General features: G+C 45.9%; 444 protein-coding genes, 4 tRNA genes, 4 pseudogenes and 1 riboswitch (2 of these 453 running past the window's edge). Of the genes and pseudogenes, 354 read left to right on the top strand and 98 right to left on the bottom strand.

Annotation, left to right across the window (positions count from 1 at the left end; genetic code table 11):
* A pseudogene (locus RS891_RS31780) lies at positions 1-54 on the bottom strand (IS4 family transposase) (its annotated part extends 407 nt beyond the left edge of the window); the annotation flags it as partial.
* A 268-nt stretch (positions 55-322) separates the two neighbouring features.
* Between RS891_RS31780 and RS891_RS07845 the strand changes: the two are divergent.
* The 4 genes from RS891_RS07845 to RS891_RS07860 all read left to right on the top strand — a co-directional run bounded on the left by RS891_RS07845 (position 323) and on the right by RS891_RS07860 (position 5,749).
* A complete protein-coding gene (locus RS891_RS07845; RefSeq protein WP_315794981.1) occupies positions 323-1,966 on the top strand; it encodes a hypothetical protein in 1,644 nt (547 codons plus the stop codon).
* A 152-nt stretch (positions 1,967-2,118) separates the two neighbouring features.
* Positions 2,119-2,877 (top strand): hypothetical protein, encoded by a 759-nt coding sequence (locus RS891_RS07850; protein ID WP_315794982.1) that lies wholly within the window; start codon positions 2,119-2,121, stop codon positions 2,875-2,877.
* Positions 2,878-5,215: 2,338 nt separating this feature from the next.
* Positions 5,216-5,401: an aspartyl-phosphate phosphatase Spo0E family protein gene (locus RS891_RS07855; RefSeq protein ID WP_315794983.1), complete on the top strand. Its 186-nt coding sequence runs from the start codon at positions 5,216-5,218 to the stop codon at positions 5,399-5,401.
* Positions 5,402-5,437: 36 nt separating this feature from the next.
* Positions 5,438-5,749, top strand: coding sequence for a hypothetical protein (locus tag RS891_RS07860; protein ID WP_315794984.1), 312 nt, complete (start codon positions 5,438-5,440; stop codon positions 5,747-5,749).
* A 206-nt stretch (positions 5,750-5,955) separates the two neighbouring features.
* Here the strand turns inward: RS891_RS07860 and RS891_RS07865 are convergent, their stop codons facing one another.
* From RS891_RS07865 to RS891_RS07875, 3 genes are all read right to left on the bottom strand, one after another.
* Positions 5,956-7,638, bottom strand: coding sequence for a type 2 periplasmic-binding domain-containing protein (locus RS891_RS07865; RefSeq protein ID WP_315794985.1), 1,683 nt, complete (start codon positions 7,636-7,638; stop codon positions 5,956-5,958).
* Positions 7,639-7,776: 138 nt separating this feature from the next.
* Positions 7,777-9,384, bottom strand: a complete 1,608-nt coding sequence (locus RS891_RS07870; RefSeq protein ID WP_315794986.1) for a response regulator transcription factor — start codon at positions 9,382-9,384, stop codon at positions 7,777-7,779.
* Between the two features lie 425 nt (positions 9,385-9,809).
* Entirely contained in the window at positions 9,810-11,618 is a 1,809-nt protein-coding gene (locus RS891_RS07875; protein WP_315794987.1) for a sensor histidine kinase, read from the bottom strand.
* Between the two features lie 275 nt (positions 11,619-11,893).
* On the opposite strand from RS891_RS07875, the gene RS891_RS07880 reads away from it, so the two are divergent.
* Positions 11,894-12,751: an ABC transporter permease gene (locus tag RS891_RS07880; protein ID WP_371129260.1), complete on the top strand. Its 858-nt coding sequence runs from the start codon at positions 11,894-11,896 to the stop codon at positions 12,749-12,751.
* Positions 12,752-12,767: 16 nt separating this feature from the next.
* On the top strand, positions 12,768-13,640 hold the full coding sequence (locus RS891_RS07885; RefSeq protein WP_310852340.1) for a carbohydrate ABC transporter permease: 873 nt from the start codon (positions 12,768-12,770) through the stop codon (positions 13,638-13,640).
* A gap of 337 nt (positions 13,641-13,977) precedes the next feature.
* Here RS891_RS07885 and RS891_RS07890 read toward each other — a convergent pair whose 3' ends face one another.
* Positions 13,978-14,583 carry an NAD(P)H oxidoreductase gene (locus RS891_RS07890; RefSeq protein WP_113051472.1) on the bottom strand — a complete coding sequence of 202 codons (606 nt, stop codon included), beginning with the start codon at positions 14,581-14,583 and terminating at the stop codon, positions 13,978-13,980.
* A gap of 316 nt (positions 14,584-14,899) precedes the next feature.
* Between RS891_RS07890 and RS891_RS07895 the strand changes: the two genes are divergently transcribed.
* From RS891_RS07895 to RS891_RS07920, 6 genes and pseudogenes are all read left to right on the top strand, one after another.
* Positions 14,900-15,217 (top strand): winged helix-turn-helix transcriptional regulator, encoded by a 318-nt coding sequence (locus RS891_RS07895; RefSeq protein WP_315796231.1) that lies wholly within the window; start codon positions 14,900-14,902, stop codon positions 15,215-15,217.
* 767 nt (positions 15,218-15,984) lie between these two features.
* Positions 15,985-16,500: a hypothetical protein gene (locus RS891_RS07900; protein ID WP_113051475.1), complete on the top strand. Its 516-nt coding sequence runs from the start codon at positions 15,985-15,987 to the stop codon at positions 16,498-16,500.
* Between the two features lie 28 nt (positions 16,501-16,528).
* Complete coding sequence (locus RS891_RS07905) at positions 16,529-17,392, top strand: DUF4085 family protein (RefSeq protein ID WP_315794988.1); 864 nt, start codon at positions 16,529-16,531, stop codon at positions 17,390-17,392.
* A gap of 36 nt (positions 17,393-17,428) precedes the next feature.
* Positions 17,429-17,866 (top strand): oxidoreductase, encoded by a 438-nt coding sequence (locus tag RS891_RS07910; RefSeq protein ID WP_113051477.1) that lies wholly within the window; start codon positions 17,429-17,431, stop codon positions 17,864-17,866.
* Between the two features lie 24 nt (positions 17,867-17,890).
* Positions 17,891-18,363 (top strand): annotated as a pseudogene (locus RS891_RS07915) (NUDIX domain-containing protein).
* A 414-nt stretch (positions 18,364-18,777) separates the two neighbouring features.
* On the top strand, positions 18,778-19,065 hold the full coding sequence (locus RS891_RS07920; RefSeq protein WP_113051479.1) for an SHOCT domain-containing protein: 288 nt from the start codon (positions 18,778-18,780) through the stop codon (positions 19,063-19,065).
* 108 nt (positions 19,066-19,173) lie between these two features.
* On the opposite strand, the gene RS891_RS07925 is transcribed toward RS891_RS07920, so the two are convergent.
* On the bottom strand, positions 19,174-19,605 hold the full coding sequence (locus RS891_RS07925) for a hypothetical protein (protein ID WP_315794989.1): 432 nt from the start codon (positions 19,603-19,605) through the stop codon (positions 19,174-19,176).
* Between the two features lie 143 nt (positions 19,606-19,748).
* Here RS891_RS07925 and RS891_RS07930 point away from each other — a divergent pair, with 143 nt between their 5' ends.
* Positions 19,749-19,961 carry a hypothetical protein gene (locus tag RS891_RS07930; protein ID WP_063564054.1) on the top strand — a complete coding sequence of 71 codons (213 nt, stop codon included), beginning with the start codon at positions 19,749-19,751 and terminating at the stop codon, positions 19,959-19,961.
* A gap of 1 nt (position 19,962) precedes the next feature.
* Positions 19,963-20,430, top strand: coding sequence for a hypothetical protein (locus RS891_RS07935; RefSeq protein ID WP_315794990.1), 468 nt, complete (start codon positions 19,963-19,965; stop codon positions 20,428-20,430).
* 304 nt (positions 20,431-20,734) lie between these two features.
* On the opposite strand, the gene RS891_RS07940 is transcribed toward RS891_RS07935, so the two are convergent.
* Positions 20,735-21,703: a cation diffusion facilitator family transporter gene (locus RS891_RS07940; protein ID WP_315794991.1), complete on the bottom strand. Its 969-nt coding sequence runs from the start codon at positions 21,701-21,703 to the stop codon at positions 20,735-20,737.
* A 303-nt stretch (positions 21,704-22,006) separates the two neighbouring features.
* Between RS891_RS07940 and RS891_RS07945 the strand changes: the two genes are divergently transcribed.
* The 13 genes from RS891_RS07945 to RS891_RS08000 all read left to right on the top strand — a co-directional run bounded on the left by RS891_RS07945 (position 22,007) and on the right by RS891_RS08000 (position 32,388).
* Entirely contained in the window at positions 22,007-22,684 is a 678-nt protein-coding gene (locus RS891_RS07945) for a response regulator transcription factor (protein ID WP_113051483.1), read from the top strand.
* Positions 22,681-24,057, top strand: coding sequence for a sensor histidine kinase (locus tag RS891_RS07950; RefSeq protein WP_113051484.1), 1,377 nt, complete (start codon positions 22,681-22,683; stop codon positions 24,055-24,057). Before RS891_RS07945 ends, RS891_RS07950 begins: the two co-directional genes overlap by 4 nt.
* 66 nt (positions 24,058-24,123) lie before the next feature.
* Entirely contained in the window at positions 24,124-25,248 is a 1,125-nt protein-coding gene (locus tag RS891_RS07955; RefSeq protein ID WP_315794992.1) for an ABC transporter permease, read from the top strand.
* Positions 25,245-25,922, top strand: a complete 678-nt coding sequence (locus RS891_RS07960; RefSeq protein WP_315794993.1) for an ABC transporter ATP-binding protein — start codon at positions 25,245-25,247, stop codon at positions 25,920-25,922. The genes RS891_RS07955 and RS891_RS07960 overlap by 4 nt, the downstream gene beginning before the upstream one ends.
* Before the next feature lie 168 nt (positions 25,923-26,090).
* The gene (locus tag RS891_RS07965) at positions 26,091-26,633 is read left to right on the top strand and encodes an NUDIX hydrolase (protein ID WP_315794994.1); all 543 of its coding nucleotides are present in this window, start codon (positions 26,091-26,093) and stop codon (positions 26,631-26,633) included.
* 59 nt (positions 26,634-26,692) lie between these two features.
* Positions 26,693-27,199, top strand: coding sequence for a DUF4275 family protein (locus tag RS891_RS07970; RefSeq protein ID WP_315794995.1), 507 nt, complete (start codon positions 26,693-26,695; stop codon positions 27,197-27,199).
* A 78-nt stretch (positions 27,200-27,277) separates the two neighbouring features.
* Positions 27,278-28,312 carry an alpha/beta fold hydrolase gene (locus RS891_RS07975; RefSeq protein WP_315794996.1) on the top strand — a complete coding sequence of 345 codons (1,035 nt, stop codon included), beginning with the start codon at positions 27,278-27,280 and terminating at the stop codon, positions 28,310-28,312.
* Between the two features lie 17 nt (positions 28,313-28,329).
* A complete protein-coding gene (locus RS891_RS07980; protein WP_315794997.1) occupies positions 28,330-28,833 on the top strand; it encodes a GNAT family N-acetyltransferase in 504 nt (167 codons plus the stop codon).
* Between the two features lie 54 nt (positions 28,834-28,887).
* Positions 28,888-29,871: a GNAT family N-acetyltransferase gene (locus RS891_RS07985; protein WP_315794998.1), complete on the top strand. Its 984-nt coding sequence runs from the start codon at positions 28,888-28,890 to the stop codon at positions 29,869-29,871.
* Between the two features lie 3 nt (positions 29,872-29,874).
* Positions 29,875-30,882: an aminoglycoside phosphotransferase family protein gene (locus RS891_RS07990; RefSeq protein WP_315794999.1), complete on the top strand. Its 1,008-nt coding sequence runs from the start codon at positions 29,875-29,877 to the stop codon at positions 30,880-30,882.
* Positions 30,883-30,924: 42 nt separating this feature from the next.
* Positions 30,925-31,218, top strand: a complete 294-nt coding sequence (locus tag RS891_RS07995) for an RNA polymerase alpha subunit C-terminal domain-containing protein (protein WP_113051490.1) — start codon at positions 30,925-30,927, stop codon at positions 31,216-31,218.
* An 87-nt stretch (positions 31,219-31,305) separates the two neighbouring features.
* Positions 31,306-31,695, top strand: a complete 390-nt coding sequence (locus RS891_RS31660; protein ID WP_397386904.1) for a DUF2569 domain-containing protein — start codon at positions 31,306-31,308, stop codon at positions 31,693-31,695.
* A gap of 78 nt (positions 31,696-31,773) precedes the next feature.
* Positions 31,774-32,388, top strand: coding sequence for a histidine phosphatase family protein (locus RS891_RS08000; protein ID WP_315795000.1), 615 nt, complete (start codon positions 31,774-31,776; stop codon positions 32,386-32,388).
* 100 nt (positions 32,389-32,488) lie between these two features.
* Here RS891_RS08000 and RS891_RS08005 read toward each other — a convergent pair whose 3' ends face one another.
* Complete coding sequence (locus RS891_RS08005; protein ID WP_315795001.1) at positions 32,489-32,935, bottom strand: GNAT family N-acetyltransferase; 447 nt, start codon at positions 32,933-32,935, stop codon at positions 32,489-32,491.
* A 279-nt stretch (positions 32,936-33,214) separates the two neighbouring features.
* Here RS891_RS08005 and RS891_RS08010 point away from each other — a divergent pair, with 279 nt between their 5' ends.
* The 6 genes from RS891_RS08010 (at position 33,215) to RS891_RS08035 (ending at position 38,121) form a co-directional block, all read left to right on the top strand.
* Entirely contained in the window at positions 33,215-33,871 is a 657-nt protein-coding gene (locus RS891_RS08010) for a pyridoxine/pyridoxamine 5'-phosphate oxidase (protein WP_315795002.1), read from the top strand.
* A 21-nt stretch (positions 33,872-33,892) separates the two neighbouring features.
* Complete coding sequence (locus tag RS891_RS08015) at positions 33,893-34,201, top strand: hypothetical protein (protein WP_315795003.1); 309 nt, start codon at positions 33,893-33,895, stop codon at positions 34,199-34,201.
* 68 nt (positions 34,202-34,269) lie between these two features.
* Positions 34,270-34,839, top strand: a complete 570-nt coding sequence (locus tag RS891_RS08020) for a GNAT family N-acetyltransferase (protein WP_315795004.1) — start codon at positions 34,270-34,272, stop codon at positions 34,837-34,839.
* Positions 34,840-34,944: 105 nt separating this feature from the next.
* A complete protein-coding gene (locus tag RS891_RS08025; protein ID WP_315795005.1) occupies positions 34,945-35,913 on the top strand; it encodes a radical SAM protein in 969 nt (322 codons plus the stop codon).
* 205 nt (positions 35,914-36,118) lie between these two features.
* Positions 36,119-37,105 (top strand): phosphodiester glycosidase family protein, encoded by a 987-nt coding sequence (locus RS891_RS08030; protein WP_315795006.1) that lies wholly within the window; start codon positions 36,119-36,121, stop codon positions 37,103-37,105.
* A 2-nt stretch (positions 37,106-37,107) separates the two neighbouring features.
* A complete protein-coding gene (locus RS891_RS08035) occupies positions 37,108-38,121 on the top strand; it encodes a bifunctional glycosyltransferase family 2/GtrA family protein (protein ID WP_113051496.1) in 1,014 nt (337 codons plus the stop codon).
* Between the two features lie 142 nt (positions 38,122-38,263).
* On the opposite strand, the gene RS891_RS08040 is transcribed toward RS891_RS08035, so the two are convergent.
* The 3 genes from RS891_RS08040 to RS891_RS08050 are packed head-to-tail and all read right to left on the bottom strand — an operon-like array spanning position 38,264 to position 41,139.
* Positions 38,264-39,721, bottom strand: a complete 1,458-nt coding sequence (locus RS891_RS08040) for a PTS transporter subunit EIIC (RefSeq protein WP_064639726.1) — start codon at positions 39,719-39,721, stop codon at positions 38,264-38,266.
* A gap of 30 nt (positions 39,722-39,751) precedes the next feature.
* Positions 39,752-40,258: a PTS sugar transporter subunit IIA gene (locus RS891_RS08045; RefSeq protein WP_315795007.1), complete on the bottom strand. Its 507-nt coding sequence runs from the start codon at positions 40,256-40,258 to the stop codon at positions 39,752-39,754.
* On the bottom strand, positions 40,255-41,139 hold the full coding sequence (locus RS891_RS08050) for a BglG family transcription antiterminator (protein ID WP_231952627.1): 885 nt from the start codon (positions 41,137-41,139) through the stop codon (positions 40,255-40,257). The genes RS891_RS08045 and RS891_RS08050 overlap by 4 nt, the downstream gene beginning before the upstream one ends.
* Positions 41,140-41,417: 278 nt before the next feature.
* Here RS891_RS08050 and RS891_RS08055 point away from each other — a divergent pair.
* The 45 genes and pseudogenes from RS891_RS08055 to RS891_RS08275 all read left to right on the top strand — a co-directional run.
* Positions 41,418-41,573 (top strand): annotated as a pseudogene (locus RS891_RS08055) (IS1380 family transposase); the annotation flags it as partial.
* 116 nt (positions 41,574-41,689) lie between these two features.
* Entirely contained in the window at positions 41,690-42,118 is a 429-nt protein-coding gene (locus RS891_RS08060) for a VOC family protein (RefSeq protein ID WP_315795008.1), read from the top strand.
* Between the two features lie 20 nt (positions 42,119-42,138).
* Positions 42,139-42,465, top strand: coding sequence for a DUF962 domain-containing protein (locus RS891_RS08065; RefSeq protein WP_063564077.1), 327 nt, complete (start codon positions 42,139-42,141; stop codon positions 42,463-42,465).
* Between the two features lie 40 nt (positions 42,466-42,505).
* Positions 42,506-43,219, top strand: coding sequence for an AAA family ATPase (locus RS891_RS08070; protein WP_315795009.1), 714 nt, complete (start codon positions 42,506-42,508; stop codon positions 43,217-43,219).
* Positions 43,220-43,253: 34 nt separating this feature from the next.
* Positions 43,254-43,739: a DinB family protein gene (locus RS891_RS08075; RefSeq protein WP_315795010.1), complete on the top strand. Its 486-nt coding sequence runs from the start codon at positions 43,254-43,256 to the stop codon at positions 43,737-43,739.
* Positions 43,736-44,224 carry a cysteine hydrolase family protein gene (locus RS891_RS08080; RefSeq protein ID WP_315795011.1) on the top strand — a complete coding sequence of 163 codons (489 nt, stop codon included), beginning with the start codon at positions 43,736-43,738 and terminating at the stop codon, positions 44,222-44,224. Before RS891_RS08075 ends, RS891_RS08080 begins: the two co-directional genes overlap by 4 nt.
* A gap of 471 nt (positions 44,225-44,695) precedes the next feature.
* Positions 44,696-45,217, top strand: a complete 522-nt coding sequence (locus RS891_RS08085) for a GNAT family N-acetyltransferase (protein WP_315795012.1) — start codon at positions 44,696-44,698, stop codon at positions 45,215-45,217.
* 85 nt (positions 45,218-45,302) lie between these two features.
* Entirely contained in the window at positions 45,303-45,764 is a 462-nt protein-coding gene (locus RS891_RS08090; RefSeq protein WP_315795013.1) for an NUDIX domain-containing protein, read from the top strand.
* A 104-nt stretch (positions 45,765-45,868) separates the two neighbouring features.
* Positions 45,869-46,489 (top strand): hypothetical protein, encoded by a 621-nt coding sequence (locus RS891_RS08095; protein WP_315795014.1) that lies wholly within the window; start codon positions 45,869-45,871, stop codon positions 46,487-46,489.
* The gene (locus RS891_RS08100) at positions 46,490-46,972 is read left to right on the top strand and encodes a GNAT family N-acetyltransferase (RefSeq protein ID WP_315795015.1); all 483 of its coding nucleotides are present in this window, start codon (positions 46,490-46,492) and stop codon (positions 46,970-46,972) included.
* A 52-nt stretch (positions 46,973-47,024) separates the two neighbouring features.
* Positions 47,025-47,528: a DUF4188 domain-containing protein gene (locus RS891_RS08105; RefSeq protein ID WP_315795016.1), complete on the top strand. Its 504-nt coding sequence runs from the start codon at positions 47,025-47,027 to the stop codon at positions 47,526-47,528.
* A 59-nt stretch (positions 47,529-47,587) separates the two neighbouring features.
* Positions 47,588-48,097 (top strand): hypothetical protein, encoded by a 510-nt coding sequence (locus tag RS891_RS08110; protein ID WP_315795017.1) that lies wholly within the window; start codon positions 47,588-47,590, stop codon positions 48,095-48,097.
* A 186-nt stretch (positions 48,098-48,283) separates the two neighbouring features.
* Entirely contained in the window at positions 48,284-48,730 is a 447-nt protein-coding gene (locus RS891_RS08115) for a LytTR family DNA-binding domain-containing protein (RefSeq protein ID WP_315795018.1), read from the top strand.
* A complete protein-coding gene (locus RS891_RS08120) occupies positions 48,727-49,137 on the top strand; it encodes a hypothetical protein (RefSeq protein ID WP_315795019.1) in 411 nt (136 codons plus the stop codon). The genes RS891_RS08115 and RS891_RS08120 overlap by 4 nt, the downstream gene beginning before the upstream one ends.
* A 15-nt stretch (positions 49,138-49,152) precedes the next feature.
* A complete protein-coding gene (locus RS891_RS08125) occupies positions 49,153-49,554 on the top strand; it encodes a hypothetical protein (protein ID WP_315795020.1) in 402 nt (133 codons plus the stop codon).
* A 32-nt stretch (positions 49,555-49,586) separates the two neighbouring features.
* Positions 49,587-49,943 (top strand): immunity protein Imm33 domain-containing protein, encoded by a 357-nt coding sequence (locus tag RS891_RS08130; protein WP_397386905.1) that lies wholly within the window; start codon positions 49,587-49,589, stop codon positions 49,941-49,943.
* A 55-nt stretch (positions 49,944-49,998) separates the two neighbouring features.
* The gene (locus RS891_RS08135) at positions 49,999-50,358 is read left to right on the top strand and encodes a hypothetical protein (RefSeq protein WP_315795021.1); all 360 of its coding nucleotides are present in this window, start codon (positions 49,999-50,001) and stop codon (positions 50,356-50,358) included.
* A 229-nt stretch (positions 50,359-50,587) separates the two neighbouring features.
* Entirely contained in the window at positions 50,588-51,265 is a 678-nt protein-coding gene (locus RS891_RS08140) for an HAD family hydrolase (RefSeq protein WP_315795022.1), read from the top strand.
* Positions 51,262-51,771 (top strand): hypothetical protein, encoded by a 510-nt coding sequence (locus RS891_RS08145; protein ID WP_315795023.1) that lies wholly within the window; start codon positions 51,262-51,264, stop codon positions 51,769-51,771. Before RS891_RS08140 ends, RS891_RS08145 begins: the two co-directional genes overlap by 4 nt.
* Positions 51,772-51,809: 38 nt before the next feature.
* Positions 51,810-52,652, top strand: a complete 843-nt coding sequence (locus RS891_RS08150; protein WP_315795024.1) for an adenylyl-sulfate kinase — start codon at positions 51,810-51,812, stop codon at positions 52,650-52,652.
* 3 nt (positions 52,653-52,655) lie between these two features.
* On the top strand, positions 52,656-53,156 hold the full coding sequence (locus tag RS891_RS08155) for an NUDIX hydrolase (protein ID WP_315795025.1): 501 nt from the start codon (positions 52,656-52,658) through the stop codon (positions 53,154-53,156).
* A 9-nt stretch (positions 53,157-53,165) separates the two neighbouring features.
* The gene (locus RS891_RS08160; protein ID WP_315795026.1) at positions 53,166-53,732 is read left to right on the top strand and encodes a histidine phosphatase family protein; all 567 of its coding nucleotides are present in this window, start codon (positions 53,166-53,168) and stop codon (positions 53,730-53,732) included.
* A gap of 37 nt (positions 53,733-53,769) precedes the next feature.
* On the top strand, positions 53,770-54,282 hold the full coding sequence (locus RS891_RS08165) for a nucleoside deaminase (RefSeq protein ID WP_315795027.1): 513 nt from the start codon (positions 53,770-53,772) through the stop codon (positions 54,280-54,282).
* 112 nt (positions 54,283-54,394) lie between these two features.
* The gene (locus RS891_RS08170; protein WP_113051519.1) at positions 54,395-54,976 is read left to right on the top strand and encodes a GNAT family N-acetyltransferase; all 582 of its coding nucleotides are present in this window, start codon (positions 54,395-54,397) and stop codon (positions 54,974-54,976) included.
* Complete coding sequence (locus RS891_RS08175; RefSeq protein WP_113051520.1) at positions 54,951-55,589, top strand: Type 1 glutamine amidotransferase-like domain-containing protein; 639 nt, start codon at positions 54,951-54,953, stop codon at positions 55,587-55,589. Before RS891_RS08170 ends, RS891_RS08175 begins: the two co-directional genes overlap by 26 nt.
* A gap of 18 nt (positions 55,590-55,607) precedes the next feature.
* Positions 55,608-56,501 (top strand): PhzF family phenazine biosynthesis protein, encoded by an 894-nt coding sequence (locus RS891_RS08180; RefSeq protein ID WP_315795028.1) that lies wholly within the window; start codon positions 55,608-55,610, stop codon positions 56,499-56,501.
* A 26-nt stretch (positions 56,502-56,527) separates the two neighbouring features.
* Positions 56,528-57,322, top strand: a complete 795-nt coding sequence (locus RS891_RS08185; protein WP_315795029.1) for an aminoglycoside adenylyltransferase domain-containing protein — start codon at positions 56,528-56,530, stop codon at positions 57,320-57,322.
* Positions 57,285-57,719, top strand: coding sequence for a cytidine deaminase (locus RS891_RS08190; protein ID WP_315795030.1), 435 nt, complete (start codon positions 57,285-57,287; stop codon positions 57,717-57,719). Before RS891_RS08185 ends, RS891_RS08190 begins: the two co-directional genes overlap by 38 nt.
* Positions 57,720-57,737: 18 nt before the next feature.
* Positions 57,738-58,196 carry a GNAT family N-acetyltransferase gene (locus tag RS891_RS08195; protein WP_315795031.1) on the top strand — a complete coding sequence of 153 codons (459 nt, stop codon included), beginning with the start codon at positions 57,738-57,740 and terminating at the stop codon, positions 58,194-58,196.
* Positions 58,197-58,227: 31 nt separating this feature from the next.
* Positions 58,228-59,025, top strand: coding sequence for an inositol monophosphatase family protein (locus RS891_RS08200; RefSeq protein WP_397386940.1), 798 nt, complete (start codon positions 58,228-58,230; stop codon positions 59,023-59,025).
* The gene (locus RS891_RS08205) at positions 59,025-59,876 is read left to right on the top strand and encodes a GNAT family N-acetyltransferase (protein WP_315795033.1); all 852 of its coding nucleotides are present in this window, start codon (positions 59,025-59,027) and stop codon (positions 59,874-59,876) included. Before RS891_RS08200 ends, RS891_RS08205 begins: the two co-directional genes overlap by 1 nt.
* Before the next feature lie 35 nt (positions 59,877-59,911).
* Positions 59,912-60,508 carry an HD domain-containing protein gene (locus tag RS891_RS08210; RefSeq protein ID WP_083678959.1) on the top strand — a complete coding sequence of 199 codons (597 nt, stop codon included), beginning with the start codon at positions 59,912-59,914 and terminating at the stop codon, positions 60,506-60,508.
* Positions 60,509-60,553: 45 nt separating this feature from the next.
* Complete coding sequence (locus RS891_RS08215; RefSeq protein WP_113051526.1) at positions 60,554-61,003, top strand: NUDIX hydrolase; 450 nt, start codon at positions 60,554-60,556, stop codon at positions 61,001-61,003.
* Between the two features lie 20 nt (positions 61,004-61,023).
* Positions 61,024-61,356, top strand: a complete 333-nt coding sequence (locus RS891_RS08220) for an HIT domain-containing protein (RefSeq protein WP_315795034.1) — start codon at positions 61,024-61,026, stop codon at positions 61,354-61,356.
* Positions 61,357-61,845: 489 nt separating this feature from the next.
* Entirely contained in the window at positions 61,846-62,622 is a 777-nt protein-coding gene (locus tag RS891_RS08225) for a hypothetical protein (protein WP_315795035.1), read from the top strand.
* A 205-nt stretch (positions 62,623-62,827) separates the two neighbouring features.
* A complete protein-coding gene (locus RS891_RS08230; RefSeq protein WP_315795036.1) occupies positions 62,828-63,250 on the top strand; it encodes a hypothetical protein in 423 nt (140 codons plus the stop codon).
* Between the two features lie 257 nt (positions 63,251-63,507).
* Entirely contained in the window at positions 63,508-64,074 is a 567-nt protein-coding gene (locus RS891_RS08235) for a GNAT family N-acetyltransferase (RefSeq protein WP_315795037.1), read from the top strand.
* Between the two features lie 108 nt (positions 64,075-64,182).
* Complete coding sequence (locus RS891_RS08240; protein ID WP_113051530.1) at positions 64,183-64,680, top strand: PH domain-containing protein; 498 nt, start codon at positions 64,183-64,185, stop codon at positions 64,678-64,680.
* The gene (locus RS891_RS08245) at positions 64,677-66,212 is read left to right on the top strand and encodes a PH domain-containing protein (protein WP_315795038.1); all 1,536 of its coding nucleotides are present in this window, start codon (positions 64,677-64,679) and stop codon (positions 66,210-66,212) included. The genes RS891_RS08240 and RS891_RS08245 overlap by 4 nt, the downstream gene beginning before the upstream one ends.
* Before the next feature lie 89 nt (positions 66,213-66,301).
* Positions 66,302-66,664 carry a DUF3139 domain-containing protein gene (locus tag RS891_RS08250; RefSeq protein ID WP_113051532.1) on the top strand — a complete coding sequence of 121 codons (363 nt, stop codon included), beginning with the start codon at positions 66,302-66,304 and terminating at the stop codon, positions 66,662-66,664.
* Positions 66,665-66,675: 11 nt separating this feature from the next.
* Complete coding sequence (locus RS891_RS08255; protein WP_113051533.1) at positions 66,676-67,455, top strand: Cof-type HAD-IIB family hydrolase; 780 nt, start codon at positions 66,676-66,678, stop codon at positions 67,453-67,455.
* Between the two features lie 103 nt (positions 67,456-67,558).
* A complete protein-coding gene (locus RS891_RS08260; protein ID WP_094030689.1) occupies positions 67,559-67,729 on the top strand; it encodes a YHYH domain-containing protein in 171 nt (56 codons plus the stop codon).
* Positions 67,730-67,895: 166 nt separating this feature from the next.
* On the top strand, positions 67,896-68,558 hold the full coding sequence (locus RS891_RS08265) for an HAD family hydrolase (RefSeq protein WP_113051534.1): 663 nt from the start codon (positions 67,896-67,898) through the stop codon (positions 68,556-68,558).
* Positions 68,559-68,624: 66 nt separating this feature from the next.
* Positions 68,625-69,143: an NUDIX domain-containing protein gene (locus RS891_RS08270; protein ID WP_315795039.1), complete on the top strand. Its 519-nt coding sequence runs from the start codon at positions 68,625-68,627 to the stop codon at positions 69,141-69,143.
* 142 nt (positions 69,144-69,285) lie between these two features.
* Complete coding sequence (locus RS891_RS08275; protein WP_315795040.1) at positions 69,286-69,867, top strand: hypothetical protein; 582 nt, start codon at positions 69,286-69,288, stop codon at positions 69,865-69,867.
* A 62-nt stretch (positions 69,868-69,929) separates the two neighbouring features.
* Here the strand turns inward: RS891_RS08275 and RS891_RS08280 are convergent, their stop codons facing one another.
* Positions 69,930-71,090, bottom strand: a complete 1,161-nt coding sequence (locus RS891_RS08280; RefSeq protein WP_315795041.1) for a glycosyltransferase family 4 protein — start codon at positions 71,088-71,090, stop codon at positions 69,930-69,932.
* Between the two features lie 279 nt (positions 71,091-71,369).
* Between RS891_RS08280 and RS891_RS08285 the strand changes: the two genes are divergently transcribed.
* The 3 genes from RS891_RS08285 (at position 71,370) to RS891_RS08295 (ending at position 72,805) form a co-directional block, all read left to right on the top strand.
* The gene (locus RS891_RS08285; protein ID WP_315795042.1) at positions 71,370-71,939 is read left to right on the top strand and encodes a DMP19 family protein; all 570 of its coding nucleotides are present in this window, start codon (positions 71,370-71,372) and stop codon (positions 71,937-71,939) included.
* Positions 71,940-71,964: 25 nt separating this feature from the next.
* A complete protein-coding gene (locus tag RS891_RS08290) occupies positions 71,965-72,354 on the top strand; it encodes an AAA family ATPase (protein ID WP_315795043.1) in 390 nt (129 codons plus the stop codon).
* Positions 72,355-72,514: 160 nt separating this feature from the next.
* Positions 72,515-72,805: a hypothetical protein gene (locus RS891_RS08295; protein ID WP_315795044.1), complete on the top strand. Its 291-nt coding sequence runs from the start codon at positions 72,515-72,517 to the stop codon at positions 72,803-72,805.
* A gap of 100 nt (positions 72,806-72,905) precedes the next feature.
* Here the strand turns inward: RS891_RS08295 and RS891_RS08300 are convergent, their stop codons facing one another.
* The gene (locus tag RS891_RS08300; RefSeq protein WP_315795045.1) at positions 72,906-73,679 is read right to left on the bottom strand and encodes a sporulation protein; all 774 of its coding nucleotides are present in this window, start codon (positions 73,677-73,679) and stop codon (positions 72,906-72,908) included.
* A 326-nt stretch (positions 73,680-74,005) separates the two neighbouring features.
* Between RS891_RS08300 and RS891_RS08305 the strand changes: the two genes are divergently transcribed.
* The 19 genes from RS891_RS08305 (at position 74,006) to RS891_RS08395 (ending at position 89,339) form a co-directional block, all read left to right on the top strand.
* A complete protein-coding gene (locus RS891_RS08305; RefSeq protein WP_113051541.1) occupies positions 74,006-74,446 on the top strand; it encodes a hypothetical protein in 441 nt (146 codons plus the stop codon).
* Positions 74,447-74,466: 20 nt separating this feature from the next.
* On the top strand, positions 74,467-75,009 hold the full coding sequence (locus RS891_RS08310) for a hypothetical protein (RefSeq protein WP_113051542.1): 543 nt from the start codon (positions 74,467-74,469) through the stop codon (positions 75,007-75,009).
* Positions 75,009-75,548, top strand: coding sequence for a GNAT family N-acetyltransferase (locus tag RS891_RS08315; protein WP_315796233.1), 540 nt, complete (start codon positions 75,009-75,011; stop codon positions 75,546-75,548). Before RS891_RS08310 ends, RS891_RS08315 begins: the two co-directional genes overlap by 1 nt.
* A gap of 47 nt (positions 75,549-75,595) precedes the next feature.
* Positions 75,596-76,120, top strand: coding sequence for a YfiT family bacillithiol transferase (locus RS891_RS08320; protein WP_315795046.1), 525 nt, complete (start codon positions 75,596-75,598; stop codon positions 76,118-76,120).
* Positions 76,121-76,148: 28 nt separating this feature from the next.
* A complete protein-coding gene (locus RS891_RS08325) occupies positions 76,149-76,622 on the top strand; it encodes an NUDIX domain-containing protein (protein WP_315795047.1) in 474 nt (157 codons plus the stop codon).
* 150 nt (positions 76,623-76,772) lie between these two features.
* Positions 76,773-77,279 carry a GNAT family N-acetyltransferase gene (locus tag RS891_RS08330; RefSeq protein WP_315795048.1) on the top strand — a complete coding sequence of 169 codons (507 nt, stop codon included), beginning with the start codon at positions 76,773-76,775 and terminating at the stop codon, positions 77,277-77,279.
* 267 nt (positions 77,280-77,546) lie between these two features.
* A complete protein-coding gene (locus RS891_RS08335; protein WP_315795049.1) occupies positions 77,547-78,266 on the top strand; it encodes a class I SAM-dependent methyltransferase in 720 nt (239 codons plus the stop codon).
* A 72-nt stretch (positions 78,267-78,338) separates the two neighbouring features.
* Positions 78,339-79,079 (top strand): SDR family NAD(P)-dependent oxidoreductase, encoded by a 741-nt coding sequence (locus RS891_RS08340; protein WP_315795050.1) that lies wholly within the window; start codon positions 78,339-78,341, stop codon positions 79,077-79,079.
* Between the two features lie 5 nt (positions 79,080-79,084).
* Positions 79,085-79,624 (top strand): NUDIX hydrolase, encoded by a 540-nt coding sequence (locus RS891_RS08345; RefSeq protein WP_315795051.1) that lies wholly within the window; start codon positions 79,085-79,087, stop codon positions 79,622-79,624.
* Positions 79,625-79,815: 191 nt separating this feature from the next.
* On the top strand, positions 79,816-80,505 hold the full coding sequence (locus RS891_RS08350; RefSeq protein ID WP_315795052.1) for a response regulator transcription factor: 690 nt from the start codon (positions 79,816-79,818) through the stop codon (positions 80,503-80,505).
* Positions 80,502-81,506: a sensor histidine kinase gene (locus RS891_RS08355; RefSeq protein ID WP_315795053.1), complete on the top strand. Its 1,005-nt coding sequence runs from the start codon at positions 80,502-80,504 to the stop codon at positions 81,504-81,506. The genes RS891_RS08350 and RS891_RS08355 overlap by 4 nt, the downstream gene beginning before the upstream one ends.
* Positions 81,507-81,606: 100 nt before the next feature.
* A complete protein-coding gene (locus RS891_RS08360; RefSeq protein WP_113051551.1) occupies positions 81,607-82,362 on the top strand; it encodes an ABC transporter ATP-binding protein in 756 nt (251 codons plus the stop codon).
* Positions 82,359-84,284, top strand: coding sequence for an ABC transporter permease (locus RS891_RS08365; protein WP_315795054.1), 1,926 nt, complete (start codon positions 82,359-82,361; stop codon positions 84,282-84,284). Before RS891_RS08360 ends, RS891_RS08365 begins: the two co-directional genes overlap by 4 nt.
* 157 nt (positions 84,285-84,441) lie before the next feature.
* Positions 84,442-85,020, top strand: coding sequence for a CDP-diacylglycerol--glycerol-3-phosphate 3-phosphatidyltransferase (gene pgsA / locus RS891_RS08370; RefSeq protein WP_315795055.1), 579 nt, complete (start codon positions 84,442-84,444; stop codon positions 85,018-85,020).
* Between the two features lie 74 nt (positions 85,021-85,094).
* Complete coding sequence (locus tag RS891_RS08375) at positions 85,095-85,520, top strand: GNAT family N-acetyltransferase (protein WP_113051554.1); 426 nt, start codon at positions 85,095-85,097, stop codon at positions 85,518-85,520.
* Between the two features lie 38 nt (positions 85,521-85,558).
* A complete protein-coding gene (locus RS891_RS08380; RefSeq protein ID WP_315795056.1) occupies positions 85,559-85,996 on the top strand; it encodes a GNAT family N-acetyltransferase in 438 nt (145 codons plus the stop codon).
* A gap of 106 nt (positions 85,997-86,102) precedes the next feature.
* Complete coding sequence (locus tag RS891_RS08385; RefSeq protein WP_315795057.1) at positions 86,103-86,525, top strand: hypothetical protein; 423 nt, start codon at positions 86,103-86,105, stop codon at positions 86,523-86,525.
* Between the two features lie 200 nt (positions 86,526-86,725).
* On the top strand, positions 86,726-87,946 hold the full coding sequence (locus RS891_RS08390; RefSeq protein ID WP_315795058.1) for an RtcB family protein: 1,221 nt from the start codon (positions 86,726-86,728) through the stop codon (positions 87,944-87,946).
* 214 nt (positions 87,947-88,160) lie between these two features.
* On the top strand, positions 88,161-89,339 hold the full coding sequence (locus RS891_RS08395) for a DUF4272 domain-containing protein (RefSeq protein WP_315795059.1): 1,179 nt from the start codon (positions 88,161-88,163) through the stop codon (positions 89,337-89,339).
* Positions 89,340-89,449: 110 nt separating this feature from the next.
* On the opposite strand, the gene RS891_RS08400 is transcribed toward RS891_RS08395, so the two are convergent.
* Positions 89,450-90,490, bottom strand: coding sequence for a LacI family DNA-binding transcriptional regulator (locus RS891_RS08400; RefSeq protein WP_315795060.1), 1,041 nt, complete (start codon positions 90,488-90,490; stop codon positions 89,450-89,452).
* A gap of 546 nt (positions 90,491-91,036) precedes the next feature.
* Here RS891_RS08400 and RS891_RS08405 point away from each other — a divergent pair.
* The 12 genes from RS891_RS08405 (at position 91,037) to RS891_RS08460 (ending at position 107,379) form a co-directional block, all read left to right on the top strand.
* Positions 91,037-92,386 carry an ABC transporter substrate-binding protein gene (locus tag RS891_RS08405; RefSeq protein WP_397386941.1) on the top strand — a complete coding sequence of 450 codons (1,350 nt, stop codon included), beginning with the start codon at positions 91,037-91,039 and terminating at the stop codon, positions 92,384-92,386.
* Positions 92,387-92,502: 116 nt separating this feature from the next.
* Complete coding sequence (locus tag RS891_RS08410; protein ID WP_315795062.1) at positions 92,503-95,430, top strand: extracellular solute-binding protein; 2,928 nt, start codon at positions 92,503-92,505, stop codon at positions 95,428-95,430.
* Positions 95,431-95,505: 75 nt separating this feature from the next.
* The gene (locus RS891_RS08415; protein WP_064641001.1) at positions 95,506-96,417 is read left to right on the top strand and encodes a carbohydrate ABC transporter permease; all 912 of its coding nucleotides are present in this window, start codon (positions 95,506-95,508) and stop codon (positions 96,415-96,417) included.
* Between the two features lie 2 nt (positions 96,418-96,419).
* A complete protein-coding gene (locus tag RS891_RS08420; RefSeq protein ID WP_315795063.1) occupies positions 96,420-97,283 on the top strand; it encodes a carbohydrate ABC transporter permease in 864 nt (287 codons plus the stop codon).
* A gap of 11 nt (positions 97,284-97,294) precedes the next feature.
* Complete coding sequence (locus tag RS891_RS08425; RefSeq protein ID WP_315795064.1) at positions 97,295-98,761, top strand: NHL repeat-containing protein; 1,467 nt, start codon at positions 97,295-97,297, stop codon at positions 98,759-98,761.
* Positions 98,742-99,362, top strand: a complete 621-nt coding sequence (locus RS891_RS08430) for a YIP1 family protein (RefSeq protein ID WP_163755018.1) — start codon at positions 98,742-98,744, stop codon at positions 99,360-99,362. The genes RS891_RS08425 and RS891_RS08430 overlap by 20 nt, the downstream gene beginning before the upstream one ends.
* A gap of 14 nt (positions 99,363-99,376) precedes the next feature.
* Positions 99,377-101,962, top strand: coding sequence for a DUF5696 domain-containing protein (locus RS891_RS08435; RefSeq protein WP_315795065.1), 2,586 nt, complete (start codon positions 99,377-99,379; stop codon positions 101,960-101,962).
* On the top strand, positions 101,959-102,858 hold the full coding sequence (locus RS891_RS08440; protein ID WP_315795066.1) for a carbohydrate ABC transporter permease: 900 nt from the start codon (positions 101,959-101,961) through the stop codon (positions 102,856-102,858). Before RS891_RS08435 ends, RS891_RS08440 begins: the two co-directional genes overlap by 4 nt.
* Positions 102,859-102,890: 32 nt before the next feature.
* Positions 102,891-103,901 carry a carbohydrate ABC transporter permease gene (locus tag RS891_RS08445; RefSeq protein ID WP_083678955.1) on the top strand — a complete coding sequence of 337 codons (1,011 nt, stop codon included), beginning with the start codon at positions 102,891-102,893 and terminating at the stop codon, positions 103,899-103,901.
* A gap of 91 nt (positions 103,902-103,992) precedes the next feature.
* A complete protein-coding gene (locus RS891_RS08450; RefSeq protein WP_315795067.1) occupies positions 103,993-104,955 on the top strand; it encodes a glycosyl hydrolase in 963 nt (320 codons plus the stop codon).
* A gap of 694 nt (positions 104,956-105,649) precedes the next feature.
* The gene (locus tag RS891_RS08455) at positions 105,650-106,195 is read left to right on the top strand and encodes a hypothetical protein (RefSeq protein ID WP_315795068.1); all 546 of its coding nucleotides are present in this window, start codon (positions 105,650-105,652) and stop codon (positions 106,193-106,195) included.
* Positions 106,196-106,344: 149 nt separating this feature from the next.
* Complete coding sequence (locus RS891_RS08460) at positions 106,345-107,379, top strand: formylglycine-generating enzyme family protein (RefSeq protein WP_315795069.1); 1,035 nt, start codon at positions 106,345-106,347, stop codon at positions 107,377-107,379.
* A 35-nt stretch (positions 107,380-107,414) separates the two neighbouring features.
* Here RS891_RS08460 and RS891_RS08465 read toward each other — a convergent pair whose 3' ends face one another.
* The 3 genes from RS891_RS08465 to RS891_RS08475 form a co-directional block, all read right to left on the bottom strand.
* Positions 107,415-108,416: an MFS transporter gene (locus tag RS891_RS08465; RefSeq protein ID WP_315796237.1), complete on the bottom strand. Its 1,002-nt coding sequence runs from the start codon at positions 108,414-108,416 to the stop codon at positions 107,415-107,417.
* Between the two features lie 193 nt (positions 108,417-108,609).
* Positions 108,610-109,140, bottom strand: a complete 531-nt coding sequence (locus RS891_RS08470) for a TetR/AcrR family transcriptional regulator (RefSeq protein ID WP_315795070.1) — start codon at positions 109,138-109,140, stop codon at positions 108,610-108,612.
* 76 nt (positions 109,141-109,216) lie between these two features.
* The gene (locus tag RS891_RS08475) at positions 109,217-109,987 is read right to left on the bottom strand and encodes a DeoR/GlpR family DNA-binding transcription regulator (RefSeq protein WP_315795071.1); all 771 of its coding nucleotides are present in this window, start codon (positions 109,985-109,987) and stop codon (positions 109,217-109,219) included.
* A 259-nt stretch (positions 109,988-110,246) separates the two neighbouring features.
* Between RS891_RS08475 and RS891_RS08480 the strand changes: the two genes are divergently transcribed.
* The 20 genes from RS891_RS08480 (at position 110,247) to RS891_RS08575 (ending at position 128,408) form a co-directional block, all read left to right on the top strand.
* Positions 110,247-111,212, top strand: coding sequence for a metallophosphoesterase family protein (locus RS891_RS08480; RefSeq protein ID WP_315795072.1), 966 nt, complete (start codon positions 110,247-110,249; stop codon positions 111,210-111,212).
* Positions 111,213-111,254: 42 nt separating this feature from the next.
* Complete coding sequence (locus RS891_RS08485) at positions 111,255-112,112, top strand: DMT family transporter (protein ID WP_315795073.1); 858 nt, start codon at positions 111,255-111,257, stop codon at positions 112,110-112,112.
* 78 nt (positions 112,113-112,190) lie between these two features.
* Positions 112,191-113,072: a glycoside hydrolase family 43 protein gene (locus RS891_RS08490; protein ID WP_315796239.1), complete on the top strand. Its 882-nt coding sequence runs from the start codon at positions 112,191-112,193 to the stop codon at positions 113,070-113,072.
* Between the two features lie 267 nt (positions 113,073-113,339).
* Entirely contained in the window at positions 113,340-113,891 is a 552-nt protein-coding gene (locus tag RS891_RS08495) for a nucleotidyltransferase family protein (protein ID WP_309304304.1), read from the top strand.
* 52 nt (positions 113,892-113,943) lie between these two features.
* On the top strand, positions 113,944-114,675 hold the full coding sequence (locus RS891_RS08500; RefSeq protein WP_315795074.1) for a YdcF family protein: 732 nt from the start codon (positions 113,944-113,946) through the stop codon (positions 114,673-114,675).
* 154 nt (positions 114,676-114,829) lie between these two features.
* Positions 114,830-115,351 (top strand): hypothetical protein, encoded by a 522-nt coding sequence (locus RS891_RS08505; protein WP_315795075.1) that lies wholly within the window; start codon positions 114,830-114,832, stop codon positions 115,349-115,351.
* An 82-nt stretch (positions 115,352-115,433) separates the two neighbouring features.
* Positions 115,434-116,315, top strand: coding sequence for a TIGR01777 family oxidoreductase (locus tag RS891_RS08510; RefSeq protein ID WP_113051575.1), 882 nt, complete (start codon positions 115,434-115,436; stop codon positions 116,313-116,315).
* A gap of 258 nt (positions 116,316-116,573) precedes the next feature.
* On the top strand, positions 116,574-117,575 hold the full coding sequence (locus RS891_RS08515; protein WP_315795076.1) for a beta-ketoacyl-ACP synthase III: 1,002 nt from the start codon (positions 116,574-116,576) through the stop codon (positions 117,573-117,575).
* Positions 117,565-118,866 carry an ATP-grasp domain-containing protein gene (locus tag RS891_RS08520; protein WP_315795077.1) on the top strand — a complete coding sequence of 434 codons (1,302 nt, stop codon included), beginning with the start codon at positions 117,565-117,567 and terminating at the stop codon, positions 118,864-118,866. The genes RS891_RS08515 and RS891_RS08520 overlap by 11 nt, the downstream gene beginning before the upstream one ends.
* Complete coding sequence (locus RS891_RS08525) at positions 118,863-119,858, top strand: NAD-dependent epimerase/dehydratase family protein (protein WP_315795078.1); 996 nt, start codon at positions 118,863-118,865, stop codon at positions 119,856-119,858. Before RS891_RS08520 ends, RS891_RS08525 begins: the two co-directional genes overlap by 4 nt.
* Positions 119,852-120,712 (top strand): MBL fold metallo-hydrolase, encoded by an 861-nt coding sequence (locus RS891_RS08530; protein WP_315795079.1) that lies wholly within the window; start codon positions 119,852-119,854, stop codon positions 120,710-120,712. The genes RS891_RS08525 and RS891_RS08530 overlap by 7 nt, the downstream gene beginning before the upstream one ends.
* A complete protein-coding gene (locus tag RS891_RS08535) occupies positions 120,709-122,025 on the top strand; it encodes a F390 synthetase-related protein (protein WP_315795080.1) in 1,317 nt (438 codons plus the stop codon). The genes RS891_RS08530 and RS891_RS08535 overlap by 4 nt, the downstream gene beginning before the upstream one ends.
* 78 nt (positions 122,026-122,103) lie before the next feature.
* Positions 122,104-123,024, top strand: coding sequence for an SDR family oxidoreductase (locus RS891_RS08540; protein ID WP_397386906.1), 921 nt, complete (start codon positions 122,104-122,106; stop codon positions 123,022-123,024).
* Between the two features lie 88 nt (positions 123,025-123,112).
* Positions 123,113-123,694 carry a DJ-1/PfpI family protein gene (locus RS891_RS08545; RefSeq protein WP_315795081.1) on the top strand — a complete coding sequence of 194 codons (582 nt, stop codon included), beginning with the start codon at positions 123,113-123,115 and terminating at the stop codon, positions 123,692-123,694.
* A complete protein-coding gene (locus RS891_RS08550; RefSeq protein WP_315795082.1) occupies positions 123,691-124,272 on the top strand; it encodes a GNAT family N-acetyltransferase in 582 nt (193 codons plus the stop codon). The genes RS891_RS08545 and RS891_RS08550 overlap by 4 nt, the downstream gene beginning before the upstream one ends.
* Complete coding sequence (locus tag RS891_RS08555) at positions 124,269-125,153, top strand: serine/threonine-protein kinase (protein ID WP_315795083.1); 885 nt, start codon at positions 124,269-124,271, stop codon at positions 125,151-125,153. Before RS891_RS08550 ends, RS891_RS08555 begins: the two co-directional genes overlap by 4 nt.
* A gap of 234 nt (positions 125,154-125,387) precedes the next feature.
* A complete protein-coding gene (locus RS891_RS08560; protein ID WP_315795084.1) occupies positions 125,388-126,083 on the top strand; it encodes a GNAT family N-acetyltransferase in 696 nt (231 codons plus the stop codon).
* A gap of 251 nt (positions 126,084-126,334) precedes the next feature.
* The gene (locus RS891_RS08565) at positions 126,335-126,751 is read left to right on the top strand and encodes a hypothetical protein (RefSeq protein WP_315795085.1); all 417 of its coding nucleotides are present in this window, start codon (positions 126,335-126,337) and stop codon (positions 126,749-126,751) included.
* 248 nt (positions 126,752-126,999) lie between these two features.
* Positions 127,000-127,824 (top strand): glutamate racemase, encoded by an 825-nt coding sequence (murI, locus tag RS891_RS08570; protein ID WP_315795086.1) that lies wholly within the window; start codon positions 127,000-127,002, stop codon positions 127,822-127,824.
* Positions 127,825-127,856: 32 nt separating this feature from the next.
* Positions 127,857-128,408 carry a histidine phosphatase family protein gene (locus RS891_RS08575; RefSeq protein WP_113051587.1) on the top strand — a complete coding sequence of 184 codons (552 nt, stop codon included), beginning with the start codon at positions 127,857-127,859 and terminating at the stop codon, positions 128,406-128,408.
* Positions 128,409-128,477: 69 nt separating this feature from the next.
* On the opposite strand, the gene RS891_RS08580 is transcribed toward RS891_RS08575, so the two are convergent.
* Together RS891_RS08580 and coaA are read right to left on the bottom strand one after the other, a co-directional pair.
* Positions 128,478-128,840 carry a DUF423 domain-containing protein gene (locus RS891_RS08580; RefSeq protein WP_315795087.1) on the bottom strand — a complete coding sequence of 121 codons (363 nt, stop codon included), beginning with the start codon at positions 128,838-128,840 and terminating at the stop codon, positions 128,478-128,480.
* A gap of 59 nt (positions 128,841-128,899) precedes the next feature.
* Positions 128,900-129,829: a type I pantothenate kinase gene (coaA, locus tag RS891_RS08585; protein ID WP_315795088.1), complete on the bottom strand. Its 930-nt coding sequence runs from the start codon at positions 129,827-129,829 to the stop codon at positions 128,900-128,902.
* A 193-nt stretch (positions 129,830-130,022) separates the two neighbouring features.
* Here coaA and RS891_RS08590 point away from each other — a divergent pair, with 193 nt between their 5' ends.
* The 13 genes from RS891_RS08590 to odhB all read left to right on the top strand — a co-directional run bounded on the left by RS891_RS08590 (position 130,023) and on the right by odhB (position 147,026).
* Complete coding sequence (locus RS891_RS08590; RefSeq protein ID WP_315795089.1) at positions 130,023-130,808, top strand: DUF3891 family protein; 786 nt, start codon at positions 130,023-130,025, stop codon at positions 130,806-130,808.
* Positions 130,809-130,930: 122 nt separating this feature from the next.
* On the top strand, positions 130,931-133,417 hold the full coding sequence (locus RS891_RS08595) for a right-handed parallel beta-helix repeat-containing protein (RefSeq protein WP_315795090.1): 2,487 nt from the start codon (positions 130,931-130,933) through the stop codon (positions 133,415-133,417).
* A 347-nt stretch (positions 133,418-133,764) separates the two neighbouring features.
* A complete protein-coding gene (locus RS891_RS08600; RefSeq protein WP_315795091.1) occupies positions 133,765-134,274 on the top strand; it encodes an 8-oxo-dGTP diphosphatase in 510 nt (169 codons plus the stop codon).
* Between the two features lie 29 nt (positions 134,275-134,303).
* Positions 134,304-134,672, top strand: a complete 369-nt coding sequence (locus RS891_RS08605; protein ID WP_315796243.1) for a YybH family protein — start codon at positions 134,304-134,306, stop codon at positions 134,670-134,672.
* A 168-nt stretch (positions 134,673-134,840) separates the two neighbouring features.
* Positions 134,841-135,263, top strand: a complete 423-nt coding sequence (locus RS891_RS08610) for a GNAT family N-acetyltransferase (RefSeq protein WP_315795092.1) — start codon at positions 134,841-134,843, stop codon at positions 135,261-135,263.
* Positions 135,264-135,429: 166 nt separating this feature from the next.
* Entirely contained in the window at positions 135,430-135,948 is a 519-nt protein-coding gene (locus RS891_RS08615; RefSeq protein ID WP_062320254.1) for a GNAT family N-acetyltransferase, read from the top strand.
* Positions 135,945-136,154, top strand: a complete 210-nt coding sequence (locus tag RS891_RS08620) for a hypothetical protein (protein WP_315795093.1) — start codon at positions 135,945-135,947, stop codon at positions 136,152-136,154. Before RS891_RS08615 ends, RS891_RS08620 begins: the two co-directional genes overlap by 4 nt.
* 2 nt (positions 136,155-136,156) lie before the next feature.
* On the top strand, positions 136,157-136,291 hold the full coding sequence (locus RS891_RS08625) for a hypothetical protein (protein WP_315795094.1): 135 nt from the start codon (positions 136,157-136,159) through the stop codon (positions 136,289-136,291).
* Between the two features lie 162 nt (positions 136,292-136,453).
* Positions 136,454-136,891, top strand: a complete 438-nt coding sequence (locus RS891_RS08630) for an NUDIX domain-containing protein (RefSeq protein WP_315796245.1) — start codon at positions 136,454-136,456, stop codon at positions 136,889-136,891.
* 330 nt (positions 136,892-137,221) lie between these two features.
* Positions 137,222-138,505: an S-layer homology domain-containing protein gene (locus tag RS891_RS08635; RefSeq protein WP_315795095.1), complete on the top strand. Its 1,284-nt coding sequence runs from the start codon at positions 137,222-137,224 to the stop codon at positions 138,503-138,505.
* A gap of 618 nt (positions 138,506-139,123) precedes the next feature.
* The gene (locus tag RS891_RS08640; RefSeq protein ID WP_315795096.1) at positions 139,124-142,195 is read left to right on the top strand and encodes a DUF5704 domain-containing protein; all 3,072 of its coding nucleotides are present in this window, start codon (positions 139,124-139,126) and stop codon (positions 142,193-142,195) included.
* 677 nt (positions 142,196-142,872) lie between these two features.
* Positions 142,873-145,746, top strand: a complete 2,874-nt coding sequence (locus RS891_RS08645; protein WP_113051596.1) for a 2-oxoglutarate dehydrogenase E1 component — start codon at positions 142,873-142,875, stop codon at positions 145,744-145,746.
* 5 nt (positions 145,747-145,751) lie between these two features.
* Positions 145,752-147,026 carry a 2-oxoglutarate dehydrogenase complex dihydrolipoyllysine-residue succinyltransferase gene (gene odhB, locus RS891_RS08650; RefSeq protein ID WP_315795097.1) on the top strand — a complete coding sequence of 425 codons (1,275 nt, stop codon included), beginning with the start codon at positions 145,752-145,754 and terminating at the stop codon, positions 147,024-147,026.
* Between the two features lie 127 nt (positions 147,027-147,153).
* Here the strand turns inward: odhB and RS891_RS08655 are convergent, their stop codons facing one another.
* The 4 genes from RS891_RS08655 to RS891_RS08670 all read right to left on the bottom strand — a co-directional run bounded on the left by RS891_RS08655 (position 147,154) and on the right by RS891_RS08670 (position 150,920).
* The gene (locus RS891_RS08655) at positions 147,154-148,131 is read right to left on the bottom strand and encodes an alpha/beta fold hydrolase (protein ID WP_315795098.1); all 978 of its coding nucleotides are present in this window, start codon (positions 148,129-148,131) and stop codon (positions 147,154-147,156) included.
* A gap of 82 nt (positions 148,132-148,213) precedes the next feature.
* Complete coding sequence (locus tag RS891_RS08660; RefSeq protein WP_113051599.1) at positions 148,214-149,191, bottom strand: type I phosphomannose isomerase catalytic subunit; 978 nt, start codon at positions 149,189-149,191, stop codon at positions 148,214-148,216.
* A gap of 189 nt (positions 149,192-149,380) precedes the next feature.
* Positions 149,381-149,965: a tRNA 5-(aminomethyl)-2-thiouridylate-methyltransferase MnmM gene (locus tag RS891_RS08665; RefSeq protein WP_113051600.1), complete on the bottom strand. Its 585-nt coding sequence runs from the start codon at positions 149,963-149,965 to the stop codon at positions 149,381-149,383.
* A gap of 1 nt (position 149,966) precedes the next feature.
* A complete protein-coding gene (locus tag RS891_RS08670) occupies positions 149,967-150,920 on the bottom strand; it encodes a tRNA modification radical SAM protein MnmL/YtqA (RefSeq protein WP_113051601.1) in 954 nt (317 codons plus the stop codon).
* Positions 150,921-151,192: 272 nt separating this feature from the next.
* Between RS891_RS08670 and RS891_RS08675 the strand changes: the two genes are divergently transcribed.
* Both RS891_RS08675 and trmB read left to right on the top strand, forming a co-directional pair.
* Positions 151,193-151,393, top strand: a complete 201-nt coding sequence (locus tag RS891_RS08675) for a hypothetical protein (protein WP_062320234.1) — start codon at positions 151,193-151,195, stop codon at positions 151,391-151,393.
* 152 nt (positions 151,394-151,545) lie between these two features.
* Positions 151,546-152,295 (top strand): tRNA (guanosine(46)-N7)-methyltransferase TrmB, encoded by a 750-nt coding sequence (gene trmB / locus RS891_RS08680; RefSeq protein ID WP_113051602.1) that lies wholly within the window; start codon positions 151,546-151,548, stop codon positions 152,293-152,295.
* A 116-nt stretch (positions 152,296-152,411) separates the two neighbouring features.
* Here trmB and RS891_RS08685 read toward each other — a convergent pair whose 3' ends face one another.
* Positions 152,412-154,658 (bottom strand): AraC family transcriptional regulator, encoded by a 2,247-nt coding sequence (locus tag RS891_RS08685; protein ID WP_315795099.1) that lies wholly within the window; start codon positions 154,656-154,658, stop codon positions 152,412-152,414.
* 400 nt (positions 154,659-155,058) lie between these two features.
* Between RS891_RS08685 and RS891_RS08690 the strand changes: the two genes are divergently transcribed.
* From RS891_RS08690 to RS891_RS08700, 3 genes are all read left to right on the top strand, one after another.
* The gene (locus tag RS891_RS08690) at positions 155,059-155,964 is read left to right on the top strand and encodes an ABC transporter permease (RefSeq protein ID WP_113051604.1); all 906 of its coding nucleotides are present in this window, start codon (positions 155,059-155,061) and stop codon (positions 155,962-155,964) included.
* An 89-nt stretch (positions 155,965-156,053) separates the two neighbouring features.
* Entirely contained in the window at positions 156,054-156,893 is an 840-nt protein-coding gene (locus RS891_RS08695; RefSeq protein WP_371121667.1) for a carbohydrate ABC transporter permease, read from the top strand.
* A gap of 107 nt (positions 156,894-157,000) precedes the next feature.
* Positions 157,001-158,554 (top strand): ABC transporter substrate-binding protein, encoded by a 1,554-nt coding sequence (locus tag RS891_RS08700; protein WP_397333602.1) that lies wholly within the window; start codon positions 157,001-157,003, stop codon positions 158,552-158,554.
* Positions 158,555-158,637: 83 nt separating this feature from the next.
* On the opposite strand, the gene RS891_RS08705 is transcribed toward RS891_RS08700, so the two are convergent.
* Both RS891_RS08705 and RS891_RS08710 read right to left on the bottom strand, forming a co-directional pair.
* Positions 158,638-159,786 (bottom strand): MGDG synthase family glycosyltransferase, encoded by a 1,149-nt coding sequence (locus RS891_RS08705; protein ID WP_113051607.1) that lies wholly within the window; start codon positions 159,784-159,786, stop codon positions 158,638-158,640.
* A gap of 50 nt (positions 159,787-159,836) precedes the next feature.
* Entirely contained in the window at positions 159,837-160,364 is a 528-nt protein-coding gene (locus RS891_RS08710) for a phosphatase PAP2 family protein (RefSeq protein ID WP_063564190.1), read from the bottom strand.
* A gap of 713 nt (positions 160,365-161,077) precedes the next feature.
* Between RS891_RS08710 and RS891_RS08715 the strand changes: the two genes are divergently transcribed.
* From RS891_RS08715 to RS891_RS08755, 9 genes are all read left to right on the top strand, one after another.
* A complete protein-coding gene (locus RS891_RS08715; RefSeq protein ID WP_099854876.1) occupies positions 161,078-162,316 on the top strand; it encodes a glycosyltransferase family 2 protein in 1,239 nt (412 codons plus the stop codon).
* Positions 162,317-162,626: 310 nt separating this feature from the next.
* On the top strand, positions 162,627-163,121 hold the full coding sequence (gene infC / locus RS891_RS08720; protein WP_024628309.1) for a translation initiation factor IF-3: 495 nt from the start codon (positions 162,627-162,629) through the stop codon (positions 163,119-163,121).
* Between the two features lie 24 nt (positions 163,122-163,145).
* A complete protein-coding gene (gene rpmI / locus RS891_RS08725; protein WP_017689665.1) occupies positions 163,146-163,349 on the top strand; it encodes a 50S ribosomal protein L35 in 204 nt (67 codons plus the stop codon).
* Positions 163,350-163,437: 88 nt separating this feature from the next.
* Positions 163,438-163,797: a 50S ribosomal protein L20 gene (rplT, locus tag RS891_RS08730; RefSeq protein WP_017689664.1), complete on the top strand. Its 360-nt coding sequence runs from the start codon at positions 163,438-163,440 to the stop codon at positions 163,795-163,797.
* A gap of 577 nt (positions 163,798-164,374) precedes the next feature.
* The gene (locus RS891_RS08735) at positions 164,375-165,415 is read left to right on the top strand and encodes a BMP family lipoprotein (protein ID WP_090895113.1); all 1,041 of its coding nucleotides are present in this window, start codon (positions 164,375-164,377) and stop codon (positions 165,413-165,415) included.
* A 340-nt stretch (positions 165,416-165,755) separates the two neighbouring features.
* Positions 165,756-167,294: an ABC transporter ATP-binding protein gene (locus RS891_RS08740; protein ID WP_064639494.1), complete on the top strand. Its 1,539-nt coding sequence runs from the start codon at positions 165,756-165,758 to the stop codon at positions 167,292-167,294.
* Positions 167,287-168,366: an ABC transporter permease gene (locus RS891_RS08745; RefSeq protein ID WP_091001078.1), complete on the top strand. Its 1,080-nt coding sequence runs from the start codon at positions 167,287-167,289 to the stop codon at positions 168,364-168,366. The genes RS891_RS08740 and RS891_RS08745 overlap by 8 nt, the downstream gene beginning before the upstream one ends.
* Positions 168,367-169,329: an ABC transporter permease gene (locus RS891_RS08750; protein ID WP_113051608.1), complete on the top strand. Its 963-nt coding sequence runs from the start codon at positions 168,367-168,369 to the stop codon at positions 169,327-169,329.
* A gap of 213 nt (positions 169,330-169,542) precedes the next feature.
* Complete coding sequence (locus RS891_RS08755; RefSeq protein WP_113051610.1) at positions 169,543-169,917, top strand: hypothetical protein; 375 nt, start codon at positions 169,543-169,545, stop codon at positions 169,915-169,917.
* Positions 169,918-169,923: 6 nt separating this feature from the next.
* On the opposite strand, the gene RS891_RS08760 is transcribed toward RS891_RS08755, so the two are convergent.
* Positions 169,924-170,367, bottom strand: coding sequence for a GNAT family N-acetyltransferase (locus RS891_RS08760; protein ID WP_113051737.1), 444 nt, complete (start codon positions 170,365-170,367; stop codon positions 169,924-169,926).
* A 601-nt stretch (positions 170,368-170,968) separates the two neighbouring features.
* Between RS891_RS08760 and ilvB the strand changes: the two genes are divergently transcribed.
* The 4 genes from ilvB to RS891_RS08780 all read left to right on the top strand — a co-directional run bounded on the left by ilvB (position 170,969) and on the right by RS891_RS08780 (position 176,157).
* Positions 170,969-172,720: a biosynthetic-type acetolactate synthase large subunit gene (gene ilvB / locus RS891_RS08765; protein WP_113051611.1), complete on the top strand. Its 1,752-nt coding sequence runs from the start codon at positions 170,969-170,971 to the stop codon at positions 172,718-172,720.
* Positions 172,717-173,199 carry an acetolactate synthase small subunit gene (ilvN, locus tag RS891_RS08770; RefSeq protein WP_076289931.1) on the top strand — a complete coding sequence of 161 codons (483 nt, stop codon included), beginning with the start codon at positions 172,717-172,719 and terminating at the stop codon, positions 173,197-173,199. The genes ilvB and ilvN overlap by 4 nt, the downstream gene beginning before the upstream one ends.
* A gap of 300 nt (positions 173,200-173,499) precedes the next feature.
* Entirely contained in the window at positions 173,500-174,492 is a 993-nt protein-coding gene (gene ilvC, locus RS891_RS08775) for a ketol-acid reductoisomerase (RefSeq protein WP_315795100.1), read from the top strand.
* Positions 174,493-174,615: 123 nt separating this feature from the next.
* Complete coding sequence (locus tag RS891_RS08780) at positions 174,616-176,157, top strand: 2-isopropylmalate synthase (protein WP_113051613.1); 1,542 nt, start codon at positions 174,616-174,618, stop codon at positions 176,155-176,157.
* Positions 176,158-176,381: 224 nt separating this feature from the next.
* Here the strand turns inward: RS891_RS08780 and RS891_RS08785 are convergent, their stop codons facing one another.
* Positions 176,382-177,362, bottom strand: coding sequence for an aldo/keto reductase (locus tag RS891_RS08785; RefSeq protein ID WP_315795101.1), 981 nt, complete (start codon positions 177,360-177,362; stop codon positions 176,382-176,384).
* Positions 177,363-177,593: 231 nt separating this feature from the next.
* On the opposite strand from RS891_RS08785, the gene leuB reads away from it, so the two are divergent.
* The 15 genes from leuB to zapA all read left to right on the top strand — a co-directional run bounded on the left by leuB (position 177,594) and on the right by zapA (position 198,471).
* Positions 177,594-178,679 (top strand): 3-isopropylmalate dehydrogenase, encoded by a 1,086-nt coding sequence (leuB, locus tag RS891_RS08790; protein WP_113051615.1) that lies wholly within the window; start codon positions 177,594-177,596, stop codon positions 178,677-178,679.
* Positions 178,680-178,952: 273 nt separating this feature from the next.
* Entirely contained in the window at positions 178,953-179,492 is a 540-nt protein-coding gene (locus RS891_RS08795) for a peroxiredoxin (protein ID WP_091001071.1), read from the top strand.
* Positions 179,493-179,849: 357 nt separating this feature from the next.
* Positions 179,850-180,266, top strand: coding sequence for a hypothetical protein (locus tag RS891_RS08800; protein WP_024628323.1), 417 nt, complete (start codon positions 179,850-179,852; stop codon positions 180,264-180,266).
* Positions 180,267-180,709: 443 nt separating this feature from the next.
* Positions 180,710-181,813 (top strand): ATP-binding protein, encoded by a 1,104-nt coding sequence (locus RS891_RS08805; RefSeq protein WP_113051616.1) that lies wholly within the window; start codon positions 180,710-180,712, stop codon positions 181,811-181,813.
* Positions 181,814-181,940: 127 nt separating this feature from the next.
* Positions 181,941-182,909 (top strand): AAA family ATPase, encoded by a 969-nt coding sequence (locus tag RS891_RS08810; protein ID WP_315795102.1) that lies wholly within the window; start codon positions 181,941-181,943, stop codon positions 182,907-182,909.
* A 3-nt stretch (positions 182,910-182,912) separates the two neighbouring features.
* The gene (locus RS891_RS08815) at positions 182,913-184,028 is read left to right on the top strand and encodes a DUF58 domain-containing protein (RefSeq protein ID WP_113051618.1); all 1,116 of its coding nucleotides are present in this window, start codon (positions 182,913-182,915) and stop codon (positions 184,026-184,028) included.
* Positions 184,025-185,341: a DUF4129 domain-containing protein gene (locus RS891_RS08820; protein ID WP_315795103.1), complete on the top strand. Its 1,317-nt coding sequence runs from the start codon at positions 184,025-184,027 to the stop codon at positions 185,339-185,341. Before RS891_RS08815 ends, RS891_RS08820 begins: the two co-directional genes overlap by 4 nt.
* A gap of 83 nt (positions 185,342-185,424) precedes the next feature.
* Positions 185,425-186,381 (top strand): aldolase catalytic domain-containing protein, encoded by a 957-nt coding sequence (locus RS891_RS08825; protein ID WP_315795104.1) that lies wholly within the window; start codon positions 185,425-185,427, stop codon positions 186,379-186,381.
* Between the two features lie 406 nt (positions 186,382-186,787).
* On the top strand, positions 186,788-188,914 hold the full coding sequence (locus RS891_RS08830) for a bifunctional diguanylate cyclase/phosphodiesterase (protein ID WP_315795106.1): 2,127 nt from the start codon (positions 186,788-186,790) through the stop codon (positions 188,912-188,914).
* Between the two features lie 142 nt (positions 188,915-189,056).
* Positions 189,057-189,130, top strand: a tRNA-Pro gene (locus RS891_RS08835).
* Between the two features lie 11 nt (positions 189,131-189,141).
* A tRNA-Gly gene (locus RS891_RS08840) sits at positions 189,142-189,212 on the top strand.
* Between the two features lie 488 nt (positions 189,213-189,700).
* Positions 189,701-191,593 carry a ribosomal protection-like ABC-F family protein gene (abc-f, locus tag RS891_RS08845; RefSeq protein ID WP_315795107.1) on the top strand — a complete coding sequence of 631 codons (1,893 nt, stop codon included), beginning with the start codon at positions 189,701-189,703 and terminating at the stop codon, positions 191,591-191,593.
* 458 nt (positions 191,594-192,051) lie between these two features.
* Positions 192,052-193,086 (top strand): phenylalanine--tRNA ligase subunit alpha, encoded by a 1,035-nt coding sequence (gene pheS, locus RS891_RS08850; protein WP_024628331.1) that lies wholly within the window; start codon positions 192,052-192,054, stop codon positions 193,084-193,086.
* 72 nt (positions 193,087-193,158) lie between these two features.
* Positions 193,159-195,612 (top strand): phenylalanine--tRNA ligase subunit beta, encoded by a 2,454-nt coding sequence (pheT, locus tag RS891_RS08855; RefSeq protein ID WP_113051622.1) that lies wholly within the window; start codon positions 193,159-193,161, stop codon positions 195,610-195,612.
* 138 nt (positions 195,613-195,750) lie between these two features.
* Complete coding sequence (gene zapA, locus RS891_RS08860) at positions 195,751-198,471, top strand: cell division protein ZapA (RefSeq protein ID WP_315795108.1); 2,721 nt, start codon at positions 195,751-195,753, stop codon at positions 198,469-198,471.
* 104 nt (positions 198,472-198,575) lie between these two features.
* On the opposite strand, the gene RS891_RS08865 is transcribed toward zapA, so the two are convergent.
* Both RS891_RS08865 and RS891_RS08870 read right to left on the bottom strand, forming a co-directional pair.
* On the bottom strand, positions 198,576-198,962 hold the full coding sequence (locus RS891_RS08865; protein WP_315795109.1) for a cytochrome C oxidase subunit II: 387 nt from the start codon (positions 198,960-198,962) through the stop codon (positions 198,576-198,578).
* Positions 198,963-199,168: 206 nt separating this feature from the next.
* Positions 199,169-199,534, bottom strand: a complete 366-nt coding sequence (locus RS891_RS08870) for a phage holin family protein (protein WP_053780442.1) — start codon at positions 199,532-199,534, stop codon at positions 199,169-199,171.
* Positions 199,535-199,721: 187 nt separating this feature from the next.
* Between RS891_RS08870 and RS891_RS08875 the strand changes: the two genes are divergently transcribed.
* The 4 genes from RS891_RS08875 to RS891_RS08890 all read left to right on the top strand — a co-directional run bounded on the left by RS891_RS08875 (position 199,722) and on the right by RS891_RS08890 (position 204,611).
* Positions 199,722-202,091: an endonuclease MutS2 gene (locus RS891_RS08875; RefSeq protein WP_315795110.1), complete on the top strand. Its 2,370-nt coding sequence runs from the start codon at positions 199,722-199,724 to the stop codon at positions 202,089-202,091.
* A gap of 114 nt (positions 202,092-202,205) precedes the next feature.
* Positions 202,206-202,583, top strand: coding sequence for a DUF350 domain-containing protein (locus tag RS891_RS08880; protein WP_053780553.1), 378 nt, complete (start codon positions 202,206-202,208; stop codon positions 202,581-202,583).
* A 120-nt stretch (positions 202,584-202,703) separates the two neighbouring features.
* Positions 202,704-203,270 carry a hypothetical protein gene (locus RS891_RS08885; protein WP_113051626.1) on the top strand — a complete coding sequence of 189 codons (567 nt, stop codon included), beginning with the start codon at positions 202,704-202,706 and terminating at the stop codon, positions 203,268-203,270.
* A 126-nt stretch (positions 203,271-203,396) separates the two neighbouring features.
* Positions 203,397-204,611, top strand: coding sequence for an MFS transporter (locus tag RS891_RS08890; protein ID WP_315795111.1), 1,215 nt, complete (start codon positions 203,397-203,399; stop codon positions 204,609-204,611).
* A gap of 64 nt (positions 204,612-204,675) precedes the next feature.
* Here the strand turns inward: RS891_RS08890 and RS891_RS08895 are convergent, their stop codons facing one another.
* Positions 204,676-205,896 (bottom strand): NAD(P)/FAD-dependent oxidoreductase, encoded by a 1,221-nt coding sequence (locus RS891_RS08895; RefSeq protein ID WP_315795112.1) that lies wholly within the window; start codon positions 205,894-205,896, stop codon positions 204,676-204,678.
* A 96-nt stretch (positions 205,897-205,992) separates the two neighbouring features.
* Between RS891_RS08895 and RS891_RS08900 the strand changes: the two genes are divergently transcribed.
* The 7 genes from RS891_RS08900 to RS891_RS08930 all read left to right on the top strand — a co-directional run bounded on the left by RS891_RS08900 (position 205,993) and on the right by RS891_RS08930 (position 210,237).
* The gene (locus RS891_RS08900) at positions 205,993-206,226 is read left to right on the top strand and encodes a hypothetical protein (protein WP_063564215.1); all 234 of its coding nucleotides are present in this window, start codon (positions 205,993-205,995) and stop codon (positions 206,224-206,226) included.
* 35 nt (positions 206,227-206,261) lie between these two features.
* Positions 206,262-206,657: a spore coat protein gene (locus RS891_RS08905; protein WP_076289917.1), complete on the top strand. Its 396-nt coding sequence runs from the start codon at positions 206,262-206,264 to the stop codon at positions 206,655-206,657.
* A gap of 158 nt (positions 206,658-206,815) precedes the next feature.
* The gene (locus tag RS891_RS08910; protein WP_024628343.1) at positions 206,816-207,316 is read left to right on the top strand and encodes an Lrp/AsnC family transcriptional regulator; all 501 of its coding nucleotides are present in this window, start codon (positions 206,816-206,818) and stop codon (positions 207,314-207,316) included.
* Positions 207,317-207,329: 13 nt separating this feature from the next.
* Complete coding sequence (locus RS891_RS08915) at positions 207,330-208,538, top strand: aminotransferase class I/II-fold pyridoxal phosphate-dependent enzyme (protein ID WP_113051629.1); 1,209 nt, start codon at positions 207,330-207,332, stop codon at positions 208,536-208,538.
* A gap of 145 nt (positions 208,539-208,683) precedes the next feature.
* Positions 208,684-208,950 (top strand): aspartyl-phosphate phosphatase Spo0E family protein, encoded by a 267-nt coding sequence (locus RS891_RS08920; RefSeq protein WP_053780449.1) that lies wholly within the window; start codon positions 208,684-208,686, stop codon positions 208,948-208,950.
* Positions 208,951-209,111: 161 nt separating this feature from the next.
* The gene (locus RS891_RS08925) at positions 209,112-209,663 is read left to right on the top strand and encodes a type 2 periplasmic-binding domain-containing protein (RefSeq protein WP_113051630.1); all 552 of its coding nucleotides are present in this window, start codon (positions 209,112-209,114) and stop codon (positions 209,661-209,663) included.
* A 37-nt stretch (positions 209,664-209,700) separates the two neighbouring features.
* On the top strand, positions 209,701-210,237 hold the full coding sequence (locus RS891_RS08930) for a bifunctional adenosylcobinamide kinase/adenosylcobinamide-phosphate guanylyltransferase (protein ID WP_072734039.1): 537 nt from the start codon (positions 209,701-209,703) through the stop codon (positions 210,235-210,237).
* Positions 210,238-210,340: 103 nt separating this feature from the next.
* On the opposite strand, the gene RS891_RS08935 is transcribed toward RS891_RS08930, so the two are convergent.
* Positions 210,341-210,952 carry a DedA family protein gene (locus RS891_RS08935; protein WP_113051631.1) on the bottom strand — a complete coding sequence of 204 codons (612 nt, stop codon included), beginning with the start codon at positions 210,950-210,952 and terminating at the stop codon, positions 210,341-210,343.
* Between the two features lie 226 nt (positions 210,953-211,178).
* Between RS891_RS08935 and RS891_RS08940 the strand changes: the two genes are divergently transcribed.
* The 8 genes from RS891_RS08940 to RS891_RS08975 all read left to right on the top strand — a co-directional run bounded on the left by RS891_RS08940 (position 211,179) and on the right by RS891_RS08975 (position 218,708).
* Positions 211,179-211,760, top strand: a complete 582-nt coding sequence (locus RS891_RS08940; protein ID WP_113051632.1) for a cob(I)yrinic acid a,c-diamide adenosyltransferase — start codon at positions 211,179-211,181, stop codon at positions 211,758-211,760.
* Complete coding sequence (locus RS891_RS08945; RefSeq protein WP_315795113.1) at positions 211,757-212,740, top strand: RluA family pseudouridine synthase; 984 nt, start codon at positions 211,757-211,759, stop codon at positions 212,738-212,740. Before RS891_RS08940 ends, RS891_RS08945 begins: the two co-directional genes overlap by 4 nt.
* Before the next feature lie 326 nt (positions 212,741-213,066).
* A complete protein-coding gene (locus RS891_RS08950; protein WP_315795114.1) occupies positions 213,067-213,432 on the top strand; it encodes an arsenate reductase family protein in 366 nt (121 codons plus the stop codon).
* Between the two features lie 404 nt (positions 213,433-213,836).
* A complete protein-coding gene (locus RS891_RS08955) occupies positions 213,837-214,730 on the top strand; it encodes a 5'-3' exonuclease (protein ID WP_072734037.1) in 894 nt (297 codons plus the stop codon).
* Between the two features lie 5 nt (positions 214,731-214,735).
* The gene (locus tag RS891_RS08960) at positions 214,736-215,842 is read left to right on the top strand and encodes a phosphodiester glycosidase family protein (RefSeq protein ID WP_258530454.1); all 1,107 of its coding nucleotides are present in this window, start codon (positions 214,736-214,738) and stop codon (positions 215,840-215,842) included.
* A 29-nt stretch (positions 215,843-215,871) separates the two neighbouring features.
* Positions 215,872-216,567 (top strand): MOSC domain-containing protein, encoded by a 696-nt coding sequence (locus RS891_RS08965; protein ID WP_315795115.1) that lies wholly within the window; start codon positions 215,872-215,874, stop codon positions 216,565-216,567.
* A 77-nt stretch (positions 216,568-216,644) separates the two neighbouring features.
* A complete protein-coding gene (locus RS891_RS08970; RefSeq protein WP_113051637.1) occupies positions 216,645-217,523 on the top strand; it encodes an ROK family protein in 879 nt (292 codons plus the stop codon).
* Positions 217,524-217,706: 183 nt separating this feature from the next.
* A complete protein-coding gene (locus tag RS891_RS08975; RefSeq protein ID WP_315795116.1) occupies positions 217,707-218,708 on the top strand; it encodes an HRDC domain-containing protein in 1,002 nt (333 codons plus the stop codon).
* Between the two features lie 94 nt (positions 218,709-218,802).
* Here RS891_RS08975 and corA read toward each other — a convergent pair whose 3' ends face one another.
* A complete protein-coding gene (gene corA / locus RS891_RS08980) occupies positions 218,803-219,738 on the bottom strand; it encodes a magnesium/cobalt transporter CorA (RefSeq protein WP_053780458.1) in 936 nt (311 codons plus the stop codon).
* A 453-nt stretch (positions 219,739-220,191) separates the two neighbouring features.
* A riboswitch (SAM riboswitch) is annotated at positions 220,192-220,316 on the top strand.
* Between the two features lie 234 nt (positions 220,317-220,550).
* On the opposite strand from corA, the gene metA reads away from it, so the two are divergent.
* The 6 genes from metA to RS891_RS09010 all read left to right on the top strand — a co-directional run bounded on the left by metA (position 220,551) and on the right by RS891_RS09010 (position 227,486).
* Positions 220,551-221,468, top strand: coding sequence for a homoserine O-acetyltransferase MetA (metA, locus tag RS891_RS08985; RefSeq protein ID WP_113051738.1), 918 nt, complete (start codon positions 220,551-220,553; stop codon positions 221,466-221,468).
* 24 nt (positions 221,469-221,492) lie between these two features.
* Positions 221,493-222,680: an aminotransferase class I/II-fold pyridoxal phosphate-dependent enzyme gene (locus tag RS891_RS08990; RefSeq protein ID WP_315795117.1), complete on the top strand. Its 1,188-nt coding sequence runs from the start codon at positions 221,493-221,495 to the stop codon at positions 222,678-222,680.
* Positions 222,673-223,866, top strand: a complete 1,194-nt coding sequence (locus RS891_RS08995) for a trans-sulfuration enzyme family protein (protein WP_113051640.1) — start codon at positions 222,673-222,675, stop codon at positions 223,864-223,866. Before RS891_RS08990 ends, RS891_RS08995 begins: the two co-directional genes overlap by 8 nt.
* A 243-nt stretch (positions 223,867-224,109) precedes the next feature.
* Positions 224,110-225,246, top strand: coding sequence for a cyclic dehypoxanthinyl futalosine synthase (mqnC, locus tag RS891_RS09000; protein WP_063564227.1), 1,137 nt, complete (start codon positions 224,110-224,112; stop codon positions 225,244-225,246).
* A gap of 252 nt (positions 225,247-225,498) precedes the next feature.
* Positions 225,499-226,476 (top strand): aldo/keto reductase, encoded by a 978-nt coding sequence (locus RS891_RS09005; RefSeq protein WP_113051739.1) that lies wholly within the window; start codon positions 225,499-225,501, stop codon positions 226,474-226,476.
* Complete coding sequence (locus tag RS891_RS09010; RefSeq protein WP_315795118.1) at positions 226,473-227,486, top strand: zinc-binding alcohol dehydrogenase family protein; 1,014 nt, start codon at positions 226,473-226,475, stop codon at positions 227,484-227,486. The genes RS891_RS09005 and RS891_RS09010 overlap by 4 nt, the downstream gene beginning before the upstream one ends.
* A gap of 98 nt (positions 227,487-227,584) precedes the next feature.
* Here the strand turns inward: RS891_RS09010 and RS891_RS09015 are convergent, their stop codons facing one another.
* The 4 genes from RS891_RS09015 to RS891_RS09030 form a co-directional block, all read right to left on the bottom strand.
* On the bottom strand, positions 227,585-228,490 hold the full coding sequence (locus RS891_RS09015) for a YitT family protein (RefSeq protein WP_315795119.1): 906 nt from the start codon (positions 228,488-228,490) through the stop codon (positions 227,585-227,587).
* Positions 228,491-228,601: 111 nt separating this feature from the next.
* Positions 228,602-229,840 carry a cation:proton antiporter gene (locus tag RS891_RS09020; RefSeq protein ID WP_113051643.1) on the bottom strand — a complete coding sequence of 413 codons (1,239 nt, stop codon included), beginning with the start codon at positions 229,838-229,840 and terminating at the stop codon, positions 228,602-228,604.
* Positions 229,841-229,844: 4 nt separating this feature from the next.
* Positions 229,845-230,339, bottom strand: coding sequence for a cation:proton antiporter regulatory subunit (locus tag RS891_RS09025; RefSeq protein ID WP_053780467.1), 495 nt, complete (start codon positions 230,337-230,339; stop codon positions 229,845-229,847).
* A gap of 313 nt (positions 230,340-230,652) precedes the next feature.
* Complete coding sequence (locus tag RS891_RS09030) at positions 230,653-231,057, bottom strand: hypothetical protein (protein WP_076289900.1); 405 nt, start codon at positions 231,055-231,057, stop codon at positions 230,653-230,655.
* Between the two features lie 180 nt (positions 231,058-231,237).
* Between RS891_RS09030 and RS891_RS09035 the strand changes: the two genes are divergently transcribed.
* From RS891_RS09035 to RS891_RS09115, 17 genes are all read left to right on the top strand, one after another.
* Entirely contained in the window at positions 231,238-232,182 is a 945-nt protein-coding gene (locus RS891_RS09035) for a putative sporulation protein YtxC (RefSeq protein WP_113051644.1), read from the top strand.
* A 192-nt stretch (positions 232,183-232,374) separates the two neighbouring features.
* On the top strand, positions 232,375-232,548 hold the full coding sequence (locus RS891_RS09040) for a hypothetical protein (protein ID WP_175383954.1): 174 nt from the start codon (positions 232,375-232,377) through the stop codon (positions 232,546-232,548).
* 57 nt (positions 232,549-232,605) lie between these two features.
* Positions 232,606-234,543: a threonine--tRNA ligase gene (gene thrS, locus RS891_RS09045; RefSeq protein WP_064639432.1), complete on the top strand. Its 1,938-nt coding sequence runs from the start codon at positions 232,606-232,608 to the stop codon at positions 234,541-234,543.
* Positions 234,544-234,726: 183 nt separating this feature from the next.
* The gene (locus RS891_RS09050; protein ID WP_315795120.1) at positions 234,727-235,500 is read left to right on the top strand and encodes a 3D domain-containing protein; all 774 of its coding nucleotides are present in this window, start codon (positions 234,727-234,729) and stop codon (positions 235,498-235,500) included.
* A gap of 112 nt (positions 235,501-235,612) precedes the next feature.
* On the top strand, positions 235,613-235,798 hold the full coding sequence (locus RS891_RS09055) for a hypothetical protein (protein ID WP_113051741.1): 186 nt from the start codon (positions 235,613-235,615) through the stop codon (positions 235,796-235,798).
* 170 nt (positions 235,799-235,968) lie between these two features.
* The gene (gene liaF / locus RS891_RS09060) at positions 235,969-237,027 is read left to right on the top strand and encodes a cell wall-active antibiotics response protein LiaF (RefSeq protein ID WP_315795121.1); all 1,059 of its coding nucleotides are present in this window, start codon (positions 235,969-235,971) and stop codon (positions 237,025-237,027) included.
* A gap of 3 nt (positions 237,028-237,030) precedes the next feature.
* The gene (locus tag RS891_RS09065; RefSeq protein ID WP_076289897.1) at positions 237,031-238,068 is read left to right on the top strand and encodes a HAMP domain-containing sensor histidine kinase; all 1,038 of its coding nucleotides are present in this window, start codon (positions 237,031-237,033) and stop codon (positions 238,066-238,068) included.
* On the top strand, positions 238,065-238,727 hold the full coding sequence (locus tag RS891_RS09070) for a response regulator transcription factor (RefSeq protein WP_315795122.1): 663 nt from the start codon (positions 238,065-238,067) through the stop codon (positions 238,725-238,727). The genes RS891_RS09065 and RS891_RS09070 overlap by 4 nt, the downstream gene beginning before the upstream one ends.
* Before the next feature lie 148 nt (positions 238,728-238,875).
* Entirely contained in the window at positions 238,876-240,573 is a 1,698-nt protein-coding gene (locus tag RS891_RS09075) for a S1C family serine protease (protein ID WP_315795124.1), read from the top strand.
* A gap of 194 nt (positions 240,574-240,767) precedes the next feature.
* Positions 240,768-241,457, top strand: a complete 690-nt coding sequence (locus tag RS891_RS09080; RefSeq protein ID WP_076289894.1) for a response regulator transcription factor — start codon at positions 240,768-240,770, stop codon at positions 241,455-241,457.
* Position 241,458: 1 nt separating this feature from the next.
* Positions 241,459-242,919: a sensor histidine kinase gene (locus RS891_RS09085; protein ID WP_076289893.1), complete on the top strand. Its 1,461-nt coding sequence runs from the start codon at positions 241,459-241,461 to the stop codon at positions 242,917-242,919.
* A gap of 68 nt (positions 242,920-242,987) precedes the next feature.
* On the top strand, positions 242,988-243,941 hold the full coding sequence (locus RS891_RS09090; protein ID WP_076289892.1) for a 4-hydroxy-3-methylbut-2-enyl diphosphate reductase: 954 nt from the start codon (positions 242,988-242,990) through the stop codon (positions 243,939-243,941).
* A gap of 233 nt (positions 243,942-244,174) precedes the next feature.
* Complete coding sequence (gene aroF, locus RS891_RS09095) at positions 244,175-245,239, top strand: 3-deoxy-7-phosphoheptulonate synthase (protein WP_063564242.1); 1,065 nt, start codon at positions 244,175-244,177, stop codon at positions 245,237-245,239.
* 414 nt (positions 245,240-245,653) lie between these two features.
* A complete protein-coding gene (gene glnA, locus RS891_RS09100) occupies positions 245,654-247,078 on the top strand; it encodes a type I glutamate--ammonia ligase (protein ID WP_063564243.1) in 1,425 nt (474 codons plus the stop codon).
* A gap of 233 nt (positions 247,079-247,311) precedes the next feature.
* Positions 247,312-248,400, top strand: coding sequence for a 3-phosphoserine/phosphohydroxythreonine transaminase (serC, locus tag RS891_RS09105; protein ID WP_315795125.1), 1,089 nt, complete (start codon positions 247,312-247,314; stop codon positions 248,398-248,400).
* Positions 248,401-248,537: 137 nt separating this feature from the next.
* On the top strand, positions 248,538-249,002 hold the full coding sequence (gene trmL / locus RS891_RS09110) for a tRNA (uridine(34)/cytosine(34)/5-carboxymethylaminomethyluridine(34)-2'-O)-methyltransferase TrmL (RefSeq protein WP_113051649.1): 465 nt from the start codon (positions 248,538-248,540) through the stop codon (positions 249,000-249,002).
* 170 nt (positions 249,003-249,172) lie between these two features.
* Positions 249,173-249,427, top strand: coding sequence for an AbrB/MazE/SpoVT family DNA-binding domain-containing protein (locus RS891_RS09115; protein WP_024629045.1), 255 nt, complete (start codon positions 249,173-249,175; stop codon positions 249,425-249,427).
* Positions 249,428-249,505: 78 nt separating this feature from the next.
* Here the strand turns inward: RS891_RS09115 and RS891_RS09120 are convergent, their stop codons facing one another.
* Both RS891_RS09120 and RS891_RS09125 read right to left on the bottom strand, forming a co-directional pair.
* Entirely contained in the window at positions 249,506-249,937 is a 432-nt protein-coding gene (locus RS891_RS09120; RefSeq protein ID WP_315795126.1) for a GNAT family N-acetyltransferase, read from the bottom strand.
* Positions 249,934-250,851 (bottom strand): serine hydrolase domain-containing protein, encoded by a 918-nt coding sequence (locus tag RS891_RS09125; RefSeq protein ID WP_315795127.1) that lies wholly within the window; start codon positions 250,849-250,851, stop codon positions 249,934-249,936. Before RS891_RS09125 ends, RS891_RS09120 begins: the two co-directional genes overlap by 4 nt.
* A 466-nt stretch (positions 250,852-251,317) precedes the next feature.
* Here RS891_RS09125 and RS891_RS09130 point away from each other — a divergent pair, with 466 nt between their 5' ends.
* From RS891_RS09130 to RS891_RS09160, 7 genes are all read left to right on the top strand, one after another.
* Positions 251,318-252,082: an alpha/beta hydrolase gene (locus RS891_RS09130; protein ID WP_113051652.1), complete on the top strand. Its 765-nt coding sequence runs from the start codon at positions 251,318-251,320 to the stop codon at positions 252,080-252,082.
* 11 nt (positions 252,083-252,093) lie between these two features.
* Complete coding sequence (locus tag RS891_RS09135) at positions 252,094-253,053, top strand: ABC transporter permease (RefSeq protein ID WP_062320079.1); 960 nt, start codon at positions 252,094-252,096, stop codon at positions 253,051-253,053.
* An 18-nt stretch (positions 253,054-253,071) separates the two neighbouring features.
* Complete coding sequence (locus RS891_RS09140; RefSeq protein WP_076289886.1) at positions 253,072-253,974, top strand: carbohydrate ABC transporter permease; 903 nt, start codon at positions 253,072-253,074, stop codon at positions 253,972-253,974.
* 54 nt (positions 253,975-254,028) lie between these two features.
* Entirely contained in the window at positions 254,029-255,627 is a 1,599-nt protein-coding gene (locus RS891_RS09145; RefSeq protein WP_315795128.1) for a type 2 periplasmic-binding domain-containing protein, read from the top strand.
* Between the two features lie 134 nt (positions 255,628-255,761).
* On the top strand, positions 255,762-257,927 hold the full coding sequence (locus RS891_RS09150) for a glycoside hydrolase family 3 N-terminal domain-containing protein (RefSeq protein ID WP_315795129.1): 2,166 nt from the start codon (positions 255,762-255,764) through the stop codon (positions 257,925-257,927).
* Positions 257,928-258,052: 125 nt separating this feature from the next.
* The gene (locus RS891_RS09155) at positions 258,053-261,424 is read left to right on the top strand and encodes a GH36-type glycosyl hydrolase domain-containing protein (protein WP_315795130.1); all 3,372 of its coding nucleotides are present in this window, start codon (positions 258,053-258,055) and stop codon (positions 261,422-261,424) included.
* Positions 261,425-261,523: 99 nt separating this feature from the next.
* Entirely contained in the window at positions 261,524-262,540 is a 1,017-nt protein-coding gene (locus RS891_RS09160) for a LacI family DNA-binding transcriptional regulator (protein ID WP_113051658.1), read from the top strand.
* A 346-nt stretch (positions 262,541-262,886) separates the two neighbouring features.
* On the opposite strand, the gene RS891_RS09165 is transcribed toward RS891_RS09160, so the two are convergent.
* Together RS891_RS09165 and RS891_RS09170 are read right to left on the bottom strand one after the other, a co-directional pair.
* Positions 262,887-263,951 (bottom strand): phosphodiester glycosidase family protein, encoded by a 1,065-nt coding sequence (locus RS891_RS09165; RefSeq protein WP_113051659.1) that lies wholly within the window; start codon positions 263,949-263,951, stop codon positions 262,887-262,889.
* The gene (locus tag RS891_RS09170) at positions 263,948-264,358 is read right to left on the bottom strand and encodes a hypothetical protein (protein ID WP_063564256.1); all 411 of its coding nucleotides are present in this window, start codon (positions 264,356-264,358) and stop codon (positions 263,948-263,950) included. Before RS891_RS09170 ends, RS891_RS09165 begins: the two co-directional genes overlap by 4 nt.
* A 441-nt stretch (positions 264,359-264,799) precedes the next feature.
* Between RS891_RS09170 and RS891_RS09175 the strand changes: the two genes are divergently transcribed.
* The 3 genes from RS891_RS09175 to RS891_RS09185 all read left to right on the top strand — a co-directional run bounded on the left by RS891_RS09175 (position 264,800) and on the right by RS891_RS09185 (position 267,687).
* Entirely contained in the window at positions 264,800-265,456 is a 657-nt protein-coding gene (locus RS891_RS09175; RefSeq protein WP_063564257.1) for a response regulator transcription factor, read from the top strand.
* A 141-nt stretch (positions 265,457-265,597) separates the two neighbouring features.
* The gene (locus RS891_RS09180) at positions 265,598-266,821 is read left to right on the top strand and encodes an aminotransferase-like domain-containing protein (RefSeq protein ID WP_113051660.1); all 1,224 of its coding nucleotides are present in this window, start codon (positions 265,598-265,600) and stop codon (positions 266,819-266,821) included.
* 239 nt (positions 266,822-267,060) lie between these two features.
* On the top strand, positions 267,061-267,687 hold the full coding sequence (locus RS891_RS09185) for an FMN-dependent NADH-azoreductase (protein ID WP_063564259.1): 627 nt from the start codon (positions 267,061-267,063) through the stop codon (positions 267,685-267,687).
* A gap of 100 nt (positions 267,688-267,787) precedes the next feature.
* Here the strand turns inward: RS891_RS09185 and RS891_RS09190 are convergent, their stop codons facing one another.
* Positions 267,788-268,633 carry a DUF2161 domain-containing phosphodiesterase gene (locus RS891_RS09190; protein WP_315795131.1) on the bottom strand — a complete coding sequence of 282 codons (846 nt, stop codon included), beginning with the start codon at positions 268,631-268,633 and terminating at the stop codon, positions 267,788-267,790.
* A gap of 362 nt (positions 268,634-268,995) precedes the next feature.
* On the opposite strand from RS891_RS09190, the gene RS891_RS09195 reads away from it, so the two are divergent.
* From RS891_RS09195 to RS891_RS09225, 7 genes are all read left to right on the top strand, one after another.
* Positions 268,996-270,891, top strand: coding sequence for a PrkA family serine protein kinase (locus tag RS891_RS09195; protein WP_090895267.1), 1,896 nt, complete (start codon positions 268,996-268,998; stop codon positions 270,889-270,891).
* A 246-nt stretch (positions 270,892-271,137) separates the two neighbouring features.
* Entirely contained in the window at positions 271,138-272,142 is a 1,005-nt protein-coding gene (locus tag RS891_RS09200; protein WP_315795132.1) for a protoglobin domain-containing protein, read from the top strand.
* Between the two features lie 129 nt (positions 272,143-272,271).
* Positions 272,272-273,276: a LacI family DNA-binding transcriptional regulator gene (locus RS891_RS09205; RefSeq protein WP_113051663.1), complete on the top strand. Its 1,005-nt coding sequence runs from the start codon at positions 272,272-272,274 to the stop codon at positions 273,274-273,276.
* A 231-nt stretch (positions 273,277-273,507) separates the two neighbouring features.
* Positions 273,508-275,130, top strand: coding sequence for a response regulator (locus RS891_RS09210; RefSeq protein ID WP_315795133.1), 1,623 nt, complete (start codon positions 273,508-273,510; stop codon positions 275,128-275,130).
* A gap of 11 nt (positions 275,131-275,141) precedes the next feature.
* Positions 275,142-276,890, top strand: coding sequence for a sensor histidine kinase (locus tag RS891_RS09215; RefSeq protein WP_309304307.1), 1,749 nt, complete (start codon positions 275,142-275,144; stop codon positions 276,888-276,890).
* A gap of 178 nt (positions 276,891-277,068) precedes the next feature.
* The gene (locus RS891_RS09220) at positions 277,069-278,691 is read left to right on the top strand and encodes an ABC transporter substrate-binding protein (protein WP_315796248.1); all 1,623 of its coding nucleotides are present in this window, start codon (positions 277,069-277,071) and stop codon (positions 278,689-278,691) included.
* 299 nt (positions 278,692-278,990) lie between these two features.
* Positions 278,991-281,462, top strand: a complete 2,472-nt coding sequence (locus tag RS891_RS09225; RefSeq protein WP_315795134.1) for an EAL domain-containing protein — start codon at positions 278,991-278,993, stop codon at positions 281,460-281,462.
* 65 nt (positions 281,463-281,527) lie between these two features.
* Here RS891_RS09225 and RS891_RS09230 read toward each other — a convergent pair whose 3' ends face one another.
* Entirely contained in the window at positions 281,528-282,967 is a 1,440-nt protein-coding gene (locus RS891_RS09230; RefSeq protein ID WP_113051666.1) for a SpoVR family protein, read from the bottom strand.
* Positions 282,964-284,130, bottom strand: coding sequence for a sporulation protein YhbH (gene yhbH / locus RS891_RS09235; RefSeq protein ID WP_053780501.1), 1,167 nt, complete (start codon positions 284,128-284,130; stop codon positions 282,964-282,966). The genes RS891_RS09230 and yhbH overlap by 4 nt, the downstream gene beginning before the upstream one ends.
* Before the next feature lie 262 nt (positions 284,131-284,392).
* Here yhbH and RS891_RS09240 point away from each other — a divergent pair, with 262 nt between their 5' ends.
* The 9 genes from RS891_RS09240 (at position 284,393) to RS891_RS09280 (ending at position 294,487) form a co-directional block, all read left to right on the top strand.
* Positions 284,393-285,733, top strand: coding sequence for an MFS transporter (locus tag RS891_RS09240; RefSeq protein WP_315795135.1), 1,341 nt, complete (start codon positions 284,393-284,395; stop codon positions 285,731-285,733).
* A gap of 381 nt (positions 285,734-286,114) precedes the next feature.
* Complete coding sequence (locus RS891_RS09245) at positions 286,115-287,383, top strand: sulfotransferase family protein (RefSeq protein ID WP_315795136.1); 1,269 nt, start codon at positions 286,115-286,117, stop codon at positions 287,381-287,383.
* Positions 287,380-289,311, top strand: coding sequence for an asparagine synthase-related protein (locus RS891_RS09250; protein WP_315795137.1), 1,932 nt, complete (start codon positions 287,380-287,382; stop codon positions 289,309-289,311). Before RS891_RS09245 ends, RS891_RS09250 begins: the two co-directional genes overlap by 4 nt.
* An 81-nt stretch (positions 289,312-289,392) precedes the next feature.
* Entirely contained in the window at positions 289,393-289,524 is a 132-nt protein-coding gene (locus RS891_RS09255) for a paeninodin family lasso peptide (protein WP_157258540.1), read from the top strand.
* A 145-nt stretch (positions 289,525-289,669) separates the two neighbouring features.
* Positions 289,670-290,617: an aldolase gene (locus tag RS891_RS09260; RefSeq protein WP_113051670.1), complete on the top strand. Its 948-nt coding sequence runs from the start codon at positions 289,670-289,672 to the stop codon at positions 290,615-290,617.
* Entirely contained in the window at positions 290,614-290,913 is a 300-nt protein-coding gene (locus tag RS891_RS09265; RefSeq protein ID WP_113051671.1) for a lasso peptide biosynthesis PqqD family chaperone, read from the top strand. Before RS891_RS09260 ends, RS891_RS09265 begins: the two co-directional genes overlap by 4 nt.
* Positions 290,914-290,916: 3 nt before the next feature.
* Positions 290,917-291,399 (top strand): lasso peptide biosynthesis B2 protein, encoded by a 483-nt coding sequence (locus RS891_RS09270; protein WP_113051672.1) that lies wholly within the window; start codon positions 290,917-290,919, stop codon positions 291,397-291,399.
* The gene (locus RS891_RS09275; protein WP_113051673.1) at positions 291,383-292,579 is read left to right on the top strand and encodes a nucleotidyltransferase domain-containing protein; all 1,197 of its coding nucleotides are present in this window, start codon (positions 291,383-291,385) and stop codon (positions 292,577-292,579) included. Before RS891_RS09270 ends, RS891_RS09275 begins: the two co-directional genes overlap by 17 nt.
* A 3-nt stretch (positions 292,580-292,582) precedes the next feature.
* Positions 292,583-294,487: an ABC transporter ATP-binding protein gene (locus tag RS891_RS09280; RefSeq protein ID WP_315795139.1), complete on the top strand. Its 1,905-nt coding sequence runs from the start codon at positions 292,583-292,585 to the stop codon at positions 294,485-294,487.
* 132 nt (positions 294,488-294,619) lie between these two features.
* Here the strand turns inward: RS891_RS09280 and cysC are convergent, their stop codons facing one another.
* Positions 294,620-295,258: an adenylyl-sulfate kinase gene (gene cysC / locus RS891_RS09285; RefSeq protein ID WP_315795140.1), complete on the bottom strand. Its 639-nt coding sequence runs from the start codon at positions 295,256-295,258 to the stop codon at positions 294,620-294,622.
* Positions 295,259-295,406: 148 nt separating this feature from the next.
* Between cysC and RS891_RS09290 the strand changes: the two genes are divergently transcribed.
* A complete protein-coding gene (locus RS891_RS09290) occupies positions 295,407-295,805 on the top strand; it encodes a hypothetical protein (protein WP_053780509.1) in 399 nt (132 codons plus the stop codon).
* A 157-nt stretch (positions 295,806-295,962) separates the two neighbouring features.
* The gene (gene pdaA, locus RS891_RS09295) at positions 295,963-296,742 is read left to right on the top strand and encodes a delta-lactam-biosynthetic de-N-acetylase (protein ID WP_076289863.1); all 780 of its coding nucleotides are present in this window, start codon (positions 295,963-295,965) and stop codon (positions 296,740-296,742) included.
* A gap of 134 nt (positions 296,743-296,876) precedes the next feature.
* Here the strand turns inward: pdaA and RS891_RS09300 are convergent, their stop codons facing one another.
* Positions 296,877-297,725 carry a DegV family protein gene (locus RS891_RS09300; RefSeq protein ID WP_315795141.1) on the bottom strand — a complete coding sequence of 283 codons (849 nt, stop codon included), beginning with the start codon at positions 297,723-297,725 and terminating at the stop codon, positions 296,877-296,879.
* Positions 297,726-297,844: 119 nt separating this feature from the next.
* A complete protein-coding gene (locus RS891_RS09305) occupies positions 297,845-298,321 on the bottom strand; it encodes a hypothetical protein (protein ID WP_113051677.1) in 477 nt (158 codons plus the stop codon).
* A 279-nt stretch (positions 298,322-298,600) separates the two neighbouring features.
* On the opposite strand from RS891_RS09305, the gene RS891_RS09310 reads away from it, so the two are divergent.
* The gene (locus RS891_RS09310) at positions 298,601-298,987 is read left to right on the top strand and encodes a DUF423 domain-containing protein (RefSeq protein ID WP_315795142.1); all 387 of its coding nucleotides are present in this window, start codon (positions 298,601-298,603) and stop codon (positions 298,985-298,987) included.
* Between the two features lie 145 nt (positions 298,988-299,132).
* Here the strand turns inward: RS891_RS09310 and RS891_RS09315 are convergent, their stop codons facing one another.
* Positions 299,133-299,711: a hypothetical protein gene (locus RS891_RS09315; protein ID WP_315795143.1), complete on the bottom strand. Its 579-nt coding sequence runs from the start codon at positions 299,709-299,711 to the stop codon at positions 299,133-299,135.
* Between the two features lie 231 nt (positions 299,712-299,942).
* Here RS891_RS09315 and RS891_RS09320 point away from each other — a divergent pair, with 231 nt between their 5' ends.
* Entirely contained in the window at positions 299,943-300,245 is a 303-nt protein-coding gene (locus RS891_RS09320; RefSeq protein WP_017689545.1) for a YunC family protein, read from the top strand.
* Between the two features lie 172 nt (positions 300,246-300,417).
* On the opposite strand, the gene mtnA is transcribed toward RS891_RS09320, so the two are convergent.
* Together mtnA and mtnK are read right to left on the bottom strand one after the other, a co-directional pair.
* Complete coding sequence (mtnA, locus tag RS891_RS09325; protein ID WP_315795144.1) at positions 300,418-301,491, bottom strand: S-methyl-5-thioribose-1-phosphate isomerase; 1,074 nt, start codon at positions 301,489-301,491, stop codon at positions 300,418-300,420.
* A 22-nt stretch (positions 301,492-301,513) separates the two neighbouring features.
* On the bottom strand, positions 301,514-302,731 hold the full coding sequence (gene mtnK / locus RS891_RS09330; protein ID WP_315795145.1) for an S-methyl-5-thioribose kinase: 1,218 nt from the start codon (positions 302,729-302,731) through the stop codon (positions 301,514-301,516).
* Positions 302,732-303,030: 299 nt separating this feature from the next.
* Between mtnK and RS891_RS09335 the strand changes: the two genes are divergently transcribed.
* The 9 genes from RS891_RS09335 to RS891_RS09375 all read left to right on the top strand — a co-directional run bounded on the left by RS891_RS09335 (position 303,031) and on the right by RS891_RS09375 (position 310,938).
* Positions 303,031-303,492 (top strand): Dps family protein, encoded by a 462-nt coding sequence (locus RS891_RS09335; RefSeq protein WP_315795146.1) that lies wholly within the window; start codon positions 303,031-303,033, stop codon positions 303,490-303,492.
* A 127-nt stretch (positions 303,493-303,619) separates the two neighbouring features.
* Positions 303,620-304,195, top strand: a complete 576-nt coding sequence (locus RS891_RS09340; RefSeq protein ID WP_079696573.1) for a DUF1802 family protein — start codon at positions 303,620-303,622, stop codon at positions 304,193-304,195.
* Positions 304,196-304,566: 371 nt separating this feature from the next.
* Positions 304,567-305,349, top strand: coding sequence for a Fe-S cluster assembly ATPase SufC (sufC, locus tag RS891_RS09345; protein ID WP_062833524.1), 783 nt, complete (start codon positions 304,567-304,569; stop codon positions 305,347-305,349).
* A gap of 24 nt (positions 305,350-305,373) precedes the next feature.
* Entirely contained in the window at positions 305,374-306,678 is a 1,305-nt protein-coding gene (sufD, locus tag RS891_RS09350) for a Fe-S cluster assembly protein SufD (RefSeq protein WP_315795147.1), read from the top strand.
* Positions 306,675-307,895 (top strand): cysteine desulfurase, encoded by a 1,221-nt coding sequence (locus RS891_RS09355; RefSeq protein ID WP_099854758.1) that lies wholly within the window; start codon positions 306,675-306,677, stop codon positions 307,893-307,895. The genes sufD and RS891_RS09355 overlap by 4 nt, the downstream gene beginning before the upstream one ends.
* The gene (gene sufU / locus RS891_RS09360; protein ID WP_063564289.1) at positions 307,885-308,316 is read left to right on the top strand and encodes a Fe-S cluster assembly sulfur transfer protein SufU; all 432 of its coding nucleotides are present in this window, start codon (positions 307,885-307,887) and stop codon (positions 308,314-308,316) included. Before RS891_RS09355 ends, sufU begins: the two co-directional genes overlap by 11 nt.
* A gap of 20 nt (positions 308,317-308,336) precedes the next feature.
* Entirely contained in the window at positions 308,337-309,734 is a 1,398-nt protein-coding gene (sufB, locus tag RS891_RS09365) for a Fe-S cluster assembly protein SufB (RefSeq protein WP_062319997.1), read from the top strand.
* Positions 309,735-309,978: 244 nt separating this feature from the next.
* Positions 309,979-310,698, top strand: coding sequence for a M23 family metallopeptidase (locus RS891_RS09370; RefSeq protein WP_113051683.1), 720 nt, complete (start codon positions 309,979-309,981; stop codon positions 310,696-310,698).
* A gap of 108 nt (positions 310,699-310,806) precedes the next feature.
* Positions 310,807-310,938 carry a YjcZ family sporulation protein gene (locus RS891_RS09375; RefSeq protein ID WP_208642727.1) on the top strand — a complete coding sequence of 44 codons (132 nt, stop codon included), beginning with the start codon at positions 310,807-310,809 and terminating at the stop codon, positions 310,936-310,938.
* Positions 310,939-311,078: 140 nt separating this feature from the next.
* Here RS891_RS09375 and RS891_RS09380 read toward each other — a convergent pair whose 3' ends face one another.
* Together RS891_RS09380 and RS891_RS09385 are read right to left on the bottom strand one after the other, a co-directional pair.
* Entirely contained in the window at positions 311,079-312,128 is a 1,050-nt protein-coding gene (locus RS891_RS09380; RefSeq protein WP_113051684.1) for an HD-GYP domain-containing protein, read from the bottom strand.
* A 124-nt stretch (positions 312,129-312,252) separates the two neighbouring features.
* Entirely contained in the window at positions 312,253-312,999 is a 747-nt protein-coding gene (locus RS891_RS09385; protein ID WP_315795149.1) for a molybdenum cofactor biosynthesis protein, read from the bottom strand.
* A 120-nt stretch (positions 313,000-313,119) separates the two neighbouring features.
* On the opposite strand from RS891_RS09385, the gene RS891_RS09390 reads away from it, so the two are divergent.
* From RS891_RS09390 to RS891_RS09420, 7 genes are all read left to right on the top strand, one after another.
* Positions 313,120-314,550, top strand: coding sequence for a bifunctional metallophosphatase/5'-nucleotidase (locus tag RS891_RS09390; protein ID WP_315795151.1), 1,431 nt, complete (start codon positions 313,120-313,122; stop codon positions 314,548-314,550).
* A 69-nt stretch (positions 314,551-314,619) separates the two neighbouring features.
* A complete protein-coding gene (locus RS891_RS09395; protein ID WP_113051687.1) occupies positions 314,620-315,738 on the top strand; it encodes an HD-GYP domain-containing protein in 1,119 nt (372 codons plus the stop codon).
* A gap of 220 nt (positions 315,739-315,958) precedes the next feature.
* Positions 315,959-317,095 (top strand): radical SAM/CxCxxxxC motif protein YfkAB, encoded by a 1,137-nt coding sequence (yfkAB, locus tag RS891_RS09400; RefSeq protein WP_310852480.1) that lies wholly within the window; start codon positions 315,959-315,961, stop codon positions 317,093-317,095.
* A gap of 52 nt (positions 317,096-317,147) precedes the next feature.
* Positions 317,148-318,536 carry a hemolysin family protein gene (locus RS891_RS09405; RefSeq protein ID WP_397333617.1) on the top strand — a complete coding sequence of 463 codons (1,389 nt, stop codon included), beginning with the start codon at positions 317,148-317,150 and terminating at the stop codon, positions 318,534-318,536.
* Between the two features lie 224 nt (positions 318,537-318,760).
* Positions 318,761-319,000 (top strand): spore coat associated protein CotJA, encoded by a 240-nt coding sequence (locus RS891_RS09410; RefSeq protein ID WP_113051690.1) that lies wholly within the window; start codon positions 318,761-318,763, stop codon positions 318,998-319,000.
* Positions 318,990-319,265, top strand: a complete 276-nt coding sequence (locus RS891_RS09415; protein ID WP_063564297.1) for a spore coat protein CotJB — start codon at positions 318,990-318,992, stop codon at positions 319,263-319,265. Before RS891_RS09410 ends, RS891_RS09415 begins: the two co-directional genes overlap by 11 nt.
* A 92-nt stretch (positions 319,266-319,357) precedes the next feature.
* Positions 319,358-319,927: a manganese catalase family protein gene (locus RS891_RS09420; RefSeq protein ID WP_091001593.1), complete on the top strand. Its 570-nt coding sequence runs from the start codon at positions 319,358-319,360 to the stop codon at positions 319,925-319,927.
* 215 nt (positions 319,928-320,142) lie between these two features.
* Here the strand turns inward: RS891_RS09420 and RS891_RS09425 are convergent, their stop codons facing one another.
* From RS891_RS09425 to RS891_RS09440, 4 genes are all read right to left on the bottom strand, one after another.
* Positions 320,143-321,135 carry a 3-oxoacyl-[acyl-carrier-protein] synthase III C-terminal domain-containing protein gene (locus tag RS891_RS09425; RefSeq protein WP_315795153.1) on the bottom strand — a complete coding sequence of 331 codons (993 nt, stop codon included), beginning with the start codon at positions 321,133-321,135 and terminating at the stop codon, positions 320,143-320,145.
* Positions 321,136-321,189: 54 nt separating this feature from the next.
* Positions 321,190-321,540: a hypothetical protein gene (locus RS891_RS09430; RefSeq protein ID WP_113051692.1), complete on the bottom strand. Its 351-nt coding sequence runs from the start codon at positions 321,538-321,540 to the stop codon at positions 321,190-321,192.
* Positions 321,541-321,725: 185 nt separating this feature from the next.
* On the bottom strand, positions 321,726-322,094 hold the full coding sequence (locus tag RS891_RS09435) for a carboxymuconolactone decarboxylase family protein (protein ID WP_113051693.1): 369 nt from the start codon (positions 322,092-322,094) through the stop codon (positions 321,726-321,728).
* Between the two features lie 13 nt (positions 322,095-322,107).
* Positions 322,108-323,739, bottom strand: coding sequence for a thiamine pyrophosphate-binding protein (locus RS891_RS09440; protein ID WP_315795154.1), 1,632 nt, complete (start codon positions 323,737-323,739; stop codon positions 322,108-322,110).
* A 407-nt stretch (positions 323,740-324,146) separates the two neighbouring features.
* On the opposite strand from RS891_RS09440, the gene RS891_RS09445 reads away from it, so the two are divergent.
* Positions 324,147-325,118: a Gfo/Idh/MocA family protein gene (locus RS891_RS09445; RefSeq protein ID WP_113051695.1), complete on the top strand. Its 972-nt coding sequence runs from the start codon at positions 324,147-324,149 to the stop codon at positions 325,116-325,118.
* Between the two features lie 122 nt (positions 325,119-325,240).
* On the opposite strand, the gene RS891_RS09450 is transcribed toward RS891_RS09445, so the two are convergent.
* Positions 325,241-326,959 carry a methyl-accepting chemotaxis protein gene (locus tag RS891_RS09450; protein ID WP_113051696.1) on the bottom strand — a complete coding sequence of 573 codons (1,719 nt, stop codon included), beginning with the start codon at positions 326,957-326,959 and terminating at the stop codon, positions 325,241-325,243.
* A 287-nt stretch (positions 326,960-327,246) separates the two neighbouring features.
* Between RS891_RS09450 and RS891_RS09455 the strand changes: the two genes are divergently transcribed.
* The gene (locus tag RS891_RS09455; protein ID WP_113051746.1) at positions 327,247-327,933 is read left to right on the top strand and encodes an HAD hydrolase-like protein; all 687 of its coding nucleotides are present in this window, start codon (positions 327,247-327,249) and stop codon (positions 327,931-327,933) included.
* A 93-nt stretch (positions 327,934-328,026) separates the two neighbouring features.
* Here the strand turns inward: RS891_RS09455 and RS891_RS09460 are convergent, their stop codons facing one another.
* The 5 genes from RS891_RS09460 to RS891_RS09480 form a co-directional block, all read right to left on the bottom strand.
* On the bottom strand, positions 328,027-329,223 hold the full coding sequence (locus RS891_RS09460) for a YheC/YheD family endospore coat-associated protein (protein WP_258530444.1): 1,197 nt from the start codon (positions 329,221-329,223) through the stop codon (positions 328,027-328,029).
* Between the two features lie 35 nt (positions 329,224-329,258).
* On the bottom strand, positions 329,259-330,365 hold the full coding sequence (locus tag RS891_RS09465; protein ID WP_113051697.1) for a YheC/YheD family endospore coat-associated protein: 1,107 nt from the start codon (positions 330,363-330,365) through the stop codon (positions 329,259-329,261).
* On the bottom strand, positions 330,365-331,738 hold the full coding sequence (locus RS891_RS09470) for a YheC/YheD family endospore coat-associated protein (RefSeq protein ID WP_113051698.1): 1,374 nt from the start codon (positions 331,736-331,738) through the stop codon (positions 330,365-330,367). The genes RS891_RS09465 and RS891_RS09470 overlap by 1 nt, the downstream gene beginning before the upstream one ends.
* Positions 331,739-331,799: 61 nt before the next feature.
* On the bottom strand, positions 331,800-332,990 hold the full coding sequence (locus RS891_RS09475) for a YheC/YheD family endospore coat-associated protein (RefSeq protein ID WP_113051699.1): 1,191 nt from the start codon (positions 332,988-332,990) through the stop codon (positions 331,800-331,802).
* 30 nt (positions 332,991-333,020) lie between these two features.
* Positions 333,021-334,388 carry a YheC/YheD family endospore coat-associated protein gene (locus RS891_RS09480; protein ID WP_315795155.1) on the bottom strand — a complete coding sequence of 456 codons (1,368 nt, stop codon included), beginning with the start codon at positions 334,386-334,388 and terminating at the stop codon, positions 333,021-333,023.
* Between the two features lie 280 nt (positions 334,389-334,668).
* Between RS891_RS09480 and RS891_RS09485 the strand changes: the two genes are divergently transcribed.
* From RS891_RS09485 to RS891_RS09495, 3 genes are all read left to right on the top strand, one after another.
* Positions 334,669-335,016: a YlbF/YmcA family competence regulator gene (locus tag RS891_RS09485; RefSeq protein ID WP_076289793.1), complete on the top strand. Its 348-nt coding sequence runs from the start codon at positions 334,669-334,671 to the stop codon at positions 335,014-335,016.
* A gap of 102 nt (positions 335,017-335,118) precedes the next feature.
* A complete protein-coding gene (locus RS891_RS09490) occupies positions 335,119-335,406 on the top strand; it encodes a hypothetical protein (protein ID WP_076289792.1) in 288 nt (95 codons plus the stop codon).
* Between the two features lie 228 nt (positions 335,407-335,634).
* The gene (locus RS891_RS09495) at positions 335,635-336,969 is read left to right on the top strand and encodes a DRTGG domain-containing protein (RefSeq protein WP_113051701.1); all 1,335 of its coding nucleotides are present in this window, start codon (positions 335,635-335,637) and stop codon (positions 336,967-336,969) included.
* Positions 336,970-337,133: 164 nt separating this feature from the next.
* Here the strand turns inward: RS891_RS09495 and RS891_RS09500 are convergent, their stop codons facing one another.
* From RS891_RS09500 to RS891_RS09510, 3 genes are all read right to left on the bottom strand, one after another.
* Positions 337,134-337,475, bottom strand: a complete 342-nt coding sequence (locus RS891_RS09500) for a YtpI family protein (RefSeq protein ID WP_181586439.1) — start codon at positions 337,473-337,475, stop codon at positions 337,134-337,136.
* 97 nt (positions 337,476-337,572) lie between these two features.
* Positions 337,573-338,061 carry a sporulation membrane protein YtrI gene (locus RS891_RS09505; RefSeq protein WP_063564310.1) on the bottom strand — a complete coding sequence of 163 codons (489 nt, stop codon included), beginning with the start codon at positions 338,059-338,061 and terminating at the stop codon, positions 337,573-337,575.
* Between the two features lie 21 nt (positions 338,062-338,082).
* Positions 338,083-338,412 carry a YtrH family sporulation protein gene (locus tag RS891_RS09510; protein ID WP_024629128.1) on the bottom strand — a complete coding sequence of 110 codons (330 nt, stop codon included), beginning with the start codon at positions 338,410-338,412 and terminating at the stop codon, positions 338,083-338,085.
* Between the two features lie 304 nt (positions 338,413-338,716).
* Here RS891_RS09510 and RS891_RS09515 point away from each other — a divergent pair, with 304 nt between their 5' ends.
* The 8 genes from RS891_RS09515 to RS891_RS09550 all read left to right on the top strand — a co-directional run bounded on the left by RS891_RS09515 (position 338,717) and on the right by RS891_RS09550 (position 349,245).
* Positions 338,717-342,811, top strand: a complete 4,095-nt coding sequence (locus RS891_RS09515) for a DNA polymerase III subunit alpha (protein ID WP_315795156.1) — start codon at positions 338,717-338,719, stop codon at positions 342,809-342,811.
* A gap of 558 nt (positions 342,812-343,369) precedes the next feature.
* A complete protein-coding gene (locus tag RS891_RS09520; protein WP_024629130.1) occupies positions 343,370-343,861 on the top strand; it encodes a phosphatidylglycerophosphatase A family protein in 492 nt (163 codons plus the stop codon).
* A 285-nt stretch (positions 343,862-344,146) separates the two neighbouring features.
* A complete protein-coding gene (locus tag RS891_RS09525) occupies positions 344,147-344,335 on the top strand; it encodes a hypothetical protein (protein ID WP_017689496.1) in 189 nt (62 codons plus the stop codon).
* A 406-nt stretch (positions 344,336-344,741) separates the two neighbouring features.
* Positions 344,742-345,635: an acetyl-CoA carboxylase, carboxyltransferase subunit beta gene (gene accD, locus RS891_RS09530; RefSeq protein WP_113051702.1), complete on the top strand. Its 894-nt coding sequence runs from the start codon at positions 344,742-344,744 to the stop codon at positions 345,633-345,635.
* Positions 345,636-346,667: an acetyl-CoA carboxylase carboxyltransferase subunit alpha gene (locus RS891_RS09535; RefSeq protein ID WP_113051703.1), complete on the top strand. Its 1,032-nt coding sequence runs from the start codon at positions 345,636-345,638 to the stop codon at positions 346,665-346,667.
* A gap of 105 nt (positions 346,668-346,772) precedes the next feature.
* Entirely contained in the window at positions 346,773-348,200 is a 1,428-nt protein-coding gene (pyk, locus tag RS891_RS09540) for a pyruvate kinase (RefSeq protein WP_063568089.1), read from the top strand.
* 130 nt (positions 348,201-348,330) lie between these two features.
* A complete protein-coding gene (locus tag RS891_RS09545) occupies positions 348,331-348,837 on the top strand; it encodes an acyl-CoA thioesterase (protein WP_315795157.1) in 507 nt (168 codons plus the stop codon).
* 6 nt (positions 348,838-348,843) lie between these two features.
* Positions 348,844-349,245 (top strand): FxsA family protein, encoded by a 402-nt coding sequence (locus RS891_RS09550; protein ID WP_113051705.1) that lies wholly within the window; start codon positions 348,844-348,846, stop codon positions 349,243-349,245.
* A gap of 109 nt (positions 349,246-349,354) precedes the next feature.
* Here the strand turns inward: RS891_RS09550 and ytvI are convergent, their stop codons facing one another.
* Entirely contained in the window at positions 349,355-350,473 is a 1,119-nt protein-coding gene (ytvI, locus tag RS891_RS09555) for a sporulation integral membrane protein YtvI (RefSeq protein WP_113053372.1), read from the bottom strand.
* A 478-nt stretch (positions 350,474-350,951) separates the two neighbouring features.
* On the opposite strand from ytvI, the gene citZ reads away from it, so the two are divergent.
* The 4 genes from citZ (at position 350,952) to RS891_RS09575 (ending at position 355,025) form a co-directional block, all read left to right on the top strand.
* On the top strand, positions 350,952-352,064 hold the full coding sequence (gene citZ, locus RS891_RS09560) for a citrate synthase (RefSeq protein ID WP_113053373.1): 1,113 nt from the start codon (positions 350,952-350,954) through the stop codon (positions 352,062-352,064).
* 146 nt (positions 352,065-352,210) lie between these two features.
* Positions 352,211-353,503 carry an NADP-dependent isocitrate dehydrogenase gene (gene icd / locus RS891_RS09565; RefSeq protein WP_062329572.1) on the top strand — a complete coding sequence of 431 codons (1,293 nt, stop codon included), beginning with the start codon at positions 352,211-352,213 and terminating at the stop codon, positions 353,501-353,503.
* A gap of 15 nt (positions 353,504-353,518) precedes the next feature.
* Entirely contained in the window at positions 353,519-354,460 is a 942-nt protein-coding gene (gene mdh, locus RS891_RS09570; RefSeq protein WP_113053374.1) for a malate dehydrogenase, read from the top strand.
* A gap of 139 nt (positions 354,461-354,599) precedes the next feature.
* A complete protein-coding gene (locus RS891_RS09575) occupies positions 354,600-355,025 on the top strand; it encodes a hypothetical protein (protein WP_181586571.1) in 426 nt (141 codons plus the stop codon).
* Positions 355,026-355,258: 233 nt separating this feature from the next.
* Here RS891_RS09575 and RS891_RS09580 read toward each other — a convergent pair whose 3' ends face one another.
* Complete coding sequence (locus RS891_RS09580) at positions 355,259-356,818, bottom strand: histidine kinase N-terminal 7TM domain-containing diguanylate cyclase (RefSeq protein WP_315795158.1); 1,560 nt, start codon at positions 356,816-356,818, stop codon at positions 355,259-355,261.
* A 433-nt stretch (positions 356,819-357,251) separates the two neighbouring features.
* On the opposite strand from RS891_RS09580, the gene RS891_RS09585 reads away from it, so the two are divergent.
* From RS891_RS09585 to RS891_RS09640, 12 genes are all read left to right on the top strand, one after another.
* Entirely contained in the window at positions 357,252-358,121 is an 870-nt protein-coding gene (locus tag RS891_RS09585; protein WP_315795159.1) for an SDR family oxidoreductase, read from the top strand.
* A gap of 289 nt (positions 358,122-358,410) precedes the next feature.
* On the top strand, positions 358,411-358,755 hold the full coding sequence (locus tag RS891_RS09590; protein ID WP_113053377.1) for a cupin domain-containing protein: 345 nt from the start codon (positions 358,411-358,413) through the stop codon (positions 358,753-358,755).
* Between the two features lie 30 nt (positions 358,756-358,785).
* Positions 358,786-360,615, top strand: coding sequence for a two-component system histidine kinase PnpS (pnpS, locus tag RS891_RS09595; protein WP_113053378.1), 1,830 nt, complete (start codon positions 358,786-358,788; stop codon positions 360,613-360,615).
* A 115-nt stretch (positions 360,616-360,730) separates the two neighbouring features.
* On the top strand, positions 360,731-361,459 hold the full coding sequence (locus RS891_RS09600) for a response regulator transcription factor (protein ID WP_053783546.1): 729 nt from the start codon (positions 360,731-360,733) through the stop codon (positions 361,457-361,459).
* A 152-nt stretch (positions 361,460-361,611) separates the two neighbouring features.
* Positions 361,612-362,802 carry a methyl-accepting chemotaxis protein gene (locus RS891_RS09605; RefSeq protein WP_315795160.1) on the top strand — a complete coding sequence of 397 codons (1,191 nt, stop codon included), beginning with the start codon at positions 361,612-361,614 and terminating at the stop codon, positions 362,800-362,802.
* A 218-nt stretch (positions 362,803-363,020) separates the two neighbouring features.
* The gene (gene pstB, locus RS891_RS09610) at positions 363,021-363,776 is read left to right on the top strand and encodes a phosphate ABC transporter ATP-binding protein PstB (RefSeq protein ID WP_063568101.1); all 756 of its coding nucleotides are present in this window, start codon (positions 363,021-363,023) and stop codon (positions 363,774-363,776) included.
* Positions 363,777-363,838: 62 nt separating this feature from the next.
* Positions 363,839-364,498: a phosphate signaling complex protein PhoU gene (phoU, locus tag RS891_RS09615; RefSeq protein WP_113053380.1), complete on the top strand. Its 660-nt coding sequence runs from the start codon at positions 363,839-363,841 to the stop codon at positions 364,496-364,498.
* A 220-nt stretch (positions 364,499-364,718) separates the two neighbouring features.
* The gene (gene polA, locus RS891_RS09620; protein WP_315795161.1) at positions 364,719-367,373 is read left to right on the top strand and encodes a DNA polymerase I; all 2,655 of its coding nucleotides are present in this window, start codon (positions 364,719-364,721) and stop codon (positions 367,371-367,373) included.
* 112 nt (positions 367,374-367,485) lie between these two features.
* Positions 367,486-368,316, top strand: a complete 831-nt coding sequence (mutM, locus tag RS891_RS09625) for a DNA-formamidopyrimidine glycosylase (protein ID WP_315795162.1) — start codon at positions 367,486-367,488, stop codon at positions 368,314-368,316.
* A gap of 152 nt (positions 368,317-368,468) precedes the next feature.
* Positions 368,469-369,242, top strand: a complete 774-nt coding sequence (locus RS891_RS09630; RefSeq protein WP_113053383.1) for a manganese efflux pump — start codon at positions 368,469-368,471, stop codon at positions 369,240-369,242.
* 9 nt (positions 369,243-369,251) lie between these two features.
* The gene (gene coaE, locus RS891_RS09635; protein ID WP_113053384.1) at positions 369,252-369,848 is read left to right on the top strand and encodes a dephospho-CoA kinase; all 597 of its coding nucleotides are present in this window, start codon (positions 369,252-369,254) and stop codon (positions 369,846-369,848) included.
* On the top strand, positions 369,845-370,408 hold the full coding sequence (locus RS891_RS09640; RefSeq protein ID WP_063568107.1) for a lytic transglycosylase domain-containing protein: 564 nt from the start codon (positions 369,845-369,847) through the stop codon (positions 370,406-370,408). Before coaE ends, RS891_RS09640 begins: the two co-directional genes overlap by 4 nt.
* Positions 370,409-370,515: 107 nt before the next feature.
* On the opposite strand, the gene RS891_RS09645 is transcribed toward RS891_RS09640, so the two are convergent.
* Positions 370,516-370,737 carry an alpha/beta-type small acid-soluble spore protein gene (locus tag RS891_RS09645; protein WP_053783555.1) on the bottom strand — a complete coding sequence of 74 codons (222 nt, stop codon included), beginning with the start codon at positions 370,735-370,737 and terminating at the stop codon, positions 370,516-370,518.
* A gap of 115 nt (positions 370,738-370,852) precedes the next feature.
* On the opposite strand from RS891_RS09645, the gene nrdR reads away from it, so the two are divergent.
* The 8 genes from nrdR (at position 370,853) to RS891_RS09685 (ending at position 378,914) form a co-directional block, all read left to right on the top strand.
* Positions 370,853-371,320 (top strand): transcriptional regulator NrdR, encoded by a 468-nt coding sequence (nrdR, locus tag RS891_RS09650; RefSeq protein WP_064639292.1) that lies wholly within the window; start codon positions 370,853-370,855, stop codon positions 371,318-371,320.
* Positions 371,321-371,506: 186 nt separating this feature from the next.
* A tRNA-Ala gene (locus RS891_RS09655) sits at positions 371,507-371,579 on the top strand.
* Between the two features lie 279 nt (positions 371,580-371,858).
* Positions 371,859-373,505 carry a helix-turn-helix domain-containing protein gene (locus tag RS891_RS09660; RefSeq protein ID WP_315795163.1) on the top strand — a complete coding sequence of 549 codons (1,647 nt, stop codon included), beginning with the start codon at positions 371,859-371,861 and terminating at the stop codon, positions 373,503-373,505.
* Positions 373,506-373,620: 115 nt separating this feature from the next.
* Complete coding sequence (locus RS891_RS09665) at positions 373,621-374,595, top strand: iron-hydroxamate ABC transporter substrate-binding protein (RefSeq protein ID WP_113053399.1); 975 nt, start codon at positions 373,621-373,623, stop codon at positions 374,593-374,595.
* Positions 374,596-374,607: 12 nt separating this feature from the next.
* Positions 374,608-375,615: a FecCD family ABC transporter permease gene (locus RS891_RS09670; RefSeq protein ID WP_315795164.1), complete on the top strand. Its 1,008-nt coding sequence runs from the start codon at positions 374,608-374,610 to the stop codon at positions 375,613-375,615.
* Entirely contained in the window at positions 375,612-376,619 is a 1,008-nt protein-coding gene (locus tag RS891_RS09675) for a FecCD family ABC transporter permease (protein WP_113053401.1), read from the top strand. Before RS891_RS09670 ends, RS891_RS09675 begins: the two co-directional genes overlap by 4 nt.
* A 190-nt stretch (positions 376,620-376,809) precedes the next feature.
* Positions 376,810-377,625 carry an AraC family transcriptional regulator gene (locus RS891_RS09680; protein ID WP_315795165.1) on the top strand — a complete coding sequence of 272 codons (816 nt, stop codon included), beginning with the start codon at positions 376,810-376,812 and terminating at the stop codon, positions 377,623-377,625.
* 239 nt (positions 377,626-377,864) lie between these two features.
* On the top strand, positions 377,865-378,914 hold the full coding sequence (locus RS891_RS09685; RefSeq protein ID WP_315795166.1) for an NAD(P)/FAD-dependent oxidoreductase: 1,050 nt from the start codon (positions 377,865-377,867) through the stop codon (positions 378,912-378,914).
* A 146-nt stretch (positions 378,915-379,060) separates the two neighbouring features.
* On the opposite strand, the gene RS891_RS09690 is transcribed toward RS891_RS09685, so the two are convergent.
* The 3 genes from RS891_RS09690 to RS891_RS09700 all read right to left on the bottom strand — a co-directional run bounded on the left by RS891_RS09690 (position 379,061) and on the right by RS891_RS09700 (position 380,544).
* Positions 379,061-379,357, bottom strand: a complete 297-nt coding sequence (locus RS891_RS09690; RefSeq protein WP_079694890.1) for a putative quinol monooxygenase — start codon at positions 379,355-379,357, stop codon at positions 379,061-379,063.
* A gap of 89 nt (positions 379,358-379,446) precedes the next feature.
* Positions 379,447-380,097 (bottom strand): nitroreductase family protein, encoded by a 651-nt coding sequence (locus RS891_RS09695; protein WP_113053404.1) that lies wholly within the window; start codon positions 380,095-380,097, stop codon positions 379,447-379,449.
* Positions 380,098-380,124: 27 nt separating this feature from the next.
* Positions 380,125-380,544 carry a MarR family winged helix-turn-helix transcriptional regulator gene (locus tag RS891_RS09700; RefSeq protein WP_113053405.1) on the bottom strand — a complete coding sequence of 140 codons (420 nt, stop codon included), beginning with the start codon at positions 380,542-380,544 and terminating at the stop codon, positions 380,125-380,127.
* Positions 380,545-380,958: 414 nt separating this feature from the next.
* Here RS891_RS09700 and RS891_RS09705 point away from each other — a divergent pair, with 414 nt between their 5' ends.
* From RS891_RS09705 to RS891_RS09745, 9 genes are all read left to right on the top strand, one after another.
* A complete protein-coding gene (locus RS891_RS09705) occupies positions 380,959-382,437 on the top strand; it encodes a helix-turn-helix domain-containing protein (RefSeq protein ID WP_315795167.1) in 1,479 nt (492 codons plus the stop codon).
* 24 nt (positions 382,438-382,461) lie between these two features.
* The gene (locus tag RS891_RS09710; protein WP_315795168.1) at positions 382,462-382,980 is read left to right on the top strand and encodes an ABC transporter substrate-binding protein; all 519 of its coding nucleotides are present in this window, start codon (positions 382,462-382,464) and stop codon (positions 382,978-382,980) included.
* A gap of 528 nt (positions 382,981-383,508) precedes the next feature.
* Positions 383,509-383,838: a helix-turn-helix transcriptional regulator gene (locus RS891_RS09715; protein WP_146752128.1), complete on the top strand. Its 330-nt coding sequence runs from the start codon at positions 383,509-383,511 to the stop codon at positions 383,836-383,838.
* Between the two features lie 91 nt (positions 383,839-383,929).
* Entirely contained in the window at positions 383,930-384,451 is a 522-nt protein-coding gene (locus RS891_RS09720) for a TetR/AcrR family transcriptional regulator (RefSeq protein WP_113053407.1), read from the top strand.
* Between the two features lie 116 nt (positions 384,452-384,567).
* Positions 384,568-385,512, top strand: coding sequence for an NAD-dependent epimerase/dehydratase family protein (locus RS891_RS09725; protein WP_315795169.1), 945 nt, complete (start codon positions 384,568-384,570; stop codon positions 385,510-385,512).
* Positions 385,513-385,925: 413 nt separating this feature from the next.
* Positions 385,926-389,684 (top strand): collagen-like protein, encoded by a 3,759-nt coding sequence (locus RS891_RS09730; RefSeq protein WP_315795170.1) that lies wholly within the window; start codon positions 385,926-385,928, stop codon positions 389,682-389,684.
* Between the two features lie 215 nt (positions 389,685-389,899).
* Positions 389,900-392,722, top strand: coding sequence for a collagen-like protein (locus tag RS891_RS09735; protein ID WP_315795171.1), 2,823 nt, complete (start codon positions 389,900-389,902; stop codon positions 392,720-392,722).
* A gap of 413 nt (positions 392,723-393,135) precedes the next feature.
* Positions 393,136-394,563: an NAD(P)/FAD-dependent oxidoreductase gene (locus RS891_RS09740; protein ID WP_315796254.1), complete on the top strand. Its 1,428-nt coding sequence runs from the start codon at positions 393,136-393,138 to the stop codon at positions 394,561-394,563.
* A 167-nt stretch (positions 394,564-394,730) separates the two neighbouring features.
* Positions 394,731-395,180 (top strand): hypothetical protein, encoded by a 450-nt coding sequence (locus RS891_RS09745; protein ID WP_315795172.1) that lies wholly within the window; start codon positions 394,731-394,733, stop codon positions 395,178-395,180.
* 113 nt (positions 395,181-395,293) lie between these two features.
* On the opposite strand, the gene RS891_RS09750 is transcribed toward RS891_RS09745, so the two are convergent.
* Positions 395,294-395,977 carry a G1 family glutamic endopeptidase gene (locus tag RS891_RS09750; protein ID WP_315795173.1) on the bottom strand — a complete coding sequence of 228 codons (684 nt, stop codon included), beginning with the start codon at positions 395,975-395,977 and terminating at the stop codon, positions 395,294-395,296.
* Positions 395,978-396,239: 262 nt separating this feature from the next.
* Between RS891_RS09750 and RS891_RS09755 the strand changes: the two genes are divergently transcribed.
* The 4 genes from RS891_RS09755 (at position 396,240) to RS891_RS09770 (ending at position 401,014) form a co-directional block, all read left to right on the top strand.
* The gene (locus tag RS891_RS09755) at positions 396,240-396,986 is read left to right on the top strand and encodes a DeoR/GlpR family DNA-binding transcription regulator (protein WP_113052832.1); all 747 of its coding nucleotides are present in this window, start codon (positions 396,240-396,242) and stop codon (positions 396,984-396,986) included.
* A 2-nt stretch (positions 396,987-396,988) separates the two neighbouring features.
* Positions 396,989-397,900: a 1-phosphofructokinase gene (pfkB, locus tag RS891_RS09760; RefSeq protein ID WP_113052831.1), complete on the top strand. Its 912-nt coding sequence runs from the start codon at positions 396,989-396,991 to the stop codon at positions 397,898-397,900.
* A 136-nt stretch (positions 397,901-398,036) separates the two neighbouring features.
* Positions 398,037-400,031 (top strand): PTS fructose transporter subunit IIABC, encoded by a 1,995-nt coding sequence (locus RS891_RS09765; RefSeq protein ID WP_113052830.1) that lies wholly within the window; start codon positions 398,037-398,039, stop codon positions 400,029-400,031.
* 197 nt (positions 400,032-400,228) lie between these two features.
* Positions 400,229-401,014, top strand: coding sequence for a class I SAM-dependent methyltransferase (locus RS891_RS09770; RefSeq protein WP_315795174.1), 786 nt, complete (start codon positions 400,229-400,231; stop codon positions 401,012-401,014).
* A gap of 165 nt (positions 401,015-401,179) precedes the next feature.
* Here RS891_RS09770 and RS891_RS09775 read toward each other — a convergent pair.
* The 3 genes and pseudogenes from RS891_RS09775 to RS891_RS09785 all read right to left on the bottom strand — a co-directional run.
* A pseudogene (locus tag RS891_RS09775) lies at positions 401,180-401,422 on the bottom strand (hypothetical protein); the annotation flags it as partial.
* Positions 401,423-401,450: 28 nt separating this feature from the next.
* Positions 401,451-402,611 (bottom strand): oxalate decarboxylase family bicupin, encoded by a 1,161-nt coding sequence (locus RS891_RS09780; protein ID WP_315795175.1) that lies wholly within the window; start codon positions 402,609-402,611, stop codon positions 401,451-401,453.
* 120 nt (positions 402,612-402,731) lie between these two features.
* The gene (locus RS891_RS09785; RefSeq protein WP_315795176.1) at positions 402,732-403,610 is read right to left on the bottom strand and encodes an SDR family NAD(P)-dependent oxidoreductase; all 879 of its coding nucleotides are present in this window, start codon (positions 403,608-403,610) and stop codon (positions 402,732-402,734) included.
* Between the two features lie 208 nt (positions 403,611-403,818).
* Between RS891_RS09785 and RS891_RS09790 the strand changes: the two genes are divergently transcribed.
* Positions 403,819-404,256, top strand: coding sequence for a MerR family transcriptional regulator (locus tag RS891_RS09790; RefSeq protein WP_113052826.1), 438 nt, complete (start codon positions 403,819-403,821; stop codon positions 404,254-404,256).
* 62 nt (positions 404,257-404,318) lie between these two features.
* Here the strand turns inward: RS891_RS09790 and RS891_RS09795 are convergent, their stop codons facing one another.
* Entirely contained in the window at positions 404,319-405,251 is a 933-nt protein-coding gene (locus tag RS891_RS09795; protein ID WP_315795177.1) for an AraC family transcriptional regulator, read from the bottom strand.
* 165 nt (positions 405,252-405,416) lie between these two features.
* Here RS891_RS09795 and RS891_RS09800 point away from each other — a divergent pair, with 165 nt between their 5' ends.
* The 5 genes from RS891_RS09800 to RS891_RS09820 all read left to right on the top strand — a co-directional run bounded on the left by RS891_RS09800 (position 405,417) and on the right by RS891_RS09820 (position 410,195).
* Entirely contained in the window at positions 405,417-405,692 is a 276-nt protein-coding gene (locus RS891_RS09800; protein WP_315795178.1) for an Atu4866 domain-containing protein, read from the top strand.
* A gap of 26 nt (positions 405,693-405,718) precedes the next feature.
* Positions 405,719-406,456, top strand: coding sequence for an SDR family oxidoreductase (locus tag RS891_RS09805; protein ID WP_315795179.1), 738 nt, complete (start codon positions 405,719-405,721; stop codon positions 406,454-406,456).
* A 140-nt stretch (positions 406,457-406,596) separates the two neighbouring features.
* Positions 406,597-407,499 (top strand): LysR family transcriptional regulator, encoded by a 903-nt coding sequence (locus RS891_RS09810; RefSeq protein WP_053783582.1) that lies wholly within the window; start codon positions 406,597-406,599, stop codon positions 407,497-407,499.
* Between the two features lie 149 nt (positions 407,500-407,648).
* Positions 407,649-408,398: a spermidine synthase gene (locus tag RS891_RS09815; RefSeq protein ID WP_258530593.1), complete on the top strand. Its 750-nt coding sequence runs from the start codon at positions 407,649-407,651 to the stop codon at positions 408,396-408,398.
* 180 nt (positions 408,399-408,578) lie between these two features.
* Positions 408,579-410,195, top strand: a complete 1,617-nt coding sequence (locus tag RS891_RS09820; RefSeq protein ID WP_315795180.1) for a sensor domain-containing diguanylate cyclase — start codon at positions 408,579-408,581, stop codon at positions 410,193-410,195.
* A gap of 74 nt (positions 410,196-410,269) precedes the next feature.
* Here the strand turns inward: RS891_RS09820 and RS891_RS09825 are convergent, their stop codons facing one another.
* From RS891_RS09825 to RS891_RS09840, 4 genes are all read right to left on the bottom strand, one after another.
* Positions 410,270-410,629 carry a winged helix-turn-helix transcriptional regulator gene (locus RS891_RS09825; RefSeq protein WP_113052820.1) on the bottom strand — a complete coding sequence of 120 codons (360 nt, stop codon included), beginning with the start codon at positions 410,627-410,629 and terminating at the stop codon, positions 410,270-410,272.
* A 207-nt stretch (positions 410,630-410,836) separates the two neighbouring features.
* A complete protein-coding gene (locus tag RS891_RS09830; RefSeq protein ID WP_315795181.1) occupies positions 410,837-411,232 on the bottom strand; it encodes a DoxX family protein in 396 nt (131 codons plus the stop codon).
* 57 nt (positions 411,233-411,289) lie between these two features.
* Positions 411,290-412,282, bottom strand: coding sequence for a Gfo/Idh/MocA family protein (locus RS891_RS09835; RefSeq protein WP_315795182.1), 993 nt, complete (start codon positions 412,280-412,282; stop codon positions 411,290-411,292).
* A 40-nt stretch (positions 412,283-412,322) separates the two neighbouring features.
* Entirely contained in the window at positions 412,323-413,510 is a 1,188-nt protein-coding gene (locus RS891_RS09840; protein WP_181586530.1) for an adenosylhomocysteinase, read from the bottom strand.
* Positions 413,511-413,745: 235 nt separating this feature from the next.
* Between RS891_RS09840 and RS891_RS09845 the strand changes: the two genes are divergently transcribed.
* A tRNA-Leu gene (locus tag RS891_RS09845) sits at positions 413,746-413,829 on the top strand.
* A gap of 60 nt (positions 413,830-413,889) precedes the next feature.
* Here the strand turns inward: RS891_RS09845 and RS891_RS09850 are convergent.
* A complete protein-coding gene (locus tag RS891_RS09850; RefSeq protein ID WP_113052816.1) occupies positions 413,890-414,069 on the bottom strand; it encodes a hypothetical protein in 180 nt (59 codons plus the stop codon).
* Between the two features lie 160 nt (positions 414,070-414,229).
* Between RS891_RS09850 and RS891_RS09855 the strand changes: the two genes are divergently transcribed.
* On the top strand, positions 414,230-415,384 hold the full coding sequence (locus RS891_RS09855; protein WP_315795183.1) for a sn-glycerol-1-phosphate dehydrogenase: 1,155 nt from the start codon (positions 414,230-414,232) through the stop codon (positions 415,382-415,384).
* A 679-nt stretch (positions 415,385-416,063) separates the two neighbouring features.
* On the opposite strand, the gene RS891_RS09860 is transcribed toward RS891_RS09855, so the two are convergent.
* Positions 416,064-416,660, bottom strand: a complete 597-nt coding sequence (locus RS891_RS09860; RefSeq protein ID WP_024629188.1) for a helix-turn-helix domain-containing protein — start codon at positions 416,658-416,660, stop codon at positions 416,064-416,066.
* 438 nt (positions 416,661-417,098) lie between these two features.
* Between RS891_RS09860 and RS891_RS09865 the strand changes: the two genes are divergently transcribed.
* From RS891_RS09865 to RS891_RS09910, 10 genes are all read left to right on the top strand, one after another.
* Complete coding sequence (locus RS891_RS09865) at positions 417,099-417,599, top strand: phage holin family protein (protein WP_397333647.1); 501 nt, start codon at positions 417,099-417,101, stop codon at positions 417,597-417,599.
* Positions 417,600-417,776: 177 nt separating this feature from the next.
* Positions 417,777-418,064: a Dabb family protein gene (locus RS891_RS09870; protein WP_063564906.1), complete on the top strand. Its 288-nt coding sequence runs from the start codon at positions 417,777-417,779 to the stop codon at positions 418,062-418,064.
* A gap of 173 nt (positions 418,065-418,237) precedes the next feature.
* On the top strand, positions 418,238-418,699 hold the full coding sequence (locus RS891_RS09875) for a DUF86 domain-containing protein (protein WP_090895506.1): 462 nt from the start codon (positions 418,238-418,240) through the stop codon (positions 418,697-418,699).
* Positions 418,700-418,710: 11 nt separating this feature from the next.
* Positions 418,711-419,616, top strand: a complete 906-nt coding sequence (locus RS891_RS09880) for a DUF4261 domain-containing protein (protein ID WP_181586529.1) — start codon at positions 418,711-418,713, stop codon at positions 419,614-419,616.
* A gap of 187 nt (positions 419,617-419,803) precedes the next feature.
* Complete coding sequence (locus RS891_RS09885) at positions 419,804-420,190, top strand: YtxH domain-containing protein (protein ID WP_113052812.1); 387 nt, start codon at positions 419,804-419,806, stop codon at positions 420,188-420,190.
* Between the two features lie 225 nt (positions 420,191-420,415).
* The gene (racE, locus tag RS891_RS09890) at positions 420,416-421,225 is read left to right on the top strand and encodes a glutamate racemase (RefSeq protein WP_113052883.1); all 810 of its coding nucleotides are present in this window, start codon (positions 420,416-420,418) and stop codon (positions 421,223-421,225) included.
* 242 nt (positions 421,226-421,467) lie between these two features.
* On the top strand, positions 421,468-422,682 hold the full coding sequence (locus RS891_RS09895; RefSeq protein WP_397333645.1) for a M14 family metallopeptidase: 1,215 nt from the start codon (positions 421,468-421,470) through the stop codon (positions 422,680-422,682).
* 231 nt (positions 422,683-422,913) lie between these two features.
* The gene (locus RS891_RS09900) at positions 422,914-423,171 is read left to right on the top strand and encodes a hypothetical protein (protein ID WP_113052811.1); all 258 of its coding nucleotides are present in this window, start codon (positions 422,914-422,916) and stop codon (positions 423,169-423,171) included.
* Between the two features lie 144 nt (positions 423,172-423,315).
* Entirely contained in the window at positions 423,316-423,618 is a 303-nt protein-coding gene (locus RS891_RS09905; protein ID WP_064639226.1) for an iron-sulfur cluster assembly accessory protein, read from the top strand.
* A gap of 21 nt (positions 423,619-423,639) precedes the next feature.
* Positions 423,640-423,861 (top strand): YuzB family protein, encoded by a 222-nt coding sequence (locus RS891_RS09910; protein ID WP_024629198.1) that lies wholly within the window; start codon positions 423,640-423,642, stop codon positions 423,859-423,861.
* Positions 423,862-423,951: 90 nt separating this feature from the next.
* On the opposite strand, the gene RS891_RS09915 is transcribed toward RS891_RS09910, so the two are convergent.
* Entirely contained in the window at positions 423,952-424,350 is a 399-nt protein-coding gene (locus RS891_RS09915) for a hypothetical protein (RefSeq protein ID WP_315795184.1), read from the bottom strand.
* A 197-nt stretch (positions 424,351-424,547) separates the two neighbouring features.
* Between RS891_RS09915 and RS891_RS09920 the strand changes: the two genes are divergently transcribed.
* Positions 424,548-424,829 carry a hypothetical protein gene (locus RS891_RS09920; protein WP_315795185.1) on the top strand — a complete coding sequence of 94 codons (282 nt, stop codon included), beginning with the start codon at positions 424,548-424,550 and terminating at the stop codon, positions 424,827-424,829.
* 174 nt (positions 424,830-425,003) lie between these two features.
* Complete coding sequence (locus RS891_RS09925; protein WP_024629201.1) at positions 425,004-425,834, top strand: aldo/keto reductase; 831 nt, start codon at positions 425,004-425,006, stop codon at positions 425,832-425,834.
* 367 nt (positions 425,835-426,201) lie between these two features.
* Here the strand turns inward: RS891_RS09925 and RS891_RS09930 are convergent, their stop codons facing one another.
* The 4 genes from RS891_RS09930 to RS891_RS09945 form a co-directional block, all read right to left on the bottom strand.
* Positions 426,202-426,936 (bottom strand): DsbA family oxidoreductase, encoded by a 735-nt coding sequence (locus RS891_RS09930; protein ID WP_113052808.1) that lies wholly within the window; start codon positions 426,934-426,936, stop codon positions 426,202-426,204.
* Positions 426,937-427,092: 156 nt separating this feature from the next.
* Positions 427,093-427,518, bottom strand: a complete 426-nt coding sequence (locus RS891_RS09935; RefSeq protein ID WP_113052881.1) for a cytidine deaminase — start codon at positions 427,516-427,518, stop codon at positions 427,093-427,095.
* A gap of 94 nt (positions 427,519-427,612) precedes the next feature.
* Positions 427,613-429,610 carry an LTA synthase family protein gene (locus RS891_RS09940; RefSeq protein WP_315795186.1) on the bottom strand — a complete coding sequence of 666 codons (1,998 nt, stop codon included), beginning with the start codon at positions 429,608-429,610 and terminating at the stop codon, positions 427,613-427,615.
* 213 nt (positions 429,611-429,823) lie between these two features.
* On the bottom strand, positions 429,824-430,975 hold the full coding sequence (locus RS891_RS09945) for a THUMP domain-containing class I SAM-dependent RNA methyltransferase (RefSeq protein ID WP_113052806.1): 1,152 nt from the start codon (positions 430,973-430,975) through the stop codon (positions 429,824-429,826).
* A gap of 241 nt (positions 430,976-431,216) precedes the next feature.
* Here RS891_RS09945 and RS891_RS09950 point away from each other — a divergent pair, with 241 nt between their 5' ends.
* The gene (locus RS891_RS09950; RefSeq protein ID WP_113052805.1) at positions 431,217-431,849 is read left to right on the top strand and encodes an O-methyltransferase; all 633 of its coding nucleotides are present in this window, start codon (positions 431,217-431,219) and stop codon (positions 431,847-431,849) included.
* A 139-nt stretch (positions 431,850-431,988) separates the two neighbouring features.
* Here the strand turns inward: RS891_RS09950 and RS891_RS09955 are convergent, their stop codons facing one another.
* Positions 431,989-433,200: an asparaginase gene (locus RS891_RS09955; protein WP_315795187.1), complete on the bottom strand. Its 1,212-nt coding sequence runs from the start codon at positions 433,198-433,200 to the stop codon at positions 431,989-431,991.
* Between the two features lie 509 nt (positions 433,201-433,709).
* Here RS891_RS09955 and RS891_RS09960 point away from each other — a divergent pair.
* Positions 433,710-434,939: a cytochrome P450 gene (locus RS891_RS09960; protein ID WP_315795188.1), complete on the top strand. Its 1,230-nt coding sequence runs from the start codon at positions 433,710-433,712 to the stop codon at positions 434,937-434,939.
* Positions 434,940-435,033: 94 nt separating this feature from the next.
* Here the strand turns inward: RS891_RS09960 and RS891_RS09965 are convergent, their stop codons facing one another.
* On the bottom strand, positions 435,034-436,245 hold the full coding sequence (locus tag RS891_RS09965; RefSeq protein ID WP_315795189.1) for an MFS transporter: 1,212 nt from the start codon (positions 436,243-436,245) through the stop codon (positions 435,034-435,036).
* Positions 436,246-436,449: 204 nt separating this feature from the next.
* Here RS891_RS09965 and hemE point away from each other — a divergent pair, with 204 nt between their 5' ends.
* The 6 genes from hemE (at position 436,450) to RS891_RS09995 (ending at position 442,999) form a co-directional block, all read left to right on the top strand.
* Positions 436,450-437,514 (top strand): uroporphyrinogen decarboxylase, encoded by a 1,065-nt coding sequence (gene hemE, locus RS891_RS09970; RefSeq protein ID WP_063564891.1) that lies wholly within the window; start codon positions 436,450-436,452, stop codon positions 437,512-437,514.
* A complete protein-coding gene (gene hemH, locus RS891_RS09975) occupies positions 437,507-438,457 on the top strand; it encodes a ferrochelatase (RefSeq protein WP_315795190.1) in 951 nt (316 codons plus the stop codon). Before hemE ends, hemH begins: the two co-directional genes overlap by 8 nt.
* Positions 438,457-439,881, top strand: coding sequence for a protoporphyrinogen oxidase (gene hemY, locus RS891_RS09980; RefSeq protein ID WP_113052800.1), 1,425 nt, complete (start codon positions 438,457-438,459; stop codon positions 439,879-439,881). The genes hemH and hemY overlap by 1 nt, the downstream gene beginning before the upstream one ends.
* Positions 439,882-440,064: 183 nt before the next feature.
* Positions 440,065-441,474: a CapA family protein gene (locus tag RS891_RS09985; RefSeq protein ID WP_113052799.1), complete on the top strand. Its 1,410-nt coding sequence runs from the start codon at positions 440,065-440,067 to the stop codon at positions 441,472-441,474.
* Positions 441,475-441,505: 31 nt separating this feature from the next.
* Positions 441,506-442,258, top strand: a complete 753-nt coding sequence (locus RS891_RS09990) for a glycerophosphodiester phosphodiesterase (RefSeq protein WP_113052798.1) — start codon at positions 441,506-441,508, stop codon at positions 442,256-442,258.
* 105 nt (positions 442,259-442,363) lie between these two features.
* Positions 442,364-442,999, top strand: a complete 636-nt coding sequence (locus RS891_RS09995) for a fumarylacetoacetate hydrolase family protein (RefSeq protein ID WP_315795191.1) — start codon at positions 442,364-442,366, stop codon at positions 442,997-442,999.
* Positions 443,000-443,121: 122 nt separating this feature from the next.
* On the opposite strand, the gene RS891_RS10000 is transcribed toward RS891_RS09995, so the two are convergent.
* Positions 443,122-443,529 carry a hypothetical protein gene (locus RS891_RS10000; RefSeq protein WP_315795192.1) on the bottom strand — a complete coding sequence of 136 codons (408 nt, stop codon included), beginning with the start codon at positions 443,527-443,529 and terminating at the stop codon, positions 443,122-443,124.
* A 358-nt stretch (positions 443,530-443,887) separates the two neighbouring features.
* Between RS891_RS10000 and RS891_RS10005 the strand changes: the two genes are divergently transcribed.
* From RS891_RS10005 to RS891_RS10045, 9 genes are all read left to right on the top strand, one after another.
* On the top strand, positions 443,888-444,445 hold the full coding sequence (locus RS891_RS10005) for a MarR family winged helix-turn-helix transcriptional regulator (protein ID WP_315795193.1): 558 nt from the start codon (positions 443,888-443,890) through the stop codon (positions 444,443-444,445).
* A 46-nt stretch (positions 444,446-444,491) separates the two neighbouring features.
* Positions 444,492-445,931, top strand: coding sequence for an aryl-sulfate sulfotransferase (locus RS891_RS10010; RefSeq protein WP_113052794.1), 1,440 nt, complete (start codon positions 444,492-444,494; stop codon positions 445,929-445,931).
* Positions 445,932-445,952: 21 nt separating this feature from the next.
* Positions 445,953-447,008 carry an ABC transporter substrate-binding protein gene (locus tag RS891_RS10015; RefSeq protein WP_113052793.1) on the top strand — a complete coding sequence of 352 codons (1,056 nt, stop codon included), beginning with the start codon at positions 445,953-445,955 and terminating at the stop codon, positions 447,006-447,008.
* 27 nt (positions 447,009-447,035) lie between these two features.
* Positions 447,036-447,812 carry an ABC transporter ATP-binding protein gene (locus RS891_RS10020; protein WP_113052792.1) on the top strand — a complete coding sequence of 259 codons (777 nt, stop codon included), beginning with the start codon at positions 447,036-447,038 and terminating at the stop codon, positions 447,810-447,812.
* 16 nt (positions 447,813-447,828) lie between these two features.
* A complete protein-coding gene (locus tag RS891_RS10025; protein WP_076292050.1) occupies positions 447,829-448,602 on the top strand; it encodes an ABC transporter permease in 774 nt (257 codons plus the stop codon).
* 248 nt (positions 448,603-448,850) lie between these two features.
* Positions 448,851-449,660, top strand: coding sequence for a DUF92 domain-containing protein (locus RS891_RS10030; RefSeq protein ID WP_113052880.1), 810 nt, complete (start codon positions 448,851-448,853; stop codon positions 449,658-449,660).
* Between the two features lie 13 nt (positions 449,661-449,673).
* Entirely contained in the window at positions 449,674-450,252 is a 579-nt protein-coding gene (locus tag RS891_RS10035) for a TetR/AcrR family transcriptional regulator (protein WP_113052791.1), read from the top strand.
* 74 nt (positions 450,253-450,326) lie between these two features.
* The gene (locus RS891_RS10040; protein ID WP_315795194.1) at positions 450,327-452,261 is read left to right on the top strand and encodes an ABC-F family ATP-binding cassette domain-containing protein; all 1,935 of its coding nucleotides are present in this window, start codon (positions 450,327-450,329) and stop codon (positions 452,259-452,261) included.
* A gap of 166 nt (positions 452,262-452,427) precedes the next feature.
* Positions 452,428-453,366 (top strand): hypothetical protein, encoded by a 939-nt coding sequence (locus tag RS891_RS10045; protein WP_315795195.1) that lies wholly within the window; start codon positions 452,428-452,430, stop codon positions 453,364-453,366.
* 195 nt (positions 453,367-453,561) lie between these two features.
* On the opposite strand, the gene RS891_RS10050 is transcribed toward RS891_RS10045, so the two are convergent.
* From RS891_RS10050 to RS891_RS10070, 5 genes are all read right to left on the bottom strand, one after another.
* Positions 453,562-454,602, bottom strand: coding sequence for a M42 family metallopeptidase (locus RS891_RS10050; RefSeq protein ID WP_113052788.1), 1,041 nt, complete (start codon positions 454,600-454,602; stop codon positions 453,562-453,564).
* A 117-nt stretch (positions 454,603-454,719) separates the two neighbouring features.
* Positions 454,720-455,109 (bottom strand): LapA family protein, encoded by a 390-nt coding sequence (locus RS891_RS10055; protein ID WP_315795196.1) that lies wholly within the window; start codon positions 455,107-455,109, stop codon positions 454,720-454,722.
* Between the two features lie 136 nt (positions 455,110-455,245).
* Entirely contained in the window at positions 455,246-457,036 is a 1,791-nt protein-coding gene (pepF, locus tag RS891_RS10060) for an oligoendopeptidase F (protein WP_315796258.1), read from the bottom strand.
* Positions 457,037-457,236: 200 nt separating this feature from the next.
* The gene (locus RS891_RS10065; protein WP_024629224.1) at positions 457,237-457,422 is read right to left on the bottom strand and encodes a hypothetical protein; all 186 of its coding nucleotides are present in this window, start codon (positions 457,420-457,422) and stop codon (positions 457,237-457,239) included.
* A 3-nt stretch (positions 457,423-457,425) separates the two neighbouring features.
* Positions 457,426-457,659 (bottom strand): hypothetical protein, encoded by a 234-nt coding sequence (locus RS891_RS10070; RefSeq protein WP_024629225.1) that lies wholly within the window; start codon positions 457,657-457,659, stop codon positions 457,426-457,428.
* 163 nt (positions 457,660-457,822) lie between these two features.
* Here RS891_RS10070 and RS891_RS10075 point away from each other — a divergent pair, with 163 nt between their 5' ends.
* The gene (locus RS891_RS10075; protein WP_017689394.1) at positions 457,823-458,020 is read left to right on the top strand and encodes a cold shock domain-containing protein; all 198 of its coding nucleotides are present in this window, start codon (positions 457,823-457,825) and stop codon (positions 458,018-458,020) included.
* A 149-nt stretch (positions 458,021-458,169) separates the two neighbouring features.
* Here RS891_RS10075 and RS891_RS10080 read toward each other — a convergent pair whose 3' ends face one another.
* The 3 genes from RS891_RS10080 to RS891_RS10090 form a co-directional block, all read right to left on the bottom strand.
* Positions 458,170-459,339 carry an MFS transporter gene (locus RS891_RS10080; protein WP_113052785.1) on the bottom strand — a complete coding sequence of 390 codons (1,170 nt, stop codon included), beginning with the start codon at positions 459,337-459,339 and terminating at the stop codon, positions 458,170-458,172.
* A 37-nt stretch (positions 459,340-459,376) separates the two neighbouring features.
* Positions 459,377-460,717 (bottom strand): multi antimicrobial extrusion protein MatE, encoded by a 1,341-nt coding sequence (locus tag RS891_RS10085; RefSeq protein ID WP_076292041.1) that lies wholly within the window; start codon positions 460,715-460,717, stop codon positions 459,377-459,379.
* 164 nt (positions 460,718-460,881) lie between these two features.
* Positions 460,882-461,373: the final stretch of an oligosaccharide flippase family protein gene (locus RS891_RS10090; RefSeq protein ID WP_315795197.1), read on the bottom strand. 978 nt of this gene lie beyond the right edge of the window; only the last 492 of its 1,470 coding nucleotides appear in the window; the start codon falls outside the window, past its right edge — the gene reads right to left on this strand; it ends in the stop codon at positions 460,882-460,884.

A 461,373-nucleotide genomic window follows, 5' to 3' on the forward strand; every position in this document is an offset into this window, starting at 1 on the left:
GTGGACCGGAATACCGGGTGCCAATCCGGTTCCAATGCTGCGAGGGAGGCTTCGCTTTATGCTTACAAGAGTGACGCCGTTGTGCATAGATCTTGGAGGGAGAAATACCTGCTATTTTTTAATCTTTAAAATGTACCTTAACCGAATTGGAGCATGCTATTTAGGAATGAAAAAAATTATATAATTGTTGTAGGGCTGATTTAATAAAAATTTAAGTAGTAATGCTTGATAAACGATTAGTGTGGACAGGATGAAATTAATGCTCCCCTTGCGATTAAAGCAAGTTTTAATAATAAAAATTTTAAAGTAGAAGGTGAAAGAAATGAGTCAGGTCTGTCATTATGAGATTGAATTAGATGTTATTAATAATTTACCGTATCTGATAGTTCGTTGCAGTAATTTACTCACATATAATGATTTGAAGAATAAGCTCCTCCTCCAAAATTCATTGTTAAGAAAAGAATCGAATCTTGATCATTACTTTATAGATGTAGAAGAAGATATCGAGTTTCGAATAAATTTAAAAATGAGGACAATTAGGGTTAAATCAAAAAAAAATAAATTTATACTATTGCAATCAGAGATAATAGAAGATGATGAGACCATCGCAGATTATTCGAAAGAGTTAGCAAAAACTCAGAATTTATATATTCACGTTTATTATATTGAAGAAACAATATATGAAGAATTTGTTGTCATGGTTAAGGACATCACTATCAATCAAAAGAAAGTAAATAACGTGGATATTCAAGAAGGAAAAATGTTGTTCAATCGATTACCAAATAGTAGAGAGTTCTTTAGTGAAGGCATAATATATCCATCGGGAGTAGGACTTGGAACTTATGAAAAAGAAAAGGGTAATGAAATTTCAATAATTGTTTTAGAATATCCTAATAATGAAATACATCGGATTTTTAAAGAGAATCTAGATGAAAACTTAATTGTAAATAATGGTTATGCTGAAAATCTAAGTGTCCTTGTTGATGAAGTTCAAAATAATCTAGTAATTATAAAATTGCAACTTACTGAGACTAAAGTTGCGATTGAATCCACAACTTCAATAAAAGTTACTGAAAATTATGAAAGATTCAAATCAAATTATCTATTAACAGGTTATGCAGATATTCATTTTATGATTGGAAAAGAAGGCGTAAGCTCAGAATCATATGTAAAAACAGATAATGTTATAATTTTAAACGATCAAAGAAAAAAAGAGTTATTAGCTTGGATCGATCCAATTGAACTTGACTTGGGTGGAATGGACAGTAATAAAAAAGTTCTAATAAACCCTGCTACATTGGAAATGGGTATTTATAAGTACTTTATGAATTATGAGTTAGATAAAAACAACATTCGAAAGTTTGTGAATGAACTGTTATCTTACAACATAGGTAAAGAACTTGATTTACCAGTAGTTGAAACTATATTTCATATGGATAAAGATACAACAGGCATAATCTCGAAAGTTATTACTCCTCCTGTTTATAAATTTGATGAGATACCATTTGAAAAAATAGAAGATAAAAAAAAACTTATTAGTATGGTAGCTTTTGATATATTCATATGTAATACGGATAGACATTCAGGAAACATTTGTTTACAAAAAGATGGAGATTATTATCTCCCGAGATTAATTGATCATAGTCGATCTTTTGGAGGATATTATGAAGACTCATTTACAAGATTGTCAAATAATACTTTTTCGTACCCATTAAACCTACTAGGGTTGAATGATATCAATAACTTAATAACTGATTTGAGTGTATTTACTAGTTTTATTTTGAAACTAGAAGAGTTAGATGTTCAAAGAATAGTAACATCAACTTTTGTTGGTGAATTAAATACATTGATATATTCACAGAAGACATATCAAGATAAAAACTATATACAGTCAATAATTAATTTGCTCAGCTGGCGTAAAGAGAATATACTAACTATCTTGAAGAAAAGTTTAGGATTTGAATGATTTTTTCTTGCATTACGATTCTAGTAAAATTTTTCTTCACGAAAAATCTCTCTTGAGGTACCGCATATGTAGGTAAGTGCTGCTTAAATGCATATAAGTACTTAAATTATATGTTTTCTGAAATTATTTCAATAGTTGAAGGAGATTCAAACATGAAAACACTTTTAGAAATTAAAGATTCTTTTATTGATAAGCTTATTATTATTAGAACTTTTTATATGTCTTCTCTTATAGAAAATGAATTAGCAAATAATTTAATAGAGAAAAATAAACATGATGGTACTGCTTTGAAGTCAAAGTATAGAAGTGTAGATGATAAATTTATTTTTGGTCAGGGAATTACCTGGAACCTTAACACTGAAGTAGAAGTAAATGAATGTATTTATATGATAACTAGAAATAACGAAAAAACAAAAATGCTAATAAATTTATTAACAATAAATCTTTGTTCAGCGTTTGAATCTTTTTTATTTGATTTGCTTGAATATCATTTAAGGAACTTTCCCGAGTATATTAATAACTCTCAGAAAAGTGTAAAGCTTCAAGAAGTGTTCAAATTTAATAGTATTGATGATGTTAAAGAAGATTTAATTGTTCGAGAAATCATAGACTATGGATATTACTCTCTAGATAAGCAAATCACAATGTTAGAAAAAAATTATAAGGTAGAATTTAGTTTTCGTTCCGAAATTAGAATTGCTAGAAGAATCTTCACTAAAAGGAATTGTATTGTACATAATCAAGGCATTGTTAGTAAGGAGCTATTTGAGATGTTCATTGACGAGCAAAAATCTAGAAATATAATAGGGGATCCGATAAATACTTCAGAATTTGAATTTAGTGAAGAGATTCATTTGTTGAATTTAATGGGTACAAGAATTATAAGAACTATATCAGACAAAAACTTCTAGATTAATTCAATCAAGACACACATCCAAAAATGTCAAGACACACATCCAAAAATGTAATAATTACGCATCGGATATTTACTCACGTTTCGGCATATAGATTTATGGGAATTAGAAGTATCTGGCCCCACTGGCTTCGCTAAGCATCGTGACAAAGAGAACCCTTACATACCCTAAGAGTCCAGAGCGAAAAATTATAACACACTCAAAATAAATGTTGGATATCTGGAAATTATTTAGAAATAACTTATCTTAGACATAAATTAAGGAGTGTCTTGAATTCGAGGAGAAGAAAGAAATATAAACTCGAAGTTTGAAATGAACTTAGCAAAGAAGGTGAATGAAGTCGATTTTTCATTAGAAATTTCGCATATTAAGGGTCGAGATGTAATGATTGATGTAGTTTCCCAATATAATGATCGCACACAAGTAGCGTATAAAATAATATTTATTTTACTGTTATAGTAGGTGATTCCGTGAAGGATATGAATTAACAGTAAAGAATTTTGGACCTGGAATAGCATTAAATATTAAACTTTTTCTAGATCCTAAATATACAAAAGAAACTGATCATAATAGATATTCTGCTAGTATGTTGTTCGAAATATTCAAAGATAGATACCCTCTGATTGAGAGAGAAGTTTTTGAAATCGAAGTAAATCAGAGTATTAGTTTTATTTTTGAAGAAGGAATAATAAGACTAAACAAAATTTTATTATACTGGGAAACTATAACTTGAGAGCGAATGATAATTTGAATTAAATAAGAGTCTCAAATAATGGACGGATAAATATAACTCACTATAAGAGACTTAAATTTAAAAGTATCAAGAATATGAGTTTAAAACCTTACATATAATAGGAGGATCGATAGGACCTACTGTTGAAAAATTTTTGGGAAAAGAAAGAAAAGGAGTCTAAAAAGTGGATACTTTAAAATTTTAAATGATAAGGAACTCAGATGTTATTATTTCGTGTCGAGTAAATAGATTAAAAGTGCATAAATGTTGGTTGAAACCCAAGCTAATAATGTATTTGATGTGAGTTTTAAATAGAAATTTTCAAAACAATATTACTCCTCTTATGCAAAGCTCTAAGTAAAATCAAATACATGAGAAGACTTGATTATGCCCTTTAAAATGTTATCTATAAACGTTAAGACAATATTATGGAGGCTATACTAATATGACAAATAATAATAGTATTCTGAATTACATTTTCAAATATAAGGAAATTTATTTTCTTGTGCCTGCTATAATTTATGTTATTGGTTTTCTTTGTCTTCAAGGGAGTTTTAGCGCATTAAACGGAAACACATTAATGTCGGATATTGCATTCCCCTTGTATCCTTTTAATTTTGAAGTATATCTTTATAAAGGTTTATTTATCTCAATGGGATTATTACTGCCTTTTATTTGTTTTGTATTTCTACTGGTTCGCTTGTTTATCACCCAATTTAACTACCTATTAAAAACAGGGTTATCAATTATACCAGCGTCAATGGTGTTCCATTCGATTACACTAAATTTCTATCAAATGACTAAAAACTCTTAAGCAATCATCTAAACCAAATACATATATTAATTTATTTTTTTATCTATTTTTTGATATTTATCTATATTTTTCTTTGTGCTCATTCAAGCACAAGTAGCTACCGAAGGTTTACTCTTTTAACATCTTCTCTTTTTCTAGTAATTTCATTATGTACACATATTTATTGGGTTGGACAAATAACACAAGCTAACAAAGTATCAGACTTTTTAAAGGGGAGAGAAGTAAGAATAATGCATATAGAAACTGATAAAGAGACCTATGATTTATTAGTCTATGATATAAATAAAGAGCTAGCTACAGGTATTGATAAAAACAAAAATATTATTACTATACCAATAGACAAGATTAACTCAATAGCAATAAAGAACTGATAACGCAGAGCTAATTGATTGTAAAATGTACATTTTACAATCCAAAACTACCCGAACAAATATCCGATAGGAACCTCCACAGCTTTCGCAATTGCAACTACTCTATAGAGTTTAGAACTAAGCGATATTGACCCTCCAGACCAGAAAGACTGGTCTGACTAATATCCAATCCTAAGTTGCAATCTAGCGAGGAATTCTCTAATTTTTGTTGGAAATTACAATAGGAAACCAATGATTTTTTTTGACACCGAAAGTTTATAGCGGTGTGTTTCTTATTTTAATTCAATCTCCGCATTAAGGGAATTATAATTTATATTACAATTTGGATTAGACAAAGATATTGAATACAGCTTTTGGATACAGATAATCGCATTTAAAAATGACTACTCATTAGTTTCGACCCAGAGAGGTGGATGTATGAGCCGGTTGTTTGACTTGTTGGAAGAGGAACGGCGCAAGCTTAATCAGCTTGGAGAGGCATCCTTGAAGCAAGCGATTCCGTTATCTGAGAATCCTGAAGTGCAGGAACAGAGCCGCAAGGTTGATAAACTGTTGGCTCGAGTTAGTGAAATGAAGGCGAGACATAGTCGAGTTTTACGATGATGATTGAAGTACATAATGCGTAGGGGAGGAGAAGAAATGGATTTTCCACCGTGGTTGCAACAAGCGATTCAGGCAAGGCTAGATGAGGTGTCTGCCCAGATCGAGCATGATCCTGAACTGAGTCGTGTACGTGGGGAAACAGATGAAGTGTTCGAAGCTTTGTTTGCTAGCAAAGATGTCGAGCAGACACCTGGATATGCTGTGTGGGAGAGCCGATACATTGTCACCAAAGGGATAGAGAATGAGCAGTTGTACATGCAAGGACTGAGGGACGGAATTCAGCTCACAGTTTCCTTGCTGGGGCAGTCAATGTTAACTGACAGGGATAATGATAGGCAGGATGCCTAATTGCTTGAAAATATGTCTCATAAGAAGTAAGAAGAGTTGAGAACAGCAAAACGTAACCTGTGAGTTGTTAAAAGGTTTTAACCTACTAACGCAAACCCATAAGTCAGGGGAAGCGACCCCGATCTTTAACTTAAAAACCCGAGCCGAAGCGTGAATAACTCGCTTCGGCTCGGGTTTTAATGCTTTACTTTTCCAAAATCCAATTCTTACTTCGCGCTTACCGACTTAAACCAATCATTCACTTCTTGCGTGATCTGATCTCCGCCGTTGGACTTCCAGTTGGCGACGAATTGGTCAAAGGCATCAACCGGCAGTTGGCCGTAGATGATTTTGTTGAAGGTTTCCATCTCGGACTGGCGGAGCAGGTTCCATTTGGATACCATGGTTGGTGTGGCTGCGCCAGTGAAATAGTTTTGTTTACGGATGTCGATCTGGGACATCACGACTTTACCTGCATACCAGTTTTCTGGTTTACGGAATTCGGCCATTTGTTTCTCGTACGGTGTTTCAGGCTTCTCGCCGTTGGCCAGCTTCACGAGTGTTTTCATGTACAGATCTGGGATACGTGCTGGACCGGTCAGGAACGGGAACTCGTTGGAAAAGTCTTTGATCTTCTCTTTGTCACTGGTCGGTTGTCCGTCTACGATATCCCAGTCGTAACCTTTGGCGAAGCCGTATTCATACTCACTGCCCGCAGTCGGGTTAGCCAGGTTATCGAGCAGGTAGTTGTAGTACAGGAAGATGGCTTCTGGATGCTTCGCATCCTTGTTAATCATGATACTTGCGTTGACACCAGAGTTCTGCCACTTCGTACCGATCTTGCCGTCTGGGCCAGCCGGAACAGGGTAAGCTTTATATTTTGAGCCAGGTACGTTCTTCAGCAGGTCAGGTGCCGGCCAGTCGGGTACCCAGTTTGCGCCAGGCAGAATGCCCGCTTTGCCAGCGGTCCAGCTCTCAGCGGATTTACCTTCATCCCACAGGGCGGAGTCGGTATGGATATAACCTTTGTTCATCCATTCAGCCAGCTTGGCAAGGGCTTGTTTCGCACCCGGGTTAACGGAGCCGTACTCCAGATTGCCGTTTGCGTCTTTGTTCCATTGCTCCTCGATTGTGCCGTATGCACCGAACAACCAGTCGAGCCCGCCCATCCAGGTGTTGGTGTTATTTTTCAGCGAGATGGCCAGCGGGAATACTTTGTCTGGAGACAGACCGTCCGGGTTCTCGTTTTTGAATTTGTCCATGATATTCTCAAGGTCTGCGATGGTTTTCGGAGCTTCCAGGTTCAGCTTCTCCATCCAGTCCTCGCGGAGCCAGAGCAGCGTATCGTCGTTATCGGTGTACTCCATGATCGGCATGTTGTATTTCTTGCCGTCCTTGGTGAACGGATACCACAGTTCAGGATGTGCTGCTGCGTGATCTTTCAGGGTCTGACTCGCGTACTTGTCGAACAACTCATCAATGGCGATGAATTGACCGGAGTCGATCAGTTGATTGGTCAATACCGCATTGGTCGGTACGGACACGAAATCAGGCAGCTTCTCGCCAGAGGCGATAGCCAGTTGCAGCTTTTGTCTGTATTGATCGTCATTGGCCGGATACCAGGTATCTTTATGCTTCATACCCAGCGTTTCCAGCATCCAGCGATCGTGAACGTTATTTTCTTTGGTATCCCCTTGCACGTATTTCTTCGGCATCAATACCGAACTGAATTCGATGGGTGGGTCGTATTTTCCTTTGGCAAAAGCAGCTTCTGCTTCAGCTGAACCGACGGTCGCCGGTGTATCATCTTTGGTACCATTGTCACTGGCTGTATCGCCACTGCCGCACGCAGTGATCGTGATGAGCGCGATAACCATGAGCAGTGACCACCATGTTTTGAATTTGATCATTGTTCAATCCCCCTACGATGTATGATCTTTACAAGTGTAACTGTACCAATTTGGATGGGAGGGCATCTATATGAGTTTGTTAGTTTCGATAGGACTCTATTATGCAAGTTCAAAAAATTCGGTTTTCAGTCATGTTATTTAATGTTGGTCTCTGTACTCCTGCGGTGTGACACCGAATTGACGCTTGAACACTTTGATAAAATAAGCCGGGTCCATATAACCAATCTCCATGCTGATTTCATATACTTTTTTGGTGGTCGTGACGAGCTTGTGACAGGCCCGATCCATGCGCAGGCGCGAGATATAATCACTAATGCCTTCACCCGTTTCGATCTTATAGATTTTGGACAGGTGGGTCGGGTGCAGATTGACATGGTCCGCCAGTACACGCAAAGAAACATCCAGATGCAGGTTTTTATCCGTAAAATCCTGAATCTTCTTCACATACTCGGAACGGATGTCCTTGATTTCGTTGGACGTGCCTTCCTTGAGTTTTCCAAGCACACTAAGCGCCCATTTGCGCAGTTTACTGATGGTGGTAAAGGCTTCTCCACTCTGCAACCACTCGATATCGTCACCCATTAGATTGGCCAATGTAAGCTTGTTACGGTGTGCGAGATTAGTGAACGAAGCCGTAATTAAAAAACCAGCCTCCATACAATGCTCCCACGATTCCGACCACTTCTCATCCAGTTCTGCACAGACGGCTAGTATTTTTTCCTCTGCCGCATCCCATTGACCACTCTCTAACAGGTGAATGAACGTGGGTGGGGTATACAGGACATCCAGCGGGCCTTGTGCCGAGGGAGTTTCCACATCGCTGACCCGCATGACGAATTCACGCTCGTCGCCGACAATTTGCCGGAAATAAGCGGAGGCTTGCCGAAAACGATCATATAACTGATCGGGAAACGCGAACCACTCGGTGATGACGATGGAGAGGGACCCCTTCAGAAACTGCTTAACTTTGGACTGAAGCTGTACGGAAAGCTTCTCCAGTATGGTTTCTTTGCCAATATCGGTATCGTTCACTTTCAGTTGAAGCAAAAACACCAGATACCCATGCTCCTCCTTCACGCCCCACACTTCCATAAACTCACCCATAATCTCTTCCGCCATATTGATAACCGCATATTCGAGCAAGGTTTGATCGTTGTTGTCATATTGTCCGAATTCTTCTTCCATACGTACAAGCATTAATGCACAATCCCCGGCGTGGAAGGGCAGATCGTAATTGGCAAGTTTCCGTGCCCATTCGCTGGAGGCAATTCGATGTCCCTGTAAAGCCTCAAGCAGCAGTCGACCCCGCAAATGCGGTAGGTTCTCCCGCAGGGTAAACTGAGTTCGTTTTAGTGAGCTGACGAGTTCCCATTCGGTATTTAATTGATCGATAGCTTTCTGAACGGCACCCATTAATTCATCATCCGTCGGTGGCTTCAGCAAGTAATCGACGGCTTCGAACTGGATGGCTTTTTTGGCGTAATCGAATTCAGAATGTCCGGATAAAAGAATACACTTTATTTTTTTGTCACGGACTCTGATCCGTTCGATCAGCTCAATGCCTGTCATTTCAGGCATCTGAATGTCCGAGATCACAATATCAATAGGGTGGGTATCGATCAGTTGAAGTGCTTCGTGTGCCGAATATGCTTTATGCACCTGTTCGATCCCCAGCGTATGCCACGGCTTGGTCATGGACAGGTTATCTACCCAATGTGCTTCATCGTCTACGATGATCATTTGCATGTTGTATTGTCTCCCTTGGTGGTTGGTATATAAGGCCAATCATTAAAATCAACGGATGTTCGAGTGAACGAGGTCGCTACGGATTCGAAGGGTTCTTTCGATCGCTGTTCAAGCCCCATTTTCTGAATTAGATGATTATAAGGTGAAAATGGTGCTTGAAAGGCGAACACTTCGTTTCTACAGAATCCCTTCAATCCTTCGCTTTGGTTCACATGTACTCTAACCATTTATTTTAAACAAGGCCTAATATAAAGGTGGAATTGTAATAATGGCGAAGCCTATGCCCCTATTCAGCCTTCTTTCAAGAAAGGCTTTCATGCGGGCACTTCCGAACGCTTGGCTTCTTCAAGTTCTTTCTGTCCTCTGCGTTCACGTGTAAATGGTTCGTTCAAAATCAATTCGTCAAATTATCGTTAGTATCGATATCAGTTATTATCGGTATTTCCTTTATTAAAATCAGTATCCTCTTTGGGGATCTCCCAGACCATTTCGGTTCGGAATCCGCCGAGAGGGGAGGGGCCGAATAGAAGGTAGGACTGATTGCCGAATAGGTGCATGATCCTCTGATTCGTGTTCCATAGGCCACAGCCCATTTCCTCCTGCAGCGGCTGCTGCATTTTCAGATTCAACGCTTCCAACTGATCTGGGCTCAAGCCGGGGCCATCGTCATCGATGTAAATTTTACAGAACCCGTCTGAGATCTCACCTGTAATCCGAATTTCCCCGGATGAATATGACTTCGATACACCGTGAATGACGGAATTCTCCACAATCGGTTGCAGCATTAATCGTGGTACGGACTGTGCAAGCATATCCTCAGGGATGTCGATGTGGTATTCAATTCTGCCATTACGCAGCTTCTGGATATCCAAATAGTTGACGAGCAGATTGATTTCTTCTTTTAGAGAAGATGTCTCTCGCTCCACTCGTGTCGTATAACGATAGTAGGCACTTAGGTTATGCGCCATGGACACGACGGCTTGCTCGTCCTTCATCTGGGCCATGTTGATGATATAGCCAAGACAGTTATATAGAAAATGAGGATTGATCTGCGCCTGTAGCTGCTTCAGCGTAGCTTCCTTGGCCCTGATCTTTTCCTGGAACACGTTCTCGATCAGGTCTTGAATCTGATGTGACATATCATTGAATCGATGGAACAAAAACGAGAATTCATTCTGATCCTTGCTATGCAGACGTACGGAATAATCTCCGCGCTGCACGCGCCGTAAGCCCTGGATCAGCTTTTTGATCGGATATTGGATGTTTCGATATAACAGAATGGAGGCGGAAATGCCTACCACAAACAGCAGAATCATAAAGAGATAGAACAAGTTCCGACTGAGCGAGATCGGCTGCAGAATCTGATAGAGTGGAACCACATCGACCAAATGCCAATCCAGATAGGAGGATTTCACCGAGCTAACGAGATACTTTTTCCCGTTCAGCTTGACGACATCCTGTGTGGTATCCTCTGGCGAGTGTTCATCCAGATAACGAATGAGTTCCTCGGATAGCTGTTTGTCTGCACTGCGATTCAGAATGGGCGAATTTCCTTTGTGATAAAAGAAAGGATCACCTTGTCCACCTGCCTTATACGTATCCAGCATGTTCTGAATATTCTCATAACTGAAGCTGGCTTCAATCACCAGATTGCTTCCCGTCAACATGCCCGGCTGGGCCAAGGAATCCGTAAAGAACCAGTAAAAGGATCTCATATCTTCTTTGGACTCGGCACCATCACCGTAAGTCCATTGTCCGCTCATATTTCTTTTTAGGTAATCCTCATCATACCCGTTTGTTCTATTATAGTTGGCAATGACATCTTGATTCTGTTGTGAATGCACAGCGTATCGAGTAGGCCATATATCGGTAACACCGGATTGAAGCATCAGCTTTTCCTGAATAACATATCGGGTCTGCATCTTGTCATAACGATCATTCCATATGTTCAAGCCATTAAATGCTCTGACATTGGGATCTCTTGAGAGAATAAGACTGAAGTCCATCATCTGGTTAATACGGGAATCGATCTGACTGGACAGAAACGTGAGCTGCTTCGTATTGGAGACCTGTAGCTCTTTGCTTACAACATCATAAGTGACGTTGTTCGAGTAGGTATACATGATAATAATGGGGATGAAGAGGACCACAATTAAACAGTTTATTTTGGCAAACAGACTAAACCGGGATCTGGACATTCTTCCAAATGATATAAAGCGCTTCCATGTATTCATAAAAAGTCTCCTTCAAATTCGTGTGTAAACAACCTCTTCAGATGATGTTCCTAACAAAACACTATCAAGCCTAACAATGTTATATAGTCAGACCTGAGAAATGCCTGATACTATTTATAGCAGAGATCCCCATTACACACAAAAACTTTTTTTGGGAACAGGAGCGCGCTATGGAGGCTAATATGGAAGCTAACCGGGTACCTCAGGCGGACATTGGGAGCAAGCCGAACAGAAAAACAAAAAAACGCTACAAACAACCATGGATTCTGCACTTGATGGTGTTGCCGGCGGCCATTATGGTCTTTATTTTTTCATACATTCCGATGTCCGGGATTTTGATGGCATTTCAAGACTATAAACCAGCACTGGGTTTTTTCGATTCCGAATGGGTCGGACTGAAGCATTTCAGATACATGTGGGAAAATGATTATTTCCTGCAAATTACGTGGAATACGCTGTTTTTTGCTTGTTCCAAGATCATTATGAACCTCATTATTCCGTTTGTCTTCGCCTTATTGCTTAACGAGGTACGGAAGATGGCGCTGAAAAGAACGATTCAAACGCTCGTATATTTGCCGCACTTTTTGTCGTGGGTTACACTGTCAGGCATTCTGATCGACATTCTGGCCCAGACGGGTATTGTCAATCAGTTCCTGGTCTCCGTATTCGGCATTAAGCCAATCTTCTTCCTGGGGGATGGCAGCTGGTTCCGGTTCACGATTATTGCGAGTGATGTCTGGAAAGAGTTTGGCTTCAACACGATCATCTTCCTCGCGGCACTGTCCGGCATTAACCCTGCACTCTATGAAGCGGCTGAAGTGGATGGGGCAGGACGCTGGAAGCAAACAATGTATATTACCATCCCGGCACTTATTCCTATTGGGATCGTAATCGCAACCCTGGCACTGGGTAATGTGCTTAACGCCAACTTTGACCAGATCTTTAACTTATATAGTCCATTGATTTATCAGCAAGGGGATATTATTGATACGTTTGTGTATAGAGAAGGTCTGCTAAGTGGGCAGTTCAGTTTCGCTACCGCCGTGAATCTGTTCAAATCGGTCATTAGTCTGATCCTGATTGTGATCTCCTATCGACTGGCTTACCGATTCGCCGGATACCGAATTTTCTAGAAAGGATGACGAACTCATGTATCATAAAACGATGCCTTACCGCATATTCAGCATAATCAACAATGTGTTACTGACCATCCTTTCGCTGCTCTGCTTGCTGCCTTTGTATCACTTACTCATGGTATCACTGAGCGCATCTGCTCCTGCCAATGCTGGACTGGTGACGTTCTGGCCGATTGGTTTTACACTGGAGGCGTATGCTAAGACGTTCGCCAATAGCAATTTCCTCTCCTCCCTGTGGGTGTCTGTGGAGCGGACGGTACTGGGAACAGGGCTTGCGTTAATCGTCAATACGATTGCAGCCTACGCGCTCTCCAAAGAGACGCGGGTGTTCCGTGCACGCAACATCTATCTGTGGTATTTTGTCATCACGATGCTGTTCAGCGGTGGTCTCATTCCGGGGTACATCCTGATTCTGAAGCTGGGACTGATGAATACATTGCTGGCGTTGATTCTGCCGGGATTGGTTGCGGTGTTCAACATTATCCTATTGCTGAATTTCTTCCGTACCGTTCCGAAGGATCTGGAGGAAGCTGCATTTATCGATGGGGCAGGACATTTTCAAACGTTTATCAAAATCTATCTGCCTGTCTCCGTACCCGTTATTGCAACGGTTTCGCTCTTTATGATGGTGGGACATTGGAACGCATATTTTGACGGGATCATCTACATCCGTGATGCGGAAAAGCTGCCACTGGCGACATTCATGCAGACGATCATCGTGCAGGCCGACATGTCGAAACTTGATCCGGAAGCGGTAGCGAACCTGTCCCAGCGGACCATTCGGGCTTCACAGATCTTTATCAGTGCGCTGCCGATCCTGCTCGTGTACCCGTTCCTGCAACGTTATTTCGTGACTGGGATTGTGGTTGGGGCGGTGAAGGAGTAGTTAAATGTAGGGGTTAGAATAGGGGTTGAAAAAGGAGTCACTGAACTGGGGAAGGCCAGGGAGGCGGCTTCTTTTTTTGTGGAAATTAACTAAAGAATACAATGTATGCAGATGTTAAAAGAATGGAGAGAAGAGATTATCTCTTTTTCTCTTTCCTGCAATGATAGGATTCCCGATGTCACCATGCTGGAAAAGCATCTTCTCTCGCGGCAAAAAAATGCATTAAGCAAGGTCGCTCTTAGGAGCGACCTTTTTGTTGTGATCATCTTACTAATGATAACGTGTTAGTAGGGTTGATTCATTTTCGCAAAAAAAGTGCCCATCAATAGAACTTAAATCATATCGTTCTTACTTCATGTTGAGTTGTGCTGTCCTTGCCGTAATTTAGTCCCAACTGATACGCCTGTTTCAGAAGTGCGTCATAATGCTCAGGCTTCGCATCCAGCGTTTCATATAAAAATTCAACGCTCGACCGGGGCACCCCGCAGTAATTGGCGATACCCACATTGAGCAGATTCTTGATCGATTCATCATAGTTTCGCTTTTGCATTTGTTCTTCCGTCACGCCCGCAAGAGTAATCCATAACATCTGCTGATGATGAAGCTTGTTCGATCCGTAGGCAAACCCGTTGTTCATGACACGATCCACATACCCTTTCAGCATGGCTGGCAGATGCCACCACCAGAGGGGAAACACAAAAGCGACAGCATCGTGCTTCTTCAATCGCTCTATCTCCGCTTCTATCTCAGGGGAGAATACCTGATGTTCCTTGGTAAAGTCAGGTTCATCTATGCCTTGGAGGACAGGGTCGAAGCCACTGCCATGCAAATCCAATATCTCAAAATCGTGACCAGCCTCGGCAAGGCCCTGCACGAAATGATCGGTAACCTGGAAGGTCAGGGAATCTTTTCTCGAATGGGACACAACGACTAATACATTCATCTTATCTTTCACTACCTTTCTGCATTGCTGTCTTGTAGCCATGAATCGCTGGCTGATGCTATTATAAACAGGTATGAAAACATCTGGAAGTACGCACTTTGATGTTCTATAGGAAGAATGAAGTGCCATAGGAACATCAAAGTACCCTGAATCACTACCTCGAAATGGAGTTCAAATAACTAAACGAAGAGAAATAAGAGGGTTATGATTATACCTCGGTAACAGCTTGATGAAGGAGGGATAAAAGTTGACGGAACATGGAAAAACGAGCACTCCAAAGAAATATAAAGTCGGCGTGGAGGCGGCCTTGGAAGTAATGGGCGGGAAGTGGAAGCCTTTGATTATTTATCATTTGATGACAGGACGGAAACGTACATCGGAGCTGCGTCGGTTGATACCGGACATCACGCAGAAAGTACTGACAACGCAGCTCAGAGGTTTGGAAAAGGACGAGATTGTGCAGCGAAAGGTGTATTCGGAGGTTCCTCCAAAAGTGGAATATGAGTTAACGAGCTACGGTTGGGGACTCAAACCCGCTTTGGACTTCTTGTGCTATTGGGGAGAGGAGCACCTCGAAAAGGTTCACGGGGATAAGTTTAAGGTGTTGGAGGAGTTAGACTATCCAGAGTGTTGAAGAGGCGAACCTGGTCCAGTTCGGTGATGGATGATAACGCTAATCCATATGTTGGTGATCTGTCAACCAAATTAGTCGAATAGAGAGGGACCAGTAGGTAAACTAAACGTAGACGACTTTAATCAGGGATTTCCCATAGATATGTAAATGAGATCCAGTCTTTCCGATTAAATCTTGAACATAATATAGCAAGTACCAATGGAGAGAAAGAATAGGAGGAATATCTTATCACATATTCGACGACTTACCCCAGAGCTGTTCTGAATTTAATATGCATGCTGGCCATTGAAGTTATTATTCTCAGTAATGTTATATTCGACGAAAATGGCATTCTGAAGTATTTCGGTATCGTTATATTGACTTTTATTCTGGGTTATATCATTTTTTTGATCCGGCGTTTGTTATTTACCAAACCGAGCATTACGCTGGAAAGCGATCATGTGATCTCTACAAAACATCGGAAATACGATGCATCCCAGATTGAGTGTATTTATGTGAATTACAGACGGATTGGTATTAAACTCTATGGAAAACGGTTAGTTCCGATGGATTTATGCTTTTATTTCCAAAGAAATCAGGAGTCCGAAGGATTAGAGGAGTTACATGCATGGGCGGCACGGAATCATAAAGATATGAAACACAAGTTCTTTCAAACCTTGGCGTAGAATCGTAGTTTATTGTATTGAGACCGTATGTCATGAGGATGATGAGAGCGTAATATTGTTCCTTTTGCCGAATAAAATTTGAAAGTTCTGGAGGTGTACACGTTGAAAACAATAGAACAATTACTAACAAGTGATTGGTATAAAAACGTCATTGCCGAGCTCGTTCAGCTAAAACCCCACGTCAAGTTTGTCGAGCATGCCAACTATGAAGCAGAGCTATTAATGGATTCTTTTAGAGAGCGGAAATATGTTCTGGAGGGCTTTGGGGTCTCGTCTCCAATAGAGGAAGAATGTGTTCAGTGGATCATGGAGCAGATCGCCGAAGACAAGGACAAGATTATGTCTTATGTGGCGGCTCGATTAACGTTCAGTGAGCAATTAGACGATGATCCGGACGGAGAATTCCCAGAAGGCGAAGAGCCTGATTCAGGAGATAGATCTGAAGTGGTCGAGGTGTTAGGATTTACGAGATCAGTTATCGCTAACACGATCATTGAATATGATATGGTCAAAAATCATCCAAAACAGTTAACTGCATATTACAAACGTACACGTATTCCAGGTGCAGCTAAATTCTCAACACAAATTAAAAAGCTCTACGCCTCAATAGCAAAGTAGATTCTAAAGATCAACAGGAGAGATGCCCATGAAATATCTAACGAAAGAATGGTATGAGATGTGTCAGCGTACTGGACTTCATTTTGGGATGAGGGTACATAGGGGAACTAACGAATTGGACGAAGCTCTTTTTCTGAGGCTGTACAAAAGAAAAGAAAAAGCGCATGTAAATGTGGAACGTGAGATATATAACATCGATCCTCGTTCTATGCTGAAGCATGATGGTACGGTTCTTGTGCGTGCTGACCAGTTTTTTAGTGAGGAAGCGGTAGCTGAAGAGGATCAGATGATTTATCATATGCCACCAGAACAAAGAGCGCATATCGAGAAACTCATTGCAGAACATGATGTCCGCCCACCTTTTGACGAGAAAAAATGCAAAGAAGAGTATAAAGAAACGATGGAATGGAGTGTCCAAAGCCAGAAAGAGCGTTTACCCCAAAACATCGTTGAGCAAATTGCAGATATCCGTGTGTTTACGCTCGGTTATTGCACAAGAGAAATATTGCTTCAGTTAAAGAAACAGAGTGCGGAAAATACGAGAGAGATGGACCGCGTATCGAAAGAATACAGGGAGGCCATTTTAGCGCAGGATATTTCGGATGAAATTCGTAGCCGGGTTCAGTTTCATGATTGTACAGTGACGGAACTACTGACGGGAGAGGAAGCTGTCATTCGTTTTGATACCAGTGGAGGCTTCACTAATATGAATAAACTTACGCTGATTACACCCGAAATCATCAGGCAAGAGGGAGAGATTGTAGGCAGTTACTGGCTGTATCAGGAGCTATATCGGATCGACAACGGATATGAACTGCACGTTCTTTTTGGAGGAGAGCCTATGCCTGAGTTGATTGTTCGCTGTGAAGATATTCTTGCAGAGGAAGAGTAAGACAGAGCCCTAGAGGCTGAGTATGGAGGGAATGTAGTGAACATCAATACAATAGAAACCAAATGTTCTTCAAGATACGATGAGTTCGATCCCGAACAAGACGGAAATAAAAACACGAAATTTGCAGACATCATTATTGATGGTAGATCGCTCTATCAGATACTGAAAAAACATGATTTGGTACCTTGTCTAGGATGGGGAAGCGACGAGTATCAACGACTTCTTATTGACTATTTTCTACTTAATAAGCCACATGAATCCATGTATTATAGATATCCGATTTTAGTTTGCCCTTGGTGTGGAGATGAAGAATGTGGATTTATCTCAGTAAAGATTGATAGAGAAGATGATGTTGTAATCTGGAGTGATTTCTTATTGAACGACAATAAAATAGATGTGGGCCCATTTTATTTTCATTGGGAAAATTATAAACAAGCCATTGAAGCTACCTACGGAACAGCGGGAATTCAGTAGCTGAAAGAAGGAGGTATACTCTACATGGGCATGTCTGATTATTATAAGAACCTTAGGGAAAAGATCGGAAACGAGCTGATTTTTATGCCGGGTGTGGCTGGGGTTATCCGAAATGACCATGGAGAGATATTGTTCGGTCGTAAACATAATGAAACCAACTGGGCTTAATTGCTGGGGCAATCGAGCTCGGTGAGACACCTGCTCAAGCGATGATAAGAGAAGCATGGGAAGAGACAGGACTTATCATAGAACCGGAGAAAGTGATAGGGATCTATGGTGGTGAAGAGCAGCGGTTTACATACAGTAGTGGTCACCAGGTTGAATATTTAACAATCGTATTTGAATGCAGTATCAAGTCTGGACAACTGGCATCCGATAATGAAGAGATGAAGGATCTGCAATTTTTCCCCGAGCATGAGCTTCCACCTATTGCAAATAAGTATCCGGACTATATTTTTAGTTCTAACCAAGAGGAACGAGCGCATTTTATTATATAGTCTCAATCATTAAAAGGAGGAGGGCTCATGAGAAGCTCCAGGTTTACACCATATTTAAGTTTTATTGGTTTTGGGTTAATTATCATGACTGGTCATAAATCTTATTTTTAAATATGGAAGGAGATTGGATGAAGGTTCCCTTATGCTATTATCGGTTGCCAATGCCGTCTCATTAGTTTTCACTTTAGTATGGGGATTATTTGGGACTATTGAGTTGTATTTAATATTGAATTCGAATAAGAAACTTAAATCCGGATTGGACACTGGGGGGATAGGTAAAGAAGAGTATATGAAATTAGCCAAAAATCATAAATTCAGTTTCGTTGTAAATATAAGTTATCTAGTTATGCTTTTAATTCAACTTGGATATGTCATTATGAATGGGACGAGGTTGATGTTTAGGAGGAATTATAATTGAAAGCATTGTCGATCATTGGTATTGTGTTATTTACACTAACGTTTTTTATGATATTCGGATTAGGGCCAGAAGATCCTGATGGCGCAGCAATTTTTGGACTTTTCAGTATGCTGTACGCCATACCTTTTTCAATTGTAGTTTTGGTTAGAGCTAATAAATTAAGAAAGCCACGTGCAAATGTTCACGAACAGCTTCTGCAATTAGGTGAGTTGAGAGAAAAAAATATCATTACTGAGTTTGAGTTTGAACAGAAGAAAGAGAAGCTGTTCTCTAAAATCAAGTAGTTCAGAGACAACTACATACCATAATGGAGGCCCGCCTAAGATAATAGTTATCCGGGTGGGTCTTATTATTAATAAATATCTTCGTTAATTAAATGATCTAAATCGACCTTACTCGTTCGTAATATTTAACGTTTCATCGGTAATGGTCTTACCATCACTCCCCAATGCCTGAACAATCACATGGTGATGCACAGACTTACCCGCAATATCCCACGTTATCTTCCAACCATCGTCCTCGTTAGTATCATACCCAATAAGTTCTCGTTCTCCCCAAGTCTCAGTTCCTGTTGGGACGGCCCAGAACAGAAGTGTTTCCGCGTTGGTCGCCTTTACTGTGACATTTAACTCTGTGCTATCTGTAGGAACTATAATCCAACCTTCTTTTTTGGGAAAGTTAGTCTCAACATTCGTAATTATGGGCAGAGCTTCATTTCTTAGGACAACTTCAGTGTCATGATTTTCAGTAGGAGCATCTGAAGCACAGGCTGTGAGAAGAAGGAAGAGGAGCAGAAGCAACGGTAAATATGCTCTATTTGTCATGATTATTACCTCTTTCTATATATCGGTATTCACTAATCCTCCAGCGTAATTCCCTCGCACTTGGTTTGACAATACGTTATATGCATGTAAACATAACAGTTAATCAATTACAGTTTAATATAAGTAAGGAGTTGTGAATCAGGATGGAACTCTTTGGAGCTTTTATAGCGTTGATCCTATGTTTTATTGTGTTTCTTATCGTTGCTGCAGTTATACGCTATGCGATAGATTCATCAAAAACATCGAAAAGACTTGAGGATCTAATAAAAGAAGTACACTATTTGAGAACTGAAATTAAAAAACAAAATAACAATAAACAAGGCGATAATAAATATATTATTGACGAGAAAGTATAGGATGCTTACTCAAGAAGCCATACCTTGCATCATGCAATTCGTTTTATGGAAGATGCAAAGTGATTTCATTGAGCTCGTGGAAGAGAGCGATGAGAGGTACAAATGTTATGTATTGAAAAATACAGTCCAAATATTTAAGCAATCCATTAAGGATGAGGATTTAAATGATGTCCGCATCTTTATATCGACGACTATTCTGTTAGATGCAATTGCTGATGTAATAGATTCATATTTGCATTGGTTTACGGAGTGTGAGGCCGCATTTCGAAATTATTATGAGAGTGAACTTCGTGAACAAGTACATAAGGATTGGTTTAATGAAATTGAAGTTTATCAAGTAGATATCACATTTAATAGTCAAGAGGACTACGGAGCAACGATAGCCTGCGGAGACAATGTGTTACAAGATCACATTATGATTATTGATTTTGATCGAGAACATATCCAGGCTATCCACTTAAATGGATAAGCTAATTATATATACCATTGATGATGATATTTTGTAGTCTGTTGTTTTCTCTTAGCTCCAGGTAGTTAAGAAATAGAAGAAGTGTTATCAGTACAAGGATCACTGACATGAACTTTTGGAAGTTTCCCATGGTAGATTTAACCTCCTCGTTATATTAAGTAAATCACAGTGTACAACAAATTAATTTGATAATGCCATTTGTATTACATAACACCTGAATGGAATTAAAGTTACGTGCAAAATGAAAAACAGGACTATTCCACTACCGGGAATAAGTCCTGTTTCCATTTGCAACCACTCATACTCAATGATGATGATGCGCATGAGCATCCGGTGCGTCTCCTTTGACGGTGCATAATACCGAGGTGTCGTGAAGATGCTTCTCAGACTCGACTTGCAGTGTCACATGTTTGATTTCTTTATGCTCCAACAGATGCTCAATCTTCTGAACAAGCACTTCTGATGCGTATACATCAATCGTTCCGTCTACCACAATATGAGCGGTCAATGCATTCAGGTTGCTGGTGATGGACCAGACATGTACGTCGTGCACGCCTTTGATGCCATCTACTTTCTGAATGGTTTGTACAAGGTCATTTACATCGACATTCGCAGGCGTTCCCTCCATCAAGATATGCAAGGATGATTTGGTGACAAAGAATCCACTGCGCAGTACCAGTACAGCAACTATGACACTCGCGAGTGGATCGGCCCATCCCCATCCGAAGAACATCATGAGCAAAGCCGCAGCAATGGCGCCAACCGATCCCAGCATATCACTGATGACATGAAGATAAGCTCCGCGCATATTCAAGTTTTTCTCCGTATCGCTACCGCGCATCATGATCCATGCCACCAGGATATTAATGAGCAAGCCGATGATACTGATGATCAGCATGCCTACTGTTGCGACTTCTGGTGGGTTGATGAAGCGACCAATCGCTTCGTAGAAGATGTAAAGAGAGATGGCGATTAAGGTGACCCCATTTAACGTGGCTGCCAAAATCTCAAAGCGTCTGTACCCGTACGTTTTGCCTGTATTCACCGCTTTTTCGCCGAAGGTGAACGCCAGCAAGGCGATCCCCAAAGCTATGGAATCAGACAACATATGACCTGCATCGGAGATGAGGGCCAAGCTGTTCGTCATGAATCCGCCAACGGCTTCAACAATCATATAAACGGTAATAATAATGAAGGAAAATAACAGTACTTTCTTGTTATTGGTACTACCATGATTGTGTCCATGGTCGTGGTTGTGATGATGTCCGGACATATGAGATCCTCTCCTTTGGAGCCGTGCTCCGTTATGTAATTGATTTCTTTTGTGACTACAAGTGATCTTCGAAAATGATAAAGTGCTAATACATGAATATATGAGTGGTTATTCATATGTTATGGTTTTATTATAGGTGCGCCTAATAATAGTGTCAACCAGATTGGAGAAAATATAAACATGGACGCGGGACCTCATTGCATGTACGCTGGCGATTTACGGTGCTTTTGTGCTAACATCTGTGCAGGATCAATATCGCGGAGCTATATTATTTCAGCTTACAGAAAAGGGGCGGACAACGATATGAAGAATCTGCTTCTGGCGGACGACGATGCCAATATTAGAGCACTCCTCCGGCATGTCATGACCAAGGAAGGGTATCGGGTGCATGAAGCACAGGATGGAGTGGAAGCGGTCAAGGTTATGCAAGCAACGCCGATCGATCTGGCGATTCTGGATGTGATGATGCCAGGTATGGACGGGCTGGAGTTATGTGATTTCATTCGGCAACAGTACGACATTCCAATCATGCTGCTGACAGCACGGGATCAGCTATCCGACAAGCGGGATGGGTACTTGAGAGGTACAGATGAATATGTGACGAAGCCATTTGAACCCGAGGAACTGGTCTACCGGGTTAAGGCATTATTTCGTCGGTACCATCGCACGTCCAGTGATATCATTCGCATGAATCGCATCGTGATTGACCGGAACAATGTCGAGGTCTCCGATGGGCAATCGATTCTCTTTTTACCAATGAAGGAGTTCGAGCTACTCTCTCAACTTGCTCAGTTTCCGGGGCGCTTATTCTCGCGTGATGAACTGATTCGGTTAGTCTGGGGAGCGGACTATGAAGGAGATGATCGCACCGTGGATGTACATATTAAGCGGCTGCGTGATCGTTTTGCCGATTATGCGGATGACTTTGTCATTCAGACGGTACGGGGGATTGGTTATAAGATTGAGGTGAAAGCGCATTGAGATCACTGTACTTTCGGGTGTTCATGATTACGATCGCGGTGATTCTGGTCAGCGCCATGCTGGGTTTTCTTTTATCCAATATTTATTATCATGCGAAGCTGAAGTCTTTCAATGACGAGAAGTTGGTGGGCATCGCGACGCAAATGAAGCAGTTTGTGGAACAGGAGCCCGCGACGGTAGAGCATTACCTGAACAATGCCGCAGCGCTCGGTTACGAAATTTATGTGACGGATGGAAAAGGGAATGACCAATTCTATGGCCGTGAATTTCGCCAGAAGGATCTGGACAAGCAGGCTGTAGATCGGGTATTAGGTGGTGAGATATACCACGGCGTTGCCGAGTTTCCCAGCAAACCTTTCATTACCGGTTTCTTCGATAATCAATTAAGCAATACCGTTGGTGTTCATCTACAGATGGGCAATGCAAGTTATGCGTTGTTTATGCGCCCGGATGTTATTTTGCAATTCGGTGAGTTGCGTATCTTTTTTGCGTTGATTGGAGCGTTTACGGTGGGCATTAGTATTCTGCTCTTTATAATCAGTACCCGCTATCTGGTGAATCCGATTGAACGTCTGTCCGAGGCGACCAAACGCATTGCCCAAGGAAACTATAATTTGAAATTGTCCACGACTAGGCGTGATGAGATTGGACAGCTGGCCCAGCATTTCATGACCATGAGTCGTGAATTGGAGCGGGTGGATCAGGCGCGTCAACAGTTTGTATCGAACGTATCTCATGAGATTCAATCGCCGCTGACCTCGATTCAGGGTTTTGCCCAACTGGTAGCGGATCGGGATCTGCCTGAACAGGAACGGGAGCACTATGCCTCCATTATAGAGGAAGAGAGTCGCCATCTCTCGTTGCTCAGTAAACAATTACTGCTGTTGTCCTCCCTTGAGCAAGGCCATGAGGATTTGACCAAAGTGAGATTCTCTCTGCGAGATCAATTCCGCCAAGCGGTTCAGGTGCTTCAATGGCAGTTGGAAGAAAAAGAACTGTTACTAAGGATCTCGGTACCCAAATCCATCCAACTTTATGGCAATGAAGTGCTGCTCATGCAAGTCTGGATGAATCTGCTGGGGAATGCCGTGAATCATCTTCCACAGGGGAGAAGCATTGAGATTCGTGCAGAAGAGACCAATGCCCAGTGTGTAATCCATATTCGGGATACAGGAGACGGGATTGCAGCGGAGCATTTACCTTTCCTGTTTGATCGATTCTACCGGGTTGACCGTGCGAGAGAGCGCTCTTCCGGCCGAACTGGACTTGGACTTGCCATTGTGCAGAAAATTATCCGCATTCATGACGGTACGATTGAGGTCTCCAGTTCGTCAGAAGGAACGGTCTTTACCGTGACGCTTCCGCAGTTGTAATCTGTTATTCATTTGCCGTTCATTTTCGCCTCCTATACTTGGGTTATCAAGAGGAGGTCAGAGAATATGTACTTGGCTATTAGAGAGATGAGATTTGCCAAAGGGCGGTATGCATTAATTGCTACAATTATGGTGCTTGTATCATTTCTGGTTTTGTTTGTTACAGGCCTGGCACAGGGGCTTGCGTATGATAACGCGGCATCCATCAAAAATATGGCAGCAACCCATTTTGTTCTGGAGCAGGATTCGAATCATCGGTTTACCCGCTCCCAGGTGAATCAGGACGAGCTGGAGCAGACACGCTCCGTTGTGGGGCAAGAGAATGCTGAACCGCTGGGTGTAAAAATGACAACAGTCAGTCCAGCTGGCGATACAAAGAAGATTGATGTAACGCTATTCATGGTGAACCCGGAAGGTTGGCTGGCTCCAACCGTAACGGATGGCTCTCCAATCACGGATCTGAAAGACGGGCAGGTTGTAGTGGATCAAAAGCTATCTGAATCTGGCGTGACGATTGGAACGGTTCTGGTCGATCAAGCCTCGGGAACGGAGTGGACCGTGGGTGGATTTGTGGAAAATGAGTCCTTCAGTCACTCACCAGTTGTGTTCTTGAACGAGCAGGAATGGCTCGCTATTCAGGAAGGTTCCCGTACTTCGCTAGGAAAAGCAAACTCTAATGCTCCGGTATACAATGCGATTGCCGTTAAGGATGCAGGCGAGAAGGTAGATAGCCTTAGTGCCGCTTTGCCGAATACGGAAGTAATTACGAAGTCCGATGCGGTATCGGCTATTCCTGGTTACAAGGAAGAGCAGGGCTCGCTGCTCATGATGATTGCCTTTTTATTTGTCATCTCGGCGTTTGTGCTTGCGGTATTCTTCTACGTCATCACGATTCAGAAAACGAGTCAATTTGGTATTTTGAAAGCCATTGGGACGCGAAATTCATATTTGGCGGGCAGTGTTTCGTTGCAAGTATTGCTTCTGTCCATTGGCAGTCTGGTGATCAGTGTGCTGTTGGTTCAGTTGTTTGAATCGATCTTGCCAGCTTCGATGCCGTTTCAATTAGGCTTGTCCACCCTGGCACTAACCTGCGTGTTATTCGTGGTGATGTCTATGGCGGGTTCGTTATTCTCGGTGTGGAAGGTTACCAAAATTGATGCGCTTGATGCGATTGGGAGGACAGCAGCATGAGAAACCGATTGGTACTGCAGGGAATTACACAGTCTTTTGAAGATGGCGGGGTCAAACGGACGATATTGGATAAGTTGGATCTTAAGGTGGCCGAAGGAGAACTCGTCGCGGTCATGGGACCTTCCGGCTCAGGCAAAAGTACATTTCTGTCCATCGCAGGTGCACTGCTTGAACCAACAGAGGGACAGGTTCTGCTGGATGGCGCATCGATTATGGGCAAAAACAAACAGGACATATCCGATGTTCGGCTCCAGCAGCTCGGGTTTATTTTTCAAAGTGCCAACCTCATTCCGTACCTGAAAGTGGAAGAACAGCTCATGGTGGTCGCTAAGCTTGCTGGAACGGACAAAAACAAGGCTGAGAAGCGAGTCGATGAGCTGCTGGATACGGTAGGTTTATCGCATCGGCGTAAGGCATATGCTGAGAAGCTTTCCGGCGGAGAACGCCAGCGGGTTGCCATTGCCAGAGCTTTGATGAATGATCCAGCCGTCCTGCTTGCGGACGAACCGACAGCCAGTCTGGATGCGGAACGCGGACTGGATATTGTGGGCATGATTGCACGGCTCGTGAAGGAGCAAGGCAAGAGTACGGTGATGGTTACGCATGATGAGCGGATTTTGCCGCTATGTGATCGGGTTCTCTTTTTGGAAAACGGGAAATTGGTACACCATTAGCGCTCAGAGTGGATCGTGTAAACATTCTTTAGTTCAACTGAAATAACATTAGAAGGTCCATGGATTCCCGATGGGAAAAGTGGCCTTCTTTTTTCTTTTTTGATCTATAATGAGAGATAGAACTTATAATGGAAGATTTATTTTACATAGAGAGGATCGGATAGAAAAATGAAGACTTTGGATCGGGAACAGTTCCCGGCGCTTAGCACATCGATTCATTGGGGAATTGTCAAAGCGGAGTTTAGACTGAATGCCATCGTGGATGAAACGTTGGTAAGCAATGTGAGTATCATCCCGTTTGTCGGGAAACGAGTGGTTGTTTTTCAGATCGATAACGGAAAATGGGAGCTGCCCGGAGGAACGTTGGAGGTAGGAGAGAAGTATATGGATGGACTGCAACGTGAAGTGATGGAGGAGCTCGGAGCCAAGTTGGTCACGTATCAGATGTTTGGGCAATTTCATTGCATGTCGAGTGCGCCTGAGCCGTATAGACCACATATTCCTCATCCTCATTTTGTAAGACTTATTGGCTACGGAGAGGTTGAACTCGTGGGCCAACCGCTGAATCCGGTGGATGGGGAACAGGTAATTGCTGTAGAGGTTGTGGAGATTGGTGAAGCGATCAGGAGATTTGAAGAACAGAATAGATATGACATTGCAGAAATGTACCGATTGGCCTATTTGCTTCGAGAAGAAGCAAACGGTAAGTAGCTGGAATACTAGTTTATTCTAAATCCTTAAATCCTTAAATCCTATAAATGTCGGAGGTTATGATGATTAGAGATGAAATTAATGAGTTGTTGGATGCTCTACCGGACCATGAACTGAACGTGATTTACTCGCGAATCGAGCTAGTGCACCGCAAATATATGTATAACAAAAATTTGGAGGACAAGGGGGTCCTTGTGACTGAATTGTGCGAGGAATCCGAAGAAATTATACAGAAATGGGATAACACATTTGCCAAGAGCATCAGTGAAGAAGTAAAAGAGGCCATCTATTATAGCCAGTACAAGTGGCATATGTTCAGTTATGAGAAACAGGATTGCCTAACAGACAATGCTGCACGAGATGCTTTTAATGCCGAAAATAAAAACGAATTGTATGTCATGTATCAACATACACCATTCATAAAGGTATTTCAGAATGCGAATAAGGTGATCGCAGAAGATTTTGATTCGGAACAGGATATTTATATTTTTGACCAAGCGTTCACGTGGACGTATGTACATACCCATGAATCCATGTGCGGACCGTATTTTTATAAAGTGAAGTAACAAGGAGCAGTAAGGAGTAACAAGTGAGTTTGGAGTCCACTTAATAAACACACGAATATCTGCCGGAGGAGCCATCTGATGCGTAAGAGGTCGATTAAAATTTTCAGACGCGCCATGCTTAGTATTCTTTTACTCGTAATAATCGCTCTGATCTTTCCCACATGGACCCCTGGGATCAAGGGAGAGAACAGTATCAGCACGTTAGGACAGGTCGAGATCAATGGTGCAGGTCATGAGGTTATGATTCGCGGAACGGATCGGAACAATCCTATCCTTCTTTTTGTGCATGGTGGTCCTGGTTGCTCCGAGATTCCTTATGTAAGGAAGTATCAGCAGGAGCTTGAGCAACATTTCACCATTGTGCATTATGATCAACGTGGAAGTGGGAAGTCATATCATTTGTTGGAGGATTATTCGGATGTGACTTCAGATGTGCTTGTAGATGATTTGCTGGCATTAACGGATTACGTCACTTCCGAACTGGGGCAAAGAAAGGTTACGCTGGTAGGTCATTCATTTGGTACATACATAGGGACAAAAGCGGCGGCCAAAGCACCTGAAAAATTCGTTGCTTATATAGGTATTGGACAAGTAGCTGATACTGTGCAGAGTGAGTTGGATAGTTTGGAATATACGATCGCACAAGCGAAACAAGCCGACAGTACAGCGGATGCGGAGATTCTGGAACGTCTTCGGGGTCCGATTGAGCGAGGCGAGAAATACACACCAAGAAATTTGGTTCGCAAATACGGCGGTGCGGCTAGGCTTATTGATGACAACAGGGATTATATGCTCGGCTTTCTTTTGGGAACCGAATATAATGCGCTGGATGTGATTCGGTATTCCATGGGAGTGCAGGCTACACAGGAAATTCTCCTGAAGGAAGAGTCCACCAACCATTTGCCAGACATTGTAGATCAGCTGGAGATACCGACTTATTTTGTTATGGGAAAGTATGATTATATGACGTCTGTGAATGCGGCAAGGGATTATTTCGATGAGCTTGAAGCACCCGAAAAAGATTTTGTTGTATTTGAAGAGTCGGCCCATTACCCACAGTTCGAGGAGAAAGAACGATTTGCAGCGTGGTTGATGGGGGTATTAAACTTTTGAATAAGCGAGGGATCTTGATGGAGCAAATTAATACTAAACTCATAACTAGACTTGCATTACCGGAGGAAGCTTCCATTGTGTTGAACCTATGGCAGGAGTCTGCCCGATGGCTGAACTCCAAAGAGATATTTCAATGGCGTCCTGAGTATTTCAATTTGGAACAAGTAAATGAATTCATGACGGATGGATCTGACGTATATCTTGCTGAAATAAATCATGAAATCGTAGGGACGTATACCTTAACGTGGTCAGACCTCCTGATTTGGGAAGAGCTCGACAACACCAATTCCGGGTACATACACCGATTCGCAGTGAATCGAGATTTTAAAGGTCAAAATATAGGCCTGCTCCTTCTAAAATCAGCAGAAGAGAACATTAGGCAAAAAGGTAAAACCTTAATCAGGCTGGATTGCATGGCAGAAAACCTAAGACTTAATCAATATTATAAAGATTATGGATTCCAATACATCCGCAGAATGAAACAGGGGAACTGGAGCGCCAGTCTGTATGAAAAACAATGATGGTTGATCTATCGACTTCGTTAAGCTCGTAAGTGTATAAAAGGGGGACTATTTATGCTTTTATCCTATCATCCAATGAAATTAACGGATGCGGAAAAAATTGTTACCTGGAAGTATGAAAATGAATACGCGATGTACAGTTTCTCTGAATCCAATGAAGATATTCAAGAATTGATGAATGGGGAGTACTTTTCAGTCCTGGATGAACTTGAGAGGGTAGTGGGATTTATTTGTTGTGGGGGATCAGCACGTGTACCGGGAGGAATCTCAATCGGACTGTATCAAGAAGAAGGATATCTGGATATAGGCCTTGGATTAGAACCAGATCTGACAGGGCAAAAGATAGGATCGGTATTCCTTAAACAAAGTTTAGCATTCTTGCAAAACCAATTTAATAGTTCTCATTTTCGACTGGTGGTTGCCACATTCAACGAACGAGCAATTAGAGTGTATGAGCGGACAGGTTTCAAAAGAGATAAGGAGTTTCATAGCAAAGTAAATGATGATGACATGTTATTTATCAGTATGAAACTGGAAATGGGAACGCCCTTCTACTCTTTCGAAGAAATAACGGAGCAGGATTTGACTGAAGTCAGAGAAATATATAACTACTATGTCTCCAACACGACCATCTCGTTTCATACCGAAGAATTGACTCTGGAAGAAATCAAGGCTTCTGTCATGAACCAAAATCCGCGTTTTAAATCGTTTGTCATTAAAGAAGAGAATGAAATTCAAGGGTATGTGCTAATTACCCAATACAAGAGCAAACAAGCCTACGACTTCTCGGGAGAAGTAACCATTTATTTGAAACCGGATATTGTAGGGAAGGGCATTGGTGGAACGGCACTGCGATTTATAGAGAAGGTTGCGCGCGAGCAAGGGTTCTACACCTTGATTGCTACGATATGCATGGAAAATACACGCAGCAAGTCTCTGTTCGAAAAGTATGGATATGAGCAATGTGCGATGTTTAAAGGCGTGGGATATAAGTTTGATCGCAGATTGGATATTGGTAGTTTCCAAAAGGTGTTGTAACGTATGAATAATAATCAATATAATCTAAAATTCGAAAAACTCGTCGCTGGATTAGAACTTGGTGAGTTGATTCATACGCCCAAGGCAATCTCTGGTGGGCTTTTACATCGCATGTATGCCATTGAAACTACACATGCCACATATGCTGTGAAAGCACTGAATCCTCAAATTATGAGTAGACCTACAGCTATGCAGAATTATATCCAATCCGAAAAAATAGCAAACGTGGCAGCAAATTTTATCCATGCTCAGCCTGCCAAAGTGATAAACGGTTCTTCAATTCAGATCTTAGATCATCAATGTTATCTTATATTTGACTGGATCGATGGTAAAAGTATGGAGCTTCATGAAGTAACTGACGCACATGGTGAGCATATGGGAATGATTCTTGCAGATATCCATAAGACCGATTTTTCACAGCTTCATATTCCTGACCTTCAGTTAAATCATTCCAAAGAAATCGATTGGAATAATTATTTAACCAAAGGGCAGAAAGAAAATTCGGATTGGACGGTCTTATTAGGTAATAACATTCAAAAGCTCTATGAGTGGAGTGCTCAGGCAAAAACTGCATCAGTAATGCTGGCTTCAGATGCAGTTATTAGCCATAGAGATCTTGAACCTAAGAACGTGATGTGGAAGCAGGACAACCCCATCATTATTGATTGGGAATCAGCAGGTTATACCAATCCGATGCATGATCTGGTGGAAACAGCTATGTATTGGTCAGTAAATCATACCGGAAATGTGGACAAAGAAAGGTTCTTGGCCTTTATATATGGATATCGGTCTCTAGTGGGGCATTTAAACGCCAATTGGAGAATGGTTCTCGAAAATGGTTTTGCTGGAAAGTTGGACTGGCTCGAATACAGTCTGAAACGCTCTTTGTGGATTGAATGCACAGACGATGAAGAACAACAAATGGGAACATCACAAGTTACATGGACTATAGAGGCTTTAAAACAATATGAGGATATGATTTCAGATGTTGAGCACTGGTTGAGTAGCTAAATCCGAGATAATTGTTATCCGATACAGGAAGGGGTGACTAACATGGCAAACACTAAAGGAACACTAAGAACATGCGAACAAGGGCATTCCTATTACAAAAGTAGCGATTGTCCAACTTGTCCGGTTTGTGAGAAGGAACGGAAACCGAAAGAAGGATTTCTTTCATTGCTGTCAGCACCCGCCAGACGTGCGCTGGAGAATCAGGGAATTACGTCGTTGCAGCTACTCTCGCAATACACCGGAAAAGAGATTTTGAAGCTGCACGGGATCGGGCCTTCTGCAATGCCAAAACTTCGACAAGCACTTGAAGAAGAGGGGTTATCTTTTAAAGAGTAACCCTCTTTTTTTTGGTCAATGGATTTAATTGGAGAAATTGGTATCGCATCGCTTCCTAGCATTGTATAATATTACAGTTGTGTAAAAGTGCAATTATTTCAATACCTTGTACCTTCATTGACGACAGAGACTTGGGAGCTCATAACTTCCAAACAATCTGATTATTATCACCCATGGTGGGGTCCGGTTCTCATTTTTGAAACGGTATATAATGTGCTATTTTTAGTATTTAGCGTATATACGCTGATTACGTTCTATAGAAAGAAATCGATATTCCCTCGTCTTATGATTATGTTTTACAGTGTTAGTCTAGCCGTGGGCATCATTGATTATCTGTTGTTACATCAGATTCCTATGGCGGTAGAGCTTGAGGATGGAAGTTCGTTAAAAGGGATAGGTAGGACGATACTCACCTGTGCCATATGGATTCCTTATTTTATAAAATCAGTTCGAGTTCACAATACGTTTGTCAGATGAAAACATAAGCCCCGACCTAAGATGTAAGATCTAAGGCCGGGGTTTGTTAAAAGAGGATTCAAATAGAGGAGGGATATCTTGAAGATTTTCTTAGTAAGACACGGGATGGATGAGGAAGGCTACAGAGGTGGCTGGAGTCAACGAGGGCTCATTGAAGAAGGTGTTACTCAATCGGAGAGACTCGGAGATTACCTGTACCATCATTCAGAAAACTATAAGATAAACACAGTGATTAGCAGTGATCTACCGCGTGCAGTCCAGACTGCCAAAGAGCTTGAAAAAAGACTGTACATAAAGGGGCTTTATCTGAAAGACTGGAGAGAAATGAACAACGGAAATTTGGCTGGAATGCCAAATAAGGAAGCAGAAGTGAAATATGCAGGAGTTTATTTTAACACTCTTGGCATGGATACCCCGTTTCCAGGAGGAGAGAGTCCTCGGAATTTTTATAACAGAATATGTACATCCTTTCGGGATTTATGCAGAGGTATAGAGGAGCAGAAGATAGAATCGAATGTTCTACTGGTCACGCACGGCGGAGTAATCAACATCCTTTATTATCTCTTAGGAAACCAGGATTGGACCAATACATCTGTGTTTCATTCTATTGGGAATACCAGTGTTCATACGCTTGAAAAAGGAGTAAATGGTTGGGAGTTTAGCAGCATGAATATGATGAGTCATCTAGGTTAGAAAAGGGAGTATATAAAAGCAGCAATTTTCACAACAATTAATTCTTTTTTAGTCATGATAAAGACTGCCGACAGGTGCCGTCAGTCTTTATATATATTATTTAGTTTATCTGAAGCAGACGTACTGTTTCACCATCCATTACTTCTTCACTAGTTTTTATAAACCCTAAAGATTCATACAACTTTCCTGCAATTAGATTGTCTGGTCGGTGTCCAATCATTATTCTTCTGCAATTTGAAATACGCATAAGCTGAATCAAAGTTTTCATTGCTGCCTTGCCATAACCTTTTCCTTGATGCTTCTCGTCAATCATTATGGCAGGAATCCAGTAGTTATCATCCTTGTCTGGGTTCGCACAGAATACGAGAAAACCGACTAAAACCTCTTCCGAGTAAATAGCACGTAATTCAAAATCATTAACATATTTAGATTCAGCAATCCAATAAACGACAGGTGCAGGAAAGATATTAAGCTGTTCTGGCTTAACTTTAAGCTGGGTACATTCATACCAATTTTCATTAGACACTGGCTTTAATACAACTACCATACAAAATTCCTCCTAAATTTTACTTCGCAGAGGAATTTACCCTCTGCACTTACTTCGTACCCTTCCTAAAAACCATTGCAACATGGATATTCTTCATACCATATCACTCCTTTCGAAATGAAAAAACTCTAATGTAGGTTATTTGCTATTTTGTTTAATATATCCTTCTTTTATCAGTGAAAATAGATTGAACATATCAATCATTTCAAAACAAATAGTTGAGAAAATGGCCTACTACGCTACAATGGAATGAAATGGAAGTATAGGGAGGTTGCAGATATGATTAATAAACCAAGTGAATTGTTGCGTGGGTTGAAGTCCTTGTCTGGACCCTTTCCGACTTGGGATACCGAACAGTTACCGGTTCGACCAGGAAATCTTTTTCTGGAATGGCTGAGACTAGCCATTGATTATGGGGTGAAAGAACCTCATGCGATGACAATTTCGACAGTGGATTCGAATGGTTTTCCAGATGCACGAGTATTGATTTTGAAAGACGTAGTTGACGAAGCTTTTTATTTTGCATCTGGCTCGGAGAGTCGAAAAGGACAGCAACTGGGGAACAATCCGCATGTGGCACTTACCTTTTACTGGCCTGCATTGGGCAGACAGATCCGCATAAGGGGAGAAGCCGTGGATATGGGCGAGGAAGCAGGTATAGCGGATTTTAGGAAAAGATCGGCAGGGGCACGCGCAGTTGCGATGACAGGACGACAGAGTCAGGAGCTGGAGAGCGAGGACGAATTGGAACACGCCATTGCCGCTCAGAAGGAACGAATCAGCCGAGAGCCTGATGTTGTGACACCGAATTGGAGACTGTACGCCGTGAACGCAAAGGAAGTTGAGTTCTGGCAGGGAGACTCGGAACGAAAGCATGTGAGAATTCAATATATTTTGCATCAAGGGCAATGGAAGAACCTGAGGTTATGGCCGTGAATTTATAAAGGGGGAATATGTGTGAGTCGTAGAACTACAGGGACACTGCTGCTGGTCATAGCGGCCCTTCTGTACAGTGTTCGATATTTGAGTGCTGCCATTTTTGGTTCTGGAGTAACTTCGTGGGACTCGGACTTGTTTCAGGGGATGCTAAATTATATTGGAACAGCTCCTCGAAATTGGAGTGTAGGTGCTTTAATCCTGGGTTTGTTCTATTTAGTATGGGCGGAATATGAAGCAACCAGCTCCAAAACCAGAGAAAGTCTCAAGCGTTTTGTGAGTTACGAAACTGTAGATCAAGAAGCGGAAAGCCAGAACAAAACAGAATAACTGGATAGTGTGATTTCTTATCAATAACTGTTGTTATCCTAATTTGAATAAGCCGGGGAGGCATACATATGAAGTCCATTGAAAGTTATTTTGACCCATTTCCGGTATTGGAAACTGAACGAACGCTGCTTAGGCCCATTACCTATGGTGATCTGGATGAGATGTACCGTTATTGCGCGGTTCCTGCTGTATCGGAGTACACGACCTGGGATGCTCATCAGAGCAAGGACGATACGAAAGGCTTTATTGATTTTGTCATGAGTCGATATGAGCTGGATAAGCTGGGGCCATGGGGAATCGAGGATAAACAAACGAAGAAGTTGATTGGCAGCTGCAATTATTTGGGGTGTGACAGTAACAGTATGAGGGTGGAATTGGGTTATGTGTTATCCAACGAGTATTGGGGCCAAGGAATCATGACGGAAGTGGTTAGCCGAATCATTCAATTTGGATTTGAAGACATCGGATTGGAACGCATTCAGGCTAAATGTCTGGTGGGTAACATCGGTTCCGCAAAGGTCATGGAAAAGACAGGCATGAAATTCGAAGGGCTTTTACGGAGTTATATGAAAATTAAAAACGAAATGCAGGATTTGAAAATGTACGCCATTATTCGATCCGATTATGATTTTAAATGATGATATGATTTCCAACGTACATAATGTCATATCGTGCATCTACCGAGATCCGCTATAATCTCCAAGTTGAAAAAACATGGATAAGGAATCGGGAGGTGCATTGAATTGACAGCTAAAAACAAATATAAATCACTTGAACTTGAAACACCCGGCGTATATGAACTGGAAGGACTGGAGGTCGGCGTGACCTCCAATTGCAATTACAAATGTGACTATTGCTGCGCCTACAATCGAGACGATGGGCAATGCATTAGCGGTCAGGAAGTGATTCGGATCATTAGTGAGCTTCCGCGGCTCAAGCGAGTGCGTTTGTCCGGGGGAGAGGTGACCCTGAAATATCAGGATTGTCTGGAGATTGTGACGTATTGCGGGAAACACGGTATCGACACGCAATTAAATACCAATGCCAGCCTGCTAACGGAAGAACGAATTCATGCTTTGCGGGATGCCGGCTTGTCCAACATTCATATTTCGTTCAACTATACAGATCGGGATGCATATGCTGCGTATTACCGTGTACACCCCCGCATGTATGAGCGATTGGAGCACAACATTCGTCTTTGTACTGAAGCGGGGCTGGAAACTGTGTTGGAGACGCTACTATTTGAAGGCACCCAAGCGAACATGCAGGCTATTAGCGATAAAGTCTATGAACTGGGTGTGCGCATCCATGAGATCCAGAACAGTATTGTGATGCCACATAGACAGTGGAGCCAGATTGCTTCCAAAGAATCACTCATCCACTCCGTAAACGAGCTCATTAAGCATAAGAAGGAAGATACGACGTTATATTTTACCTGTATGGATCGTTTTGCTGGAGAACTGGGTTTGCGTGAACAGCCCGGTGTCTACTTTTCTAATTGTGTGGATGGGACGAAGCAGCTGCATTTACACGGTAATGGGGATATTCTCATCTGTGAGTTATGCCACCCAGTCGTGATCGGTAATATTTACGAGGGCACGTCTTTGAAGGATATTTATACCAAGCAGCCTCAAGCGTTAACGGATTATCTAGAAAAGCAGCCCTGCCCTGCATACGATGCTCTTTTTACAAGTGAACAGTCACATGTATAAAAAAGTTGTTTAGCATCGTACTTGTCCCTATTTGGGGTACATATATGGATTGAGATCCATCATTATCACTTATAAGGAAGGTTGTCTTATCTCCTCATGGGGGAAAGGATGACCTTCTTTCTTTGCGTTCAGCCTGTTTCAGATTCATTTAAGCTAGCCCGCCTATGATGAGCCTTAAGAACTTAGATGAAGAGGTGAACTTCGCATGATGAAGATCTATCCAAAAACCAACGAGAACGACCCATATAAAAATGCAAAACCAAGGCGCAAATGGCTGATGATTACCCTTGTTATTGTTCTGGGCCTTGGTACCGTGATATACAGCTTGGCAGATCGCTACTTAATCCGGCATGTACAGGTTGTAGTAGCGGATGACAATACATCAGCAACCAGCACCTCCAAGGATACTTCAACCCCGACGACTGAAGTGAATGGAACGTCAGATGACTGGAACTATTCCAGCGATGATATGCAGGTCAAGATCGACAAGGTTCAGACGGGCTCAGGTTCAGATCAGATTACGTATTACGTCGCGGATGTACAGCTGACAGATGCGAGCAGCCTGCGCTCGGCTCTGGCAGATAACAGCTTTGGCACGAATATTACCGAAAACACTTCAGAGATTGCAGCGGCCAACAATGCCATCTTTGCGATCAATGGTGACTACTACGGCTTCCGCGATGATGGCGTAATTATCCGCAATGGTACGGTATATCGGGATGATCCGGTGCGTGATGCGATGGCATTGTTCAGTGATGGCACGATGAAGACTTATAACGAGACGGAAGAATCCTCATCGGAACTGCTGGCGGAAGGCGCGACAAATACGTTATCTTTTGGACCAATCCTGATTCAGGACGGTGAGATTGTAAGTGACTTCAGCAGTGTGAAAATCGATAACAACTTTGGTAACCGGTCGATCCAGGATGCCAATCCGAGAACAGCAATCGGCATGATCGCCCCGAATCACTATGTATTCGTTGTAGTGGACGGCCGGCAGGATGACAGCCGTGGCATGACGCTCGCAGAACTCGCTGATGTCATGAAAGGTCTTGGAGCAACGGAAGCCTACAATCTGGACGGCGGCGGTTCATCCACAATGTATTTCATGGGTCGGGTTGTTAATAATCCGCTGGGGAGAAACCAGGAACGCGGCGTAAGTGACATCCTTTATCTGAAAGAGGGACAATGATCATGACCATATTAATTCCATCATACGAACCGGATGTTCGTTTATTAAATCTCGTGTTACAGTTGCAGACGTTTCAGTTAGGACCCATTGTCATTGTAGATGATGGCAGCGGTTCAGGTTACAGGGGGATTTTCGAGACGGCAGAAGCATATGGGTGTACAGTCCTGACACATACGGTCAATCTGGGCAAGGGACGTGCGCTCAAGACAGGATTCCAACATATCAAGGAACATGGCCCACAGGGCGGTATTGTATGCGCAGACAGTGACGGACAGCATCTGCCGCATGATATCAAACGCATCTTTGATGTACTATTGGAGCAAATGACCCCGGGGATTGTACTGGGAAGCCGTCGGTTCAGTGGAACCATTCCAGCGCGCAGTCGTTTTGGCAACACGGTCACACGAGGCGTCTTTTCTCTCACGACAGGTACGAAAGTATATGATACCCAGACAGGCCTGCGAGGTTTTCCATTCTCGATGCTGGACTGGCTGTGCCAGATCCCTGGAGAACGATTTGAATACGAGATGAACATGCTGCTAACAGCGCATAAAGAAGGGTATGAGATCACAGAGGAGTTTATAGATACGGTCTATCTGGATCATAACAAATCCTCTCATTTTCGCCCATTGATAGATTCATTCCGTATTTATATGCCAATTCTGATGTTCAGTACGTCTTCGGTGTTATCGGCCTTGATCGATTTTGGCTTACTGTTCGTGATCCAGTACTTCACGCATAATCTGTTCCTATCGGTCGTTGCAGCGAGACTTTGCAGCTCCATCTTCAACTATACGATCAATCGGAAGTATGTATTTTCAGCCGGGAAAACGACCAGGGTCCGTCAATCTTTACCAAAATACTTCTCATTGGTCATTCTGGTGCTGCTATTAAATTACGGATTGTTGTACTTCTACAATGAAAAACTGATTATCCCACTGATTGCAGCCAAGCTGTTAACAGAGGTGTCGATCTTTGTGTTCAGCTATTGGGCGCAGCGCAGATTTGTATATTAACTTTGTATATTAAAACTCATAGACCAAAAGAAGACACGGCCACTCAAAAGAATATCATGCGCTTCTTGGTAATAAAAAAGGTCGAGAACAGGGTAAAGCATACCTCTGTTCTCGACCTTTTAAACTCAAAGGAGGACGAGCGTTACATCAGTTTCTTAATCTCATCCTTCAGAATTTCGGACTGGGTGCCGAAGATGACCTGCACAGCTCCGCCACCAAGCCTCATGATGCCAGAAGCGCCAAGCTGTTTGAGCGCCTGGTCGTTGACGGCTTTGTCGTCTTTAACAACAAGACGGAGGCGAGTGATGCAGGCATCGATGCTCTCGATATTATCTGTTCCACCGATCTGGGCGAGCACTTTTCCAGCCTTGGTGTCGGCAGACGCCGCTGCCACGGCGGAAGCATTAGTGGCCACATCGGTATCATAAGCGTCATCCTCGCGCCCCGGCGTTTTCAGGTTGAACTTGAGAATCATGAACCGGAACAGGAAATAATAGACGACCGCAAATGCGAGTCCGACTGGAATCATGAGCAGCGGATTGGTCGATAGCTTCATGTTCACGAGGTAATCAATCAGACCTGCCGAGAAGGCGAAACCAAGCTTAACATTCAGCAGATACATGATCAGGGCCGCTGCACCGGTAAGAATAGCGTGCATCACATACAGCAGAGGCGCTGCGAACATGAAGGAGAACTCGAGCGGTTCGGTAATACCCGTTAAGAACGAAGCCACCGCTGCGCCGATAAAGATGGAAGCGACCATTTTGCGCTTTTCAGGTCTGGCTGTATGAATCAAGGCAAGCGCCGCCGCCGGAAGAGCGAACATCATAATCGGGAAGAATCCAGACATGAACATGCCTGCCGTAGGGTCTCCGTTGAAGAAGCGGGTTAGGTCCCCGTGCACGACTTCCCCGGCTGCATTGGTATAATCCCCGATCTGGAACCAGGCGATGGAGTTGAGGACATGATGCAGACCGAGCGGGATGAGCAGGCGGTTGGCGATCATGAACACCATGGAGCCAAAGCCGCCAAAGCCTACAATCCAGGCGCCGAAAGCGCCGATGGCATCCTGAATCGGGCTCCAGATCATGCCGATCAGGATGGCCAACACCAGCATGGAGCCGGCGGTGACCATCGGCACAAAGCGTTTGCCGGAGAAGAAGCCGAGCCAGTCAGGAAGCTTGATATTGTGGTATTTATTATACATATAGGCTGCAAGCAGTCCGGCAAATATCCCGCCCAAAACGCCCGTATCCAGCTTGACATCGTCAGGAATATAACCGAATACACCTGGGACGGCTCCCAGAATTCGGATCAGCACCATATAAGCGATCAGGGCGGAAAGAGCGGCGACCGCATCCCCCGCCAGTCCGATAGCCACCCCGATGGCGAAGATGAGCGCAAGGTTGCCGAAGATCGCCCCCGCTCCCTCATTCATGAATGGAACTACATACTGATTGAGAAATCCCCCTATCACGGGTCCAAGAGGAATGTCCTTTTCATAATTAAGAAGACCCAAGCCTTGAAGAATACCTGCTGCAGGCAGGGTTGCTACAGGAAGCATCAGGGATTTCCCTAGCTTTTGCAATGCTTTCAGCATATTGTTCTTCCTTTCTTTTTTAGATTCATGTTAATTGGGCAAGCTGACTTTCATGATAGTTCCCAAGCCTGCTTCTACGTTGCCATACGTCGGGTGAGACTCCCACGGCTGTTCTGACGCATTCGCAACGATGACAGGGGTGATGACCGGATAACCAGCCGAAGCGATAGCATTCAGGTCAAATTCGATCAGGGTCTGACCGACAGCGACCTGATCCCCGATCTGCACTTGGGGGGTGAAGCCCTGTCCTTTCAGACTGACAGTATTCATACCGATATGCAGCAGCAGTTGCAGCCCGGAAGCATGCTCAATCATGACGGCATGATGCGATTTAATCAGGTGCACTACAGTGCCGTCGATAGGGGCGACCAGCCTGCCCTCCTGGGGAATCACTGCAACTCCTGGACCCATTAGTCCTTGCGCGAACGCTTCGTCAGGCACTTCTTCCAAACTGACGCAGGTTCCGGTGAGCGGGGAGACGATGGATATTGTCTCAGATGTTTTAGCAGATTTGTTGTTTTTCCATTTCCAGATCATTGTGTGTTGTCCTCTCTGTTGTTGGTTTTGGCATGAGTTTGAAAAAGCCGGTATAAATGCATGGCGAGAAAAGCCGTTTCTTCCTCGGGCACCTCTGTACCCAAATCCTCGGCCATGACAGCACTTAGCTTTCTGGCCAGCTGGTATTCGGATGGATACCCATTTTGCACATATTGTGCGAAGGTGGGGGACGTTATCGGCTCCTGATACAGGCGTTCCATGGAAAAGCGCAGGTGTATCAGGAGTCTTGCCTGGCCAAGGCTGCCCTGCCCAAAGCGAATGCCACCCTGCTCTTCAATAATGGACTGAAGCTTCCTGATTACATTGGATACCTTAACCAGCTGTCCGACAGGGACGTGATTTACGGAGGAGTACACATGGTATGTCAGGAACCCCGCCTCATCCTCCGGAACCTCTACAGCAAAGGCCTCCCCGATCATGGCCGCCGCTTCCGAAGCGATTTTGAATTCTTTCGGAAAACTGAGCTTTGTCTCCGTAAGGAAAGGATTCAGAATCTCCATGCCGTTGCGGAGCCGATATAAGGTGAACTGAATATGACTTGGAAGAGCAAGATAGATCTTGTCATTCAGCTTGCCAGGAAACTGATCAGCGATGAGACGGATAATCTGGTCAGAGATTTCGATGACATTGGGGTCCAAGTCCTTCATCAGCTCCTGCGCCTGCCCCCACTCCTCCCGGTCCTCCAGCCGGAACCTTTTCTCAATCCGCGGATCATCGGCCTGAATGGTGCTTTCCCCTTTGAACGCAAATCCCAAGCCTTTGCCGATTAGCACGTACTCCTTGGTACTCTGGTGCGACCGGGCCAGGACAATATTGCTGCCGACGACCCGCTCCACCTGCAGCAGCATTCCTTTACTCACGGTTCACCGCCTCCTCGTCTCTAAAGTTAGCGCTTCCAGGTCCCGGAAACGGCAAAAAGAGCCAAGAAGCGAGTATAGTCTCATGTTCGCTTCTTGGCTCATGCCCTCTGGAATGGTAACACGCCAATTCATTTTATGTTTTTATGCAGTACGTTCTTCCTACATAATATAGAAGCTGATCTGCCGCCGTCAACCATAATTTTGTCATCCGTCTGTTCGTCGTTTAATATAGGGGATGTTAAATGAAAAGGTACCTTCGCCATGAAAGACTGATGCGGGGAAGCAATTGCGTCTAATCGGCTTCGATGCTCATGGATTATCTGACGGACTGCGCGCTTCTCGGGCACACCCGCTTTCTGCAAATGAACGCTTTGCAATCCGATCCAGGCTATCAGATGGTCAAAGAAATCGAGCGATTCCTGGACGAAAGCACGTGACGAACGTCCTTAATCCCCGCTATCAAGGTCGTCCTTCGTACAAGGTTTGGCAGGAACGGGAGAACTCATCCACATTCCGAATTCATGTTAAAAAGATATGGGAGGAATAATTTATGGTTCCACAACGAGTGAGTCTGGTCACCATTGGTGCAATGCATCTGCCTGAGCTGCGTTCGTTCTATCAGAAGCTTGGGTGGAGTGAGACCGCAATCAGTTCAGATCAATACAGTGTTTTTGAAACAACAGGTGTATTGCTATCGTTATATCCCATTCAGGAGCTGGAGAAAGATACGGGAATGATATTCAGTGCATCTGATGGGTTGAAAGGAACGCTGCTGGCCATCAATGTGGATCAAGCCGAAGACGTTGACGATACCATTGTGAATATCCGCGCTGCCGGAGGCAATGTAATCAGAGAGCCATATGACGCTGCCTGGGGCGGGAGAATCGCTAATTTCCTGGACCCGGAGAATAACTGCTGGGAAGTCACTTGGAATCCAACCGCCGTATTTGATGAAAAAGGAGCCATGATCACATTTTAGGGTGAAATGAGTGTGACCGGATGTTGAATCGTGTTCGCAAAGATTTGCGTTATTATCTTCAGGAACATCAGGATCGGAACAACCTCATCTTGCATTATTTCGCATTTTTATCGGCGTTTGCGGCTTGGATTTTCTTGTTTATTAATTTTAAAGTCATGCTGGTTCTGGCACTTATCCATTACGCCCTTTCCTGGATTGGGCACTTCTATTTCGAAGGCAACAAACCGGCAGCATTCCGATATCCGCATATCGGTTTTTATGCCGGCTTCACCTGGTTTTTTATCAGGACCATTGAGATCATCACCCGCAAAGAAATCATCCATCCGTGGATCAATAAACAGGACTGAAACCAGCAGGAGTCGAACTTTATAAAATAGGAGTGTGTCTATGTATCTTCGAAGTGTGGAGTTACTGTCTGCTAAAGTCGAGAATCCGGATCAGTATCCGTTTCACATACCGTCCATACAGTCTCTGGAGCGATTGGAATTCAACAATAACATTACGTTCTTTGTTGGTGAGAATGGATCGGGTAAGTCCACGCTGCTGGAGGGCATCGCTCATCAATGTGGATTTAACACAGCAGGGGGCGGGAAAAATAATGCATTTGAGATTGATGCTGCTGAATCATCATTAGGTGACTATTTGCGTCTATCCTGGTTGCCCAAAATCACGAATGGTTTCTTCATGCGCTCGGAGTCCTTTTATCAATTTGCATCGCATGTAGATGAATTGGGGCCGGAGTCGCTCAAGTATTATGGTGGGCGTTCGTTGCATGAACAATCCCACGGGGAGTCTTTTCTCAATCTGTTCGTGAACCGATTCAATTCCAAAGGCATTTATCTGCTCGATGAGCCCGAAGCCGCCTTATCGCCAGCCCGTCAACTCTCCTTATTGCGCATTCTTCATGATCTATCAGACACTTCCCAATTCATTATCGCGACGCATTCGCCGATTCTATTGGGTTATCCGGGTGCACGCATTTTGAGTTTTGACGATGGTGGTATTCAGGACGTAGAGTATGAAGATACAGAACATTATCAGATCACCCGCAGTTTCCTGGAAAATCGCAACCGGATGCTGAATGAGTTGTTCAAGGACTAATTTTTTTTATTTTGAAAGGAGACAGGAGCCGAACATGAGTATCAAATTGGTGCTGTTGGACCAACTCGCTGCCTGTCATCATGACAAGAGCTGGTTTGTGCCGCTGGATGAGATGTTACGTGATGTAACCGCTACGCAGGCCTTATGGCTGAATGATGAGGGGCAATCGATCTGGAAGTTGGTGAATCATCTGACTTTCTGGAATGAAACTTGGTTGGAGCGGTTTATCAAGGGTGAAGTGGTTCCGGACAATAGCATAAATAATGACGAGACATTCATTGTTAACCCATCCCATGTAAGTGAAGAAGATTGGCAGAAAAGCATTGCACAGATTGGTGCAACATTTAGTCGCTGGATACAGGCTGTAGAGGAAAGTGATGATGCAAAATTAGGGATGACCATTCCATCGTACTTCAATGCCCCATGGTGGAATGTCATATCCAATCTGTGTATTCATAATGCGTATCATATTGGACAGATCATGATGCTGAGAAAGAAAGTAAGAGGAGAGATGATATGAAAATAGGTTTTCTGATCGTGGATATGCAAGAGAGTATTGTACGAGATAAGTTAGATCAAAAAGCTATAGACCGCGCTTGTGAATATATCAATCATGTTGCAGACGTGCTTCGTTCGAGCGGACATGTGGTCGTTCATGTACAAGACGTGGAAGGCATGGAGGATTCAGATTCTGAGGCGTATCGTATTATTTCTGAGGTTGATGTGAATGAGAAGGATCTGAAGGTGACGAAGGAGAGCTCCAATGCATTTTGGCAGACAGACCTGGAACAGCTTCTGAAGAGTAACAATGTTGAGCTGTTGATCATTTCGGGATTTGCTGCCGAGGAATGTGTTCTGTTTACCTATAATGGCGCGATGGAGCGAGGATTTAGACCTGTCATGTTGCAAAATGGGATTCTAAGTACACATTACGAAGCGGTGATTTCAACCTATAGAGACCGAAATGTGATTTCTTATCCTGTAGTTAATTATCTAATCCAATAAGTGTCAGTCGGTTAATTATAGATATCGTTGATTACTATAAAAATGGAGGTGATGGTTATAAATATGCTTAGCATTGCATCGGTCATGTGGATTGCAGTAGGGTTAGTACTTTTCGTTCAGGGGTTGAAGAAAGGATCTCCACTTATGCTGTTTTTCGGTGTGATATCGATCCTGGCTCCCATACTTACGTTTATAGGTTGGCTGACTTTTTTACCTTTTGTTAATCCCGTTGCACTTGCTATTGCATACCTAGGGAAGAAAAGGCAAACGACAAATATGCTTAAACAGACTCTGTAAAGGGTCTATTTTTTTATACATAAGTATTTCTTCAAGACTGGAGACTTCACGATTTAAATCAAACTTTGCCTATATCCGCTGTGGTTGAAACGATATATTGAGAGCAGGACACAACAAGCACACTGTGTATATCGATAAGGATGAGCGTAAATCACATGATAAGGGAGATATGCAATGATGATGAATGTACAAATCACGAGTATTTTGGCAGAAAAGAAGGAATTATTTCTTAACCTGTACAACTTGTATTTATATGATCTTTCCGAATTCTCGGGTGAGGATTTGCTAGAAGAGGGGAAATTCGATCCAACGAATACCTATCTCTATCTGGAACGGGTGGAATTACATCCGTTTTTTATCCAATATGATGGAAAGGTAATCGGATTTGTGCTGGTTTGCTCTCCTCCTTATGTAGATGATGATGTCGATTATACGGTACAAGAGCTGTTTCTGGTCAAAAAGTATCGTGGACAAGGATTAGCGGCTCAGGCGGTTGATCTGGTGTTTGCACAATTTCAGGGCAGATTCAAAGTGGAGCAACTGGCTAATAACCGATCAGCTGTTTCATTCTGGAAAAAATACTATGAACATCATCACATTGAATATGTAGAGTCGGAGTATAGCATTGAAATTGAAAACATCGCTGGCAGCCATCGGATTCTGTCTCAAACCTTTGTACGTGCAAGAACGGACTAGATATTCGCATTTACCAATACATGGGTTATGATGAATGAAAAGGTTTACTAGAGGGGAAGCGAGCCATTAGAGAGGAGAATGATGAATGACAAGCCGCATTGTGGTTACGGGCGGAGCTATTATTCGTGATCATATGGGTAGAATACTGCTGCAAAAACGATCAGATTATGGCGATTGGGGATTACCTGGTGGTGGTATGGAGCCCGGTGAGAGTATTGAAGAAACTATGATTAGAGAAGTAAAAGAAGAAACGGGGCTTGACGTGAGTTCATATGAACTGGCATCCATCTACACAGGTGAGAAAATGAAATATACATATCCGGATGGCAACGAGGTTGTATTTGTTATGTTCCTGTTCAACGTCACCGCGGAGTTGGGTGGGAAACTTGATGATAATCAAACAACCCTTTTATTTAAAGATGAACAGAATGAATCGCTAGAACTTGTTTTTAAAAGTTTAGGTGAAATTGATATTTCCACAATCAACAAGGTACAGAAGCCTGTATTAGTAGATTTGATGCAAGGGGAACTCACAATTCTGCGTTAAGCCCTAAGGGATTTAACAGAAAGAAGATCCAGAGAGGGAATAGGGAAAATATAGTTTGTGAGTAAATTTAAATCCCTGATTTTAATAGAGAGAGGAGCATTATTATGCCTTGGCCCATGGTTCATTTTGCAATCGCCTCTGAATTACTATCTGATCCAACCCCTGAATTTATAGTGGGCAGTCTTGCTCCTGACTCCATTCATGTGAGAACGAATGAAAGAGCCGCAAAGGCAAAAACTCATCTCATGCCAGAAGCAGGACGATTTGCAACAGACGAAGAGCTCGGGGCATTTTTTAATTCAAACAAGAAACGTGCGCAGAGTGATCCTAAATTCATGCAATATTTGTGCGGGTACATTGCTCATATATATACGGATCGGATCTGGACTTTCGAGATTTATCCCCCATATGAGGAAAACCCTAATGGACGAAGTATTTATACGGAGGATGTTACAAAGTTGGAATTTATGATTTTGAGAAAAGGGTCTAATGGCCATGACCATGATTTATTGAATAAGCTGGAAGCAGGTAAAGCTTTTGACTTGGGTGGATTGCTGGAGCAAGAGGTGTATCAATATAGAAAAGAAAAAGTAGACTTTTTAAATAACCTTGAAAATGAGCCCTCAGGTGATTTGAGCATTTTATCTATGGAAGCTATAGAAGAGTTTATTCACACAACAGCCGAGAGACTCAGACAATTGTTTGCAAAGTGGGAGGTATTCTAAATGGAAAAACGGATTAGCCTCGCCCCATATAATGAGAAGTACGCTCAAGACTTGGCTAATTTTTCGTTAAGTGATGAACAGGTTCAGTTTACTGCAATGCCTGCGGAAGTGATGGAGGAGGCATTCCAAAATCCGAACAAATATCCGGTAGTGATTTTAAATGATGAGACTCCAGTTGGTTTCTTCATATTACATAAAAATTCTGAATACGTAGAGGAAAGTGATACTTCCCGTACGATACTGGTACGTGCGTTATCCATTACGTTAGAACATCAGGGGAACGGGTATGCACTCACTGCCATGAGGGAACTGCCTACACTGGTTAAACAGCTTGATCCGAAAGTCGATGAAATTATTTTAGCTGTGAATGAGGGGAATATTGCAGCACAAAAGCTGTATCTAAGAGCAGGTTTTTTGGATATGGGCGAGCGGAAAATGGGCATCAATGGTCTTCAACTAATTTTGCAATACAGAATGGTGTAGGGGATGAATTACGGCAAATAAGACGGCATAGTTGATAAAAAGGAGGACTAATGTGGCGAACATACACAAGGGAAGATATTCGGCTGAGATCGAAGGCGAGTTTGTTGTTTTTATTATTGGAATGAGAGTTAATCGCTTGTGGGCCATACATAAGTGGTTACCTGTTTTTAAATCCATGGGCCCGATGATCAAAGAACTGTACATGAACCCAGATACCGGGTTTCTGGGGACGGAATTTTTTATGAGCTGGCGTGGAGTGACTCTGCTGCAATATTGGAGATCTTATGATGAATTGGAGAAATACGCACGCGGTGGCCTACACTTGGATGCTTGGAAACGATTTAACCAATCCATTGGATCGGATGGAAGCGTGGGGATTTATCATGAAACGTACAAAGCTCAATCCGGTTCATATGAAACCATATATGCGAATATGCCCAAATTCGGATTGGCTAAAGTGTCTAACCATGTTCCAGCGACAGGCAGGAAAGAAACGTCCAGACGGAGAATGGGTGGAGAGAATGAACCGGCAGTAGAAACACCAGAGAATCCTTAACATATGACTAGTGAAGTTCGAATGTACATTCAGCAGCGTAAGTAGAGAGGAGCATGTTATTGAAGGTTAATGTCAAACCAGAAGATTTGGGTTCTGAGCAGCTTAGCTGGCTGTGCGTCGAACCGATGTTGATCTCCGTTCGTGGTAAAGATGTTGCAGCAAAAGTAGAGGTATATCGGCAATTACATGAAGGACAACAAGCGATATTTTTGTTCTATTCCTATCATAACCATACCAAGAGCTTGGCGGAGTTTTATTGGTTTTCGGCGTATAACATTATCGACATGAAGAGCTGGAATGGAATTAAGAACGGGATGCGCTATTTTAACCAAAATGAAATGGTAACTCTGCTGGACGACATCGAGCGTTTGATTACAGATCAAAATAAAGATGGAGACACGTGGCGTGAGGTCCTGCCCACGGACTTGGAGAAAGACCCGATCCTGCTTCAAAGAACGGAAGAACTATACGTTAAATATCGAGCTGCGGCTCAGGAAGCTATTTTACACATGAATGAAATCATTCGGCAAAATCAGGAGATGTATCTGGAGAACAGTTCGGTAACCTGATTCCAATGACAGTCTGAAAGAGAGACACGGAGGGCTACTCTTGAATGAGTAGTCTTTTTTATCGTGTCTATACGCTGAAAAATCAGTACCGATGTAACAAACCTGCAATTTCATGCAACAAAACGCAATACTGTGGGTTTGTCGTGGCTTTGCTTGTAATATAAGTTGTGAGAGGAGGAACAGTAAATGAAAGTCATTTTTGAAGAGGAACTGTTAATGGAAAAAAGCATGGCCAAGGTCATAACCCATCCTGATGAGAGGTCCCATTGGGACAGTATCCAAGAAGCGATCTGCCAATCGGAAACAAAACTTGTTGTCATCAATGCCAAGAACAATCGCAATGTGCAGATCGAGTTGAGTTCGGTGGTTGCGATTGAATCAGAGGATCGGTTGTGCTGTGTACGTGTCATCACAGGCGAAAGGTATTTGCTCAACAAACGTCTGAAGTTTGTGGAACAGGATTTGGGATCATCCCATTTTGTGAAAATTAACAATCAAACGATTATCAACACACGTTGTATTAGCGAATTTTCATCAACAGACCATGCCAGGATCCAGGTTGATCTGAAGGATGGTTCCAGTTACTTTGTCAGCCGATTTTACATTAAAAACTTTAGGGGGAAATTATCATGATTAGTCAGTTGAAGCATTCATTTTTTCAGGTTTTTACAGTAACTTCGTTGTGGGTCACCTTGTTATTGACACTATTCTCTAAAAGTCAGTTCTTTGAAATGGGTTACCTGTGGAATATTGCCGGGATTTCAGCTATTGCCGCTATACTGTTTGGCGTAATGTACAATGCACTTTGGAACTACTTTACGATGAAACCGGTGTGGAATATCGTCATTTCTTCCACATTTAATATTGCAGGAGGAATGGCGATCGTATGGTTATTTTCTACAGACATGTTCCTATTGATTGCTCCCTGGTTCCCTGGAATGTGGGTCTTATCCATCGTACTGCACATTATTGGTTTCTATTTCTATGCTAGAATAGATAGCAGGAAAAAAGCGGAAGAATTAAATAATATTCTGAAGTAAGCAAGGGGTACTGAAATGAACGAAGAAAAGGTTTTGGAGTTGTATGGTTTAGATCCAGATACCAAACATAGGCAGCAAATCAGAGAGTTGTTGCAGCAAGAGATTGAGAATCAAGAAGCAGTGGATCATGAGTATCTCAAAACCTTATGTATTATGTTATTCTGCATCGGAAATGTAGAGGACACTGTGCTGATCTGGCAGGCCAAACGCAAGAATCAGGATACGGGCAGTTATATTGATGTTCAGCTTCTGTGTGGTGCCGGTTATGAGAAGACAGTAACCTATCTGGAACAGAAGGATGGGGATCAAGCGAGAAAACAGTTGAAATATCTTAGACAGTGTGAGCCATATGACTTTGTTGATTTTTCCAAAGAGGAATGGGTCTCTAATTATAAACAGTACTATGAACTATCTTAGTCTTATCCAACATGTGAGAAATGGGATGATCAATGATGATAGATGCTGCTTCCATCCAGGAACAGATTCAGATGTGCCAGAAATATAGCGCCGACTATGTACCCAGCGAACTGCACCATAAGATCGGAATCGCCTGGAACGTCAAAGAGAAGTTGGAACCGATCCACGGCATGCGTATTCAGCCCGAGGGAGATACAACCGGATGGTATATTTGGGCGGAAGAATACTCGGAGGCAGATGATTTTTTCGTACCTTTACATGTCACACACATCGATGACTGGGACCAAAAAATCAAGAAGTACCTCGGACTTGCGCCGGGATGGCGGTTTGTGATTGCAGAAGATTATGAGGATGTATGGTTTGACGAGCAGTTGCTTAACAGATCATAGTCAGAGCAAGCAAAGCAACCAATGAGTTAAATGGAACTTTGAAAGGAGTCATACTATGGCAAGTACGCACGATAATAAAGCAGCTAATTATAGAACAAATGGTATAAGTAAATTAACCATAGTTATTAGTGTTGTAGTTATCATAATTTTGATTCTGGCTTTTACCAATCCATCCAGAACAGATTTCTACACATGGCTGGAAAGCGAGTATGGTATACATGTCTCCTACGATGTTAATGAAGGAACGACGTATACACAGATCACGAACGGCCAGGAAAAAAGTCTTAATTTCAGAAGCGGGCATATACAGCATGTGGGAATCTTTACTACGTATAATGAGACTTTTATGGATGTTGAGGGTAATGAGATCAACATTAAAGCCACTGGTGTAATGAACATGTTTTTTAAAAGATAGTTGGTTGCTGTTCAGATGTTGGAAAGGGGTTATTACATACCACGCTTTTGTATGATGCAAACATGCAGAGCAGCGTGGTTTTTGTGTTGAGCAGAATACGTAAGGGGGGAGGATTACGTTATTTGGTTCATTCGCAAATTCCACATTATGGGTTATGATGTACCTACAGAGAAAATTTAACATACATAGGAAGTTTTTTGGATTAGCGCATTCCAGTTGGAGGGATAGAATGAAAGCCATTTTTCTTGATTTTTATGGGACAGTTGTTCATGAAGATGATGATATTCTTCCAGTGATTTATAAAAAGGTCCAAGCATCTGCGCAGGTTGATTGTAAGACGGATGAGATTGGCGCATATTGGTGGAAGGCTTTTTCAACGTTGTTTTATGCAAGCCACAGCAGTCAGTTTACAACGCAAAGAATGCTGAATGTGCAATCTCTGGCAGAAACGCTACTCCATTTCAAATCGGATCTACAAGCTGAGTCGCTTAATCAGGAACAGTTGGCACATTGGCGTAACCCCGGCATATTTGTTGATTCAATTCCCTTTCTTCATTCTCTTGAAGTCCCGGTATATATTCTGTCCAATATCGATACGGATGACGTGAAAGCCGCAATGAAGGCACATAACATTGAAGTGGCCGGAGTGATTACCAGCGAGGATGTTCGATCTTATAAGCCAAGGTCAGAGATGTTTGATGAAGCGATCAAGAGGTATGGTTTGCAGCGAGATGAGGTGATCCATATAGGGGATTCTCTGGTCAGTGATGTACAAGGCGCGCAAAATGCGGGAATTAAGGCTATCTGGTTGAATAGAAAAGGAAAACCCAAACCGCAACAGATTACACCGGATTTTGAATGCAAAGATCTTGGCGAAGTTGTGCATATGTTGGAGACTTGGGTATGAAAAAGTTAATCGTGATGTCGTTATTATTTCTGTTCTTAATTGCCTTCCAAGATAAAACAACCCATGAAGCTGTGCAGAAACCAACGATTTCAGTGACGGAAAGCGTTACTGATGAAGCGATTGAGCAGAAGGACGATGAAGAAGCAACCAAAAAAGACAAAGGCACCCCTCCTGTTTACCTTGATGAAACGAAGTATACAGGCGATGAACTGGAAATCGTCAAACTGATGAACGTTCGCATGCGTTATATATGGGAAGAGGATGAGAAGGGCTATATGAGCCTTTTTGATCCACAATCGCCAGTCTCAGGCATGCCAATCTCAAAAGTTCGCAAGGTGATCTCAATGAGCAAGATCAAGATTCGAGAGCAAAAGAAGCTTTATGAAGCACTTGTGATGGTTACTGAATTAAGAGAGAACGGGGAAGAGTTCGGCCCTAGCATGGTGTTTTGGAAAAAGAAAGCGGATGGCGATGCTGCGAAATGGATTTTTGCAGACATCGATTAACTACAACTGAAGGAAATGAAGTTAAGGGTGATGAAATCATGACAAGACAATTGATACTTATTGAGGGATTACCGGGTTCAGGAAAGTCGACGATTGCCAAGATGGTATCCGAGATTCTGATTGAGCATGGCAAAAAGGTGCGACTAGTCCAGGAAGGGAACCTGGATCATCCTGCTGATTATGATGGTGTGGCCTTTTATTCTGCGGAAGAGTTCAGTTCTTTGGTGGATGCTCACGAGGCATGTAAACATATATTGGAGAGAGGAGCTACAACCTACCAGGATGGTTTCCTGATTCCGTATCGCAAAATGAAAGAGGAATGTGGAGTGGATTTCCCTGATCATGTGGTGCAGGAGATATGTAGCAAAGATATTTACGAACTACCTTTTGAACAAAATGTGAAGCTGATCACCGAAAAATGGCGGAATTTTACTGAAAGCGTGATAAGCGCGGATGGTGATTCCATCACCATATTCGAATGTTGTTTCATCCAAAATCCATTGACCATGGGTTTGGTGAAATACAATCAATCCAAAGAAGAAAACGTGCAATATGTTTTGGAATTGGAGCGCATCGTTCAACCATTGAATCCGTTACTAATCTATATTCATCAGCAGGATGTTGCACACACCTTTGACAAAGCAATCCAGGAAAGACCAAAGGAATGGTCAGATGGATTCATACAATATTACACAAATCAGGGATGGGGGCTCGCGGAAGGATACCATGGTGTTGAAGGCACGGTGAAGGTTCTTCAGGCAAGAAAGGAGCTGGAGACTGAGATTTATCAGTTATTGAAGATAGACAAACACTGGCTGGACAATTCGGAATATAACCGGGCTGCTTGCCAGGGGGAATTGGAGAAGATTTTGAAAGAGTAAAGGGTGGATCTTTTGATAAATTCAGATAACAATAACATAACGTATGAACAAGATAACAATAAATTCAATTTCCGTGTGGCTGGTATCGTTATACATCAGGGGAAAGTTCTCCTGCACACAACTGAACAAGATGATTTCTGGAATTTGCCTGGAGGGCGGGTGGAATTCAATGAAACGACAGAAGCAGCCATTGTACGGGAGATGTATGAGGAGTTGGGTGTTCGTGTACAACCGCAGAGAGTTGCGTTTGTAAGTGAAGATTTCTTTGAATATGATGGCATGAAGTATCACGAAATTGGATTTTATTATGTCATCACATTACCGAAAGATCATAGGCTCTATAATGAAATGGAATTCAAGGGGCTGGAGGACAACGGGAGATTGACATTCCACTGGTTTTCTTTTGAAGAGCTGCGAAACATGGAGATTTATCCGGTATTTCTGAAAAAGGATCTATGCAATCTGCATGATACAGAGCGAATTAAGCATTACGTACAGAAATAGGAGGAGCTTGTGGATCTCACATTTATTCGTCATGGTCACGCTGAACATTTGCTTCATTATCCTCATCAGCTAAACCAGTTGCATCCGGGACTTACCGAACAAGGACAGAGGCAGGCGATTAAATTACGAAAGCAGATTAAAATCCTACCGGAAGACATCGTTTTAGTGAGCCCTACGAAACGAACGATAGAAACGGCATTCCTCTTAACATCAAGCGATAAACTGACAGTCTGTCCACTCATTGGCCCGAGAATGTTCCCTCAAAATCCGGAGTTCCCCGTTCTGCGCTGTGATCAAATCTATTCGAAAGACGTATTAAATGCTCAGTATACGGGGCTACGAATTCTTGATTTTGAACTTCATTGCTGGGTGGATGGAATTAATAGAATGGAAGAACAGCGATTTGAGGTTTATGCTGGACAGCTAATTCAATGGTGCAGGGAGCAGGGCGGGAGTACTTTTATCATTTCACATGATGGTACGATAACGAGTTTTAGAGCTTTTCTTGGAGAGCAGGGGTTAACCCGAAGTGACTTTCTAGGCGAAGCGGGTCATTACACGATTAGAGATCTGTAATATAGAAGGTCAATATCTACACTAAGGGGGACTTTTCGTGAGATTATCGGACTATGAATATTTAGTTTTGGCTCTGAAAGAGGCGGATCAGGCGCTAATAGAAGGAACATATCCGATTGGAGCGATAATTGTGGATGCGGATGGGGATGTCGTGAGTAAAGGAAGAAACCGTGTCTTCTCCGAATGTGATCCCACTGCACATGCTGAAGTCGATGCTATTCGTCAGGCAGGGCAACATTTGCTGGATGTAAGTAAGAAGCGATACACGAAGAATGACCTGACCCTCTACACTACATGTGAACCTTGTCCCATGTGTTCATGCACCATATTAATGTCGGGGATCAAAAAGATCGTATGGGCTGCGGATGATGAAGGGTATGGCGGGCTTAGACGTTTTAAGGAAGGCCCTCATTTTATCCATTTGTTCGACACACTATCCTATGTTGCAGCGCCATATCTTGATTTGGAAAATAGACAACGGGCATTGCTTGCCCAATGGAATATTGGTAGAGGTATGCTTAATACAGAGTGGGAGACTGCCAAACAATGAAATCCATGCCGATCTCCATTTTACTAGCCAGTGTCATAGAAGATATATGAATGGGCAGATGCAATAGTCCTATGGGAACGAGGGCTTAGACAAACAAAGGAGAGAATTTGAAATGGAGTTCGCGGGACAGAAGATCAGAATAACACCTGTCACAGAACAGGACCTCGACTTTATAAGCAAACTTGAGTGTGATGCGAGTATATGGAGTTTTGAGGAAACTGTTGAAATGGATACTAAGACAGTTCGCGATAAATATCGTAGTCATTTTTTCACTGTGGAGGAAAAGCCGTATGCCTATGATTTCATTATTCGTCGTTTGGAAGATCTAGAAGGTGAACCAATTGGTCTTATCCAAATGTGGAGCTATGTGGATCATAGAAAAAGCTGGGAACTCGGATTCGCGCTGCTTCCGAATTATGTAGGGGAGGGCTACGGAAGTGAGGCTACGAATCTTTTATTAGAATTTGCATTCAACGGGTTACACGCCCATAAAGTGATAGGAATGTGCAATGCTCAGAATGTCCGATCGGCTGCGCTGATGCAGAATGTAGGTATGACAAGGGAAGCTGTGTTCAAGGAAGAACTTTGGTGGAACAATCAATGGACGGATCAATATTTCTTCTCCATTTTAGAAAAAGAATTTAGTGAACAAAGAGGGAGAAATTCAGATGACCAAGTTGGTCTTGTTAAGTGATTTATATTTCGAATCTAACCACGAACTAAATCAGAAAATTTTGAGCTTGTTCAACTCTGACCAGCCTTCCATCGGTTATGTGCCTTCGTGTTCCGACCCGGGACGGAAATATTTCGAGCATACAAGACGTTACTATAATCAACTGGGAATCCAAACAATCGATTATTATGATCTCGATCTAGAATACGAGGAAAACAGATTTAATACCATATTTGAAACTGAAGCGATTCATTTATCTGGAGGTAATACATTTTATTTTCTAAGTTTATTGCAGAAGAGAAATACAATGGGATTGTTGCGTTCCTATGTGCTTAAAGGTGGCATTCTGATTGGGGTTAGCGCAGGCAGTATTCTAACTACACCAACGATTGAAGTGGCCGGATATGGTAAAGATGCAGACGAGAATAATGTTGGATTATTGGACAAGCAGGCTCTGGCACTCGTTGATTTTGAATTTTCACCACATTGGGATGGATCGGAAGAAGCTCTGGAATCATTAAGAGATTACGCGCGTGCCAACTCTACAACAATCTATGCTTGCAAAGATGGTAGCGGGATTGTTATTGATGGTGAAGTGGTAGAGTCATATGGCGATGCACGGCGTATAAATTGAAAAAAAGGTGGGGCTCTAATGAGTGTAATCACTGTATATCATTATGATGCTTTTTCGACAGTTCCTGGTAAAGGAAATCCGGCCGGGGTCGTCTTTCATGCCGATTCGCTTAGTGAGGAAGCGATGCAGCAGATTGCGCATAAAGTTGGCTTTAATGAAACGGTCTTCGTGATGAGTTCCGAGGTAGCAGATGTTAGATTACGATATTTCACACCAGGTCATGAGATTAATCTATGTGGGCATGCCACGATGGCATCCATGTATGGGTTAAAGACTAGAGGGCTACTGGAGGATAAACAGTCGATCACTATTGAAACTAATGTAGGCATATTGCCGATTCAGTTCCAGCAGGATGGCGATACGATCAACATTGAGATGAAGCAGGATCAACCCCGTTTCATGCCATTCCAAGGTGACATAGAGAAGCTGGCAAATTCCATAAATCTAACCATGAATGATATTGATCTATCCACACCCATCGTCTATGGAAGTACAGGCGCCTGGACTTTGTTGATACCGATTCGTAAACTGACTTCTTTCCAACAAATGAAACCGGATTCTTCTCTATTCCCTGAGATATTAGTTGAAAATCCGAAAGCTTCTTTGCATCCCTTTACTCAGGAAACCCGCGATTCAGATGCGCTAATGCATGCCAGACATTTTTCCTCGCCCTTTTCGGGAACTACGGAGGATCCGGTTACGGGAACAGCATCCGGTGTGATGGGTGCCTATTATTTGGAGTATATGAATTCTGGGATGGATCAGACTCATTTTGTTGTGGAGCAAGGACACGAGGTTGGAAGAGATGGGAAAGTTTATGTTAGCGTGGTGAGGGATGGAAAGGACATGGATGTGAGGATACGAGGAACGGCTATTTTTGTGGAAGAAATGAAAGTGGAGTTGGATACGTAACAACGTAAATGAAGGAGTGGAGTTAGATGGATGAACAGGCGGTATTACATAGAGTTACTCATTTGCTTGAAGAAGAATGCTCGGATTCCTTGGTAGGAATTTATTTGCACGGGTCCATGGCTATGGGGTGCTTCCTACCTAATCAAAGCGATATCGATATTCTGGTGGTATGCCGGGAGCAGCTGTCTGCTGATACCTATCGAAGGATTGCGAACAGATTGATGCTCATTGAAGATGAAATGCACATTATCACAGGATTTGAACTAAGTATTGTTTTGGAGTCTACGGTTGCTAAACTGACGTTTCCAACTCCATTTGAATTTCATTATTCCGCGTATCACCGGGAAAAGTATAGAACTGATGATCAATATCTTTGTGGTGGATACGAAGATCCTGATCTGGTAGCACACCTGGCCGTTATTGTTGACCGTGGAATTGTGCTTGTTGGCAAACCGATTAAGGAGTTATTCCAGCCCGTAAAACGTGAATATATGTTGGCCTCTATTACATCTGACATTGGTTCAGCTCTGGAAGAAATAACGGAGAATCCTGTCTACTATGTTTTGAACCTATCACGGGTTCTATTGTATGCGAAAGAGTCGGTCATATACTCCAAGCGAGAAGCAGGCGAGTGGGCACTCATTCATATTTTACCGAAGTACAAAGCAGTCATCTCACAATGTCTCGCAAAATATAACGGAGAGCTGAAAAGCGTTAATCTAAGTGATGATTTACTTCTGGATTATGCAAAGTACATGTTGGATGAAATAAAAAGGAGACATCATGATGACCATAACGACAGAGGATTTGGAACTGATTGAAGCAGCAAAGAAAGTAATTTCGCGTTTGTATCAGGAGGGCAAGCATCACGTTGGGGCAGCAGTACGAACTCGCTCTGGAAAAGTGTTTACGGCGGTACATCTGGAAGCTTATATCGGTCGTGTCTCGGTATGCGCGGAAGCGATTGCCATAGGTAAAGCCATTTCGGAAGGGGAACTTGAATTTGAAACGATTGTAGCCGTAAGACATCCAGAAGTTGATCCCAATGATGCAACGAACGGAGCGGAAATCCAGTTAGATGTGGTATCTCCTTGTGGTATTTGCAGAGAGCTGATTAGTGATTATGGGAAGGACACACAGGTCATTTTGCAGGGAGAAGAGGGTTATTCTAAAACAACGATTGGGAAGCTACTGCCACAAAAGTATACAAGAAGATAATAAGGAAGGTAGAGTGTGATGTTTGAAATTGTTGATATTCGGCAAAAACCGGACATGCTGCAGGCAATTGTGCAATATTTTTGGAAGCAGTGGGGCTCGGAATCAAGTTATCATTTTTACCGGGATTGCATTGAGCGTTCCGTGGAAACCGAGAGTGATGTACCCCGATTTTATGTACTGTTGGATGGAGACAGGATTGTTGGAGGATATGCTCTGTTACGAAGTGATTTGAATAGCCGGCAGGATTTGTTCCCTTGGTTTGCGTGCCTTCATGTTGATCCAGAATATCGAGGCCAGAACCTGGGTGGGCAACTACAGAATCATGCGATTAATGAGGTGAAGACGAAGGGCTACGACAAGCTTTATTTATGTACGGATTTGACGGACTATTATGAAAAAAATAACTGGGCGTATATCGGTAAAGGATATTTGCTCGATGATGAAGAGACTCGGATCTATGAAATTTGTATAAAATGAGCCCTTTAATAACACGAGCGGAGTGATGGTCATCGAACAAACCATTCGTTTAGCCCAAGAGACTGCGGAGAGAGTCATTCGAAGAGCCGGAAAAGTTGCCAAAGAGCATTTTGATCAGATCATCTGTGCAGAGGAGAAGGGCATCTTTGGGGACGTCGTTACTGAAGTAGATCATGAAGCGGAGCGGATAATATGTGATGAAATTAGCATTCGGTTTCCCGATCATGAAATCCATAGTGAGGAGCGGGGGCATAACGAACAGAAGAGTGATTGGCTGTGGATGATTGATCCGTTAGACGGAACAAATAACTTTGCCATTGGTCTACCGATATTTTCCGTCTCGATTACATTAATGTATCGTTCAACACCCGTTCTCGGGGTTATTTACGAACCTCTGGTGGATCGTTTGTTTGTGGCATCACGTGGGAATGGAGCAAGTTGTAATCTGAACCCCATGAAAGTCCAAAAGAAAGAGCATATTCATAAAGGGACCATTGGATGGATCCAGGGGCATCAGGTGCAAAATGAGGAGAAGGCTGTACGGCTACGTCAACATCTGGATGTTCGTTTCAAACGAATGATGCGATTATGGGCTCCAACCATACAGTGGTGCATGTTAGCTAAGGGGGATATTGACGGTATTGTGCTCTACAATTCGGAAGGAGACGATTTGTATTCAGGCATATTAATGGCGAAAGAAGCAGGTGCCATTGTTATGGATTTTGAAGGTACTCCCTTTGATGGTATGAATTCAGAGCCATATCTGATTGCCTGTCATCCGGATCATCGTGAGTATTTCCTGAGTGTTGTTCGGGAGGGGATTAACTGATGATTAGCGAGCTTAATAAGCATGAATTCTATAAGTTGAGGCACTTCACGGACTTATACAGAAATATTGAGGTGAAGGCCGTGGTATCTGGGTTGAATCCTGGCCGAATCTACGTTGATGATGCAGCGAATATAACAGCAGCGTTAATTTGGGTGACGGGACAAAACGGTTTTCAGTTGATCGGAGACGCTCGAAGTGAACCCTTCCTGAACGAATTGGAAGAGTTCATGAAAGAACATATAGAACCTGAGTTATTAAGATTAAATATCCACACAGTTGAGGTAGGTGTGGCGGATGAAAGCTGGGAAGATGTGCTTCATCATATGGCCGCGAATAAAGAGCTCCATAGCGATATTCAGCATGTATTCACATTGGACTCAGACCAAGGTATGACTGAACATCTAAGTCATCCGTGTATTCATGAAGGGTATTCTTCTCAGAATGAGGTTGTCAGGCTTCTCAAATTAGACGAGGCATTACTGAAAGCTGGGAAGTTCAACAATCTATCTTTTCTGAAGGACAAAGTCTCACGCTTTTGGGATAACATAGATGAGTTCTTGGAACATGGCTTTGGATACATTGCAGTACAAGGCGAGGATATCATGAGTGTTTGCTTTTCGGCGTTTATATCAGATCAGTGGCATGCAATTGATATTGAAACTATCGAAGCATACAAGAGAAGGAATTACGGTGCACGAGTAGCGCGAGCATTTTTAGAAGAATGCAGGATTAAAGGTATTCATCCGTATTGGGACTGTTCCCCAGATAATGCAGGTTCAATCTGTTTGGCAGAGGGCGTGGGTATGTCTCTGAACTTTGATTACAGAGTTTACTGGTACAATCTCTCTTGATAGGGTTTGGAAAAAAATGCTGAAAGGAGACTTAAATGAACGAATCATTACAGAGTCAGATTCAATTTCTAATTGAGATTGATAAACTGAAAACGATTGAACGAAAAACGAGAATCATCCATGGTGACAGACTCGAAAATGATGCGGAGCATTCCTGGCATCTGGCGATGATGGCCTTGATTTTGCAGAGCCATTCCAACAAAGAGGTGGATATTCTCAAAGTCATTAAGATGCTTCTCGTTCATGACCTCGTTGAGATTGATGCCGGAGATACATTTGCCTACGATACGGTAGGGCATGCGGATAAATATGACCGAGAGATCAAGGCTGCGCACCGACTATTTGGGATTTTACCTGAGGAACAAGCCCAAGAACTGTTGAACCTGTGGCTGGAGTTTGAGGCAAAGGAGACTCATGAAGCGCAGTTTGCCTCGTCCATGGATCGGTTGCAGCCGTTAATCCACAATCATCAGAATGAGGGAGATACGTGGCAGAAATACAATATTACGAGTGAACAGGTGTTAAACAGAAATCGTGAGATTGAGAACGGTTCCGAAACACTGTGGACGTACGCACAGCAGATTATCCAAAATTCCGTAGACAAGGGAATCTTGACTAAATCCAAGTCGTAGAGCACATTGCTGAACTTATCTGATTACAGACGGGGGAAAATCTTTATGGGATATATCATGGAGTTGAGAAAGCTGGTGGGTTCGCGTCCTCTAATCATGGCTGGTTCATGTGTGTTGGTCTTTAATGAGCAGGGCCATCTGCTGTTGCAAAGACGTACAGATAGTCTGGATTGGGGAACCCTTGGCGGATCATTGGAACCGGGAGAATCTTTGGAGGAAGCTGCTGCCCGTGAATTGTATGAGGAAGCTGGACTGAGAGCGGGTGCATATAAACTCATTACCGTTTTCTCAGGTCAGGACATGTATTACAAGTATCCTCATGGAGATGAAGTGTATAATGTCATGGCTGTCTATGAAGCTACTGATATTCAGGGCAAGCCAACCGTCATGGATGATGAAGGACTGGAACTGCGCTATTTTGATCTGAGTATGCCCATCCCAGAGATTAATCCGTTCACGGAATATGTGCTGAAAAAAGCGGGATATATTAACTAAGTAATGAAAGGGGATCGTACATGACACAGGATTTTTATTGTGATGAAGTGCTTAGTGGTAATAACAAAGTAAATATCGTCATGGAAACAGACAAGGTGCTGGGTTATCATCATACCCGCCCATACTACAAACATCATATTGTTGTTATTCCAAAGATCCATATCCAATCATTCATTTCACAGGAAGAAGCTAATAATGATGAACTATTACTGGAGATCATGCGCGTTATCAAAAAGGTTGCTGCGGATATGGTAGTCCAGACGGGTTCTTCCAAAATCGTAACTAACCTGGGTACTTACCAGGATTCGAAGCATCAACACTGGCATGTGGTAAGTGGTGAACGCATCCAATAAAATAAGTCTTACGTAAAATCTTCCTGCCGGATGTCCGGGGGAAGATTTTTTGATCTTAATGATTAGATTTCGGCCTAATCAAGAATGAGGGATTTGATTGGAGAAAGTAAATAGAGGTAAAATATGCTAAAATAGGTTGGTGAATTAATAAATTGAACTATTTATAAATCATGATGATCATATGAATTATGAATTCAGTACGGTGATAAAAAAGGAGGAAGTGTGATGAGTTTCTCATTCTTTTCAACATTTGCAGTTTTATTTAATTTGGTTTTACTGGGATTGGGAGTGTATATCCTTATTTTATTTATCAAGCTCGCAAAACGCGGGATTGAGGCGTTGGACATCTATATAAATGAGAAACGAGGAGAACGGTTCTAAGCTGTAGAATATCACCCATCAATAGAATTATCATTTTTCTCTCAGTGTTTTATTGTTGCTCTATTGATATGATTAACTCATCATTCAACTAAAGAGAGGGTAAATGACATGGATACTTTTTTAGAGCAAATCAACGAATTGCAGGAGCTTCAAAAAGATTTGGTCAGTATACATCCTTTATTCGCAGACTATTATCCCGTGGTTGTGGCATTTGAAACTTTATTATATATCTATGATTATTCGTCCAAGACACAGCAATATGAATGGGTGAAAACCGTTCCGGATGACCTGAATATTCCCGAAGGATGCCTTGCAGCATTTCCGGTGCATCACATGGGTGGGCGGATGTGCGCAGTGGTGACGGATGCGGCGTTCCAAAATTTTGAGCAGAAAGTCTATCTCTTTCATGAATTTGTTCATTGTTACGTAAATGAGCATTACACCGACATGGGTGACCGTCTTGAAATCAAACGTAAGATGGAACAAATCAAACGTGTAACATGGGAACTGGATTATGAGTTTCCTTATGACAATGAGATGGTTGTCCAGCGGATCACTTCGTTGCTGTCAGCCTTGAAGAGTAAGGATCTCTTGCAAGTGAAAGAGGCGAGAGTTGCCCTATTTAGCTCTTTGAGTGAAGAACAAGGAGAGTACTTCAACTGGCTGGAATGGAACGAAGGTTACGCGCGCTATCTGGAGAATCGAATACGGGAGAAATTGGGACTGGAAATCAATCATATGGGGGATTCAGCTCCGTTTAATCGTCTTGTTTTCTATGAATGCGGGTCGGAATACATAAGCCTGCTCGTTAACGAACAGCCGGATCTTCATGCAGATTTGGAGCAGTTATTTGTGAGGGTACAAACAGAGCGAGTGCAGGCTTGAACACCGGGTATAGTTCCCAAATCATTACGGACGTAAAGATAAGTCCCTTTGTGGCTGATACCGCCCAGGGTTTAAAAGTGTTGCTCCAAGGATGGGACACTGAGCTGCAGCATGCGAGCATAAGCATCTAGAGCTAAATACAGAGCGATTACGTAGAGAGTTACGCGCTCATATTCTAAGTAAGAATCGGGAGGTTCATATGCTAATGAAAAAAGCAGGGATTCTCTTAGGTCTCTTCATGGTGCTCCTTGCAGGCTGCAATCCTCCAAATGGAACTAATTCTATTCCGAAAGAAGCTCTGCCTTCGCTCATTACATTAACCTGCAACCCCAACTTCACGATTGAAGCGTGTGAGGATGTGAAAATCGGGAATCCTGTTGAGATCGGAATCGTAATCGAGGCTATAAACAAAGCGGAGCGTATATCAGGAAGTCTTGATTATAGCGTGGAGTATAAAATGAACTTAACAGATGCGGATGGCGCCTTAACCAAGTATGATTTTTCCATAGGCAAAGATCCCAAGCAGTCAGCCCTTCTGGTCAACCATAAGGATACCCACGTGGGATACAGCATACCCATAGAGGATGCAAACCGAGTGAGGAAACTGATTCAAAGTTATACGGACTGACACAGAAGATTACAGATTACCATCGGTAAGTCAGTTTACTATATAGGTTCAACAAAAAATTACACGATAACGGAGAGGACAGAAAAAACCTAAAGAAGCGAAGCGTTCGCCTTTATCCCCGGATTTTCCCCTTTGAAAATAGGAATCAAAAAAATCTGGGGATAACAGCGATCGGAAGGTTGTTCTGTCATCGGAGTGGCAAGTGTAAATATTCTTTGGTTTAATTTATATATCTATTGAAACGGAGAGACGGTCATATGAGTCACCTGATTACCATTCAACCTTTAACATCTTCGGATATGGAGGGTGCCTACCGGGTATTCGAGACATCCATTGCGAATGCATTTACACAGGAAGGGCTGGGTTCCCTGCACGAAGACATACGCGATGAAATTGAACACAAAAAAGCGATGCTTCACTTAGCTTTAAATCCTTACAACAACAAGAAATCGAGTGTTTTCTTTCTGCTGGCCAAAAGGGAAGATACTATCGTGGGCACCATTTCGTATGGACCTTGCGGCGAGGAAATTCAAGAATGCACGGACCACCAACTGAACCACGTAGGGGAACTGGGTAGTCTCTACGTTTTGCCAGAGGTTCAGGGTCAGGGAATTGGCTCTGCTCTCATTCAGGCTTTGGCTACTGAACTTCAGAGGCGTGAGATTACGCAATTTTGCCTGGATAGTGGATACCGGACAGCGCAGAAGAAATGGCAGCGGAAGTTTGGAGAACCCTATGCCGTGGCAAAGAATTATTGGGGTGAAGGCACGGACCATATGGTGTGGTTATGTGATGTGAGGGATTTTGCTGAAAATATAAAATGACTAAGAGATGACGACCTGTATTGAACAGGGGTCATCTCTTTTACTAAGTCAATCTTTCTGCATCGATAGAGGACTATTCTTCGTACAGTAAGAAAAAGGAGTGAAGATATGCAGTACATACAGAGTACACCCGAGCAACGTTTATCGCCGGATGCCATAACCATATGGAGAATCAGTGCGGTTATATCGAACGGAATAGTATTGATTGTGCTTGCAGCACTGCTGGTTCTGGATTCCATCTATGGATGGAAGGCGTGGATTGGTTGGTTGCTGTGGGGAGTGTTTGCCATCTCAGTGCTGTATGCGGTGTGGGAGATTTTTATCCGGCCTTCATTGTTATACAAGCATTGGTATTACGATGCGAATGAAGAGTTCTTGCAATTGAAGCACGGGGCTTTGAAAAAGGTACATCAGATCATTCCCATGGCCAAAGTACAATCCGTTACGACGAATCAAGGTCCCCTTTTGAGAAAATATGCCCTATTTTCTGTATCGGTTGGCACGATGGGTTCATCTCATACGATTCCGGCGTTGCCAGAGGAAGTGGCGCTTGAACTGCGTAATCAGATTGCATCCTATGCAAGGATTAACGAGGTGGATGAATGAGCGAGATGAAAAGACAACACCCGTTAGCCATGCTCTGGAGTTTGTGGAAACTGGTGAAAAATTCTTTTGCATTTATCGTTTTTTTATTTATTCTCCGTCATGGCTCGGTGTCCACATGGATTATGTATGGCAGAATCGTCTTTTATGTAGCTATCGCGCTTAGTGTGATAAGCATTATCTGGAGTTGGTTTACACTACGTTATACCGCAGATGATAAGGCTTTTCAGATCTACAGTGGGGTGTTCAATCGGACAAGAAGAACAATACCCTATACCAAAATTCAGAACGTAAACCGGCATACGTCGCTGTTTCATCGTTTGTTCCGAGTCACATCCATTCGTTTTGAGACGGGCATCAAGGGAGACGATGCTACTTTTCAGCTGCAAGTCGTTTCACTTTCGGAATCGGATCGGCTTGAAAAGGTTGTAGCAGGGTATATGTCTGAAACGAATGTCGCCAGTGAAGCTGTAGAACCAAATGAAGAACCAGTGACGCGACCTGAACACGTAACACTGGAAGAAGATATCCCTTCGACTGTAAAAGAAGAGCTTGAACGGAATGTCCATTATAGGTCCACCCGAAAAGATATATTCAAAGCTTCATTTACCTCGCTCAGCTTTCTGGTACTTATTCCGATTCTGGGATCGCTCTATTCGTCGGTGAAGGATTTCTTTCCCGATGAAAAAGTGACGGAAAGCATCCTTTTAACATGGCTGGATACCTGGTGGATTACCGCATTGATCATCACAGGACTTATTGCTGTTTCCATTATGCTAGGTATTGTCAGAACCTTTGTGAAGTATGGCGATTTCCAAATCTCTTCTGATCGCAAACGGATCTACATTACGAAGGGCATGTTGGAACAGACCGCATTTTCAATCCTGAAAGAACGAGTACAGGCGGTGAAAATCACACAGTCTCCAATGAAAAGACTGCTAGGATTGGCAGAAGTGGAACTGACGACAGCGGGTGGTGTGGGAGAATCCGAACAGGAAGTTAACTCGCTCTATCCTTTTCTGCCTGTGAAGCAAGCTTACGATATGATCTCGGAGATTTTGCCATCCTATCAGGTTACGCAGGAGATGCAGAAGCTTCCACGCAAATCATTATGGCTGCGCATGCTGACACCAAGCTGGGTGTGGATCATTGCAACAGGGTTACTGATTTATTTCAAACCAGTGATTCTGGGACAGAGTCAGGCATGGTGGATGATTTCCGCTATTCTGTTACTGTGGATTGGCATATGCAGAATAACTGATTTTTTCCATACACGATACGTCCTGAATCAGAACTTTATCCAATTGCGAACGGGTGCATTAACCTCAACACTATACATCTCCAAGCGGGAGAAAGTCATTGAGGTACAGATCACCCGGAATCTGCTGCAACGCTGGTTTGGAATTGCTTCAATTCAAACCGTGAATCGTGCCAAACCTGTTCTGCATCATACGCTAAATGATATTCCGCTTGAAGCCGTGGAGGCATTTCAGTTGTGGTATATGGAGCGGAGCCAGAACGTCCAGACCCGATAATGTAAAGGCAAGTGCAGGAAGACTACTAAGTTTACTGTGCACTTGCCTTTAATATTGAAGGTGGATTTCTAATAGCTTGGAGGTATCTGATGAAAAAGAAGAAAAAATACGTGCTGCCAGCGGTTCTGATCATTACGGTTATGTTAGTATTGACCCCAATAATATATGTGCAAGTAAATAAGCTGATCTATGCACATAGAGTTACCGAGTACTTAATAGAGGAAAAGAAATATACTCAAGAGGAAATTGAATCAGTGGAAGGCATATGGAATGTTAAGCTCCCGCCTTTCTCTGCTGAGGTTACATTTAAAGATGAACCAGATGTAGAATATATATATTTTGCACATAACGAAGTTCTTCAATTTGCTCATCGTATATCCGAAGAAGCACAAAGGAGAGGCAAAACCAAATCGGATCTGAAACATGTTGAACCAACGAATGACCGTGAGTAGGAGGTGTTCCATTGATTAAAATCGTATTTATGGACGTGGACGGTACGTTACTCAGTGAGAAGGATCGAAGTCTCTCCCCAAGTACAGAGGATTCCATTCGAAAATTGGTTCGTAGGGGCATACAGGTCGTCCTGGTCACTGGCAGACCGTACAATTTATGCGGAGATTTCAGGAAACTCGGGATTGATACCCTGATTTCGGCTAACGGGGCATTGATCAAGAGCGGTGAAGAAGTGATACATAAATCGGTGCTTTCAGCACGAATGGTTAGAGAATTCAGTGAATATGCCGAGATGAACGGCAGCAGTATTTCTTATTTTACAGAGTCATTCGAGATGAATGGGTTATGTACAACGGATGTGCGTGTCACCGATGCATTGAGAGATACGCTCGGTCTGATGGAGTACCCCCTGAGAATCAGTTCTTTGGAACAGGAAGTGTATTGCATTTGTTTATATGCCGATCAAGCCGAAGCGGAGAAATTCCAATCCAGATTCCCTGCATTAAAATTCGTCAGGTTTCATCCTTACGTGTCTAACGTACTGGAAGAGAGCGAAGTATCCAAATCGATAGCGGCAGGAAAAGTGCTCGCCCACCTGAATATATCGAAAGAGGAAGCAATGGCTTTTGGCGATGGTGAAAATGATATTGATTTGCTAGAGTACGTGGGTCTTGGCATAGCGATGGGAAACGGAGGAGCGCGCGTCAAACAAAGTGCCGACTATGTCACGCTGCGAGCAAGTGAGGATGGCATTACACATGCGTTGAGGAAGTTTAAAATCATAGAATAAGCGAATTTTGGAGTAATAAGGATATCCTAATTATGGGTTTTCATGTAGAATGATGGAGGATGAATTAAGCCCTAAAGCATAGGGTGTGATCGAAGGGTGACTTATGAAAAAGGTTGTCATTGTAATCTTGTCTCTTGTCGTACTTATTGGAGTATCTTCTTCAGCTTATGCCCATCCAGGCAGACTGGACAAAAATGGCGGACATAATTGTTCCGCGAAATCCAAACAAAAGGGCCTATGCACAGGCTACCATTATCACAAAAAGAAGAAATGAAAATGAGTTTTACAAGGTAAACCCAGCCCTGGTCTAATCTATGGTTGGGTTTGCATGTTTATAATTCATGGTAGTCGCAGCTAACAAGAGCAGGCCGAAACCAATCGGAAGCTGGAGTAACTATTGAGGAAATAACGTTATACAGACAGATGGGAGGAGCATGACAATGGATCATATTAAAGCGATTATTTTTGATCTGGACAATACGATTCTCAACAGAACAAGTACCTTTGAAAGCTTCAGCCAGAGCTTGATCAACACTTATTTTGCCCATCTTCAGACTACGGATGATATTCTTAAACGAATTATTGAGCTGGATGAGGACGGTTACAAGGACAAAGGCGTGTTATTCAATGAGCTGCTCCATGAATTACCTTGGGCTGAGAATCCGCCTCACGCCGAGCTTATGGAGTTCTATGGCAGAGAGTATGTGAAAAGCGCTGTTCTGATGGAGCAGGCGAGAGAAGTGGTTCAGCATCTAAGGGGAAAATATAAAACAGGTTTAATCACCAATGGTAAAACCGAGATTCAGTACGGCAAAATCGATCAACTTGGCATTCGGGATGATTTTGACCATATTATCGTTTCGGAAGAGGCTGGGGTCAAAAAGCCCGATCCTCGTATTTTTCAATTGGCATTGGAGCATTTCAACCTCTCTCCCGAGCAGTGTATCTACATTGGAGATCATCCCGTCAATGATGTTGAAGGAGCGGCAAAAGTAGGCATGAGCACGATCTGGATGAAGGTCAATCAGCCTTGGCAGGACAGCATTACAACCAAACCATTGCATGCTATTGAGCATCTTGGTGAATTAAAAGGCCTATTCTAGATAAATATCGTCAGATTAGATTAAAACAACACAATATTACATAACAGAACAGTGAGGTAGGTGCACATGGAGATCAGACAAATGGCTACGGCATTTTTGAGTAATGGAAACGACATGTTGATGATGAAGAAGGCAGGCAGCAGGATGTTTGATTTTGAGTTCTGGGGTGGTATTGGCGGGCATCTGGAGCATGGCGAACTTAACTCACCAATGACTGCCAGCTATCGGGAGATTGAAGAAGAGACGGGGTTCAAGCCAGAAGACGTGAATCATTTTCGGCTTCGATATATATTGCTAGAGCTTAATGGTGGTGAAGTGCGGCAGCAGTTTGTATATTTTGGTGAGACGACACATCGAGCCTTTATTCCATCAGATGAAGGGGAGTTGTTCTGGATACCCAAGGATGAGCTGCTGGATTTACATACATCCATTCTGATCGAAGCTGCAATGCGGCACTTTTTGCAGAATCAGGAGACCGACGAGATATGGATTGGTAATGTCCTAAATGGGGAAGGGGCAGCGGCTAGACCGAGGGTAGAATGGAGTATTATGCAAGACACGATATCTTTTGAACCCGTTGTGTAATGTTGGACGTCTTGACCGGGATTGGGCATATCTCTGATCGGAAAAGCCATACGTTTAACCGTCTGTAGACGGCGTTATAAAGAGCGAGGATATTAGCCATCCCCGCTCTTTTCATGATGTAATGATGGGAAGGAGAAAGATAATGAAATCCAACTTGCAACATAACAGATGGTTCAAAGGATGTCTTCTGCTGGTGCCAACAGTTCTATTGTTATATTTGCTGGTTCAGTTATTTCCTTATACAAGTTTAATGAGATTAATCATGTTTCCCCTGATTATGGCGATCAATGCAGGCATTATCTTCTTTGCAGCACAAAAAACAGAAAAGAAAGTATCCAGCCCACAAAAGGGGACATCACGAAATGCATTAATCATTGTCCTAACCCTGCTGGTTACCATCGTACTCTACCCTCAGGCATCCGATCGACACATTGTCGTTCAAATCAAAGATGGAATTCATGCTGTTAGGCATTATGAAGACATCACAACACAGGATCTCAAGCTTTATAAAGATCAAAGTGGCAAAATTATTGGGGACTCCAACGAGCGATATGTTGTGGCGCTGTATAAATTTCGACAAGATATTCCGATGGACGGTTCATTCCACATTTACGAGCGAGCAGGAAACCGGACCTTCGATCCGGTGATTAACAACGTGGAACAGATCCCTGAGAAATTGATGGGTTTTCACAAGCTGATCTGGTGGGTCTTGGGACTAAATTGATCTGTATTAGAACGGCGCTTTATTTTTCGGCAACAACCCTTAATTCTGATCGCAAAGGCTCTTCAAGCTGTGATGATTCGATCTTTCGTGCGTCTTCTCCGATTCTCAATCGCTTCCTCATAATCTCCAATTAACCTATCAAAAATGTGATCCCACGAACGCTGCTCAGCAAGTTTTCGGCCTTCAAGGCCCATATTCCTTAGTTGATCCATATGATCTCCCCAGAGGCATATCTCTCGAATCAATGCCCCCGCATTACCCGGATCGAACAGAACACCGCTTCGATGATGTGTGACCAAATCTTTTACACCGCCACCATTCGCAGCGAGCACCGGCAATCCTGATGCCATTGCTTCCAGCACTACATTGCCAAATGTTTCTGTTGAGGAAGGAAACACAAAGAGATCTGCCGAAGCATACATAGCAGCAAGCTCTTCACCATGCAGATACCCCGTAAAGGTGACATTGGGTGGGGATTGCATACTCATTTTGGGGAGCAATGGCCCATCGCCTACAATGATCCAGTGTACACGGGATTGCATATGTTCTGGCAATTTCTGCATGGCAAGGGTGAGGGTAGCGATATCTTTTTCCGGGGAAATTCGTCCAACGTAGAGTAAAATAAGAGGAGCAGCTATATTGTAGCGAGTACGGATATCGGAGCTTCGTTTATTCGGAGAATACAGGCTGCAATCGATTCCGCGGGACCATAACTTCAGACGTTGAATACCTTTTGATTGCAATGCGTTTAAGGTTTCCTGAGACGGTGTCAATGTTGCATCACATGCCCGGTGGAACCATTGGATATACTTCCAGTAAAGAGGAATGACACTTTTCAACTTGTAGTATTCGAGGTACCGATCGAAGTGAGTGTGGTAGGAGATGACATGTGGAAGCTGATGTTTGAGCGCATATCTGAGACCGAAAAGACCCATATTGAACGGAGTGACGATATGCAGCAGATCTGGCTGAAAAGTCTTTAGCTCCCGATGGATGGATGCTCGATTAGGTAAGGCAATACGACATTCCGGGTAGAGGAAAAAGGGGATGTTGGTAACCGAACGGACTGGAGCGGCATCGTTGCCTTCAATAACAGACTGCGGTGTGAATAGCAGATGCTCAATTCCTTTGCGGTTCAAGTGATTACTCAAGCGGTGCAGCGTACCGGCAACACCATTGGTTTCCGGAACATAGGTGTCGGTGAACAAGGCCAGGCGCATCATAACCCCTCCCAAGACTCTTGATGACAAGATCATAACAGCGGATCATTTTCCAAAGATCAAGTGCAGGTTAACTTTATCCATATTCCGTGTAAAGTGTGCGGGGAAGTGAATTGATGCAAACTTACATCGGATAAACTTATCTAACATATTCTGCTATGATGTATAGGCGTCAAAAAAATCTGGGGATAACAGCGATCGGAAGGTTGTTCTGTCATCGGAGTCATAGTGCAAATTTTCATTAGTTGAACTTATATAGAGAGAGATACAGGAGGCAGAGAGATGAACAAATTACAGGAAGAATTGCAGCAATTATTACCCTTGGATCAGCTTGAAAGCATGTCGGGTGAGGAAGTGGTGGGGAGTGTTGCCATGGATCTGTATCGTGTGGAATTTGCGACCATTCGGGAGTGCGGACCTGAACTTCCGCAGGTATTGCGAGATACCATCCTGATCGTAGACCTTGATACAGAGCTGTCCATGAGTGGCATTACTGGTTTTCTTGAAAATGCGACTGGGCAGTTTCTGGGTGAAACAAAGGAAGCAATGCAGCGAATAGGCAATGATGCAGATGCAGAAATTCTGAAGAATATCCAGCAAATGTTATCCGAAAGTGGTGTAACGCCTGAGCAGTTAAGAGAGAATGTGAATGCCCTCTCCGAACAGGATGTAACGACGACCCTGAATACGCATGGACAAGAGATCCATGAGGTTTTGCAACAGGTGGAGCTGGAAGCGGGTAATTTAAGCATGCAATCGGATAATGAAGAGGTATTTGAACTCCTTTATCAATATGTGGATACGAACAAAGATCGACTGAAACAGGAGTTGGAACACCTCTTATCTAATTGAATCTGACACGCAGGAGGACGTCACTATGATTGTGATGATTAATGGGGCATTTGGCTCGGGTAAAACCTCTGCTGCAACCAAGCTGCAGCCGTTAATTCCGAACAGCATGATCTACGATCCTGAAGAGATTGGATACATGTTAAGAAACGTGATCGCGGATGACGTCCGAATGGAAGTGGAGAAAACGGACGATTTTCAGGATATGGAGCTGTGGAAAGTCCTTACCGTGAAAGTCGCCCGTGAAATCAGGCAGAAGTATGATAAACATCTGATTGTTCCAATGACCATCTACAAGTCAGAGCAGTTCAGTTACATCCATCGAGGTCTGAAGGAGCTCGACCCCAACCTTTTTCATTTTACCCTGATGACATCTATGGAAACATTACATGATAGATTGTTGAAGCGCGGGAGATGAGCTTGATGGATGGACTTTTCAACAAGCGGTTAAGTGTGTTGAAGCATTCCATGGAGCGCGCTTTGAAGAGTACATTCAAACGGACGGCCAAACAAGAGATGATGTGGTGAATGTTATATTCTCCAAAGTGTTGTCAAATCGTAAATGAGGAGGCAAAATAATGCGTATCAACAAACGATTAGGTGTGGAATCCCTGTTGGTAACTTTGCTATTCATACTGGGTTTTATGGCTTGGAATGTTGTTCAAGGAATGTTAATGACGCTGAATCATACACCTGAAATGATGAACAACGCTTCATCCGTCACATTGTTGCAGTCGAAGGTTGCTTTTGGCACTATTGCCCGTTGGGATACTACTTCGATTCTGATCGCTGCTGTTGGATTTCTCTTGCTTGCTTCTGCATACTATGGACTTCGATCGGGGATACAGCGCTGGACACAGCGTTCCTGATTGTTTATTAATAAAAGAAAAGCATAGCCAAAAAACAGTTCTATACCAATGAAGTTGGTAGGAGAACTGTTTTTTTGTTTTTGGGTCTATTTTTAATAGATTATAGATGCTTGGAGATGACTTCTTCCAGACCTTGAGCAACCGACTGCGCACCACGTACAAGATGTCTTTCGTAGAGATGCAGTCGGACAAAGCTCTCATCTGTACCCATCGCCTCCGAGAAAATGCCACCGAGTCCACGTGCACGGCGGTCGATCTGAAGCAACAGTTCCAGAGAATCTCCCATCGGGTAGAACAGTACTTCCAGCTCATCCAAATAGCCGCGGAATTTACTCGTTGGCACGAATTCAAATTCCTGCACAAATGGAAGATTACCACCAAGCTTTGGAGCATAGTCGTTGGTCACTTCACGCAGCTTGAAACCAAGGAGATCAATCGCATCAAGCACAGTGTTCATATCTTTTGTAGGAACTACATGGAGTCTGTCCCGGTCTGAGGGATCCATTGCGCTTGAGATATCGAGGCCAGTTTCAACCCACACCTCTGCACGATGCAGTGTAATTGGAAGGTTTTCTGGCAGATCAAATGAGAAGGATTTTTCCAGTTTGGCTCCAGTTTGTAGTATAAAATTTTCGGTAAGCAAGTATTTTGCTACAACGGCAGTTTCATTTACTTTTCGATCATTGTGCTCCCGTATGTAATGGGTTTTGATCGTAAGGTAGATTCGGTCTACATTCTGTTCCACGTCTCCACCCTCGATGTACACGATCCCAGAGATGACCCCTCCAGGCGTAACATGAGGTGTATGTAATTCTGTGTTTACTTTGGCTGCTCCAACACCTACACTGGCTAACATTTTCTTGAAAAAAGACATTTACTCAACCTCCACATCCTATTGGTTTATCCAAGTGGAAAAATACGACTTCGAGCTTAATACGGTGCCTACGAGAGAAGCGTTTCAAATTTTAACAAGCACAAGATGAGGATAGATGAAGCTCTTTAAGTGAGAAAAAAGTTAACCTATGGACAGGAAAATCGACTTGTCTGTGTCGAATGTTGTTTAATATGGGATTTTCTTCTGGGGGGATGGGAGACTTGCTGTGCGAGAGCACAAATATATCTGGAAGGCCGTAAGGCGTTAAAGGAAGATTATAAAGTTTGAATGCTACCTTCGTATTTCAGATCAGGAGGTGTAATGGTTTGGGTAGAGAAACTTTAGAATGGAATTTAGGACCAGATCATGTGAATACCAGCTTCGAGCAGATGTCTAACGGGGAACGGAAATACAAAATGGTTTCAGAGGATGGCAGTTATTATTGTAGAACGGTAGCTTCATCTCAGGGAGCGTGGCAAAATAGCCATTTTCATAACCATATAACCGAGTTCTATGTAGTGCAGTCTGGTTGGATCGCTTATGCAAATTTTACGAATGATCATACGCTTGAAATCAGAGTTATGGGCGAAGGAAGTCACATCATTGTGCAACGAGGAGTACACCATAATTTATATATGTCAGCCAATAGCGTTATCCATACGATTAAATATGGTTTGAATACACATAGTGATTGGTCTGCTTCTCCGGAACTGGACAGCGTAACACAGACACTAATGGAGAGTGAATTACTTCAGACTTACGGTTAATCAGCTTGGGGGTTAAATACATGCGAAAAAGTACGATATTTTGGCTTACAGGCATTGGGATTATTATTGTAGCAGCTTTCATTGTATATAATAATTTGGCTCCAAGCGTTACAGCGCAGGATGTTAACATGAGGGGCACGATTCGGCAGTCAGCTACGGATGAATACGAGGTGCAGTTAAACATTACACGCAAAAAAGAAGATAAGGGTCAGCACATCGTATATCCTGTTGTACCTGGCTGGGGTTCAATATCTTTTGATGACAAACAGGATAACCGATTTATTCGACCTACTTCCGTCGGCAGCACAGGTGCAATGGAAGAGATTCTTCGTCAAGCCTTACAGAGGCAGTCATCAACAGCGATTATTGAATTTGCTGGGTTCTCCATACCTGATGCTACTGGCACGTACAAGATGCGTTTTACCATTCATCCTTTGAGTGAAGAAGCAGAACTGATTCGGCAACCGATGATCTATTATGTTCATCAGGAAAAATTATTGGGCAAAAACCTGAGCTGGGTTTCAGGAGAGCCTCTGGAAATCATTAAGGAGTATGCAGAGTGATGCTAATCTATCAATGGAATGAGATTACGGTACGTTTACTGGATGAAAAGGATGAACAGCGCCTTGTTCAATGGTTGTCTAACCCAGCAGTACTTCAATATTACGAAGGCCGTGATCGGCCGCATGATCTGAATTTGGTCAGAGAGCACTTTTATAGACAAGAGGATACGGCACATCGTTGTATGGTTGAACACGAAGGTAAACCGATCGGCTATATCCAGTTCTATGAACTGGAGGAGGAAGAACGGAATGAGTATGGTTATGGAGACACCGATGAAATCATCTATGGAACAGATCAGTTTATTGGAGAAGCTGATTACTGGAACCGCGGTATTGGCACACAATTAGTACAATCCATGATGACCTATCTGGTCAATGATAAGCAAGCTCGGAAAGTGGTCATGGACCCGCAATCGTGGAACGAACGAGCCATATCCTGTTACGAGAAGTGTGGTTTCAGGAAGGTCAGACTGTTACCAGAACACGAGCTGCACGAAGGACAGATGAGAGACTGCTGGCTGATGGAGTATACCCCATAGGTAGTGCGCTGTGCTCTATAAACCATTTAACCAAGGAGGAATGATCGATGGATTTGAGGTACCCGATTGGAACATTTGAACATACAGGCGAGGTCACATCAGAGCAGCGGAAGCAGTGGATTCAGGATATTGCGGAGTTGCCGGAGCGCGCCCGCGAAGCGGTCAAAGGATTGAGTGAAGACCAATTGAGGTTACCCTACCGGGAAGGTGGATGGATGCTCAAACAGGTCATACACCATATGGCAGATAGCCATATGAATAGCATGGTTCGTTTCAAGCTGGCACTGACGGAGGATAACCCCACGATAAGACCATATTACGAGGAGCGATGGGCTGAACTGAGTGATTCGCGGGAGCTGGATGTCGAGTTTTCCCTGCAAATCCTGGATGCGCTGCACCGTCGTTGGGTAGCGCTATTAAACACATTAACGGATGCAGACTATGCCAAAACCTTTTATCATCCCGCTTCCAAAGAAACGACCAGACTGGACTATAATTTGGGCGTATATGCATGGCATGGCAGACACCACATTGCCCATATTACCTCGCTTAGAAGCAGATTGGGAATCTAGTGGTGAAATATGTGAGGTGTAATTTCTGATGATAGAGAAACAGTGGCTGGATCTCAGTAAATATGATGAATTGGAACAAGAGATTCAGTATGTCATCATGTTTACTCAGTTTCAGGAGAAATACGTCATTATCCATAACCTTAAACGCCAAGGCTGGGAATTCCCAGGAGGTAATCGTGAGCCTGACGAGTCAGTCCTTAGGGCTGCAGAAAGAGAACTGTACGAAGAGACAGGAGCATTGAGGTTCATGCTAGAACCTTTCGGAATTTACCAAATGAATGGAACGTTTGGTATGGTTTATTATGCGAATATTACGAGATTCCGTGCTCTTTCGCTGGAACCTAACTCCGAAATAGGTGCAATGAAAATGGTAGATACACTACCAGAGGGCATGAATTTTGGTGATATGTTTTATTCTTTTTTGCATCAGTGGAAGGTATATTCTGCCAAAGGGACACACGAACACTTTGTGGATCTGACTTTTTGTGAAAATAACATTTAAATCAATTTCATAACTCACTAAAATGGAGTTTTGTAACTAGATATAGACAAATTGAAACGTTTTGATCTATATCTAGCCTTGATTAAAGCAGCCAAAGGTATTATGAAATTGATTCTTTAAATATCTAATAATATTAAGGAGATTACATCGATGAATATACATATCAGACTTTTGGATGAGGGCGATCCGGTCGTAATTTCGCAGGCGTTTCAGGAACAGGGTTGGGCGAAATCGGCGGAGCAGTACATTCAATATCTTGCAGAGCAGCAGAATGGTGAGCGGGTGACTTTGGTAGCGGAATTGGATGGAGCTTTCGCCGGTTACGTGAATGTATTGTGGAATTCGTATTACCCTTCGTTCAGGGAACAGGGTATTCCGGAAATTAATGATTTCAATGTGCTGATCAAGTATCAGCGTCAGGGAATTGGATCACGTTTGATGGACCGGGCAGAAGAAGTCATTCATGAGCGAACCGAAACTGCCGGGATTGGTGTCGGGGTGTTCTCCGATTATGGCAAAGCTCAAATTCTGTATGCCCGTCGTGGATATATACCAGATGGACAGGGCATTCACAAGCATGATCGTTATCTAAAATGGGGCGATGAAACGATCATCGACGACGATGTAGTGCTCTATTTAACGAAGAAGTTAAGCTGATCGAATTCTGAATAAAAAGGATTATAACGCTGTTGAGAGGACAGGGAATTACTTTCTTCTAAACAGCGTTTTTTTACATATAATCAGACTGTTTTCGGCTCGAATCTTACAAGAAAAATAGAGTTGGATTGGGTGAAAATGTTATAATAGAGGGTAGTTGATTTAGGGTATAAACCGTGATGAAGCGGGCAAATGGTGAGCACAGAGATCGAAACATAAGAGGGAATATGAAGGATAATTTATATGGATTTGAGGAGGAATGTGGTTATGGAGAAGACGATTAAAAATGTCCAGGATCTATATGACATGCTTGACTCAGAATTCAGATCAGCGAAGCAATTTTGGGAACCTTTTTACGAGGATCGAGACCGGCCGATTCCCTTTTTTCCAAACAAACCGGATGAAAATCTGGTAGCACATGTGAACTCAGGAATATTACCTGGGGGCAAAGCATTGGAGCTCGGTTGTGGCCCGGGAAGAAATGCAATATATCTAACACGTCAGGGTTATAAAGTAGATGCTTATGATCTTTCAGAGACAGCCATTGCCTGGGCCAAGGAAAGAGCTGTGGATGAACAGCTTGAAGTGAATTTCGAATGCAAATCAGCATTTGAACTCACGCCACATGAAGAGTACGATCTCGTCTATGATTCGGGCTGTCTTCACCATCTGCTGCCACATCAGCGAATTCGCTACATACAGAAGATTCAGAACGGACTTAAACCTGGAGGGTATTTTGGAATGACCTGCTTTGCTCCAGGATTTGGCGGTCAGGGTGGACCGGAGAGCGTTATGGACGATTGGGAGGTATACCGTGAGAAGTCGATGAAAGGTGGTCTGGCTTTTACGGAAGAAAAGCTTCGCTATTTGCTGGAAGATCCTTTTGAATGCGTGGAGCTGCGACCGATGAAGGCGATGGATCAGGATGAAGATTGTTTTGGCTTGCCCATCCTATGGGTGACATTGTGGAGAAAACCAAACGTGTAGTCATAGAGGAAGGGTCATAGATTTGACGTGTTTAACCAATATTGCACAGAGCGAGAGAAAGGCGGGGAGAATATGGGACAAAGGTATTTTATCATTACAGGTACATCCAAAGGAATCGGCAAACAGCTTGCGGAATTGTTATTGGAAAAGGGAGATCACGTCTACGGTATTGCACGCGGAACGTCTGACTTGGAGGAAGCTTACGAGCGTTACCAGCATGTTCAGTTTGATCTGGCAGATATTCATAGCATCGACGATCTTGTCTCAGGCCTATTGGAACAGATTCCACCGCAAGAAGTTGAATTCATCGGGCTCATTAACAATGCAGCGATGCTGGAACCGTTGAAATCGATAGATCGGTGCAGTGCAGAGGAGATCAGTCTTCATCTGAACATCAGTTTGGCAGCGCCTATGATTCTGACTTCATCTTTTATACAACATACCAACCACCTGACCACTCGCAGAAAAATAGCCAATGTATCATCAGGGTCAGGAAGTTATCCGGCACCTTCAATGGCATCTTACTGTGCCTCCAAATCTGGAATAAACATGTTCACCCAGTGCGTAGCGATGGAACAATCCGGGCAACCCAATCCCGTTGAAGTGATTGCATTCGATCCAGGGATGGTAGATACTGAGCTACAGGCTGTGGCAAGAGGCAAAAATGCAGAGGAATTTGCACTGTCTGAGGTATTCGGTCAGGTCTATGAAGCAGGCCAATTAAGATCGCCACACGATGTCGCAAAGCAATTAATCGAACGGATGGAAGAAATCAGTGATCCAAGCAAGGTCCTCCATACTATGGAGGGATAAACATCATGCAATTATATACACTCGGTTTCATTAAACAAGGTTCCAGAGTACTTATGCTGAATAGGGAAAAAGCCCCTTGGATGGGCTGCTGGAATGGAGTTGGTGGCAAAGTTGAACAAGATGAGAAACCCTGGGAAGCGATGCTTCGAGAAATAAAAGAAGAAACGGATATAGATTCAAAGCATGTCAGTGTAGACTATAAAGGGTTACTGACGTGGTCTAATGAGCAGAGTAATCAAATTTCGGGTGCACTGTATTTGTATCTTCTTGAATTATCGGAAGATTACAGATACGATCATACACCTGTCAGAACAGATGAAGGTATTTTGGACTGGAAAGCTATAAGCTGGATTATGCATTCCAAAAACATAGGCGTTGCTTCTAACATTTCACGATGTCTAGATAAGGTGCTATATGATCAGAGATGTTACCATCATCACAGTACATTCTCGGAGGATCTCCTGGTTGATCACATGTCCAAGCTTATGCACAATCAAACATTAGAAGAACTGGACGTAATTAAGGTTATACATCAAGGGAAATAGTGGAGGGGACGAAATCGATTCTGAAGAAACGGAGTGGTCGCCTTTATCCCCGGATTTTCACCTTTGAAAGGTGGAATAAAAAAATCTGGGGATAACAGCGATCGGAAGAACGATTCGTACCCGGAACGGTCATTTTGCTGTATGTTTATTGTTTGGTTGGCCCAAGAAGAACAGAAACGTGGTGAAGGTATATGTTTAAAATTATGCTCATTGAAGACGATGAATCGTTATTCAGTGAAATCAAAGAACGGTTATCCCAGTGGTCATATGACGTGTATGGCGTACAGGATTTTGGCAAAGTCATGCAGGAATACAGTGCCATTCAGCCACAGCTGGTCATTATTGATATTCAGCTTCCCCAGTATGACGGATTTCATTGGTGTCGCATGATCCGAGCTCATTCCAATGTGCCGATTATCTTTTTGTCCTCACGGGATCATCCTACGGATATGGTGATGTCAATGCATCTGGGCGCAGATGATTTTATCCAGAAGCCCTTCAATTTCGATGTTCTGATTGCCAAGATCCAGGCGACCCTGCGTAGGGTGTATAACTACAATACAGAGCGGATTGAGCTGCGTACATGGCGTGGGGCTGCCATTGAATATGTGAAAAATACCCTTACCCATGACAATGAATCTGTTCTTTTGACCAAAAATGAAATGTTCATTCTCAAAGTGCTGGTAGAGCACAAAAATCAGATTGTGACCCGGGAAGACCTTATTCGCAGTCTGTGGGATCATGAACATTTTGTGAGTGACAACACACTCACGGTCAACGTGAATCGCCTTCGCAAGAAGTTGGAGTCGCTAAATCTGGATGGCTATATCGAAACCAAGGTGGGGCAGGGCTACATGGCAACAGAAGAGGTAGAAACATGATTGGCAAATACATACGGGAAAAGCTGAGTTGGTTAGTGTTGCTTATAAGCATGCAGCTCATCATTTTATTTGTAGCCTATATCGACACGTCCATTCCATTCCGATCTGTAGCGTACATCGTCATGCTGAATGTAGTCGTATGCATCGTGTTTATCTGGGCGAGATATCCAAGAGAGACCCGCTTCTACAAAAAATTAACCACCTGGGATCACACCTATGATCCAGGGGATTTGGATATCGCTGAAAGCCCATATGAACGGATTGTGCACGATGCCGTGACTTCCCAGACCGAACGTTATCGGAAGGAGTCCTCAGCTCATTTTATTTTGCTGGAGCAGGAGAAGGATGAGATGTTGGCCTGGATTCACGAGGTGAAGACGCCCTTAACCGCGCTGCAATTGATGATCGAGCGAATGCCGGATGACAAGCTGCAGGGCCAGATGACGTATGAATGGCTGCGAATTCACCAACTGCTCGATCAGCAGCTTCACCAGAAGCGTATTCCATTTATGCATAATGATTTGTTTGTGGAAGAAACAGAGCTTGAACCGATTTTGAATGGCGAGATTAGAGCTTTGAAAACGTGGTGTATATCCAAACGGATTGGCTTCGACGTGTCATTAGATGTGACAACGGTGCTGACCGACAGCAAATGGTTAGGTTTTATCATACGGCAGTTGCTCAGTAATGCCGTAAAATATAGTCATTCCTCTGACATTGTCATTGAAAGCAAGGAACAGGATGGGCACATCATACTGATCATTCAGGATTATGGACGAGGGATCGAAGCGCAGGATTTACCGCGTATCTTTGATAAAGGCTTCACTTCAACTCAGGGGAGATTGGAAGGAACGGCAACGGGAATGGGCTTGTATTTGACCCGACAGGTGGCACAAGCACTTCGTATAGACATTCAGGTACAGTCTGCTCCCGGAGAGGGCACTAGTGTCAAGCTAACTTTCCCGCGAAAAAATGACATGATCCACCTTGCAGGCGTGTGACAACATTGTCACATGCTTTTTGGTTTTGTTCGGTGAATCGCACGATAAATTGGAGCATCCCGCCTATGATAGAGATATACCAAAGAGGAGTGAGTGGGATATGTGGATACTGGAAGCCAAAAAAATTCATAAAGTCTATGGCAACAAACTAAATAAACAGGAAGTCCTTAAGGGGATTGATCTCGGGGTAAGTAAAGGCGAATTTGTAGGTATTATGGGGCCCTCGGGTTCGGGGAAAACGACACTGCTGAACGTTCTTTCTTCGATTGATCGGGTCAGCCAGGGCACGATCGACATTGAGGGGCAGGAGTTCACCGGCATGAAGGAGAAACAGCTTGCTGAATTCCGCAAACATCATCTCGGCTTTATTTTTCAGGATTATAATCTGCTGGATACCCTCACGGTGAAGGAAAATGTATTGCTGCCGCTCTCGATTACGAGTATTCCGAAGCATGAGGCACACCTGAAGTTCGAACAAATCGCCCGTGAACTGGGCATATATGAGTTGAAAGATAAATATCCGTCCGAGATTTCGGGTGGACAGAAGCAGCGGACGTCGGCTGCGCGTGCGTTTGTGCATGATCCGAGCATTATTTTCGCTGATGAGCCGACAGGTGCGCTCGATTCCAAATCGGCTTCGGACCTGCTTGGCAAATTAAGTGATATGAACAGCAAACATCAAGCTACGATTATTATGGTTACGCATGATCCGTTTGCCGCGAGTTATTGCAGCAGGGTGATTTTCATTCGGGACGGTCAGATTTACACTCAATTAAATAAAGGAGACGAGTCCCGGCAATCCTTCTTCAACGATATTATCAAAACTCAGGGCGTACTGGGTGGTGTGCAGCCATGAGTCTGAATTACATCATTTTTCGCAATCTGAGGAAAAACCTGAAGAATTATTATCTTTACGTCTTTGCCCTGATCTTTAGTGTGGCGCTTTATTTTTCCTTTGTGACATTGCAGTATGATCCCTCCATGAATGAGGTTGCTGATTCAACGAAAGGGGCTGCTGCGATCGGCGCATCATCGGTGTTACTGATTGTCATTGTGGGCATTTTTCTGCTCTACGCCAATACAATCTTTATCAAGCGGCGCAGTAAGGAGATTGGTTTGTTTCAGCTAATCGGACTGACGAAGGGGAGAATATTTGGCATCTTGAGTGCGGAAAATTGCATTCTCTACTTTGGTTCCATGGCAATAGGTATTGTTATCGGGTTTCTGGGTTCCAAGCTGATATTGATGATTTTGTTCAAAATTATTGGCGTTGAGGCCATCGCAGAGCTGTATTTTTCACCAATGGCCTTGCTGCAGAGCGTGATTGTTTTTGCCGTCATGTACTTGCTCATCATGCTGATGAATTACACGTTTATCCGAGCTCAGAGCATCCTGTCGCTCTTTCGAGTGTCTTCTACAACGGAGCAGCAGGTACATAAGTTATCTGTGGGGCAGATTCTGATGGGTATCCTGGGTATTGCTCTGATCGGTTTTGGGTACGCTTTGTCTGCACGATTGTTCAGTGGTGAGGAAATGGATATGCAGAAGTTGATGTACACGATGATTCTGATTCTGTTCTCGGTCATTCTGGGAACGTATCTGTTCTATAAAGGTTCCGTCAGTTTTCTCTTTAATCTGATTCGCAAAAGTAAAAAAGGCTATCTCTCCATTAACGAGGTATTATCGTTATCCTCTATCATGTTTCGCATGAAGTCGAATGCTTTGCTGCTGACCATTATTACTACCGTATCGGCACTCGCCATAGGCATGTTATCGCTCAGTTACATTTCCTATTATTCGGCAGAGGCGCAAGCCAAGGAAAGTCTGCCAGAAGATTTTTCATTTGCCCAGGCTAATGTGAAAAATCGTTTTGTAGCCGAGCTGGATCACAAACAGATTCCATATGAAGAAAAGCACAGACAACCTTTGTATATTGAAATTGATGCAACCAAGGTGATGAATGATTCCCTGTCGGAGGATCGATTGTTCAGCAGTGTGTTAAGTGACAGCATGGTAGATAACATCGACCTGAAACCAGGTGAAGTGATTTTCATGGGGTATGGAAATGTGATCCAACAGTTAATTTCAATTCAGGAGAAAGGCCCCATTGTTCTGCACGGGTTGAAGCAAGCCATTGACCAGCAATTGATCGGAACCACGAAAAAGGGCGTGCTTCCTGTATACTATACCCAGGGTACTCCTGTGGCGGTTGTGGATGAATCGGTTTATGCGGAGCTTGCGCAGGATCTTGATCCGAAACTTCAAAAAGGGGGAGCGACCGATTATTACGGTGTGCACATTACAGATTCCGGGCAAAAAGAGAATGCGTATGCCATTTTTGCAGATCTGAAATTGGAAGCCCCAAGCTTCTCCCAAATTGAATTCAGGAATAATCAACGTACCAGTATGGGCCTAATCATGTTCATTGTTGGTTTCCTGGGACTGACTTTCCTGATTACATCCGGATGTATCCTCTATTTCAAACAAATGAATGAGAGCGAAGAAGAGAAATCAAACTATACAATTCTGCGCAAACTTGGCTTCACGCAAGGTAATCTGTTACGCGGAATTCAGTTCAAGCAGTTGTTTAATTTCGGCATTCCCCTTGTCGTGGGACTAAGCCATAGTTATTTTGCCGTAAAATCAGGCTGGTTCTTCTTTGGAACGGAACTTGCCACACCAACTATAATTGTCATGATTGTGTATACGCTGTTGTATTCAATCTTCGGCCTGTTGTCCATATGGTATTACAAGCGAGTGATCAAGGAGTCATTGTAGATCAGAGGATGAGCAACAGAGGAATACAGTAAAGAATTCCGAAGAAGGGGTAACTGTATGATATACAGTCTGCCCTTTCTTTTTTTGTGAAAAAAGGAGGATGGCGTAAGGGTGGAGAAATCACAACATATTGGAGTGAAGTAGAGGGAGGTTTTCCATGAACCTGGCTAACAAAATTACCCTGGCAAGAATGGCATTGATTCCTTTATTTATGTTGTGCTTCATCCCGTTGCCTTCATGGATACAGGAGTCGAGTGAACTTATTCGTTTTCTGGATCATCATGGTCTGGTGATTGGCGTTATTATTTTTGCACTGGCTGCAGGTACGGATAAGCTGGATGGGTATGTGGCGCGAAAATATAATCAGATCACCAATCTGGGGAAATTGCTTGATCCACTGGCAGATAAACTCTTGATTTCGGTTGCGCTGATTATGATGGTTCAGGAGAATCTGATTGCTTCATGGGTAGCTACGATCATCATAGGACGTGAAATTGTCATTACGGCGCTGCGCATGATTGCCAGTGAACAGGGAATAGCACTTGCGGCCGACCGATATGGCAAACTCAAAATGGTGCTACAGGTGACAGCCATCATTGCTGTGTTATTGAATAATGTTCCGTTCAGTTTGTTGACTGATGTGCGGGTTGATGTGATTTTATTGTGGTTGGCGGCAGGAGTTACGCTATTATCGGGATTGAACTATATTGTTGTGAACTATAGACTACTTAAATAAAGAACCCCTGCCCTGACTGGGAAGATCCTATCCAGATATTTAATACGAAGTAATGACGAGAAGGGGAGAAGATGATGACCCAAATCAATATCAATCCAAGTAGTCCAGAGGATTCAGAATATGTTCGCCAGCAACTCATTGTATTTAATGCTGCGCATGTGAGCGAGGAGTTAAGGCATCGTTATGAAGAATTGAATTATAATATCAAAAATGAGGCAGGCGAGATTGTTGCAGGTGTGCTTAGTACACTTTGCTGGAACTGGCTGGAGGTTGATATTCTCTGGGTGGATTCAGAACAACGGCATCGGGGATATGGTTCTCAGTTGTTGCTTGAAGTTGAGCGAATTGCGCGAGAGAAATCTTGTGATTTTGTCATGTTGAATACATTCTCATATCAAGCACCGGAATTTTACAAGAAGCATGGCTACCAATTGATCACAACGATCGACAATGCACCGACCGGACACAGTCATTATTATTTTAAGAAGGACCTAACTTAAGACTGTATGCGAAAATAGGACAAATCAGGAGGACTAATATGGTTACCATTAAAGCAATCGAACTTGAGGATTTACCGGCGTTAAGTCAGTTATACAACGAATTGATGGGTACACCGACTAATGAACAACAGATGCAGAAGATGTTTCATTATATCCAGCAAAATGGGCACTACCATGTACTCGGTGCATTTTACAACGGAGAACTGGCCGGATCGGTTATGGGTATTGAATGTATGGATCTGGCAGGTCAGTGCAATCCCTTCATGGTTGTGGAGAATGTGATTGTATCCGATCAGGTACGCAGACAGGGAATTGGTCAGAAGCTTATGCTTCAGATTGAGCACATTGCGAGAGATCTTGGATGTGAATACATGATTCTGGTGTCTGGCGATCAGCGCAAAGAAGCTCATACTTTTTATGAAAAGCTGGGCTTTAAAGATGAGAAAGTTCAGGGTTATCGGAAGCATTTTAATTAATCAATATAGTACGGGAAATGTCTAATCGGTAGGAGGACTACTTGAGGAGCAGGGCGAATAAGGCATAGTCTCGAAATAAATGAACTGATATGAGGGAGGCACTCTCGTGTTCAAAAAATGGGCTAATGTCTTGATGATTCTGAGTTTGGTATTCACTGTATGTTCCCCAACATCCTATGCCGCTGCCAAGACGGTTAAAGTGACCGTGACGCTTGTCAGTGCAGAACTGGTGGAAAACAATTCAGTTGGTAATGAATGGGCCATTGGGGCAAGTGTGAACGGCAAGAGCCTGGAGGAAGGTTCGTCGGTTACGTTGAACCTGAAACCTACAGATACGCTGAAATTGCAAGCAAATGCCGAAGAGCAGGACAAAATCCCTGATCTGGGAAGCAAAAGTATGAACGTTAAGGTTTCTTCCATTTCCAAATCAATCAACAAGACGCTATCGGTTGTCGTGACGGAGAACAGAGGCCGTTATTCGGGTAACACAGCGACGTGGGAGTTCAAGTTTAAGATCAGTAAGAAATAAAATAGGAACTGATCATGAAAAAGAGAGCCTGGCTCTCTTTTTTTTACTTTATACGGATAACTTTGAACTGAAGGAATGTATAGTTTCGGGAAGGGTCTCTCTTTGGTAAAATAAAGAAAGTTATGGGCAGGGACGTATATATTTCAACGTATATATTTTATTAGAAGTTTTAATGAAGACAAAAGGAGGTTAATCAAATCATGCGTATCATAGATAACATTAAAGTCTGGGGGGAGCCGCTGGAGAATGCGGTAAGTCAGGCGGTGACTTGCTCGCAGTATGGAGATGTACTGGGCGTGGCTCTAATGGCGGACCATCACAAAGGATATTCACAGCCTATCGGGGGCGTAGTTGCCTACCGGAACATGATCAGTCCGTCAGGAGTTGGATATGATATTGCCTGTGGAAACAAGGCTGTGCGCACCAACCTGATGTGGGATGATATCCGGGATCAGATTGCTGTCATTATGGATGAGATTAATTCAACCATATCCTTCGGCGTAGGGCGTATCAATCCAACACCTGTTGAACATGAGTTGTTCGACGATGCCAGCTGGAGGCTGTTTGATTCGATTGAGCCTGGATTACAGCACAAGTTGAAGACACTCGCGCGCAACCAGCTCGGGACAGTAGGTAGTGGCAATCACTTTGTCGACATTTTTGTGGAACAGGCCACGGGTAAAGTATGGATTGCGAACCACTTTGGCAGCCGCGGATTTGGGCATAAGGTCGCCAGTGGTTTTCTGAATCTGGCTGCCGGACGTACATTTAGTGGCAAAGCGCCGGGAGAATCGATGGACCAACCACCAACACTGTTTGACCTCAAGAGTGAAATGGGTGATATGTATTGGGACGGGATGACTTTGGCAGGCCGTTATGCGTATGCAGGGCGCGATTATGTGATTGAGCAGGTGCTCGGCATTCTAGGGGCGAGCGCAGAGTATTCGGTTCATAACCATCATAACTTTGCCTGGAAAGAACAGCATATGGGCGAAGAAGTGGTGGTGGTCCGTAAAGGAGCAACGCCGCTGGCACCGGGACAGCTCGGTTTTGTGGGCGGAAGCATGGGAGATATATCGGTGATCGTGGAAGGAATCCACAGCGAAGAGAATACCGAGACTTTCCGCAGTACCGTACATGGTGCAGGTCGGATTATGAGCCGAACCCAAGCGGCAGGCAAAATGAATTATAAGCGGCGTATACGCATGGGTGGCGAGATCAGTGAGGAACAGATGCAAGCGGCGATTCGTGCCTATGGTGTGGAGCTTCGGGGTGCAGGAACGGATGAAAGTCCTTTTGTTTACAAGAAACTGCAGGATGTGCTGAATGCGCATGCGCATACCTTGAAAATAAACCATATTCTGCGTCCCGTAGGTGTCGCGATGGCCGGAGGTAATGAATTCGACCCGTATAAGGACTAGTTAGATATGTTCAACTCAACATTTACACAACAACGGAGAGGACAGAAATAACCTGAAGAAGCGAAGTGTTCGCCTTTATCCCCGGATTTTTCCCTTTGGAGAAGGGAATCAACAAAATCTGGGGATAACAGCGATCGGAAGGTTGTTCTGTCATCGGAGTGCCAGTGTAAATATTTATTAGTTGAACTTATATAGAAAGAAGAAGGTGAACCTCATGAGAAATTGTGCGCTATACAGCTCCCAGTTTGACCTGGACCAGCTGTTTGAAATGATTCAATCCATATACCCTCAGGATACAATTGAGCGTAAGGAAGACAAAACCCATATTCAAGTTACACGAAAGAAGTTATTTAGTAAGAAGACAAAGGGCTTCAATATCATGACGAGCCAGACCCACCCTGAAGAATTTACGGCAATGATTCAGGGGATGCTGGGGTTTCTGAGTCAGATTGAGGGAAAGAATGCTTCGCTACAGGAAAAGGTACTGATTAAATGCTCTACACTAAATATGGTTGTTGGGATCGAAACAGATGAGGACATTTCCGAAGAATTCTTTAATGAATTATTGCATTTGGCCGATGCCCTGGATGCAGTCATCTTCTGGGGAAGTGGCTCCTTGCTGAATGCGCAAGGTCAGCTGCTGCTGGATGTCAATGGAGAATCCGAAGTAGAAGATTACCAAGTGACAGCACATACCAGTTTTCTGGATGATGTCAGACCTCCGTCGGAATCTGCAATGCTGCGCAAAGAGCGTTCGGAGCAAATTCTAAAAGAGCAAGGAATCCCATTCAACGTCCATTTGCCCGCAAGAGCGGGAGATGAGCATACTACGATCCGCAGTGTGGAACAAGTCGCAGAGCGCGCGGTATCCCTCTGTATTGCAGCACTCAAGGGCGAGTGTCTGGGAGCGGGGGAGAGCGCAGAAGATACAGCAGCGCTGGTCCAGGAAGTGATCGACAAGTATGATGCAACTTCATTTTTCTCACCTGTAGAGAGAAGATTTGTGGAACAGCATGGGGCAGAGCATCAAGAGGTTATCTCCTTTTCATGGGGATACGAGGCTTATCATGTGATGTTATGGGCGTTAGGCTATGTCGAGGAATTTGGAGCTCCGGTAAATCTTTGTAACGTAGGACAAGATGTAGGATATTTGCAGCAATGTGACGATGTTGAAGCCTTTGTAGCCGGAGCACAGCTTCGCTCCAAAAGCGAGATTTTGGATGCAGCGGATCTAATCTACCGATACAACTGGGTGTGTGTAGACAGTCGTGTGAAGGAACAAACACCTCCCGGAGGTCTGAATGGCGGAGTGGCCTACGAACGTCACCGTGCGCTGAACTGGCTGATCTGTTATCTGGATCAAGATTGGGATGATGTCCGGACAGATACGTAGAATGGACTTTTGACATCAACATTTTTTATATGGCATTCAAATTCAAATACCCCCAAGCCAGTCGAATACTGGTTATGGGGGTGTTTTGCTGTCTATGGGTACCTTATCTTTTATCCGCTATGTCTTCCGTACTGTTCCCGAATCATCACATCAGCGAGAATCAGCTTTTTCTCTACGTTACTCTCCGGGTTCACAATTCGCCATAACATCTGGTCGACCGCACGCGCACCAAGCAGTTCCTTGTTCACATTAACTGTGGCGAGTACAGGGATATTATCATACACATTGTCGAAACCGGTGACTACACATTGATCGGGTACACTAATCCCTATGCTCTCCAGAGCCTCGATAGTGTATAACGCATAGAAGTCATTGGCACAGACAAAAACCTCAGGCAAATTCCCCTCATGAATGACCGAAGTGAACGTCTTGTGAAAATCATCCATATCCGGGCTGCTTAGTTCGGGAATCTGATTCATCTCCAATCCATGACCCATCAACACCGAAGTATAGGCGATCCATCGTTCATAGAAGCTGTGAGCATCACTGGTATTTCCAACAAACTGAAACCGTTTATATCCCTTGCGTAGAAGGTAGAGCATTATGTCACGCATGGAAGCAAAGTTGTCTGTGAAAATACTGTCACTGTGAAAGACGGGGTCCAGATGATCCACCATGACGACGGGAATGCCCAGACGCTTAATTTCAAGCAGGATAGGTGTCGAGATGGAACCAACCGTAATAATGCCCCGAATGGCATCCGGATTCAGCAATGTGAATAGTTGATCCGCAGAAGGCTCTGTCAGAGTAAGAATATTGATGCCTTTCTGATTCAGTCTGGATGATATCCCGTTAAAGACAGGCCCCCAATATACGGATTCCTGATTTTGATAACGAACATTAGGAAACAAAATCAAAATGGTGCCGCTCCACCGCGTGTTTTGTGGGTCCTGAAGTTCATTGCTGCTATACATATCAGCAGACAACATGCTGTTATCTTTGAAATATCCAAGTTTGCCAGCGGCCTTAAGAATAACGTCCCGTGTCTGCTCACTAACACCTGATTTTCCGGACAGTGCTCGTGAGACCGCAAATTTCGACAGACCTGTAAAATGTGCAATTTCCTGAATTGTTACCTTCGTCTTCATCATACCATCCTTACACTCGTAGTTCTGCCGTATTCCTTAATTTCGCAATAAATCTGCTTCTAGTATATCATGATGTATTTCTCTTAATCTAATAACGGTTGCAGAAGTGAAAATGTTAGGTCACATACATACATCGACGAAAATAGACCACAGTGATGAACATGTTGCAGAAGAAAAAGGTGAATTTTGAATTTGTTATTATCTTTTTGTTATTTATAAAAATAACAAATAATCAAAAATAATTCCGTTTTAGATATCACAGCACTCAGAATGGTATTCGAATAATATGCTTTGAAATAAGGATTTTGAAGCGATATACCAGCATTTTATCAGAATAATTAGAAAATGTTAACAATAAAAATGTTGACGCTTACATTATGCTATGTTAAATTTTGTTTGTCAAAACCAAACGATGAAATAACAAATGGTGGTGGTCATCGAATTTCATTAGGAATATGGAAGTCAGGGAGTTATGCCGGGCCATGATTTGTATACACATTCGGGGAGGTTGTTAAAATCGTGACTAGAAAATGGAACGTTGTGCCGCTCATGTTATTGGTCGTAATGCTTTTTGTATCCGCTTGCAGTGGTGGGGGGACGGCTCATCAGCCGACTGATGATCCACCAGCGAACTCGGGCAATAGCACGGGAACCGTCGAGACAGATAAAGAAGGCGGAACAGAAGAAGTGGCAGTTGATGTACCTGATTTGGGTGGACGTGTCATCAAGGTTGCGGCCTGGTGGGATCTGAAGCCAGCGGGGGAGACCGCATCGGATAAGGCTAGACTGGATAAAATCGCTGAAGTCGAGAAGAAATACAACGTGAAAATTGAGTTTGTAAACGTGCCATTCGAAGAATACATGAACAAATTTACCACGACAGCGCTGGCTGGCGAACCGTTCGCAGACATCGTTCAGATGGAGTACAAATCCGCATTACCCGCTATCCTCAAAGGGCAACTGCTTCCGATCTCCGAATTCACCACAGCTGAGAATAACATCAACCAAGAGGCAAACCTGATTGCAAAATACCCTGCCATCGCAGGCAACTACTACGCATTTGAATCTCCAACCAGCATCGGTCTGGGACTTCACTATAACCGTGACTTGTTCAAGAAGCTGTCGTTACCTGATCCTCAGGAGCTTTATAACAAAGGCGAATGGGATTGGGATAAATTCATGGAACTCGCGAAACAGGCGACCAAAGATACGGATAACGACGGGAAAATTGACGTATACGGGTTCTCCGGCTGGGCTATTGACGTGCTTCGTCACTTTACTGCAGCCAATGGCGGCACGATCGTAGACGACGAACACTCAAAAGAAGGATTATCCGATCCGAAAACGATTGAAGCTGCCGAATTCGTCAAACGCCTGTATAACGTGGAGAATGTTGTGAAAGTCAAAACAGGTGACAAAACAAACTGGGAGGAAAGCAACACATTCAAGGATGGAGATGTGGCCTTGTTCACTGCTGCGGAATGGCAGTTGGGTGATATCACCTTTGCTGCTGGAGTTGTACCAATTCCGAACGGCCCTCAGGGCAACAAGGATGTAACATATGCCAACAACGCTGCCTCAGCAAAATTCATTCCAAAAGGTGTGGAAGATCCTAAAATCGTATACCAAATCTACGAAGAAACCTTCGACATTCCGCAGATTGAAGAGTACCCAGGTCAGGATTACCTGGAAAGCCGTTATACCGATGAGAAGGACATCGCCATGATACGCGAGCATATCGCGGGAACGGGTCGCATCCTGCTGGATGATGCCTACGCGGGTTATCCAATCGGTGACTATGTAAACGACATTATCAAAAACAACGCTTCCGTTACAGCAACAGCCGAGAAGTATAAAGCGCAGGCACAAGCGGCAGTTGATAAGCTTGGCAAACCATAATACCAGCATGATTCAGACAGGGGTGCCTCGTGTCCGGGCTCACGCACGGGTACCTCTTTTCCTGTATTTCCAATTAGGCATTACTGGCATCAGCCTTGATGAGGAGGGCTCGTAGGATGGCTGGAATTCTACAACGAAAGAAATGGATCCTGCCCATAGTCATTGCAGCAGCGGCAGCCTGCGTCATACTTTTGCTTACTTCCGGTGCAGGGGTAAAGAGTGCAGTTGTGCCTTCTGGCAGTTTGCCTGCCATTGAGGTGGATGCCATCTTGCAGCAGACGAGGCAGAAGAATGGATATGAACAATATCTGTCCCAAGCAGGTGAGGCCTCAAGACCGAATGTGGATATGACCATCGAAGCAGGAGACTACATACGGGCAGAGGGTGAAGAGGTACGCAAGCTGAATGATTATGAGGGCAAGCCGGGTGTATCGCTGCATACCGGGGAGACAGGCGGGATCGACTGGGTAGTTGACGTGCCGGAAACCGGGATGTACAACCTCTCTGCTGTCTATTTTCCCGTAGAAGGCAAGAGTTCGGCCATTGAGCGTGCATTGTACATTGACGGTGAACTTCCGTTTGCGGAAGCCGCCTATTTGCAGTTTGACCGCATATGGGGCAATGAGAAACAAGCTGTTGAACAGGATAATCAGGGCAATGATCTTCGTCCGAAACAAGTGGAGAAGCCCCGCTGGATGGAGGAAACATTTCAGGACTCGGACGGGTATGAACAGGCTCCATTTAAGTTCTATCTGGAAAAGGGGAAGCACACGTTAACGCTAAAATCCTCTCGCGAACCCATGGTCATTCGATCCATACGGCTATTCAATGAGAAGCCAGCCGTTCCTTATGCGGAAACCGCAGGTTCCAGGCAGACGGATTCTTCCGGTCAGCCTAAGGATGTGCTTATCCGAATTGAAGGGGAAGCGGCTGTTGCCAAATCTTCACCTACGTTATATCCAACCAGTGAAAGATCAAGTTCAGCTGTAGCTCCGTACAGCGCTTCCCAGGTGCGTATTAATACGATTGGTGGATTTAACTGGCGTCTGCCAGGACAGTGGATCGAATGGGAAGTGGATGTGCCGGAGAGTGGACTTTATCATATCGGTTTTACCGCTCAGCAAAATTTTGTAAAAGGCATCTATTCCACGCGCAAGCTGACCATCGATGGCGAGATTCCGTTTGCGGAGATGACGAAGGCGCCATTCCGTTACAAAAGCGACTATCGCATTGATGTGCTGGGCGGTGAGGAAGCTTACAAGTTTCAGTTGGATAAAGGCAAACATGTCATTCGGCTGGAGAACAGTCTAGGAGATTTCGCGCCACTTATTCGCAATGTGGAGGACAGCTTGTACAACCTGAACTCCATGTACCGGAGAATTCTGATGATTACAGGCACCAAACCGGATGAATTTCGGGATTATCGGGTGGAGAAGCAGATTCCGAATCTGCTGGAGGTATTTAGCGGAGAAAGCAAGCGTCTGAAGGAAGTGGCAGGGCAACTTCGTCTTCTGTCAGGCCAGTCCAGCGATCAGGAAGCATTGATCAAAACGATGGCCCAACAGCTGGATGAGATGATCGACAAGCCGGATACCATTCCAAGAAGACTTGCCGCATACAAAACGAACACAGGCGGGCTGGGAACTTGGGTACAGCAGGCTCGTGAGCAACCTCTTGAGATTGATGCACTCTATGTAGCTTCATTAGACAGCAGCATTCCCGGAACGGGTATGGGTCCGTTGGCGAAGCTTGGTCATGAAGCGAATACATTCTATCATTCGTTCTTCATTGATTATAACCAGATCGGGAACGTAGCCACATCAGAGGATCAGCGCACGGTGACGGTCTGGATCGGCAGTGGTCGTGATCAGGCGAACACGATGAAAGCGATGATTGATGAGACATTCACACCGGAGAGCGGCATTAACGTCAATCTGAAGCTGGTTAACATGGGTACGCTGTTGCCAGCCACTTTATCGGGTGAAGGACCGGATGTAGCGATGCAGATCGGCAATGATCTGCCTGTGAATTTTGCGATGCGGAACTCGGCGGTGGATCTCACCCAGTTCAGTGACTATACCACGGTAGAACAGGAGTTTAGAGACAGTGCCATCGTACCGTACGCCTATGATTCAGGCGTGTACGCTTTGCCGGAGACACAGACCTTTAATATGTTGTTTTACCGAAAAGATGTACTTGCAGAGTTGGGGCTTGAAGTTCCTCAAACGTGGGATGATGTTGAGAGCCTGCTGGCGATTCTGAGCAAAAACCATATGGAATTTGGCATGCCGGTGGTGGCCCAGGCCAACATGCAGGGTGTGAACATTCCGCCTAACTCGCAGTATGCCACGATGCTGCTCCAGAATGGAGGCTCCTTCTATCGCAATGAAGGTAAGGAATCGGATCTGGATTCGCGCATCGGGATTGAGACATTTAAGAAGTGGACAGAGTTTTATACCGATTACAAGCTGGAGCGGGAGTATGACTTTGCCAACCGTTTCCGGACAGGACAGATGCCGATTGGTCTGACGGATTACACGATGTATAACCAGTTGTCCGTATTTGCACCGGAGATCCGTGGATTATGGGGTTTTGTACCGGTTCCGGGGACGGTGCAGCCGGATGGAACATTGAATCGGGACGTTCCGGGTGGCGGCAGTGCGGTCATGATGCTGGAGAGTGCCAAGGATCAGGACGCCGCGTGGGAGTTTATGAAATGGTGGACCAGTACACCGGTTCAGGCTGAGTTTGGCCGCGAAATGGAAGGGTTAATGGGCGCAGCTGCGCGTTATCCGACGGCCAACATCAAGGCGCTGGATTCACTTCCGTGGCCTGCTGAGGATTATGCGAATCTGAAAGCACAATTCGAGACGGTAAAGGGAATTCCCGAAGTACCTGGTGGTTATTTTACCGGACGCCATCTGTTCAATGCATTTTACAAGACGGTTGTTGGCCAAGTAGAAGCCAGGGAATCCATCATGGATTACACCCAGTATATTCAGGACGAGATTCGAGTCAAGCGTAATGAATTTGGTCTTCCGTAAGCAGAGGGAGGGTTAACAGTGTCACAAATATCACTCCGAGACGGACAAAACAGTCCTCCTGAGAAAACACCAGGCATGGGCATGAAATCATGGTGGTCCTGGAAGCTCAAGGAAATGAAGGCCAGCAAACATTCCTATGTACTGCTAGCTCCTTATATGATCCTATTCATCATGTTCACTGTGATTCCTGTGGTCATCTCCATCATACTCAGCTTCACCTATTTCAACATGCTGGAGTTTCCGCGTTTTATTGGCTGGCAGAACTATACCCGACTGTTTCTGGAGGATGACGTATTTCTGATTGCCATCAAAAATACGTTGCTGTTTGCCATTATTACCGGACCTATTAGCTATATTGCCTGTTTCGTATTTGCGTGGATCATTAATGAATTAACACCCAAATGGAGAGCGTTCATGACGCTGATTTTCTATGCGCCATCCATATCGGGGAACGTCTATTTTATCTGGCTGATGATTTTCTCAGGGGATCGATACGGTATAGCAAATGGACTGCTGATCAAATGGGGATTTCTGCTGGAGCCAATCCAGTGGTTGAAAACGGAAGCCTATATTATGCCAATCCTCATTCTGGTGCAATTGTGGCTCAGTCTTGGCACAGGCTTTCTGGCGTTTATCGCCGGTTTGCAGACCGTAGACCGGACATTATATGAAGCTGGCGCGGTAGATGGGATCAAAAATCGCTGGCAGGAACTCTGGTATATTACGCTGCCTTCGATGCGCCCGCAATTGATGTTCGGAGCGGTCATTCAACTTACGACCTCATTCGCGGTGGCGGATGTGTCGATTGCGCTGGCGGGGTTCCCAAGTGTGAACTATGCGGCGGAGACGGTGGTGACCCATTTGATCGACTTTGGTACAACACGATTTGAGATGGGATACGCCTCGGCGATTGCAACCGTGCTGTTCATGATTATGGTGGGCACCAACCTGCTGGTACAGAAACTGCTTCGAAGGGTGGGAGAATAGCTATGGCTGCAATTGCGTCAGGCAAAAAGCGGGTGAACCGCTCCTTATCGGGAAGCATCTCCCTGTTTACCCTTCTGCTCGTATTTGGTGCTTTCATGGTGCTGCCGCTGATCTATGCGATCAACAATGCGTTCAAACCGCTGGATGAGATTTTTACTTTCCCACCAACGCTATTTGTCAAAAATCCAACGTTCAGCAATTTCACGGATTTGCTGAATCTGCTGAGTGACTCGTGGGTTCCGTTCTCACGTTATATATTCAACACGGTATTTATTACAGGCATTGGCATCGTGGGCCATGTGCTGCTCGCATCAGCAGCGGCGTACCCACTCGCCAAGCACAAATTTCCGGGCAAAGTGTTCATGTTCCAGGTTGTTGTGCTTTCCCTGATGTTCACGCCTGCCGTGACGGCCATTCCCAATTATATGATCATGTCATGGCTGGGTTGGATTGATACGTATTGGGCCGTCATTATTCCGGCATTTGCCTATTCATTGGGTCTGTATCTGATGAAGCAGTTCATGGAGCAGATCCCGGATGCGTTGCTGGAAGCAGCCAAAATTGACGGTGCCAGTGAATACCGAATTTTCTGGTCCATTGTCATGCCCAATGTAAAGCCAGCCTGGCTCACATTGATCATTCTGCTGTTCCAGATGCTGTGGGGCAGTGATGGCAATGGATACATTTACAGTGAACAGCTCAAGACCTTGCACTATGCGGCGGGTCAGATCATTCAGGGCGGGATATCCCGGGCTGGGGCAGGTGCTGCAGTGGCACTTATTTTGATGAGTGTGCCCATCACGCTATTCATTTTCTCCCAGAGCCGCATCATTGAGACGATGGCGAGTTCGGGCATGAAGGAATAAGGGGGAACGTTATGGCACGCACAGTGAAAAGATGGCTTGTTCTCCTGGCGGCAGTATCGCTGCTGCTGGTGAATTCCGTGCCTGCGGCGGCCTCCCCGGCGCCGTATGAGAGTTATAACTACAACTACTGGAAAGAGGCCGTTCCGTCACCGGATGCCTATCTGCCCAAGCAAACCATTTCGGGCAGCGACCTGGGCATTGGCGAATTCAAAGACCCCGGTGATGTAAACGTCTCTCCCTCCGGGCAGATTTATATTTTGGACAGTGGCAACAGCCGAATTGTTGTCCTTGACGCGCAGTATAAGCTGTTGCGGGTAATCGAAGGATTTATGATGGACGGCAGCAAGGAGAGTTTTAATACGCCAGGTGGATTATTCGTGGATGAAGAGGATCGAGTATACATCGCAGATACGGGGAACAGCCGCGTAGTTGTCCTGGATGCGGAAGGTCAGCTGGTCCATACCATTACGAAGCCAGAGTCTGATATCCTCGCGACCAATTTTCAATTCCAACCGTTGAAATTGACTGTGGATCGGGTAGGCCGGGTGTATGTGGTGGCTCAGGGTGTCTACGAAGGAATTATGCAGTTTGACGAGCACGGTCAGTTCATTGGATACGTTGGGACGAACAAGGTGGAACGCGACTACGGCGAATACATTTGGCGGATGCTCTCAACCAAAGCCCAGCGGGCGCAGATGGTTTTGTTTGTACCGACCGAGTTTTCCAATGTGGATATCGATGCCAAAGGGTTCGTATATGCGACCAATATCGACCCGGGTTCCAGCGAACCGATTAAACGTCTCAATCCATCCGGCGAGGATGTGCTGAAAAGATTTGGTTATTTTGAAGTCAAAGGAGATATCAGATTTCGCAATAACCCGGGTCCGTCCAAACTGATTGATGTGAAGGTACTGGGCAACGGTATGTACAGTGTGCTGGATGCGACGCAGAACCGGGTGTTTACTTACGATGATGAAGGTCATCTGCTCTACGTATATGGAGGCAAAGGAAATCAGGTGGGAACGCTCAAAACACCAGTCGCCATGGAACAATCCGGGGATCATCAATTGGTACTGGATCGGGGGAAAAGCAATCTGGTTATCTATGAGCCAACACGGTTTGGAGCCAGCGTGAACCAGGCGGTTGCCCTTCATTATCAGGGTGAGGATACGGAGGCTGTTCATATCTGGAAAGAAGTGCTGAAGCTTAACGCCAACTATGATATCGCCTATATCGGTATTGGCAAGTCCTTGCTGATGGAGAAGAAAAACGAGGAAGCTCTGGGTTACTTCGAACTGGGAATGGATCGCAAAAGTTATTCTGTCGCGTTCAAAAGATATCGGCGAGAGATGATGAAGGAACATTTCGGTACCTTTCTGACGCTTGCCATCGCACTGATTTTCATTCTGATCCTGGTCCGAGTGGCGGTTAAATGGAGACGGAGGAGGCAGATTGACCGTGAAGCAGGATTACATTAAGTTTCCGCTGCATCTCATTTTTCACCCCATTGATGCATTCTGGGATCTCAAGTCGGATCAGCGGGGCAGGTTGACCGTTGCTTTTGGAGCACTGGCGCTTACCATTATCATGATGATTTTGCAAAAACAATACGCGGGGTTTCTCGTGAATTACATCGATCCTCGTACAATCAACAGCATAGGGGAGATCGCAACGGTTGCAGTGCCATTCTTTCTTTGGTGCATAGCCAATTGGGCTGTAACCACCCTGATGGAAGGTGAAGGGAAGTTCAAGGAGATTTTTCTGGCAACAGGCTACTCGCTTATTCCGATTATTTTGATCTATGTCCCGATGATTATCATCAGCCGGTTTATGGTACAGGAAGAGACGGCTTTTTATTATTTGTTTAATAGCATCGCGTTCTTCTGGTTCGTGCTGCTGCTCTTCATTGGCACGATGACGGTACACCAGTACACCGTGATCAAAACGATTCTGACGATGCTGCTGACGGTAATTGTCATGGGCATAATCGTGTTCCTCGGAGCATTGGTGTTCAGCATGTTGCAGCAGTTATATGAATTCGGTTACAACATCTACCGCGAGTTGATTTTTCGGACCTAAAGGAGGCGGCATCCGTGAACAAAAGGCAACGAATATATACGGTGCTGGCCAGTGGTGCTGCTGTGATCCTGCTTACAGCCGGACTGCTGTATATCAATAACAGGGGAGTACCTGCTGTGGAAGCAACGGCTTATCTTGAAGCAACAACAGAGGCTATGCCAACCGAGACCGAATCATTGCAATTCCTTACCGATTCTTCAGAGGGTGTGCCGGGTATGCAACTGGTCGTCGAAGACCAGGGGTTGGCGCTGTATTACAACGAGGAAACGACGGAAATTGCCGTTCGTGATGGAGCGAGTGGTCAGATCTGGTACAGCAATCCGAACGAACGTAATCAGGATGGCCTGGCTTCTGCTTATGAAAAGGAGGTGCTGTCCTCACAGCTGAACGTGTCATTTCGGGATGCGATCGGTACACTGGAGAACTTTCCGAACTTTAGTTCCAGTATCATCAACAAACAGTTTGCAGCCGCCAATGTAGATCAGGGGATTCGCGTTACATACACGCTTGGGGATACCTCGCTCGGTATTGATGCTCTGCCCAAACTGATCAGCAAACAGCGTCTGGAGGAGAAGGTCCTTTCGAAACTGGATGCCACAGTCGCAAGATATGCATCGGCTCGATATTATCCAACCAAAAACAATCCGGATGTGCTGGAACGGTTGGATGGACAGATATCCAAGCAGCTTGTGTTGAACAAGATGCTGGACGCCTTTGAAGCGGCGGGTTACACCACTGAAGATCTTGCTTTTGACAATGAGGAGAATGGAGTCGAAGGCGGGGGCACATCGGATAAACCAAGCTTCGTCATTCCGGTGGAATATCGGTTGGATCAAGGATCGCTAGTTGTAACCGTGCCGCTAAGTCAGGTGAAAGAGAGCGGTCAATACCGTATTCGTAATATCGATCTGCTCGCTTATTTTGGTGCCGCGGATACGAAAGGTGAAGGTTATATGTTTGTACCTGACGGTTCAGGCAGTCTGATCCATCTGAATAACGGAAAGGTCAAAGAGGAGCAGTACGTACAGCGTGTGTACGGTGCAGATCCAAATGACAATTCACTTAGTCGCCCGCAGGTTAGTGAATCTGTCCATATGCCTGTCTTTGGTTTGAAGAACGGTGAACATGCCTGGTTTGCCGTGATTGAAAAAGGGGATGGCATGGCCAGTATCTCTGCGGATATTGGAGGCAGGCAAAATAACTATAACCACGTCTACGGCACGTTCTCCCTGCGGGGTGAGGATGAGTTGGAGATGTATACCTCGCAAAAGATGCAGGAGATTCAGTTACTAAGCGAGGAACCATTCCGCGGGGATATTCAGGTGCGATACCATTTCCTGAACGGCAAGGATGCCAATTATTCCGGCATGGCCCGCTTGTATCAGCAGCAGTTAGTCAAGGAGCAAGTACTGAAACCGCTGGAAGACGAGTCGGTCTTACCTTTTTACATGGATGTGTTAGGTGCAGTGGACAAAAAAGCTTCATTCCTGGGTGTACCTTATCGGACCACATTGGCTATGACGACATATGAACAAGCGGCTGAAATGGCTGCGAAGCTGCAGCAGGAGGGTGTGAACCGTGTGCAAATGCGGTATCAGGGATGGTTTGGCGGAGGTTTCAGTCACCATACACCCACTCAGGTTAAACTGGACAGTGAAGTGGGCAGTCGTTCCGAGTTGCATGATCTGTCTGAACAACTGAAGCAGTCCGGTGGAGCGTTGTTCCCTGATGTGGCGTTTCAGCGCATATACCACGACGATTGGAACTTTGCGCCATCCTCTGATGCTGCGCGTTTTGTCACCAAGGAAACCGCTGAACTGTATCCATACAGTCCTGCCCTCAACCGGATGGATCTGAGCAAAGACAGTTATTATCTGTTGTCGGCCGCCAAGCTGCCGTATGTGGTGAGCGAGTTTGCCGGGAAAATCAACAAATTGGAACTCAGCGCATTATCACTGCGTGATCTCGGGCAGGTATTGAGCTCGGATTATCGGGATAGTCGTGTCATCCACCGAGAAACTGCGAAGAACATCGTGAAGGAGCAACTGGGCAAGCTGCAGCGGGAATATCCAAACCTAATGTTATCATCCGCTAATGCGTATGCGTGGGAATATACGCAGCATATTGTTAATGCTCCCTCAGGCTCCAGCCGGTTCAACATTACCGATGAGGAAGTTCCTTTTTATGAGATGGTCATTCATGGATATATGGACTACGCTGCTTCCGCAATGAATACGTCAGGGGATCAAGATCTGCGCAAACAGCTGCTCCGCAGTCTGGAGCTGGGCTCAGCTCCGCAATTTCAATGGACGTATGAACCATCATCCAAGCTGAAGCTGACCAATTATGATTCGGCTTATGCCACTGACTTTGCATATTGGGTAGATGACGCAGTTGCATTATACAAGGAAGCGAATGAAGTATTAGGTCATTTGCGGAACTATCCAATAACCGAGCATGAACGAGTTCAGGATGGCGTAGTGCGTGTCACTTATAGTGGCGGTGCAACGATTTTGGTGAATTACACGGCTGATCCGGTAACGATTAATGGAATTACCGTTGGCGGGGCGGACTATGCAGTGAAAGGAGTGAACCAATGAGAAGCCTTCGTTTATCCTTGAAATCACGGAGAGCGCTGCTTGGACTTGCGTTTATTTCGCCATGGCTGATTGGTTTCATCTTCCTGTTCGCTACGCCGCTGCTGCAATCGATCCGGTTCAGTTTGAGCAATCTATCGGTTGCCCCGGGAGGATATGTACTGGATTTTGTCGGGCTGAAAAATTTCAAGGATGCCATCCTGGTCGATGCATCATTCAACCGGATCCTGGTGGATTCGGTTGGAGCGATGCTGCTAAATGTGCCGATGATTCTGTTCTTCAGTTTATTTACGGCGACATTGCTTAACCAGAAATTCAAAGGGAGATCGATGGCGCGTGCGATTTTCTTCCTGCCAGTCATACTGGCCTCCAGTGCGGTGGCAGCAGCCGAGTCCGCAGGCCTGATCAACCTGATGGGAGACATCAGTGCGATTGAATCATCTACCGAAGGGGGAGCTTCGTTCAACGTCGTTTCAATCGTACGAATGCTGAATGATGTGGGGTTGCCCATGGCATATGTCGATTACATCGTGGAAGCCATTATGCGCATTTACGATATTGTCAGCAGCTCCGGCGTACAAATTCTGATCTTCCTCGCTGCGCTGCAATCGGTACCCGGCTCCATGTACGAAGTGGCCAAAATTGAAGGTGCAACGGCCTATGAATCCTTCTGGAAAATTACGTTTCCGATGGTGAGTCCATTGATCCTGACAAATGTCATCTATACGATTATTGATTCCTTTGCAGGTAGCCCGGTGACGGAGGCCATCTACCAGACGGCGTTTAAAACCCAGAACTTCGGTCTGAGCTCAGCCATGTCCTGGCTGTATACGCTGGTCATCGGCCTGGTATTAGTTGTTGTCGGATGGGTACTGTCACGACGGGTTCATTACAACTGAAAGCTAACGAACGTAGAAGGAGGCATGAGACTATGGCTGTGTCGGGAACGGATCGTATGGTGGTGGTTCCGAAAGAGAACTACCGCATGCAGAGGGTACGAAACAAGACATCGGACCTCCTGTATTCCATATTCAGATATGCATTGATTATTGGTATTTCATTTATTATTTTGTATCCATTGTTTCTTAAAATCTCGGTTGCGTTCAAGGATAAACAGGATATCTATAATCCCACCATCTATATGATTCCCCAGCATTTTACGCTGGATAATATCAAGCTTGCGGCGCAGGTGATGGATTATTTGCCTTTGCTGGCGAATACGCTGTTGTTCGTCACGATTACAACGCTGCTCACAGCGATATCCTGTGCGTTAGCCGGGTACGGCTTCGCCCGCTTTTCTTTTCCTGGTAGCAATGTGCTGTTTGTATTGGTCATCCTCACTATTCTGGTGCCAACAAGCACCCTGATGGTGCCGATGTATCTGCATTTCCGCAACTTTGACATCCTCGGAATGGTTCATCTGTTCACGGGACGAGAGGGGATCAACCTGCTGAATACATACTGGCCGTCGATGATTACTGCGGCTACGGCTGGTGGGCTGAAGGCGGGGCTGTTCATTTATATTTTCCGCCAGTTCTTCAAGGGCATGCCCAAGGAAATTGAAGAAGCTGCACTGATTGATGGAGCAGGCGGATTTCGGACATTTGCTCGAATCATGCTGCCGAACGCCATTTCACCGCTGATCACAGTCATTCTGTTCTCTTTTGTCTGGCAGTACAACGATACGTTCTATTCCGCGTTATTCATGAGTGAAAGCCCGCTTATTTCGCTGAAGGTGGCTTCATTGCCTGCCCAGGCAAACCAGTTAATTCCCCAATTGATGGGTTTTGGCTCGAACTCGGGCATGAAGGCAGACCCGAATTATGTTGCCATGATCGTGGATACAGGAATTCTGCTGGCGATTGCACCGCTCATTATTTTGTATTTGTTTGTACAGCGCTATTTCGTGGAGAGTATTGAACGTTCAGGTGTAGTTGGTTAACCGGGCTTGGCGTAGTCGTATAGGATGTGTAATTCGGGTGTTTTTGATATTTGGATCTCTATGTATCCTACCTTGGGATGGGGGATTATCAATGACGGAACAAAAGATAAGCGGTAATTTAGTGAATAAAGATGCGACTTCCGAGGCTAGAGAACTGATGGAATACTTGGCGGAGCATTATGGAAAAGGGGTACTGTCGGGTCAGCAGGATTACGGTAATCTGAACTGGATTAATGAGAATACAGGCCGCAAGCCGGCGGTGATTGGATTCGATCTCATGGATTATTCTCCATCAAGGACAGAACGCGGCGCGATCTCTCAGGAGATTCGTGATGCGATCGCATGGCATCAGCAAGGCGGAATTGTGACATTGTGTTGGCACTGGAATGCACCTACTCATCTGATAGATGAACCAGGCAAAGAATGGTGGCGCGGGTTCTATACGGATGCCACCACCTACGATCTCGCTTCAGCATTGGCTCATCCTGAATCGCAAGAGTATACCTTATTGATCCGGGATATCGATGTAATTGCAGTGCATCTGCAAGAACTCAAGGATGCGGGGGTGCCTGTGTTATTCCGGCCGCTTCATGAAGCGGAAGGAGGCTGGTTCTGGTGGGGAGCCAAAGGAGCTGAACCTGCCAAACAGTTATACCGCCTGTTGTATGATCAATTGGTCCACAAGTATGAGCTGGATAATCTGATCTGGGTGTGGAACTCGGAAAAACCGGAGTGGTATCCGGGTGACGATGTCGTGGATATTGTGAGTGTGGATGTTTATCCAGAAGCAGGCGATCACAGCCCGCTAGCCAAACGTTATGAGAATCTGCGCGAACTGGTGAATGACAGTAAAATCATTGCCTTAGCCGAGAACGGCTCCATTCCTGATCCAAAGCAAATGAAAGAGCAAGGTGTGCATTGGAGCTGGTTCTGTACCTGGACGGGAGAATTCCTAAAGGGTGGTAATCATAATACCGTGGCGTATTTGAAGGAAGTATATAATAGTGAAGATGTAATTACGTTGGATCAATTACCGAAATGGAGTTGGAGATAGGGCTATCATTTGGACTGCTACTAACGTTAAAAAGGGGGTGTCCCATAAGTCATGAACATGACGGTGGACACCCTTTTTTCGCGTTAATTTGGCCTAACGAACCTGACACATGTTATTCGCTCGTGTTTACACTGTTCTGAACTGTAACGAATCCCAGAGACGTTATTTTATCAATGAGGTCGCTTTTTAGGCTCTGACGCTGTGTTTGCACCGAAATAACGTCACTGAAGTTCGTTAAAGTTGGCATGCCTTGAAAATCGGACGTTTAAGGTGCGCTAGATTCGTTAGCACGTTGCTAGTTTGACGCATTCCGCTCACCTGAATTATTGGATAGCATGGCACTGATTTTTGGAAATAACGTCTCACTGGAAGTAAACAGGATGTAGGATTGATATACACACAACCTCCCTTTAAGCCTGTTGAAGATAAATGCTCTGTGTTATTAGTTTATCACTTATGGACGGAGAGCACTAAGTCTTTCTGGGGAAACGAAGTGTCGCTTTATCACAGGATTTTCTCCGTAAAAGAGGAAGGGGATAACAGCGAGGGGAAGGTGGTGCTGCAATTGAAGTGCCAAAGTGTAACTTTATCCATGTGGAATGTTTGCTACAGTAATTTCCATAAATATTGGCATGATGTACACTATTTCTAACGAAAACGGGAGACGAAGAGATGTAGATGGAGGAGGTGCCATATGACAGACCTGAACGCATATCATTATTTTGAAAAAAGTCTGGGCCCTTTTCGCAATCTATCCAGTCTGTCTGACAAAGAAGCGGAAACAGTTACCCAACGAATCCGTCATCAAGGCCGGAATTTTGCCAGTCAGCGATCTTCAGATTACATGATGATTCGAAGAGAAATTGAGCGAAAAGCGTACGAGCAGTTTATCTCCAAAGGTGGAAAACCGACCAATCGTTATCCTCACTATATGACCCTGGGTGCATGCGCGTGGTTGGAATCATGGTATACCGTACCGGATTGGGTCATGATCTCATGGGAGAGTCTCCCTGCTGATTCCGTAAGTTTTACCTACGGCGATTTGTTTCCAACGATGCGTTATATGGATGATAAGCCTTACCGTAAGCAGGTCTACACGAAAGATGAAATTCTGGACGTTATTCAATCCTATGGTTGGCCTCAGGAATGGAATCGACAGGGTGAGCTCGCCCCGGAACGTTATATCGAAGTACAGGTGTGGAACGAGGGCATTATCAGACCATATCGTCATCTTGATTGATATGCGAAATCGATGAAGAAATTCAGATGAATGAACTGTTCAAAAAAGGTAGGAGCAGAAATGACAACACCACCGTATCCGAATATTCGCCCTGCCGTGTACAATAGGGAGAACGAGTCTTAAACCTACCAATGAAGGGGATGCTTGATATGCATGATCAGCTGCCAAAGAAATCTTCTTCTTGCTGCTGCGCTGCAAGCCGAGACGGTAAGTTGGAGGAAAAGAGTCTGCCAGAGGAAACGGCTGCATCGGTAGAAGCTGTTGAGGACAAGCCATCTAGTCATACCGGTCATACAGCTGATTTCAAGATAGCTCTAACCAATAGAGCAGAGAAGAAAGAAAGCATTCGTATTGAAGGTGGACGTTTCCTGATGGGTACAAATGACCCCGAAGCTTTTGCCGCAGATGGGGAAAGCCCCGTCAGAGAAGTTCAGGTGAACACCTTTTATCTGGATGCCTGTACGGTAACCAATACTGAATTTGCACATTTTGTTCGTGAGACGGGGTATCGGACTGAGGCGGAGCGGTTTGGCTGGTCTTTTGTTTTCCATCTGTTCGTTTCTCCGCAAACGGCGACTCAAGTTCGAAACGTGGTACAACAGACACCCTGGTGGTGGGTTGTTGAAGGTGCGGATTGGGCTCATCCTGAAGGACCCGATTCTCATGTGAATGATCGCTCTGATCATCCGGTTCTTCATATCTCATGGAATGATGCCAATGCCTATTGCCGCTGGGCAGGTAAACGTCTGCCCACAGAAGCCGAATGGGAGTACGCAGCCCGGGGTGGCCTGATACAGAAAAAATATCCCTGGGGCGATACGTTAAGGCCAGACGGACAGCACTATTGCAACATCTGGCAGGGGGTATTTCCAACGAAAAATAATGCAGCCGACGGTTATGCAGGCACCGCTCCATCCCAATCGTTCCCTACCAATGCATACGGACTTTATAATATGTCGGGCAATGTATGGGAATGGTGCGCAGACAACTACGTTACGGATCATGAGAAGGCTGCTGCTGCTGACACGGAATTATCTCCTCATGAAGATCGCAAGGTGCTAAAAGGCGGTTCCTACCTATGCCACCGTTCCTACTGCAATCGTTATAGAGTAGCGGCGAGAATCCCCAATACGCCTGATACATCTACCGGGCATATTGGTTTCAGATGCGCATCGGATGTATAGTCTGTGGTCTGCTTGTTTGTAGAATAAGGCTCGGGCTATTTCACCCGAATAAGTAATCCAAACAGACCCAGTACAGCAAAGGCCAGAAATGCTGTAGTGTTGGAGAACATCTCAATGGTGTAACCCGCTATCGATGAACCTATGAACTGCCCCGCACCTAGTGCGAGAAAAGCAAGGCTGATCCCGATGGACGTATTTGGACGAAATAGCCTGGTCGCCCACACAATAAATACACTGGTCAGGAAGATATAGGTACTGCCAAACGTAACGGCTGAGACCAGGCTGGCTGTCATCGATGGAAGAAGAATAACGCCAAGTGAAACAGACAAGAGCAGAAGGCCTGTTCGATAGGACCATCCAATTCCGATACGTTCAATAATACGGCCAGCACACCCGCCGAGAATCCCCATAACTCCCATCACAATCCAGAACAGTACGGCTTCCGAATCGGAGGCCCCTTTTTCGTCCGTAAGGAAGTTTCGGGCAAAGGTCCAATAGATCGCAGAACTGATTCCTGTCAGAAGGGAAGCCATGAGCAGAGCCGCACCCGGTCTCGTCGGCTTCATGCATGCCCAGAGGGACTTGGTACAAGGCTCTGTTTTGCGCGTGGAGAGAACGCGTCTATTCCACAGCACCACCACAACGCCGATAACAGCGAAGAAGACGTAGGTCAAACGCCAATATTCAGTGAACAGCCAGTAGATCGGACCGGATACGATAATGCCAAAGCTGGTACCTGTGTTAATCCAGCTATTCCCTCTGGCTTGCTGATCAGGCGCAAGCTCAGCATAGACGGTGTTACCCAATGCAGGAGAGGCCAAGCCTGTACTTAATCCGGCAAGAAATACGCCGAGTGTGAGAACAAACACGTTTGGAGATAAGCCAATGCCCAATAAACCGAGGACAGCGCTAACACCAGCTATTTGAATGACATGATAGTGCCCAATGCGATTAATTAACAGTGGGGCACTAAGTAGAGACAGGCAATAAGCAATGTAGGTTGCGGAATTGATTGCTCCTGATTGAGCATCGTCCAGTTAGAGTGCTTCCGAGATTTCGGGCATAAACAGACCATAGCTGAATCTCCCGAATGCATAACATACAGCGATAAGGGCGATCCCTGGGAAAATAATTTTTTTCATCAAATCCACCGCCTTTTAGATAGAACGATCATTATATTTTATTTGAAATAAAAAAGTGAGTTGAACTACTAACTCACCCGGTGTGGGACTACTTGAAACTATTTTGCGTCATGTCAATGAGTTCGCGACACACGCTATTTACATTTTCTGTCTCAGCAAGTGCGGTAGAACCCTCAAGCAGCAGGTTAAATTGCAACGCTGCACGATCACTTGCGGCAGGATCAAGGTTTTTGATCAATGTCATCACATGTTTCTTATGTGCGTTGACAGTTTGTACAATGACGTTGTCTGGATCTCCGCCAAACTCCTCCTTGGCACGTAAAAACAAACATCCTCTCGATTCATGCTCCATCAACCAATGTGCATGGCCTTCCGCCAGATTGACGAATACGGGCTGCGCTTTGTTGTCGGCGTACTGCCGCAGCTGCTCCAGATAGCGCTGTTCGCGCCGCCGAAGTACTTCAACAATGAGATCATCCTTGGAGTTGAAGTGATTATATAACGTCATGATGGCGATCCCGGCATCTGTGATGATTCGCTTCAAGCCGATGGAATGAAAGCCGTGCAGATAGAACAATTCCTCAGCCACGTTCAACAGCATTTCCTTTTTGCTGCTCATAAGGATTAATACGCTCCTTTCAAAATAAGATAGAACGATCATTATACTTCTAAAATATAGAAAATGGCTCACATTGTCAAATGCCGTGAACCATTTCGATTTCCATTTGGTGAAGAGCCTCTATCCATTCTGTGGGACATCCAGAATCTGTGATCACCATCGATATTTGATTTATAGGTGCAATCTGGGCGAAGGTGGAACGTCCAAACTTGGTATGATCAGCTACCAAAATGGCTTCCTCCGCGCGCTCCATCATTTTGCGGGAGATGAGCGCCTCTTCCAGCACATAATCTGTGATCCCATCCGTTAACGACACGCCGCCTGCTGAGATGAACGCCTTGTTGACTTTGAATTGACTGAGCAATTCATGAGCAATGGGTCCAGTAGAGGCTTGTACGACCGGGGTGACTTCTCCTCCAGCGAAAATGATTTTGCCTGCAAACTCCTCCAGTGCACAGGTAAGAATGGGGACGGAGTTGGTAATGACGGTCACCTGAGACCGATGTCGCAGCTGCCGCATGATCTCCAGCGTTGTTGTGCCGTTGTCCAACATGACGGTCTCTCCATCCTCAATCAGAGAGGCGGCTGCCATGCCAATGGCCTGCTTTTCACTCAGTTGAAGCTGCGCACGCTTTTGAAAGGGGGCTTCGATCATGCCTGAGCGTACACGTACAGCGCCTCCGTATACTTTGCGCAATTCGCCTTCCTTTTCAAGTCGGTCCAGATCCCGCCGAATCGTCTCCGTGGATACCTGGAACAGATCTGCCAGAACCTGTACCTGAACCTTGCCCTGGGTAGCGAGCTGGATCAGAATGGTGTGTCTGCGTTCTTCATACGTTAAAGACATGGTTGTGCCTCCTGAAGTTTCGATCTAGGTTCTATATTTTTTGAGTTGTGAGATAGTGTGGATTGTTGTTGTTTTAATAGTTTAAGTTGGAGAGAAGACCTTGTCAATTTTGAAATGGTAATGAGGCGTATATTCTGTTCTTAATATGTATTGACAGTAATATGATGTGACGATAAGATCATATAAAACAACGTAAAACCACAACAAACAACATTAAAAAAATAGTCCATAGTACATGGATCATCAGGGAGGAAAAAGGGTGAAACGTCAGCTTGTTTTTCAAAAAAATGGAACATTCAAAATCGTGCAATTTACAGATCTACACTGGAAGGATGGGCGGCCTGAAGATCTTCGGACCGGGCAATTAATGAAAACGGTCATCGAAGCGGAACAACCCGATCTGGTTGTATTTACAGGCGATGTCATTTACACGGGACCGGTTGATCCTGGCAATAAGGAATGTGAACACCCGGAGCAGGCATTCCGTGATGCCGTGTCGGTAGTGGAAGAACGTGGTATTCCGTGGGCTTTTGTGTATGGCAACCATGATACAGAGAATCGAATTACCCCTGATGGATTAATGGAGGTGATTCAGGAGCATGCGCATACCGTGACGGAACCTGGTCCGCGTGAGATTGCGGGACTAGGCAATTACACATTGGAGATTGCCGGAGCGGATGGCCTTCCGGCAGCAGTGTTGTATTTACTCGATTCGGGGAACTATTCCCAGTTCGAGTCGGTTCCCGGTTATGGCTGGATTCAGCCCAATCAAATCCAGTGGCTGATGTCTGAATCCACCCGCGTCAATCCCGGCCGCAGCCGCGGGGAGAAGCTGCCAGCCTTGGCGTTTTTCCATATCCCGATTCCTGAATATCAGTCCATGTGGGACACACAGACCTGTTACGGCAGCAAATACGAACCTGTCTGCTCTGCCCAAGTGAACTCGGGTCTGTTCTCTGCACTGCTGGAGATGGGCGATGTGATGGGGACCTTTTGCGGACATGATCATGTGAATGATTTTCAGGGAACATACCACGGAATTCGTCTCTGCTACGGGCGTTCGAGCGGTCACAGTACATATGGAAGGGAAGGCATGCTGCGTGGAGGACGGGTCATTCAATTGCAGGCGGGACAACGTAGCTTTGATACCTGGATTCGTCTGGAAGACGGATCGGTCGTGAAGGAACAGCCAGCACATCAACCAGAGAGCACTTCCGCACATTAGGGAACAAAGAAGAGCAAGGAATTAGAGAGGAACGTTTTGATTATGATTTTACCTATAGTTCTGGTGCTCGCTTCCGGGATGGCTCATGCTGTCTGGAGTATGTTCACCAAACGCAGTTTAAACAAAAGTGTGTTTTTATGGTCCATCATGATGATTCCGACCGTCATACTGCTGCCTGTGCTTATCATGGAGTTGATACGGGAACCTTTATCCATCCCAGCCTATGCACTACTCGTGTTATCAATGGCCCTGCAAGCCGTGTATTCCTGGCTGCTATCGCAGACGTATGAATTGGGCGACTTGTCGCAGATTTATCCGATTATGCGGGGAACGAGCACCTTGCTGGTGCCATTGATCGGTGTTTCTTTTCTGGGGGAAACGTTGTCCATGTTCGGATGGTTTGGTATTGCCTGCATGATTGTAGGATTTACGGTGCTGAGTGGTGTGGGAAGCAAAGACGGCAAATCTGGATCAAGAGTAACAGGATCAAAGCCGGTGCTGATGGCCTTATGTGTCGGGTTATGTACAACCAGTTATGTGTTCGTGGACAAATTGAATCTAGAGCATATTTCACCCCTGTCGTTACTTGAAGTGACGAACATTGGTTTTGTTGCAGGATTAACTCCGGCGCTGCTCGCTTCCCGCCAACTGCGTCAGGAATGGAAGAAGAACCGATCAACGATTATGCTGGGAGCGCTGCTGAATCCGGGCTCGTACTTGTTGTTTCTGTTTGCATTGCAGCAGGCGCCAATGGCGAGACTTGGTCCGCTTCGGGAAGTGGGAACGGTATTCGCGGCCTTCCTCGGTATTTTGTTACTGAAAGAACAGCAGGGGAAAAAGCGTATTCTCTGTTCCATCGTTATTTTTGGCGGCATATTGCTGATTGGCATGTGGGGTTAGTGGAATTCCAGTATTTGGGTATATGGTGTATACTTATGGTTATTGAACCGCTTTCATGAGGAGGATAAACCATTGAACGTGCACCGTTTGGAAGATATTCATTTTCGTGATCCTTACATACTGGCTATACCATCGCGCAAGAAATATTATTTATATGGCTCTATCGGGCAAAATGTGTGGAACGGCCCAGCTATCGGTTTTGATGTCTATGAGAGCGAAGACCTGATCCATTGGAGCGGTCCTTCCCCATGCTTCCGTGCACCTACGGACTTCTGGTCCGATCACCACTATTGGGCCCCGGAAGTCTATGAATGGGAAGGACGCTTCTATATGTTTGCCAGCTTCAAGGCGGAAGGCATTCCGAGAGTAACAGGTGTATTGGTTGCTGATCAGCCGGAAGGACCTTTTGAATTGTGGTGTCGCTCCTTGACGCCTCCCGATTGGGAATGCCTGGACGGTACATTGTATGTGGATGATCAGGGTGATCCATGGATGATCTTTTGCAAGGAATGGGTGCAGGTGGAGGATGGTGAGATGTACGCCGTACGTCTGAAACCGGATCTGAAAGGAACGATAGGCAAGCCTGATCTGTTATTCAAAGCTTCCGAAGCCTCATGGTCTGTCGGAGGTGGAGCACAGCGAAACCGTTATGTCACGGATGGTCCGTTTCTGTATCGGATGCAAAATGATGAACTCGTCATGATGTGGTCCACATCCGGTCAAGACGGTTATACACTGGGACTAGCCCGCTCGGTGTCCGGCAAACCGCAAGGTCCATGGAAGCAAGATCACAAGCCGTTGTTCGCCAATAATGGAGGACATGGGATGCTGTTTCGAACGTTTGAAGGACAATTGTGTCTCACCATTCATGCTCCGAACAATCATCCGAATGAACGACCTGTTATTTTCCGCATGCAGGAGAATCATGGACAACTGACGCTTATGGTTAACCCAACGTAACGTAAAATGCAGAAAATGCAGATCACGTATTCGGAAAAGGCACTGGCCTAATCGCTTATTTAATCTTCTTTAATTGATCCCCTCAGGGTAAATGATCTTAAGGAACATCTGTTCAGATGAGCCTAGGATGACTGCCTGAGGGGATTTGTTTATTTTATCGCAGGTACTCAAACATGATATATTGGAAGGAGCAGCGTGTCGGTAATGTAAAAGCGAGCAATGATAGCTCTATAATGAAATGGACAGAGTGACGGGGAGAGACGTTATATGCTGCATGAGGAAAAGTTGATTCAGGCGATTACCGAGCATGAACAATTAATGCACGATCTGCGGCGGGTTCGTAGTCTTGGTCTGCCTCAATGTTACATAGGTGCGGGGTATATTCGCAATTATATCTGGGATGTGCTTCATGGTTATCCTCTACGCGAACTGCACAGCGATATTGATGTTGTTTTCTACGATAGGGAAGATATGCGTGATGAACGGGATCTGCTGCTGGAACAACAGCTTCGCGAGCAGACAGGCAATTCCAAGTGGTCGGTGAAAAATCAGGCGAGGATGCATCTACGCAATGGATACGAGCCATATCAATCTACAGAAGATGCTCTTCGATATTGGCCAGAAATCGTCACGGCCATAGGTGTGCGTTTAGATGAACAGGGTCAGGTGCGTATTTGTGCCCCTCATGGGCTGGAGGATCTGTATGGGTTAATCGTACGCCAAAGTCCGTTTTTCTCGGATGCAGACTACTATAATCATCGCGTAGAGAAGAAATGCTGGCAGCAACAGTGGCCCAAGCTTACGATCGTAAGATCCTGAATCAAGGGCATATGACAGAAGTGAGGGCCCAAGAAGGAGTGTTACTGGATCTATGAAAAAGTTTATACGAGAAAAAGGTTTGATCCTTGATCTTATATTCATTGCATGTTTTGTGTTCTTCCTTGTTTTCTGGGGCTGGAACTTCGCAGTGAAGTTTTTTGGCATGATCACTGTAGCCTTTATCGTGTTGAGGCGAATTGATTATCAAAAACATATCCTGCTGAAACGCATTCTGCTTACCGGGTTTGGTATTGCTGCTGTTTCATTTGTTATTATCGAAGCCCTTGTATTTACTCAACTTAACGCGAATGATCCGGAAGAAGCGGACTATGTCATTATTCTCGGCTCGGGCATCAAAGGAACAGAATTGTCATTGACCTTGAAACAAAGGCTGGATGCCAGTCTGAACTATATCCGCAGTCATCCTCAGACGCCTGTGATTGTATCCGGCGGTCAGGGGCCGGGGGAATCGATTCCTGAAGCACTCGCCATGAAAAACTACCTTGTTGATCAGGGGATCAGCCCCACACAAGTCATTATGGAAGATCGATCGACGAGCACCCAGGAGAATATGGCATTTTCCAAAAAAATCATTGATGCATCCGGGCTGGAGCATCCCAAGATCATGATTGTCACAAGTGACTACCATATGTTCAGATCCAAGTATCTGGCCGCCAAGAACGGTTACGCTGCCGAATACGGCATCGCCGCTCCTTCACCGGGTTATTTGAAACCGATCAATATGATCCGGGAGTATTTTGCATCGGTTAAAGCATTTATCTAGATGCTGTTTGCTTCTCCAATAAGAATAGAAAGGCAACCTATGCTCTCTTGAAAGAGTAAGGTTGCCTTTTTTGTCAACGTTAAAGTGATTCAAGGATAACCCGCCAAATCATGATATAATATACGTCAATAATAGAAGAACGATGTAGGAGTGAATGATTATTACAGCATATCTGTTACCTGCTCTCTATGAGCAAAAGAAAGTTTCAGCGGATGACATGGAAGAGATGGTGCGTCTGTTGGCACACGCACCATTACTATACGATGACGGGCTGACAATTCAAGTTCAGGACTTCATGGAAGGGTTGGAAATCGAGCTTGAGCATGAGGTGCGGCGCGCAGTGATCGAGTTGTATGAGCTGGCTGTGCAAGCTTGTCGTCCCTTCTCCGAGCCATCTACTTATGAGCAGCTTCAGGATGCACTTGGACTACAGGCTGAACTATGGCAGGCAGAAGTGCTGACGCTTGCCGAATGGATGGAATGGTTGAAGCAGATCGGTAAAGGACAAAGAAAACTGCCTGAATACAATTTTACAGCCATGCTGGGGAATTTGCCTGAAGGGTTCATGATTCATGATTTCCATGATGAGCTCATGTATCAGTTGGAGCAAAATTCAACGAACGCATGGGCGATCGAAGAACGCAATCGCTTATACGCAGCATTGGGCGTAAATTAAAATTAAACAAAACGGTCACAGACGGTGTTAGTTCATATATAGCGTACTTGCTTTACCCAGTATGGGGAAATGAGGGGATACCGTGAAAAAGGTTGTGTTGGCGGGTGGAACAGGGTTTGTTGGTCAGGATTTTGCCCACAGATTCAAGGAACTTGGTTATGAGGTGATCATTATCTCACGCCAGCCCGGTCATATTGCCTGGGATAACCAGGCTGGAATTATACAGGCACTTGAAGGTGCAGAATTGCTGATTAACCTGGCCGGAAAATCCGTAAACTGCCGTTACACGGACGAGAACCGCAAAGTCATTCTGGAATCCAGAACACGCACAACCCGCATTTTGGGCGAGTCTGTTCTGGCTTGTAGCATTCCTCCCGAATTATGGATTAATTCGAGCACGGCCACGATATATAGACATGCAGAAGATCGCCCCATGACGGAGAAAGAGGGCGAGATTGGCTCCGGGTTCTCGGTGGATGTCGCCAAGGCGTGGGAAAAGGCTTTTTTTGAATTCAGTCTGCCGTCTACACGTCAGATTGCATTACGGATTGCTATTGTGCTGGGAGAAGGTGGCGTCATGGAGCCACTGACCAATCTGGTCCGCTTTGGGCTGGGTGGATCACAAGGACCTGGAAGCCAGCAGTTTAGCTGGATTCATATAGAAGATTTGTTCCGCATGGTGATCTATGTTCAGCGGCACCCGCATCTGGAAGGGGTATTTAATGCTTCCTCTCCGCATCCTGTCACGAACCGCCAGCTTATGGAGAGTCTACGGCGGCAGATGGGAGTTCGGATTGGACTTCCTTCACCTCGCTGGATGCTGGAACTGGGAGCACGATTCATCCGGACCGAAACAGAACTGGTTCTCAAAAGTCGCTGGGTTATTCCCGAAAGGCTGGAGAGAGAAGGATTTACATTCAGATATGATACGCTCGATCTTGCACTGGCCGAGATTTTGAAGTAAGGAAATGAATCAACATGACTGAATAAAAAAGATAACACAACGGGAGGGGCAGAGATATCTGCCCTTCTGCTGTATTTTCTTCACTTCGTCATGGCGTTTAGCCAGGCGGGGTGAAGTGTAATTTCAATTAGATATATCGACTAAACATCTACACGATAGCAGTGAGCGAAAGGTAGTTCTGTCATCCCCGTGTTAGTGTAAATATTCATTAGTTGAACTTATATCGATCAGTCAGAAGAAGAGAAAGAGGTAGGTTATATGCAGCTTAGAAGAGTGAAAATTGTTGGTACAGGCAAGTATTTGCCTGAACAGGAAGTGACCGACGAGGAGTTGGATCGCCGTTTGCAGGTGCCTGCGGGTTGGGTCAGCAAAGCAACAGGTGTAGGTGTGCGTCATTACGCTTCGGGCGCAGAGACCTCTTCCTTCATGGGGGCGAGGGCTGCCGAAGCTGCACTTGCGGATGCGGGATTGACGTTCGCAGATATAGACTGTCTGGTGTGTACGAGCGGTACGAAGGAACAACCTTTACCCAGTACGGCGGTATTCATTCAACAGGCGATGGGGCAGCAGGATTCAGGTGTACCAGCCTTTGACATGGATGCGACCTGCTTGAGTTTTCTGAACGGGTTGGATGTTATTTCCTATATGGTGGATTCCGGGCGTTATAAAAGGGTGCTGCTTGTAGCTACGGAGATCGCTTCGAAGGGATTGAATTGGTCAAACAAGGAAAGTGCTGCCCTGTTCGGTGATGGAGCTGCTGCTGTCATTATTGAACGCTCCGCTGAAGGAGAATCTTCGCAGATTGTACATGCCTCGCTGAAAACGTACAGCCGAGGCGCGCGGTTTTCGGAAATTGCCGGTGGGGGCACTCGTCTGCATGCCTCGAATTATGTGGCAGAGCAGCCTGAACCCTATCTTTTTCATATGGATGGACAGGCCATCTTCCGTATGGCTTCCAGGTTGCTGCCAGCATTTATTGACGATATGTTGCAGGCCACCGGTGATCAGATGAAGGATTTCCAATTGGTGATTCCACATCAGGGAAGTGCCATGGCGATGAGGCTGATCCGCAAAAAGCTGGGAATCGAAGAGGAACGTTTTATGGACATTACACGAAATCACGGCAATACCATTGCCGCTTCCATTCCGATGGGGCTGCATGAAGCGATCAAGCAGCAGCGTATTCAGCGGGGAGATCGGGTGCTGATGATCGGAACAGCCGCCGGATTGTCACTGGGAGGACTTATTTTTGACTACTAGATTCACGAAGAATGGACATCAAACATCAGAATCCTTAAATGTGTTACTCACAGGCGGTCGGGCCCCGGTAACCCTCGAGCTGGCGCGTATGTTTCATCATGCGGGTCACCGGGTTTACGTCGCGGAGAGCGTGGTGCGTCATTTGTGCAGATTGTCCAGTGCGGTGGAGCAGTGCTTCATGGTTCCCTCTCCACGTCATGAAACAGAGAATTACTTGTTAGAGATGGAGAGTCTGGTTCAAACCTGGAAGATCGACTTGTTGATTCCAATGTGTGAAGAAGTTTTTTATATCGCTCAAGGAGCAGAGCGGCTGCGTAATCACTGCCGTGTACTTGTTTCGCCTATAGAGCAGCTGCATGAATTGCATCATAAATATCATTTTATCCAGCTTGCAAATTCGCTTGGTCTTTCGGTTCCGGATACCCGTCTGATCAACAGTCGGCAGGAATGGATGAAAGCGCAAGCTGTTCTAGAAATAGAGGGGGAATGGGTATGGAAGCCCGTGTACTCCCGCTTTGCTGCCAGAGTTCGTATGCCGGTATCCTCTACAGCAAATTTGGATGAAGGCGCACCTGAACCTGATCAGAAGATATACGCAGGTAAAATGAAGCAGCACCGTTTACAGAATGATCCTCCTGGTGACACGGAAATATCCTCAGCTTCCCCTTGGGTTGCACAGGCTTATGTTGCCGGGCAAATGTTATGTACATACAGCGTAGCTTATGAAGGGACAATCGTTGCACATACGACCTACGACAGTCGCTATCGAACGGGCAGCGTAGGAGCGAGTGTTTTTTTTGAACATGTGGAGCATGAAGAGATTTACGAGTGGGTAAGGCAATTTGTACACGCGACAGGGTTTAGCGGGCAGATTGGGTTTGATTTTATCGAAACAGAGGACGGACAAGTGTATGCCATTGAGTGTAATCCGAGGGCGACCAGTGGCATCCATTTGTTTCACCCTGGTGATGGCTTGGTACGTGCTTTAATTGCACCTGATGAACTGGTGGAAGCGGCAAAAGTGATCATCCCCAAGCAAGGAAGTAAAGCGATGTTGATGCTTCCGATGCTGGGAAGTGGATTGCAGCAGCTCTTGGGGAAGGGCAGCCTGCGGACATGGATGACAGCCTGGCGAGGAACGAGGGATGTGGTGTATATGAGACACGATGTAAAACCTTTGTTTGAGCAATTTGCGATTGTACTCTCCGCCTGGCGGCTGGCAAGGAAACATAAGTTTTCGCTGACTGAAGCTTTGACTCACGACATAGAATGGAACGGTGAACAACGATGAATAGAGCTTTGGTTACAGGAGCAACCGGATGTCTGGGCAGACATCTGGCGATACGGCTTGCGGAGCAAGGCTGGGAAGTTACGGGTATGGGACGCCAGCCAAAGCACGGGGCACAGCTTGAGGCAGAAGGCATTCGATTTTATAACGGAGATATACGGGATCAGGCTGCGGTGAATGAGGTCTGTTCGGGTCAGGATGTTGTGTTTCACTGTGCAGCGTTATCGTCGCCATGGGGCAAATATCGGGATTTTTACAGCAGCAATGTGGAGGGGACACAGCATTTGGTGGACCGTAGTATGAAAGGTGGCGTACAGCGCTTCATTCACGTATCAACCCCGAGCATATATTTTAACTACAGTCCGCGATATGACATACATGAGAACGACCCCTTGCCATCCAAACCAGCTAATCATTATGCAGCCACCAAGCGGCTCGCAGAGCAGGTGGTTTTACAGGCTCATGCCAAGGGACTTCCATCGATCATGATTCGTCCGAGAGCCATTTTTGGTCCGTATGACCAGACCCTTTTTCCCAGAATCGTAGCAGCAAATGCCAAATCGGGTGTACCTATGATCGGAGGCGGACAGGCACTCATTGACCTGACTTGTGTGGATAACGTGGTGGATGCGCTGTTGTTATGCAGGGATGCCAAGACAGAAGTGCTGGGTCGTGCCTACAATATTTCCAATGGAGATCCGAGACCGTTTCAGGATTTGGTGAGCATGTTGTTTGGAAAGCTGGAGATGCCTTTACGCCGTCGAAATATTCCCTACGGAGCAGCATACGGAGCAGCCGCAGTGCTGGAACGTGTACATCGCTTGATTCCTGCGTTAGGTGAACCTCAATTGACGCGGTATACGGTTGGTTCGTTATCTATCCCGCAGACGCTGGATATTACGGATGCCCGTGAGAAGCTGGGGTATGTGCCTCGATTGTCCATTGATGAGGGGTTACAACAATTTGCAGACTGGTGGAGGGCTGAATCATGCTGACAACAACTTCTGTAAAACTTCATCTGGGCGCAGCGGGTTACTGCACACATCCGGAGTTTCTGACGCTGCGTGGTGGAAGTGTGCGTTCGGTGGCCTTTCCAGCCGGCTTTGCGTGTATCATTCATCCTATACATGGTCCGATTCTGCTGGACACGGGATATAGCTCCCGTTTTTTCAAGGAAACCGCTCACTTGCCAAACGCGCTGTATCGTCATATTACACCTGTGGTATATCGTGAAGAAGACAGTGCGGTACATTTTCTGGCTAGTATAGGGCTGAAAGCTTCGGATATTCGGTACATCATCCTCTCACACTTTCATGGGGATCATATTGCAGGTGTGCGGGATTTTCCACAGGCGCAATTGATCTATCTGCCAAGAGCCTATGACGCTGTGCGTTCGCTTGGACCCATTGCGGCTGTAAAGGCAGGATTTCTGTCCGGGCTGCTGCCAGAGGACTTTGATGCGCGATCAATGCCTGTTACGAAGCAGCCGGAGCGATGGGTGAGAGCGGGTGAAGATTTTCCTTTTCCCGAGGTATACGATATTTTCGGTGATGGCAGTCTGCTGGGTGTTGACGTATCGGGTCATGCGGAAGGCATGATGGGAATTTTGCTCAGTACGGAGTTGCATGACTATTTTCTGTGTGCAGACGCAGTGTGGTCGAGTCGTGCTTTTCAGGAACAACGCAGACCTCATGTACTCGCTGGAATCATTATGTCGGATCGTCAGGCGTATCGAAGAAACTTTGACAGACTGGTTCAGTTGCATCAGCAGTTTCCGGCGATACGGATTGTGCCCAGTCATTGCCGTGAAGCGCTGAATGCTTGGGGTACAGAGGGTGAGGACATATGAGCAACACACTGCGTATTGTCTATCATTATGCACTTGCACGGGGATTGAGAAAATGGAAAACACGAGCGCAGCTTGAACGCTGGCAGGAACGCCAGATCATTCGGCAAGTGGAGCGGGTTCGTAAAAAGTCGCCTTTTTACCAGGAGTGGTGGGGTGATGTTGATGCATCCAACTGGAGAAGCTTTCCGCTAATTGACAAAACGATCATGATGCAGCATTTCGATCGGCTCAACACGGTGGGCATTTCCAAGGTCGAAGCGATGGCTCTCGCCGGGGAAAGCGAGGAAACGCGTGATTTCAAGCCATCCGTTCAGGGCGTGACGGTAGGCTTGTCCTCAGGCACATCAGGTAACCGGGGGCTGTTTCTGGTGAGTGATCAGGAGCAGGATGCGTGGACAGGGACGGTGCTGGCGAAGCTCCTGCCTGGCGGACTGTGGAAACCTGCCAAGATCGCCTTTTTCCTGCGGGCCAACAGTAATCTGTATGAATCGGTGCAGCGGGGTAAGTTGCAATTTCAATATTTTGATCTGCTGGAGCATGTCGATACCTTGGTTAAGCGTATGGAAACATACCGGCCCACTGTATGGGTAGCGCCGCCCTCCATGCTGAGAATGCTGGCTGACGCTTATACCTCAGGCATATTGACCACTGTACCGGACAAAATTATTTCGGTTGCTGAAGTGCTGGACCCGCTGGATCGCAAGGTGCTGGAGAGTGTTTTTGAACAAACGATTCATCAGGTGTACCAGTGTACGGAAGGATTCCTTGGCGCAACCTGTCGCTTCGGTACGTTGCATTTAAATGAAGATGTCGTTCATATTGAAAAAGAGTTCATTGATCCCGCGACCCGGAGGTTCGTGCCTGTGATCACGGACTTCTCCAGAACCTCACAGCCGATTATCCGGTATCGGCTGAACGACATTTTGACCGAGGCAGCGGTTCCTTGTGCCTGTGGGTCTCTGTTCACTGCCATAGAGCGGATCGAAGGCCGCTGCGATGACATGCTTTATTTTCCACATCGACAAACGGGCGAAGCCATAACTGTGTTCCCTGATTTTGTTACACGTGCGGTGATTGCAGCCTCTCCGTCTATTGAGCATTATCGGGTCGTACAGCGAGGTAACGGGGTGTTGGAAGTATCACTTCGGTTTGGAGGAGGGGAAGGGATGCAGCTGGTGGAAGTTGGTGTGCAACGTGAGCTGATGAAGCTGGGAGAACGGCTGAAATGCACCGTACCCGAGATTCGATTTGTTCCTTATACGTTTGAACCGGGAATAACGAAGCTGCGCCGAGTGGAGAGACAACACACTTGAGTGAAGCGTTGAGATGTTAGTGATAACGAAGATAACCCACTAAATCTATTAAATCCACCGAGGGAAGAGGTGAAGCAGATGACAGAACAGAAGATACAGACAGTGGACGATCCTATACAGGGCGAAACAGGTTCAACCGTGGGGAAATCGAAAGAGTTCGACTCAAACGTCCCTATTGCGTTAATTACGGGTACCTCGAGTGGATTCGGCATGCTTACGGCGATTACGCTGGCTAAACAAGGATATCATGTTGTAGCAACGATGCGAGATTTGAGTCGGAATGCAGAATTGGCAAGGTTGGCGGAGCAGGCGGGCATTTCGGATCGGTTACAGTATATTCGCCTGGATGTAACGGATGCTGATTTAGTGCAGGAAGCTGTTCAGACGGTACTTCAAAACAATGGACGAATCGATATGCTGGTGAACAATGCAGGATTTGCGCTTGGCGGATTTATTGAGGAAGTATCCATGGATGATTGGCGTAGGCAAATGGAAACGAATCTGTTTGGTTTGATTGCCGTTACGCGTGCTGTCCTGCCTGTCATGCGTGAGCAAAAGCAGGGATTGATCATCAACTTGTCCAGCGTCAGCGGATTGTCTGGTTTTCCGGGTTATGCGCCATATGCTGCATCCAAATTCGCCGTGGAAGGTTTCACGGAAAGTTTGCGTCATGAAATGTCTTCATTCGGCGTCCGGATTGTGCTGGTGGAGCCGGGTGCTTATCGCACACCCATCTGGAGTAAAGGTTTGGGTGAAATTCACAGGAGCGAACATTCTCCCTATAAAGATAAGCTGGATGCGGTTCTTCGTTATTCCCAGCATGCTGGAGAGACTGCACCAAACCCGCAGGAAGTGGCAGATCTGATTGCTCGCATTGCACGGATGCGTGCACCAAGGCTCCGTTATGCGCTGGGTAAAGGCTCGCGTCTGCTTATCATCGGCAAGCTGCTGCTTCCATGGAAATGGCTGGAGTGGATTATTTCACATGCATTGAAATAGGGCAACAGTAAACTACCGGAACGTGATTGGGTGAAGGAAGCCATGGAGCGGGATGCGTCGAAATAAAAAAATAATGGAGGGCTTTTATATGAAAATCGCTTTTGTTTTGTTTGATGGTTTGACTTTCCTTGATTTTGCAGGATTTTATGATGTGATCAATCGGTTGAATTTCTTTGAACAAACCAAAGGCACGACGTGGGAAACATGTGCGATGACAGATCAGGTTACGGACGAATCAGGCCTAACGTTGAAAGTGGACCGGGTGAAGCCTAATTTGGCGGAATATGATCTCGTTTTTGTGCCTGGTGGTATGGGAACACGTAAGCTTCGATTCGATGAGGCTTTTGTGGGTTGGCTGAGACAGGCCGAGAATGTTCCACTAAAGGTATCCGTGTGCACAGGCTCTCTGCTGATGGGGGCAGCGGGGTTTTTAACAGGTAAAAAAGCAACGACGCATCCCAATGTCTATGAACTGCTTGAGCCATATGTTGCCGAGGTGATTCAAACCCGGATTGTGAAAGACGGAAATGTGATTACAGCTGGTGGGGTAGCGACGTCCATTGATCTTGGGGTCTATGTCGTAGGTTTGCTTGCAGGCCAGGAAGCTGCAGATAATGTGAAGCTCCAGATCGATTATCCTTATGACTTGCAGGGAGTGGTGGAAGCATGAATGAAGGTCGGAAGGAGAACGTGTTCATCCTTCGCAATATACGCAGAGATGAGGCAGAGCAGTATTGGCCTTTGCGGCTGGAAGCGCTGAAAAATCATCCGGAAGCCTTCGGGGCTTCATTTGAAATGTCGATTCAGCTTCCCATGAGTGAAGTGCAGGAACGCATACATACCGAACCCGATGATTACATTCTGGGTGCATATACAGAAGAAGGCATTCTCACAGGAACGATGGGGTTCAAAAGAGAACATGGACTAAAGCTGAGGCACAAAGGTTACATCTGGGGAGTCTATGTTTCACCGTCTTATCGTGGATGTGGACTTGCTTCCCGATTGCTCCGCGAAGTGTTGGATCGGGGCAGGGAATTGGAAGGCATAGAGCAAATCAATCTCAGTGTGGTTACCACAAACGAGTCAGCAAGGCGATTGTATGAGCAGTATGGATTTGAAACCTATGGCATTGAGCGTAATGCGCTGGTCGTTCAGGGAAAAGGCTACGATGAAGCGCATATGACTTACTTTTATACTGATTTTTTGAATGAGAGCGTTGTGGATGTTGATAAAGGTGGTGACTTATGACGGACACGGTTCAGCTTGAACTTGACGGCATTTCTTTTGAGTTAAAAGAACCTCATTCATTCGAGTGGATCGCGCGCCTGGGTACTGTATTCCGTGTGTTTGATCAGCAGGATTCCGGCAATTTGTCCTTTGGTGTTCTGGGTCAGGACGGAAAGCGGAAATTCGTGAAATATGCTGGAGCACGCACGATACATGCGAACAGTTTAAGTGCACCTGACGAAGCGATTCATTATTTGAAATCATCCGTTTCCATATACGAAGATTTGGCACATGACACATTGATTCATTTAAAAGACCATTTTGCAACGGAACATGGCTACGCTTGTGTATTCGATTGGGTGGAGGGAGAATGTCTGCATGCCCATTGGGATTTTCCACCACCAGCCAAGTATGAGGACCCTCGTTCCCCTTATTATCGATTCAGACAGCTTCCGGTAAAGATGCGCATTCAGGCGATGGAGCGTATTTTGGATTTTCACATCGAAGTGCAGCGGAGAGGGTATGTGGCTATTGATTTTTACGATGGCAGTCTGATCTATGATTTTGACAAACAAACGATGAAAATATGCGATATTGATTTGTATCGAAAGGGCTCTTTCACGAATACGATGGGACGGATGTGGGGATCATCCCGGTTTATGTCTCCTGAGGAATTTGAGTTGGGTGCGCCAATTGATGGAGTCACGAATGTGTTCAACATGGGAGCGATGGCTTTCTCGCTGCTGGGTGGAGAGTTGGATCGTTCATATGCCAGATGGGATGCGGGAGAAGCGTTGTACCAGGTGGTTATTCGAGCAGTAGACCCTGAGCGGGAGAGTCGCTATGCTTCAGTTGCTGATTTGGGAGATGCATGGAAAAAAGCCGTGCTGCAGGATAAATAAGCGATATTGTATCATTGTCTGGATCTTAAAATCCTCTCGTATATTTACACATACGCAATTGTGCACATTGGATTCGTATCTGCACGAAATATACCGTATAATGGAAATTAATGAGGGGGTATAGCCAATGTGGAAGTATACGATGTCAGGATCAATAACTGTTTTTCCAAAGCAGCATGACACTCGAAAAAGAAGTGTAGGCGAACCATTATTACAGAGGTTCATACCGTAGTTATGGATCCCAATTCAAACCTTTCACCCATGGATATGATGAAAATTCAGGCAAATACATTGTATACGATGGACAATCAGAAGCGTCTGTTAAGTATTAACGAACCGGATGGTGGTCAGGCTCCAGCCTTATTTATTGGAATAACTTCTGTTGGGCAATGTTCCTACTATCATGAGCTGTTGCCGTTCACTCTGATTGAGGAACTAGGCTGTGATGCTGATCTTTCGCTCGATATTGCGAAGTTGATTCGGAGAGTGGAGACGTTTAAGCCAGTGAAGAGTGTATGGATGGGCCCGGCTTATGCATTTCCCGAGAAGTGCGGCGAATGGCATCCAAATGTTCAGCTTATAGAGAGTCATCGTTCTTTTTTGCTGGAAGAGCATTTTCCTGATTTAATAGAGCGTGTGCATGAAAAAATGCCCGTTGCCGCTTATGTTATTGAGGAATCGGCTATCGCTGTATGTTGTTCAGCCCGTATATCCAAACAGGGTGCTGAGGCGAGTCTGTATACATCGCCTAATTTCAGAGGACAGGGTTATGCAGCAGAGGCTGTAAAGTGCTGGCAGTATCATGTTAAAGAGAGCGGGCGCATTCCAATCTATAGTACATCATGGGATAATATAGCTTCGCAGACTGTTGCCCGAAAGCTGGGACTGATCCAGTTTGGTGTGGATCTCAGTATCACGACCACATCATAAAAGGATGATTTTAACCATATTAAATCAAGGGTGTCAATTCGCTGCGTTGAAATCCGGAATGTAAAGTTGGGTTGCAGCAGTGATTAGGACTTTTGTACAAAAGGACTTGTAATATGTCATTGTAGCGCATATCCATATCTATCGGGATGAGTATAATTATGATCATAGATTTGTCGTAGTGATTCAGACCGAGGCTGGCTGCATTGGTCTAACTCAACTGGATGAGCATACAGCAGGAAGAAAAATGGGAGATGATTCTGGAACAGGACAGGAGTGATTCCATGATTCGCAAACGGATTGCAAGCGGCACGGTGATGCTGTCTGCGGTGTGGATGTTGGTAGCATGCTCGAATCAGGCGGAAATTCATGACGTGAGCTGGAAGATTGATAGCAATCTTCAGCAAATCGTGAATGAAACTGAGATTCTGACCAGAAGTAATCCAGGTGACTATATTGCTGCTAATACAGAGGCGTATGCTCAGATTCTGGATACGGGTGAAGAGGGACTGAACGTCCTGATTCAGCATCTGGATTCCAGTGCAGATAATGGCCTTAAGGAATGGCTTATGGCTCAGGCAAGTACGGAGCTGCTCGGAGAGCGTAATCCGGTGGAACACTGGCAAAGTGGAAAAGACTGGCTCAGGCAGTATAAAATAAAGGTAGAATAATGGCTCATCATCATTAGTGCATGACTTACAGCGAAGGTTGTGGAGGGAACTGAATCGATTCTGAAGAAGCGGTAGCATTCGCCTTTGTCTCCGAATTTGCACATTTATAAAATATATCAAGACAATTTGGAGACAACAGCGATCGAAAGAACGATCCGTAACCGAAACGATCACCGCAGGTCGTCAAACGTTAACGTCTGTGATGACCCAGAATAACATAACTCACCTCCCAGTCATCATGAGCAGGAATGAGAGGTTCCAGGAACCTGAAAGAATACGTTATAGAGGTGAAACCCTTGAAGAAGAAAATTGCATTTTTTGACTCGGGAATCGGTGGTTTAACCGTCTTGCATAAGGCCTTGCGTCACTTCCCTGAAGAAGCGTTTCTGTATTATGCTGATACACTGCATGTTCCTTATGGGACCAAGTCAGCCGATGAGGTTAGAGGACATATCTTCAATTGTGTGGAGGCTATTTTTCAGGAAAATGTGCAAGCGATTGTGATTGCCTGCAACACAGCGACCAGTCTGACCGTGAAGGATTTGCGTGCCAAGTATGATATTCCCGTTATCGGAATGGAGCCTGCTGTGAAACCCGCTGTGGAAATGAATCGAAGAAGCGGCAAAAGAGTGCTTGTATTTGCTACAGCCCTGACCTTGAGCCAAACGAAATATCATGAATTGGTATCCCGAGTGGATGACCATCACAGTGTCGATTCTATTCCATTGCCTGAACTTGTGGAGTGGTGTGAGCAGTTGGACTTTGATCCACATAAGATTGCGGCGTATTTCCGCCTCAAACTGGCTGATCTTGATCTGGATTTATACGGTACAGTTGTACTTGGCTGCACGCATTATCCGTTCTACACATCCATTCTTCGTACGGTTCTGCCTGATCATATTCAGATTATTGATGGCAGTGCGGGAACGGTTAAACGCTTGAAGCAGCTTCTTGGGTTAGCAGACCAAAAGGGCGTGTGGACAGAGGATAAAGTTACTTTTCTTAGTTCATCTGGTCGTTCGGAAGACCAGGAGAATATGCGAATTGCACTTAAATATCTGGAGAAGCATTGAATGAAAGTTGAATCAACAGGAGGTGAGGGGCGATGCAGTCTATTTATCTCATTCGTCATGCCAGAGCAACAGGGCAAGAACCGGATGCCCAGCTTACGGATGAAGGACTACGTCAGGCGGAAGAACTCGCTGAGATGTTGGCGGAGCACCCTATACAATATATTGTGTCGAGTCCGTGGAAAAGGGCACTTCAAACCGCAGCGCCACTGGGCAAAACCGTCCTGCAACATATACATACGGATGAACGTCTTCAAGAAAGGGTGCTAAGTTCCCTTCATCTGGATAACTGGATGGATGTGCTTGAACGTACATACACGGACGAAGACTGGACGGAAGAAGGTGGTGAATCTTCTCGTTTCGCGACAGCCAGGGGCCTTGAGGTGTTGGACGAGCTGTGGAGCCGGCCTGAACATAGCGGAGCAGTGATTACACATGGTAATCTGTTATCACTGCTCATTCGTAGCCATGATGCATCCTTTGGATTCGAGGAGTGGAAAAATCTATCTAATCCTGATGTATATATCCTGGAAAAACAGCAGGGGGTTGAAGTCACACACAGCATTCGCCGTATATGGCGAAGTTAAACATAAAGAGAGTGCTCCAGCGATTTTTAAGATCAGCTAGAACACTCTTTTCAGTTTACGATATTGGTTTTACAAAGCGGCAACTAATAACATTACCCAACCGACCAAAAATGCTACTCCGCCTAGGGGTGTGATTGCCCCCAGTTTCCGAACGCCAGTTACGCTTAGGGCATATAGACTACCCGAGAACAAGAGGATGCCGGCGAATAGCAGCCATCCAGCGAGCAACACAAGAGAAGGCTGCTCCAGTCGATCAGCGAGAAGTCCGAGCAGGATGATTCCGATTCCGTGAACAAGGTGATACTGAACGCCAGTCTCGTATATTTTGATCATGTCAGCAGACAATCTGCGTTTGAGCGCATGTGCACCGAATGCTCCAAGGGCAACGGCAAGAAACATCATGATACTTCCAAGTATAATCAAGGTCTGCATGTAATCTTGTCTCCTTTTCTAATGAGTATAAAGCAGAATGTTTCTGCTCATTATGACGCTTATAGCTTACGCAATTGAATGCGCTGAATCGAATGGTCCGCTTCTTTTTTCAGAATAAGTCTGGCTCGTCCTTTGGTTGGAAGGATGTTTTCGTGCAGATTTTTGGCATTGATATCTTTCCAGATCTGACTTGCTGTATGAACAGCTTCATCTTCTTCCAGATTGGCAAAACGACTGTGGAAAAAGGAATTCTCATTCTGAAACGCTGTATTGCGTAGCAGCTTGAAACGCTCAATGTACCAGTGACGGATATGCTCCTCTTCCGCATCGATATAGATGGAGAAGTCAAAAAAATCACTGACCAACAGAGGGGTTTCCTTTTTAACCTGAAGCACGTTAATTCCTTCAATAATGAGGATATCCGGCTGACATATGGCATTCTCTTCACCTGCAATGACGTCGTAGGCAAGATGGGAGTATACGGGAGCCATCACTTCGGGTTTGCCTGATTTGACATCACCCATGAACTGAATCAGTGACTTGATATCGTAGCTTTCCGGGAATCCCTTCCGGTTCATGATGCCTTTCTCTTGCAGCACGGCATTGGGATACAGGAAACCATCCGTCGTGACCAGATCCACCTTGGGATTTCCTTTCCCTCTTGCAAGCATAGCCTGAAGAAGGCGGGCAGTTGTACTTTTGCCCACGGCAACACTGCCCCCAATACCGATAATGTAGGGAGCGTGATGTGCTTCTTTTTTTAGAAAAGATGCCGTTAAGCGATTCAGCTCTCGTGAAGCTCCTGCATATAAGTCAATAAAGTGGGTAAGAGGTAAATAAATATCCTCAACTTCTTGAATGGATACCTCTTCATTTAATCCCTTTAGCTGTTCCAATTCTGCTTTCGTTAGTGGAAGAGTGGTCTGATATTTCTTTAAGTCAGCCCATTCCTTGCGGTTAAACTCGGTGTAAGGAGAGTATAAATTCATGAGATCCCGCTTTCTGTATGTAATGTTATGTTGGCACAATCAATAGTGTACCAAATTTCAGGGAACTGACAACACCTTTACATTGTTGACTCCTTAGTATATTCCCTGAAAGTTGAATGAAAAGCAACTTATAGGAAATTGTAAACCAAATTATGTTAAAGTCAACGTATACCATGCGGAAGGGTGACAGCAAATGATCGTATATGAGAGAGAGCATGATTTTGTTTTGACCGCACAGCATGAGCATGGACTAGTAGCCGGAGAAATGGCTTCCCATTGGAAAACGGAATTGTTAACTGATGAAGCGCATCGAGAAGATCTGATTTTTGCCGCAAAAGAGCATGATCGGGGATGGATTGAGTTGGATTCTGCTCCATTCTGGAATGATTATAGTCAGATACCGTATTCGTTTCGTGATTTTCCATTGCGTCCACGATTTGTATTTTACCGTAAAGGTATTGAAGAAGTTCGGGAGAAAAACCTGTACGCCGGGTTGTTGTGCAGCATGATGTATACAGATTTGTTTCAAAACAACCTGGGTGCTAACGCAAATGATGATGAAGATATTAGGGAATATCTGAACGATGAACGGGAGCATCAGTTACGCTGGGAACAGCAGCTTGGTGGTGGTGAAGCGTTGAAGCTTAGGCTGAAACATGATTTGGAAATTATGCTTTTTTGTGATCAGCTCAGCCTTTTTCTTTGTATGGAGGAACCCGGAACACCTACTGCACGTTATGATTTTTTTGCGGATGGACTGGGCTCTACCTTCGATGCCTGTTCAAGGCAGCCCATTATGGCCGAGTGGCTTTCCAATGAGAAAGTAGGATTGTCTTTTGTGCCGTTTGATGAGGACTTTACAGTTGTTATGCCTTACAAATCGGTGCCGAAAGCAAGTATTCGCAAATTTGGTCTGCTGCAGGCTTATCGCCGTGCCGAGTGGAAAGAGCGCCGGGTGTTAATTACAGGCATGAGCTGAGTGTCGCATCTCAGGTTAATCTCATAAAGTAAAAAGTTATATCAATAATGACAAGATCCCATGAATATACATGGATAGCAAGAAACCGATATTTCTTAAGTTCTGAGAAGGGCGGAGCTGCTATGGATAAAGATAAAACCAAATATCTCAATCTTTATAATGGTTTAACTGAAGATGAAATTCGTAGTGGAGAATTAGCAGCAAACTTTACTCAGATTGATGAAGAAATCGCTGACCGTGGAATTCACATTACGTGGAATGGTGCTGATCGTACTGGAGTTCAAGGAAGTTCTTCTGCCTTAACTTCTATTCTGACTGAGGATAAAGATGTAATCATCATTCCACAAGGGGTCTTTCTAATAGATAAAAATGTAATTATTCCGTCGGATAAACAACTTGTATTTCAACGTAATGGAAGGTTTAGAATAAAAAAGGGTGTTACTTTAACTATTCTAGGACCTATTGATGCTAGACCGTACGAGTGGATTTTTGATGTTTCCTTAGGTGGGACTGTAAATGGAGAGTTTCAAACCGAGTCAGTTTATCCACAATGGTTTGGAGCTAAGGCTGATGGTATTAATAATGATGCTCCTGCAATACAGGCTGCTGAGAATTTCGTCTTTCAGAGGGGGGGCGGAATCATTGTATTTCCATTTGGAACATATGGGATTAAAAATAAAATTATTAAACGATCTAGTGTGCACTGGAGAGGGGCACAGGCTAAGATAAAGAGAATTGACAACCTTGATCCGATTGGAGCTGCGTTTTCGTTAGTTTATGCTGAAGAAGATACCTTTGATTGGTCTATTCAAGCTTTAGAATTCGAAAATATTCCCCACAATGTATTGTTGGATAAGTCTATCTATCATAATTTTGGACCGGGAAGAAACAATAGCTGTATTGACGCGTATCGCTGTTCAGAATGGATAGTTCGTGACTGTGTTTTTCGTAAATTTTCTCAGGGCATTTTATATCGGGGATGTGAGACTTTTACAATATCAAACAATCGATTTTATGGTGAGAGTGGCAAGAGTATTGACTCTATATTAGAGGGCACTTTAATCTCTTTTTCAAGCTATGTGTATACTGGTGCGATAATATTTGCTTTTACATCTTCTGCGGCTGAAATTCGAAACGCAGGCAATTTTTTGATTTCTGATAATTATATTGAAGTTCCTGGGCTGGATATAGGTATTGATGCCCTTGCCCAAACTTGGAATGAAAATCCTTCAATTGTTAGTGAAAATATAATACTAGGTCCTAATTGTGGTATTCAGATTTACAAAGGGAGTTTTCATGATCCTTTAAATGCGCCAACTTACCGAGGGAATATCCAAGTCCACAATAACCGATTATATGCAACTTGGGAGCAGGGAATTTATATTCGGTATACTAATGGCGTTACAGTCTCACATAACTATTTAGAAAGAGTTGCTCAAAAACCTGGTGGGGACATAGGTAGCTCTGGTGGAGGGATTGTAACTCGGGTTAACCCATTTAACCTAAATCCCCATTCACCGGGACCCTCCGATCATGTGGGTGTGGATATTCTATATAATCGTATTGTCAATCCAGGCCAAGACAATCAACGATTAGATGGAGCTATTCATATACGCTTACCTAATTGTCGAGTAATTGGTAATGACATTATACGAGAAACTAATTTATATCCCCGTTCGCTCGGTAAAGGAATTTTAATTGATAATGGAGAAGGGATTTTACAGGCAGAGATTCGTGGAAATCGAATTAGAGGATTTGAATATGGTATGTTCTGGGCAGGAACGGCTAAAAAGCATGAGGATGGCGAGCCATGTACCATTGACGGAAATACTATTAGAGACTGCTCAACAGCGATTTTTCTTGATCCTCTGAGGGTAGTTGGTATTCAGATTAGGGCGAATTTTATAATTAGTGCAAATACGGGATTGATACTAAAAAGAGCACCATATTCATTTATTGAAGATAATCATTTTCATTCGTGTGTGGCTGGGGTAGTACTGAGATCCGGAAATCTGGCAAGTGATTATGTTACTCTAAAATCAGGAGGCGAATACACCGGGGTAGACACTGGGATGATAGCAGGAGGAACTGTTACTGTTAGAAATAATGATTTTCTTAAGGTTACCATACCACATAATGTTGCAGAAACATCTCAAGGAGATGCTTCCTTTCATGGCCGATGTGTATGTTGGGAAGGGGATCGTGTGAATGGTCGTATTTTGCGTGTAAATGATTTTAACGACGCGAAACAACCTGTTTCCTACACAGCAAAGGTATGGCATAAACATGATCGAGTATATAACACGATTTATATAAAGGGAAAAGTATATGAGAAACTCTGTATGAACGCAGGCATGTATGGCCGATCTCCAGTCATTCCTATTAAAGGTACGATCTCTGAAAACTCTGATGTTATTACGAAAATTTCGAGTGTTCGAAATATTGGATTAGGTCAATATCTAAATGTAGAGGGAATTACTGTGTACGTAAAAGAAGTTAATTATACCGAAAATTCTGTTTATACAGATGTTGTTTTTCTTATGAATAAATCTGATGTAGACATCGTTATGAAAGAACCAACTTTCATGGATTTAATTATTTGGACTTGATCCTTCAGGCTTTTAAATACCCTTTTAAGCGGTTATCGTGAAGATTTCCACTTGAAAAGGGTATTTCATATTTGATAATTATTGACCAGATCCTCTTAAGAATCCTATGATAAAATCTTCTAAGATACTTTATATATTACCAACCCGGAATACAGTTATAGGGAAATCTATCTTAGAAGTAGAAATGTTAGTATATAACATAAAAGCTTGATTCAACAATTACACAAGAACGAAGAGGACAGAAAAACACCTGGGAATCAAGGATTGGAAGGTTCTTCTGTTGAGTAAGTGAATATGTGTGAATTGAAAGGAATTAGGTTTTGTATAAGGCAACTAGGAGGAAAAACATGGACACTAAAACTGAGATTTTAACGATGTGTATGGTATGGGACAAACAAAATGACCAGGTACTATTAATGAATCGACCCAACCAAAAAGGATTTCCCGGATATATTGCTCCTGGAGGGAAAGTTGATTTTCCGGAAAGTATTGTGGATGGTGCCGTGCGAGAAGTTAAAGAGGAAACAGGACTTGTGGTGAAAGAAATTACATATAAAGGTCTTGATGAATTTTGTGATCCGGAACAAGGATTGCGTTATATGGTTTTCAACTACGTGGCTACTTCTTATGAGGGGGAGCTACTGAGCGAGCCGCCTGAAGGTGAACTGTTGTGGGTGTCTTTAGGTCAAGCGCTTGAACTGCCTATGCAGGACTGGTTTGCGGAACGTTTTCCGAGATTTTTTCAAGCAGGTACATTTGAGCGTAGTGTGATCTGGGAGAAGTCAACTGGACGTACACTGAAAGAGACGTTTATGTTGTATAGCGATTCGGTTCTTGAACAGAGTGAAGTTAAATAATTTAAGACGCTCATGAGGAGGAAGAAATGATGGGATACCAGCATGCGCTTGAAGGATACATTGCAGCGACCAATACACATAATTTTGATGAGGTAAGCAAATGGTTATCACCGGATGCCGTATATTGGTTTACCGGAACGTCTTGTACTACCCTTAACGCAATTCGGGCTTATTTCGAAAACGCTTGGGATACAGTCAAGGATGAGGTATATCGTGCAGAGGATGTCATGTGGATTACGACTGGCGAAGAGCAGGCGGTCTGTATTTACACCTATCACTGGAAAGGAATGTATCAAGGGGAACCGGCTTCCGGAAAAGGTCGGGCTACCAATGTATTTGTTGCAGGCATCAACGGAGAATGGAAATTAATCCATGAACATTTAAGTGCGGGTGAATAACGTGAGGAATAGTACATTGCGTTTTTAAAACGGTTTAATTGAATAAAGCTAATAATTAAGGGTTCTATCTGAAGCGTGTCTCATATTTTATCAGCCAATTCTATATATTTATATCCAGATATTATGATATAATGAAGTTTACTTTTTTAAAGGAGAGGACTTGCTATTATGGATATTACATTTCGTGAATCGCTTGAGGGAATAGGTATCGACCAACTTAGCGGGAATTTTTTTGAAGGTTGGCCAAACCCTCCATCTACGGCTACTTTCCTGAAGTTGCTGGAAAACTCCTATGCTGTCGAACTGGCAATTGATGAAGAAACCGGAAATGTGGTGGGCTTTATTCAAGCGATTTCAGATGGAGTTCTTAGTGCATATATTCCCTTATTGGAAGTGCTTCCAGAGTATCAGGGTAACGGGATCGGAACAGATCTCATCAAGCGTATGTTTAATCGTCTGGGTGATCTCTATATGATTGATCTTTTGTGCGATAACGAACTCCAGGAGTTCTATGAAAAACAGGGCATGAACAAAGCATCTGGCATGGTGATTCGTCATTATCAAAATCAGGCTGGAGCGGTAAATAGCTAATAGATTTGGTGAACTAGATGGTTGAAATAAAATATAAAAATCGTTCCGGCGTAACCCGAAGATATAAAAAGAGAAAAATATGAATTCAGACTAAAACATTTATATACGGAAGGTTGTTATATATTTGGTGACTAGCCATACATAGGCTTCTGCAAACGGGACGTAAATGAATATGTACGAGGAAAAGGTGGAGATTGGTGTGAAATTGTCGTTCCGGATTTTGGACTGGGAAGAAGAAAAACCTTATGAACTTTTATTAATGGCTGATCCGTCCAAAGCTATAGTTGACGAATATTTAAGTCGCGGTGTTTGCTTTATCGCTGAATATGAAGGAGAAATGGTAGGAGAGTTTGTTTTGCTGAAGACGCGTCCAGAAACGGTTGAGATTGTTAATATTGCCGTTCAGGAAGAATTACAGGGACAGGGTGTTGGCAAACACATGATCAAAGAAGCAATAGAGGCAGCACGCAGGCTCGGTGGTCGAACGGTAGAAATTGGGACAGGCAACTCAAGTTTTCATCAATTGAAGCTATATCAACGCTGTGGTTTTCGCATTATCGGGGTCGATCGGGATTTCTTTGTGAAACATTATGAAGAAGAGATTATAGAAGATGGTATTCGCTGCGTCGATATGATCCGTCTGGCTCTGGATCTGGATACCGTGGCAGAGGAGAACAAGAAGTGAAAATATATCGGCTCAAACCAGAGGACCGTCGCGGCATCACCGCTTATGGCAGTGAGGGAGCAGAGATTACACCGATACTCCGCAGCACAACAGATTGCCACGTAGCACAACTGAAACTGTCTGCAGGAGGAAGTGTAGGTTTGCATCCAGCAGTGGGTGAGCAGGTGTTTCTGGTGCTTGAAGGGGAAGGTTGGGTGGAAGGGTAGCTGTGCGAGCGGGAGAAGCCGCATATTGGACCAACGGAGAGAATCACCAATCTGGCTCGAACAAAGGACTAACCGCATTGTTGATTGAGGGTGAAGAACTGATTGTTCGGTTATCGCTAGAGTCGGGAGATTCTTAGATAGGGGCTGATGATTTGAGTGTCTGGGTCATTATTATTATAGTTGGAGTGATATTTACTCCATCGTTCTATCAGATGAATAAGCGTATTCGTAGATTGGAAGAGCAAGTTAGGCATCTTTCAGACGAGAGGAAGAACCTTTAAGTGGATCGGTACACACACATGGGAGTATACGGTTTAGTCACTTGGGAGCAAAAATTCCTGTTAGTTCATAAAGCAAGAGGAGCCTATATGGGGAGATGGGATTTGCCTGGAGGAAGGTTGGAATTTGGTGAGCAACCGGAGACCGCCCTTCATCGTGAGATTGAAGAGGAGACGGGACTTTCCGATCTACAATTGGTGATTCGTTCTGCGGAATCGAATGTTTTGGAGTGGGTGTACAAAGGCGAGCCGGAAGAGCTACACCATATTGGAATTCTATACGATGTATATTTGACAAGCGAAAGTCGGCCTTATGAGATCAAAAGGGAACCGGATGGCGAAGATTCACTGGGCGCAAAATGGTGTACTATGGAAGAGGTCAGAGCGTTATCGTTGACGCCATTTGCAGAGCATATGATTAGCAATTTTAATAGAAACCTACTTGGATTTGAATTTTAGGACTGGTCAAATGGAACAGAATCGTTTATTCTGTGATAGATAGATTACAATTTTTTCAACTGAATAGGACTGACACCTTAAAGCATAAGGCTATGAATCTGCGGATTCGTGGCCTTTTTTTGTGTTTTTAGGGGTGAATTGGGTCTTTGGAAGGGGAGGTTGCATGCCTTGTGGTGATGGGGATCGCTGAAAAATAATACCAATAGCCTAAAAATGCATGGTAGAATATTGATGATTATGACAAATTTAGGTTTTGGATTGAAGAGTAGTACGAGTGCTGAAGAAGCAGGAAGTTTGCCCCATACTAAGGTACATAGGAGAGTGAGTAGATTGGAGAAACAGATGAGATTAGCGGGGAGTAAGTCAAAAAGGAATGTGTTGATAGTCGGATTGTTGACGTCGGCTTTGCTGGCGGGAACGCTGCTGACTAATGGAACTGTGGGTCTGGTGTCTACTGCGGATGCTGCTACAAGCACGAATGGAGCGGGCACAACGGCTTCTGCGCTTACGAAGTTCAAAGATATCAAAGGGCACTGGGCACAAGCTACCATTGTCAAAGCCTATGATAAAAATCTAATTTCCGGCTACCAGGATGGTACGTTCCGCCCCAATGCCAAAATCACCCGTGGTGAGTATGCCACACTTCTCAGCCGTGCAACCAGCTTGGAAAAGGTACAAGGAGAGAATCCTTTTGCTGATCTCAAGGGACATTGGTCTGAATCAGCTGTGACACAGTTGGTGGGTCAAGGCTTCATTAACGCTAATGATTATCCCAAAGGATTTAATCCCAATGCCGAGCTGACACGCTATGAGATGATGAAATGGATAGCGAACGGACTAATCAAGTCCGGAACCAGTTTCCAGGATGCTTTTGACGATACCAAAAATACACTTCTACCTACCCCTGAAGTGAATCGGGGGACGATTCGTGCAGAGCAAATTCCTTATCTTGCACTTGTTCGCGGGACAGGCATTGTCGGTGGATTTGAGGATGGTTCCTTGAAGCCTGCTGATCCAACAACGCGAGCCGAAGTGTCTGCCATTTTGCTGCGTTATATGGATGTGGAGGGGACGGATGCAGGAAAGTACAGTGATCTGAATGAAATGCGCGAGGTAGGTACAACGGGAACGAATTTAACGACGATTAGTAATTATTTTTATACTAAAAATTCTGTTACTGTAAGTGATCTATCTAAGGGAGATATAACTCTCTCTAATAATTCTGGCATACTTCGACTGCATCGAATTATTGTAGTAGATGTTACGAAAGGCACGCCGAAAGGGGTTTACTCATCACTGTTTATTGGTCCCGATTCCATTCAGTTTCCAGGAAGCTACATGACATTTGCAGATATATCGTTTACATCCAATATAGAAAAATCGAATCTCTTAGCTTTTAGCGGTGGTCTAGACAGTGCATTGTTAAGATTTAATCGTATGGATGTTAAACATGCCGAAAAAAATGGATTCATAACTATTCCAGAGATGTCTAGTAATCTTATAAAGAAAGATGTTAAAAAACGTTTTTGGACTTCCTCTGTGCTCGTGGCAAAAGGTGGCTCTTATTATTTAAAAGCTAACAACAATGATTTAGTTCAAATTCAGAACATGTAGTTTCTTCAAGGCGGTGAGTGAGTACTGAAACTCCATTATAAATTAATGTTAGTATTTAACGTTATGTTTTTAATTGTAGGTGCTATGGGCACATTTTATCTTCCAATTCAAGCAGCTACCAATGATCCGTACGGTCCAAAATCAATGAAGAGTCCATCTGTCCTGACCGTAAAATCTGCACCAAGAGTTGCTAATCCAGGTGTTTATTGGTATCAGCTTGATGATGGAAGTTTTAAAGCTGATCATACTACTGGGCCTACTTTCTCTAGAAACTTGAATCCCTTGTCTTGTTCGTCTCCTTATCCTGATGAAAAAAATATACCCGATGAAGTTGACTTTTCCAATTGGCCTGCTACTCAATGGAATGAATATAATGGATATCCTATAACTTCATCAGTTCTTAAGTCTATAAGAATAAAAAGTGTTACTTATCAAACCAGATTACAGCAAACTTCTTATACAGGAATTGGTGAAACGGTAATACGAAGAGATAGTACCATTGTAAAAATCAACACAAAAACAGGAGGGAATCATTCAGTAAGTGATCGAACAGAGTTCGAAAATGGTGGTAAAACTAATCAAAATTGTGTGAAGCAAGTAGTAGCCTACCATACCCCAATGGATATCATCTGGGAAGGGGATCTTGAAGAAGAAAAAGAAATTGACGTAACTCCAGATTCCACCCTAACGGTTGGAGAAACCAAACAGATGGTAGCCAAAGTTAAAACGAAAAACTACGGAGCTACCCAATTTAGTGAAGGCATCGACGTAAGTCGGCGCGAGGCTGAGACCACCTGGTGGTCATCCGATCCGAGTATTGTGAGTATTGAACCCAAAACCGGAATGGTGAAGGCTGAAAAGCCGGGAACTGCTTTTGTACGTGCAATCTGGAACAACGGTACATACCTCATCTCGGATACGGCTGATATTACGGTAACGTCCCAACCAGGACTTATTGTGAACCTGCCAAACGCTTGTAAAGCAGACACAGCTACACCGCTGCAAGCTAAAGCTATCCTGACCAAGTCAGATCTCTCTGTTCATGAGCTTACCGCTCATCCCAAATTGACCTGGCAAAGCTCCAATCCAGCAGTAGCGACCATAGGTGCAGATGGAAAGATGACGATCAAAGGTATCGTCGGCAGCACCACCATCACTGCGCGATTCTTGGATACAGCCCAGCAGTTGGATGAGGAAGGAACTCAGGTTTTAGATGTAAAGGATTGCACAGGTAACGGAGGAGAGGGGGGAACTGATCCAGGTAACGGCGGTGTTGTGGGTTGCCCCGTGACCATCAGTCCACCTAATAAAGGAGCGTTAATCGAATCGGCTGTCATGGACCCATCCGTCCGGGGCGTGTTGAAAGCTGATGATCGGGGATCTGAGAAGTTTGATGTCACCCGTGGCATCCCGACTTCTGAAGATCTCTATGCAAATGTCATGGCTAGAGGATACTTGTTCCAGCACCGTTGGGTGAACATGACGGGAACAGTGACTTATACGGTTAACGTAAAAAAGAAGTATCACAAAACTTGGACGATTCCGGGCAGAGCCTCGACAGGACCGAATGATCCAGGCACACCTCCACAACCTAAGGAACTAGATGTTCCTGTGGAAAAATCAATGCAGGTCATCCGGCAATATAGTTATTGGCAGATTGATAATTTGGAAGTCTATCAGCTAAATCAAGCTACGGTATCCAATTATGCGCTTGGTGGCTACGGTGGTACAGTAACGTTGACTCCAAACGGATATACACCGCCGACCTTGCAATCGGCTAATGATGACGCCGTTACCGCACATGTGAAACCTGCACCTTGCAAGGAAATCGACCTTGGCACTGAAACAAAGTCAGGCGGTGACAGCGAGCCGCCTACACCTGATGAGACGTCATTATTTCAATCCAAAGCAGAGGCCGAGGTCAAAGAGAACTCTGTAAATAATGACAAGGTGGTGTTTAATGGTGCCACTGTGATGGATCCTGCTCCGATGGATAAGACTGCTCCGCGACCTGGAACAATCCCTCGGCCTAGTATGATCGATGACAACGTGCTGTACCAAAATCGTTTAACTATTCAGAATACACTGGTCAACAAGGCGGACCAACCGACAACGGGCGAGATCGCATATGGCTTGATTCCCGGCAACATTAAAGGGGGGCAGGATCAGAAGTTTCCTATTCAAGGGATCAATTCTGTCACAGTGCACACGCCTGTCGTTAACTATGCATGGGTATCTGATGATCAGCCGCATAACCAGAAAACAGTGCCTGATCCGACCAGTTCGGCACTTATTCTGGAACGACCGTTTATTGTACGCATCCCGACCTCGGGGCAGCATCTGGACGTAACCAGTTACCCGGGTTATGGCAACAGGGACTATGCCAAATATTTTCGCATCAAGCAGGTTCGTTTCCCCTTTGATGTCTATAACGCCGATAGAAGTCAGTTCATTCCGGCCAAGACCTGGGTGGACATCCCGGTCAACCAACTGGATACCGTTTTCTATCTTCCAGTGTGGGTGGATGAGGGACATTACCGAATTGAATTTCGCAATATTGCCGAAAATGCTCCTTCGACATTCTCCGAACAGCAGGATGCCAACACGAATCTAACCCATCATGTTGCGGCAGATACGGTTCCGGTGGAGGTTATTGGGCGATTGTATGATTTTCACGTTACGGATATCGCCGATTATAATTGGGAGAACGTGTTCCGCAAGCAGCTCGGGAGTTCAGAGCCCACAGGGATGAGCTACTGGACAGGACTTAACAGTATTGATGGTGATCCGCGAGGGAATCTGGCACCATTCGTGTTACCTGTTCGCCCAGGAAGTCACCCTGTGCAGGGTTTCGGTAATGTTGCGGTGAAAACGGGTTATCATATCAAATTCGACCTGAAAACGAAAGGCAATATGTTTGGCAAACAGGATGGTGTTCGAATTACTCCAACATTCTACTTTGTCAGCAAAGACGGCTCTTCCAGACAAGAAGTCGATCTATACTACCACCGCGGTCAAGAGCGACTTATTCGGATAGGTTCGGCGCAGGATTTGGAGAAACGGTTTGTTGTTCTGAACTCGAGGTTGCGTAACGTACCCGGTACGGACTTGGGGGATACGGCGCGTTATCAGTATACGTATGAACTGACTGCCGATGAACGCAATCAGAGTTCACTCGCTGATTATATGGTCAAGCTTGTAGATCAAATCTCTCACCAGAAAACGTGGGTAGGCCGCTATGATTGGATGATCTTGCCCGCTTCCATTCGTACACTGATTGGACCAAAGACAGACATTCCTTCGGGTGTTAGTGTAGACCGAGCGAATGCGGCGGTCCAGCGTTGGTACGGTGAATACAGCCTGCCTGCGGATGTATACGCCGTATCAAAGGGAACCAATCTCGAAACGCTCGCTAGACAAAATCAACTGGATGAAAAGGCTTCTGTATTTCTGAAGGATGGGTATATCGTAGTCAACTTCAATATCGAGACACTTCGAGATGGTGATACAGAAGCTCCACACCTGCAATACATTTATGCTCCACTGATGAATCAGTGGCAGATGGAAGGTTTCAATAATCGCCCAGCAGACAGTCAAGGTAGAACTTGGCCCCTGAAGGATGGCGATGTGGTCTTTTACCATGCAGATCAGTCCAGCCGGGGCGATTTTCAGTCTCAGGTGCCACATTAGAAAATAAAAAGTCCCTCAACCTAAATAAATCAAGTCAAAAGAAGCCGCCAGGATGCTTTTATGCATTACAGGCGGCTTTTGGTTTATAACATTGTATTACAAGAAACACCCATTTTTTTGTTGAATACCAAGCCAAATGGTTAATATTTATCTTGACGGTTTGTTTTTGAACATTATGGACCACAATTCTAAATAAGGAGGCTACGAATCGGGCGAAATCTGAAAATGCGTAGAAACCATCGCAGGATAAGCGATTAACAACAAAACGCCATACAATCAGAGCACATTTGTGGGTCGGAAATGTTCCAATTATTCGATTCATCTAATTTATGCATCAATTGAACTAAAAATAGGAAATGCTCCTGAGCGTAAAAGTTTATAGAATAGATATTAGAACACGGACTTCACTTGCAAAAGTTGAGGAAGGTGTAACCCTCGAACGGATCAGGACAGTATTCGACATCTGTGCGACGGTATATACAATCATCAGTTTACTATGATTTTGAAAACGCAGACAAACCTTGACGGGAGCGTCGGAACAACGTTACTACCACCAACAGCACGATTATTGGACTTCATGAAAAATTTAGCTTAAAATGTTGAACGAACGCAAATTACGGCTTAGTCAATGATTTCCGTCAAAAACTTATGACTAAATCAAGACGGAGGGAACGTCGATGACGATCGAGGAAGGCAACAAGAAACCCTGGGAAAGTTACTATGGCCCGAATATGGGATACGTACAGGAACAATATGAATTATACTCCCAAGACCCGGGTGCAGTTACACCGGCTTATCGGGAATTATTTGAACAATGGGGTGCACCGCCGATGTCTGGCAGGGATGCACATACAGCCTCGTATTCTGGCAACGCCCAAAAGGCTTCCGGAAGCGTGGATATTCAACTATTACAGAAAGCGGTTACAGCAGGGAAACTGGTAATGAATATTCGTACCTATGGTCACCTTGCGGCCGATATTGATCCTCTTGGAATCAGTGAAGATTCAGATACTTCTTTGCTTGAACCGAAGCATTTTGAATTGAATGAAGAAGATTTGAAAGCTCTGCCAGCTTCCCTGATCTGGGAAGGTGCAGATGGACAGACGGTAACAGGACTGGATGCCATCCAGCGCCTGCGGCAAATATATACAGGTCCTATCGCTTATGAATTCAGCCATGTGCATGAAGTTCATGAGCGGGAGTGGCTGAACCGCCGTGCAGAATCTCGTACTTCGCCGGCACCGCTTAATCCAGAGGAGCGTAAAGCTTTGCTGGAACGTTTGGTTGAAGTGGAGCAATTTGAAGATTTCCTCCACAAAACATTTGTTGGGCAAAAACGTTTTTCTATTGAAGGAAACGATGTGTTAGTCCCTATGCTGGATGAAGCAGTCCGAATTATGGCACACGCAGGTTCAAGCCATATTCTGATGGGGATGGCTCACCGTGGTCGATTGAACGTACTTGCTCATGTACTGGGCAAGCCGTATAGCAAAATTTTCTCTGAATTCCATCATTCTCCAAACAAAGATTTGGTTCCTTCCGAAGGGTCAACAGGAATCAATTACGGTTGGACGGGGGATGTCAAATACCATCTGGGCGCAAACCGTTATGTAAAAGACGGCGAGACAGTACAAGCGCGTCTTACGCTTGCCAATAACCCGAGTCACTTGGAATATGTAAATCCGGTTGTACAGGGTTTTGCACGTGCAGCACAGGATGACCGCCGTGATCCGGGATATCCGAAGCAGGATGTAACCAAAGCGGCAACTATTCTGATGCATGGCGATGCGGCTTTCCCTGGGGAAGGTATTGTAGCAGAAACGCTCAATTTCAAAGCATTGCCTGGTTACCAAAATGGCGGAACAATTCATATTATCGTGAACAACCGTCTTGGCTTCACAACAGACAGCGGTGATTCACGATCAACGTACTATGCGAGTGACCTTGCCAAAGGATATGAAATTCCGATTGTGCATGTCAATGCAGACAATCCGGATGCATGTATCGCAGCTATTCGAATGGCAGCAGAATACCGTAACCTGTTCAAAAAGGACTTCCTGATTGACCTGATTGGTTATCGTCGTTATGGTCATAACGAAACGGATGATCCGGAAACAACACAGCCGACAGTGTATGACAAAGTAAAAGCTCATCCAACGGTTAGTCACTTGTACCAGGATCATCTGAAAGAGGAATCGGTAATCGACGATGCTTCAATCAACAGTATTCGTGAAGCTGTAACGAATCGCTTAAAAGAAGCTTACGAGCAGATGAAGAACAATGAAGTACATGAATATTACCAACGTCAAATTAGCGAGCCAGAAGCCGTTTCGATTATTCCAACTGCCGTACCATTGGAAAATCTGCGCGCAATCAATGCAGATTTGCTGAAATGGCCAGAGAACTTTAATGTATATCCGAAGTTGCAGCGCATTTTGCAGCGCAGAAGCACATCTCTGAACGAAGGTGAGAAAGTAGACTGGAGCCTTGCAGAGACGCTTGCTTTTGCTACCATTCTTGCGGATGGCAAACCGATCCGGATCAGTGGACAGGATGCAGAACGTGCAACGTTTGCCCATCGGAACTTGGTGTTGCATGACTCCGAGAACGGTGCGAAATTCTGCCCACTGCATCATCTGCCACAGGCGAGAGCATCCTTTGCTATCTACAACAGTCCGTTGTCTGAAGAGTCCGTTGTTGGTTTCGAATACGGATATAACGTCTATTCACCAGATACGCTTGTAATCTGGGAAGCGCAATTCGGAGATTTTGCCAACTGTGCACAGGTTATTTTTGACCAATTCGTATCTGCCGGTCGTGCCAAATGGTCACAAAAATCCAGTCTGGTCATGCTGCTTCCGCATGCGAACGAAGGTCAGGGACCTGAGCATACAAGTGCTCGTTTGGAACGTTTCTTGCAGCTTTGTGCTGAAGACAATATGACCGTTGCGAATTTGACAAGTGCATCGCAATATTTCCATCTGTTGCGTCGTCAGGCTTCGTTGACTGAAACGGAAGATGCTCGTCCGCTGGTTATGATGTCTCCGAAAAGTCTCATTCGTAATCCGCGTGTCGCTTCACCTGCAACAGAGTTCAGCGAGGGCAAGTTTGAGCCTGTGCTGGAGCAAGCAGGGTTGGGCACCAAACCGGATCGCGTAGAGCGCATCATTCTGTGCAGTGGTAAAATCGCCATCGATCTGGAAGATGCTTTTGAAAAGGATAAAGCAGATTGGTCTTGGCTTCACATTATTCGTGTCGAACAGCTGTATCCGTTCCCGGCGGAAGAAATCAAGCGTGTGCTTGCACGTTTCAGCAAGTTGAAAGAGCTGGTGTGGGTACAGGAAGAAAACAAAAACATGGGTGCCTGGACATACATGGAGCCTCGTCTTCGTGAAATCGCACCAGAAGGAACAACCGTTAAATACGAAGGCCGTCCGGAACATGCCAGTCCTTCCAGCGGTTATCAACTTGTGCATGGCATGGAACAGCAACAGATCATTACATCCGCATTGAAGCAAACGACGAAGAATAATATTCCACTGGGGAGGTAACAGCTGTGAGTGAAATTAAAGTACCTGCAATGGGTGAGTCGATAACGGAAGGAACTGTATCCAGATGGCTGGTCAAAGAAGGCGAAACCGTTAATCAGGGTGATGTTCTTCTGGAACTGGAAACGGATAAAGTAAATATTGAGATCAGTGCTGAAGAGAGCGGTGTTCTTGAGAAAATTGTTCGCCAGGAAGGCGAGACTGTAGAAATTGGTGAAACGATTGGAACACTTTCAGCTGGAACTGGAGGAGGAAGCGGCGCATCCGCTTCCCAACCAGTAGCGACGGAACAGAAACAATCAGCTCCTGCACCGGAAGCTCCAACTCCGCCACCAGCACCTGTTGCTGCAGTACCGGAATCTTCAGAGAGCAGCTCGAAGACAGCTTCACCATCTGCTCGTAAACTTGCACGTGAACGTGGTATTGAGCTGGATCAGGTACAGAGCAAAGATCCGATTGGCCGTGTGTATCAGGAAGATGTGAAAACTCACAACACGCAGGCTGCCGCTCCTACAGCGCCTCCTGCTAAAGCTCCCACTGCAGCACCTAGTGCGCCGGCAGCAGGTGGTTCCACATATACCAAACCAGTAGAGCGTCAACGTATGTCCCGCCGTCGTGCTACCATTGCGAAACGTCTGGTAGAAGCACAGCAGACTGCAGCGATGTTGACTACGTTTAACGAAGTGGATATGACGGCAATCATGGATGTTCGTAAACGTCGTAAGGACAAGTTCAAAGAGAAACATGAAATCAATCTCGGCTTCATGTCCTTCTTTACCAAAGCGGTTGTAGGCGCTCTGAAAAAGTTCCCAACCATTAATGCGGAAATTGATGGTGAAGATGTAGTACTCAAAAAGTACTATGATATCGGTATTGCGGTATCTGCCAAAGAAGGTCTAGTTGTACCAGTTGTACGTGATGCAGATCGTCTTGGCTTCGCTGAGATCGAGAAAAGCATTGCTGACCTTGCATCCAAAGCGCGTTCCAACACGCTGGCGTTGTCTGATCTGCAAGGAGGAACCTTCACCATTACCAATGGCGGAACGTTTGGCTCCCTGTTGTCCACACCAATTTTGAATACACCTCAAGTAGGTATTCTGGGTATGCACAAAATCCAGCTTCGTCCAGTAGCGATTGATGCAGAGCGGATGGAGAACCGTCCGATGATGTATATCGCACTGTCGTACGATCACCGTATTATTGATGGTAGCGAAGCTGTACGTTTCCTCGTGACGGTAAAAGAATTGCTTGAAGATCCAGAGTCTTTGCTGATCGAAGGGTAATCCGTAACAATTAACATTAAATTGCCATTTTACAAATAAAAAAAGAAAGCCCCTGAACGCGGAGAGCATAGTGTATGCTGGCTCCCGTTCAGGGGCTTTCGTCATTGTATAAGTGATTTATGCCGCATTATATGGAATCGGCTGTTTCTGCATGTGCTGTGGAATGATGGGCACTGTTGTCGGGGGTATGCCTCTCCAGCCACTCCATGACATGCCGAGCAACCTCAGTCCGATTTATCTCATGCAACATTTCGTGACGTCCCCCCGGATAGAGACGGTATTCAATATCCTCAAGCTGAAGCTCCCGATATTGGGAGACCAGGTTCAGCACTCCTTTGCCATGAAGTCCCACCGGATCTTGTTCACCCGAGAAGAGATATACCGATTTATCCTTGGGAATACGTTTCATGTTGCGTGGCAAGTGAATGTCCAACAAAAGTTTGAAAAAGTCACGGAAAAAACCTGCGGAGCAGACGGCTCCACACAAAGGGTCATCGATAAATCGCTTGACCTCTTCGGGGTCCCGAGACAACCAATCAAACGGCGTTGACGCCGGACGGAAAGAACGGTTGAATCCGCCAAATACGAGCGCATTGAGCAGCATACTTGGATGACCCGTCCCCTGAATGCCACACTGCAAGAAAGCCAGTTTCTCTCCAATCCGAAGAAGACCACGTTTGCCATTGGTGCCGGACAAAATAAATGCATGGTAACGCTCGTGGCCAGCATACATCAGATGCTGCACCAAAAACGACCCCATGCTATGCCCCATCAGAAAGAGGGGCACATTAGGGTTTTCTTTGGCGGCAACTTCGCCCAGATTCATCATGTCACTCGCCATCCAGCGGAAAGCATCGACGCCGGCATTGCCCAACAAATTCGAGTTTTCTACTGTTTTGCCATGACCACGATGGTCATTCGCGTAGACCGCATAGCCATGCGTGGTGAGAAGTTGAGCAAATTCAGCATATCGGGCAGCGGTCTCGCTCATGCCATGTGCAATCTGGACCACACCTTTGATGTTGCACTCCGGATCGGGAAGCCAGCGGTACACATGAATACGGGTACCTTCATTGCCAACCAGGCTAAAGGTAGATTCCTGCATCTCGTGTAAATCCTCCTTCACAGGTCACATTAGAGCCAAATAAGCTAAGGTAAATTACTTGCATAGATCATTATTTATTGGATTAAGGCAAATAAGAGCGAAGAACAGTAGTGTTACCATCCAGCGTATAGGAGCCCAGGTTGGCAGGAAGTAAGTAACATTGCCCAGCTTTCAATTCAATGTTATCCGATTCCGCATTATCCCACTCCAGCGTTCCGCTACCTTCACAGACCACAAGAATAGTGAAGCTTTCAGCACTTGTAGAGAGCTCCCAACGTCCTGTAACAATCCCTTTTTCCACTACAAAATAAGGGCATTCTGCAAGCTTCAGCCACTCACCTGGAGTTGCGTTGTTGGTTTTCATCGTCGTGGCGCCAGCGCCCTCATAAGCCGTTACATTCAATGAATCCTCAACATGCAGCTCACGTGGTTTACCATCCAGGCCCGGACGATTATAATCGTAAATCCGGTATGTTGTATCCGAGTTTTGCTGGATCTCGGCAACAACGACACCTGCACATAAAGCGTGTACCGTTCCTGCAGGAATAAAGAACGTATCTCCAGCCTCTACAGGTACTTGACGAAGGGTATCCATGACTGTACCATTTTCCAGCGCTTCCTTCAGTACTTCACGATCAACGCCTTCATTCAAGCCGTAGATGATATGCGCTCCTGGTTTGGCATCCAGCACATACCACATTTCCGTTTTGCCAAGCTCGCCGGGAGGGAGCGCTTCGTAATCATCTGTTGGATGAACTTGTACCGACAGATCATCGTTACAGTCAAGCAGTTTGATCAGAAGGGGGAATCGTCCGCCCTTTTCCGAAACTCCTTTGGTTCCAAGCCATGCTGTGCCCAGCTGTTCGCGAACTTCGTCCAGGCCTTTTCCAGCAAGTGCTCCATTTAATACCTTAGTTGTACCATTGGGATGATCTGCGATCATCCAGCCTTCTCCTATATGTCCTTCAGGTGGCGTCAGGCCGAATTGTTCCAGCGCGCGACCTCCCCATACACGTTCTTTGAACTCTGGTTGAAATTGCAGTGGGTATGGCGTAGGCATTTCTAATCTCTCCTCTAGTATATGAAATGGTGGATCGCTTTAATCAATCATGACCGCGTAGTATTGGCATGAATGATACAGTGAATACGGTTGCACGTCTTTATGTAGTACACAAATCGCATAAATTGAACCCAAAGAGTGCTTTGTTGCGATTGTGTCTAGTTTATTGCATTTGTGGGACAAAGGAAATTATTTTTTCTCGATGCCAATCAGAAAAGGGGAGGTCTCGCGCTGCAATTGGCGATAGATCACCACTTGTGCCTGCTCTACAGGCAGAGCAGAGGACCACTTCAATACCGCATCCGCTTCCTGTGATCCTCCATCATGACCTGGATACAGCACAACGGTAATAATGCCCCGCGGTTTGAGTAATGTCAGTGCAGCTTGAAGTGCAGCAATGGTACTGTCCATTTCTGTGATAATGCTGGAGTCTGCATCTTCCGAAGGCAGGTATCCCAAGTTGAACATTACAGCACCGACATGACCCTGCCATGTTTCAGGAACGGCCTCAGCCATTCGATCATGGCTTAATTGAAGCATGGAGATGGAGCCCAATTTGGCGGTGTCCTCTTGTTTGCGAATACGGGCTTGTGCCAAGGTAAGTGCCTCGCTTTGAATATCGAAACCAATGACTTGCCCGCGTTTACCAACTTTTTGTGCCAGAAACAGAGTATCCGCCCCCGTGCCTACCGTTGCATCAATAGCTAGATCTCCAGGCTGTAGACGGGAAGAAATCCACTGATGGGCACAGCTTAAAACCGAAAGAAAACCCATCTTAAGCACCCCTCCAGTATTTACCTTGCCAGGAATCCCGCTCACGCAGCTCACGATCAATGGAATTCAACACTTCCCATTTGTTCATGGACCACATCGGCCCAATCAGCAAATCACGCGGTGCATCACCTGTAAGACGGTGTACGATCATTTCGGGTGGAAGCATCTCCAGCGTATCGACGATCAGTTTAATGTACTCGTCTTGTTCCAGGAAACGAAGAAGTCCGGCCTCATACTGCTTCACCATTGGCGTTTTGCGCATCAGATGAAGTAGGTGAATTTTGATTCCCTGCACATCCATGTTGGCAACAGCCCGTCCGGTATCCAGCATCATTTCATGGGTTTCCTGCGGCAGTCCGTAAATAATATGTGTACACACGCGAATATTCCGTTTGCGCAGCTTCGCAACGGCTTCCTCATAACACTGCGTATCATGCGCACGGTTAATTAGGGTTGACGTGGATTCGTGAATGGTTTGCAGACCCATTTCAACCCATAGGTAAGTGCGTTCATTCAATTCAGCCAAGTAATCAACGACGTCATCCGGTAAACAGTCAGGCCGAGTGGCGATGGACAGACCCACGACACCGGGCTGCTTCAAGATTTCTTCAAAGTATTCACGCAGTTCTTCAACGGGTGCGTATGTGTTGGTATAGGCTTGGAAATAGCCAATGTAGTGAGCTGTAGGCCATTTCAGATGCTGTTTATCCCGAATGGTATTAAATTGGGTGACCAAATCATCGCGTCTGCTACCGGCAAAATCACCCGATCCACGAGCGCTGCAAAATGTACAGCCCCCTTTGGCAATAGAGCCATCTCGGTTCGGGCAGGTGAAACCTGCATCCAGCATCACTTTGAAAACCTTATTGTTAAATTCGTCTCTCATTTCGTAATTCCAGGTATGGAATCGTTTATCTCCCCACAGAAGAGGAGATTGTATTGAAGGTGCATTCATCTTCAGGGTACTCCTTTGGCTTACCTAATGGCTTACTAATTATATTACCGAATTCGACTCTTTTTGAACTTTTACCATTGTATCAAAAAACTCAAAAAAAGGGGAATCTAGTCGCAAAAATAGGCCGTAGAAACGAGGTTTTATCCTTGCTATAGTTTACACATTATGTTATATTTAAACCAGCGTCAGACACCATCTAATGGGTACTATTCATCATAGCATTTGAATCAATGTTGACGTCATGGACCATACTATACCGTGAGGTGATATGAATGAATTCCCAAGTTAAAAATAATGATCTTCATCATGTTTCTGTAGAACTGACGGCAGAAGAAGCTCTGGCTTTGACAGGTGTTCGTTTCAATGGCAATCCGAAAGTGAAAGCGGCTGCAAGACAAAAAGTTCGTGATGCTTTCGAAAAGACATTTGATTTTTCACACCAAGATAAGGTAGACTATGAACTATTAAAGTAGTTGGACCCCAATTCCAAATAAATCGAAGAGGGAATCTTTGAGATTTGCCCCAAAGTGGCAGATCCGAAGATTCCTTTTTCATTGCTCTTTACAATTAGCCAGTTCTTCGGCAAAATGATTCTGAGACAAGTATGGATAAACGGAGGAATAAGATGCGTTTACGTGGCAGAAAAGGGATTCGTGAAAATCTGGAGCAACAAGTTGACCTCGTTGTTCTTGATCCCAAACAGTACAAAGGAAAATGGTCTGAACTGTTTGGCAATGACCATCCGATCTTTGTGGAATTTGGCATGGGTAAAGGTCAATTTATCAGCCAAATGAGTTATAAATATCCGGAATTTAATTTTATCGGTATTGATATGTATGATGAATTGGTACGTCGTGCCAGCGAGAAGGCCCGGAAAGCATGGAGTCAGGCAGAAGTGGAGACACCACCCAACTTGAAGCTGGCGCTAGCTAATATCGAACAGATTGAAGATGTATTTGAACCGGAAGAACTGGAACGGATTTATCTGAACTTCAGTGATCCTTGGCCGAAAGCCAAGCATGCACGTCGTCGTTTGACACATCCACGTTTCCTGAAGAAATATACGGAATTGCTTAACACTAAAGGACAGATTCATTTCAAAACAGATTCGGAAACATTGTTTGATTTCTCTCTCAATGCGATTGCCGACTTTGGTCTGCAAATGACTAATTTGTCCCTGAACCTGCACCGTGATGGATTGAATGAAGAGCATGTCATGACAGAGTATGAGCAGAAATTCATGGGCAAAGGCATGAACATTCACCGGGTTGAAGTCATCGTTGGTGAAGAGGCCTTGCGCGAGTATCAACAGATCCGCTTGGACAAGTATAAAGTTCGGGAAGCTGCGGACGAGTCTGGCGAAGATCAAGAGTAATACTATAAAAAAGCGTGATATGCATCTGGCTACCAGACGCTCATATCACGCTTTTTTTGCTATTTTGGATGAACTAAACCTCATGCAGTTACTTGTGGATGACCGTTTTATTTCTGCTAAAGTTCCGAATGAAGCTCCTTACGTCGATAATCGTTGGGAGTAACCCCGTTAAATTTCTTAAACATTCGATAGAAATAAGAACTGTTGGTGAATCCGGTTTGCTCAGCAATATCAGCTACAGAGTTTTCCGTCTCAATGAGCAGAAATTGCGCTTTGGCTATGCGAGTCTCGTTAATAACATCAGTTAGACCTTTTAACGTTAGTTGTTTATAGAGTCTGCTGACATAGATGGGTGACATGGCTAGTTCATCTGCAATTGAGGTCAGACAAAGATTGGTGTTTGCATAATCTCGTTCAATAATGCAGTTAATTTTGCGAATGAGTTCTTCATGTTTAAGCGTTCTTTTTTCCTCAACTTTGGATCCAAGCTCGTCGAACATGCGATAGAAGTGAGCGTGAACTTCACTGAGATCCTCGGCATCATGGATCGGGAGCATTGAACGATCGGAGATGGATTCAAGTGTAAGCTGGTTGTTCTTTTTGAGTGTGTTTCTTACATGATTCAGAGTCATGGTCAGATGGGACAGAGCCAGTTGAAATACGGTAAATGGATAGGTTGCCGTTTCACTCACGATGTCTGCATAGACCTGTTTGGCTTCGCCTGTCTTGCCTGTCATCAGGCAATCAATCAACTGTCTCTCTTTTCCAACAGGGAAAGCATATTCTTTTGCATGGTACGCCATGATATCCGAGGTATAAATTAGGCATCCAGAGCCCATGAACAAACGATGAAGAGAAGCTTCTGCTGATCGGGTATAAGAAGCAATGCTGTTTTCCAGTGAATCTTCCGCTGGTCCGATAGTAAATGAAATGGAACATTTTAGATGTGTCATCACGGCAGCCTGCATCATGCGCAGCAGGTCCTCAATGGGGCTATGCTCATAATCAGCTTCATCCTGAACTTTATCATTAAAGATAAGTGTGATCAGATCGCCGCCCATATCGACAGCTTCGGTGTGGTAGAAGAGATCAGCCGTCTCCGTACAAATGTTCATCATCGCATATTTTATAAGTTGGACTTCATCCCGGTAGGTATCACTGAAATCGGTAAAATGATCAATACGAAGCAGTACGAGCCTGGTTAGACAATGAACATTAACAGAAGAGCCATAAAACTTCATTCGGTCCTCCAGCATACCTCCTGTTACCGTTTCCCGTCCTTGCAAAGCCCCACGCAGAAAATCCTGTCGCAAAAGGTGCAGACTGCCACGACGCTCTGCTTCCATCACACGCATACGGACAAGCACTTTATCAATGGGATGATATAGCTTCCGGGAAACGAGGTAGGATAAGAGCACTCCCGCAATTAACAGCCCAAGACAAAACAGAACGGTGTGTGTCCGCATATTACGAATATCTGAGGTGATTAGGTCATAAGGCGTGATTCGTACATAGCGCCACCCGAGGTTATCAGGAGCGGTGTAGGTAATCAGTGACTTTTTTTCATCAACCTCTGCGGTAAAGTAGGCGGAATGCTCCTTGTTTTCCAGAATTGGCTGCATAAACGTTTCATTGGACAAATCTTTCATCAACGCTCGATTGCTGAAATCGGACAATAACTGTCCCTGTTCATTGATAATAAACGTTTTCCCTGGCTGATCGGCTGAGTTCATATTGGGACTGAGCCAGTCGTCCTTAATATTTACGACAACAGCATAATTCAGTGTAGCATTGTCATTGATCGTGTCGTAACAGAGGTACGTATAACTGCTGACCTGGGTTTCTTCGGTGGAGCCAACCTGGTATGTACGCGGAATGGGGACAAAAGGTTTGTATTCATGGAATCGGTCGAGGATGCTTGTAATCCCCTGATCGTCAATTTCCGAGATGGACTGTTGTCCATTGCGAACTTCATTTGAACTGATAAAGAACTCATCATTTTTGGAGTTATATACATAGATGGATTCGATAAAAGGGAGGGACATGCGATAGTTGTCGAGTTGTTCCATCGCGGACGTAATTTCATAGATACTCGGATTCGAATAGAGCAGCAAGGCAGAGATGGTGTAATCCTGATAAATCTGATAAGACAGTGATTTGGCGGTCTCGGTCATCTTGGAGACTTCCCGACTGGTCTGGGTAAGACCATTCATATCTGTTCGGTAGACCTGGCGAAGGGCAATACGATTATAGTTGACGTACAAAATGGTAGAAGCCACAAGCAAAGTGGCAACGGTGCTAACAATAATGCCGATGAGAATCCGTGCAAACACCTTCTGGCTGTCCTCTGAACGTTTGCGCATGACCTTTCCTCCCGTGGACCTCCTGTTTTGGATGAACAAAGTTACACTTCATAGCGAAGAATAAGACTTCATATATGGGCGTAGTGAATCACGGATGTATCTTGAATTATATATTATGTATGCGTTTACATCAACGGAGAACGGCATGCTATGCCCGATTTCCTTAGCTAAAGTTCAACTTTCGCTTTATTGTTCACTCCGTTCAACCTATGCACGATATCAACTTTTGTGAACGCTCAGGCATCATTTCAGTGTTCGTTCATATTGTTCATATTCCGTTTCGCAGAATCGTTCATGATCTGGCCGAATGATTCAGTATCCGGTAGCGCTTAGGGCATCTACAATAAAAACAGAGCTCCACTGCGCGCCGCGCCGTAAGAAATTCGGGAGGGATCGAGCCATGCTCAAAGAATTGAACAAAAACAAAATCATGTTTCTGATGCTGCTGCCTACACTGATCTTTTTTCTGATTAACTCGTATTTTCCGATGGTCGGCATTTATTATGCGTTTACCCGTTATGATTTTGAAGGTGGTTTGTTCGGCAGCCCATTTGTTGGACTGGAGAACTTCAAGTTCCTGTGGCAATCCGGAATGCTGCTGAAGCTGACAACCAACACGGTGGGGTACAATCTGGCCTTCATTATATTAGGAAACGGGCTAGCAATCTTCTGTGCGATTTTGCTCAGTGAAATTCGGGGGAAAATGTTTAAGAAAATTACGCAGTCGGTTATGTTTTTACCGTATTTCATCTCGTTTGTTCTATTAAGTGTAATCGCTTACAACATGTTCAACTATGAATCCGGTTTTGTGAACACCGTACTCAAACGTTTTGAGGCAGGTCCAATCGATATTTACAACACACCCTGGATATGGGTGTTCCTGATCATTATTTTTTATCTGTGGAAAAATCTCGGGTATAGCATGGTAATCTACCTTGCAGCCATTACAGGGATCAGTGATGAGTACTACGAGGCCGCCCGGATTGACGGGGCGAATATCTTTCAGCGTATTTGGTACATCACCGTCCCGATGCTAAAACCGACTTTTGTCATCCTGTTGTTATTCTCGCTCGGGAGCATTATGAAGGGACAGTTTGATCTCTTTTACCAACTCATTGGAAACAACGGTGTCTTATATAACGCTACCGATATCATCGATACGTATGTGTATCGTTCCCTGAAAGTGACGTTTGATATCGGAATGGCTACTGCGGCTGGTCTGTATCAATCGCTGTTCGGTTTTATCCTGATCATGACCGTCAATTATATCATCCGTAAAGTGAATGAGGATTACGCATTGTTCTAAAACGCCTATTGGCAGAAGGGAGACCTACTATGCATACTCGTGCCCGAGATACGGAATTCACCTTGTTGTTTCAAATCATCGCTTACAGCATGATCCTGATTCTTTCCTTAATTTGTATCATTCCTTTTCTTTTGATTTTATCAGGCTCATTTAGCAGTAACGAATCTATTGTAAGAGATGGGTATCACCTCTTTCCCACCGATTTTTCTCTGGAAGGTTATAAGATGGTGTTCAAATTTCCGACCCAGGTGCTCAAAGCTTACGGCGTGACGGTATTTACAACCGTTGTAGGTACGGCCCTTGGACTATTTCTTATTACGATGGCGGGATTTGTACTGCAACGCAAAGATTTCAAGTATCGGAACGCTTTCTCATTTTTCATCTACTTTACAACCCTCTTTGGCGGGGGATTGGTTCCTTGGTACATCATGTTGGCAAATTATTTCAATCTTACGGACACGTATACGGTATTGATTTTTCCGGGACTGATGACGCCATTTCTCATTATCCTGATGAAAAACTTCATTCGTTCAGCCGTTCCGGATGAGCTGATTGAGTCCGCCAAAATCGATGGAGCAAATGACTTCCGTATTTATTTTAGCGTAGTACTGAAACTGGCGATGCCCGGCATTGCCACTGTAGGGTTATTTCTGGCACTGGGGTACTGGAATGACTGGTTCACCTCATCCTTGTTCATTAACAACCCTGATATGTACCAACTGCAGTTCTATCTATATAACACCATGAACACGATTACCTTCATTGACCAGATGGCGATTGGTACCGGCATAACACTTAGCCAGGATGTACCTACCGAATCAACCAAAATGGCGATGGCTATTGTAGTTACTGGCCCGATCTTGTTCCTGTATCCATTTGTACAGCGTTACTTTGTCAAGGGTCTTACCATTGGTGCGGTGAAAGGTTAGAACGTGGCACGCGCTGTGGGTGCAGATGCGGGATAGCTGTCTGTCCGTCTGCGTCTGAACCATGGCGAGTCTGCGCTAACATATAAGGTTGACCACAAAAAGGGAGGATGCGTATGCGTAACAAAACAATTCGGCACCTGTCTATGGTACTTGCCCTGATGTTGTTTGCCGGGGTGCTTGCCGCATGTAATAACGGTTCGGGGGGATCTGCGCAAGGAAGTGAGCAGGGAGGTTCTTCTGAAAACAAAGGGGAGAAGGTTACACTGCAATTCTACATGCTTGGAGATGCACCGAAGGATCTGCCAGTGATTGAGTCGGAAATCAACAAACTGGCTGAGGCCGACCTGAACGTCAATGTAAAATTTAACTATACCTCGTGGACAGACTGGGATCAAAAATACAAATTGCTGCTATCCTCCGGTCAACCGATTGATTTGATATTTACCGCGGATTGGACGTTCTATCAGTCCTATGCGAAAAAAGGAGCATTCCTGCCTCTAGATGAACTATTGCCTAAGGCAGCACCTGCACTCAAAGCTTATGTACCTGATGACATGTGGAACGCGGTAAAAGTCAACGACAAGATTTACACTGTACCATCGACATGGACTGAATATGTTACTGAGGGTATTGCGTACCGTGAGGATTTGCGTGAGAAGTACAATCTGCCCAAACCGGAATCTCTGGAGACACTCGAAGCCTATCTGGAGGGAATCAAAGAGAATGAACCCAATATGATTCCAATTGCAGATAGCAATGCGAACCATACCCATGGCATTCGACAATTGACATCCAAGCTGGTGAATACGGCAGGTCAGCTGCCTTATGGTTTGGATATCATGTATGACACACCATCCAATATCACTTCCTATTGGGGGTCTGCACAGCATCTGGAAGACCTGAAAACGTACAAACGCTGGATGGACAAAGGCTTTTTCCCGAAAAACGTGCTGAATGTAAAAGATACGTCCAACTCATTGCTGCAAAATGGGAAATCGGCTGTTGTACTGTCGGGTGAGAACCCGAACAAATTTAATGCGGATGTGATCAAGGTTCAGTCTACTCACCCGGATTGGAAACTCGGTTATTTCCCTTACCCGAATGCCAAAGGGTTTGCGCAACCAGTTCACCCGATCCACAATGGTTTTGCAATTCCGCGCAGCAGCAAAAACCCGGAGAAAGCACTCGCATTCTACGAGAAACTAGTTACCGACAAACGTTATAACTGGCTTACCGAATATGGTGTGGAAGGCAAGAACTTTGAAGTTCAAGACGGTTATTATAAAATGGTGGGCGATGCCCAGACCAATGGATTCCCGCGCGAAGGCATGAATGGTTGGGCTTGGCGTAACCCGGAATTCATGCTCTATGATAAGAGCTTTGATGATGTGCTGGCTATTTTCAAAGAGCTGGACAAAATGAAAAAGCCGGATATCTTTACTGGTTTTGCTGAGGATTGGACGCCATACCAAGCTGAGAAAGCTGCACTGGAGCAGGTTGAAAAGCAGTATCTCTATCCGTTGAATGTGGGATTGGTGGATGATGTAGAAGCGGGTCTGAATACATTTATGGAAAAAGCCAAACAGGCAGGCCTTGAGAAGATCCAGACTGAGTACACCAAGCAGTGGCAGGATTACTTGAAGTCAGCTGGTATTCAATAGTTTGTACTTTTCTTCATATTAAAAAAAGGTGCCTTCGATTCGAAGGCACCTTTACTGTGTATATGCAGGCTTGTTTGAAGTCGTTACAGTCCGGCTTGGTCTGCCGAGTAGGGACGCAGGTCCAGTAGGTCGATAATACTTTGTGCGCTCTGCATGGGGTGATACTTGGCAATCTGCGCCATGTGGCGTTTGCGTTTGCGAACAATGTCAGGGTAGTTATGAAGCAGTTTATTCATCCATTTTACAACAACGTCAAGGGAAGTAATGGCCTCCCCCAAACCTCGTGCGGTGAAATACTGAACATTTTCTTCTTCCTGACCCGGTATCGGATTATGGAACAGCATGGGGATTCCTTTTGCCAATCCCTCACTGCATGTCATTCCGCCAGGCTTGGTGATCAGGAGATCAGATACTTCCATTAATTTGTCCACTTCATTGGTGTAACCGATGATATGAATATTATCTTTTTGATACAACGGATTCTGTTCCATGCTGATACGGCTTTTGTCATTGCGGCCAAGACAGAAAATAATCTGAACATCCTCATGCCAGCGTGTCAATAATTGGTTAACCACTTCATCACTAAGCATTCCCCAACCACCGCCCATGACAAGCACAGTAGGCATGTTCTTCAAATTAAATTTGCCTCGGATCTCATCCCGCCCTGGATGTTCCCAAAAGTTGGGGTGGATCGGAATGCCGGTAACCCGAATTTTGTCTAAAGATACACCCCGCAGCATTAATTTGGACTTTACCTCATCTGTAGAAACAAGATACAAATCCACTTCTGGGCTAATCCATGTCCCGTGCGCGTCATAATCGGTGATGACTGTACAAAGTGGAACCTGCACACCCAGACGTTTCAATCTGGATATGACGGCACTGGGAATAGGGTGGGTGCATACAATGACATTCGGACGAAGCTGACGGACAATACTGCGTGTATGGGTATAAAACAGTTTGTGCAACGCGAGTGTAGTCAGCCGGTTCAAGGATTTTTTATATTGGTGCTTGTATACATACCCGATGAGCTTGGGCTGGTTAATGACCGTTTTTTTGTACGCTGTAATGATGAGTGGTGCTACTCTGGGGTTCAGAAAACTCCCCAACTCAAGCACTTTGGTTTGCACATTCGGCGAAAGTTTTCGCAAACTGCTGGACAGCGCATATGCCGCTTGAGTATGACCAGCGCCAAAGCCTTCAGATAATAGTAATACTCTTTTTTTCTCCACGCTTGCTTCACCTGTTCCTGCTAGGTTTTCCTTAGTCTAACATATTCACATTATGTCCATAAAGCAACTGTTGCAAGTGCGACTAAAGTACCGATCGTAGCACCTGCGAGCACATCTGAGGGATAGTGTAATCCCAGGTAAATTCGTGAAAATCCGACAATTAATGCAACAGGGAGTAACAAGAGCAACAGGAACGGCTCCATCGTCATAAAAGGAACCGTAACTGAGAATACCGCAGTAGTATGCCCTGAAGGGAACGAATGGTCCGTCAGGGGATTGCGAAACGTAATCGTATCCGGTAGGGCCAAATAAGGCCGAATGCGCGGATACAGTTTTTTGGCGATTGCTACGGGAATGTGGCTAACCGCTAGAGCGATGCATGCCTGAAGTCCTGTTGTACTCCAAGGAGCGGGAGCCAGCAGCCAAATTAGTAAGGATACTGCAATAGAAGAAGTTGCTCCTCCCAGATGGGTGAAATAATACAGCCAAAAGTTCATAAATCGATTATGAAGTCGACCATTAATCCACATAAATACATTTCGATCATACTCTTGGAACTTTACGAATAAACGGCTCATATTGGCCTCCTGCCAGTCAGGCCCCATGTTGGCGGCAGTATTTCCGGTAAATTTCTGTGTCCGGTTTCGTCCTGATTAGTATATAACCGTTTTTTCGTGAACTTGAGGTTATTTCAGGTATATGTTTATCATATTTTTAAATGTTGTCCTTTTCAAGAAGAACACATGTGAAGAAGGTAAAATTCATGTTAAAGAGTGGATATGCACCCAACTTAACTTTTTGACTCGGACGATCTAAAAAAGATACAATGATTCAACATGGCTGAAATGTGGTTAAAAAAATGTGAGTTTAAGACTGAACTTTTTGAGGTCTGTTTACGTTATTTGATATAGAGCCTCTGTCGATATGTATCAGCCTGATGAAAAAAGCAGGGACTTTAGAAATAAAAATCAAGTAAACGGCTGAAAATAAGATATAACAGGCATGAATGCGAGGTTGGAGTATCACGAGGTGCCTATTCAGCGTTTAAAGTTCACATTTCTGCTTCAGGAAGTGGAATTGCGGTTTTGACAAATGGCTGAAAAGAATACAAAATCGATAAAGCAGCCAACTGGCATCAACCATGCTTGAAACATTGTCTGAAATATTTGCGTAGTAAACAAAAGAACAGGGTCATATTCTGCGCATCACAAAAAAATAAAAAGTGCAGAATCCAGGAAGAGAAACGACTTAAAGTAATCTGGTTTTGAAAAAAAGGGGGTAACAGAGAACGATGTTGGACGCTATATTCGTCACGATGCAGGTCATTCTGGCACTGCTAGCCGTGTACCAATTCACGTTTTCGCTGTTCGGTCTGATTAAGAAAAAGAAAAAGAAACACTATCCGGCGACAAAGTCTTTCGCTGTACTCGTCGCAGCGCACAATGAGGAACAAGTTATTGGTGCTTTGATGGAGAACTTGAAACAGCTGGATTACCCGGAAGATCTGTATGATGTGTTTGTCATTTGTGACAACTGTACGGATGGAACGGCTCAAATTGTAAGACAGCATGGATTGAATGCTTGTGTACGTACAAATGCTGATCTCAGAGGTAAAGGGTATGCCATCGAATGGATGCTTAAATACCTGTGGAAATTGCCACGCCAGTATGACGCAGTTGTCATGTTTGACGCGGATAACTTGGTTGACCGTAACTTCTTGCTCGAGATGAATGATGATTTGTGCAATGGTTCGCGTGTAATTCAAGGATACATCGATACGAAAAATCCTGAGGATTCCTGGATCACTGCAGCTTATGGCGTATCTTACTGGTACATCAACCGTCTGTGGCAGTTGTCTCGTCATAATTTGAATATGGCGAATTTCCTGGGAGGTACTGGAATGTGCTTCGAGACCAACCTGCTGAAGGAAATTGGTTGGGGCGCTACAAGTCTTGTTGAGGATTTGGAGTTTACGATGCGCAGTGTTCAGCGTAATGTATATCCTGTCTTTAACTATGATGCCAAAGTGTTTGATGAAAAGCCGTTAACCTTTAAAGCTTCAGCAAGACAACGTCTTCGCTGGATGCAAGGTCACTTTACAGTTGCACGTAGATATTTCTTCCCGCTGCTGTGGCAGAGTATCAAGGAAAGAAGCTTGGTGAAATTTGACCTTGCTGTGTATGGAGCAAACGTGTACGTTGTTTTGCTTACGTTCCTGATGACTGCTGTCCTGTGGGTGGATACTGCGATATTCAGTGGTCCACATATCGCAAACATATACGGGTACTTCCCGCTTTGGGTAGGATTCGTAGCGATTGGTCTGAATGTCCTGACATTCTTGTTGTCGATGGCGCTAGAAAAGGTTACTTTTGCCAAAGTGTATCTGTACCTAATCTTGTTCCCGATTTACCTTCTTTCATGGTATCCAATTACGTTCTACGCGTTCTTTACGCAGAACAACAAACAATGGAGCCATACCCAGCATACACGTGTTGTACGTTTGGATGAGGTGCAGAGTAAGCAGGGATAATGAATGATTGACTTGGATAAAAGCATTTTTGAAAAAAACATTGTAGAAACGTTGACAATGATTTTGCAGGATGTTATAGTATTCAAGTGCGTTAAATGAATAGCTATGGAATCACAAGTAGAAGTCCGACTTCTCACCTGATCAACAAACATGTTGGCTGGTCAACGATCCCAATAATTTATGAAGTGTTTACTCATGAAGAATTGTGTTGATTACAGGGATGTCGGTAGCTTAACCGGCATCCCTTTTATTTTTGTGTAACAGGATATTCAAAATGACCTGGAGGTGGACGGTTATTAGTAAAGATCACATGATTAATGATGAGATTCGGGCGAAGGAAGTACGCCTTGTCGGAGCTGAAGGAGAACAAATTGGGATCACGCCGATTCGGGAAGCACTGCAAATGGCGATTGACCTGAACTTGGACCTGGTCAATGTGGCACCACAGGCTAAACCGCCGGTATGCCGCATCATGGACTATGGCAAATTCCGCTATGAGCAACAAAAGAAAGACAAAGAAGCCCGTAAGAACCAGAAAATTGTTGACATTAAAGAAGTATGGTTCCGTTCCAATATTGAGGAGCATGATTATCAAACGAAGCTTCGTAATGTAGTTAAGTTCTTGAAAGAAGGCGACAAGGTAAAATGTTCCGTTCGTTACCGCGGACGTGAAATTGCGCATGCCGCCATTGGTCAACGGATTTTGGAACGCGTTAAGGTGGAAGTTGCAGAACTCTGCACCATCGAACGTCAGCCAAAATTGGAAGGCCGCAGTATGATCATGATTCTGGCTCCTAAAGCCTGATAACATTGGAGGAGGAAACACAAAATGCCTAAAATGAAAACACACAGCAGTTTGAAAGGACGCTTCAAAATTACCGGTTCCGGTAAAGTCCTGCGTTACAAAGCTCACAAAAACCACTTGCTTTCCCACAAATCCAAACGTGCTAAGCGCGTTCTGAACGGTAACCCAGTTATGGCTGCCGGGGATGTTAGACGTTTGAAACAAGGTTTGGCTAACTTGAAAGGCTAATTCTAATTAGTACATTCCGTATGGGGGATCGGCTACGGCCGTACACATACCACGGATACATTTATATTTATTTGGGAGGTTCTTTAATATGGCAAGAGTAAAAGGCGGTTTTGTAGTACGTCGTCGTCATAAAAAGGTTTTGAAACTGGCAAGAGGTTATTTCGGTTCCAAACACCGTATTTTTAAAACAGCTAACGAGCAAGTAATGAAATCCCTGGTTTACGCATACCGTGACCGTCGCAACACAAAACGTAACTTCCGCAGACTGTGGATCGTTCGTATCAATGCTGCAGCACGTATGAATGGTTTGTCTTACAACAAACTGATCCATGGATTGAAACTTGCTGGAGTAGACATGAACCGCAAAATGTTGGCTGATCTGGCCGTTAACGACATCAATGCGTTCAACTCTTTGGCTACTGTAGCTAAAGGTAAAATCAACGCTTAAAATTGTTTATGCAAGCCGCCGTACCTATGGCGGCTTTTTTTACGGCTTAAAGAGTGTTCTACTCCAAAGAGTCAGGTTGTGCGAGGCGAATATGCTGCAGCCTATAGGGACACAATGAAAGCATGTAACGGGTGAATAACAGGCTGTGATAATACATAAAATACGAACGTTGAAATAATGCAAATGAAAACAGATGAATTCCACATCTTTCTAGGAAGTGTGATATGTTTTTGTTATATAACATCACATCGTTGTAACGTTAGCGTGTTAAATCGTTAAATTATTAAGCGCTTTCAATAAAAAAAGAGCAAAAATAAGTGAGATTTGGTGATGAAACATCTGGATTTTACCACGGGTTGAATGTATAATCACCTCTAGTAGGCTAGTCCTAAAATTTCTCTTCAAGTCATAATGTTCGGTTTTTCGACAGGTGACACAATCATTAAGGGTAAGAATGCGCTTATAATGTCGAATAAACCATACATTCTGCATAAAAGCCATATTATCGATCTGTTGATCCGATCCATTTTGGCCTGGACAGGAATTAGGTATATATCATTAAGGGGGAACAAGAGAAATGAAGAAGATGCTCAGCTTGTCTTTGGTCATGTTGCTGGCAGTATCGGTTATGCTCGCAGGTTGCGGTAGCAAACCGAAAGAGGAAACAAATGCCGGAGGAACTACAGGTGGCGAAAACACTGAAGCTAAATCCGATTTGAAAATCGGTATGGTTACTGACGTAGGTGGAGTTAACGACAAATCGTTTAACCAATCCGCTTGGGAAGCTCTGCAAGCAACTGAAACTGAAACAGGTGTAGCTGTTAAATACCTGCAAAGTAAATCCGATGAAGAGTACATTCCAAACCTGAACGAGTTCGTTAAAGGTGGATATGATCTGACTTGGGGTATCGGCTTCCAATTGGCTGATGCGATCAAGACTGTAGCTGAACAAAATCCTGATTCCAAACTCGCGATCATCGACAGTGTTGTTGATGCTCCTAACGTTAAATCGGTAACATTTGCTGAAGAAGAAGGTTCTTACTTGGTAGGTGTTGTAGCTGGTCTGACAACTAAATCAAACAAAATTGGTTTTGTTGGCGGTATGGAAAGCCCACTGATCAAAAAGTTTGAAGTAGGTTTCAGAGAAGGCGTTAAAGCTGTTAATCCTAATGCTGAGTTCATCTCCAACTACACAGGTGCATTTGATAAGCCTGACCTTGGTAAAGCAGCAGCAGCTACACTTTACAACAAAGGCGTAGATATCATTTTCCACGCTTCCGGTGCTACTGGTAATGGTGTGTTCAACGAAGCAATCGCTCGTAAGAAACAAGGTCAAGACGTTTGGGTTATCGGTGTAGATAAAGACCAATCCCTGGAGTTTGGTGATGATGTAACACTGACTTCCATGATCAAAAAAGTAGACGAAGCTGTTAAGCGCGTAAACCAAGAAATCATCGATGGTACATTCAAAGGCGGAGCTGAGAACCTGACTTTGAAAGAAAACGGTGTAGGTGTCGCTGATACTTCTACGAAAAATGTTTCTGCTGATATCCTTGCAAAAGTGGACGAATACAAAGAAAAAATCATCAACGGCGAAATCAAAGTTCCTACAGAGTAATCTGATTCTGCTGTAAAATGAATAATCATCGAGGCCGGTCTTGACCGGCCTTATGATTGTCAGAGCAGGAAAATTTGCTCAGGTCATCATAACAATTGTACAAGCTTTGCATTATGTGCTTGGGCATTAGCCCATGGTAAAAGCGAGAAGACTTCGTATCAACGCTCCGGTAGGAGCTTTTCTTAAGATTATGGAATGCAGAAGTTTCGGTGAAACTGAAGGATTCGATGATCCTAAGAAAAAGTACCGCTAAAATGCGGTCATCTTCCTTGAATAAACGTCGATAGACGTTTTTCTTACGTTTGCGGAACCACACTATATCAGGTATAAGGGTGATTACATGGGTGCAGCAACCCCCGTCGTTGAGTTGAAACAAATCACGAAGCGTTTCCCAGGCATTGTTGCCAACGACGCCATCAGCCTTCAGCTTCGTAAAGGCGAGATCCATGCTCTACTGGGCGAAAACGGCGCTGGTAAATCAACGTTGATGAATATTGTCTTTGGTCTCTATCAGCCGGATGAAGGTTCCATTGAAGTGAATGGCAAGCCTGTCATCATCGACAGCCCTAACAAAGCAATCGATCTTGGCATCGGCATGGTGCATCAGCACTTTAAGCTAGTACAGCCGTTCACGGTAACAGAGAACATTATTTTGGGATCTGAACCAAGGAAAGGTCTCAACATTAATTATAAAAAAGCTGCTGCTGAAGTGCAGCGTCTGTCTGAACAGTATGGACTCAAAGTAAATCCGCATGCCAAAATTCATGACATTTCCGTCGGAATGCAGCAACGTGTTGAAATTGTAAAAACGTTGTATCGTGGTGCAGACATTCTTATTTTTGACGAGCCTACTGCTGTATTAACACCTCAGGAAATCAAAGAACTGATGGTAATCATGAAAAAATTGGTGGCCGAAGGCAAGTCCATTATTCTGATTACACACAAACTGAAAGAAATCATGGAAATCTCCGATACGGTGACGATTATTCGTCGTGGTAAAGTGATTGATTCAGTTATAACATCAGAAACGAATCCGAATGAGTTGGCAGAAAAAATGGTTGGTCGCAATGTCACGTTTAAAGTGGACAAAAAGCCAGCTACTCCAGGAAACAATGTGCTTGAAGTTAGCAAATTGACCGCCAAAAATAAAGAAGGTATCTCGGTTCTGAACGAACTCAACCTGAATGTACGTGCAGGAGAGATTGTAGGAATCGCAGGTGTTGATGGTAATGGACAGAGCGAACTGATTGAGGCTCTTACCGGACTGCGTAAAGTGGATAGCGGTTCGATTCGCCTCGAGGGTAAAGAACTGTCTAATCATTCTCCGCGCCATATTTCGGAGTCAGGTGTAGCGCATATTCCGGAAGACAGGCACAAACATGGACTTGTCCTAGATTTTTCTGTGAGTGAAAATATCGTCCTGGAATCATATTATAAAGCTCCTTATACACGTAAAGGGTTCCTTAACTTCGATGCGATCAAGAAGCAAGCGAAGCGTCTTGTCGAGGCATTTGATGTGCGTACACCAAGCATTGAAACGAAGGCCCGCTCCTTATCGGGAGGGAACCAACAAAAGGCCATTATCGCACGTGAAGTTGATAAGAACCCTGAGTTGCTTATTGCTGCGCAGCCAACTCGTGGTCTGGATGTAGGTGCTATTGAGTTTGTTCAAAAACAATTGATTGCACAACGTGATCAGGGCAAAGCGGTATTGCTGATCTCATTCGAGCTGGATGAAATTATCAACGTATCCGACCGAATTGCTGTCATCTATGAAGGACAGATCGTGGGCGAGGTGCTGCCGGAAGAAACCAATGACAGGGAGCTCGGCTTGATGATGGCGGGCAGCACCCAAAAGAGAGGTACTGTGCATGAATAACGTATTAAAATGGTTTACCCGTGATTCATTTATATTACCTATTGTAGCCATCATTATGGGTCTGATCCTCGGTGGTATTGTCATGCTGATCGGCGGATACAACCCGATCGAAGCGTACAGTGCATTGTTTACGAAGGTTTTCGGAGACATGTACAACTTTGGTGAAGCAGTCCGGGAAATGACACCACTGATTATGACAGGACTTGCATTTGCATTTGCAGCACGCGCAGGACTGTTTAATATCGGGGGAGAAGGACAATTTCTCGTCGGTATGACTGCGGCGACTTTTGTAGGCGTAAAGTTTACAGGTCTGCCAATCTATATTCATGCTCCGCTGGCTTTGATTGCCGGTGCGGTATTTGGTGGTCTGTGGGCAGCGATTGCCGGTTACCTGAAAGCAGCACGTGGGGTTAACGAAGTTATCAGTAGTATCATGCTGAACTGGATTGGTCTGTATCTGGCCAACCTGATCGTGCGCCAATTCCTGCTGTTAAAAGGTGAAAATCGTTCGGTGGATATCAGTGATACCGCTTCGATTAGTCTGACATGGCTTTCGGAGCTGATGGGTAACTCTCGTGTTCACATGGGAACATTGATTGCTCTTGTCATGGCTGTGCTCTTTTATATTTACATGTGGAAAACCAAACAAGGGTACGAGATTCGTGCTGTAGGATATAACCCGAATGCGGCAGAGTATGCGGGTATGCATGTCAATCGCAATATCGTTAAAGCAATGTTTATCAGCGGTATGCTTGCAGGTCTTGGTGGTGCATTCCAGGTACTCGGGGTGTTCCAATATCAGACCGTTATGTCGGGCTCGCCGGGAACAGGTTTTGACGGCATCGCGGTTGCACTGATTGGTTTGAATCATCCGTTTGGTGTGTTGCTGGGTGCTTTGTTATTCGGTACGCTCACTTATGGATCTGCGGGAATGAGCTTTGCTGCGGATGTACCGCCCGAGATTATTCGGATTGTTATCGGTTCGATTATCTTCTTCATTGCGGCACAAGGCATCGTGCGCTGGGTACTTAAACCGTTCTATTCCAAGCGCAAGAAAGAGAAGGTGTTGTAGATGGACTTGTTGACAATTGGGCAAATTATCAATACGACGCTTGTCTTTGCCACGGCATTGATTTTTGCATCCCTGGGCGGGATTTTCTCGGAAAAATCCGGTGTGACCAACCTTGGACTTGAAGGTTTCATGGTATTTGGTGCGTTTGCAGCGGGAATTGCTGCGCATTATGCACAAGAAGCTGGCATGGGCGGGACGACGTCTGCCTGGATGGGGATTTTGTTCGCGGTTGTGCTGGGTGTAGTGGTTTCACTGATCCACGCGGTTGCCTCCATTACGTTTAAGGCTGACCAAATTATTAGTGGTATCGTCATTAACTTTCTGGCAGCAGGAAGCACACTCTATCTGGTAAAGTTACTGTTTGAAGGATCAGGCGATTCACCATTGGTACAAGGATTCAGCAAGTTTGATGTGCCACTGTTAAAGGATATTCCTTTGCTTGGGGAAGCTTTCTTCAAGAATGTGTACCCGACAACATATCTGGCTATTCTATTCGTCTTTCTGACGTATTACATTATGTACAAAACCCCGTTCGGTCTTCGTCTTCGCTCGGTTGGTGAACATCCAAGTGCTGCGGATACCGTAGGTGTTAAAGTGCGTCGTTACCGTTATGTTGGGGTGATGATTAGTGGTGCGCTGGCTGCTATTGGTGGAGCTGCAATCACGCTGACTACGACAGGCACATTCTCCCATAATACCGTTTCCGGTCAAGGTTACATTGCGATTGCTGCGATGATCTTTGGTAAGTGGAATCCGATTGGTGCCTTTGGTGCGGCTGTGTTCTTTGGTTTCTCACAAGCTATCCGAAACTATGTGCAGCTGTTCGAATGGTCTCAAAGTATTCCCCAGGAAATTATTTATATGCTGCCTTACCTGCTCACCATCATCGTGCTCGTTGCGGCTGTTGGACGTTCTTCTGCTCCGTCCGCACTCGGGGAACCGTATGATCCGGGGAAAAGATAACGACAGAATTATGTTTTCCCACATAATGTTTTACCTAAAAAGGTTCGCCTCGTGCGAATCTTTTTTTTTGTTTCACAAGAAAAATATCAGATTATTAGCTTTCTTAACTGTCATAGAGAAGACACCCATATTTTCATTTAGGGACAAAGAAACAGGCGAAGCCAGCTCTGGACGAATACACTGTTTTGAACGATCCGAGGAGGAGGGGAAAGTATGAAACAACATGTTACGCGTGATGAAGCGATGAAACTAATAGGCAAAAATATTGTCGCGATCAAAAAAGACGGTACTCGGGTAACCGGAAGATTGTTGAAAGTATCGGGTAATAAATTGGTGCTGAAACGTGCAGTTGGCAAAAAAGTACACACCAAAGCCATTTTGCCATTGGTATTATTTGATTTACTTGCCATCGCTACGCTTCCTTATGCTTACGGCCCTGGCCCTGGATTCGGTTTTGGTCCAGGTGTTGGCCCGGGATATGGCCCGGGACCAAAACCAGGCCCAGGGTATGGCCCGGGATTTGGTCCCGGATATGGACCAGGCCCTGGATTTGGCCCCTATGGACCAAGACCACCGGGTATTTTCTAGACCGATTTATAGCGTTTTTTCCAATTCGTAACAGCGGCTTAACATAATGTATCGAATGGTGCTGTATCCATTTTTCTGGTAAAATCGAAGACCTTTGGTATTGCCTTCGTCCACCATCACTTTGGATCTTTTGCAACCACGAGATGCCGCAAAATTTTCCGCTTTGAGCAGCAAGGTCTGACCGTATTTCTTTCGCTGTTCTTTTGTGGCAACAGCCATCATATCCACATACAGCAGTTCACCGTGCATGAGAAAATGGATGAATGCGACGGCTTCGTTGTCAGGATTCGATGAGACAACAAAGGTCATGCCCCTGTTCATTCGCAGGGGTATTTCTTTGCGTATTTTATTGATTTCACTTTCACTCATATGAGATAGAGGAACAAGTTGAGAGTCAATCAGCCTCATTATGGCGGCATCATCCAGCTTGGATTTGCGTTGCCGAATCACCATCGGAAGCCTCCTTTCAGGACCAGTCGTGCTGCTCGTATATCCTATGCCTGAGGGAAGTTGAAAGGTGACTGAATGAAGCATTGGGATTGGGGTAACGTTAAAGATGGAGAATGAAGGATTAGGGGCGTTCTGAATTTTTATACAAAAGGGGTATTGACTTATCGGTTGGAGGAATCATATAATGTTCCTAACATTTAACGAGAATATTTCATCGGCTATGAAGAGGACGAAGTTTTAAGGGCTCTTTTGCTCAGAGAGTGGCTGGAATTGCTGAAACCACCACCATTACCCCTTATATACGAGCTCACCTCGGAGCTGTTTTCCTGAAAAGCATTGGATGTCACTCCACTCGCGTATTAGGGAAAATCGTATGTCTGCGTTACAGACAACAGGTATGGAGAACGGGTATGTCCGTTTGATCTATCGTTTTTTGTACCTGGTAAGGTCCGTTATTGCGAAATTTCGGACAAAGTTGGGTGGTACCACGGAAGCAACAACCTTTCGTCCCTCGCAAGCATAAACTTGTTTGCAGGGATGGAAGGTTTTTTTTGTAACTTTAAATGTCAGAATGATGTAAATTCCGAGAGGAGGATGACTGATGGGAGCTCAAATTCCAGAAGTACGATCGACAGATGAATTACGTGAAAAATGGATGAAGCCGGAGGTCATTAGCGGTTCCGAAATTCTGCTGAGAAGCTTGTTGCTGGAAGGTGTAGAGTGTGTTTTTGGTTACCCGGGCGGCGCAGTGTTGTACATTTACGATGCGATGTATGGTTTCGAGGATTTCAAGCACGTGTTAACCCGTCACGAACAAGGCGCCATTCATGCAGCTGACGGATATGCACGGGCGAGCGGAAAAGTGGGTGTCTGTATCGCTACCTCCGGACCTGGAGCAACGAATCTGGTTACGGGTATTGCAACAGCGTATATGGATTCCGTACCACTCGTAGTCATTACAGGGAATGTAATTTCCAGCCTGATCGGCTCAGATGCTTTCCAGGAAGCGGACATTACCGGAATCACAATGCCAATCACCAAACATAGTTACCTGGTAAAAGACGTAGAAGATCTGCCACGTGTCATTCATGAGGCATTCCATATTGCGAATACAGGTCGTAAAGGTCCCGTATTGATCGACATTCCGAAGGATGTATCAGCAAACAAAACGTTGTTTGAACCGATGACTGAACCTGTTATATTGAGAGGGTACAATCCACGGACAGTGCCGAACAAACTTCAGGTTGATCGTCTGGCTCAGGCGATTCAGGAAGCTGAACGTCCGATGATTCTGGCAGGTGGCGGTGTAGTTTACTCCGGTGGACACGAAGCGCTGTTCGAATTTGTGGAGAAGACAGGCATTCCAATTACCACAACACTTCTCGGACTTGGAGCATTCCCAAGTGGCCACGAATTGTGGACCGGGATGCCGGGGATGCACGGAACATACACCTCCAATCAGGCGATTCAACAATCGGATTTGCTGATTAATATCGGCGCTCGCTTCGATGACAGGGTAACAGGCAAGCTGGACGGATTTGCTCCACATGCCAAAATTGTGCACATTGATATTGATCCGGCTGAAATTGGCAAAAACATCGCAACCGACATTCCAATCGTTGGTGATGTGAAGACGGTTCTCGAAATAGCGAACAAAGAGGTTCAACGTGCTGAACGTGCGGATGCATGGAGAGATCAGATCAAACAATGGAAACAAGAGAAACCTTACAGTTACACAGATTCAGACGAAGTATTAAAACCACAGTGGGTTGTGGAAATGCTGAATGATACAACCAAAGGTGAGGCAATCGTCACTACGGACGTTGGACAGCATCAAATGTGGGCAGCCCAGTATTACAAATTCAACCAACCGCGTTCATGGGTAACCTCGGGTGGACTGGGAACGATGGGTTTTGGATTCCCTTCTGCAATTGGAGCTCAAATGGCCAACCCGGACAGACTCGTTATTTCCATCAACGGTGACGGTGGCATGCAGATGTGTTCTCAAGAACTCGCGATTTGTGCCATTAACAACATCCCGGTGAAAATTGTTATTATCAACAATCAGGTACTTGGAATGGTACGTCAGTGGCAAGAGATCATCTATGAGAACCGATATAGTCATATCGATCTGGCAGGAAGCCCTGATTTTGTAAAACTTGCTGAAGCTTATGGTGTAAAAGGATTGCGTGCAACCAACAAGGAAGAAGCCGAGCGTGCTTGGCAAGAAGCCCTGGATACACCAGGACCAGTCGTTGTTGAATTCGTAGTACGCAAGGAAGAAAACGTATATCCAATGGTTCCGCAAGGAGCAACAATCGATCAAATGCTGATGGGGGATGCTGAGGAATGATAAGACATACAATTTCGATATTGGTCAACGATCAGCCTGGCGTCCTGCAGCGGGTATCAGGGTTATTCGGTCGACGGGGATTCAACATTGAGAGCATCACGGTAGGTCAATCCGAGGAGCCGGGTTTGTCCCGGATGGTCATTGTGACGATCGGTGATGACAAGACGTTGGAACAGATTGAAAAGCAACTCTACAAAATCATCGATGTCATCAAAGTGGTTGATTTCAGTCTGAAACCTATGGTTGCCCGTGAACTTGCTTTGATTAAGGTGAAGGCAGAGCCATCCGAACGTCCAGAAATTCTGGGTGTGGTGGAGACATTCCGCGCATCTGTTGTAGATGTTGGTCCAGGCAGCTTGATTGTACAGGTGGTCGGAGATACGGATAAAATTGATGCGATGATTGAATTGCTTAAGCCATACGGCATTCGCGAACTGTCACGCACAGGTGTAACTGCATTGGTACGAGGGAACGTTTAAACAATTTTATTGAAAAAAAAGCATGGTCTGATGCTATCAACGAAACGACAAAGGTGTGTTAGCAGCATTAAGCTGAGAAATACCGTTAATCTTAGATGAGTGCCGGTCCCATACAAGTTGCAATTTAACATTTTAGTGATGTAACGCTTGACAATATAGCCACACACCCGCATTAACGGGCGGGTGTCTGAACGGATCGGATCAGACCAGAGACGCTAAAGCAGGAAAAGCGTGCCGGTCCCTTGAGACACCCGCTCATTAATGAAGGGTTCTTTACAATACAAAGGAGGACTTATAAACATGCCAGTAACTACTTATTATGAACAGGATGCAGAGCTTAGCGTATTGAAAGGAAAAACGATTGCGGTCATCGGTTACGGTAGCCAGGGCCATGCCCAAGCTCAAAACCTGCGTGACAGTGGATTGAACGTAGTCATCGGACTTCGTGAAGGTACATCTTTTGACACTGCAAAAAATGACGGATTTGAAGTTCTGTCCCCGGCTGAAGCAACTAGCCGTGCAGACGTAGTTCAAATTTTGCTGCCTGACGAAACACAAGCTTCTGTATACAAAAACGAAATCGAACCAAACCTGAAAAAAGGCGCTGCATTGCTCTTCTCCCACGGTTTCAACGTTCATTTCGGTCAAATCGTTGCTCCAAAAGACAGCGATGTATTGCTGGTAGCTCCTAAGTCCCCTGGTCACATGGTACGTCGTACCTACGTGGAAGGATTCGGTGTACCGGGCCTAATCGCAATTGAGCAAGATGCAACAGGTAAAGCAAAAGATATCGGTTTGGCTTATGCCAAAGGTATCGGTTGCACTCGTGCAGGGGTTATCGAAACTTCCTTCCGTGAAGAAACAGAAACAGACCTGTTCGGTGAGCAAGCTGTTCTGTGTGGCGGTGTAAGTGCCCTGGTAAAAGCAGGATTCGAAACATTGACAGAAGCGGGTTACGCTCCTGAAATGGCATACTTTGAGTGTCTGCACGAATTGAAATTGATCGTTGACCTGATGTATGAAGGTGGACTTGCTAGCATGCGTGATTCCATCAGTAACACTGCGGAGTACGGTGACTATGTAACTGGACCACGCGTAGTAACTGAAGATACGAAGAAAGCAATGAAAGCAGTCCTGACAGATATCCAACAAGGTAAATTTGCACGTGACTTCATCCTGGAAAACCAATCCGGCCGTGCGTTCCTGACAGCAACTCGTCGCAACGAAGCTGAACACCCAATCGAAGTGGTTGGCGGACAATTGCGTGAGATGATGCATTGGATCAAGAAGTAAGCATGCACTTTTAAGGTAATCTAGTAAACTTACAGCTTAACCGGGAATAGCGGCCGTGCATATGCGTGTGCCGCTATTCCTGGTTTAGAGGAACATAAAATACAAGTCTAGGAGGTGCGAGGCGTGCGTAAAATCTATGTATTTGACACAACGCTGCGTGATGGAGAACAATCCCCGGGGGTCAATCTGAATACTCGTGAAAAGGTGGAAATTGCGCACCAGCTCGAGCGGCTTGGTATTGACCGGATGGAAGCCGGTTTCCCCGCAGCCTCTCCAGGCGATTTGGCGGCAGTTAATGCAGTAGCCAAAGCGGTCAAAAATGTTACCGTCATTGGCTTGTCCCGATCCAGAGAGCAGGATATCGATGCGGTGAAAGAAGCGTTGAAGGGCGCTCAAGACCCGTGTATTCATATCTTTTTGGCAACTTCCCCCATTCATCGTCAGCACAAATTGCGCATGGATCGAGCCCAGGTTCTTGATACAGCTCGTTCCGCAATTCGTTATGCGAAAAAAACTTTTTCGAAGCTCGAATTCTCGTTGGAGGATGCAGGTCGTACTGAGTATGATTTCCTCGTTGAGATGGTGAATATGGCTGTGGAAGAAGGAGCAGCTGTTGTAAACATCCCGGATACGGTGGGATATCTGAGCCCATATGAGTACGGTAATATTTTCAAACATCTCAAGGAGAATGTACACAACATTGATAAAGTGCAGCTGAGTGCACACTGTCATAACGATCTGGGGATGGCAACTGCCAACACGCTTGCAGCCATTCTGAATGGAGCCGATCAAATTGAGGGCACCATTAACGGAATTGGTGAACGTGCAGGTAATACTGCGATTGAAGAGATCGCCATGGCACTCGAGACACGTCAGGAATTTTTCCAGGCGAAAACTTCGCTGCAACTTTCTGAAATTGCTCGGACCAGTCGTCTAGTGAGTCGTTTGACGGGTATGGTTGTGCCTGGAAATAAAGCGATTGTTGGTGCGAATGCATTTGCACACGAATCCGGAATTCACCAGGATGGCATGCTGAAGGAGAAAACAACCTACGAAATTATGACGCCAGAGACTATTGGTCTGAAGGAAAGCAAGCTCGTATTGGGTAAACACTCGGGGCGTCATGCATTCCGTGAGCGCCTGATTGAGTTGGGTTATGAACTGGAAGATGAAGCATTGAACCGTGCTTTTGCCCAATTCAAAGATCTGGCTGATAAGAAAAAAGAAGTAACTGATGAGGATTTGCTGGCGGTCATTGAAGAGAAATTGCAGGATGCACCTGAGGTGTTTAAACTGGAATCGATCTTTGTGACGTATGGTGATGAATCCACTCCAACGGCTAAAGTTCGTATTGCTACACTTGATGGTGATACGGTGGAACAACAAGCAGAAGGAAATGGATCGGTAGATGCCATATATAATGCGATTGATCAAGTGAGCGGAGAAGAAGTAACGTTATCCGACTACTCAATCAAATCTGTTACGCATGGTAAAGACGCATTGGGAGAAGTACACGTCGTACTTACTCAAAACCAAATATCTGTACAAGGACGCGGTGTAAGTACTGATATTCTGGGTGCCAGTGCACGTGCTTATGTCGATGGATTGAACAAATTGATTGAGAAACGCAAGACCTATACGGATCGCGTTAACGTGAACCTATAACACATCATTTGCAGCAAGCAAAGCTCTTCATTGGACTGGAATTCGCCTGGCTGGAGAAGCTGGGATGTAGTTCCCAGCCCTATGTATTGTAGTTCAGTGAGGTACATAAAAAGTCTGACCCTCAAGATTTGAGGGTCAGACTTTTTTGTTGTTACGTATAGGATAATTGCATTTTATTAGAGTATTTCCATTGAAAAGACGTACTCAGTTAAGCCGATAAACTTTTACCAAGCGTATGCGTTCGGAGCTTGCCCTCCCGGACCTGGGAAGATTTCATCCAAACGTTTGAGGACCGTTTCATCCAAAGGTACATCCAAACATTTGAGCGCAGTTTCAAACTGCTCCAGTGTACGCGGCCCAATAATGGGTGCGGTAACTGCCGGATTGGCGGCAACCCAAGCCAAAGCGATGGTATCCTGCGGTTCGCCGAGTTCACGGCAGAGTGCTGCGAATTGTTCCAACTGAGTTTGATGGGACTCAATTCGTTCAGCAATGCTACCACTGCGTGTACCTTCCAGCTTCTGGAGCGCATTGCGTCCAAGTAACCCACCGTCAAGAGGACTCCATGGAATAACGCCAAGGCCCAGTTCTTTCGCTGCAGGCAGCACTTCGAGCTCAGGCAAACGGCAGTTAAGACTGTATTTATGCTGCTCGGATACAAGACCGAGGAAATGGCGATTTTTGGCTTCGCTTTGGGCAATGGCAATCTGCCAACCAGCAAAGTTACTTGAACCTACATAACCAATTTTGCCTTGATGAACAGCGTTTTCAAACGCGCCCCAAAGCTCGTCCCACGAGATGGCGGGATCAACATGGTGCATCTGGTACAGTTCAACATGATCGGTTTGCAAGCGACGGAGGGACCCCTCCAGATGCCGTCTGATTTTGTAGGCGGAGAGACCTGCATCGTTGTTTGGACCGTCTGTATCATCATGCATAGAGCCATAAACTTTGGTTGCAAGAACGACTTTTTCACGTCTGCCGCCCCCCTGTTTAAACCAGCGTCCAATGATCTCCTCGGTGAGACCCGAATTTTCGCCCCAGCCGTAAATGTTAGCGGTATCAAAAAAGTTCACACCCGCATCGAGTGCCGCATCCATGATACGGAATGCCTCTTTTTCGTCTGTAGCAGGACCAAAGTTCATCGTGCCGAGGCAGATCCGGCTGACTTTAAGACCTGATTTTCCCAAGTACGTGTATTGCATGATTGCAATCCCTCCTGAGTTACCTGATTTTGTCTTCAGGATTTATTTTAACTCAGTCAGAGGTACAGAACAACCAATCTTAAACTGCTTATAGGTAAAAACTATTAAAGTCATAGATTGTATATCTTGGTCAAATGACCTCTGAATATGATACAAAGGAGAGAGTTAAAAATGACACGTTAATCGTTGAAGTGAATAACCGAATGAATGGATATAAGGAGTGGACAACCCATGGCAGACGTGAAAAAAATTGCAGTTATCGCAGGTGACGGAATTGGTCCTGAAGTTGTAGCGGAGGCAGAGAAAGTTCTCAAACGTACGGAGGAAGTGTTCGGATACCGTTTTGAGACAGAGCATGCGCTGTTTGGTGGAATCGCGATTGATGAAAAGGGTACACCTCTTCCTGAAGAAACACTGACAGTATGTAAGAGTGCAGATGCAGTCCTGCTTGGAGCGGTTGGCGGTCCAAAATGGGATAACAACAGCAAGGAGCTTCGCCCGGAAACAGGCCTGCTGGGTATTCGCAAAGCACTCGGATTGTTCTCCAACCTGCGTCCGGCTGTCGTATTTGATTGTCTGAAGGATGCTTCTACTCTGAAGCCGGAAGTACTTGAAGGTACAGATCTGATGGTGGTACGTGAGTTGACAGGTGGTATCTACTTCGGTGAGAAGTTCAGACGTGAAAGTGCACAGGGCGAAGAGGCTGTGGATACATGTGCATATAATGTAACGGAAGTGGAGCGGATCGTTCGTCAGGCATTCGAAATTGCGCAAGGACGTCGCAAAAAGCTGGCTTCTGTAGACAAAGCCAACGTATTGGAAACTTCCCGTCTCTGGCGTGAAGTCGTGAATCGGGTAGCACCCGATTATCCGGATGTTGAACTGGAGCATGTGCTTGTAGACAACTGCGCGATGCAATTGCTGCGTCGTCCAGCCAGCTTCGATGTTATTGTAACGGAAAACATGTTCGGAGATATCTTGAGTGATGAAGCAGCGATGCTGACTGGGTCCATCGGTATGCTTGCATCTGCATCACTGGGAGAAGGCAGCTTCGGACTCTATGAGCCAGTACACGGTTCAGCACCGGATATCGCAGGTCAAGGACTGGCGAACCCGATCGCAACGATCCTTTCTCTGGCATTGATGTTCCGTACAACCTTTGGTTATGCAGAAGGTGCTGACGCAATTGAAGCAGCCGTGTCTGATGTGCTGAATGCGGGGCATCGTACAAGCGACATCGCTGTAGACAAGAGCAAAGCGATCAGTACGACAGAAATGGGCGATCTGATCGTCGCGGCAATTCAGAAACAGGCTTAATAATAGTAAGAACAGTACAGCCCTTTGCTCCGTTCCGGAATTGCAGAGGGCTGTTCCTTTATGATTTTTGCCACGAAAAATCCTTATTTATAATTATTATAATAAAACAACGATTATAATCTTGACTTTGAGAAGTCCGGATGATAACATTTTACTTGTACTTGTTATCAAGTAACAAACCCATTTTAATTACAGGAAAAGCGTTCTCGTTTTTCTTGATGATGAGCATTCAACTTGAGTGCTTACATAATCCCAAAGGAGGAATTGTTAGTTATGGCAGAACGTTTGGTTGGTAGACCCGCACCGGATTTTGCAATGGAAACAGTATCGGGAGATGGACAAGACTTTGGTTCCGTAAAACTGTCCGATTATCGTGGCAAATGGCTCGTATTTTTCTTTTATCCTTTGGATTTCACTTTTGTGTGCCCAACTGAAATTACAGCTTTGAGTGATGCTGCTGAGCAATTCAAAGCTTTGGATACTGAAGTTCTTGGCGTGAGCGTTGACTCCGTACACAGCCACAAAGCTTGGATCAACACACCTAAAGACAGCAATGGTCTTGGTCAATTGAACTTCCCACTTGCTTCCGATATCACGAAACAAGTTGCTAAAGATTATGGCATTCTGATCGAAGAAGAAGGCGTTGCACTGCGCGGCTTGTTCATCATCGATCCAGAAGGCGAATTGAAATACCAAGTCGTTAACCACAATGATGTAGGCCGTAGTGTTGAAGAAACACTTCGTGTACTGCAAGCTCTGCAATCCGGTGGATTGTGTGCAATGAACTGGAAGCCAGGCGACAGCAATCTGTAAGCCTGACTGAACTTGAACGTTTATTGTTCAAGCCCTCATCCCTTATGGGATTGAGGGCTTTTTGCACCCTTTTGCGAGAATCTAGGTCCTAAAAGAAGAAAAGTGTTTAAACAAAGACGTAAACGTGGTAATGATGTAATAGAAGAAAGCCTTCATTTTATCTCTGGAAAGAGGAATCGAAGGGCCTCAAGGCGAATAGGGTATGGAAACCCGGTAAATATTCCGGTGCTCTGCATTTATAATTTGTACATGAATGTGATACACTGATGGAACTATTCCTTTTTCGGAAGTGCTTGAAGTGTACGGGACTGCTATCCAACAAAAAGTCTCGGCACGTTATAAGGAGGGTGAACAAAAATGAGTTACTGTTGTGGGGCAAGTATGGTGGGAACAAAGGGCACGCTGAAGCATTACCGCACCCAGGTTCATAATGTTCCCCTGCTGTTTTGTCCGGTGTGTCACCGGGTAGAAGTGCATTATAAAGTGGAAAATGAATATGAAATTTTGGCTGAATATGCGCATGGAGATGGTGCGTCGGAGATTGATTTTCAAGATTACGTGACTGAAGATGAAGATGCGATTTTTGAAAATTGCGTGAATCGTGAAAGCGAGGATGCTATGGTCATTGTGCAGCGTCAGATCGACATGTCTCTGGATCTGCTTCGTCTTGCCAAGGAAATGAAGGATGAGAAATGGGAGAGTGAACTCAAGCGTCGCTTAGCCGTCATGAGTCAGCGCAGACTCAAAATTCAGCATAATAAGAGTGGACTATAGATTGAATTTAATTATTTAAAATTTAAACTATACAAACGGAGCTTATTCGCTAATCGAGCGAAAAAGCTCCGTTTTTGTTGTATATAGAAACTAATTCACGGTTTTTCTTAAAATAATTTCCATTCGACACTTTCTCCGATTGACTCCCTTCTATAAACTTGTCTATGATAAAAACAGACTTGCAAAAGAGGCGGAGCAAAAAATGTTCGTGTTTGGGAATAGGAGAAGGTTAGAATGGAACAGACGTATATTGTTTTCCGGATCGACTCTTGGTTACCCGGAATAGACCAGCTTGGGTTCCGGACATGCCATCCATATTTTCGGCTCAGCCCCCTAATGAAAGGGCACCGGTAATGAAAAATAAAATCGGCCCTTCCTGTTTCTGTGATGATATGATGTCCGAATGGCAAGTTTATCATTTACGTGAAAAGGAGGAACCTGACATGATTAGTGAATTTCAGGATACAGTGCCTCGACCAACGGATGGATTCCCGCCTGTACATCTGGATAACAACAAATATGAGAATGTCCTGGAGCATCTGGATAGCGGAATAATGTTGTTTGACAGTAATGGTGTATTGACGTTTATTAACGTTCAGATGGCAAAATTGTTGGAGCTTCCTAGGAGTCTATTGAGCGGCTGCACCCTGATGCAAATGCTGCATCATCCACAGATGAGCCGATTCAAGAAAAAGAAAATTTTACGCATCTATCGGGAAACTATCTTTCATCGTAAGCGCTATCATGAACTGATTGACGAGTATGGCAGGCATTGGCTGGTTACAGTAACGTATGGGGATCAGATGGATGGGGACTTCCTCTTCAGTGTGAAGGATGTTTCCGATTATAAACAGATTGAGCAGACCGCTTATCAAAATGACAAACTTGCAATGTTGGGGCGGATTTCGGCATCGATTGCCCATGAAATTCGCAATCCTTTGACGGCTATCCGCGGATTTATCCAGTTGCTTCGTCCTCATTTGCTACAATTGGGGAAAGACGAGTACGCTCGAATCATTCTAACGGAGATTGACAGAGCGAACGACATTATCTACGAATTTCTAAATTCCTCGAAACCGTCAGCTCCTCAGAAGACCATTATGTCTGTTAACTCTTTGCTCAAAGAGGTGGTCTTGCTGACAGAAAGCGAAGGATTAATGAAGGGGTGCGAGATTACCCTGGATGAAGCAGAAGTCCCGTTAAATGTGTCCATTGATGTCAAACAGATTAAGCAGGTCATTTTGAATATGGTTAAAAACGCAATGGATGCCATCGAGGATGTGGGAGAAGAGCATACTGGCTTGATTCAGATCTCTACGGGAACCGAGAACAAGTATGTGCAGATCTCCATTGCTGATAATGGACAGGGGATGGACCACAACACTCTTGTGCGCCTGTTTGACCCGTTTTTCACCACCAAAGAGAGCGGAACAGGATTGGGGCTATCCGTGAGTTATCGCATTATCAAAAATCACGGAGGCAACATCTCTGTGGATAGCAAAAAAGGGGAAGGCACCCGGTTCATCATTATGCTTCCTTTGGTGTAAAGACAAGAGTTATGCGAACAGGAATTGGCCAACCCGCCGATTCCTGTTGTTTTTTGTTGGGACGATTAGGGTTATAGTTAGAATGAATGCGAATACATAGCTCAATATACGGGAGGAAGAACCAATTATGAATATCCAGGGAATGGAACAAATGAACAAACTGCTAATGGACCATGTAGGGAAGATCATTGTGGGCAAAGACCATACGATTGAGCTTGTGATGACAGCAATCATTGCCTCGGGGCATGTCCTTCTGGAGGACGTACCTGGTACGGGGAAAACCATGTTGGCCAAATCAGTAGCCTCTTCACTGGATTGTACCTTCCAGCGTATTCAGTTCACACCGGATCTGTTGCCATCTGATTTGACGGGTATTCATTTTTTCAACCAAAAAGAAGGTGACTTTGAATTCAGACCTGGCCCCCTGTTTGCCAACCTGGTGCTGGCGGATGAGATTAATCGGGCTACACCGCGTACCCAGTCCAGTTTGCTGGAGTGTATGGAGGAACGGCAGATCAGTATTGATGGTTCAACCAGACAGCTGGAACGACCATTTATCGTCATTGCCACACAAAACCCGGTAGATAACCAGGGAACTTTTCCGTTACCCGAGGCACAGATGGATCGTTTCATGATGAAGATCCGAATGGGCTATCCGAGCAGTGAAGAAAGTGTAGAAATTCTGAGACGTACGGTAGCGAGCCGATCTGTTGCCGATCTGTTCTCTATCATTAGTCGCGAGCAGCTGCTTGAGGCACAGAGCACTTATACATCAGTCCAAATCGACGAAGATCTATTGCGATATATTATCCGTCTGACAGAAGCGACTAGGCAGCATCCTGAGCTTTCACTAGGCGTAAGTCCACGAGGAGCTCAGGCGTTGCTCAAGGCAAGTCAGGCCTGGGCTGCTCTACATGGCAGAGACTTCGTTCTCCCTGATGATATAAAAGTATTGGCGGAGCCCGTGTTAGCCCATCGGCTTGTATTCCGCAACCGGGTGAGACAACAAGAGGGCTTGGCGGAGCGTATTATTCAGGAACTTCTGAGCCAGACTGAAGTGCCGACGGAGAATCTTGCTACAGGCAGCGGGCGATAACGTATGGCATTACTATGGCTTGTCGTTGTTGGAGGCATTGTTATTGGAGTACACGGCATATGGTTCGGCCGTCCGGCTTTACGCAAGCTGAAGTACACCAGACAGTTCAGCAAAATGCGTTGTTACGCCGGGGATGAGCTGGAGATGGTTGAGACGATTGCGAACGAAAAACGGATATCGGTTCCATGGCTCAGACTTGAAGCTATGATGCCAGTTTCATTTATATTCCGTTCTGGCTCGGGCATGGATATCAGTCAGGGGGATATTTATCAGAATCATAAAAGTATCTTTACTTTGAAACCGTTTACTCGTATTACGCGCAAGCATCCTTTTGTATGCAGCAGACGCGGGATCTACACGTTAAACACTGTAACCATGACCGGAGGGGACCTGTTCGGCCTTTGGCGTACCTCGAAACCTATCCCCGTCCATCTGTCCATGGTCGTATATCCTTCACTTGTTCATGCGGAGGATCTACCTGCGATCTATCAGGTATGGCAGGGTGAGGTTGAGGTATCCCGTTGGATTGTTGAAGATCCCTTTCTGATTCTCGGGGTACGACCGTATGGTGCGGGTGATCCGATGAACCGTATTCATTGGAAAGCGAGTGCACGCACTGGAGAATTGCAGGTTTATAAGCAGGGATGGACTGCGGACCCTCAATCCTGGATTGTGGTTAACATTCAGGAGTCGGCGGACATGTGGAGTGTCGTTACCCGCCCGGAGATGATCGAACGGGCACTACGTTATGCGGCAACGGCAGCGGTAGATGCGATTGGAAGAGGGTTGCCCGCGGGATTTGCTCATAATGGGTACCGTGTGAGCGGAGGACGTGATCCATTGCGTATTGAGCCGGATTACGGCAGTCCTCATCTGGAAATGTTACTGGAAGCTATGGCAGAGACGGAGCTGAAATGCATGGTTCCCATGGAGCAGTTCCTGAGTGACGAAGTAGAACGGAATGAAGAGGCTCAGCAGGTTCGCAGTTATCTCTTAATTACGTCCTATGTATCTCCAGCTATGGAACATGAAATTGCGCGTTTGCATGAGCAAGGTCACCGTGTGACCATACTCCCCGTAGAGGGTGGAAAAAGCAATTCCAAGGCGGTGAGTGCATGAATGAATCCAACAGCAACAATACCAAGGAAAAAGTACTTCTATCCATGTCGGCCGTTCTGTTGATTGGGGTATATTTTTATCCGCTATTAACGCTTACTTCCCTCTATGCATCGGGACATTTTCCATACACATTAATGGCTATCTTTGTTGTTGCTGGCTGGTTAGGTCAATGGGTACAGCATAGGTTACCAACCATCAGCGAAAAGAACACGGTTATTCGATGGGGTGCAGCGTTGCTTATGGGGCTGTTGGTCTCATTGGTTATCGCACTTATATGGGCATTTCCTTTACCTGAGTTGCTGACGGCAGTGGTATGGGGAGTTATATCAGCCTATATTGGGTTGAATTTTCAACCTGTCTTCCGTTCCATTTTGATTTGGCGCTTGCAGATTTGGGGTGTAGTTAGTGCAATTGTGCTTAGTGGGGCTGCCAATGGAATTGAATTTATGCAACCTCTTCGGGCTTACACCGGAACCATATATGCAGCGGGAGTAATCAGTTTTGTTGGCTGGTTGGTAGGCCAGTACAGTGTGCAGCTGGATCGTGCGATATTAAATGATGGCTCAAGAAGGATCGTATTACGTGAGTTTGCCCGGGCGAATCACCAGCGTCTGTTATGGATGCTGATTGTGATCGCTGGAATTGGTGCTTTTCCCAGTCTTGTTGCTTGGCTAGGACCACTGCGTGACCGTCTGCTTGCTTGGATCAGAGGTTTAATAGGCTCGAGTTCCAATCAGGAGCCACCTATTACGCCTACAGCTCCAAATGAACCACCTATGATACCTGAAGGGATGGAATCAACTGGGGAGCCCTCTGTTTTCTGGGATATCCTGGGTTGGGTCGTCATGGGGGCTGTCGCAGTTGTGATCTTGTGGCTAATCTTACGTTTGGGGCAGAAGGCGATAAACAAACTTATGGAGCGTTTCAAAGGGCTGCTGCAGCCCGGTCAGAAGAAGGTAGAACCCCGGACGGAGTATGTGGACATTAGCGAAACACTAGAGGCGCCTGCAAAAACGCGCAAATCCTGGTTCCGCAAGAAGGAGTCGCTCCCCTCACAGGAAGCTGAACGTGTTCGGTTTTATTATCGGAAGTGGATCGACAGAGCTGCACACCGGGGCGTACATATACAGGGTGCACACACGCCACTGGAGGCTGCGGAGACAATTGTTCAGCATGGAGCCAGAGAAGATGATCAGAAGCTCTCTGCAATGCTACCAGATACCTATAACGCTGTGCGCTATGGGAAGAAATCTCCAGACGATTCCGAGATGAGTGAGATTGATCGGATATGGAAATCTTATCGAAGTAAATAAGTCGGGAATCCCTTTACTTTTCTTGTTACGTTCAAGTATCATGAGAGGAATACACAAGTTGGTCAGAAAAGGAGCAGACATTAATGAAGACAAATCATTGCAAAATAGTAGATTGTACAATCCGTGATGGTGGATTGGTAAATAACTGGGACTTTAGCGTGGACTTTGTTCAACAGCTCTATGCTGGATTGAATGAAGCTGGCGTTGATTATATGGAAATTGGATACAAAAACTCATCTAAGCTCTTAAAAGGTGCAGAAGAAGCAGGACCATGGCGTTTTCTGAATGATGATTTCCTGCGCAAAGTAATTCCGCAAAAAGGAAATACCAAATTGTCTGCACTTGTTGACGTTGGACGTGTGGACGAGAATGACATTCTGCCACGCAGCGAAAGCATGCTGGATCTGATCCGTGTAGCTTGTTACAGCAAAGATGTAGACAAGGCACTTGCTCTGGTCCAAACATTCCACGATCGCGGATATGAAACAACGCTGAACATTATGGCATTGTCTAATGTTATGGAAAATGAACTGCTGGAAGCATTTGAACTGATCAAGGAAAGTTCTGTGGATGTTGTATACATAGTAGACTCCTATGGAAGCCTGGATCATAACGATGTGAAATATCTGGTGGAGAAGTTCAAGACTCATTTGCCGAACAAACGTCTTGGCGTTCACACACACAATAACATGCAACTGGCGTTCTCGAACTCATTGGTAGCAGCTGAGCTTGGTGTTGAACTGCTGGATGCTTCCGTATACGGTATGGGACGTGCGGCAGGAAACTGTCCCACTGAACTGCTCGTTGCTCATTTGAAAGGAACAAAATACAACCTGCGTCCAGTACTTGGTGTATTGGAGCAATTGATGGTCCCTCTCCGTGAAAAAGAAGAGTGGGGTTACATTTTGCCTTATATGATTACAGGTACATTGGACGAGCATCCTCGTTCGGCGATGGCACTGCGTTCGTCGGAAGACAAAGATAAGGTTGTTGATTTCTATGATAAATTGACAACACCAGAAGTGAATTTTGATAAATAAGCTTATTGCATAATTCTTGAAAATTGACTTCAAGTCAACAAGAGAAGGGATCTAATACGTCTATAACTTTAGCGCATTAGCGTTTTAAGTCGAATAGTGCACATGTGGCGAAAATTAGTCTAAAATGCAGTTGTAAATTAAAAAAACATGGACTCCAAGGGGGAGTTCATGTTTTTTTAGTTCTTATTGCCTTGTTTTTCTACATATCTATGAATAAATATTCCTAGAAATGCTCATTTTTTTTGTTCACGTCTGCGGAAATAAATGTTATTATGTACCAGATAGCATGTTTTCACATGTGAATTGAACGTTGATAGATATAAAAATGTCGAATATTGTAACAAATTAGATTTATATCGTTAAGGTTATTTCAGGATAGGCGATCCCGGGAAGGAAAAAACACGGCATGAAGGCTAATCAGCAAGATCAGAGAAAAATAGGTTGGGTCGCGATAGGCGGCTTATTGTGTTTCCTCGCAAGTCAATGGTTTCGTTCCTCCGCAAGCTCTGATCTGATCATATCGGGTTACCCGGTTTTGACGCTCTTGGGTGGCTTCGCTGCGGCAGCGGCCTGTATCGGCATTTATAATCAAAGCTGGTTATTTCAGACTCAAAGACTGACCCTCCGTAGGGTCCTTATGACTACGCTATTTTTATTGATTGGTTTGTTTGAGTTGGTTCACATCGTTTCCTTTGCCGAAGAAATGCCAAATGGCGCGATGGTGGAGTCGGAATTCTCGCTGAAGATGATTTCGCTTGGATCTCTTGTTTGTGCGGCAGGTTTGCTGTTCATATATGCAGTCAACGAGAGGGAAATTGCGTTACCACGCAAATTGCTAATTTTCAGTGGAACACTCGGTATTTTTGTTGTTTTGTATACAGTGGCAATTCAGGAATGGGCTATACTGCCGAACTTGCTGGAGGGGAATGTGCTTGGCGGCATGTTTACCCGAATTCATTTTCTGATCGGAATCCTGTATGGCGTGACTGCGGTCGTGTTATTCGTTCAATGGAAAAAAGGCAAAGATGGCGATCTGCCTACCATTCTTTGTGCAATCCTCTGTTTTTTCTTTGGGGAATGTTACTTTGTCTCTGCTACGAAAATTAATGATCTCAATCTGCTGCTAGGTCTGTTAAGCGATTGTTTGGGCTATTTCTTTATCCAGAAGGGTCTGTATTCGTCTGTGGTAGATACACCTTTCCTGAAACAACAGGTGGCGGAAGCAAAAATGAACTTCATTGCTCACCACGATGATGTGACAGGACTGCCGAATCGCCGTCGTCTTTCTCAGCGACTAAAAGTGATGATGAATGCAGCTATGGTAGAGGAGCAGCTTGTCGGTGTCTTGGTATTAAATATCAACCGATTCAAAACGATTAATGATTCGTTAGGCCAACAAGCGGCTAACCGTGTACTTCGTCAGGTAGGACAGCGTCTGAAACATTCTTCGCTCCCGGGAGAGGAAGTGTTCGGACTGGGAAGAGATGAGTTCGTATTGACAATGACAGACTTCTGCACAACAGATACGGCGTTGCGGCGGACAAGATCGATCCTGCAACTGTTTGAAAAACCTGTAACGGTGGATGGGAACGAGTATCATCTCACGTTGGGCATTGGTATGGCGATATTCCCGCATGACGGTGACTCACCGGAAGAGATCATCCAGAATGCGGATACGGCGCTGCATAATGCCAAAGAGCAGGGAATAGAGCTAAACCGATATGCCCATGCGATGCAGATGAAAGCCCAGGAACGTTTGCAGCTTGAGAATGATTTGCGCAAAGCGTTGGATCGTGGGCAGTTCTATCTTGTGTATCAGCCGCAGGTTAATCTGGCAAGTGGGTTGATTGTCGGTATGGAGGCTTTGGTGCGTTGGCAGCATCCGCTGAGAGGCTCAGTATCCCCTGGGGAATTCATTCCTCTTGCTGAGGAGAGCGGGCTGATCGTACCGCTAGGAGAATGGGTATTGCGTGAGGCGTGTGCACAGAACAAGCGCTGGCAAGAAGCGGGTTACCGCAAGCTATGTGTCTCGGTTAACCTTTCCATGAGACAATTCAGGCATTCTCATCTGCTGGACAACATCAGCGGCATTCTCAAGGAGACAGGCTTGGAACCTGTGTGGCTTGAACTCGAAATTACGGAGAGCATGACTTTTGACAAGGATCGTGCGTTTGAGCAGTTGCGCAAAATTAAGGAAATTGGTGTGCACATCAGTATTGATGATTTTGGTACAGGGTACAGTTCACTGCATTATTTGAAAGATCTGCCGATTGACCGCCTCAAGATTGACCGTTCCTTTGTCAATGAAGTGATGGAGGACAGCAATAATGCGGCAATTGTGTCGACTATTACGTCAATGGCTCATCACCTGCAGTTGAAAGTGACGGCGGAGGGCGTTGAAAATGAGGACCAGCTTTCGTTTCTTCGTGATCAGCATTGTCATGAGGCTCAAGGGTTCTTTTTCAGCAAACCCATTCTGGCAGCTGATTTTGAAAAAAAGTTTTTGAGAGATGTGGATAAACCCACGGGGTAAGGAAAGACAGGGGCGTGGACACGCTTCTGTCTTGTTTTGTTTCGAAAGGTCAGAGGGGAAATGGTAAAAAGAAGTTGCAAGCGTTGGATGATCATGGTATATTAATTTTGTGAAATTCATGTTAATGTTCCTCGGAACTTGACGGGACGTAGCTCAGCTTGGTAGAGCACCTGGTTTGGGACCAGGGGGTCGCATGTTCAAATCGTGTCGTCCCGATCGTCATTCGTGCGGGTGTAGTTCAATGGTAGAACTTTAGCCTTCCAAGCTAATAGCGTGGGTTCGATTCCCATCACCCGCTTAACTAATGCAAAACCTGAAACCCTTGTGAAAACAAGGGTTTTTTCTTATTTTTCGAAGTTAATATATTTTAAGTCATGTTTAAATGGAGAATGTCATTGAGCTTAATTCAAAACCTTTGCTTTTTCCCCATCATCTGGTACAATAACGAAGAAATCGATACTACACATGAATGAGAGGTAACCATACATCCCATGAAGTAAAACACATGAATTCAACCCCAGTAACTGCAGAGAGTTTATGACGCAGTCAGCCAAAAAGCGGCTGAGCAATGAGGGGATTCGTGTGTCCAAATTCAGCTATGGGATCAGGTATGGAAACAGGCAGGCTGTACTGGCTTAGCTTGTGTATACCCTTTTAAGGGTTCTTTGTTCATACCGTGGGGTATCTTATGCTTGTTTTTTGACGCTTTATCCAATCCTGAATTGCCAGACCGCCGGCTGATGCTAGCGGTTTTTTTATTTTGAATTGCAGGAAGGATGAGGCCTCATGATGACAATGGTACGCCTACATGAAGTATCGAAAGAGTGGAACGGAAATGAGTTGTTTGCAGGATTAAATCTCGAAATAAATGAAGGTGAGCGGCTCGCCATTCTAGGTCGCAACGGCTGTGGCAAGACCACCTTATTAAGCATCATTCTTGGAGAAGAAGAGGGCGGTGGACGCATCGAACGTCACATTCCGCAGCAGGAGTGGGGTTTCATGCGCCAGCGCTCATTGATCAAGCCTGAGATGAATGTGCTTGATGCTGTCCGACAGGAAAGTGGGCGGATCTACGAGGTGAAGCGTGACCTGGAATTACTGGAACAACGGATGAGCAACAGTGGAGCGGCAGATGAGCAGCGGCTGCTCGAAGCTTATACGATAGCGATGGAGCAATATGAGCAATTGAACGGGTATATGTGGGAGACTGAGGTAGAGAAGGTACTGACTCGTCTGGGGTTATCGTCGGAACATTGGAATCGGCCGTATCATTCTTTGAGTGGTGGGCAAAAAACGAAGGCCCGTCTCGCAGGATTGCTGGTCAGTAAACCCAAATTTCTGATTCTAGATGAACCGACGAATCATCTGGATGAAGAGAGCATGCGCTGGCTTGAAGAATGGCTTTCGGCCTATGCTGGAACATTGTTGTTTGTTTCTCACGACCGGACCTTTATTGATCAGGTCGCAACGGGTGTCATTGAGTTTAGCCCGGATGCACTGACCAAATATAAAGGAGGCTACACGGATTATAAAGGCCATAAGGAACGCGAATTACGTGAGCAGGAAGCAACGTATCGCAAGCAGGAGCTGGAACGGAAAGCGCTAGAAGAGACAATCCGCAATTATCAGCAGTGGTTTCATCAGGCTCATAATTCAGCAGGCGATGTGGAAGTGAAAATAACTCAGAGCTTCTACAAAGCGAAAGCCAACAAGAACATTTCCCGCTACCATGCCAAGCAAAAACAACTGGAGCGCCTGGAGAAAGAACGGGTGGATAAACCCCGCGAAGCTGCAAAATTGAACATGGAGCTGCAAGTGAACACGCTGGCTGCCCGCCAGCTCCTTTCGTTGGAAGACGTTAGTTTTGCTTATCCGGGAAGCCCGACATTGCTTCACCATATCCGGATTGCGGTCGAACGTGGAGATCGTCTTGCTGTACGTGGACCGAATGGCACAGGCAAGACGACACTGCTCAAACTGATGATTGGAGAGCTGGAACCTTCCCAGGGCAAAGTGACACGTCATCCACAACTGAAAATCGGTTATTTTTCGCAAGAGCTTGAGGGGTTACCTGAAAGTGAGACACTTCTGGATAGTTTGCTCAGTCTTCCATCCATGACACAAAGTGCTGCACGTACCATTCTGGGATGCTTTTTATTCTCAAGAGATGATGTGTTCAAGCGTATTGGGGATTTGAGTATGGGGGAGAAGTGCAGAGTTGCATTCCTGCGGTTGTATTTCGGCGGAGCCAACGTGTTGGTGCTGGATGAACCGACCAATTATCTGGATATTGACACACAGGAAGTGATGGAGAATATATTGAAGCAGGCATCCGGAGCACTTGTGCTCGTATCCCATGACCGTATGCTGACCAAAGTACTCGCCAGCCGCTTGCTTGATCTGAAGCCCGATGGAAAGGCTACACTGTTCGAAGGTGGCGTGGAGGACTGGGAGCAATCCATCAAATTGCGAGAGTCCGCGCTTGAGATACGCGAGTCAGATGATGAACGGCTGCGGCTTGAAATGCGGTTGTCCGAGTTGTTATCTCCCATGAACAGTGCGGGCAATGATGTGTTGACTAGGCCTGATGATGTAATTGAACGGGCGGCAGAAGTTGCCGAGGTTCGCGAAATTCAGCGTCGTTTGAAACAGTTGCACGAGCTGCGAAAACAGAAGTAATGGATTGACGAAGCTTATGCCGATTTATTTTTTGTCTTAACGTTTGAACATATGGCGTTACGGCTTGCTATTTCGAGCGATTTTGCATATAATAATGGACGATCATCAGTAAATTTGAAGGTTTATCTGACATGCAAACGTGATGATGGAGACAAGTAAGCAGTGCCTCTGGACAGGGAGGAAGCGCCGTAGATTGAGAGCGTTTCTGTAGAACAAGGCTGCTGAAATTCACTCCGGAGCGGTTCCCTGAACCATATCTTGCGAATCATCGCAGGATTCAGTAGGGGGTAACGGTTAACGGTCGTTATTCCGTATAGAGTGAGGCAAACATGTTGCAGGCCGGAAGGGCCGGGCAGCACTGAATGTCTAACAAGGGTGGTACCACGGTCTTTTCGTCCCTTCAGGGGAGAGAAGGCCTTTTTTTGTTGCATTAAACCACATAAAGGGGGCATTTACACATGAAAGAACGTTTGGAGGCATTAAAGATCGAAGCGCTGGAGCAACTGTCTGGCGTGAACGATCCACAGACGCTGAGTGATCTGCGTGTAAAGTATTTGGGTAAAAAGGGTGCATTGACCGAGATTTTGCGAGGTATGGGTGCGCTTAGTGCAGAGGAACGTCCGGTGATTGGTCAGGTTGCCAATGATGTTCGCGGCGCGATTGAAGAAGTCATTGACAGCAAGCAGGAGCAGTTCCAGAAGGAAGAGACGGCGAAACGTCTGCAATCCGAGAAAATTGATGTGACCCTGCCAGGGCGTCGCGGACGTCAGGGCGGACTGCATCCACTGACCAAAGTGGTACAGGAAATCGAAGATATTTTCATCGGTATGGGATATCGCGTAGCAGAAGGTCCTGAGGTTGAAATGGATTATTACAACTTCGAAGCACTGAACTTGCCGAAGAACCACCCGGCGCGTGATATGCAGGATTCTTTCTATGTAACGGAAGATCTGTTGATGCGTACGCATACGTCCCCGGTTCAGGTTCGCACGATGCAAAGCATGAAAGGTGAAGTGCCTGTTAAAGTTATCTGTCCGGGTAAAGTATACCGTCGTGACGATGACGATGCGACGCATTCTTTCCAGTTCAATCAGGTTGAAGGTTTGGTTATTAGCGAGAACATTCGCATGAGTGACCTGAAAGGTACCTTGCTGCAATTCGTGCGCGAAATGTTCGGTTCACACACCGAAATTCGTCTCCGTCCAAGTTTCTTCCCGTTCACAGAGCCAAGTGCTGAAGTGGATGTCACTTGTGTGCAATGTGGTGGCAGTGGCTGCCGTGTATGTAAACAGACAGGTTGGCTTGAAATTTTGGGTGGCGGTATGGTTCACCCGAAAGTGCTCGAGATGGGCGGTTATGATCCGGAGAAATATAGTGGGTTTGCATTCGGAATGGGTGTAGAGCGTATCGCCATGCTGAAATACGGCATTGATGATATTCGTCATTTCTACAACAGTGATATGGCGTTCCTGAAACAATTCGGACGACTGTAATTACTGAAATAGCATACAGGGCGAACGCCCTTCATTTGCAACACCAATTCATAGATTAGGAAGTGAACGTCCATGAGAGTATCGACAGATTGGCTGTCTGATTATATCGCGCTGGAAGGCGTGGCACCGCAGGAGTTGGCAGAGAAATTCACCCGTGCGGGCGTTGAGATTGATGTAGTGGAGAACCGGAACCAGGGCGTGAACAACGTGGTTGTCGGTTACGTGAAGAGCAAGGAGAAGCACCCTGACGCTGATAAGCTGAATGTATGTGTGATTGATGCCGGACAGGAAGAAGATCTGCAGATCGTATGTGGTGCGAAAAATGTGGATGCCGGTCAAAAGGTAGTCGTTGCCCTGGTAGGAGCGAAGCTCCCTGGCGGACTCGATATCAAAAAAGCCAAGCTGCGCGGCGTAGTATCCCTTGGCATGATCTGCTCTGCGAAAGAACTGGGCATGAACGACAAGTTGCTGCCGAAAGACCAACAGGAGGGCATTCTCGTATTGCCTTCACAAACGGAGATTGGTACACCAATCAGCCAAGTGCTTGGTCTCGACGATCATGTTCTTGAACTGGACCTGACACCGAACCGCTCTGACTGTCTGAGCATGCTGGGTGCAGCCTATGAAGTTGGTGCAATTCTCGGTCGTGAAGTGAAACTGCCTGATCCAACTCAAAATTTGGTGGAAATCGGTGATGCGGCTGCGAATCATATCTCGGTTGAGATTACGGCTGGTGAACAATGCAGTCATTATGCAGCACGCTATATAACGGGGATCAAGCTGGGAGCTTCCCCGCAGTGGATGCAAAACCGTTTGATGGCCGCTGGCATCCGTCCGATCAATAATATCGTTGACATCACGAATTATGTCATGCTGGAATACGGACAGCCGCTGCATGCTTTTGATGCAGATAAGCTGGAAAAGGGCCACATTGAAGTGCGGATGGCCAAAGAAGGCGAAACGATCGTGACGTTGGATAGTCAAGAGCGCAAGCTTGAGCCGCATATGCTACTCATTACGGATGGCGTGAAACCGGTAGCCATCGCGGGTGTTATGGGTGGAGAGAATTCCGAGGTAACGGAAACCACAGTGAATCTGTTGCTGGAATCCGCCAAGTTCGACGGCGGAACCGTTCGAAAAACGTCACGCCAACTGGGGCTGCGTTCCGAAGCAAGCATGCGTTTTGAGAAAGAAGTCGATCCGGCTGCTGTCATTACGGCATTGAACCGTGCGGCTGAATTGATCCAGCGTTATGCGGAAGGCGAAGTTCATCAGGGGATCGTGGAAGCGGGAACAGCCGCAGCGGATAAACATGTTGTGCAGCTGTCGCTGGATAAACTGAATCGTTATCTGGGAACTGAATTGTCCCTGCTTGAAGTGAAAACCATTTTCGCTCGTTTGCACTTTGCATGTGGTGATGCGCAGCAGGGTCTGCTTGATGTTGAAGTGCCTAGCCGCAGAGGGGATATTACACTTGATGTGGATCTGTTTGAAGAGATTGCCCGTCTGTACGGATACGACAATATTCCAACCACATTGATTGAAGGACCAACAACACCAGGTGCTTATACGCGTTCGCAAGCAATGCGCCGCACTATTCGTGGCCTGTTTGCAGGTAGTGGCTGGCAGGAAATGATCAGCTATTCATTCGTACATCCAGATAAAGTATCATTGTTCCCTGCTCTAACAGAAGGTAGTAAAGCCGTGAAGTTGGCTATGCCAATGAGTGAGGACCGCAGCGTGCTTCGTAAGAGCATCTTGCCACAAATGCTGGATGCAACGGTGTATAACATGAACCGCAAGCATGATTCACTGGCTGTATTTGAAGTAGGTAGTGTGTTCTTCACTGAAGAAGAAAAACTGACGAAGCAACCGCATGAAATTCCGGTCCTGAGCTTGTTGCTCACCGGAAATCGTGCATCCCAGCAGTGGAATGTGGGAGCAGAGAAAGTGGACTTCTTCGACTTGAAAGGTGCACTTGAGAACCTGTTCGCCTATGTGGGTCTGGAGCAGCGCATTCGCCTGGTAGCAAACAGTCCAGAAGGCTTCCACCCTGGTCGTTCCGCATCGGTATACCTTGAAGCAAAAGATGGCGGAGAGGACAAACTGATTGGTACGATGGGTCAATTGCATCCTGAACTGCAGCAGCAATATGATTTGAACGATGTATATCTTGCCGAGATCGGGCTTGAAGCGATCTATAGTGAAGCGGATGCGGATATCCGTTATCGTGAGCTTCCACGATTCCCAGCAGTTGAACGGGATATCGCGGTTGTTGTGAGTAAAGATATCGAAGCTGGGGATATGCTGCGTTCGATTCGTGAATCTGCTGGCGAACTGTTGCAAACCGTACAGGTATTCGACGTATTCACAGGCAGCAAGTTGGGTGAAGACAAGAAGAGCGTAGCGATGGCTCTCGTTTATCGCAACCGTGAACGCACATTGACGGATGAGGAAATTACCGAGGTTCATGCTCGTGTTGTTGCTCGTCTGGAGGAGCAATTTGGAGCCGAATTGCGTAAATAGAACATAAGTCAATTTTTTGAACAATGATTAGCAGGAATTGCTTGAAGTCACATCGAATCCTTAGCATTAGAGGATCGATGTGACTTTTTTTGTTTTACAGCTTAGAATCAACATACAGACTTTAAGGAGGGCACAACTGTGACTATACCTGATCGTACACGCGTCACCGTAGAGATCTACGGGACTTCCTATAAACTGGTTGGCAGCAGTGCCGACTATATGAAACAAGTAGCTAACCTGGTGGATGAGCGAATGAGCGCCATCTCCAAACATAATTCCCGACTGGATACCCCGCGTATTGCAGTTCTGGCAGCTGTACATATGGCTGAGCAGTCTCTTCAGACTCAGGAAATTCGGAATGAGCTGAAAATGCTGACCGGTGAACGTACCGAAATGAGAAATGAACTCAATCGGCTGAATGCCATACAAAATGAACATCAGCAGGAACTGGAACGCAGGGACCAAGAACTCGCTGAAGCAATGAAACTTAAGGCTGAGGCGGAACAGGCCATCGTAAAACTCCAGAAGGATCAGCAGGCAGAAGTAGCCAAGCTGAATACATTACTGGAACAGGAACGCGCTCAGGCAGCAGGTCGCGAGCAAAAGCTTCAGGCTCAAACTGCGGCGCAACTGAAAGCAGCTGAGGAGAAGGCACAGGCTCGTCTTAAAGAAGCGGAAGAAAAAGCAGCGAATCAACTCAGGAATGCACAGACTCAGGCGGCAGCTCAGCTGAAGGAAGCACAGACACGTTCAGCAAATGAGTTGCAGCAAGCCCAGGCCAAAGCGGCTGCACAATACAAGGAGCTGCAGGATAAGACGGCAGCTCAACTGAAAGAAGCGGAAGCTCGGGTCGTGGCAGAACGTCAAAAAATCGAGGTTCAGGCTGCACAGCAAGTACAATCGGCGAAGGAACAAGCTGAAGCAGCAATTTTGTCTGAATTGGAACAAGCCGAGTCTCAGTTGCAAAAGGTTCAGGCAGAAGCCCAGCGTGAATACCGTGAACTCCAGTCTGAGATGGAGCAGCGTATACAGGAGGCAGAGCAAGCTGCCATCAATCAAGCTCAAGAACTGACTGAAAAGGCAAAAGAGGAACAAGCCGCACTGCAGCAACGAGCAGAGCAGAAGCGACTGGCTGAGATTGAACAGCTGAATGCAACGTTCAAGGAGTCGTCTGAACTGGCGGAATTGGAATGGATGGAAAAAGAAGCGGCTTATGAAGAACAGCTTAAGCAAATCCATGAAGCAGCCCAGACTCAGGCGAACGAAGCTGCGGCAACTGCTGAAGCTTTGCTGCAAGAAGAACAAGGCAAGCTGAATCAGCAGTTGGAAGAAGAACGTAAACAGGCTAAATCGCGCTTCGCCGATGTTGAAGGCCAATTGGCCGAGGTGCGTAAGCAGCTCAAGAATGCTCAAGAAGTTGTCGTGGATCAGGAGCAACAGCTCCAACACGAGCGTAATCAAACTGAAACGCTGCGCGATGAACAAGCCGTGTACAAACAGGAGCAGGATGTTCAGCTTCGTCGAATTACGGAATTGGAGCAGCAGCTGGAACAATTAAAAGTTGATAGTGCTCAGATGACTGAACAACTCCGCAGCACAGAAGCTGAGGCAGAACATTTCCGGGAAGCGGAACAGCAATGGAAACAGCAGTATAACGAGACCGTTGAACGTGAATCTTCTCTGACAGCACAGCTGCGAAAAGTACAGGATCAGCACGGTCAACTTGAACAGGAAATTAAGAAACTCCGTGAAGCCGAAGTGAAATCAGAGGATGAGCAGCGCAGGCTGCAAAAAGTGCTCGAACAGGCCCATGCGGCAGTACGCACATTGCAACATGAACTAGGTGCACTGACGCAGAGCGAGCAGTCCTGGAAAGAGCAGGCTGAACAACGTCTGATCGAGATCGGCGAATTGGAGACACAGGTACTTGAAGCTGCAGAACAGAATGAAACGTTGGAGTCAGGTGTACAGTCCCTTCATGATGAATTATCCGTTGTTAAAGAAGAAGCTCGTCACGCCAGCGAAGAAGCAGAACGTTACATTGCACAAGCTGGTCGTCTGGAGCTACAACATAAAGAGCTTGATGGTGAATTGAATGAAGCACGTGAAGAATTGAACAAGCTGCAGGAAAATTATAAACAAATCCGCAAGGATTATGGTGATGCATTGCAGCGCGAAGAAGACTATACTCGCAAGCTGAATGAGATGAGCGAAGAGAAGAAAGAAATCGTGCGTGCGCTTGAAGAATCCAGGCAGCATGCCAATCAGCTATCTGCGCGGATCGATGAACAAGGCAGCTTACTGACTCAGACAGAAGAAGAAGCGCTTGAGTGGCAGATTAAGCATGAAGAATTGTCTGCCAAACAGGAAGAGCTCTCCTCTCGCCTGAAAGAACTGACTGATCGGGAAGTTGAGCTAAGCTCACGAGTAGAACAAGCAGAGCAACAAGCGGAACAACAAGATCAGGTTTGGCAACGTCGTGCAGATGAATGGGCGGCTCAGGAACAGTCCTGGCAAGATCGATGGACTACGCTGGAGAATGAATTGAATCTCTGGCAGAAAGAAAGTGCTGCCAGTGTGGAGAAGGTAGAAGAGCTGGAACACGAGCGGCAGCAGCTTGCCCAGCAGCGTGCAGAAGCAATCGAAGAAAAGCAAACGATGGAAAATGAACTGCTGGATATCGGTGAGCGGTATGAACTTGCGGCCAATCAGTTGCGTTTACTGCAGGTTGAACGTGAGATGGAGCAGGAAAAGGCGGAGCAGCTGAATACAGATTACCGCCAATTGCGGGATGAATATACGAAATTGCAGACGGAATATAACGAATGGATTGAATTGATTGAACAGGATCAGACCTAGCAGATGATTACGTCATAACTGGAATCCTGGACAGCGCACTCTTGTACAATTTGTTATAATGAAGAAAGAGCTCCCGTCGCTACGGGGGCTCCTTGTCTTGAACACTATTCTTCAACAATAATTTTGGAGATCATACTGCTGTGACCGCTTCCGCAAAACACAGAACAGGACATTTCGAATTCCCCTGCTTTGTCGGGAGTAATCACTTTGGAATTGTTCTGGGTATCCAGCCGAAGGTTCAGCTCGGGCACGAGAACACCATGGTTTCCGTTTGTATTTTCATAAACAATCTTAACAGGTACACCTTTTTTCAAATGGTATTCAGGTTGGTCAAATTCATAGTTGCTTGCTTTGATTACCAGTTCTTCGCTTGCAGTTGCACTCGAATCGGACTCGCCGTTTGATTCTGCGGATTGTCCGGTTCCACCACAGGCAGCAAGGACCAGAATCAACATACAGGCTACAAGCCATGCCATGCCTTTCTTCATCATATGCCTCCTTAATCAGCGTGATATGGATAAAATTTGAATGATTTCTCAAGTCATCATACCGCATATCAGCGATGCCTGTACATGCTGCCTATGTCGTTTTTTTGAACATCAGCATGCTTAAAACATAAAAAAATAAACCTCATCAGGCGTTAAGCCATCAGAGGTTTAGGGGAGACCTATGGGGAGTAGGTACGTTACGTTGGAGCCTATGCGTGATCTTTGGATCTTCTTCCGGCATCAAAAGGGGTGGAAACCGGGATGAACAGATCGATGATCCCAATGACCAATGCAGCCAGAACGGCACCAAGCAGACTTACATGCACATGATCTACGACATATTGACCAATCCAGATCACCAGTGCGCTGACGATGAAGCCGACTATACCGCGGCCAAAAGGATTAACCCTTTTACCGAAGATGCCTTCAACAACCCAGCCAAGCAGAGCGATAACTAGAGCAAGCATCAGTGCGCTCCAGAAACCACCTACGGCGAATCCGGGTACGATCCAGCTGACGACCATCAATACAATTGCGGCGATAATAAATCGCACGACATGTCCCAGAAAATTCATGGTGTTATACCTCCTTTATTCAGAGCAGATTGAGTATTGTACATCCTGTTCAATGGTGAGGTTGCACAATCCTGACACCTGTAGTTTGCGGCGCTATGTCCCAAGTTATGTGTGGAAGGATTCGTTAAATAGCGCTAGAAAGTTTCTTTCGTTATAATACAGTTATAGTTTGGAAGGAGTTGTACACTTGGACACGAAAATTTTACAAACATTGGAATATCGCAAAATTTTAAATACATTGCAAAGTTTTGCCCAGACTACGATGGGAAAAAAGAAAGCGGAACAATTGGAACCGATCAGTGAACTGGAAGAAGTGAAGAGACTGCTTCAGCAAACCGATGAAGCTTTTACGTTTGATCGTCTGAAAGGCTCTCCATCTTTTGGGGGTATTGTGGATATTACCGCTTCGATTAAACGTGCCGAAATAGGGGGCACGTTGAACCCGCATGAGTTACTGGGAATTTCGAACACCACTTTGGCAGCCCGTCGATTGAAACGTCAGATCGCTGCACTCCACGATGATGAAAAAGTGGAATCCATTTTCTATATCAGTGATCAGTTATCTGAGCAAAAAACGCTTGAAGATGCGATTCGTATCTGTATTGACGACAATGCTGAAGTTTCAGACAGCGCGAGTGTAACACTGGCGCAGATTCGTCGTGAGCTGCGCGGCGGTGAAGCACGCATCCGTGAAAAACTGGATTCAATGATCCGTTCTTCTACAGTATCCAAAATGCTGCAGGACCAGCTGATTACAATTCGGGGGGACCGTTTCGTGATTCCCGTGAAATCGGAATATCGCGCGTACTTTGGTGGGATTGTACATGATCAATCCGGTTCGGGGGCAACGCTGTTTATTGAGCCAGAGTCCATCGTTGCGATGAATAACAAATTGCGCGAGACCCGAATCCGGGAAGAACGTGAAATTGAAGTGATTTTGCAGAAATTAACGGCACTTGTCAGTGAACAGGCAGAGTGGTTATTGTATGATGTTGACCTGCTGGGATCGCTCGATTTCATATTTGCGAAAGCACGTCTTGCCCGTGAATTGAAAGCCACATTGCCACGTATGAACGATCGCGGATTCATCAAGCTCAAAAAGGGACGCCATCCGCTGATCTCGATTGAAAATGTGGTGCCAACTGACATTGAACTCGGCAACGATTATACGTCCATTATCGTAACGGGTCCAAACACAGGTGGTAAGACAGTAACGCTCAAAACGATTGGGTTACTCAGCCTTATGGCGATGTCAGGTTTGTTCGTTCCGGCCGAAGACGGCAGCCAGCTATGCGTATTTGATGCGATTTATGCGGATATCGGTGACGAACAAAGTATTGAACAAAACTTGAGTACGTTCTCCAGTCATATGACGAACATCATTCGGATATTGAAGAACATGACGACCAAAAGTCTGGTGCTGCTCGACGAACTTGGGGCAGGTACCGACCCTGCAGAAGGTTCTGCGCTGGCGATCTCCATTCTGGAGCATATGCATCAGACCGGATGCCGCATGGTAGCAACAACGCATTACAGTGAGCTGAAAGCTTACGCTTATGAGCGCAAAGGTGTTATTAATGCCAGCATGGAATTCGACGTTAACACACTGAGCCCTACCTACCGACTGCTCGTTGGTGTGCCGGGACGGAGTAACGCGTTCGCAATTGCGGAGCGGCTGGGCCTGCCAGGATACATTCTGGATTACGCGCGTGGCGAAGTGAAAGAGGAAGATCAGCGCGTAGAGCATATGATTGCTTCCCTGGAAGAAAACCGGCTTACTGCGGAGCAAGAACGTGAGAGTGCAGAGCGTTTGCGCCAAGATATGGAGAAATTGCGCAGCCGTCATCAAGCCGAACTGGAGAAGTTGGAACAGCAGCGTGACCGACGCATTGAAAAAGCGGAAGAAGATGCCCGCAACATTGTAGACAAGGCAAGAGCGGAAGCTGAGAAGATTATAGCCGATCTTCGCCAGCTCGCCATGGAAGAAGGCGCATCCGTGAAGGAGCACAAACTTATTGCTGCTCGCAAACAACTGGATGAAGCTGAACCTGAGAAACGCAAGAAGACAGTTAAACGTACTCCAACGGCAACGAAGTCTCGGGCCATCGGACCGGGCGATGAAGTTCTTGTCTACAGTTTGAATCAAAAAGGTCATGTGGTGGAGATGTCGGGCACCAAGGATGCCATGGTTCAATTGGGAATCATGAAAATGAAAGTATCCCTGAATGACCTTGAATTACAGCAGTCTGCCCCAGCAGAATCCAAACCGAAGCAGAAACCGGTAACTGGTGTGAAACGAACTCGCGATGACAATGTGAAAAGTGAACTGGATCTGCGGGGGACGAATCTGGAAGAAGCCCTGATGGAGACAGATCGTTTTATCGATGAAGCTTTCCTTGCTAATCTGGGTCAGGTTTATATTATCCACGGAAAAGGAACAGGAATTTTGCGTTCCGGTATTCAGGATTACCTGCGTAAGCATAGACATATAAAAAGTTACCGGCTGGGCAATTACGGAGAAGGCGGAAACGGTGTGACCGTCGCAGAATTGGAATAGCCCGACCAGGAATCAAAGAAGTTCTGCCGCCTGACTGAGTTCGGGCAGCAGAATGGGGAAGGGGAACGGTGAGTGAAAGGGACGATTGACGAATTGCTGTCTCATCCCTTGGGGATGGTGCTCGGATTTTTCTCCGTAGCGATTATGGAGCTGCTTGTATTTCTGGCTTGCTTTGAACTGGTGACCAAGTACAAATGCTGGCATGAAATCAAGAAGGGCAATGTGGCGGTTGCGATGGCTACAGGAGGAAAAATCTTTGGAATCTGCAACGTGCTTCATTTTTGCATTCAGGCCAAATCATCGGTGTATGAAGCTATGACATGGTCATTTGTAGGGTTTGTCCTTCTGCTCATTGCCTATTTTCTATTCGAGTTTCTGACACCGGTTTTCTCCATTGACAAGGAGATTGAAGCGGATAACCGGGCCGTTGGATTGATATCCATGATTATTTCCGTCTCGTTGTCATTTGTTATTGGCGCGAGCATCATGTAGGGGGACCTTTCATGAAAATATTGATACGGATTCTGTTTGCTGCATCGATTGTATTTTTTGCCATCGGCGTCATTTATGTGTTAAATACATGATTATTTGAAAGAGAAAGGTTGATTCAATATGGAACCAACAGTATGTCCATGGTGCCACACCGAGATTGTATGGGATGAGGAGCTAGGTCCTGAAGAAGAATGCCCTTACTGTCACAATGAGTTAAAGGGATATCGTACACTAAACATCAATATCGGTGATGAAGAGAACAATGAAGCCGAGGAAGACATCTATGATATGGATGATGTTGAGGACGATGAACAAACTACGGATCTGGCCAATCTATGGGGAGATGAAGTAGAGCTGAAATTGCCGGAGCTTCGTACATTGACGAAGTATGCGGATGAGGGCAATGATCTGATTCAATACGAAGAAGGCGTGGAGAAGCAGCTTGATTTGCAGGAAGAGGTTCCGGAATGCCCACACTGCCGTGAATTCATGATCCTCACGGGTACACAGAAGGCAAGCAAGGATACGTTCAATCCAGTTGCTAATGCCGTTACTGGTACGGATTCGTTGCTTGATGCACCGTTCTCTGTACAAATGTATGTATGCTCAGGCTGCTTCCAGGTTCAATATAACCTGTCCGAGGATGATCGTCTGCGTCTGATCCAGAATTTGAGTGCGCGGAAATAAGGGAGCATATCGCTCTGAAAATATAATATTCCGGAAATTCATCATGTTTTCCTTCTGCTTGGGGTACGTTAACCCTGAGACTTTGCCTGTGAAGTGCTGACTTCAGGTGGAATAAGGAGGGAGCAGATGAAGATTTCTCTGGGCCGACAATCCATTCTGCTACTAGGCGTGAATGGATTGTTTGTGTTAGCCGGAGCTTTGTCGGGGACGTTTCTGAATGTGTATCTATGGAAAAGCCGTCCGGACTACGCCATGCTTGGATGGTTCACGATAAGCCAGCAAATTGCACTGGGACTCACATTTTGGCTAGCGGGAAAGTGGGTCAAGGAACATAACAAAATGAGTGCGTTGCGATTGGGAACGGCCTTGTCAGGTATTTTTTATATGCTTGTGTTATGGGCTGGGTCAAAAGCGGTTGACTGGATATGGCCTCTGGGGATTTTGTTTGGATGTGCACTGGGATTGTTCTGGATTGCGTTCAACGTGGTTTATTTTGAGGTGACTGACCGGGAGAATCGGGACCTGTTCAATGGTTGGGTGGGTTTACTGGGTTCGATGACAGGTATTATCGGCCCTTGGTTTTCAGGTCTGATTATTTCGCGAATGGTTGATAATTCGGGTTATCGCCTTATTTTCACAGTGTCATTGGTCATATATGTGATTGCCGTTGTGTTCAGTTTTTTTCTGAAAAAAAGGGAGGTCAGCGGCACATACCGCTGGTCTGAACCTTGGCGACAGCTATCTGCCAAAGATAGCGCATGGAGGCCGCTTGGTATGGGACTGTTTGCACAAGGCGTGCGGGAAGGGGTATTTGCCTTTCTCATTGCATTGCTCGTCTATGTGGCAACTAAGCAGGAATATAAGCTAGGGCAGTTCTCACTAATTACTTCTGCCGTAGCACTGGTGAGTTACTGGGCCGCAGGAAAATGGTTTAAGCCGCAATACAGGTCCAAGGGAATGTTAGCCGGAGCGATATTGTTATTCATCGTATTGATTCCGCTATTATGGAAGGTCAGCTATGGTACGCTTTTAATTATGGGGATTGGGTCTGCCTTGTCGATGCCGCTGTATATTTTGCCGATGATTTCGGCAGGATTCGACCTGATGGGTACGAGCGGCGAAAATGTAGAGAAAAGAGTTGAACTTGTCGTATTAAGGGAGCTTTGTTTAATGGTCGGTCGTTTATTTGGCCTGGCCGTATTTATTCTCACGGTCATGAACGGTCCTTCGTTACAAATGTTAACCTGGCTTATTGTGACGCTTGGAGCTTTCCCGCTCATCGGATGGATATTTATGCGCAAATTGCTAGTGCATCCGGATCAGCAAGAATCCTCTGTATAGGGAAAAAAGGGTACAGTCCAGGATCTGAATCCTGAGCTGTACCCTTATTTATTTGAAATGTTGCTTACACAGGAGACGGTTTACTCGTTCTCGTTAATGAAAAAAGTTCCATATCGCCATTCTCAACTCCTGTAACAGCATCGGCCAGAATAGAAGCAGCGAACATGCTGTACACTGTCCCGTTACCGCCATAACCCTCGAGAAAATAAGAATGCGGGTATTCAGGATGTGGTCCGATAAACGGAAGACCGTCATTTGTATTTCCAAACACGGCACCCCAGGCATAATCAACTTCAAGATTCTCCAGTGGGAAATAAGATCGTACTTCTTCAAGGAGTGTATCTCCGCGGTGTTTTACCCGAATCTCACGCTGATCTTCCCTTGGTGTCTCTTCATCCAGACCCCCAGCAATGATCCTTCCGTCTGGTGTGGTTCTCATATACAGGTAAGGGCGTGCTGTCTCCCAGATTAGGCTGTGCTCATACCATTCCTTTAGGTCCGGCAACGGCTTAGTAGCAATAGCATACGTGGTTTGCAGGTAGGCTCCTTTATCCTTTTTGATGGTCTGCGTCTCATAACCGGCAGCAAAAATAACCTTGCTGGCCCGGATTTTTCCACCTGAAGTATGACAGAGTACACCATCATCATCGAATTCACAATGTATCATCTCAGTTTGTCCATAGATTCGTGCTCCTCGTTTACTTGCTGATTCAAATAAGGCATGAACAAAGCGATACGGGTTCACTTCAGCATCCCCCAACGTGTATAGTGCGCCAGGTTTGCTGAAGGGGAAATGGCTGCCGATTTGATTGGAATTCCACAGTTCAGCTTCAAAGCCATAATGCTTCAACGTTTGATATTCTTCCTCCAGCATGGCTACATCATCAATGCTACTGGCAAAACAGAGACTGGTCCGAGGAATAAACCAGGGATCGGTATCCAGCCTGTCCGCAATTTGTGTGAGCTTCTGCATGGCTTCACGACATAGTTCATAGAAACGCACGCCTGTCTTTTCGCCAAAGGTATGGATACAGGAGGTCAAAGTTTTGTCATTTGTGTACTGTAAAAGACCTGTGTTGGCTGAACTGCTACCGTGCGCGATCTTTCTCTTATCTATAACAACCGTATTAACTCCACGCTCCGTAAGCAATTCGGAAGTCAGTGCGCCCCCCATACCTCCGCCTATGATCAAGCAGTCACAGAAAATGTCGGTTTGTAGCGAGGGATAGGTGGATTTTGGATTAAAAGTGGAAGGCCAGAAAGGTGTACCATAGACCAGATCCATTAGAAACATCTCCTTCGTGATTACGTTTGTATACTTTTGAGTGACCGGGTTAACAATAATTGCGCATAAACTTTATGCCAAGGAGGTCAACGAAACATGCAGAATCAATCCATGCAAGCGCTGAGTCCCAAGGAATTGAATTATATTGCGGATTCAATAACCAATGAAGAACTGCTGATCAAACAGTGTGCTGCCACAGCTTCCATCTCACATAATCCGCAAATTCAGCAGGCATTAAATCACTATGTTCGTTCCCATGAACAGCATCTGAACACGCTTGTCAATGCTTTGCAACAACATCAATCTATTGCTCCAACACAAGCACAGTAATTGAACCCGAATCTAACCGTATAGGAGGAAACTTTGTGTATTCTCAATCTTTATCATCTAATGGATCATTTATGCAGGAGCAGGATTTGTTGAAGTCGATTCTTGCGGATTTAAGACGAACCGCGCGCGAATATACGACAGCAACTACCGAAGCTTCCTGTCCTATTACACGTCGGATGTTTACAGACTTGACCAATGATACACTCCGTTTACAAGGTGAGCTGTTCAATGTGATGCAGCAGAACAACATGTATTCGGTAGGTTCGAAGGCTCTACGCCAGGATGTGGACAAGCAGATTCAATCGGCCCACCAGACCCAACAGAAATGTCAACAGTTCATTCAGGAAAAGAATACACAGACGAGTGCTTATAGCCAAGCGCCTAATGTACCCCAGCATCAACCGAATTACGGTAACCCTTATTACATGTAACCTTTGTCATTATGGTTTGAAGCAGGTACTGTTGCAGACCATACCACCGCTTGCCCGAATTCAGGGCGGGCGGTTTTTGTCTTTGCATGATCGTTGAATTCATGTAATATAAGTATTAATTCATTTTCAGGAACCTGGATGACGCTGGAGGGAAAGACATGAAGGATCTGAACGATCTGCAATTAAAAGTTCTGGATTTGTTGAAGGAAGACGCGAGAAGGACTCCCGCACTGCTGTCGACGCTGCTGGGGGAGTCGGAAGATAAGATCAAGAACGCCGTGGCCCAGCTTGAACAGGACCACGTGATTGTGAAATACGCAACCGTTGTGAACTGGAGCAAGATTGATGATGAGAAAGTAACAGCCTTGATTGAAGTACAGATTACGCCTGAGCGTGGTCGTGGCTTCGAAGGAATCGCTGAACGCATTTATCTGTATCCGCAAGTGAAATCGGTATATCTCATGTCAGGTGCATATGATCTGCTCGTGGAAGTAGAAGGTGGCAACCTGCGTGAAGTCGCTAATTTTGTATCGGAGAAATTGTCTCCGATTGACTCTGTACTTTCAACCAAAACGAATTTTATTCTAAAAAAATATAAACAGGACGGGATTATTTTTGAAGACCATCAGGAAGACAACCGTCTCATGATCTCGCCGTAAAGGAAGATGCGTCATGATAGTGAATGAACAGACAACAGGAAACAACAAGAAAATGACTTCGTACCTGGCTCCATTGGTTCAACAGATACCGCCATCAGGCATACGCAAATTTTTTGATCTGGTTGGCGATAACAAAGATATCATCACACTGGGTGTAGGAGAACCGGACTTTGTAACACCATGGCATATGCGTGAAGCTTGTGTGTACTCACTCGAAAGAGGAATGACCAGTTACACTTCCAATGCAGGTATGCCGAAACTGAGGGAAGCCATTAGTGAGTATCTGGATACTCAGTTTGATACCAAGTATGATCCAAAGGACGAAATTATCGTTACCGTTGGTGGGAGTGAAGCCATTGATCTGGCGTTGCGTGCATTGATCGTACCCGGTGACGAAATTCTGATTCCAGAACCTTCGTATGTGGCATATTCACCGATCGCTTCGATTGGTGGAGGCATACCGGTTGGTGTAGAAACGTATGCGAAGGATCAGTTTAAACTGACAGCCGAGGCGCTGGAAGCGGGAATTACTCCGAAGTCCAAGGTTCTTATTCTATGTTATCCTAGCAATCCTACAGGTGCCATCATGACTTATGAAGAATGGCTGCCTATTGCTGAAGTGATCAAAAAGCATGATCTGATCGTCATTGCGGATGAGATTTATGCTGAGCTGACATATACGCAAAAACATGTTAGTTTCGCTTCGATTCCGGATATGAAGGAACGAACGATTTTGGTTAGTGGGTTTTCCAAGGCTTTTGCAATGACAGGCTGGCGGATCGGGTATATGTGCGGACATCCTGAACTAATTGCAGCCATGCTCAAAATTCATCAATATACGGTGATGTGTGCACCTGCCATGGGACAGGTGGCCGCGCTTGAGGCATTGACAAATGGTTTGGGTGAGAAGGATAGAATGGTTGAATCCTATAATCAGCGCAGACGCCTTATTGTGCAGGGTTTTAGAGATATCGGGCTGGACTGTCATGAACCCCAGGGAGCATTTTATGCATTTCCAAGTATCCAGAAGACGGGGCTGAGTTCGGATCTTTTTGCTGAGCGTTTGCTAACGGAAAATAAAGTGGCAGCTGTTCCGGGTAATGTATTTGGTCCACAAGGTGAAGGATTTCTTCGTTGTTCCTATGCAACATCGGTGACCCAATTGAATGAAGCGTTGGAACGAATCGGAAACTTTGTTTACAAACTGCAAAAAGAGGTTTAATAGGGATTAGAAGCCTTTGAAAGATATGAACATTTTTCAAACTAGAAAAAAATAACTTTCTTTTACAAAATATTGTGATATAATTTCAATTTGAAATATGTTTTTCTTGTATTTGGAAACTAATTTTTCCAAGGAGGGGTTGGCTTTGTTTTGTGTTGAATATGATTTACCGACTAATCGTGGGCATTATTTGGCAGAAGGCGATCATGGCGACCGATGGTCGGTGAAACCGGATCACGCATCTTTGCATAACGTTTCCTTGGAAGATGAGATCCATATGCTACGCCGCAAGATGGAACAGATATTCCTTGAAGAGAAATCATTCACATCCGATATTGTAATTGAAATTAGCAGTTTGCTAGATTTGAAGATTAATGAATACATGAAGGCTAATCCGATTAAGGGAAAGTAATTTTTCGTTGTATCGAAACGTTACGCATATGCAGTTCAACGAAGACCCCGGGGGGGTCTTTTTTTTGATATATGATCAGATTGCTTCGGATTGGTAGGGGTATTTTTTTGCGTGGAACAATTGTGATATATTGTACATAGGAGACTAAAGGGGGAACTGGAATGAAGAGATTTTGGGGGCTTACCGCAATTATTTCTATGATTTTTCTGCTTGCTGGCTGTGGCGGTAAGGACGGTTTTACGATTTTTATCATTGATAACCAAGGAAATCCATCCGTGATCTCGGAGCAGTTGCAAGCTAATTTGCAGCAAAAGCTGGGTGAGGAGCCCAAAGTGGAAGTTATCACAAGTGCGATGTATGATGTTCAGAAAATTATGGTAGAGTATGCGGCGGGTGGTCATGATATTTTCATTTTGCCTGAAGCTGATATGAAGCAGTACGGAAGTAACGGCTCCAATATCCCGCTGGATGATACATTTGATGCGGAGAAGTATAAGCGCGGTGTATTTGAAGGCGGTGTCTTGGTTGAGAGGGGCGAAGGAGATGACGGTTCAGATATCAAGACAGAATCACATCTCTATGGCATTCCGCTGGAAGATATGCAAATGTTCAAAGATGTAGATTATGCTGCGCAAAATCTGTTTGCTACCATTCCGGTGTCGGCTTCTAATGTCGAAGAATCCAAGAAAGTGCTGAAGGCGCTGACAGAGTAAATGCAATCTAGTATGGCTACTGAAGGAGGGGAGCGGATTGCTAATTACGGTCACAGGCGGCATAGGCAGTGGTAAAACCCGATTTGCGCTTGGATACGCAGCCCGGATTAGCCGGGAGGGCATCTATTTATCCACTGGTGATCATGATCCCGTGATTCCCGAATTGCCATCCGCTCATTATCGTGCCATCCAGGCTGGGAACGGCCAGCACCTGACGGAGGTGCTTCACCAGATTAATCGGGAATCCAATCTCTTCCTGGCAGATCAGCGGATTGTCATTGTGGATAGTCTGACCGCATGGATGGCAGCCGGTTTCAGGGCAAGTGATGATCTGGATCAGCAGCGTTCAGAGACACAGCTGCTGTTGGACGCCCTTCTGTCTTACCAGGGAAAGCTGCTCGTGATTACCAATGAAATGCACGGCTCTTTGTATCCTTCAGAGGAAGAACGAATTTTTGCAGCAAGAATGGCGTCAGTTAACCGGGCGTTGCAGGCGCATTCGGAACAGATGTATCTCTTAATATCTGGATTGCCCGTTGATCTCAAAGATCGAGGGTTGCGATATGAAGATTAGCATTTCATTTTGTTAAACGATGGACGAGCGTAAAGAAGCCTCCGTCACCACAAATGGTGGTGCGGAGGCTTTATTTTTTGACAAGTGATGCGTGTATATTTCTTTATTTCCGAGTTTTATTTCGTCTGATCCACCAGATTATACAGCCCACAACAATAATCGCCAGAAGTACATATACGACCAGGGAGTACACGTCCATAAAGTGCAGGATACTGTCCCATGACGCACCGAGGGCCGCACCAACCGAGACGAGAATAATATTCCAGGCCAGTGTTCCAATGGTTGTGAAGAGCAGGAATAAACCAAATTTCATGTTGGACATGCCGGCAGGAATCGAGATCAGGCTGCGAACAAGGGGAACCATGCGACAGAATAGTACGGTCCACATTCCATATTTGTCAAACCATGCATCGACACGGTGTATATCTTCTTTTTTGATCCGCAGAATATGACCCCAACGTTCTACAATCTTCTCCAGCCGATTGACATCAATCAGCAGTCCGATCCCATAAAGAATGACAGCCCCAAGCACAGAACCAATGGTAGCCGCAATAATGACACCGGGAAGGGTCAGGCTGGTGTAGGTGGTCATGAAACCGCCAAAAGGTAATATGATTTCCGAGGGGATGGGGGGAAATACGTTTTCGAGCGCAATAATGAGTGCAATGCCTATGTAGCCGTATTGTTCCATGAAATCGGTTATCCAGTTTTGCATAATCGTCTCCTCTACTTTTGGTTTGCAAGGATTTGGCGTATACTCGGCAGAGTACACCAACTCATATATACGTGTGAAGGATCTCACTGGTTTCTGAAAATAATAGCATTCCCGTATTCATAGTAGGTCAAGTATACTAATTAAGTTACACTCTAAAAGGGCATGCATTTATATTTAACCCCAGCGTTCTACCATGCGAATGATATTAACAATAGGAGGGATTACAATGGGCATATATACACGAACAGGTGACGAGGGACAGACCTCAGTCATTGGTGGACGGGTCATCAAGGACGATGACCGAGTTGAAGCTTACGGGACAATTGATGAGCTGAATTGTTTTGTTGGGCAGGCCATCAGTTTTATTGATCAAGCAAACGGAAAATTTGAGGATTTGCGTGAACACTTGCTCGAAATTCAGCAAGAATTGTTTGATTGCGGATCCGATCTCGCCTTTGTAAAAATTAGCGAAACCAAATATAAAGTGCGGGATGAGATGGTCACCCGGCTTGAGCAATGGATTGATCAGTATGATGCGGAGAATCCGAAGGTGGAGCGGTTTATTTTGCCTGGGGGCAGTCTACTCTCTTCCACATTACATGTCTGTCGCACAGTATGTCGCCGCGCCGAACGTCGCGCCGTAACGCTCGGACAGCATACCGATATCAACCCTTCTGTACGACGTTATTTGAACCGTCTGTCTGATTATTTCTTCGTTGTAGCTCGGACTGCCAATGCGAGACAACAGGTAGCTGACATTGAGTATGTGCGGAGCAAAAAAGTATTCCGCCGCAAAGACAAAGAATGAGCGATTATTATTCACCACTTACTTACACGGTTTCCGAAAATGAAGATGGCTGGCTGCTGAAGACTGTGCTTCAGCGGCGTCTACAGGTTTCGCGCAAGCTCCTGTCGAGAATCAAACTTACAGAGCGGGGAATTATGTTGAATGGCGAGCGGGTATACATCAGCGTCAAAGTTAGCACAGGTGACGTCCTGGAAGTTCGGATGGAACAGGAAGAGTCGGATGATATTTTACCTGAGCCGATTCCCTTTACGATACTGTATGAAGATGAGCACTTGCTTATTGTGAACAAGGATTCCGGTGTCATCGTACATCCAACACATGGGCATTACACAGGTACATTGGCAAACGGGGTTGTCCATTATTGGAAGACTAAAGGCGATCGTTTCCGTTTCAGACCGATTCATCGATTGGATCAGGAAACATCTGGTGTGCTGGCAATCGCGAAAAATCCATATGTGCACCAGCATGTGTCTGAGCAGATGATCGCAGGAACGGTAGATAAAAAATATATTGCCTTTGTGCACGGTAGTCCTGCCCAAGAAGAGGGGGCCATCGATGGCCCGATTGATCGTGATCCCGAAGAGCCGCATCGTCGAATCGTTACACCTGACGGGTATGCGGCAAGAACGTTATACACGACCGTTGCAAGGTGGGCGGGCGGAAGCGCTAGTGCGGTGAGCCTGAAGCTGGAGAGCGGCAGAACCCATCAAATTAGGGTACACATGACATCGATTGGCTGCCCTTTAATTGGGGATCGGATGTACAAGACCCTTCCTATGCATGAGTTCGATGAGCAGACCCTGGCTGTTCGGGAGGAACGAGACACTTGGATTGCCCGTCAGGCATTGCACGCATGTGAGCTGGCGTTTGAACATCCCATTTTGCAAAAAAGGATGACGTTCCAAGCACCTTTACCCGCAGATATGGCAGCCCTGGAGGCTCGCCTGGATGCTGAGGCATCCCCGAGAGAATTGTTGTAAGCCTGTTAAACGGCCTTTGATTCGCGCTGGTGCAGAATCTCAATGCACGGTGCCCTGCTGTCAATCAATGTTAGTTAGCTTAACCCGTGTGAGGGATGCAAATGCACCCGAACAAAATGCCGCAGGCTAAGGTTGTAAGGTTGTAAGGTTGTAAGGTTTTATGTTTTAGGCTTTTGATCCTAAAGCCGAATGGACATTTTCTCATTCGAGAAGAGGTTTAAAAATACAGTGCGATGGTATCGGTTTGGAGCGACTTTTGGATTTGCGAAGCAAACCAAGGGAAGCGAGAAATCGAAACCGGAGCACACATAGGAGGACAAGTAACGATGAGTAATCTAAAAGTATATCAATACGCTAAATGTGGCACGTGCCGTAAAGCGGTAAAATGGCTGGAAGCTCAGGGGCATGAACTGGAATTATTTCCTATTTTCGACACCCCCCCAACCGAAGAAGAATTAACGGAGTTGATTCAGAAGAGCGGACTTGAAGTGAAAAAGTTTTTCAATACGAGTGGGGAAGTGTACAAGGAGCAGCAATTGAAGGACAAGCTGCCGGGGCTGTCCACAGAAGAGCAGATTCGTTTGCTGGCTTCCAATGGGCGCCTGATTAAACGCCCAATCGTTACGGATGGTCACAAAGTGACCGTAGGATTCAAGGAAGATACGTATGAAGAGGAATGGAACAACGCGTAATTTATTGATTAATGATTTCATTGATTGTTAAATGAACCAAGGTAAAAAAGGCTCTGAATGTTCAAATTTCAGGGCTTTTTTGGCTGGTCGATCCTTGGCGGAACTATGCTATAATGATAGAATTAGTTCGATATTTTATTTGCTATAGAAACTTAGCTAAAGATTTACACGAGAATGGAGAGGACAGAAATAACCTGAAGAAGCGGAGCTAAAAGCTTTCTAAAAGAAAGCTCCATCGGAAGCATACACTTCGCCTTTACCACCGGATTTTCCCTTTTGAATAAGGGAATCAAAAAAATCTGGGGATAACAGCGATCAGAAGGTTGTTCTGTCATCGGAGTGGCAAGTGTAATTATTTTTAGTTCAATTTTCTATGGAATCAGGACAGGAGAGAACAAATTCAAGTGAATCAACGTAATGAACCTACTTTGTTGCTGGTAGATGGTATGGCGGTGTTGTTCCGTGCGTTCTATGCAACATCTGCAAGCGGATATATCAGACGTACAAAGGCAGGCGTGCCAACCAACGCAGTATACGGATTTATCCGTTATTTCTGGGATGCGGTTCAGACCTTTGGGCCAAGTCATGTCGTATGCTGTTGGGATATGGGAGGCAAGACGTTTCGCGGTGAAGAGTATGCAGCGTATAAGGGGAACCGTCCGGAAGCTCCGGATGATCTGATTCCTCAGTTTGCTCTGATTCGTGAAGTGATGGATAGTTTAAACATTCCGAATATTGGCGCTCAAGGATATGAGGCTGATGATTGCATCGGTACACTTGCCAAGTATTACACCGAGCAGACGGATATGAACGTGATGGTACTTACGGGTGACCATGATATGCTGCAACTGATTGATGATCGTACAAGCATTATTATTATGAAAAAAGGTCATGGCAATTATATGGTGTATACGCCTGAATCCCTAATGACGGAGAAACAACTGACACCTCGTCAAGTGATTGACATGAAAGGTCTGATGGGCGATGCCAGTGACAATTATCCTGGAGTACGGGGCATTGGGGAGAAGACGGCTTTGAAACTTGTGCAGGAGTTTGGCTCCATTGAAGGTATTTTGGACAATATGGATAAACTTACCCCTTCGGTACGCAACAAGATTGAGAATGATCTCGACATGCTTCATCTGTCCCGCAAACTGGCAGAGATTCACTGTGCAGTTCCGGTAGCTTGTGCACTGGATGTATGTGAATTGCGTCTTGATCCGGATATGGTGATGGACAAGTTCGAACAACTTGAGATGAAGAGCCTGGGCTCTTGGATGGGAGTGGCAATAGGGTGAGTAGCATGCAGACAAAACGGACGGGCAAAAAGTGGTGGACAGGGGCTATGGCCCTCGTCCTTGCTTTGCCTGTAATCCTTTCAGGAGCGGTGAGTGCTCCACAGACAGTAGATGCCAAAGCGGCAATTAGCACCAAAGTACAGAAAGTAAAAGCAGCAGGACGCAGTTTTACCGTGCAGACGGTTAGTATTCCCAAGGGTACACCAGTTACCGTAGGATTAGCGAAGAAGCAGGTCGGTCAGACGGCAACATTACCTTCAATTGTTAAGGCATATGGCGCGCAAGCGGCCATTAACGGAGCATTTTTTGAAGCATATAACGGAGCTCCAGATCCATACGGCATGTTAATAGCAAACGGCAAAGTCATACATATTGGAAGATACGGAACAACGATTGGGTTTAAGGAAGATGGCTCAGCCATCATGGATTCGCTTCAAGTGAGTCTGACGGGTAAAGTAACAGATACAGAAGGAAAGTCACGCAGTTGGTATGCGACCTTTATTAACCGAACACCTTCCGCGAATGCGAGTATTACGATGTTATACACGCCAGAGCGGGGATCTACAGTCGGGTTCAAAGGAGGTACGGCGGTTGTGATGGAGAAAGGGATTGTCACCAAGAAAGTACCGAATACCAATGTAGCCATTCCGAAGAATGGATCGGTACTGGTCTTCACGGGTAATCAGAAATCTTCGTCGGACCGCTTTACCGTTGGATCAACTGTAGAGATGAATTATAAATACACCAATGCAGCAGGCAAAGAGATCCCTTGGCAAGATGTAGTCACCGCTGTGGGCGCAGGTCCACGTCTGGTGAAAGACGGCAAAATTGCCGTAAATCCAGCGAGTGAGGGCTTCAAGGATACCAAAATTCTCAATGCCTCCGGCGCAAGAAGTGGTATTGCCATTATGGCCGACGGATCGGTGATGTTGGCTACCGTGTCAGGAGCGACGATTAAGGAATGGGCTGCTGTCATGCAGAAGCTTGGTGCCAAGCAGGCAATGAACCTGGATGGAGGTGCATCTTCTGGCATGTATGCTGGCGGCAAAATGCTTACTTCCCCGGGCCGCTTGTTAAGTAATACACTTGTTTTTGGTGGCTCTGTTCGTTAAAAGAAAGCTAATATGGGAGGTAGGATCAGATGACACTCACTCATAACCGGAAGCCAGATGAAAACAAAACGGCGGTATTAGCTGTAAACGTAGGGCAACTTCAGGCCTTGCCTGGCCAGAAGCGCGAAGTGATGAGCGGCATTGTGAAACATCCCATATCCAGCCCGGTCTTCCTGTCATTCACCGGAATGACAGGGGATGCCCAGGCTGATCTGGAGCATCATGGTGGACCTGACAAGGCGGTTTGTGTATACGATTACAGTCGTTATCCGGCGCTTGAACAACTGATGGATCGCAAGCTGGACTGGGGGGCTTGTGGAGAAAATCTGACAGTTGAAGGCTGTATGGAGGAAGAAGTCCGCATTGGTGATGTGTATCAATTGGGGGAAGCCACGGTACAGGTCAGCCAGCCAAGACAGCCTTGCTTCAAGCTTGGTGCACGGTATGATTACAAAGAGCTGCCTGTTTATTTTCAGGATAGCGGGCATACCGGATTTTATTTTCGGGTCTTGCAAGAGGGAGAGGTAACTCCTTCTGCAATATTAAGACGTATAAGCACAGATCCTGCATCAATGACCATTCTGGAAGCCAATCGAATTATGCATCAGGGGAAGCAGGATGCCGTTGCTATGCGTGCTCTACTGGCCATTCCAACGTTATCCGACAGCTGGAAACAGACCTTATTGAAGCGATTGGCCAAGCTCGAAACTGCTGAACAGGACTAATCATGCTGTTGTTCCGTCTTTTAGAGAACAGATTTGAAGATCCATTTAATTTTAAACTACTAGGGAGTGTGACTAACATGACGATTTTAGGCGCAATTGAAGCTGGAGGAACCAAATTTGTATGTGGTATCGGTACGGAAGAAGGAGAAGTTCTTGAACGCGTAAGTTTTCCAACGACGACACCGGAAGAGACGATGGCACAAGTAATCGCTTTTTTTGAAGGTAAAGGTATTGAAGCTTTGGGTGTAGGTTCATTTGGTCCAATTGATCCGATTGAAGGAAGCCCGACTTATGGTTACATCACAACAACACCGAAACCGCATTGGGGGCAGTACAACCTTATTGGTAAGCTCAAAGAGCACTTTGATGTACCGATGACGTTCGACACGGATGTAAACGGTGCTGCGCTTGGGGAAGCAACCTGGGGGGCTGCACAAGGCCTGGATAGCTGTCTGTATATTACTGTCGGAACGGGAATTGGTGCAGGCGCAGTTGTAGGTGGCAAAATGGTCCATGGATTGTCGCATCCAGAGATGGGACACATCATTGTCCGCAGACATCCCGAAGATACATATGAAGGGTTCTGTCCGTATCATGGGGACTGTCTGGAAGGCCTTGCCGCAGGTCCTGCCATCAATAAACGTTGGAATCAACCGGCTTACGAACTGCCAGCCGATCACAAGGCCTGGGAGATTGAAGCACATTACCTGGCGCATGCCCTGATGAATTATGTATTGATCCTCACACCTCAGAAAATTGTAATGGGTGGCGGTGTGATGAAGCAGGAGCATCTGTTCCCAATGGTTCGCAGCAAATTGCAGGAATTGCTCGCTGGATACGTTCAGCACCCTGCACTTCAATCCGAAATTGACCAGTATGTCGTTTCACCGGGACTTGGCGATAATGCGGGACTGTGTGGTTCGCTTGCACTGGCGAAATTGGCTTTGAACAAGTAATAGCTTTACAAACAAGTAGTTGACGAATTTTTCCATTGTGGTAATATATGAGCAACAGCATAGCACGGTTAAATGAGGAAGCACCTCTCTTGCATGGATTTTGCAGGAGAGGTGTTTTTTTGTGCTGCTTAATTTAGCACATACAGGCTGTGTCGAGCTGAACTATTGAAGGAGGGACAAGATATGGAAGTCATTTTCATGAACAGATTATCCAGAATGTTAGATCAGAATGAAGAGCATGCACAGCTGTGGATCGGTGAAGAAGAAGGAGCGTGGCATCTGGGGTGGAGCCGATATGAGGAAGGAGATCGAACGGATGACAACTGGTATGCTGGCAGTTCGTGGGACGAGCTGTTACATGTGTATCGTCATCAGTTAGCCATACAGATGAGCGAAGGATATCGTCCGTTGCTGCAGGGTTTGTTTCACGAAAATGATGATTTGAAGTCGCGCAGTTATGGCGGTCAGCGTCTTCATTGTTACAGTGAATTATACGGCAATGAGGGGCTGTATATGGATCTGTGCATATGGCGCAGGAAGAGAGCAGCGTCTGACCGGAAGGCCCCTTATTTTATTGCAACGAACCGGTTGTTGCGTTTGATCAGTGCATTTGTTCCACAAACCATCGATGAATTGATGCAATTACCTGGCGTAGGGGAGAGCAAGGCTTCCGAGTATGGAGAGGAATGGCTGGAGATTACGAATGGACTGGAACGTTCCACATCTTTCCCGCTAGATTGGGTGTACTCGGATCTGAAGGAACAAGAATATGAGAGCTGGCTGTACAAACAGAGAGAGCAGAAGTACAAGCAGGAACTTGACAGATTCACCACACGTAAGCAGGTACTTGAAGGTATGAAGGAAGGATATACGTTGGAGGAAATCGTAAATCGTTCCGGATTGTCCCGTAGGGAGCTGATTGAGTTATTGGAGACACTGGATTTGGAGGGATATGACACAGATTGTCTGCTTGATGCGGAGCTTGCTGTCATGCCCGAAGAGGAGCAAGAGGCGGTATGGAGTGCCTACGAGGAGCTGGGAGATACGTTTCTGAAGCCTGTATTACATAAGGTGTATGGAGAAGAAAAGCCTGGCGGTAGCAACCTGGAGCAGGTCTACGAAAGACTGCGCATGATTCGCATCCGGTTTCGTCGTGACACAGAGACGGAGCAGAATGCAGGCTAGATTGGAAATAGGACGTTAGTTGTCATACTTATAAGCGGATAATAAAAAAAGACGAAGCGTCTCAAAATGTGGAGCACTTCGTCTTTTTGCTATTTCAAACCCAATCTTTTTTGCGGAAAATAAAGAACATGCTCAGGCCCAGTGTAACCATCAGGCCAATAACCACAAAATAACCATACTTCCAGTCCAGCTCAGGCATGTTCGTAAAGTTCATCCCATAGATGCCCGTGATAACGGTCAGCGGCATGAACACCGTGGTAATGGCGGTGAACACACGCATGATTTCATTCGCCCGGTTGGCGATACTGGATTGGTAAGCTTCTCGCAAGTTCCCCATCAAGTCCCGATAAGTCTCAAAGGTTTCAGATATTTTCACAGCATTCTCATAAATGTCGCTGAAATACTTTTGCAGTTGATCATCAATAAGACGCAAATCTTTTTTATTGAGTGTGTTAATGACCTCTTTCTGAGGTCCCAGCACTTTCTTCAGCCATAAAATCTCACTGCGAAGCCCGATAATCTCATTTAGATGAGATTTCTTGGTATGCATCAGGATGTCTTCTTCAAGCTTCTCAATGCGCGCTTCGATTCGGTCACCAACGGTGAAATAATTATCAACAATCAAGTCAACCAGCAGATACAGCAGCTTATCCGGCGTACTGATTTCCTGTTCCCACAGGATCGGTTTCAATGTCCGCAATTCGCTGACTTTCTGTTTGGTTACACTGATAATAAAGTGTCTGCCAAGGAACAAGTTGACGGCACGTAAAAAAATCTCTTCATCATCAAAACGAATGCTATTAATAACAATAAAATAATGGCTCTCATAAATTTCAATCTTCGGACGTTGTTCTTCGTCACTCAAACAGTCTTCCACGGCCAGATCATGCATCATGAACAGCGGTTGAAGTACCGCCAAATCGTCTACGTCTGCATCAATCCAGTAAAACCCCTCCGCTGGTGGAGTCAGCGCCTGCTGAATGTCGTCCACCGGAATAAATACACCGTTATTTACCAACCGGATTTTCATTATTCATCTACTCCTTCTGCACCCGCCAAATGGGCGGATTTCATCAATATGGGCGCAAAAAGAACAGATCAGCCGGTCGGCAGCGGAGCCTGGAAGTCAGGACTGCGTTCGCTCTATAGTCAAACGGAAGTAACGTCCCGCTGCCGGCATGCTGATATCAATTCTCTATGCAGTTTGTCGGAATTCGGCTGCCAGTCAGGCCTCGGGTCGCCATCCATTGAATATGTCACCTCTCACATAAGGGTTTATAACACTTGTCTAGTATACCGCTGGTACAGGGTCCTTTCAAGCGCAAAAATGTGTCGATTTCGCGCCCTGGAGCAGTGTATGACAACGGATGATGAACGGTTCCGATCCTGAGGAACAGACATTGAACTACACCTTGACGTGAGGGGATTAATGTCTTAAAGTAAAAGGTGAACCACACTAGTTATTACAATTGAATAAAGCGAAATCTTATCAAGAGTAGGTGGAGGGACTGGCCCGATGAAACCCGGCAACCGGCGGTATACCGCACGGTGCTAATTCTTGCAGCGACCAAGTGTCCAAGTGACACTGTTGTAACTGAGAGATGAGAGAGGCGCATATCTATTTACATATGACCTTTCTCGGAATCCGAGGAAGGTCTTTGTTATATGCACCGACTTCTCAGCAGTGATTTTCGCTAAGGAACTTGAGCTTGCCGCCAGCAATGTGGTTGCAATTCAGCGCCTGCAGGCAAGCTCATGGCAGCCTATAACTGTACGGATGCGAATCGTATCGAGTCCGCAGTGGCTGCATCTATTTATGCACAAGGAGGAGTTAGAACCACCATGCCAATCAAAATTCCAGACACACTGCCTGCCAAAGAAGTACTTGCAGGAGAGAACATCTTTGTCATGGACGAGACATCTGCTTACCAGCAGGACATTCGTCCACTGCGTATCGCTATATTAAACCTGATGCCCACAAAGGAAACGACAGAAACTCAATTGCTTCGTTTGGTGGGTAACACACCCATTCAGGTAGATATCGTTCTGGTTCATCCAAAGTCTCATACGTCCAAGAACACTTCCCAGGAATATTTGGACTTATTCTACAAAACCTTTGATGAGATCGAACACCGCCGTTTTGACGGCATGATCATTACAGGCGCTCCTGTAGAGCAAATGGACTTTGAAGACGTGAACTATTGGAAAGAAATCCAGGAGATCTTCGAATGGACCAAAACGAATGTAACTTCGACCATGCATATATGTTGGGCTTCCCAAGCAGGTTTATACCACCATTTCGGAGTTCCAAAAGTTCCGCTGGATGAAAAATGTTTTGGCGTATTCTCACATACGATCAACAGATCCAATGTGCAGCTGCTGCGCGGATTCGATGAAGTATTCAACGTCCCGCATTCTCGTCATACGGAAGTGCGACGTGAAGATATTGAAAAAAATGATAACCTTGAAATATTGGCTGAATCCGAGGAAGCGGGTATTTTCCTCGTTGCTACCAAAGACGGCAAACAGATTTTTGCAACCGGACATGCCGAGTATGACCCGCTTTCATTGAAATGGGAATATGACCGTGATGCAGCTAAAGGCATGGACATTGCGCTGCCTAGACATTATTTCCCGAATGACGATCCTTCCCGTGTTCCCCCAGCCACTTGGCGGGCACATGCAAACTTATTATTCTCTAATTGGCTCAATTACTATGTGTATCAAGAGACACCTTACGATATTGGTCCACAAATTTAATCGACATTACAGGAGGATGCTGCAATGGAAGACAACAAGTTGAAAATCGAAAGTCGATTGGCCCAAATTGGGTCTATCAATGAACCGGTAACAGGCGCCATTAATTTTCCGATCTATCAATCCACTGCGTTTCGCCACCCAAAGCTTGGACAAAGCACGGGATTTGATTATATTCGTACGACCAATCCAACCCGTAAAGTGTTGGAAGAAGCAGCGGCAGCGTTGGAATCCGGTGATGCAGGTTTTGCCTGTAGCTCCGGCATGGCCGCTTTGCAAACGATTTTCGCTTTATTCGGACAAGGGGATCATCTGATTGTATCGCTAGATCTGTACGGCGGAACGTATCGTTTGCTTGAACGCATCCTGTCTCGATTTGGTGTGACAGCAAGTTACGTCGATACCAATGACTTGGCAGCTCTGGAAAGTATTCGTCAACCGAATACTAAAGCGGTATTTATTGAGACACCAACCAATCCACTAATGATGATTACGGATGTGGAAGCGGTATGCTCCTGGGCCAAGAGCCACAACTTGCTGACCATTGTGGATAATACACTACTGACTCCGTTCTTCCAGCGTCCAATTGAACTCGGTGCTGATATCATCATCCATAGTGCCACGAAGTATCTGGGTGGTCATAATGATGTACTTGCGGGATTAATTATTACCAAAGGGGAAGAACTGTCAGCCGAAATGGCATTTCTGCACAATTCCATAGGAGCTGTATTGTCTCCAAGCGACTCCTATCAGCTGATGAAAGGCATGAAGACACTCGCTCTTCGCATGGAGCGGCATGAGTATAATGCTTTGACGATTGCCAAGTACCTTTTGGAGCACCCAGCCGTTAATGAAGTGTATCATCCTGGTTTGTCGGCTCATCCCGGATTTGAAATACAGAATAAACAATCCAGTGGGAATACGGGCATCTTCTCTTTCAAAGTAAAGGATGCTCGTTATGTTGAACCATTGCTGCGTCATATCAAACTGATTGCTTTTGCGGAAAGCCTCGGGGGTGTAGAGTCGTTGATGACTTACCCTGCGGTACAGACCCATGCGGATATTCCGATTGAAATTCGTGACGCTGTAGGTGTAGATGACCGTCTGTTGCGCTTCTCTGTAGGGATCGAGCACGCCGAAGATCTGATTGCCGATCTGGGCAATGCACTAACAGCTGCACAGCAGGAGATAGAAGGGGGAACGCATCATGAGTGAGCAAAACCATAATGCCAACAATCATGAACGGAATGTTCATTCCGACCTGAAGTTCGACACCAAGCTGCTGCATTTCGGTGACGAAATTGATAAAACCACCGGGGCTTCCAGTGTGCCAATTTACCAGGCATCCACATTCCATCATTTTGATATTTTTAATCCACCTCAACATGATTATAGTCGTTCCGGTAACCCGACACGTCAGGCATTGGAGGATTACATTACATTGTTGGAAGGCGGAGCACGCGGATTTGCCTACTCCTCAGGGATGGCTGCCATCTCCAGTGTGTTCATGATGTTCTCGGCAGGCGATCACATGATTGTGACGGAAGATGTATATGGAGGAACGTATCGACTGCTTACTTCCATTCTGAGCCGGATGCAGATTGAGACTACCTTTGTGGATATGACCAATATTGAGGAAGTAAAGGCAGCGCTCAAACCGAATACGAAGGCAGTTTATATGGAAACACCTTCCAACCCGACACTTCGAATCACGGATATTGCTGCAGTCACCTCCTGGGCACAGGAACATGAGTTAATCTCCATTCTTGATAACACCTTCATGACGCCTTATTACCAGCGTCCGATTGAGCTCGGGGTGGATATTGTCGTACATAGTGCGACCAAGTTTCTTGGCGGACACAGTGATGTGCTGGCAGGTTTAGCCGTTGCTCGTACGGATTCATTGGGCAGACAGCTAAAACAATTGCAGAATGGACTTGGAACCGTCCTTGGTGCCCAGGAATCCTGGCTGCTGATGCGTGGTATGAAAACCTTGGGTGCGCGCATGGCACATAGTGAACAAAGCACAGCGAAGCTGGCTGCTTGGCTTAGTGGACGCAGTGATATTACGGCTGTATTTTATCCGGGGCTGCTGGATCATCCTGGGCGTGAAGCTCATGAACGTCAGTCAAGCGGATACGGCGCTGTCGTGTCGTTTGACGTAGGTTCGGGAGATCGGGCCAAGGCTGTACTCAACCGTGTGAAATTGCCAATTGTTGCTGTGAGTTTGGGTGCGGTTGAAAGTATCCTGTCTTATCCTGCGATGATGTCTCATGCGGCTATGCCGGCTGAGGTTCGCCGTGATCGAGGTATAACTGACGGATTATTGCGCTTCTCGGTTGGTCTGGAAGACATCGATGACCTGATTGCAGATCTGGATCAGGCACTTCAGGACTCGTAGAGTCAATAGTATTGAAACATGGGTGTTAGAGCCTGCTGAAAAAGAATTGAAATAGATGGCATATGTAAACATTTTTATTAATTTTTAAAGCACCTTCTCATAAGGTGCTTTTTTTCACATGTAACCTGTGTTACGATATGTGGAGTACAGAAATGCGATGTTGCCACCAAAACTTTCATCTATATGAGCAAGTTGGGACGGATCGTGATTATATTTTCTCTTCATGAGGGAGGCTTTTTTACGATGAGTACGGTAGACCGTATCTTAGATAAAGCCCTTCGGGGCGAACGTTTGGACTTGGAAGACACGATTCAGCTGTTTGAATCAAATGAAGTAGACAAAATCGGGGCAGCCGCCAATGTGATTGTAAAACGCATGCACCCCGAACCATACAGAACATTTGTAATTGGGCGTAACGTCAACTACACGAACGTGTGTGATGTGTACTGCCGTTTTTGTGCTTTCTACCGCAGACCTGGCTCTGACGAAGGATATGTACTTCCCGATGAAGTCATCTTCCAGAAGATCCAAGAAACCGAAGACGTGAATGGTACCGAGATTCTGATGCAAGGCGGAACGAATCCAAATCTGCCGTTTAGTTATTATACCGATCTGCTCAAAGCGATCAAGGAGCGTTTCCCTAATATTACGATGCACTCCTTCTCACCAGCCGAAATTATGAAAATGGTTGAGGTGTCCGACGGTCTTACTTTGGAAGAGGTTGTACGTGCAATTCACGAAGCGGGACTCGATTCCCTGCCTGGTGGTGGTGCCGAAATTCTGGATGACCGTACACGCCGTAAAATCAGCCGTTTGAAAGGTTCATGGCGCGATTGGATGGACGTTATGCAGACAGCTCACCGTATCGGTATGAACACAACGGCAACGATGGTTATTGGCCTTGGTGAAACGATGGAAGAGCGCGCACTGCATCTGCTTCGGGTACGTGAAGCTCAGGATGAGTGCATTGCGAACAAGTATGATTCCGAAGGATTCTTGGCGTTCATTCCTTGGACATTCCAACCGGATAATACAAACCTGAAGCTGGAGCGTCAGACGCCAGAAGAGTACCTGAAGACGGTAGCGATCAGTCGACTGGTATTGGACAACATCAAAAACATTCAATCCTCGTGGGTAACGATGGGACCTGAAGTCGGCAAAAAATCACTTGAATTTGGCTGCAACGACTTCGGTAGCACCATGATTGAAGAGAACGTGGTATCTGCTGCAGGCGCAACATACAAAGTTAACATTGGTTCCATTACGCAACTGATTCGGGAGTCCGGTTATATTCCAGCACAGCGTAACACAAGATATGACATCCTGCGGACGTTTGATGAGAATAATGCCATTCAACAAGATTTTGTAATGCAGAACTAATATATATTTTAAAGTACATTATGCTGATGAATTGAATGGTTAAGTCCATTCAGTCAGTTTGGATAAGAAGTCCGTTGATTACTCTTTATAAGGGGAATCGGCGGACTTTTTAATTTCACTTCACACCAAGCGATTATTCACAGATCATCAAACAGTACATATTACGCATTTGACGATATTTTATATTGGAATTCAACTGTTACAATGAAAGGACACGTGAGTAAGCAGACATGCTTGGGAAGGGGCAGGCCGATGAAAACAAGAAGACTTGGGAAGACGGAATTGGAAGTACCTGTACTGAGCTTTGGAGCATCCTCTCTAGGTTCCGTATTTCGTGATATTGACCGAGGTGAGGGTGTTCGTACGGTTCACGCCGCTGTAGATGCAGGGATGAACTATATAGATGTTTCGCCCTATTATGGATTAACAAAAGCTGAAATGGTGCTTGGAGAAGCCATCCGTAGTTTGCCACGCAGCTCGTTTACGTTGTCGACCAAGGCTGGACGTTATGGGGAGAATGCATTTGATTTTTCACGTAAGCGGATACATGAGAGTGTACAAGAGAGTCTAGATCGACTGCATACCGATTATATCGACATCCTGTTCTTGCATGACATTGAATTTGTCTCTGCAGATATTATTATTGAAGAAGCTTTTCCAACCTTACTCCGCCTAAAAGAGCAGGGAGTCATTCGCCATGCAGGGATTTGTGGCTTACCGCTGCGGTTATTCGAAAAGGTGCTGCCACAGATTGATGCCGACGCTATCATTTCCTACTGCCATTATGCATTGAATGATACTTCACTGCTGTCCTTGCTGCCCCTTTTGGAAAAGAAAGAAGTTGGCCTTGTGAATGCTTCGCCTCTTTCCATGGGTTTATTAAGCACAAGAGGCACTCCTGCCTGGCACCCGGCAGATGATCAAGTGAAGCAGGTTTGCCTGCAAGCGGCGCGGTTCTGTGCGGAACAGGGCACTAATATTGCGAAGCTTGCCGTACAGTTTGCAACAGCCAATGAACGGATTCCAACAACACTGGTCAGCAGTGCAAGTGAACATAATATCCGTCACAATGCAGCTTGGATTGATGAACCCCTGGATCAGGACCTGTTAACAGAGGTACTGCGTATTCTGGCTCCAATTCATAACGAGAGCTGGGCCAGCGGACGCCCTGAATATAACATTGAACATAACATGAAGTCACAAGCATCATCGAAGGGGGAACAGGAGTGAGAGCTGTTATATGTGAAGAAATAAATCGTTTAGCGTTACGAGACATAGCTGAACCTGAAAGAACCGAGAATCAGGCGCTGGTAACCATCCGCCGAATTGGAATTTGTGGCACAGATTTGCACGCCTACAAAGGTAATCAGCCATTTTTCACCTATCCCCGAGTACTTGGGCATGAGCTTTCAGGGATTATTGAAGAGATTGGCCCCAATGAAGCGGGCTTGAAAGCAGGAGATCAGGTAAGTATTATTCCATATTTACATTGTGGTCATTGTATCGCTTGTCGATCAGGGAAAACGAATTGTTGTGTGTCCATGCAGGTGATGGGTGTACATGTGGACGGCGGCATGCGAGAGAGGATTGCTGTTCCTGTCTCCCATCTGATCCAAGCCGAAGGACTTACGCTGGATGAAACTGCGATGGTAGAGCCGCTGAGTATTGGTGCTCATGCGGTCAGAAGAGCAGCCATAAAGCCTGGTGACCAGGTTGTGGTCATTGGAGCTGGACCCATTGGCCTGGGGGTGATGGCTTTTGCTAAACATGCGGGTGCTAGGGTCATTGCCATTGACCGGAATGTGGACAGGTTGGAACTTAGCCGCATGTGGGCTGGAGTGGATGCTATGGTTCAGGCCAATGAACAAGCGGCACAACAAGTTGCTGAAATCACGAATGGGGACTATGCGACGGCTGTCTTTGATGCAACAGGAAACATGCAATCGATGAATAATGCCATCCAATATGTGGCTCATGGTGGACAATTAATCTTTGTTGGACTGGTCAAAGCCGATATTTCCTTTCATGATCCAGACTTTCATAAGCGGGAGATGAGCATTCTGGGCAGCCGAAACGCCACACGGGAAGATTTTGAACAGGTCATGTCGATCTTGCGGGAGAAGAAATTGAACATGGATGGCTACATTACACACCGGTCGAGTTTGGATCAATTGCCTGAATCAATCGACACCTGGTTACAACCGGATTCGCATGTAGTGAAGGCAATAGTGGAATTATAAAAATAATCAATGAAAAAACTCTCTCTGACCTTAATGAATGGTTAACATTCATAGGAAACAGAGAGAGTTTTTATTTGCCCAACCTATAGGAATCTAGATTATTTTTCCGGGTTCGTCACAATACCTGCATGTGGATCAATATGACGCACAATGGATTTGAGCCAGATCATTTCAAGGAAATGAATCTCATAGTAGAGTGCTCCCGGAACGTGTTGGATCCAACCTTCAGCGACAGCAGGGTGCCCTGAATCCGATGAAGCATCCAATGTTCCAGGTTCACGGCGCAGCCGTTTACGGATGGCTTTTTCAACTTGAGCGCTTTGTGTGGTTAAAATACATATTTTGCGCTTAGCTGTGAATCCGCGGAATGCAATATACACCATTTCATATGCAATGAGATAAGCAATTACCGAGTACATCGCTTGATCCCAACCGAAGACAACACCAGCGGCGGTTAGAATCAACAAGTTGAGCAGCATGATTATTTTTTCGATAAGCATCCGTTTCCCGCTAAATACACGTTCAGGTGGACGGGAGGACGGATCACCGATTTCCAGCGTATCCAGTGTCCCACCATACCGCACGACTAGACCGATTCCTAGACCGAGACATAATCCGCCAAACATGGCAGCAGCCAGCGGGTGCTCGACAAGCGGCGGCATGGGATGAAGCACAATGGCACCAATCGAAAAGACAACCAAACCCAGAACAGTGACCAGTACGAATTTCTTTTGCACGAGTCTATAGGACAGAAAAATGAACGGAACGTTGAACAAAAACAGGAACAAACCAATCCTCATTTCGGTCCAGTGGGCGAACAACGAAGAGATGCCCGTAATGCCTCCAATAATGATCTTATTGGGATGTAGAAACAATTCAAGTCCCACGGAGGCCAGAATTCCACCCGCTATTACAAACAATAAATTCAACAGGCGACGGGCAGATGATAATCTGGTCTTGGCGGTTTGTGGCACCGGATTAGCCGATATCAGAGGTGCTTTCATAGGTCATCCTCCTTTGTGCGGCTTTCGTGCAATTCTCCCTGGGTTAATCACAGAAAGATCGGCGGTAGAGCCGCGATTACGATACGTTGTCTGTCTGAACAGACAAGGGGGTTACCCTTCTTTCTGCAGAACCTTCGGTTCTTCTTTCTTCTTCCGAGGATCTTTGAACTTAAATATTTTATCCAATAATCTGAACACATGTTTGGACTCTTTTGTTAATAACGGTCCAAGGATTGCCAGAATGAGTACATATAATGCGGCGAACGGTTGCAGCAGCGGGAGAAGTCCCCCGGCTTTACCCATGTTGGCCATAATGATTGAAAATTCACCACGTGACACAATGGTCAAACCGATATTGGCTGATGCTTTCGGTGATAGTCCTGCACTGCGCCCAGCCAGCATGCCTGCAAGGAAGTTTCCGAATAGTGTGAGCACAACTGCGATCAACGCAAGCCACACAGCTTCCCCTCCAAGAGACAACGGATCGATGGACAATCCAAAGCTGAAGAAGAAAACAGCTCCGAAGAAATCACGGAATGGCAGAATCAAGTGCTCAATCCGTTTTGCATGTTCCGTTTCAGCCAGTACCAAACCAACAAGCAAGGCGCCAATGGCTTCAGCGACATGAATGGTTTCGGAGAATCCGGCAACGAGGAACAATGCACCGAAAATCACAAGGGAGAACAACTCATTGGAGCGAATCTTAAGCACCTTGTTGAGCAGAGGTGTTGCTTTACGTCCAAGAATAATGACAATGAGCATGAATCCAAGTGCGATGAGTGCCGATACAATGACTCCTCCGATGGAGGATGAATCACTGAGCACAAGTCCAGACAAGATGGAGATATATACAGCGAGAAATACATCTTCAAACATGATAATTCCGAGAATCATTTCCGTCTCCGGATTCGCTGTTCGTTTCAGATCAACGAGTACTTTGGCGACGATGGCACTGGATGAAATGGTGGTAATCCCTGCAATGACAAGAGCTTCGGCGGCTGGGAAACCGGAAGCAAAACCAAAAATCAATCCCAGCGTGAAGTTAATCCCAATATAGATGGATCCGCCGACTGCAATGGATTTACCTGATTTGATCAAACGACCAACCGAGAATTCCAGCCCAAGATAGAAGAGCAGGAAGAGGATACCAATGCGGCCCATAAACTCAATAAACGGCTGACTTTCAATGAAACGGAAGTCCAGATGCCAGATCTTCATGGCATGAGGTCCGACGGCCATCCCGATCAGAATGTAAAATGGAACGACCGAAAATCTCAGTTTTGCGGATAAGAGTCCGGCTGCTGCAATGAGCACAAGTGCCAGACCCACTTCGAATATCAGATGATCCATCGACTCACCCCCTTCCGGTCAGGAGGAGGGATTTGAATAGCTTTTGCTGATTGCGTTCGCCAACGGCTACTACCGTGGACTCTGCACTAATCACGACCTCCGGACCGGGGCTGATATGTTTTTTGTGATTCTTCTCTACAACGGCAATAACCGTTGCCCCTGAGTTTTGACGAACGTCCAGTTCACCAATAGATTTACCGATACATCCGTAGGATGGCTCGATTTTGTACCATTCAATGATCAGATCGTCAAACGTTACTTCAATATTTTCAAGCTGCTTTGGTTTATAGGTCAATCCACCAACGATGGCAGCAATCTGTCTTGCTTCATAGTCATCCAGCGTAATCATGGAGATACTTTGGTCTGGGTCATCGTACTCAAAATGGTACATTTCCCGTCGACCGTCATCGTGAATAATGACAATGATTTTATCTCCACTGCTCGTTTCAATCTGAAATTTCTTGCCGATTCCCGGCAAATCTGTTTCGCGTACATCCATGGATAGTATGCCTCCTTAAATTGAGGGCTGGCCACAGAAGACAGGCTTATTTCCCGAAAATAGAATGAACTGTTGCGCTTAGGAACATTAAATGATGCGGGTAAACAGAGCCAGGGACTCCTGACACACAGCCTTGTGTTGTAAATTTTTAATGTAAACGGGGATAACAAAATAGACGTTAACAAATAGGTGTTGCCAAATAAAACTGATCGATATCTAACATTTGCTAAAAGGGTTAATAGTTATGCACAAGCACACCGTCTTTCAGACAGAGGTGTCTCCATGCAAAGCAACCTAAATTACGATGTAACGGCTAGCTAAGAGCGTTCACGTAAATTGGTGCTATAGGGGTGGGAGATACATACATACTGGTGAATTTGATAGGTAGCAGAAATAATCTGCGTTTAAACAGACAAATCAACGGTTTAAAGGGTAGACGCGGTGTTGGAATTCGCAGCATTAGCAACAAAGCGAGCACAAGAAAGACAGGTTTGTTATGCGTGACCGCAATCAACTTCGACATGACTTGTGGGTATTTGCGAATGGCAGGTTTCTGCTGAGACTCCAATGTGTGGACAAGCACTTCCTTGTTGGAAGTCGTCTCAACGGTTACCTCAACAGCGGATTCCGACTGCATCGGAATAGGGAAGGACAACGCTTGGAATACGCACAAAATGATAATAAAAGCGTAACGGAGTATTCTTGGTTGTTGTCTCATTTTGGCTTCCCCCCTTTTCCGTGAAACATACTGTTATAAAAATAATAACACATTTTTGTCTTAACTCCAAACGGTTTGATAATATACTGAGAAATCATGACACGCTTTCCATCAATCCGCTTCGTATATCCCTATCGGCCTTGCCATATACTTTGAACAGGAAGGAAAGGAGTGATTCTTATGGAACTGTTCGCCGTATGGACCGATGTATCAGGGCAGGAAGAAGCGGATCAATTTTATCGTTGTGTGAAGGAAAAAACCAAAGGTTTACATATAAGCAAAAGAGGATTTCGGCTCACCTTCAAACATAATGATGGCAGAGCGGCCTGGGTATGCAGAGGCAATGAGAATCACGCTGACTTCCAGCAGTGGCTGCCTCAGATCAGTGATTTGCTTGCGTCGGGGCTTGCAGATTACATCATGGATACGCGTGAACGTAGTATGGTAGAAGAGATGATTTCGAAAGCCTGCTCAGTTATGGATGAACATGAGGTGGAGAAGGTAAACCGGATATGCATGCCATTGTTATTTAATGGTGACTTGGATCAGCCAGGCCTACGGGAGCGTCGCCGTACCACTTTGGCCAATGGATTGAAGCAGGATTTGGAGGAGGTTCATTTTTTTCATCTTGAAGGCATTCTTAATTTTCGGATTCGGCAGTATAAACAGGAGCTTCATGAGCTGGTAGAATATGCACTGGATGAGTTCTGGATGGATCGTCAATATGAAGAGTTTATGGGATTACTCAAATATTTTGTATTCTTTCAGGAGGCGAAAGTACCTCTTGTGCATTTGATACACAAAGGATTACATGAATTTCAAGTACTGGATGCTGCGCTTAATGTCCTACCCGTACAAAAGGATGAACAGGTCGTCGTGGAGATGCCAGGGCTTGAATTGGAAATGGATATCGAAGATATGATCGTGAGTACGCTGATTTCCATCTCACCTGAAAAGGTCATGCTGCATACACGCACTCCAGATCTGCCTATCATCTCTACGATCCGTCAGATCTTTGAAGACAAGGTGCAGTTATGCCATCATTGTCCTGAGTGTGAAGTACTGCGCTCCGGATTGTTGACAGGTCTTGACGCAAGTGATATCGGCAATTATAATAACTGTTGATCCATGATTTATTTGAGTTGTTATGGAACAATAAACAAAAGCGTTGACAAAGACAAGAGCCATGCGCACGGTCGGTGCAGAGAGAGGGAACCAGGCTGAAATTTCCTCCGGATGCCACGTTTGGTTTACCCCTTTGGAGCTGCAGTTTTGAAAATGGATATAAATATTGCCTCATAATACAGGTAGTCATCCATGAGTAAGGATATGCCGGGTCATGCCCGTTACCGTCATGCCAATGAGGGCTGTACTTCCAATATGGATGAAGCAGCTGAATTAGGGTGGAACCACGAGAGTATACAACACTCGTCCCTTTGCCGGGACGGGTGTTTTTTGCGTTCCTTTGCAAAATTGCAGGAACAGCAATAGATTATCCATCCAAGAAATATATGGACAGAGGTTGAATTTACAGGAGGAATGAGACAAATGGCAGTTAACATTAAACTACCCGATGGTTCGGTTCGTGAGTATGCCGACGGAAGCAGCATTGAAGATGTGGCCGCTTCGATCAGTAGCGGACTTCGCAAAAATGCCGTAGCCGGCAAACTGGATGGAATCGTAGTGGACTTGTCCACAACACTTCACGAGGGAGCATTGGTGGAGATCGTAACACTGGATTCACCAGAAGGTCTGGAAGTGATGCGTCACAGTACAGCTCACTTGCTTGCTCAAGCTGTGAAGCGTTTATATGGAAACAAAGAGGTGCATCTCGGCGTTGGTCCTGTCATTGAAGATGGTTTCTACTATGATATGGATCTGGAACAACCGCTCAATCCCGAAGATCTGCAAAAGATCGAGAAGGAAATGGAACGTATTGTTAATGAGAATCTGCCAATTGTACGTAAGGAAGTTAGCCGCGAGGAAGCGATCAAAATCTTCGAAGAAGTGGGCGATCCTTACAAGCTCGAATTGATTCGTGACTTGCCAGAAGACAGTGTTATCACTATTTATGAGCAAGGTGAATTCTTCGACTTGTGTCGTGGGCCACACGTGCCATCCACCAGCAAAATCAAAGTATTCAAACTGATGAATGTTGCCGGTGCTTACTGGCGTGGAGATAGTAAAAACAAAATGCTGCAACGTATTTACGGTACTGCTTTTGTGAAAAAAGCACAGCTTGATGAGCATTTGCACTTCCTGGAAGAAGCACGTAAACGGGATCACCGTAAATTGGGTAAGGAACTCGAAATCTTCACATTCTCCCAACTGGTTGGACAAGGCCTGCCAATCTGGTTGCCTAATGGTGCGAAGCTGCGCCGGACGTTGGAGCGTTATATCGTAGATTTGGAAGAGAGCCTCGGATATCAGCATGTATACACACCGGTGCTTGGTAATGTTGAGTTGTACAAAACATCCGGACACTGGGAGCACTATCAGGAAGACATGTTCCCTAAAATGGTTATGGACAATGAGGAACTCGTTCTTCGTCCAATGAACTGTCCTCACCACATGATGGTGTACAAGTCCAGCATGCACAGCTACCGTGATCTGCCGATCCGGATTGCCGAGCTTGGCATGATGCATCGTTACGAAATGTCGGGCGCGTTGACAGGTCTGCACCGTGTACGTGCGATGACGCTGAACGACTCTCACATTTTCGCACGCCCGGATCAGATCAAAGAAGAGTTTGCTCGTGTTATTGAACTGATTCAAACGGTTTATAAAGATTTCGGCATTCACGAATATCGTTTCCGTTTGTCCTATCGCGATCCTCAGGATACCGAAAAATACTTCCAGAATGACGAGATGTGGGAGATGTCCCAACGCATGCTGCGTGAGGTTGTGGAAGAACTTAACCTTCCATTCTATGAAGCAGAAGGCGAAGCGGCATTCTATGGTCCAAAACTGGACGTTCAGATCAAGACAGCACTCGGCAAAGAAGAGACATTGTCTACTGTACAATTGGATTTCCTCCTGCCAGAGCGGTTTGAGCTTGAATATGTGGGAGATGATGGGCAGAAACATCGTCCAGTCGTTATCCACCGTGGTGTAATCAGTACGATGGAGCGTTTCACTGCATTCTTGCTGGAGAACTTTGCAGGGGCTCTGCCACTGTGGTTGTCTCCTGTACAGGCGAAGGTTATTCCGGTATCCGGAAACTTCGACGACTATGCACGTGAAGTGGAAGCGAAGCTGAAACGTGCAGGCATCTCTGCTGAAGCGGATCTGCGTAACGAGAAGCTTGGTTATAAAATCCGTGAAGCACAGCTTGAGAAAATGCCTTACATGTTCGTCGTTGGTGAAAATGAACGTAATGCAGAGGGTGTATCTGTGCGGAAACGTGGAGAAGGCGATCTCGGCATGAAACCAGTGGACGAAATTGTAGCCCAGCTCAAAGAAGAGATTGCAACAAGACTGGTGTAATCCTGAATTGTGGGCTCTATAATAAAAAACCGTGTGAACCATATTGGAGTAAATCCAATGGTTCACACGGTTTTTTTTGTAGTTTTTAAGGTTTTCTGGACATCGGGTTTAAAAGCCTTAATAGGTGAAAAGTATAGAATTTTTTCATTATGGAAAACCTTTGCAGTAAGGGGGAGGTTCTATATGAAAAAGCAATTCTTATTTCAAAAGAAAAACATAAGGTTCATCATCTCATGCAGTGTAGTGCTCATTGGAGTAGTCTTGGGGTGGAATCAGGCAGAGGCATATACCTTTGAAGAGGAAAATGAAGTCATGTATGTGGAGAATCGACACAGCGAAACTTCAGGAGAGCTTGAAGGCGTACATTCAGAAACGGCAGTTTATGAATACAGTGATCAGGCTCAACTCACAACCTTGGTCTATATGGGATTTTTATGGTCTCCGCAGCCTATTGTCATTCCGCGAACGGAAATTCCGGAGAAGCACATTGCAGTTGACCCGTCGATGCCGGTGCTCGCTCCGCGTACAGAACAGATATTGGACACACATAAGGTGACGGCTACCGGTTACACTGCGGGTGTGGAATCAACCGGAAAAGGTCCAAAACATCCTCAATACGGAATTACGTATTCGGGTGTAAAGGTACGCCGCGATAAAGAAACGGTCTCTACGATTGCAGCTGATCCAAAGCTGTTCCCGCTGGGTTCCATTTTATATATTCCCGGTTACGGTTACGGAATCGTTGCAGACACAGGCTCCGCAATTAAGGGCAATAAAATTGATCTTTATTTCCCTACAACAAAGCAAGTGTATAAAGAATGGGGCAAAAAGGACGTCGAAGTACAGTTGATCAAACAAGGTGCTGGAAAATGCACTGAAAAAATGCTGGAAGAGTTATCGGAAGCCATTGATGTGTACAAATCCGTTCCGGATTCTTGGCTGGACAAGGCCGTATAATGATGAATTTTAATACATGAATAACGGACGTGCACTCTTCACATAATACTCTCTGGGGACGAACCCCGCGTTGCAGACATGCAATGTAAATATGAAGAGAGAGGTGATCGTCGTGGCTAAGAAATCTCAAGGTTCACAAACGCCAAACGAGAAGTACAATGCAGAGTTTGGAGAAGAGAGTGCAGCAAGCAAGGTGAAACAATCGCACCAAAACAAAGTGAAGGATAACTTCCAAACACCTGATGAAAAATACAATGCTGAGTTCGGTACCGAGAACACAGGCAAAACACAAAAGTAAATCAATGCACAGACACCTTGGAGAATTTCTCCAGGGTGTTTTTAATATTTTACATAAATACCCTTCCAGCTCGGTCTCGAGACTGAGATGAATTCCATCTGCCGCCGCTGTTAACCAATCCTTGTCTGAGGTAAACTGGATACAGAATACAGACAAAGGAGAAATGAGCGATGAAACGATCTACGCGGGACCGCTGGTGGGTTGGCATTCCTCTTATTGCGATTGGCGCAATAATATTGTTCAGGCAATTGGGCTATGACATAGATATCGGATACATGTTCAGAACATATTGGCCGTTATTTTTGATTTGGTGGGGTGTAAAAGGTATAACCGAAATTCGGCGTAATGGAAGTCATGCATTGATTGGGCCGGCCATTGTACTGGCGATTGGTGGATATTTCTTGGCCCGTAATCTGGGATGGATTGATTACTCCATGGGAGAGTTTATACGCTACCTAATTCCAGTAATGCTCATTGGTGGGGGATTGTTCGTTCTGATCGGTCCTCGTCGTCGTGACAGGAAACATCATGACCAAGTACAACCGCCTCCGCCGCCGGAGCCACCATATAAACCATTGTCCCCTGAGGACCTGGAAATGCCGTCTTCGTTTGACGAGCAGTTCGAGAAAACATTTGGCAAACCAAAACAGGAACAAAAGAATGATGCACATGGCTCATTTTATACAGATAAGGAAGACGAACCTAATTCACACGGACATCAACACCATCATAAACATCAGCATCATCATCACAAGCATAAAGGTTACGGTTCAAATAAAAAAGCATACGGAACATTTGATGACGATGACCACTATGATGATGATCCGAATTATTATGGTGGCCATGGGAATACGATTAACAAATCGGCATTTATCGGTGATATGTATATGGGACAGGAAGTGTTCTCCCTGAAACCGATGAATATTTCAGCATTTATTGGCGATACGGTGATCGATTTGACGAAGGCGCAAATACCTTATGGTGAGACGAAGATTAACATTTCCTCTTTTATCGGGGATGTGAAGGTATTTGTTCCGGAAGATATGGATCTCGGTGTGACTGTGACGACGAACTCGTTTATTGGGGACATGTCCCTGTTAAATCAAAAACGGGGCGGATTCTTAAGCAGTGCTCAGGCTGAAACAGCGCATTATCGCGAAGCAGGAAAAAAAGTACGGATTGTCGTTAGTGTGTTTATTGGAGATGTCAAAGTGAACAAGGTGGGTTAACGCATGATTCGAACGATTCTCAAAGCAAATAAGTGGGAACTGATGATGTATTTTGCGCTGACCGGACTCATTACTTTGGGCGGTTTTTACTTGCTGTACGGGGAAGTGCTCATGGGAACAGGGCGTCAGCGTGCATGGACCTATGTTGCTGTTGTGCTCCTGGCTACCGTAATCACGGGCTACATTGCCGCCTTACGGCTTCAACGCAAGATTGATCTGCTGGATCTTAACATGCTGAAAGTGTCCAAGGGCAATCTCGCTGTGCGTATGCCTGAGGCAGATGATGCCTCCTTCGGACGGGTATATCAGGAATTCAATGTCATGATGGATTCGATTGAGAAAAAAATGAGATTGCTTCAGCGGCTTGGTGAGCAGGAAGTCATTGAAAAGGAACAGGCATCTGAACGCGCTGTAATTGAAGAACGCAAACGGATGGCAAGGGATTTGCATGATACGGTCAGCCAACAGCTTTTCGCCATGCATATGTCGGCTTCCTCCTTACCACGTCTGCTGGAGATGAATCCCGAGCATGGCAGCAAAGTGCTGGATCAACTTATTCAGATGTCACATATCGCACAGCGGCAGATGCGAGGTCTTATTGCTCAGCTTCGCCCAGTGGAGTTGGAGGGAAGGAATCTTGGAGAAGCGCTGGATAGCTGGTTCCCGGATTATTGCAGGCAGAATGGTTTAAAAGGAGTGAAAGAGCTGGAACTGGATGGCGGAATTTCCGATGCCATCGAGCACCAGCTGTTTCTTGTTATTCAGGAAGCGGTCGCTAATGTGGTCAAACATGCAGAAGCGGGACTGGTCAGTCTATCCATACGAGAGAGTGAACATCAGATCAGCATGAGCATTAGCGATGATGGTCAAGGTTTTTTGCAGCAAGCGGAACGGCCTGGTTCATACGGATTATCAACGATGCGTGAACGGGCAGAGAAACTTGGAGGTCAGGTTCAGATTATATCGAAGCCGGGAGCGGGGACGACGGTGCGGGTATTCATCCCGAAATTCCCGAAAGAACCAGAGGGGGAAACGGAATGAGCGGAAAAGTGAATGTAATGATTGTAGATGATCATGATATGGTGCGAATGGGGTTAAAAACGTATCTTATGTTGGAACCCACTTTTCATGTGATGGGGGAAGCCGGCAACGGACAGGATGCATTGAATCAGCTGCGCAAGCTGGGAGATAACGATCTGCCTGACCTCATCCTGATGGACCTGATGATGCCTGTGATGAATGGTGCGGAAGCGACACAAGCGATCATGACCGAATTTCCGGGCATGAAAATTGTAATGCTGACCAGTTTTCTGGAGGATGACCTTGTGGTACAAGCGATTGAAGCCGGAGCGGTCAGTTATGTACTGAAGACGGTATCTGCTGAAGAGTTAATCTATGCTCTGCAAGGAGCATACCGGGGTATGCCAGTAATGACAGGCGACGTATCGCAGGCATTGACCCGTGGCATCAGGCAGCGAACTGCAAGAGAGAACGAATCCGGCCTGACGGAACGGGAAAAAGAAGTGCTTTTGCTGATTGCAGAGGGCAAGACCAATAAGGACATCGGGGAAGAACTACATATTAGTATCAAAACCGTCAAAACTCATGTGAGCAATCTGCTGATGAAATGTGAAATGGACGATCGGACACAGCTGGCAATCTACGCTCATCGTCAGGGCTGGGTGAAGAATAAGGGTTAGAATGCAGATTTGGCGGGAAAAATGTTCTATAACAGCGTGCTTTTATCTCCTTTTTAATTGTTTTTAAGGTACGGTTAAGGTTTAAAGTACAAAATAAGGACAGTTAAAGAATATCTCTTGCGAAGAAGAGATTGGGAGGTAGAGAGGCATGGACGAACGTAATTACAGAGCGAACCGTCAAGACGAGGAAAATGAAACTAAACAAGCGGAGAATCGCAATTCATCCGGGACGGACGATTCCTCCTATTATTATTCTTATGGACCTTTTCAGTCCGTGAATCAGGAAGATACAGCAAGTCATAATGGGGAACATAATCAACGTGAAGAAGGAAATGTAGAGATTACAAGACCTGACCCCGTGAAGCCCGTACCTACTTACTACAGTAATTACAGTAACGAATCATCTGATCAAGCCAATACGTCCTCCAGAGGCGGCAATGGTTCAGGTGGCAACGGAGGAGATCAGGGGAACGGCGGCAAGAACAATGGCAATTGGAATTATAATAACCGTCGGCCACGTTCTTCTGTAAGATCGCTTCTGTTCTCTTTTATCGCCGGGATGCTGGTCATCACAGTGCTGATGTACACAGCGGACAGAACAAACATGTTTACACCACAGGAAGCGCTGACAAGTGCAGAAAATGAAAGCTCCAGTCAGTCATCCACTCCTACCAACTCAGGCAGCAGCAATAACGTGACAGCGTCATTACTGCCAACGGGTAAAGAGGATGTATCCTCTGTAGTAACGAGTACAAGTCCGGCTGTCGTAAAAATTGAAACACTAGCGAAGCAGTCTTCACGCAGCAGCAGCCAAGGTGGTTCTACGATGAGTGATCCATTGTACCAATACTTCTTTGGTAATGGAGGCAATGGCGGAACAGATAGCTACCAAGGCCAAAATAATCAGCAGCAACAGCAACAAAGCAGCAATCAGTTGGTTCCACTCGGTATTGGCTCCGGATTTATTTTTGACAAAGAAGGCTACATCCTGACGAACCAACACGTGGTTCAGGGTGCAGATGTGATTCAGGTAACGCTGGAGAATAACAGCAAACCGTATGAAGCGAAATTGCTGGGAAGCAGCTTCGACCTTGACCTTGCCGTATTGAAAATCGAGAAAAACAGCGGCGATGATGCTTTCCCTGTCGCTCCACTGGGCGATTCCAACAGCACACAAGTGGGTGAATGGCTTGTAGCTATTGGTAACCCGGAAGGATTTGAACACACAGTTACTGCAGGTGTATTGAGTGCGAAAGAACGTACGATCAGCATTCCGGACGAAGAAACAGGCAAAACCCGTGAGTACAGCCACTTGTTACAAACGGATGCTTCCATCAATCCTGGTAACTCCGGTGGCCCATTACTTAACCTGAATGGTGAAGTCATTGGCATGAACGTTGCGGTTAGCGCGGATGCACAGGGTATTGGATTTGCTATTCCTTCGAGTGTAATCTCGGATGCGGTTAAATATCTGAAAGAAAACAAAGAAGTTCCCAAAGAGCCTGTACCATTCATTGGTGCATCTCTGATGGCCCTCACGCCTGAAGTGGCTAAACAGATGGGCACGGATATCACTGAAGGTTCAGTTGTAGCCAGCACGATCTATCAATCCCCTGCTTACCAAGCAGACCTGCGTGCTTATGACATCATCACAGGTGCCAATGGTACAGCGTACAACACAAGTCAGGATTTGATTGATTTCATCAAGAAACAGGAAATCGGTAGTGAAGTGACACTAAATGTTGTTCGGGACGGCAAAAAAATGGATGTGAAAATCAAAATCGGCAACAAAAATGATTACGATACTACACAAACGACGGATCAACAACAGCAACAACAACCATAATGCCAAATCATAGGTTATAGAATAAGGTTTAGAAGAGCGGAAGGGTTCGAGGGCCCTTTCGCTTTTTTTGCACTATATACGGTTGTAATCCATCAAGGTGGACTTGAAAAGCAACAAGGTACATGGAGAGATGCAGATTGCTCTTCTGGCTGTTACAATGAGATTAAAACGCTAAGGGATAAAGGAGAAAGACCATGCGCTCAACTATTCTGATTGTTGATGATGATGAAAAAATTGTGTCCATGCTTCGGCGGGGACTTGCTTTTGAAGGATATGATGTACAGACAGCTTCGAATGGGGCTGAGGGCCTCAGTAAGCTGATGGATAAAGAGCCCGATATCGTGGTTCTTGATGTCATGATGCCGCAAATTGACGGGTTTGAAGTATGCCGCAGACTCAGAGAGGCGGGGAGCAAGGTTCCCGTGCTGATGCTCACTGCCAAAGATGAAGTACAGAGTCGGGTAATCGGGTTGGATACAGGTGCAGATGATTATCTCGTGAAGCCGTTTGCACTAGAAGAACTGTTGGCTCGTGTTCGTGCCTTATTGCGTCGTAAAGCAGATATAGCTGACACGCCTGATAACCGTCTTATGTATGAGGATATTATTCTGGATAATGATTCTCGTGAGGTGTTGCGTGACGGTCAGCGTCTGGAACTAACTGCCAAGGAGTTCGAATTGCTGAATCTGTTCATGCAAAATCCGAAACGTGTGCTGTCCCGTGATCTGATTATGGATAAAATCTGGGGTTATGATTACAGTGGTGAGTCCAATGTGCTCGAAGTGTATATTGCCATGCTCAGACAAAAAACCGAAGAATACGGCGGCAAACGTTTGATCCAGACCATCCGGGGAGCCGGCTATATTTTGAGAGGTGACTCCTGACATGTCCATTCGGTTAAGATTAACCGCGTGGTATTCAGGCATCTTGGCAGCCGTGCTCATTTTTTGGGGAGTTGTAATCTACGCTTTTGTTTATTTTAATACCTATCAAGAAGTGGAACAGCAGCTGAAAGATAAAAGTGAACGAATTACGAATCAGATAGGTGTCAATCCGCTTTCACAGTCACTGGATCTGGACCCTTTTACGGAAAGTCAGCTGCAGGAAGCTCAGATCTACATCCAGTTGTGGGACTACCAGAGCAGATCTGGTAAAATCTCAGGCAATATGGAGAAACTTCAGATTCAATTTCCCGTTGTGAAATCCAATGAGATTCAGAAAAAACGTGGAATATCTAAGATCTATGTGAATGGGACCCCTTTCTTGGTGAATCAGCAGCCCCTGTCTCTTCAGGGAACCAATGAAATAAGGGGGCTCCTTCAAGTCGGTGCCAATGTAAGTTCCCAAGAACGATTGCTGGAAGCTCTGCGAAATATTCTGGTCTTTGGCTGGCTTGTCGCTATGGCACTTGCAATTACTTCGGGTCTGATTCTGGCTCGCAAATCCATGCGTCCGCTCGTCAATGTGATTGATGCGGCCAATCAGATTCAGTCTGGGGATGACCTTAGTGTGCGTATTCAATACACGGGTCCCATGGATGAGATTGGACGTCTGATTGAAACCGTCAATAATATGCTTGAACGAACAGAGCTGTCATTCAGAGGGCTCGAGGAGACGAATAAAGCTCAGCGCAGATTTGTATCTGATGCCTCGCATGAGCTGCGTACACCGCTGACCACCATCCGTGGCAATGTGGACTTCCTTAAGAAGCTGTGGGATCAAGAGAGCACGGACCGACCGAATCTGGACGAAGAAACGGTTAAACAAATGTCGCTCGAAGCGATAGAGGACATGGCGGATGAAGGCAAACGTATGAGTAGACTGATCAGTGATATGCTGTCTTTGGCCAGAGCCGATACAGGACAGAAAATCGAACTGAATCCGATCCCGTTGCAGATTCTGGTACAGGAAGTGGCTCGCAGATCGCAATTCCTTGATCATCAGGCAGACTGGCGTCCAGGAGATCTATCGATTCTGAATGGCATATATGTGAACGGCAGCAAGGACTATTTGCAGCAGATGTTGTTTATTTTTATCGAGAATGCTTTCAAGTACACGCCAGATGGCTCGGTTACGCTTGATGCAATACTTTATAAAGGTCAGGTAGGACTACGCATCAGTGATACGGGAATTGGAATGGATCGGGATGAAGTTCCGTTTATCTTTGACCGGTTCTATCGGGCGGATGAGTCGCGCGGTGCCACACCAGGTATAGGTCTGGGACTGTCGATTGCCAAGTGGATCATTGAGGAACACCAGGGATCTGTCGAGGTTGTAACCAGACGTGGAGAAGGAACGACCTTTATCATTTGGTTGCCGGTTGTCTTTGCTCCGCCTATCGAATAAGGTTATAATAGACAGGACTGCAATTACATCGGCTATCTTTGCCGAGAAAGAAAGCGGGTGGCAACCAAGTGGAAGTACTGCGAATTTCGCCGCGGGGATATTGTTATGGAGTTGTGGATGCGATGGTGCTCGCGCGCCAGGCGGCACGCAATCTGGACCTACCACGGCCTATTTATATATTGGGTATGATTGTGCATAACCAACATGTGACGGACTCTTTTGAAGATGAGGGAATTATTACACTGGACGGACCGAACCGGATTGATATTTTGAGCCAAGTAGAGAGTGGAACAGTGATCTTTACGGCTCATGGTGTATCTCCGGAAGTGCGCAAGATGGCACGTGATAAAGGTTTGACTACAGTGGATGCAACTTGTCCGGATGTAACCAAAACCCATGACCTTATTCGGGAGAAGACGGCAGAAGGATACGACATTATCTATATCGGGAAAAAGAATCATCCAGAGCCGGAAGGTGCGGTTGGTGTTGCACCCGATCATGTTCATCTGATCGAGAAGGAAGAGGAGATTGACGGTCTGAACGTACCTCCTGGCAAAATCCTTATTACAAACCAGACGACGATGAGTCAATGGGACATTAAACACATTATGAGCCGTCTTCTGGAGAAGTATCCAGGCGCAGAGATTCATAATGAGATATGCTTGGCTACTCAAGTTCGTCAGGAAGCTGTTGCGGAACAGGCAGGGCAAGCAGATCTGGTCATTGTTGTAGGTGATCCTCGCAGCAATAACTCCAACCGACTTGCACAAGTATCAGAGGAAATTGCGGGTGTAACGGCATATCGTGTATCAGATGTGGCTGAGATTCAGCAGGAATGGCTGAAAGGTGTGAATAAGGTGGCGGTGACTTCAGGTGCTTCTACGCCAACACCGATCACGAAGGAAGTCATCTTGTATCTGGAGCAATATGAACATGACAAGCCGGAAACATGGGAGATCAAGCGTACGGTTAATATGAGCAAGCTGTTACCTCCTGTAAGGGAAAAGACTCGTACGACGTAAACAAAACATGAATATAAGAATCTTGCAGTAAAGAGCCGGAATCCGGTGACTGACTGCAGGATTCTTTTTTTTGAAGGAAATAAAGAGCCGGCTTGACTGAAAAGGGTGAATATGTTATATTTACTTTAGTGGATAAAAGCTTAAAAGCGAACAAGCGTTTAAGTGGAGAAGAGTTTTGAAGGTTAAATAGACGCGCTTAAGGCGCTCTCATACAAGGAAGGATGGGAAATATAATGATCGTTATCGCAGGTAAAGCTACTCCAGAGGAACATATTCAGGATATCGTCGCTACAATTGAAAAGGAAGGGCTTCAGGTTCACATCTCGCGTGGAGAAGACCGCACCATTATTGGTTTGATTGGTAAAGTGGAACCGAAAATGGCTGAACATCTCCGTCAAATGAAAGGTGTAGAGAATGTCGTCAAGATTTCGAAGTCCTACAAATTGGCAAGCCGTGACTTCCATCCTCAAGATACCGTGATCTCCATCAAAGGTGTAGATATTGGCGGGAAAGAACTCGTCGTTATGGGTGGACCGTGTGCGGTTGAATCAGCTGCACAGATTGATGAGATTGCCGGACTGGTTAAGGCTGCCGGTGGACAGGTGCTTCGCGGTGGTGCATTTAAGCCACGTACAGGTCCGTACAGCTTCCAGGGAACGGGTGTTGAAGGTCTGATCATGATGGCTGAAGCAGGCAAGAAACATGACCTGTTGACCATTACAGAAGTTATGACGCCTGAATATGTGGACATCTGTGCCGAGTACGCTGACATTCTGCAAGTAGGTACACGGAACATGCAGAACTTCGATTTGCTGCGCAAATTGGGTGAGTGTGGCAAACCGGTATTGCTGAAACGCGGCTTCAGTGCAACTTATGATGAACTGTTGAATGCGGCTGAATACATTCTTGCGGGTGGAAACCCGAATGTAATGCTGTGTGAACGTGGTATTCGTACATTCGAATCCTACACACGTAATACGCTCGACCTCTCGGCCATCCCTGTTCTACAGTCTCTCAGTCATCTGCCAGTCATTTCGGACCCAAGCCATGGTACGGGTCGCCGTGAACTGGTTGAACCAATGACAAAGGCTTCTGTTGCTGCTGGTGCTAACGGCCTAATTATCGAAATGCATACAGACCCTGATAACTCCATGACGGGTGACGGCGTGCAATCTCTGTTCCCTGACCAATTTGCCAACCTGCTTCAGGATCTGGAGAAATTGGCACCAATCGTCGGTAAAACATTCAATACAGCCAAACAACCGGCGGAGTTCTTTCCGGCACGAGTTGGCGTATAACTGATCTTCATAGTATAGGTAATATATATCATCCGGGCATCTGCCCTGGCTCCGTTCAATGAGAATGGGGCTAGGACAAAATGTCCGGTTTTTGTGTTATTTGGAGCTTTGAACGCATTTATTAATCATAGGTGATAAGAAACATTTATGATGTAATGTTTTTTCCATAATTTAGGCTAAATATAGCCCTGCTTTACCGCATTAAACTGGTTAAATGTAGTGTATATTCGTTGTTAAATGAAATTGGTAGGTTTATAAAATGTGAGCATAGCTTACATAGTCGCAAAAAATACCTTACATAAGTATTGACGATGTCACATTTGAGATTTTATAATGACGACAGAAAAAAATTCGAATATGGACATTTTCTTAGCGGGGTTGTTTAATGTTCGGAATATTTGGGAGGACGAATACATGTCGGTTGAAAACGTATTGAAATCAATTCAAGAGAACAACATCGAGTGGGTAGATTTTCGTTTTGTAGATTTATCCGGTCGTGCGCACCACATCTCGTTACCAGCTTCGGCAGTTGACGCAGACACTTTTGTAAATGGAGTAGCCTTTGATGGTTCTTCTATTCAAGGTTTCCGCGGAATTGAAGAGTCCGATATGGTTATGATTCCAGATCCTGAAGCGACTTTTGTCGATCCGTTCACAGCACACCCTACATTGAATGTTATGTGTGACATCTTCACTCCAGATGGCGAGCGTTATGAGCGTGACCCACGCGGTATTGCAGTCAAAGCGGAAGAATTCCTGAAAGAAAGCGGAGTAGGTACAGCAGCATTTTTTGCACCTGAATCCGAATTTTTTATCTTCGACGATGTACGTTATGAGAGCGGCACAAACAGCTCTTCCTATTTCGTAGATTCCGAAGAAGCTTCTTGGAACACTAACCGTAAGGAAGATGGCGGTAACCTGGGCTTCAAAGTTCGCACTAAAGGCGGATATGTTCCTGTAGCTCCAGTGGATACGCAACAAGACATTCGTAGTGAAATGTGTCGCATTTTGGAAGAAGCGGGCCTGTCGATCGAACGTCACCACCACGAAGTGGCGACAGCTGGGCAAGCCGAAATCAACTTCCGTTTTGATACGTTGAAGAAAACAGCAGATAACCTGCTTGTATACAAATACATCGTGCATAACACTGCACGTCAATATGGTAAAGTAGCAACATTCATGCCAAAACCACTGTTTGGTGATAATGGTAGCGGAATGCACGTTCACCAATCCATCTTCGATGGTGATTCCCCTTTGTTCTATGACAAGGCGGGATATGCTAACCTGAGCGAAATGGCTCTGCACTACATCGGAGGAATTTTGTACCACGCTCCAGCCTTGATTGCTTTGACTAACCCGAGTACGAACTCATTCAAACGTCTCGTGCCTGGTTATGAAGCACCGGTTAACCTGGTTTACTCCAAAGGTAACCGTTCGGCAGCAGTACGTATTCCGGTTGCAGCTGTGACACCAAAAGGTTGTCGTATTGAGTTCCGTACACCGGACTCCACAGCTAACCCTTACCTGGCATTCGCTGCAATGCTGATGGCGGGTCTGGATGGTATCAAACGCAAAATCAACCCAACTGAGCTTGGATATGGTCCACTCGACAAAAACATCTATGATTTGTCTGATGCAGACAAAGAAAATATCCGCAGTGTGCCAGCTTCTTTGGAAGAAGCGCTTGACGCTCTGGCAGCGGACAACGAATTCTTGACTGAAGGCGGCGTATTCACAAAAGAATTCATCGAAAACTATATCAACCTCAAACGTGACGAAGCGAAAGCAGTAGCCATTCGCATTCATCCGCATGAGTACAGCCTCTACTTCGACTGCTAATTCAGTCGGAACAGAAACTGTTCCCAATGTAAAGCCTCCGGGACTCGCTCTCGGAGGCTTTTCCTTGAATTGAACGATGTAGTGCATTAACTTTGCAGGGTGATAAAGGAATTTGATAACCCTGATTCGCAGCTTCGGTGCTTATTGCCCTTGAAGCAGATAGGGAATACTGATATCATAGCGATAATATTCACTTCATATGTCAGCTACGGATGGAAAGGGCGGGGGATTTTGTGACAAAGAGAGCGTATAATTTTAATGCAGGACCTGCGGCGTTGCCACTTGAGGTTCTGGAGCGTGCTCAGGCAGAATTTGTTGATTTTCGGAATACAGGAATGTCGATTATGGAGATGTCTCACCGTGGAGCGGTGTACGAATCTGTACATAATGAGGCTCAGGAGCGTTTGTTGTCTCTGCTAGGCAATCCCAAGGGGTACAAGGTCCTCTTCCTGCAGGGAGGAGCCAGCACTCAGTTCGCCATGCTGCCGATGAACCTGCTCGGGGAAGGGCAGACAGCCAGTTATGTCATGACAGGCAGCTGGGCCAAGAAGGCACTGTCTGAGGCGAAACTGATTGGGGAGACGCAGGTCGCTGCATCTTCCGAAGCGGATAAATATATGAAGTTGCCGGATGTGTCGAATCTTAGCTTCCCGGATCGCACAGCTTATGTTCATTTGACGTCTAATGAAACAATTGAGGGAACTCAATTCAAGTCATTCCTAGATACCGGTTCAGTTCCACTTATTGCCGACATGTCGAGTGACATCTTTTGCAAACCGTTTGATCTTAATCAATTCGGCATGATCTATGCAGGTGCACAGAAGAACCTGGGCCCATCAGGGATTACGGTTGTTATTGCTCGCGAAGAACTGGTTAGTGAATCTCCTAAAACGATTCCGACGATGCTTCGGTATAGTACACATGTAGAGAACAATTCTCTCTATAATACACCACCGTCCTTCTCCGTATACATGGTGAATGAGGTTCTGAAATGGATCGAGGAACAAGGTGGATTGGCTGGAATTGAACAGAAGAACGTGAAGAAAGCAGATTTGCTCTATAATGCGATCGATTCCTCCGGAGACTTCTACCGTGGTTGTGTAGATCCGGCAGATCGTTCCCTGATGAATGTGACCTTCCGCTTGGCTAACGAGGAGTTGGAGAAACAGTTTATCAAGGCTTCAGAGCAAGAAGGTTTTGTTGGTCTGAAGGGGCATCGGAGTGTTGGTGGCCTGCGTGCTTCCATTTACAATGCTGCTCCATATGAAAGTGTTAAAGCACTTACGGACTTCATGAGCCACTTCCAGAAGACAAATGGATAAACAAACTGGCAGCGAGTTGTGAATTCAAGCATTCACACTTGTGCTTTACCAGAGCCTTCCACATTGACGTGTGGAGGGCTTTTCTTTAAGATTAGAGAATTGTCATTTACATGAAATGAAAAGGAGATTGAACACATATGGCTTTACATATCGTTCTGGTTGAACCGGAGATTCCGGCAAATACGGGCAATATTTCTCGTACATGCGCGGCTACCGGCACACATTTGCATCTCGTGCGTCCACTCGGATTCCGTACGGATGATGCCACACTGAAACGTGCGGGTCTGGATTACTGGCATGCCGTTCATATTGAATATCATGATTCTTTTGCCGAGGTTCAGGAACAGTATCCTGAAGGGCGTTTCTTCTACGCAACCACGAAGGCGAAGAACCGTTATAGCGATTTTAATTTTCAGGATGGAGATTTTCTGGTATTCGGTAAGGAGACAAAAGGCCTTCCTCCAGAATTAATTGCTGCTAATCCTGCTACTTGTATGAAGATGCCAATGACAGGTGATGTCAGATCATTGAACTTGTCAAACTCAGCAGCCATCATTGTGTATGAGGCATTGCGTCAACTTAATTTCCCGGGTCTGGATTAATTCAGTTCTCGTATAAGTGACGGTTAGAATTCGCTAAAAAAACATTTTTCAAAAAAAAGGACAAAAAATGTTTATTTCCAGCAGGATTCGACAAAATGTTGGCGAATTAATAAACATAGTACAAATGTACCTAGAAATTTAGAGTAAGATAGGAGAGGTGTGCCGTAGCTATGAAGCCAGCTGGAGTCGTTCGCAAAGTTGACCAATTGGGTAGGATCGTATTGCCTAAATCTTTGCGTAAAAGGTATCAAATGAATGAGGGAGATCCTGTAGAGATCTTAGTACAAGGGGACCATATCATTCTGGAGAGATACCGTCCAAAATGTATTTTTTGTGGATCGATGGAAGAAGTCAATGAGTTCAAAGAGCGTTACATATGCGCACAATGTTTAGATGAAATGACCCAGCTTCCACAGCACGGGTAAAATAAAAAGTATCATGGCCTCTAGAGGTCATGATACTTTTTTTGTGTGGTAAAACATGTCCGTTTCAAATGAATGGAGTCAGTTATTAGTGTCGTACTCCATCACCCAATATTTCTCCCCGGGTGTACCTTCTTCAATAATTTTTTTCCAGCCATGTCGTTCGTAAAAGCCAATTGCTTTATGATTATCAGATACACATTTCAATCGAACAGGCTGCTGCATGAGTGAAATTGACGCATCAAGTAAGCGTGAGCCTGTACCTCCACCGATAAAATCGGGATGCATAAACAGAAGGTGGATAAAGTTCTCGGGAAGGTACAGCGAAGCGAAGCCGAGAAGCTGTCCATCCTCATTTTCAGCCACGATGATATGCTCATCCACAGTATCCGCATCAAAATCTTGCAGGTACAGTTCTTCCGGCTTGGCCCAGTGGAATCGGGCACGTCGCGACTCGAGATAAATGTTTCTCAACTCCGTATAATCTGCTTGGGTGGCTGCTCGTATATTCAAATGTTCCCCTCCAGAATAGGTCGTATATCCGACCATACATGGTCAAGAATGGCTTGCATATTTTGTTCATCGCTATTGATGGCAACGACAGACTCCAGCTCCGGGAGGACAACGCATAGTTGGCCATTGGCGCCATCAGCACGGTAAGCGTTATGGGAACATCTCCAGAATTGATATCCATAACCTTGTCCCCAGTCGCCGTCTCCTGGTGTAGGTATCTGTTGTGTTGTCGCTAACCGGATCCATTCCGCAGGAATGAGCTGTCTGCCGTTCCAGTGGCCCTCCTGAAGCAACAGTTGGCCGAATCTGGCTAATTCCTCGTTGGTGAGCTGCAGGCCCGCACAGCCCAATGTAATGCCCAAGGGAGAAGTTTCCCACTCAACATTCGAAATGCCCAGTGGCTCGAATAGCCGCGGAATCAAGTAGTCCTTCACGGTCTGCCCAGAAGCAGCCTGGAACATGGCGGAGATCATAAACGTATCTGCACTACTATATGTAAACGTTTCACCAGGAACCCTGTCCAAAGGAAGAGACATGTAATATTTCGCCCAATCTTTCTCAGGCAGGGTGGCTCGCTCTTCTGCCCACAACACAGGTACGTCATGCCCCGAGGACATTCGCAGCAAATCGTACAGGGTGAGGTCCGCAGGAGGGAAAGCTGTTAAATGTGAAGCAGGTGTTGGTGATGTGAAATAATCCCCGAGTTTGGCTTCAAGTGTAAGTGTGCCCTCATCCAAAGCCAATCCAATCGCCATGCAAGTAAACGATTTGCTTACTGAATGTTGCAAGCGGCGTACATCACTGTTGCGATCCCACGCTCCGATTGTAACCCCTTTCTGCAATACCCGAACAGAATGAACGTTTAACTGCTGCTCATCTATATGATGAACAAAAGAATTAATAATACTCGACATCTTAACATCCTTTCTAAAAAAAAGAAGAATTTTAACTTTTGGTGAAACGTTTCCGCAATCTGGATCAAAAATTAGAACTTATGTTATTACAAACGAGGTTCAATGTCAATGAATAGGTGCAAACGGTTACTTAAAGGAAAATTTTTTATATTAAAAGTGCCTTTTGACGCAAATTTTATTACGAAAAATCAGTTTTTTAAGAAAAAAGCGCGAAATTTGTAAAAAGGTTATTGACAGGGTTTGTACTTCGGGATTATGATTTATTCGAAACGATTCGAAGAAATCGCTTCCACGTAAAATGTGTTGTAATCAAGTCCAAGTAAATCAACGTTGGCTATGTTTTGAAACGATTCGAGAAAATCGTTTCGATAACCAAGCGAAATACGGGGGAATCACTGGAAGTTGCAACAAAAGGGCAGAGAAACAGAAGTATACAGACAGCAGCCGACGATGAAAGGGGTTACATATGGCGCATATAACGATCGAAACCGGATCGCCTACATTATGCATGAATACAAGCATACATGTAGTGTCCAGTGACTCCGGAGACACTTCAGGCGGTACGCTATATTTGCTGCATGGGGCAGGCGATAATGCAAGTACATGGCAACGATTGACTACAATTGAAATGTACGCGCAACAATATGGCTGTACCATCATTATGCCGGAAGCGAACCGAAGCTATTACACCGATATGGAATACGGCCTGAATTACTTCCATTACATCACTCAGGAGCTGCCTGAATTCTGCAGGCGTCAGCTCAATCTCAATACAGACCCGGCAAAGACTTTCGTCGCTGGTCTATCCATGGGTGGGTACGGTGCATTGAAATGTGCACTAACATATCCCGACAGGTACCGCAAGGTGGTGTCCTTATCAGGTGTAACTGATATTCAAACCCGGCTTCAAGATCCGGAGATGCCATCAGGCATGATCAAGGAAATGAAAGCGGTTTTTGGAGAACGGTTACAGGTAAAACCTGATCAGGACCTGTACGCACTGTCTGCCAAGCTGTTGAAGCAGGGTGCAGATTTACCCGATATTCTGAGTTGTTGTGGTGATATTGATCCGTTTGTGGATATGAATCGCAAATTCGCGGAATACATGCAGGAAACGGATTTTAAGTTTCAGTATGTGGAAACACCGGGTACCCATGAATGGAGATTCTGGGAGCAACACCTGAGAACAATGTTTGATTTTCTGTATAACGACAAGACCAAAGTAGAGTGAGGAGATGCAATTTGAAACCTGCAGCCGAAGGACCTAGCAAAAAGCTGAAGGGAAACTTGAAAGGCAATTCGCTCTGGAGTGAAATCTGGAAGCACAGAATGACGTACACCCTGCTTATTCCAGGACTCGTCTGGCTGATTCTGTTTGCCTACATGCCAATGGGTGGCCTGTCTCTTGCGTTTAAAGACTACAAGGCAAACCTGGGGATCTGGGGAAGCCCATGGAGCGGATTTGAAAATTTCAAATACGTTTTCCGGGATCCAACCTTTATTGACGCGGTATGGCGGACGCTGTACATCAATATTCTAAAACTGATTATTCAGTTCCCGTTCCCAATCATTCTGGCCCTGTTGCTGAATGAGTTGCGGATGCGCAGAGGGAAAAAGTGGTTCCAGACGGTTCTTACGTTCCCTCACTTCCTTTCATGGATCATCGTATCCGGGGTAGTCATTAACGTTCTGGCTTATGACGGACTGGTAAACAGCGCACTTGGTTTGCTTGGGTTGCCAACCATTAACTTCCTGGGTTCCGAGTCCAACTTTGTACCGATGCTGCTGTTGACGGATATTTGGAAATCAAGCGGATGGGGTGCAATTATCTTCCTGGCTGCCATTTCCGGTATCGATCAGGATCAGTATGAATCAGCACAGATTGACGGAGCATCCCGTATGCAGCAGATGTTCCGCATCACATTGCCAAACATTCTTCCTACAATCACCGTCATGTTCATCCTGTCGGTTGGTGGATTGATGTCTTCCGGTTTCGACCAGATCTTCAACTTGGCAAATGCCGCAACTAAAAATGTATCGGAAGTATTGGATGTATACATCTATCGGATTACGTTCCAGTCCTCAACGGACTTCTCATTCTCGACAGCGGTCAGCTTGTTCCGTTCCCTCGTGAATATGGTCTTGCTGCTTCTCGCAGACAGATTTGCCAAGTGGCTTGGCGGAGACGGTTTGTTCCGATAAGAGAGGAGGAAAAATGAAATGAGTAAGAAAGCTAACAAAAAGCCGAGAATTGGAACAGAAAAAATGACATTTCTCGATTACATTATTTTCGCCATTTTACTTGTGCTTGCTCTGATGATTCTGATTCCGTTCTGGAATGTCATCATGATCTCGTTTGCAACACAAAAAGAATATGCTGACAATCCATTTTTGATGTTCCCTAAAGAATGGACATTGGATTCCTATAAGGCGTTGTTCGCTGACGGAACGATTCTGTCGGGGTACAAAAATACAATTATTTTGCTAGTCATCGGCTTGCCACTCAGCTTGTTCCTGACAACAAGCATGGCATATGGCCTTAGTCGCAACAAATTTCCGTTCAAGAAATTTCTCTTTTTCCTAGTACTGTTCACCATGATCTTTAATGGTGGTATCGTACCGCTGTACCTGATCATGAAATCACTTCACCTTACAGGTACGCTGTGGTCCGTTATCCTGGCGGGAAGCTTCAGTGCGTTCAACATGATTCTGATGATGAACTACTTCTATACCTTGCCTGAATCGCTGATGGAATCGGCGAGATTGGATGGAGCAGGAGAGTGGAGAATTCTGTTCTCGGTAGTTCTGCCATTGGCTACACCAATTATGGCTACAATCACGTTGTTCTACGGTGTGGCGTACTGGAACAGTTGGTATGATGCGATGATATTCCTTCGAAAAGCGGATCAGTTGCCGCTCCAGAATGTACTCAGAAACATTATCGTTACATCCCAGACGAACGCATCCAATGCATCCAGTGTGGATGCTGCCCAAGCAAGCAATTTCTCAATGGGTATGAAGATGGCGGCAGTATTTGTCACCATGGTACCAATTATGTGTTTCTTCCCAATGCTGCAAAAACACTTTGCCAAAGGGGTATTAACAGGGGCTATCAAGACCTGATTATACGTATAGGATTTTGCATTAAAATTCTACTAAAAAACATGGGGGTAAAACATGAAAACGAACAAAAAGTTGTCAGTAAGAGCTCTCTTTGCCATCACGCTTAGTGTAGTTATGCTGATGGTGACCGCTTGTTCCAGCCAAGGAGCTTCAGGTGGTAACGAAAAAGATGCAGAGGGAAATTACAAAGATAACCTGACCATCTCTGTAGCTAACCTGACAGAAATTAAAAACGGGAACTTGGATAATGACTTCCACAAGTTCTGGACAGACAAGTTCAATGTAACATGGGATTACAACTATATCGATTGGGATTCATGGGGCGAGAAGCTTCGTCTGTGGATCAACTCTGGTGATTTGCCGGATGTAGCAGTATGGAACTATGTGCATGGCGATGCCATGAACAGTATTGATCAAGGTCTGTTCTACAAATTCCCGGATGACTGGAAAGAACGCTGGCCTAACGTGGCAGCAGCCTACAAGTTGACCGGTCTTGGGGACAAGCTGGAAGAACTGACGGGTGGAACATACGTCCTGCCAAGACCAATCTATTTTGAGAACAAACCTGCTGACCCATTGACGAACCAAATTGGTGTCATTGCGCTTCGTAAAGACTGGGCTGAAGCGGTTGGTTTCGAACTGAAAGATGCATATACAACAACTGAATTGAATGAATACGCTGAGCTTGTGAAAGAAAAAGATCCAGGCAAAGTGGGCAACAAACTTGTACCTCTGTCCTATAATGCGGCAGATGCTATGACGAATATCATTATGCCGAACAGTGTGCATGCCATGACCGACACGCCGTTCTACAAAGGTGAAGATGGTCAGTTCCACTGGGGACCAGCCGATCCTGAAACTCTGACAGGACTTAAATTGATGCAAAAAGCCTACAAAGATGGTTTGCTCAATCCTGAGTTCTACACATGGAAAAACAATGAAGGTCAAAACAACTTCAAAGTAACAGGTACAGCTGCAGTAACAAGTCTGGGCGGACTGGCTTCGTACAGACAAGGTCTGGATTCCGATATGAGAAAGAATCTGGGTGTAGATAGTGATGAACTGGTACACACAGCAATCGTAGTGGGCGACGACGGAAAATACCGTAACATGGAGCAAGCCAACTTCTGGTCTGCATTGATCTTCAATCCAGACATCAGTGACGAGAAATTCGAACGGATCATGGATCTGATCGACTACTCGACTACCAAAGAAGGACAATTGCTGATCAACATGGGCTTCGAAGGAACAGATTGGAAATATGATGAAAACAAAGAACTGGTTAGCTTGCTGCCAGAAGGAACTGTTCTGGAAGACAAATACCCAGCACGTTTCGAAGGTCTGTATCTTCTGGGTGACGACTTCAGTGTTGTAAACCCTGCAATTAAAAAGGATTATCGTGATAGAGCTGTGAAACTGTTCGAGGAAAAAGCAAAACTCGGTACAGAAGGTCAATCACTCGCAACATACGACTGGGATGTTAACCTGTACGATTCCAAAGCTAAAAGTCAGGCTTCATTCGACTACCAGAATGAATATGCCAACTTGATCCTCAAAAGTGGAGATCTTGAAGCGAACTGGAAAGAATGGGTAAACAGCAAAATGTCCCTGGTTCAACCTTATCTGGATGAACTGAACAAAGAATTCAAGTAATCATTCAGTAATTAGCAAGATGGGATGTGACAGGTGTGTTCTGTCGGTCCCATCCAATCGAACCCGGTGCGCGGTCTCTCCCCGAACGCAGCCGGGTTCTTTATTTCAACAACATGTAGTGGAGGATAACGTCTATGAATAACGAGCAGTTGCTAGACCTTGTAAAACAAATGACCTTGGAAGAAAAAACGGCCCAGCTGCTTCAGCTGACCGCTAACTTTTATGAAGGAACCAGTGTTGAAGGTCAGATCACAGGTCCAATGGAAGAGATGGGAATCACGGAGCAGTCCGTGGATGCCAGTGGCTCCATTCTGGGATTGTCCGGTGCACAGGCCATTATTGATGTACAGCAAGCTTACCTGAAAAAAAGCCGTCTCGGCATTCCGCTCCTGTTCATGGCGGACGTTGTGCATGGTTTTAAAACCATTTTCCCCATCCCGCTTGCCATTGGCTGTTCATGGGACACTGAATTGGCAGAGAAAAGTGCTGAGATTGCAGCACGTGAATCCGCCGTATCTGGCCTCCATGTTACTTTTGCACCGATGGTCGATCTCGTTCGTGATCCGCGCTGGGGTCGTGTAATGGAGACAACAGGAGAAGATCCTTATTTGAACAGTCTGTTCTCTGCGGCGTTTGTACGTGGCTATCAGGGCGACAGTTTGAAGGATGAGCCGGATCGTCTGGCGGCTTGTGTAAAGCACTTTGCAGCATATGGAGCAGCAGAAGGTGGTCGTGATTACAACACGGTCGACATGTCTGAACACAACTTGCGTGAGTACTATTTACCGGCTTACAAGGCAGCACTGGATGCAGGCGTAGAAATGGTTATGGCTTCATTCAATACCGTAGAGGGTATTCCAGCGAGCGGAAATGAGAAGCTCATGCGTGACATTTTGCGTGACGAGTGGGGATTTGATGGTGTTTTGATCTCGGATTGGGCTTCCATTCGCGAGATGATTGCTCATGGCGCAGCTGAAGATGATCGTGAAGCTGCATACCGCGCCATTCGTGCAGGAGTGGACATCGAGATGATGACACCTTGTTATGTCCATCATCTGCCAGAGTTGATCAAGAACGGGGAAGTGGAAGAAACGCTCATTGATGAAGCGGTGCTGCGTATTTTGCAACTGAAAGAAAAGCTGGGATTGTTCGACAATCCTCTGCGTGCAGCTGATCCGGAGCGTGAGCGTGAGATTGTGTTCTCGAAAGAGCATCGTCAGGTATCGTATGAGCTTGCAACCAAATCGGCTGTATTGTTGAAAAACGATAATGACGTTCTTCCGCTGAAGCCAGATGCCAATGTAGCGTTAATTGGACCTTTTGCTCAAAGTGAAGACATTCTCGGATGGTGGTCCTGTGAAGGTGTTAAAGAAGATGCCGTTAAACTCGGAACTGCTTTGCAGGAACGTCTTACTGCCGGGAAAGTTCATGTGGCTCAAGGTAGCAACGTTCACACAATCACCGCTGAACAGATTGCTGAAGCGCTTGAAGTAGCAAGCAAAGCTGATCTGATCGTGCTTGCACTTGGTGAAGATTCCGAAATGAGTGGTGAAGGTGGATCGCGTACAGATATTCGTTTGCCGGCAGCTCAACTGGAATTGGTCAAACAGCTCAAAACAGCGGGTAAACCAATCGCCAGCGTTATTTTCAACGGTCGCCCTCTGGACTTACATGGTGTATTTGAAGAATCCGATGCTGTGCTTGAAGCGTGGTTCCCGGGCAGTGAGGGTGGAGCGGCTATTGCTGATGTATTGACAGGTGTGGTGAATCCATCTGCGCGTCTAACGATGTCCTTCCCTCAATCTGTAGGTCAGATACCGGTATATTACAATCATTTTAATACAGGACGTCCACTCAATCCGCAAAAGACGGAAGAGCGTTATGTTTCCAAATATATTGATAGTCCGAATGATCCGCTGCTTCCGTTTGGCTACGGCTTGTCATACACTTCGTTTGAGTATGGTGACCTGGAAGTATCAAGCAATGAAATGACAGCTGATCAACCTCTGACGGTCCAAGTGCGTGTAACCAATGATGGCGAGCGTGCTGGCGTGGAGACGGTTCAGTTGTATGTACGTGATGTCACTGGTGAAGTTGTGCGTCCAATGCGTGAGCTGAAAGGTTATGTTAAGCTGTCACTCGCACCGGGTGAAAGTGGTACGGCTACATTTACATTAAGCGAAGAACAGCTTCGTTATCATCATTCCGATTTGAGTCATCGCAGTGATAAAGGAACGTTCCACATCTTCGTAGGGCCGAATAGCCGCGATACATTGGAAAGCACGTTCAAGCTGGTGTAAAGGGATACACCTCATATCGATGAATGGATTGAACTCATCATATAAAAGCAGCAAATCTGCACTGCCTTGTTCTCTTCTGTTCAGCAGCGGGGAACAAGGCAGGATAGGAGGATATGAATAGATATATGAAGACCATGAATAAATCTCAAATCAACGTGCAATCCGGCGATCTGTGCTTTACGTTCTGGGAAAGCGGTGATTTGTTCAAGGCTGTAAGTGGAACAACGATGATTAATCAGTGGATGGCTAGTCCAGTGGACGGCTCAATGAACAATCTGTACTTGCGTTTTCATAGTGATTCCGGTATTCGTTTTGTGCCAATGCTTGGCATTCACTCCGACAGCCAGGTAAGCACCGACGGCAGTCGTATGGTATGGACAGGTACCGCTGAGGGCGTAGGCTATCAGGTTGTATTTGCTCCAACAGCACCAGGTGTATGGTTCTGGGATGTAACCGTAAACGGTAATGGAGAAGAGGTCGACGTGGTCTATGGTCAGGATGTCGGCAATGCGGATCAAGGTGCGGTACGTAGCAATGAGGCTTACTTGTCGCAATACATCGACCATGCTGTATTTGAGGATGCGAAGCTGGGATATATCGTAGCTTCACGGCAGAATCAACCGCAGGGCGGGGCTTTTCCTTATCTTCAACAGGGTTCATTAACCCGTGCAGCAGGCTATTCCACAGATGGATTTCAGTTCTTTGGTTTGAGTTACAAGGAAACGAATGTCCCTGAAAGTCTGAGCAAGCCAACACTTGCGAATGAAGTGTACCAGTATGAATTTGCATACACAGCTCTGCAGTCCGAAAAAGTGGTGTTGAGTGGTGAAGCTCGTTTTGTGTTCTATGGACTCTTTCAGGCTAACCACCCTGAAGCGGTGAAGGAACTCGAATACCAGAATGTTGTCAAACAGGCTTGGGACGAGTACGAAGCGAAGCGTCAAGAGGATGCACACACGGTACAGGCAGTATCCAACGTATTTCCAAAAGTATCTCTCCATCGGGTAATCGGTGAACCCTTGCCTACTTTATCGATGACCGAAGAAGAAGTGAACTCCCGCTTCCCGGCTTCGAAGAGACATCAGGAAGAGCGCGCGGATGGCGAATTGCTGGCGTTCTTTACAGATACCTATGAGCATATTGTGCTGAAGGAAAAGGAAATGCGCGTGGAACGTCCGCATGGACACATTCTGATGAGTGGCAACAATGTGAAGCTGGGTCAGAACGTAATCACTACGTCTTCCTATATGTATGGTATTTTCAATTCCCATGTGGTTGTTGGAAATACGAACTTCAATAAAATGATGAGCAACGCACGTAGTGCACTCAACATACCCAAATCATCCGGTCAGCGGATCTACGTCGAGGTTGAGGGAATCTTCCACCTACTCACGATGCCTTCCCTGTTTGAAATGGGCTTCAACTATGTTCGCTGGTATTACAAAACAGCTGAGGATACGCTGATCATCACAAATTATACAACTCTGGATACGCCTGAAGTACATCTTCATGTGAAGTCGGAAAAAGGAAAAGCTTATAGATACCTAATTACCAATCAGATTACGATGAATGTGAATGAATATGAACTGCCTGTTCATGTTTCCGAGCAGAATGGTGAACTGAGCTTCAAGGCAGATCACAGTTCCCTTAGTGCCAAAGTGTATCCGAATCTGGAGTACCGCATGCGGGTAAGCGGAGCAGGAGTGAAGGTTGGTGATGAGACTGAACTGGCTAGTGGAGTAAACGCAGGCGACGACTCACTCACGATTTTACGGCTGGACAGCAGCGCTGAATGGACATTGACCATTCAAGGTCTGTTGGAAGGTGGACAGGCTGCATCATCGACACGCAGCTTTGAAGAGGAAGTGGCCGCTTATCGCGCCTTCTATGCAGAAGTGATGAATGGTTTCCATTTGTCCCAACCTCAGAAGCAAGGAGCAGACGAGTTGTTCAAAGTGAATGCTCTAGCATGGTGGTACACTCACAATATGCTGGTGCATTACTCTGTTCCTCACGGATTGGAACAATATGGCGGTGCAGCTTGGGGAACACGCGATGTCTGCCAGGGTCCGGTCGAATACTTTATGGCTACACAAAAGTATGAGCAGGTTCGCGATATTCTGAAGACAGTTTACTCGCATCAGTATGAGGATGACGGCAACTGGCCGCAATGGTTTATGTTCGATCGTTATTTCAAAGTTCAACAGGAAGAAAGCCATGGTGACATTATTGTTTGGCCTCTTAAAGTGTTAAGTGATTATCTGATTGCTACCAAGGATTATTCGATTCTGAATGAGGAAGTACCTTATACCGTAAAACATGGTTTTGATTTTACGGATCAGACAGCCAGCGTGCTGGAGCATGCCCAGAAAGAGCTGGAGTATATCCGCAGCCATTTCCTGCATGATACATTCCTCTCTTCATATGGTGACGGGGACTGGGACGATACATTACAGCCTGCCAATGCTCAATTGAAGCAATATATGGTCAGCAGCTGGACTGTGGCGCTCACTTATCAAACGTTGAAGCAGCTATCCAGAGCGCTTGCGCCAGTGAAACCGGAGCTCTCATCCGAGTTAAATGACATGGCAGCGGGTGTGAAAAGGGACTTCAGCAAGTATATGCTGGATACCGATGTGATTCCCGGCTTTGTATATATGGAAGATCCGGCACAAGCGAAGCGCATGCTGCATCCGGATGACAGTGAGACAGGTATTCAATACCGTTTGCTGCCGATGACACGCAGCATGATTGCCGAGTTGCTGGAGCCTGAGCAAGCGCAATCTCATTATGAATTGATTAAGGACAAGCTGTACTGTCCGGATGGTGTCAGATTGATGAATCGTCCAGCACAGTATGATGGCGGCGTCAGCACTCATTTCAAACGTGCAGAGCAGGCGTCCAACTTCGGACGTGAAGTGGGCTTGCAATATGTTCATGCTCACATCCGCTATATTGAAGCCATGGCGAAGCTAGGCAACCCGGATGAGGTCTGGAATGGCCTGGGTATTATCAATCCAGTGGGTATTCAGGAAGCTGTTCCTAACGCAGATTTGCGTCAAAGTAATGCCTACTTCAGCAGCTCTGACGGGAAATTCAATAACCGTTACGCAGCGCAGGAACAGTTTGATAAACTTCGCACCGGAGATGTGCAGGTGAAGGGCGGCTGGAGAATCTACTCCAGTGGACCGGGAATCTACATGAATCAGCTCATTTCGAACGCTCTGGGTATTCGTCAGGAGGAAGAAGATCTGATTCTGGACCCTGTGTTACCTGTCAGCTTGGATGGTTTGCATTTTGATTTCCAATTTGCCGGCAAAAAAGTTACCTTCGTCTATCATCTCAGCGGAGAGGCCGTACAACGTATTGTGCTGAATGGCAAGGAACTGGATACAACTAGGCTGCAACAACCTTATCGTCTTGGTGGACTGCGTATTTCGCGTAAGGAGCTTGAACAGAGCCTGAGCGAAAATAACGTGATTGAGATTTACAGTTAATCGTGTAAACGTTAGTCCATTTTATCAGGTATAAATATTTTAGATGTCAGGTCCTTCGATTTCGAAGGGCCTGATGAACATAACAGGGGAGCGAAGAATGTGGTCAGTATCAAGGATATCGCCAAACAGGCGGGAGTTTCGATCTCTACCGTGTCATATGCTCTGAATGGTAGCAACAAAGTGACAGATGAGACCCGTTCCAAAATTTTGGCTATCGCCAAAGAGCTGAACTATGTTCCCAATGCTGCTGCCAGAACATTGAAGAAGAGAGAATCCAAAATTCTGGGTGTATTTCTGACGGATTTTAGCGGGGATGTATATGGAGACTTGCTTAGTGGTATGAAATCTGTATGTAACGCGCAAGGGTACGACCTGATTGTGTGCAGCGGAAAGCAATCTCATCGAATGCTTCCGGAGCGAATGATTGATGGTGCTGTCATTCTGGATCATACATTTGCGAGCAAGGAACTAATGCAATATGCAGATAGAGGGCACAAGATTGTCGTTCTTGACCGGGAACTGGATCACCCCAATATTAATCAGGTTCTGCTGGATAACAAGGCAGGAGCAACCCTTGCGATGGAGCATTTGATTGAACAGGGACACACGAAGATCTATGTCGTGACAGGTCCGGAAGGTTCATTTGACTCGGCTCAGCGGTTGAAGGCTGTGAGGCAAGTATCGGAGCGGGAAGCGAATGTGGAATGGATTGAGATCACAGGAGATTTTGAGAAGAGTGGCGGAGAACGGGCAGCCGAACGTATTATTCAGGAATATACTCAACCAGTTGGGGTATTTTGTCTCAATGACGAGATGGCGATTGGGATGTGTGACCGGCTCGCTGATAGCGAGTTAAACATTGGTCAGGAAATTGATATTATTGGATTCGATAATATTGAACTCAGCAAATATGTGCAGCCAAGACTGGTCACTATTGATTATTCCAAACGAAAATGGGGCGCACTGGCAGCCGAACAATTAATCAAAATTATTGCCGGAGAGCCTGTGGATCATGAACGCATCTACGTGACACTGGTGGAGGGCGGGTCGGTAAACAGCAAGGTTCAGTCAGCATATCTTGCGCAAGCCCAAAGTGAAAAGGCGGTTAGCTATTGACGATGTTGCCCCCTCTTCATTCCATGCATGTTGTGTCAAACGATGATGGTACAGCAAGAGACAAGGCTTAGAAGAATTGAATCATTCTTTTAAGCCTTGTCTCTTGTTTAGCTTCTTTATTTGACCCATTATAAAATGAAAAAACCTCTCACCAGGAGAGGCTTGGCCCTTAAAGGCCCTTGGTTTTGTCATTGTTGTAGGATGAAGTGAGAATGCCTGTAAGGAAGAGAGCCAATACAATTGCAATAATCCAAAATGTCAGTGAAAATGACATACCATAGCACCTCCTGCAAAATCTTTACTTCTATTATAACCATTATAGGAAGAAAAGAAATGCTTCACTCCATCATTTGTAAAATAAAAAATGAGTAGGTACTGGTCGGAGGCTCCCATCCGAAGGGTTATTCACAACCCGATTGTTCACGATGAGTGAGGACGATCCTCCGCCATCCAGATTATAGGCGTCCACGACGCCAAGCTTGTACAAACGTCCTTGCAGCTCTTCCAGGGTGGCTCCTGAGCTGCCCCCTTCGTTATACCCGTCAACAACGATAATCAACAATTGATCGTCCTTATAGTTGCCGATTACGGTGCGTGGAGCCCGCTTGGGTGAAACTTTCCATTTTGCGGGAATGACCGTTTTTTGTCCATTCTGCAAAAGCACGGGTACAAATGTGGCACCGAATTGTGGTTGTAGGCGATCCAGGGAACTTTTGTCGAAAAATTTACCACCTACCAGCTTACCGGCATCATCAAGACCTACAAAAAACAGATCCTTAAAACTGGCCTGAAAACCATTCACATATTTGCCATCCATAACCGTTGTACTCAGCGGATATCGTTTACCGCCACTGTCGGCAAATCCGCCGGCATTAATTCCGGCAATGGCACCGCTGCGCTTAACCGCCTGCATGGTTGTCTCAGATCGGCCTGGCTCGCTATCCAGAGCCATCTTCATGGCCGTGGGATCTTTTAGCTTGATTTTCATCGCATATCCCTTATAGGGGCCTGGATTGACCCTGTAGAGTTCAATCGTAAGTCGATCACTGTCAATCCGTTCAAACGGAACGCCCAGCTTGGATGAGATCCGTTGATTATAGATCGTTTCCGGGCGAGCAGCTTGAACTGTAGCCTTCTGTACAAGCGTCGACATTGTACTCGTTGTCTGATTGTACAACTGTGTTGTTCTTTTAATAGAAGAAGAAGTCTGAACAGCAGCTTCTTTTGCCCCTGCAAGCTCCTGTCTCATTGCCTGGGTCAGGGGTGTAACATTCTCTTCAGCCAGACCGGAATGAATGAAATCTCCGGGGTCAAGCGGAGGTCGAATCAGCAGCATGCATAATATCAACCCAACAAAAGGAGCAAGTGCAAGCATAAATAAACGATTAACCTTTTTTATGGGTGTAATCATTTGAGCAGGTCCATCTTTTTCTGGAGTGTCTCCAGTTGTTTTTTGACTTCGCTCAGCTGGGTATACAATTTGTTGCTGTTGTCGGTTTTATCGTTTGCATTATCCTTGGTGAAAGTAAGCAATTCATTAAAGGACTGCACCTGGCCCTGCAGGTCTGCTACTTCCTTGGATATCGTTGTTAGCTGCTTTTCGTAGTCGGCTTTGAGCGCTGCAATCTGCTGTTGATTATGGGTCTGAAGCTGATTAATCATCTGTTGCTGGAGGTGGTTACTATAATAGTAGGTTCCGAGTACTCCAAGTGCAATGAGAACAATCCACATGACCAGAAACAGCTTGACTGAAGATCCGGCCTTACCTTTGGCGCTCCGGGTGTGATGGATGTCAGAGGGTTGGACAGAAGGTTTCATATCATCACTCCTGGTTATTTATAGGTACAAAAAATTTTCCAGTCCTCATTCTATCACGCCACTATTGATTACGCAAAAATGAAATTCTTTGAGTAATAGGATAAAAAGAGATTGCATCGGAAGGAAGTCCTAGGATACAATTTCTTATAGATGCAATAAGTAGGAACTTTGGGCAAGTTTTTCGACTTTTTTAGATAGAAATGCAGGAAATTTATACTATATTTTGATCTTTCTTCACTCGGGAAGACAAAAGTCCTGATGTGACGACAGCAAAATACAGTAGAAATAGAGCTGTTCTTACAGCTGTATCAAGTGTTTTTCTATTTTTCGACATTATCCGACTTTTACTTCTTCTATACACGGACTGTCGCAAGGATAGAGGCATCATCTTGGCTGATGGTGGAAAAGGAATTTGTCCAATACATAACAGGGGGAACAACAATGAAAAAAGTATGGCAGGTGGTCATCGTAGATATCCACCCCACCAGCATGCTGGGTACGAAATTGATTTTGGAAGAACAGCAGGATCTGTTGGTAAGGGGGATGACTTCGACTGGGTCCGAAGGCCTTGACCTAGTGAACATTCACCAGCCCGATCTGATTTTGATGGATTATCGGCTTCCTGAGGGTCAGGCGGATCAGTATATATCCCAAATGAAAAATCTGTCGGCTCATAGTCACATCATTATTCTAACGGACGAGGACAATGTAAAATTATTTCGTCATCTGATCAGTCTTGGTGCAAGTGGCATGCTGTCCAAACAGGCTTCCCCTAGCCAGCTGATTCATCTGATTTCCGGTTTGCGTGAGGGATGTGTATCCATCCCATTATCCTGGTTAGCCAGTTCGGAATGGGCCCAGCCCGTCGAATCTCCGGCAGAAGAACTTATTGTTGAATTAACAGAAACCGAAACTTTTATTATGGAAAGAATTGTTCAGGGCGTAACCTATGATAAAATAGCCAGTGAGATTAACGTTAGCAGACGTTCAATTGATAATTACCTGCGTAAAATTTACGTCAAGCTGGATGTAAGCAGCAGGGCACAGGCGATTGAACGTTATGCTTTATATGCGAGGCAGACCAAGACCGTATCCTGACGAGCATGGCTTCATGAATCCCTTTGTACGATGGCTCGTCAAGTGTCCGGTCTGGTCATATTCAGTGTCCAACAAGAATAGGTTGTAGGGGCTACGGACTGCGAGCACAGTTCGGATTAGGGATGAAAGGGGAACGGACCAATGAAATATTTCTTCGCCTCCCGTACAAACAGGCTTTTGACATCACCGCTGAGGGACATACGTGAGATGTCTGGTCGGGATTATTTCATTTCTCTGGCAGAAGAACTGCCTGCGGAGGAGCTGTTTCCATTCAAATTGCTGGAAGAAGCAGCGGTGTCTGTATTTAGTTCCGGACCCTCCGCATTACAGTATGGCGAGCCAGCAGGGTACAGACCGTTGAGAGAATGGCTGGACAACGATTGGAATGCTCGCAAGGGCATACGGACAGTCCCAGAGCAGATTCTATTGACCACAGGGACCCAGCAGGCCATCGATCTTGTGATGCGTCTGCTGCTTGAGCCTGGAGATTCCGTATTGGTTGAGCATCCTACTTCTCCAGGCTGTCTCGAGGTTTTGGAGATGCAAGGTGCCAAAATTGTGCCCGTCACAGGCGATGGGGATGGCATTTTGCCTGACCTTTTGGAGCATCACATGCAGCAGGTGAGACCGAAGCTGCTTTTTGCTGCACCCAGTTTTTCCAATCCAACCGGCGTGCTGTGGAGTATGGAACGGCGTGAGGCTGTGCTAGATCTGTGCTCACGTTACGGTGTGCTGCTCGTGGAGGATGATTCCTATGGCGAACTTCATTTCGATGGATTGGAGCCTGGAGACTTCTACCGGAAGTATCCTTCCCTCTTTGCGCTGGATACAGCAGATCAGGGTGGACATGTTCTATACATTGGTTCGTTTAGCAAAACTGTAGCACCTGCCCTGCGTACAGGCTGGGCTGCTGGACATCCGGCCTTGATCCAGGCTATGGCTTCTGTGAAACGGATAGCAGACGGACAGTCCAGTCCCATGAATCAACGGTTGTTGTATCAACTGCTTGCCCATTCTCCTTTTAAGTGGAGTGATCATCTCTCCATGCTGAATCGGGAGTATAAGACCAGACTCAAGCTTATGCTCGAATTATTGAAGCGTCCGGGATGGAAAGGCAGCCAGTACAGCATTCCAGAAGGGGGGATGTATCTGTGGGTACAGCTTCCGGATGGATTGGACAGTGGAGCCCTGCTCAAGGCAGCGCTGTTAAAAGGAGTATCCTTTCTACCAGGCTCCCTCTGCTCCACGGGTGAACAGGATCATCGGTACATCCGATTAAACTTCAGCCATCCCGGCCGGGATGAGTTGCTCCTTGGCATGAATCTGATCAGTGAGTCCATAACAGAGTTTACAGCCCGGAGTTAAACCGGATATAGAAAAGAAAGAATGTTTGGTCAAATTCTTGCCTGGAACCTGTGACAGCAGAAATTCCAGGCATTGGATTTGGAAGCAAATAAGTTACCCCCAAAGTAATTACGTTATTGCATCCACTAACATTTTTATATATAATATGTATTAATGAGTTGTTGTTTTCTTTATATAAGCTGCATTCATTGCAAGTTCAGGAGAAGCACTCATATATTTTAACTAACGGGGGAACAAACATGTCTAACATTTTATTTGTCAAAGCAAACGACCGTCCTGCAGATCAAGCAGTCAGCGTACAATTGTACGATGCATTTTTGAGCGCATACAAAGAATCCCACCCAGGTGACACAGTTACCGAACTGGATCTCTACAATACAGATATTCCTTACTACGGCAACACTGTAATTACAGGTGGATACAAAGCGGCTAATGGTATCGAAGCAACTGCAGAAGAGCAAAAAGCAGCTGCACTGGCAGCACAATTGCAAGATCAATTCTTGGCAGCAGACAAAGTAGTATTTGCATTCCCACTGTGGAACTTCACTGTTCCAGCACCACTGGTGAACTACATTTCCTACCTGAGCCAAGCTGGCAAAATGTTCAAATACACTGCTGAAGGCCCTGTAGGTCTGGTAGGCGACAAAAAAGTGGCATTGTTGAACGCACGTGGCGGAGTTTACTCCGTAGAGCCAATGGCATCTGCTGAAATGTCCGTGAAATATGTAACAAATGTACTGAACTTCTGGGGTATCCAAAACCCTGAACTGGTTATCGTTGAAGGTCACAATGCTTCACCTGACCGTTCCCAAGAGATCGTAGCAGCAGGTCTGAAATTGGCTTCCGAAGTAGCAGCAAGCTTCTAATAGCCTATATATAGAAACACAGAAAAGCCCATTATCTCCGTTGGAGATAATGGGCTTTTCTGCATCTGCATTTTGCATGGAAGCTACACTGCCACTTGCCTTAGTCATCCCTTCCATGGATCAGGTAGGGCTCAGCTGCTTCCGCAATATGCTCCAGCTCACTGTCGTCATGTTGATTTAAGGAAAAAGCCATTTCTAGTTCATTTATACTCCGTTCAATCATATCATTATCCTCAAGCATGTGAGCATGCTCGGTCAGTGCCTGCACACCTTTAACCGTCAGCACATATCGTCCACGGGATAGCCGCTCAAACCAACCATAATAGTTTTTTTGCAAAATGGCCGCAGCGGAACCCACACTTGTCTGTTTACTGATCAAGGCGGGGGAGGCTTCTCCATGAACGCGAAGGGCGGAAGCTACACGTAATGCCTTTTCTCTGTAAGCGGTGACCAGCTGCCTGCGTGTGCTTCCTCCCGTGTTGTAGTCACCACTGCGCTCGTCAAATTCCTTCAGCAGTCGTTGCCGCCGGATCCCGCCTTTACGGACACCGTTGCCGTTACCAGACAAATGACCCTGGACAGCAGGTTCGCACAGCACATCAATCAGAGGTGATTTGGTTTTGTAGAACGTGACGGTGATAAGCCCCAATCCAAGTTGTCTGCACAGGGCGGTCAATTCGCCCCAGCGCTGGTTCACAGCACCACGCTTGCTGCGATTCCGCTCAACAGCCAGATACACGAAGGGGCTGAGCTTCAGGCGCTGCATTCCCTGCAGCAGCAGAGACAGATTAAATGTTTTTTTCATCTCCACAATGAGTGGTTCATTCTGATCCGATCTGACCCCAACCAGGTCACAATGTTTGACTTCAGCCTTCACGTCGTAGCCGCGTTGTTCGAAAAAAGCCTTTACAGGCGAATATAACTCGGTTTCGTACTTTACTGCCATCGTTTCTGCTCCTTCCCTGAAGTGGCTCGTCTCTGGCCATCTATTGTTCCGTTATCTGAATTTAGAACCTTCATTATATCATATCCGTTCTTTTTTTTCTGAGTGCACAAAGATGTCTGATAGAACAGGGAAAGCCTCAAATTAAGACCCGCGGATTGAAAAAAAGAGGTCAACTTATCCGATTTGCCGCATAGGTATGTAATACACTTTTCACAACAATACATGATGTTTGGACAGAGGGTGGCGGGACTAATCCGGACCGCAAGATTGGTATTCAAGCACAAGCCGTAATTCTATTGATTTCTTCATACCATTCGGAATGGTTGACAATCACACTAAAGGAGCCATGGGAGGTACCAAGCATGAATATTTTTGAACGCGTTGCGGAACATCGGGCAGAGAGTGACCGTTTATCATGGAACGGGACATTTGAAGATTATATTGCACTGCTGAGAGAGGATCCGACTCCGGCAATGACGGCTCACGCACGAGTGTACCAGATGATTGAATCGTTTGGCGTGGAGGAAGTTGGGGGGCACAAACGGTACAAGTTTTTTGAACAGGAGATCTTTGGGTTGGATCGGTCCATTGAAAAGCTGGTGGAAGAATATTTCCACTCCGCAGCACGCCGTCTGGATGTTCGTAAACGGATTCTGCTGCTTATGGGTCCGGTAAGTGGAGGTAAGTCCACACTGGTAACGCTGCTGAAACGTGGCCTTGAACAATTCTCCCGTACAGAGAAGGGGGCTGTATACGCTATTGAAGGATGCCCAATGCATGAGGAGCCCCTGCATCTGATTCCGCTGGAGCTTCGTCCGGAAGTGGAAAAGGAGATCGGTGTCCGCATTGAGGGCAATCTCTGCCCATCCTGCCAGATGCGTCTTCGGACGGAATATGGCGGTGATATCAGTAAGGTACGAGTAGAACGGGTCATTATTTCCGAGGATAACCGGGTCGGAATTGGAACATTTAGCCCATCCGATCCTAAATCCCAAGATATTGCCGATCTGACGGGAAGTATCGACTTCTCAACCATTACCGAATTCGGCTCCGAGTCCGATCCGCGGGCCTATCGTTTTGACGGTGAATTAAACAAGGCCAACCGTGGATTGATGGAATTTCAGGAGATGCTGAAATGTGATGAGAAGTTTTTGTGGAACCTGTTGTCGCTGACGCAGGAAGGAAATTTTAAAGCAGGCCGATTTGCCTTGATCAGTGCGGATGAAATGATTGTGGCGCATACGAATGAATCTGAGTACAAATCATTTATCTCCAACAAAAAGAATGAAGCCTTGCAATCCCGGATGATCGTCATGCCGATTCCCTATAACCTGAAGGTCTCCGAGGAAGAGAAGATTTACGGCAAGCTCATTCAGCAAAGTGATATGAAGCATGTCCATATTGCACCGCATGCACTGCGGACTGCAGCCATTTTCTCCATACTTACCCGCTTGAAAGAAACGAAGAAACAAGGCATGGATCTGGTCAAAAAAATGCGGATGTATGATGGTGAAGAAGTTGAAGGGTACAAAGAAGCCGATCTGCGTGAGATGCAAAATGAATATCTGGATGAAGGCATGTCGGGCATTGATCCACGTTATGTCATCAACCGGATATCCAGTGCTTTGATTAAGCAAAACCTTCAGTGCATTAACGCATTGGATATTCTCCGGGCGATCAAGGATGGTCTGGATCAACATGCTTCGATCTCCAAAGAGGAACGCGAACGTTATCTGAACTTTATTGCTCTGGCTCGGAAAGAATATGATGAGCTCGCGAAGAAGGAAGTGCAGAAAGCGTTTGTTTACTCGTTCGAAGAGTCGGCCAGAACACTGTTTGAAAACTACCTCGATAATATCGAGGCATTCTGCAACTGGTCCAAAATACGTGATCCACTGACGGATGAGGAGATGGACCCGGATGAGCGCTTGATGCGTTCAATTGAGGAGCAGATCGGTATTTCCGAGAATGCCAAAAAGGCTTTCAGGGAAGAGATATTGATCCGCATCTCGGCTTATTCCCGCAAGGAACGGAAATTCGAATACAGCAGTCATGATCGTTTGCGTGAAGCGATTGAAAAGAAATTGTTCGCTGACTTGAAGGATATTGTGAAGATTACAACTTCAACCAAGACACCGGATGCGACGCAACTGAAACGAATGAATGAAGTAATTAAACGGTTGATTGAAGAACATGGATATACCGCAGCCAGCGCAAACGAATTGCTCCGTTATGTGGGCAGTCTGTTAAATCGCTGATTTGCAACGAACCATTCCGAATCAGGCTCCTGACGCCTGCTGTGAGGCTCCTTCACAGCAGGGTCAGGGGTCTTTTTATATTGGCAGATGTACAATTTGGACTACTAAACTGACAAAGAAGGTCAATTTGATGACAAATTAGTTCTAATGGTATATGTAAAATTAGGTCATTTAGTCTATAATCGGTAAACAGATATTTACAATTTAATATTTTTTGTGGTTATTAAGGAGCTGACAGAACTAGTTATGAGTATTGCTGTAGCAAGACAACAACAACTTGATTATATTGGATTGACCGCCGAAGATTTGCAATTGCTTGCTGATCATCGACCTGCTTTTGAGAAAGTCGTGGACGAAGTGGTAGATCACTTCTACAATCATGTGGGCAATTATCCGAATTTGGTCGATCTGATTGCCCGCTTCTCTTCCATTGACCGTTTGAAGGAAACACAAAAGCTGTACTGGTTATCCATGGCCGATGGTGTAGTTGATGATGCATACATTGAACAACGCATTGCGATCGGACTGGTTCATTCTCGCATTGGTTTGTCGGAAGATTATTATCTGGGCACTTATATGGTGTACCTCGATATTGCGACAAGCATATTCCAGCAAGTCATTCCTGAACGCTGGCATCTGGTCATCCAGGCCCTCAGTAAAATGTTCAACCTCGATTCACAGCTTGTACTGGAGGCTTACGAGAAGAAGGAAAAGGAGAAATTAAATCAACTTGCTGAAGATCAGCAGCACACGTTGCTGGCGATCACACAGATTACCCAGCAGCTGACAGGCATGATTAGTGAATTAAATGAAAATGCTCAGGCTATTTCGGATGTAGCTAGGGAAACGGCTGCCTCTCAGGATCAGGCCAATGGACTGTTGGAAGAGCTGACCAAGGAGATTCATCAGATTGGCAAAATGGGTGAGATCATTCGTGAAATCTCGGATCAGAGCCATCTCGTGGGCTTGAATGCCGCCATTGAAGCTGCGCATGCAGGAGAATTCGGCCGGGGATTCGAGGTGGTTGCCAGTGAGGTTCGCAAGCTTGCAGCTAGTTCGCGTGAGGCCCAAGGGAAAATCCAGTCGAACCTGGCCCAAATTATGAAGAAGCTGGGCAGTGTGCAACAGGAGTCGGAGCATACCGCTTCGGGAGCAAGGCGTCAGGCATCCCGTTCAGAAGAGCTTGCGGTTTTTGCTACCACTATGGAGAAACTGGCACTTGATCTAAGGAAATTGGATCATCAAGATTAGTCGGTAATACCGGCCGGAAGCTGTGATACCGTTTCTGGCTGTTTTAAGCTATAATGGGTAGACAAACCTGCCGATGTTATAGTGAATGCAGCCGGAGACAGGGGATTTGAAAGAGGTTGAGGTGATCAGGTGGCTTCTATCCATGATGTGGCCAAAGAGGCGGGCGTATCTGTTGCAACCGTTTCCAAAGTGCTGAACGATTATCCCGATGTAAGTGACAAAACTCGCAAAAAAGTCAATATAGCCATCGAACTATTGAAATATCAACCAAATGTGGTTGCACGTGGACTTGTTAAACGCCGTTCTTGGACGGTAGGTGTATTGTTGACGGTTCCTTTTACCAATCCGTTTGTATCGGAGCTGCTTGAAGGAATCAAAACAGCGCTGGAAAACAGCGGATACGATCTTGTTCGCTTATCTACACGTTTTGATGATCCGACATACTCGTTTATTAAGCATTGCCGCAGCCGAAATGTGGATGGTGTTGTTGTATTCGGAGAAGGAAGAGACAACAAGAGCCTTCAGGAATTGGTTACTGCGGAGATTCCGACGATGTTCATTGATACCGACTTGTTTGGCAAGCGGGCAGGATACATAACGACGGATAATGCAAATGCCATTGCCATGAGTGTGAAGCATTTGCATGAACTGGGTCACCAGAAAATTGCTTATATTTCAGGTACACTTGGGCCTGCTGTAGCGAATCTTCGACTGGATGGATATCGGGAAGGCTTGCGTGTCTGCGGCATTCCGTATTCAACAGTTTACCTGGAGGTCTGTGACTATTCTTTCGATGGTGGCAGTAAGGCAGCTCGCCGATTGCTTGCATTGAAGGAACAGCCTACAGGGATTGTCTGTGCTTCAGATATGTCTGCTTTCGGTGCGATCCACGAAATTGAGAAGCATGGTTTACGGGTGCCGGAGGATGTATCTGTAGTTGGATTTGATAACACATATTATGCAGAAGTGTTCAAACCGGGGTTGACCACGATTAATCAAAATATTCATTCCATTGGGATCAAGTCCATTGAATATCTTATCGCCATGATTGAAAATCCTGCTTATACTCCACCAGTCATAACAGAGCCATCCAATCTGGTGATTCGTCAAACGACTGCACCTGCGCAAGCGTAAAGGTCTTCAAACCAGCACAGCCTAGGGGCTGTGCTTTTTTGGTATGCCATTTCTATTTAAGAAATAACGGATATCAGAAGTTGTTGTGCATATCTGGCAGGAATAGCTGTTGACTTTTTGCACCACTAACCTTAACAATAAAAGGCATAATAATACAAATTTTAATGTAATCGCTTTCTTTTTGCTGATGAATATAAGAATACTGGCAATTATCATTCAGAGGGACGGGTGATGGGCATGCATCGGGTACTGTTGGTTGATGATGAAGTGTACGCACGCAAAGGACTTCGAAAACTGATTCGCTGGGAAGCATGCGGGTTCGAAGTGGCTGGAGAGGCGAATGATGGGGATGAGGCTTGGGCACAGATCGAACAGCTGCATCCTGACGTCGTCATTACGGACATACGCATGCCGGAGACGGATGGACTGGAATTGATTCGGCGCACGGTTGAGCGTGATGGGCAGGTTCTAACCAAGGTCAAGCAGCCCTATTTTGTCATCGTGAGCGGATATAATGATTTTGCTTACGCCCAGCAGGCCGTGAGGTACGGGGTACAGGATTATATTTTGAAGCCAATTGATGAGATTGAACTGGAAGGCACTTTACACAAGCTGGCGGAGGAGTTGAATCGGCGCAAACATGCTGAACAAACCAGACGTGAGCAGGAATACGGCAGATTACTTAATCAGTTTATTTATGGCGAATCGGATTCGAAAACGGTTGAACAGTGGACTGAATTGACGGATACACGGACTGGCGACGCGCTGGCATATCTGCTGTTTGAGGACAACACGTCACATTTCTGGGTTTCGGATACGATTCAAGAGGAGGGGCCAAGAGCCGGAAAAGAGGAGAATTTTGTCCGAATTGTGCAGTCTGTTCTTGGGAAGATGTATGAAAATCGCCTGTATTTGCATGTAAAAGAGCACGGTGAACGTGTTGGAGTTCTGTTAACTGCGGAACATCTACGCCCCTATTCCATGAATCTTCAAGCGGTGGCCGGGCAAATGCAATCTTGCTTCGCCGAAATGAGCTATAGCTCTGTAAGTATATATATCGGGAAGGTTTGTTATGAACCTTTTCTCATTGGACATGCCTATCAGACTGCACTAAAGGCGGTTTCCTATAAATTCATTTCAGAGAAGAGCGGGATCGTCCTGTACGATGACATGCAGCATGAGACTGTACAGTGGGTGCATACCGATCATGAAAAGGAGCAGGAACTTCTGACACTTATGGAGGAGCAACGTGTTCAGACGTTGGAGCATGCAGTGAATGAATGGTTCACCGGTATGAGAACGGCCAATTACGCTCCTGTTGCAGTGACGTCAGCGATCCACCAACTGATCTCAGCTGTACTATCAATTCTGAAATCGGCTGAAGCGAATGTAAAAGAGATACCTTCGTTCAAACCAATTCTGGCATGGCAAGCGGAGCGGGGAACATTGGCTGAGGCCAGGCAGCTGTTGACGATGTTCATGGTGGATTCAGCACGGAAGTTGGCGGAACAGCGTCAGTACAATCACAGGGGTGCCATGACAAAAATCAAACATTATATTGAAGCCAACTACAGTAGCAATATCAGTTTGAGAAGTATTGCCTCCGAATTTTACATGAATCCGGTCTATTTGGGGCAGCGCTTCCGCAAGGTGTATGGAATGTATTTCAACGACTTCCTGCTTCAGCTTCGGACGGAGGAAGCCAAGAAGCTGCTGCGTCAGACGGATATGCGAGTATATGAAATTGCCGAGAGGGTTGGGTTCGGAAGCAGTGACTATTTCGCGACTCAATTTGAGAAAACGGAATCATGTTCTCCTACGGAATATCGAAATCGTATCCTGGATGAAGGGTAGGAGATGATGTTTTGAAGCTCAACTTTTTTAATAATATCCGCTTACGCGATAAAATGCTCATCTTATATCTCTTCTTTGTACTCGTACCGGTTATCCTGACTAATGTTATTTTTTATCAGGTGACTATAGCGAACGTAAAATCCCAGCGAATGGCTGATCTTTCCAAAGGAATGGAACAGATTCGAAGTCAATTTATGGGGGAAATTCGCAATGCGGCCGATTTTTCCTCAAGTTTTTATACGGATAGCATATTAAATAACATGCTGGATGCGATTTACACAAATCCGGTTCAATATATCGAAGCCTACGATTCCTATCTTCGCAAAATCCTGAATACCTATTACTCGGGCTACCGCTCACTCCAAGGATTGACGATATATGTGGATAACGAAAGTGTACTTCCTTCGGGGGGAGTTGAGTTTCTGACCGAAGAGGTTCGACAGTCCGAGCCATACAGGATGCTGACAAATAGTGAACACTCCGCACCCATTCTGATGAGATCCGGCCCTGAAGGGAATCGGCAGACGTTCAGCATTTTACGCAAACTCAATTATTATGAAGCTCTGCCCGGATGGAAGGAAAAGTTCGTACGACTGGATCTGAAGCCGTCGACGATTCGCCAGATTTTCACCAACCTTAACGTACAGGGTAACCTCTATCTGATTAATCCGGCTGGACAAATAGATTACTCGACGGATTCTGGTATTCCATGGACGAGTCAACTCGTGAATTATAGCGATGTCATGAATCAACTAACTAAGAAAGAGTTTGAAATGGCCTATCCATTGTCCGGTGAAATGGAGGGATGGAAAATCAATGGGGTGTTCGATGAATCTGAGATTTACAAGGAATTGGGCAAATCCAGTCACCTCGTCGTTGTACTGGCTTGTATTAATCTGATTCTGCCTACCTGGATCATTATCTGGATGACACGCACAATCCACGTGAGGCTGGCACGAATATTGAAACACATGGAAAAAGTGAAGCATCAGCGATTTGAACCGATCAGACAGCCGGAATCGACGGACGAGATTGGGCAGCTGACAGCCGAATTCAATCGCATGACGATGACGATCCATCGTTTGATTAACGACGTCTACGTGGCAGACATTCAACATAAAAATTTGGAGTTGCAGCGGCGGCATGCCCAATTAAATGCATTGCAGAGCCAAATTAATCCACACTTTTTGTTCAACGCGCTGGAGACCATCCGCATGCGCAGTCTTATGAAAGATGAGGATGAGACGGCACGAATTATTTATCATATGGCTAAAATTTTTCGAAATGCCTTAACCTGGAATCAGGATAAAGTCAGCATACGGGAAGAATTGGAGTACGTAACCTGCTTTCTTGAAATCCAGAAATACCGTTTTGGTCACAAACTGAATTATACGATTGATCTGGACCCAGAGGCTGCGAATTGTTCCATTCCCAAGATGACATTGTTGCCTTTTGTTGAAAATGCCAGCATTCATGGCATCGAACCACTGAAGGAAGGTGGAGAGATTCGACTTCGTATTCGGCGAATAGGTACAGAACTGATCTGTGAGGTGGAGGATTCCGGGGCAGGTATGACAGATGACAAAAGAAAGCAGCTGCTCTCATACGTGGAAACGGAAGACTCAATGGGTGATCGTGTAGGTGTGCAGAATGTCATCTATCGTCTGAAACTGATCTACGATAGCCGATTCCATATTCAAATCGAGAGCGCTCCTAGGGAAGGTACACGTGTGGAAATTGGTTTACCGCTTGAAGAATAATAAAAATCGGCAAAGCATCAAACATTCTAATGCAAAAAACTATAGTTTATCCGGTAAACAAAGTTTGTCTTCAGCCTTATAATGAAAGTGCTTACATTAGTGTGGGGAGAAAGAGGGTGCGTACCTATTGGTTAACCACATACTGAAGCGCTGGCTGCCGGCAGTATTAGCTTTGACCATGGTAACGGCGTGTTCTTTTGGAGGAAGTGAGATTAAACCGGAAGCGGGAGCAGGGGGAGACGGCAAAGAAAGCACAGATAAAGTGACATTCACGTATTTTAAAGCAGGTTCTGGCAAGGACATCAACACAAACGAAACTACAATAGGCAAAAAACTGGAAGAACAAACCGGGGTTAATTTCAAAATTGAATACCTCGTTGGTGATATTAATACCAAAATCGGAACGATGATTGCGAGCAACAAGTACCCGGATGTGATGGTACCGGATGGGGCTATTGATAAAATCGTGGATGCGGGTGCATTTATTCCGCTCAACGATCTGATTGATCAGTATGGCCCAAACATTAAACGGGTGTACGAGCCGTACTATAATCTGATGAAAGAAGAAGACGGCAACATTTATTTTTTGCCCATGAGCGCAGTGGTTGGAGAATATCTGCCTAATCCGAATGTGGATCAAGGTGCCTTCTGGGTACAGCGTCGTATATTGAAGGAGGCTGGATATCCAAAGATCACCACACTGGATGAATACATGGATCTGATTAAACAATACGCTGACAAGCACAAAAATGAAGGATTAACTGGGTTTCTGTCACTGACGTATGATGATAAATTTTTTACAATTACCAACCCGGCCATGCATCTTGCAGGCTATCCGAATGATGGAGCCATCATGGTGGATATGCAGACACAGAAAGCGAGGGACTATGGAGCAACCGCTGAGACCAAACGATGGATGCAGAAGCTGAATGAAATGAATTCATTCGGGCTGTTCGATAAGTCCTCCTTTGTTGATAATTATGACCAGTATCTTGCGAAAGTGACCAGTGGGAAAGTGCTTGGGTTCTTTGATTATGCTTGGCAGGTAGGGCAGGAAATGAACAATCTGAAGGAAGCAGGCAACGACGATTTGCGATATATGGCACTGCCTATTGTATACGACGCAAATACTAAGGATCAGTATACTGATCCACCAAGCTTTGTGAATAACCGTGGGATTGGCATTACCGTAAGCGCGGAAGATCCAGTTCGTATTATTCAATATTTCGATAACCTGTTAACGGATGAGAATCAGATTCTGTCCAACTGGGGCATCGAAGGAGAGACCTACGAAGTGGATGACAAGGGGCGGTTTACTCGCTCACCAGAAATGATTCGGAAAACAGATTCAGATGAGTTCCGTCAATCATTCGGATTCAAATATTTTGAGTACAGCTGGCCGCGTTACGGTAATGGTTCGACTCTTCCTGACGGTAACTCTGTCGGTGTAGAACGACAACCCGAAGTTGCCCAGTTCTCCTATTCGGATGGAGATAAGCTCATTCTGGAGAAGTATGACGTGGAGACGTTCTCCCAGCTGTTTGCTGCGCCGGATGAACGTCCATGGTACCCGGCTTGGAGCATTGCTTTTGATCAAGGCTCACCAGCCCATATCTATGGGCAGAAACGCACGGAGTTGCAAAAGAAATATGTACCCAAACTGGTTCTCTCCAGTCCAGCTGATTTTAACAAGGTCTGGGATGAATATGTGAGGGAATTCAACAAGCTTGATGTAAAGGGCTACGAGCAGACGATGACCGAAGAAGTTCGCAAGAAGGCAAAACTGGTTCAAGGAGAATAAGGTGGCGAGGAAAGGATGCAGGCAGGGATAAACGCCTGTAAGGCGCATGGTGGATGGGAATTTGACGATATTAAACATTCGTTTTATCTGGAAAAAAGTGTTGATTTTCACACCTGGGACGTTTAGACTATATACATCAATATTAACGGGTTAGAGATGTATGACTTTGGCTTAATAACAAGTCGGTGGTCTCCAGACAAATGATGTGGAGGGAGTGCCTGTCATCCAGACAGCGTACTCGCTTCTTTTTTACATTTTGCATACATACAAGGCATTCCCCGGTTGAAAGGACAAATTGAGTGGAGCACCTACATGGAACGTACAACTTAGAACTGGTTATTTTATCTTACATTATTGCAGCGTTGGCTTCTTATGCGGCGCTTGACCTTGCGGGCCGGGTAAGTCTGGCTAAAGGCATGTCCCGAAATGTCTGGCTTACCTGCGGGGCCGTTTCAATGGGTTTGGGAATCTGGTCCATGCATTTTGTGGGCATGCTGGCTTTTGTTCTTCCTATGCATGTGTCGTATTCCACAGGTGAGGTCTTTCTATCCGTTCTGCTTGCAATTATTGCATCTGGTGTTGCGTTAAATATTGCAGGTCAGCAGTCAGGTAAAATAAGCAAGCTCCTGATCGCAGGAGTGCTCATGACCGCAGGTATTAGCGGCATGCATTATATCGGTATGGCTGCCATGTCGGTTACCATCACATATGAACCAGGCATAGTGTTGTTATCCATCCTGATCGCAGCTTTAGCTTCATTTGCTGCCTTGTGGCTCATGTTTTTCTTCCGACAGTATCAATCACGTTATACATGGGTGTACAAGATGGGCAGCGGACTTATTATGGGGCTCGGTATCACAGGAATGCATTATACGGGAATGTCAGCTGCACAATTTCATCATGCACATGATGCAATGGCTGGTTCAGGGCTCCAGATTGAACCTTCACTTCTCGCATATCTGATCGCTGCGGGTACTTTTATTGCATTGGGGTTGACCTTGTTCGGCATCTTTATTAATCAGCGTCTATCTCAGAAGGATCGCCGGATTCATGAAAATGAACAGTGGTATCAGGCCCTGTACGAAAACCATTCAGATGCCATTATTTCGGTGGATAAGCAAGGGGCTATCAAGGGGATTAATGCTGCAGTCACAAGAATTACAGGGTATCAGGAAAGAGAGATTATTCATCGTTCTATTGATGAGATTTCACAGTATGTTGATATTCATTGGACAAGTGAAATGCAGCATGTCGTGTGGGATGATGATACTCGTGAGCAGCAGCATTTCACGGGTACAATGAAAAACGTTCAGGGAAATCATCTTGATCTAAGTATTGCTGTAGTACCAGTACTGATTGATGGAAAACATCAGGGAAGCCACATTCTGATCAAAGATATCACTGAGGAGAAACAGGCTCAGGAGAGCATCCGCCATCAGGCCCTGCATGATCCACTAACCGGGCTTCCAAATCGCCGTAAGCTGGATGATGTGCTGGAGAGCACGATCGCGACTTCTGGGGCAATAGGCAGTTCATTTGCGGTTATGGTGATGGATATCGACCGTTTCAAAATGATTAATGACTCCCTCGGACATTCCATTGGAGATGTGTTTCTTCGAGAAGTGAGCAGCAGAATTATGAGTGCAATCCATGATTCAGACCCGAAGGCGACGGATAATGTCATGCTTGCTCGAATGGGGGGCGATGAATTCACACTGGTGGTTACGAATGAGCAGGGGAATGAGGAACGGGTGGCCGAACTGGCAGAACGGATTGTCCGTGCCATTCAGCTGCCTTATCGATTAAAGGAGAACGACTTTTACGTTACAGCCAGCATCGGGATCGCGATGTATCCGTATCATGGAACAGGAGCAGATGCGTTGTTGAAGCATGCAGACTCTGCGATGTATGAAGTGAAGAAAAATGGCAAAAACGGTTTTCAGTTTTACACCGCTCAATTGGATTCGGAGCTGTATGAACGAATTGAACTGGAAGGGTATTTGCGCAAAGCACTGGAACGGGATGAACTGGTCTTGTATTATCAGCCCCAGATACGTACAGAGGACAGCCGTATGATCGGCGTGGAGGCTTTGATTCGCTGGAATCATCCAGACAAGGGTGTTCTGTCTCCGAATGTGTTCATTCCACTAGCTGAAGAGACAGGCTTGATCTATGAGATCGGGAACTGGACACTGCGCGAAGCGTGCAGACAGATGAAACTTTGGCATGCTAGTGGCGGACCGCTTATTCCGGTATCCGTTAACTTGTCTAGTCAGCAGTTTCATCAATCCAACTTGGTGGAGCAGGTCAAAAATGCACTCATGGAGACGGGGCTCGATGCCCGCTATCTTGAATTGGAAATTACAGAGAGCATGATGATGGATGCATCCGTATCCACAGGTATTCTCAATGAACTTACAGCGCTTGGAGTCAAAATCAGCCTGGATGATTTCGGAACAGGATATAGCTCGCTGAGTTACTTGAAGCATTTCCCAATTCATAAGTTAAAGATTGACCGTTCTTTCGTGACAGATATTACGGAGAGCCGAAGCGACCAGGCCATTGTGGCCACGATCATATCAATGGCTCAGAATCTGAAGATGGAAGTGATTGCCGAAGGGATCGAGACGAAAGGACAGCTGGATATTCTGATGCAGAATGATTGCCGTGAAATTCAGGGATATTATTTCAGTCGTCCATTGCCGGCAAGCGAAGTGGAACATGACTTTTTTGTGCCACTAAGGCTGCATGGAGCTCCAACGATACTATAAGTTCACTGAAATGCCAAGCGGCAAGTCCCCGCCATATGCCAGGGACTTGCCGCTTTTTTTTATTCTTATGATAAAAACTTGCGGTGATGCTTCTTGCCGTCATAGGTGAACCAGATCGGTTTATCTTCTACCCGTGTTTCCACATGGACGGTACGACCCCAGAGACGGTACAGATAAGGAAGGGTTCGTTCCATATATTTCAGATCCAGTTCGATGCCCTCATATTGATGCTTGAGCACGAGTTCTCCTGTGCGCAGGTAATCGGCATCCTGAACGACGAGATACGGTGAACCACCGTTGATGCGTGAAAATACAAGCTGATCCCGTATGTTTTGCCAGGACTTGTCGGTAATTTTCCAGTCCGGGCCCTTTTTCTCGAATACATAGAGATCGAGGTCTTCGGTTAATTGTTTGGTCATGTAATTGCGTATAAATGAGGTGTCGGAATCGAATTCGCGCACCTCAAACATTTTGGCACGACCTTGCCCAGGTTGACGACCAAAACGTTCTCGTTCTTCTTTGGACGGGTTATCCCAGCGACGTTCAATATCCTCGAATATTTTCAGCCCTAAATAGTAGGGATTCAAACTTTGCTTGGATGGCTGCACGACGGAAGAGTTCAGTTTGGCAAATTCAATCGTATCCTCACTGTTCAGGTCGAGCTCCCGTATAATACGTTGATGCCAGTAGGAGGCCCAGCCTTCATTCATAATTTTCGTTTCCATCTGCGGCCAGAAATAGAGCATTTCCTCACGCATCATACTCATAATATCCCGCTGCCAATCCGTCAACACTTCAGAAAATTCCTGAATAAACCACATTACATCCTTTTCCGGTTCTGGTGGAAAGTGATGCACTTGTATTCCTTCCGCAGGTGTTTCCTCGATCTGGGTATCATCAAGGGACCACAAGTCATCATAGCGACCTTCCGGCCTTGGCGTTTTCTCCCCACGCTGCTCCCGCATTTTCATCTCCATATAACGTTGTTTGTCCAAGTGGCGGGGTTTGATCAACTGTGGATCGACATGTTCCTGAATCGCTATAACGGCATCAATGAACGCTTCAACGGCCTCTGTACCATATTCCATCTCATAGTTGCTGATCCGATCAGCCGTCGCTGCCATGCTCTCCACCATATTACGATTCGACTTGGAGAAGCGGGCGTTGTTTTTGAAGAAATCGCAGTGAGCCAGCACGTGTGCGACGATTAGCTTGTTCTGGATGAGCGAGTTGCCATCCAGCAGGAAGGCGTAACAAGGGTTGGAATTGATGACGAGCTCATAAATTTTACTGAGTCCAAAATCATATTGCATCTTCATTTTATGAAAAGTCTTCCCGAAGCTCCAGTGACTGAACCGGGTCGGCATACCATACGCTCCAAAGGTATAGATGATATCGGCAGGGCATATTTCATAACGCATCGGATAATAATCCAGGCCGAATCCATCGGCAATCTCCATAATCTCGGCAATGGCGTATTCAAGGTCGCGGATTTCATCTGTCATCTTACGCTGCCTCCTTCCCGTTTCTGGAAAAAGCTGCGCAAAGCTTTGTACACTTCGCCTTTTTCTTTGATCACATAATACATGAACTGGTCGATCTTGATATGACGATAGGCGGACATGAGTGTGCTGCTGCGGTTGTACTGGTTCACCTCGCCATATCCAAACATATTGCTGCGCTTCATCAGCTCACCAATGAGTTTGACACACCGCTCATTATCCGAGGTCAGGTTATCTCCGTCCGAGAAATGGAAAGGGTAGATATTGTAGCTGGAAGGAGGATAACGGCTATCAATAATTTCCAGTGCCTTCATATATACAGAGGAGCAGATTGTGCCTCCACTTTCGCCTCGTGTGAAGAATTCTTCCTCGGTCACTTCCTTGGCTTCGGTATGATGGGCGAGGAAAACAATCTCGACCTTCTCATACTGACGGCGGAGGAAGCGGGTCATCCAGAAGAAAAAGCTCCGAGCGCAATATTTCTCAAAGGAGCCCATGGACCCGGAAGTGTCCATCATGGCGATAATGACCGCATTGGACTGCGGAATGATTTTGTCTTCCCACGTCTTGTAACGCAGATCATCCGGACTGATATGGTGAATACCCGGATTGCCGGTAGTGGCGTTGCGACGCAAGTTCTCCAATATGGTACGTTTCTTGTCAATGTTGGATTGCATGCCTTTTTTGCGAATATCGTTGAATACCACTGTATGTGTCTCAATCTGATCCTTGTCTTTTTGCTTCAGATCCGGAAGCTCCAGTTCCGCAAAAAGCATATCTTCCAATTCCTCGATGCTCACCTCAGCTTCAACAATGTCATGCCCGGGCTGATCGCCAGCCTTTTCGCCTTTGCCTGGCTTCTTCGAAGCAGGATCACGACCGATGACATCCCCGACCTGACTGTCACCGTCTCCCTGCCCCACATGTTTTTGCTTTTGGTAGTTATACACAAAACGGTACTCATCCAGACTGCGGATTGGTACCTTAATGATTTGTTGTCCGTCGGACATAATGATGTTTTCTTCAGTAATCAAATCAGGCAGATTCTGCTTGATGACATCTTTAACCTTTTGCTGATGGCGTTGCTGGTCCTGGTACCCTTTGCGGTGAAGCGACCAATCTTCCCGGGATACGACGAACGAGTAAGGCTGGTGTGAATTTGACATGTAGGCACCCCCCATATATTACGCGGCACAGTTTGGCCTGTCGGTAATTAAGTATATTCACGGGCAGTCACGATATGTGATGCGTGAGTAGATAAAATGATACAATTACGCGAGTTTGCCTTCCGGGATCATCTAAAATTGTACAGATTGACCGGAACTTTTTTACAGAAACGATGAACAAGTGTGACGAACTTCCTTTACAATAAGGACAGGTGTTTACTTGGCATCCCTCAGAGGGATGTGTGCAAAGGAAGGATACCATTTGGATAAACGGGCAGTTAAGGCATGGATTATGTATGATTGGGCCAACTCGGCCTATGCGACGACGGTACTTGCAGCCGTTCTCCCCGTCTTTTACGCTTCCGTGGCAGCAGCCACACTGGATACAGAAACCGCAGCATCTTATCTGGCGTATACCCATTCCATCGGTATGTTATGTGTAGCGCTGTTAACCCCGTTGCTGGGGACATTAGCGGATTTATCTGGGCGCAAAGGTGATTTTCTGCGAGTATTCTCCATCATTGGCATCGTCGCAACACTCGGATTCAGCATCATTGGGGAGGGAGACTGGCTGCTCGCTTCTGCACTGCTGGTCATTTCGACGATCGGGTTTGCAGGTGGAAATACATTCTATGATGCAATGCTGCCTGATCTGGTGTCAGCCGATCGAAGAGATATGATCTCCTCCAAAGGCTATGCTTATGGTTATATTGGCGGAGGATTGCTGCTTGCGATCAATATGCTCATGATTCAGCAGCCGGGGTGGTTTGGGATGGCGAGTACACTTTCGGGAACAAGACTTGCTTTTATTTCCGTAGCGTTGTGGTGGTTGGTATTTTCCATTCCTTTATTCCGCCATGCCCCGCGTCGACCTGCTGCACCAGATATGCCCAAGTCGTGGAAAGGGTATGCAGGTGTGGGTGTACGCAGACTTGGCCAAACTTTTCGCCAGATACGGCGTTTTCCGCAGCTGATGCGAATGCTGGTTGCTTTCTGGTTTTTCAATGATGGCATTAACACGATTATCTTGATGGCAACGATCTATGGAACAAGCATTGGGATCGGAACAGCAGATCTGATGCTGGCTTTGTTACTGACCCAGTTTATTGGTTTTCCTTGCACATTGTTGCTTGGGGCATGGGCACAGCGTTGGGGTGCGAAGCAGGTGTTGATGGTAAGCTTGTCTATTTACATATGCATCGTTATCTTAGGGTATTTCATGACGTCAGCCATTCATTTTTACCTGCTCGCAGGGCTGGTTGGCCTAGTGCAGGGCGTAAGTCAATCGACAGCGCGTTCCTTGTTCAGTAATTTGATGCCTGCTGGCAGAACTGGAGAATATTTTGGATTTGTGAATATTACAGGCAAGTTTTCTTCCATTTTTGGGCCGTTTGTATTTGGTTGGGTGGGCCAATTAACAGGGTCAACGCGTTGGGGTATTCTGTCTCTAATTTTCTTTTTCGCTGCGGGGATTGCAGTGCTGGTGACTGTTAAAGTGCAGCAGGGGATGTCGGATGCGATTCAGGCCGATCAGGAAGAAGGGCAGGGGTGGATGCATCATCCCATTTCGGGAAAAAACTCAGAGGCAAGATCGACTGGATGAGTGGTTATTAACGTTCTATAGCTAATGTTCGTCATTAATAATAGTAGCTCCGTGGGCCTGTTTATTCGTAAACTGCTCTGGAGCTTTTTCATGTTTATGCAACAGTAGTAGATGGTGAGGGTGATAAAAGAAGTATAAGTGCTTAAACGACAGAGAACAGAATAGAGTGGATAGAAAGATATTATGAAAAGGTGAAAATAAAAGATTGACATGATACATTTTGTATCATAGAGTAAAAGTATGAATACATATCGTATCTAAAGATTGTCGAAAGTACATCATCCATATTACCTATTCCTGTATGGGAATATTAGTGGATATTGATATAAAGAGCTATACCAACTGCATGCTTATTTTAATTTTACAGAGGAGAGGCTGCCATTGGTAGATGTTCATGGTAACGGACTTGTCTTACTACTATGTGTACCTCGCAGTGGAAGTTCGCTATCCACCGTGATGCTGCAAAATCACAGCCGTGTATTTGCCACACAGGAGATGTGGTTTCTGATGAATCTTGTAGATTTGCAGAAGGCTGATTCCCGCCCCTATGGTGGAAGTGCAATCATCCGTCAGTTTTACAGCGCTATGGTATCAGACGAAGGTTTTGAGAAGGCGTGCAGAAGCTTTGCTCTTGAAATCTATAACGGATTTCTGGAGGGGAGCGGGGCAGACTTCATCGTAGATAAATCTCCTCGTTACTATTATATGCTGGAATGGCTTGATCTCCTGTTTCCACAGTCCAAGCGCATTCATCTCCAGCGTAACCCCCTTGCCATAGCTGCTTCCTACAAAAAGGTAAATCGCCATACAGGAGAAGGATTCGAACTGATTCGCAGCTTGCAGAGTCCGAACCTTAATATGAAAGCAGTTGATCTCACACTGGGCATGCTCCGTTTGAACGATTATTTTGCGGACAAACACACGAATGCCTATGAAGTTCAGTACGAACAACTTGTCTCCAACCCTCGGGACGAAATGGAAAAGTTATGCGGTTTTCTTGGCATCGGATATGAAGAGGGAATAGAGCAATATGGACGCTTTGTGGACAGTACAAAGTCCAATATGTTCTATAGTATGGGTGTCGGTGATCCGTTTCTATCTTCACATCAGGAATCTCATAAGGATTCTGTTAACAACTGGAAAAAAACACTAGATCCACAGGAAGTTGAATTCTATTGCCGGGTGATAGGCGCAGATATGTTTCATCGGATGGGATACAGTGAACAGCTCGAAGAAGCCGAGCAATGGACGGGTGTACGTTACGAAGCTGGCCCGGATGAGGAAGTCATATCCAAGCTAACGCGTCAATTCTCCGAAGCAACGGGCAGCAGCTGGAAGCAAGGTTACCGGATGCAGCCTGTAGACCTAGTGAGCAATACTCCAGATGAAAACAGGGATAATCAGGCAGCGAATGAACCCGATGCAATTGACCCGACACTGGCCGCACTGGCAACGATCAGGCAGTTGGAAGCCGCATTACGTGCAGCCGATAATCGGCTGGAGCGAGGGTACAATGAGCGGGAACGATTGAAGGTACAGCTTGCGTCTGCTCACAGCAAGATTCAGCGTATCAAATCCTTGATTCCGTTTGGTAACCAGATAAGCGCCTGGGCTTCACAGCGCAAGATACTCCGGGGAGGAAAGTCATGAGCGCTATAGCAGGAATTGTTCACACCGATGGTCAGCAAGCGTTATGGGAGGACAGTTGGCGTTTATATGCCAGTCTGGGCCACGTTCCGGCGGATACAACGGGGGTGTGGAAAGGTAATGAAGCTTTCCTGAGTTGCCATGCCCAGTGGATTACGCCCGAGTCAGTCAGTGAGCAATTGCCCTTATATGATGAAATGAGTGGTCTGACCATCACGGCGGATGCCATTTTGGATAATCGGGAGCAGCTGGCAGATCAACTGTCCATTTCGAGGGCGGAGTTAGCCGGATTGTCGGACAGTGAACTGATCCTGCGAGCCTACCAGCGATGGGATGAACATATGGCAGAGAAACTGCTTGGCGATTTCGCCTTCGCAATCTGGGATGAGCGCAAGCGCAGACTATTTGCTGCCAGAGATATTACAGGCATGAGATCGTTTTATTTTCGGCATGATGGTGAGCGGTTTGCCTTCTGTACCTTAATGAATCCGTTACTGCAATTGGAGGGTGTACATAAAGAACTGAATGAGATCTGGCTGTCCGAATTTCTTGCCATTCCCGATATGCATGACTCGGCAGATATCCATTCTACCGTCTATCGCGGAGTGAGTCAGCTGCCTCCTGCTCATACGCTTAGTTTCAGGGATGGCAGGTTGGAACAGAAACAATATCATCGCTGGGATGAAGTGGAGCCTCTAAAACTCAAGTCCGACGGGGAATATGTAGAAGCATTTCGTGAGGTGTTCGGTCAAGCTGTTGGATCACGATTGCGAACGCATCGACAGGTGGCTGCTGCTTTAAGCGGAGGGCTGGATTCCGGGGCTGTGGTTGGATATGCCTCAGGAACACTGCGCAGTCAAGGGAAAACGTTAAATGCGTACAGCTATGTCCCGGTGTCTGACTTTACGGATTACACATCGAAAACACTGTTAGCAGATGAGCGACCGTTTATCCAGTCTACGGTTAATCATGTCGGCAATATCACGGAGAATTATCTTGATTTTGAGGGTAGAAGCCCACTTAGTGAAGTGGACACTTGGCTTGATATTATGGAAATGCCTTATAAATACTTTGAGAACTCATTCTGGATTCGTGGTTTTTATGAAAAGGCGAGCCAGCAGGATGCAGGCATTCTATTGACTGGAGCTCGGGGCAACTTCACGGTCTCCTGGGGCCCAGCACTTGATTATTACGCCAGTTTGCTAAAAAGCGGACGCTGGTTCAGGTGGCTCCGGGAAATGCAGCAGTACAGTGAACGAACCGGGATGAAATTCTCACGAATTGCCAAAATTACAGGCCGTAAAGCGTACCCGGAATTGTTCAAATCGATGTCCAAGGGCGCTGCACAAGCCGCATCTGTGCAATTAATCCATCCGGAGTTTGCTAGCCGAACAGGTGTATTGGAACGGCTCAAATCCGTTATCGTTCTGCAAGGCGGTGCTCAGGCAGACGCTCTCAAAGTAAGGGCAGAGAAATTCAACAACCTGGCCATTGCGAACAAAAATGGTGCTGTTGCAACCAAATGCTCTCTTCGTTATCGGGCGTGGGAGCGTGACCCTACGAGTGATGCCAGAGTGATTCGTTTCTGTCTGTCCGTACCGATTGAACAATATGTTAATCAAGGTACGGATCGTGCCTTGATAAGGCGGGCTACCTCACCTGAGTTGCCTGACAAAGTGAGATTAAACCAGCGAGTACGCGGTGTTCAGCCCGCGGATTGGTTGCATCGCATGATTCCCAATTGGGGCGATTTTACTGCCGAATTGCGTGCGTTATGTTCTGACAGCCGGGTCGCGGGCATATTGAACACAGAGCGAATCAAGTCCGCACTTGCGAATTTTCCGAATCCTCGGCCTGAGCTCGCTTCACACCCGGACTTGCGGTTGATGATGCATAGTCTGATCGTGTATCGATTTATCCGAAAGTTCTGATGCAGCTAATGGGTGTAGCGATATGAGCCGGGAAAGATCCATTAATCAGTTTACTCATGAGAGGAGGTGAACACGATGCAAATGGAAAAAAAGGAATGGCAAGCACCAGCACTGGAAGTATTGGAAGTGAACCAAACGATGGCAGGAGTAGGTTACAAACAGATCGACTGGGTTACTGTCCACGATGCTGATCTTTATGATCCAACTTCCTAAGTTGTTTAGTTTTAACATGTGCCATCATACTTAGAAGGGCGGAAAGGGCAATAATCCAACTTTTCGCCTCCGCCCTTATATTGAGCAGTGCGAATATAAGGGCTTTTTTTACTTACATGCAGAATTGCGAAGGAGGAGTCTTTCATTGTTGCCTGTGCAGTATGAAGCGTATGGCTTGCGTTGGTTGAGCCAATTCCCAATGCCTGAACTCCAAATCGTACAGAGCGGTACAGATTCTCTAACTGCCTATACGGACGTACACATTGAAATAGCTGATTTGGCGGCACAGTGGAAAGAGTGGGATGTGGGGAGCGATAACTTTGTATCCCGAAATGGCAGTCTTTTTTTTCGTATCGAAGATGTGGGCCTGTTTCTCATGGAACAAGGACGCCGTATCGTAGTATCCCCTCAAACGGGAGCAGATGCCAAAAAGGTCAGATTGTTTGTGCTGGGTACATGTATGGCCGTCATTATGATGCAGCGCGGCATTCTTCCACTCCACGGAAGTGCGGTAGTCATTGATGGTTGGGCTTATGCATTTGTTGGACACTCGGGTGCAGGCAAATCCACTTTATCAGCTGCACTTGCTTCACGCGGCTTTCCACTCTTAACGGATGATGTCGTGGCACTGACATGGGATGCAGGAGGAAGAGCAATCGTATCACCGGGTTATCCGCAGCAAAAGTTATGGCAGCCTAGTCTGGACGGATTCGGCATGAAGGAACAGGATTACGCAACGGTTCATGCGGAAATTACGAAATACGCGATACCGGTTCAGCATTATTTTCATGATCAACCTGTTCCGCTTGCCGCTATTTTTGAACTTGATCCGAAGCCGGAAGAGATGCTGAAACCTGTACAACTGAAGGACGTTGCGGGATTGGAACGCCTTCACATGCTGTGCTCTCATACATTTCGCAGTGGACTTGTTTCCAGGCAGGGTCTGGCACAGTGGCTGTTCGAGACGGTCTCGCGGCTGTCCGCCGGTATTGAAGTTTATAGAATCACGAGGTCAGGCTCTGATTTTACCGCATTTGAGATGGCTGACCGGATTACAGAACATGCACGCAAAGGAGTGTATACAGGACAATGACAGCAACGAAGCCAATGAATGGGGAAGACCGTGTGTTGCGGAAGGAAGGCAATCTTGTCAGTGACATGGGTGGGGAAAAAGTCATGATGAGCATCCACAACGGTAAGTATTATAATCTGGGCAGCACGGGTGGACGAATCTGGGATCTGATCAGTCAAGAACGAACATTGACCGAATTGGTTGAAGTGTTAGCTTCAGAATATGAGATAGGCCCAGACATATGCCGTGAGCAGGTTGTGCAATTTCTAGAGCATTTGACGCATGAAGGATTAATTGACGTTACCCGCGGAGAGTAGACCATGTTGCGAAAAATAAAAGCATATCGTTCATTGCCGCGTGAAATTCGTGGATTGGTATGGGAAGCTTATGTCCACCTTGGATGGGCACGAATACTTAAGGCGATGCCTTTTGCCAGGATTGCCCCTAGTCTCGGTACACCCATGTACGAAACGCCGGTGACGGGACTCAATCGTAGTGATGTGACGACAATACGAAATATTTCTAAAGCTATTCTTATTGCCAGCAGGTATACATTATGGGAAAGTCGTTGCCTTGTCATGGCAATCGCAGCGATGAAGATGCTGGAACGCCGTAAAGTGGAGAGTACTCTATATATGGGTACTGCACGGGATAAACAAGGTCAAATGATGGCTCATGCATGGCTGCGAAGTGGGAAATTGATTGTGACTGGAGCAGATACAATGGACCAATATACGGTTGTCGGCGTGTTTGGCAAGCGTTGTCCTGAGAAGGGAGCTGGGGAGATTGTCTACGATACATGAGTGGGAACAATATACAGCGGATTTTCCGCAGGAGCTTAAGCTGATTTTGAGCATGATTAAAGGCGATCTAACAGTAATAACCCCTGAGGACGCCCAAATACGAATTAAGGGGATGGACTGGCAGCTCTTTTTGCAGCTTGCCCATCATCATCGACTGTACTCTGTTCTCTATCTAAAAATAAAAGAGTTGAATTCAGCGATTATTCCCGCTTTTGTGGTGGAGAACCTGAAGCAGCAATACACAACTAATACGTTCCGCATGTTACATCTAACAGCCGAGATGGAGCAGGTATGTGGCGCTTTTCGTGAACGAGGCATTCGGAATATTACGCTCAAAGGGCCCACGCTGGCACATGATTTATACGGAGATATTTCCTTGCGAACCTCTAAAGATCTGGACATTCTTATTCCCTTTGATGATGTGGAGTTCGCGGAGGAGATTCTTGAATCGCTTGGTTATGAATCGAAGGAAGGTAAGAGAACACCAACTGTTGCTAGCTGGAAATGGCGGGAACATCATATCTGTTACAAACACCCGGTCAAAAGAACCCAAGTCGAGATCCATTGGCGGCTTAATCCGGATTCCGGAAGAGAAACCGATTTTGAATTACTGTGGAAACGCAGTCGATTCAGCACCTATACCCAGACGCCTGTCCGTATGCTGGAAAGGGAGGATCTGTGGGCATATTTGGTGACGCACGGCGCAAGACACGGGTGGTTCAGACTGCGTTGGTTACTGGATATCGACCAGATGATTCGCAGTATGCCACTGGATGTCAAAAAAGTGGAGCGACGCCTGAAAGCAGAAGGCAGATTATCTATCGGTTCACAAGCTCTTCATCTGGCTTCGGTATTACTGGACACCCCTTTGGATGCCAATTATCTTGCTTTGTTGTCTTCTCATGAACGTGTGGGAGAGAAATTAGCCAGACGCGGCGTCGTGTTCATGAATGAGATGATTGAGAGCCCGGCAGATGTAAAGAGTTATCGTTCCTATCTGTTCGCACTGCGAAGCACAAGGCAGAAGCTGTTTTTCTTTATTGAACGTTTGTATCCGAGTACCTGGGATGTAGACCAACTACCGCTTCCGCGTTCACTGCATTTTTTGTATTTTCCGTTACGTCCGTTTCTCTGGTTCTGGCGGCGAATCAAAAGGAACACGATGACGGAGAGGGGATAACGTATGATTTCGGAACTGCAATTTTTTATGCGAAAGCTGCATCGTGTAACGGGCCCAGTCTTATATTGGAATCTGTTGGGCATGATCTGCATTAGTCTGATGGAAGGGATCGGCATATATATGCTCGTTCCGATGTTAAGTCTTATTGGTATTTTTGAAATGGGTTCTACAGGTCTGCACTTACCCTGGATATCAGAATTTTTAAATCGTTTTCCGGAAAATGGCCGGCTGCTGCTGGTGCTGCTGACCTTTGTCCTCATTGTCTCTGGACAGGCGTGGCTACAACGTCTTCAGACGATTCGTAACACTCGAATTCAGCAGCAATTTGTTCGAACGCTGCGCATGGAAACCTATCGTGCCATCATTATGGCGCAGTGGTCTTTTTTTCTCCAAAAACGAAAATCCGACTTTAATCATATATTAACGACCGAACTTGCCCGTGTCAGTCAGGGCACGAATATTATGCTGCAAATGGCGGCTTCCTTGATCTTCACCGGCATTCAAATCGGCCTGGCCTTCTGGTTGTCTGCCAAGTTAACTGCCCTTGTCCTGGTCTGCGGATTGGTATTGTTTATTGTCTTGAGAAAATTCGTGAAAAGGGCAAAACAAATTGGGGATCAGACGTCGGAATATTCTCAGAGCTATTATAACGGTATTACAGAGCACTTTAATGGAATCAAGGATATTAAGAGCAATATGCTCGAAAAATCACATATTAGCTGGTTTGAACGTATGTGTGGGCGAATTGAACGTAACGTGATTCAGTTCAGCCAGTTGAACAGCGGCACACAATTGATTCATCGAATATCCGCGGCAGTCATTATTGCTGCTTTTATCTATTTATCTCTACATGTACTCGCTGTCCCTCCGGCAAGTTTATTGCTCATTATTCTGATCTTTTCACGGTTGTGGCCACGATTCACTTCTATTCAATCCAATCTGGAGTATATGAGTTCGATGCTGCCCGCGTTTCAGATTGTGAGAGAGTTACAGACAGAAACCGAGAAAAGCCGTGAGATTAGCGAAAAAACGGTTAATACTGGTGAACCATATGATGAGGAGTTAACGGTTCCCGGTCCTCGTTCGGTCAGAATGAAGGCCCAGGCCATGCTGAATGAGCAGCAGACAGCTAGCGATATGCTGCCCATTGAACCCCTGGTGCTAAAGGAGTCTATCGAGTGTCAGCAAGTGAATTATCGCTATGAAGGCAGCGATACCTACTCGTTATACGAAGCGTATGCATCCATCCCTGCAAAAGGCATGACGGCCATTGTAGGCAAGTCAGGAGCAGGGAAGAGCACGATGATCGATCTGATTATGGGACTCATACGTCCGGAGAGTGGTCAGATTTTGGTGGATGGGGTGCCGTTAACCGAGAATCGATTGTTAGCCTGGAGAAGTTCAATCGGATATGTCTCTCAGGACCCTTTTCTGTTCCATACAAGTATTCGTGAAAATTTGCGCCTGGTTGATCCAAATGCCAGTGAGGAACAGATGTGGCAGGCATTACAGTTCTCATCGTCTGCAGCGTTTGTCCGCAAACTTCCGCAAGGACTGGATACCATTATCGGTGATCGGGGCATCCGCCTGTCCGGTGGTGAACGTCAGCGTTTGGTGCTTGCCCGCGCTATGCTTCGGAACCCTTCTGTATTGGTATTGGATGAGGCGACAAGTGCGCTGGATAGTGAGAACGAACAACATATTCATGAGGCTCTTGAACACCTGAAAGGGCATGTGACTGTTATTGTTATCGCCCACCGATTATCCACCATTCGAACAGCGGATCGAGTGATTGTATTGGATGAAGGCCGGGTGATCCAACAAGGGGGTTATCAACAGTTGTCTACTGATCCGGTTGGCACATTCAGCAAACTGTTGAACATGCAGGCGGGTGTCGTGGGTCAATGACACTTCTCCGTGAATTCGTGAAAAAACAAAGCAAAAAGGCGCGCCATTAGAGGCAGCGCCTTTGATCTGTATGTACGGCAAAAGAAAAGGAAGGGAAGAGGAATAGTAATTCAACATGGTTATCTTTTTCGTCTAGTGAACAATGGCATTGCTAACAGGCTGCGGCAGTTGAAAAGCACCAACACGTTCCAGATGTTGCACAATTTCATGCACGGCTTCTTCAATGGACAGCTCTTCCGTATCAATGATCAGTGTAGGATCTTCTGGAATATCATAAGGGGCAGAGATTCCTGTGAAATGTGGAATGGCACCGCTGCGGGCCTTTTTGTAAAGCCCCTTCGGATCACGGCGTTCGCATTCTTCGATCGAACAACGGACATAAATTTCAATGAAATCATCAGCCTCAAAGAGCTGTTTAACCATATTCCGGTCTTGTGCATCTGGCGAGATAAAGGCGGAAAGAACAAATAACCCGGCATCTACCATCAACTTGGATACTTCACCAATCCGGCGCAGATTTTCTTGCCGATCCTCGACCGTGAACCCAAGATCCCGATTCAGTCCATGACGTACGTTATCCCCATCAAGTACGTAACAATGAACCCCTTTTTCGTACAGATACTGCTCCAGGGCAAATGCAAGCGAGGACTTTCCTGCGCCGGATAGGCCGGTGAACCATAAGGCACGACTGTGATGACCGTTATGTTTCTCCCTGTCCTGCCTGTTTAAGCTGGATTGCTGCCAGGTAATGTTACGTTCTTCCTTTGACATGGATATCCGCCTCTTCCTACTTATGATATGTATAATATTTTAACATATTTACAAGATTATAGCACCTTCTGAATTTGACGGAATTTAGCGTGAATCGATGACAATTCGGGTATAGATTTAGTACATACATAGCAGGAGGAAGACCAACATGAACAATAACATACACAACATACAGGTATATTTCCAGTGCGCGGATTGCGATCAGGATATTCGGGCAATCTTTGCTCAAGAGCAAGTCAGTGCGGTTCGCTGTTCAGAGTGTGGTAGAGCATACACATTGATGAAGCCTACCATTGGTGACGAGATTTTACTTGATTGGGAACAGGAGGCGCTATATCATAAATTGCGCGCTGATCGCTCTGAACATGATAATCATAATATGTCTGCCCTGATTATTAAAGTAATTGAGCTGTTAACCTGGCGGGATAGTGGTGATGGTCAGACACGTGCCATAGAGATGGTTAGAGAATGGTTGGCTTCCAGTGGAAAACCTCAGACCTTACTTGAATTGTTTCATCATCCTGAGCGAGATAACAAACGGTTTTGAACGGAGAAATGAGAACTGGGGCTCCATGGTGTGTAAGTATGTGATGCGATCTGTAATCGGAATTTACATACATTAGCTGTTCCTGTGGCATATTACCTGAAGGTGTTCGTGATAGGAAACGACAAACCGAATTTTTCAGGAACAGGAGCGGATAGCAATGAAGCGAATGGTTCTTTACATGCTGCTGGCTGTATTGACGTTCGGTATATTACCGGCACATACTGAAGCATCGCCAATAAATGGAGCATATCATTTTGGCTTCAAAAAGAGCCAAAATGGCCAGTTGCCTTCCATTGATCAGGAAGGATTTAAGGAGATATTACAGCATAACGATGCCATTTTCCTGGGGGATACAAAACAGAAAGAGCTGTATCTTACGTTTGATAACGGTTATGAAAATGGGTTTACGCCAGCTATATTGGATGTTCTGCGCGACAAAAAAGTGCCGGCTGCTTTTTTTGTCACCGGACATTATCTGAAAGACCAGCCTGAATTGGTGAAGCGAATGTCGGCAGAAGGCCATATTGTGGGTAACCACTCCTGGAGCCATCCCGATATGACCCGAGTTTCCAATGAAAAAATAAGAACAGAGCTTGATCAGGTACGATCTGAGGTCAATCGGTTGACTGGACAGCAAGCGACCTTCTTGCGGCCACCACGTGGCATTTTTAACAACCGGACGCTTGCAGAGAGCCACGCTCAAGGTTACGTTAATGTGTTTTGGTCCGTTGCCTATAAAGATTGGGATACCAAAGTGCAACGTGGGACAGAGTATGCACGTCAGCAAGTCCTGAAACAGCTTCATCCGGGAGCAGTCATTCTGCTTCACTCTGTGTCGAAGGATAACACGGAGGCGCTTGCTTCCATCATTGATGAGGCACGTAAGCAAGGATATGCGTTCAAAAGTTTGAATGATCTGAAAACAAAAAGTTATTAATTTTACATGTTTACAATAGAAAAGGGCATCCTGAGCTATGGTAGCTTAGGGTGCCCTTTCTGGTTTGGTCTTTGATGGGTTCAGCAGACATAATTTTAATCATTAAGGAAACACGTTGTGTGATGAGAGGTCTTTTATAGAACCGTGTTATAAATGATACCGATCGTTTTGGGACCACAATGACTACATATAACGCAGCCAGCCGTAGTTAATTCCACTCGTGCTCCAGTCTGCTCCTGCAGAGACTTTTGCAAATCCAGCGCATCTTCTTCGGCCATGGTATGCACGACGATAACGAGATCACGGTCGATCTGTTCCTTATGGTTAAGTGTGTTTTGCAGCATTTGTTCAAGAGCCTTTTCGCGTTTGCCACGCACCTTGTATGCAGGTGACATCTTGCCATCGGCTACCCGAATGACGGGGCGAATTTTGAGCAGACTACCAATCAGGTTTTGCATGCCAGAGCAGCGTCCACCTTTGTACAGATACTCCAACGTATCGATGACAAACTCAGTTCGCACATTTGGTTTGATGGCTTCAACGAGAAGTGTAATCTCCGTCAGGCTTTGCCCTTTTTCTGCTGCATGAACTGCCTTCATGACCATGAGGCCAATCCCGGAAGAAAGATTCAGAGAATCCACGACAGAGATGCGACCTTCCGGAAATTCGGAACTGGCCAATCTTGCATTTTGGTAAGTTGACGAAAGTTCAGAGGACAAGCTGATATATAAGATATCAAACCCTTGTTCTATGTAAGGTTGAAATGCCGTCATGAAATCAGCAGGTGAAGGTGCAGCCGTTTTGGGCAGACGCCCATCCCTGCTTACACGTTCATATAGCTGCTCCGGCTTAATTTCAGCACCGTCCTTCAGTGATTCCTCACCGAACACGACATATAGAGGGATAATACCGATATCGTGCTGCTGGATCCATGCTGGGGCCAGATCACTTGTGCTGTCCGTGAAAATTTTGATTCGTGACATGTCAATCTCCTTTGGATACGAGAATTTGGCAATAGAATGATCAAATGAATCATGTTCAGATGGATCAGTGTTATTCCATTAACATTTTTAAAGAATAAATGTGAAGCGGATTTACGCTTCTACATCATATAGATACCTGCAATTATAAGCCCTGCAAACGCCAGAATCATGACTCCACTGAGAATGGTTCCGATGATAGCAAAGACTTTTTTACGATTTTTGAGAATGAGCCCGATCACACCGAGAATGAGTCCAGCCAGATTAAGAATCAGACAAACCAGAACAGCCAGAGAAGCCAGAACAACTGCTGGATGTAATGCAATCTCTTCCACTTGGATCGGTGTAGTTACGACGCCAATTGTACTGTTGATAGCCATTGTGGCAATAACTAAAGTCAGCATGTAACCAATGATCGAGACCAATCCAATCACAAAACTTGCAATACCAGGCCCGGAATGTTTCAATCGACCCATGGATGGATCTTCAAGGTCGGAGGGGTAAGGTGTAAATAGATTATCATGATTGGGTTCTGAGTAATACGTAGTGGAATCGGATTGATACGGATGATGGTTATTTTGGTTATTTTGATTATCCATAAATGGTGTATCCCTCCCTTAATCGTGTTCATGAGTGTAATTAACCTAATCAGGGTATTATGATTCTCATCAAGAGAATGAAGGCATTCCTTTTTACTTTTCCATAAAAATCGATAAAAATCAAGGTTTAACGCCAGTTTTCGTCGATTTTGAGGCAAAAGCGAAGTAAAGTATATATAACCAGACATATAAATGCCTTCGCATCGTAACTGGCTGGTAAACACTGCAAGGATTCGCTAAAATAAATAGTTAAGAGATGAATTAAGGGAGAGAAGGCAAATGCAACGGAAATGGATGATGCTTGGTGCTGTGCTGACAATGCTTTCTGTAGCTATTGGTGCATTTGGTGCACATATGCTCAAGGAAAAAATTGGTGCAGACGCCATAGCCGTGTATGAAACCGGAGTGCAGTACCACATGATACATGCAATCGGACTGCTGATTGTTGGTCTTACAGCGGGTCAACTTGGACCGTCCACCAAGCTCAAGTGGGCAGCACGCTTGCTGTTTATCGGAATTATTATATTCTCGGGCAGTCTGTATGTACTGAGTATTTCAGGTATTAAAATATTGGGAGCCATCACGCCAATCGGCGGGGTAGCCTTTATTGTCGGATGGTTGTTATTAGCACTAGACGTATGGCAGCGGGGAAAAGATCGCTCATGATGATTTGCAATATTTGGGCGTAGTTATGGATCAATTACGATGTACCAGTTCATTGTTACACGAATGAACACCTAAAAAAGCAACTTGCCTGGGAAATGTTATCGAATTCCCCCGTAAGTTGCTTTTTGTTTGAATGCTAATTGAGTTAGAGAAACTCATCAATTTCATTGGTTCGGAACGTATACACTTGTTTTTCATCCACATGGTAGACGCTTACAATGCTGGTATCCCGATCAAAATTCAAGATTCGGCATGGAATGCTCTGATGCCGTCCGTTCTTGTTGTTCACAACGATCCGAGTAAGACGGTTTTCTTTGATAAGGGTATCAATCCATACATCGAATGAATTTCCGTTGGTAGTGTTGGATGCTTCGGTTGAAGGAGCTTTCTGGGAATCAGGTGTTTCGATTTCATTTTGTGGTTTGACTGGAACGGTTGAAGCCGTCGCTTGATTTAATGAAGAGTTCTTCTGTCTTGCATTGGATTGTGATTTTTTTCTTTCTTTATGAAGAAAGGCGAATGAGTCCTTTTTGGACTGCAGTGTCACTTCAATAATTTTGCCAAGCTCTATGCCGGATTGAATCCGGAAGTCTGCAATTTGTTCCTCTTTGTTTATGAACTCCAACAGGGACTGCAGTGCCAATGCATTCGAGCGGCTCTTAATAAGAATATCGACATTGAATAAAAAGCCGATTTCTTCTTCGTTGGATATGGTTTCTTTCATTCATCCCAGCCCCGTTAAAAGATATGTCAGCAAAAACATGCTTCAATACACTATATCATTAAAATGGCAATAATCATAGTGCTGGAGACATAGAAAATGAGCGAGCCACTTAGGCTAATTCAAGTACAACCATATGCATTTCCAATCCTTTTCCGCAGGTGTCCACACGGCTATCCGGAATGAGGCATACAATTATCGTGACCTGTTCAAGAGGAGGTGTATCTGGAAATTATGGTGACGATGGAGCCGATTGTGGTTGGAGAGCATGTGTTGGTCGGGGTAGAGGTTAAGCTGCCGAAAACGACATTACTGACGATTAATACATCCAAAGGATATATCATGTGCGGAGCACTCGATGTGGGATTACTTAATGAGAAGCTTGGGGATCGCAAGATTATTGCAGCTCGGGCGGTTGGCGTGCGCACATTGGAACAGCTGCTTCATGCGCCTATGGAGTCGGTGACAACGGAAGCCGAAGCCATGGGCATTACGGTTGGCATGACGGGTGTAGAAGCATTGCTCAAGATGATCTGAGTACAAGGATGATTACGGATGATTAATCCCTATTCAAAGTCGATTACGATGACATCTGTACTCATTTAAACGTCGAATACATTATCATCTACAAAAATAAAAAAGGGCTCCCCAATCGGGAAGCCCTTTTTTATAACCCATTCTAAAAAACGATAAAACATGCTTCCACTAATTAAGCTTCATCCTTGGCGAACAAGGCAGCCAGATTCTCTTTGAAAGGAGCGCGAACGACGCCTTTTTCCGTAATAATGGCCGTTACATATTCGTTAGGAGTGACGTCAAACGCCGGGTTGAATACTTTTACACCTTGCGGTGCTGTACGTTTGCCAAAACCTTCGGTTACTTCCTCCGCAGCACGTTCCTCAATCGGAATGAGATCGCCTGATGGCGTAGACAGGTCAATAGTGGACAGCGGGCTGGCTACATAGAATGGAATATTGTGCGCTTTGGCAAGGACCGCTACGCTGTAAGTTCCGATTTTATTAGCTACATCCCCATTGGCAGCAACGCGGTCTGTACCCACGATAACTGCCTGAATCCAGCCTTTGGACATCACCATACCAGCCATGTTGTCGCAGATCAGAGTAACGTCAATACCGGCTTGCTGGAGCTCGAAGGCCGTGAGGCGTGCGCCTTGAAGGACAGGGCGGGTTTCGTCTGCGAATACTTTCAGGTTAATGCCGCGCTCGTGAGCGAGGTACATCGGTGCAGTCGCCGTTCCGTATTTTGCAGTCGCAAGTCCGCCTGCATTACAGTGTGTAAGTACACCCATACCGTCTGCGAACAAAGGAAGAGCGTTTTCACCGATAAGGCGGCACACTTCTTCGTCTTCTTTCTGAATTAAGAGAGCTTCTGCTTCAAGAGCAGCATTGTTTTCTTCGATGTTTGCACCGGCTTCAGCGAGATCACTGGCTTTTTGCATCATACGATCCAACGCCCAGAACAGGTTTACAGCCGTTGGGCGGGAAGTGGCAAGATGAGCACAGATGGATTTTACATGATCCAGCCAACTTTGTACGGCAAGTCCGTCATATGCTTTGGCACCGAGCACGACGCCGAATGCAGCAGCGATTCCAATTGCGGGAGCACCGCGTACCTTCATTGAGTGAATGGATTCCCATACCTCCTCGGGCGTGTACAGTTTCAACATCAGAATTGTTTCAGGCAGCAGACGTTGGTCAAGCATTTCAAGCTTGTCCTGTTTCCATATAAGGGAGGACAGAGGCTGATGTTCAGGGGTTGTCATGGATGTTCCTCCGTTCCTTGAGTTAAACTTTAATAGAAGTAACCGCAGTAGCTACTGTATCTAGAAGTTCACCAATGGTATTCAGATTGCGATTACGCTTGATGAGTGCTTTACCGATTGCCAGCGCTTTGCGCTGAGCACGTTCACGTTGTGTTGCATCTTCAATCGTATCGATATCTGCGACATGCGCAAGTCCAACAATACGACGGACCATTTTCGCGCCGGCAAAGCCAACAGAATCTCTGAATAATTGTTGTACGTAATGAGCTTCGTATCCAGGTGCCTTAGCCATAGGATCAACCAGATCTGAAGCCCACAGGCTGCGGAAGCGGGATTCGAATTCAGTCCATACGTCACGAACCATATCCAGCAATATCGTTTCACGCTCATGAAGAGCCATCTTATCATGGATTCGACCTGGCAGCGAGGCGTAGTGGAGAAGCAGATTAGCAAGCACCGCTCCTACATCAAATCCCATTGGGCCGAAATAGGCAAATTCGGGATCAATAACTTTTGTGGATTCAGCTGTGACAAAAATACTGCCTGTGTGCAAATCACCATGAAGTAACGCTTGACCATGGGTGAGAAATTTCTCGCGCAGCAAAGCCACTTCAAGATGGAGTTCTGCATCAGTACGAAGTGCTTCTGCTTCGTCTTCAATGGCAGCCTCATAATTATTTTTCTCCGCAATGCGATAAGGTTCATCAAAGATCAGATCCTCGGTTATTTTACATTGATCCGGATTGACGAATCTGCCCTGTTTCTCTTTCTTCAGTTGCTGGTTCATGCCAAGATCTGACGTGAAAAACAATGTTCTTGCCATGAATTCCCCAATATGTTGTGCAAAAAGAGGATACGTTCCGCCATCGATGAGGCCTTTACGCATAATTACATGATCACTTAAATCTTCCATCACGGTTAAGGCGAGATCATCATCATAATGGTACACTTCGGGCACCATTCCCGGACATAGACGATACTCTTCCTGTAGAATTTCCCGTTCAATTCTGGCACGTACCAGAGACAATGGCCATGATTCTCCGACCACTTTCGCATAAGGAAGAGCTTGTTTGATAATGATACTTTTATCGGAGTTCTGATCCGTGATATGGAAGACCAAATTCAGATTGCCGTCACCGATCTCACGACATTCCAGTTTCGCATCTGCCGCAAACGGACCCGGTAATGTTTTGGCCAGTTCGATTGCATCCTGGGGTGTAAAAGGGCGATATTGGGACAAGAATGCCACCTCCATATATATGAAGAAACAGGAAAACCCACTTCTTTGCTTGGTATATGTCAGTATATCGGAAATAACGGTGATTTTGTACCCTTTTTTTGAGACAGCCTATACCGGACTTGTTTCGAACTTCGGGTGTACGGGTAAAAACAAATAGGCCGGACGGTTGATAGAAATACCGCGACAAGGCTCTCCGCATTAAGGCGGTGCCGAAATGTTAAATCTCTGTCATTCACATTCAGGTCAACCTGAATCAAGTGAATGTCAGACTAATTTTATAATAAAAGGATGGGATTAAGATGGCTACAAAAAACAAAACAAATCAAGCAAAATCGGTGGAACAAGTACTTAATCGTCAGGTGGCAAACCTGAACGTCCTGTATGTTAAAATCCATAACTATCACTGGTATGTAAAAGGACCTAACTTTTTCACACTGCATGTGAAATTCGAAGAATTCTACAATGAAGTAACTGTACAAATGGATGAAATCGCTGAACGTATTCTTACGCTCAAAGGCAGCCCTGCGGCTACAATGAAAGACTATCTTGAGCTGTCCTCTATCCAAGAGGCTGCTGGTGGCGAAGATGCCAACACAATGGTACAGAATCTGATCGAGGATTTTGCTACATTGTCGAACGAGTACCAAGAAGGTATTGAAGTAGCGGAAGCTGCGGAAGACCAACCGACATCTGATATGCTGACAGGCTTCAAGGCTGATCTGGAGAAACATATGTGGATGCTGCGCTCTTTCTTGGGCTAATTCCACTCTCACTTACCGAGTTTGCTGCCTTATAAAACATACATTTACTTCAACCTAACTTTCACGTTGTCAGGATAGCGCCAAGCGTCTATACTGCTGACAAGACTGACTTGGGGAGGAGAACGTTATGATAGGCACAACGATACCGGCATTAAAAGAATGGGCCTCCGCAATCAAAGCACTGGAAACGGGTCGCCAGGTTATGGTGATGCGCAAAGGTGGGATTGTGGAGGAAACCCGACGTTTTGAGTTGAAAAGTCCAGCGTTCTATCTGTATCCGACTTATGAACATCAGCGTAAAGAACTGATAAAGTCCTCTGATCATTTCTATGTTGAGGAATCACTGGCCGAATGGGTGCCTGAAGCTTCGACGATCCGTCTCACAGCATATGCTGAAGTGACACAGGATTTGGAGATCAGAGATCAGGAGATGCTGGATCGACTTCTTGACTTTCATATGTGGACTGCGGATTTTGCCGAAGACCGCCTAAAGTGGAAACGCAAAGATCCCCTCCATGTATTGATACTCCGAGTGTACCGTTTGAAGGAACCGATGGAGATTCCAGTATTACCTGAATATAACGGATGCCGTTCTTGGATTTCCATTCCGAATGGTCCGGTGCCGCGCGAAATGACGCCGGTGGTGGACGTTGCGGATTTTGACGAACAGGTACAGAAGATTAACGAGACGCTCAAAATGTAATGTTATTTATCGGAAGGACTTGTCCATGATATGGATAGGTCCTTTTTCGGTTGATAGGATCAGATTTGATAAAAGGTTGAATTCCTGTGATTTTTCTCACTGTCTATTTATGACGAAGAAGTTTTGTCATTTGATTCAATCTGGCTTTTATTATAGAATCAGATAGAATAATGTTTCCTGTAAGGGACAAGAGTTCTTAGGAAATGACTTGATAATCATTGAGAATCAGTTTAGAATTATTCTAAAGTGATTCTTGCTTTGGAGATTGGAGTACAGGAGAAATTCAGGGGAAGCCCTGTTCAGATATTAATAGGTGCTTTTTCGTTTTCGACAGTAAACATCAATTTAATCAATGGAGGGAAACAATACACATGGCTACGAATTTCGTCATTGAAGGTCTGAAAGCGACGATCGAAGGTAAGGAAATCCTGAAAGGCATCAACCTGGAAATGAAAGGTGGAGAAATCCACGCAATCATGGGTCCGAACGGAACTGGTAAATCAACACTGGCTTCTGCACTTATGGGGCACCCTAAATATGAAGTAACAGACGGTACGATTACACTTGATGGTGAGGATGTACTGGATATGGCTGTAGACGAGCGCGCTCGTGCTGGTCTGTTCCTGGCTATGCAATACCCGAGTGAAATTGCTGGTGTAACGAATTCCGACTTCCTGCGTAGCGCAATCAACGCACGTCGTGGTGAAGGCAACGAGATCTCTCTGATCAAGTTCATTCGCCAAATGGAAGGTAAAATGAAAGAACTCGACATGAATCCTGAATTTGCTCACCGTTACCTGAATGAAGGTTTCTCCGGTGGTGAGAAAAAACGGAACGAGATTCTGCAAATGATGCTGCTTGATCCAAAAATCGTAGTACTCGATGAAATTGACTCCGGTCTGGATATCGATGCTCTGAAAATCGTGGCAAACGGTGTAAACGCAATGAAGAGCGAAGATCGCGGCTTCCTGATCATCACTCACTACCAACGCCTGTTGAACTACATTACTCCTGACTATGTACACGTAATGATGCAAGGTCGTATCGTGAAGTCTGGTGGACCTGAACTGGCACACCGTCTTGAGGCTGAAGGATATGACTGGGTTAAGGAAGAGCTGGGAATCACAGACGAAACTGTAGGTCAAGAAGCGTAAAGACAAAACGGAGGAGGATAATCAATGACTACACAAACAATTCTTCCGGTTGAATCTGAAGCGCTTCGCGCCTTGTCGGAAAGCAACAATGAACCCGGCTGGTTGACCGAGCAGCGTCTCGAAGCCCTTAAGCTAGCAAGTGGGCTTGCGCTTCCTAAACTGGAAAAACAAAAAATCGAACGCTGGAATGTCAGCGAGTACGGCACGTATAAAGCTAGTGAAGCGATTGCTTCCCTTGAGGAAGTACCAGTTTCTATAAAAGATCTGGTTAAGGACCAAGCGGAAGGCAGTCTGGTTATCCAGCGTAATTCCGGTACGGTATATTCCAAGTTGTCTGCTGATCTTGCAGCAAAAGGAGTTATCTTCACAGATCTGGCTACAGCAGTTCGCGATCATAGCGATTTGGTAAAACCATATCTGAATACGGCTGTAAAAGCAGATGAGCATTCTCTTGCCGCTCTGCATGCAGCACTTTGGAATGGCGGGGTATTCCTCTATGTTCCGAAAAACGTAGAGATTGAAGTTCCGCTGCAAGCGGTACTGCTCACAGATGATGCTACTGCAACATTTGCACCGCACGTGCTTGTCGTTGCTGAGTCCAACAGCTCCGTTACTTATGTGGATAACTATGTATCTGGCGAACTGTCTTCACCTGTGTTCCATAACGGTGTTGTGGAAGTATTCGTGAAAGCTGGTGCCAAAGTCCGTTTCGCATCAGTTCACCAATTGAGCACGAATGTTACTGATGTTTCTTTCCGCCGTGCAGTGGTGGAGAACGATGGTTCGATCGAGTGGATTGTTGGTGAGATGAACAACGGTGATACTGCAAGCAACACGATGACGGTTCTTAAAGGGAATGGCTCAAGCTCCGATTCCAAAGTGATCGCAGTAGGTTCCGGTTCCCAAAAACTGAACTACACAACAGAAGCTCGTCACTTTGGTAAAAACACGCCAAGTCAGATGATTACACGTGCAGTTATGCGTGAAGAGGCTTCTGCAATCATTAACGGAATCACGAAGATTGAGAAAGGTGCTACCAAAGCGGACGGACAGCAAACAGAGAAAGTACTGATGCTGAGCCCGAAAGCACGTGGAGACGCCAACCCAATCCTTCTCATTGATGAGGATGATGTAACAGCAGGTCACGCGGCTTCTGTAGGTCAAGTCAATGTGGAGCAAATTCATTACTTGATGTCGCGCGGGATTAACCGTACGGATGCGGAACGCCTGATCATTTACGGCTTCCTGGCTCCGGTGGTGGCGGATATTCCTCTGGAAGCACTGCGTACCCAATTGCAGTCTCTCATTGAACGGAAACTGGGACAATGAACCCGGCTATCCGCGAGCAGTTCCCGATCCTCCACCAGGAAATCAACGGACACCCGCTCGTATACCTAGATAACGCAGCGACTTCCCAGAAGCCGCTGGCTGTAATCGAAGCGATTAAACATTATTATGAATATGAGAACTCCAATGTGCATCGTGGTGTTCATACGCTTGGAAGCCGTGCAACGGATGCTTATGAAGGCGCACGTGAGAAGGTTGCCAAGTTTATCAACGCGCGGCGCACGCAGGAAATTATTTTCACCCGTGGGACAACGACCGCTCTGAATTTGGTGGCTTCGTCCTACGGACGCTCAGTTTGCAAAGAAGGCGACGAAATTGTTATTACGCAGATGGAACACCATAGCAATCTGATTCCATGGCAGCAGGTAGCTAAGGAAACGGGTGCGACATTAAAATACATTCCGCTCCAGCCGGATGGCAACATTGATTTGGCTGATGTGGAGAAGACGATTACGAACAATACCAAAATTGTAGCAATCGCGTATGTATCCAATGTTATGGGTGTTGTTCATCCAGTAAAACAAATCGCTGAAATTGCACACCGCAAAGGTGCTGTCATCGTTGTGGATGGCGCACAGAGCACACCGCACATGAAGGTGGATGTGCAGGATCTGGATTGTGATTTCTACGCATTATCCGGCCATAAAATGTGCGGACCAACCGGAATCGGTGCACTTTACGGCAAAAAGGCGCTGCTGGAGTCCATGGAGCCGGTTGAGTTCGGCGGTGAAATGATTGATGATGTGGGTCTCTATGAATCCAATTGGAAAGAGCTTCCTTGGAAATTTGAAGGCGGAACACCGATTATCGCAGGTGCGGTTGGATTGGGCGCTGCTATCGATTTCCTGGAGCAGATTGGCATGGATGAGATTGCTCATCATGAAAGTGTGCTGGCAGCTTATGCAACGGAACGTATGGCCGAGATTGACGGACTGACCATTTATGGCCCAGCCAAGCGTCATGTCGGAGTGGTTACATTTAACCTCGGTGATGTACACCCGCATGATGTGGCAACTGTGCTGGATGCGAGTGGCGTAGCCATTCGTGCCGGACACCACTGCTGCCAACCTCTGATGCGCTGGCTGGAAGTCAGTTCAACAGCTCGTGCCAGTTTCTATCTATACAATAATGAACAAGATGTGGACCGGCTTGTCAGCGCCTTAATCCAGACAAAGGAGTATTTTGGCGATGCAACTTGATGATCTGTACCGGCGTGTCATAATGGACCACTACAAAAACCCGCGTAACCGCGGAACGTTTGATAATGAAGCTGTCACGGTGAATTTGAACAATCCAACGTGTGGCGACCGGATTTCACTGCAACTTTTGCTGAAAGACGGAATCGTTCAGGAAGCCAAGTATACGGGGGAAGGTTGTTCCATCAGCATGTCCTCGGCATCAATGATGACCGAGGCAGTCAAAGGCAAAACGATGGATCAGGCACTCGACATGGCTAACCGCTTCTCCTCACTGATGAAAGGGGAAGAAGTCGATTTCGACGATTATGAAGATCTCGAAGCCCTATCCGGTGTGAACAAGTTCCCTGCACGCATCAAATGTGCCACATTGGCCTGGAATGCACTACGCAAAGGAATTGACGAAGAGGACAATGTACAATAACGATAGGGAGGTAGAGCAAGATGGCTAAAAAAGCACCAGAAATGGAAGAGTATAAATACGGTTTTCGCGACGAACACAAATCCATCTTTCAAACCGGTAAAGGTCTGACTGCAGAAGTCGTAACGGAGATTTCCAAAATCAAGAATGAACCGGAATGGATGTTGGAATTCCGTTTGAAATCCCTGAAACAATTCGAAAAAATGCCGATGCCTAAATGGGGCGGAGATCTCGACGGATTGGATTTCAACGATATTCAGTACTATGTTCGTCCTTCTGAAAAACAAGGGAAAACATGGGAAGAGGTACCTTCCGAAATCAAGGAAACTTTTGATAAACTGGGTATCCCTGAAGCGGAGCAAAAATTCCTCGCAGGTGTATCGGCTCAATATGAGTCCGAGGTTGTATACCACAACATGCAAAAAGAATTGGAAGATCAGGGCGTAATCTTCATGGATACGGATACTGCACTTCGAGAGCATCCAGAAATCCTGCGTGAATATTTCGCAACTGTTATTCCACCAGCAGATAACAAATTTGCTGCATTGAATAGTGCCGTTTGGTCCGGAGGAAGCTTCATCTACGTACCTAAAGGCGTAAAATGTGAAGTACCTCTGCAAGCCTATTTCCGGATTAACTCCGAAAATATGGGACAATTCGAGCGTACACTCATCATTGCAGACGAAGACAGCTTCGTTCACTATGTAGAGGGCTGTACAGCTCCAATCTACAGCACAAACTCACTGCACAGTGCGGTTGTTGAGATCATCTGTAAGAAAAATGCCCGTGTTCGTTACACAACGATTCAAAACTGGGCACCAAACATCTACAACCTGGTTACCAAACGTGCTGTTGCTGAAGAAAACGCAACGATGGAATGGGTTGATGGCAACATCGGTTCCAAACTGACGATGAAATATCCAGCAGTTGTACTGAAAGGCCGCGGAGCTAAAGGTTCGGTTCTGTCCATCGCTGTAGCTGGTAAAAATCAGCATCAGGATGCAGGCGCGAAAATGATTCACTTGGCTCCAGATACAACATCAACGATTGTATCCAAGTCGATCAGTAAACATGGTGGTAAAGTAACTTACCGTGGTCTGGCTTCCTTTGGTCGCCAAGCGGAAGGTGCAAAATCCAATATCAAATGTGATACACTCATTCTGGATAATGAGTCCACATCCGATACCATTCCTTACAATGAAATCATGAATGATAACATCATGCTGGAGCATGAAGCTACGGTATCCAAAGTGTCCGAAGATCAACTCTTCTACCTGATGAGCCGTGGTTTGACTGATGCAGAAGCAACACAGATGATCATCATGGGCTTTATTGAACCGTTCACGAAGGAACTGCCGATGGAATATGCGGTAGAGATGAACAGATTGATTAAATTCGAAATGGAAGGGTCTATTGGTTAATCCAACTGCCCTTGCACGTCTCAAAACGTCGATTCTGATTGTGGCGAAGTTATGCTGTATTAGTTTCACGCGACCTATATAGAGAATCAAGAAAGATCGAGGGAGTTTATCCCTCGATCTTTTTTTATTGCAGTAGAAACACACTTGAATGCTCTATCCCGGGTTTATTTGTAATAATATATGATCAATAGCACAAGCCATTTACTAGATTTAAGCATCTAATGATAGAAAAGGATGTGAATACATGAGCATAAATCCGTTTAAGGGATATCGGGTTACAAGTTCATTTGGCTACCGAATCCATCCTATTTCTGGCGGTCAGACATTTCATCGCGGAATCGATCTCGTCACAGAGCCATGGAATGGGCCCATACATGCATTTATGGACGGGACTGTACGCTTTGCTTCAGAAGGTGCTACAGGCTCAGGATTCGGTGGCTACGGGCTTACGGTTGCGGTGCAGGATCATAGGGGCTACTTGCATTGTTATGCTCACCTTTCCCGAATTGCAGTAAAAGTTGGGCAGCAAGTGAAACAAGGACAACTTCTTGGTAATCAGGGAAGTACAGGCGAAAGCACGGGTCCGCATGTGCATTATGAGGTACGCAAAACTAGCTCCCCTTCGTATGGATACACGGCTAGTGAAAGTGGTGTTGTTGATCCAGGAATCTACTTGCAATCTGAATATAGTTCAACGGTTGAAGGACAGGAGGGAACCCCAATGACGACGGAGGAGAGAGAGCGGTTAACAGCGATTGAGAAGATGCTGGAATCCCAGTCGGCCTGGATTCAGCAGCAGAAAAACATTTCAAGTATGGCTTGTCCGTCCTGGGCTGAGGAAGCTTATCATTATTACCAATCGTATATAAATAACGAGACAGGCAGTTATGACTTTTGGAGATTGCTTGTCATCATGTATCGTAAGGAGAAGGGCATTAAGGTCTCTTCCACCTCCTCAAGTTAACTGGCAAAGCAGGCAGACAACCATTTATTGAATGTTGCCAGTTCGCCCGGTTCATCCAAACGCAAACGTCATATGTTAGGGTATACCTGATGAAGAGGAGGCAATCACATGAGCGAAGTTGGATATGGCTGTGGTGGCAATGTAGGCGGCGTAGGCGGATACAATATGTTCACCAACACAGGTGCGATCTTGGTACTGTTCATTCTGTTGGTTATCATCACTAAAGCATTCTGCGTTTAATTGGATAAAAACGAATAAGAATAAAAAAAGGGATGCCTTAGTGGCTCCCTTTTTTTACTTGTAAAGCATGTACACGTATGACATGTTCTCTTGAACTTGGATTGCTCTAACTGCTGCAGCACATACCTGAATGCTAATGCTTACTGGATATAAATTTCAACGATAGCTACATCTCTTTCCTTCGCTAAATCAATGAAGGTTGTAGAGGTTTGAACGAGTGGGCGGAAGTAATCCGCGGGGTTGTTCAAGACAATTAGACCGGTTTCGCCTGTCGTGAGCAAAACCCTTTTGCCAATAAAATTGGGTAGCATATGTTTGATGAGTTCCTGCGTAACTTCAGCATTCAACTGACCGAAGCTGAGGCTGTATAATTCGCATAGCACGGAGATTAGTTCCTGCTTGGTCTGATACACCCGAGTGGTCGTCATCGCGCTGTAAACATCGGCTACAGCCGTTATACGGGCAAATGGATGAATCTCGTCCCCTTTCAGTCCGTAAGGGTAGCCGCTTCCATCCTCACGCTCATGATGCTGGAGGGCAACGGTTGCAAGGATCTCGTCCTGTGTGGACTCTTTAACAATCTCATAACCATATAACGTATGTTTCTTCATTTCTTCGAATTCTTCGGGCGTTAACTTGCCCGGCTTATGTAAAATTTCAGAAGGAATCTTGGACTTGCCAATATCGTGAAGATATCCTGCTTTGGCTACAGTTAGACACTCCTCAGGGTTGTAACCCATCCAGCCGGCGATATAAAAAGCGAGCATTCCGACTTGTAAGGAATGGTTGTAGGTGTAGTCGTTATCTCCGTCAAGCATCAGCAGCAAGGAGACAACGTCCTTTTGTTTTTCAAGCTGTCCCGTTAAAGTTATCAAAATTTCATCGACCTGAGTCTCATCAATAAAACCCTTCTCCATCGCTTGTTCAAATAGAGATTCTGTACCTTTGATCGTATCGTTAAACAGATTAGTTAACAGACGGGTTTGATCGGAAGGTAAGGTTTGTGCATCAGAGTGTAGGTCAGATGTTGTATGTTCTACATCTGCGTAATCGATTCCGTGCTGCAGCAGCTTGGCAATATCATCGTCGCTGAGTGTGGAACCTTTCATCAGCATGTGGAGACCCGAACTGTTGTACACATCATTTTTTAACAGGTCGCCAGTTTTAAGATCAGTAACATGCACTCTCACGTATAAACCACCTTTTCCTCGACTAATATCGACACATATGATTATAATAACAAGAAAAAAATGGGTTGACAACGACTTATTTACTAATTTAATCACCCGTTGAACAGGTCGAATGACTAGTTAATTAATTGTCTGTGGGGTTCCAGGGTCCTAGTTGATGACCTTTCCACTCGGAACCATCTTCCCATATTTCTTTTTTCCAGATGGGTACATTCTGTTTGAGTCTTTCAATCGCGTAACGGCTTGCGTCGTAACAATCACTGCGATGAGGGGAGGAAACGGCAATAACGACGCTGATCTCTGCTACGTCTACCTTCCCAATCCGATGGCTAATCGCACATTTTACGCCTGGCCAGCGTTCATTGATTTCATTACCGATAGCTGCCATCTGAGAAAGTGCCATGGGTACATAAGCCTCATATTCAAGATGAACCGTTCGTTGCTGCCCAGTCATTTCACGGGTGGTGCCAACAAAGGTAAGGGCTGCTCCATGGTTTGCAGTGATGACGAGCTCCGTTGTAGCTTCCACGGACAGTGGAGACTGGGTGATCAGGAATAATCCATCATCCGTGCGATGCTCAGGGTGGGATGAACGATGTCCCTCTCCATTCAAGTGGGTACCATCACCTCCCGATACAGGAGGAATTAAGGCGAGTTCATCCTGGGCCTTTATAATAATATCGGCAGAAGCATACTGCTGGTTTACTGCCAGAAAAGAAACACGTATTTGATCAGCCGCTCCAGGATAAGCAAGGCCCAGTTTTTCTTTTAATTGTACAGGAGTTGGATTCGTTCCGGGGTATTCATATTCAAGCAGGGATGTGCCTAGACGTTCAGCGATTCCTGCAAATAGTTGAATTGTTAATTTCATGGAAATTACTCACCTCTTTTTAATCTCTAAACCCTATAAATATATCATAACGACGCGGAAAATGTTATGCTTATCCATTAGAGGAATGTACGTTATCGACGATAAGAGGGAGGCGGTGTGATGAGCACCAAGAAGACGCAAACATTAACGATTCTACACACCAATGACATCCATAGTCATTTTGGCTCCATGAGCTCCATCGCCGCCATGATCGGACACGAGAAGGAACAGGCTGGAGAATTTCTGGTCGTGGATATCGGAGATCATATGGACCGGATGGCAGTTGAGACGGAGGGTACCCTGGGGGCGGCCAACGTGGATATCATTAATCTGACCGGTTATGATGCCATAACGATCGGGAACAACGAAGGACTAACATTTACACCCGAGCAACTGGCGCAGTCTTACTCTGGACTTCTTTGTCCTGTTGTATGTGGAAATGTTGTGGATCAGGCTACAGGCCAGCCACCAGTCTGGATGAAATCCTCTCTCATACTGGAGAAGGGGCCATTTCGCATCGGTCTGCTTGGTGCTACAGCACCCTTTACCGCCTTTTATGAATTGTTGGGTTGGGATGTATTGGACCCAGTAGAGACGCTGCGTGAGCAAGTTGAAGCTTTGCGGCATCAGGTGGATGTAGTCGTTATCTTGTCTCATTTGGGGCTTTCCACAGATCGCAGATTGGCCGAACAGATCCAGGGCATCAATGTCATTCTGGGCGGACATACACATCACGTACTGGAAGAACCTTTAGTCATTGGTCAGACGGTGCTTGGAGCGGCAGGCAAGTTTGGTCAGTGGCTCGGTAAGGTGGTACTGGAACGGCAATTTGAAGCGAATGAACTTACACTGGTGAGCAGCGGCTGTGTTCCGGTCCAGAACATGTTGCTCGAAGAAAGCGTCTCGCTGGCTATAGATACACACCGGACGGAAGCTGAGCGTACTCTGGGCCAAACAGCCGTTATTACGGACAGAACGCTGACCATTGATTACGATCACGAGTCTCCGTTTGCGTCTTTGCTCGCCCAAGCAGTTCGTCAGTTCACTGGAGCGCAGCTATCACTTGTTAACGCGGGGCAGCTCCTTGGAGATCTTCCGCATGGCAATATCACAAAGGGGATGTTACATTCCCTATGTCCATCTCCCATTAATGCCTGTACAATATGCTTGAATGGAATTCAGATTCGCGAAGCTCTGGAGCAATCCCTGTTGTCAGAGTTTTCACGTAAACCGATTATCGGATTTGGATTTCGCGGGGAGATTTTAGGAACATTGTGCATGGATGGAATAGATGTGGAGTATGATCCCCTGTCGCCTCCATACGAGAAAATCCGTGCCATATATATGGGGGGCGAGCCGATGCGTGATGAACAAGAATATGTGGTAGGAACACTCGACATGTTTACGTTTAACGTAGGGTATACGTCACTTGCTCTTGGAAAGGATACAGCGTATCGACTTCCTGAATTCATACGTGATCTGCTCGAGTCGGAACTAAAAAGGCCAGGGGCGCTGGATGACAGCCTGCGGTCCCGTTGGCATGAAATCTAACAAGTACTTGCCTTCTGCTGAAGCGGCGGCTAGTGGAAATTACATCTACGGAGCGGGAGAGGATAGGCTGTGCGTTTAGTACATATAAACCTATTGCAGCCTGGCATGAAGCTGGGGAAACGAATTTATAGTGAAGAGGGTTTGGTTCTGCTCAGTGAGGGAGTAGAGCTGACCAGTCGGTTGATTGGACGTCTGAAGGACCTGGGGATTGGATATGTGTATATATCGGATGCAGCAACAGAGGATATCATTATTCCGGATATGCTGCAGGAAGAGACTAGGCGCAGAGCGCTAGTCGAGATCAAACAGCAGTTTCAGAGTATGTCGGGTCTCAAAACCAAAAGCCGAATCCCACACTTCGGAAAAGCACTTAGCGGGTTAATGAATACGATTCTGGAGGACATTGGCAGTCAAAAAGAAGCGATGATTATGCTGATGGATATGAACGCCAGTGATTTTGATCTGTATAATCATTCTCTTAATGTATGTGTGTATACGCTGGTTCTTGGTGTGGCATCAGGCTATACTCGGCAGCAGTTAATGGAGATTGGACTAGGAGCACTGTTGCATGATATCGGTAAAACGCAGATCGCTCCAGAAATTCTGCACAAGCCCGCCAAATTGAGCGATGAGGAATTTAAAATCATACAGCAGCATACTACATATGGACATCGTATTCTCAAAGATGAACCGGGTATACCGCTCCTTGCTGCACATTGCGCATTACAACACCATGAACGGATTGATGGCAGCGGCTATCCTTTTGGTTTGAAAGACAAAGAGATTCATGAGTACGCCAAATGGCTGGCCCTTGCCGATTCATATGATGCGATGACAACCAATCGGGTATATAAACAAGCTTTGCTGCCACATCAAGCTGTGGAAGTATTATACACCGGTTCAGGGACACTTTATGAACAGCGAATGCTGGAAAAATTCCGTGATTGTGTAGCCATTTATCCCTTAGGTATTTCCGTCACGCTAAGTACGGGGGAGGTCGGGGTTGTTGCTGCCATCCATTCGCGTGTTCCGCAACGACCACGTATTCGTGTTCTTAAGGATGCTTACGGCCAGACATTAAGTGCACCCTACGAGATCGATCTGTCCACAGCGTTGTCTGTTATGATTACAGGTGTTGAAGGTGTGGAAGACGCTACGCCAGCTTCAGCACGTGGCGAATTGTTTTGATATCCTGACGTCAATGGATAATGGGTAACGCTCATATTGTAATATCAGGACCGCGCTGGCCTGATATTACACGGGCGTTTTTTGTCATGTAATGGACAGAGCATGCTCATGCCAGAGCACAGGAAATTGTGCTATGATTAAAGATAACTCCAAAAGTTGAAGACGGGGTATGTTGTAAATAAAACTTTTTAGGTTAATAAAAGGAATAAGGTGAAGAACAATGACCATGCTAAACTCAGGATCGGTAGAACCGATGCCTTTATCGCCGACTAATGATCCTTGGGATCCAATCGGCTCTTTGCGTACATATGGACGCCATGTGCTGACCAGTGTAGAAATGACCGTGACTCATCTGTGCAATATGCGTTGCGAGCATTGTGCGGTAGGAGATATGTTAACGATGCGCGAAGCACCTGCGCTTCCGCTCCCTTTAATGCTTAAAAGGTTGGATGAAGTTGAGCACCTCCAGACGATTAGTCTGACAGGTGGTGAACCGAGCTTCAGCCAGAAGACCGTGGATGAGATGATCATTCCGCTCCTCAAATATGCCAAGGAACGGGGCATTCGTTCTCAGATCAACTCCAATCTGACACTGGATTACCGTCGGTACGAGCAACTTCTGCCATATTTGGACGTTATGCATATCTCATTCAATTACCTGAATGCCGATGACTTTCACCAAGTCGGGTTTGCCAACAGTGGTAGACCTGTAAAGCGGGAAGTTGCGGTGAAGATGTATGAGAAAATGATTGAAAACTCCCGTAAACTCAGTGAAGCGGGCATGTTTATTTCTGCGGAGTCCATGATTAATTTCCGTACTCATGACAAGCTGGAGGGTATTCATCAATTGATCCGTGAGATGGGCTGTGTCCGTCATGAAGTGCATCCGATGTATAATTCGAATTTTGCTTCTTCGCTGCCGGTGCTTTCCCTTGATCATATGAGAGCGGCTATTCATCGTTTGTTGGATGTGCGTGACAAGGATATGTGGATGCTGTTTGGTACACTTCCGTTCTTCGCATGCAGTGCAGCAGAGCAGGATCGTGAACTGATTAACCGCCTGTATAGCGAACCTAAAGTGACGGTTCGTAATGATCCCGACGGTCGTAACCGCGTTAACGTCAACATGTTCACCGGGAACGTGTATGTTACTGATTTTGCCGACATCCCGGCGTTTGGCAACATTCGTGACCGGAAACTGGATGATGTATTCCATGAGTGGTCAGCGGAACACCCCTTGAATCAGACAGTGAATTGTCATTGTGATGCTGCTTCTTGCTGTGGTCCGAATCTGTTGGTGGCAGATATGTATTATAAAGGTGTGGATTTCAAATCGAGAAAAGCAATTACACGTTGATATTCCAGGTGTATTCCTGAAATAGATAGAAAAGGGGAGTTTCGACTTGGGTATTCATACCGAATTTCATCTGGGGCAGTTGGTATTTAATCTGGTCTGTGTGTTTCTGCTCGTATTTTTGAATGGCGTATTTGTCGCAGCGGAATTTTCCCTGGTCAAAGTTAGACAAACACGCCTCACTCAATTACAGAGTGAAGGGAATAAGTTGGCTGGTTATGCACTGAAGGTGAATGGTAAATTGGATGCCTATCTATCGGCAACCCAGTTCGGAATCACGTTGACATCGCTGGGGCTTGGTTGGCTCGGTGAACCGGCTATTTCCGAATTACTGGTCGAACCTCTGATGTTCAAGCTTGGTGTAGCAGATACAGGACTTATATCCACAGTATCGGTCATTATAGGTTTCTGTATCATTACGTTTTTGCACATTGTGCTGGGTGAGCTTGCGCCCAAATCTCTGGCGATTCAAAAAACAGACGGAGTGGCTTTGCTGCTATCGGCACCGTTGCTGTTATTTTATAAAATTTTCTTCCCATTCATCTGGGTACTGAACGCGTCAGCCAATGCACTGCTGCGATTGGCAGGCATTGAACCCGCCAGCGAAGGGGAGGCCCATTCGGAAGATGAGCTTCGAATCTTGATGAAGCAAAGTGCGAAGAGTGGCGTCATCGACAAGGATGAAATCAAACTGATGGATAACATCTTTGATTTCTCGGATATGCTGGCACGTGAAATTATGCTGCCACGTACGGATATGGACTGTCTTTATACGCATATGTCGCTGGAAGAAAACCTGAAAATTATTAATGCAACAAAGCATTCCCGTTATCCTGTAGCTGTTGAGGATAAGGATGAGATTATCGGATTTATCCACATTACCGATCTGCTTCTTGCTGAACCTGACCATCAGCATGATTTGGCTGCGCTTGTCCGTCCGATTCTGAATGTTCCTGAATCGATGGAGATCAGCCATGTACTTCGTCTGATGCAGAAAAAGCACTCCCAGATGACATTGGTGGTCGACGAATACGGGGGCACGGCAGGCTTGCTGACGGCTGAAGAGATTTTGGAAGAGATCGTTGGTGATCTGTATGATGAGTTCGAAGACGAACGTCCGCATATGGAGCGCAGTGGAGAAACTTTTTCCATCGATGGTCGTTCCCTGATTGAAGAGGTCCATGAATGGACCGGAGCTGTCATTGAGGATGAGGAAGTCGATACGATTGGCGGCTGGCTGTTCAAGGAATTGGAAGGCAGTGCGGTCAAAGGTAAAACACGGGAGCAAAACGGTTATGTCTTTGAAGTGGAAGAGTCCACCCGTCTCCGAATTACCAGAGTGAAGGTATATAAGCGACCGGATCCCGAAGAAGATAAGGCGGAAATGGAAGGACAGGATCCAGATTCGATGCAGGATGCTGATCGTGAACGTAACAGGGACTGAGTGTTGATGAAATAAGCATTGATGCATAGCCTCTAGATCAAATGAAGAGACCTTTGGACACTGCCCAGCGGGGTAAGTCGTTTGAAGGTCTTTTTTTGCGTTCAGCTAAATATGGGATTAACTTGGGGGACAGCGACATATGGTTATAGAGACGGGAAATGAAAGCTTGGAATGATGCGATGTCGAATGTATCAAATCAGTAGTGATGAAGGAGGCGTTGTTCTGTGTCAGATCCACAGCTTCGTGCTTACGCCCCTTTTGTGGGGCCGTTTGATCCATGTCCACCAAAGACGATTCGGACGTACTTAGTTCCTCCGCAACTGTTTATCCCATTTCAGCCGATGGGCTGGCCGCAGTTCAGTCCTGCAGAAGCCTTAAGAATTGGAACATTGTGGCCTGCTTTATACAGTCCTTATACACCTGCCAGCTCAAAGGGAAGGAAGGTGGAAGCAGATGGAACCTGAAGCACCTAAAGCCTGTGATGCAAAATACTATGAGCTGCTGGAGGAACTTCAGGCACTGGATTTTGTATTAGTTGAGCTGAATCTGTATCTGGACACCCACCCGGGTGATTATCAGAGCATTGAGCAATACAACAAATTCAGCCAGGAGCGGATGAGGGTGGCACATGAGTTTCAGCAATTGTACGGACCGTTGATGAACTTTGGGCATGCGTTCTCCAAATATCCATGGGAATGGTCCCAGACGCCATGGCCTTGGCAAGTGTGATATAACATCCTCGGGTTTCCTTGCAGTCATTCCAAGCCGGGAGCTCGAGGGATCGTAACAGTTTGGATTTGATTTAAAAAGGAGGCGTCTGCATGTGGGTGTATGAAAAAAAATTGCAATATCCCGTTCGGGTCAGCAAATGTGATCCTCATATGGCGAAATTGCTGGCGGAACAGTATGGGGGCGCAGACGGAGAACTGGCGGCTGCCCTGCGGTATTTGAACCAGCGGTATACGATTCCGGACAAGATTATCGGGCTGTTGAACGACATAGGCACGGAGGAATTCGCTCACTTGGAAATGATTGCGACAATGATATATAAATTGACAAAAGACGCATCGGTGCAGCAGCTGGAGGAAGCGGGGCTTGGGCCGAATTATGCTCAGCGTGATTCTGCTTTGTTCTATACGAATTCTTCGGGTGTGCCATTTACAGCAGCCTATATTGCCTCGAAGGGAGATCCGATTGCGGATTTGTACGAGGATATTGCAGCGGAAGAGAAGGCACGGGCTACATATCAATGGTTGATCGATCTTACGGATGACGTGGATCTGCAGGACAGTCTCAAGTTTCTGAGAGAACGGGAAATTGTGCATTCCTTGCGTTTTCGTGAGGCCGTAGAGATTCTGAAGGATGATCGGGAGACGAAGAAGATTTTCTGACAAGGAAAACATATCGTTCTCATTGCCGTTCTCTGTCAAGGGAGCGGTTTTTGCGTTGGTAGGAACGTTCAAAGCATGTCTTCATTGGTTTTGAGATAATGGTAATGGGATGTATCCAGTAAAAGTTATCATTTCAAATATAAAATAATAAAAAACAGGACCGTCTTTTTTATAAAAAAAGGCTGTCCTGCTTTTTGAGGTTTAGTGTCAAGCTCTCAGTATTCAACGACCATGGCAACATTTTGCCATCCAGCGCCAACGGTCCAGAACAGCACTTTATCACCACGCTGAATTTGGCCGGATGTTATGGCTCGATGCAATGCAATGAACGGGCTGCTGGTTGAGGTGTAACCGAACTCATCTCCGATGTAGACGGCAATATCTTCGCTAATGCCAATGTTCTCGGATACAGCACGTATATTGCCAATGGATAATTGGGAGAAACAAGCGGCTTTGATCGCATCTGCTCCGATTTCATTACGACTTAGCAAAGTTCGAATCGAATCAGAGGCAGCGCCTACACAGATGGAATCATCAAACGGTATGAATTTTACATGGAAGGCACCTGCGTCAACACCGGTTTGGCCCAGTTTTGCAAGACCTTGTGCCGGGAAGAGAGAATTGCCGTACACACAGGTATCAGTCTGATAGATCGAGTCAATAAAACCGACTGCCTGCTCGTCCCGTTCAACAATGACAGCTGCTGCTGCGTCCCCAAAGTTCGCGAAGTACACAGGATCGTCTGGACTGGCGTGAGGAGCGATGTAATCCGAGCCAATAATCAAAGCACGACGAATTCTGGGATTACCCAGCATCTGACGACTAACTTGTTCAAAGGCGGCGGTCATGCCCGCACAGTTTGCATTGCTGTCAATGCAGATCGTATGGGATGCCCCGTTAATTAGGCGATGAATCATTAAGGAATTCGTAGGAAAGATGTATTCCGGCGTTTGACTTGCATAAGCAATCAGATCGATATCGGCACCTGTGAGTCCGGTCTTTTCGAGCAAATTACTGGCGGCCTCAAAGGCCATGCTTAGTGAGTTTTCATCATCGTTGTCAATTTTGTAACGTGTATCACGCCCAAGTGCCTTTAACAATCCCCGAATATCTACACCTCTTGCATCAAAATGTTCAATATAAAAGTCATTGCCCACCTTGTTCGTTGGGTGATAGATATCGATATCTACAATACGAATTCCAGCCATCTTCATTCTCCTCTTGAGCGGATGGGTGAACCCTCAGGTTGTCCGCCTGGTTTATTATGTCGTAACCGTGGAGATGATCTCAAGATTGTCCAATCCGACAGACCGTCCAAGACGGGACAGCTGCATTTTCAGAATGGCATTATTCTCAAGTGTCAACACCACTTTTTTATATTCATCTTTTTTGAACATCTGCAGGCAGCCTTCGAGAAGAGGCACAATTTCCGGAGCGGTAACATTCAACTTTTTGCAATCAATATTCAGCGCATACTCCTTGGTGTTAATCGGAGCGATCGTATCCTGATATGCCGAGATGGAACGCAAACCGTCTTCTTGAGAGAAAGAGCCCTCCAGTTCAATGTTCAACACCTTGTTCGGAACGTCAGTTTTCAGTATAAAACTTCCCATGATTGTTCTCTCTCCTTTAAATGAGTTAAGGCTATCCTGCTAACCAAGACATAGGCCTTGAGGCCCTCGCTGACTGATTCTGAGATGTAGCGGATTCGAAGGATAATTTAACCATATTATAAAGGTAGAGATGTAATAAGATCAATAAAAAAGTCGAATCGTGTATAAAAATGTAGAAGAGTGAATTATTGGATTTCATCCAATGTAGCGAGCAATATATTAAAAGCACTGATGATTCGTGGGGCACCAACACAAGGTGCCAGATGCAGCAAAATTCCTTTGAGCTGATCCACGGTTACACCGACACTTAGCGCCATCGCATAATGAACCCCCAACTGCTCATACTGGCCCTGTGAGATCAGTGAGGAGATAATCGCAACTTCCTTCCATTGATCGGTGATGGTTGTACGCTGAAAAATATCCCCGTAAGCTGTTCCCATAATAAACTCGGCGAGCTCAGGGAACTGATCCTTAATCGGTGCCAGTGCTTTTGCACCATATTCACCGGAAAGCTTTGCAAAACGCTCCAATCCTTGAGTCACTTGTTCACTCATGTTATTGCTCCTCCTAATTCAAAGTCACGGTACGGTGAGCCGTGGGTGGGATCTCGTCGCGATCGGTCAGAAGCTCAATGACAGTAACTTGGTTCAGCTGCTGCGCGCTCTGGAGAGCTGATGTGAATTCAGCCCGTGTTTCTGCCCGAAAAGCAACAGCACCGAGCGACTCGGCAAATTTTGCCGCATCCAGGGGAACCTCAAATAAAGTGCCATCAATTCGACCTGTTGTTTTTTCCATGCCTTTCAGTGCCATATCCAGCTGTTTATTGTTTACAACGATGAAGATGACCGGCAGATTGTTGCATACAGCGGTGTTAATCTCGGTTCCTAGCATCATAAAGCAACCATCACCTGTAATGCATACAATGGTTTCTTCCGGTGCGGCAGTCTTGGCCCCAATAGCCATGCCTATGGCATTGCCCATGCAGGCAAAGTAGGCGTCAAACACGAAGCTGCCGGGTTTCTTAACTTTATATCGTTGAACCGCATGAAAACCATGACTGCCATCATCCACAAACAGTTTATGATCATATGGAAGCAGTTTACTCATTTCTTCCAAGATGGAAGCCAAGGACAGACGCGGCAGATGCGGGAGAGGTACGGTGTAATCCACAGTGGTCGTCTCTCTTGGAACAACAGGTTGTTCTGTCAGTGTACCGAGCAAGAACTGCAGGTTGTCCTTCAAGTCGCCGGTGATATGTAAGGTTTGCGCGTGAAGTATTTTACCAACGAATGTAGGATCAGCGTCGAATTGAATGAGATGTGCAGGGTGGTTTTCAGGCTTCAAATTACAGATGGTCATATCACTCAGACGTGAACCGAGTACGATGTAGAGATCACTTTGATTGAGCAGTTCATCTGCATGAGGGAATCCACCGACACCGCAGGGTCCATGATATAGAGGATGATCCCAAGCAATGGCACCTTTTCCTCCGGGAGAAGTAATGACAGGAATATTGAAATGTTCGGCAAAATGAAGCAATTCATCATGGGCTCTGGCGCGACTGACGCCTTTGCCTGCAATAATTAAAGGATGACTCGACTGTTGAAGTAAGGGGAGGATACGATTCAGGTTGGATACGCTAATCAGGGGTTCTGGCTCCGGGAGGACAACCCGGAAATCAGCGAGCTGTTCGGTTTGTACGTCAAAAGGAAGACAGAGATGCACCGGACCTTTGTTGGGACCGAGTGCAATGGAAAGGGCGTGATTCAGTATGGTGCTGAAATGATCACCGCGCTCCACCAGCTTGCTGAAGAGGGTGGCAGGACGGAACATCTCCGCCAAATCAGCCAAGTAGGAAGAGGAGTCCTGACATTGCGGAAGCCCCAATTCCTGAATGGATTGATGACCCGTAATAAACAGGACGGGCAGATTGTTAGCCTTGGCATGGGCCGCGGCGGTGAGCAAGTTGGTTCCACCTGGACCAGAAGTGGCGAAGGCCACACCCAGTTTGCCTGTTTGGAGGGCATAGCCCGATGCGGCAAAGCCTGAGCTGGATTCATGGCGGCCTGGAATGAATTCCAAACCGTAATCGACCATTTTTAGGACAGCAGGACATATGGATTTTCCGATAATACCAAAGACATGAGTAACGCCTAAATTACGCAGAGCTTCTGCCAAATAGTCCGCAACTGTTCTCATGCGGGACACCTCGCTTCACAAAATAGGTTTTTGGACCCACAGGTCAAGTTCCATTTTTGGGATGTATGTCGTTGTCTAAGGTTGTAAAAGGAAATAAATCCTTGTTAATAGGAAGAGTAGCTTTTTTTGTGGTTTTTTGTCAACCGATTTTATAAGTATAAGTTCCTGATTCTAAGGTTGGAAACGCTTAATGTCTTGCCCTATAAGAGAAAATAAATTGGTTATATATTCCTGCAACGAATTACCTATAAACAAGATTTGTAGAATAAAATGTAAAATGATATAGAATATTGTAGATTTATTTTGTGAAGATCCAATGAGGATCGTATGCTTTCTATTTCACATCCGTGCAAGGATTGGCAATGTTATGCTTTCTGTTATACTGAAATTCGATGGGAGTGAATTGAATGACAACGATAAAAATGGCCGTAATTGGACTGGGTAAAATGGGATTACATATGATACATCAGGCGACAGAGGCAGAACTATCCAAAAAAGTAGAGATTGTAGCGGTATGCGATGCCAGCGAGGAAAATTTGGCCTCGTTTGCATCCTCTCATCCTGAGACGAAAACGTATACAGATTTCAAGCGATTACTAGACACACATACGGTTGATCTGCTGTACATTGCCGTTCCGCCTAAATATCACTATGCCGTCGTTATGGAGGCACTAAAGCGCGAGATTCATGTATTCTGTGAGAAACCACTGGCAAACAGCGTGGGGGAAGCCAAAGCAATGCTGGAGGCAGCCGAGAAGGCCGATGTAGTACATGCAATCCATTTTTCCATGCCACATGAATCATCAGTAGTGAAACTGCAAGAGCTGATCCGTCAGGAAACGATTGGCGAGATTCGCAAAATTGATCTGATCCTGCAATTTCCTCAGTGGCCACGAGCGTGGCAGCAAAATGCATGGATTACCAGCCGTGAGCAGGGTGGATTTATTCTTGAAGTGGGAATCCACTGGATTCATATGATCCATAAAGTGTTTGGTGCTATTAGGGTGATTAACAGTCAGGTTCAATTTCCTGAAAATAAAGATGAATGTGAACATGAAGTTCATGCTGCGATGGAGCTGGAGGATGGAACCCGAATCCAATTGAATGGGATTGCTCATTTTGCGGGTGAAGAGCGTGTATCCATGGTGGTCTACGGTACTGAAGGAACGATTGCCTTGGAAAACTGGGATCAACTATGGAGAGGACGCGTCGGAGAACCTCTTGTTCCCGTCGAAGTTGATGAATCCTTAAGCCAGTTGCCTGTACTTAAACACGTCATAGCCCGTATCCAAGGCCAACCTGCCAAAATATACGATTTCAACGATGGCTATCATGCACAGCTTGTCCTTGAAGCATTGCGTAATCCGGATCAATTCTGATCTAAAAAAGGTACTGAGCTAGATGAGGATTCGTTAAATGTTCTTTCCATTTGAAAAAAAGAAGCAGATCTCTATAGAGTAGGGATCTGCTTCTTTGTGTTATCTGGATCTAATCCATAGGATCAAGACAATTTGAATCGGTTAACCAGTTGATCAAGTGCATCGGACATTTCGTTTAACTGCTTGGAGGTGTCTGTCATTTCCTGTAGTGAAGCAAGTTGTTCTTCGGTCATAGCTGATACTTCTTCTGTGGCTGATGCGGTATCCTCAACTACGGCGGATACTTCGTTAATGGACTTCATCACCGTTTCACTGCCGGATGTCAGTTGTTCCACTACAGCGGATACGTCCTGAACTTCACCGCTGAGATCATGAATGTGCTGGGTAATATTTGTGAATGCATGCCCTGCATCTTCAATCGTCCGTAATCCTTCGTTGACATGGAGTGTACTTTCGTCCACAACCTGCGCCGTGTTTTGGACTCCGGTTACAACAGTTTCCAATATGCTTGTAATTTCTTTCGCTGACGTGGCACTTTGATCTGCCAGATTGCGGATTTCAGAGGCAACGACAGCAAATCCACGTCCATGTTCCCCTGCGCGAGCAGCTTCAATTCCAGCATTGAGTGCGAGTAAGTTCGTTTGTCTTGCAATTCCTGACATGGAATCGGCAATGTTAATAACTTGATCAGACATTTCTGAGATTTCGTTAATGGCTTCCTGTACAGACAAGAAGGATTGTTCAATGAACGTTATTTTCCCAACAGCATTATCGATACGCTGCTGTCCATCAACGGCGATGGATTCGGTACGTACGGCACGTTCAGCCACGTCGGCAGTTGTAGCCGCTACCCGATTAAGTCCGATGAGCGATTGTTCCATCGCAGCGACCATGGTCTGAGTGAGGGCAACTTGTTCATCGGCACCTTCTGCGACTCGCTCCATGGCCGTGGCCACCTCTTTTCCAGCGATATGATTATCAGAAACGCCTTTATCCAGTCGATCGGAGGCTGTACTCAGAATGGTGGCATTACTTTGAATGTCGAGCATCATTTGCTGCAGTCCCAGGAGCATGGTATTGGCAGCTTCAGCCAATTCCCGTGTCTCGTCTTTCATCGGAGTGGCAATTCGCAAGGTCAGATCACCATTGGAGGAGCCGATATCATTCAGTGCATGTGTCACTGCACGGATGTTCCTTACAATAGACCGGGACAGGACTAATGCAGCGATGACTGAGATTAAGGCAACAAGGAACAATGCTCCGTACAACTCCCAGTTGAGCACCTTGTTTTTTTGTTTCAGTTCTTCTGTACGGGTTTCAGTCAGAGCCAGTTCATTGGTTCGGAATGTACTCAGGGATTGCCGAATTTGGTCCATATCCTGTTTACCAGGATCTGTCGTGAAAAATTGTCGGATCGAAGGTAGATCATCGGCCTGGCGTAGCGCAACAATCGGTTCTCCTGCGATTTGAATCCAGTGTTCCATGGTCTTATGTATATCTTCCAACAGCTTCAGCTGTGAGGGGTTGTCCGAGATCAAGGTAGCGAGTTGATCCTTAAGTACAATCATCTGTTCTTTTCCATGGGTATACGGATCAAGGTAATTTTCCTGCGCTGTAATTACGTAACCCCGTTGGCCTGTTTCCATATCCACCATGTTCTTTTCAATCTCATAAGTCAGGGCGTGTACATTCATATCGTGATCTACGAGAAAATCCAATTCGCTTTGAAGTTTGCTGGTACTGTTCTGGATCAAAAGAATGCAACCCGCCAAAACAGCGAGTACGAGCAAATAGCCCAAACCAATCTTATAAAAAATTTTGAAGGTTCTGTGCTTTTTCATGTTTGTTATGCCTCTCCTTGGGGTATATGTATTTGTCGAAAAAACTTGGATGAGAGCTGTTTTAGTTCTTTAGTTGTGGTGTCTAAAGAACTATTTTTCAGTATTATACTTAATGAAAGTTAAATTGTATATAGTTTGTTTAATTTAAGTATAATGTTTGTAGATGTTGTATAACGTTAATGACACAGATGTTTTACATTGCACGGTTTACACTGCCAAACGTTTATGTTTATCATGGAAGGGGAACGATTCCGAATACATATCCCAATCCGAAAGGAACATTGGACATGACAAAAGAGACGGTATTGCGTAAACCGGAAGCGATGATTTTTGATATGGATGGTACTTTGTTTCAGACGGAAACTCTGTTGTTGCCAGCCTATCATCAGCTGTTTGATACATTGCGGGCCGAAGGGCATTTTGAAGGAGAGACTCCTCCTGAAGAACGAATGCTGGGAAGCCTGGGGATGTTGCTAGAAGATATATGGAAAGTGGTTATGCCTGAAGCTTCAGTTGCGGCCCATCGACGTGCAGACGAACTGCTGCTTCAGTTGGAGATTGAAGGGCTCGATGGGGGTAGCTCGCAGCTGTACCCGCAAGTCAAAGAGACGTTGCAAGCGTTGAAAGAACAGGGCGTAAGGTTGTTTGTGGCCAGTAACGGGCTGGAGGACTATGTTAAAGGTGTGGCCTTTGCCCATGAGATCATGCCGCTCTTTGAAGGTGTGTATAGTGCAGGACAGTACAAGACCCCTTCCAAAGTGAATTTGGTTCAGATTCTGCTTGAGAAGCATCGGATTCAGGATGCGTGGATGGTTGGGGATCGTTCTTCGGATGTGGAAGCAGGCAAAATGAACAACCAGACCGTCATCGGCTGTGCTTATGCAGGATTTGGACGGGACGAAGAACTTGCAGGATCAGATGTACTGATCTCTGATTTTACGGAACTGCTTCGTTTGTATAGGGAAGCCGAATAGAAAAAAATGACCACCCTACATCCATTCGGATGTTGGATGGTCATTTTTTTTGGTTCAAGGAGAATTTGGTTCACTATCAATGCAGTCTAAAGTTCATAACCTGGATCTTCTGGTCCTTTTGAGGGTGGCAGACTTACCTTTTACCCGTTTGACTGGTTTAGTTACCTTCACGCCATGAGGAGGACGATTCGCACTTGGGTGGTTGTTGTACACCCATAAGGCGTACTCCAGTGGTTGAGTAATTGCCTTGGAATAAGTATCTTTCTCTCCAATGCGGGCAAATACTTCACGTGCAGGCTTCGGATTCACTTCGAGCAGATAGATACGCCCACTTTTGTCAATCGCCAAATCCAGAGCCAATTCACACAAGGCTCCGTAGGTGTTTTCCAGAAATGAGGCAACGTCAATCCCAAATTTCTCGGCAGTGGTGTTGATCTCAGCCCGTTCCTTCTCATCGGTAATCCACTGTTTCATCAATTTGTGCATCGCAATGGCCTGGCCACCGCCATGCAAATTAGAGGTAACACTTTTCTCAGCACCCATACGTCCTGCGCATCCAGTTAATTCCCACTGTCCTTCACCATTCTTCTGGACCAGCATTCGATAATCATGAACCCGGCCATTCGGAAGCTGAAGCTGAATTCCCTGCTGAACAAGGTATTTATCTTTCATATTCCAATGCTGAAGCAGTGAACCCAAGCGTGACAGATGGACTTTGCGTGGGGTGATGATCCGTCGCTTCTGGTCCCGTCCCTGTACAAGAACCGTATTGGCCTCACTGCCACTGCGTTCGATGCGAAGGATTCCGCGCCCTCCGGTTCCATTAATGGGTTTCAGATAGATGAGCGAGGAGGCTTTCAGCATACGATTCACATCGGACATATCCTGAAACAGAACGGTATCTGGCAGATGTTCACGAAAGGCTGATTTCGCCGACAGCGTTTGATGAATAGTCCATTTATTGCGCAGCGGACGGTTTAGAAAGAGCAGATGGCCATACTTTTCCCGAAAGGCAAGCAGTTGCTGGAATCTGCGATTGCGCTGTATCCGGCAGCGATCGAAGATCATGTCCGGGAATGAACGCCATTCCCGGGACCAGCCTTTTTCCGAATGAAAGACCATAGCCTCAATCTGTTTGCCTCCTGAGTGTACATCGGCAGGTGTGAACACATAGATATCGAGTCCCCGCTTGCGCCCTTCAAGGATCATTCTGCGGTATATGCTCCGTTCTTCAAGAGCGCGATGTTCATTTAAGTACAACGTCATAATGCCCAGAACAGGTGAGGACACAAACAATCACCTTCTTTTGCTGTTATTCCTGTTCATCATCGTTTCGATTGACGGGCAAGGTAGGCGCTGTACTGAAAAATGCGTTCCAGCGACCTCCGTCGAATCTGCGGTTCATCAAACTTCATTGGTTTCGCGTTTGCTTCAAAGAACCAGATCTCTCCAAGATCGTCAACACCCAGGTCCATGGACATCTCGCCAAGGATATGACCCGAACCTCGTTCCACTTGTCTTGCGATCAACAATGAAGTGGACTTTACCCGCTTCATCAGTGAAGTCGACATTTCTTCCCCGAACAGATCGGTTAGCAACTTCTCAGGGTCCTCCACCGTACCTCCACGCGGAACGTGGGTCGTAATGCTTCGAGACCCGGCGAGACGGGCGCCAACACCGGTTACGCTCCACTGTCCTTTTCCGTTTTTCTGCACAAGTACCCGCAGATCGAATGGACGCTTATGGGACGATGCTAGCTCAATACCCTGTTGCATGATATAGGGCGTGTGTCCAGTTTCCTTGCGAATTCTTGCCCACAACTTGGAAAGGGTAGATGCTTTGTACGTGGTGCTTTTGCGGGTGCTCTGTATTTTAAGCCGGTAAGGAAGCCGTTCTTTTTCCTGGAACTTGAGCATCATGATTCCTTTGCCAGCCTTGCCGCTCTCTGGTTTCAGATACAGGTAAGGATACGATCGCAGCACCGTCCCCAGAGCGGTTGCTGTTCGCATTCGGCGTGTATAGGGAATCAGCTGCTGGGTAGACTTGGATTTCTTGAGCCATTCGAACAAATTCCATTTATTGAAGAAAAACGGGTTATACAGTTCGATTCCGGAATGCATACATTCCTCAATTTTGCGCTGTACTGAAGGCTTGCGTTCATCTTCCCGGTTGGGGATCCGATTGTAGAGCACATGGGGGAGGGGGAAGGACTGTGAAGTCCATCTCCCAATCCCTTTATTGTACGTGTATCCTTTCACAGTGGGGCCGCTCACGTTTAAATCTCTTACAGTCACGACGTACACCACATATCCCATATTTTCGCCCGTCTGCACAATATCCAGGAAGTTTTGTTGGTTTCCTCTGAACATCCGTTGATCATCATGCATGGTCAAGATGGCAATAACGGGTCTAAAATCATCCTGCAAGCTCATCAAATGCCGTCTCTCTTCCGGAATTTGCTCAAATACAGGCAATGTTCCAGGATGTGCTCCACCGACGATTTTCCCTCCAGTCGGAGAGAAGGGTGACGGAAAATGGAGCGGCCGGGTTTGGCGTTCGCTTCGAACATCCATACATGTTCCTCCTGATCAATGCCCAGATCAAAGCCAATCTCACCAATCAGATGCTGGTGCTGGGTTTCAATCGCCTGGGCCAGTGTAATAGCGACGGATTTGGCATGCTGGAGCACTTCTCCCGCTCGGTCGCCAAAGTTGCGGCTGAGCGCCTGCTCAGGGGTCATCAAGGAACCGCCATTTTTGATATGTGTCGTTACGCTACCTCGACCAGCCTTCTTGGCGCCAATGCCGACGACTACCCATTGGTTGTTTCCATTTTTATGCATGTGAAAGCGGAAATCAATCGGGCATTCGTCGATCTCAATAAGCCGTATACCCTGTTGAACGACATAACCGCGAAGCTGTTTGCCATGTCTGCCTTGAAGCATGCGCATCAGACTGTTGAATGAACCAAAACGAAGCAGGGCGTTTCCGCCTTTTTTGCGATAACGGGCGAAATATCCACGTTTGGGCGAATAGGTTAATCGATATATCCCGTTACCCAGACTTCCTGCTGTAGGTTTGTAATAGACAAACTGATGGCGTTCCAGCATTTCTTTCATCTGTTCTACCGTCGGATTGGTGATGGATTCAGGAATATAACGTCCTGCTGCCGGGTCATTCTCCAGCAGTTTATAAATATCTGACTTGTTGAAGAAACTCCAATTGAAGAAAGGGATCTTGCGCCGGATGAATCGCTCCCGCAGTTGGTTGATCGCTGGTGAGAAGTCAGAGCGGCGGCTGGGTAATCGGTTATACACAACGTCTGGCAGAGGTACGGTTTTGCGACTGAAGCTTCCATTGTCGTTAAGGAAAAAACCGGACACTGTTTCGTTCTGCCAGTTGATATCTCTTGGAGTGAACGCATAAATATAGGATTTACGGCTGCCTTCTCGGAGCAGTTGTTTGATAAAACCGGTACGGGAACCAAACGGGTTGGAGCCAGACGCAGGTCCGTCAGACAGCACGCCGATCAGTGGACCCAACTGGACTTCATCGTTCTGCAAGTTGCGGAGGTAGATGCTGCCCCGTTTCGGAACGTTCATCAGATTGCGTATGCCCGAAGCGAGATAGAGATGTTTGCCAGCCTTTTTGATTGGTTTGATGGTTGCGGGCACCCGGTCACGGCCAAACCGCAGATGAATCGTTTTTTTGCCGGATAGATTTAGGCTTTTCATTAATGCGTTGGATACATAAACCACTTTATCCGGTTGCTGTGTGAAATGCAGATTGCAAAAGGTCAAACTCATGATTTATCCTCCTATCCTGAAAAGATCCTTCGGCTCCATGGCAAGCGGGGCGCTGCGTGCCTCAACCGCCGTGAATCGGGATGGGTTTCAGGCCAGCTGTGCTGGATGTATTCGGCATTTTCGTTGGACGGTTCACGTCCGTGAGAACATGTTGTTGCAGCAAATAACGGGCATAGGCAAGCGGCCGGGTGTAGGTCAGACTGTGCATACGGGGGTCATCCGCCTCTGCGAATGAGGAACGTCCCGGCCTGGAGTTCACTTCAAGCAGCCAAAGGCGGCCTTGCACATCTGCTCCGAAATCAAGGCCCAGTTCGGCAAGTCTGCCAAATCGGCTTTCCAATAGCGTAGGGATGCGGGCAGCAGCCTGCCTGATCTTCACCAGTAGAGCGTTAGATTGATTTTCCCCATATCGTTCCAGCAGATAAGAATGCACAGGGTACGCCTTACCCCCTCCATGCAAATTGGAAGTGAGAGAGCCAGCCGGTCCTTCCCGAACCATACATCCGGTTAGAGACCAGCGTCCTTGCCCATTTTTTTGCACCAAGGCCCTAATGTCGAACGGTCGTCCATGATGACTAAGTTCCAGATACGGCTGTAAGATCATCTTTTTACCGGCCTTGTGTAAATCCAGCCAGGCAGAGACATCCTGGCGACGCTCAAATGAACGATGAATCAATTCATTGCGAGTATTTCTGCCCTCCATAATCCAGGAGGTATGGTAATCTTCGCGATAAAGGCGAAACGTATCTTTACCATGGGTGCCCGATACAGGTTTGAAGAAAATGCCTTTAGGCCAGCGCTCCAGCCATTGCTCCCATAAGGTATCTGACTGAAGCAGCGTCGTAGGCGCAAGAAGAGCACGCAGTCTTGTATCAGCGGACAAGGCGCGATATACCTTCCATTTACCAGGCAAGGAAGCAGACCAGTAACGGGCATGGTGTCCGTTTCCTGACGATGCTAGCTGCTGCAGCTGCTGTTTGAATGTTCTGGGAATTGGGAGTAGACAGCGGTCCATGATCAGGTCTACAGCAGGAAGAGGCACGATGTTCCATTCTCCTCTGTCAAATACATAGCCCTGTGTGAGGCGTGACACGCTGGGGTTATTCGATACGGCCAGCACAATGATATTTAGGCCGTAACGGTAGCTTTCCAAACTGAGACGACGACAGAAGAGTTCATCCACGAAAGGAGGCGAGCCTTCTGTTGCCCGAACCAGGATGGCTACTGTGTTTGTCTGATGTTGCAGGAACATTCCGCTGCACCTCCTCTAATGGATGACTCTTCAGAATCCGGCCAGATAGGTGGAGTATTCCAGCATCGCTTTGACAGAAGGCCGGATTTTGCTCTCGCTAAGTGGCGTATTATCGTTCTTGGATGGTTTGGAATTCACTTCAAGCAGCCAGACCCTTCCGCTGGTGTCCAAGGCAAGGTCAATGCCGAGTTCACCGAAGTGGGCGGGGATGGCACCTTCAATGCCTTTGGCAATATCCAGAGCGGCCGTATGCAATCCTGCGTATGCAGAGGCTTTGGCTGATGAGGATAATTGAGTTTTGGCTACAGCTTCCTTGACGGTGCTGAGACTTCCACCTCGTGCCAGGTTGGATACATAGTGACTGCCGCCTGCAATACGTGCGACGATGGAAGTGACGCTCCATTTGCCCGTACGGTTTTTTTGCACAAGCGCACGGAAATCTACGGGTCTGCCGCTGTTATCAATCAGAGAAAGACCCTGTTGGATCTGGTAGCGCGTTGTTTTCATTTTCCCGGACAGACTGGCATACAGTTTATCCAGAGAAGTATACGTTTGTTTTCGGGTCCCCCCAACGCTTGTAGCGAGGGTGAGGAAGCTGCCGTCGCTTTGACGGGAGACCCGGATGATACCTTTGCCAAGCGACCCACGAACCGGCTTCAAAAAGACAACCGGATACCGATTGCACATCGTTTTAAGTGTGGCGGAAGCTTTGAGCAAATGGGATTCGGGCAGTACTCTCTTCAGTGATGAAATGGACTTCAAGGCATCAAATACTTCATTTTTGTCCAGAAACTTTTCATTGAAGGTCTGTGTACCGTAGAGCGATTTTACTTCTTTAATAAAATGCTGTACGCTAGGTTTGTTCTCAAGCTTACGGGACGTCAGCCGGTTATTGACGACGTCTGCTATAGGCAGAACGGTCTTTTTCCAGCCGTCATCATACACCCAGCCTTTCATATAACCCGTTACCGCTCCAATATCCTCCGGTGTGAAAAAGGATACATAGGCGCCCTGCTTCCGGCAGGCGTTCACCAATTCTTGACAGAACATCGTGATGGAGCCAAAGGGCCGATCGGGTTGATCGGGATAATCCCGGCTGACCAATACACTGATGTAGGGTCCAAGGCGCAGCGTACGGCTGGCTGAACGATAAGATATCCTCAGGACCGAACGGGGAACAAGGCCGGTCTTGCTGGCTACCGTCTGATTGATGCGCAGACCGTCATACCTAGGAACAGGGATGACAGTGACCTCACGGCGGAAAGAGCCGAATTGCAGCTGAAGAGGTCGGCCAGAAGGGATTTTAAGCGCTTTGAGCACCCCTTCGCCCAGCATGATGACGTCGTCCTGCAGGATGCCCGAGCCGGTAACCTGAATCGTTACTTTTTTAGTGGACATCACGGATCTCCTTCCGGGCGGCAACTTGATGTCTGATCTCGAAGTTGAACGGCATCTGAACATGGCATGTGCTTCATCATATGAGGACATATAACCCTTGGTGATTGACCCATTTGGATTAAATGCATTTGATGCTCGGCAGGTAATGAATGGCATGTTTCCACAAGCTTTGTTTGACGGAAGTGAAATACGTGTATTAACACGGGTGAGCGTTGCGATGAGAATGCGAATGAATACGAATGGATAACAGAAGAACAACCCAATTTGAGGAGGAATAATAGTGAACATTTATGACAAAGCCAATGATTTGGCCAAAGCACTAAGAGAAAGCAGCGAGGTTGAAGAAATTACTTCTGCGATGAAGCTGATTGAAGCAGACCCTGAAGCGAAGGCTATGCTGGATAATTTCCGTGATCAACAGATGGAATTGCAACAACGTATGATGAGTGGGGATATGCCTGCACCGGACGAAATGGAGAAAATGGAGAAACTTTTCGAGGTCCTGAGCTTGAACCTGAACATCCGTCGTCTGTTTGACGCTGAACGTCGCCTGAGTGTCATTATCGAAGACGTGAACAAAATTATTGCAGACAGCCTCGGTCATCTGTACGGTGGTGCTGAAGCCTAAACCTAAAGCCTTGTCCCGTTTTTTTGCCTGAACCTCTCATATTAGCTCCTTGTCGTTCATAGACTAGACATATAGAGTCGATCAAGAACGAAGGAGCTGTGAATGGTGAAAAGGTTGAAGAAAGCAAAACATGTGATCTATCTGCTTATCGCGTTGTCGATGCTGGTCATTGCGCTGCCGCGTATTTCCTTTGCTGGTGGAATGGACTGGGTTAATATTTTTGGCATCGTATGGGTGCTGTTCTCGTTATTAATCATTGGTGCACATCTGCATTTTATTCTTGGTGTGGATGAAGAGAAGAAGCGTGCGCTGGAAGCTGTTCGGCGGGCAAAGCTGCGGCAGTGGGAGATGAAACTGGTGGACAAGCAGGAACAGAGCAAATCTGTATAAGGTTAGAACACAAATGACATGGTGATTGAGATGGTTTTATCTGTAAGGCCGGATCCCTTTTGGTATGAAGGGACCGGCCTTTTTTGCACCCTTAATTTGCTGTTCCGATTATTCAGATCGATGTTGCGCAGTTCTTTAGGAGAATGGTGCGTAGAATGGGGTTATTTTCCTAAGGTCGTGTTATAATAGATACAGAATAGTACAGATGCATCTTCGGGGGTGGTACAGATGGACGGACAGGAAGAAAACGTGACGAAGCATGAACAATTGCTTCAACATATTGAACAGCTGAAGGTAGGCAGTAAAATATCGGTGCGTGGACTGGCGCGAGAGCTGGGCGTAAGCGAAGGAACAGCGTATCGTGCAGTAAAAGAGGCAGAGAACTTCGGCCTGGTCGTGACCAAGGAACGAATTGGAACAGTGCGGATCGAGAAAAGACCTCGCGGTATGACCGAGCAGCTGACTTTTGCCGATGTGGTGACCATAGTTGAAGGTCATGTGCTGGGTGGAAGTGACGGTCTGGCCAAACCGCTTCACAAGTACGTAATTGGTGCGATGAAAGAACAGGCCATGGCCCGTTACATTGACGCGGGAAGCCTGTTGATTGTCGGTAACCGGGACAATGCACATTCCCTTGCGCTCGAACAGGGGGCAGGCGTGTTAATTACAGGTGGATTTGGTACAAGCCGTGAAGTGAGGGTGATGGCTGATGAGTTAGGTCTGCCCATCATTTCCTCCCGACATGATACGTTCACAGTGGCTTCAATGATTAACCGTGCGATCTTCGATCGACTGATTAAGAAAAAGATTATGTTGGTAGAGGATATTATTGGTCAGAAACCCCGCCTTCAGGTGCTAAAGGTGACCAGTTCAGCCGCGGATTTTCATCTGCTGGTTTCCGAAACGGGAGAGCATCGCTTTCCGGTAGTAGATGAATGGAACCGGGTTATCGGTATAGTAAGTCTCAAAGATGTGAGCGAGTTAAAAGAGGATCAAAGTATTGAGAAGTGTGTCGTACGTCGCCCAATCACAGCTTCGCTGCAAACCTCACTGGCTTCGGCTGCACAGATCATGACGTGGGAGGGCATTGACTTCCTACCCATTGTGGATCGGAACCGTAAATTGATTGCATCCGTCACCCGTAAGGAAGTGCTGCAAGCGATGCGTGATGCGCAGAAGCAGCCACAGCTTGGAGAGACGTTTGATCATCTGATCTGGAACGGGTTTGCGGAAGAGCGCGGAGAGCAGAACGAACTGTTTTTCCACGGATTCATCATTCCTCAGATGGCAACAGATCTCGGTACAATCTCGGAAGGCGTTCTGCTGAATGTGATGACACAGGCTGGAAGGCGTGCCGCTTGGGACGTTACAGGAAACGACCATATGGTGGATAATATAACAACGTATTTTGTTCGTCCGGTACAGATTGAAGATCAGATTCTGGTGCGTCCAATGATTCTGGAGACAAGTCGTCGGACCTGCAAAATGGATATTGTCATTACCCGTGACGGGAATGTTGTATGCAAAGCGGTGATGACCCTGCAATCGATTGACCATGCGTAGAAAGCTAGAGATCTTTGATCCGAAAAATATCATAATTCCAGCAAAAAAGAGAGATACTCTTATCGAAATAACGCACTGTACCCCGAAATCAATGTGGTTCAGGCTTGTTCGGATAGATGAGGATCTCTCTTTTTGGCAAAACACATTGACATCGTGCTAATGCATCAGGCAGATTGTCCGGATGTCTTGCCAGTTCCAGCGTCTGCATGCTGCTGAAGGCGGGCATAGTAACTGCGGTTACGTAAACCGGCGAACAGATTGTACGCTCCCATAATTAGAAATAGCGCTTCCACAACGACGGATAGCGTAGAACCGGTAAACACAAACATCAGGATGAGGGAAAGAATAATCAGCATGCTACCCATCCAGACGTTGGTCCATGAGCGATAGAGACCTGTGGCGATGGGATCAGTGGCTCTGCGCGAACGAATGCTGTTCAGAGCTGAACAGACCATGGCCAGGGCAAAGATGGCGATCAGTACATATTTGAGTACATCGATGAACACAAAGACGCAGCTCCTTTTCTGGAAAGCATTTACTGCCCTTATTGTACCATGCAGGCAGAGGGCAAGGGCAGTTTTTTTCCGAGGCTATCATCCATTTCTAAGCCGGAACGTGCATCCGAATCTGTACCCAAACTTGCAGCACACCTTCCATCACCAGCATCGTTTTCACCTGGACGGTATATTCCTTTTCTCTGACCGTGTACACTTTTTGGTTCAGCATGATTCGTGTCATTTTGCTGTACTCATCGATGTTGAACACATCACGGCCCCGGAGAACCTCAAGTTCATCTCCCAGCTTTTGCAGCATCACTTTTAGGGAGGCCTCGTCCGGACCTTTGTCAGAGTCTTCTGCACGGACCTTAATTTCCTTGATGACGGTTTGGCGTTTACTGTATTTTTTCAGCGTTTTAATATCCTCCTCGTTCTGATGCAGCTGAAGCTGCAACTCCTGATTGTTGAGCCACAACTCGTTGTAACTCAGGTGAAATACACCGTTGTATACGACACAACCGGCGATCATTCCGAGAACAAAGACAGCAGTCATGCGCATAAGCGGGCGGTAACGTGAAAATGGCGGGATTCTCATGGGCGCTGTCCTGGAGTCATGCTAACCCCGTCCTCCACCGCATACCCATTTCACCAGTTCGGTACCCATGTGGGCGCCCATAAATGCGGATATCAAATACAAAATTTGTTTGACTGCCGGAGACAGATTGCCGTCCAGCACGTTGCTTTCGATCACCCGCATCGGATCGATTGTACCGCCAACGGCCGCTGCGAGCGCCCAAATTTTTATTTTCCCAGCAACATCAAGCATCGTCTGTGTAGGAGGCTGGAGAGAGACTACTGCTCCTATACCTCCAATCATCGCGCCGCCCAGCACGATCCCAAACGCAATGAAGAAATCAAGAATGGCTTTGGACAAAAATGTGCTCATCCGGCAACACCCCTTTCAGACCCAGCAGCACACCTCCTGTCTTTGGTCCGTAACAGGGGGAGCGGCTTGTACTTCTATTGTATGGGCGTGCCCCCGAACGTTATGATAAAATAGAATAATAAAACACTCTTTATTAGGATGGATCCTTATTTTCATTCATTTCATTAATAGAGCATTTTACATGGATACAGAAAACAACTTTCGGTCTGAACCGAAGGATGAAAAATATGGATAGAAGAAGATAGTGTAGTAACCTGATTCAAGCAGGTTGCTGCGACTGTCCATGGCGAAAGGAAGAAAAAACATGAGTTCTTTTGTGCATTTGCACGTTCATAGTGAATATAGTTTGCTGGACGGCGCTGCGCGTATACCGGATCTCGTGAATAAGGCCGCGGATCTCGGAATGACTACGCTGGCATTGACCGACCACGGTGTAATGTATGGTGCTATCCCTTTCTACAAAGCATGCGTCGAGCGGGGAATTAAGCCGATCATTGGATGTGAGGCTTATATGACTGCAGGGTCTCGCAAAGAGCGGGGAAGCCGGAAGGATCAGCCGATCCATCATCTGATTTTACTGGCCAAAAATATGACGGGTTATCGCAATCTGATGAAACTATGCTCCATCGGACATTTGGAAGGCTTCCATTACAAACCACGTATTGATATGGAGAGTCTGGCTGCTCATCACGAGGGTATTATCTGTTTAAGTGCTTGTCTGGGGGGCGAGGTTCCCCAGCATTTGCTGCATGGACGTGAGGAAGAGGCGAAGCGTGCGGCGCTGCGTTACAAAAACATTTTTGGTGCCGATTTCTATCTGGAGCTGCAGGACCACGGGCTATCTGAGCAAAAAAGAGTGAATCCCCAACTGATTCGTCTGGCAGCAGAGCTGGATATTCCATTGGTGGCGACCAACGATGCGCACTATCTGTCCGAAGAGGACGCGGAGCTTCAGGATGTGTTGATCTGCATCGGAACAGGGAAAACGGTAGATGACGAGAACCGGCTGCGTATCGGAACCAATCAGCTTTATCTCAAGAATGAACAAGAAATGGCGCGTTTGTTCCCCCATGTGCCCGAAGCATTGGCGAATACGGTTCGCATCGCGGAATCGTGTGAGTTGCAGCTGGAATTCGGCAAATCCATTTTGCCGGAGTACAGACCGCTTCCTGAAGGGAAAACTCCGTCTGCCTATCTGCGTCAGTTGTGCGAAGAGGGAATGGAAGAGCGCTATAATGAATCATCGCGTTGGACGGACACGGAGCTCAGAGCCGAGCTTGAACAGCGGCTGGAATATGAACTCCGGGTTATAGACAGTATGGGATTCTCGGATTATTTCCTGATCGTATGGGATTTTATCGCCTATTCTCACCAGCAGGGAATTGTCACCGGACCGGGTCGTGGCTCCTCGGCAGGTAGTCTTGTTGCCTATACCTTGCGTATTACAGACGTTGATCCCATGAAGTATAACCTGCTCTTCGAGCGGTTTTTGAATCCGGAACGGATCTCCATGCCGGATATTGATATCGACTTCAGCGATGAACGGCGAGACGAAGTCATTGAATATGTTGCGAAAAAATACGGCAAAGCCCATGTAGCCCAAATCATTACCTTTGGTACGATGGCTGCCCGTGCAGCCGTTCGGGACGTCGGACGTGCATTGAATGTGCCTTACGGCGAGGTGGACAAGGCAGCGAAGCTGATTCCTGCACAGCTTGGCATTAACATTCAGCGGGCAATGGAAGCCACCCCTGAACTGAAGGCTCTGTATGAGACCAAGCCCAAAACACGTGAGCTGCTCGATATGGCGATGAAAGTGGAAGGCATGCCTCGTCATGCTTCCACGCATGCGGCGGGGGTTGTCATCTCCCGTGATCCGCTTACGGATGCCGTTCCGCTTCAAGAGGGGAGTGAGGGGACGGCCTTAACGCAATATTCCATGGAAAACCTGGAGTCTATCGGACTGCTCAAAATGGACTTCCTCGGTCTGCGTACCCTTTCGATTATTGAACGCTGTCTGCGCTGGATTGGGGAAAATAGCGAAATTCCGGATTTTCGTCATATTCCGGACGACGATGCACTCACGTATGAGATGCTTGGCCGAGGCGACACGATGGGGATATTCCAGCTTGAATCCGCAGGGGTGCGTCGTGTCCTGAAGGAGCTGAAGCCGAGTGTATTTGAAGATATTATTTCCGTGTTGGCCCTGTATCGTCCGGGCCCAATGGAGTTCATATCCAAATACATTCAGGGCAAACATGGCCAGATCGAAGTGGATTACCCCCATGCGGATCTCGAGACCATCCTTAAGGATACGTACGGCATCATTGTCTATCAGGAACAAATTATGCAGATTGCTTCCCGGATGGCAGGCTTCTCTCTCGGCGAAGCGGATTTGCTCCGCAGAGCGGTATCCAAGAAAAAACGGGAAGTACTGGATCTCGAACGTGGGCATTTCGTTCAGGGCAGTCTGAAGCAAGGGTACAGCGAAGCGGAGGCAGACCTGGTCTATGATATGATCGTCAAGTTCGCCAACTACGGTTTCCCGCGTGCCCATGCCGCTGCGTATGGCGTGCTTGCTTTCCAGACGGCTTATCTGAAAGCACATTATCCCATTCATTTTATGGCATCCATGTTAACTGCCGTGATGGGCAGTCACCGCAAGGTGGCGGAGTATGTCGTGGAATGCCGACGTATGGACATTGAAGTACTTCCACCGGATGTGAATGAGAGCGGTATTCTGTTTACACCTGTACTTACATCATCTAGCAAAACTAGTGCTGACCAAGCAGCGGAAACCCAACGTTTAGAGGGAGAGCAGGGTGAGAATGGGACAGCAAGTCCAACGATGGCACATGCTGTACATGATGATTATTATTCCGGACAAGCAGAGTACGGCGAAGCACCTCTGCCAGATGACCCGGGCCCCGCACCAGACGAAGATGGTAGTTCATACGAGTGGCAGGCAGCGACGACTGTGCCGGAGCATACCGAGGATCGGATTAATTCGGGCGTAGTGACTGTTTCTACAGCAGAACGCCTTCATGGAACTGGGAAAGAGGGGGCCTCGCATTCCGAACAGCATGAAATGTCTGCTGTACAGGAAAAGGATGGATTGTCGGTTCAGAACTCTGATGCAGATACAGCAACCGGGGCGATACGATTTGGTCTGGCTGCGGTAAAAAATGTAGGTACCCAGGCAATGGAGAGCATCATGATTGTACGTCAGGAAAGACCGTTCGACAGCCTGCTCGATTTTTGTCGTCGCGTCGATTTGCGGGTATGCAACAAACGTGTGATTGAATCGCTTATTCAGGCGGGAGCCTTTGACACATTGCCTGGGCACCGCGCCCAATTACTGGCGATGCTGGATGAAACGGTGGAAGCCGCTCTGAAATGGCGCAAGGAACGCGAGGATCTACAAATTCAATTGTTTGATTTTGTCGAGACCCCGAACTGGGAGATTGAATATCCCGAAATTCCGCCTTATTCCGGGAGTCAGCAGTTGGAGCTGGAACGTGAACTGTTAGGTTTGTATCTGTCTGGTCATCCACTGGATGACTACGAAGATGTGCTTGAATCCAGCGGCGCAGATCGCATTATGGAGCTGACTGAAGCGGCTGACGATACGATGGCCGTCGCAGCTGGGATGGTTGTGTCTGTGAAGTCGATTACGACGAAACAGGGCAAGGCTATGGCGTTCATGGAGCTGGAAGACCAGATCGAACGCTGTGAAGTGGTTCTCTTTCCCGAAGTATGGCGGCGAAGCCAGCAACATGTTGGGAAAGGTGAACTGCTCGTCGTGCGTGCCAAGGTGCAGCAGCAGGACGAAGGGTTCAAGCTGCTGGCTGAGGAAGTGGCGCCGTTGTCACCGGCGGCACTGGAACAGCAGCTGCGCAGCCGCGAACGGCGCGGTAAGCCCGGCAGCGGCAGTGCTTCGCGCCCGACGGCTTCGCCACGGCAGGCGGCTGGCGCGGGAGCCGGAGCACAGCGCAGCAGCTCAGGCGTGAGTGCTGGAGCTGCACGCAGCAGCGGAAGCCAGGGCCCGGCAGCGACGCACAGCGCTGCGGGTGGACCAGGTGCGGCCAATGCCAGTGAGGCCGCTTCCGTGGCTCGACGTGCCGCTGAGGCCGCTGGCGGCACGGAGCAGAGCCGTGGGCCGCGAGCAGTGGAGCAGCGAGTGTTCGTGAAGATCACCCCGCAGGCGGAGAATCCAGAGCTTCTGGCCCGACTAAAACAATTGCTTCAGCAGCATTCGGGTCCGGTGGCGACGGTGCTCTTCTATGAACAGCATCAGAAGCTACTTGCATTGAGTGATGCCTACCGGATTAAACCTTCGCCCTCTTTATTCTCCGAGATGGAGAAGATGCTGGGTGATGGCACAGTCAAAATAAAATAATAGGCTTTCATGTAATAATTGTTTTCTTAATTCATAGCAGCTAACGAACCACCGCGTTTTAAAAGGCGGATGATCGTGAAATGCAAAGTTTGACGAACTTTAGTGACGTTGGTCCGGTACAAAGCTGTGGCCCGACCTATAACATGACGAAATAACATCTCTGTGATTCGTTAAAACGCAGTTCTGTGGAAATGAGAGCTAATAGCGTGTGCTGGATTCGTTAGGCCCGAATCGAATAAAATTAAAAAAAGTGTCTCAGGCCATGCTCATGGCTTTGGGACACCCCTCATATTCCCAATGATGAAACCAGCTTGGCCAACTGCCGAGCTGGTTTTTTTGTATTTATTTTACCAATTCCATCAGGGATGCAGGTGGAGGAGATATTGGACGAACAAGAGTGTAATATGTGAATATTTTTGCATAATTTATAGGGTAAGCAGATTGCCATAACGAATGCACATTCCGCATTTTTTATGAACATTTTGCGAGTTTGCCGCATACACTTGAGAACACCGAAGGACCTGAGGTCCTTGGGGGAGCGATGCGGGAGGTCGAGATATGTCATATGAAATCGTAGAAGCCATGCTGGCCCGGCGGGGTGTACAGATTGATGCAATCGCGGAAATTGTATATCGTCTGCAAAAAGGGTACCACCCGGAACTGACTATGGATGACTGTGTCACGAGTGTAAAATCAGTACTGCAGAAACGTGAGGTGCAATATACGCTATACACAGGTATAGCCCTCGACGAGCTTGCTGAGAAACGCCTTTTGCCGCAACCTTTGCAGGCAATTATGGAGGCGGATGAATCCCTGTATGGAGTGGACGAGACTCTTGCTCTTGGCATTACCCATGTATATGGTATGATCGGTTTAACCAGTTTTGGTTATCTGGATAAAGAAAAGATTGGTGTCATTCATGATCTGAACGAAGCAGGACCAGCTATACATGTTTTTCTGGACGACCTGGTTGCCGGGCTCGCCGCTGCTGCTTCTGCCCGAATTGCTCACAAAAATATTAAAGCCAAGAAATACCCATCGGATATCTGATTTTCTTCATTTGTGTTTTCATTCATTTGGTATCTTTTGTTTGTTCAATGGAAGGTCATCCAGGGTAGCTATTGCTGCCCTGAGCGGCCTGCAATCCCTTTTTTAAAAAGGAAAGTCCTAGGATCATTGCATCACCATATCGGTTATCCTCGCGGGACAAATGTCCCTCTAGATCTCGTTTTCTCCCCAAAGGTCCCGAACCCTTCCTTGCAGAAAAAAAGTGAGGTATGTTATCATTAGTCCAATATACGGGCTCTGAACATTAGCTTAGGGGGCGGACATGGCATGTGGACGGTGATTTACATTGCACCGACAGCAAAGGTTGCGGACAAGATCAAGACCAAGCTTTCGGAAGAAGGTTTTCTGGTACAGACCCGTCCCATCAGTTTATCCAAGCAGCAATTTGAGATTCGCGTCCCTTCAGGGGAATTGGAAGAGGTTCAGGAAGTGCTGAATTCGATTCTGCATTCCTGATTCATTCGATATCAGACGTGCCTTGGCAGATGAAGAAGTACCAATGGTACATAAGGGACTGACCGCGTAAGCGGAGTGAGGAATCGACTTGCATGTATTGTATGCTGCTGTCCTTCCTTCTTTTTTTGTTAGGACAAGGACCGACCAGATTGCTCCCAGAGACCCTGCCAAGACAGATTCAAACATCGGCGCAACAATCTTTCGGTTATTGCAGGTAACATCAATCGTGCTGACAGAAGCCGCTGATCCTTGCCTTATACCGGCGGATTTTTTTGTTGTGAATGCTGGACAAGGCCCATGGCAGCGTATGGGTCGTAAGCGGTTTACCGCAGCGCGCGGATGAAGTTGCTACATGCAACGAACTGCAGGTTGCGGCCATCAAATCAACGGCTGGAGAGGTGTAGTTGTGTTCAAAGATATATTCCAGAAAAAACGGAAGTACGCCACCATACCTTCCGAGCGTGCGCTTCGTGGCGAAGGTCAGGAAGCTGGAGAACGTCCAAAACGTGAAATACCTGAAGGGCTTATGAACAAGTGCAGCAAATGCGGCACGATTCAATATAGCAAGGAATTGGAAAAAAACTTAAAAGTATGTCCGGCTTGCGGTTACCATATGCGTTTGAACGCAATGGAACGCATTGCCATGGTTCTAGATGAGCAAGGGTTTGTGGAGCATGACGCTGATATGATCTCGGTTGATCCGCTTGACTTCCCTGGATATAGTAACAAACTGGAACAACAGCGCTTGAAGTCAGGACTGAAGGAAGCTGTCATTACGGGTGAGGGAACCATAGAAGGTTTGCCTGTGGTTGTTGCTGTCATGAGCTTCGACTTCTTTACAGGCAGTATGGGTTCGGTAGTAGGAGAGAAAATTACCCGTGCGATTGAGCATGCAATAGAGAAACATTTGCCTTTGATCATTTTCTCAACATCTGGGGGTGCCCGGATGCAAGAGAGTATTCTTAGCCTTATGCAAATGGCAAAAACAAGTGCGGCTTTGTCCCGTTTGGATGAACAGGGCGGTTTGTATATTTCGGTTATCACGGATCCGACGACAGGTGGAGTATCGGCTAGTTTTGCGAGCCTTGGTGATATCATTATTGCGGAGCCGGGAGCTGTATTTGGTTTCGCTGGAAGAATCGTGATTGAGCAGACGATCCGTCAGAAACTGCCTGATGATTTCCAAACGGCAGAATTTAATTTACAGCACGGCCAGCTGGACATGGTGGTCCATCGTAAAGAACTTCGAGCCACCCTTGGTAAGCTTCTAGACATGCATAGTGAAAAAGGAGGGGTCTAAATGGCGGGTGAGTTGCCATATGAAGCGCCTCTGGTTGAGATGCGCAAAAAGATCGAAGAGCTCGTACAGTTTGGACAGGAAAAGGGTATTGACTTCACCGACGAAATTGCCCGCCTTGAAGAACGTTATCATAGACTCGAAGAAGAGATTTATTCCGGTATAACAGCTGCTCAGAAAATGCATCTGGCGCGGCATCAGCAGCGTCCGACGGCATTAGATCTGATCCAATTGATATTTACCGATTTCATTGAGTTGCACGGCGATCGCATGTTCGGAGATGATCTGGCGGTTGTTGGCGGACTGGCGAAGCTGAACGGAAAAACAGTAACGGTCATTGGCCAACAGCGGGGGAAAGATACGAAGGATAACATCGCCCGTTTTTTTGGGAGCGCACATCCGGAAGGATTCCGAAAAGGACTGCGCTTGATGAAGCAAGCGAACAAATTTGGTCGTCCAATTATTACCTTTGTTGATACTAAAGGGGCGTATCCGGGTAATACTGCTGAAGAGAGAGGTCAATCGGAAGCTATTGCACGTAACCTGCTGGAAATGGCGAAGCTCTCGGTGCCTGTTATTGTAGTGGTCATCGGCGAAGGTGGTAGCGGCGGGGCACTAGCTATGGCTGTGGGTAATCGTGTGTTGATGCTGGAGCATGCAATTTACTCTGCGATCTCTCCGAACGGTGCTGCTTCCATTCTTTGGAAAGATGCATCCAAGGCAGATCAGGCGGCCGAAGCGATGAAAATTACGGCCAAAGACCTTCTGGAGATGGAAGTCATTGAAGAAATAATCCCTGAGCCACGCGGCGGTGCTCATCGGGATTATGAAGAATCTGCGGCTGCAATAAGTGAGGCTTTGGTTCGTCATCTGGACGAGATGAAAGGATGGAGTGGTGACCAATTGAAACAGGATCGGTATGAGAAATTCCGTAAAATTGGATCAGTCACGTTTGAACCAGAAGTGCAGATTGAAGTCCCTCAAGTGCCTGTTGAAGTCGATACAGCAGGTAATTTGTCGGGAAATGCTGAATGATGTGATGAATTTCCTATACAAATGAGCAAAAGTATAGTAAATTTAATAGTTGGAAAAAGAAAAAGAGATAAAAAGATAGACCTTTAAAATCGGAGGAAACCCAAAATGCGCAAAACAAAGATTGTATGTACGATTGGTCCATCCAGTGAATCATTGGAAAATACCAAAAAATTGATTATGGCCGGTATGAACGTGGCCCGTTTGAACTTCTCCCACGGTGATTTCGATGAGCACGGCGGACGGATCACAGCAATTCGCCAAGCATGCGAAGAGCTGAACAAGACAGTAGCGATCTTGCTGGACACCAAAGGACCGGAAATTCGGACAGGTAAACTCGAAGTGGAGCCGATCGAATTGGTTCAAGACGAGTACATCACTTTGACAACAGAAGAAATTCTGGGCACCAAAGAACGTCTTTCCATTACGTATGCAGATCTTCCGAGTGATGTTGAACCGGGATCTACAATTCTGATCGACGACGGTCTGATCGGACTGACTGTGGTGGAAGTGCAAGGCACTGAGATCAAATGCCGTATCGTTAACGGTGGTACGATCAAAAGCAAAAAAGGTGTTAACGTTCCGGGAGTTGCCATTTCTCTTCCGGGTATCACTGAAAAAGATGCCAACGATATCGTATTCGGTATCGAACAAGGTGTCGATTTCATCGCGGCTTCTTTTGTTCGTAAAGCAAGCGACGTCCTTGAGATTCGTGAATTGCTTGAAAAACACAATGCCGGACATATCCAAATCATCTCCAAAATTGAGAACCAACAAGGTGTGGACAACTTGGATGAAATCCTTGAAGTGTCCGATGGTCTGATGGTTGCTCGTGGAGACCTGGGTGTAGAGATTCCTGCGGAAGAAGTACCATTGGTACAAAAACGCATGATCGAAAAATGTAACGTTGCAGGCAAACCAGTTATCACAGCTACACAAATGCTGGATTCCATGCAACGCAACCCGCGTCCAACCCGTGCAGAAGCAAGTGACGTGGCTAATGCGATCTTTGACGGTACTGATGCAATCATGTTGTCTGGTGAAACAGCTGCGGGTAAATACCCAGTTGAATCCGTTCTGACCATGTCCCGTATTGCCGAAAAAGCAGAATCTGCTCTGCCTTACCAAGAGCTGTATCTGAAACAACGTGTTGCACAACAAACAACAGTTACTGAAGCAATCAGCCAATCTGTTGCCCTGTCAGCTCAAGATCTGAACGCTAAAGCGATCATTACTTCGACTGAATCCGGTCATACAGCACGCATGATTTCTAAATATCGTCCAGAATCTCCAATCATTGCGGTGACAACGGAAGACAGAACTTCCCGTCGTCTTGCACTGGCTTGGGGTGTAACACCAGTCAAAGGAAGACTTGTTGATTCCACTGACGCTTTGTTTGAAAATGCAATTGAAGGCGGCGTGAAATCCGGACTTGTAAAAGAAGGAGACCTTGTTGTTATTACAGCGGGTGTACCTTTGGGTCGTTCCGGTTCCACTAACCTGATCAAAGTAAGCCAAATTCCAAACAACGCATAATTGTGTTTGGACGAGAAGCAACAGGAATGAAGCAATGGGGCGTTTGCGTCCTGTTGCTTTTTTTCCATCTTTATGACACTTTAGCGCCGCTAGATACGTAAGAATTGGTATATCGAAGGAGGCCGGTAACATGCAACAACAGAGCAATGGCAGTTGGTACACGGCACGCCTTCGCGTGCGTTATCAAGAAAGTGATCAGATGGGTGTGGTCTATCACGCCAACTATTTGAATTGGTTTGAAATCGGTCGAACCGAGATGATTCGCCAAATGGGGTATACATATCGTAAAATGGAGGAACAGGGGTTACTGCTTCCGGTAACCGGACTGGATGTAAAATATCATAAACCTGCCCGGTATGATGATGACATCGTCATTTTCACCCGAATTGCTGCATTTAGTGGTCTGCGACTGAACTATAAGTATGACATAAGGCGCATGACTCCAGACCTTAATGAGCAGATAGGCGTTGGGCAACGAGTGTGGTTATCTGAGGAGTCCCTTCCTGGTGAAAGGTTGGTTACAGGCTCTACCCAGCATGTATGGGTCAATGGGGACTGGAAGCCAGTCAGGCTGGATAAGGCAGCTTCTGAGCTCTACAGCGCGCTTGAGAAAGTGTGGCTTTCAGGAAAGGGGTAATACGTAATGCGAAAATGGATGTGGGCCCTGCTATTAATCATTCCGGTGATTGAACTGTATGGTTTCATTCTTATGAGTGACTGGATTGGAGCCGGAAAGACATTGCTTCTCATGATTCTCACGTCCTTGATCGGTATAGCAATGTTGCAGTTTGAAGGACGAAAAGTACTTATTGATGCCAAATCCGAGATGGAGCGCGGTAAGGTGCCTGGAAGGAAAATGGTAGATGGACTATTTATTTTTGTCGGTGGTTTCCTGCTGCTGATTCCGGGATTTATCACAGATCTGATCGGTTTTACACTGTTGTTTCCAGTAACACGTTCAGTGTACCGCCTATTCTTCCTGGGCTGGTTGGAGAAGAAAATGAGAAACGGAAGTATTAAGTTTTATCGTGGTCCGAAGCAATAGGAAATATCAGCATCAGTTAAAGAAAGGCACCGCTCATCAGATTCAGTCTGAGGAGCGGTGCCTTTCTTAATCTTGATGATATGCGGATGACAGAACAGAAATCATGATTTCATCGGACACGTCCATTAATAATGTATGTTCGGAGATCACGGAATACGTTCGCTCGATTAAATGCATCAAGGATAACGAGGCTGACAGGGCCGATAATCAAACCGAGTACACCGAACAGCTTCAATCCGACAAACATGCCAACCAATGTGGCGAGAGGGTCCAATCCGACACTGCTGGCAAGCACTTTGGGTTCAATGATTTGGCGGGCAATCAGTACAATGAGATATACAACACTGATACCGATCCCCAGGTACAGGTCTCCATTCATAAGCAGGTATGCCGCCCAAGGAACCATCACGAGGCCAACACCGAGATAAGGAAGCAAATCCACCAGACCGATGAGCAAAGCGATCGTAAAGGCAGACTTAACCTGGAGCACAAGCAATCCGATCATGACAAATAATGCGGTGATGGAGATCATGATCAACTGGGCTCGTGCATAACCGAACAGCGCTTTTTTTAGATCATTCCATATGTCGGTAATCGGTTTGCGAATGGAAGAGGGCACCCAGCCCGATACGGTAATGCTGTGTCTGGTCCAACTTTTGCTAATAAAGAAAGTTGACAGCAGAACCACGATTAATACGGCTCCCATATTGGGTAGGGAAGTGAGCAGGTTCAGGATCATGTTGAAAAATCCGGTGACTAGATCGGTTACTGCTGTACCTACCGTTTCGGTTGTTTTGCTAATATTGCTGTTAATGGTCTCCTGATAGTTGGGGTTTTCCTTATAAAATTCATTAATCTGTCCGATTAAACTCTGAATCGTGTCATTCTGAGTCCAGCGGACGAACGTTGCCTTAATCTCATCGACATGAAGGTCGAAGCTTGTTGTTAGTGAGATGACTTCCTTGACCATACGGGTTACCGCAGCAGACAATACGACGACAATGGCCCCGAAATAAATGATTAGTGATAAGGTTACAGCCAGCCAGCGAGGAAATCGAGCCTTGTATTGAAGCAACTTCACCAGAGGGTTCATCGCATAGGCGATAATCCAGGCGATGGCAAAAGGATATAACAACGGGAACAGCAGGTATATGGCAACAGCAATGAGTATGGTCGCGATAATCACCCATAAGCCGCGCAACAGGCGTTTCATTATAATTCTATCCAAGCATCAACTCTCCTTATTCCATTTCAAGCCACCATGAAGGAAGCACAGGAAGCTATCTAGTTAATATAGAGCAAATACACTGATTTGAAACGCTAGGATGTCGTCGAATTATATCTTTTCTTTTGCCTAGAGTATGCCTCATATTCACAAAATATAGCAATAAAAACTTGGTTTATAGCATGGATTTATATAAAAAGAATAAAATGTCAACCTTGCTTTTGTAAAGGTTTTCAAAAATGCTTTATCGGTCCGATAAAGAAGTTTGATGTGCGGATGACCCCGCATCATGTTCACATAAACGACAAAATCCAGTATGATGAGATAAGGAAATACCGATTGACAGATATGAAAAACAGATATTGAGGTATTTATTAATTTTAAAATGTAAATGGTTACAAAAGAAGGACGAGTGCGTTTGAGCACGTAGATGACACTCTGGATGGGTTCTTGATTTCGTTTATTAAAGGAGAGATGTAATATGACAGCTACCAAAGGTCTGGAAGGCATCGTTGCAACAACCTCTTCGATCAGCTCCATTGTAGACGGTGTGCTTACATACCGTGGTTACGATATTGACGATCTGGCAGAACATGCAAGCTTTGAAGAAGTTGCCTATTTACTGTGGTTTGGTAAATTGCCAACTACGGATGAACTGAAATCCCTTCGCAAAAGCTTGAGCGATTACGCGCCGATTCCGAGCGAGTTGATTGCACAAATCCAATTGTATCCGAAAAACATGAGTACCATGGCAGCACTGCGTTCCGCGGTATCCGCACTGGCTCTGTACGATGAGCAGGCTGACGAGATGACAGCGGAAGCGAATGAGAACAAAGCGGTTAAGCTGCAAGCGCAGTTGCCAACCATTGTGGCAGCCATAGCCCGTATCCGTCAGGGCAAAGAACCTGTGGCTCCAAAAGAAGGCGCTTCCATCGCAGAAAACTTTTTATATATGATGACTGGAGAAGAACCAGCCGAGACCGCTGTTAAAGCCCTTGATCAGGCGCTTGTCCTGCATGCGGATCACGAGTTGAACGCTTCTACATTTGCAGCACGTGTAACCGTTGCTACGCTTTCCGATATCTATTCGGGAGTAACTTCTGCGATTGGCGCATTGAAGGGGCCATTGCATGGCGGTGCGAACGAAGCCGTTATGAAAATGCTGAATGAGATTGGCACACCTGATCGTCTGGAGGCGGCTATTCAAGAAAAATTGAACAACCGTGAGAAGATCATGGGCTTTGGACACCGTGTATACAAAAATGGTGATCCACGTGCGAAGCATCTGCAAAAGATGTCCAAGGAACTGGGCGAAATGAACAACGATACACGTTTGTATGAAATGTCAGTGAAGATCGAAGAACTGGTGACAGGACAAAAAGGTCTGAAACCAAATGTAGATTTCTATTCCGCTTCCGTATATACCCAATTGGGTATTGAAGAAGTACTGTTTACACCGATCTTTGCGATTAGCCGTGTATCAGGTTGGACTGCTCACATTCTGGAACAGCTTGCGGATAACCGCATTATTCGTCCGCGTGCCGAGTACACAGGCCCAACAGATCAGAAGTACGTTTCAATCGAACTTCGCTAATGGCATCAAAACCAGTATAATAAACAGGACGGGGTGAAGGGATGTAACCTGTTGGCTAAAACTAGCAGCAAGTTCATAACCCTTCCTCCAATAAGACAAGCGGTGTGTTATCATACTGCATCGAAACCCAAGGAGGAATTATACTAATGAAATTAGAAAAATTTGCTCACCCAACTGAAGGCGAAAAAATTCAAATTGATAACGGTACACTGCAAGTACCTAATAACCCAATCATTCCATTTATCGAAGGTGACGGTACAGGCCGTGACATCTGGAAAGCTTCCAAACGTGTATTGGATGCAGCTGTTGAAAAAGCATATGACGGCAACAAAAAAATCGCATGGTATGAAGTGTTTGCTGGCGAGAAAGCATTCAATACATACGGGGAGTGGCTGCCAAACGATACGCTTGAAGCCATTCGCGAGTATATCGTAGCGATTAAAGGACCACTGACTACACCAATCGGCGGCGGAATTCGTTCCCTGAACGTAGCACTTCGTCAAGAACTGGATCTGTACACTTGCTTGCGTCCTGTTCGTTATTTCGATGGTGTACCTTCTCCTGTTAAACGTCCTGAGCTGGTAGACATGGTCATTTTCCGTGAGAATACGGAAGATATCTATGCAGGTATTGAATACGCAGAAGGTTCCGAAGAAGTGAAAAAAGTAATCCAATTCCTGCAACAGGAGATGGGTGCAAACAAAATCCGTTTCCCTGAAACTTCCGGTATTGGTATTAAGCCAGTTTCCTCTGAAGGTTCCAAACGTTTGGTACGTGCAGCAGTACAATATGCTATCGATCACAACCGTAAGAGCGTTACATTGGTACACAAAGGTAATATCATGAAATTTACTGAAGGTGCCTTCAAAAACTGGGGTTATGAAGTTGCTGAAGAAGAGTTCGCTGACAAAGTGTTCACTTGGGCACAATACGATATCATTAAAGAGAAAGACGGTACGGATGCAGCTAATGCAGCTCAAAAAGCAGCTGAAGATGCTGGCAAAATCATCGTGAAAGATGCTATTGCCGATATCGCTCTTCAACAAGTATTGACTCGTCCAGGTGAGTTCGATGTAATCGCAACGTTGAACCTGAACGGTGACTATCTGTCCGATGCACTGGCTGCACAAGTTGGCGGCATTGGTATCGCTCCAGGAGCGAACATCAACTATGTAACAGGACATGCTATCTTCGAAGCTACTCACGGTACTGCACCTAAATATGCAGACAAAGATGTCGTGAACCCTGGTTCCGTTATTTTGTCCGGCGTTATGTTGCTTGAGCACCTGGGATGGCAAGAAGCGGCTAACCTGATCTACAAAGGTATGGAAACATCCATCAACAACAAAACAGTAACTTATGACTTTGCACGTCTGATGGACGGCGCTACTGAAGTGAAATGTTCTGAATTTGCTGATCAAATCATTAAAAACCTGTAAGGGGAGATGTGAATCGTGACTATTCAGCGCAAAAAAATCACAGTAGTCGGCGCCGGATTTACCGGAGCTACAACGGCTTTGATGCTTGCCCAAAAAGAACTCGGGGACGTAATTCTGGTTGATATTCCACAATTGGAAAACCCGACTAAAGGTAAAGCGCTCGATATGTGGGAAGCTAGTCCTGTTCAGGGCTTCGATAGCAATATCGTTGGTACTTCCAACTACGAGGATACTGCAGGTTCGGAGATTGTTATTATTACGGCAGGTATTGCCCGTAAACCGGGTATGAGCCGTGATGATCTGGTCAACACGAATGCAGGAATCGTGAAGTCTGTTTGTGAAAATGTGAAAAAATATTGCCCTGATTCCATCGTCATTATTCTAAGCAACCCGGTAGATGCAATGACATATGCAGCTTATCAGACGCTTGGTTTTCCTAAAAACCGCGTAATCGGTCAGTCCGGTGTACTGGATACTGCACGTTATTGTACATTCATTGCACAAGAGCTGAATGTATCGGTTGAAGACGTCCGTGGATTCGTTCTTGGCGGCCACGGAGACGATATGGTACCACTCGTTCGTTACTCCAGCGTTGGCGGTATTCCAATCGATACCCTCATCCCGGCAGAGCGCATTGAATCCATCGTACAACGCACACGTGTTGGCGGCGGTGAGATCGTAAACCTGCTTGGAAACGGCAGCGCATATTATGCACCAGCAGCTTCATTGGTGCAAATGACCGAAGCCATTTTGAAAGACAAAAAACGAATCATTCCGGTTATTGCTTACCTTGAAGGGGAATATGGCTACAACGACTTGTTCCTTGGCGTGCCAACCATTCTTGGTGGTAATGGAATTGAAAAAATATTTGAACTGGAACTGACGGCTGAAGAAAAAGCAGGACTCGACAAATCTGCGGATTCGGTTCGTAACGTCATTTCAGTAGTAAATCTGTAAGTTTTGAAAACTTTTTGACAGGAACACAGAGAAAACCTTCGGATCATCCGGAGGTTTTCTTTTCTTTGGATAAGTTCCCCAGTATAATGAGATGTGATGTATAGCACACTGAATGAAATTTATGAGGAGGTTGGACATTTTGACAATGATTATGTATTTGCTCCATATTATTGGAGCACTGGCGATGGGTTTCTATCTGATCTTGCCATTCGTGGTTGGCAAAATCCGGACATTGAGTGTTGCCGCTCAAGAGGGAGCATTTGCATCGCTCCGTTCATTGAACCGTATCGCACAGTACGGACTTGTGATTCAGCTTCTTACGGGTGGTTATTTGATGACCAAGGGTGAGTATTCCTATCTGTGGATGGGCGTGGTAGTGGTACTGTTGCTGGCTATTGCAGCAATTGGTGGCATTATGGGTAAACCACTACGGCTGGCAGCAGAGGCTGTGAAAAGCAATCGTGACGTCAGTGCAGAACAGAGCAAGATTCGTACGTTCAGCACATTGCTTGCCGTGTTCCTGCTCATTATGGTGTATCTAATGGTGAACAACCAAGTGATCTAAAACGACTGCGCACGAGTTCTATTGTGAGCTGAACTTAAAGCGTTTGCACTTCAGGGACTGGGACAAGCTCGATAATAAAGTAAGGCATTGAACCGTATTGAAATAGACAGCCTAGAGGCTGTCTATTTTTGTTCGCTCCGTTTGGGGTGATTTCTGAGAACATGTAAGGTGCAACGTATTGATTTAACTAACGGCATATTATGGGCTCGACTAGAATTATACGCTTTATTTAATTAACTTAGGCTCACAGTGTGAGCAAATACGGTGTTACGACCGTTACGCTTGGACTCATATAGTGCTGTATCGGCATCACGCAGCAAGGATTCCAGAGAATCGGACCCCCCATTATATTGTGCCACTCCGAAGCTTGAAGTTAGTGGAATACGAGTGCCCTGTACCTCCAGCGGGTCATTTAACAAAGCCATGCGTAACTTCTCTGCGAGCTGTTCACCATCTTGGAGAGATGCATTGGGAACCGCGATAACAAACTCCTCTCCTCCATAACGTGCAAACAACATCTCTGGGATCAGATAACGATTACATACAGAGACCACATGAATGATCGCCTGATCCCCAACGTCATGTCCGTAGGTGTCGTTAATTCGTTTGAAATGATCAATGTCAAATAATATCAAGGCCGCAGGCCGCAGATTAAGCTGAGCTTCACTCAGTATCTCTCGACCTCTGAGTATGAACTGCGTACGGTTATAAATTTTGGTGAGACCATCGAAGTAAGCCAGCTGTTTTAATTGTTCCTGAAGGAAACGTTGCTCTGTAATATCAATCAGCATAATCAGAGTACCAACGGCCTGTCCATCTTTGTTATAAACATAAGAGGTTCTTACTTGATAGCAGACGGTTTCTCCGTTCAATTGCCAGTACAGATCGGTTTGCAGACCTTCTCGGCCATATTCTACTGGAAAAGTCTCACCGGCAAGCGACAGCCATATATCGTTCAGATGTTGACCCACCATGCTGAAATCAAGCTCTGGAAGCATATCACGCAGAGATTTGTTGTGATCGACAAGACGATTGGAACTATCCAGCACAATAACGCCTTCACGCATGCTCTCAAAGATACTATCCTTGGCAATAGGTACGATGGTTAGCAGTCGGGATGAAAGAATGGCCCAGATGTACATTGCGGATGTAATGCACATGAGAACAGGAACAGGGTCCATACCACCTGGGGTCAGACCAAGCAAATACACAAAAGCGGCTACCATGGGAATAAGTTGTGAAGTAATCAGTGTGAGTAACTGACGACGATACATCTTTTTGGTATGTCTCCATTGTCCGATGAGAATAAGGCAAGCACATAACAGACAGGCAAAGGTGAATGCCCCATGAACAACGTACCACTGCCCTATTGCAATATCCATTAAAGGGACGGGGCTGTCTTCTCTTAGCCATACTCTTTTATAGAAAAGATGATGAAAATCATTTGTTGCGACCATGAACAAGGTAATGGAAGGGATTACAAACAGCGCCGCAGAAGCTTTTTTGGATAACTTTTTACCTGTGTATTGCATCATGAGCATCAGTCCAAGAGAGGCGGAGAAAGGCATGCCAATGTATTCGACGACCGTCCAGAATTTCATCTGCTCCAGTGTATTGCTGGCGAGTTCAATCGCGTATCCAAAGGTGTACACAGACAGCGCTGCTGTATAGAGAATGAATATTTTCGAACTGGGGATTTCTGCTCTTCTAACATAAGTATATAAACACAGAAAAACATTCAGCACAGCTGAAGTTGTTACAAGTGTTATATAAGAATTAATGTGCGATTCCATGGGTTAGGTCTCCATATTAGATCAGAATAATTGCTTAGTTGAAAGCACGATAGTCACATTCAAACTGTATTCATGTTGTTTAAAACTTATCTGTATACTGTACATTGTACATCAGCCCATACGGCATAGGAATACAATTTGGGTGGTGAATCCGTTCAATTTTGAAAAAATTCGAATGTTTGGCAAAACAGGTCGAATTCAATGCGGCTTTGCCTCAGTAAAAGCATGTCTACGAGAGAAGATAAAGAACAACCATTTTAGTATTGAGAATTTTTCTGTTTGACCACCAAAAGGAAGCGGTAAGTAAGTAGCGAGACAACAGATCAGGGACTTTGGAGCATGACTGTTGAAAAAGGGAATAATCTGTGTTGTTCATGCCATCCTACAGAATGAATCTGAATCAGACATTCCATTTTGAGAGGAGAAATGCCAGATGTCAACCGACACACAAAACAAAAAGACAATGCCAGCCCAACATCAAGATCAACGCCCGGGTATTGAATCGGAAATGCACCCCAAACCAGAGTTTGAGAAACCCGAATATAAAGCAGCCGGCAAGTTGTTGGATAAAGTTGCTTTGATTACGGGTGGAGATAGTGGAATTGGACGTGCTGTTGCCGTTACATATGCGAAGGAAGGCGCGGATGTAGCGATTGTATACCTGAGCGAGCATGAGGATGCAAAAGAGACCAAACGTCAGGTCGAACAGGAAGGACGCAAATGCATATTGATTGCCGGTGACATTGGTGACAATACCTTTGCCAAAAAATCCGTGCAACAGACAGTAGATCAGCTAGGCAAGTTGGATATTGTCGTGAATAATGCAGCGGAGCAGCATCCCCAGCAGCAGTTGGAGGATATTACTCCAGAACAGTTGGAGCGTACATTCCGGACAAATATTTTTGGCATGTTTTATATTACACAGGCTGCTCTGCCACATCTTAAGAAAGGCAGTACAATCATTAATACAACCTCCATTACCGCATATCGCGGAAATCCGACGTTAATTGATTATTCATCTACGAAAGGAGCTATCACTTCTTTTACACGCTCTTTGTCGATGAACGTTGTGGAGAAGGGCATTCGTGTGAATGCTGTCGCTCCAGGGCCGATTTGGACCCCGCTCATTCCATCCACATTTGATGAGAAAAAGGTGAGTGAATTTGGTGCTACTCAACCGATGAAACGTCCAGGGCAACCGGATGAACTGGCTCCAGCTTACGTGTATCTCGCTTCAGATGATTCTTCCTACGTGAGCGGTCAGGTGATGCACGTTAATGGCGGTGAAGTGGTGAACGGATAATTCATTGCCGACGTGTTTCAAATGAAGGCGTATCGTTACCAGCATGGCTGGTCGGTATGTCTTTTTTTATTGAGCATATAGCGGAATGGATATGATGCTTTTGATCCGGTTTACAAAAGTCGGGATCAGCGTTGATACAATCATGATATTTTATCATTAGGCTTGCCTGTGGATAGTTCTAGAAGAACAGCTGAATAGCTGCCGCTCTGCTGCTTATCAAAAATGGCAGGGTCTTCATGCTATCTGTGATATGATATAGACCGAACAAGTAAGCTTCGGAGGCGGTCATATGAAGATTAGCAAACAAAATGCGGCACACTATATATGGGGTGGACAATGCGATGGCTGGCATCTCGTTCAAAATGAAACACTTAGCATTATTCATGAGTGTATGCCTGCAGGAACATCTGAAACCCGGCATTATCATTCGATAAGTCGTCAGTTTTTTTTCATCCTCAGTGGTGAGGCCTGTATGGAACTTAACGGAGAAGAGTTTGTGCTCGGACCCCATGAAGGGATAGAAATTGCACCGGAGATGCCACATCAGATGCAGAATTGCGGAGAAGCAGACGTAGAGTTTCTTGTTATTTCACAGCCCACCACTCGTGGTGATCGAATAGAAATGGATATGTAATCATTAATTTTATAACAAAGGAAGAGATAGATGAGACCGTTTCGAATTCGCCTTGCCATCATCATGATGGTGCTGATCGGTATTTCCGTCATTATAGCGGGTTATACGATGGGCAGAGTTTTTAAGACCACTCACATTACCGCACTGGAGCAAACGATGGTGCGTGAGATCAACTTGCTGAAAGCAACGTTCCCATTCCATGATGCGACTGATCCCAAAAATACAGAGACACAGAAATATTACTCAGAACGTGCTGTCGAGCTGGATCGACTGACGGATTCACGGGTAACCTTTATCAATAAAGATGGAACGGTCATTGGCGACTCGGAGAGCGATCCCAATTCAATGGACAACCACTTGAACCGTCAGGAGATTAAAGAAGCGGTTGGGCAAAGTTATGGCCAGTCAATTCGTTATAGTGCGACATTAGGGCAGGACATGTTGTATGTGGCGCTTCCTGTGAATTCGGATCAAAGCGACATGATCGAGTTACCCAATGGGAAATTTGACGGTTACATTCGACTATCCATGAGTCTTGAAGCTGTAGATCAGGGTCTTCAGCAGGGCTGGATTCTGATGTTTTTCACCCTGGGCCTACTGTTTCTGATTGTGGCGCTGGTAAGTTACCGGGTTGCGCGGGGACTGACATCACCCATTGAGCATATCACGAAGGTGGCTCACCGAATCACCAAGCTGGATTATGATGCTAGAGTAGATGTAACTCGTAATGATGAGATCGGCCAACTGGGACTTGCGATTAACGGAATGGCAGACAGCCTTCAGATGCAGCTAAAAACGATTAGAGATAATGAAGCGCTGCTGCAAAGCGTGCTTGCCAACATGACAGGCGGCATTATCATGATTGATGCAGGTCAATCCATTGCGCTGGTCAACCGGGAAGCGGAGCGTATGCTTGGCATTCAGGCTGAGCGGGTTACTGGCAAACCATATATTGAATTGAAGCGCCATTATGAGCTGACGCGTACGATTGAAGAAAGTGTTGCATTAAGAGAACCGATGCATGAAGAAGTGAGTGTGTTCAATCCTGTAGAAAAATTGATTCGCATCGATGGAGTACCGATGTCCGAAGATGATGGTGCTTATCGGGGGATGCTCTTCCTTTTGCAGGATGTAACAGCAATCCGCAGGTTGGAATCGATGCGCAGTGAGTTTGTAGCGAATGTGTCCCATGAATTGAAGACACCGGTAGCTGCGGTCAAAGGTTTTGCCGAAACGCTTCTCAGCGGCGGGGTACAGGACAAAGAGACGGAGCGTTCTTTCCTGCAAATCATCTATGATGAAGGTGACAGACTGAACCGATTGATCGGAGATATTCTGGAATTGTCCAAAATTGAATCCAAACGGGCTCCATTGCAGTGTTCACCTGTGCATGTGCACTCGTTCTTCGAGATGGTTATGGGTACCCTGTCCAAGGTGGCGGAGAAGAAAGAGATTCGACTGGAGATGAATGTTCCCGAAGAATTGTATATTGAAGCGGATGAGGATAAAATGAAGCAGATCTTTATTAATCTGTTATCCAACGGCATCAATTACACTCCTGAGGGCGGACGGGTAAAATTACAAGTGTCGGTTGAACATAATGAGGACGAAGAAGAAGTTGTATTTGCGGTATCCGACACAGGAATTGGTATTCCGAAGAAGGATTTGCCTCGAATTTTTGAACGCTTCTATCGGGTTGATAAGGGCAGATCCCGTAATTCTGGAGGGACTGGACTTGGACTTTCAATTGTGAAACATCTGGTAGAATTACACCACGGCAAACTGTCTGTAGAGAGCGAACTTGGCATGGGAACGACGTTTCGTGTTATCCTTCCATTAATTCAGGATGAAGAAATCTAGTGCGGTGGAAGTGAAATGTAAAAGGAATGTGCTGTTTTACACAGAGTTAACAATTAGGTGCTATGATAAACAAAGTGTTGTGGCAACAGACAACCTATAGGAGAGAAGGGGTATCATGGCGCAGCGTTTGCTCGTTATTGAAGATGAACCAACATTATCAAGATTGCTTACGTACAACCTGACACAAGAGGGCTATGATGTAATTGCTGAGGATCACGGATCTTCCGGTTATGATCGGGCATTGTCCCAGGAGTTTGATCTGATTCTGCTGGATCTGATGCTTCCTGGAATGAATGGTCTGGATATTCTGAATAAGTTACGAATTCAGGGTGTTAGCACTCCGGTCATTATTCTCACAGCCAAAAACGGTGAAGCCGAAGTTGTTCAAGGCTTAAAATCAGGTGCCGATGATTATATTACGAAGCCATTTGGTGTATCCGAATTGCTTGCACGCGTAGATGCGGTATTAAGACGTTATTCAAACGGTGAAGATTTGCCGCAGCCAGAGGATAAAGACGGGTCACGTATTATTTTGGGAGAGCTTGAGATTTATCCTTTGAAGTATGAAGTGACACTGGGTGGACAATCCATCAGTCTTCGTCCCAAGGAGTTCGAGGTACTGCTTTATCTGGCCAAAAAGCCGGGTGTTGTGCTTACCCGGGATGATCTGATGAATGCGGTCTGGGGTTTCGATTATATCGGAGGACAGCGCACGGTGGACGTTCATGTCAGTTCCTTGCGGAAAAAGCTGGAGCTGGACCCGGAATCGGTTCACATTGATTCAATTCGCGGTGTAGGTTATAAATTGGTCGTAAAAAGAAAAACTCCCCATCATTCAAGTTAACAATGATCGGGGAGTTTTATTTTACATTCCGTTAACACAAACAATTATGTTCCTTTACGTATAGGGAGTAGGATGAAGCTGTCTGAGTGATACTTTGTACCTACATATTCCACCTCAGGACGGAGCTCATACGTAAAGGAGATTGCGCATTTATGCCCATGTTGCTCGAAGTGAAGCCCGACCAGCCCAAAGAAATGATAGATACGCAACAGGAACAAGCTATAGCTCCCATGGGAGAAAAAAAAGATGATAAAGTTGGGGGCACCAAAGAGAATGTAATTTCATTACGGGATTATTGCCGTCCAATACCTGTAGTTGATGTTCACACTACCTGCGGGGAAGCGGCAAGTCTGCTCAATCAGGATCAGGAGTACCCTTGTATTGTATTATGCGATGATTACATGCAGCCATTAGGTTTGTTGATGCGAGAGACATTATACCGGATGTTGAATGGACGCTTTGCGGCAGATCTCTTTTATCGGAAGCCGGTTGTACACGCAGCGGATTCTTCTCCTGTTATTGTCGATGTACATGCAGAAGCGACCGCGATTATTGACATTGCTCTGGCTCGCAGTGAGCAATATTTCTACGATTGTTTGATCGTTACGGAAGAAGACCGATTGCTGGGTGTGCTGACGATGAGGGATGTTATGTCCCTATCCCGTAAGCTGCAGCATGTGGCTTCGGAAGAACGTGTACATATTATTACACAGAGCAGGCAGGAAATAACGAGAATCAATGACTCTGTCTCCAAACTGGTTCAAGCAGCTCGAAAGGCGGGGCACGAAGCGTCTCAGATCATGCAATTATCCGAACGGGGAGCAAGCAGTCTCAATCAGGTAGATGCTTCCTATAACCGTGTATATCAGCATATGGAGGGTCAACAGAAGCACGCTGATGACATGCTTCGCTCCATCGATATGGGTTCCGGGATGGCGCGTTCCATTCGTTCATTGGCTGACCAAAGCGGGCTGCTCGCCATGAATGCTTCCATTGAAGCGGCACATGCGGGGGAGTACGGACGGGGTTTCCAGGTTGTCGCTGGTGAGATTCGCGCACTAGCCAAGCAGACCCGTGAGGTTGCGGGAAATATGTCCTCTTTGCTGGATGATATCGGAGGTCTGACCAGACAGACTGTAGAACTGGTGAGAGCAAGCTCGGCAGAGATTGACAACAGCTCCGTGCATGTAAACGAAGGTGGGGCTGCGTTCAAACAGTTGAACACGGCTGTAGCAGGCATGTCCCATATTGCAGAGGATATCGCGATGGAAGGCAATACGGCGGGAGAATTGGCAGAGCACATTCGGGAGAGACTGGAAGATATGGTCCAGGCGGATGACTAAACGACGTTAGGATGGACATCATTTATACACATTGATCGGATAGGAGGGTCGTGGGTATGAAAGATGTCTCTTTTTACATTCCGTTAACATGAAAGTGATACTGTTTTTACAATGAGAGGGTAGGATATTATAGATGACCGAGAGCCAGGTTCAATCATTGGCATCGGTCTACGTAAGGGAATCTGGTTGTCCCTGCCGCGAAGGAGAAGTGAACATCCATGAAGGACCTCATTCACATTGAAGGACTTAATTTATACTATGATACGCATCACGCGCTTAAAAATATATCGATGGACCTGCCGGAGAAGACGGTTACTGCATTTATTGGTCCGTCAGGTTGTGGTAAATCGACCTTGCTTCGTACATTGAATCGGATGAATGACATGATTCCAGGCGTACGTGTGGAAGGACAAGTTATGTTGGACGGTTCCGACATTTATAGCAATGAGATTGAAGTAGAGACGCTGCGTAAGCGGGTCGGAATGGTATTTCAGCAGCCTAACCCTTTTCCAAAATCCATCTATGATAACGTGGCCTATGGACCACGACTTCACGGGGTGACGCAAAAAGCCGAACTGGATCGTTTGGTTGAGCAGAGTCTTGTTCATGCAGCACTGTGGGATGAAGTAAAGGATGTACTCAAAAAATCGGCACTGAGTCTCTCGGGTGGACAGCAACAGCGTCTCTGTATTGCGCGTGCTCTGGCTGTGCAGCCTGACGTACTGCTGATGGATGAAGCAACGTCTGCACTTGATCCGATCTCAACGCTCAAAATTGAGGAACTGGTCAAGGAATTGCACCACAAATACACGATTGTAATGGTAACCCATAACATGCACCAAGCTGCACGGGTATCAGGTCGTACGGTATTTTTCCTGAACGGAGAAGTGGTGGAGGCAGCAGATACAGAAACGTTGTTCTCTACACCGCAGGATTCCAGAACCGAGGATTATATATCCGGACGGTTCGGATAAACAAGCTGAGTTCGAACGATCCCGGCGTGTCCGGAGATGATGGATAAGGAGGACATGAATCTATGATTCGCAGAAAAGAATTTGATCAGGAGCTTGAGGAACTGCGCACGCTGCTTCGGCAGATGGGTGAGCATGTAGGCAAAGCGTTGGATGGTGCTATTGAAAGTTTACAAACGATGGATGCCGAGAAAGCTCAGGTCATCATCAAGAATGATGCGAATCTGAATGCCCTGGAAGACAAGATTATGGAACTGGGTTCGAAGCTCATCATTACACAACAGCCGGTAGCGAAGGATTTGCGACGCATTATCGTTGCCTTCAAAATCTCAAGTGACCTAGAGCGTATGGGTGACCTCGCGCTGGATGTGGCCAAAGTGACCCTTCGTATGGATGGGCAGGAGCTCATTAAACCGCTTGTGGATATTCCAAGAATGGCGGAAATCGTGAAAGCCATGATTGAAGAATCCATTGAATCCTTCCTGAAAGAAAATACGGATCTGGCCTACAAAATGGCTCAGACCGATGATCAGGTTGATCAATTGTACAGTCATATGATCAGTGACCTCTACTCGTTTATGACAGACCATCCAAATAAGGCTTCCCAAGCGATGCTCTTGATGCTGGTGGGTCGTTATATCGAACGGATTGGTGACCACGCAACAAACATTGGTGAGAGCACGGTGTATCTCGTAACAGGGAAACGCCCTGATTTGAATCAATAGGTAACCGCTTTTAGTGGAATTGGGGTATTATTCGTAGCGAAATGAAGGGACTTTCTCTCGGGCGGCCTGTGAACAGGTCATCCGCTGAGGGAGTTCCTTTTTTTGCAGGCCAAATCATGACGTATAAAGATGACTAATTTTTTTGTTGTAACTGGTGTGTATGGTATCATGAGAGTAGATGTAATTGAAGGAATGACCATACGATACGCGAGGTGCTGGAATGGACAAGTTTATTCTTATAGATGGAAATAGCATTATTTACAGGGCGTTTTTTGCAATGCCGCCGCTAACGAACTCGAAAGGCTTGCACACCAATGCGGTGTACGGCTTCACCACGATGCTGCTGCGCTTGCTGGAAGAGCATAAACCGACACATGTGATGGTGGCATTTGATGCAGGCAAAGTTACGTTCAGGCACGAAGGTTACCAGGAATATAAGGGTGGTCGAGAGAAAACACCACCGGAGTTGTCAGAGCAATTTCCCCTGTTGAAAGAGCTGCTTCAGGGTTTCGGGATTGCCCAGTTTGAGCTTGCGGGGTTTGAAGCGGATGACATTATCGGAACATTAACGAAGCGTGCGGATGAGGCTGGTAGACAGGTTCTCGTTGTGTCTGGTGACAAAGATATGCTGCAGCTTGCATCTGAACATGTTCATATCGGTCTTACGCGCAAAGGGGTAACCGAGATTGAACTGTACGATCCTGCTCAGATCAAGGAGCGTTATGGTCTGACCCCGTTGCAAATCATTGATCTCAAAGGTCTGATGGGCGATACATCCGACAATATTCCGGGCATTCCTGGTGTTGGAGAGAAAACGGCTCTGAAACTGCTGCACCAGTTCGGTTCGGTTGAAGAAGTCCTGAACGGTACAGGTGAGCTAAAAGGAAAAATGAAAGAAAAGATTGAGGCTCACGCCGAAGATGCACGTATGAGCAAGCAGCTTGCTACGATCCACCGTGAAGTTCCATTGGAACAAACTTGGGAAGATATGCAGTTTGCTGGCTTAAAAGAGGAACTGGCAGGCCCGGCTTTGGCCAAGCTCGAATTCAAGTCTTTGCTTGAGCGTCTGTCATTCCGCGCAAGTGTTGTTTCTGAACAGGAAGCCGTTCCGGCTGCCGCGGTGGAATCCTCCATTGCAACAGAAGAAACGGTTAGTGAACTGTTCGGTTCACTCGAATCCATTGATGTGTTGCATGTGGAGACACATGGCGATAATCCCCATCAGGCGAAACTAATTGGGCTTGCTGTTGGTTCAGCCGGAACCTATACATTCCTGTCTCCCGAGTTGCTTCAGTCTGAGGCAGCGGCCCCAGTAAGAGAATGGCTTGGCAATGCAGATCAACCCAAGCGTGGTTATGATCTGCACCGTGTCGATCTCGCACTTCATGCGCATGGCATTGAGTTTGCTGGAGCGTCATTTGATGTGCAGCTGGCTGCCTATCTGCTTGATCCAACCGAATCGAATCAGACAATTAGCGGCCTGACTACGAAGTATGGTCTGCCTTCCCTTGTGGAGGATGATACGGTTATGGGCAAAGGTGCAAAATACCGGGTGCCTGAGGCGGATATACTGGGCGATTTTCTATGTCGCAAAGCGGCGGCAGTAGCAGCCATTATTCCACTCCAGGAGCAGGCACTGGAGAGCAATGAGATGAACGCGCTTTTCCATGAACTGGAGATGCCGCTGTCACGTATTTTGGCAGATATGGAGAAACAGGGGATTAAAGCTAATACGGCAGATTTGCAGGCTTTGGGTAGCGAGTTTGAAGAAAATATCAGCAGGTTGATGGCGGAAATCTACAAGCTTTCCGGCACGGAATTCAATCTGAATTCACCGAAACAGCTGGGTGAGATTTTATTCGATAAGCTAGGTCTGCCTGTGGTGAAGAAAACAAAAACAGGATACTCTACGGATGCCGAAGTATTAGAGAAGCTGGCTCCATATAATGATGTGGTCAAACATATTCTGCAGTATCGTCAACTTGCCAAGTTGCAGTCCACATATGTAGAAGGACTTCTTAAAGAGATTTCAGATAAGGATGGCAAGGTGCATACGTTTTACCGTCAGACGATCGCGGCTACTGGACGTCTGAGCAGCCAGTTCCCGAACTTGCAGAACATTCCGATTCGGATGGAGGAAGGTCGTAAAATCAGGAAGGTATTTGTTCCTTCCGAGCCGGGCTGGTCCATTTTGGCAGCTGACTATTCGCAGATTGAACTGCGCGTCCTTGCACATATTTCAGATGATGAGCGGCTGAAGGAAGCTTTTGTTCAGGATATGGATATCCATACGAAGACGGCCTCAGATGTGTTTGGTGTGAAGCCAGAAGAGGTGGATGGGGACATGCGTCGTTCTGCCAAGGCGGTTAACTTCGGGATTGTATATGGCATCAGTGATTACGGCCTTTCGCAGAACCTGCACATCACACGGAAAGAGGCAGCACAGTTTATCGACCAGTATTTTGAAGTATTCCAGGGTGTGCGTCGATATATGGATGATATTGTGAAGGAAGCCCGTCAGGCTGGTTATGTTAAAACGTTGCTGGAACGCCGTCGTTATCTGCCAGAAATTAATGCAAGCAACTTTAATCTGCGTTCCTTCGCGGAACGGACAGCGATGAATACACCGATTCAGGGAACTGCGGCAGATATCATCAAGCTTGCCATGGTTCAGATGGATGAAGCACTGCGTGAACGCAAGCTGAAGAGCCGTATGCTGCTACAGGTGCACGATGAACTTGTATTCGAAGTGCCTGCGGATGAGCTGGAACTGATGAAAGAGCTGGTTCCTTCGGTGATGGAAAAAGCATTGGAGCTGTCAGTGCCGCTAAAAGCAGAAGTTAGCTACGGAGAAAACTGGTACGAGGCTAAATAATAGATCCCGGGGTTTCCGTTATTTTACAAAATGATTTTCAACTGCTTTCGACATAAGAAGGGGTCCCGCTGAGCGCCATCTTCCGTTATAATATAGGGGAGGTGAGAACATCATGCCGGAATTACCGGAAGTCGAAACAGTCAGAAGAACATTGAATCAACTTATTGTTGGCAAGACCATTGACTCAGTTACCGTTAGCTTGCCGCGGATTATTCAGCGGCCGGACGACATAGATGCATTTGCAATGGAACTTAAGGGACATACCGTGATGGGTGTGGAGCGCAGAGGCAAGTTTTTGCGTATTTTGCTGGACGGGCTGGTGCTTGTTTCCCATCTGCGGATGGAAGGAAGGTACGGGGTGTACCAACAGCATGAGGAAGTGGAGAAGCATACCCATGTTATCTTTCACTTTACCGACGGTACAGAATTACGTTATAAGGATGTCCGTCAATTCGGTACAATGCACCTCTTTAATGCAGGGGAGGAACTTGTATCCAAACCCTTGTTAAAACTGGGGCTTGAGCCGCTTGATCCTGCGTTTACTGTAGCTGCATTTCGTGATGCTGTTGGCAAACGCACGACCAAAATCAAAGCCGTCTTGTTAAATCAGGCATATGTGGTCGGCATCGGGAATATTTATGTGGACGAGGCATTGTTCCGTGCAGGCATTCATCCCGAGACCATTGCCAAGACATTGACCGAAGCCCAGTTAACCGTACTTCATGAAGCGATCGTGATTACGCTGCAGGATGCGGTGGATGCAGGTGGTTCCTCCATTAAGTCCTATGTCAATGGACAGGGTGAGATGGGAATGTTCCAGCATCAGTTGAAAATATATGGACGCAAGTCTGAACCCTGTGCATCGTGTGGCACATTAATCGAGAAGAGTGTAGTCGGTGGCAGAGGAACACATTACTGTCCGAAGTGTCAACCATTGCTCTAAATCGTTACGGGTTTGGCAGCATGAACGAAATCGTCAAATTGTAGCACCCTTGGATTCCCCTCTCCATATACTGATATGGCAGAAATAAGCGGGCGTATACCCATACTGGCTGCCGCCAGTTGGACGCATTCCGCACAGGGGAGGAATCCGGGGTGCTGCATCATTTTATTTCATTACTGGCGCTTGCTTTGGCGCTTAGTTTAGATGGTTTTGGAGTCGGGATTACATATGGGCTGCGGAGGACTAAAATTCCGCTGGTATCCATTGTCGTCATTTCCATCTGTTCGGGTCTGGTTATTGCATTATCCATGCAAGTAGGTGTGCTTCTGTCTCATGTCGTATCTCCGGACGTGGCTTCAATTGTTGGAGCGGTTATTCTGATCGGTATTGGCGCATGGTCGTTGCTGCAACTCATTCGTAAACGAGACAAAGAACAGCTGGAAACGGACAATGGAGTGGGTGAGGGAACAGGGGCAAGAGGAATCCAGAGCAGTACGCAAGTCTCCCCAGAAGCTCAGTCGAAGGGTAGAAATCAAGTGCTTGCGCTTGAGCTTGAACCATCTGCTTCTGGAGGATCTCTGGAACGAATGGTGTTTACACTTGAGCTGAGGAAGCTGGGTGTGGTTATTCAAATTTTGCGTAGCCCATCAAAGGCGGATATGGATAACTCGGGCAGTATATCTGTCCAAGAAGCGATGTGGCTTGGTATAGCTCTTTCTCTGGATGCTTTCGGTGCAGGATTGGGTGCTGCATTATTGGGATTCCCGACTCTGTGGACAGCATTAGTTATCGCGTTGTTTAGCGGGGCATTTTTGTCACTGGGCATGAGGGTTGGATTACGCTTTGCTGCTTTGCGTTGGATGCGAAGATTATCTGTGCTGCCTGCGCTTTTATTAATGATTATGGGAATAATGAAGTTGTTGTGAGGTGAAATAATGAATATTGGCTTAACCGGCGGGATCGCGACAGGCAAAAGCAGTGTGTCCGCCTTTCTCGCCAGTCAGGGAGCGTTGCTCATTGATGCAGATGTTATTGCCCGGGAAGTAATGCTGCCCGGGCATCCCGTTTTGGCTGCGGCTGTTCAGCGGTTCGGACAAGCCATATTGAATGTGGACGGAACACTGGATCGTAAAAAGCTGGGCAGTATTGTGTTTCAGAATCCAGAGGAACGCAAGGCACTGGAGGCTATTACACATCCTGCGATCCGCAAGGAGATGCGCGAACGCGCTGCTCTGTATCAGCTTGAACATCCGGACAAGCTGGTCGTATCGGATATTCCGTTGTTGTACGAGTCAGGGCTGGAGGATGGCTTCGAGGAAGTGATGGTTGTTTACGTTCCGAGGTCTGTGCAGCGGGAACGACTGATGAGCCGGGATGGAATGACGGCGGAACAGGCAGATGCCCGTATAGACGTACAGATGGATATTGAAGATAAGAAGCAGCGTGCTGACGTGGTTATCGATAACAGCGGCCTGTGGTCAGAGACGGAGCAGCAAATCATTTCATTTTTGCATCGTAAGGGCTTAATATGAGATTGCTGCGTAAGAAACGGGTATTGTTGTTGATGTTTGTGTCTTTTGTATTGGTGCTGTTCCTGAATACCAATTGGATGTCATGGTTCTATCCAATTCATTATAAGGAAGAGATTCGTGCCCAGTCTCAGAGTTATGAGGTTGATCCGTTTCTCATCGCTTCCATCATCAAGGTGGAGACCAATTTTAAAACAAGTAAGGAATCCAAGAGAGGTGCCATCGGGTTAATGCAGCTGATGCCTGACACTGCTAACTGGATTATGGAGCAAGCCAAAATTCCGGGCACCTCACTGGAAGAATTGAAGCACGAGCCTGAAAGGAATATCCAGCTGGGTACCTGGTATTTACGCAATCTGTCAGATCAATTTGACGGGAATGAAGCGGCTATGATTGCAGCTTACAATGCAGGTCCAGGTAAAGTGAACTCATGGCTAAGAGATGGTGTATGGGATGGTTCGTTCGAGACGGTCAAAGATATTCCGTTTGGAGAAACCCGGCACTATGTACAACGCGTCATTTATTATTATAATCAGTATGTAAAGATCTATAATACGTTCTAAGATGAGACACTCTGGATTCATAGTTTAAAATAAGTAGAAGCACCGAGCAGGCCGGTTATTCACCGGCCGCTCCATGCTCCTCTGTGTACCGTATTACGATGCAGATATTATTGGTATTGACCTGCCAATTGCTGTTCTGCAATTGTTACCAGACGCTTCGTGATGTATCCACCGATCGAACCGTTCTCGTAAGAAGTCATGTTACCTTGGTATCCGTCTTGTGGGATGCTGATTCCGAGTTCTTGAGCAACTTCATATTTCAGTTGTTCGAGAGCTGCGGAAGCTTTAGTTACCACCAGGTTGTTGGAGTTACCATTGCTTTGTGCCATTGCTGTTCACCTCCTCGCGGTTGGTAAAAGTATTATGTGTCGGCAATACGATTTTCATAACTAAATGCATGTAGGCAATTTCTGGTAAAAAGTAAAACATGGGAAGTGATCTGATTTGAAATGTCCTTATTGCGCCTATCTGGGCACAAAGGTGCTTGATTCAAGGCCGGCCAATGAATCAAAATCGATTCGTCGTCGTCGTGAGTGTGAGCAATGTAGCCGTCGATTTACAACTTTTGAAATGGTGGAAGAAACGCCGCTGATCGTCATCAAGAAAGATGGTAGTCGTGAGGAATTTAGTCGGGACAAGATTCTTCGTGGCCTGATTCGGGCTTGTGAGAAACGGCCGGTTTCTGTGGAGACACTGGAAATGATGGTATCTGAGGTAGAGAAGTCTCTGCGAAATACAGCCGATGCAGAAGTAGAGAGCCGTCAGATTGGCGAACTGCTGATGGAACAGCTGTTTCCAGTGGATGAAGTTGCCTATGTGCGCTTCGCTTCAGTGTACCGTCAATTCAAAGACATCAATATGTTCATGAAAGAACTGAAATCTTTATTGTCCAAAGACGACAACGAGGATTAGTGAAACGGGTAAAAGGGGAAGAGCATTCTGGGGTTACCATCTGTGTGTTCCAGTAAAAAGGTTGTTCTTCTCCAATCACTTTAGCTTCAAGAAAAAGTTGTTGACAGCAAAAGCTGTATTTTATATGATATAGGAGTCGCCTGCGGAGCATTGCAGAGTTGGACAGCTTGTTATATTCATAATTTTGGGGCCTTAGCTCAGCTGGGAGAGCGCATCGCTGGCAGCGATGAGGTCAGGGGTTCGATCCCCCTAGGCTCCATATAGCAGTAAAAATGACACGCCATTTATGGCGTGTTTTTGCATTGGATTGATCTATGCTAATCCTCCTTGTGATCTCTCACATAGTTATGACGACAATCGTATAAGCTATTTATAATCGGAATGCTAGTATTCTGGAGGAAGCCATAATGTTAAAATAACATGCAGAGCCGTTTATCAGGCATCATCCCATCATCAGTAAGTGGACTGAATGACCCCAGAACGGAACGATTATTTTAGTTTCCCGCTAACAGGCATAACAGTCATGGAGGATAAGAAAATGAACAACTCGGAATGGGCAGAGTCCTATTTTCCAATATATACAGCAAATAGCATTCAATCATTGTATAGCACGTCAACCATGCCGATACATAGAATTCATGAGGACCTGACCATTCTGTTGGCTGTTTCAAGTGGTAAGGGTACACTTCATCTCGACGATCATATTTACGAACTCATCGATGGCATGGTAATCCTTATTCCGGCGAAGAGTGATGTTGTTATACTGGGGAATCTGATGCATCCACTTCATATATACACCCTCTCCATTAGCACGCAAGAACAGAAGAGATCACTGCCAGTGGAAGCCATGGGACGGTCCAGTGTGCTTGCGGCAGGAACCCTTATTGAGTTCTATGAACCAACCATTGCAGCTCAGCTTGAGGAGCTCTATATGTATCGTTTACCTGGCAATGAAGTCAGGCATATGCGTAACCAGATTCTGTTTCATCAAGTTCTGATGGGTGTGTTGGAACGAATGGAAGCAAGATATATTGCGAGTGAGCAGCCGTCTATGGAACGCAGCATCGCATTTATGGAGAACCATTTTAGTGAGAAAATAACAACCGAAGGGCTTTCCGAAATTGCGGGGGTAAGTCGCTCTCACTACTCGATCCTTTTTAAGCAGCTTACTGGATTCGCACCCAATGAGTATCTCTCACGCTTGCGTGTTCACCGGGCCAAAGAGTTATTAATTAGCGGCTCTGCTTCACTTCGTGAAATTGCGCTGAAGGTTGGGTATAAGGATGAATTCTATCTTAGTCGTCGCTTCAAGCAGCAGACAGGAGAGAGTCCTTCAGGTTACACACGTCGCAGACCTTTTCAACGAGTGGCTGTGTGGTGTGCACCTTATGCGAGCCATCTGATGTTACTTGGATTGGAACCAGCGGTCGTCATCTCGGAAAGCAGCGAATATGTAAGCACAGAAGGAGTTAGCCCACCTCAAACGATATGTTTTATCCATTCCGACAGTTCACCTGAACAAATAAAGTCTGCATTGCTAGATGCTAATATTGAGCTTATCATAGCAGCTAATCAGCACCTAGACATGAACGACTTAAACTCCGAACGTCTACGATCTATCGCTCCTATTATCGAAATTGCCTGGATGGAGCTTGGGTGGAAAGAGCATCTGCGGTTTATCGCACAGGCGATTCAAAGGGTGGAAAAGGCAGAACAATGGCTGGCAGACTTTGAAAGGGAAGAACAGTGGGCGCGGAAAGCCATTCAAACGAGCCCAATTGTGAATGAGACGCTGACCATTCTAGTCATCAAACCGGATACCTTACAAATATATGGAATCAGAAATGTTGGATATGTGATGTATCAATCGCTCGGATTACGGCCTCCGACCAAGATTGCCCAGGAAATACAGAGGTTTGGCGACCAATTTCATTCGGTATCTATCCAACTGTCGGAACTTCAGGATTACGAGGGCACTCGTATGCTCGTCATTGTTTTTCCAGATGAAAAAGGGTCAAAGGCTCATTCAGAAGGTATATTTAACTCGGAATACTGGAAAGAGCTCGAGGCAGTGAAGCAAAATCGGATCTATGAGTTGGAGCAGGAAGAGTGGATACCCTACAATCCGGTTTCCCTTCGTTTGCAGCTTGGACGGGCTGTATCCTTATGGACTGGCATCCAATAATCCAAAGGTTTTCTCAAACAAAAAGGCATGGTTAGGTTCATCCTGCATGCCTATAATTAGCTATTGTAATGAGAATGATTTTCATATTCAAAGAGAAAAGGGAGAGAGTCATCTAATGAGAAAGCTTTTTGTTCCATTTATATTAGTTCTGGTTTTATTGCTTAGCGCTTGTGGAAGCAACTCAGCCAAAGATACAACGGAGAATGCAACTACATCCAACGAATCCAATTCTTCGAACACGGATTCAGCAGGTTCTTCATCCGAGTCAGATTCGGGCACGTTCACTTATCAATCGGAGACAGGTCCTGTGGAAGTTCCTTCCCACCCTCAACGCGTGGTTGTGCTGACACGATTCCTGACAGGAAACGTGATGGCCCTGGATGTGCCGCTGGTCGGTGTGGATGAAATGTCCAAGGAGAACCCAAATTTCAAAGAAAAACTGGCGAATACAGAGGCGGTTACCGACGAAAGTCTGGAGAAAATTATTGAATTGAACCCAGATCTGATTATCGGCCTGTCTGATATCAAGAACGTAGATAAGCTGAAGCAAATTGCTCCGACAGTCACCTATACATATGGTAAGGTGGACTTCCTCAAGCAACAACTGGAGATCGGAAAGCTTGTGAACAAAGAAAAAGAAGCACAGGCTTGGGTTGACGATTTTGACGCTCGAAGCAAAAAAGTTGGGGAAGAGATCAAAGCCAAAATTGGCGCCAATGCGACTGTATCCGTTATTGAAACGTTTAATAAGCAACTTTATGTGTATGGCGAAAAATTCGGACGTGGAACGGAAATACTGTATGATCAATTCGGCTTAGGTATGCCAGATAAGGTCAAGGATGCTACCAAGAAAGATGGATTCTTTGCAGTATCCAACGAAGTACTGAAAGACTACATGGGTGACTATGTAATATTCAGTAAAAATGCCGACGAAGACAATTCGTTCCAAAATACCGAAACATACAAAAATATTGATGCGGTGAAAAATAATCGAGTATTCGAAGCGGATGCCAAGGCGTTTTACTTCAATGATCCACTGAGTATGGAATACCAGCTGGAATTCTTTATCGAACATTTTCTTGGCAAGTAAACCTTAAACGCGATGAAAAATAAACGACTTCCTTTTCGGTTTGCAACCAAGCTGCTGGGTAGTGTACTCGTACTTATCGTGTGTTTCATCATCGCCATGATGTTTGGCGCAGAAGAAACGACATTTCGCAATCTCTGGCTGACCCTGACCTCTGCGACGAAGAACGATAATATTCTTATTTTGCGAGAGATCAGACTTCCAAGGGAACTCGCTGCCATGCTGATCGGAGCGGCTCTCGCCGTCTCCGGAGGCATCATGCAGGGGATTACTCGCAATCCCCTGGCTGATCCTGGACTGCTCGGTCTGACTTCAGGTGCCAATATGGCGCTTGCACTGGCTTTTGTTTTTATGCCATCACTCGGATATTTCGGGATTATGGTTGCTTGTTTTGTTGGTGCTGCACTTGGAGCCGCATTGGTTATTGTGCTTGGCTCGATGCGGAGGGGGAGCTTGTCTCCTATCCGGGTAGTGCTGGCCGGGGCAGCGGTATCCGCTTTTATGTATGCCATCTCGGATGGCATCAGTATCTATTTCAAAATTTCCAAGGATGTATCCATGTGGACTTCGGGAGGACTCATCGGAACGACATGGGGCCAGATTCAAGCCATTGCGCCTGTCATACTGGTTGGTTTAGCTGTAGTTCCATTTCTTTCCAACCAGATCAACATTCTTAGCTTGAGCGATGAGGTGGCGACTGGACTGGGGCAGAAGCTTGTACTCGTCAAAACTGTTCTGTTCCTGCTGGTCATCGTGCTTACCGGAGCGTCGGTTGCATTGATTGGAAACATGGCCTTTGTCGGCTTAATGATCCCGCATATTGTCCGTAAATTGGTAGGCACGGACTATCGGTATATTATACCCGTATCCATTTTTGCCGGAGCATCGTTTATGCTGCTTGCCGAAACACTGGGTCGAACGATAAATGCACCTTACGAAACACCGGTGGTCGCCATTGCTTCCATGCTTGGTTTACCTTTCTTCCTGTTCGTTGTGCGTAGAGGGGGCAAAGCGTTCTCATGACAATGTCTGCGCGAATTCGCAAGCAACGACTGATTCTGTTCGTGTGTTTGCTGCTGATCCTCATCACGGCTGTGGTAGGTATGAGCTGGGGTTATTCCTCGTTGTCTTTCAAAAGGGTAATTCCGGTGTTATTTGGTCAAGGTACATTTAAAGAAGACTTTGTTCTGTTTTCGGTCCGATTACCTCGAATTTTTATTACATTACTAGCTGGTATGGCCCTTGCGCTGTCAGGTTCTATTTTGCAAAGTATTACGCGTAATGATTTGGCCGATCCAGGCATCATCGGAATCAATTCTGGTGCAGGTGTTGCCGTTGCCATCTTCTTTCTGTATTTCCCGATTGAAGCGGGCACGTTCGTTTACATGTTGCCGTTAGCTGCTTTTATCGGTGCATTACTGACCGCGGCGCTCATCTATCTGTTCTCCTATAGTCGGACCAAGGGACTTGATCCCATAAAAATGGTGCTGGTCGGGGTTGGATTCTCGATGGCGCTGTCAGGCATCATGATTGTCATCATCTCTTCCGCGGAGCGATCCAAGGTCGACTTTATTGCCAAATGGATATCCGGAAACATATGGGGGGCAGACTGGCCATTCATATGGGCTTTGCTGCCTTGGCTGATTGTGTTAATCCCGCTTACTTTGTTCAGAACCAGACGGCTTGATCTGATGGGGCTGAACGAAGAAACAGCGATCGGAGTGGGTTTGAAGCTTGAGCGGGAACGCTTGGTACTCATGGTGATTGCTGTTGCAGCCGCCGCATCTGCTGTATCGGTTACGGGAGGGATCGCGTTTATCGGTTTGATGGCTCCACACATCGCCAAAGCGCTGGTCGGTCCACGTAATTCGTTATTTATTCCTGTTGCCGTTCTGCTTGGAGGCTGGCTTCTATTAATTGCCGATACGATTGGGCGCAACCTGGTTGACCCTGATGGAATTGCCGCAGGAATTATGGTCTCCCTAATCGGTGTTCCATATTTTGTATATTTATTATTGAAGAAATAATCTAAAAAGCTTTAGACTAATTGAACTCTTAGCTAATAAGGCTATCTTTTGTCGTCAAGACAAGGGATGGCCTTTGTTTGTAGTTTTGACGGTGGAGGGTGAAACTCAGGCTACCCAGTATGATTTGATTTGTGTGATAAGATAAAATAGGCACAGTTTAAACCGATTCTAAAAGATAGGTGGAATTTCCATGACAGATGTGGATCAATTAGCTTCAATATTTGCAGATAATTCGTTTAAAATAGATGGAATTAATCGATTGGTTTTGCAACCCAAAAGTATATTGCGTGAATTCAGAACATTAAATCATGGATTTCTTTTTGTGGTACGTGGAGAAGCCAGTATGTCAGTAGATGGAACGGTATACGAGTTACAGCCCGGGTCTGTTTTTCATGCAGCACCAGGCATGCAGCTGGACTCACAAGTGAATTGCCATTCGGAGTATGAATATTATTTACTGTTTTATAGTTTTGACCAATTGGAAAAGGGGGACAGCATCCAGGAATGCGACTCTCATTTCAAATTGGACTCAGGTGCCAATCCGAGGGTTGTTGAATTACTGGTTATGCTGCAAGAACAATTGCACGTGCAAGGAGGAATTGGCAAACTGCGAGTAAAAGAATTATTTTTGAGCATCATGGTTCAGGTTCTTACAGGCTGTAGTCAACGGGAAGGTGGAACTTCACCGAGTGAGAAGGTGATTGAGCAAGCCATCTCTTATATTCATGGACATTACATGAATCTGCTGACACTGGATGAGCTAGCAGAGTTACATGGCATGAGTTCAAAGCGTTTCTCTTACTTTTTTCACAAATACACGGGATTCCGCCCAATTGACTATGTCATTCATTATCGCATGGAGAGGGCAGGGGAGCTCCTGAAATCAGGGAGTTATTTGATTCGCGATGTTGCGATCAGTGTTGGTTATACCAATCCGCTCTATTTCAGTCGAATTTTTAAAAGTAAATTTGGTGTTTCTCCTTCGGAATACACATATCTTGATTAAGCTTCCATTGGACAATAATGCATCTCAAATTGGTGATTTGTGCATTCGCATTTTCAATGATCCTTGCTATAGTATTAAATGATAATGAGAATCATTATTATAAAGGTTTGGAAGGCAGATAGAGATGAATACAATAAAAGCTCTTTATTCACTCGATGCATCCTCGGCCTGTTCCAACCATGCAGGAATAAATGGAAGAAGAATGTTGGACAAACCAATTTGGAAAAGAGGGTATCAAGATGAACGTTCATGAAGTGTTTGATGTAACGATTATTGGTGGTGGGCCTGCCGGATTATTTTCTACTTTTTATAGCGGTTTGCGTGAAATGAAAACCAAAATCATTGAATTCCAGCCCTATCTGGGCGGTAAGGTGCATGTGTATCCTGAGAAAATGATCTGGGATATAGGGGGATTACAACCCGTTCCGGGCGCACAACTGATCGAGCAAATGGTCAATCAGGGACTGACTTTCCAGCCAGAGGTTGTTCTTGGAGAAAAGGTCACGTCCATATCCAAGGATGAGCAAGGATACTTCGTACTGCACACTGCCTCTGAGAAAAAACATTACTCCAAAACTGTGATTTTAGCCATTGGCGGAGGAATTCTGAAGCCGATTAAGCTGGAGATTCAAGGTGCAGAACGTTTCGAGGTTACGAACTTACATTATACAGTCAAATCGCTCTCCCGCTTCAAGGACAAAACGGTTCTGATCTCGGGTGGTGGTAATGCGGCGATTGATTGGGCGAACGAGCTCGCCCTTATTGCCAAACAAGTCTATTTAACATATCGGAAAGATACGCTGAAAGGTCATGAAGCTGAAATATCACGTCTTGAGAACAGTTCAGTCGAATGCTTGCTCAATACTACGATTGAGAAGTTGGTCGCTACAGACGATCATCAACAGATTGAAACGGTTGTGCTGAAACGTAATGAGGACGGGGCTTCATTGGAACTGCCAGTGGATGAGGTCATCATTAACTACGGTTATGAGCGGGACAAGGAATTGCTGGTGAATAGTCATATTAAGATTGATATGAAGGATCATTGGATCGCAGGCACACCAGTCAGCGAAACATCCGTACCGGGCATTTTTGCTGCGGGAGATATTTTGCATCATGAAGGGAAGCTTCATCTGATCGCAGGAGCGTTCCAGGACGCAGCCAATGCCGTAAACAAAGCCAAACTGTTCGTGGCACCCGAAGCCAATACACACGGGATGGTTTCATCACACAATGACTTGTTCGCGCAGAAAAACCGTGAGCTGATGAAGCATCTATACACCAAATAAAATAAACTAACTAAAATGGTCATCATAAAGATTTTCTTTCAATATCAAAAAAGCCGCTCACCCGTCAGCATGACGAGGAGCGGTTTCTTTTTCACAAGCCGACGATTTCGTCGGTCTGCTTAACGGATTAATGTAAGGCTCGTATTTTAGCGTTTAACCGCTTCTCCAGCGAATACTTCAACGTTCATTGGAGCGGCCATGAATGCTGCTGCTTGTTGAACGAAAGCTTGGAAATGGGCGCTGGTGTTGTGGGAAGCTGTAGCGGCTTCGTCTTTCCACAGTTCAATCATTGTGTAATGATGTTCGCGTTCAGTGCTTTTGGCGAGATCATAGCTGATGTTGCCTTCTTCATTGCGTGTAGCAGGGATCAGCACTTTTGTTGCTTCCAAAAAAGCTTGTTCCTGGTCTGGTTTAACTTGCAAGTGAGCGTGAATGATAATCATAATATTCAACCTCCATTAATGTATTTAGAATGTTGTTATTGTTGTTTGAAATGTAAATGGTGCTGGAGCACGTAAAACTTTGAATGATATTATGCCCAAGTCGTAATTGTCTCAACAGGCAGACGGTATGAAGGGTGACCTTCTTTGGCCGATTTACCGATCGAGATCAGCATAACGGGTTGGTAACGATCTTTATCCATACCGAATGTTTCAGCAATTTGGTCTTTCTCATAACCGCCGATTGGGTTGGTATCATAACCATGAGCACGTGCAGCGAGCATCAATTGCATGGAAGCGAGACCCGCGTCAATCAGATTGACATCGCGAAGAGCGGAAGCGGGCATATTTTCGTAATAAGGCATTACAGTTTTGAGTTGCATTTCCTTAACTTCCTGTGGCATATAACCGAGCTCGACAGCTTTACCAAAAATTTCTTCCATGTACTCGACATTGTTCATATCAATAAATACGCCAATTACTGCTGCGGAAGTCAAAACCTGATTTTGGTTGAATCTCGCGAGAGGAGCAAGCTTTTCTTTGCCTTCAGCCGTATCTACAACGAGAAAACGCCAAGGCTGCAAATTGATGGAAGATGGAGCGCGAGAAGCTTCTGACAAAATTTCTGTCATTTCTTCACGGCTGATTTTCACTTCAGGATCGTATAGTTTTACAGACCGGCGGCCGTAAGTAATTTCGTTAAAATCATTTGTCTTTTGAAAAGTGCTTTGGAATGTACTCATGTATGATTCTCTCCTCTATATATGGGTTTAGAAATTGTCTTGCATTCGTTCCAGAAAATCAGCGAGAGCGTAAACTTCATCTTCGTTGAACCCCTGTAAAATCTGGTTAATATAATTGGTTTTCTCTGCCTTATAGCCTTCAATCTGCTTCCGACCATGGTCCGTTAGACGAACAAACGTTACCCGGTTATCTTCGGGATTTTTACGTCTCGTGACCATCAGGTCCGCCTCAAGCTGTTTCAAGTGGCGTGTGATTGCAGCACTATCGATGTTGATGATTTTCTGGAGCATGGACTGGTTAATCTCATCCACCTGATCCAACTCATGCAAAATCTCAAAGCGAGAGGAACTGATACCCGTACAGCGTTCGAATTTGGGACTAATTTTATTCCCTAGTACGTTCAGCAGATTGATAATCTGCTCTTCTTTGGAAACAATACGTGTCATGACTAGACCTCCCGGGTGAATCTTGACCATGAACAACGGCTTATGTGAAAAAGTAATTAAAATTGCCAGTGTACAATGCCATTGCCTAATAATTACTTTGGCTGCTCATCATGATTGATAGCTCAATCATTGACGCCTCAATCATTGATGGCTCAACTAATATAGCATGCCTCTTTTGATTTTGCAACAGCGTAGTCAAGAGAAGATAAATCCATCTATTCCAAAGCGATATTTTTCTTGATTCCGTACGTGTAGGTTATCCATCAAAGTAACTTTATATCGATTTATATTGTGATTGAGAATAATTATCAACTATAATGAAAGGTAATGTACATATGGAAATTGTGATCACAGAGATGCTTGAACAAAAGAGCTTTTAAACTGTGATTAGATTGGAGGATGAGTGCAAATATCATGAATTTGAATGATCACATCTTGCTATGGAATCATGTTTTTATCAAAATACTGGATGTTCGAAAAAACTCTTTAGCTCCTGGTGAAAGGATTAGGAACTATCTGCTTCCAGCTAGTGCTTATCTATATATGATTGATGGAACTGCTGTAGTAAGTATGGATCAACAAAGGTATATCGTTGACGGGTTCCATATTGTTCATGGGGGAAAATTGGCTAATGTAAACATCAAGACGGATACGGGTCTGGTTTATTATATGATTTTGTACAAAGCCATTCAGGCGCTTCCCTGTCGGATGGACATTCAGCATCTGATGGAAAATGAACGTCCGTTCCAAGATCAATATTCGCTTATTCCAACCAACCCATTGGTTATGTATCAGTATATCAGGACACTGGAGGGAGAGTGGGAGAAGTCCTCGAAACTGGCCAAATTACACGCAAAAACTTTATTCCATCAGTGGGTGTATGCTTTATTATCCGATCTGTACGGTCAATCCATTCAGCCATCCAAGCCAGATTTGGTGACAAGGACCGTCGATTACATGAATACTCATCTGCATGAACCCATTGCTCTTGATGTAATGGCAGAGGATCTGGAATGCAGTGTAGGACATCTGTCCAGATTGTTCAAACAAAAATTAAAAATCAGCCCCATTCAATATCTTGCACAGAGGCGAGTCGAGAGGGCTGCACATCTCCTGATATACACGGGTGCTACGTTGCAACAAATTGCGGAGCAGGTAGGCTATCCAGATGCCCATTCACTCAGTCGCAGCTTCAAAAAAATAAAGGGATGTTCACCTATTCGGTACAAAAAAATCCAAAATCGAGGCATGAAAGAACAGGAATATGCCTCCGCTGTAAATCCCAATCAAGATTTGCCCGGTTTTATGCGTGAAAATGCCCTTCAACCACTTTATTCTCAACTATATAATGATATTGATTATCAATATCATAAGGTTGATGGAGGGGGATTATTTATGCAAGGAAAATTCAAAATGACAGCACTGACCATGATGCTGTGTCTATCACTAATATTGGGGGCTTGTTCAAGTCCATCACAATCCACAAGTGGTTCACAGGCAGAGACGAAACCCGCCACAGTGCAGACAAGTAACAGTACAACTGAAGAAGGAAAATCCTCTGTACAAGCAGAGACTCGTACAGTATCCACAATAAGAGGGGACGTTATTATTCCAGCCAACCCGCAACGGGTTGCTTCAGATCAGTATATGGGCTATCTGTTGAAGCTGGGGATTATTCCTGTAGGGGTGAGAACCTTCATGCTGAACGAGGCCTGGATTGAGAAGTCAGGGATATCCGCTGATGTCATATCCGGAATCGAAGACCTGGGTGGAGAATTTCCGATGAATCTTGAGAAATTGGTCGCGCTTGAGCCGGATCTGATTATTGGTTCTATTGATAAAAATATTGAGGATTACGAGAAAATTGCGACAACGGTATTTTTACCGTATTAGGAAGGGGAATCTACCTCAGGGCCTTTGGCAAAACTGCGTCGGATCAGTGAGATTTTTGGAAAAGAGAAAGAAGCTGAGGAATGGATTTCCACTTATGAACAGAAAGTAGAAGAAGCCAAGAAACAGATTGCTGGCGTGGTAAAAGAAGGAGAGACCGTGTCTATTGTTCAAGTTGCAAACAAATCTCTGTATGTACTGGCTGCTGAAGGGGGGAACTATGGGAGTTCAACCATCTATGAGATGCTGAAGCTGCCGCCGACTGAGCAAGCGCTCAATATGGAAGAAGGATTTGTAAATATTTCGCTTGAAGTGTTGCCTGAGTACATGGGCGATCATATCTTTGTGTACGGGTCATGGGATGAGGGAGCCAATGAAGTGTTGAACAGTGAGGTTTGGAAACTCTTGCCCGCAGTGCAAAAAGGACAGGTTTACCCATACGGTTCCTTTGGAGACAAAGGGGATGAGTTCGTAATGGAAGACCCGTTCTCATTAGAATTGCAGTTGGACACGATTGTGAACATCATGGTTGAAGCCAAAAAATAGGATGCCGGAGGCCTGAATCAGTCCACGTCCGAAATCCTTTTTATACAAAAATGGAGCTTCGGGATACAGGGCAATAATGTGCAACTGATTCCACCCCGGATAATCCGGGTGGTGGAGCCAGGCCTCTTCGGTCTCCAGGACGTAAAAACTGTGGCACCATTTTCGTTTACTCAAACAAAGTTCATAGCCGGTCCATTTCGGTGCATCATGATATTAAGGAACTCGTCCAACCGACCCTCATGAACATCGACATGTTCAACAACCTGCAGCGGCTTGAGCCACCGTTTGCGGGTTTGTTGTGACTGAGGGGGAAGTTACTGTTGGGAGTACTAACGAGTAACTCCTGCCGAACGACAATAGCATGCGGGAATAGAACTGCCGCCTGTCGTCCGTCGTATTATTGGAGAAATGATAAGATGCAACTACACTAATGAGATTCGTGCGTATTACCTGGAAGCGACGCTGACAGAACTTGTTGCCGTTCTCACGGGTGAGTTGACCGATTGACCACAGCCTGGTGCAGATGAAGTGAGGTTGAGTGCTTCGGATCGTATGGGTCTAGAAGAAGTGAAACGAATCCTGGACTCCAATTATGCTGATTCTCCGACGATCCAGGAATTAGTTTGTCCGGCTATGATGAATGAGTATAAGCTGAAGCGAGCATTCAAGCAGCTATATGGGTACTCCATTCATGCGTATATCATTCACAAACGAATGGAGAAAGCACGTGAGATACTGGAAAGTGGTCAATTCAGTGTAACGGAAGCTGTGTATCAGGCGGGGGATGCTAACTGCAGTTATTTCATCAGCCGATTCAGGCAAACATACGGTTTCAACCCAATCAAGCTCAAGAAATGAGAGGTTTTCGATGTTTTTGCAATGATTGGGGCTTTCCTATATACTTCAGCTATTGATCAATTAATTACTATTGAATGGAGGCTTGATTATCATGGCTAAAGATGCAGCGGTGTCGGTTAATCGACGTAGTGACATCATATCCGCAGCGATTGAGGTGTTTGCTGAAATCGGCTATTTCCGGGCGACCACAGCTCAGGTAGCAGAAAGGGCAAATATTTCGCAACCGTATATCTTCCGTTTTTTTAAAAGCAAAGAAGCCTTGCTCTTAACAGCATTGGAGGTATCCTGGACAAGAGTAATTGATTCATTCCGAACGGTGGTGCAGACAGCTACTCCAGATCAGTTGGAGAACGAGTTAACTGAAGCCTATGAAGAGATTCTTAAATCTCACAAGAATGAAATTTTGTTGCAAATGCAGGCACAGACGGTTCAGGAGGAAGTCATCCGTCAAGCAATGCAAAAAGGGTTCACTGAGGTGCGAGATATGGTATTGGAAGCTTTCACAGCCGCAGGCAGTGCCAATCCAAAGCAAAGAACGTTAATATTCTTGGCAATTGGCATGTTATGTAATATATCAACCTCACTGGATATGCCAGAGCTTATGGATAGATAGAAAGGGAAGAATCCCTTTTTACATTTTAGTTATTGATCAATCACTAAATATGCGTTATATTGTGTTTGAGTAAGTAATTGATCAATAACTAAATGAGCGAAAGAGGTTGAGATGAGATGAAAAGAGCAATTGTGGTTGGGGCAACAGGTGGAACGGGCGCAGCAATTACAGAGGAATTGATTAAACGTGGTATTTCTACAATCATTTTTGGTCGCTCACGTCAAAAACTGGAGCAACTTGCGGTAAAGCTTGGGTCCCCTGATTACCTTCAAATCGCTGTGGGAGATGCGTTCCGACCTGACGATATTATAGCTGCTTCACTAGAAGCCGATGTAATGTTTCACTGTGCGAATGTACCTTATAACGAAATGGAGAGCAAGCTGATCCCTCTGGGTGAATCCGTTATGGAAGCTGCAGAACAACTGTGCCTGAAGGTGGTCGTCATTGACGGGATTTATCCTTATGGCAGAAGACAATTGAAAGAAGTGACTGAAGAACATCCAAAGCAGCCGCATACTCGAAAAGGTAAAACTCGGCTTGCCTTTGAGCAGATGTTATTTAGCAGCAAATGGCGCAAAGCGCAAGTGATGATTGTTCGTTTGCCTGATTATTATGGCCCTACTGCCAATCAGGCTTCTTACCTGGGATCCACGCTTGAAGCAATAGCGGAAGGGAAAATGGCCTTTTTTATCGGAAACATGAAAATACCCCGAGAATATATCTACTTGCCAGATGCAGCTGTCATGGTTGTGGAGTTGGCACTCAGAGAAGATACCTATCGGCAGAACTGGAATATCCCTGGTGCTGGCTTAATATCGGGTAAGGAAATCGTACGTATTGCACAACAGGCTGCGGGCAAAGCGAAACCGGTGATAGCCCTCGGGAAAACAGGACTTTCGCTGCTTGGGTTGGCTGTACCGGTAATGAAAGAAGTTGTTGAGATGCTATATTTGACAGAAGAACCGCTGGTGTTGAGTAAAAAGAAATACGAGGCCAACATCGGGCCGGTGAAGATGACTTCTTTTGAAGAAGGGATTACACGGACGATAGGTGAGCTGTAAAAGATATGAATGAGTCATATTGAATTGTGATTGATCAATCAATAATTAAAAAATGAATTATGACCAGTTAAATGCTGACGACCTTAACCAATAGATGAATGGTGATATGACTTCATTAATGGGCGGTGCACAAAACCTGTCCTAGACATAGAGTGTAGTATTGCAAAATCGGAGAATAGATGCGGTGTACAAGGAGGGAGGATTTTCTTGTGAGCTATATATCCAAAAAGGAGCGCAAAATGTCCTCCATCAGTACAACCAAACGAAAATTAAAAAAAGCAGGCACTTGCGTTTCTAAAAAAGGAAGAGTCAAATGTAAATCCAAAAAGAAGCTTAAGCTAAAAAAGAAAAGAGCTGTCAGATCCAGATGTTGTGTGCTTCGTGGACCGAGGGGATATAGAGGGTTTCAAGGAATGACAGGTGCAACTGGAGCTACGGGAACCACAGGAGTTATGGGATCAGCTGGTAAGATGGGGAATACGGGAGCTACTGGCTCGATAGGTATAACGGGAGTAACCGGAGTCCAAGGACTGATTGGAGTAACAGGTAAAACTGGTGATCCGGGCGTTACAGGAAGTACGGGGGCAACTGGGGCAACCGGGGCAACCGGAACATCAGGAATAACAGGTGTAACAGGAATTACTGGTGATCCAGGAGTCACAGGTGCAACAGGTTCGACAGGGGTAACAGGAGCGACGGGCGATCCTGGAGAAACAGGTGTTACAGGTACCACAGGTGTGACCGGGATTACTGGGACCACTGGAGCAATTGGAAGCGCAGGAGCTACGGGAGCTACTGGAGCTACAGGTACAATGGGTCTTACTGGAGTAACAGGTGCGACAGGTGCAACCGGAACAGGAACAACTGGAGCTACTGGTGCAATGGGTCTTACTGGGATAACAGGTGCAACAGGAGTGGGAACGACTGGGGCCACCGGCGCGACGGGCTTAACTGGGGTAACCGGTACGACAGGTGCCACAGGAACAACCGGAGCAACGGGAACAACTGGTATAACGGGTGCGACAGGCGCCACCGGAACAGGAACAACTGGGGCTACCGGCGCGACGGGTTCAACGGGTGAGACAGGAGCCACCGGGACGGGAACAACAGGTGTCACTGGAGCCACCGGTGCGACAGGATTTACAGGTGTAACTGGCGTGACAGGAGCAATGGGGGCCACTGGTGCGACGGGTCTTACCGGTGAAACAGGTGTTACAGGCGCAACCGGAGTAGGAGTCGCCGGGGCTACCGGAGCCACGGGGACAGGAACAACCGGCGCTACGGGAGTCACAGGATTTACTGGTGAAACCGGCGCAACCGGAGTAGGAGTCGCCGGGGCTACCGGAGCCACGGGTCTTACTGGGGTAACAGGTACGACAGGCGCAACCGGAATGGGAACAACCGGAGTCACGGGAGCAACGGGTTCAACGGGTGTAACTGGAGTGACAGGTGCAACGGGAACTACTGGTGCAACGGGTCTTACTGGGGTAACGGGTGAGACAGGAGCCACCGGAACCGGGGCTACAGGAGCAACTGGTGTAACAGGATTTACTGGTGAAACCGGCGCAACCGGAATAGGAGTTACCGGAGCTACAGGCGCCGCAGGAGCAACGGGTCTTACTGGAGTAACGGGTGCGACAGGTGCCACCGGAACGGGAACAACAGGTGTCACTGGAGCCACCGGTGCGACAGGATTTACAGGTGTAACTGGCGCGACAGGAGCAATGGGAGCCACTGGTGCGACGGGTCTTACCGGTGAAACAGGTGTTACAGGCGCAACCGGAGTAGGAGTCGCCGGGGCTACCGGAGCCACGGGGTTTACTGGAGTAACGGGAGAGACAGGAGCCACCGGGACGGGAATAACCGGAGCTACTGGCTCCACGGGTCTTACTGGTGCAACAGGGTTTACTGGAGTAACGGGTGTGACAGGTGTAACCGGAACAGGAACGACAGGAGCTACCGGAGCAACGGGTCTTACTGGAGTAACGGGTGCGACAGGTGTAACCGGAACAGGAACCACAGGAGCTACCGGAGCCACGGGTCTTACTGGTGAAACAGGTGCGACAGGTGTAACCGGAACGGGAACAACCGGAGCTACGGGAGCCACGGGTCTTACTGGTGCAATAGGTGCGACAGGTACCACCGGAACGGGAACAACCGGAGCTACGGGAGCCACGGGTCTTACTGGAGTAACGGGAGCCACGGGTCTTACTGGGGTCACAGGTACGACAGGCGCAACCGGAATAGGAGTTACCGGGGCTACAGGCGCCGCAGGAGCGACGGGTTTAACTGGGGTAACAGGAGTGACAGGAGCCACCGGGACGGGAACAACAGGCGCCACTGGAGCCACCGGCGCGACAGGATCTATGGGTGTAACTGGCGTGACAGGAGCAACGGGAGCAACGGGAGCCACTGGTGCGACGGGTCTTACTGGTGAAACAGGTACGACAGGCGCAACCGGAACGGGAACGACTGGAGTTACCGGAGCAACGGGTTCACCGGGTGTAACTGGAGTGACAGGTGCAACGGGTCTTACCGGTGAAACAGGTGTTACAGGTGCAACCGGTATAGGAGTCACCGGAACCACGGGAACCACAGGTACAACAGGGTTTACTGGAGTAACCGGTGCGACAGGAGCCACCGGAACAGGAATAACTGGAGCTACTGGCTCCACGGGTCTTACTGGTGCAACAGGTGCAACCGGTATAGGAGTCACCGGAACCACGGGAGCCACAGGTACAACAGGGTTTACTGGAGTAACGGGAGAGACAGGAGCCACCGGAACAGGAATAACTGGAGCTACCGGAGCAACGGGTGTAACTGGAGTGGCAGGTGCAACGGGAACTACTGGTGCAACGGGAACTACTGGTGCAACGGGTCTTACTGGAGTAACGGGAGAGACAGGAGCCACCGGGACGGGAACAACCGGAGCTACTGGAGCAACGGGTCTTACTGGAGTAACCGGTGTGACAGGAGCAACCGGAACGGGAACAACCGGAGCTACCGGAACAACAGGTCTTACTGGAGTAACGGGTGCGCCAGGTGTAACCGGAACAGGAACGACAGGAGCTACCGGAGCCACGGGTCTTACTGGTGAAACAGGTGCGACAGGTGTAACCGGAACAGGAACGACAGGAGCTACCGGAGCCACGGGTCTTACTGGTGAAACAGGTGCGACAGGTGTAACCGGAATGGGAACAACCGGAGCTACTGGAGCCATGGGTCTTACTGGTGCAACAGGTGCGACAGGTACCACCGGAACGGGAACAACCGGAGCTACGGGAGCAACGGGTCTAATTGGAGTAACGGGTGAGACAGGAGCCACCGGGACGGGAACAACCGGAGCTACGGGAGCAACGGGTCTTACTGGGGTAACGGGTGCGACAGGCGCAACCGGAACCGGGGCTACAGGAGCAACTGGTGTAACAGGATTTACTGGTGAAACCGGCGCAACCGGAATAGGAGTGACCGGGGCTACAGGCGCCGCAGGAGCGACGGGTTTAACTGGGGTAACAGGAGTGACAGGAGCCACCGGGACGGGAACAACAGGCGCCACTGGAGCCACCGGCGCGACAGGATCTATGGGTGTAACTGGCGTGACAGGAGCAACGGGAGCCACTGGTGCGACGGGTCTTACTGGTGAAACAGGTACGACAGGCGCAACCGGAACGGGAACGACTGGAGTTACCGGAGCAACGGGTTCAACGGGTGTAACTGGAGTGACAGGTGCAACGGGAACTACTGGTGCAACGGGTGAGACAGGAGCCACCGGAGCAACGGGTCTTACCGGTGAAACAGGTGTTACAGGCGCAACCGGAGTAGGAGTCACCGGAACCACGGGAACCACAGGTACAACAGGGTTTACTGGAGTAACGGGTGCGACAGGAGCCACCGGAACAGGAATAACTGGAGCTACTGGCTCCACGGGTCTTACTGGTGCAACAGGTGCAACCGGTATAGGAGTCACCGGAACCACGGGAGCCACAGGAGCAACCTGGATTAACCGGTGTGACAGGACGGGACCGGGACGGGAACAACGGTGGACAGGTGCCACCGGGACGGGGAACGGGCTACCACGGGTCTTACTGGTGAAACAGGTGCGACAACACCGGGCCGGGAATAACCGGAGCTACCGGGCCACGGGTCACTGGTGCAACAGGGCAACCGAGTAACGGAGTGACAGGCCGGAACCGGGGCACAGGTACAACAGGGTTTACTGGAGTAACGGGAGCCACAGGAGCCACTGGGGTAACTGGAGGCAACGACTGGGACAGGAACAACCGGAACCGGGGCTACAGGAGCAACTGGTGTAACAGGATTTACTGGTGAAACCGGCGCAACCGGAATAGGAGTTACCGGGGCTACAGGCGCCGCAGGATCTACGGGTGTGACTGGCGTGACAGGAGCACCGGGAGCCCCTGGTGCGACGGGTCTTACTGGTGAAACAGGTGTTACAGGCGCAACCGGAGCCACGGGGTTTACTGGAGCAACGGGTCTTACTGGAGTAACGGGTGCGACAGGTGTAACCGGAACAGGAACGACAGGAGCAACCGGAGCAACGGGTCTTACTGGAGTAACGGGTGCGACAGGTGTAACCGGAACAGGAACGACAGGAGCAACCGGAGCAACGGGTCTTACTGGAGTAACGGGTGCGACAGGTGTAACCGGAACAGGAACGACAGGAGCTACCGGAGCAACGGGTCTTACTGGAGTAACGGGTGCGACAGGTGTAACCGGAACAGGAACGACAGGAGCTACCGGAGCAACGGGTCTTACTGGAGTAACGGGTGCGACAGGTGTAACCGGAACAGGAACGACAGGAGCTACCGGAGCAACGGGTCTTACTGGAGTAACGGGTGCGACAGGTGTAACCGGAACAGGAACGACAGGAGCTACCGGAGCAACGGGTCTTACTGGAGTAACGGGTGCGACAGGTGTAACCGGAACAGGAACGACAGGAGCTACGGGAGCCACGGGTCTTACTGGTGCAACAGGTGCGACAGGTACCACCGGAACGGGAACAACCGGAGCTACGGGAGCCACGGGTCTTACTGGTGCAACAGGTGCGACAGGTACCACCGGAACGGGAACAACCGGAGCTACGGGAGCCACGGGTCTTACTGGTGCAATAGGTGCGACAGGTACCACCGGAACGGGAACAACCGGAGCTACGGGAGCAACGGGTCTTACTGGGGTAACGGGTGCGACAGGTACCACCGGAACGGGAACAACCGGAGCTACGGGAGCAACGGGTCTTACTGGGGTAACGGGTGCGACAGGTACCACCGGAACGGGAACAACCGGAGCTACGGGAGCCACGGGTCTTACTGGTGCAACAGGTGCGACAGGTACCACCGGAACGGGAACAACCGGAGCTACGGGAGCAACGGGTCTTACTGGGGTAACGGGTGCGACAGGCGCAACCGGAACCGGGGCTACAGGAGCAACTGGTGTAACAGGATTTACTGGTGAAACCGGCGCAACCGGAATAGGAGTTACCGGGGCTACAGGCGCCGCAGGAGCAACGGGTTTAACTGGGGTAACAGGAGCGACAGGAGCCACCGGGACGGGGACAACAGGCGCCACTGGAGCCACCGGCGCGACAGGATCTATGGGTGTAACTGGCGTGACCGGAGCAACGGGTCTTACCGGTGAAACAGGTGTTACAGGCGCAACCGGAGTAGGAGTCACCGGAACCATGGGAACCACAGGTACAACAGGGTTTACTGGAGTAACGGGTGCGACAGGAGCCACCGGAACAGGAATAACTGGAGCTACTGGCTCCACGGGTCTTACTGGTGCAACAGGTGCAACCGGTATAGGAGTCACCGGAACCACGGGAGCCACAGGTACAACAGGGTTTACTGGAGTAACGGGTGTGACAGGCGCCACCGGCACGGGAACAACTGGAGTTACGGGAGCCACGGGTCTTACTGGGGTCACAGGTACGACAGGCGCAACCGGAATAGGAGTTACCGGGGCTACAGGCGCCGCAGGAGCGACGGGTTTAACTGGGGTAACAGGAGCGACAGGAGCCACCGGGACGGGGACAACAGGCGCCACTGGAGCCACCGGCGCGACAGGATCTATGGGTGTAACTGGCGTGACAGGAGCAACGGGTCTTACCGGTGAAACAGGTGTTACAGGCGCAACCGGAGTAGGAGTCACCGGAACCACGGGAACCACAGGTACAACAGGGTTTACTGGAGTAACGGGTGCGACAGGAGCCACCGGAACAGGAATAACTGGAGCTACTGGCTCCACGGGTCTTACTGGTGCAACAGGTGCAACCGGTATAGGAGTCACCGGAACCACGGGAGCCACAGGTACAACAGGGTTTACTGGAGTAGCGGGTGCGACAGGAGCCACCGGAACAGGAGTAACGGGAGCCACTGGTGCAACCGGTCTTACAGGGGTAACGGGTGCGACAGGAGCCACCGGAACGGGAACAACAGGAGCTACTGGAGCAACGGGTCTTACTGGGGTAACGGGTGCGACAGGCGCAACCGGGACGGGGGTTACTGGAGTCACCGGCGCGACGGGTTCAACGGGTGTAACTGGTGTGACAGGAGCCACAGGTGCGACGGGTTCAACGGGTGTAACGGGTGCGACAGGAGCCACCGGAACGGGAGAAACGGGAACAACAGGTGCAACTGGGGCTACCGGGACTACTGGAGTTACTGGATCCACGGGAGCCACAGGGGCTACTGGTGCATCAGGACCCAATCTAGCTGCACAAGGATTTTCTGCATTTTTGGCTAACCTATCGACAGCAACCAGCACTCAGTTAACCAACTGGAGCACAGCAAGTCCTTACTATGGCAATGCAAATTTTAATGCAACTACAGGCAATTACACGGCGCCCAATACTGGAACCTACTCGATTGTGGCAACAATCAATTTTTCTACAACTGCCGCGATAGCTATCTCATTGGGAGCTGGGGTCAATCCAGCCTTTCTGGTGCAAAGAACATCCCCCACTACCACTACTTTGGTCAATGGACTATTGCCGATCCTGAATATCAGTGTGACGCTACTCACTTTGCGGGCAGTACTGGGTAGTGGAGCCGTAACCCTAGCGGCGCAGGTTACGCTGAACGCAGGCGATGTGATCGGGTTGTTTTACGCCGCGAATGGATTAACGATTACTCTGAACTTGGGGATTGGAACAACGAACGGTATTGTATGGTCAGTACACGAATTGACATGAGGTGTTGATTTTCAGCACCCTACCTATTTAAAAATAAGACAACACGAAAACAGATCCGGGTTGGATCGACCGTTAACATCCAACCTGATCTGTCTTTTTTACATACAGGACGAAGTCATTAAAATTTGGTTTCGTTATAGTTAACAAGCATGTTAGATATTTTTAGGTATGATGACAAGAAATCTATCGTGATATTCAAAAAAATAACCCAAACTCATATAATAACGCTAATCCTAACGAAAATGATGTAAGGGATTGAGACGAAATCCTCGTCTTTATTCATATGATAAAAGAATTAGGCTGCTTTGAACTTACGGAATATCCATCAAATGAAACGAATTATTACACGAACATAACATTAAACGAGCGGTTCGTAGCAGTATACGAGTGGACGTTGAAAGGGTTGATGAATGATGAGCCTTGAAACATTAAACCAACGAGTACAAGATGATTTGGCTTATCTCGCATATGGAGGTGCGGATTGGATTCATCCGCGGGAACATGACAAAGACCATATCTATGATGTCGTTATTGTAGGTGGTGGGCAGAGCGGCTTGGGGGCTGCTTTTGGATTCCTGCGTGAGCGGATATCCAACATTCTGGTCATTGATGAAAATGCCGCAGGGTTGGAGGGACCTTGGGAGACATACGCGCGTATGGTTACGTTACGTACACCAAAACATCTGACTTCCATTGATCTCGGTATTCCTTCGCTGACGTTTCGAGCATGGTGGGAGGCGCAAGTGGGTCCTTCGGGATGGGATGAGGTTGATAAAATTCCGCGCAGCGAATGGATGAACTATCTGCGTTGGTACAGGGAGGTGCTTAATCTACCTGTCGTGAATGAAGTGAAACTGAGACTGATTGAACCTGCAGATGGAGGTTTACACCGGTTGCACATTACAGGTGTAGGGGCTCCAAGTAATATGTTGCTGGCACGAAAGGTTGTCTTGGCTACGGGTATCCAGGGTGGTGGGGAGTGGCATGTACCACCTCTGATCTCTGAGAAAATACCTAGACATCTGTACGCTCACACGTCGGAGCTAATTGATTTTGAACGGTTACAAGGAAAAAGGATTGCCATACTTGGCGGAGGGGCGTCTGCTTTTGATAATGCCAACTTTGCACTAGCCACAGGCGTGGCTGAGGCTCACGTATTTGTGCGGCGGGAACAATTGCCGAGTGTTAACCCGATTCGTCAGATGGAGCAATCCGGTATGATCGAACGGTTTCACGTATTATCGGACGAGGATAAGTATGCGACCATTTCCCACTTTTTCAAATACAACCAGCCCCCAACCAATGATACCTTCAACCGGGCTGCTGCATGGCCAGGCTTCCAATTACATCTTCATGCGCCTTGGCTGAATGTAGAGATGAAGGATGGGAGAGCGGTAGTGACTACGCAACTGGGTCAGAAATCCTTTGATTTTCTGGTCATAAGTACGGGGATGGTGAGTGATCCGGCACTGCGTCCCGAGCTCCGAATGGTGGAGGCACACATCGCACGCTGGGCAGACCGCTTTCAAGCTCCGACGGAACAAAGGAATGCACTGCTTGACGCACATCCTTACCTTAGTCCTGGGTTTGCAATGACCAGCAGGGATGAGGAGGGGGAAGATAAGCTGCGAGGCTTGTTTGTTTTTAACTACTCTGCACTTGCAAGCTGCGGCCTTTCTGCCTCAGCAATATCGGGCACAAAGAATGCTGTGCCAAAGCTGGTTTCAGCTGTAGCTGACCAGCTTTTCCTGGATGATCGGGAACAGATCCTAGAGCAATTTTTTAAGTATAACGAACAGGAATTTACCGCAAGTTGGGTGAAAAGTGAAGTTGGAATCTGAGTATTCAGAATGACCGTACAGCGGGGTACAAGGCTGTACGGTTTTCCTTTTTCTAAAGTTACATTTACGGGGGCTTATATAATACTGTAAAATATCGAATTATACAGCGTTAAGGCAGGCGATAGATTATTGTGAGAATTATGGATTATGAGGGGTTCAGAACCCATTTGAAGAAAGCGTCACGCATACGAAATGAACCCTTGATCAAAATTGTGGCTTTTCAGGAAAAGTATATGAAGATTAATGAGATCCAATATTATGATGTAGAGCAGAACTATATGAGTGTTCAGGCGTGTAATACGCTGTGGATGAACTTGAAAGATAAATCGTTCCGCAATCTGGTGTCCCATGATCTGAAGTTTTTCCAAACCATGGACAACCTCGGGCGTCATTCGTTGGAGAATCTAATTAAGGAACTGTATGACATGGCTGTTCCGATTCTGCTGGATTACGATCCAAGTGATTATTATAGTTTGCAGCAGTTGTCCGAAATTCTGGTGCTGGATGAGATGAAGCTAATAGAGAAATTGGAGATGGGGCGTTTCAAGGGAGCATTTATTAATGAAGAAGGAAATTGGATGAAACCCAAGCCAGACAGGGCTGAGCTATTCCTTTAAAAGAAATAAAGAGACTCGTGTCAATCCCATAATGACCGAATATCCATTCTGCAATGGTACGCCGAATACGGCACATTGCAGTTTTTTTCATTAAATCTGTCAACGAAGAAGTCTCAGCCGTTTCGTTTCACGACGAAAGAGTCTCCGCGTGATCCCGGTACTCCTGGAATGGAAACAACCTGTTTTTGTTGAATCATGATGCCTTTCTCTTTGGCGATGAAGCAGGGGGGCCTACCGTTCAGACGACAACACTTGAAGCTGACAGGAGTGATCTTTGCCATTCGGGAGATGGAGTTTCCTACGGATGGAGCTTCTACAATCCATTCCGCAGATGTTTGCTTCCCTGTATATTGCTGAACGGTGCGAAAAGTCCAATTTTGGGTCAGATTATGGAGTGTGATACACCAGCGAGTTCGATTGATTTTGTAAATGGCCGCTCTGATTCGATCTCCTGGTGATACAGGAAAAGGGATAACCGTTTCAACGTCCGGCAGAATTTCCCACCAGGCATAATAACTAGCTTGGCCGTTAACCCAATCATGGCCTGTTCCAGTCTGAATGAGATTGGAATTCTCGTATCCATCAATTCCGATCCAGGCTGATGAATATGAGGACTTGGACGATGGTAAAACAAAGGGCACATTCCATTCAGCCGAGATACGTCTGAATTCAGCTTTGTCACCTGCTATTGCATAGCCGCTCCAGTTGGAGGAAATCCACCCAAAGCATAATGCAGAATTTGTTTTGCCTGTATGAGGAATACAGGGTTTTCGACGTTTGTTTCGATGATTAGCCATAAGGCCACCTCCCATGTGAAAATAGAGACGAAATCATTCGTTCGATATTATCAAATGCATGGAAGAAGAAAGAGGACATGGACAATCTGAAAAAGAAATAAGGTTTGAATGATTTTGAACGATATTTATGGTTGAATGCGATGTTTGATGTGTACGGAATGTCGAATATTGATGGTTTATGAATGTTTTTAAATTAATTTGAATGAAAATGATTGTTTTTTACGGATTTTATGATACTATAAAAGCAGTTGGAGGAATGAAGATGCTAACTGAAGAACGATATGCTGCAATAATAGAGCGCTTACAAGAAAGAGGAATTGTGAAACTGCAAGAGCTCGTAGATGTGCTGGGTGCTTCTGAGTCAACGATAAGACGCGATTTGATTGATCTGGAGAGCCGTCAGATGCTGAAACGCATACATGGTGGTGCTGCTCTAGTGAATGAAAAAACGCCAGAACCAGGTATGGAAGAAAAAACGTTCAAAAACATTCAACAAAAAACGGCGATTGCTCGTTTAGCTGCGCAGGAGATCAACAATGGTGAATGTATCTATCTGGATGCGGGGACGACAACATTAGCCATGATTCCCTATATTGAAGCTAAGGACGTTACGGTAGTGACGAACGGACTTTCTCATGTAGAAGCGCTGGTAAGTAAACGAATACGCAGCTATCTGCTAGGCGGGATGATGAAAATTCACACCAAAGCCGTGATTGGCAGTATCGCATTACAGAATATGGACAACTTCCGTTTTGATAAATGTTTTATTGGAACCAACGGAGTGGACGCCGAAATGGGGTATACAACTCCTGATCCGGAGGAAGCCTTGATTAAAAGGCGTGCACATCAATTGTCCGGTAAATCTTACGTGCTGGCTGATTCCAGCAAAATTGGGGAAATTACTTTTGCCAAACTGTTTGACCTTGAGGAGGCAGACTTGATCACAGAACATATGCCGGAACACTGGCGCTCTGTAATCGCCCAGAAAACTAAAATAATTGAGGGATAGCCATGATATATACCGTAACACTTAATCCTTCCATTGATTACATCGTGGAAGTGGATGATCTGAAGCTTGGTCATTTGAATCGTATGAATCGGGACCTGAAACTTCCTGGAGGCAAAGGCATTAACGTATCGCGAGTCCTTAATCAACTGGGAGCCGAAAACACCGCTCTTGGATTTCTGGGAGGGTTCACAGGCCGTTTCATTAATGACAAATTGCAGGAAGACAAGATCCTGACGGATTTCGTTACCATCGCAGATGATACTCGGATTAACATCAAGCTGAAGCATGGAGACGAGACAGAGATTAACGGATTGGGACCAGCCATTCGACCAGAGGAAGCAGCGGAGTTGCTTAACAAGCTATCCGCACTGCAAAAAGGAGATATCGTCATTCTTTCGGGAAGTGTACCACCTTCGCTGGGAGCCGATTTCTACGATCGTCTGATCAACGTATGCAAACAAACGAGTGCCGATTTTGTAATCGATACGACAGGCCCCGCTTTAATGGATGCTTTGGTACATGAACCGCTGCTGGTGAAGCCGAACCATCACGAACTGGCTGAACTTTTCGAAGTAACGATTGACACTCAAGAGGAACTGGTGACGTATGGTCGCAAGCTTTTGGAGGCAGGTGCCAAACATGTGTTGATCTCCATGGCAGGAGAAGGAGCGCTGTTGATTACCAAAACAGATGTCTACCATGCGAGTGTGCCAAAGGGCGTCGTGAAGAACTCGGTTGGTGCTGGAGATTCCATGATCGGTGGATTCGTAGGGACATTTGGATTGAACGAAGACCTGCTTGAAGCGTTCCGAACTGGGGTCGCTTCGGGTAGTGCAACGGCTTTTTCGGATGACTTGGCAACACGGGAACTCATTGAAGAGCTACGTACTCAAGTTACGATAACCAAAATATAGTCCGTACAAAATGGATGAAATGCATGCCCCTTTTTAGAAGAGGGGATTCAATGAATCGCAGATAACAGCGTAAGAAGTACAATTATGAGTCGGTCTGCATCACACAGGCCGACTGAATTTAAGGGAGTGTACCAAAATGAGAATAACAGACCTGATGATCCAGGAAACGATGATCATGGACCTGCAAGCCGCAACGAAAGAAGAGGCTATTGATGAACTCATTGCAAGTTTAAACCGTAGCGGACGTATTAATGATCCGGTTCTGTTTAAGGAAATGATATATAAACGTGAAGCGGAATCCAGCACTGGGATCGGTGGCGGTATTGCCATGCCTCATGCCAAGACAACAGCAGTTAATGAACCAACGGTTGTATTCGCCAAGAGTCGAAAAGGAATTGATTTTGAAGCGCTTGATGATGAACCGGCCCATATATTCTTCATGATTGCAGCTCCAGAAGGGGCAGCAAATACACATCTTCGTACGCTTGCGGCTCTTTCCAGGTTGTTGATTGATAGCGATTTCATCTCGCAGCTAATGAGCACAGACACTCCTGAAGAAGTGACTGCATTATTCGATGCCAAACAGGCAGAGGAAGCAGAGAAAAAAGCTGCCAAAGAAAAAGTCGAAGCGGAAAAAGCAGCAAATGCCGTAAATGGAACAAATGCTGTATCTAGCTCAGGCAGTGCCAACGGGCAGAAGCAGAATACATCAGGCCTTATTGTTGGCGATGCGGCATCTGAAGATTTTGTCGTTGCAGTAACCGCTTGCCCAACAGGCATTGCTCACACGTTCATGGCTGAAGACGCTCTCAAAAAGAAAGCACAGGAAATGGGCGTCAATATTCGTGTCGAAACCAACGGTTCAGAAGGAGCGCAGAACGTACTGACAGCTGATGAAATCGCTCGTGCCAAAGGGGTCATCATTGCGGCGGATAAAAATGTGGAAATGGCCCGCTTTGATGGCAAACCGGTATTGCAAAGACCCGTAAGCGATGGCATTCGCAAATCTGAAGAACTGATTCGCAAAGCAGTTAACGGAGACGCTCCGATCTACCGAAGCCAAGGCGGTAACGGTGGCAAAAGTGAAGGTGAAAGCCAAGGCAAAGTGAGCGTGGGCAGCAAGATTTATAAAGATTTGATGAACGGTATCTCGCATATGCTCCCATTTGTCGTGGGTGGTGGCATTTTGCTCGCCATATCCTTCTTGTTTGAACAAATTGCGAGTCCTGAAAATCCGATTGTGCAACTGCTGCAAACCATTGGTGGCGGGACTGGTGCGTTCCACTTCCTGATTCCTGTTCTAGCCGGATTTATTGCGATGAGTATTGGTGATCGTCCGGCCCTGATGCCTGGTATGGTCGGTGGATTGATGGCTGTGAATTCAAACGCCGGTTTCCTTGGTGGTCTGGCTGCCGGTTTCCTGGCAGGTTACGTCGTAATTGGTCTGCGCAAACTGTTTAAAGGACTGCCTAAAGCGATTGATGGTTTGAAACCGATCCTGTTGTATCCTGTATTCGGACTGCTTATCGTTGGTGCAATAAGTTTCTATGTCTTCGATCCAATCTTTGGTTCCCTTAACACATGGCTTGTAGATGCACTTGGTAATCTGGGTACCGGTAATGCAGTATTGCTGGGCTTGCTGCTTGGTGGCATGATGTCCATCGATATGGGTGGACCGTTTAACAAGGCGGCTTATACGTTTGCTATCGGTGTATTTACATCCAGCGGCAATACGGATGGTGCTTGGATGGCAGCTGTTATGGCAGGTGGTATGGTACCGCCGCTGGCGATTGCACTCGCTACAACGTTCTTCAAATCCAAATTCACGGAGCAAGAACGCAAATCAGGTTTGACGAATTACGTGCTCGGATTCTCCTTCATCACAGAAGGCGCCATTCCATTTGCTGCGGCTGACCCGCTGCGTGTCCTGACATCTTGTATTCTCGGTTCAGCTGTTGCAGGTGGACTGACTCAACTGTGGAGCATTAACGTACCTGCTCCGCATGGCGGAATCTTCGTTGCGGCACTGGCGAATCACGCATTGCTCTTCCTGCTTGCTGTAGCAATCGGTGCAGTAATCTCCGGTCTGATCCTCGGACTGTGGAAGAAATCGCCGACCGTTGTGAAATAAGTCAAAGGGTAAGGCTTCCCAAAAAGTTGTAAACAATCTCTATCTCATAGCTTTGTTTAAAATAAAAAAGCATCTTCTCAGTGAAATTCACTGGGGAGATGCTTTTTATTTCACTTTAGCTCATTCTGTGATAAGATAAACAATATCAAATTAATGAAACTTAGTTTCATCTAATGAAACTATAAGGAGGATACGGCATGTCTAATGATCAGATTAAAGGACAGGTGCGCAAACAATTTGCTAAAAATGCAGAGAAATATGTGACTAGTGTCGGTCATGCCAAAGGTGATGATCTGGCACTGCTTGTGGCTTCATCTCAAGCGAGCTCGGATATGAAGGTGCTGGATATTGCCACTGGAGGAGGACATGTTGCCAATGCATTAGCTCCGCTTGTGGAGCGGGTTATCGCATTGGATCTAACGGATGAGATGTTACAAGTGGCTGAACGCTTTATCCGGGGAAACGGGCACGAGAATGTGGATTTTGTTGCAGGAGATGCTGAACACGTCCCTTTTGAGGATGATTTCTTTGACCTTGTAACCTGTCGCATTGCTGCACACCATTTTCCGGACGTGCAATCCTTTGTATCAGAGGCGCTTCGGGTAATGAAACCTGGTGGCAGATTGTTATTAATTGATAATGTGGCACCTGAACGTGATGAGAACGACCAATTTTACAATGAAATCGAGAAGTGGCGTGATGGAAGTCATGTTCGGGCATGGCGTAAGACGGAATGGATTCGGATGTTGGAGCTTGCCGGATTTCGAATGGAAACGATGGTTTCCTTTGAGAAACACTTTACATTTGAAGACTGGTGCATCAGGGCTGGACTTCCGGAGACGCAGAGTAAAGAGCTTGAAGCAAGCATGCTGAGCGCGCCATCTGTAATTAAGAAGTATTTCAATTTTGAAGTGACGCAGTCTGGCAGACTCGACAGCTTCAAAGGAGAAAGTGTATACATTCAGGCGTTAAAAGCGAGATAAGATTTTTCGCGTTATCAGATGGATCCCTTGTAGGAGTAATAGTTAAAGTGCGCAAAATCAAAATCAAACAGGCAGAGGCCCCGTGTTAGGGACAACTGCCTTTTGGACGTCACACAATCAAGGTTCTAGTATAACTTTGGTACATTCGTCTTCGTGTTCGTAGAAAATCCGGTAAGCTTCAGCTAACCCCCCCAGAAAAATTCCGTAATGTTCCGTGAAGCCAAAATAACCACCGGTATCAATCTGCGGATTACGGAGGGCAGGCAGTGCTCCCTTATATATATGTAGATCTGATCCACATATGGCTGTAGAAGTAATACGTACGATGATGTCAGCTTTTGCTGCAATCTCGGGTCTTCAACCTCTTTTACTTGAATATCCTTGGTCCTTGAAAATAACGGCTTTCATCTTTATATTTTTCCTAGATCAATTCCTCTTAAACAACAGGCCACTTTTCTTTACGCAATGCATGAAGTAGTTCAGGGGAAGCGTTCAAGTTGTCACGAACAAGCTCTTCCGGGGTTAATGCCATCCATTGATTTAGGGAGATATCCTCAAAGCGATCACTTCTAAACATCTCCAAAAACCATAACGTGTCGGTGCCCGTATTTTGAATATAATGCCCCATAGCTACAGGTACGTATCCAACATCTCCAGCCCGATAGTCGAATGTACGTGCGATGCCATTCCCTCCAAAAACCGTCATCCTTCCTTGCCCTGTCAAATAGTATTGCCATTCATCCGCATTGGGATGCCAGTGAAGCTCGCGCATACCTCCAGGCTTAATTTCCACGAGTGCTGCGGCAACGGTTGTGGAGATCGGAAAGTTGGTGGAGTCCACAATACGTACACTGCCTCCCGGTGTGATGATCGGTTTCTGGGCTAACAGCCGATGCTTGAAGGAGAGGGGCACTGTACCATACGGAGATTGCACTTCCTGGCTAGCGAGGGAACCCGGGACCTGATCCTGAAAAATGTAAACCTGTTCTGTTGGCATGGATTGGAATGCAGATTCGGGTATGCCAAAATTGACGGATAACACCTCTGGTGGCGTATGAGCAAACCAATCCGAGATGGATAATGTATTCAGATCGGAGAAGGACCCATCATCAAATACAAGCAAAAACTCACACCCATCAGCTAAGCCCTGGATGGAATGGGGCAGACCTTTTGGGAAAAACCACAGATCTCCCGGTCCCACATCTGCAATAAAATTACGACCTTGCTGATCCACGGACGTAATTCGTGCCGTACCCCAGATCATGTACGCCCACTCCGATTGCTGATGCCAGTGCAACTCCCGTACACCTCCAGGGGTAAGGCTCATATTCACCCCAGCCAGTGTCGTGGCGATGGGCAGATCCCGTACCGTAATTTCCCGGGACCAACCGCCATGGTTCAACTGCATGTGTGTATCGGAAAAAGACATTCTCAGGTTGGGTAATAAGCCGTTGTCGGTTACCGGTGGCACCAGCATATCCGGATTTTGTAAATCTCTCATCACATCCCGAGGTCCCAGATCGGGTCCTCCGGCGCCGTCTTTTCGTATTGGCTGCGGTATAATTAATGGCTTGCCATTGTTGTTTTCATTTTTCATATGCAGATTCCTCCAGTTCATCACTTCATCCCATGATAGGTGTCGGTATAGTGAAGATTATGAACCAGAGCCTGGCAATTATGAGGGATAGGGAATATATATCCAAGTAAAGAAGAACGCTCAGACACTTTTTTTGCTTACGGGGTCGGTCTTGGAATCAGGCTGCAAAAATTCATTTTCATAAATTTCATGCACTCTGTTCAGAATGGCTGGGCCTTGCTCCGTAAAACGAAGAGTGGTGGGTTTGTTTTTCATCAGGAACGTACCAGATTTGGTTTGCGCAATGGCAGCGTTATAAAGCAGAGAAGCTCCGTGACTTGGATGCGGGAAGAACAGCTTCATGATAGGTTTGATATAAAAGGGCAGCCCGGATGTTTTATTACCTCTGAGTGTATTGTTGCCCCCGGGGTCCACACTAAGCAACCGAATTCCTTTAGATGCAGGGGTAGAAGCAGCTTCGCGTGTCCATAAAGACAGTGCGAGCTTTGAAGTCGCATAAGGACCGAACAGCTTTTTGAACTCGGCTGGATGTTCCAGGACGTCCAGGTTAAACTGTTTGACCATCTTAAATGCACTGGTGGATGTATTAATAACGGTTTTCAAGGTGCTTTTGTGAAGAAGATCCTGTAGTTCCATATAAATGATGTACGGTACCACAGTTTGTAATTCAAAGTGCATTTCATGCCCATGATCAGACAAACGAAGATCGTAACCACTACCCCCGGCATTATTAAACAACACGTCAATGGTATCCACTTCGGATTTAATCTGATTTAAAGCTTTTCTCAGGCTATCGTACTGAGTGAGGTTAGCTTGAACCCAACGGAGCTGGCCGGAGTGCAATCCGTCCTGAATATCACTGTCTTCTTTTGGAAAAGCGGAACGGTTAAGGCCGATAACTTGCCATCCTTCGGCTAACAAGGTACGGGTCAGTTCAAGACCAATTCCCGAAGTTGATCCTGTAATTAAGGCTGTACGAAGTTTATGATTTGAATTCATATAAATACCTCCTGAGTGAATGGGATGACAGAGCCAATCTGTCTAATGCGCTCATTCTATAATTTGGAGTCGACTCCAAGTCAAGCGTACGGTTGGTTATATTTTGAATTTTAAGGATGCGGCTTCTGTGGACTCAAAACAACCTTGACTTGGAGCTGACTCCAAGTTGTAAGATAGAGATCAATGAAAGTGGAGGAGGTCGACGACGATGATGAATGATACTGTAGGGTTCTCCATTAAAGAGACGTCAGAACAGGCCGGATTATCGGAAGATACCATTCGTTATTATGAGAAGATTGGACTTCTTCCCCGGGCTGAACGCAAGGCCAATCGCCATCGGGTATACCGTTCGGAGGATATACAGACGATGAAGCTTATTACTTGTTTGAAAAAAACAGGCATGTCTCTGGAGGAGATGAAGCCTTATCTACAGATGTCGATGGATTCGGACCTGGAAGATTTCCCGGATGAGCGTGAAATGCTGTTAAACCATCGGAAGAAGATCGAAGCGCAGATTGTATCTTTGCAGCAGATCGTCGATTTTATTGATGAGAAGATGGAGAAGCGAAGCATGTTTCCTGATGAGTGCCCGATTACCGGAGAGAACCAGATGTCTGTATTTGAAAAAAAGAACATCTTCTCCTGAGTGCTGCAAGTTCACCCGAACTCAAAAAACCACGTCAATATGACGTGGTTTTTTGCTTATATTTAGCATTCGATATGGAGTGTATGACGAAGGCGTTTGATATCACTTTTAGGAGGAAGCCCATACATGCGGGTGTACTCCCGACTGAATTGTGAAGGACTCTCGTACCCTACCTGAAATGCAGCATCGGCTGCATCGGTTGAACCTGCAAGCAGTATTCGCCGAGCCTCCTGCAAGCGAATCTGTTTTTGATATTGCAGTGGGCTCATGGCAGTAGTGGCTTTGAAATGATAATGCAATGAGGATGTACTCATGTTGATCATGGAAGCCAATTGCTCGATTCGGAGCGGATGGGCGTATTCTGATTGAATTAATTCAATGACCTGAGCGATGTGCTGTGCGTGACTGTTCTGAATCGCAAACTGCCTGATGGAGTGTCCATGTTCATCCTGAATCAGGCGATATAGAATCTCACGAATCATAAGCGGTGCAAGTGCTGGAATGTCCTCAGGTGTATCCAGCAATCTGACCAATCGGATTACGGCTTCCAGAAGCGGAGGTTTGGTTGAACTTACAAACAACCCACGACGTGTTGATTTGTCGGGCATGGCTTGTGTAGAGGGAGAATCCTGAATAAGATCAAAAATCTGCCCTGAATTAAAATCAAGTCGCAGGCAGAGATAGGGATGTTCTGTCGTAGCCTGTACAACTTGCCCTGAAATAGGCAAGTTTATGGAAGCAACCAAATACTGTGAAGAATCATAGGTGTAGCTCTCCTGTCCGAGAATAACCAGTTTGGACCCTTGGGCCACAATACACAGGGCGGGTTCGTGCACGGCATGAATAGGCTCTGAAACCCGGGAAGCACGGATCAAAGCAAGCGAAGGAATTGCTGTTAGATGAATCCCGTCTTCGTGGGTGAAACGGCCGATCAATTGGGCCAATTCCTGCTGCTGCTGAATAAGAGCGTTATCCTGTTCTATTTTTGAAAGCATGGATTGCAGACCCTCCCTTCCTCGTACTTGTTTAACCATTTTAGAATGTGCTGGATGAATAGGCAAGAATACTGTGGGATTCTTCTATCGTGTAGAGACTGATTCCTTACATAATGAGGGTAAGCAATTGAATCTGTTGGCAACAGAAAGGAGTGTCATGGGAATATGACAGGTATTAGATCAGGAGACAGACAGGAAGTGAAACACCCGTATATTGGGATGTGGGTGACGAAGGACGGGTACATCAGGCACGAACTTCTCCCTGACGGTCGCTATGATGAAGCGCGGGGAAAAAGGCAAAGTGCATATCAAGGTCGGTATGTAGTCGATGGAGACCATATTGAATATGTGGATGATACTGGCTTTACCGCAGATGGAGACTTTAAGGACGGCGTGCTTTATCATGCGGGCATGGTGTTGTACAGAGAAAATGCACTATAAAATACCTAATAGGGAGAGAAGTCAAAATGTCTAATGTAAAAGGGAAAGTTGTTGTGATCACTGGTGCAAGCAGCGGAATTGGGGAAGCAACGGCACGTCTATTAGCAGAGCAGGGGGCACATGTTGTCATTGGTGCAAGACGAGTGGATCGTCTGGAGACGCTGGCTTCCTCCATTCGCTCGGAAGGTGGTACAGTAGAATATCATACCCTTGATGTTACACAGCTGGAAGAAATGCAAACGATCGTAGAGCTTGCGCTCAGTCGTTATGGAGGTTTGGATGTGATTGTTAATAATGCCGGAGTCATGCCACTATCACCCCTTGAAGCACTAAAAGTAGACGAGTGGAATCGAATGATTGATGTTAACATTCGTGGTGTTTTACACGGCATTGCAGTCGGACTTCCCGTTATGAAGGAACAGGGTTTCGGCCAGTTTATTAATATTGCCTCCATAGGAGCTTATGCTGTGACACCAACAGCCGCGGTATATTGTGCAACCAAGTACGCTGTCCGTGCGATCTCGGAGGGTTTGCGCCAGGAGGTAGGCTCAGATATCCGCGTGACTCTCATATCTCCAGGTGTAACTGAATCCGAACTTGCCGAATCAATCTCTGATGATGAAGCACGTGAGCTTATGAAAGATTATAGACGCATATCCATTCCGGCCACAGCTATTGCTCAGAGCATTTTGTACGCAATCAACCAGCCGGCTGAGGTGGATGTGAATGAAATCGTGGTGAGACCCACAGCAAGCATGGCTTAAACCTTGCTGTAATACTCCAAAGACGTCCACAACCATATGACGGGTTGGGGCGTCTTTTTGTAACCTGAAGAAAGCTCGTCTGGGTTGCGATATGGTATAGTAATGATCAAGTAACGCACCAGAGAGAGGGGAATAATGCATTGACGCTGCAACAGCTAAAATATGTGATTGAAGTCGCCACGCGTGGCTCGATGAATGAAGCCGCCAAACGGCTGTTTATTTCCCAGCCCAGCCTGTCGAATGCCATCCGGGATCTGGAGCAGGAGCTGCGGATTACCATTTTTGAACGCACGAATAAAGGGATAACTCTATCCAAAGAAGGCGTGGAATTTCTAAGTTATGCGCGCCAGGTGGTGGAGCAGGCGGAATTGCTGGAGAATCGTTATTTGAACGCAAAGCCGTCTCCGCAACATTTTTCCGTCTCCACACAGCACTACGCGTTTGCAGTAAATGCCTTCGTCAAGCTGGTGCAGCAGTATGGACAGGATGAATATGAACTGGCTCTGCGAGAGACGAAAACGTATGAAATTATTCAGGATGTAAAAAGCCTGCGCAGCGAGATTGGCATTCTATATCTGAATGAATTCAATTCCAAGGTTATTAACAAGCTGCTCAAGGATGCGGGACTGGTGTTTAACAGTTTGTTTGTTGCCAAGCCGCATATTTTTATCAGTGTGCAAAATCCCCTGGCGAAGCAGGAATCGGTTGCGATTGAACAGCTTCAGGATTATCCCTACTTGTCCTTTGACCAGGGGGAGTATAACTCCTTCCATTTTTCAGAGGAAATCCTAAGCACCCTTTCTCACCCCAAAAGCATACAGGTTAACGACCGGGCCACGCTGTTTAATCTGTTGATCGGTTTGAACGGGTATACCATCTCGACAGGTGTGCTTAGTGCCGACCTGAATGGAAACGAGATCATCCCCGTTCCACTGGAGTGTGAGGAGACCATTAATGTCGGGTGGATCAGCCATAAAAATGCTTCGCTTTCCAATCTGGGCGTGGAGTATGTCCAGGCTTTGCATGAAGCGATTCAATCCTAATTGGTCAATGAAAAACCGTTTCCGTTCCAGCGGAGTCGGTTTTTTTGTTGTTTTATATCATTCTAGTCTAGGGTACAATACTATCTTCCCGTATAATATAGGAACACATGAATAATCAATTGCGTAAAAGTACGAAGGGAGAACGGTCAGTGCGAGTTTTATACCGAAATAAGAGTGAACAACATGAGTTAACGATATATGATACATCCAAACTTTATGGGGAAAAGGGCCGATTTCGTGTGCTGGAATTCTCCAATGCAGCAGTTCAGGGGGCAATGGATCTGGATGAGCCATCCCGGATGGTGCTGGAGTATCCAAGAGCAATGGTTCACCTGATGGAACGTAATAACCCCGATTATGAATCAATTTTTGTAATTGGACACGGCATCGGAACCTTATCAAGCTACTTGTCTAACCGTCAAGTAAAAGTGGCCGAACTCGATGCGGAAGTTGTTGAGCTCAGCAGAACTTTCTTTGGATATAGTGGAGATCAAGTGCTGGTTGGTGATGGTCGTGAACTATTAGAACAGGAGGCATCAGGCGCATATAATTATATTGTTGTAGATGCTTTTACGGCTGCAGGAACACCAGCACAGTTTACTTCAAGTTCATTTTTCACGATGTTAAAAGACAAATTGCATTCTGGTGGTATCGTATTACTGAATGTATTTGGTCGTGCAGGTAATGACAGACTGGTGAACGCAGTTTATACCACGTTACAGGAACACTTCGCTTATACGCGTTCGTTTGCATTACCGGCTGAAACAACTGATGAAATCCAAAATCGTATTTTGGTGGGGTGTGACGTACCCATTTCGTTTCAATCACGACATATGGCTGGGTTTGTAGAACAACAGCCTGGCGAGGGATATGTAATTGTGGATTCATATAAATCTTAATCTTGAATTTCAGCTTCAAATGATTTCGCAGAAAGTATCCTTTCATGTAATCAATTGTCATTAAATCGTCAATCTTCCTATGTAATTATTCGAACTTCATAAACTATTTATTTCTTCTTAACAACTTTCGTATAAGATAGAAGGAATATGCCTTTTCATGAAAAACCGGGGGAAGCAATAATGATCGCAGAGAATAAAACATCCAGATTAAGAAGAAAAGTAAGGGAGATCAAAAAAATCAGCCTTACCGCTCTATTGAGTGGATTGGTCACCATTGCCGTTTTGATGACATTGACCATTATGTTTGTTTCATCTTATACATCCCAGAAGCAATCGCTGATTGATAATACACTCTCACTTAATTATTCAAGTGCCGTGCAGATGAGCCAAACACTGGACTCGTTGTTTCAATCCATGCAGGCCAGTTTGAAGTATTCAGCTAATTATTTTCCGGAAATAGACTATGCAGACGCCAAAACACTGGATTCCACACTGGATTTGATTCGAAACAGCAGTAATTACTTCAATTCGGTTTCTCTTATAGATGCATCGGGAATTATTCGAGGTTCATCACCTTATTCGGAAAAAAGCCTCGGAAAGCCTATAACATCTAATGCAGCGAAAAATGCGTTTAAATCGAGGGCTTCCTTTATATCCGAAGCGTACCGTGCGCCTTATTCGGAACGCAGAGTCGTTTTTGTGAGTGAGCCGATCTTCAGTCCTTCAGGTGAATTCAAAGGTTTGATTAGTGGAAGCATTTATCTACAGGAAAACAACATTTTGAACCTGTCATTTGGCAGTCAGCTGAAGACCAGTAATGGCTCTTATTTTTTTATTGTTGATGCCAAAGGGACATTGTTATTTCACCCCGATACGGAAAGAATCGGTGAAAATCTAAGCAAAAATCAAGTTGTTCAGAAATTGCTTAACGACCAGACGGGCAAAGAACAATACAAGAATCTGGCGGGTGTGGATTCACTCGCAGGGTATTATAAGGTTCCAACAACAGATTGGGGCGTTGTCGTCGTATCTCCAACCCAGATGGTATACGATCAGCTTAATCATCATATTCGCATGTTGCTGCTGTACACTTCAATCCCGTTTATCATTCTGACACTTATCGTTATTCGTGTAGCGCGCAAGCTAGCGAGTCCGTTTGTTTATCTTGCGGATTTGGTTAACCAGGTGGATCAGGGTAAAGTAGATCTGCCTGTAATGAAGCCGCATTGGAACAGGGAAGCGGACTTGTTAACACGTACCGTGCTAAGTGCATTGGCGAACTTTCGAAAGCAAAGAGATCAGCTTACCTATGATGCCAGAACGGATGTATTAACCGGAATGACTAATCGCAGAACATTTGAAGAAGTCATTCAGCACTGGATTGATGAAGAAGTTCCCTTCTCCATTGTGGTTCTGGATATTGATCGATTCAAATCCATAAACGATACGTATGGGCATCATGCGGGGGATCAGGTTCTGAAGCATATCGCGAATATCATTAAGCTGTCGGTTCGGACGCAGGATGTTTGTTCCCGGTTTGGCGGGGAGGAGTTTGTTGTATTATTGCGACATACGGATTCCAAAACAGCGTATCAGATTGCCGAGCATATCCGTGTATCGGTGGAACAAAGTATTTTGCCCATTGATCGTTCTGTGACGATTTCGGCAGGCATTGCCGAGTACCCGCTGCATTCTACAACGGCGACAGAGTTGTTCCATTTGGCGGATAATGCGTTATATCAAGCCAAGGAAGAAGGACGTAATCGTACCATTACCATTCAAACGGTCATAAAATAAGGTATACGTTCCCTATATCAAAAAAAAGAAGCTAGTCCCATTGAAGAAAGGGATAGCTTCTTTTTGTCTTTTGTTTAGACCTCTTGTGATCTGGCCAAGACTTCATTGGTATACTGTTCTCCCCAGTCTCGCATGCTGTAAATAATCGGCTGGAGCGTTTCTCCAAACGGTGTAAGCGAATATTCCACTTTGGGCGGTACCTGAGGATATATTTCTCTGTGAACAATTCCGCTGCTTTCCAGTTCTCTTAATTGGAGAGTTAACATCCGTTGGGTGATATCAGGAAATAATTTTCTGATCTCGTTGAATCTTAACGAACCGGAGAATAGGTGATATAGGATCGCACCTTTCCATTTGCCTCCGATGACGCTCAGCGTGACTTCAACGGAACAGCCATAAGGCGAGGGGCACGCATCATTCGAGTTCTTTCTCATTATAGTTGCACCTCCAGTGTGTGGTGGTTATTTATAGTATCCATTTCAGTACTACGGTACATAAATGTACATATTACTCATCTATGAGCATATCACTTCTCCCTTGGATTATAAACCCCATCTCATACATCTACATGAAGATAAAACAACAAAGAACCCCTGTTTCGTATCACGAAACATCGAGGTTCTCAGGATTGGAAAGCTAGATTAGATTAAAGCGTCCAAAGAATACGCCACTGCACCCGCAAGTGCAACACCGATTAACGATCCAAGCATAACCAGGTTGTACTCAAATCCTCCGTTCAGATTCCAAAGTCCCTTACTAGCATGAACTTTCGCTATGGCAACGACCATCGGGATGATGAGCAAAATGGCAGCAAAACCAATCCAAAGGCCTGCCCCAAACAGAAATCCGCCGAACAACTCCATAAGGCCTCCACAAACAGCCATAACTTTTGCAGGCCTCAGACCAATCGCTCCGAAAAATTCAGCTGTTCCTGATATGCCTTCTCCACCAAACCAGCCAAACAGTTTCTTGCATGCATGACCCAACATAATGAAACCAATAACAAGTCGAATGATAAGTAATCCGGCGTCTAACATATGTTTATTCCCTCTTCTCAGATTGTATAACATGTTTGTCTTTATAACGTGTAAACATCAAATCAGGGACGCCAGGATGGTATCGCATAGCGCCATGGTTTCAATATTATCCTTACCACTGGAGCGTGGATCAGATTTGTTCTGGCAGCATTCCATAAAATGAGCCATTTCCCCTACAAATCCTCGTAAGTAGAGGTCGCGATAAGCGCCTGACATGGGAGAGCCGGAGGGAGTGAAAACAGTATCTTGCTCTTCAAGGGATTTCCAGGGAAGGTTGTCCCCTGTGCGAGATTGATGAACCGTAAGTGTGTTGATTTCGTCTGCTAAGGCAAACCCGTCGTCAAAGGTGACTAGTACACTTTCACTCTCACGGGACCAGCCACTCATGCCAGCAAAGTAGGCACTACCCACCACATCGTGATCAAATTTCAGCGAAATGCTCTGGTTAATATGTTTTCCGTCTTTAACCGTTGTACCTGTGACCTGTACCGCTTCCCCGAACAGAAAACGCATTAGATCGACCATATGAATGGCAGCGAGCTTCATGAATTGTTCCTCATCCTTGCAGAATGGTGTGCTGTCTACAGCGAATTTCATTTGGAAAGAACGTGCTCTGCCCAATGATCCACCATCAATCAGTTCCTTGAGTTTCATGTAGACCGGAGCATATCGTTTCATGAATCCAACCATGACAACCACACCCGCCTTTTGAGCAGCTTCAGCCACAGCGGCAGCTTCGGCAGCATTCCATCCGAGGGGTTTATCCACGTATACATTTTTGCCAGCGCGTATGCATTCAAGGGCAAGTGATGTCTGATCCTCTGGTTGCGCCACAACAATCACGCCATCACAGTCTTCATTTTGTAACATCAGCTGAGTATTGTCATACGCTTTCCCGCTGCTACCAAAGCGAAGGAGAGCCGCCTCAGATCGTTCAATACTGCGGGTGGCGATGGCCTGAATTTCTGCTCCTGCTTCAACAGCAGATGGATATATATTCGTGGATGCATGGAATCCTGCACCGATAAAACAAAGTTTCGCTTTTTTCATGTGAATCTCTCCTTTAAATGCAGATCACCAATCACACGGATTAGATTTTGTAGCTCAAATGCTTCAGCATCTGTCCGGCAATGGTGTTGTTAACGCTATGAGGAACCGGCTGTGGTCCAAGGGTGAGATGTTGGCGTTGCTGTACAAGATATAGGAGAGAGGCGGCTTGCAGGGACAAGCCCAGATCCATCGTTTCGGCAGGGTTGCCACTGCCACCGGCCAGGTTCAGCATCTCGCCTTGAGTAAGTAGCATGAGTCGACGTCCATTTGCTAATGTAAATTGTTCGATATCTGTTGTCAGTTGATCCGTATGCTCCGCCTCTTGACGGAGACTTTCCAGATCCATCTCCCAAGAAAAATGTCCGGCATTGGCGAGGATCGTTCCGTCATTCATTTGATTAAAATGTTCCTTCAGAATGGCGTTAGGACGGCCAGTGACAGTAATATACACTTGGGCAAATGCAAACGTATCCTCCAATCGTGCCACTCTGAATCCATCCAGCGCCGCTTCCAGGCCAGCAATCGGATCGGTTTCAACGACGACGACCTGGCTGCCCAGATTCCGCAAATACCTGGCAATGCCTCGTCCACAGGTTCCATAACCTACGATGACGAAACGACGTGTGGGCAGAATGAGGTTTGTAGTACGCATAAAACCTTCAATAATGGTCTGTCCGACACCATGTTCATTTTCCATAATCCGTTTGAGTGGACTGTCATTAATGACAATGATCGGGAAAGGAATGTTCTCACCCGTCTCTTCACGCAGCAGATTGGCCCCAGTCGTGGTCTCCTCCGTACCACCAATTAGAGAATTAGTATCATACTGTTGAATGAAGGTACGTGCCAGATCAGCCCCGTTGTCCATAAGGAGATGGGGTTGGTGACGAAGTACACTGTGGATATTTTGCAGGTGTTCATTGCGTCTGTCCGCACGTTGACCATATACCGTGATGCCTTCTTCCTGCAGAGCTGCTGCGACGGGGTCTTTGGTTGTACCCGGGCTGCCAGTCAATACAACGTTGGCTCCACCTGCTTGAAGTGTGCGGCATAACACAGCTGTTTTGGGCTCCACATGAATACAAATACCGATGGTTAAGCCAGCAAAAGGAAGCTCTTTGGCAAACTGGGACTTCAATTCGCCGAGTAGGGGCATATGCATTTCCGTCCAGTGAATGCTGCGTTTTCCTTCTTCAATACGTTCATGCGTTGTGTTCTTGATCGTCATGCAAAACTCCCCTTTTCTATGCAAGGTATAGCGTGTCCAAACAGGACACATGATCTGCTTATTGTCTACGATAGGGAGTTTGATGGAGTTAAAAAAGGACATATGTCCTTTTCATTGGAGCTTAGAAAAAAGGTGTTGCAAACTTATTTGAGAGCATGTATACTCTTAATTACGGTAAAACAAGCAATTGCTTGACCGGAATGCTTTTCATCCATGATGAGAAGATACATATTATGCGGTCGTGGCGGAATTGGCAGACGCGCACGGTTCAGGTCCGTGTGGGCTAACCCCCGTGGAGGTTCGAGTCCTCTCGACCGCATCGAAGAAAAAAGCTCGCGAAATTGCTCTAAAGGCAATTCGCGAGCTTTTTTTGTTTTTTTTATTTATTGAATATGAATTGTTGCACACAAAGGCCTGTAATCGCTCCAGCAATACCAAAGAGTGCAACACTGGCCATGACCTCATACGCCTGAAAGCGAAACAAAAAAGCGATGCCGCTGCCAAATGTCGTTCCTGCGAGAAATCCGAGAGAAATCCCTATTTCTTTGGTTAATTTCATAGGTTCACCTGCTTGGGAATGTAAGTTTGGGGTTTGCAAATTTTTATTACAGGAAGTAAAGTGTGATCAGGAAAATACTCACATTTTATTTCCTTTTTTCATTTTGTGGTTTTAACCATGTAATTATGCATGATATTTCTTAAGGGAGGTTGAGAGCGGAATGAATATGAACGAGCGAATTGCCACATGGAACGAAGAAGCGAAGAATTGTACTTGTGGGCATGGTCATCGGTTGGTGCAAATGCAGGTCTATCTGGAGCATGGAGCTATTCAGCGGTTACCTGGGTATTTGTCCGGGCAAGGGTACAGACATGTAACCGTGGTATATGATCGATTTACGGGTCCGGCAGCAGGACACGAGGTGGTAAAGATCATTCGAGAAGCAGGCGTTCATGTGGATGAGATAGGCATGCCAGAGAACAAAGCAGGTGACGTGATCGCCGATGAGGGCGGGATTGTGCAGGTACTGCTGGGTGTGAAACAGGAAAGCCAGGCGATCATTGCTGCTGGTTCAGGAACCATTCATGACCTGGTGCGATTCGTTTGCTCCAAAATGAACAAGCCCTTTCTGTCAGTACCTACGGCAGCTTCAGTTGACGGATTTACCTCGGCAGGTGCACCTCTTATTGTAAGCGGCGTTAAACAGACGTTCCAGGCGGTACCGCCTGAAGCTATTTTCGCGGACGTCGATATTTTGGAGCAAGCCCCTCAAGAGATGAATGCTGCTGGATTTGGAGATATGCTTGGTAAATATACATCACTGGCGGACTGGGTGGTTTCCAGGGATCTGGGCGGAGAACCGTTCTGCCCCGTAGCTTACCGTATGACGGAAGAAGCACTAACGACCTGTGTGGAGAATATCAAAGGTATCGCTGAAGGACGGGCCGATGGTGTGACTGTATTGATGGATGCGCTGATTGTTTCCGGCATTTCCATGCTGATCATTGATCATTCCCGTCCGGCATCCGGTGGAGAACATCATCTGTCTCATCGGTGGGAGATGGACCTGATGGAAGCTGGGCACAAGCCTGTTTTGCATGGAGCCAAGGTGGGAGTAGCCTGTGCATTGCTTACCGTAAAATACAAAGATCTTGCACAAAAATCTGGCGAACCGGTTTTCGATGTGTATAATAATCTGCCAGATGCATCGCAGCTTACAGCTTGGCTTGAGCAAGTCGGGGGCCCTACAACAACTGAACAACTGGGTGTATCCATGGAGATGGTAGAACATGCTTTCACCACAGCTCATTTGCTTCGGGATCGCTATACAGGACTGAAATATATCAACGAGAATCTTAACGTGGGTTCGAAATAAGGATGAAAGAAATAATATGAACAAGTGTTTTCTTACGCATTCAGTTGTACGTACAAATTTTAGAGGGAATAATGTAATGTATGAGACAAGATAGTGTCGTTGTTTACGGTAGAGGAGCTGGCGGTTGATTGGAAAGTAATATATCTAGATAATTTTTGAAGAGCACGGTCATGCAAGGGTTTAGAATGGATCGGGTCAAACGTTATTCATATTGAATTAAAGTGTTAATTAAAGCCTACTTCCTTAGGGGACAGGCTTTTTTTTATATTTTATAAGAAGTGTTGAATTAAATTGTTAGTACAAATATATCATAAAAATGAAGCTAACGATGAAGTTCTATTTTTTTAATGATCAATGACTTAATGGAATGGTTGGGTAGCATTTGATGAGGTATATATGAGTTTAGTCGCCGCGCCTTTCGACAAGGAGATTTTCGCCTCGACAGAGAGCAAGCTGTACAGGCGCAGGTTAAGCCTTTACTGAGATGAAGGGAATGATGCATACAAAGCTGGTTGGAGGGCAAGAGGACCGCATACCATCCTTGAGAGACGATAGAGAGTTCACACGACTGAAGAAATCGTAACCTAATATAATTTAATCTGAAGATATAAGTGTTATTTAAAAAAGGCTCTGCCTCTCCCGTTGGGGAGAGGGCAGAGCCTTTTGGTTGTTCGCTAATTTAGTTATTGTGGCGATCTTTCAAGATGACATCTGCGAACAAAATAGTTTTCGGGATGCGGAAAAATTGTTCCGCTTGTTCCTGAAACGCAGCAGAAGGCAGCGTTCCCTGATGCAGCCATTTGCGGAAAGTGCCGGGGTGAACCCCGATCCAGTGGCTGACATCTGTCACCGACAAATCATGGACCATACACAAGCCTGTCAGAATACGGTTGCTAACCGGAGAACGGGTCACCGTACGCTTCATGAAGCGGGAAGGCTCGGGCTGACAAATGACAGGGCTTTTGCGTACCACTTCTTCGTTAAAAAGAATGTGGCGCGGGTAGCCGAGCAATTGGCATGCCTTGTCCAAATTGGTACTGCCGGGTATCCGTCCTTCATACACCCACGCGCTGACGCTGCGTGAAGAGATGGATAGATCTTCGGCGAGCTGAGACAACTTGATATCATTGGCCATCAGCACGGCAAGAAGAACACGGTTGCGGATTTGACAGCGTGTCGGTTTTCGGAATCGTTTAACACGGACGCCTTTTCCCAAATATTTACGGTTGATCAGAGACCACGCCTGGATGGAATGTTGTTCTGGTTGATTAGGCATATTTCCTCCGATTTTTTTAACCAAATACTACAATAAGTATGGGGGTACTTTCAAGTGCCGGGTGCACCTGTTTCAAATGAGTGGATGCGTGAATCCGCTACAAAGGAGGAATTATGAACTAGACCAGACGCAATTCACATCCTAGTATATTCCTAGATTACAATGTTTCACTAAATTTAAGGGATCAAATAGATAATGAACAAAAATAAAATGAGTCTAATTACCTATTAATGAGACTTTAGTGCTTTTATCTATTTTTTGTTGATATGATGCGGTTTATTTCCCTGATTTACCCATAAAAACTCGATTTCCGTTAAAGGAATTCATTTCCAATGTGCACAAATCTGAAATTAGAAATCCGCGTGTTAAGCAGGCATGTGGACTGTCAAAATCTCTTATTCTTACATATCTTGTATGGAGATTGAGTGAGAGGGAGAGGTGAGAAACGTGAGTCCATCCGTAAGTACCTTTGCTGCCATTTCAGGGGCTTTCATGACGTTTGCTTTTGGTGGATGGGATCAACTGCTTAGCTTACTGGCGGTTGCAATGGCTGTGGATTATATTACGGGTCTCGCTGCGGCAGTAAGAACAGGAAAAGGATTGAATAGTAATGTTGGATTCTGGGGGCTTGCGCGCAAAGGTCTCATGCTTACGGTTATTCTGCTTGCCCACCGAATTGACATGCTCATGGGGACTGACATCATTAAAGGGGGAGCCATCTACTTTTATCTGGTGAATGAGCTGATATCTATTACCGAAAATTATGCCCGCATTGGGCTTCCATTGCCTGATAAGCTCAGACAGGCTATAGCGGTTCTGAAAAAACAGGAGGGGTTGTCTGACAGGGAATGGCCTCAACCACAGCCGAATGTGGAGAATAAGGAGACAAAAGAACAAGCAGCAGAAGTGGACCCAGAAAAAACAGACAAACCAAAGTGAACAGACGGATAATCTGTCTCAAAAGAAATCCAGGGCGAATGAAAGCAGCCCCGAATAGATTGTCTTTTAAGAGAACGTTTCCAAGTATCCTTTCGTAATAGAGGACGTTATGATATATTTTGGATACAAGAAAATTCATTCATACCAATTATTTTACTCAAATGAGGTGCTTGTCTGATGATTAAACATATTGTTCTGTTTAAAATGAAAGATCGTTCTCCTGAAAGTATTGAAGCTGCTGCGAATGTTCTTCGCAATCTGCAAGGGAAAATTGACGTTCTGGTCTCGCTCGAAGTAGGTATCGACGTGCTTCGTTCGGACAGATCTTTTGACATCTCACTTACGGCAGAATTTGCATCACTGGAAGATCTTCAGGCATATCAGGTGCATCCGCTGCATCAGGAAGTCATCAAGTATATGAACGAGGTCAGAGAGCAGTCGATTGCAGTGGACTACGAAATCTAATCTGTTATTCATTCTACTTTGGATAAAGGGGACTCTGCATGAGCGATTTAAGAGACGTTATGGAATTTTTATATATTTTTGTCGTGTTTCTGATCGCTTGTCCTGTGATGTTATTTTGGCTGAAGCGAAGAGGAAAAAGGAACCGATAATTCACTGAACGGGAAGTGAACACATTGTATTACGTAAATAGAGAACAGATTGCCCGCCGGCTTGCTGCCGTACCGGAGGTGGCTGAAGGTCTTCGCCGCGCGTCACAAGCTTGGGATGGCAGTCTAATGCTGGGTTTGGTACAGGAACGCTGCCTTCATCTCGCAATTGAAATCGTTACGGATGTGGGGAGTTATCTGATTGACGGCTTCATCATGCGTGATGCGAGCAGCTATGACGATATTATTCAAATTAACCATGAAGAGAAGGTTTTTGATCATGCAACCTATGAGGTGCTGAGTCGCCTCGTATCGTTGCGCAAGCCGCTTGTTCAGGACTATTACAGCTGGGAGCGGTCTGAACTGCATCCGCTGAGCAGTGACTTACCTGGCGTGCTTGAACATTTTTCCCATCAGGTCAATACCTATGTGGAAAAAGAACTCGGGCCTTTCCAGACTGCACAGGCTGAGGGACAGAGCAAGGAATGAGGGGAAGCAGCATGACGAACGAATGGAAAGAAGATCGTGAGAGAAATAATGAAATGAACGACATACCATCCGGATTTCATCCGGTATATATGATTGAGCTGTTATTTCAGGAACGTCCCATTATAGATCAGGGGCGTTTGCAGGATGCACTGAGCCGTCATACCGGACAAGTCCGGCTTGACGTGAAGCAGGGCAATGAGGAACATAATCCCGAGATGCTGGTTTTCTACCATCTGGACCATAAGGTTTCTTTTCAGGAAGGTAATATTCCAGCACAGACTTGCATGCTCCCTATTACTGAGATTGTAGATCGCGCCCGCTTTGGAGGGGCTTTACAGCAAGCCTGGCATTGGCCAGAAGCAGGACAAGCTATGGAAACGATCCAATATTCGATCCGGCTTCATGATATGTTCACTGCTGCCATGCCGCGCAAACAGCGACTCGAATTGTTCCAAAAGACGATTCAGGCTGTTATGGAAGTGATGCCTTGTGAGGCGTTATACTGGTACGGAAGTGACAAGTTGGTTGAACCGGAAGCCTATGTGCTGTCACAGGAGCGTGAGGAACATCTCTACGCTGCGATGAATGTGCGCATGTATCAGGCTGGGGGTACGGAGGAGCAGCGTCAGCTGGTTATGGACACGGTAGGGTTGTCAGCACTTGGCGTGCCTGATGTACAGTGTCATTTCATTGGGCTTGATCCGGATACGGTAGCCCAGACATTACTGGGTGCCGCCTATTACATATTTGATCAGGGAGATGTTCTTCAGGATGGACAGACGCTGGGATCTTCCGGGGGGCGACGCTGGCGTTGTGAGCATCAAGCGGCATTGATTGCACCAGGACGATATGTGATTGATCTGGACCCAGGTGATGAACATGCTGCTGCTCCGCTTGAGCCGGCGCGGCAGACTTGAGACATATCTCGATAACGTCAGAAGGTGCGGAAAACGGTATCCGGAATTTTTTTTGGTATCCGAGTGTCAGGTCAAGCCCTTGCTGCTTATACTGCATCAACAGAGTAGGCATTCGCCCGGATTGACGAGCAACAGGCTGTTGCTTCGTTATTCGGTACTTCATTTAAGGTAAAGGGAGAGATGCGACGTGAAGGATTCTAACAAAAGTTTGTTGTGGGGAGCATTAATCGGCTCGGTTGTAGGTTCAGTGACAGCTTTGCTGCTGGCGCCAAAATCCGGACGGGAACTTCGTCAAGATATTTCGGAAGGTGCACGTCAGGTGAGTGAGAAAGGTCAGGAACTGGCTAGCAAGGTAGGAGAACAAAGCGCACAGATCGTATCCAAAGTAAAAGAGACGGCAGATGTCGTTATCCAGGATATTCAATCCTGGCGCAATTGCGCTGAAGGTAAAGAAGTGCGCGTATCCGCCGTCATTACTGATTCCGATTCTTCCATCGATGCAGATGCAGCGAATGAGTCAGGCATTGAAGTCATCGCGAAGCTTCCTGCCGACGACTCCAAAGACAGCATCTAAAGCTAAGCTTAAATGCGAGCAGGCTTTCCTCCATCTGGAGGGGAGCCTGCTTTGTTGTGCATGGGCGTACAGGAGTTGTACGATATGGCATTTTGTTTGAACCCTGCGATGAAATCGGGTAAGATGTAGGTACCTTTTTGCCTGAACATTCATACGGTAGGGAGAAAGCTCTGGGAACCAATTTGTTAACAGAATCAATTCAATGAAGAAGGAAGCGGTGTGTTCGTGCAGCAAGCAATCGCTATATTAGACTCCGGTGTAGGGGGGTTGACGGTCGCCAAGGAAGTGATGCGTCAGCTCCCACGGGAAAAGATCATCTATTTTGGAGATACTGCCCGGACACCGTACGGACCCCGTTCGTCCGAACAAGTTAAACAATTCACGGAACAAATCGTTGATTTCTTGATCCAGTTCGATCCGAAGGTTATCGTTATCGCCTGTAATACGGCTACGGCAGCAGCGCTCGACTATATTCGAGCTAAGGTGAATGTGCCTGTCATTGGTGTCATTCATCCGGGAGCACGAGCAGCCATCACAGCGACACGCACAGGACGCATCGGTGTCATTGGCACCGTGGGAACTATTGGTAGTGGTGCGTATACATCTGCACTCAAACAGTTGTCCCCCTATATTGATGTGGTCAGTCAGGCTTGTCCGGCACTTGTGCCACTGGTGGAGCAAGGCGAATTCCGTTCCGAGCAAACGACAAGTACGGTGGAGCAATCTTTAGGCGAAATTAAGCAGCAGCCAATTGATTGTCTTATTCTGGGTTGTACGCACTATCCTTTTCTCATGGATACCATTCAGGAGGTTATGGGGCAGGAAGTGAAGCTGATTAGTTCGGCAGATGAAACGGCGAGGGAAATTAGTACGATTTTGTATGATAAACGAAAGCTGGCTAGTGGGGATGAGACGCCGGTCCATCAGTTTTTTTGCACAGGTGATCCACGCATGTTCCAGAATATTACTCGCCAATGGTTGGGAGAGCAGATCTCCAAAACGCCAGTTGTGTGGCAGGTTACGCAATTATCATAGCGTTTTTTTTGATTTCTAGGCTTACAAGAATCCCGGAACATTTAGTGTTCCGGGATTTTTTTGATCATATGAGAAAGTGTAAGAGTTTCGGAATGTTATCATGTTTTTCTTATGTTGGAGGGATTTACGCGATTCATGTCACATGACGGACAACCAGATCGGCATACATATTACATACAGTAAGGACACAAGCGAGAAAAGGAGAGGAGATTACACAATTTCCTGAGGGAAAGGAGATCGACATGGAGCTGCAATGGATTATTGTTCATCAGGGAGATACCTTGTCGCGTATTGCGGCAGCGAACCATATGACCAGGGAGTTACTGGCCGCTCTCAACCCGGAAACAGCGTCCCAGCCCTATTTGCTGACAGGACAGATGCTGCGCATTACGCCAGGAACTGGGCGCAGGTACGCAGTACAACCGGGAGAAAAAGTGGCCAATATTGCATTTCGTTTTGGACTGATTGAAGAAGAATTACGCGAGGCCAATCCAGAAATAGCGAGCATTCCGGAATGGTGCGGACGATGTATTCATATTCCGGATTCAAATGGAAAAACTATCGTCAAGCTGCAAGGAGAGTATGGTTACCGTGAAATGAATCGTGATATCGGTTTGCTGGAAAAGAAATATCCATTTATCGAGATTGGCTCGATAGGCAGTAGTGTCATGGGCAAGGATTTGCCTTATCTGCGTTTGGGTCAAGGACCCAGACATATTCATGTTAACGCATCTGTTCATGCGAATGAGTGGCTGACAACGGCGGTTCTGATGCGGTTCATTGAAGAATACGCCAATGCCTACAGCACACATACGCCGTGGCATCAATTCCAGACGGAACGCTGGATGCAGGAAACCACACTGTGGGCTGTGCCCATGGTCAACCCGGATGGAGTTGAATTGGTGCAAGAGGGCGTGGTCAATGATCATCCCCATGCAGAAGAGCTGCTGGCATGGAATGCCGGACGCTCCCATTTTACGCATTGGAAGTCCAATATTAGGGGAGTAGACCTTAACGACCAATTTCCGGCTTATTGGGAGGAAGAGGCAGCCAGAAGAGGGATAACGACTCCAGGGCCCAGAGATTATGCAGGAACGGCGCCTTTATCGGAACCAGAGGCGTGGGCACTTGCACAGTGGACCGAGCAGCATTCATTTGATGCCGTCGTTTCACTGCACAGCCAGGGACAGGAAATTTATTGGAACTACCGAGATTTGGAGCCAAAGGAGAGTGCCCCGCTGTCACGCAGATTGGCAAGGGCTTCAGGGTACAAGGCAGTTAAGCTGGGTGGAAGTGATGCGGGGTACAAAGATTGGTTCATTCAGAAGTTTCGGAAGCCTGGCTTCACGGTAGAAGTGGGACTCGGAGTCAACCCGCTGCCTATGGATCAGTTCGATGACATCTGCGTAGAGGTTGGCATGCTGTTGGCTGAATTATTATCACATCGAGAGTATTAACAGGGGAAACTGAGAACCCATGAAACCTGACTTCACATAATTTGGATGGGGTAACATGAAACTTACGGGTTGTCCACTCGTATAACAGGAACGGGCGCTGTTACCGGCGTTCGTTTTTTTAATCTGCATAGTTCATCGGTCGTTCCGGATCTCTCCGGAACGGGTAATGATGGGTGTGACTATAACGTGTGCTGTTTTATTTCAGTGCATTAATCATACGGAGGGGTTCATATGAAGTGGAGAAGACTGCTGTCATTCAAACGATGGACACAAGTATTCAAACGGCTGCCGCGTCTGTTGCGGGCTCCGCAGATCCCTTTGAGTGAGAAGCTGCTGTTCATCATTCCAGCGCTGCTCTACTGGGTGCTTCCTGACGTGATGCCGTTTATGCCTATAGATGATATCGGGGTTACGTTGTTGCTGATGAACTGGTTTGTAAGTCGTGCGGAGCGCAAATATCCGGTACTTGCAGCGGGTGCGTCGTCTTAATCCGACACAAAATGGGTGGTTTTAACATCGATTTTGCATCAATGTTATTGCGAAGCGCAGTAATTTTCTTTACAATAGATGCTGGAGTTTAGAAATACTGAAAAATTGTTGGAACCAGCAATTAAGATATAGGAGATGAATGAAATGAACTGCAAAATTACACGTAATGCCGCGAAAGTATTGAAACTTGAACTGGACAAGCCTGAGAACGAAGGTAAATTGCTGCGCGTTGTGATCACACATGCACACGGAGATCATGCCCACTACGGACTCGATATCGATACGCCAAAAGAAAATGATACGGTTGTATCTACCGATAAAGAGATTGACGTTATTATTGAGAATGATCAGCCTTTGCTGGATGGCGTTAAAATTGATTACCTTTACTTCCCTGAAGAAGGCTTCGTTATTACGAACCCATCCAAAGGCAACCACGGCGACCACTAAGGGAGCGAAGAAGGGGAACTCATGGCTAACGATATCCGCGTATGCGAAAAATGTAATCATATCAGACTAAAATCGATTGTGGCCAAGTTGGAGAAAATGGCTCCGGATACGGAGATCAAAATTGGTTGCAAATCGTATTGTGGTCCTTGCGCGAAGCGTGCTTTTGTCTTCATCAACGGTCGGTACATCAGTGCTCCGTCAGAAGAAGAAGTGCTTGCAAAAGTAGCGAAATTCGTGAAGTAATTATATGGATATGCAGTGGGCAAACTTGTCCACGACAGGAAAGAGAGGCCGCGGCCTCTCTTTTTTATTTTTTTTCGGAAATGGTACAGATTAAAAGGTGAAGCCCTGCATCATTTCAAAAATATCAAAGGTATCCTCTTGAATCTCAATGGCGATGACCGTATCGCTTTTTTTAAAAAAATGAATATTCCCCATACGCTCTTCTTCCACCTCAACCCATCCGGCTTCGGATAACTTTTCAAAATAATCGGATGGTACATATAATCCTTGTTCACCCCCGATATGTTTCAATTCATATGTAATGCCTGTTTGAATGTTTGGGTTGTCTGAATGTGTTGTTATGCTTAGCTGCTTTGCATTCACGGGAACCGGAATCTCGCTATTAATGGGGGAGCCTGTATATCCCGTTATTTCATACGTCGAAGGTGTACAGCCGCTGGTAAGTAGCAATAAAGATAGCAGAATGAAAACAAACCCAAAATTCTTCAAACACACACCTCCTTGTGAAAAGGTACTTATCAAATAAACGCATTAGACTGGAAAAGGTTATACAAAATATTGATTTTCATCTCTATCTTGGAGAAAGCAGAGCGATTCGTCATTGTTTCAGCAAAAGAAGAATAAGGAGGGCCGATGTCAACCATGCTATAGGGGTAACAGGAACATGATCCCAAGGAGGAATACTCATGCCGAAGCTTTATGATTCCAGTTTGCAAGCCGATACGACCGTATCCCAGGCGCAGAATGCAGTGAACAAACTTCATTTTGCCGTTTCACAGGCAATGTCACATCCAACAGAACAGACCATTGAACAGGCAGAGCGTCGTTTGGCACATACCGAGCAGGCCATGCGTCAAGCTGAACGTTCGCTTGGAGGTCAGGGTGTTGAGTTGGCAGAAGAGATGTTCATTGAGGAGAAGAGAAGATTGAACTCGATCCAGAGTCAGAATGGGCAAGGGGATCTATAGGCGTTCCTGTCACACCAGAACCCGCAGAGCAGCAGTGCTTTGCGGGTTATTCATGTCTTTTTTGAATGACCCCAAGAAGTTGATCTCAGCCAAACTGTGTGTGAAGTGCCGCTTAAAATTTGGTGAGAAGGTTAATAGACCAAGAGCAGGCAAATTTCACACAGGAGGTACAGAATGACAAAACATATTACAGATTGTACGATTCTGAACAACGGCGTGACGATGCCATGGCTGGGATTTGGGACCTATCGAGCAAAAGGTAAAGAAGTACAACAAGCAGTGGAGACTGCATTGGAAGTTGGATATCGTAGCATTGATACGGCGTCCGTCTATGGAAATGAAGAGGAAGTGGGACAGGCTATAGCGAGCAGTGGTATTGCCCGTAATGAGCTGTTTGTAACAACAAAGCTGTGGAATGAGGACCAAGGGTTTGATTCGACTTTGAGAGCATTTGAGGCCAGTCAGAAGGCGCTTGGATTAAATGTCATTGATCTATACTTAATTCATTGGCCTGGCAGAGACCAGTATAAAGAGACGTGGAGAGCATTCGAACGTCTATATAGTGAAGGAAGCGTACGTGCCATTGGTGTAAGTAATTTTGAAGTACACCATCTGCGCGATATCATAGATGAAGGTGGGACGGTACCTGCGGTGAATCAGGTGGAACTGCATCCAGGTCTGATTCAACAGGAGCTGCAGGATTTCTGTGGGGAGCAGGGTATTCAATTGGAGGCGTGGAGCCCCATTATGAGAGGTAAACTGAACAAGGAATCGGCCTTGAAAAGTCTGGCACAGAAATACGGAAAAACACCGGCACAGGTTATTCTGCGCTGGGATATCCAGAACCAAATCGTGACGATTCCGAAATCGGTTACCCCTGAGCGGATTCGTGAGAATGCGGACATCTTTGATTTTGAATTGACTCCTGATGAGCTGAAACTAATTGATGCGCTGGATTCGGATAAACGGACGGGACCACATCCGGATCAGCTATTTTGGGATTGAGCATGTAGCTCAATTCCAAAATGAGTGTTTAATGATCTGCTTGTGGATGTTCCGGTGACGGATCGTTCTTCGTGATATAAAATGAAAGCATAATCCTTTACACTATGCAACTACGTGTGCAGAACAATCTTTCGATCGCTGTTATCCCCGGATTTTTGGAATTCCCTATCTTCAAAGGGTAACATCCAGTGATAAATGCGAAGTGTATGCTTCCGTTGCAGCTTTCTTTCAGAAAGCTTTTAGCGCCGCTTCTCCAGATTCGTTCTGCCCTCTCCGTTATAGTGTAAATTATGAGTTCATCTTATGTGGATGGATTTAAATAAAGCAGCAGGATCAAGGGAAACCCCTTGATCCTGCTGCTTTATTGTTATTTGGATTGATCCGGTTGCGGAACCTCGCAGCCGTCTTCTGTGCACACTCCACTGCCATCTGTGTCAGTGGTGTTGGACTCTACCATGGTGAAAGGGGAACGCTCGTCCCAAGCTTTCTGAATAGCGTCAAGGAACACTTCATCCGGTTGAGCGCCAGATACAGCGAACTTGCGATCAAATACGAAAAACGGCACACCCCGGATGCCTAACTGTTCGCCTTCGGCCTGGTCAGCACGCACTTGGTCTGCGAATTGATTGCTTGACAAGACTTCTGCTGCGGCATTGCGGTCCAGACCGACTTCTTCAGCTAACTGGATCAGTACATCGGTATTGCCGACATGTTTGCCTTCAATGAAAATCGCTTGAAATAATCGTTCGCTCAGTTCAAGCATTTTTCCTTGTGTTTCTGCCCAATGGGTCAGCCGGTGAGCAGAGAAAGAGTTGGTAGGAATCATCTCATCAATGTTGTATTCCAGTCCAGCTGTACGAGCATTGGCGTTCATCTGTGCATTCATGCCACGTGCCTGCTCCACACTCATATTGTATTTGGCAGCGAGATATTCCGCGTTGGTTTTGCCACTGTTCAATTCAGCATTTGGATCGAGTTCGAAACTTTTGAACTGTAATTTCACATCATCGCGGTGTGGGAATTGTGCCAGTACATTCTCCAAACGACGTTTGCCAATATAACAGAAAGGACACATAAAGTCGGACCATATTTCAATATTCATGCATTAAAACCTCCATTATCTATAAATGAAACCAATACAGTTACAATTATATAGCGACTTTCCATCATTCGCAAGGTTGTGGTTATTCCCAGCCTCAAAAAAAGAAGTGCTGAAGCATGCAACGGATTGCACTCTCAACACTTGTAGTTTAACTTCTTATTTATCCCGGTATGCTTTGGTCCAATGGTAAGGCTGAATTTCGTCCAATCTCTTGTAAATTAAAGTGCCATCCGGGTCGTATACGGCAGCTTTCACGTCTTCTCCCCAGAAAAACAGTCGTTCTTGGCACACACCACAAGGGGTGAGGACCTTGAATGCCGAGTACTCATCGTCACGTGCCACGCAGATCGAGTGGGTGACACGCTCGTTTAATTTGTGTGCTTCCAGATAGGCTCCTGTTTCCATACATAAGTGTGTGGCGTCATTAATCACTTCTGGAGCTACGCTGATTAACAGCGAGCCAGATTCAGTATAAACGGCAGCCGCCCCACCCCACCCTTGAGGGTAGCGATGTTTGACAAAGTTTGCTGCTTCTTCGAACAGCTTTTGTTCAATATTGAATTGATCTGGATGTGACGTCATGGTCATGCATTAGCTCCATTTCAGTGTAGTGTCGGCTTAGCTTTGAAAAATGAATAATACATTTCTGTCGGTGCAATGTTCCGCTTAGTGTTTGTTAGGATTCGGAATCAGACGCTTGCTGCTCGCGAAAACGCGAGATCAGGTCAAACGTATTAACCGTATCTGACACATGCAGTCGTTTCGTTGCTTCCTCATGAGCAGGTCGGCAAGCATTAATATCCGTTTTGGTGCCTGTAGACAGATCGTAACAGGATCCGCTGTCATAGATGTAATCATCCGAAGGAATATAGAACAGGGAGCCATCTGTAAATGCACCGCTGCGCAATACCACCATGCGGGAGGAACCGTTGTACACATCGTTGCCCATGTGGTAGTAGGATTGATCTGATATCCCCAGCAGATGCAGTACGGAAGGTGTAACATCCAGTTGTCCGGCAGGCTCGTCAATCGTTCCCGCCGCGGCTCCGTCAGGCAGATGCACGAGCAAAGGCACTTCGTTCATAATCTGCTCCATATCCAGATCAGTCAGCGAACGTCCGAGAAATTTCTCATATTGAGGCTGCTCCTTGATGGAATTATCGTGATCCCCATAGAACATGAAGATCGTTTTGTCCCACAATCCCCGATTTTTCAGGTCTTCCACCATGTTACCGAGCGCAGAATCCACGTAATGAACGGATTGCAGATAGTTGCCAAACATCGTTCCTTTGAATTCCCCGACATCCAGCTGCTGTTTATCCTGGGGCAACGCGTATGGATGATGACTGCTGAGCGTAATAAGGAATGAATAGAACGGTTCTGCAACCTCACTGCTCATTTTCTCAACCGATTGGCGGAAAAAGGAATCATCGGAGAGCGACCAGCCAAGCGGGTCATCCTGTTCAAAATCATTTTTACTGTAAAACTTGTCATAATTCATATTCTGATACATCGTATAACGATTCCAAAATCCGCTCTCATAGGCATGAAATACATTCGTACTATAACCATGATCCTTCAAGATAGAAGGCAGGGAATCGTAACTGTGGTCTGCGTAACGGACAAATGCGGATCCAACCGACAGCGGATGCAATGAAATATTGGCTCCAAAGTCGGCATCCGATGTCCGTCCCTGACCTGTCTGATGATAAAAGTGACTGTAGTACTGGCTTTCCTTCATCAGCTCGTTAAAATGAGGCGTAATTTCCTGTCCGCCAATGCTCTGGCCAATCATGAAATTCATGAAGGCTTCACCTTGGACAATGATTACATTGCTGTCTTTGTACTTGCCAAACATCACATCCTTCGGTGGATCTGCCTGTTGTCTGTTGGCGAAATAAGCTTCCGCCTGTTCGAGATCGGCAGGATCGACCTCCGGTCCAGAGCCAAGCTGGTCTTTGGCATAGTTGTACAGATCATAGCCATGAAAAGCAAGGAGTCCGGTAACATTGTACATGGATACGTTCCACCAGTTGTTATCGAACAACCCTTTTGCCCAGGTTTTACTATAAAAATAAATCGGACCAACCGCGAGCCCCAGACCCAACACCAGGGCGATGCTACCTGCGGTGAGTCGACGACGCATGGTTGTTTTGCGGGAGTTTGATGAGTAAGAGTTTAACCCGTTCGAATATGCGCTGTAATCTCCCCGACGGTTACGTTTGCTGAAAAGAAGGATTGCTGCATATGGGATAACCACCAGCCAATCGACGAAAAACCACAGATCACTGGCGTAGATTAGCGTAGCGATGCTGTCTCCCAAAGCGTCGACCTGTCTGGCTTGCATCAGCACAGGAATCGTTAAAAAATCCTGAAAGTAGCGATAATAAACCATATCCGCATAAATCAGTGCAGTGAGCAGCAGATTGAGCATAACGAGTGATATAATCATGCCCCGGCGAGGCAACCACCAGGTCCAGAAGGACAGAAGCAGCAGCGAACCGATGGCAATCACTTTGTCCAGAAGCCCCATCGTAATGTTGTAGGCGTGCAGATTGTGGTGAAGCCACATTAATTTGAGCAGCATGAGTACAAGAAAAATAAGATATAACGTAAGTGGATGACTCAGAAGCCCGCGCGGCGTAAGGCCGCGTGTTGGCTTAGTGACAAACATATATGTCTCCTCCCTGATGAATGGTTTTGTTAACGGAATGTAAAATAGGACTTTATCCATTATAGCGTGGTGTCATGGCTTTTCAACTATGCCCAGGGGATAAAAACTTCATGCGGAAGCAATGTTATCAAGATCATCCATAAGTCTCCTGAAATACATACAAAAAAACGCCCCAGCCGTGGAAGGCAGGGGCGCTTGATCATTCTAATATTATTATTGTTGTGGTGTTTTGTTACGTGGAGGCAGTGGGCCCAAATACTGATAATATTGGGTTTCGATGCGTCCATTGAACAACTTGCGGCGCTTGTCTGCCTTGTGGCCGAAGTCTTCCTCGAACGATTTGGTCGACGTGATGGCGAAAAAGGACCATGTCGGCAAATCGAGGTAACTGCGCCCTAAAGAACGAAGCAGCTTCTGTACTTCTTTCTCTTCACTCAAACGTTCACCATATGGAGGGTTGGTAATAATGACACCATATTCACCCTGTGGTCTTGCACGATGAGCTGGCAGGACGCTGACTTCAATATCCTTGGCGAAGCCGGCACTCTTGATTGCTGCCTGCGCAACTTCAATGGCTTCCGGATCGATGTCACTGCCCGAAATTTGCAATGGAATATCGTCGCGAACCGCGTCAAATGCTTCTTCGCGCGCCTGTTCCCACAATTCTTCAGGAATGACAGCCCAGTTCTCGGAGTTAAAGGTCCGACGCAGTCCTGGTGCAATGTTCCAGCCGATCATGGCGGCTTCAATCAGCATTGTACCTGATCCGCAACATGGATCATAGAAGGGGCGGGATACATTCCAGCGACTGAGCTGAATAAGCGCCGCAGCAAGCGTTTCTTTGAGCGGAGCTTCAGTTACCAGTTTGCGATAACCACGTTTGTGCAGACCAGGTCCAGTTGTATCCAGCGTAAGCAGAGCCCGATCGTTCAACAGAATGACCTCAATCACATAACGAGACCCATCCTCTGGGAACCACTCCGTGTCATAAGTCAGCTTCAGTTTCTCTACGATTGCTTTCTTCACGATCCCTTGTGATGCAGGCACGCTGCTCAGCTGAGACTTGTGGGAGCGACCTTCTACCGGAAATTCGCCATCGGCTGGAATCCATTCCTCCCAAGGTAATGCTTTGGTACCTTCAAATAATTCATCGAACGTTGTCGCCGGGAATTCACCCATTTTGATCAACACCCGATCGGAACTTCTCAGCCACAGATTACACCGGCAGATATCAATATAATCTCCAGTGAAGAAAACCCGGCCATTGTCGATCGTAACATCCTCATACCCCAGTTGCTTCAGTTCCCGGGCGACAACAGCCTCGAGTCCCATCGCCGAGGTCGCAATCAATTGCAATTGAGCCATGTGATTCATTTCAACTCCATTTCAAGCCGGAGAAGGAATTTCCTTCTCTAAGCTGTATAGTGACGGTGCGGCCTTGCCGCTTTCCGTGAAAAAACTTACAATGAGAAATGCGGTGCGCTCATGCATTCATCTTTCGAGCCGATGCAGCAGTTCAACCGCCTGTGTTTGACAACAAACATTTATTATAGAACATTGGCATCCATATGGAAAGCAGTCCAAGTGTCCAAGGAGGATTTTAGCGGTGAATCTGACCCCTGACGAATATGTAAATCAATTATTTCAAGAGGATGATCTCTTGTTAAAGGTAAAAGAAGCCATCCGATCGAACGGCATGCCGGAAGTTTCGGTTGCAGCGGCCTATGGCCGGTTGCTCACTTTTCTCGCGAAGACATCAAAAGCGGAGGCTGTACTCGAAATCGGTGTGCTGGGTGGATATAGCGGTATCTGTCTTGCTCGCGGTCTAAGTGACGGTGGAACACTGACTTCGCTGGAACTGAAAGAGGAATACGCAGCGATGGCTCGTGGTCATCTGGAGGAAGGGGGGTTTGGAGATAAGGTCGAATATCGAATCGGCCCCGCAGCCGACAGTCTGGAGAAGCTGGCGCAGGAAGGGCGTACCTTCGACTTCTTCTTCATTGATGCAGACAAAGAGAATTATCCCGTTTATCTCGATTACGCCATTAAGCTCGCGCGGCCCGGGGCGGTCATTGTGGGAGATAACTGTTTCCTGCGCGGCCGTACGCTGAATCCGGACAAGCAGGGTCCGGCTGTCCTCGCGGTTCGACGCTTCAACGAGCAGATGGCGAGTGACCCGCGCCTCGTAACAACGATGCTGCCGGATTATGATGGTCTGGCTCTGGCCTGGGTAAAATAAGAAAAAGATACAGATACAGATCCGTTAAAACGGGTGGCATGCGCAGACAATTCGAAAAGAAAGAGACGATAACACTCCTGAATCTCAGGGGATTATCGTCTCTTTCTGCTTAATTGGAGAGAAGTTATAAGAGTGGCTATTATACTTCCGGTGTTCCGTAAGTCTCAAACCATTTTTTGATCGTGTCAAAATCATCGCTGAAGGATAGGCCAAGCATCAACAAAATGCGTGCTTGCTGAGGACTGAGGTTGTCACCCGCGATAACGCCTTTCCCTCCGCCATATACACTGCCTGAACCTGTCCGAGTGGTCGTTACGAAGATTACACCATCCTCCACCGCCTTGGTACGTGCTTGTCCCATCGCTCTGGAAATACCGCCTGCTCCTGTACCAGACGTTACGATTCCCTTGGCGCCGCCTTTCACAAATCCTTCAATAGCCTCGCCGCCAGCTTCCTGATAGGAAATCGCAATTTCAACCTTGGCGAGATCTGCCTTCGTGATTTTGCTTAGGTCGAATGCCGGTTTTAATGTACCTTCAGGCTTCAAGGCACGTGCAGGAGCACGGTAAATTCGAATGTTTTCTTCATCAATATAACCTACTGCACCAAGCATTGGGGTTTCGAACGTGTCTGTTCGATAATCATTCGTTTTGGTCACGCCACGTGCCAATTGAATGGTATCGTTCAACATCAGCACGGTCCCAAATGAAGTCGTGCGCCCGCTGCCTGCGAGCTTGATGGCGTTGTACAGATTCGCTTGTGCATCTGAGCCGATAACCGTCCAAGGGCGCATGGACCCCGTAATGACAACGGGTTTATCACTTTGTACGGTCATGTCGAGGAAGTAGGCGATTTCCTCCATGGTATCTGTACCGGTGGTAACCACAACGCTGTCATACTGAGCCAGAGCTTTATCTACCGTCTGAGATAAATCATAGAGATCAGCCATGGTATAAGAGCCTGAACCTGAATTTCCGAATTGGAGTGTGCTAACATCTGCAATCTTCTGTTTGTCCGGTAAGGCGTCGACCATTTCTCCAATCGGGAGTGTACCGGCTTTATAGTTCTGGAAGCTGGTTGCATCCTCGGATTGACCTGCAATCGTACCACCCGTTCCAATGACCAGAACATTAGGCAGTGCGGATTGTTTGAACGAATCTGATAGAGCAGGGATGGTTGTATTGCGAGCCGGAGTGGATGATGCGGCCTGAACCGCACTGGTGGTACCGCTCACTTCTACCGTAGCTGCCTGAGCTGCATAGGTCCCGATGGGGGACAGGGAAATGGTCAGAGCCGTCAAAGCGGCTGTGCTCCATACAGCCCAAGGACGAAGATTTGAAGTTTTTTTCATGAATAGCACTCTCCTTCAGGTTAGTTTCGTGTGATGTTTGTTGAGGATGATATGTATATGAATTCAAATTGATTGTATTTCATGTTAAATAATATGACAATTGTAGATAAAGGTAGAGTAATCGGTTACATTAATAGAAATGTAGAGTATATATCGTATTTATTAGGTTTTATGAATGAATATGAGAAGATAAAAAAAGAGGATGGGGAATATGGAATCATAAAAAATGATTTTTAATGTAATATTTTATTACATATGAGTCTTTCGGCCTGATAGATTTAGAAGGAGATTTTGGGGGGAAGTGTTGCAGGATCGTCCATAGCAGAAGTGATCTTATCCATAACGAATAATGAGGGTGTAAGTTAGCGAGTCTTGATGATTTTTGTAATACGATCTAGGAAAAGAGGCTCAATTATTGCCAAATATTTGTATGCCGGCAGTGTTGAGTCTATAATATATGGTGATTTCAATATGTAAATAAATATATATTAATGATTGGAGGAGAAACGATGAACCGAGCCCCCAGAAAGTATGCCAATTACATTCCGATCCGGGAGCTGGAGGCGGTGGAGCAACAATTACTTCCCTTCCAGGTGTACGCTGAACTTCGTGAAAATACTCCAGTCCGCTATGACAACCATCGAGAATGCTGGGATATTTTCCGTTATGAAGATGTGCAATATGTGTTGAAAAACCCTAAACTGTTCTCTTCTGAACGTGATCGTGCCAACGCCAGCATGCTTACTACAGATCCGCCTAAGCACAAACAACTGCGGGACCTGGTTAATCAGGCGTTCACACCTAGAGCGATCGAAGCATTAGCTCCGCGTATTCAGGAAATCGCTGATGAATTATTAACTCCGCACTTTTCAGAAGGTCGTATGCGTCTTATCGATGATCTTGCTACTCCACTTCCGGTTATCGTGATTGCCGAATTGATTGGCGTCCCTGCCTCAGATCGCCAGAAGTTTAAAGACTGGTCTGATGCACTTGTGAAGGGTGCGCGGGATGACAGTGATGAAGCTTTCCAGGAATTGATGGAAGAAAAGAAACGGAACCAGCAGGAACTGGCGAGCTACTTCACGGCCATTATGGAAGAAATACGTCAGCGACCAGAGGATGATCTGATCTCTTTGCTGCTTGCTGCGGAGATTGAAGGGGAGAAGCTAACGGCAGAGGAAGTGGTCGGATTTTGCATCTTGTTACTTGCTGCCGGTAATGAAACCACAACCAATCTAATTACCAATGCTGTTCGTATTCTGTCAGAGCAGCCTGAGCTTCAACAGCAGCTGCGAGAACACCCTGAACTTATCCCCACTGCGGTAGAGGAAACGTTGCGTTATTATCCTCCAATTGTGGCTATTGGGCGTATTGCCAAAGAAAACGTAGAATTGAACGGACAAACGATTCAGGCCGGGGAACAGGTGATATCCTGGGTAGGATCGGCCAACCGGGACGGTGGTCAATTCGATCAGGCAGAGAAATTCTTGCCTGACCGCAAGCCGAATAGACATATGGGTTTTGGGTTTGGTATTCATTTCTGTCTCGGTGCACCACTCGCACGACTTGAGGCGAGGGTTGTACTTCAGACGATGCTTCGCCAAATGGAAGATATCCAGCTTGTGCCCGATACGGTTTTGCAGCCAATTCAAAGTGCTTTTGTATTTGGCGTTAAAGAATATCCGATTCAATTCAAGAGTTTAATTCACAAGCCCTCTGACGCAATGAATCAATGTTAAGGTTTGAACAAATGAATGTGAAAAGCCGCTTTCATGCCTGATAGGCACTGAAAGCGGCTTTTTCTTAAGAATAAATATCATTTGAATCGAAGCGTCATGATTCTCTGAGCAGAGGAGGCTTTTTGTACAGCTTGAATCTCACCCACACCATGTTGAGCAGCAGCAGACCACCAGAGACGATGAACAATCCTTCGATGCCGATGAACCCGGCCATAAATCCGCCGATTACGGCTCCAAGCATGTTACCCAATGCGAGTGTGCTCGTATTAAAGCTGAACGCCCGGCTAATCATGCTATCTGGCGTATAGGAGCGAATGAGCGCATTGACACTTGGAAGCAGGCCACCCATGAACACACCCATCATGAAACGGACGATGATGAGCTGCCATACCGTCTGCACGAAAGCTTGAGGTATAAGCATGAGCCCTGTTCCTATAAGAGAAAATGTTAATACCTTGTGTGAACCAATCCTGTCACTGAGCTTTCCGAGAATCGGGGACATGGCCATGTTGGACAATCCCGTGACTGCACCGACAAGTCCTGCCCAGAAGGCGACGTTGACATCCGAACCGTGTAACTTCTGTACATACAGCGGCAAGAGTGACATCGGACTGATCATGGCAAATTGCAGCAGGAATGTTACAGCGAACAATGCAGGTAACTGGGGCGACTTGTTCAGTTCCTTCAAACCGGACAATACGGATTGTTCCGGCAGTTTGGCTGCTTCCTTACGGTCAAACTTCTCTCTGACCAGGAACATGGCGAGCATCGAAGCTGCGAAGATCAGTCCGCCAGTAATATAAAAGATAGGGCGGAAACCTACTGCATCAGCGAGCAAACCGCCGATTAGCGGACCCAGAATCGTACCGGCAACCTGGCCGGACTGGCTGATACCCATGGCGAAACCCATACGATCCTTCGGCGTTGTACCCGAGATCAGCGCAACTGCTGCCGGGTTGAAGCCAGAGATCGTACCGTTGAGCAGACGTAATAAAAGGAGCTGCCACGGGTTCTGTGCAAAACCCATCAAGGCGATAACAATCGCCATCCCGAATCCGGAACGCAGCAACATAATTTTTCGGCCGTACTTGTCAGACAATTTGCCCCACAAAGGCTGGAACAAAAATGAGGTGAGGAAGTTGGCAGCAAATATAAATCCCGCCCATATGCCAATCTCATGCTCACCAACCACGCCAAGATCCTTGGCGAGATAAAGGGACAAAAATGGGGTGATCATGGTCATGCCCGAGTTGACCAGAAATTGTCCAAACCAAAGCACAATGAGGTTTACTTTCCATGTTTTCAAAGTGCTTTCACTTCCTTTCCGATCGTTTCTGCAACGTTTCAAAAAAACACGATTCTTTCATTATAACATAATTTGCATATGGGTGAGGGGATGTAAGGAATGTCATAGTATTGTCATCGGAACAGATCGACACGTGGTTGTTACCGCTCTTTAAAAAGGGCATAATGTTATTTATGAGTCCAAAAACTATTGGAGGCTTCTTACATGAGCTATAATGATCGTCTGATTCAGGCCAGCTTCAAACAGCAGGTAGACCGTGTTCCCGTGTGGTACATGCGTCAGGCTGGGCGTTATGATCCCGAATATCGCAAGATTAAGGAAAAGTATTCTTTGCTCGAAATTTGCCGTCAACCTGAGCTAGCAGCTGAAGTTACACTCATGCCGGTACGTAAACTTGGTGTGGATGCGGCTATTTTGTATTCCGATATTATGAATCCGGTTGCTTCACTCGGTATAGATTTTGATATTGTTAAAAATATTGGACCTGTTATAGACAATCCAATCCGCACGGCGGCAGATGTGGATCGTTTGCGTCCCATTGATGTTGAAGGAGACCTGTCTCATATTCTGGAGACGATTCGAATTCTGGACAAGGAACTCGATGTACCCTTGATTACGTTTGCCGGTGCACCGTTTACCATCGCCAGCTATTTGATTGAAGGCCGACCTTCCAAAGGGTACATACGGACCAAAACGATGATGTACAGTGAACCTGAAGTGTGGCATAAATTAATGCAAAAACTGGGCGATATGGTGATTACATATGTCCGTGCACACATTGCGAACGGCGGCAAAGCATTCCAACTGTTCGACAGTTGGGTTGGCGCGCTTTCGCCAAACGACTTCAGAACGTATGTGTTGCCGACGATTACTCGTATCTTTACCGAATTATCGGATTTGAATGTACCGAAAATTTATTTCCCGGGTGTGGCTTCTGGAGAATTGCTGCCAACCCTGCATGATCTGCAGGCTGATGTGATTGGGCTGGATTGGAGAGTATCCATCTCCGAGGGACGTAAACGACTGGGCGGAAAATTTGCTGTACAAGGTAACCTTGACCCTTATGTGCTGACTGCACCGATGGATCTGATTAAGCAGCATGCCAAACTGATTATTGACGAAGGTATCAAGGAGCCAGGGTATATTTTCAATCTGGGGCACGGACTATTTCCTGAAGCATCTTTGGATAAATTAAGAGAACTCACGGCGTATATTCATGAATATTCTGCTGAAGCATTGAAGACTGGGGTGACGGTTACTAATGACTAATACAGTAGGTGTACTGGTGATGTCGTATGGCACGCCTGAGAATATGGAAAGTATTGAAGCATATTACACACATATCCGGAGAGGACGTCCACCTGAACCGGAACAACTGAAGGAATTGACCGACCGTTATGAAGCGATTGTTGGGGGTGTGTTCCCTCTTCGGGAAAACACGGATAATCAGGTTAAAGCCCTCCAGGAGACGTTAAACAAGGATGGTCGTTCCAATGAGGTTGAATTCCGTTGTTATCAAGGGTTGAAGCATGCGTATCCGTTCATTGAGGATGGCGTGGAACAGATGGCGAAGGATGGAGTTCAAACTGCAATAGGCATCGTACTGGCACCACATTTCTCCACGATGAGTGTAGGGAGCTATATCAAGCGTGCTCGGGAGAAAGCGGAAGAACTGGGTATCCAGATGTCCTTCATTGAGAGTTATCATCTGCACCCGAAATTGATTCAGGCTCTCTCCACACGTGTTAGCGCCAAATTGGATGCTTTCGAGGAAGCTGGAGCCAAACGCGGGGATGTACGCGTGCTGTTCAGTGCACACAGTCTGCCTGCACGAATTGTAGATATCGGTGATCCATATCCGCAGCAACTGCTGGAGACTTCGGAAGTCATTGCTTCCCGTTTAGGAATTACGAACTGGCAGTTCACGTGGCAAAGTGCAGGGCGGACGGCGGAGCCGTGGCTGGGCCCTGATATTCTGGACACGCTTCAGGATCTTGCTCGTGAACAGGTGGAAGATGTGCTTGTAGCACCGATTGGATTCGTATCGGATCATCTGGAAGTGCTCTATGATCTTGATATTGAAGCCAAAGCGATTGCCAAAGAGATGGACATGCGCCTTATGCGTATCGATTCTCTCAATAGTGACCCACTTTACATGGAAACGTTAAGTGACGTCATTATTAGCCAGTGGCAGCAAGGAACGGATGAGTAATGGATGACCATAAACGTCGTGTCGTTGTTGTCGGCGGAGGTCTGACCGGCCTAAGCGCGGCATTTTATATCCGGAAGCATTACCGGGAAGCAGGGGTTGAACCTGTCATTACCTTGGTTGAGAAGAGTTCTTCCATGGGTGGCATGATCGAGACGCTACACCGGGATGGATTCGTCATCGAGAAGGGGCCGGATTCTTTCCTTGCCCGCAAAACGGCGATGATTGATTTGGCTAAAGAGCTGGAAATAGACCATGAGCTGGTCAGCCAAAATCCGGAATCCAAAAAAACGTACATCATGCAGCGTGGCAAGCTGCATCCTATGCCGGCAGGACTTGTTCTTGGCATTCCGACGGAGTTGAGACCGTTTCTGAGAAGTGGCCTTGTATCTCCGGCAGGCAAGCTGAGGGCTTTAATGGATTTTGTCATCCCTCCCCGTCGTACAACAGAGGATGAATCGCTCGGTTATATGATTGAACGCCGACTTGGAGCGGAAGTGCTGGAAAACCTAACTGAGCCGCTGCTTGCGGGCATCTATGCAGGTGACATGCGGAGATTGAGTCTTCAGGCAACCTTCCCGCAATTTGGCGAAGTGGAGCGGGATTACGGTAGTTTGATCCGGGGAATGATGACTGGCCGCAAACCGGCAGAGACTCATACGGGAACGAAGAGGAGTGCTTTTCTGAACTTCCGTCAGGGCTTGCAGAGTCTGGTTCATGCGCTTGTCCATGAATTGCAGGACGTGGATCAACGGCTGAACACTTCCGTGCAATCCCTGGAGGTTCAGACTGGAGATGCAGCCAGATATAGCATTCAGCTGGATAACGGAGAGCGTCTTGAAGCAGATGATGTAGTCATTACCGTGCCTACGTATGTTGCATCCGAACTGCTGCAACCGCATGTGGATACAGCGGCTCTGGATGCCATCAATTACGTATCGGTAGCGAATGTTGTGCTGGCTTTTGAGAAAAAGGATATCGAACATGTATTTGATGGATCGGGTTTCCTCGTTCCGCGTAAGGAAGGCCGCAATATTACAGCATGTACATGGACATCAACCAAGTGGCTGCACACCAGCCCGGATGACAAAGTACTGCTTCGTTGTTATGTTGGCCGTTCGGGAGACGAACAGAATGTGGAACTCCCGGATGATGCACTGACGGATCTGGTCCTCAAGGACTTACGTGAAACGATGGGCGTAGAGGCCGTTCCGATCTTCTCGGAAATTACTCGGCTCCGCAAATCCATGCCGCAGTATCCGGTAGGTCATTTGCAGCAGATTGCAGCACTCCGGGATGAACTTGGCAGCAAATTGCCGGGGGTTTACATTGCGGGCGCTGGTTATGAAGGGGTAGGCTTGCCTGACTGTATCAAACAGGCGAAGGAAATGTCAGTTCAAGCTACACAATTGATTGATGCAAAATAATTAACGTTATGGCTGTCTCGAACGTAGAGTTTTTCTACAGGGGAGACGGCCTTTTTTGTACCATAAAGCGAAAAGGTGAGAGAAGTAAACTCTTTCAATGTTTGCACTTCCAAGGAATGATGGAAATCCAGAATATGCCTGATATAATATGATAAGGATTGCTGTGAAGAAGAGGAGCTGCCTATGTATCCCCCAAGATCAAAACGAAGTGTACAAAAGAAAAAAGTGAAACGTGCTCGCAAACGCCGGATTTGGATCATTAATCTGGTATTGATTGCGGCAATTGGACTTGTCGGCATCTATTACGCAGTAGGTATGCAGGAGCAACGAATAGACCCAGCGTTGACAGAAACGGCTGTGAATCAGGAACCTGTGAATGAAGAGGGGCCTCAGGGTGGAGATCAGGTGAGTTCACCTGACACGGATTCGGAGGAGGGTACTACTTCGGATGAAGGATCGGAGGATTCTGACAAACAGGTAACTGAAAATTCCGGCGGTAAGTCTGGTGAGAAAAAGCCTGATGCTGCAGATTCCAAGGCAAATGGAAAGACAGATACGGGAACGAAAAAAACGTCGGATACTTCTGCTTCTTCCGGTTCCAAGGGGAGTGAAGGTACAGGGAATGAGACGAAACAGCCATCTAATTCGGCAAAAGATATAACCATTAACTTTGTTGGGGATATCCAGTTTTCGGGCAAAGTGGCTGAATTGTTGGATAAGAATGGTTATGACTATCCCTTTGCAAAGCTCGGCAACTTGTTCAAGGAAGATGATCTGACCATTGGTAACCTTGAAACTCCAGTAACCCTTGGTGGAACTGGTGCAGCAGACAAAACCTATGTATACAAGTCTTCGCCAAAAGCGCTCGAAGCGATGGTTTCAGCAGGATTTGATGCGGTGAATCTGGCCAACAATCATATCCTGGATCAAGGTGTAGAAGGCTTGGTCGATACGTTAACTTATCTTGACCAATATGGTATTGCGCACACAGGGGCGGGTATGAATAGGGATGAGGCGTATGCACCAGCATATCTGGAGCGCAAAGGCATGAAGATTGCACTGCTTGGATTCAGTCGGGTTGTGCCTGAAACGAGCTGGAAAGCGGAAGGGAATCGGGCAGGTGTTGCCGAGACTTATGATTCTACTGGAGCGGTAAAAGCAATTCAGGAAGCCCGTCAAAAGGCTGATTTGGTTATCGTTGTTGCACACTGGGGAGAAGAACGGGTCAGCACACCGAACAATGATCAGACCCGACTGGCGCATGAATTTGTAGATGCCGGAGCTGATCTGGTCATTGGTGGGCATCCTCATGTCTTGCAAGGGGTAGAGTACTACAAAGGCAAATGGATTGCATATAGTACAGGCAACTTTATTTTCTCGAAATCAACGACAGAGGAAACGTGGAAAACAGCGATTTTCCAGGCGAGCTGTAGTAAGGATGCCAAATGTAACATGAAGGTTATCCCATATGAAGCAGGGTTGGGTCAGGCGATTCCCATGGTAGATCAAGCCAACAAACTTCTGCTGGAGCAGATGACCCAGCTTTCGCCAGGTATTCGTTTTGATGCGAATGGATTCGCAACGGTAAAATAAGATTCAATTTATTTATTTAGGAGGGGATGAAATGAACAACCTTTGTGTAGCGCACCGTGGTTTTTCGTCCATTGCACCAGAAAATACGATGGCTGCATTTCTGCTTGCCATGGAACAGCCTGAAGTTCAGTGGATGGAGTTGGATGTACAGCTGTCACGTGATGGTGTGCCGGTGGTTATTCATGATTTTACTTTTGATCGGACTACGAATGGAAAAGGATTAGTTCGGGAAAAGGACTGGGCAGATATTCAGCAGCTGGATGCGGGATCTTGGAAAGGAAAAGCTTATAAAGGGGAACGTGTTCCTTCGCTTAGTGAAGTACTGGAACGTTCCTGTGGAAAAGTTCGATTGAATATCGAATTGAAAACGCAAGGGAACATGTATCCCGGTCTGCCAGCAGCGGTTATTCATGAGGTGAGGAAAAGGCATATGCAGCATGATGTGGTCATCACTTCGTTTGAACCTGCGGCTCTGGTTGAAGTGAAGAAACTGGCTCCGGAGTTCAAAACAGGTTTGATTATCGATGCACGGCCAGGGGATCTGGCAGCAGTGCTGCGGCAGATGAATTGCAATTTTCTTTCTATCGGATACACCAATGTGGACAAATCGCTTATGCGCGAGATGCGTATCGAAGGCATTCAGGTAATGGCCTGGACAGTGGATGATAAAACCATCATGAAGCGTCTTGCGGCGATTGATCCGGAGCTGATGTTATGCACAAACCGGCCTGATGTGTGGGAGCAGGCTTTTCATGAAACGAGCAGTCGATTTTTCAGACCATAAACTCCATTTTTTTGAATAGCGAAAATATGATATGTACTTATATAATAAAAAGATGAACATGCTCCATATACGCTAATGAATCCGATAAAGGTGGTCGTTAAATCCATGCTGACAAACATTCGCAATGTATATTGTGTAGGACGAAATTATAAACTTCATGCAGAAGAATTGGGTAACGCGGTTCCGGATGAACCGATGATCTTTATGAAGCCTTCCCATGCGGTTGTGGCCTTGAATAGTGAAACGCTGCAATTGCCTGCGACAAAGGGCGAAGTTCATTATGAGGCTGAACTGGTCATTCAAATCGGGCGGGATTATGAGCCGGGTATGGCTGTAGATGAGTTGGTTGACGCGTATGCATTTGGGATTGATTTTACATTACGTGACGTACAGACAGTCATTAAGAAAAAGGGACATCCGTGGACTGCAGCCAAAGGGTTCAAGAACTCGGCTCCGATTACTGCATTCCAGCCATTTCCGGGGGCCCAGGCTCTTCTTGAGAAAGACTTTACACTCACCAAGAACGGTGCCGAGGTCCAACGGGGCAATATTCGTAACATGATCTTCAGTCTACAGGACATTGTGGATTATGTAGGTCATCATTACGGACTGGGATCAGGAGATGTCATCTTTACAGGTACACCAGAAGGGGTTGGACCAACGGCAGCAGGAGATGTGCTTGAACTGGCCTGGGGCGGCGACTCCTTGGGCAAATGTACGATTACAGCAGCAGTTCAGTAAGTACCATGCATCATCAATCTGCTTACTTAGAGTAAATATGAAACCAACAGATAAAGGGGCGTTTCGACGCTCCTTTTTGGCGTGCCCTCATTCTCTGCCATAGCACATGGGAGACTTTTCATTTAAGCGAAGCTGTAGGCTGTATTGGCACTCTCCGTGACTAACTCTTCCAGTTCACTACTGTGCGCTGCGTGCTGCTCAGCGCTAATACTTCCACTTGCGAGTCGTTGATCTAACTGCTCCTTGAGCTGCCTTATTTGCAATGCGACAACCTCGTTAAAGTCACCAGCGTTCTCATCTGCAATCATCCTCAGCGATTTACCCGCGTACAGATCCTGAACCAAGTCATCTTCCGACTTTTGATTCAGAGCACTCAGCAACTCATCTCCACTATTGTCTTTGGTATCTATGTTAACGATGGACCATTTCGTCAAAGGTATAGGGGTTATCGCTGATCTGCCCCAGGCTGTTCCGGCGAAAGACATGGTGACAATCATTGTTCCGACAATGATTACGCGCTTCATATTCATATGTGTCATCCTCATTTCTATGGTTAAGTACGAATTGAATCGTAGCTGGTTTGATGTAACGCTCTGAGGATAGTGTAACCGGGAAAGCTGAAGTGAAACTTAAAACCGGATAAGTAATTTAAATATGAGGGACATCTAGCTACGAAAAAATAAAATTAAATTCATACTTGACAGGTTGGGTTAGTGGGTTATATGATGAACTCAATTATTTTAACACTCATTAAATGAACAGTGAAATAAATTGAACAGTAGCGAGCTGATTGGACCACCAAAGGCTCCCGGGACTACTCCACTATGGAATGTCCACGGGAGCCTTTTTTCGTATTTGCTGCCGTTTCAGTTAGACAGGGAGGATGAAATGAGCAATAACGACTGGGAAGCGTTGGAGAAGACGGATTGGTTGTTCCGCAAAATGGTCAGACGATTCGTGAAAGAACGAGATCGCATATCGGTAGAGGGGGTCAGTCTACCAGGCATGCTCATCCTGCACAAAATCATTCGTGAAGGGGAACAGCGGCTGGGGGATTTGGCTGAACAACTGGACTTCACTTCAGGTGCCATTACAGCTTTAACAGACAAATTGGAGAAAAAGGGACTTACGATCCGCAGGCGCAAGGAAGATGACCGCCGGACAGTTCTGCTGGACATTACTGCCAGTGGACGGGAGATGTTTGCGCGTAACAGCAATATCGGTGCCCGATGTATCACGCTTCTGTTTGAGGGCTTTACCACGGAGGAACTGGAGCAGCAAAGCCAATTTTATGAGCGGGTGATTGCGAATCTGGAGGGGTTCTCGGATACGCTGTTGGAATTGGCAGAGAACAACGGGAGGCAGGAACACGATCCATCCACCGAAAGTGACCCTGAACGGAAGCAGAGGGAGAGTACCGGAAAGAGCAACTATCTCAGTTATTAGCGTTTGATCCGATGTGAAAACAAACAATCCAAGGGAGAGATGATCAATGGGGCATTCAACAATTTATCCAACCGGGGCAACCGTATATAACCCTATTAAGGCTTGGGGTGGTTATACCGTGTATCAGGCAGGGGAGGAAGGTGTAGTACTGATTGATATGAATGGTAAGGAGGTTCACCTGTGGAAAGGGCTACTGGGTTTTCCGGCCAAAGTATTCCCCGGTGGCTTCGTATTGGGCAGCACGGGGCGAAGGGATCCGAAGTTCGGTATCCAGGACAACGTCGATTTGGTCCAGGTAGATTGGGATGGCAACATTGTGTGGAAATACAATAGCTACGAACACATCGAAGATCCGGGATATGAACCGCTGTGGTACGCTCGTCAGCACCATGATTTCCAACGTGAAGGCAATCCAGTCGGCTATTACGCTCCTGGGCTCGCACCAAAGACACAGAGCGGGAAGACACTGATTCTTGCTCATAAAAATGTGAATAACCCATCCATTTCGGATAAACCTTTGCTTGATGATGCGATTATAGAAGTCGATTGGGAGGGAAATGTATTATGGGAATGGCTGCCGAACGAGCACTTTGAGGAACTTGGATTCGATGAGGCCGCCCGTAATGTTCTGTTCCGTGACCCGAACACACGCTCATTTGGACATCTCGGTGGTGGGGTGGGCGATTGGCTACATATTAATTCAGCTTCTTATGTGGGTCCAAACCATTTCTATGAAAATGGAGACGAGCGGTTCCATCCCGACAATATTATCTGGGATGCCAGAGAAGCAAATATTATCGCAATTACCGACAGACAGAGTGGAAAGATCGTATGGAGATTAGGTCCCGATTACTCTTTGCCTGAAGTGAAGCATATCGGCACCATTATTGGACAGCATCATGCACATATCATTCCCCAAGGTTTGCCCGGAGAAGGGAATCTGCTGGTATTCGACAATGGCGGCTGGGCCGGTTATGGTCTGCCTAACCCAGCTTCTCCATATGGCTTGAAACATGCCGTTCGCGATCATTCACGTGTGCTGGAGATCAATCCGGTGACCCTGGAGATTGTTTGGCAATATACATCCGCAGAAGCTGGATTTTCCGTTCCGACAGATTCCTATAAATTTTATAGCCCGTATATTAGCTCCGCTCAGCGATTACCTAATGGAAACACGCTAATTACTGAGGGCTCCAATGGAAGACTGTTCGAGGTTACATCCGAGTATGAGCTGGTTTGGGAATATATATCCCCTTATAAGGATGGACGGAACACCAATATGGTCTATCGTTCGTATCGTGTGCCTTATCACTGGGTACCACAGTTGGAGAAGCCGCAGGAGGTTGCTATTGAAGCGATTGATGTGTCTGCCTACAGAGTGCCGGGCGCAGCGCCCAAAGGCTCTTCATCCGTTGTAAGTGTTGAGGTAACACTGCCGTTTGTTGAAGGTGCAGCCTGTGTGGCAACGTCAGATGAAGGCAAGTGAGGTGGCGAAGAGCGACGAACAATGATTAGAACGAATGGGGTGCATACTGTGAGAAAACCGTCCACCTTAACTGGTGCATTATTGATGCTCTTATCACTGTTATTGATATTATCGGGATGTTCAGCAAACGAAACGGTATCCGAAGCAAAAGGCGCATCCGGCACAGAGGCCAAAAAAGTGAAAATCCGGATCGCAGATACAAGTACAAACCCAACGTTCAGGGTAGCCATTGCCAAAGGTTTCTTTGCAAGCCGAGGCATTGATGCAGAGAGCATTACGTTTGGTTCACCAGCGGAAGGTGTAAATGCACTGTTTATCAAGCAGGTGGATATTGCGTACGGGGCTGACTTTCCTGTATTGAACGCTTTGGCAAAAGGGGATTACTCTGTTATTGCTTCCGCAGGTCAGGCTACGAATGAAGCGGCTGCTGCATGGAAATTGTATGCCAAGAACGATATACAGAGTGGTGCAGATCTGAAGGGTAAAAAAGTAAGTTTCATCCGCGGTACATTTATTCCTTACCTGTGGGATGAATATTTGAAGGACCAGGGATTGGATCTAAATGATGTAACCCAGGTGGGTCAGGGAGCATTTGACGAATCCTACATTGCACTAAAGCAGGGTGATCTAGATGCAACCTGGGTCATCGGTTCCGCCTTAACGGATAAGTTCGATGCGCTTGAAGGGGTACATCAACTTACGGATATGTCCCAAACACCTGTACGCCTTGGAATGGGGCTCGTGGCAAGCAATGAGTTCATCCAGGCAAACCCGGAAACGGTGAGTGGTTTTCTCGCGGCGCTGAATGAAGCCTCCGTGTATGCCCAGGCACATCCTGAAGAGGTTGCGGACCTGATGTATAAGGAAACCAAGCAGCCTAAGGAGGCCACCTTGAAGGACCTTCCAATCAATCCTTGGGAAGTTGGATTTACCCAGGCAGCATATGATAGTCTGGCAGGGCAGAAGCAGTATATGGTGGATAACGGGATCATCGAACATGATTTTGATCTCGATAGCAAACTGAACCTGGAACCCCTGAAGCAGACACTGCCAGATAAAGTGACTTATAGTAAATAACTCGCAAATTGCATTGGAGGTGTTCTCATGTCTTTACCTGCAGATCAGCATACAATTCGTATCGAGCAGCTTCGCAAAACATACAATGCCCCCACCCATGGGGATGTTCACTATATTATCAAGGATGTTGATCTGGTCATCAAGGGAGGGGAATTTTTTGTCCTGCTTGGTCCCAGCGGATGTGGCAAGTCCACACTTCTAAATATGATTGCAGGCTTTATCTCCAAGTCGGGGGGGCAGCTCAAGGTGGATAATAAGGAGATCGATCGACCGGGCAAGGATCGAGCCATGGTATTCCAGCAGGCGGATTCTTCACTCTTCCCGTGGCTTACCGTCAGGGAGAATGTGGAGTTTGGACTTCGGATGGCCAAGGTGCCAAAGTCTCAGCGGCGTACAATATCAGACCGATACATTGAGCTGGTTGGACTGGGGAGTCATGAAGCCAAATTTCCAAAGGAATTGTCAGGTGGCATGAAGCAGCGGGTGCAATTGGCCCGGGTGTTAGCCAACGATTCGGCCATCCTGTTGATGGATGAACCATTTGGAGCCTTGGATGCAATGACTCGGCGTACGATGCAGAAAGAGCTAGTAAATATTTGGCAGGAAACTCATAAGACTGTTATTTTTGTCACTCATGATATTCAGGAGGCGCTGTTGCTGGGTCAACGGATTGGAATTATGTCAGTGGGGCCTTCTTCCAAGATAACGGATATTTACGATAATGCTCTGTCTTATCCTAGGAATATTGCTTCATCGGAGTTCAACACCCTATATGACCAGATTCAAAGCCATTTTGAAGAATAATTGAGGTGATAGCAAGATGAGATGGTTGGAGAAAAAGTGGGTGTCTATCCCTCTATTGTGGGTAACGGTAATTCTGATTTGGCAGCTAGGGGCCATGCTTTATGGTCCTGAAGTGATTCCCGGTCCGTGGGATACCATTCTCGGTGCCCGTGAACTGCTTGCTGACGGTACACTAATGCAGTATATCGGAATTAGTTTTACACGTGTGCTTGCGGGTTGGGTGCTTGGCAGTGTGATAGCGATCCCGGTAGGGCTTATCATCGGCAAGGTTCATATGATCCGGCTGTTTGCCGAACCTTTCCTTAATTTTATCCGCTTTATTCCGCCGATCGCATTCATTACCCTGTTCCTGGTCTGGTTCGGGATTGGGGAGCAATCGAAGATTGCGCTCATCATGTATGCAACGTTTTTCATCGTTGTGTTAAACACGCTGACAGGTGTACTCTCCATTGAAGAAGACAAGATCCGGTCAGCCCGCAGTATGGGAGCAAACGAATGGCAGATTTTGCTGCATGTCGTTGTTCCGGCGACGACTCCGTATATCTTCACAGGGGTGCGACTGGCAATGGGCACTTCCTATATGGCTATTATCGGTGCAGAGATGATTGCTGCGAATGAAGGCGTGGGTTATCTGATCTGGAATTCCCGATTATTCTTTCGCACAGATTGGATCTTTGTCGGCCTGATTTCTCTGGGCTTTATGGGCTTTCTCACCGATCGGTTATTCAATTGGTTTGGTCGCAGCGTGCTCTACCGTTATGGTGTAATTGGTGGAACGAAGCGGGTCTGAACGGGCACTTGAGGTACTGTAATCCTCGAAGCCTTAGTTAAACGGAAGCAGGATCATTCATCTCAGTTTTCTCGCAATTTTATCGCAATATCATGGACCTGATTTGGCAGCTTTCAAAGTTGCTGAATCAGGTTTTTTGTATGCGGGGCTAGGGAGTTTCGGCATTGGGTTCAAACCGTGGTATAATTGAATTTCAAAAATATAAAACGTCATGTGGGCCATAGATGCTGCCACATGCAGGAGAACTTATGGACTGGATTATTGGCGCCGTATGCGCTTTTATTGTGGCGGGTGCTGCCTACGCGAAGAAGTCGCTAACCCTATCCGGCTGCCTGGCGGCTGTGACCATGGGTACGATATATTACGGAGCGGGCAACCTGTTCTGGTTTGGAACACTGCTGTTGTTTTTCATTACCTCAACGCTGTTCTCCAAGTTTCGCAAGGATCGCAAGCAGGAGCTTGAGAAATCGTATGCCAAGACGGGCAATCGTGATGCGGGACAGGTCATGGCTAACGGTGGAATTGGGATGTTTCTTGTTCTGGGAAACTGGATTCTGCCACACCCGGCCTGGATGTATGCTTTTATCGGTGTCATGGCTACCGTTACTTCAGATACATGGGCAACCGAATGGGGAAGTCTCAGCCGTAAGCCACCGCGCTCTGTCGTGACGTGGAAGGTGCTGACTCCAGGTACATCTGGAGGTGTTTCATTACTTGGGACGCTGGCTGCTGCCATAGGTGGAGCTTTAATCGGCGTGGGTGCGTTTTTCTTTTCCTGGGTTGCCGGGATCGGAGGTTTGAGTCTGTTCAGATGGATGTGTGTCGGCCTTGTAGGCGGATTGGCAGGAGCTTTTGCGGATTCTTATCTGGGGGCAACGGTTCAGTATATGTATCGTTGTACAGTATGCGGCCGGGAGGTCGAGGTCAGTGAACATTGTGGACACAAAACCGTTCGGGCTCGTGGCTGGTCTTGGATGAGTAATGATCTGGTAAACGTGCTCAGTTCGGTGATCGGCGGATGTTTGGCGATCGGTTTGGGTATCATTTTGGCGTCGTAGGGAGGGAGTGCGTTTGAGCACTGTGCAAGGAGACAAATCGGAGGCAATTTTGGATGCAGCCTATGGTATTTTCGGTTCAAAAGGATTCTATGAGACGAAAATGTCCGATATTGCGGACGAAGCGGGTATCGCGAAAGGCACCATATATTTATATTTTAAAAATAAGGAACAGTTATTTGTTGCCGTATCCAAGCGGGACTGCGACAGTTTTATCAGCCGCCTGGATTATGCATTGAAATCACATCAGAGTACGGGGGATAAACTGGGCGCGATCGCCAAGACTCACCTTACGTATTATTATGAGCGCCGCAATCATACCAAGCTGTTTTTTATGGCACCCAATAATGATCCGGATCTGATGAGATTCATGAAGGCGTTTATGAATGAATATATGAGCATGGTGCGTGAGGTGTTAGAGCATGCTGGCGTGCCTGAGCCTGTGCTGCTCGCAGAAGCTTATATTGGTATTCTCGATCGGCTAAAGATGGATATCATGCTGAATCCGGATTTTAACGAGGAGCACCTGAACAAACGAATTGCTTTTGCAGCAGCTTTGTTTCTGGACGGATGTCGTTCCTTTTTGCAAATATAGCGTGAGTGGGCGTAATTGCATCTTATGCGCAGCCTCATATTGAATACATTTTACAGAGAAGTAGGTTACGAGCAATGAACATAATGACGGTAGAGCAAGTTGCGAAAAGCTATGGTGAGAAAATATTGTTTAAAGACGCCTCGTTCGGCATGGGCGATCAGGACAAAATTGGTGTCGTTGGTGTCAATGGAACCGGAAAGTCTACGTTTTTGCGTGTCATTGCAGGTATGGAGCCAGCGGATGAAGGACAGATCTCGATTGGGAATGACGTGCGTATTCAGTTCCTGGCACAGAATCCGCAGTTTAACCCGGATAATACGGTCTTGCAACAAGTATTTGAGGGTGACAGCCCGGAGATGAAAACAGTACGTGAGTATACAGAAACAATGGAGCTGCTGGAACTTAATCCTTCCGATCCGGCGCTGCAAGAGCGTTTGTTGCGCTTGAACCAGCAAATGGAGCAGCTTCAAGTTTGGCAGATGGAAAGTGAAGCGAAGAGCATTCTGTCCAAACTGGGCATTCGTCAATTCGATGCGTTGATGGGCACATTGTCTGGTGGACAGCGCAAACGGGTGGCGCTTGCTTCCGCGCTGATTCATCCCTGCGAATTGCTCATTCTGGATGAGCCTACGAACCATATTGATAATGATTCCGTAGTTTGGCTGGAACAGTATTTGCAAAAACGGCGCGGCGCCTTGCTCATGATTACGCATGATCGTTATTTCTTGGATCGTGTAGCAAATGTGATGTTGGAGCTCGATCATGGACGTTTATTCCGGTATGAGGCCAACTATACCCGCTTCCTGGAACTGAAGGCTGAGCGTGAAGAGCGTGAATCCGCATCCGAACAAAAGCGGCAAAATCTGCTGCGTACGGAACTCGCCTGGATTCGTCGCGGTGCAAAAGCACGGACCACGAAACAAAAAGCGAGAATTGATCGCTTTGAACAGTTAAAGGATCAACAGGGGCCTAATCGTTCAGGCTCACTAGAGGTATCCGTGGGTTCTACTCGTTTGGGTAAAAAAATACTGGAGATTGAGCATCTGTCCAAATCGGCAGATGGCCGTAAATTGATTGACGATCTCAGTTACATTGCGGTACCTGGTGATCGGGTGGGTATTGTGGGCCCGAATGGTAGCGGTAAATCTACCTTGTTGCAAATGATTTCTGGTAAGCTGGAACCCGATGCAGGGGAAGTTGTTGTGGGACCAACGGTTAATTTGGGCTACTTCACTCAGGAGCATCAGGAGATGAATAAATCTCTGCGGGTAATTGAGTACATCAAGGAAGTGGCCGAGAATATAAAAACGGCTGATGGATCTCTCATTACCGCTGCTCAGATGCTGGAGCGTTTCCTCTTCACCCCTGCGTCACAGTGGACACCAATCTCCCGTCTGTCTGGCGGAGAGAAGCGTCGTCTATATCTGCTGCGTGTGCTGATGGCTGCACCGAATGTCCTGCTGTTGGATGAACCTACGAACGACTTGGATATTCAGACACTCGCTGTACTCGAAGATTACCTGGATGATTTCCCGGGTGTTGTATTTGTCGTATCCCATGATCGGTACTTCCTGGATCGGACGGTGGATAAAGTACTGTCTTTTGAAGGTGGCGGTGCTGTGCGTGTGCATGTTGGGGACTACAGTGAATATGCAGAATGGATGCTGAAAAATGCACCCGGATCTTCTCAGGAAAGTGCGACGGGAACAGCAGCTAAAGTGAAACCGGCAACGGAGGAAAGTAAACCTGCTGCCTCGGCGGCTAAACCTAAGTTGAAGTTCAGCTTCAAGGAACAGCGTGAATATGACCAGATCGATGAGAATATCGAAAAAGCTGAAGCTAATCTCGCTCGCATTAATAAAGAGATGGAAGAATCGTTCAGCGACTCAGCCCGTCTACAGGAGTTAATGGCAGAGCAGGCGGAGGCAGAGCGTCATCTGGAGGAACTAATGGAACGGTGGACCGTTCTGAATGAGCTTGCGGAACAGATTGAAAACAGCAAGTCTTAAAGTTTATTTCAATGAATCGTCTTCTCCTCAAAAGCGGCTTGTAGTCGCCTTTTGGGGGAGGGCGATTTTTTTTGCATTGATGAAAATGAATTTATATGAAACGTTAACCATATTCAATCCGTTTATTAAATAAAGAATTCCATAGAAGGGGGAGAACTCCACATCCATGTACAGAGAACTGAATGAACAATTGGCAGTGATCAAGGAAAAAGGAAGAATATATGAGAAATGGAATGATCGGTTGGAGAAGCTGAATCAGGAGGAAGCGGAATGGAAGAGGAAAGTACAGCAGCGTCTGGAGCATCTACTGAAGGAACAAAACGATGTCGATCGCCTCAACAGCATGACGTTATCCGCATTCTTTTATCATTTAATCGGCAAAAAAGAGGATCGACTGGAAAGAGAAGAAATGGAGTTGATGGAAAGTAAGGCAGCGTACGATACAGCATGCCAGATGTTAACGGATATCCAGAAGCAGCGCTCGCAAGTTGAGCAGCAACTGGAAGGACAGCGGCAATATCAATTCTGGCAGAGTGATTACAAGGTGTTATGGTGCAAAAAGGAAAACGATTTGCTCGATAAAGATGCAGAATTGCAGCAAATGGCTGAGGACCGGGAACATCTCTCAGGAGAGCTTCAAGAGCTCAATGAAGCAGAACGAGAGGGGCAGTATCTGCTTGATGCACTGGAACGTGCTGAAAAGGCTTTGTCCTCTGCTGGAAATTGGGGAGTATACGACATGATGGGTGGGGGGATGATCTCGACTCATATTAAGCGCAGCAGAATGGATGATGCTCAGGTTGCCATTATGGATGCCGGAAGACGCCTTCGCCGATTTCAAAAGGAGCTGGAGGATGTGAAGATGGCTGTAAACACGGAATTACACCTTGGAGGCCTGCTTTCATTCGCAGACTATTTCTTCGATAATCTCTTTGTGGATTGGATGGTACAAGACAAAATTCGCAAAGCTGAAACTCAGGTGAAGGATGGACTGAGTGCAGTTCGAAGCACGATGCGTGTGCTGAAGGATGAGATCCGGGATCATAAGGTGAAGCTGGAGCATCTGGAACGTAGGTATCTCGAACATATTGAACGAGCGGACTAAATCATCTCAAAGAAAAAGGACACTTCCAGCGTGCCCCTAAACGGCGGCGTAGCAGGAGTGCCCTTTTTTACATGATACAGGTAAATCATAGGTGTTCAAAGTCGAATTGCATACCCCGACAAGATCGAAATCACAACTCTGATCATGTGTTCAAATGCTGTAATACCATACGACTTGTCCATGACCATGTCACAATTACTTGGTTGTAATATATGCGGCGAGCAGTCTCGCTGTATTCAGGACAGCGTCTTTATGCGTGCGTTCCATGGAGTGGGAAGCATGAACACCCGGACCAATCAATGCAGCCCGAATGTTATTTCCTCCACGTAAAGCTGCGCTGCCATCGGAGCCGTATTGTGGATAGATATCAACGACATAATCAAGGCTTGCTTGTTTGGCCAGTTCGATAAGTCGAGTGGTCATATCGTAGTCATAGGGTCCGGACGAATCCTTGGCACAGATGGATACATCCGTCTCCTTGCAGCTCAGGTCGTCACCCATTGCGCCCATGTCTACAGCAATTAATTCGCTAATTTCCGCAGGGATGTAAGATGCGCCGTGTCCAACTTCTTCGTAGTTTGAGATGAGCAGCGAAACGTTATGTAGTGGTTTCCAGTTTTCGCGATGTGCAGATTCCAGGATACCGAACAAGGCAGCTACGCTGGCTTTATCATCAAGGTGACGCGATTTGATATATCCGCTGGGTGTAATGACCGCACGGGCATCGAAGGAAATAAAGTCCCCTACAGAGATACCCAATGCCAAAACATCTTCCTTGGAAGAGACCACTTCATCGATACGCACTTCCATATGGCTCTCGCTTCGCTCAAACGTACGTGCATCCGGATAGACGTGCACAGAAGGGTGCAGGGATAGGATGGTTCCTGTATAGGTCTTTCCATCACGTGTATGGATGGAGCAATACTCATTCTCAATACTGTTCATCGTAAATCCACCGACAGAGGTGAGCTTCAGTGTGCCGTAGGAAGTGATGGAACGCACCATGGCTCCCAATGTATCCACATGTGCGCTCAGTCCGATCGTTCTGGAAGAATCCTGTCCAGGCAATGTGAGTACAGCTCCGCCTTTGTTGTTCAATTCAAAAGCAACATGAAGTGATTCAGCTTCCTTGCGGATCATCTCAATAATATCTTTGGTATAGCCACTAGGGCTGGGAGTATCAAGTAACTTTTTCAGAAAAGACAGGACATAGGATTCGTCAATGGTAAAACTCATATGGGAATTTCCTCCTCGTTAATGAATGTACAGAAAGTTGTTCTTAAAACAGAATACAGCCTGTCTGGCAGAATGTACAATCCCATTCTTGATAGCCAGCAGGCTGCCTCTGATGTGTTACAGCGTACCCGAAGGATTTCCTTTTCGTTGACTCTGAATGGAATCGGACTCAGCAGAAGCGTTGTCCGAATCGATCGTTCCGAATGTATCCATCGATTTAAACGAATCCAGAGAAGAGGTAGAGCTGCTTGCTGCGGAGCTTTCCAACTCGGATACACGCAGCTTCAATTGTTTGTTCTCGCGTTGCAGTCGATATTGGCGGAAGATGCCATAAGACCCTACAATGATTCCACCGATTAGGGTGCAGCCAAGAATGAGCAGAATCAGCGGGATTTGAACCGTGTTAAATAGCAGGTTGACTTGTACGGAATCCACATTAATGACCGCAAAAATTCCGGTAAGTAATGCAAAAACGAGACCTGCGATGAGTGCCCATTGCATTTTCATGGTGGTGCCTCCTTGTTGAACAATTCAGGACTATGTAAGCAATTACCCTAATTCATGAAGCTTGCATCTTGCTTGATTATAAAATCCCTTGCCCGAATGGGCAAGGGATACAGGTCACATGGACGAGAAAGCAACCTTATTTCGTTAGTTGTTCCATTTGCTCAATCAGTTCCTTGAACACACTCATAGCTTCGCGAATCGGCTCTGGCGTAGACATATCCACTCCTGCTTTTTTCAGGATGTTGATGGAATAGTCACTGCCACCGCTCTTAAGGAATCCAAGATACCGGTCCACGGCAGGTTGCCCTTCTTCCAGAATTTGCTTGGAAAAACTGGTCGCTGCTGAGAAGCCGGTCGCATATTTGTACACGTAGAAGCTGTTATAGAAGTGGGGAATACGCGCCCATTCCATTTCAATATCTTTGTCCACAACCATACTGTCTCCATGGTATTTGACATTAAGGTCATAATAAATCTCGGAAAGTAGCTGAGGTGTGAGAGCTTCACCCTGTTCAGCACGCTCGTGAATGATTTTTTCGAATTCTGCAAACATCGTTTGACGGAAGACCGTGGTACGGAACTGATCTGCATAATACGTCAGCAAGTATAGCTTTTCCTTCGGATCTGTCGATTTATTGAGCAGATAATCCATCAACAAGGCTTCATTCGTTGTAGATGCAACCTCAGCCAGGAAAATGCTGTACTGTGCATCACGATACGGAAGTGTAGTGTCTGAATAGTGGGAATGCAGTGCGTGGCCCATTTCATGTGCCAGTGTAAACATGCTATTCAGGTTATCTTTGTGATTCAACAAGACGTAAGGGTGTGTGCCGTATGCTCCCCAGCTGTATGCGCCTGAACGTTTATTCTCATTTTCGTATACATCAATCCAGCGATCATCGTAACCGGCCTGCAATGCGTCTGCATAATCCTTGCCAAGCGGCTTCAAGCCATCTTTAACCGTTTGTTTTGCTTCCTCGTAGGTAATGTCCATTTTGTATTCATCCACCAGTGGAGCGAAAAGGTCATACATATGCAACTTATCTACGCCGAGCAATTTTTTGCGCAGGTCCATATAACGGTGTAAGAGCGGAAGGCTCTCATGAATCGTATCCACAAGATTGGTATAGACATCCTTCGGAATGTTGTCGCCATAAAGGGACATCTCCATGACGGAAGGGTATTTCCGAACATCGGCATAAAACATGTTTTTAGTTACGTTAGCGTTCAGAGCTGCAGCAATGGTGTTCTTTTGCTTGCCATAGGTTTCATACACCGCTTTGAAGGCACGTTCGCGAACTTCCCGATTCGGATTTTCCAAGAACTGAATATAGCTGCCATGAGTCAGTTCCACTTCGTTTCCATGCTCATCCTTAATTTTCGGGAACTTGAGATCGGCGTTGTTCAACATGCTAAAGATGGTCTGTGGTGCCTGGGACAGGTTGCCCACCTGTGCGAGCAATGCTTCCTCGGCTTGGCTCAGTACATGAGCCTTTTCGCGTTTCATCTCTTCCAATGTGAACTTATAGGCAGAGAGTTTCTCGTTGGAGATGAGGGCATCCAACTGATCATCCGGAAGGGACAAGATTTCGGGTGTAACATAAGATAGTGCTTCACCAACCTGCACGCTTAACTTTTGTGCTTTTTGGGACAGGTTTTGATATGTAGGATTAGCTGTGTCTTCATCTTGATGCATCCGTGCATACACAAAGAGGCGTTCGGTTTTGAGACTGATCTCATCTTCGAGTTCAAAACAGCTTTTGAGTGTCTCAGGTTTGTTCAGTTTGCCTTGGAATTCGGAGGCTTTCTTAGTCAAAGACGATACTTCTTCATATTCCTGATCCCAAGCTTTCTGATCGGCGAATAGATCTTCCAGTTTCCAGGTTTGTTCAGTAGGTACCTCGGAACGTTTCAATAGTTGACTCATGGGAATCCTCCTTTGATGAAGTGATGAATATATAGACGAAGCTGCCTTCGTCCCACTCGCTTGTGCGGAGAGAGACGAAGGAATCAGACTAAGTACCAGCAGAATGAACAGCGATTTGCGGTATTTCAACGGCCTTCCTCCTCACTATACGAATAATCCCGTATAGTATGACCTGAGGGGCATTGAAATATTTGAAGAAGCTAGGCTCCCATATTGACCAAAAAGTAAACGATCAGGAAAAATGCGAAACAAATCAGCAGGGTGGCAATCAGAGCCATGCCCCGTCTTAGACGATCCGGGATGGAGTTGCGTCCCAGAATCAGCACGATTCCTAAGGAAAAAGCAAGAATAATAAAGATGACGACATTGCTTGAGTCAAGCTGCATAGGCTAGACTCCTTTGAAGGCAGCCATCAGTTGACGCCATTCGTCCTCTCGGTTCTCGAAATCTTCTTTCGGGAAGCGGCGTTCAGCCCAATGCATCAACGCAGGACGACTGAGGAAGGTATGGCATTCTTCGCCCCATTCTTCCGAGATTTCACGAAGCACCAGATATTTGCCTTGAACTTCTACGGTCATCATATTCCACTTGTCTGTTTTGTATATTTCATGTTTTTTTATCATAGGTAGTCTCCAAACTAACGGTTTTGGTAAAATGATACCGTACCCTTGGATTCAAAGCAAATTTTTTCGACTTTTATGGAAAAGATAAATTGCAATGTAGAAGGTCATACAGTATAATGAGGGTATTCGCCATAGATGGCGATATTTTTAGGAGGTTGTTCATTTGAAAGGTACAGTTAAATGGTTTAACGCAGAAAAAGGCTATGGCTTTATTTCAGTTGAAGGCGGCGAGGACGTATTCGTACATTTCTCCGCAATCCAAGGCGACGGCTTTAAAACATTGGAAGAAGGTCAAGCGGTAGAATTCGAAATCACTGATGGAAACCGTGGTCCTCAAGCAGCTAACGTAAACAAATTGTAAGAATATTTCCGGTCATACGGATTTCTTATAAATGATTGGCTTCTAGCTGAATATACGAACCCAAGCACAGTCCCCCCCATGGGAGACTGTGCTTTTTTTGATACGTTTTGATATGTTGAGTTCCATAAGGGAAATCACTTTTTGGATGCTTATGCGCGGCTAGTCATGCTTGACCAAAGTTTCATGCAAAATCCAACAAGTGCGGCCAGGGAAAACGCCATCGCAGTGAGATAGAAGGTGTTTCTGTTGGTGTGCTCCAGCAGCAATCCTCCCAGCGTTCCGCTGAGCAGACCGGAAGCGCTGGACCACACAATAGTGAACAGGGCCATACCAGTGGCACGATAACCATCCGGGACAAGGCGGGTAATATAACGGACTGCAGTCACGTAGAAGATGCCAAAGGTCACGCTGTGCATCGTCTGAATGGCAACGACCGCTGCGGGTGTATCCGAGATGGACATCAGAAATAAGCGAATCGTATACATCAGCGCAGCGATCGTCAGCAAAGGAAGTTCTTTGTAGCGATTGCCGTATCTGCTTAGCAGCAAAAACACTGGAATCTCACTGACCGAAGAGATTAACAGGGACCACCCGATCAGTCCTTCACTGGCACCTAGGTCTTTCAGCGTAATGGTGAGAAAAGCTTCATTCATCCGGTGACCCAGAGCGAGCAGGAAAACGCAGCCGAAAAAGGTGAGAACATCCCTTCTTTTCAAGATGGACCATAGTCCCGAAAGATCCATTTTAGTGCTGTTGCCCGAAGGCTGATCTTTTAATCGAAAACCGATCAGGAGAGTAGTCGCCGCCAGTGCGATACATACCCACATCGTCCATCCCGGTCCGAAAGATCCGAGAAAATATCCAATGCTTAACGCAAAGAACGCATATCCAATCGAGCCAAATACACGAATGGAAGTGAAATTTCGTCCATACTTGCTTGCGGTTGTAATCGCCATCGTATCCGAAAGTGGATAAACCGGGTAGTAGAAAAAGTAAAACAGGGTCACCAGTACAAACACCTGACCAAAGGTTGTGGCATTGGCAAGCATGACACCAGTGATCAGTTGCCCGGCAAGCAGGATGATCATCACTTTGCGCACGGTTTTGTATCGGTCACTCGCCATACTCCAGAACATATTGGAGAATACGGAGACGAGAGGACCAATTCCGTAGAGGTAACCGATTTCAGCCCGACTGAATCCCAGATGACTGAAATAAAGCTGGAAATACGATACCACCAGAACGGTGGAACCGAAGATGGTGAACATGAGTGCCCGCAGCCAGTTTTGATCTGGCCGGGCGGTATGACTTGATTTCATGATGAAAGGCTCCATTCTTGATTACAGTTCAAATTTATTATCCCTTGAGGGAAGATGATTTCCCCGATGAGTGTACAGACATGCTAGGTTCCTTCTGCGTACGCCGGATGACAAGCCAGACAATGACAAGCTCGGCAAGCAGGCCGAGGGATTGAGCCACTGCACCGATCATGCCGTTCCACGCAGGGAATATGCTGACCAGTATGAGCAGAACAATCACCGTACATATGGCATTGGCCGTCTGGGAGCGAAACATCGTTTTGGTCTGTCCGCGAAGAAGAATCAAACCATTGCTGAAGTCGAGAAAAGGTGAAATCAGCGGAAAGAGTACAAACGCACGCAGTGTCCACAAACTTTGCTGTAGCAGATTGCCCTGAACGCTCATTACATTTTCCAATACCCACGGTCCAAGTGGGGTGTAGGCAATCGATACGGTCATGGCAAAAGGAACAAATCCGGTGACCAGTGCGAACTTCTTCACCAGTTTGGCATCAACAAGATAGAAATTCAGCACGATTTGGTGGATGTATGTAAAAAAGCTTAGCATCAGCTGCATCAGACTACTTGCAACGGCAAAGGAAGAGATGGCCAGAGCAATCCCGGTCGTTTTGCCAAGTACGATATTAATGACGGGTCCGATAAACAGGGCCACAAAACTGGATAATAACAGCGGTTTGTAAAAGCGAAAGACGTCTGCCTTGTTTTCAACAGGATGATCTTCCAGCTTGGCTGGCATCTTGCGTTTGATGCTGTTACCTTCAAGAAAACTGACCAAAGCCTCAATCATCATACCTGCGGCAAAAATGATAGCGCCTACACGTCCGCTGTCAATGCTGTCAGTATATATGAAATACAAGGATAGGCCATACATGCCAGCAAGGCGAAATAACATGCCGATTGTCAGCCATTTCGTACGGTTATTCGTAATAATGATGCCCTGATAGATATTGCGGATGACCGAAAAGATGCTGACATACATGAGAATCTCGTAGACGTCGATTACTTTGGATAACAGATCCGGGCTTACGCCAAACAGATATTTGAATACACCTGTACCAATGGGAGAATATACGATGAGAAATCCGATCAGAAGTACACAAGCGAGAAAGATTTTGGTCACAAACGTGAGGGCCTGAAAGGAAAGGCGGTCCCGAACCAGCGCCGAACAGGTTTGACGCAGTAGGGTTGAAGGGCGCTCGGTGAGGGTTAGCAGGCTACCAGCGATCGCGTAGCTGGCAATGACCGTCTCGGGATGAGCGGAACGTGCGAGTGTACTGTTAATGATTACATGAGAAATGGTAACAAGAGAAGCGGAAATGCCGAGCGGCACAAAAAAAGCAAATAACCGTCTCCACGAGAGCGGTTCACTAGACGTCATGTCAACGACTCCTTTGATGGATGAATTAAGGTAAGTATAAGATGATGCTTACATAAAAGAGATGCCCGCCAGCAATTGAATGCCAGCGGGTCAAAAAGGTTCCGATACTTTTGAAAGATTATAGACATTATATTCTTGTAGGGAGTTGATGTAAATAGATGGGATTAGCTTTTCAGACGATAGTGGATCATCATATAGCTGCCATTTAACACAAAAAACAGCAAAATGTTTGGAAGAATCGCGTAGTCTCCCCAGTTTACAGGAAAGGCGGGTCTTGTTGCTAACGCTGAAATTATCAACACAACTAAGACATGAATAGCCAAAGTACCAATCCGGATGTCTTTTAGCGTATCTTTTAATCCAATCAAATTTCCAGACATGATAATAAGTTCCATTAGTATGACACCCGCCACTGCACCTTTAAGGTGAAATTCGTCGAGAGGAATCAGGAAGTAGTGGGAGAGGGAAGCCGCAGTAATGCCGATTGCCGTTCCGATCAGACTGACTCTTTTGTTATCCTGTGCCCATAATATACTAGTGGAAATTTCCCGAAGTCCGACAAGCAGAGGGATGATGCTTAACCAGCGAATCAGCTCTGCGACTTGTGTAGAATGGAACATGAGCTGTGCTAGGTCGCGGTTGAAAATCCATAAAAA

It is taken from the genome of Paenibacillus sp. BIC5C1, from assembly GCF_032399705.1.
GTDB classification, from domain to species: domain Bacteria; phylum Bacillota; class Bacilli; order Paenibacillales; family Paenibacillaceae; genus Paenibacillus; species Paenibacillus taichungensis_A.

Coding starts and splice junctions, on each gene's coding strand:
- RS891_RS07845 (WP_315794981.1), top strand. CDS start 323: ATGAGTCAGGTCTGTCATTATGAGATTGAATTAGATGTTATTAATAAT.
- RS891_RS07850 (WP_315794982.1), top strand. CDS start 2,119: ATGAAAACACTTTTAGAAATTAAAGATTCTTTTATTGATAAGCTTATT.
- RS891_RS07855 (WP_315794983.1), top strand. CDS start 5,216: ATGAGCCGGTTGTTTGACTTGTTGGAAGAGGAACGGCGCAAGCTTAAT.
- RS891_RS07860 (WP_315794984.1), top strand. CDS start 5,438: ATGGATTTTCCACCGTGGTTGCAACAAGCGATTCAGGCAAGGCTAGAT.
- RS891_RS07865 (WP_315794985.1), bottom strand. CDS start 7,638: ATGATCAAATTCAAAACATGGTGGTCACTGCTCATGGTTATCGCGCTC.
- RS891_RS07870 (WP_315794986.1), bottom strand. CDS start 9,384: ATGCAAATGATCATCGTAGACGATGAAGCACATTGGGTAGATAACCTG.
- RS891_RS07875 (WP_315794987.1), bottom strand. CDS start 11,618: ATGAATACATGGAAGCGCTTTATATCATTTGGAAGAATGTCCAGATCC.
- RS891_RS07880 (WP_371129260.1), top strand. CDS start 11,894: ATGGTGTTGCCGGCGGCCATTATGGTCTTTATTTTTTCATACATTCCG.
- RS891_RS07885 (WP_310852340.1), top strand. CDS start 12,768: ATGTATCATAAAACGATGCCTTACCGCATATTCAGCATAATCAACAAT.
- RS891_RS07890 (WP_113051472.1), bottom strand. CDS start 14,583: ATGAATGTATTAGTCGTTGTGTCCCATTCGAGAAAAGATTCCCTGACC.
- RS891_RS07895 (WP_315796231.1), top strand. CDS start 14,900: ATGGGCGGGAAGTGGAAGCCTTTGATTATTTATCATTTGATGACAGGA.
- RS891_RS07905 (WP_315794988.1), top strand. CDS start 16,529: ATGAAATATCTAACGAAAGAATGGTATGAGATGTGTCAGCGTACTGGA.
- RS891_RS07925 (WP_315794989.1), bottom strand. CDS start 19,605: ATGACAAATAGAGCATATTTACCGTTGCTTCTGCTCCTCTTCCTTCTT.
- RS891_RS07930 (WP_063564054.1), top strand. CDS start 19,749: ATGGAACTCTTTGGAGCTTTTATAGCGTTGATCCTATGTTTTATTGTG.
- RS891_RS07935 (WP_315794990.1), top strand. CDS start 19,963: ATGCTTACTCAAGAAGCCATACCTTGCATCATGCAATTCGTTTTATGG.
- RS891_RS07940 (WP_315794991.1), bottom strand. CDS start 21,703: ATGTCCGGACATCATCACAACCACGACCATGGACACAATCATGGTAGT.
- RS891_RS07945 (WP_113051483.1), top strand. CDS start 22,007: ATGAAGAATCTGCTTCTGGCGGACGACGATGCCAATATTAGAGCACTC.
- RS891_RS07955 (WP_315794992.1), top strand. CDS start 24,124: ATGTACTTGGCTATTAGAGAGATGAGATTTGCCAAAGGGCGGTATGCA.
- RS891_RS07960 (WP_315794993.1), top strand. CDS start 25,245: ATGAGAAACCGATTGGTACTGCAGGGAATTACACAGTCTTTTGAAGAT.
- RS891_RS07965 (WP_315794994.1), top strand. CDS start 26,091: ATGAAGACTTTGGATCGGGAACAGTTCCCGGCGCTTAGCACATCGATT.
- RS891_RS07970 (WP_315794995.1), top strand. CDS start 26,693: ATGATGATTAGAGATGAAATTAATGAGTTGTTGGATGCTCTACCGGAC.
- RS891_RS07975 (WP_315794996.1), top strand. CDS start 27,278: ATGCGTAAGAGGTCGATTAAAATTTTCAGACGCGCCATGCTTAGTATT.
- RS891_RS07980 (WP_315794997.1), top strand. CDS start 28,330: ATGGAGCAAATTAATACTAAACTCATAACTAGACTTGCATTACCGGAG.
- RS891_RS07985 (WP_315794998.1), top strand. CDS start 28,888: ATGCTTTTATCCTATCATCCAATGAAATTAACGGATGCGGAAAAAATT.
- RS891_RS07990 (WP_315794999.1), top strand. CDS start 29,875: ATGAATAATAATCAATATAATCTAAAATTCGAAAAACTCGTCGCTGGA.
- RS891_RS07995 (WP_113051490.1), top strand. CDS start 30,925: ATGGCAAACACTAAAGGAACACTAAGAACATGCGAACAAGGGCATTCC.
- RS891_RS08005 (WP_315795001.1), bottom strand. CDS start 32,935: ATGGTAGTTGTATTAAAGCCAGTGTCTAATGAAAATTGGTATGAATGT.
- RS891_RS08010 (WP_315795002.1), top strand. CDS start 33,215: ATGATTAATAAACCAAGTGAATTGTTGCGTGGGTTGAAGTCCTTGTCT.
- RS891_RS08020 (WP_315795004.1), top strand. CDS start 34,270: ATGAAGTCCATTGAAAGTTATTTTGACCCATTTCCGGTATTGGAAACT.
- RS891_RS08030 (WP_315795006.1), top strand. CDS start 36,119: ATGATGAAGATCTATCCAAAAACCAACGAGAACGACCCATATAAAAAT.
- RS891_RS08035 (WP_113051496.1), top strand. CDS start 37,108: ATGACCATATTAATTCCATCATACGAACCGGATGTTCGTTTATTAAAT.
- RS891_RS08040 (WP_064639726.1), bottom strand. CDS start 39,721: ATGCTGAAAGCATTGCAAAAGCTAGGGAAATCCCTGATGCTTCCTGTA.
- RS891_RS08045 (WP_315795007.1), bottom strand. CDS start 40,258: ATGATCTGGAAATGGAAAAACAACAAATCTGCTAAAACATCTGAGACA.
- RS891_RS08060 (WP_315795008.1), top strand. CDS start 41,690: ATGGTTCCACAACGAGTGAGTCTGGTCACCATTGGTGCAATGCATCTG.
- RS891_RS08065 (WP_063564077.1), top strand. CDS start 42,139: ATGTTGAATCGTGTTCGCAAAGATTTGCGTTATTATCTTCAGGAACAT.
- RS891_RS08070 (WP_315795009.1), top strand. CDS start 42,506: ATGTATCTTCGAAGTGTGGAGTTACTGTCTGCTAAAGTCGAGAATCCG.
- RS891_RS08075 (WP_315795010.1), top strand. CDS start 43,254: ATGAGTATCAAATTGGTGCTGTTGGACCAACTCGCTGCCTGTCATCAT.
- RS891_RS08080 (WP_315795011.1), top strand. CDS start 43,736: ATGAAAATAGGTTTTCTGATCGTGGATATGCAAGAGAGTATTGTACGA.
- RS891_RS08085 (WP_315795012.1), top strand. CDS start 44,696: ATGATGATGAATGTACAAATCACGAGTATTTTGGCAGAAAAGAAGGAA.
- RS891_RS08090 (WP_315795013.1), top strand. CDS start 45,303: ATGACAAGCCGCATTGTGGTTACGGGCGGAGCTATTATTCGTGATCAT.
- RS891_RS08095 (WP_315795014.1), top strand. CDS start 45,869: ATGCCTTGGCCCATGGTTCATTTTGCAATCGCCTCTGAATTACTATCT.
- RS891_RS08100 (WP_315795015.1), top strand. CDS start 46,490: ATGGAAAAACGGATTAGCCTCGCCCCATATAATGAGAAGTACGCTCAA.
- RS891_RS08115 (WP_315795018.1), top strand. CDS start 48,284: ATGAAAGTCATTTTTGAAGAGGAACTGTTAATGGAAAAAAGCATGGCC.
- RS891_RS08120 (WP_315795019.1), top strand. CDS start 48,727: ATGATTAGTCAGTTGAAGCATTCATTTTTTCAGGTTTTTACAGTAACT.
- RS891_RS08125 (WP_315795020.1), top strand. CDS start 49,153: ATGAACGAAGAAAAGGTTTTGGAGTTGTATGGTTTAGATCCAGATACC.
- RS891_RS08130 (WP_397386905.1), top strand. CDS start 49,587: ATGATGATAGATGCTGCTTCCATCCAGGAACAGATTCAGATGTGCCAG.
- RS891_RS08135 (WP_315795021.1), top strand. CDS start 49,999: ATGGCAAGTACGCACGATAATAAAGCAGCTAATTATAGAACAAATGGT.
- RS891_RS08140 (WP_315795022.1), top strand. CDS start 50,588: ATGAAAGCCATTTTTCTTGATTTTTATGGGACAGTTGTTCATGAAGAT.
- RS891_RS08145 (WP_315795023.1), top strand. CDS start 51,262: ATGAAAAAGTTAATCGTGATGTCGTTATTATTTCTGTTCTTAATTGCC.
- RS891_RS08150 (WP_315795024.1), top strand. CDS start 51,810: ATGACAAGACAATTGATACTTATTGAGGGATTACCGGGTTCAGGAAAG.
- RS891_RS08170 (WP_113051519.1), top strand. CDS start 54,395: ATGGAGTTCGCGGGACAGAAGATCAGAATAACACCTGTCACAGAACAG.
- RS891_RS08175 (WP_113051520.1), top strand. CDS start 54,951: ATGACCAAGTTGGTCTTGTTAAGTGATTTATATTTCGAATCTAACCAC.
- RS891_RS08180 (WP_315795028.1), top strand. CDS start 55,608: ATGAGTGTAATCACTGTATATCATTATGATGCTTTTTCGACAGTTCCT.
- RS891_RS08185 (WP_315795029.1), top strand. CDS start 56,528: ATGGATGAACAGGCGGTATTACATAGAGTTACTCATTTGCTTGAAGAA.
- RS891_RS08190 (WP_315795030.1), top strand. CDS start 57,285: ATGATGACCATAACGACAGAGGATTTGGAACTGATTGAAGCAGCAAAG.
- RS891_RS08195 (WP_315795031.1), top strand. CDS start 57,738: ATGTTTGAAATTGTTGATATTCGGCAAAAACCGGACATGCTGCAGGCA.
- RS891_RS08205 (WP_315795033.1), top strand. CDS start 59,025: ATGATTAGCGAGCTTAATAAGCATGAATTCTATAAGTTGAGGCACTTC.
- RS891_RS08210 (WP_083678959.1), top strand. CDS start 59,912: ATGAACGAATCATTACAGAGTCAGATTCAATTTCTAATTGAGATTGAT.
- RS891_RS08215 (WP_113051526.1), top strand. CDS start 60,554: ATGGGATATATCATGGAGTTGAGAAAGCTGGTGGGTTCGCGTCCTCTA.
- RS891_RS08220 (WP_315795034.1), top strand. CDS start 61,024: ATGACACAGGATTTTTATTGTGATGAAGTGCTTAGTGGTAATAACAAA.
- RS891_RS08225 (WP_315795035.1), top strand. CDS start 61,846: ATGGATACTTTTTTAGAGCAAATCAACGAATTGCAGGAGCTTCAAAAA.
- RS891_RS08230 (WP_315795036.1), top strand. CDS start 62,828: ATGAAAAAAGCAGGGATTCTCTTAGGTCTCTTCATGGTGCTCCTTGCA.
- RS891_RS08235 (WP_315795037.1), top strand. CDS start 63,508: ATGAGTCACCTGATTACCATTCAACCTTTAACATCTTCGGATATGGAG.
- RS891_RS08240 (WP_113051530.1), top strand. CDS start 64,183: ATGCAGTACATACAGAGTACACCCGAGCAACGTTTATCGCCGGATGCC.
- RS891_RS08245 (WP_315795038.1), top strand. CDS start 64,677: ATGAGCGAGATGAAAAGACAACACCCGTTAGCCATGCTCTGGAGTTTG.
- RS891_RS08250 (WP_113051532.1), top strand. CDS start 66,302: ATGAAAAAGAAGAAAAAATACGTGCTGCCAGCGGTTCTGATCATTACG.
- RS891_RS08260 (WP_094030689.1), top strand. CDS start 67,559: ATGAAAAAGGTTGTCATTGTAATCTTGTCTCTTGTCGTACTTATTGGA.
- RS891_RS08265 (WP_113051534.1), top strand. CDS start 67,896: ATGGATCATATTAAAGCGATTATTTTTGATCTGGACAATACGATTCTC.
- RS891_RS08270 (WP_315795039.1), top strand. CDS start 68,625: ATGGAGATCAGACAAATGGCTACGGCATTTTTGAGTAATGGAAACGAC.
- RS891_RS08275 (WP_315795040.1), top strand. CDS start 69,286: ATGAAATCCAACTTGCAACATAACAGATGGTTCAAAGGATGTCTTCTG.
- RS891_RS08280 (WP_315795041.1), bottom strand. CDS start 71,090: ATGATGCGCCTGGCCTTGTTCACCGACACCTATGTTCCGGAAACCAAT.
- RS891_RS08285 (WP_315795042.1), top strand. CDS start 71,370: ATGAACAAATTACAGGAAGAATTGCAGCAATTATTACCCTTGGATCAG.
- RS891_RS08290 (WP_315795043.1), top strand. CDS start 71,965: ATGATTGTGATGATTAATGGGGCATTTGGCTCGGGTAAAACCTCTGCT.
- RS891_RS08295 (WP_315795044.1), top strand. CDS start 72,515: ATGCGTATCAACAAACGATTAGGTGTGGAATCCCTGTTGGTAACTTTG.
- RS891_RS08300 (WP_315795045.1), bottom strand. CDS start 73,679: ATGTCTTTTTTCAAGAAAATGTTAGCCAGTGTAGGTGTTGGAGCAGCC.
- RS891_RS08310 (WP_113051542.1), top strand. CDS start 74,467: ATGCGAAAAAGTACGATATTTTGGCTTACAGGCATTGGGATTATTATT.
- RS891_RS08315 (WP_315796233.1), top strand. CDS start 75,009: ATGCTAATCTATCAATGGAATGAGATTACGGTACGTTTACTGGATGAA.
- RS891_RS08320 (WP_315795046.1), top strand. CDS start 75,596: ATGGATTTGAGGTACCCGATTGGAACATTTGAACATACAGGCGAGGTC.
- RS891_RS08325 (WP_315795047.1), top strand. CDS start 76,149: ATGATAGAGAAACAGTGGCTGGATCTCAGTAAATATGATGAATTGGAA.
- RS891_RS08330 (WP_315795048.1), top strand. CDS start 76,773: ATGAATATACATATCAGACTTTTGGATGAGGGCGATCCGGTCGTAATT.
- RS891_RS08335 (WP_315795049.1), top strand. CDS start 77,547: ATGGAGAAGACGATTAAAAATGTCCAGGATCTATATGACATGCTTGAC.
- RS891_RS08340 (WP_315795050.1), top strand. CDS start 78,339: ATGGGACAAAGGTATTTTATCATTACAGGTACATCCAAAGGAATCGGC.
- RS891_RS08345 (WP_315795051.1), top strand. CDS start 79,085: ATGCAATTATATACACTCGGTTTCATTAAACAAGGTTCCAGAGTACTT.
- RS891_RS08350 (WP_315795052.1), top strand. CDS start 79,816: ATGTTTAAAATTATGCTCATTGAAGACGATGAATCGTTATTCAGTGAA.
- RS891_RS08355 (WP_315795053.1), top strand. CDS start 80,502: ATGATTGGCAAATACATACGGGAAAAGCTGAGTTGGTTAGTGTTGCTT.
- RS891_RS08360 (WP_113051551.1), top strand. CDS start 81,607: ATGTGGATACTGGAAGCCAAAAAAATTCATAAAGTCTATGGCAACAAA.
- RS891_RS08365 (WP_315795054.1), top strand. CDS start 82,359: ATGAGTCTGAATTACATCATTTTTCGCAATCTGAGGAAAAACCTGAAG.
- pgsA (WP_315795055.1), top strand. CDS start 84,442: ATGAACCTGGCTAACAAAATTACCCTGGCAAGAATGGCATTGATTCCT.
- RS891_RS08375 (WP_113051554.1), top strand. CDS start 85,095: ATGACCCAAATCAATATCAATCCAAGTAGTCCAGAGGATTCAGAATAT.
- RS891_RS08380 (WP_315795056.1), top strand. CDS start 85,559: ATGGTTACCATTAAAGCAATCGAACTTGAGGATTTACCGGCGTTAAGT.
- RS891_RS08390 (WP_315795058.1), top strand. CDS start 86,726: ATGCGTATCATAGATAACATTAAAGTCTGGGGGGAGCCGCTGGAGAAT.
- RS891_RS08395 (WP_315795059.1), top strand. CDS start 88,161: ATGAGAAATTGTGCGCTATACAGCTCCCAGTTTGACCTGGACCAGCTG.
- RS891_RS08400 (WP_315795060.1), bottom strand. CDS start 90,490: ATGATGAAGACGAAGGTAACAATTCAGGAAATTGCACATTTTACAGGT.
- RS891_RS08405 (WP_397386941.1), top strand. CDS start 91,037: ATGTTATTGGTCGTAATGCTTTTTGTATCCGCTTGCAGTGGTGGGGGG.
- RS891_RS08410 (WP_315795062.1), top strand. CDS start 92,503: ATGGCTGGAATTCTACAACGAAAGAAATGGATCCTGCCCATAGTCATT.
- RS891_RS08415 (WP_064641001.1), top strand. CDS start 95,506: ATGGGCATGAAATCATGGTGGTCCTGGAAGCTCAAGGAAATGAAGGCC.
- RS891_RS08420 (WP_315795063.1), top strand. CDS start 96,420: ATGGCTGCAATTGCGTCAGGCAAAAAGCGGGTGAACCGCTCCTTATCG.
- RS891_RS08425 (WP_315795064.1), top strand. CDS start 97,295: ATGGCACGCACAGTGAAAAGATGGCTTGTTCTCCTGGCGGCAGTATCG.
- RS891_RS08440 (WP_315795066.1), top strand. CDS start 101,959: ATGAGAAGCCTTCGTTTATCCTTGAAATCACGGAGAGCGCTGCTTGGA.
- RS891_RS08445 (WP_083678955.1), top strand. CDS start 102,891: ATGGCTGTGTCGGGAACGGATCGTATGGTGGTGGTTCCGAAAGAGAAC.
- RS891_RS08450 (WP_315795067.1), top strand. CDS start 103,993: ATGACGGAACAAAAGATAAGCGGTAATTTAGTGAATAAAGATGCGACT.
- RS891_RS08455 (WP_315795068.1), top strand. CDS start 105,650: ATGACAGACCTGAACGCATATCATTATTTTGAAAAAAGTCTGGGCCCT.
- RS891_RS08460 (WP_315795069.1), top strand. CDS start 106,345: ATGCATGATCAGCTGCCAAAGAAATCTTCTTCTTGCTGCTGCGCTGCA.
- RS891_RS08470 (WP_315795070.1), bottom strand. CDS start 109,140: ATGAGCAGCAAAAAGGAAATGCTGTTGAACGTGGCTGAGGAATTGTTC.
- RS891_RS08475 (WP_315795071.1), bottom strand. CDS start 109,987: ATGTCTTTAACGTATGAAGAACGCAGACACACCATTCTGATCCAGCTC.
- RS891_RS08485 (WP_315795073.1), top strand. CDS start 111,255: ATGATTTTACCTATAGTTCTGGTGCTCGCTTCCGGGATGGCTCATGCT.
- RS891_RS08495 (WP_309304304.1), top strand. CDS start 113,340: ATGCTGCATGAGGAAAAGTTGATTCAGGCGATTACCGAGCATGAACAA.
- RS891_RS08500 (WP_315795074.1), top strand. CDS start 113,944: ATGAAAAAGTTTATACGAGAAAAAGGTTTGATCCTTGATCTTATATTC.
- RS891_RS08505 (WP_315795075.1), top strand. CDS start 114,830: ATGATTATTACAGCATATCTGTTACCTGCTCTCTATGAGCAAAAGAAA.
- RS891_RS08515 (WP_315795076.1), top strand. CDS start 116,574: ATGCAGCTTAGAAGAGTGAAAATTGTTGGTACAGGCAAGTATTTGCCT.
- RS891_RS08525 (WP_315795078.1), top strand. CDS start 118,863: ATGAATAGAGCTTTGGTTACAGGAGCAACCGGATGTCTGGGCAGACAT.
- RS891_RS08530 (WP_315795079.1), top strand. CDS start 119,852: ATGCTGACAACAACTTCTGTAAAACTTCATCTGGGCGCAGCGGGTTAC.
- RS891_RS08535 (WP_315795080.1), top strand. CDS start 120,709: ATGAGCAACACACTGCGTATTGTCTATCATTATGCACTTGCACGGGGA.
- RS891_RS08540 (WP_397386906.1), top strand. CDS start 122,104: ATGACAGAACAGAAGATACAGACAGTGGACGATCCTATACAGGGCGAA.
- RS891_RS08545 (WP_315795081.1), top strand. CDS start 123,113: ATGAAAATCGCTTTTGTTTTGTTTGATGGTTTGACTTTCCTTGATTTT.
- RS891_RS08550 (WP_315795082.1), top strand. CDS start 123,691: ATGAATGAAGGTCGGAAGGAGAACGTGTTCATCCTTCGCAATATACGC.
- RS891_RS08555 (WP_315795083.1), top strand. CDS start 124,269: ATGACGGACACGGTTCAGCTTGAACTTGACGGCATTTCTTTTGAGTTA.
- RS891_RS08560 (WP_315795084.1), top strand. CDS start 125,388: ATGGATCCCAATTCAAACCTTTCACCCATGGATATGATGAAAATTCAG.
- RS891_RS08565 (WP_315795085.1), top strand. CDS start 126,335: ATGATTCTGGAACAGGACAGGAGTGATTCCATGATTCGCAAACGGATT.
- murI (WP_315795086.1), top strand. CDS start 127,000: ATGAGAGGTTCCAGGAACCTGAAAGAATACGTTATAGAGGTGAAACCC.
- RS891_RS08575 (WP_113051587.1), top strand. CDS start 127,857: ATGCAGTCTATTTATCTCATTCGTCATGCCAGAGCAACAGGGCAAGAA.
- RS891_RS08580 (WP_315795087.1), bottom strand. CDS start 128,840: ATGCAGACCTTGATTATACTTGGAAGTATCATGATGTTTCTTGCCGTT.
- coaA (WP_315795088.1), bottom strand. CDS start 129,829: ATGAATTTATACTCTCCTTACACCGAGTTTAACCGCAAGGAATGGGCT.
- RS891_RS08590 (WP_315795089.1), top strand. CDS start 130,023: ATGATCGTATATGAGAGAGAGCATGATTTTGTTTTGACCGCACAGCAT.
- RS891_RS08595 (WP_315795090.1), top strand. CDS start 130,931: ATGGATAAAGATAAAACCAAATATCTCAATCTTTATAATGGTTTAACT.
- RS891_RS08600 (WP_315795091.1), top strand. CDS start 133,765: ATGGACACTAAAACTGAGATTTTAACGATGTGTATGGTATGGGACAAA.
- RS891_RS08605 (WP_315796243.1), top strand. CDS start 134,304: ATGGGATACCAGCATGCGCTTGAAGGATACATTGCAGCGACCAATACA.
- RS891_RS08610 (WP_315795092.1), top strand. CDS start 134,841: ATGGATATTACATTTCGTGAATCGCTTGAGGGAATAGGTATCGACCAA.
- RS891_RS08615 (WP_062320254.1), top strand. CDS start 135,430: ATGAATATGTACGAGGAAAAGGTGGAGATTGGTGTGAAATTGTCGTTC.
- RS891_RS08630 (WP_315796245.1), top strand. CDS start 136,454: ATGGGAGTATACGGTTTAGTCACTTGGGAGCAAAAATTCCTGTTAGTT.
- RS891_RS08640 (WP_315795096.1), top strand. CDS start 139,124: ATGGATATCATCTGGGAAGGGGATCTTGAAGAAGAAAAAGAAATTGAC.
- RS891_RS08645 (WP_113051596.1), top strand. CDS start 142,873: ATGACGATCGAGGAAGGCAACAAGAAACCCTGGGAAAGTTACTATGGC.
- RS891_RS08655 (WP_315795098.1), bottom strand. CDS start 148,131: ATGCAGGAATCTACCTTTAGCCTGGTTGGCAATGAAGGTACCCGTATT.
- RS891_RS08660 (WP_113051599.1), bottom strand. CDS start 149,191: ATGCCTACGCCATACCCACTGCAATTTCAACCAGAGTTCAAAGAACGT.
- RS891_RS08665 (WP_113051600.1), bottom strand. CDS start 149,965: ATGGGTTTTCTTTCGGTTTTAAGCTGTGCCCATCAGTGGATTTCTTCC.
- RS891_RS08670 (WP_113051601.1), bottom strand. CDS start 150,920: ATGAATGCACCTTCAATACAATCTCCTCTTCTGTGGGGAGATAAACGA.
- RS891_RS08675 (WP_062320234.1), top strand. CDS start 151,193: ATGAATTCCCAAGTTAAAAATAATGATCTTCATCATGTTTCTGTAGAA.
- trmB (WP_113051602.1), top strand. CDS start 151,546: ATGCGTTTACGTGGCAGAAAAGGGATTCGTGAAAATCTGGAGCAACAA.
- RS891_RS08685 (WP_315795099.1), bottom strand. CDS start 154,658: ATGCGCAAACGTTCAGAGGACAGCCAGAAGGTGTTTGCACGGATTCTC.
- RS891_RS08690 (WP_113051604.1), top strand. CDS start 155,059: ATGCTCAAAGAATTGAACAAAAACAAAATCATGTTTCTGATGCTGCTG.
- RS891_RS08695 (WP_371121667.1), top strand. CDS start 156,054: ATGATCCTGATTCTTTCCTTAATTTGTATCATTCCTTTTCTTTTGATT.
- RS891_RS08700 (WP_397333602.1), top strand. CDS start 157,001: ATGCGTATGCGTAACAAAACAATTCGGCACCTGTCTATGGTACTTGCC.
- RS891_RS08710 (WP_063564190.1), bottom strand. CDS start 160,364: ATGAGCCGTTTATTCGTAAAGTTCCAAGAGTATGATCGAAATGTATTT.
- RS891_RS08715 (WP_099854876.1), top strand. CDS start 161,078: ATGTTGGACGCTATATTCGTCACGATGCAGGTCATTCTGGCACTGCTA.
- infC (WP_024628309.1), top strand. CDS start 162,627: ATGATTAATGATGAGATTCGGGCGAAGGAAGTACGCCTTGTCGGAGCT.
- rpmI (WP_017689665.1), top strand. CDS start 163,146: ATGCCTAAAATGAAAACACACAGCAGTTTGAAAGGACGCTTCAAAATT.
- rplT (WP_017689664.1), top strand. CDS start 163,438: ATGGCAAGAGTAAAAGGCGGTTTTGTAGTACGTCGTCGTCATAAAAAG.
- RS891_RS08735 (WP_090895113.1), top strand. CDS start 164,375: ATGAAGAAGATGCTCAGCTTGTCTTTGGTCATGTTGCTGGCAGTATCG.
- RS891_RS08740 (WP_064639494.1), top strand. CDS start 165,756: ATGGGTGCAGCAACCCCCGTCGTTGAGTTGAAACAAATCACGAAGCGT.
- RS891_RS08745 (WP_091001078.1), top strand. CDS start 167,287: ATGAATAACGTATTAAAATGGTTTACCCGTGATTCATTTATATTACCT.
- RS891_RS08750 (WP_113051608.1), top strand. CDS start 168,367: ATGGACTTGTTGACAATTGGGCAAATTATCAATACGACGCTTGTCTTT.
- RS891_RS08755 (WP_113051610.1), top strand. CDS start 169,543: ATGAAACAACATGTTACGCGTGATGAAGCGATGAAACTAATAGGCAAA.
- ilvB (WP_113051611.1), top strand. CDS start 170,969: ATGGGAGCTCAAATTCCAGAAGTACGATCGACAGATGAATTACGTGAA.
- ilvN (WP_076289931.1), top strand. CDS start 172,717: ATGATAAGACATACAATTTCGATATTGGTCAACGATCAGCCTGGCGTC.
- ilvC (WP_315795100.1), top strand. CDS start 173,500: ATGCCAGTAACTACTTATTATGAACAGGATGCAGAGCTTAGCGTATTG.
- RS891_RS08785 (WP_315795101.1), bottom strand. CDS start 177,362: ATGCAATACACGTACTTGGGAAAATCAGGTCTTAAAGTCAGCCGGATC.
- leuB (WP_113051615.1), top strand. CDS start 177,594: ATGGCAGACGTGAAAAAAATTGCAGTTATCGCAGGTGACGGAATTGGT.
- RS891_RS08795 (WP_091001071.1), top strand. CDS start 178,953: ATGGCAGAACGTTTGGTTGGTAGACCCGCACCGGATTTTGCAATGGAA.
- RS891_RS08800 (WP_024628323.1), top strand. CDS start 179,850: ATGAGTTACTGTTGTGGGGCAAGTATGGTGGGAACAAAGGGCACGCTG.
- RS891_RS08805 (WP_113051616.1), top strand. CDS start 180,710: ATGATTAGTGAATTTCAGGATACAGTGCCTCGACCAACGGATGGATTC.
- RS891_RS08810 (WP_315795102.1), top strand. CDS start 181,941: ATGAATATCCAGGGAATGGAACAAATGAACAAACTGCTAATGGACCAT.
- RS891_RS08815 (WP_113051618.1), top strand. CDS start 182,913: ATGGCATTACTATGGCTTGTCGTTGTTGGAGGCATTGTTATTGGAGTA.
- RS891_RS08820 (WP_315795103.1), top strand. CDS start 184,025: ATGAATGAATCCAACAGCAACAATACCAAGGAAAAAGTACTTCTATCC.
- RS891_RS08825 (WP_315795104.1), top strand. CDS start 185,425: ATGAAGACAAATCATTGCAAAATAGTAGATTGTACAATCCGTGATGGT.
- RS891_RS08830 (WP_315795106.1), top strand. CDS start 186,788: ATGAAGGCTAATCAGCAAGATCAGAGAAAAATAGGTTGGGTCGCGATA.
- abc-f (WP_315795107.1), top strand. CDS start 189,701: ATGATGACAATGGTACGCCTACATGAAGTATCGAAAGAGTGGAACGGA.
- pheS (WP_024628331.1), top strand. CDS start 192,052: ATGAAAGAACGTTTGGAGGCATTAAAGATCGAAGCGCTGGAGCAACTG.
- pheT (WP_113051622.1), top strand. CDS start 193,159: ATGAGAGTATCGACAGATTGGCTGTCTGATTATATCGCGCTGGAAGGC.
- RS891_RS08865 (WP_315795109.1), bottom strand. CDS start 198,962: ATGATGAAGAAAGGCATGGCATGGCTTGTAGCCTGTATGTTGATTCTG.
- RS891_RS08870 (WP_053780442.1), bottom strand. CDS start 199,534: ATGAATTTTCTGGGACATGTCGTGCGATTTATTATCGCCGCAATTGTA.
- RS891_RS08880 (WP_053780553.1), top strand. CDS start 202,206: ATGGTGCTCGGATTTTTCTCCGTAGCGATTATGGAGCTGCTTGTATTT.
- RS891_RS08885 (WP_113051626.1), top strand. CDS start 202,704: ATGGAACCAACAGTATGTCCATGGTGCCACACCGAGATTGTATGGGAT.
- RS891_RS08890 (WP_315795111.1), top strand. CDS start 203,397: ATGAAGATTTCTCTGGGCCGACAATCCATTCTGCTACTAGGCGTGAAT.
- RS891_RS08895 (WP_315795112.1), bottom strand. CDS start 205,896: ATGGATCTGGTCTATGGTACACCTTTCTGGCCTTCCACTTTTAATCCA.
- RS891_RS08900 (WP_063564215.1), top strand. CDS start 205,993: ATGCAGAATCAATCCATGCAAGCGCTGAGTCCCAAGGAATTGAATTAT.
- RS891_RS08910 (WP_024628343.1), top strand. CDS start 206,816: ATGAAGGATCTGAACGATCTGCAATTAAAAGTTCTGGATTTGTTGAAG.
- RS891_RS08915 (WP_113051629.1), top strand. CDS start 207,330: ATGATAGTGAATGAACAGACAACAGGAAACAACAAGAAAATGACTTCG.
- RS891_RS08925 (WP_113051630.1), top strand. CDS start 209,112: ATGAAGAGATTTTGGGGGCTTACCGCAATTATTTCTATGATTTTTCTG.
- RS891_RS08935 (WP_113051631.1), bottom strand. CDS start 210,952: ATGCAAAACTGGATAACCGATTTCATGGAACAATACGGCTACATAGGC.
- RS891_RS08940 (WP_113051632.1), top strand. CDS start 211,179: ATGGGCATATATACACGAACAGGTGACGAGGGACAGACCTCAGTCATT.
- RS891_RS08945 (WP_315795113.1), top strand. CDS start 211,757: ATGAGCGATTATTATTCACCACTTACTTACACGGTTTCCGAAAATGAA.
- RS891_RS08950 (WP_315795114.1), top strand. CDS start 213,067: ATGAGTAATCTAAAAGTATATCAATACGCTAAATGTGGCACGTGCCGT.
- RS891_RS08960 (WP_258530454.1), top strand. CDS start 214,736: ATGCAGACAAAACGGACGGGCAAAAAGTGGTGGACAGGGGCTATGGCC.
- RS891_RS08965 (WP_315795115.1), top strand. CDS start 215,872: ATGACACTCACTCATAACCGGAAGCCAGATGAAAACAAAACGGCGGTA.
- RS891_RS08970 (WP_113051637.1), top strand. CDS start 216,645: ATGACGATTTTAGGCGCAATTGAAGCTGGAGGAACCAAATTTGTATGT.
- RS891_RS08975 (WP_315795116.1), top strand. CDS start 217,707: ATGGAAGTCATTTTCATGAACAGATTATCCAGAATGTTAGATCAGAAT.
- corA (WP_053780458.1), bottom strand. CDS start 219,738: ATGAAAATCCGGTTGGTAAATAACGGTGTATTTATTCCGGTGGACGAC.
- metA (WP_113051738.1), top strand. CDS start 220,551: ATGCCAATCAAAATTCCAGACACACTGCCTGCCAAAGAAGTACTTGCA.
- RS891_RS08990 (WP_315795117.1), top strand. CDS start 221,493: ATGGAAGACAACAAGTTGAAAATCGAAAGTCGATTGGCCCAAATTGGG.
- RS891_RS08995 (WP_113051640.1), top strand. CDS start 222,673: ATGAGTGAGCAAAACCATAATGCCAACAATCATGAACGGAATGTTCAT.
- mqnC (WP_063564227.1), top strand. CDS start 224,110: ATGAGTACGGTAGACCGTATCTTAGATAAAGCCCTTCGGGGCGAACGT.
- RS891_RS09005 (WP_113051739.1), top strand. CDS start 225,499: ATGAAAACAAGAAGACTTGGGAAGACGGAATTGGAAGTACCTGTACTG.
- RS891_RS09015 (WP_315795119.1), bottom strand. CDS start 228,490: ATGAAAGCACCTCTGATATCGGCTAATCCGGTGCCACAAACCGCCAAG.
- RS891_RS09020 (WP_113051643.1), bottom strand. CDS start 229,840: ATGGATCATCTGATATTCGAAGTGGGTCTGGCACTTGTGCTCATTGCA.
- RS891_RS09025 (WP_053780467.1), bottom strand. CDS start 230,339: ATGGATGTACGCGAAACAGATTTGCCGGGAATCGGCAAGAAATTTCAG.
- RS891_RS09030 (WP_076289900.1), bottom strand. CDS start 231,057: ATGAGACAACAACCAAGAATACTCCGTTACGCTTTTATTATCATTTTG.
- RS891_RS09035 (WP_113051644.1), top strand. CDS start 231,238: ATGGAACTGTTCGCCGTATGGACCGATGTATCAGGGCAGGAAGAAGCG.
- RS891_RS09040 (WP_175383954.1), top strand. CDS start 232,375: ATGAGTAAGGATATGCCGGGTCATGCCCGTTACCGTCATGCCAATGAG.
- thrS (WP_064639432.1), top strand. CDS start 232,606: ATGGCAGTTAACATTAAACTACCCGATGGTTCGGTTCGTGAGTATGCC.
- RS891_RS09050 (WP_315795120.1), top strand. CDS start 234,727: ATGAAAAAGCAATTCTTATTTCAAAAGAAAAACATAAGGTTCATCATC.
- liaF (WP_315795121.1), top strand. CDS start 235,969: ATGAAACGATCTACGCGGGACCGCTGGTGGGTTGGCATTCCTCTTATT.
- RS891_RS09065 (WP_076289897.1), top strand. CDS start 237,031: ATGATTCGAACGATTCTCAAAGCAAATAAGTGGGAACTGATGATGTAT.
- RS891_RS09070 (WP_315795122.1), top strand. CDS start 238,065: ATGAGCGGAAAAGTGAATGTAATGATTGTAGATGATCATGATATGGTG.
- RS891_RS09075 (WP_315795124.1), top strand. CDS start 238,876: ATGGACGAACGTAATTACAGAGCGAACCGTCAAGACGAGGAAAATGAA.
- RS891_RS09080 (WP_076289894.1), top strand. CDS start 240,768: ATGCGCTCAACTATTCTGATTGTTGATGATGATGAAAAAATTGTGTCC.
- RS891_RS09085 (WP_076289893.1), top strand. CDS start 241,459: ATGTCCATTCGGTTAAGATTAACCGCGTGGTATTCAGGCATCTTGGCA.
- aroF (WP_063564242.1), top strand. CDS start 244,175: ATGATCGTTATCGCAGGTAAAGCTACTCCAGAGGAACATATTCAGGAT.
- glnA (WP_063564243.1), top strand. CDS start 245,654: ATGTCGGTTGAAAACGTATTGAAATCAATTCAAGAGAACAACATCGAG.
- trmL (WP_113051649.1), top strand. CDS start 248,538: ATGGCTTTACATATCGTTCTGGTTGAACCGGAGATTCCGGCAAATACG.
- RS891_RS09115 (WP_024629045.1), top strand. CDS start 249,173: ATGAAGCCAGCTGGAGTCGTTCGCAAAGTTGACCAATTGGGTAGGATC.
- RS891_RS09125 (WP_315795127.1), bottom strand. CDS start 250,851: ATGTCGAGTATTATTAATTCTTTTGTTCATCATATAGATGAGCAGCAG.
- RS891_RS09130 (WP_113051652.1), top strand. CDS start 251,318: ATGGCGCATATAACGATCGAAACCGGATCGCCTACATTATGCATGAAT.
- RS891_RS09140 (WP_076289886.1), top strand. CDS start 253,072: ATGAGTAAGAAAGCTAACAAAAAGCCGAGAATTGGAACAGAAAAAATG.
- RS891_RS09145 (WP_315795128.1), top strand. CDS start 254,029: ATGAAAACGAACAAAAAGTTGTCAGTAAGAGCTCTCTTTGCCATCACG.
- RS891_RS09150 (WP_315795129.1), top strand. CDS start 255,762: ATGAATAACGAGCAGTTGCTAGACCTTGTAAAACAAATGACCTTGGAA.
- RS891_RS09155 (WP_315795130.1), top strand. CDS start 258,053: ATGAAGACCATGAATAAATCTCAAATCAACGTGCAATCCGGCGATCTG.
- RS891_RS09165 (WP_113051659.1), bottom strand. CDS start 263,951: ATGATTACACCCATAAAAAAGGTTAATCGTTTATTTATGCTTGCACTT.
- RS891_RS09170 (WP_063564256.1), bottom strand. CDS start 264,358: ATGAAACCTTCTGTCCAACCCTCTGACATCCATCACACCCGGAGCGCC.
- RS891_RS09175 (WP_063564257.1), top strand. CDS start 264,800: ATGAAAAAAGTATGGCAGGTGGTCATCGTAGATATCCACCCCACCAGC.
- RS891_RS09180 (WP_113051660.1), top strand. CDS start 265,598: ATGAAATATTTCTTCGCCTCCCGTACAAACAGGCTTTTGACATCACCG.
- RS891_RS09185 (WP_063564259.1), top strand. CDS start 267,061: ATGTCTAACATTTTATTTGTCAAAGCAAACGACCGTCCTGCAGATCAA.
- RS891_RS09190 (WP_315795131.1), bottom strand. CDS start 268,633: ATGGCAGTAAAGTACGAAACCGAGTTATATTCGCCTGTAAAGGCTTTT.
- RS891_RS09195 (WP_090895267.1), top strand. CDS start 268,996: ATGAATATTTTTGAACGCGTTGCGGAACATCGGGCAGAGAGTGACCGT.
- RS891_RS09200 (WP_315795132.1), top strand. CDS start 271,138: ATGAGTATTGCTGTAGCAAGACAACAACAACTTGATTATATTGGATTG.
- RS891_RS09210 (WP_315795133.1), top strand. CDS start 273,508: ATGGGCATGCATCGGGTACTGTTGGTTGATGATGAAGTGTACGCACGC.
- RS891_RS09220 (WP_315796248.1), top strand. CDS start 277,069: ATGGTAACGGCGTGTTCTTTTGGAGGAAGTGAGATTAAACCGGAAGCG.
- RS891_RS09230 (WP_113051666.1), bottom strand. CDS start 282,967: ATGACAGATGAAATCCGCGACCTTGAATACGCCATTGCCGAGATTATG.
- yhbH (WP_053780501.1), bottom strand. CDS start 284,130: ATGTCAAATTCACACCAGCCTTACTCGTTCGTCGTATCCCGGGAAGAT.
- RS891_RS09250 (WP_315795137.1), top strand. CDS start 287,380: ATGAGCGCTATAGCAGGAATTGTTCACACCGATGGTCAGCAAGCGTTA.
- RS891_RS09255 (WP_157258540.1), top strand. CDS start 289,393: ATGGAAAAAAAGGAATGGCAAGCACCAGCACTGGAAGTATTGGAAGTG.
- RS891_RS09265 (WP_113051671.1), top strand. CDS start 290,614: ATGACAGCAACGAAGCCAATGAATGGGGAAGACCGTGTGTTGCGGAAG.
- RS891_RS09270 (WP_113051672.1), top strand. CDS start 290,917: ATGTTGCGAAAAATAAAAGCATATCGTTCATTGCCGCGTGAAATTCGT.
- RS891_RS09280 (WP_315795139.1), top strand. CDS start 292,583: ATGATTTCGGAACTGCAATTTTTTATGCGAAAGCTGCATCGTGTAACG.
- cysC (WP_315795140.1), bottom strand. CDS start 295,258: ATGTCAAAGGAAGAACGTAACATTACCTGGCAGCAATCCAGCTTAAAC.
- RS891_RS09290 (WP_053780509.1), top strand. CDS start 295,407: ATGAACAATAACATACACAACATACAGGTATATTTCCAGTGCGCGGAT.
- pdaA (WP_076289863.1), top strand. CDS start 295,963: ATGAAGCGAATGGTTCTTTACATGCTGCTGGCTGTATTGACGTTCGGT.
- RS891_RS09300 (WP_315795141.1), bottom strand. CDS start 297,725: ATGTCACGAATCAAAATTTTCACGGACAGCACAAGTGATCTGGCCCCA.
- RS891_RS09305 (WP_113051677.1), bottom strand. CDS start 298,321: ATGGATAATCAAAATAACCAAAATAACCATCATCCGTATCAATCCGAT.
- RS891_RS09310 (WP_315795142.1), top strand. CDS start 298,601: ATGCAACGGAAATGGATGATGCTTGGTGCTGTGCTGACAATGCTTTCT.
- RS891_RS09315 (WP_315795143.1), bottom strand. CDS start 299,711: ATGAAAGAAACCATATCCAACGAAGAAGAAATCGGCTTTTTATTCAAT.
- RS891_RS09320 (WP_017689545.1), top strand. CDS start 299,943: ATGGTGACGATGGAGCCGATTGTGGTTGGAGAGCATGTGTTGGTCGGG.
- mtnA (WP_315795144.1), bottom strand. CDS start 301,491: ATGACAACCCCTGAACATCAGCCTCTGTCCTCCCTTATATGGAAACAG.
- RS891_RS09335 (WP_315795146.1), top strand. CDS start 303,031: ATGGCTACAAAAAACAAAACAAATCAAGCAAAATCGGTGGAACAAGTA.
- RS891_RS09340 (WP_079696573.1), top strand. CDS start 303,620: ATGATAGGCACAACGATACCGGCATTAAAAGAATGGGCCTCCGCAATC.
- sufC (WP_062833524.1), top strand. CDS start 304,567: ATGGCTACGAATTTCGTCATTGAAGGTCTGAAAGCGACGATCGAAGGT.
- sufD (WP_315795147.1), top strand. CDS start 305,374: ATGACTACACAAACAATTCTTCCGGTTGAATCTGAAGCGCTTCGCGCC.
- RS891_RS09355 (WP_099854758.1), top strand. CDS start 306,675: ATGAACCCGGCTATCCGCGAGCAGTTCCCGATCCTCCACCAGGAAATC.
- sufU (WP_063564289.1), top strand. CDS start 307,885: ATGCAACTTGATGATCTGTACCGGCGTGTCATAATGGACCACTACAAA.
- sufB (WP_062319997.1), top strand. CDS start 308,337: ATGGCTAAAAAAGCACCAGAAATGGAAGAGTATAAATACGGTTTTCGC.
- RS891_RS09370 (WP_113051683.1), top strand. CDS start 309,979: ATGAGCATAAATCCGTTTAAGGGATATCGGGTTACAAGTTCATTTGGC.
- RS891_RS09375 (WP_208642727.1), top strand. CDS start 310,807: ATGAGCGAAGTTGGATATGGCTGTGGTGGCAATGTAGGCGGCGTAGGC.
- RS891_RS09385 (WP_315795149.1), bottom strand. CDS start 312,999: ATGAAATTAACAATTCAACTATTTGCAGGAATCGCTGAACGTCTAGGC.
- RS891_RS09390 (WP_315795151.1), top strand. CDS start 313,120: ATGAGCACCAAGAAGACGCAAACATTAACGATTCTACACACCAATGAC.
- yfkAB (WP_310852480.1), top strand. CDS start 315,959: ATGACCATGCTAAACTCAGGATCGGTAGAACCGATGCCTTTATCGCCG.
- RS891_RS09415 (WP_063564297.1), top strand. CDS start 318,990: ATGGAACCTGAAGCACCTAAAGCCTGTGATGCAAAATACTATGAGCTG.
- RS891_RS09420 (WP_091001593.1), top strand. CDS start 319,358: ATGTGGGTGTATGAAAAAAAATTGCAATATCCCGTTCGGGTCAGCAAA.
- RS891_RS09425 (WP_315795153.1), bottom strand. CDS start 321,135: ATGGCTGGAATTCGTATTGTAGATATCGATATCTATCACCCAACGAAC.
- RS891_RS09430 (WP_113051692.1), bottom strand. CDS start 321,540: ATGGGAAGTTTTATACTGAAAACTGACGTTCCGAACAAGGTGTTGAAC.
- RS891_RS09435 (WP_113051693.1), bottom strand. CDS start 322,094: ATGAGTGAACAAGTGACTCAAGGATTGGAGCGTTTTGCAAAGCTTTCC.
- RS891_RS09440 (WP_315795154.1), bottom strand. CDS start 323,739: ATGAGAACAGTTGCGGACTATTTGGCAGAAGCTCTGCGTAATTTAGGC.
- RS891_RS09445 (WP_113051695.1), top strand. CDS start 324,147: ATGACAACGATAAAAATGGCCGTAATTGGACTGGGTAAAATGGGATTA.
- RS891_RS09450 (WP_113051696.1), bottom strand. CDS start 326,959: ATGAAAAAGCACAGAACCTTCAAAATTTTTTATAAGATTGGTTTGGGC.
- RS891_RS09455 (WP_113051746.1), top strand. CDS start 327,247: ATGACAAAAGAGACGGTATTGCGTAAACCGGAAGCGATGATTTTTGAT.
- RS891_RS09465 (WP_113051697.1), bottom strand. CDS start 330,365: ATGAGCTTGCAGGATGATTTTAGACCCGTTATTGCCATCTTGACCATG.
- RS891_RS09470 (WP_113051698.1), bottom strand. CDS start 331,738: ATGAGTTTGACCTTTTGCAATCTGCATTTCACACAGCAACCGGATAAA.
- RS891_RS09475 (WP_113051699.1), bottom strand. CDS start 332,990: ATGTTCCTGCAACATCAGACAAACACAGTAGCCATCCTGGTTCGGGCA.
- RS891_RS09480 (WP_315795155.1), bottom strand. CDS start 334,388: ATGTCCACTAAAAAAGTAACGATTCAGGTTACCGGCTCGGGCATCCTG.
- RS891_RS09490 (WP_076289792.1), top strand. CDS start 335,119: ATGGTGAAAAGGTTGAAGAAAGCAAAACATGTGATCTATCTGCTTATC.
- RS891_RS09495 (WP_113051701.1), top strand. CDS start 335,635: ATGGACGGACAGGAAGAAAACGTGACGAAGCATGAACAATTGCTTCAA.
- RS891_RS09505 (WP_063564310.1), bottom strand. CDS start 338,061: ATGAGAATCCCGCCATTTTCACGTTACCGCCCGCTTATGCGCATGACT.
- RS891_RS09510 (WP_024629128.1), bottom strand. CDS start 338,412: ATGAGCACATTTTTGTCCAAAGCCATTCTTGATTTCTTCATTGCGTTT.
- RS891_RS09515 (WP_315795156.1), top strand. CDS start 338,717: ATGAGTTCTTTTGTGCATTTGCACGTTCATAGTGAATATAGTTTGCTG.
- RS891_RS09520 (WP_024629130.1), top strand. CDS start 343,370: ATGTCATATGAAATCGTAGAAGCCATGCTGGCCCGGCGGGGTGTACAG.
- RS891_RS09525 (WP_017689496.1), top strand. CDS start 344,147: ATGTGGACGGTGATTTACATTGCACCGACAGCAAAGGTTGCGGACAAG.
- RS891_RS09535 (WP_113051703.1), top strand. CDS start 345,636: ATGGCGGGTGAGTTGCCATATGAAGCGCCTCTGGTTGAGATGCGCAAA.
- pyk (WP_063568089.1), top strand. CDS start 346,773: ATGCGCAAAACAAAGATTGTATGTACGATTGGTCCATCCAGTGAATCA.
- RS891_RS09545 (WP_315795157.1), top strand. CDS start 348,331: ATGCAACAACAGAGCAATGGCAGTTGGTACACGGCACGCCTTCGCGTG.
- RS891_RS09550 (WP_113051705.1), top strand. CDS start 348,844: ATGCGAAAATGGATGTGGGCCCTGCTATTAATCATTCCGGTGATTGAA.
- citZ (WP_113053373.1), top strand. CDS start 350,952: ATGACAGCTACCAAAGGTCTGGAAGGCATCGTTGCAACAACCTCTTCG.
- icd (WP_062329572.1), top strand. CDS start 352,211: ATGAAATTAGAAAAATTTGCTCACCCAACTGAAGGCGAAAAAATTCAA.
- RS891_RS09580 (WP_315795158.1), bottom strand. CDS start 356,818: ATGGAATCGCACATTAATTCTTATATAACACTTGTAACAACTTCAGCT.
- RS891_RS09585 (WP_315795159.1), top strand. CDS start 357,252: ATGTCAACCGACACACAAAACAAAAAGACAATGCCAGCCCAACATCAA.
- RS891_RS09590 (WP_113053377.1), top strand. CDS start 358,411: ATGAAGATTAGCAAACAAAATGCGGCACACTATATATGGGGTGGACAA.
- pnpS (WP_113053378.1), top strand. CDS start 358,786: ATGAGACCGTTTCGAATTCGCCTTGCCATCATCATGATGGTGCTGATC.
- RS891_RS09600 (WP_053783546.1), top strand. CDS start 360,731: ATGGCGCAGCGTTTGCTCGTTATTGAAGATGAACCAACATTATCAAGA.
- RS891_RS09605 (WP_315795160.1), top strand. CDS start 361,612: ATGCCCATGTTGCTCGAAGTGAAGCCCGACCAGCCCAAAGAAATGATA.
- pstB (WP_063568101.1), top strand. CDS start 363,021: ATGAAGGACCTCATTCACATTGAAGGACTTAATTTATACTATGATACG.
- phoU (WP_113053380.1), top strand. CDS start 363,839: ATGATTCGCAGAAAAGAATTTGATCAGGAGCTTGAGGAACTGCGCACG.
- polA (WP_315795161.1), top strand. CDS start 364,719: ATGGACAAGTTTATTCTTATAGATGGAAATAGCATTATTTACAGGGCG.
- mutM (WP_315795162.1), top strand. CDS start 367,486: ATGCCGGAATTACCGGAAGTCGAAACAGTCAGAAGAACATTGAATCAA.
- coaE (WP_113053384.1), top strand. CDS start 369,252: ATGAATATTGGCTTAACCGGCGGGATCGCGACAGGCAAAAGCAGTGTG.
- RS891_RS09640 (WP_063568107.1), top strand. CDS start 369,845: ATGAGATTGCTGCGTAAGAAACGGGTATTGTTGTTGATGTTTGTGTCT.
- RS891_RS09645 (WP_053783555.1), bottom strand. CDS start 370,737: ATGGCACAAAGCAATGGTAACTCCAACAACCTGGTGGTAACTAAAGCT.
- RS891_RS09660 (WP_315795163.1), top strand. CDS start 371,859: ATGAACAACTCGGAATGGGCAGAGTCCTATTTTCCAATATATACAGCA.
- RS891_RS09665 (WP_113053399.1), top strand. CDS start 373,621: ATGAGAAAGCTTTTTGTTCCATTTATATTAGTTCTGGTTTTATTGCTT.
- RS891_RS09670 (WP_315795164.1), top strand. CDS start 374,608: ATGAAAAATAAACGACTTCCTTTTCGGTTTGCAACCAAGCTGCTGGGT.
- RS891_RS09675 (WP_113053401.1), top strand. CDS start 375,612: ATGACAATGTCTGCGCGAATTCGCAAGCAACGACTGATTCTGTTCGTG.
- RS891_RS09680 (WP_315795165.1), top strand. CDS start 376,810: ATGACAGATGTGGATCAATTAGCTTCAATATTTGCAGATAATTCGTTT.
- RS891_RS09685 (WP_315795166.1), top strand. CDS start 377,865: ATGAACGTTCATGAAGTGTTTGATGTAACGATTATTGGTGGTGGGCCT.
- RS891_RS09690 (WP_079694890.1), bottom strand. CDS start 379,357: ATGATTATCATTCACGCTCACTTGCAAGTTAAACCAGACCAGGAACAA.
- RS891_RS09695 (WP_113053404.1), bottom strand. CDS start 380,097: ATGAGTACATTCCAAAGCACTTTTCAAAAGACAAATGATTTTAACGAA.
- RS891_RS09700 (WP_113053405.1), bottom strand. CDS start 380,544: ATGACACGTATTGTTTCCAAAGAAGAGCAGATTATCAATCTGCTGAAC.
- RS891_RS09705 (WP_315795167.1), top strand. CDS start 380,959: ATGAATTTGAATGATCACATCTTGCTATGGAATCATGTTTTTATCAAA.
- RS891_RS09720 (WP_113053407.1), top strand. CDS start 383,930: ATGGCTAAAGATGCAGCGGTGTCGGTTAATCGACGTAGTGACATCATA.
- RS891_RS09725 (WP_315795169.1), top strand. CDS start 384,568: ATGAAAAGAGCAATTGTGGTTGGGGCAACAGGTGGAACGGGCGCAGCA.
- RS891_RS09730 (WP_315795170.1), top strand. CDS start 385,926: ATGACAGGTGCAACTGGAGCTACGGGAACCACAGGAGTTATGGGATCA.
- RS891_RS09740 (WP_315796254.1), top strand. CDS start 393,136: ATGAGCCTTGAAACATTAAACCAACGAGTACAAGATGATTTGGCTTAT.
- RS891_RS09750 (WP_315795173.1), bottom strand. CDS start 395,977: ATGGCTAATCATCGAAACAAACGTCGAAAACCCTGTATTCCTCATACA.
- RS891_RS09755 (WP_113052832.1), top strand. CDS start 396,240: ATGCTAACTGAAGAACGATATGCTGCAATAATAGAGCGCTTACAAGAA.
- pfkB (WP_113052831.1), top strand. CDS start 396,989: ATGATATATACCGTAACACTTAATCCTTCCATTGATTACATCGTGGAA.
- RS891_RS09765 (WP_113052830.1), top strand. CDS start 398,037: ATGAGAATAACAGACCTGATGATCCAGGAAACGATGATCATGGACCTG.
- RS891_RS09770 (WP_315795174.1), top strand. CDS start 400,229: ATGTCTAATGATCAGATTAAAGGACAGGTGCGCAAACAATTTGCTAAA.
- RS891_RS09780 (WP_315795175.1), bottom strand. CDS start 402,611: ATGAAAAATGAAAACAACAATGGCAAGCCATTAATTATACCGCAGCCA.
- RS891_RS09785 (WP_315795176.1), bottom strand. CDS start 403,610: ATGAATTCAAATCATAAACTTCGTACAGCCTTAATTACAGGATCAACT.
- RS891_RS09790 (WP_113052826.1), top strand. CDS start 403,819: ATGATGAATGATACTGTAGGGTTCTCCATTAAAGAGACGTCAGAACAG.
- RS891_RS09795 (WP_315795177.1), bottom strand. CDS start 405,251: ATGCTTTCAAAAATAGAACAGGATAACGCTCTTATTCAGCAGCAGCAG.
- RS891_RS09800 (WP_315795178.1), top strand. CDS start 405,417: ATGACAGGTATTAGATCAGGAGACAGACAGGAAGTGAAACACCCGTAT.
- RS891_RS09805 (WP_315795179.1), top strand. CDS start 405,719: ATGTCTAATGTAAAAGGGAAAGTTGTTGTGATCACTGGTGCAAGCAGC.
- RS891_RS09820 (WP_315795180.1), top strand. CDS start 408,579: ATGATCGCAGAGAATAAAACATCCAGATTAAGAAGAAAAGTAAGGGAG.
- RS891_RS09825 (WP_113052820.1), bottom strand. CDS start 410,629: ATGAGAAAGAACTCGAATGATGCGTGCCCCTCGCCTTATGGCTGTTCC.
- RS891_RS09830 (WP_315795181.1), bottom strand. CDS start 411,232: ATGTTAGACGCCGGATTACTTATCATTCGACTTGTTATTGGTTTCATT.
- RS891_RS09835 (WP_315795182.1), bottom strand. CDS start 412,282: ATGAAAAAAGCGAAACTTTGTTTTATCGGTGCAGGATTCCATGCATCC.
- RS891_RS09840 (WP_181586530.1), bottom strand. CDS start 413,510: ATGACGATCAAGAACACAACGCATGAACGTATTGAAGAAGGAAAACGC.
- RS891_RS09850 (WP_113052816.1), bottom strand. CDS start 414,069: ATGAAATTAACCAAAGAAATAGGGATTTCTCTCGGATTTCTCGCAGGA.
- RS891_RS09855 (WP_315795183.1), top strand. CDS start 414,230: ATGAATATGAACGAGCGAATTGCCACATGGAACGAAGAAGCGAAGAAT.
- RS891_RS09860 (WP_024629188.1), bottom strand. CDS start 416,660: ATGCCTAATCAACCAGAACAACATTCCATCCAGGCGTGGTCTCTGATC.
- RS891_RS09870 (WP_063564906.1), top strand. CDS start 417,777: ATGATTAAACATATTGTTCTGTTTAAAATGAAAGATCGTTCTCCTGAA.
- RS891_RS09880 (WP_181586529.1), top strand. CDS start 418,711: ATGACGAACGAATGGAAAGAAGATCGTGAGAGAAATAATGAAATGAAC.
- RS891_RS09895 (WP_397333645.1), top strand. CDS start 421,468: ATGGAGCTGCAATGGATTATTGTTCATCAGGGAGATACCTTGTCGCGT.
- RS891_RS09900 (WP_113052811.1), top strand. CDS start 422,914: ATGAAGTGGAGAAGACTGCTGTCATTCAAACGATGGACACAAGTATTC.
- RS891_RS09905 (WP_064639226.1), top strand. CDS start 423,316: ATGAACTGCAAAATTACACGTAATGCCGCGAAAGTATTGAAACTTGAA.
- RS891_RS09910 (WP_024629198.1), top strand. CDS start 423,640: ATGGCTAACGATATCCGCGTATGCGAAAAATGTAATCATATCAGACTA.
- RS891_RS09920 (WP_315795185.1), top strand. CDS start 424,548: ATGCCGAAGCTTTATGATTCCAGTTTGCAAGCCGATACGACCGTATCC.
- RS891_RS09925 (WP_024629201.1), top strand. CDS start 425,004: ATGACAAAACATATTACAGATTGTACGATTCTGAACAACGGCGTGACG.
- RS891_RS09930 (WP_113052808.1), bottom strand. CDS start 426,936: ATGAATATTGAAATATGGTCCGACTTTATGTGTCCTTTCTGTTATATT.
- RS891_RS09935 (WP_113052881.1), bottom strand. CDS start 427,518: ATGACGTCACATCCAGATCAATTCAATATTGAACAAAAGCTGTTCGAA.
- RS891_RS09940 (WP_315795186.1), bottom strand. CDS start 429,610: ATGTTTGTCACTAAGCCAACACGCGGCCTTACGCCGCGCGGGCTTCTG.
- RS891_RS09945 (WP_113052806.1), bottom strand. CDS start 430,975: ATGGCTCAATTGCAATTGATTGCGACCTCGGCGATGGGACTCGAGGCT.
- RS891_RS09955 (WP_315795187.1), bottom strand. CDS start 433,200: ATGAAAAAAACTTCAAATCTTCGTCCTTGGGCTGTATGGAGCACAGCC.
- RS891_RS09960 (WP_315795188.1), top strand. CDS start 433,710: ATGAACCGAGCCCCCAGAAAGTATGCCAATTACATTCCGATCCGGGAG.
- hemE (WP_063564891.1), top strand. CDS start 436,450: ATGAGCTATAATGATCGTCTGATTCAGGCCAGCTTCAAACAGCAGGTA.
- hemH (WP_315795190.1), top strand. CDS start 437,507: ATGACTAATACAGTAGGTGTACTGGTGATGTCGTATGGCACGCCTGAG.
- hemY (WP_113052800.1), top strand. CDS start 438,457: ATGGATGACCATAAACGTCGTGTCGTTGTTGTCGGCGGAGGTCTGACC.
- RS891_RS09985 (WP_113052799.1), top strand. CDS start 440,065: ATGTATCCCCCAAGATCAAAACGAAGTGTACAAAAGAAAAAAGTGAAA.
- RS891_RS09990 (WP_113052798.1), top strand. CDS start 441,506: ATGAACAACCTTTGTGTAGCGCACCGTGGTTTTTCGTCCATTGCACCA.
- RS891_RS09995 (WP_315795191.1), top strand. CDS start 442,364: ATGCTGACAAACATTCGCAATGTATATTGTGTAGGACGAAATTATAAA.
- RS891_RS10000 (WP_315795192.1), bottom strand. CDS start 443,529: ATGAATATGAAGCGCGTAATCATTGTCGGAACAATGATTGTCACCATG.
- RS891_RS10005 (WP_315795193.1), top strand. CDS start 443,888: ATGAGCAATAACGACTGGGAAGCGTTGGAGAAGACGGATTGGTTGTTC.
- RS891_RS10010 (WP_113052794.1), top strand. CDS start 444,492: ATGGGGCATTCAACAATTTATCCAACCGGGGCAACCGTATATAACCCT.
- RS891_RS10015 (WP_113052793.1), top strand. CDS start 445,953: ATGATTAGAACGAATGGGGTGCATACTGTGAGAAAACCGTCCACCTTA.
- RS891_RS10020 (WP_113052792.1), top strand. CDS start 447,036: ATGTCTTTACCTGCAGATCAGCATACAATTCGTATCGAGCAGCTTCGC.
- RS891_RS10025 (WP_076292050.1), top strand. CDS start 447,829: ATGAGATGGTTGGAGAAAAAGTGGGTGTCTATCCCTCTATTGTGGGTA.
- RS891_RS10030 (WP_113052880.1), top strand. CDS start 448,851: ATGGACTGGATTATTGGCGCCGTATGCGCTTTTATTGTGGCGGGTGCT.
- RS891_RS10040 (WP_315795194.1), top strand. CDS start 450,327: ATGAACATAATGACGGTAGAGCAAGTTGCGAAAAGCTATGGTGAGAAA.
- RS891_RS10045 (WP_315795195.1), top strand. CDS start 452,428: ATGTACAGAGAACTGAATGAACAATTGGCAGTGATCAAGGAAAAAGGA.
- RS891_RS10050 (WP_113052788.1), bottom strand. CDS start 454,602: ATGAGTTTTACCATTGACGAATCCTATGTCCTGTCTTTTCTGAAAAAG.
- RS891_RS10055 (WP_315795196.1), bottom strand. CDS start 455,109: ATGAAAATGCAATGGGCACTCATCGCAGGTCTCGTTTTTGCATTACTT.
- pepF (WP_315796258.1), bottom strand. CDS start 457,036: ATGAGTCAACTATTGAAACGTTCCGAGGTACCTACTGAACAAACCTGG.
- RS891_RS10065 (WP_024629224.1), bottom strand. CDS start 457,422: ATGCAGCTTGACTCAAGCAATGTCGTCATCTTTATTATTCTTGCTTTT.
- RS891_RS10070 (WP_024629225.1), bottom strand. CDS start 457,659: ATGATAAAAAAACATGAAATATACAAAACAGACAAGTGGAATATGATG.
- RS891_RS10080 (WP_113052785.1), bottom strand. CDS start 459,339: ATGAAATCAAGTCATACCGCCCGGCCAGATCAAAACTGGCTGCGGGCA.
- RS891_RS10085 (WP_076292041.1), bottom strand. CDS start 460,717: ATGACGTCTAGTGAACCGCTCTCGTGGAGACGGTTATTTGCTTTTTTT.